Here is a 461,373-nt window from a genome sequence, read left to right on the forward strand (position 1 = left end):
GTCGATCACCTGGTCGATGCGCTGGATCTGCCAGCGGTCGAGTATTTCCTGAACACCCAGCACTTCGGCGCCCTTGCCGAGGAACGCGGGCTTATAAATGTGTACGTATTGTTCGACCAATTGCCCGTAATCTTTATCGGGCGTCATCATGAAAACCTCGAAACCTTCCCGCGACGCTTCTTTGGCAATGGTGCCGATAATGTCGTCGGCCTCGTACCCGTCCAGTTCGAGAATGGGAATGCACATGCCTTTCAGCAGGCGCTTTACGAGCGGGATCGCCACGGTGATATCCTCCGGCTGCGCTTCGCGCTGGGCCTTGTATGCCTCAAATTGCACATGGCGGAATGTAGGCGCGGCGGTGTCAAATGCAACGCCGATATGGGTAGGTTTCTCTTTTTGCAGTACTTCGAGCAGTGTGTTGGTAAAGCCGAAAACGGCGCTGGTATTCAGTCCTTTTGAAGTGATGCGCGGCGCCTTGATAAATGCGAAATGCGCCCTGTATATCAAGGCCATAGCATCCAGAAGGAACAGCTTGTGAACGGGTTTTTCCATGAGGTAAGTTTATGATCGAAACTCAAATATAATGCAACTATGGGGACGGACAGGGTTTACCGGCGGTTTTTTGTGGATTTGCAGAACAAGTATTGTAAGGATGTTACTATCGGTATTAATTAAAAGTTTCATGCTTTTTAAAAGAATTATACTAATCAATAGCAACTGTTGTCTTTATTTGCATTAAAAGTATAGTACTTTATATAAGTTTTAATATGTTTTAAAGTATTAAAAGAATTATATTTTAAGTATTAACAACTAGTACTAAATAGTTTAAAAGTGCAAAGCATTTCATTTACACTCCCTTATAAAAATAATTGAAAGTTAGATACTTTAAATACATACTATCATATTAAAAGTATTGTCCTAATATCATTGCGTAACCTCCTCACTGACGACTAAATAACTGATAATCAGCTACACTGAAACCGTCCCCATATATGCGAATTATTTTCTTACTTTTAGCTGTTGTCATTTTTTCGTGTAACCAAAATAAACCCGTGAAACAAGCATATCAATGGCCGGGAGCCACACCACCCGTCGCCGAAAAGAAAGACCATGAAACCGGAATGCATGGCGACCAACGCAACGATGAATATTACTGGATGGGCGATTTCTTCCGTGAAGGTCCCGACAGCGATAAAGTAGTCGAATACCTGAATGCCGAGAACGCCTACACCGACACGATGATGGCCGGCACGGCGAAATTTCAGGAAGCGCTGTTTGCGGAGATGAAGGGGCGCATTAAGGAAAAGGATGAGTCGGTGCCGGTGTTCAGCAATGGGTACTGGTATTACACCCGGAGCGAGGAAGGTGAGCAGTATTTCAAATATTGCCGCAAGAAAGATTCGCTCGAAGCCCCGGAAGAAGTGCTGCTCGATGTCGACAAAATGGCCGAAGGACATTCCTATTATTCTGCGGTCGGTTTCAATGTAAGTCCGGATAATAAGTTGTTGGCATACGGCGTGGATACCGTTTCGAGAAGGCAATACACCATATACATTAAAAATCTGGAAACCGGCGAGCACTATGCCGATACAATTTACCCGGCCAGCGGTGGTTCCGAATGGGGAAACGATAACAAAACGCTTTTTTATACGGCTACCAACCCCAAAACGCTGCTGAGTGAAAAGATCAAACGTCACACGCTCGGGACGGAATCGAAGAAGGATGTGGTGGTTTATAATGAGAAGGACAAGAGCAATTATATCGGAGTAGGGAAGACGAAATCGGAGAAATACATTGTGATCGCGTCGTCGGCCACCATGTCATCGGAATACCTGATCCTGGACGCAGACAAGCCGGAGGGCAAATTCGAAGTGTTCCAGCCACGGATGAAGGACGTTTTATACGATGTGGATCACCAGGGAGATAAGTTCCTGATAGTCACCAACAAAGACGCGTTGAATTTCAGGCTGATGGAAACGCCCGTGACCCAAACTGGTGTCGAAAACTGGAAGGAAGTAATCCCGAACCGCGCCGATGTGCTACTGGAAGGAATTGATGTTTTTAAGGACTACCTGGTAATTACCGAGCGGAAAAACGGCCTTTTGCAGCTTCGTATCCGCGATATCAATACCAATTCCGAGCATTATGTGGATTTTGGCGAACCGGCCTACACCGCTTACGCCGGCTCGAACCCCGAATACAACAGCTCGAAGCTGCGCTATGTTTATACTTCACTCACAACACCGAGTTCGGTGTACGATTACGACATGGAAACTCGCAAGAGGGAGCTGAAAAAGCGCCAGGAAGTGGTGGGAGGGTACAACCCGGAGGAATATGTCACGGAACGTTTGTATGCGACCACACGCGATGGCGTGAAAGTGCCTGTTTCGGTGGTTTACAAGAAAGGCACGCCTAAAAGTGCCGAAACCCCGCTTTTGCTGTATGCCTACGGCTCATATGGCAACAGCATGGACCCTGCTTTCAGCAGCACGCGCCTGAGCCTGCTCAATCGCGGGTTCATCTATGCGCTCGCACACATACGAGGCGGACAGGAAATGGGCCGGCAATGGTATGAGGACGGTAAGATGTTTAAAAAGAAGAACACATTTAATGACTTTATCGACTGCGCGGAGTTCCTGATCAAGGAGAAATTCACGTCGCCGGCGCATTTGTTTGCCGAGGGCGGTAGCGCGGGCGGCCTGCTCATGGGGGCGATCAGCAACATGCGCCCCGATCTCTGGCGGGGGATCATAGCGGATGTGCCGTTTGTGGACGTTGTTACTACCATGCTCGATGAGAGCATTCCATTGACAACCAACGAATTCGACGAGTGGGGGAACCCGAAAAAAAAGGAATCGTACGACTACATGAAGTCCTATTCGCCGTATGACAATGTAGCGAGAAAGGCTTATCCCAACATGCTCATTACTACCGGATTACATGACAGCCAAGTGCAATATTTCGAACCCGCCAAATGGGTAGCGCGCCTCCGAACGCATAAAACGGACCACAATGTACTGCTGCTAAAAACAAACATGGAAGCCGGCCATGGTGGCGCTTCGGGGCGGTTTGATTACTTGAAGGAAATTGCGTTGCAGTTCGCGTTTATGTTTGCGTTGGAAGGGATCGGGGAGTGACGTTGTCACCCTGATTTCTATGATAAAACCAAGTGATCTTGATAGGTTGCTGGTTTATCATAGAAATCAGCATGACGTTATGTTCATCCTCAGGCCCCAATCGCCTGCTCTACATCCGCAATGATATCGTCGATATGCTCGATACCCACGGAAATGCGGAGTTGTGTTGGTAGTACTCCGGCGGAAATTTGTTCTTGCTCAGAGAGTTGCGAATGCGTTGTAGATGCAGGGTGGATGATGAGCGTTTTGGCGTCGCCTACGTTCGCCAGGTTACTGATCAGTTTCAGGTTATCGACAAAATGCTCGGCGGTTTTCTTGTCACCTTTCAATGTGAATGACAAAACGCCTCCAAAACCGCGTGTGAGGTACTTTTTCGCGAGCTGGTGGTATTTGTTTCCTTCCAGGCCGATATAGTTCACGCTCTCTACTTTCGGGTGATTTTCAAGCCATTTCGCGAGTTTCAATGCATTCTCCGCAATGCGCTCCACTCTGAGGGACAGGGTTTCAAGCCCCTGCAGGAACAGAAACGAATTGAATGGCGACAGCGACGGGCCCCAGTCGCGCAGGCCTTCCACGCGGGCGCGGATGATGAACTGAATGTTGCCGAACGGCCCGCCAATGCCGAAAACATCGTTCAAAATAAGGCCGTGGTAGCTTGGGGAAGGCTCGGTAAACTGCGGGAACTTGCCATTGCCCCAGTTGTAAGTACCCGCATCGACGATCACTCCGCCGATGGAAGTCCCATGTCCGCCGATCCATTTCGTGGCCGACTGCACTACCACGTGTGCTCCGTGCTTGATAGGCTGGAATATCGCCCCGGCAGCACCGAATGTGTTATCGACGATCAACGGCAGGTCATGCTTGTTGGCAAGCGCAGCAAATGCCTCAAAATCGGGCACGGAATAGCTCGGGTTACCGATCGTTTCAAGGTAAATGAACTTCGTTTTTGCATCGATCAGCTTTTCGAAGCTGCTCACATCGTCGCCATCGGCGAAACGCGCTTCCACGCCGATGTTTTTGAACGAATTTTTGAACTGGTTATAGGAACCGCCGTACAGGAATGATGTGGTGACGAAATTGTCGCCGACGGTAGTAATGTTGTTAATCGCCAGAAACTGGGCAGAATGCCCCGAGCCGGTGGCCAATGCTGCCACACCGCCTTCCAACGCCGCAACGCGTTTTTCGAAAACGTCGTTGGTTGGGTTCATAATGCGGGAATATATATTGCCGAACTCCTTTAATGCGAAAAGGTTAGCAGCATGCTCGGCGTTGTTGAACACGTAGGAAGTGGTCTGGTACAAAGGCACTGCCCGCGAATTGGTTACAGGGTCGGGCTGTTGTCCGGCATGAAGCTGCAAGGTCTCAAATTTCATCTGGCTTGAACGTTTAAAGTGGATAAAGCCCAAATGTATCAAACTAAATGATATTACTCTATGAAAATTATAGTCTTTTGCTTGCCGGATAATAAATAGGATTTTACTGGGGGAGACTTTAAGCTTCGATCAGTCCCAGCAGATTCGCGCATTGCACGCTGAGCTCGTTAAGCGTATGCGCATCGGTTACACGACCGTCCGCGATTTTCCCTTTAACGTTTGGAATCGAAAGGGCAGAGGCTTCATTCTTTTGGGTACCCAATGCGGTTAAGGTTAGCAACAACGACGCCAACGCATTATTACCACCCGAATTGAGCGGCGAGGCGCTGATGGCTGACACCGGTTTGTCGTTTAGGTCGCCGGAGCCGACGGTCCAGTCCAGTGCGTTTTTGAGCGTACCGGGGACGCCAAATGCATATTCCGGCGTGCATATTACGACGGCGTTGGCTTGGTTAATGGCAGTTTTAAACCGTATCACCGCCTCTGTATCGACAAGGCCCGGACTGAAATGCTCGATTTCGCCCAGGCCTTCGAAAATTTCAAATGTGGTGTCGGAAGGCAAAAGGCTTCCCAAGGTTTTCAGGATGATGGTATTGGTAGAATCGGCGCGCAGGCTACCCGAAATCCCCAGAATGTGAATGCGTTTCATAACCAGCATTACAAATACTGGGGCGGACAGGTTTCCGCGGCTGCCAATTTATTTAGCCATAACATTATAAAAATTGTAATCCGTCATGGGAGCGTCCGTGAAACCGAGGTTGCGCCCCATGGTGATGATCTGCCCGCGGTGGTAAGTGGTGTGGTTCACCACGTGCATGATGTATTCGAATTTCGGGAAGTTGCATTCGAACCACTGGCTTACAACCAGAGTTTCGCTCTGGATCTGTTCCGTGGACAGGCTTTCGATGTACTCCGCAAGCTCCTGAGATTGTGCTATAAGCGTATCAAATGTCGATTCAAGGTCTCCATCAAAATCCTGGCCGCTGTAATTGCTCCCCGGATTGATAATCGAGAGCCAGTAGCGCTGGGTTTCGAGCGTATGAATGAGCGTCAGCCGGATGGTTGAAAAGCTCGATTTTAGCTCCGTTTCGAGGATTTCGGCAGGTTTTGTGCGTAACCAGTTCACCAATGTGCAGTTGGCCCAATGGTTGTAATCTGCGAAATTTTTCATCGCATAAGCCAAACTTTTTTCTGCGGTCGGAATTTCAATTGTGGCTGACATAGCTTCTTTGTTTAAGTGCATTACAAAGAAAACACGTGCTTGTGACAGCCCTGTGTCAGCAGCATTCGTCAGTGGTTCAAATTTTCCGAAATTTTTTCGGTTAGCTGCCGCACGATCGATTTGAGCGACTCGGGTTCGAGAATGCAAGCCTCCGGGGCTATCATCATGTACCAGCGTGCGAAACCTTCGAGCGAGGGGCTCAGGAAAGTCATTTCAGTATGATCGTCCTTTTCCACCTCCGAAGCAAAGCCGTAAAAGTTCCTTTGTTCGCGTATGTAGCGCGCCACGCGCTTCTCTACACGTATGCGTACGAGGCGCATGTTGTCGTTTTCCCAACTGTCGTGCATGAAGTCTTTCAGCGGGGCATGCTGGTGCATGAACGGCTGGTCGGTAATGTCGCATTGCAGGATGCGGTCGGAACGGAAATTGCGGTAATCGTTGCGAAGGTGGCAGAATGCGATGGTGTACCAGTAATTGTTTTCATGATAAACACCCACCGGCTCGATAATCCGCTCCCCGGGCTCAGCGGCACTTAACGCGACATAAAGGATTTTGGCGATCTTTCTTTCGGAGATGCTTCTGAGCAAAATATCGAGCGTATTGCTGTTGGGCTGGTGAAATGCCCGTGGGCGACTCCGTACCTCAATATGGTTTTCCAGGTTCTCCACCATCGATTTCTCGGTACTTCTCAGCACCGCTTTGATCTTGTACATTGCCGCCTGATAATGCGATTGTGTCGAAAAATCGGTGAATTTCTCCATCAGTTTTTCGGCGGTAATGAATGTACGGGCCTCTTCCTTCGTAAACATAACGGGAGGCAGGCGATAGCCATCCATAATGGAATAACCGACGCCTGCCTCGCCTATAATGGGTACGCCCGCCTCCGCAAGCGAATTAATATCGCGGTACACCGTCCTCAGACTGATCTCGAAGCGTTCTGCCAGGTCCTGGGCTTTCACAATTTTACGGGATTGAAGCTGGATCAGGATGGCTGTAATGCGGTCGAAACGGTTCATGAGTGTCGGTGAAGTAATGTCCGGCACAAATTAAGGTTAAAGAACCGGTTCTCTCAAATTAAATGCCTCCGAAATCAATTGAAAGGATTTGATACGGTTTTCAAAAGTGTCGGCCATCGTGGAGACCATAATCTCGTCCGCATCAAAGTCGGTAGCCAGTTTCGTGAGTTGTTCTTTCACCGACTCCGCCGTCCCCGATACAATGCGGCCGCTATTGTAACGAATGCGGTCCATTTCGCCGAAATTGAATTCGTATTTGCGTACGGTTTCAGGATCGGGGAACGGCCCGAACTTGCCGCGCTCGAACTCCACGAGCACATAATCCATCATCTTGCGCATGGCCGCCGCCTGCTCCTCGGTTTCACCGCACAAGGTAAATACGGAGAGGATCACTTTGGGCTTGTCGAGCTGATCCGACGGGCGGAAGTTGCGTTTGTACTCTTCCACGACATCAGGCTTAACGAAGCCATTGATGAATTTCGCAACGGCCAGGCCCATGCCGAAACGCGCTGCTATATTGCTGCTGCCGCCGCTTGAACTCAGTATCCACTGCTCTGGTATAGTAGGCGATTGCGGCGAGGCATAGATAAATCCGCGGTCGGTCCCTGCCGTATCCCTGAAAAAATGCTGTAAATGTTCGAGCTGGCGCAGGTAACTGCTTTCGCTGAAATCATTGGACGGATTGAGGATGGAAGAAGTAATGCGGTCGGTACCGGGCGCACGGCCCATACCGAGATCAATACGACCCGGGTACAGCGTTTCGAGCATACGGAAATTCTCGGCCACTTTCAACGCGCTGTGGTTGGGCAGCATAATCCCGCCCGACCCGACGCGGATATGACTCGTAACGTCGGCCAGTTTGACCATCAGGACTTCCGGCGCGGAGCCTGCAATAAATGTGGAATTATGGTGTTCAGAAACCCAGAAACGGCTATAACCAAACTCTTCGGCCAGCTTTGCCGTGGTGATGGTTTCTTGGATGGCTTCCCGGACGCTTGACCCGTGTCTCACAACGGATTGGTCGAGAATACCCAGTTTGAAATGCTTCATACGATCGATGCGTGATTTGAAACATAACACGTCACACGCCGTTTGTATTCACTGTGGAAGGCTAAAATGTCCTTTCCGCAGGGATAGTAACGTTCGCAGGCGGGGTGGGGGAGGTCAAAGGACGCGGTCCCAGTAAGTGCTCCTGCCCAAAAGCGGGATGCCCACATAACTACGCACTTCCAATTTTTCTTTACGCAGTTTAATAAGACAATTGTAGGTTTTGCCGCTTCTGGGGTCGTACATTTTACCGTCGTCCCAAATGTCTTCGCTAAAGACGAAGTTGTTTAGCAGGTTTACGTGGAGCAGGTTTCGTCCGCGGAGCTTTTCATTCGAATTGCGGACGTCTTTCCGGGAGGTTTTGCCGTCGGCCTCAAATAGGTATTCGGACCAGAGCAGGCGGCCGAAATATTCGTCGCCGTTTTTGTATATCTCGATCCGGGTATCTTTTTCTTCATTGATCCACTCACCGACGATCTTATCCGCAACAATAATTTGAGATCCGGCAGGGCTGAAACTCGCGAAAAAAAATATTGTAAAAAGTATTTTATACATTCCTGTAACGTCCGTCGGGTTAATTGTTCTTGGTTGGGGGCTCTTAAAAATATGCAAGTTTAAAATTACGTCAACTTTACGCTGTTAACCGTTGTAAAAGAAAAAACTGCAATATTGAGGTTTTATGACACAAATCTATCGTTGGTTTTAAATTTAACAATGATAGATATATAACTTAACACTGTTAGGTAAATTGCCTTTTTACTATCGACGTCCTAAAATACAATTCTGCTCAATAGTTGGTGTGACAATATACAACAGTTTGGCAGATTTTGAAACAGAATTATTCCAAGACGCCATAGCAAACGCCGGTGTGACCAACGCCGATCTCTTGCCGCCGGTGCGTCGGCTCACATGAATATTGCAAAAGCTATTCCTGGCCGGAACTTGTATTTGCTGGTGATTTTTCCAAAGGCTGTCTACTGAAATGTCGATTTCGGGTATTGTTTTTTATAGTATTACTTCTCTCTTTTTTCATTTATTGTTTGTAGAATTGGGTTTAAACCGCATTTATATCATGAGTATTTCCAGTGCGCCTGTTCCTGCTAATGAAATGGAACGTCTGCTAGGCCTTTCAGAATTGGATATCGACTATTCGGATCATCAAGTTACCTTCCAAGACCTTGCGAAACTCGCTGCCAAAGTAGCCGGTACACGGATTTCCCTCGTGAACCTCATTGATTCATTAACACAGTGGACGATTTCGAATTACGGTCTGGATATCGATCAAATGCTCCGGGAAGACTCTGTCTGCCAATATACGATCATGGAATCCGAGCATTTTGAAGTGGGCGACCTCACCGAGGACGAACGTTTTAAGGATAAATTTTACGTCACCGGTGAGCCAAACGTTAAATATTATTACGGAATACCGCTTAAAACCGGCGATGGGCTGCAAATAGGTGCGTTATGCGTGCTTGATCAGGAACGTAAGACACTCGAACCTGAGAAAATTGAGCTCCTGAAGATTATTGCCGACGAGATCGTAGGCCGTTTGAAAACGCATAAGGTCCTGGAAAACTTGAAATCAAGGCTCCTGGAAGCTGGGCAGACACAAAAAAAGGTCGCGCATGATATACGCGGGCCTCTGGGAGGAATAGTTGGGCTGGCGCAAATTATCCGCGACCAGGGCGATCAGAACCGGATGGACGAGGTGCTTGAATTCATCAATCTCATCCACAAGAGTGGGAATTCTATCCTCGATCTGGCGGAAGAGATCCTGGGCTCACACAAGGAAAAAGGGACAACCGCCGGTTCGCCGCGTGCCTCCAACGGGCAGGGCTTTACGTTGGCAATCTTCAAAGACAAACTGGAAAAGCTTTATGGTCCGCAGGCTAAGCAAAAGAACATTCGTTTTCAGGTGAATACCAGCCCTTTAACAGAGAATATTCATTTCTCGAAAAGCAAATTACTGCAAATTACCGGCAACCTCATTTCAAATTCCATGAAATTCACACCTCCATTCGGCGAGGTAACGGTTGACTTACATTTGCTGATCGACCAGTTGAAGCCGGCACTGCGTATTTCGGTAAAGGATTCGGGCGTTGGGATTACTACGGAAAACATTCAGGCGATCGTGTCGGGGAATGCCTCGTCGACCAACGGAACCGGGGGCGAGCAGGGTTTCGGGTTCGGTTTGGCACTGGTGAAACACCTGGTCGATAGCCTGGGAGGAACGATTAGCATTAGTTCGCAGCCGGGAGCTGGTACCAATTTCGAGATCGATCTTCCACAGAATATTTATTGATCAAACGGCTGCGCTTTTTTGTTTTGTAGTCCATCCGTCGCCAACTTTGTCATCTTGTTTCACCTGGAAATTTACGTTTTGAAACTATACAAAGGACTTGTTGCGGCCACCGTTGAGGCATTGCAGGACATATTTGTCAAAAACCGGCAGGCTGACCGCGTCGTTGAGCAGTTGCTGAAATCCAACAAAAAGTGGGGCGCCCGCGACCGCGCGTTTATTGCTGAAAATGTGTACGAAATCGTGCGCTGGTGGCGGTTGGTCAAATACACCGCGCAGGTTGAAAAGGTCCGGGAAAGTGAAGATTTTTGGCGGCTGGCAGGTGTATGGCAGCTGATTAAGCCTATGCAGCTGGAAGGCCATGAAGCGTTGGAAACCCTGCCAGAGTGGCCTGAATTTGAAGGTATCGACCGGGAAGTGGTAAACCAGCGATACGCGGAGGGCCAGGCAATCCGTAAGATAGCACAATCCATTCCGGACTGGATCGATCAGACGGGCGAGACTGAACTCGGCGAACGGTGGCCGATAGAGCTGGCTGCGCTTAACAAAACCGCCCCTGTGGTTTTACGTGTTAATTCCTTGAAAGCGAACACAGAAACGGTGCAGGAGCAGCTAGGCTCTGAAATCACGGAAACCGTTCCAGGCTTGCCAGAGGCGCTGGCGTTGAAAAAGCGCATCAATGTATCGGGGCTCGAAAGTTTCAAAAACGGCTTTTTTGAAGTTCAGGACGCGGGGTCGCAGCTTATCGCGCCTTACCTGGACGTACACACCGGTATGTCTGTAATAGATGCATGTGCGGGCGCGGGAGGAAAAAGCTTGCATTTGGCCGCATTGCTGCGCAATACAGGCTCGGTCCTTGCGATGGACATCGAGCACCACAAATTGCAGGAATTGGAACGCCGCGCCGCACGAAACGGGGTTACCAATCTGACAACTATGGTTATCAGCTCCGACAAAGTCATAGAAAACCTTTCCGAAACCGCCGACCGGCTGCTGCTAGACGTCCCTTGCTCGGGCTTGGGTGTTTTAAGAAGAAATCCGGACAGCAAATGGAAGCTTAAACCTGAATTTCTGGAAAAAATCCGCAAAGTGCAGGCGCAGATCCTGGAAAACTATTCTAAAATGGTGAAGAAAGGAGGGAAAATGGTGTATGCAACGTGCAGTGTCCTGCCATCGGAGTCTGAGGAGCAGGTACGAGCATTCACAAAGCGTCATAAAGCCGACTGGCGGTTCGTTTCGGAGCACCGCACATCCCCCGCGCAGGACGGTTTCGACGGCTTCTATATGGCGCTGCTCGAACGGAAATAGCACTACATGGCCGAATGGACGGCAAAATACCATACCCAGGCGATCAGAAGGACCTGCATCGGAATACGGAACCACAAATAGGCTGGTCCCTTTCCATCATAGGTGCCCTTCTGATAATCGAGATGGTGATTGGCCGCGTAAATGTTGGCTGGAAGCAATGCGATGAAAAACAGCATCAGAAACACGCCAGTTGCATAGCGTGTGGCCGGAAAAAGCAGCGCGATTCCTGCCGCGATTTCCATCATGCCCGTGAGGAATACCATCTCTTTTTTGAATGGAACAAACGGCGGGATCATCATTTTCATCCCCTCGGGAAACTTGAAATGCCCCAATGCAGTGAATTGCAGCATCGCGCACATAGCGATATTACCGCTTAGCGTGTAGGCCGGGTCTCCGGAAATCGCCCAGGTAATGCCAAGGCTTGCCAAAAAAGTGGTGATCAGAACGATAAGTACTGCCATAGTTGATGAAATGCTTTTCCGGTGAAAGCGAGAAATGCATTCAACTAGTTCCGCAAAAGATGAAAGGCATGGTTTTTTCCTGATTACCCAAAATCAACAAACAAAACCATGGACTTTCAAAACCAATATGTACCTGCATTCCCCGTCGCTGAAATGCCTGACGATCAGCCGCCTGTACCCAGTTATCCCGACAAACCAGGCCAAATAGCCCCATTGAACCCGACGCCCGATGTACCAGGCACCGATGCACCGGAGGTCAATACCGGTTCAAGAATTGACAAAGACGCGCCGGCAGAGCCGACCGATGGGGACGAAGTGGGAGAGATCGAGTCTCAAAATCCCTGATGCGCTCTTACTGCGCTTCGACCAACTTCTTGATCTCGACGAGGATCGGGTTCCAGCCCTCACCATTGTTATATGAGTCCTGGTACCGTCTTTCGCCTTCGGCAACGGTGCTGTAATCGCCCTGCGTGACCTTTAAAAGAGTCTTTTCTCCTTGTGGAATAAGGTCATAGGTGACTTGCAGATAGTTTTCGGAGATATCGTCGATGGTCGAATGTGGGTCGATGGTAGTGTACCGCAGAAACTTTTCAGGTTCGATGTCCAGGATTTCGCCCTTAACCCAGATAATCTCCTTTCCTTCATGAATGCCTCTCCAGAGCAGCTCGCTTCCGACATTCCAGTCGGAAAGTGCCTCACAGCCAAACATATATTGTTTGGTTTGTTCGGGATTCACAAGGGCGTTCCACACGCGCTGCGCTGGCGCGTCGATGGTAATTTCGTTTTTGATGATGAGTGGTGTTTGCATGTCGTTTGGTGGTTTGATGATCGTTGTAAGTTGGTCGGTGGTCGGCTGGCCACCCCAGACGACAATATTACCACACACCAGCTGCCGCCCAATTGCGTTTCACGGATTATTTCTAACCGAAAAGGGAGTGACGCCGAATTTCTTTTTGAAGGCATTGTTGAAATGCTGGGGCGTCGCATAGCCCAGTTGTGTAGATATTTCTGCTGCTGTTTGCTGTGTATCAAGAAGATATTGTCTGGCGAGTTGTAGGCGTTGATCGGTCAGGTAGCCGAAAATCGTATTGTTGAATGTTTCCTTGAAGCCTTTTTTGAGTTTGAATTCATTTAAACCCACATGCTGGGCGATCTCTGAGAGGTTGGGAGGGCAGTGTACGCGTTCGTTAATCAGGTCGCGGACGGCGATGATCTTCTCCTTGTCGGTTTTGGTTTTGATGAATGTATCCGTTTTGCGTTCCGAAGCCTCGCAGGCGTCGGCGCACAGCACAAGGAGCTCTAAACTTTTTGAGAGCAGGAATAGCTTTTTCAGGCTTTCCGAATATTTGCAATGAATAATCTGCTGGATTACCTGTTGGATCTGCGAGTCGATCGTTCCCCAATTGTCGGTTAATATCGTGCTGTTTCCCAATATGATAGACTCCGAAAAGCGTTTCAAGGCATCGCCAGCACTTTGTGTGAACTGGATAAAAACGTCTTTGGGAAATTGAATACCGAAGGTCTCAATTTCAAGTGTTTTGGCCTGAACGGTCATTTCAAACTCGCTCGAATACATGATATTATGATGCCCGCCGACGAGGTCGAATGTCCTGCCAAGCTGATGGTAGGTGAACATATAATCGCCTTTCAGCCCGAAATGCATGCGTACCACATCGGTATTGACGCTTTTGGAATGGAATCCCGACAATTCCGTAAAGCGGGAAACGGCGTGCCCGAGCAGGATGCCGTCGCATTGCCAAGTAATGCCAGTCATTTGGCCTTTTTCGAAGCTGCGGGTCTGTTTTTCTTCCATAACAGGCTATTTTTTGCGGTTTGCAAGCCACAGGATAGAGTTCACGAGGAACTGGTTCTGCATGTCGTTATCAAAGGTAAATGATAATTCCTTATTGGTTTTGTTTTCGTAGTCGATGTCGTTGTGGCCCATGTTCATGTACAACATTTTGTATTTTTTATTGGTCCAGGCTACCGGATAATAACCGCTATGCCATATTTCGTGCTGTTTCGGACCGGTTCCAAGCGGGAAACTCGACGGGTCGATCGATAAGAGTATTTGAATATCCGGATTTTGGGTTAAATCCTTTTCCCAGCGGTACCATTCGTTGGGGGAAGCTTTAAATGTGGCTCCCAGACCTTTCGTGGTGGGGCTTTGGGCATCTTCGACCTTCAAAGTGGCAGAGGTTGGGCGCCAGGTGTTGCTTTTGTATTGCCCGGAGCCGAGGAATTGGTCGTGGTACCAGTCCCAATTTTGCGGATATGCCGAGGGCGTCAATGCGAATGCCGCGAAGTGAAAGCCGATCCAGCCACCGCCATTTTCCATGTATTTCCGGAATGCAGCACGTTGTTCGGGCTTTTCGGGACGTGTGTCCAGGAACAGTACCACCTGGTATTGCGACAGAAATTCTGCATTCAGGTTATCCCAATTCGTGGTGGAATCATACGAAAAGCCATTTTTCTTGCCGAGTTCCGGCAGTCGGCGGTTGGCCTCGTGCACAAAGCTGATGTGTGCGCGGTCGTTCGCGCCGGTAAAAAATGCGATGACTTTGAATCCGGCTTTCTGCTGGGCATGGGCGGGAGTGAGCCAAAATATCATGGCCAGAATTACGGCAAGGATAGCCAGTGGCTTTCCGAACTGGTACTTCATTTTGATAAGGGATTAGGTATGAGGATTAAATCATGCCAAATATAAATGGTAAAATGCGTACGTCGCTCCGGTACTAATTTTAGTTTTGAAAACGATGAATATCCGCTTTATTTGCCGTATCCAATTTCATTAGTAAACATGAACTATACCCTTATTGCACAACAGGCCGGCGTCAGCGACAAGCAGGCGAGAAATACCATCGCGCTGTTCGAGGAAGGCGCTACGGTGCCGTTTATCGCGCGTTATCGCAAGGAGGCGACCGGCGGGCTGGATGAGGTCCAGATCGGCAACGTCAAAGAGGCTTGGCAGAAACAGCAGGAAGTCGAAAAACGACGCGAGGCGATTTTAAAAAGCATCGAGGAGCAAGGCAAGCTCACAGCCGAACTGAAAAAAAAGATCGAGGGGGTGTTTTCGATGACCGAACTGGAAGACCTTTATCTTCCCTATAAACAAAAAAGAAAAACACGTGCTACGATCGCCATCGAAAAGGGCCTGGAACCACTTGCGAAGTTGATCTTCGAGGGTAAGGAAAGGGACCCGGAAGGCAAGGCAGCCACTTTCCTGAACGATCAGGTGGCGAATGCGGCCGACGCATTGCAGGGAGCCAGGGATATTATAGCCGAGTGGATCAACGAAAACCAGGATGCGCGCGCAAAAGTGCGGTTTACATTCCAGCGCGGGGCGATCATCACCTCGAAGGTCAAGAAGAAAAAAGAGGAAGAGGGCGCCAAATACCGTGATTACTTCGAGTTTTCGGAGCCGTTGGCGAAGATACCGTCGCACAGGCTGCTCGCATTGCGCCGGGGGGAAGAAGAAGGTATTTTGAGCGTCGATATTTCACCGGACGAAGACGCGGCACTCGAAGCATTGGACAGGCTGTTCATGTTCGGGACGGAGCCTTGCAAAGATCAGCTCGAACTGGCGATCGCCGATAGCTACAAACGGCTTTTGAAGCCTTCCATTGAAACGGAATTTGCCAATTTGTCTAAAGAAAAGGCCGATGTCGCCGCAATCCAGGTATTTACCGAAAATCTCCGGCAGCTTTTACTCGCATCGCCGCTCGGTCAGAAGACGGTGTTGGCGATCGATCCGGGCTACCGCACAGGCTGCAAGGTAGTCGTGCTCGACGGCCAGGGCAATCTTATCGCCGACCATGTCATATATCCGTTCGATAAACCAGCCGATGCAGGCGCGCGGTTGAACGAGCTGATCCGGAAATTCAAGGTCGAGGCGATTGCGGTAGGTAATGGTACCGCCGGACGGGAAACGGAGGATTTTGTGAAGAAGCTGCTCGGCGGCTCGGAACAGCCGACGGAGATCGGGTTGTTCATGGTGAGCGAGCAGGGTGCCTCCATTTACTCGGCATCGGAAGTTGCGCGGGAAGAGTTTCCTGATAAGGATGTGACAGTGCGTGGTTCGATATCAATCGGCCGGCGGCTGATGGACCCGCTGGCGGAACTCGTGAAAATCGATCCCAAGTCGATCGGGGTCGGGCAGTATCAGCACGATGTGGACCAAAATTCTTTGCGAAATGCTTTGGACGTAGTAGTAGAAAGCTGCGTGAATTCCGTAGGCGTAAATCTCAACACGTCGAGCAAGCATTTGCTACGCTATGTTTCGGGGCTTGGACCCGCTTTGGCGCAAAATATCGTGGATTTTCGGGCTAAAAATGGAAATTTCAAATCGAGGCAGCAATTGTTGAAAGTTCCGCGCCTGGGTGCGAAGGCGTTTGAGCAGGCGGCAGGGTTCCTACGCATTGAAAATGGTGTTAATCCATTGGATAACAGTGCGGTACACCCCGAGCGCTATGAGCTTGTAGAGCAAATGGCCAAAGATGCCGGCACCACAGTGAAGGATTTAATGCAAAAACCTGAATTGCGACGCCAGGTAAGGATCGAAAAGTACGTTTCCACCTCGGTAGGTTTGCCAACTTTGAAAGATATCCTTGCCGAGCTCGAAAAGCCTTCGCGTGACCCGCGCGCCGAAATGAAGAAATTTGAATTCGATAGCTCGGTAAGGAAACCGGAAGATCTGAAGGTCGGTATGATTCTTCCGGGAATCGTAACGAACATCACCGCATTCGGAGCGTTCGTCGACGTCGGAGTAAAACAGGACGGGTTGGTCCACGTCTCGCAAATGGCCGACAAGTTTATCAAAGATCCGAACGAAGTCGTGAAATTGCAGCAGCACGTGACAGTGAAGGTAACCGAGGTTGACCTTTCCCGGAAGCGGATTGCATTATCAATGAAACTTTGAAAAATACAAAACCCGTTGGCAATTGAGTCCGACGGGTTTTGTGTTAATGAGTCATCAAAGTACGTGCAGCCGCTCTTCCTCCACAACCCTTTTCAGATCGTGCAGCACGTTCAACCAGTTGCCTTCGGCTTTCACCACGGCTTCGTCGTCTTCCAGGTTGTCCTGGGTAACAACCAGCGTTGTATGCTCGTGGTAGTCCGACAGATGGAAGGTCACATGCGTATAATTATCCTCAAAATCCTCGACGCCTGACAGCGGGCTCCAGAAGGAATAGCTGAGTTCACGCTCCGGTGTGATCCTCAGAATTTCACCCTTATCGACGTAATGTTGGCCTTGCCATTCGCCTTCGAAGGTAATAGGGCTCCCGATTTCAAAATCCGAGCGCATTTCTGTTCCATGAAAATACTTTTTGACGAGTTCAGGTTCTACCAATGCCTTCCAAACCGCAGAAGGGCTTGCATGGATAGAAATGGTTGTGGTTGCAAGCTGTTTTCTGTTCATGTCATTCGGAGTTAGTACTGTGATAAATACTGAGAAAACTATGCCAGAGTTGTCCTGGGTTGGATTGCCCCGGCCCGGATTTTTAATCGCAGGCTGCATATTTAACGTATATTAGGTCAAATCAGTTGACATGCGCGAGCTATATTTCAAACAATGGTTGCCCATCAGCCTCGATGAGGCCTGGACATTTTTCTCCGACCCTTCCAACTTGAAGGAAATCACACCCGCCAAGATGGGATTTGTAGTAACGTCGTCGCACCCTGGGGATAGAATGTACGCCGGACAGATCATCCGTTACATCGTCAGACCGCTATTTGGTATACCCCTGAAATGGTGCACCGAGATTACACATGTGGTTGACAGACAATATTTTGTAGACGAGCAGCGCTTTGGGCCGTATGCATTCTGGCACCATCAGCACCACTTCACCGAGCAAAATGGCGGCGTGCTGATGGAGGACATTCTGCATTATAAGGTTCCCTTCGGTATTCTGGGGAATCTTGTGGACCGGATGGTCGTGAACCGGGAGGTGAATACGATTTTTGCTTACCGCAGAAAAGTGCTGGCCGAACGTTTTCGGACTTAGAAGTTGTACTGAACGCGGGCCGTGAAAACATCATCCGAAATATCGGTTTCATAACCCGCCAACGCCGACTTTTCATTGCGTACGAACTCATAATAGAACACGAATTTCAGCGACTCGTTGGCCGTGTATATGTAGCCCAAGCCCAGCGTGTTGTAGCGGAGATCGGCTTTTCCGAATCCTTTATCCGCAGCGATTTGCTTGCCGGAAACTTTCTTGTTGGGGTCGTACCAATCGTATTTCATCACAAACTGGTGGTCGAGGCTGCCCAGGTTTTGCAGGAAATAGAAATAAGCGCCGTCAAAGCTGCGATTGTAAAGCGGATCTTTGATCCCGTTGGTAACGGGGTAAGTACCAGGCGTTTCACTCGTGCTGAATGTGGCGGTTTGCTGGCCTTTGATATATTCCGCACGAAATTCCGTCTCGCCTTTGCCGTTGGGAAACGATATTTGGAAGTCTGCGCCCGCGTAATTGCGTGGTCTTGTTTTGTGCAGGTTTGAGGCCGAGGAATCGCGTACGGCCTGGTATTCTCCTCCGCGGCGTTCGGTTTTGTAAAGCACATTACCCTGGCTCACAATGCCACCTGCGTAGCCCGACACAGCTGCCGAGAAGGTCGCATTACCCAGCGCCCGGATTTTCGTCGGTTTAAGACTCAACCGGCTGATGACGTCCTTATGGCTATCGTAGTCCATCGGTCCGGACATACCCTGGCCGTTGAAGACCCCCACGTCAAATTTTAGTTTCTGGTGCCATTCCTGCGTTTTGCGGCTGGAAACGGTCAGCATTACACCGATGTCACGTTCGGTTTTCATCAGGATCTGGGACATACGTCCGCGCTCAGGTGTTTCGCGGTTGGCCGAGGAAAGGTTCACTTCATGGCCGAAGGGCCGTGCGAACATCCCGGTGGTCAAAGCGAATATTTTGAATTTGTTTTCATAAAATCTTCCCCAGAAATCGCGGATGGCAACCCCGCGCTCGGTACCGTCGAACTGGAACACGAAATACGACGTCGGGTCATTGTTTTTGTTCAGGTGCGCGTAGTCTACACGCAATCGGCCGCGCCGGAGCATGAAACGGTTGCTGGCGAGGCCGGAGAAATTTCCACCGGCGTAGGTCTCGGCACCTTCTTTGGAAATTACCTGGAACTGGGGTTGGATATAACCGCTGATCCTCACGCGGTTATATCGTTCATATATAGAGAGCATTCCTTTTCCCATCTGGTTTGTGGTATCCACAAGGTCCATAAGGAACCGCTGGGCAAAAAGGTCTGAATGGCTTAAAAGTATAAAAAGTAATAATAGGCTGGCAACACGAAACTTCATTTTTGTATAATTGGTGGCGATAAAATCGGGCTACAAAGAACCTTATTTTCCCTTAATTATTTCAGCCAGATCGGATAGTTTTTCTTCCCAATGCTTTTTCATCGCATCACGGTCGGCAACCCTTGGGAGTTTTTCATGGTGAAAGCTGATCACGCTTTTGCCGGCGTGCTTGCTTTTGCTGCCTGTTACGCGTACTTGCAGGGTCGAGTGATGGCGCCAGTTGTCCGGCTTCCAGGCCATCCGGAAATGCGAGCCCGGTTCTAGCACGGTAATCGTTCCACTAATACCTTCCTTGGTTTTAAAGGATTCGGCCGCCCCGATGCAGCCGTCTTCGAGATCGCCAAGCCAGGCAGACAGTCCTTTCTCGGAGGCCATCAGCTCCCAGGCTTTGGTCCTTGAAACCGGAAAGGTTCTTGTAACCCCGATCTCATAGCCAGACGAAAGCTCTCCCAGCTGCCTTTGGCCCGTCGCCTCGCGGTATCCGAGTGCGATTTTCTGCCGGTACCATATGCTATCGACATGCTCGGACAGCAAGGTGACGATCTCTCTGTGTGTCTTTCCGTCGGATTGAAGACTGTCGAGCCACTCAATCCATTCGGCCCAATCCCGGCCCGTCCTATCTTTGACTGCTTTTGAAGACAGCTTGGCAAGCTGGTTTGCTGATGGGGTGTTGCTTCTGGCCATGATTTTGAAAGGTTTTATGACTGTAAAATTAGTCAAAAATTAGTGTCGATTACGGCGCTTTCGGCCAGGTCCGCTGCGCAGTCAGAAAAATGAGTAGGGTAGTAGCAATGACTCTAACCGGTGCGGATCAATTAGCCATCGGCTTATCGGCCTGTTAATCAGCATTTTGATTTTTATATGCATCACACTTATAATACTTTTTATATGTTCAATAGTATTACAAGTATTAAATGTAAAGTAAGTTTTTACTATTGAAAAGTATGTATTATTATCTTACTTTTTTATATATACTATAAGTAATAAAAGTATTATATTATTATGAACTAATATTATGTAGTGTAAGAAAAAAAAGGTTTATACTTTTTTGTGAATAAAAAAGTATAAACCTTTTTTTAAAAATATTTTAGTATTTAAAGTATAATATATAATAAGCTTTTAATACTTATTATATGAATGATAAGTATAATGCGGAACGGTATAATTATACTTACTATAAGTGATACGCATATCAATAATACCAGCCTAATATGCAGCCGTAAACCGCTTCCTGATGAAGTTCCCTTGTTCGATTTCGTCGACGATAGCGACGGCTGTGTCCTGTACTGACAGCCTGCTGTGGTGGTGTGCATCGAACACCGGCGTATCGAGCGAAGTACGGTATTTGCCCGTGCGCTCGCCAGGGTGAGCAGGAGACATCTCGATGGCCGGACTTAGAAAAGTCCAATCCAAATCTGCTTCTGTTTTGAGAATATTGAGGTAGTCACGGGCTGCGGTAGCGCCGGGTTTGTAGGCCTCGGGGAAGTTGGGGGTGTCGACCAGTTGCAGGCCCGGCTCAATTTCCAGGCTGCCTGCACCACCTACGGTCAGGAAGCGTTTTACACCAGCTTGTTTCACACCCGCCTGAATGGCCTTTGCACCAGCGATGAAATCATGGTAGATGTTGGGGTTCGTCCAGCCTGCGTTGAACGTGCTGATCACGGCGTCGTGCCCGGCTACGGCCGCTGCAACCTCATCCGAATTCGCTACGTCCGCGGCCTTAGCGGTTACGAGCTCACTACCCGCGTCGATTTTATCAATGTTGCGGGCAACAGCAGTCACCTGGTGGCCGCGTGAAACAAGTTCATTCAAAACGTGCGTGCCCACAAATCCAGTGGCGCCGATCAATGCAATTTTCATATGTGTTTGATTTAAGATGGATATTCAGTTCTGAAATAATAAATGTTACAGTTTAGGGCGCAAAAATCACTCGAATTTCTTGCAAAACTCCGCCAGGGACATTTTGCCCAGGCTGGCAAGCAAAGTCTTCTCAGCGTCGCCGTACAGGTTGTCGAGATGGTCGTTGATCTTCCGGCCGACGGGGCAGTCCGGGTTAGGGGAGTTGATGCCTTTTCCAAGCAGGTCTTTTTGTTTCACAGCCCCATACACTTCCGACATGAATAGTTTGTCCGCAGGTTTGGCAAGACGACTCCCGCCGGATTTCCCTTCCTTGCTAAGCACCAGGCCGCGTTCGCGAAGGTTACTAAGCTCTTTCCGTACCAGCACGGGATTGATATTGATGCTGCCGGCCAGGTACTCGGACGGCGTCCACTCGTCCCCCGAAAAGGCGAGCAACGTGAGAATATGCACCGAAATGGCAAAGCGACCAGAATTCATACTGTAACTTTTATTATTACAGTACAAAGGTGGAGGATTGTTTTCGAAAATGCAAGCGATTGGAAGTTTTTTAAGATCTCACCTTGGCTGGGGTAAATAGGCTGTTTGTATTATTAAAAGTGTTGTTTTTTTGTAAAGTATGATATTTTATATACTTATATTAAGTACTAAAAGAATTAATAATTTTATAGTAATAATTAGTATTAAAAGTAATATACTTTTTGTATAAATTATCTGTACCAAACTATTTGTCAGTATAGAACATATAAAAAATATACACCGTAGCATCATATTAAACGCTACGGTGTATATTGTTGATTATTAATTATTTAAGAATTGTCAATCCGCCTTTGTAGGATCGTTTGGTATATTGAACGACGAAGTAATAGTAGCCACCGGAGATCTGGTCGGGGCACCAGTCGTTGGGTTTGATTTTTGAATAATACACTTGCTTACCCCAGCGGTTGAAAACAGTGATGTCTTTGAAGTAGTCATCGCAATTGTCTGCCGGCAGTTCCTGAAACACGAGGCAGTCGTTTTTGCCGTCACCGTTCGGCGTGATAACGTTCGGAAATTCGGGGAATGGCGCCGAGCCATTGTCTTTAATAGTCACTTTGACGGTGGTAGTATCAGTGGCGGCTGCGCAACTTTTGTCCTGCGTCACGAAGTCGACCATGAACGTCTGTTCAGGCTGGCCGTTGAGCACGGCGCATTCAGGATTCCAGGCGTAGGGGGAAGTGACCGATTTTATGCCCGTTTTAGCCTCGAAAATCATTCCGGCACTCTTCATGTCAAATCCGCGCCCAGCGGCTGTCAGAACGATCATATTCGTGTCGGGATCGGTTGCCAGCACATCAAAGGTAATGCCGGGCGAGGTGCCGATCTGGTAGGTGATCTCCTGCACGGGCAAAGAGGTCTTTACGGCAGGAGGCCGGTTCGGCGATTCATCGACGATGAAATATACCGGTTTCGAAACGGGCATCGGGTTTCCCTCGCAGCGCATGTCCTCGACTTTGAAATCGACAGCCAGGGTATCGCCCTTTTTGGCATTGCACGGAGGCACCCAGGTGAATTTCTGCTGAATATTGGCCTGTCCGCTGACAGGTTTGAAATCCATTCCCATATCGGTCATATTGAAATCCTGTCCGCGGCCCGATAGCGCGAGATTGTCTTTATCAGGATCTTTCCCGTAAACATCGAAGGTTACGGGCACGCCCGCGCTCACGTGTACGTAGTCGCCTTTGAGCGAGGTCGACACGGTCGGGGCATTGTTGCCGCTGCTTGCGCGGCGTATATAAATGTTCAGCGTGTCTGTAAGCGGGAAAGGGCAACTGCCGTCTTGCGCAATCAGCTGGATCTTTATCGGGCGGTTATCGTAGGTTACGAAGCATTCTTCCAGGCATATCTGGAATTTCAGTGTGTCGTTCGGGACTCTCGTGGTGAACTGCGCCGGTAAGACTGTGAAGTAGTCCTTCGAATTGTTCACCGCTTTGCCATCGACGGCCACGATCTGGTTCACAGTCGGGTCGGTTACCATCACCTCGAAGCAATTTGGATCATTTTTTTGGACTGTTATAATTTCATTTTCAGTGTAATAGGTATTTCTTCCCTTGGGTTTGAACAATAACTTGGGCGGGTCCATTTTGGGACAGTCGACCACTTTGAGCTGAAAATCGCGCGTAAGCGTCCCGATTTTGACGCCCTTGCGGTATTCGTCCACCTGCACTGCGAACACATACAAACCCACCGAGCCAGCCGTGACGGACAGCATTCCGGTCGACGTGTTCACTTTCAGCGGATCGGGGCCGGGGATCATATTGCTTACCGAAATGCCGTCGATCCACGTCAGGCGCGGGTAGTTGGATGATCCGCGGGCCGGCGCGCTCGGGTTGGCCTTATCGGCATAGCCCTGCATGGGAGTGATCAGCGAGTACACCAGGCTGTCGCCATCGGCATCGGTACCTCCGAAATCGAACAGAAACGGGGAATTGACGCAAGCATAATCGCCTTTGATCTCCGGAAAAACTGGTGACGAGTTCTTGAAATTGGCATTATTCTTAAAAAGGGGCGGAAATTCGAGATAGAAAAGGCTACCGGCATCGCCCGGAGCCTGGATGTTGGTGATTGTACCGTTGCGGCAACACCTGTCCCACACCATGTAATAGCCCTGCGCGTCGGCAAAATCCGTGGGAGTGAGGTGTACCGCGGAGCCATAAGTGATCTGCCAGGTCTGCAGAGTTGAGATTCCACAGAGCGGGTTTGCGTAGTTGACCGATTTTCGTTCTATTTTTGGGGCTTCAAGAGAGCCAATGAGGACATTGTCGCGCTTTCTGAATACATAAATCGTGACGAACGGATCTTCTGCACCCGGATTACCATTCAGGGCATCGAAATACATCGTTAGGCCCATGTTATAGTTGTAGTAGCTGTCCTGGTTTTGCGTGATGAAGAGCTGCCCGCCGACGATGTGCGTCGCACTCGCTTCGCAAATGGCAAACAGCATCAGAACAAATAAGATGAACCGTTTTTTCATGGAATATGCGGCAGTAGAATTGATCCGATAGGATATTGGGATTAGTAATTAAAACAGAAAATAATGTCTAAGAGTAACAAGTACGAATACGTTGAAATTACCGATTTTGCGGCAGAAGGCAAATGTATATTTAAATCGGAAGACGGCGTAATCTTTGTAGAAGGTAATGTGGCCCCCGGTGACATCGTCGATCTTCAGGTCGTTCGTACCAAGAAGAAATTGAAGGAAGCCATTGTTACCAAAATCCATTCACAATCGGCTTTACGTACAGAACCCTATTGCGAGCATTTCACGGTGTGCGGGGGCTGCAAGTGGCAGCATATCAGCTATGAGCATCAGCTCAGGTTCAAGAGGCAGCAGGTAGTGGATCATTTTGAAAGGATAGGAAAGATCAGGAATGTCGAGATTAACGAGATTATCGCTGCCCCTAAGACCGAATATTACCGAAATAAGTTGGAATTCACTTTCTCGAATTGGCGCTGGCTGACCAAAGAGCAGCTCGATTCGGGGCAGCCTTTCACCAAAACCGCATTAGGCTTCCACGTGCCGAAGCGTTTCGATAAGATCTTCACCGTCGATCATTGTCATCTCCAACCCGATCCCTCGAATGCGATCCGCAATGCTTTGCACCGGTTTTCCGAGGAAAAAGGGTTTCCTTATTACGACGTACGCTTTAATGTAGGCGTGATGCGGAATGTGATCGTCCGGACGGCCAATTCGGGCGACGTGATGGTGATCGTGCAATTTGGCGCGAAAAATGACGAAATTATCGCGGAAGTGATGGAATTCCTGCACCAAAATCATCCGGAAATCACTTCGCTGAACTATATCGTGAATTTGAAGGGAAATGATTCTTATCAGGACCAGGAAGTGATCCATTACGCGGGCGATAAGGTAATTCGCGAAACGATGGAGGACCTCACGTTTCTGGTAGGGCCGAAATCGTTTTACCAAACCAACTCGGAGCAAGCTTATAAACTGTTCAGCGTGGCACGCGATTATGCGCAGCTGACGGGTAGTGAATCGGTTTACGATTTATATACCGGAACCGGCACGATCGCCAACTTCGTGGCCCGCAGCGCAAAGAAAGTGGTCGGAGTGGAGTATGTGGAAGCGGCTGTGCAAGACGCCCGCATTAACTCGCAGTTGAACGGCATTACCAATACCTCATTCTTCGCAGGCGACATGCGCGCGATCATGAACGAGGGCTTCCTGCACACGCACGGACGTCCGGATGTGATCATTACCGACCCGCCACGTGCCGGAATGGACGTGCCCGTGATCGAAACGATCCTGAAAGCTGCGCCCGACCGTGTTGTCTACGTGAGCTGCAACACAGCCACGCAGGCGCGCGATCTGGCATTAATGTCCGAAGATTATGAAGTGACGCGGGTGCAGCCAGTGGATATGTTCCCGAATACGCACCATGTGGAGAACGTGGCGTTGTTGGTGAGGAAATAGGTTTTTGTCAGGAGTAGTCATTTGTGGTTAACATTGAACAATAAATGACCATCCTTGACTCCTCCTGACCATTCCTGACTGCGGGTTATTTATTTCGATCTAAATATTTGTAGTAAGTCCATATCGAGTCGGCGGCGGGGTTGTACTCGCCATCCATTACTTCGCTGGTTACGAGCCTGGGCTTGTTTATTTTGACGTCTTCGACCGTAATTCGGATGCTTCGTATGTTGTGCGTGGAGTCCCGTCCCTCATAGATCCTGTGAGGGGATGGCTCTTCGCCGGTTCCGGGTATTCTCTTCGATACAATCTTTAAAATTACCGCACTGATTTGACCTTTATCTTCTACCATCAGCGTATCAAACCCTTTAAAAATGAGCCTACGTGTGTGGCCGCTGTCGTAATAGACGTTTGTGTCGGACTTTCTATGGTATGTCCGCTCTGCGTCATATGTTGATCGATGGGTCAGAGAGCTTATGATTCTACCATACTTATAGTCACAGCCCAAGAAAGTCGTACAAATAAGTAAGATTAGGCAGCTTTTCTTTTTCATGGGTTTATTTTCGCATGCCATATGTTACATTCAGCGACGTATCGTAATTTTGGTTATCACCCAGGAAATTTCCGGCTGCATACCACGCATCAGAGTCGCCTTCCCACCCCCAATTCAAATAGTACAAATTATACGTCCACGCCATACACGTTGCGCCTCCATTTAACTCTACAACGCCATGGAGGATGGTTTCTTGAAAACCTGCAATTACCCAGATGTGCCAGTTATTAAATCCGAGGAACTGGTTCGTGCCGTCCATAATTACCGGGTGGCCGCTCATGAGTTCGGATCTGACATCGTTGTATACATTGCTGAACGCAGCCCTTTTTCCTGCATTTGAATAACCAGCAGCCTGGAATGCCGTCTTGATATTCTCACGCCAGATCACTGTGTTACAACCAAAAGTATTGTAATTAGAAACGGCGTACATGCCAGCCACGCGTATCATATTGGCTATCTGCTGATCGGCGAGATTGGCGGACGTGCAATTGTCTGTTGAAATTTTGTTGTTCAAGGGGAAATTGTAATTGGTGACGGGGCCAGGAGCAATAGTTCGACGGCTTTCACAGGCGTGGTAACATGTCTTTTACCGGTCGCGACTTCGGCTTTCACGTGTTCAATCCATATTCTCGGGCCGGGGTTTTCGCCGTCGGGCTCGAATTTGCCGCTATCACCCTTGGCCAGTACCGGAACAACGCGTTTATCACCGGCAATGATGACAAAGCCCGCATCAGGCTGCGCATCCGCCTCGAAATGAATAATGTGCATCAGTGGATTACCCTCGTCGTCATTCAATGTGCGCACGTTTTTGATCCGTTTTGAAACGTCCGTTGCGGCAGTCCTGGCAGCGTTGTTTGTGGAAGAGGTTAGCTCGCCAAATGCGAGTTTTTCGGCTTCCACTGCGGTTACGAGTAATGCATTGGGATATGCTTCGGGCCCAGGAGGGGAAGAACCGGTTTCCTGCCGGCATTGCAGGAGCGAGCAAGCAGCAATAACGGAAAGAAGAAGTTTATTGGTAATGCTTTTCATTTGGATAGCCTATTTAGGATGGTGACTATCCAAATGAATATAGTGACGATGCTGGTTACATTATCGCTTTATCAAACGGCAACCGGAAAGTGTCCGAACGGTATTTTTTGGCTGATTATCTTAAAACGGCGGTTCCGAATCCGGTCCTTTGTAGTCGAAGTTGCTCAGGTCGTTGGCGCGGCTGCGGAGCGTTCCGCCCGTGGACGGTGCCGAAGGTTTGGCCTGGCTCTCGAAGGAAGATATTGGGTTCGAGGTCTGGATCGGGCGGTCGATCGAGAATGGGGCCGGCGTGAAACCGGAATCAAGGTCAGCGAATTTGGTGTATTTGCCAATGAAGCGCAGCTGGATGGTATCCAGCGAACCTGCACGGTTTTTAGCCAGAATCACTTCACCAACACCTGCCACCGAGTTACCTGCTTCGTCTTCCGTAATACCATAATATTCAGGGCGGTAGAGGAAGATTACCATGTCTGCATCCTGCTCGATTGACCCGGATTCCCTCAAATCGGAGAGTTGAGGACGCTTTTCCCCTCCACGTGTTTCTACCGCACGGCTCAACTGAGAAAGGGCGATTACCGGTACGTCGAGCTCTTTTGCAAGGTTTTTCAACGACCGTGAGATCATTGCAATCTCCTGTTCGCGGTTACCGGGGCTTTTGCCTCCCGTATCGCCGGTCATCAGCTGCAGGTAGTCGATTACGATCATCTGAATATCGTGCTGCGCTTTCAAACGACGGCATTTTGCACGCAGTTCGAGTACCGAAAGGGCAGGGGTGTCGTCAATGTAAATGGGGGCATTTGTCAACCGGTGAATGCGGTGGTGCAGTTGCTCCCATTCATGAGGGGCGAGGCTTCCTTTACGAATTTTCTCACTATCGATCTCAGCCTCAGCGGAAATCAAACGATTGACCAGCTGTACCGAGGACATCTCCAGCGAGAATATGGCCACCGGAATATTGAAGTCTACCGCTGCATTCCGGAGCGAGGAAACGACAAATGCCGTTTTACCCATACCGGGACGTGCCGCGAGGATCATCAATTCCGTTTTCTGCCAGCCGGACGTAAGCCTGTCGAGTGCGCTGAAACCGGATGGTACGCCGGTGAGGCCATCCTTGTTATTTTTTTTCTGGTCGAGTTCGGCCAGTGCCTGGCGCATGAGCGCGCCCATATCGGCGTAATTTTTCTTGATATTAGACTCCGAAATCGCGAAGAGCGACTGTTCCGTTTTGTCGAGAAGGCGGAACACGTCGGTGGTATCTTCATAAGCCTCCCGCTGGATCTCCGAAGATACTTTGATAAGCTCCCGTTTGATGTAGGCCTGCGATATGATACGGGCGTGGAATTCGATGTTGGCGGCAGAGTTGACCTTACTGGTCAGCTCCATAATGTAGGATGCGCCGCCGACCAGTTCAAGCTCTCCGGTGCTGCGCAACTTTGCGGTGACCGTGAGCATGTCGATCGGTTCCGAATCGGCGAAGAGCGTAACGATCGCGCTGTAAATGCGGATGTGCGACTCCTTGTAAAAACTATCCGGACGAAGGATATCCGCCACCGCCGTGAGTGCATCCTTTTCGATCATCAAAGCACCCAAAACCGCCTCTTCCAGGTCGATTGCCTGAGGAGGTAATTTGCTGAAATTCTGATCGTTGGATGGCGTTCTTGGGGCGAATGACCGCTTGGTGCCGTTTCCGGTCTTGGAGCCGCTCCTGGGGTAGTTGTTGGGTGCCTTTTCGTTTTCCATGTTAAGACAAAGTTAATCATTGGAGGCCTTCGAGGAAAGCGGCGGCGGGGAGTTTGGCGCAATAATTTTTTTTCTGCCACACGACTTTTTTGTGCGTGTCTGATAATGAAAGACTTGGTCGGGAAAGAGTTATTTTTTGGCCAGGTATTTAGTAGATTAATTGTTTTTTCGACGATTATGTTTTACAAATGTTGGTTATTATTACTAAATTTTACAACGATTAGATAAACATTAAACACTGATTCATTTGCTGGAAAAAATCATCACACTCGAAGACGTATCCATGGTCGATTTTCTCGGGATTCATAACTCGAATATCAAGGAAGTCGCTGCTGCTTTCCCCGAAAGTAAAATTATTTCACGCGGAAACGAGATCCGCATCCAGGGGACTGCCCCCGAAATTATCCGAATCACAGATGTAATAGACTCTCTTCTGGCGCACTATCAGAAGTATGGGAAAATAACGAACGACAACGTCAAAGGCTACCTGAATGGCATAGCCAAAATGCCCGCGGCCACCGGCGAAGACGACGACGATGTGATTCTTTATGGCAATAAGGGCCTCGTTGTAAAAGCCAAAACGACCAACCAGAAGCTCCTGGTCGAGCAGGCCGGCAAATACGACCTCGTGTTTGCAATCGGTCCGGCCGGTACGGGAAAGACCTATACTGCGGTCGCCATTGCGGTGAGGGCATTGAAAAACAAAGAAGTACGAAAAATTATCATAACGCGTCCGGCCGTGGAAGCAGGGGAGAACCTCGGGTTCTTACCGGGTGACCTGAAAGAAAAGATCGATCCCTACCTGCGACCGATCTACGATGCGCTCGATGATATGATCGCGCCGGAAAAGCTGAAATTGTACCTGGAAAGCCGGGTAATCGAAATTGCGCCGCTTGCCTACATGCGGGGACGTACGCTGAACAACGCATTTATCCTGCTCGACGAGGCACAGAATACGACGCCCATGCAGATGAAAATGTTCCTGACCCGGATGGGCCCAAGCTCAAAAGCGATCATTACCGGCGACAAGTCGCAGATCGATCTTCCCAAAAACTTGAAATCGGGGCTAATCGACTCTATCACCGTTTTGAAGGGCATTAAGGGAATCAGTTTTGTGGAACTGGACGGTTCGGACGTTGTAAGGCACCGTTTGGTGAAGGACATTCTTGCTGCTTATGAAAAATCGGAGAAATAGCCTGCTGCTGGTCGGCCTTTTGCTGGTTTCCACGCTCGGAAGAGCGCAGGAACCGCTTGTTACGAGGTGCGCCAGCACGGAACGGGACTCTGTACGGCTGTTGAAAAACCCCTCCCTCCGCAACCTGCGAATGCAATCTGAGCAGGCGATTGAGAATTACCTGCATACTGGCGCTGCGGCGCGTATGAGCGCGAGTGAGGTGATCACGATCCCGGTGGTGATACACGTCGTCCACAACCGGGCCGATAAGGTGATCGGCGGCGCGGGCAACGGCAATATCTCCGATGCGCAAATACAAAGCCAGATCGACGTCCTGAATGAAGACTATGGCAATACTTCGGGCTATAAAGGCTATTATACCGATTCGCTGGGCGTAGATACCGGCATCCGTTTCAAACTGGTTTCGGTGGTGCGCACCTATAATGCAACGTCGCAGTTCAGCCCGATTACCGACGCCGACGAACTGGCGAACATTTCGCCGGCCTGGTTTACAAACCGTTACCTGAACATCTGGGTAACGCGGCTGAACGACCGCTACCTCGGGACTTCCCAGTTTCCGGTAGTCACGGAGCTCAACGACCGTACGGCCGGCCTTGCTACTTCCGAAAATGGAGAAGCCGACGCATTGACCGACGGCGTAATCATCGATTTCCGCTATTTCGGCCGCAATTCCGATGCGATCACGAGCCGGATCTATAACCTGGGCCGTACGACAACACATGAGGTAGGCCATTGGCTGGGTCTGATACACATTTGGGGCGACAGTACCTGCGGCACCGATTATTGCGACGACACACCAACCGCCAATACCAAGAACGAGACAACAGACCTTTCGTGCTCGCCGGTATATTCGCAATGTGGCGGAACTGTGATGACGCGCAACATGATCGAAAACTACATGGACTACTCGCCCGACGTGTGCATGAGCATATTTACGAATGATCAGAAGGCACGAATGCACGCCGTGCTTGCATTGAGTCCCAGACGTGCGAAAATGGTGGAGTACTCGCAGTTTTCGACGACCGAACTTTTAGTGGAACTTTACCCTAATCCGGTTCGTGAGACCTTGACAACCAACGTGTTCACGCCTAATTTTGAAAATTATACCGTGTCCGTCTATAACCAGAAAGGACAAAAGGTGACGGAAGATGCCGTCAACCGCTCTTACCTCAACGTTAGAAACTTCCCTAGCGGATTGTACTATTACAAAGTAGAGACCGCTAATAAGACGATCACAAAACGTTTTGTCGTACGATAAACACACATGCTACCACGCGCTCCGTTTGTAAGCGTAGTACTATTCCTAGCAACCGGCATATTGGCAGGCGACGCATTCCGTACGACCGCCGGTATGCCGGTTGTTTTTATATTAATACCCGTGGTTGCCGTGACGTTGGGATGTATTTCGCTGTATCTGCTGCGGCGCAAGACAGGCTTCGCTATTGGTTTGGCTGCCTGGATGTTTCTTTTGGGAGCTGGTGTTAAAATGCGGGTCGAGGAGGAAAAAGACAGGCAGCTCAGCGGACTTAATGCATTGGAATACCGATCCTTCGCAGCCGTAGTGACGACCATACCCGAAAAGCGGACCAATTCCATTCGCTTTGAGATCCGGACCGAACAGTTTAAAAGCGGAAAGCAATGGGTTAATTATCCGGTGAGGGCATTGATTTATTTGCCGGATAGCCTCCCGATCATTCCCAGACCCGGCGACAAGTTGATGATCAACGGACGGTTGGAGCAACCCGCTCCGCCGCAAAACCCCGAACAGTTTGACTATGCCCGGTATTTGAGGAACAAGGGTATCCTTTTTACCGCATTTGTAAATAAGGGTTCCTGCCAGCTGATGTCCGCCGGTAACAAGGGAAATCCTGCTTATTGGCCTGAAACAGTTTCTCAATGGGCTGACGACCGTTTCCGCGAGCATATCGATTCCGCGGCATACGGGCTTGTGAAGGCGATGTTGCTGGGCCGTCGCGACGATCTCGGCGAGCAACAAGTAGGCGATTACGTTATTTCGGGCGCGGTGCATATTCTTTCCGTTTCCGGAATGCACGTAGCCATTATCTTTCTGGCCATTAGTACGGCTTTCGGCTGGGTGAAGCGTTGGCGCTTTGGAAAATGGATTTATCTCTTCCTCACAGCTGCATTACTGGGATTTTATGCGCTGGTTACCGGTTTACCGCCCTCCGTCCAGCGTGCCGCATTGATGTGTATGGTACTGGTAACGGCCGAAGTGGCTGGACGAAAGCATTACCCGATGAACACGCTGGCATTTTCGGCGCTCATAATTCTCCTGCTCGATCCCTGTGCATTGTATGATGTCGGTTTTCAGCTGTCATACCTGGCTATGGCGGGGATTTTTCTGCTTTATCAACCTATTTTTGATATCGTAAACCCTACAAATAGCCTTATCAGGTTTGTGTGGCAGGTAAGTGCGCTTGCCCTCGCGGCCCAGATTGCGACATTCCCGCTGAGTTTTTTCTACTTTCATCAATTCCCGACTTACTTCTGGCTGGTAAACCCGCTGGTGGTGGTATTTACGAATATCTTGCTGCCAGCTGCATTGGTCTTGTTGCTGATTAGTCCTGTCGGGATTTCGTGGCTTGCCTGGGTTGCCGGCCAAGTTGTAACACTTTCTGCCGGGCTTACGGACTGGTCGGCCTCGATCCCACGCTCACTTCCCGGACATTTGTTGGAAAACCTGCATTTAAGCGCGTTGGAAGTGATTTTGCTGTATAGTATAATTCTACTGGTTTGGTATACTGTGTACCAGCGCTCAGTGTATTGCCTGAAATGGACGGCGGTAGCGGTAGCTACTTTCGCAACTATTTCAATAACAGGCAGTTTGAGTACGTACCTGAATGCCGGGACGGTCAGTTTTCTGGTTCCTAAACATCAGGTAGTGGGCTTTAAATCAGGCGGTGAACTTTACCTTGTGAGTAATAAGGCATTTGCAGAGGACACCCGCGCGTTTGATTTTAATATAAAAAGCTACGCGTTAAGTAATGAAATTCAGGACATTATCCGCATTGCAGCCCCGTAGCCGGGTAAGTCATTCGAATCGCCTTAAAGGGCATTACTGCACCGAATAGAGCGCTTCGATTTGCTGTGCAATTTTTTTGTCCCACGCGGCCTGGACGCCCGCATTCAGGCCGTGGCCGGTTTCTCCGTCGTATTGTTCCTGATCGTGGTTCATTTCCCGAAAAGCTTCGAGAAACTGGTATTGAATCTCGCTGTCGTAATCTTCAAAGGTTAATTCCGCTTTTCTGAGGCGTTCTTTAAACTTCTCTACTACCAACCTCGTAATGTCGAAATGGATCTGCTCATGACGCAATGTGCCCGCATCGCGCGACTCCGGCCGGCCCCACGACATGCTTTTGACCATGAAGGTCTTTAAACCAATTTCCACCACCAGATCATCGCCTTTTGGATAGGAGCGGCCTTCATACCCGAAACTGGTGAATACCGCAGCTGCATACCTGCTGCCCGGTTTCGCACTTCTTACCTTAAAATCATTCCAGATCAGCGGTCGTTTTGGAGAGTAAAAAACCGTGTCCTCGGAGGCCGTGTTGTTAATTTCTTTGAATGTCAGCACCAGATTGCGGGCCAGCGCCGACGTTTTGCCCCCATTGGATGTCATCCACTTTTGAAAATGGCTTAGCGCTTGATCCACAAGCTGTTTGATTAACTTATCGTGGGTGAACGCAGTTTCCGGCCGCGTATAATTGGCTGCCGTTTGATAGCCAGTAAGCTCCACGGGCTCCATATTACGGTACCATCGGAAGCGGACATTCAGCCGCACTTCGCCCGTAACCCTATTTGGTCCAACGCGCTTTTCGCTGACAGACAGTTCCTTAATGGTAATGTAAAGCGGCAAATAGGATTGCTCTTTCTTCGGCGCGAGGTACGACCAGTACCCGAACAGCTCATTTTCGGCCTTTCCGGCCAATACTGCCGGGATTTCCTTGCCCAGGGCGATAACTTTGCCCAGTGCGGCTCCCGGTTGAGGGCGCTGGTCTTCTACATTTTGAATAAAGAATTTATAGGATTTGAAAAGGCCTGCGGGGTCTTTGGTGAGGGTAACAACCGACTTCTCCTGCTGTGCGAAAAGCGGGTTAAGGAGGATGGTCAGGAAGAAAATAAGCAATATGCTTCTAGTCATACTTTTCAAACTGCGTTGAATCCAGCCGTCATTTCCCTAATTTTGTACCTTGAATTTTTCGATTGACCAGAGAATGACAATAGCAACAACGAATTTGCGGCCGGAATTTGATGACATTTATATGGACCTGGCAAAAAATCTTGCCAAGCGTTCGCATTGTATAAAAGCACAGGTGGGTGCGGTGCTAACGAAGGACACGCGGATTATTTCAATTGGCTACAACGGGCCGCCGGCGGGCACGCACAACTGCGATGAAGAATTTCCGGGCGTAGGATGCCCGCGCGATGCGAAAGGGAGTTGCTCGCTGGCATTGCATGCTGAGCAGAACGCCATTCTGTTCGCCGTCAAAAACGGTTCAAATATCGAAGGATCAACACTTTTTGTCACACTCGCGCCGTGCATTGCCTGTGCAAGGGTGATTTACACGATGAAGATCAGGAAAGTGATTTTCCTGCACTCGTATGCGGCCTACAAGGGCATTGCGATCGAAGAGGGCGTCGAGTTTTTGCGAAGGTTCGGTGTGGAGGTGGAGCAGTATCAGCCAATGATTGAATGAGTGAATGAGTGAATGAGTGAATGTTTTTGCGGTTATTCATTCATTCACTCATTCGGACATTCACTCATTAATGATGATGCACTCCCCCCGTACCGTGCACATGCCCATGATCGAGCTCTTCACGTGTTGCTGCACGCACGCTCAGCACCTTGCCCGAGAAATGCATTTCCTTGCCTGCCAGCGGGTGATTAAAGTTCATGATTACGACGTCATCCTGGATTTCGACGATCTGACCGTGTAGTCTTTCGCCTTCTTCGTTGGTCATTGGGATGATGTTGCCTACCTGCAACAGCTCGTTTTGATCCACTTCGCTATTCTGGAAAACTGATTTCGGCAGGTCTACAACCGCTTCTTCATCATATTCTCCGTAACCTTCTTCGGGAGAGACGGTAAAATCAAAAGTATCGCCCGCAGAAAGGCCTTCGATCTGGCTTTCGAAACCCTCCGGCAGTCCGCTGATGCCGTGGATAAAATACATCGGGTCATTTTCAGACACTACTTCGACAACATCTGTTTCACCTTCAGAGTCAGGAATGCTGAGGCTATATGTTAACGCTACGACGTTATTTTTTTCGATTTTCATTTGCTAGTTTGATTAAAATAATGGTTGTTGTAAAAGAATTGTTCCGTGAGAGAGTACTGGAACAAACGTACGGCAATTTTGTCAAAATGTCATTTGGATGAATTTTTTAGCACATATTTTGCTATCTGGCGAGAATGAGGGAGTGATGATGGGCAATTATGTCGGTGACTTCATTAAAGGACGTCTGAGTGATGAAAAGACTGCCAACTGGAATCCCGACTATGTGCTGGGGCTGAAATTGCACCGCTTTATCGATTCATTTACGGATAAGCATCCCGAAGTACTCGAAGCCAAAGATGTGGCGGCGGTTACACAGGGAAAGCTGGCGGGAATCGTGATGGACATCTATTTCGATTATTTCCTCGCCAAAAATTTCGAGCATTACCATCATGAACCGCTTTTTGTATACGCGCACCGGATTTATTCGGTGATCGAGCGGAACGCCCACCTTATCCCGGAGACAATGGTGCCGATGGTGCGTTCGATGATCCGGCAGGACTGGCTCAACACTTATGAGACGTTCGACGGTATTGATACCACGTTTCACCGCCTTTCGCGCCGGGCGGAGTTTTTAGCGCCTATCTCCACGGCTGTCAGCGACTTGCAAGCCAATGAAGAGTTCTATTATACCAAATTCGTCTCCTTTTTTCCGGAATTGCGCCGGCAGGCAGGGCAATTTATCGTCGAAAACGCGGCATAAATCGTTGTGGAACGGTAAATTTGATGCCTGGACCGCATGCCGGTCTCAATTCCCAAACTCATGGCACAAACACCTGATATTATCCTTAAAGAGCTCAAAAGCAAGAAGTTTCGGCCGCTGTACTTCCTGCATGGCGACGAACCCTATTACATCGATTCTATTGCCGAAGAGCTTGAAAATAAAGTGGTTCCGGAATCGGAGCGGGGATTTAACCAGTTTGTGCTGTACGGAAAAGACACCGACGTGGCCGGCGTGCTGAGCTACGCGCGGCGGTTTCCTTTCATGGCCGAGCGTCAGCTGGTTTTGGTGAAAGAAGCACACCGCCTGAACGGCATTGAACAGAAGGAACAGCAGCAGCGATTAGAAGATTATGCCTTGAACCCAGTGCCAAGCACCGTGCTGGTGTTTTGCTATCACGCCAACGCAGACGAGCGAAAATCTTACCTTAAAGCCTGCAATGCAAATGGGGTGGTGGTGCAATCTAAAAAGATGTATGACAATAAGCTGCCCGACTGGGTAGGCTCATTTTGCCAGCACGAGGGCGTAAAAATCAGTCCGAAGGCCGTTCAAATGCTGGTGGATAACATTGGTAACGACCTGAAACGGCTTTCAAACGAGATCCGCAAGATCATGGTGAACCTGCGTGTAGACGAAGGTATTGATGCGACGGCGATTGAAAAGTTTGTAGGTATAAGCAAAGAATATAATGTTTTTGAATTTCAAAAGGCATTGATGCATCGCGATGTGCTGAAAGCGAACCAGATAGCCGCTTTTTTTGCTTCCAATTCCAAGGACAATCCGCTGGCGCCGGTGTTGATCATTTTGTTCGGATTTTTCTCGAAACTACTCCTTACCCATGCGGCGCGCGACAAATCGGAAAAGGGGTTGGCTGTGGAGCTGGGTGTTAACCCGTATTTCGTCAAGGATTATCTGCTGGCCGCGCGAAATTATCCAATGGGCAAGGTTGTTAATATTATCCATTACCTGCGCGAAAGCGACGGGCGTTTGAAAGGGCTTGACGGCACGAGTATTCCCGAGGGCGAGCTGCTGCGGGAACTGGTTTTCAAAATCGTGCATTGAGTGAATGAGTGAATTAACCCCAAGATGCATCAACAAACTATCCTTATCGCGGTCCCGCCGCTTTTCAATTTCCAGGAATGCCTCTGGTTTTTAAACCGCAATTACGACGATTGCCTGCATTTGGTAACTGAAACAGCAGTTTTCAAAGCAATTGCGACGCCTTATGGCGACGTGCTTTTCCAGGTAAGTGAGCAGGGTAATTTTTTGAAAATCGAGATTCTGGAAGGTGCTGCAAATCCGGAATGCCGCGATTTTCTCACAGCTTACGTCAGCGATTGGTTCGATCTGGATCGCGACCTTCTGCCGTTTTATATGCAGTTAAAGCGGGACAGCCGCCTGGCATATATGGCTGAAAATTTCTCCGGCTTGCGGCTGATGGGCATTTCCGATATGTTTGAAGCACTTTGCTGGTCTATTATCGGGCAGCAGATTAACCTCACATTTGCATATAAAATGAAACGGCGCATGGTAGAGCGCTATGGTCGGCATATTGAATGGGACAATCAGGTTTTTCATATTTTTCCTGAACCGACAGTTTTGGCCAATGCGGAAATCGATGTGCTGCGGGGAATGCAGTTTTCACAAAAAAAGGCGGAATATGTGATTGGTGCGGCTCGCGCATTCGTGGAGGGCACGCTCAGCCGTTCGCTAATCGACGCTTTGCCGGATTTTGAGTCACGACAGAAGGCGTTGGTGGGGCACAAGGGAATTGGTATCTGGACGGCCAATTATGTGCTTATGAAGTCGTTCCGTGCGCCCGAGGGTATTCCACATGGAGATGTGGGGCTGCTGAATGCGCTGACCGGCCATGGTATTATCGCCGAGCGTACTGAAAAGGACAAAATCGAAGCCTTTTTCCGTGATTATGCAGGCTGGGAAACCTATGTCACGTTCTATTTGTGGAGGAGCCTGGCTGTAAAGCCACTAACTTAATTTCCATTTCAAATATGTCTCGCGCATGCAATGCCCGCACGGCCGGTACCCATGCGTGAGCGCGTCACGCTCGTCGGAGAAGAATACCCTGTTGCTTCGTTTCATTCGTTTTCCGGATCCGCAGGATAATCGACCGTAAATTTTAAGGTTGCGGTTGCCGGCCATTGTGATGGTAAAGCTGGCAATCATTCGTTTCAGCTTCCGGCTCGTCGCGAAGTTTTCCGGGCCTAGTTCTTCGTGGCTGATCATGCGTGCTGTTTTAAATGCATTTGCCGGGAAATGCCCGGTTTTAGCTCAATGCATCATGAAAAATAATACCTAACGTGTACCGCTGGCCGTCATGCACTTCGCTCACGCCGTGCTTCATATTGACGCGGTAGTAGCCCTTGCTGCCTTTCACAGGTCTGAAATTCGTCGTAAAAAGCAACGCATCGCCTTTCCGGGGTTTTAAAACAATGGCCTTCGATTGCGCACGTGGTATTTGTTCGGTCATAACGAATTCGCCGCCGGTATAGTCCTCGTCCGGCTCGTTGAGGAACAGCACCATTTGAATCGGAAAGAACAGCTCGCCATAAAGGTCCTGATGCAACGTATTATGGCCGCCTTGGCCGTATTTCAGGATCAGTACCGTCGGTTTTGTTTGTCCCTCAGCCTTGCACAGTTCCTGAAAATCTTCGAAATGAGCAGGGTAGGGATTTTCTTTGCTGAGCGCATTCATCCATTGATTAGCAATGGGCGCCAGTTTTGGGTAAATGCTTTCGCGCAGCCGTTGGATAATTGAGGGTAGTGGATACGAAAAGTATTTATACTCACCCAGCCCAAAGCGATATCGCTCCATGACGATCGTCTTGCGGTAATGTGCCGGATTGGCATATTCAGCAATCAGATTGTCGCATTCCTCTGCATTCAGAAGCTGATTAAGTTGCGCATAGCCGCGCTGGTGAAGGTTTTCGCGAATGGAAGCCCAGTCGAGGTTTTCAATGGTGGTCATTGGGTATTTTGATTGGTTGAACCAAAATTACCCGGCCCGGGCGTGCACTGAAACCCGATTCTTGCGTAGTTAAGCAAATGGCACGAAGGTCAGCCTTCGTGACTTGCTATTCGCAGGCCTCCGGCCGGAGGCCTGCGAATAGTGTGTGCAAATCAAGAGATTTGCACCATTAAGCCGACAGTACCGTTTCGTCTTTGCGTTCGCCGATTTGCTGGCGCCACATCGCGTAATAGAGGCCTTTTTCTTCAAGCAATGCATGATGACTGCCGGTTTCGACGATACGGCCTTTTTCAAGCACATAGATGCGGTCGGCGTACATGATGGTCGATAGCCGGTGTGCGATCATGACAGTAATGTGCTGGCGCTGGTCGGTAATGTCGCGAATGGTGTTCGATATTTCTTCTTCGGTGAGCGAATCGAGTGCTGATGTTGCTTCGTCGAAAATGATCAGGTGCGGGTTACGCAGGAGTGCGCGGGCGATCGAGAGGCGCTGGCGCTCGCCGCCTGATAATTTCAAACCGCCTTCGCCGATCATCGTGTCGATGCCATTCTCGGCTCTGGCCAGCAGGTTATAGCAAGCGGCTTTCATGAGCACGTCGTTGATCATTTCGTCGGTTGCTCCCGGATTGACAAACAGCAGGTTTTCCTTAATGGTACCCGAAAAAAGCTGCGTATCCTGCGTCACAAAGCCGATTTTATGCCTGATTTCGTCAAAATCGATATCTTTTCCACTCACACCGTTATAGAAAACAGCGCCTTCGATAGGTTGGTACAGTCCAACGAGCAGCTTTACCAAGGTGGTCTTGCCGGAGCCCGATGGCCCCACGAATGCAATGGTTTCTCCACGTTTCACATTAAAGGAAATCTCCTCGAGAGCAGGGCGTTTGGCCGTTTGATGCTGGAATTTCACATGGTCGAATTGCAACTCCTTAATGTCGGTAATGCTTTCAGGGTTAGCCGGTTTGTGTTCTACCGGTCGGGCCAGCAATGTTTGCAGGTTATTCAAAGACGCCTCAGCTTCACGGTAGGAGAGGATCACATTGCCCAATTCCTGCAATGGTCCGAATATGAAGAAGGAGTAGAATTGCATCATCATCATCTGCCCCACGGTAATTTTATCACGGAACACGAAAAACAGTAGTGCGAACATCACGCATTGTTGTAGAAAATTGACGAACGTTCCCTGGATGAAACTTACCGAACGGATGCTTTTTACTTTTTTCAGTTCGAGTTTCAAAATTTTATAAGTTGTGGTATTCAGTCGTCCGATTTCCTGCTGCGTCAATCCAAGGCTTTTTACGAGCTCGATATTGCGCAACGATTCGGTGGTAGAACCGGCCAATGCGGTCGTTTCCTTCACGATATTCTTCTGGATCGTTTTGATTTTCCTACTCAAAACACTAGTCAGAAACGCGAGAATGATCGAGCCGACGAGGTAGATCAGCGGTAACCACGGGCTGAGCCTGAATGCGACGATGACCACGAAAACAATACCTACTGATGTGAAGAACAGGACGTTAACGAAGTTGAGAATGAACTTTTCACAATCGGCACGGACCTTCAAAAGCACGGAAAGCGTTTCGCCCGAGCGCTGGTCTTCAAAATCCTGGAACGGGAGCCTTAATGCATGCCGCAGCCCGTCGGTATAAAGCGCTGCACCGAATTTCTGGATCACGACATTCACCAGGTAATCCTGAAATGCCTTGGCTATGCGCGATACCATCGCTACGCCGATGATCATCAGCAGGCCCATCAGTATCCCCTTAAAGAATGCATTGTCAAGTCCCTTCGTGCGGAACTCTACCGCTTTGTTGGCGTAGGGATCGATGAGGTAGTTACCGAGGATGTAAGGGTTGAGAAGGGAGAAGGTTTGATTGACGGCCGCCATTAGCAGGGCCAGGAAAATGAGTCCCTTGTACCTGCTCAGGTATTGGAATAATAATTTCATACAGTTCTGAGGTGATTCGGTGGTGTTACCAATTACTGTAAACCGAAATGCGCCGATTTTAATTCTCGAGAAGGCACAAAATGGCGGAAAATAAAAAAGACATCCGGGAGGATGTCTTCAACAATGTAGCGGGGAGCAGGATCGAACTGCCGACCTTAGGGTTATGAATCCTACGCTCTAACCATCTGAGCTACCCCGCCGTCGTAATTGTGGTGCAAAAGTATGTTAAAGAATATTACGATGCAACCCGTTTGCCCATTTTTAACGTAAATTCCGCATAATTTTGAAACAACAAATTTATATTTACACGCATTTATTGTCGATTTATATTATATTACAACTTTTAAATCAGCACATAAGGCAAGGCTAACGAGGCCGCACCTTTAATTTCAGCACATATGGAAAAATATAAATTTGTTACCGAATTTGAATTGCGTTCCTCCCCTAAAGTTCTCTTTCCATATATTTCCACACCCTCGGGACTGCAACAATGGTTTGCCGAGAAAGTGACTGTGCTGCCCGATCACCGTTTCGATTTTCAATGGGACGGCGACAGCCATATTGCCCGACAAACCGGTTTGCGGATCAACAAGGCGGTGCGTTTCGATTTTGAGGACACGAGTGACGACAATCTTGATAACAACCATTTGGAACTAAAATTAGAAGTTAGCGAGTTAACCCAGACAACCTTTTTACGCGTGATCGACTATTCGTCGAATCGAGACAAGGACGAGCTTCATTCATTGTGGGAGGGATTTATTGATAATTTAAGAGAAATAGTAGGTAGTTGATGAAAAAGCTGGATAAGCTTATTTTAACGTCCTTTTGGGGACCTTTTGTGATTACAATGTCGGTTGTGGTGTTCGTCTTCCTGATGCGGATCATGATCTTTTACATAGATGACTTCGTGTCGAAGGACCTGAACGTCATGGACTATGCACAACTATTCTTCTTTTTCAGCCTCATTACCGTGCCCACGGCATTACCGCTGGCAATGCTGCTGTCTTCCCTGATGGCTTTTGGCAACCTGGGCGAATTCTTTGAACTTACGGCCATCAAAAGCGCCGGTATTTCCGTAGTGCGCGCCATGTTGCCGATGTTTATCGTGGCTGTCGGAATCAGCATCTTCTCCTTTTATTTTAACGACCGCGTTTCGCCCTGGGCTAACCTGAAAGGGTATAGTCTGCTGTATGACATCAAAACCACGAAAGCTACATTAAAAATTAAAGAGGGGATATTTTACAATGATTTGCCCGGGTATAGCATCAAGGTCGACGAAAAGCTGGACAACGGCAAGATGATCGGCATGGTGATCTATATACACAACAGCCGGTCGTACGAATTGGGGAATACAGAGATTATCCTGGCAGATTCGGGCAGAATGTTCTCCATTAATGAGAACCGTTATCTGGTGATCGAGCTTTACAACGGTACCCGTTACACGGACGAGCAAGCTTCGGGAAGCTCTCGACCCGTTTATATTGCATCGCCCGCCGGTTCGCAGACTCCCTATTCCAATTTTAACCGTCAGTCGTTCAGGCATTACCGCCTTACGGAAAGTCTTGCGTCGTTTGGAATGAAGCGGACGGACGAAGGGCAGTTCAAATACCACGAATTTATGAAGAACATCAGCGATTTGACGGCAACAGCGGATTCGTTACGTACTTCCTACCAGGAAACAAAGAAAAACCTTGTTTCAGGCAGTCAGCAATATTATTCCTACAACTACCGCGAAGGCACCGATAAAACGCTCAAGAGCGGTAAATGGATCGACTCGCTGCTCGCGAAGCCTGTTTCGGACAGTTTGAAAAAGGATATCCTGATGAATACCAAGGCGGCATCAAACAGTATGTTGAGCTATATTAAGTCGCAGCAAGACTATTTGCAGACGAAATTGAAGGACGCGAGTAAGTACGAACTGGAAAGGCACCACAAATTCACCCAGGCGCTTTCCTGCCTGATCATGTTCCTGATCGGCGCGCCATTGGGAGCTATTATCAAGAAAGGCGGGTTCGGCGTACCCGTGCTGGTTTCGATCCTGTTCTTTATTCTGTTGTATGTACTGACAAATCAGGGCGATAAATGGGTGAAGGAAGGACTGGTGGCGGTTCCGATCGGTGCGTGGATGGCCAACACGCTCCTGTTTGCGACGGGTATTTACTTTATTGAGCGCGCTCGGAGCGATTCACGGTTGTTCGAAAAGGATGTTTACCAGATGTTCTTCAAAAGAATTAAGTCCAAATGGGCAAGTAGATTCGGGAAAACGGAGCTTATCACTCATAATTAATTTAAATTATTTTAAAAACCGGTTTAAAAAGCCTACTTTTGCAACTTTATTTGCGGCAAGGTGCCGTGATTACTACATATCACTTTAATCTGTTGTTACAATCATGTATTTAACCGCGGAAAAGAAGAGCGAGATCTTCGAATCGAAAGGTTTTAAAAAGGAGAGCGGTGACACCGGCTCTGCTGAATCACAAATTGCTTTATTTACGTACCGTATCAATTATCTGAACGAGCACCTCAAAACGCACAAGAAAGATAATGATACACGTCTGGGCCTCCTCAAAATGGTAGGAAAGCGCAGAAGATTGTTGGATTATCTTTACAAAAAAGACATCAATCGCTACCGTGCGATCATCGCCGAATTGAACATACGTAAGTAATTTGAAATCAGGGAACTTTACATATGTGAAAGTTCCCTGATTTTTTGCGGAAAAAACAAGAACTTACCGGGGCGTCAGGACGGCGTCTCACAGCTACAAAAAACAATATTCTATGCTCTTTAATATAGTTACCAAGACTATAACCTTACCGGACGGCAGGGAAATCACAATCGAAACAGGAAAATTAGCCAAGCAAGCCGACGGATCGGTGGTAGTCAGAATGGGTAACACCATGTTGTTGGCTACGGTTGTTGCTAACAAGGATATTAAGGAAGGCCTCGACTTTCTGCCATTGTCAGTCGACTATCAGGAGAAATTCGCATCAGCGGGACGTATCCCGGGAAGCTTTCAGCGCCGGGAGGGCAAGCTGTCTGACCACGAAGTGTTGACAAGCCGTCTGGTGGACCGCGTATTGCGTCCGCTTTTCCCTGAGGATTACCACGCAGAAGTACAGGTAAACATTCTTTTGATCTCTGCTGATGCAGAAGCATTGCCGGATGCATTGGCTGCATTGGCGGCATCGGCTGCATTGGCGGCATCGGATATTCCTTTCGGCGGGCCGGTTTCGGAAGTTCGCGTTGCTAAAATCGATGGCGAATATGTGATCAACCCGGGAACGACTGCGCTGGCAAATGCAACGCTCGACCTGATGGTAGGCGCGACGTATAACGATATCGCGATGGTGGAAGGTGAAATGAGCGAAGTATCGGAAGAGGAAGTGATCGAGGCGCTGAAAATAGCACACGCAGTTATCAAAGACCAATGCGCTGCGTTGAAGGAATTCGAAGCGGCTGTTGGCAAAACTGAAAAAAGAGAATATGTAGGCGACCCTGCCGACGAAGCGCTTGAAGCACGTCTGCGCGAGTTTGCTTATGGCAAAATATATGCGGTAACGCAGTTGGGTTCTACTAACAAAACAGTTAGAAAAGACGGTTTCAAAGCTGTTTGGGAAGAATTCAAAACAACTATTACAGAAGAGGAGAAACCGGAGTTTAACGAAGGGCTCGCGAAGCGATATTTCAACGACCTGGTTTGGGAAGCATCACGCCGCCTGGTACTCGACGAAAGAACGCGCCTTGACGGCCGTAAACTCGACGAAGTACGTCAGATCGCTTCGGAAATCGATTTCCTGCCTAATGCACACGGTTCCGCGCTCTTCACACGCGGGGAAACACAATCGCTGACTACCGTAACGCTTGGTACCAAGCAGGACGAACAGATCATCGATACCCCATTGAAATACGGTTACAGCAAATTCCTTTTGCACTACAACTTCCCGGGTTTCTCAACCGGCGAAGTGAAGCCAAACCGCGGTCCTGGCCGTCGTGAGGTAGGGCACGGTAACCTCGCATTGCGTGCACTCAAAAAAGTGTTGCCGCCAGTGGAGGATAACCCGTACACCATCCGTATCGTATCCGACATTCTTGAATCGAATGGTTCGTCGTCTATGGCGACCGTTTGTGCAGGATCTCTGGCATTGATGGACTCAGGTCTGAAAATCAAAGCACCGGTATCCGGTATCGCAATGGGTCTTATCTCGGATGAAGCAACCGGCAAGTATGCGGTTCTTTCCGATATCCTTGGTGACGAAGACCACCTGGGCGATATGGACTTCAAAGTAACCGGAACAGAGCAGGGTATCACTGCCTGCCAGATGGATATGAAGGTGAACGGCCTTTCATTTGAAGTATTGACTGAGGCATTGATGCAAGCCAAAGCGGGTCGTCTGCACATTCTTGGTGAGATGAACAAAACCATCACCGAAAGCCGTGCTGACCTGAAACCTCATACACCACGTGCTATCGTGATCAAAATCGATCGCGAGATGATCGGTGCTGTGATCGGGCCAGGCGGAAAAGTGGTTCAGGATATTCAGAAAGAGTCCGGCGCAACGATCTCCATCGAAGAGAAAGACGGCGCAGGGTTCGTAAGTATATTCTCTGCTGATAAGACTTCCATGGATAAGGCGGTTGCACGGGTTAAAGGCATCATTCTGGTACCTGAGATCGGTGAAATCTATTCCGGCAAAGTGAAGTCGATCATGCCATTCGGAGCCTTTGTAGAGTTCCTTCCAGGTAAAGATGGCTTATTGCACATTTCCGAGATCAAGTGGGAGCGCCTCGAAAAAATGGACGGCGTTCTGGAAGTAGGAGAAGAGGTGCAGGTCAAGCTGGTCGAAATCGATAAGAAAACTGGAAAATACCGCCTTTCACGCAAAGTATTGTTACCAAAGCCTGAGAACAAAAAAGATTAATTCAGTGTTCTTCTAGGCAGGAACGGTAAAAACGTCGTTATATAACATACTTAATAAAGACATAGATGAGACAGCTAAAGATCAGTAAGCAAATTACCAACCGTGAAAGTCAGTCATTAGATAAATATTTGCAGGAGATCGGTAAGGTGGATTTGCTAACGCCGGATGAGGAGGTGACGTTAGCTCAGAAAATCAGGGATGGAGACCAGTTGGCTTTGGAACGTTTGACCAAAGCGAACCTGCGCTTCGTGGTGTCAGTTGCAAAGCAATATCAAAATCAAGGCTTATCGTTGGGTGACCTGATCAACGAGGGTAACCTCGGTCTGATCAAAGCAGCACAGCGTTTCGACGAAACAAGAGGTTTTAAATTCATTTCATACGCAGTTTGGTGGATCCGTCAATCGATCCTGCAAGCATTGGCAGAGCAGTCGCGTATCGTACGTTTACCCCTCAACCGTGTAGGTTCTTTGAACAAAATTTCAAAGACTTTCTCGGAACTGGAACAACGTTTCGAACGTGAACCGTCACCAGAAGAATTGGCGGAAGTACTGGAAATTTCTTCATCGGAGGTAGTTGATACCATGAAGATTTCCGGTCGCCACGTATCCATGGACGCTCCATTCGTACAAGGCGAAGAAAACAGCCTTTTGGACGTGCTTGAAAACGACCTGGAAGACAAACCGGATTCGGGACTGGTGAACGAATCGCTTCGCAAAGAGGTGCAGCGCGCATTGTGCACGCTTACGCAACGCGAAGCAGACGTAATTGCCTTGTATTTCGGGCTGAATGGCGAGCATGCGATGACTTTGGAGGAGATCGGGGAGAAGTTCAACCTCACACGTGAACGCGTACGCCAGATCAAAGAAAAAGCGATCCGCAGATTGCGTCACGTTTCCAGAAGCAAAGCTTTGAAAACCTATTTGGGTTAATGCATCTCGAAATGCAAACCTTCTAATTACTTTAATAGCCTCTTTCGGGAGGCTATTTTCATTTTCAGACAAGGAAGTTTTCCATGGCTATTTTACAACCTTTGATCGACATGGCCGAAATCTGCTTTCAGCAGGGGATTCGCCACGTCGTAATTTCTCCGGGCTCCCGCAGCGCAGCATTGACGCTCGCATTTGTGCGTCACGGCGGCTTTCAGCCCCATGTCTGCATCGACGAACGTTCGGCGGGCTTTATTGCCCTCGGGATAGCCCAGCAAATCGATTCTCCCGTGGTTTTGATATGCACCTCGGGTAGCGCGGCCTACAACTTCGCTCCGGCCGTTTCTGAGGCATTTTTCCAGCAGGTTCCGCTGCTGGTTCTCACGGCCGACAGGCCTAAGGAGTGGCAGCACCAATATGATGGCCAAACGATCTATCAAACAGGCATTTTCGGTCAGCATGTAAAGCGCTCCTTTGAGATTTCGCCCGATTATCAGCACCCGGACGTGCAATGGGCGATCAACCGGGTCACCAATGAGGCGGTTAATCTGGCTTCGATTGCTCCAAATGGCCCGGTGCACATCAATGTGCCGATCCGTGAGCCGTTTTACCCGTCTTCCGGCGAGGATTTCAGGCCTTCGGATCAGGTTAGGGTTATTAAAAGGCAGGAAAACGAGGCAGTATGGCCGCAAACGGTCTGGGAAGAATTGCTTGATGAATGGGAGAACGCATCCAATATCCTCATTGCAGGCGGACAGGGCAAGCCCGACAGCGCATTGAATACCGTATTGACCCGCATTAACGAGGAGTGGCAGATTCCCGTCTTGGGCGACTGCATCGCCAACTTGTCGGGCAGGGAATTCATACGTCATCATGACTTGTTTTTGGGTACAAAAGATGTTGAGAACCTCCGGCCGGATCTGCTGATCACATTCGGAATGTCGTTCCTTTCGAAGGAATTCAAGCTATTCATTCGAAAAAATCCCCCTAAATACCATTGGCACCTGGGCGAAGACGCGTTTCTGGCCGACCCGTTCCAGTCGGTAACCAGGGATATTCCGGGAAAAGCGGCATCATTTTTCGAAAAGCTATTCGAAAAACTTGATTACCAGTCCTTTGTCGAGAATTCAGACTTGGGGCACGACACCGCATTTCATACGTTATGGCTGCAAAACGAGCGAAATGCGCGGCAGAAGAAGCATGAAATCGTGAAAAACCTAACAATGTTCAATGACCTATCTTTGTTAGATATCATATTTAAATATATTAAAAGCCAGCATCAGTTACATATAGCTAACAGTATGTCTGTGCGCTATGCTAATTTGCTTGCCACTGAAAACGAATGGTCGGGGGTATTCGCGAATAGGGGAACGAGCGGGATCGATGGCTGTGTAAGCACGGCGATAGGCGCGGCACGCGTGACCGGTAGATCGACACTGCTGATCGTAGGCGACGTAGCTTTCCTTTACGACCGGAACGGCTTGCTGATCGACGATCTGCCCCGAAACTTGAAAATCGTTGTGCTGAACAATGCGGGTGGGAACATATTCCGGATGATCGACGGCCCGGGAAGCTTACCGGAACTGGAAACATTTTTTGAGACCAGGCATTCATTCTCCGCGCAGCGTACGTGCGAGGATTCTGGAATTGCATATTTCGGAGTTTCCGGCAAGGAAGAAATTGATATCGTTATTCAGAATTTTCTGGATTTCGACGGGATCGCCTTACTCGAAGGTTTTACCGATCCCGTCGAAAATACAAGGGCTTGGCGGGAGCTCAAACGCGCCCTGCATTAGCGATCCTACCGGCAGTATTTGGCCGCTTCGGCCGTTGCCAGGGAGTCTTTCAGCACGACTCCCTGCTTCCAAATTTTACACGCTTCTGCAAGGTTTTTTTCCGACATATAAGCCTGCCCGGTCAATCCATAGAGTGATTCCACAGGCTGCGCAATTTCGATGGCCCTGCTGAATGCTTTCAGCGCTTCTGCGGTATTCCCTTTCTGCTGATAATAGATGCCCAGGTTGCGCAGCGCGTAGCCGTTTTTCGGCAATTTGTCCAGTGATCTTTCGATGAGCTCGCGGGCTTCGTCCGCTTTTCCGGTTTGAAGCAATGCATACGCCTTGTTGTTGAGCGAATAGGGTTCGGCAGGGTCATGGCTCAGCACCTGGTCGAAGTATGTGATGGCTTGTGGCCATTGCCTGTTTTTTGAAGCGATGAGTCCCAGGTTATTCAGCGCCTGCGGTTGTGCGGGATCGAGGGTTATTGCGCTCTCAAAATCTAACCTGGCTTCCGAATAGGATCCCATCCGGTAATACACGGCGCCGCGGTTCACGTACGCCTCCACGTTTGTTTTGTTCAACCGGAGCGCGGCATCATATTCCGGAATGGCAAGGGAGGGGTTCCCTTCTGCGTCGTGGAGGTTCCCTTTCGCAAGATGGAAACGAGTGGAGTCCTGATATTGCTTTTCAATTTGCGCCAAATCTTCCCGAGCCTCTCTCAACCTGCCCAAATCCAGTGCTGCTTCCGACCGCACGAGATTTGCTTGTGTCAAAGTAGGGTCAATGCGGATCGCTTCTGTCAAAATCTCGTAGGCATCTTCACCGCGCCCCAATTTCAACAAAGTTATCCCCTTGTTGAGATAGGCGTCCGAAAAATCTGCATTTTTGGCAATCGCTTCGTCATATAGCCTTATTGCCTCGGCATAGTTCTTTTGACTAAGAGCCTGGTTGCCTTTCAGGAAAAAATCGGCAGCATCCTTTTTACTCTGACTTGTACAGTTGAATAAGATTAGTACTAAAAAAAATAGCCGGATTAACGTATTGAATTTGAATAACATATGATTAGTAATAGTAAGAACACCAGTTATGCGCTACATTAAAGACATTCCTAACCCTCGCTTCAAAATCGGTCTTTATCAATGGAACAGTAAGTACATCATCAGAATAGAGTCGGGTATGTATGAGCAAACTTACAAAATCGATGATTACGAAGTTGCTTCCACGGACGAGCTCGAAGTTTGCATGGACGAAGACTTCACCAATGCGGTAGCGTCGCGGTTCGATGCGATGCACGGGGATTTTAACGGCTCGCTGATACGCCATAATGTGCTTTTTTAGCCCATTACGCCTATTTCTGATTAGCGGACGTATACGGTTTTAGTACGCTTTTCGTTAGATAGCAAACAATTTTAAGCGGTAAGTGAGGACCAAAATATTCTTTTGTCAGGATATGGCACACCACAACAACTTAATTCAAAACTCCACCAACTCAGTATCTATGGTTTTTAAACGCAGCGCCTCCACCATCGGCATGTTTGTATGTGTAGGCGCGTCTTCCGTAGTAGCCCAGAATACGCTTAGTATTACGGAGCCGGAAGCACACTTTCGCAACGGCCTCGAATATTACGCAAAGTCCAACTACGTGGCTGCAAGGCAGGAATTCGGCGAGTTCCTGAATTCGCAGGATAAGTTGCTCAGCACGAGCGACTATAATAAGGTTACAGCCGAGTATTATGTGGCTGTGACGGGGCTATACCTCAATTACCCAGAGGCCGAGGTGCAAGTCGACAGGTTTGTTAAGAACCACGCGGAACACCCCAAAGCGCAGCTTATTTACAGCGATTTGGGTAAATACTATTATGAAAGCGGTAACTACGAAAAGGCCATTACATACCTGGAAAAGGCGGTAGATCTGCCGGGGGCAGGAGCGGGGAGGCTGGAAAGCACCTACCGGCTTGCGATGGCATATTATAATACGAAGCAGCCGGATCTTGCACTTCCGTTGTTCAATCAGGTGAAAAGTGAAGCGGGATTCGAGAATGCGGGCGACGCCTCTTTTCATGCTGGTGTGATCAACTATCAGAAAAATAACTTCGAGGAAGCTTACCAGGATTTCAAGCGGATCGAGGAGCATCCTTATTATAAGAATGAGGCACCAAACTGGATCATTTCTTCGCTCTACCAACTCAAAAAATTTGACGAGCTCCTGGCATATGGCGAACGTATCTTAGGCGCACAGCGCGGTAATACCAAGCTGGATGATGTGGCCTTGTACGTCGCGGAGGTGTACTATGAGAAAGGAGACTATGCTAATGCAGTGAAGTCATACGAGCGCTACAAGCGTATGAAGCCCGGCGCGATGCCTCCATCGGTTGCTTTGCACTACGGGCATGCGCAGTTCCGCAACAATAATTTTGAAGGGGCAATTGCTTCATTAAAGCCAATTGGAAACGGCAAAGATTCTGTTTCGCAGTACGCTTCATATATACTGGGAATCAGCAACTTAAAGACGACTAATTTAAGCAATGCTTTAACGTCATTCGGTAATGCGGCGTCATTGGACTTCAACCAGGTGGTGAAGGAAGAAGCTACTTACAACCATGCGAAAGTGCAGCTGGAAATGGGCAATAACGCCGATGCGGTGAAAGAGCTCAGTAATTACATGACGAAGTACCCCGAGAGCAAGCATACGGAAGAAGCCACCGAGTTAGTGGCCGAAGGATATGCCAGCGCCAGCAACAGTTCGCAAGCCATAAAGTACATTGAGGGGCTGAAAACGCGCAATGCTAAATTAAATAGTACGTATCAGCGGCTGACATACAACCAGGGCGTGACGGATTTTAATGCGGGCCGCTTTGAGCAGGCCATTGAAATGTTCGAGAAGTCACTGAAATACCCGATCGATGTAGAGCTTTTCAATTCGGCATCATTCTATAAAGCGGAATCGGTTTACGGTTTGAAGCGTGTGGACGAAGCCGCTGCGTTATACAACCAGATTGCCAAGAATCCCAAAGCAGGTATTTATGCCAGAAAGAGCCTGTATGCTTTGGGATACATTTATTATAACCAAAAGAAATACAGCCAAGCGCTGCCGTACTTCCGCGACTTCACCAACAATATCGAAGGAATGGAGGCTGACATGATCGAAGACGCGCACGCGAGGCTGGCCGACTGTTACCTGGCTGCCAAGAATTACAACGAGGCGATCCGCACTTATGAGCAAGTTGCTGCGAAAGGCAAAGTCGATAAAGATTACGCGCTCTTCCAAAAGGCTCGCGCGTACGTATACATGAACCGCGAGGCCGAAGCTAAGCGGCAATTCGAGTTACTGATCAGCCAGTACCCGCAATCCAAGCATCTGGACAATGCATATTTCCAGCTCGCGGACATCGATTTCCAAAATCAGAGCTATTCGGCCGCTGTGAAGGGTTTTACCCGGCTGGTCAACGAAAAGCCGAAGAGCACGCTGATCCCGGCCGCTTTGCTTCGTCGGGCGCAGTCGTACTACAACTTGCAGGTGTATGAGCAGGCGATCGTCGATTTTCGCAAGATCCTGACGGAATACGCCGATTCTCCATCGGCAGAAAGTGCTTTGGAAGGTATCCAGGAGAGTTATTCTGCCGTAGGACGTCCGGAAGAGTTTAACCAGGTGCTGGGTGTTGTCCGTAAAAACAATCCGGGCAACGATAAACTGGAAGGCGTTGAATTTGATAACGTGCGGAACTTGTATTATGCGGAGAAGTACGAGAATGCGATTACTGCATTGCAGGCGTTTCTGCAAAGCTATCCGGCCAGCAAACATCAGTATGACGCGACCTACTTCATTGCATCGTCCTATGATAAGACAAACCGGGTGAATGAAGCGCTTCAATATTACAGTAAAGTGGTTCAACAAAACCGTTCGCAGTTTGTAGGTGCAGCAGCGCAACGTTCGGCGGAATTGGAAATCGGTCGCGGCAACTTTAATAACGCGGTAACGAGTTTCCGGGTGCTTTCGCGCAATGCCGAAAACAAGAAGGATCAGGCTACCGCGTGGACAGGCCTGATGGATACCTACTTCACGTTGAAGAGCTACGACTCGACGCTGTATTATGCGAAGGAGATCATCAGCATGGGCAATATCGTTCCGGCGAGCCTGGGCAAGGCGCAGCTCTACCTCGGAAAAGTACCCTACGAGAAGGGCGATTTGAAAAAGGCCGGCGAGGAATTCAGGAAAGTATCGACTTCTTCCAAAGATGAGTATGGTGCGGAAGCGGCATATTGGTCGGCGATGGTCCTTTACAAAGAGAAGAAATACAAGGAAGCGGAAACTGCCATTATTGATATGGGCAAAAATTTCGAAGGGTACGACTTCTGGCGTGCGCGCTCGTTCATTCTGCTTGCGGATGTGTACCTGGGCATGAACGAGAAGGTTCAGGCGAAAGCCACGCTTAACTCCATTATCGAGAATTCCGATGACAAGGAAGCGGTTGAACTGGCGAAGGAGAAGTTGAACAAAATTGAAAAATAACCCGTGAATTACGGTTTCATTAAACAGAAAAACTCGTTATCCATGACGCATTCCAAGATATTACGTTCCTCATTGTTTTTGCTGGCGCTGGGCTTCTCGTCCCAGTTCGCGATCGCACAGCGGGGAGAGATTGAAAGCCAGACTTACGAAATCTTAAAGGACAAAAGCATTGAATTTGCCCCGGCCGACCGGGTTTTCGACAAAGTGCAGCCTGTGAAAGGCGAAACGGGTAAGAAGAAAGTTTCGTACCAGATCGTCGACCCGGAAATCAATATTGCCTCCCCGAAACTAACCCCGGCCGTGCCGGCCTCCTCTGACGAGCAAAGCCGCAAGGACGAGCCCGATGTGCTGAACAATTATGTAAAAGCAGGTGGCGGTAATTACGGGCGGTTTTTGGGCGAGATATTTGTTGGAGGAAGGCCGAAGGAAGACCTTGCATTTACAACGCAGCTGAAACACCTCTCGGCGGCCAACGGCCCGGTGGATGGTAAAAATTCAGCCAATGCAGCCACGAGTTTCAAAATCGGCGGGAAATATATCCGCTCGAAGTATAAAGTCGATGCAGGCTTTAATTTTGATCGTAAAAACTATTATTTCTACGGCTACAAGCCCCAGCCCGAAGGCGTTGTTGTGAACCGCGATACGATCCGGCAAACGATCAACCAATTTGGGTTTAACCTCGGATTCGAGAACACTGATGCTTCTGTATTAGTGGATTACTCGGTGAAAACTGGGTTGAACACTTTGAAAGACCGCTACAATGCGTCTGAAATCGACTGGGGAACGAACCTGACCGCCTCGGTACCCATTTCTGAGACGTTCTTTGCCTTACTCGAAGCAGACGCCTACGTATCGCAGCGCGTCGATTACTTTACTTATAACCGTAACCTCTTCCGTGTTAAACCTACTTTCAAGTACGTGAACGAGATGTTCTCGGTTTCGGCGGGTATTAATGCGGTGAATGAGACAGATAGCCAGCTCGATATCAACCGGACGAAAGCATTTCCGGCGGTTAACCTGGATGTGACACCATTTTCAGGCGTCCACATTTTTGCTGGCTGGAATGGCGATATTGTCCGGAACACATTGAGAAGTATGCTGAGTGAAAACCAGTGGCTGGGGCCGAACGTGCTAGTCATGAATACCGAAAAAACGTCGGATATCAGCGCAGGTGTTAAAGGAGAGACGGGTACAGGGATTAATTACGAAGGTAAAGTGGCCTACACCTCTTACAAGAATTTTTATTCCTATAACAACTCGCTCTCGGATACGTCCCGTTTCTCGGCCATTTTCGACCCGGGCAAAACAAAGGTGCTGACGATTTCCGCTCAGGCGGGATACAATTTCAACGAGTTGTTCAAGACCTCGCTCAAAGCCAATTTCTTTGATTACGCCGTAGATAAAGTAGAAGAGCCCTGGCACCGTCCCGATCTTACTTTGAACTGGTTCAATGCCCTTACCATCAGTAAAAAGCTCTTTGTTACTGCTGATTTTTATATGCTGAGGGGCCTGAAAGCGAAAAATTTTCAGACTGGCGAGGTTACCAAATTGCCGGTGATCGCGGATCTGAATCTTAAAATCGACTACCTGTTAACCAGGAACTTCTCTGCATTTGTGAACCTGAACAATGTGTTAGGCAAAAACTATCAGCGATATCAATACTACCCGCAGCAGGGGCTGAACTTTATTGCGGGATTGTCATTTTCTTTTTAACTTCGCTGAGTTAACACCAAACTTTGCTTCATGATAGCAGTCGAAACAGTCATTCGGAAACTCATTGGAGAATACGAATTCGTGATCATTCCCGGCTTCGGTGCCTTGCTTTCGCATCAGGTACCGGCGGTTTATGACGGTAATTCGGGCATTTTCGCACCGCCTGTCAAGAGGCTGGCATTTAATGAGTACCTGAAACTGGACGACGGGCTGCTGGCGAATTACATTTCGCGCCATGAGAAAGTGACCCACGCGGATGCGGTGGATTACATCAAAGGCTATACGGATCGTCTGAGATCGGGCCTGGACGTAAACGGAGAGGCGAGCATTACCGGCATTGGCGAATTCAAGCAAAACGTAGAAGGAAAGCTGGTATTTGAACCTAACACTGGTAAGTACTTTAAAGACGAATGGTACGGCTTCGAGAAGGTGAAAGCCGCTGAGGTACAGGCGCGCCCGGTGGCCGTATTGAATTCGGCACAATACATCAGCGATGACGTTGAATTGGTTGAACTGGAAGCAGAAGCAAGGCCGCGTCGCTGGACGGGCTGGGCTGCCGCGGCAGTAATAGCCGGTCTGCTTTGTGGATTGAGCTTTTTCCTGGTAAATACCGAGAACGAATATATCAAAAGCACGTTAAACCCGTTTGCGGAGATGTTCAGCCGGAAAGAGGCTGCCGGAACAACGGTGGTAGCCAGCGAGCAGGTTGAAACACCTAAGCCGGCACCGGTTGCCGAAGTGGTTGTTGCAAAAGTAGACTCGATGCCGGCGGATTCAGCAGTTTCAAATACCCCTGAAACGGTGGTGACTACCCCCGCACCGATTCCCGCGGTCGCAGAGGCAAAACCTGCGAATGTGGCTTCCGCGAAGTTTTACGTAATAGCCGGTGCATTCAAGGGAACGAAACAGGCAAATGTTTTGCTTGCTGAACTGACGAAAAAAGGATTTACAAAAGCATTGATTATCCCGAGCGACGAGCGCAGCAAGAAAGTGAAGGTAGCCGTGGATGGATTTGACAATGAAACCGATGCATACCGCGCATCCGCACAACTCAAAGCGGTTATCGGTGAACCGGGCTGGGTTTATAAGAAAAAATGAGGTTTTAAACCTGAAAATAGAGAAAGGAGGTCTTTGGCCTCCTTTTTTGTTGCATACGTTTTTTACTACTTTTACGTTTTCCGAAAGAAAAACCCATTTTGATAAAATGATCACATTACAGGCAGAAGACCGGCAGCGAATCGCAATATCATGGGCATGGTCCTTTGGGATCACTGCTGCTATGCTGGCCCTATTCTTCTTCATCCGGCTCAGCTCCTCCATCCCAAAAGTGGAACCTATGGAATTGTTCGTGGAAGTGAACTACGGGACGAGCAAAGTGGGAAAAGGGGATGTTCAGACCTATAACAAGCCGAACGACAGCAAGGTCGCGGAAAACATGAAAGCGGACGCCGACGAGGTGAAGAAAGTGAAATCGGTAGCGACACCGAAACCGACGCCTCCCACACCGCCTAAAATAGAGTCGCCAAAGCCCACAAAAACCGTCGCTGAGAAGCCTGCCATCACTTCTAAGGTAGAGAGCCCGGTGGAGGCGCCTGAGAAGACTGACGTTAAAAAATCGACAGGAAGCGAAAATGCTTCGGCACCGGTAGTGAAGCCAGCGCCTGAAAAGGCGGTTAATAAGGACGCATTGTTCAGCAAATCATCCGGTAGCAAATCGGGGAGCAACGGTACAAACGGTACCAAAACAGGCATTGGCGGTAACAATAACGGCGACGATGCGGAAGGAGTAGGCGACAAAGGATCTAAAACCGGCAGCCTTTTTGCCAAAACCTACAAAGGGGAAGGCGGCGGCGGAGGAACCAATGTGGGGCTTAACCTGTCGGGATGGAGCTGGTCGAGAAGACCTGTTGTAGATGATAATTCAGACGCCACGGGCGATATTACATTCAAAATTACTGTCGACAGAAACGGCCGCGTGAAAAGTGTGATCACCCAGGCAACGACTGTTACCGATTATGCGGTAGTCAACAAATACAAAAGCGCTGTCAGAGACCTCACTTTCGTGCCCAAGTCGGCCAATGTACCGGACGAGTCGATCGGTACCATCACTTTTAAAATACGTTCACGTTAATATTTAAATGACATATCAGGAAACGATCGGGTATCTCTACGAAAGATTACCGGTTTTTCAGAATATCGGGGCCCGTGCTTTCAAGCCGGGCCTTCATACTACCCGGGAATTATGTAAATCTCTGGGCGATCCCCAGGACAAATATCCCACCATCCACATTGCGGGTACCAACGGAAAGGGAAGTACCTCGCACATGCTGGCAGCGGTCCTGCAAGAGTCGGGATACCGGGTTGGACTATATACTTCGCCTCATTTGAAGGATTTTCGTGAGCGCATTCGTGTAAATGGAGCTTGTGTACCCGAAGAATTCATCATTCAGTTTGTCGATGATCAAAAATCTAACATTGATAGATTGTCACCATCGTTCTTCGAAGTCACCGTAGCGATGGCATTTTCCTACTTTGAGAAGGCTAACGTGGATGTAGCGGTGATCGAGGTGGGCATGGGCGGCAGGCTGGATTCGACTAACATCATTACGCCGGAGCTGTCGGTCATTACCAACATCAGTTTTGATCATATGCAGTTTTTGGGCGACACGCTCGGCAAAATCGCGGGTGAAAAGGCCGGGATTATCAAAAGTGGTATTCCGGTAGTCGTAAGTGAGTATCAGAATGACGAGATCTCCAATGTGATTAATGCCGCCGCCGCGGCTGCCGATGCCCCTCTGATTTTTGCCTCCGAGGTGATCGAAGTAGACTTTGTGGCATTGCTAGACGGTCAAATGCTCGTCGATGTGAGGGACAAGGCTTCGGGAGCGATCGTTTCAGGAAGGCTGGCGGCCGATCTCACAGGAGCTTACCAGTTAAAAAACATAGCCGGCGTTTGGGCGGCCTGCGATGTACTTGCATTAAAAGGCTGGAAAATAACCGATGATTCGATAAGAAGTGCGTTAAAGTCGGTAAGCGCGATCACAGGGCTGAAAGGACGATGGCAGCAGTTACGCCAAAATCCCGACGTGTATTGTGATACGGCCCATAACACGGCTGGTCTCACGATAACCCTGGCACAGTTCGAGACGGTTTGCAGAGGAAGGAAGCGGTTTGTCGTCGGTTTTGTCGGTGATAAGGACATTTCAACGATGCTGTCGTTGTTTCCGCAAGATGCGCAGTATTACTTTTGCCAACCATCCAACATGAGGGCGTTGAAAGCCCAAGAATTGCAATCCAGGGCGCTTGAACACGGTTTGGTAGGCAAAACCTTCGGAAACGTAAACGAAGCGCTGGCAGCGGCCATTAAGGATTCTGCTCCGGAGGACGCAATTTACGTTGGCGGTAGTACCTTTGTAGTCGCAGATATTGAAAGTTTATAGCGTATTAAAGTATAATGGCAAGAAGAAAATTAGATCATTACAGGTTTAGTGAGCAGGCAGAAAATGTAGTTCAGGCAGGAAAATCGCTTTATTCAGAAGTAAAAGGCAACTGGAACAAGCTATATTTTAATAATGAAGGCCCGATTGTGGTGGAACTGGCCTGCGGGAAAGGTGAATATACGGTCGGACTTGGCCGGAAATTTCCTGAAAAGAATTTTATTGGCGTCGATATCAAAGGCGACCGGATTGCGCGTGGCAGTGCGTTGGCTTCCGAGCATAATTTATCCAATGTAGCTTTCCTCCGGGCAGGTATCCAATATTCGCACGAGTTTTTTGACAATGGGGAATTAAGCGAGATCTGGCTTATTCATCCCGATCCGCAAGTGCGCGACCGCAATGAGAAGTACCGGCTTACTAACCCCGAGTTTTTAGCTAAATATGCTGCATTTTTAAAAGAAGGGGGCATGTTTTTTCTTAAAACAGACAGCACGTTCCTTTACGAATATACTTTGCAGACCATCGAAGAGGCGTCGAATTTTAAAATCATCGAGCATACCGACGATTTGTACCAGTCGCATTTGCTGGACGAGCACCACGGTGTGCGTACTCATTACGAAGCCATTTTCACCGCCAAAGGCTACACCATCAAATACATTAAAGCGCAATTGGCCTAGACCCTATTGCAAAGAAAAGGCCCGTTCCAGCTTTTGCCGGAACGGGCCTTTTCGTATTAAATGCCTGTTACTTCTGGATCAAACCAGCGAAGTAGTAAACGGTTCTCACGAGCTGAGACACGTATGACATTTCGTTATCATACCATGAAACGGTTCTAACAAGCTGAACGTCACCTACTTTTTGAACGCGAGTCTGCGTAGCGTCGAACAATGAACCGTAGCTGATACCGATGATATCGCTGCTCACGATTTCGTCTTCTGTGTAGCCGTAGCTTTCGTTAGCAGCAGCTTTCATTTCAGCATTGATTTCTTCAACAGTGGTTTCGCGGCCCAAAACAACTGTCAATTCGGTTAACGAACCTGTTAGCGTAGGAACACGCTGAGCAGAACCGTCCAATTTACCTTTCAAAGAAGGCAATACCAGGCCGATTGCTTTTGCAGCACCTGTGCTGTTGGGAACGATGTTTTGAGCAGCTGCTCTCGCTCTTCTCAAATCACCTTTCGGATGTGGTGCATCCTGGGTGTTCTGGTCGTTGGTGTAGGCGTGGATGGTTGTCATCAAGCCGTTTACGATGCCAAATTTGTTTTCCAACACCTGCGCCATTGGAGCAAGACAGTTGGTGGTACAAGAGGCACCGCTGATGATGGTTTCAGTGCCGTCAAGGATGTCGTGGTTCACATTGAACACGATTGTTTTCAGGTCACCGGTAGCAGGAGCGGAGATAACCACTTTTTTAGCACCCGCCTTAATGTGCGCGCCAGCAGATTCTGCACTGGTAAAGAAACCTGTACATTCCAGAACGACATCAACATCATGTTGAGCCCAGGGAATTTGTGCAGGGTCACGTTGCGCATAAATAACGATGTTTTCACCGTTGACCACAATTGAATTGTCGGTAGGCTTAACATCTGCGTCGAAACGTCCTTGTGCAGTATCGTATTTAAGAAGATGTGCTAATACTTTTGGACTTGTCAAATCATTGATGGCTACGATATCGATGCCCTCCATGTTATAGATTTGACGGTAAACAAGGCGGCCGATACGGCCAAATCCATTGATTGCGACTTTTACTTTTGACATATCGAGGTAGATTGGTTATTTCAGCCGCAATATTAATAAAAATGTCTGCGGATGAAAAGCATTGAACAGAAATATAAGGAACTAAGCAAATAGATAAAATATTACCATCTAAGTTAGCAAATTACTAAAAAATGCTAAAATTTAGTGTTTTCATTTTTGATTTTGCTAATTATAATGGTAACACATCGGTCGATTCTGTTTTGTTTTTACTTTGATGTTACTGTTATAACCTATAATATTGTAGTAGGGTTCTGGGGATTGGTGATCTTACAAAGCTCGTCTCTTTGATTAAATATGATTACTCATCTGTTTTGTGTCGAAAATATATATAACAGATTGATATACAGCACTTTAAATGCATTTTATTAACTTTATAATTTAACATGGATTTCGCTAACCAAATTGAAAATTACTGGGCCAACCGGGAATTATTGAAAGAAGAATCAGCAAAGAACTTTATCCGCGATATAATTGAAGAGGTAGACAAAGGACGGCTTCGCGTAGCAGAACCGGATGCTAACGGCGGGTGGATTGTTAACGAAGCGCTAAAAAAAGCGATCATTCTTTACTTCCCAATCCAGCAGATGCAGGTTAGCGAAGTTGGCATTTTCGAATACCATGATAAAATGAAACTAAAATCGGGTTACGAGCAGCTAGGAGTGAGAGTAGTCCCGCCGGCCGTAGCCAGATACGGTGCCTATATTTCCAAAGGCGTGGTACTAATGCCATCTTATGTAAACATCGGTGCCTATATCGATGAAGGCACGATGGTCGATACCTGGGCAACAGTGGGAAGTTGTGCGCAAATTGGAAAGAACGTTCACCTAAGCGGTGGCGTAGGAATAGGAGGGGTACTCGAACCCGTTCAGGCGGCACCCGTCATTATTGAAGACGGTGCGTTTATCGGTTCACGTTGCATTGTCGTGGAAGGCGCCCGCATTGGAAAAAGAGCGGTTTTGGGTGCCGGAGTAACGATTACCGGCAGCTCGAAAATCATCGACGTTACCGGTAGCGAGCCTGTCGAATATAAGGGATATGTACCTGAGGACTGTGTTGTGATTCCCGGCACACTGCCGAAAGAATTTGCCGCAGGCACCTATCACGTACCTTGCGCCCTGATCATCGGCAAGCGTAAACCAAGCACGGACCTCAAAACTTCCCTGAACGAAGCCCTCCGCGACAATAGCGTAGCCGTATAGTTCGCCGAATAATTCCCGAATAACACAACCTGAGTGCGACATGAGATCTTCGTGTCGCACTTATTTTTTGCGCAAACCAGTAGTTTACAAATATCTATCACTAATCCTGACACACAATTTAAAAAATGCAATCTTATTGTTTAATTAATTAAATCAACAGACACATTGCTAATTTACATTTATAGTTGTTTAACAAAGTACATTAATTTACTTTTGTAATAACAATTATAAATCATAGCATGGATCTTACTGATAAAATTAAACAGATACTGGTTGACAAAAATATCACACCATCGCTCTTCGCGGATGAAATAGGCATACAGCGTTCGAGCATGTCACATATACTTGCGGGGCGCAACAAGCCGAGTCTGGATATGGTGCAGAAAATTATAAAGCGCTTTCCCGATTTGGGAATAAACTGGATTCTCGACGACGTGCCGCTGCCGGTAATTGCCCCGGAAGCCGCAAATGAACCCGTCATAGAATCGCGTAAAAAAACAATTCCTGCGCCCCAGCCCGCACAACCGATTGTAGCGAAAGAAAAACCGCCTGTTTTACCCGAAAAAAAGATCGAAAAAGTGCTTATTTTTTATTCAGACGGCACTTTTCAGGAGTTTAAACAAGGGTGACAAAATGGGGAGGTGGGATTCAAAAATGCTGGGTTTACTTCAAAATCAGTACCGTGCCCGTGATTTCATGCTCTGGTGTCTTGATAATGTAGGGATAACTACCCGCAGGCACGGGGGAATTCTTGTAAGTACCATCCCACGCTTGGTCGTAACCACGGGACTGGAAAATGAGCTCTCCCCAACGGTTGTAAATCCGCATCTGCTCGATTCGCTCTTTCCCATTAAAGACCTGGAATGTATCATTGTGACCGTCGCCGTTCGGGGTAAAGGACGATGGGATAAACAGCGGCTTGATCATATATACCAACACGCTATCCTCGGTAACACAGCCGCTCAACGACGTCACGCGCAGATGGTACAGCTGTTCCGGTTGCACGGGCGTAATAGTGGCAACCTTCTCGCTTGCCGGGGATAGCAAACCATCAGGCGGCGACCAGGCATATGCATATGTTAGAGCCTCGGGACTGAGCAGCGGAATAACCGTACCATTCGTGCCTTCGGGAATCCCCTTCTTTTCGGGCAACGCAACGGAAAATTCCTCGCGGCCAATTTCCATCGTATCCTTTCCTGCACAGCCCGGTATCTCGTCGTCGATCGTCAATATATATGTGCCCGGCTCTTTCACCGCCAGCCCGGGTCCCTTGGGTTCTAGCAGAACGGCCCCATTGTACCATGATAAATGTTCCCCGGGTGTTGTAACCCCTCCATTAGCAAGCAACACGATCGAATCGTTGGCACAGAGCATTTGCTTTTTTGCCGAGATCACCGCCGGAAGCGGATTCGTAAACGTCGCGTGTACGATAGACGATGCCGTATCCCGCGAACACTTCCTCGTGTAACTCTTCACCACCGAATAATTGCCCGAGTCCTGCACCATAATGCTGGCCCCGGTCGCGCCGGGAATGTTGAGCCCGTTGAGCTGCCATTGGTAGGACCAATCCGTCGCACTATCGGTATGAAGCTCCACGGGGGCTTCCGGGCAAAAACTCACTTCGGATACGTCATTGCCGTCCATCTTGATCACCGGTGGCTCCGGCTGATCGTCGCTGCAATCGATCACCAACAATTGAAAGTCTCTGCGGACAAGGCCGATCCGCTTCCCATTCCGGAATTCTTCGCATTGGACGGTAAATACATATAAGCCAAGGGCATTAGCGGTAACTGTCAGTTTGCCCGCGGCATCAATATGCAGCGGTTTAGGTCCGGGGATGACATTGGACAAACTAACACCGTTCGACCACGTTATCAGAGGGTAAACGCTCTTCGAAATACTATCGCCTGTTGTCACGCCCGGGGTGGTGGTGCCGCGCATTGGCGTCACGAGCGAATAACGCAATTCATCACCGTCCGCATCGGTGGCGCTCATTCCCATAGAAAAAGCCTTGTTGGCGCAGATGTAGCTACCATTGGGCGCGACGAATTCCGGAGATGAGTTCGGGATGGAAAGGGGTGGGAATTCCAGGTAAAATACCATTCCGTTATCTCCCGGTTCTTTGATATTGTTGATATCATCATTGCGACAGCAGCGCTCCCATACAATATAGTATCCGCCGGGGTCACTATAATCGGCAGGGTCGAGATATATCGATCCTTTGTAATATCCAATGGAAGTGTTCAACGAACGGCTGCTTGCACAAGCCCGGTTTTGGTAGGTGATCTGCTCTGTGCTGAGATAGGCAAGCCTTACCGTGGCTTTATAACGCCTGTTACTTTTCTGGTAAATATACAAATCAGCACGCTCGTCCCGATTGCCGCCATTATCAGCTGTGGGTATTATCAGATTGTTTTGATCCCAGAACTGGATGAGCGAGATTTCGAACTGACCGCGAGGACCTGCCGGCTTCATCTGTAACTCGCCGCCAACAATATGATTCGCGTAAGTTAACGGTGTAAACCACCCCAGCACGGCAAAAAGAAGCAGTCGGAACCGTAGACCTTTCAACATACAGAGCGTGTTTTGATGAAGTCCGATGCTCGAAAATACTCAAATTACACTATATCACGAGATTAGGCATTGATTAAATTTTGCTGCCGGCAGCAAGCGGTAATTTAATTGTAGCCGGTTTGCAATTTTTGGCCCATACCGGACAGCACAGGATAGTATGGAATTCAAATACCAATACTATTGCAAATAATATAATTCAAATCATTAATTGTACATATCAAACATTAAAAATGATATGTACCTGATGCCCAACCACTTTTGCTCCCGGCAACATATTTGAATTTTATTATTCTTTCCGGCCACTCCGGCCACGCGTTCTACTCAAAACCAACTGCCTATGACAAAAAACAGCACGTGAAGCCCATTTTGCAGGTCAAATCATTTTAACTATTCCAATCCTAGACGTATGAATCAACCTCGACAATTAAGATTCAACATCGGGCTGCGTCCGCTTTCTAAGCTGATGCTCGGCCAGGTGTTACTCGGTGTCGCACTCGCAGGCTTCCACCAGGCCCCGTCAACTGCCGCTCCGATGAAGGACCCGATTATGGTGACCGCCGACCGGTCCCTGGCCGGGAAAGTTACTGATGAAAATGGCGCCGGACTCCCCGGCGTAAGTATCGTTGTCAAAGGTTCCAGCACCGGGACGGTGAGCGATACGGAGGGCCGTTACACTATCAACGTACCTGAATCTGGAAGCCCACTTTTAGTTTTCTCTTTCGTCGGGTACGTACCAAAAGAGATTTCAGTGGGAAATCAGACTACTTTGGACGTTCAATTAGCCGTGGATAACAAAGCATTGGAAGAAGTGGTCGTGGTGGGTTACGGTACCCAGCGCAAGCGCGACATTACTTCGGCAGTATCCAACATCAATATGGACGATATTGGAGAAGTCCCTAAATCGAACGTCACCCGGATGATCCAGGGCCAGGCACCGGGGGTAATTATCAAACAAAAAAGCGGCACGCCGGGCCAGCAGTTCGAAGTGAAGGTACGCGGTATCAGTTCACTCGGGGCCGGTAGCGACCCATTGTATGTAATCGATGGATTTCCTGTCGGTATTTCCGTTGGGCAAAACCTGAACCCTAACGATATAGAAACCATCACGGTACTGAAAGACGCAGCTTCAACTGCCATTTACGGTGCCCGGGGTTCGAATGGCGTAGTGCTGATCACCACGAAATCCGCCAAGGAAGGTAAAACAAGCCTGAACGTATCCGTCGACCACGGGATTCAGAATGTCCCGAATTCGAGAAAGACCAAGGTGTTGAACGGCCAGGATTTTGCTCAATTCAAGAAGGAGGTTTTCATCGGACGTTTTGTACTCGACAAAAAAAGACAGCCAACCAATGAGGAGATTCCCATTGACTTCCGAAATCCGGCAGACACTAAATATTCGACCAACTGGTTTGACCTGATTCTCAACAACAACGCCGCTTACACGGATGTAAACGTGTCGATGTCGTCCGGAAAAGGCCCCATCAAATCGATGGTTTCCATAGGTTACTACAAGGAGGAAGGTGCATTGAAGTACACCGACTACGATCGCGCCTCCGTCCGTACCAACCTCGCCGGCGACATTAATAAGTTCATTTCCATGGGGGTAAATATCGCAGGGAGCTACTCTCGGTCGAGCCTCGCAGCCACGGATGGACGGAGCGCATTGGTGGGCCTGACGCTCATCAGCGACCCACGGTATCCGGCTTATGATCAGAAAGGTGATCTGATCCCGTACTACAACGGGGTCGGCGACATTTTCGGCTTCCCTAACCCGCTTTATCTGCTCAAAGCCATCGACCGTAGCAGGAACATCGCCGACGTCCTGGCTAATGGATACATTGACTTCAACATCGCCAAGGGATTGAAATTCAGGACCTCCGTGAACGCGAAGATCAACTATAACAAGTACAAGGAATATGTACCTTCAACGATCGGGCTTGCGATCGCCACAGGCACCAACGGCGCGCCTCCGCGGCTTGCTTCGGAACGCGACGATGTGGAAGAACTGCGCAACTACACCGCCGACCAGCTTCTGACTTATAACGTGAATTTTGGTGAAAACCATCACATGGATGCCATGGTAGGCTACACTGCCCAACAAGAGATCGTTAAGGGCTTGTACGGCTCAGGCAACACCTTCCCGGACGATCTTGCGCCATTCCTCGGCAATGCAACGATCCGTTCCTCCAATTCCATGGAGCGGAAATGGACAATGCTTGCCTACCTGGCGCGTTTGAACTACTCGTTCAAAGACCGTTACCTGCTCTCCGCGTCGTTTCGTCGCGAGGGAAGTTCCCGTTTCAGCGAAGGACACCAGTTCGGTAATTTCCCGGCGGTATCGGTTGGCTGGAGAATTTCGGAAGAACCATTTATTCCAAAAGCGGCATGGCTCACCGACCTGAAAGTCCGCGGTAGCTGGGGTATGACCGGTAACAATACCTACCAGGTAAGTGCCAATAACAACTTCGGTACCGGGCAAAATGCGGGCGACGATGGTAATTACGCCAGCCTCGCATTCCTCGGTCTGAACAACTATGTTTTCAATAACACATTGGCTTCAGGGAAAACGGTAACGCGGTTTGCAAACTCCGAGCTGACCTGGGAAAAATCAAATCAGCTAAATATCGGGCTCGATCTCTCGACTTTCAACAACCGACTTGTCTTTACTGCCGAGTACTACAAAAAGGTTACGGATGATATGCTCCTGGGTTACAGCATCCCCGCGGTATCCGGCTTCACTTCGACATTGAAAAATCTCGGTAAAGTTCAGAACCAAGGGGTGGAACTCGCGGCTAGCTATCGGATGAAGATCGGTCAGGTTAATTTCAGGACTAATGCCAACATCACGTTCAACCGCAGCAAAATCCTGGCGATCCGGGGGCAAAACGACTTTATACTTCAGGGAAGCCAGTACGGCGGTTATAACATCCAGCAAGTAGGCCGGCCGATCGGGATGATTTTCGGGTATAGAAAACTGGGAATTTTCAACACCCAGGCAGAAATCGACGCTTCGCCGGTTCAGGAAGGTGCTATACCAGGGGCTATGAAGTTTGCCGACCTCCATGGTGCAGCCGACGGCGGCCCCGACGGAATCGTTTCTTACGATACCAAGGACATGACCGAAATCGGTAATCCTAACCCGAAATTCAACTGGGGATGGACTGTTGGAGTTGACTACAAGCGCTTCGATGTGAGTGTGTTATTGATGGGCGCCCATAAATTCGACATTTACCGGAACATCGAGGCTTCGACGATGAACATGGACGGCGTTTTCAACGTGCTGGAAAAGGCGAAAGATCGCTGGCGTTCACCTGAAAACCCGGGCTCCAACCCAGGCGCGAAGAATTCGCAAGGCGGTACCGACTATTTCAAATGGTCACGCGAGAGCAGCGAGCGCTACGTGTACGACGGAAGCCATACCTGGGTTAAAAACGTCACAATCGGCTATACGCTTCCAAAATTAGGCGGTATTCTGTCGGATGCGCGGATTTTCATTAATGCGGCCAACCTGTTGCTGATCACCAAGTATCCGGGCAACAACCCCGATGCGGGTGTGCGTTCCGGTACCGAACTGAACAACGACGATGAGTCGTATCCGGTACCCAGAACGTTCTCCGCAGGCCTTAAAGTTAACTTCTAAAATTGACGAAGATGAAAAAAGCAACGATACTTGGAATCGCACTGGCGCTGTGTCTGTCGTCATGTAGCGAAGATTTCCTCAACCAGACGGACCCCACCAAAGTAGGCGTCGGCTTGTTCTATAAAAACGAAGAACAAGTGAAGCAGGCGCTAAGCGGTGTGTACAGCCAGATACAGGTCGTAACAAACACCGGCTATCTATTTGGCGAGTTTCAGACGGATAATACGACCATTGATCTAAACCCGTCTGACCGTGGTGGCGCCGGCGGCTGGGAGGCATTTGAATTTGCTACGGTGAACTCGGGAAATGGCGAAATAGCCACCCTTTGGAATAACTACTATGCCGCTATGTACAATTGCAACCTCACGTTGGAAAAAATGGTGGACGCAACAATGAGCGAACCCGGCAGAAAAGAGGTGGAAGGACAGCTCAAATTCCTTCGCGCGTATATGTATTTTAACCTCGTCCAGTATTTCGGGGATGTGGTCATCGTTACATCCACGCTCGTTGTGCCCGACCCGGCATTTGACCTGGTACGCTCGCCGCAGGCCGACGTTTGGGCACAAATTGAGAAGGACCTGAAAGACGCTGCCGCAGCATTACCGGCCAAGTACACCGCGGCAGGCGACAAGGGCCGTGTTACCAAAGGCGCTGCACTGAGCTTGCTAGGCAAGGCATATCTGACGCAAAAAAAATATGCTGACGCCACTGCGACACTCAAAGAAGTAACAACGCTCGGTTATGCATTGAATCCAAACTATGCCGACAATTTCGACCCGTCTCCCGCTAAGAAAAACGGCGTTGAATCCATTTTCGAAATCCAGTACCAGGGCGATAACGACCTGGGAGAGTGGAGTAACTTCCAATACGTGTTCGCACCGAGGGTATCGAAGGGGGCCGTGACAGGCTTCGCGGCAGGCACCAATGGCGGGCGGAATGTGCCTACCAACGACATCATGGCTGCCTACGAAAAGGGTGATTTGCGGAAAGATCTTTCCCTGAAACCCAATTTCAAACTGGATACCACCACTTACAAGGTGCCCTACGTGATCAAATACAGCTACCCGCATACGATCGTGAACCGCACCAATTCCAACTGGCCTGTACTGCGCTATGCCGATGTGCTGCTCATGCTGTCGGAAGCGATCAACGAGCAATCCGGCCCGACTGCCGAAGCTTTGGGATATCTCAACCAGATCCGGAAACGGGCGGGCCTGGCAGACCTGGCTCCTGCGGATAAAGTGGCCTTCCGAACGGCTGTTTTGAAAGAGAGAAGACTGGAACTGGCGTTCGAAAACCACCGCTGGTTTGATCTCAAAAGAACCAAAACACCGGCCGAGTGGGCGGCTTTCATGAATGCGCATGGTGCGCAGGAACGCGCGAATCCGACCGTCGCCAGGGGGAATGTACCGTTCAACTCGACAGACTACGTCTATACCGAGAACGAATACTTCTTGCCTTTGCCCGCGCCGCAAATTCTGATCAACCCGAAATTGGCCCAGAACCCGGGCTATTGATCCGTACGCGTGTTTTAATGCACAGGAGGGACATTCAATATGTCCCTCCTGTTAAATTTTATAACTAATCCGTGAAGCAGATCGTTATAATGCTGATAGTCTGCCCCGTACACAAAACACCTTTTATATAAACCATTTTAGAAAAACATGAATATTTATTATTTATAACAAGACAGAACAGGATACTATTCCCTTCGCTGCATTTTAGTATTGTATGATATTGCGGAATGTCCCGGCAGATATTCCTGAACCACTAACCCCTTGAACTTGTGTTACTCCAAGCAACCGAAACTTTCTGGCTTTGGCAATTTTTAGGACGATTGCACCCCTTACTGGTCCACTTTCCCATCGGACTTCTTTGCATTGCATTGCTTTTTGAGCTTATTGACTGGAAGCATAAATCGACCGTCTTACGTGATGGCACACGCATTATCACGTGGATCAGCGCCGCGAGTGCGGTACTGGCCGTGGCATTCGGCCTGCTGCTCGCCAGTTCCGAAGACTCCAGTGGCACCAACCTTGAAATCCATCGCTGGGCCGGGATCACCACCATGGTGCTTTCCGTGGTTACCGCGTTCACATTGCGCGCGGGCAACAGGAGCCTTTTTCGCGGATTGTTGTTTACCACCGTGTTCGGGGTGTCATTTGCGGGCCATTATGGCGCGATGCTCACGCATGGCGAAGACTACCTCACGGAGGTATTGCCGGGAGGCGATAAAACAGTGGAGCCTGAAGGGGAGACAGAAGCTGACTTTGTACTCACTAACAATGGCGTATTAAGCCCTGAACAAATACAAAACCTGAATGTGGAGGTCAGGACGATCCTGGCGCACAACTGTTACAGCTGTCACGGCGAAGCTAAAATGAAAGGCGAGCTCCGGCTCGACAGCAAAGCCGCCATCATGAAAGGCGGCGAGGACGGCGTCGTGGTGGTGCCCAATCATCCCGACAAAAGTGAGCTGATCCGCCGCATTTCACTTCCAAAAGGCCATAAGGAAGCGATGCCCACAAAAGGTAAGCGACTGACAGATAAAGAAATAAAACTACTCGCATTCTGGATCGAGAAAGGTGCGCCGTGGCCCGATGGCAAGGAAAAAAGCATTTATCGCGTAGCTGAACTCGCACCGCGCACCCCACAGGTACCTGCCGCTACCGCGGAGCTTAATAAGCCTGTCGATCTTTTTGTGAATGCCTATTTCCAGAAGAACAAGGGAAGCTGGAAACCCGTGGTGGACGACCGTACCTATATCCGCCGCATCTACCTCGATATTATAGGCCTGCTTCCGCCTCCGGAAAAGGTCGACGCATTTGTGGCAAATACGCGTCCCGACAAGCGTGAACAACTCGCCAAAGAGCTTCTGACCGAAAACGACGCTTATGCACAACATTGGATGACGTTCTGGAACGACGCGCTCCGCAACGATTACGACGGAACCGGCTACATTACCGGCGGTCGCTTCGGCATTTCCAAATGGCTTTACGCAAGTTTGCTCGACAACAAGCCTTACAACTGGTTTGTGAAAGAACTGATCAGCCCCAATAAAGAATCCGAAGGCTTTATTAAAGGCATTAAATGGCGGGGAACGATCAATTCCAGCCAACGCACCGAAATGCAGGCGGCCCAAAACGTTGCACAGGTATTTTTGGGATTAAACCTAAAATGTGCTTCCTGCCATGACAGTTTCATCAGCGACTGGAAACTGGCCGACGCCTATGCATTTGCGAACATCTTCGCCGACACTTTGCTTGAAATTAACCGTTGCGACAAGCCAACCGGCAAAATCGCAGGAACCCGCATTTTGTATCCCGAGCTGGGTGAGATAGAAGTCAACGCAAAAACCGAACAGCGTCTCCGCCAGCTGGCCGATTTCCTCGTACAGCCCAAAGACGGGAGATTGTATCGCGCGCTTGTGAACCGCGTGTGGGCACAGTTGATGGGGCGCGGCATTGTGGAGCCAGTGGATGCGATGGACAATATGCCGTGGAGCCAGGACCTGCTCGACTGGCTGGCGTCGGACTTTGTAACAAATGGCTATGATGTCAAAAAGCTCATTTATACCATTGTCACATCGAAGACCTATCAGTTGCCGTCGTCTTCGGCGAAAGAAGCGGGGGACATTATGGCTTCCGACTTCAAGTTTACCGGCATGGTACGCAGAAGGCTCACCGCCGAGCAATTCGCGGACGCTATCAGCACGAGCTTCACGCCAATGTATGCCGACACGGCGCTCGCGTTGAAAAAGCTTCCGGAAGACATTAAGTCGCGCCTGCCGTTCCCGCGCGCGGCCTTCGTAAAAAACGATCCATTCCTTACTTCGCTCGGACGGCCCAACCGCGAGACCGTTAGTACCGGCCGAACTTCCCAGGCGAACCTACTCCAGGCATTGGAGCTCACAAACGGGTCGAAATTCACCGAGACGCTCAAAGCGGGATCGAAGGCCTGGAAGTCGCAGTACCCAACATCCGACTCGCTTGTGACAGCACTTTACCGAAAAGCACTGGGCCGGGCGCCGGTAGCGAAAGAGCTGGCCGCAGCCAAAAAGATCCTCGGCCCGACGCCAAGCGAGGAAGGGATTCAGGACCTCGTTTGGGCGATCGCGCTCGTGCCCGAGTTTCAGCTGATATATTAAATGTGAAATACAGACCGAACATATTTAAAATATCAAATGAATAGGACTTTAAATACAGTAAAAACATTTATAATATATAGTAAGAATAGAAAAATTAGTATTTATTATAAATATCAAAAGTATTTAAAGTATAAAACATATTAAGACTTAAACTATTGAAATACAACCATTTAAAATAAATACCGAAATGAATATCCAATGGAATAGGAGGGAGTTCTTACAACGGGCCAGTGCAGCTACAATGGCAGCATTGGCGGCCGGAGCACCCGTATCAAACCTGCTCACCTCTTGCAGGGGTAAGGCAGGAGCCAATTCTTCGGCGGACACAGTGATACTTTTATGGATGGCAGGCGGCATGGCCCACACTGAAACTTTCGATCCGAAAGTCTACACACCGTTCGAAAAAGACATGGAAGGCAATCGCGTTTTGAGCACATTCAAATCGCTCCCCACCAAGCTCGACGGCATCCATTTCTCCGACGGCTTGCAGTCGATAGGGCAGGTGATGGACAAGGGGACGCTCATCCGTTCTTACGTCGCTGCCGACATGGGACACATCCTGCACTCGCGCCACCAGTATCATTGGCACACCTGCTATGAACCGCCCCAAACGGTGGCAGCACCGCACATGGGCTCGTGGATTGCCAAGGAACTCGGGCCCAAAAACCCGGTGATACCGGCATTCATCGATATCGGTCAGCGCTTTACCGTGGGCGAGGCCGAAGAGCTGAAAGCCTTTCATACCGCCGGATTTCTCGGCAACGAGTTCGGGCCGTTTTTTATTCCCGATCCAAGCCAGGGCCTCGACAGCGTGCGCCCGCCAGTGGGGATGGACGCCAAACGCTTCGAGCGGCGCAATCAGCTGTACAATGAATTGATCAACAACAGCCCGGTAGGAGAGTTTGGCAGTGATTATCAGCGCGAATCGTTGAAACGCTCGATGGAACAGGCCTATGCACTGCTCAATTCACCGGAATCGAAAGCATTCGACCTCAGCACCGAACCTAAAAAGAGTTACGACATTTATAACACCGGCCGCTTCGGCCTGGGCTGCCTGCTGGCCCGCCGGTTAACCGAACAAGGCGCGCGGTTCATTAGTGTTACCACCGAATACGAGCCGTTCAAGGGCTGGGATACGCATGAGAACGGCCATACGCGTTTGCAGGATATGAAAAAGCAGATCGACGGACCCATTGCCCAGCTTATCAAAGACCTCGACGAAAAAGGTTTGCTCGACCGTACGATGGTCGTGCTTGCGAGCGAGTTCAGCCGCGATATGATGGTGGAAGGTCGCCCGGACGCGAAAGTGAAAGAGCAGGTAGCCCAGCCGGACATTCTCTCTGATCTCAAATTCTACGGAATGCACCGCCATTTCACGGATGGTTGCTCGATGCTCATGTTTGGCGGCGGGATCAAAAAGGGCTTTGTTTACGGCAAAACCGCCGACGAACGCCCTTGCAAAACCATCGAAAACCCGGTCAAGATCGACGGAATCCATCAGACGATCTACCATGCACTGGGCATCCCGCCGGATACGCAATACGAAATTGAAAAGCGGCCATTCTATACAACTCCCGACGGGAAGGGTTTGGCCGTGAAGGAGTTGTTGGTGTGATTTTCCGGTGCGCGTTACCTGGGCTCTGCAAAAGAGCCTATTGCATTCCTGAAATAGTGTAGATAGGTGTAGACGGATGGTACGTCCAAGTGCGTGCCATCCGTCGTTCTGTACTCGTTACAGGAAGGGACTTGAATGAAATCGCATTTCATAGGCACAAACGCTTCCTTAATTGCTGCCCTGCTCTGTGTAACCTGCTTGGCATAGCATAAAGACGAATCGACAGGCAATTCAAACAGTACCACGTGGCTGCCTTTCTTTTGAAAGTACAAAACAAGTTCCTTCAATTTTTCAACCTGTTTTTTCAAGGCCTTTTCTTCCAGAGGGACGTTGTTCTTTTCCAATTGCACTGCCAGCATTGTTTTATAGCTCTTTTCATCCCTTGGAGCCTCCACCTGACTGAGAAGGTCTGCATTGGTGGGTTTCTTCGAACGTATTCGATATAGCAGCTCAATCGGTTGGTAGTTGTCGCGCCACGATTTGATATATTTTTTTAGATTCATTGTCACGGGCGAAAAAATTGCGCTGTGAAGTTCAGGGTCTTCGTTCCGCATTAACACATTGGTTTCAATGAAAAGGTTTTTGGGCGCGCAGCCGGATTCCTTGAGAATCAGCAAGCCATCAAAAAGCGACTGGCCGTTCAGGGATAAATTATAGAGATCGGCTGGCAAGCTGTCTTTTGAAATTTTATTGGTCAGCCGGGCCGCCATGGACGAACCTACCATCACATTAGCATATTCCCTGGTGCGAAATACGAAGTTGTTAGCTACAATGCGGTTGGCATGCCATTGATTCTGGCCCAAAGTCCACCACACGTCAACGCTACGAATGAAGACTTCATAAAGAACAACCAAAACAACGAAGAACAATAAAGACTTTTTCACTTAATGGAAGATTTAAGAAGACAGTATGTGCTAAAACTGAAAGTAGATGAAATCACCGCTAATACCGCTGTTCGTCACGATCATAAACAACATCAGGCCGTGAGCGTAAGCTTCAAAATTTGACCAGCGCAAGACATCAGGCATTAGATTTTTACTTAAATACAACAAGTGGTATGCGATCACGGGCAGCGAATACATCAGCACGTAAGCCATCGAGCTCATACTCGGAGCCACATGAGTATTATTGAAAATCGCCGCCACATACTTGACGACGTCCGATATGTTAGTCAATTTGAAGAACAGCCATGCAAAGGTGACAAACATAAAGACCAGAAGGCCGGATAATATGTTCATAAAAACCGGCATCGCTTTATCTTTCTGCTTTCCATGATCCTTAACAAAGCGCTCTATTGCCAGCGCGAATCCATGAAATGCTCCCCAGATAGCATAGCTCCACGCGGCTCCATGCCAAAGCCCCCCCAGCAGCATAGTAACAAACAGGTTCAAATAGGTACGAAAAGGCCCACGTCTGTTACCACCAAGCGGTATATACAGATACTCTTTCAAAAAAGTCGACAATGAAATATGCCACCGGCGCCAGAACTCAGAGAAAGACGTCGAGATGTAGGGAAAATCAAAGTTTTTTTCCAGCTTATAGCCAAACAAGCCAGCTATACCCAACGCGATGAGAGAATAGCCTGCAAAATCAGCAAAGATTTGTATCGAGTAACCAAACAGTAAAACAATCAGTTCAATTGACGATTTCACCTCGAAATAGGGGTATTGGATCCAAAAAGTATGCTGACTTAATTGATCCGCTATCACCATTTTGAGAAAGTATCCGGTAACCAGATTGCGATAACAAAACTCCCACGGAATATCCTTAAAAAACTTCTCCTTGATTTGCGGCAGAAAATGATGCGCCTTCAGAATGGGACCGGCGATCAAATGGGGAAAGAATGCGACGAAGAAAGTTGTATGCATTGCATGTGTTCCCAGGGATGGTATCACTAAGTTTTCTGACTTGGCTTCATCCCTTCCCCGATATGCATCCACTAACAGGGTTATCCCCTCGAATGTAAAGAATGAAATTCCAACAGGCAGCGGTATCTGAATCAGGAATGCGCCTATTCCATTACCTGTATTAAAAAAAGTGCTGCCGATCAGCGGACTGTATTTAAAAAACGCAAGTATGGAAAGGTTAAAAATAACTCCAATCGTCAATACAGTTTTTTGAGTGCTGCGCTTTCCGTATACTACGCTGTAACTTGATATGACATTGATCAGGACGGAAAACAGAAATAGTAACAGCAACTTCGGATTGGCATATCCGTAGAATATAAGGCTCGCCACTATGAGAATCTGTACCTGGTAACGCCTGAAAATGGATAAGTAGTAGATAGCAAACGATGCTATGGTTAGTGTGAGAAACTCAAAACTATTGAACAACATATGGTCCGAAACTGATAAAAAGATTGGTAGGCGAAAGGCTCTAAATAAATGCTAAAATATGTAAACTCGTAACAAAATCTTAGTCACCGGGGCAATCAATTGATTTTAAGGATTAGGAAAATCCACAAGGCGACCGCAAGATGCTATACGCCCACGCGCAAAAACCCTCCGTGCAGCCAGCAGAGCGACCGCGACATGCCCCCTGCATCCTCCTGAAAAGCCCTTCCTTAATATAAGATATATCCAAAAAACTCATGTTTATTAAATATTAATCAAAACCAGACACAGCAGGACAGTCTGTTCTTGCATTCCTTCTAGTATTGCATAAATATTACTTTAAGCATGAATAATTGTCTTTTATACGTCACAAAGACATTTATTTCTTAGAGTACTCCAATCTTCATCAACGATAGCACTGCCAACTTTCAGGCCAAACAAACTCTGCATTTTCCCAACCCGACTATATGTTCACTTAAACCGATGACTATGAGAATAGAGAGCTTAACCGATTAACCTTGCCTCCCGGATGTTTTGGACAATGCTCCGGGCCTCTGCTAATTACTAAATCTAAAAATGAAGCTTATGAATCAATTTCGCCAATCTCCTTATTGTGCACGATTGAATTCGATCCTGAAACTTTCCGTGGGCCAGGCGCTCATCGGGGTTGCTTGCGGATTCAATGCAATGGCCGATAATAGTATCAATCTTAACCCGCTGGTTGTAAGCAGCAATGTCACCGCCGACCGGACGATCAAGGGAAAGGTTACCGACGACACCGGTGAAAAACTGCCGGGTGTGAGCGTGGTCCTCAAAGGTACCACGACAGGAACGGTATCCGATGCCGACGGCGTGTATACCATCAACATTCCTGACAGGGGTGGGGTACTCATCTTCTCGTCAGTCGGTTTCCTCACGCAGGAAGTTCCTGTCGGAGCGGGCTCCACAATCGATATCAAACTCGCTCCTGACGCCAAAGCGCTGACAGAGGTCGTGGTGGTGGGTTATGGTAGCCAGTTGAAAAAGGAAATTACAGGTTCGGTGCAAACCGTCAAAAGTGAGGAATTGAAAGATATTCCTGTTTCGCAGGTAACTCAAAAACTGCAAGGACGTCTTGCGGGGGTGCAGATCAACCAAACGACCGGTAAGCCGGGGCAGGGGATGTCTGTACGTATACGCGGGCAGGTGTCGGTTACCGCTGGTAGCGACCCGCTTTACGTGATCGACGGTTTTCCGATCACCGGTACCATCGGTCAGATGAACCCGGATGAAATAGAGGACATTACCATTCTGAAAGATGCCGCATCGACGTCTCTTTACGGTTCGCGTGCAGCTAACGGCGTTGTGTTGATCACGACCAAGCGCGGTACACCGGGCAAGACGAGCGTTAGTTTCAGTGCTTTTGCCGGTATTCAGAAAGTACCGATGAGAGGTCGCGTTAAAATGCTGAATGCAGAAGAATTCGCGCAGTTCAAAAAAGAAATGTTCGAAGATGAGAACAAAACAGTACCTGCCGAATTCCAGGATCCTTCCAAATACCGTGGCAAAGACAACGACTGGTACGACGCATTGCTTCGCACGGCACCGATCCAGAGCTACAACCTGAGTATCAGCTCTAATAAGGAAAACATGCGCACATCGCTCGTGGCCGGGGTTTTCAATCAGAAAGGGGTTGTTTTGAATAACAACTATAAAAGGTATTCACTGCGGATGAATTCTGAATACGACATTTCCAACACAGTGAAAATCGGCTTCAATGTCGCCCCGCAATTTGTATATGACAATACCCCCAGGACCGACGGTGACCGCGGAACGGGCGTGCTCTTCAATGCATTGCATACGTGGCCGGTGATGCCGATCCGCGATGCCAACGGCGATTTGACGAAGTTCAATACGTTCCCTGGAAGCACGGGCAATATCTTCAACTACCCGAACTGGGTGCGCGCCGCCAATGAGCTTACCAATGAAACGAAGATCAACAAGTTGCTGGGTAACACGTATATCCAGTACAACCCGATCAAAGGCCTGACGTTGAAATCGACATTGAACGTGGAAATGGAGAGCAATAAGTTCTTCTTTTTCAACCCGTCGACTGCTACGAGCGCGATCAACGTCCCGATTCCAACCACTGCCGTTTCGATCCGTCAGAACTATCAGAACTTCTCATGGCTGAACGAAAACCTGGCAACTTACAGCCACAGCTTCAATGAAAAGCATAATTTCGAATTGCTGGCTGGTTTTACCCAACAACGTTTCCGTCAGGAGTTCGACCGTATCACGGCTAACACCTACACCGATGACCGCCTTCCGACTATCCAGGGTGCAATCAACATCGACCGCGGTGGAAACTTTAACGTGAACGGCATTTCCGGTTCCAACACTTTCAACGGTGCCAATGAATGGGCATTGATGTCGTACATCTCACGTTTGACTTACAACTACAAAGGCAAGTACCTCTTCACTGCTGCGGTACGTGCGGATGGTTCTTCACGCTTCGGCTCGAACAACCGCTGGGGTACGTTCCCGTCGGCATCGGTGGGCTGGGTAATCTCGGACGAGAACTTCATGCAGTCGATCCCGAAAGTTTCCTTTGCCAAATTCCGCGCGAGCTACGGGGTGATTGGGAACAACAACATCGGTAACTACACGCAGTATGCTTTGGTGAACAACACGACCAACGCCGTTTTCGGAAGCACGGTGGCCACCGGTGCACAGGTGACTTCGCTCTCGAACTCCAACCTCGGCTGGGAAACTACCAAGCAATTCGACGCAGGCCTTGACCTGGGGCTCTTCAACGACCGCATCCAGTTCATTTACGATTTCTACACCAAACGGACCACCAACCTGCTTTACGCGGTACAGGTTCCGCAGGAATCAGGTTTTACCAACTATAACGACAACATCGGAGAGATCAAATTCTGGGGACATGAATTTTCGCTTACCACCCGTAACCTCATGGGCAAGTTGAAATGGACAACTAATGCGAACATTTCGATCAACCGTAACAAAGTAATGGAACTTGCACCGGGTATCGACCGCGTGTATGGTACATTCCACATTACGCAGGTAGGTCAACCATTCGGTCAGTTCTACGGTCTAGTTAAACAAGGTTTCTACATGAGCAAAGAAGAACTGGCGGGCAGTCCGATCATTCCAGGCCGCTCGGCGATCGGTACCATCAAGTTCAAAGACGTGAATGGTGATGGCGTGATTACCAACGGTGGTGATGCCGACGACCGGACCATCATCGGTAACCCGTTCCCCAAATTCACCTACGGTCTTACCAACACTTTCAGCTATGGAAACTGGGATCTATCGATCACAGGATCGGGATCGCAGGGTAACCAGCTATGGGTGCGCCACTTGTACAGCACTGCCAACCTCGACGGTGTATTCAATATGGTGGCAGGGGCCAAAGACCGCTTCCGCGTGAAAAACGGACCGAACCCCGTAACCGGCGCGCAAGAGGCCCAGACAGTGATCACACCAGGTAAAGGCATGTACGGTGCTACCAATAACGGCGGTAACTTCACCGGTATCGAACGCGACTGGGCAAGCTCTCACTTCCTGGCAAATGCTTCTTATTTTACACTCAAAAACATTACGCTTGGTTATCAATTGGGTGGTATCAATAAGTTTTTCAAATCGGCGCGCTTGTATGCGAGCGTACAGCAGGTATATGTTTTCACCAAATATTGGGGCGGACCTAACCCTGAAACCAGCGCACAAGGTGACGGACAAGGCGATGGCGGTAACCTGAGCCAGGGTATAGACCTCTCAAACTACCCGGTGCCACGTACATGGACGCTCGGTGTGAACCTGAACTTCTAAGCCTGACTTGTAAAATAGCTCATCTTAATTCCGATAGAAATGAAAACAAAATATATAGCAGCGTGGATTCTGGCGGCGGGCATGATTACCGGTTGCGGTGACAGCTTCCTGACGGTGAACCCGGAAACTGCATTGAGTTCCAACAACTTCTTTACCTCTGAAAACGACTTCAAGCAGGCTGTCAATGCGGCTTACGAACCGTTCCGGCAGATGTACAACGAGCGTGCGTGGGTTTTAGAAGAAATGCATTCGGATAACACCTATTACGCCCGGAACACATTGTACGGCGCGGTGGACCCTACCGAAAACGTGGCTGACTTTGCGGTACCGACCGCAAATGGGGTTACGGCGAACGACAACGTGCTGGTTCAGTACCGATTGAACTATCGGGTCATCGCACGTGCTAATCAGATCATCGCCTTGATCGACGGCGTCAATTTCGATGCGGCATCGAAAGGGAACCTCAAAGGACAAGCATTGTTCCTGCGGGCATTTGCCTACTTCGATCTCGTACGCCTATTCGGTAAAGTACCGCTTCACCTGGTGCCTGTGACCAGCCGCGAAGATGCGCCACTGCCTTTGTCGACTACCGAGGAGATTTATGCGCAAATTGAAAAAGACGCTAAGGAAGCTATTACCGGCCTGTATGATAAAGCCAAACAGGAAGCTGGTCGTGTTACTTCTGGTACGGCCAAGACGCTTTTGGCCAATCTTTACATTACCCAGAAAAAGTGGGCGCTCGCTGAGCCTTTGCTGAAAGAAATCGTAGCAAGCGGGCAGTATGCACTGATGCCCGACTACAACGATGCTTTCTCTACCACAACCGGTAACAAGAATAACAAGGAGTCTATTTTCGAGATCCAGTATATGGAAGGTTCTTCGGGCTATAACGGTAACCAAATTTACCGCTTCATTCCGTCGCCTATCACTGCTGCTGAAATCGCGCCGATTACAGGAACTTCCAATCCCCAACCGACTTCTCAGGAAAGTAACAACATTCCTACGCCCGATCTGATCGCGGCATATGAAACCGGTGACAAGAGAAAGGACATTTCGATCGGTTCCGTAACGTTGAGCGGCTCCCTGAACGACAACAAGGTTTATCCTTATATCAAAAAGTACGCGCGGCAACATTCACTGCATAACAACACCGGTCAGAACTGGCCCGTTTACCGCTATGCCGAAGTGTTGCTTTTCCTCGCCGAGTCTTTGAACGAACAAGGTAAACCGGCCGACGCCGCTACTTACATCGACCAGGTTCGCGCACGTGCCGGTCTGGCCGCAACCAAAGCTGCTTCCCAGGCAGATATGCGCGAGGCGATCTTCAAGGAGAGAAGAATAGAGCTGGCATTTGAAAACAAGCGCTGGTTCGACCTCACCCGCACGGGTCGCGTGAAGGAAATCATCGGGGCTTATGGTGCCAAGGTGAAAGCGAATCCGCAGGCATACTACTTCAAGACAGGCGCTGTGCCTCCGCCAAATGCATTCACGGTACTGGATGACTATTATGGTCTGCCTGCTGTTGAAGCTGCATTGACGCCACATTTCTGATGGGTGCAAAAGAATAAAAAAGTGCAGCAGGCGCAAGCTCGCTGCACTTTTTTCATTATGATCATACTAATCGGCCTAATACCCCACAGAACAGGATAGTCTCACCGATGTTTCGATCTAATATTGTAATATCAGATTATTTGAAGTTTTAGTTTGCTTTATTTAAGAACCAGGATACTTAATCACCAACCCCTCCTGCGCTTCATCCTTTTTTATCAATCATATTTACTTAAACTCTGAGCTGTAAAATGTACACAACAAAACAATGGTCAAAACTTCCGATGACGCTCGCGATACTGCTCGCCGTAGGGGTCTTCTGTGGAGTGATGCTAAGCAACCGAACTGCCAAACACCGTCCTCCCGGCTCAAAGGTCGACAAACTGAAACTTCCGGATGGCTTCAAGGCCGATCATTTATATAGTGTTTCGGAAGAAAAGAACGGCTCGTGGGTATCCATGACCTTCGACAACAAGGGAAGGATGATCACTTCCGACCAGTATGGCGGACTGTACCGTCTGGTGCTGCCGGCAATTGGTTCTACCGACAAGCCTCAGGTTGAGATACTTAAAATCGAAGGAGATACCGCGAAAGTTGCGATGGGATATGCGCACGGTTTGCTCTACGCATTCAATAGCCTTTACGTAATGATCAACAACCGGTCGAATGCACGTTTCCCGAAAGGAAGCGGCTTGTACCGTTTGCAGGACACCGACAACAACGATCAGTACGACAAGATCACGCTCATCAAGCCGCTGAAAGGCGAGGGCGAGCATGGTCCGCACAGTATTGTAATGGCGCCCGATCAGAAATCGCTTTTCGTAGTGGCCGGTAACTTCACCGACCTGCCACAGATGGATATTTATCGTTTGATGCCGAACTGGAAAAACGACAACCTGTTCCCGTTCATTAAAGACCCGCGCGGCCACGCGACGGATCGTAATGCTCCGGGAGGCTGGATTGCCCATACCGATCCCGAAGGAAAAAACTGGGAATTGTACACAGCCGGTTTCCGTAACCCCTATGATATCGCATTCAACGAAGCGGGTGACCTTTTCGCTTATGACTCGGATATGGAGTGGGATTTCGGAACGCCTTGGTATCGTCCAACCCGCGTTTGCCATGCGGTAAGCGGTGGTGAATTCGGATGGAGAACAGGTTCTGCCAACACTTCGCCTGCATTTGCCGATTTCCTTTCGCCGGTCATGAACATCGGACAAGGATCGCCAACCAACCTTATTTATCTGAAAGACGCGCGTTTCCCTGCGAAGTACAAAAACACATTGCTCGCATTCGACTGGAGTTTTGGTATCGTGCACGGTTTGCACCTGAAACCAAGCGGCTCGACTTACACTGCTGACCATGAAGAGTTCCTCTCCGGCGCACCGCTTCCATTGACCGACGGCGCCATCGGACCTGACGGCGCACTGTACTTCCTGACCGGCGGTCGTCGTCTGGAATCGGATCTTTACCGTGTGTATTATGGTGACTACAAGAACATTGCACCAGGCTCCAACACTGCAACGCCGGTTGTTACCAGCGAGCACAAGCAACGTACCGCCATTGAAGAGTACCATGTTAAGAAAGATCCGAAAGCGATCGACCAGGCGTGGCCATTGTTGAAAAGCCCGGACCGTTTCCTACGCTACGCGGGCCGGTTGGCTATTGAACACCAGCCTGTAAGTCAGTGGGAAAGCAAAGTTTACGCTGAGAAAGATCCGCAATCGATCATTTATGCGGCCATCGCATTGGGCCGCCAGGGTGATTCCTCAAAGGTAGGAGGGCCCCTTTTGAAAAAACTGATAACGATCGATTACGCGAAGCTCGACGACCTTAACAAACAAGCGCTGTTGCGTGCTGTGGAAGTGATCTTGTACCGCGCCGGCCAACCGGATGCTGCGACGAAAGCTGCATTGATCGCTTATCTGAATCCCAAATATCCGTCTGCTAATGCATTGCAAAACAGATTCTTAGCCAAAATACTTGTAACCATCGAAGCACCAAAAGTAGTTGAAAAGACCCTTGCGTTGATCGCTAAAAACGAGAAGTTCGATGATAAGGACAATGAAATGGTAACCGCCTCCGCCGACCTGATCCTCCGTAACCCGCAATATGGTCTCGACCTGGCTGGTTTGCTGGAAAAAATGCCGCCGCAGCAGCAAACGTTCTACGCGATTATGCTAAGCAGTGCTAAAACCGGGTGGACACCTGCATCCCGCGAAGAGTATTTCAAATGGTTCCATAAAGCATTCAGCTATCAGGGCGGACGCAGCTACATCGGCTTCATTGACAAGGCCCGTCAGCTTGCATTGAAAAACGTACCGAGCGACAAAGTGGCTTACTTTAACAAACTATCTGGCTCTGAATTACTTACCGGAACCGGAAACGATCTCGTGAAGCTCTACACGCCCAAAGGTCCGGGACGTGGCTGGAAAGTTGACCAGGCGGTTGAACTCGTTAAAGACAGCCTTAGCAACCGTGATTTCGAGCGCGGCAAGCAGATTTTTTCAGCCGTTCTTTGCAGCCGTTGCCATACTATCCAGGGCCAAGGTGCCGATGTAGGTCCCGAACTGACACAACTTGGAACCCGCTTCTCTGTGAAGGACATGCTCGAAGCGATCATCGAACCCGATAAAGCGGTGTCTGACCAATATGCCTCGATCTCATTCCAAATGAAAGACGGACAGTCGATCGTAGGCCGCGAGGTAAACCAGGATGCTAATTTCTATTACGTATCTCAAAACCCGTTCGACACGAAAACTATCCGCAAGGTAGCTAAGAAGGACGTTGTGTCCAGCAAAATATCACCGGTGTCTATGATGCTTCCCGGCCTGATCAACGGTCTGAACCCGAACGAACTGAGAGACCTGGTAGCTTATCTGATGGCAGGCGGTAACAAAAATAATCCGATCTATTCCGAGTCGGGAGCGCCGAAAAGCGGAAAATAGATCACATGAATTTTTGAGTAGATTATAATTAATTAGGCTTAAGATAGTGGTGCTGCGTGTTGGTCCTGATGCTTTCAAAGCAAATACGGATCCGGTAGCATCACTACTTTTTTATAGATACTGCAAAATAGAACACGATCAGCAAATATAACGTATATACAAACACGTTCGTTGCTGAAAAAGGGTAGGGGGCGCAGTGCGCGTATGGTCAAATAGTATATTTAGATAGTCAACTGATAAATGAAGTCACTCTCAAATCGAAGGAAAGCACTTAAAAGTATGGCAGCGGCAGCGGGCCTGGGTACATTTTCAACCTCTCTCGCCAGTGCGTTTGCCGCGTCAGAAAAGGCGCTTGGCCCTAAGCTGAATGGAAAGATCAATCATTCCGTATGCAAATGGTGTTATAGCAAAATTCCACTGGATACGTTTGCACAGGAATGTAAAAAAATCGGGCTCACGTCTATCGAACTGCTTGGTCCGGAAGAATGGCCGGTCATTAAAAAATACGGGCTTACCTGTGCATTGCCCTGGGGCGAAGGTCTTACGCGCAGCATCGATAAGGGTTTCAACGATCCGAAAAATCACGAGGAACTGATCAAGGGATTTGAAGATGTGATCCCCAAAGTACGCGCTGCGGGTTATGACAAGATCATTTGCTTTTCTGGAAATCGCCGTGGGATGTCGGATTATGACGGAATTCGTAATTGCGCCGAAGGGATCCGCAAACTGATTCCAACGGCAGAAAAGCATAATGTAACATTGGTGATGGAGTTGCTCAACAGCAAGGTCAACCATAAAGACTACATGTGCGACCGGACAGAGTGGGGGGCAGCCCTTTGCGAAGCGGTTGGTTCAGAAAAATTTAAGCTGCTCTACGATATTTACCACATGCAAATCCAGGAGGGTGACGTAGTGGCGACGATCAAAAAGTATCACAAATACATCGCCCATTATCATACAGGCGGCGTACCCGGAAGGCATGAGATCGATGAAACGCAGGAGCTGTATTATCCGGCGATTATGCAGGCCATTGTAGAAACGGGTTACAAAGGGTTCGTAGGGCAGGAATTTATCCCGAGCCGTGGTGACGATCTGGCTTCGCTGAAACAGGGGGTTACTATTTGCGATATTTCTTAAAGACTGATATTCAATAATTTACACTATGCCAACGAGACGAAACGCGTTAAAAAATATTGCAGCGGGAACAGCCGCAGGAGCAGCTGCCGGAATGATGTCCATTTCGGAAGTTTTCGCAAAAACTGAATCAGTACTGGGTGCTAAACTGAATGGTAAGATTAACCACTCGGTTTGCAAATGGTGCTACGGTAAAATTCCGCTCGACACTTTCGCACAGGAATGCAAGAAGATCGGGATCACGTCCATAGAACTCCTCGGACCGGAAGACTGGCCGACCTTGAAAAAGTACGGGCTCACGTGCGCGTTGCCTAACGGCGCAGGTATGGGTATCGAAAAAGGTTTCAACGACTTGGCCTTGCACGATGAACTTGTCAAAAGTTACGAGGACATTTTTCCAAAACTGAAAGAAGCTGGTTATAAAACCGTCATTTGCTTTTCGGGAAATCGCCGCGGCATGTCCGACTACGATGGTATGCGGAATTGTGCCGTTGGTCTGCGCCGCCTGATGCCGTCAGCTGAAAAGCATGGCATTACGATGATCATGGAGTTGCTCAATAGCAAAGTCAATCACCGCGACTACATGTGCGACCACACAGCCTGGGGTGCAGGACTTTGTGAAATGGTTGGTTCGGAAAACTTCAAGTTGCTCTACGACATTTACCACATGTCGATCATGGAAGGCGACGTTATCGCGACCATTAAGCAATACCACAAATACATCGGCCATTATCACACCGGCGGCGTTCCCGGTCGCAACGAAATCGACGAAGGCCAGGAACTGTACTACCCGGCGATCATGAAAGCGATCGTCGAAACCGGTTTCAACGGATTTGTCGCGCAGGAGTTCATTCCGAAGCGCGAGCCGCTGGCTTCTTTGGCGCAGTGTGTGAAGATTTGCGATATTGCGTGATACGGAAGCAAAGTATTTTGAGATTTTCCTCTGATAATTGCCTGGAAATGCTGTTTGAAATGCTCAAAAAGCCTTCAAATCAGCATTTCCAGGCAATTTTGAATTTCCACAGGTTAATTTTGAAGACTGCAAAAGCCTTCAAATAATGCTCAATTACAGTGAATTAACTCAGAGAAACCATTAAACACGCAGCCTGAGATTTTCACAAAATTTACGATTCGATATCTGGGACAGGATAGCAAAATCTAGTGCCCATCAAGTATAAGCTTACTTACAGATCGTCGTAATTGTCAAGCGGTCCCATACTCTCATACTTTTGAGTCGATCTGTTGTATAATTTATATTATGTTAAATAAACATTCTTAAACGAAGAGCGCATCGATTACCCGATGCGCTCTTCTATCTTGTAAGCGAAGCAAGAGCTTCGTGACATTTACTATTCTTCAATACAAGCAACCCCTTTTGCAGCGAACTGTTCCAAAACGCCGTTCAGGTTGGTCAGGTTGTCCTTAGCTTCCGCTTCGTCCTTAGCCTGGATTGCTTTTTCGAAGTATGGTTTTGCTTTTTTGAATTTACCGCAAACACGACCTTCAACTTCCTTGCCACGTTGCTGGTACTCGGTCATATTCATGTTATCAACTTCGCCTTTCAGCTGCACAGCCTCGTTGAAATAAAATACACCAAGGTTGTAAAGCGCGTCGTAGTTAGTTGCGTCGATTTCCAGTGCTTTCTTATAATTCAGTACCGCCTTCTCGCTTGCTTCTTTCTGTTTCTCTTTCGCATCAGCAAGTTCTTTTTCCAATGCGGCTACGTCTTGTCCTTTCGCAGCTTCCTGTGCAGCTTTTACTTCTCCTTCCAGTTTAGCAATCGCTTCTACACTTTCTTTTTTCTTCGCGTTCACATCAGCAAGCTGGCGTTTCAGGTCGGCATTTTTTGGCTGCTTTTTGATCAACGCTCCGATACGTTTTACTTCGCCGTCGTAGACTTCGATCTTACTTTTTTCGGCATCCAGTGCCTTTGTAGCGGTTGCAACTGCATTATTACCCGAACCTACTTTACCGTTCAATTGCTTCACTTTGTCGGTAGATGTTCTGTACATGTTATCGTACAGAATAGCCAGGTTTACCACATTTTGGGTGTTTTTAGGATCGGCTACTGCCAAAGCTTCGAGTTCTTTGATTGCCTGATCTTCTTTACCTGAGGCCAGCAAAATGTTAACAACTTCCGCTTTCAGGTCCTTGTTTCCCGGAGATTGTTTCAAACCATTGTTCAAAGTCTCCACCGCTTTGTCGAAGTTCTGCTCAGAACGGTATAGCTGCGCCAAACCGTAGAATACGCTGGGATCTTTACCGCCGTTCGCTGCGTATGTTTCAAATGATGCCTTTGCAACATCCTTTTTATCAAGCTGTTGTGCCGCGATACCACCATAAAGCGATGCCAAAGTATCCTTTTTGTTGATCTGTTGGGCAGCCTGGAACATTTCCAAGGCACCGTTCAGGTTTTTAGCCTGGTACTTTTCCGCACCTTGTTTTACGAATGCATTGAAAAGCTGGGTTCCTTCACCGCCGGCGATAACATTCGCAGCTTCTTTTGATGATTTCCCTGGCTCCCCTTTCTTCGTAACATCCAGCTCAACAACCTTTTTATAGGCTTCCAAAGCCGTTTTTGCTGCACTAGAATCTACTTCTGAACCTTGTAGGGCTATGTTTTCATAAAGTTTAGCGCGTTCCAGCCAAAAAGCGGCTTTGGCACTTGCTTTCGGGTCACTGGCATCTTTATCGCTTTTCTCCTTTTCCTTACGAAATCCATCTACCAAAGCCTTGTTCACAGCGTCCTGCGCTATCGCAGCACAGCCGAACAGGCTAAGTGCAGAAACAAAAAACAGTTTTTTCATAAATATTAACTTTGGTTGTGATTGATTGTTCGAGTTCTAAATATAAATCAATTAATATAAATTTTACAAAAATCATGCCTCTGCGTCGTCGGAAGGCTCTTCATCGTCCTCCTCTTCGTCGTCAGCGACATCCTCGTCTTCCTCATCCAACTCGTCTGTAACCAACACATCTTCTGCCAATGCGCCTTCAACCTGCGCTACCGGTTTTGGAACTACGTTTCCATCTTCGTCCAGCTCATCTTCGGCTTTCTCATCCGGATCTTTCAGAATACGGGTTACCGATGTGATCTCATCCGAGCTGTTCAGACGGATCAGTTTCACGCCTTGGGTATTACGTCCTGCCTGACGGATATCAAGCACGCTCATTCTGATAGCGATACCGTTACGTGTGATGATCATCAGGTCGTCTTCTTCGGTAACTTCGCGAATCGCCACCAGCTTGCCTACCTTGTCGGTAGCATTCATGGTCGAGACTCCTTTACCACCACGATTTGTTACCCGATAACTTTCTATTGCAGAGCGCTTTCCAAAACCATTTTCAGAAACAACAAGCAATTGGGCATCTTCGCGGCTGATACATACCATACCGATCACTTTATTGTCGGGATCGTTCAGGTTGATACCACGAACACCGGCAGCGGTACGTCCCATTGGTCGCACGCCCTTTTCGTTGAAGCGGACCGCCCTACCGGCAGCCGACGCGATCACGATGTCGTTGTCACCGTTGGTTAACGCAACGTTCAGTAAGCGGTCTCCTTCATTGATCGAAATCGCGATGATACCGTTTGTACGCGGACGTGAATATGCTTCGAGCAAAGTCTTTTTAATGGTGCCCTGCTCGGTACACATAATGAGGTAATTATTGTTGATATAATCCTCATCCGACAGCGTTTTCACATTGATAACCGACCGGATCGAGTCACCACCTTCAAGGCTGATGAGGTTCTGGATCGGGCGGCCTTTGGAAGTTTTGCTTCCTTCGGGCACCTCGTAAACCTTCATCCAGAACAACTTACCGTATTCGGTGAATATCAACAGGTAGTTAAGCATTGTCGCAGAGAACAAATGCTCGGTGAAATCGGTGTCTTTGGTTTTCACACCGCGTGAACCAACTCCTCCCCTTGTTTGCGTACGGTATTCCGAAAGCGGCGTACGTTTGATATATCCTTCCTTGGAAATGGTAATGAGCATTTCCTCATCGGCGATCATGTCTTCGTCGCTGAATTCCTCCGCCGAGAACTCGATTTTCGTTCTGCGTGCATCACCGTAGCGTTCCTTAATATCGGTCAGCTCGGTTTTGATGATCTCGAACTTACGGAATTCATTGGCAAGAATGTCTTTCAAGTCGGCGATCAGGACCATGATCTCTTCATATTCCTTCACGATCTTCTCTCTTTCAAGACCGGTCAGACGTTGCAGACGCATTTCAAGTATCGCGCGCGCCTGGATTTCCGATAAGCTGAATTGCTCCATCAATCCGTTCTTCGCAGTTTCCGGGTCACGGGCTGCGCGGATCAGTGAGATCACCGCGTCGAGGTTATCGAGTGCGATCAGCAAACCTTGCAGAATGTGTGCGCGTTTTTCCGCTTCGCGCAGTTCATATTCGGTCCGGCGGGTAATTACCACAATCCGGTGATCCACGTAATGCTTGATCAGGTCTTTCAGGTTCAGCAAAACCGGGCGTCCCTTTACAAGCGCGACGTTGTTCACCCCGAAAGAGGTCTGCAACGGCGTGTATTTGTACAAGTGGTTCAATACAATATTAGGTATAGCATCTTTTTTCAAGTCGAAAACAATGCGCATACCCTCACGGTCCGATTCATCGCGGATGTCGGAAATGCCGTCGAGTTTCTTATCGTTGATCAGCGACGCGATCCGTTCGATCATCGCCGCTTTGTTGATCATGTAGGGAATTTCGGTTACGATGATCTGCTCGCGGCCGGTCTTGGAAACCTCAAATTGCGCCTTGGACCGCATGATGATGCTGCCACGGCCTGTTTCCATTGCAGAACGTACGCCATTGTAACCATAAATGATACCACCCGTCGGGAAGTCAGGAGCTTTTACATGCTCCATCAGTTCCGGGATCGTAATGTCGTTGTTGTCGATGTAAGCGAGTACGCCGTCCACTACCTCCGTCAGGTTGTGCGGCGCCATGTTGGTGGCCATACCTACCGCGATACCGGACGATCCGTTAACAAGCAGGTTCGGGAATTTAGCAGGCAGGACCGTAGGTTCGCTCAACGAGTCATCGAAGTTGGGCTGGAAGTCAACCGTGTCTTTGTTGAGATCAGCGAGCAGCTCGTCGGCAATTCTTTTCAGCCTGGCTTCGGTGTAACGCATTGCGGCCGGGTTGTCGCCGTCGACAGATCCGAAGTTACCCTGACCATCGACAAGCGGGTAGCGCAACGACCATGGCTGGGCCATACGCACCATCGTATTATAAACGGAGGAGTCGCCATGCGGGTGATATTTACCCAAAACTTCACCCACAATACGAGCCGACTTCTTATGGGCCCGGTTGTAGCTTACGCCCAGATCGTCCATTCCATAAAGGACCCGCCGGTGAACGGGTTTCAGACCATCGCGAACGTCGGGCAAAGCGCGGGAGATAATAACGGACATCGAGTAATCGATGTAGGCTCCACGCATTTCATCCTCGATATTAATCGGGATAATGTTTTCACCAGAAGATTCTGCCATAAAGAATTAGAAAAGAATCAAAATTTAAGTTGGGCTAACCGATAGATTCAATTGCCCAGCGGATTAATACAATCTTGTTGGTACTAAAAAGTCAAATTTCGCTATTTTAAAGCATTCTAACAAACTATCTTTTGTGCTATTTCGGCCCCCGGGGCGTATATCCGTGACTATCCGTCCATTACCTGCCAGAAATATCCGCGGGAAAACTAAATTGGCATCTATCATTAAAAATCCCGTTCTTCCAACTTATTAGCAAAAGCTTAATTTTCGACAATTTCACCTATGCCTTTACTATTAACCTTTATCGCAATCCTCGCGCTCATTTTACTTATTGCCTGGCTTAAAATCGACACTTTCATCTCTTTCCTGCTGGTTTCCATCGCTTTGGGATTCGCGAGCGGGCTGGATGTGGACACGGTGAGCAAAGCTATTCAGAAGGGCGTGGGAGGGACGCTCGGAGACCTGGTACTCATTGTCGGGTTCGGGGCGATGCTGGGGAAAATGGTGGCGGACAGTGGGGCCGCGCAGCGCATTACCGATGCGCTTATCAGTCTTTTTGGTCAAAAATACATTCAATGGGGTATGGCGCTTGCCGGATTTGTGATAGGTATTCCATTGTTTTATAACGCAGGTTTTGTCATCGTGATCCCGCTGATTTTCATGATCAGTGCAACCGCAAGGTTACCATTATTATATATAGGTATTCCAATGTTATCGGCGTTATCCGTAGCGCACGGGTACCTCCCACCCCACCCTTCCCCAGCCGCGATCGCCAGCCAGCTGCATGCCGACCTGGGTAAGACCCTATTCTATGGAATGATCGTTTCGCTACCCGCTATCGCCGTAGCCGGCCCTATTTTTGGGAAGACATTGAAACGTTTCCAGCCAAAACCCGACGAAGACCTGTTCGATGTAAAACCCCGCCCCGCTTCCGAACTCCCGGGATTGGCAATCAGCATCGTTACTGCATTGCTTCCGGTATTTCTACTCACTGCCATGTCAGGTGTAAAACGCGTTTATCCTGATAACAAACTAATCGGATTGCTGGCAGAGCCCTATTTCGGAATGCTCGTTTCGGTGCTTTTTGCGGCCTATGTACTGGGTGTAAAACGTGGCATGAGCATGAAAAAGGTGAGCAAATCAATGGAAGAAGCTTTCAAAGGCGTTTCCACCATTTTGCTGATCATCGCGGGAGCAGGTGTATTTAAAGAAATCATGACAGCTAGCGGCGTGAGTACCTACATTGCCGAGAGCCTCAAAGGAATGGACATCTCCCCGCTCCTGCTTAGCTGGGCCATCGCGGCGGTAATCCGCGTCTGTGTCGGTTCTGCCACCGTTGCCGGGCTTACAACCGTTGGTATTCTCGCCCCCCTGCTTGCCAATGCAGGCGTCCCCGCGGAATTGCTCGTACTCGCCATCGGATCTGGCAGCCTGATGTTCTCCCACCTCAACGACGGTGGCTTCTGGCTCTTCAAAGAATACTTCAATCTGAGCATCAAAGACACAATCCTCACCTGGTCGGTAATGGAAACTATTGTGTCAATAATGGGCTTACTGGGCGTTTTGGTGCTAAATTTGTTCGTCTGAGTAAATTAAACCCTAGTCCGCATTCCGTCCGTTAAAACGGACGGTAATAAAGAGTTCTAGTCAATACCGCCCGTTTAAACGGACGGTAATGGATTTTTTCAATTTGGAAGAGGGTATTCAGATACGCTTTTTATACTCTTTATATTATCGTTCAAAATCAATTCCCAATCAATACCCGTCCGTTTTAACGGAAAAGACGCAACTACTATGGACAATACACCAGAATCAAATTTCGCGGCTCTTGGCCTCAACCTCCCTCCCGCACCGAAACCGGTTGGCGTTTATAAACCTTTATTGATCGTCGACAAGCGCTGGGTTTACGTTTCCGGCCACGGCACTGTGCAGGACGACGGCTCGCTCATTAAAGGCCGTATTGGTAAAGACCTCGATGCAGAACAGGGCAAACTCGCTGCACGTCAGGTAGGTCTGGCTATTTTGTCCACGCTGAAAGCCAATCTTGGCAGCCTCAACCGTGTGAAAAGAGTGATTAAGGTGCTCGGCATGGTAAACGGCACGACGGATTTTGAAAGACATCCCTATATCATCAACGGATGCAGCGAACTCTTCGCGAAAGTATGGGGCGAAGAAAACGGTATCGGTGTAAGAAGCGCCGTAGGAATGGGCACATTGCCTGATAACATCCCGGTGGAGATCGAGGCGATGTTTGAGCTTGAAGAAAAGTAATTTTGGATGATTGAATGACTGAATGATTGAATTGGCAGAGTCCTTTCCATTATTCAGTCATTCAATCATTCGGTCATTCAAAATTAAAAACATGTCCTGGTACCAGCTAACCAACCCTGGGGAAGTAATTTCTCCATCACTCCTGTTCTACAAGGGCCGCATCGAGAGCAATATCCGCAGCATGGTGAACATTGCCGGCTCGTCCGGGCAGCGTTCCGCAGAACGGCTGGTGCCCCATGTTAAAACCCATAAATGCCCGGAAATCGTCGCAATGCAGCTTTCTGCCGGTATTTCAAAATTTAAATGCGCCACGATCGCCGAGGCCGAAATGGTCGCGACCGCGGGCGCGCCGTGGGTATTGATCGCCTACCAGCTCGTCGGCCCGAATATCGACCGGCTTTTTGCATTGCGCAACATGTTTCCCGATACCACCTTCGCTTCCCTTGTCGACAACGAGCAAACTGCCACGTTACTGAGCGAAGCGTCGCGTGAGCGCGGGCTGCGCTCGGCGGTTTTTCTGGATGTCAACAATGGTATGAACCGCACCGGGCACGCCACAGATGAGTCGTTGCTTTCCCTGTACCGGTTCGTGAGCGTTCTGGATGGATTATCTTTCGGTGGCGTGCATATTTACGACGGCCACATTCGTAATCCGGAGTTTTCCGAGCGCAAGGCCGCGGCCGACGAGGCCTACGAACAGGCGCTTCCGTTGCTCGACCGCATTGAAACCGAATGCGGCTATGAACCGATGATCATCGTCGGCGGCTCACCGTCATTTACCGTACATGCGTTGCGCCCCGACGTTTACCTCAGCCCGGGCACGAACGTACTTTGGGATTGGGGCTACGGTGACCGGTTCGACGGCCAGCCATTTGAGCACGCCGCATTAATACTGACCCGGGTCGTTTCCAAACCGACTCCGGGCATTCTCACCATCGACCTCGGCCATAAGGCGATTGCTGCCGAAAACCCGATTGAAAACCGTCTGCGTTTGCTCAACCTGCCCGATTACACATTGCTCAGCCAAAGCGAAGAGCACGGTGTGTTGCAGGTGAGTAACGATGTATGGGAGAGCGTCCAGATCGGCGATGTCTTTTACGCACTCCCCTACCACATTTGCCCAACCGTGGCACTGCACGATTTCGCAACAGTCATTGAAGACGGCAATGTGACGGATGAATGGAAGATCACCGCGCGTAGCAGGCGTATCACGATATAACCTAATTTTGAATGAGCGAATGAGTGAATAGCTACCCTCCCTCATTCCCTCATTCACTCATTGACCTATTCACTCATTCATTTTATGTTCCTATTCGACGCACATCTCGACCTTTCCATGAATGCCGTGGAATGGAACCGCGACCTTACGCAAGACCTGTATTCGATCCGCGACCGTGAAAAAAACCTTACCGACAAACCCGACCGCGGCAAAGGCGTGGTGAGTTTTCCGGAAATGCGCAAAGGTAATATCGGACTCTGCGTGGCCACGCAGATCGGCCGTTACATCAGGCCCGATAGTAAAATCCCGGGCTGGCATTCGCAGGCCCAGGCGTGGGCGATCACCCAGGCCCAGGTTGCGTGGTACAAGGCTATGGAAGAGGCTGGTGAAATGGTGCAGATCACGGGGCTAACAGGCCTTCGGAGCCATCTTGAACTTTGGCAGAATGCCGAAACGACCGAAGGTTTGCCCATCGGCTATATTCTAAGTCTGGAAGGCGCGGATTCATTTGTAAGCCTCAAAAATCTTGAAACCGCCTACGCCTATGGCCTTCGTGCGATCGGGCCCGCGCATTATGGCCCGGGCGTATACGCGTACGGAACCGACTCTGATGCTCCTTTAAGCGAAAAAGGCAAAGACCTGCTACGCGAAATGGACCAGCTTGACATGATTCTCGACGCTACCCACCTGTGCGACACCGCGTTTTGGGAAGCGATGGATTTGTATAAAGGGCCAGTTTGGGCGAGCCACAACCTCGTTCGCGCGATCACACCGCACAACCGTCAGTTTTCCGACGAGATGATCAAAGTACTCCTCGAACGCGACGCGGTGATCGGTATGGCCTTCGATGCGTGGATGATGATCCCTGGGTGGGTTCGCGGCAAATCGACGCCGGAAAGTACCGGCCTGAAAATCGAGCATATCGTGCAGCATATCGACCACATCTGCCAGATTGCAGGCAATGCATTGCATGTAGGCATCGGCTCCGACCTGGATGGCGCGTACGGCAAAGAGCAATCACCCGGCGACCTGGATTCCATTGCAGATTTGCAAACCATTACCAGTCTCTTATCCAGACGCGGTTATTCCGAGGCCGACATCGAACGGATAATGTGGCGTAACTGGGTCACCTTTCTGGAAAAGAGCTGGGACTGACAGCATTAGCCTACCATTCCAGCGGAATTTATTAAATCTAATAAATTCTTAATATAGCACTAAAAGGAGTTATCAAAAAAGCTTCGCAACTTGGCATCATGGTTGCGGAGCTTTTTGTTTTATTCCAAATTTTAAAGCAAAGTTATTTGGAACGATTTTAAATAAGTAGTAAGTTTGATCTATTAAATCAACAATCTGAATTCAACGGTAACATACCGACCACTAATTTCAAGTAGTAAACAATGGCCAATACATATAAGATTCTTTTCCGTACGCACATTCAGGCAAGCAAATCGCTGCAAAAGCTGCACGATTGCCTGAAACAGCTTAATGTAAAACACTGGGCTTACGATTTCCAGGATTTCCTGCTGACACTGACTTCCGAATTATCTGACTTTACCCGTATCCAGCTTGCCTTGCGGTCAGCCGGGTATGTCTGCCATTTTATTAAGCTCGAAAACATGAATGAGGCCCTGTTGGAAACCCGATTGGAAACAGGGGGCGTTTCAATCGCATAGCGTACTGACATTTAGCGGCTATCCTTACCCTTTTCAGAGCAGCCACCGCATGGTGGCTGCTTTTTTCATGCACGAAAGGCCGGCGTGAATTTTCGCGCCGGCCACCAAAAATATATTCCTGGCTAATAAACGTTCTCGAGTAAGAGGTTCCGCTTCGCCTGCTGCATATGCCGCTCGTCATGAGCAACTATGAACTGGAAAACGTCACCGATTTTCATACGGATAAATGGCAGGATCGACACTGGAACGCGGATTGCATCGAGGTCTTTCCGTACGCCCATTCGTAACAGATATAGCAGCTCTTCCTGCTGCCTGATAAACTCGCCTACGACCGCGGCGGAATCAAGGTCAGACGGCGGAATATGCCCCTTCAAAGCTTTGAATTTGCGCTTGCCGGTTTCGGGATCCATCATGCGGGTAAAATAAGCACCCATCCAGGTGCTTGTAAAATCTTTCTTTTCGGTGGACGGCGCTGCGCGAAGCTTCTCGCGCATTCTGGGCAAATAGTAATGGCCATAGCTGTTCAAATGGTCCAGGCATTGCGCGATGCTCCACCCTCCGGTATCCGACGGCCGGTTCAGGAATTCGTTATCTCTGTTTTGGAACAATGCTACCGCGTCAGCGATGTGTTGCTCGACCTGATCGTCGAGCCGTTGCAGCAATGCTTTCTTATTGAAGGTTTCCATGGGCGTTCGATTAATAGACAATGCAAAGTTGTGCAACAGGATTTTTGAAATATTTGGTAAAAACCAAGATTTTCAAATGCGGACTTTGTTGACAAGTTTGCTGAAATTCGTCGGATCGATGCCCAGGTAATTGGCGAGGTATTTGTGCGGCACCAATTGCAGTATATGCGGGCTTCGTTTGAGCAGGTTCCTGAATTTATCTTCCGAAGAAAAGCACTGCACTTCCACAAGTCGTTCCAGAATGCCCGAGAGCGTCTGCGTCATTCCCGCCCGCAGCATCCGCTCAATGGCCGGCCGTTCATAGGCAATCGCCTTAAACTCGCTGTAAGGGGCCCGAATAAATGTCGAAGGCGTAAGCGTCTCATAATAATAGCGAGAGGGCACTTCCATGAGCACCGAATCGATAATGCCGCCGAAGGACGGCCGGTATGTGAACACGATGGTCGCCTCCCGGTTCTGATCGTCGAGATAGTAAATGCGCTGTACGCCGTCCGTCACGAAATAAATGTAGCGCTCAGTTTCGCCCGCACATGTAATGATTTCCTTCCTGCGCGCGCTGAACGGTTTCCAGATAGCCGACAACGCTTCCCAGTCGACGTTATCGAGCGGATGAATGGCCTGAACGACCGAGTGAAGCAATTTTAGCGGTTCCTCCATAGAACCGCTAAAATACGAAAGCCCCTCCTACTCGCCTACGGGCGAGACCATAAAATGCAGGAAATGAAAAACCTCGTCCTGGCTGCGGATGTGATTCCGCGCGGCCGAAAGATCATCCCCTATTTTGATCGTAAATGAAGTATCGGGCAATGCTTCGAACATGTCCTCGTCGGTCGTATCGTCGCCGATAGCCAGTATGAAGTCGAAATCGCCCGTTTCCACGAACGTCCGCGTAGCAGTTCCTTTGTTAAATGCGGTTTTCTTGACTTCCACCACCTTATTACCGTCAATAACTTGCAAGTTCAGCTCGGGTTGGATGTAGTTTTTGAGTTGCCAAAGCAGCTCCTGCGCCCGGCGGGTAGCGTATTCTTTATCGTCGGCGGTACGGTAATGCCACGCCAGCGCGGTTTCCTTTTCTTCTACAAAGGCACCGGGGCAACGTTTGGCATAGATCTGCATCACCGGACGGATGCCGTCTTTCCAGTTTTCCTCATAGCCTTCATTCAACTGCCATTCACCCGAATCTTTGGCCTTGATCAATGCGCCGTGTTCGGCGATCATATGCACCGGAAGGTCACTGAAAAGCTTGTCGAGAAAATAGCGGTCGCGGCCGCTGACGATTACCACCGTATCACGTTTGGCAATATCATGGAGCAATTTTTTAACATCCTCGCTCATAATCGCTTTCGCAGGGTCGGGAACGATCGGTGCGAGGGTACCATCGTAGTCGAAGAAAAGTATCCTGTTATTGGATAACTGATATGCGTGCCGGATCACGTCGATGCCCCTGTTGTTCAGGAAAACCTGGCGCAGCCGGTCATGTTCCAATTCTAGCATTGTCATTTGGGTAAAAAAATCAGTAGTCCATGCAAATACATCATAGTCACGAATCCTCTCGCGCATGGCCTCCATTCGTTTATATTGCTCTTCCTCAGGCATTTCGAACGCCGTTTTGATCGCATCGGCAATATCCTGCCTGTCGAGCGGATTAATGATCAGCGCTTCGCCGAGCTCAGCCGCCGCACCTGCCATTTCACTTAAAATCAATACACCCCGGCCATCCTTCCGGCTTGCGACATACTCCTTGCAAACGAGATTCATCCCGTCGCGGACAGGTGTGATAAGGGCGACGTCACTGGCCGTGTACATCCCCACCATCTCGTGGTAAGGCATCGAGCGGTACTGGTAAATGATCGGTTGCCAGGACATCGTCCCGAAATCGGCATTGATTTTTCCTACCGTCTGGTCAATATCCGACTTCATTTGCTGGTACTGCTCTATCGTATCGCGTGAGGGCACTACAACCATCACAAACGACACTTTTTCGTGCCAGTCCGAGTTCTGTTCGAGAAAACGCTGATAACCGTGGAGCCGGTGGATAATACCTTTGGAATAATCGAGGCGATCGACGGAGAAAATGATCTTCTCTTTGAGCGACTGCCGGGCATCCGAACGCGCGGCTGCCACGTCCGGCTCATCGTAGGCATCATTGAACTTTTCGAAATCGATGCTGATCGGAAATGAATCGACCTTCACAATCCGGTTGCCGAGGTTGATGTAATGCAATTTATTCCCCAGTTCGGAGACAAGTCTCGCCGCTTTCAGGAAATACTCCACATAATCGTTGGTATGAAACCCCACCACATCGGCGCCTAGTATGCCATTCACAATAGCCTTCCTCCAAGTCACCGGCAGCAGCCTGAATATCTCGAAAGAAGGAAAAGGAATGTGAAAAAAGAAGCCGATCTTGTTTTCAGGAAAGGCTTGCCGGATCATTTGCGGGAGCAGCATCAACTGGTAGTCCTGCACCCAAACTACATCGCCGGGACGGATCACTTCCTTCACCTTTTCGAAGAACAATTCGTGCGCTTCCTGGTAGGCCTGGAAATAGGCATCATGGAATCGCGCCAGCGACGGGAAGTAATGGCAGAGCGGCCATATCAGATTGTTACAGAAGCCCTCATAATAATTTTCATTGAGTTCGTCGGGGATGAAAACCGGATGCGCCCGGAAATTCTCATTCTCCATCGACTGCCCTTCAAGCTCGTCCGGGCTATTCTCCGAAAAACCGATCCACTGAATCTTCTGATGGGCATCAAAGGCCTGGTTCTGCTGGTCTTTTACCAGCGACAGCACCGCAGAAACGAGGCCGCCTGAATTTTGAAATAATCGGGAGACATCACCGTCGCGGACAACCTTGAACGGTAACCGATATGCGACTATGATGAGCCTTCCCGTATTGACAGACTGAGATAAACTTTCCATAATACGCTCAAACGGCCTCAAAAGCCATGCCACAGTCAGGTTCCGACACTGAAATCCTTCTATGGATGCAACAAGACCGGCGTATATTGCTGTTTCGCAGCCTTGCCTTGCTCTATCGAAAAATGAGTGGGCTTCTTAATCCGCTAGAGTTTTGCCAAACGAGATGAATGTGTTACTTTCGCTATCGCAACCTCTTTTATCACATTACAGGAACCGGATTTCTGGGCAACTTCATTTCCGGCGCCGGTCGAGTCAATAAACGACCGGCAAGCAATTAATTGCTGTTTTCCATGAGTTAATGTGATAACTGACCACAAATACGGGCTTGCAAAAGCCCAAGATTAGTCAAGGACTACAAATATGTAATCGCAGATTAATACTGTGCCACTCTTTGTTGTGGGTTGCAGGCGGCTGAAATAGCCGCCTTTTTTTGCCCCACCGGATGCTGTCCGGAATAGCTTCCAGTTTCGCACCCGACGCTTTCAGATTTAAAAACCGGCTTTCTGACTCCGCCCGAGGAAGAGGTAGAGGATTCCACCGAAAAATGGAAAACAAATGATCACGATGATCCAAACCAATTTGTTGATGTCCTTTTCGAAATCACTCTTGATGGCGTCGATCAATGCCCAAATAGTAACAGCAAGCGGCAGGATAATGAACAAAAGCATAAATTCCAAACCTCCTAAACCCATAAATAGCAGTATGGCTGATGTCATTGAATGGCTCGTTTAGGCTGTTACTTTCTGCTTCCGCGAGAGGACAAAATATAATACACCTCCAACAAATGGCACACAAATGATCACGAGAATCCAGATCAGTTTGTTGATATCTTTTGCAAAATCGCTGCGGATCGCATCAATCAATGCCCAGAGCGACACCAGCATTGGAAGTAGCACAGCGGAGATCAGAATCAATTCCATTTGTCCCAATCCTAAAAACGATGCTAAGTTCATATTGTCGACAGTTATATTTTCATACAAAATAATATAACTTCGGTTACCAACAAATTAAAACAATAAATAGACAGGCAATGAAATGACTTCACTACCTGCCTGTTAAGAACTACCTGCTCAGAAATAGCTTCTCATAGCGTCCATATATTTTTCAATCGGCATTGATTGTCGCAGCTGCATGAGCTGGTTGCCAGTCGCTCCGATCACATTTCTGAATTGATTTGTTTCGCGGGTCGCGAGGCTGTGAATTACATTGACTATTTCCATCGGATCGTCCAGCTGGCTTTCATCCGCATTTGCCATAATGGCCTGAAGTTTGCTCGTCAACTCGTCATATGCCGTGATTTCCGGATGTGTATTCCAAACGATACTTTCCCGGAAACTATTCCCTTTCGAGCCGCCTTGTTCGATCAGCCGCAACTCTATATTCAGCGGTTTTAGTTCATAGTACAATCCTTCGATCAGGCCTTCCAGCGCGAACTTGGACATATTATAGAGCGAGCCCAGCGGCACCGCCGTGGTAATGCCCATAAATGAGCTGATATTGATAAACATCCCGCCACCATGTTCCCGGAAATGCGGCAGGAATGCGCGGATCACATTAATCGGACCGCGGGCGTTCACGGCAAACTGCCAGTCGATATCCTCCTCTTTTGCCAATTCAAGTGCGCCGTAAGTACCCATACCCGCGTTGTTCACCACCACATCGATCTTTCCAAATATATCGATCGCCTGCTCGACGGCTGTTCTCACCTGCTCGGTATTGGTAACATCCAACTTGAATATCCGGATGTTATCGTATGCCGTCAGCTCGGTTTCCTTTTCCGGCGTACGCATGGTTGCGGCCACATTCCAGCCGTTTTCTGCGAAATATTTTGCCGTTAGCTTGCCTAGCCCGCTGCTTGTTCCTGTTATGAAAATGGTTTTTTGCTCGTTCATTTTGAATAAATTTTGATTTGAATGAGGCAAAATTAGTGCGCATTGGTATAACTTTGTAATCAGTATCACAGAGTATACCAACTACTATCATGGAAAACGCGCAATTGATCAGAAATCAGCCGGAAGAAGTAAAGGCATTGCAGGACACGATTTATGTAATCGGGGGAAAATGGAAGTTGCCCATTATCAACTCCATATGCAACGGAAACAAGCGCTTCCGCGAAATTGAAAGAAGCATTCCGGGCATTACCACACGGATGCTTTCCCGGGAATTGAAAGAAATGGAAATGAACAAGCTCATCAAACGGACCGTCTATCCCGATTCTCCCGTTTTGGTGGAATACGAGTCGACCCCGTACTGCAAAACGTTCGGAAACATCATTCTGGCGATGATCGAATGGGGTAAGGAGCACAAAAAGTACATTCAGGAAGAAGCCTGAATCGCAGTAAAAATCAGGCGATGCTCCTGATCCAGGCCTCCGCCATTCCCGGATCGGTAAAGAAACGTTCGTTGGGACTGCTATAAAAGGATTCGTATTTCTCGATTTTGGTCTCGTCCTGATGGCAATGCACCGCAGCCAGGCACCGGATGTCGCGCTTCGTGGTTACAACCAGTTTCGACGATTCCTGCTCAAACATGGCGAGGTAACCCACTTTCCACCCGTAATCCGCGAGCGTCAGCGGGACGATATTGCGGAAATATTTATGCGCATCGAGATTTAACGCCGTAAAGCCGTGAAGGTTTACGAAAATGCGGAACGTGCCTCCCTCCTCGATCTGATCCAGCGCATCAAGGAGCGATTCCTCCCATCGGATCACATCCGCTTTTTCCATGTCGCCGCTAATTTGCGTAATAATAAGCCGGCTGGCAGGTTCCCAATCAGTCTTTGCTATTTTTAAATCTGACATCTGAATATGGCTGACAAATACTAAACTGCATGCATAATCAACACGCCCCTGCATTTGTTCCATACCGTCGACCGACAGCACCTAATTGTCGACAAAGCGCGTGTCAAGCGATCATTCCCTTTGTTTTCAGGTCGTCGAAGAGCATCTGGGCGGCCAGGAAAACGCTTCGCGGCCAGTCTTCTCTGGTTTCCAATATAAATAAGGGCCAGTTTATCGATTATCATACGGTTCTCTCAGGATCGCGATAAATGTAACTTCTTGTAGCCAAAACTAAAAAATTCCTATATTACTAGTCAAAGGAAATCAGATCTACATTAACCAACACTTCATGAAGTTAATTATTACTTGCCTCTTTATCTGCTGGACTGGATTCGCTTTCGCTCAAAAATTACCCATCCCAATCCTACACGCATCGTCTGACAGTCTAACCATGTATTTGGATGGCCAAAAGGAAGAATTCAATGGCATTAATAAATTAGGCAGGCAATTTGATTACAGTTTTGTAGCCCAGAAAGATTCGACGGTGTTTGCTCTGGTTTCAAAATCAGACTCCATATCAATGATACTCAGACCAAAAAGGCGCACTGTATTCAAAATTGTGAGAAAGTCCACGGCTGACACTGTTACGTGCGTCTTTACGACACAGAAGTTAGTTAAACCGGCATCTTTCAGTGAAAAATATAAAGGCGAGAATGAGGGGAAAACCATTGTTGAGATTCCGGAAGTGTACGAATTGATTAACATCGTTTTCGCGCTTACCGAATACGGGAAAACGGGTGCTATCGAAAAGGGATCTGCGTATTTCAAGACAGTAATCGATCACTTTACGCCATACAACCAAGATCCGGCTGTACGATCTATAGATTCATTGTTGAAATTCGAACCCGGTTATTTCTACCTTCATTTAAAAATGGATAGCTATGCATTTGTGTTTTCGGGAAATAAAATTACAAACGGGGGGGTATATGACCGCATTGCATCAGGAGAAAAAAATGAGCTGGAATATTACATTCCATTATTGGAAAAATTTGCTGAAAAATCGGGATTCAGAACGTTTTACAGAGCTAATTTAAACTACTATTCAAATCTTAAAAAGGATTTCAGCGATGATATCAACATAACCGGCATGAAAAGTTGGCTTGAAAAACAATTCCCAGCCACTAAATATTCCGCTATCAAAGTAATTTTCTCGCCTTTGGTCGGATGGAACCAATCTGCGAGTTTTTTTAACGATAACGGCTTTACGGAGGCACAAGCACACATCAACTACCCTTTTGTTGCTAACGAAAATAAAAAATTACCCGCCGATATTCTGAAAGGCCGGCGCATGATGATTGCATTTACAGAAATTAATCATGCCTACCTGAATCCAGAGGCCGAAAAATATAATAAAGCAATCGGGGACGCTTTTAAGGACTTATGTAAATGGACTATTTCCGGCAAACCCTCTTCCAGCTACAATAATTCGATGGTTTGTTTTGAAGAATACATGAACTATGGATTGGTTGCTTTATATTATTCAGATATTTTTGATAAAAAGACATTTGATTCTCTTAACAGCACCATAGAAAAAAATATGGTTGACTTCCGTGGTTTTCAAAGATTTAGAGCATTTAACCAGGAGCTGATGCGTTTATACAAGAATAGAAAACCAGGTCAAACTGTCGCCGATTTGTATCCTGCTGTTATCGAATGGGCATCCAAATACGAGATACACTAAAAAACAACCCATTCAAGAAGCCAATACCATGAAAAAACTGCTACGTTCGGCGATTTTGATGGCCTTTTCGGTCGCTCTGTTTTGTTGTAAAAAGGATCCTGAACCGGATTGCGGGTGCGAGGGACCTACAATGCTGATTATTAAGAACACACGAGCCGTTCATGAGGGCGCCGGGCTTTTTACTTTTACCCACCCTATTACGCTCAATAAAATTTCGGCTTGGGCATGCGATGCGGATTCGCTCTGGGCCAAAAGTGAGAATAGTGAAATCCCTGACTACACGATCGCCGGGAATCTTAAAAAGGAATGTTTCTTTGGGCCGACATCAATGATCGTATTCCCGTCCATCGAAATCACAGCTATTCGGAAGGACTAATTTTTCAGTACTTTCTCAAAACAAACACTATTCTCCACGCCCACATACTGCCCGTAATTTTCCGTGCGCCGGTAGGCGTTTTTCTCATAAAGCGCGATGGCTTCCGGCTGGCGTTTGCCGGTTTCCAGCACGCATTTGGCGTAACCCATTTCGCTCGCCCAGGTTTCCAGTTCTGTAAGTACTCGGGTAGCGATGCCTTTGTTGCGGCCCTCGGGTGACACGTACATCCGCTTAACCTCCATAGCCTGCTCGTCGAATGCCTTGATGGCGCCGCATCCGATGGGCTGACCGTCTTCGTAACACACTACGGCGTGCCGGATCTTGTCTATTTTATTGAATTGGGAATAAAAGCCGTGGTCGGCACCGTCACGCTCGGCGAGATCGGCGTCCAGCAACTTTACCAATGCTTTGAAATCAGGGTCGTCGGAGTCGGTTCTTCTTATATCGATCATTGCAATTCTTCAAGTTCTACCACTTTGGGCGTTCTGGTGAGCCAATGGATGATCAGCCACGCCACAAGATAAGTAAAACCGCAGATTGTAAAAATGATATTGTAGCCGGCCTGGATATTGCCGGCCGCCTTATAACGGTCCAGCAAGCTGCCGATCAGGATCGGAAAAAGGATTCCTCCTACCGCACCAGCCATCCCGCCGATGCCTACTACCGAACTTACCGCTTGTTTGGGGAAAAGATCGGACGGTAAGGTAAATACGTTTGTTGCCCAGGCCTGGTGCAATGCCACAGCCAGACTAATCAGCCCGACGGCCATCCAGACGCCGCTGGAAAACTGGATCAATATCACGGATAATTCACAGAATGCTAGACCGAGCAGTACAGTCTTGCGCGCTTTGAGCGTCGGCCAGCCCCGTTTGATAAGCCAGGACGACAGGTAACCACCACCGATACTACCGACGGTCGTCGCCGTGTAGATGAGCATCAATTCAAAACTGGGCTTTTTAAGATCGAGATTAAAGGTAGAAGCGAAATAGGAAGGCAGCCAGAACAGGAAGAACCAATAAATCGGGTCGATGAGCCCTTTACCTGTGATGTAGGCCCAGGTCTGCGGGAAAATAAAAAGCTTGATCCATTTTACCGGTTGCTTTTCGGCATCGTTTTCGTCCTGGTCCTGCCCGCCGAGAATATATTGCAGCTCATCGGCACCCAGGCGCTTTTGTTTGACAGGAATATCATAAAACACCCACCAGAAAATCAGCCACACAAAACCCAGCGCGCCTGTGATCCAGAATACCTCTTGCCAGCCATAATGGCTCAGAATCCAGGGGACGAGTATCAGCGCCACCACCACCCCAACGCTGGTGCCGGCATTGAAAAGCCCGGTTGCCAGCGCCCGTTCCTTTCTTGGAAACCATTCGGCAACGGTTTTGACGGCCGCAGGATAATTACCGGCTTCTCCCAGGCCCAGGCCCACACGCGCAACCCCAAACCCGAATGCGCTGCGCGCAACCGCATGCAGCATCCCCGCGATACTCCAAAAGATGATGGTGAACGAGTACCCGGCTTTGGTGCCGATCTTGTCGATCAGCCAGCCAAAAGCGAGCAAACCAACGGCATAGGCCGCCGTGAACGCCATCACTATGCGCGCAAAGTCTGTTTCCGTCCAAACGAACTCTTTTTCCAGAATGGGTTTCAGGAGACCGATGATCTGCCTGTCGAGGTAATTGATGGTCGTGGCGAGAAAGAGCAGGACCACGATGATCCAGCGGTAATTCCTGATTTTACCCATTACAAAGCAAGTTTTTGTGCGAATTGAAGGAAATGTGCTTTCAGTCCATCCCAGTTTTTGTCCTGAATCAGCTTTTTATCGAATAATTGACCCCCTATCCCTAGCCCATTCGCCCCCGCTTTCAGGAATGCCTCCATGTTTTCGATGCTCACACCGCCCGTAGGCAACAGTTTCAGCTGGTTCATCGGCGCTTTCAAATCCTTGATATACCCCGGGCCCAGCGCCGTTGCGGGATATATCTTCACCATCGACGCGCCCAGCTGCCATGCATTGAATATTTCAGTGGGAGTATATGCACCCGGGAAAACAGGAATTCCCTTTTTGACACAGGATTTAACAACTTTTTTACTCAAAACGGGTGTAACAACAAACTGTGCGCCAGCCTCTAATGCTGCGTCCAGATCCTCTTTGGTACACACGGTTCCAGCACCGATATTCAGACCGTAGTGCTCGTTTTCCAGCGCGTATCGGATCATATCCGTCGCACCCGGTGTGTTCATGGTAATTTCGACGGTCGTCAGACCCGCCTCCCGGTAAATAGGCAGAATGCGTTTGACATCTTCCGGCGAAACATTCCGGATAATACCGACCAGCGGCGCCTTGTTGAACAACTCCCACGAAAATGTACGCTCACTCATAAATTTGTTTTGTTCAATGTTAAATACTGATTCTCAAAAATACGGATATGCCCCGTAGTAGCCGCCCGGTCTACAATCTCCGAGGGGATGATGGTTGCCCTGCCGGCCAGCGCCAAAGTCTCTATCGCGGATTTGTACAAATGATACAAATTGTTTCCGCCGCACAGCACGAGGTGCGCGCCTGTCTCCTTCATCAGATCGCGGATTTCATAGCCGATCAGCAGCCCGCTCAGGAACATTCCGTTCTCCCGCTTATTCAATAAATCAAAAAGCTGGTTGGTTCTTACTGTAAATAATGCATTTAAAATGTTCCCGGACCCCGACGCGCGCACGCCCGAGCGGAAGGCCCGGGCTACGTCGTCGTTAAAATCGGAATGATGATAGTGTTCGATGGAGTCTTTCAAAATGCTTTGATTGGCCATCAGATTGAACACCTCCCCAGTCATAAATGTCTTGAAATCAATCAGCTCGCCGTCCCGGACAAACATGTGCTTGGAGTGCGTGCCCGGGAAGATGAATATCGCGTCGCGACCCGACAAGTCCATGGCCGCACCAAGGCCGATCAGCTGCGTTTCTTCCCCCCGCATTACATCGTGACCACTCCGAACACCGGATATGAGCGTAATGGTATGGGGAAAATGAGGCAGCTCCTCGTATCGTTGAATCCCGAGGCCGCTCCCGTCCAGGGCAAACGGCAGGCTCGCGTACGGCAGCCCCTCCATGCCGATAGACGACGACGCCATGCCCGAAAGCACGATTGGCACGCCCGTCAGATCGATTCCGGTTTGCTTGCCCAATGCGATAAGCTGAGTAGCAATAACCGAACGGTAATACTCCGCGCGCGGAACATGGCCATCGGCATCCGCTTCCTGCCATGCATTATAAACCGCCCCGATACCATCCGGAGACGTCACTTCGCCCACCACATCGTGATCCGCCAAATTGACCAGCCTCAACCGGAACGAGGACGTTCCCCAATCACAACTCAGCAGGTGTTTCTTCATTATCTCTTTAATTTTTTGTTTCCGTCGACTTAAGCCGACGGCCAGATCAACGGCCAGATTCGTGGCCGGGATGTATTATGGCAATGCGAATGCGATGTATTTTCCTCCGGGTTTTAAACCGTACCTCGTACCACCGGCTGCGATTGCAATATATTGCTTTCCATCGACCATATAGGTAATGGGCGTTGCAAAACCGCCTGCCGGAAGTTTGTATTCCCAAACAACCTTGCCGGATTGGGTATCGAATGCCCTGAGCTTCTCATCGTAGGTCGCTGCGATGAAGAGCAGGCCGCCGGCGGTCACCAGCGGGCCGCCGTGGTTTTCGGTGCCAGTCGGCGGGATACCTTGCTTTGTCAGCTCGGGATATTCGCCGAGTGTTACTTTCCAGCGGTATTCGCCCGTGTTCATATCAATGGCGTTCAGCGTGCCCCAGGGCGGTTTTATGGCCGGGTAATTGTCCGGGTCGCGGAACTGTACATTACCGTTATTGACGTAAGGCGGCTTATGCGGAAAATCGGCCAGGCTTTTGCCCGCGGCAGTCGCTGTTTGTGCGTGAATGTCGTTAGCCGCCGGTTTTATTTCAGTATTTAAAAGGAAATCAATGATCGCGGCGCGGTCTTCCTTTGAAATATGCTGAAAAGAAGGCATTCTTCCCCGGCCCGTTTCGAGCAATGCGCCGATCTGCTCGCGGTTCATCCTCTGGCCAATGTCTTTTAAGGCTGGATATGCCTGTGTTGCTTCGGAGGGCGTCGCTCCTTTTGAATCCATAGCGTGGCAAGCCGCGCAATTTGTATTAAACAAGACGGAGCCTCTTGACGACACCTGACCTTCCTGACCATCAGGGCTTTGGCGAACATCCCGCATTTTGAGCCACCAGAGCATATTATTGCCATTGACATACACAATTCCCTCCGGATCGGCCGCTGTACCGCCCCATTCTGCACCGCCTCCGATCCCGTAGAGCAAGCCACCCTGTAAATCGGGCGGCTGGTTTTTCCGGCCCATATTGCTGTTGCGAAAACGGTCGAGCACGTATGCGTGCGCTGCGGGTGTGCGTGTGGTAATGTCGGCTTCTGTTACTGTCTGGTTGGCGAATGGCGCCGGTTTGACAGGTACCGGCTGCGTGGGCCAGGCCTGGTCACCCGGCAGCGGGTTTGCTTTGGGTACCGGCACTTCATTTACATCGAAGAGCGGTTTCCCCGTGTCACGGTCGAAAAGAAAAACATAGCCGTCCTTGGTAGCTTGCGCCACGGCGTCGACCATCCTACCGTTCCTTCTGACCCTGATCAGGTTGGGCGGACAAGGAATATCCCTATCCCAAAGATCGTGGTGGACGGTTTGAAAATGCCAGACCCGCTTGCCGGTAGCCGCGTTAAGCGCAATCACGCAGTTGGCGAACAAGTTACTGCCCTTCCTGGCCCCGCCGTAAAAATCCACCGATGGCGATCCGGTCCCCATAAACACCATTCCCCGTTTTTCGTCAATTACCATTCCCGCCCAGCAATTGGCACCACCCAGTTTCCTGTATGATTCCTTCGACCAGGTTTCGTACCCGTATTCGCCCGGTAGCGGGATCGTACGGAATACCCAGGCGACTTTGCCCGTACGCACATCGAATGCGCGAATGTGGCCCGGCAACGCGTCGCCACCCTCGGAAACAGAGGAGCCGGTAATAAGCAGGTTTTTGTAAATCACCCCAGGGCTGGTGTTGCGGATATTGAATTGATAGGGGTCGTAGCCGTAAGTAGCCTCGTCGCCCAGGCCGTCGTGAAAATCTACCTCTCCATTCTTCCCGAAACCTTCAACGAGCTTCCCATTTTCGGCATTTAATGCAAACAATGACGCCCCGGCGGTGAACAAAATGCGCTTGTCGTGCCCCTCCGCCCAATACACGACCCCACGCATCGGATGGAACCGCGGCCGTTTTCCCTCGAACGGATCGAATTTCCAGAGTTCCCTTCCCGAAGCCGCTTCAATGGCAAAAACCTTCAACCGCGGCGTGGTACCGTACATAATACCATCGATCACGATCGGCTGGCACTGTATATCCATGCCGCGTTCGCCCGCCTTGTTGTTCTCGCCGGTATCGTAAGTCCAGGCGGGTTGCAGGTTTTTCACATTGTCCTTATTGATCTGCGTCAATGAAGAATAGCGGTTGCCGGCATTGTTACCGCCATATACCGGCCAGTCGGCGTCTTTGAGATCGTCCGGGACGCGACCATCCGGGGGCGATGGAGAAAGCGCACAGAAAATTGCTGTAACCAACAATGCCGATATGATCGGGAAGCGGATTGTCATAGGGTATAGATTGAAGACATTTAACAAAGCATATCAGGTATCTCGCCCGCCTTCGACCGCACGGCGGCCCGGTCCGCTCAGTCTGACATTACGTTGTCACGCGGAGCGGACCGGGCCGCCGGGCAGTCAAAGCGCATGCATCTTGCCATCGTTACAAATTCGGATTAATAGACGTATCCGTATAGGGCAGCGGGAACCAGTAATTGGCCTTCACAATCGGTTTGATCGGTTGCAAATCGTCGATACTTTTCTTGGCATTGGCTTCCTCCACTTTTTCCAGACGGATGAGGTCGAACCAGCGGGTACGCTCGCAGGCGAACTCCCACGCACGCTCCTGCACGACTTCATCGGCGAATTGCGCGGCTGTGAGGCCATCACCCGGCGTCAATGCCTTGGTACCAGCTGCACGTCCGCGCAAACGTACCTTATTCAGTGCGTCGTAAGCAGCCTGATCGGGACCGCCAGTGCCGCGGGCTTTGGCTTCCGCATAGATCGTCAGCACGTGCGGGTACCGCATCATTACCGAAGGCAGCGAAATGCTCGACGTCACGACATTCCCTTTAATGTACCATTTCTGATAGTAAGGATGTTTCGTCAGACTGGCCTGCCATGGGATTTTGGTAGCTCCCAGGCCGAACTCCGTGCGGAAAGTAGCGTCTTTGCGCGGGCCAGCAGGGAAATCGCGGAAGAAATTCAGCTCGGCGAACATATCGTCCCAACCACCTTCTTCGCCTGGCATAGTGGTATTGCCATAGGTTGCATTGGCAGTACCGCTGCCACCCAGGTACCCGCTGATCTGGAACACGGCTTCCTTGGTACCAGATGAAGCCGGATCGTTTTCAAATACCGCCGCAAACGTCGGCAGCAGTTCAAAACCATAGGTGCCCGCATTATCGATCACTTCTTTCGCTTTTGCGGCGGCAAGATCGTATTTGTCGGTTTGTTTCAACGGCCAGCCTGCCATCGTCAGGTACACATCCGCCAAAAATGCTTTGGCAGAACCCTTGTTAGGCCGCCCCGGATCACGTTTCGCATTCGGAAGGTTGCTTTCTGCCACTTTCAAATCAGCCACAATCAGATCGTAAACCTCCTGCGGCGTCGACTTTTTGACGGTCAGCAAATCATCGGAATATTCTCCCGCCAGGATCAAAGGGATATTGCCCCAGAAACGGGTCAGCCAATAATAGGAAAACGCGCGGATGAAATGAGCTTCGCCGACAATGATATCGATCGTAGCCTTGGTACCCACTGTTTTCTGGTAATTATTAATCACATTGTTCGCGCCCTGGATCGCTTTGTAACAGCCATTGTAAACGGCATTCGAGCGCTGGTTGGTCGTCGATACATTGAACTGATCGAACTCACGCCAGTCGGCCTTATTGCTCGCCGGGTGCGTGGTCACGTCGTCGGCACCGAGCACAGCCGCATTGGCCGACGGGTGCAAGAATCCGTAACTCCATTGGTTTGCCAGGCCCTTATAAGCTCCGGTCAATGCCGATTCAAGCCCGTCCTGCGTCGAAAGCACATTAGGCCCGTACAAAAGTCCGGTCGTATCCTCATCGAGGTAATCACTGCAACCCGCGCCGGTAAGGAGCAAGCCGCTCAAAAGAAGTATGGTTAGTTTTTTCATGTCTGTTTTTTGAAATGATTTAAAATCCGAGCGTCAATCCCACTGTATACACCTTCGCATTCGGGTACGAGCCGCGGTCGATGCCGATGGCCGTGTCGGTGCTGGAACCCACGTTGCTGGTTTCCGGGTCGGGTCCGGAGTATTTGGTGATCGTAAGCAGGTTGGTGGCGCTTGCGAAAATGCGGATATTGGCTTTATCCTTGAAAACCGACGATGGCACATTGTAAGCCAGGCTCACGTTTTTCAGCCTAACAAAACTCCCATTTTCAACGAACCGGCTCGACTGCGTGAACGGCTGGTAAGTTTTGGTGAATGCCGGAATATCCGAATCCGTATTGCCCTCGCGATAATAGTCGCGGATCTCCGTGAGCAGGAACTGGCGTGCTTCGCCCGAACCCGACATGGCACCGGCACGGGTGTAGTTCAGTTTATCCACGCCAAATGCGCCCTGGAAAAAGACGTTCAGCGTAAAACCGCTGTAAGTAAAGGTATTGTTCCAACCGCCGGTCAGTTTCGGGAACGCGTGGCCGACTATCTGAAAATCGTCGGTAGTGATCGCATTGTCGCCATTCACATCCTCATAATGCGGGTCGCCGGGCACACGGCCTTGTTTGGCTGCGATGTCGGCCTCGTTGGGTTTAAACGTCCCGAGGTATTTCAGGCCCCAATACGAACCCAGCGGCTGGCCGGGCATCAGCATAAATTCGTTGGTAATGGACATCCCGCCGCCTGCTCCCGTGCCCGTACCGAGCCGTGGCAGCCCGCCAAGGCTTACCACCTCGTTTTTCAGCGTCGAAAGGTTCAGGTTGGTTTCCCAGCTGAATTTACCTTTCTCAATAGGCGTACCGCCAATCGCGAACTCGAAACCCCGGTTCCTGATCTCACCTACGTTGCGAGGCTGCGTACCCCCGCCCGCGTAGTTGGGTAGCTGCACATTCAGCAGCAAATCGGTCGTGCTTTTGTTGAAATAATCGGCTTCAAAATGCAGGCGGCCATTGAGAAACTCCATTTCAATACCCACGTCGGTCTGCGTGGTTGTTTCCCATTTCAGATTTTTATTCCCCTGGTTGCCCTGGATCACACCCGCCGTGACGGCCGTGTTGTTAAAACCAACCTGGGTCGAATTATACGGCGAAAGCGTGGCATACGGGTTAATAGCCTGGCTACCTGTTTTCCCCCAGCTTCCGCGCAGTTTCAGGTTTGAAAATACATTCAGATTCTTAATAAACGCTTCTTCCGAAAGCCTCCAACCCAATGCAACCGACGGGAAAACGCTGTTCCGGTTGTCCTCGCTGAATTTCGAAGAGCCATCCCGGCGAATCGCCGCAGTTATAAGGTATTTGTCTTTGAATGCATAATTTACCCGGCCCAATAACGAAAGCAACGTCCATTTGGAAAAACCCGAATTGACCGTTGCGGCAGAGTTGCCGCCGATATTATTATAGCCCAATTGTGGAAAACGAAGGCCGTTTGCGGTGGCGGTAAAGTTCTTGTCTGTAAACTGTTGGGTCTCCAACACCGCCACAGCCGTAATCGAGTGATTGCCGAAGGTTCGGTTGTAGTTCAATGCATTGGTATTCTGCAAAGTTACCTGGTCGGCTGAATAGCGGGTCGCATTCGGGTTGTTGTTCGACAGGCGCTTACCGTTGAAGTTCTTGTTCTGTGCATCGAGGTAGTTGATCGCATATTGCAAATCGAGCGAAAGGCCATTGATCGGCAACTGGTAGCTCAACCCGCCAATCGCATTGATATTCATCCGCTCGGTGTCGATGGATTTGTCGTACAAATGATCCAGCGGGCTTCTTGAAACCGAACCGGTAGGGTCCGCAAAAGTCGGCTGGCCGTCGGCACCATAGGCAGGCGTGGTGGGTGCCCATTGCAACGCTTCGATCAATGCCCCGCCGCCGTCAGTATTATGGTTGGCGGTTTTGGCACCCGATAAATTGAGTCGCAATGCAAGGTTTTTATTGATTTGAGTGGTCAGATTAGTCCGCAAAACATAACGTTTGAAACCGCTGTTGTTCACGATTCCTTTCTGGTTCACATAGTTACCGGAGATCAGGAACGAAGTTTTTTCGTTCCCCCCCGAAACCGTCACCTGATGCTGCTGGCCGCTTCCCTTCCGGTACACGAGGTCCTGCCAGTCGGTACCGCCGTTCTTTTTAAAATCGTCGATCTGCGCTTGCGTAAATGGCGCATTGGAACCCGTGGCGGCCGCGCGTGCGTTGACGATCTCCGCGAACTCGCCCGCAGGAAGAATATCGAACTTCTTGATCACATTCGAAACGCTTCCCTGCCCTTCATAGCTTACTTTGATGCCTTTGCTGCCCTTTTTGGTCGTGATAATGATCACCCCGTTGGCGCCGCGGCTACCGTAAATGGAGGTAGAGGCCGCATCTTTCAGCACTTGCAGCGACTCGATATCATTGGGGTTCAATAAATTATAATTAGCACCCACAAATCCATCGATCACATACAGGGGATCGTTGTTGCCAAGCACTGAGTTAGCTCCCCGCACCCGTACTTTCGAATCTCCACCCGGCGCGCCGTTGGATTGCGTCACCTGCACCCCGGCTGCACGGCCCTGTAACACCTGATCGAGACGGGTAATAGGCTGCTGCGAAAATTCCCGCGTCGACACCACCGACAATGCACCGGTAACGTCGGTTTTCTTTTGCGTACCATAGCCTACCACCACCAGCTCATCCAGGCTGCGAGAGCCCTGCGCCAGTTTAATGTCAATTACCGAGCGGTTACCGATCTCAACCGTTTGGCTTTCATAGCCGATAAACGAAAACACCAGCGTACCATTTCCCGGCGCCTGGATCACATAATTGCCCTCTCCGTCGGTTACGGTACCTTGCGAGGTGCCGCTGATCAGGATGCTCACGCCGGGGAGCGCCGCATTATCCTGGTCCGTTACTTTTCCGGTCACCCTGGCGTTCTGGGCAAGCAAACCGTCGCCTCCCAGACCCAGTAAAACCAGGCATAAGCTTAGTAGTTTTTTCATGGTTTCAAGTAAATATATTTATAAGTAAAAATTAAATAATACTATTTTTAAGAACATTTGAACGAACAACTCCACGCTTACCGGTTCTCAGCCGGAAGCGGGTAGCTTTCAGAATGTCAAATGCTAGGCTGCTTTACCAATCCACCACCGACCCATCCAGCGCATTATAGCTTTCGGGGTTCTTCCAGTCGTGACCAATCTTGTCTTTTAATGCGTCCTCGTCGAGCTCTACGCCAAGGCCGGGTTTGGTGGGAACCATTACGGTCCCGTCTTTTTGTAGTTTGAATGGTTCTTTGAGATAACCTTCACCGAGTGTAACCTGCTCCTGGACGAGGAAATTGGGTACGCTGGCTGCGAGTTGAAGACCGGTAGCGAGCGAGATAGGCCCCATGGGGTTGTGCGGCGCGATCGGGATGTAATATGCTTCTGCCATTCCGGCAATGAGCCTGCCCTCGGTAATGCCGCCCGCGTGGCACAAATCGGGCTGGATAATGCTGGCAGCACCTTTTTCGAGGATTTCGCGAAAGCCCCATTTGGTAAAGATCCGCTCACCTGTCGCGATGGGAATGTGCGTCCCCCTGGCAATGTCGACGAGCGTGTCTACATTCTGTGCCTGGCATGGCTCTTCTACAAAAAACGGCTGATACTGTTCCAATTCTTTGATGAGTACTTTCGAAGTCTGCTGCGGGACCGAACCGTGAAAATCAATGGCGATGTCCATTTCCGGGCCGCCGGCTTCACGGAGCGAAGCAAAATTATCGGAGGCATATTTGATGAACGCCGGGTTCTCGACGAAATTCGAAGGGTTCTTTTTGGCAACACCCGTTTTGATGATCGTGTAGCCTTCTGCCTTCCGCTTTTTCATATCCTCCGCGTTGGATGCGCGGCCATATACCCGCACGCGGTCGCGGGTGGGCCCGCCCAGGAGTTCGTACACCGGCACGCCCAGCAGCTTGCCTTTAATGTCCCACAATGCCTGGTCAATGCCGCTCAACGCGCTGGTGAGGATTGGCCCGCCGCGATAGAATGCGTGGCGGTAAATGGCCTGCCAGTGGTGCACCACGGCCCGCGGATCTTTGCCTAGCAGATAGGGTTCCACCTCCTTAATGGCTGTTTGAATTGTCAATGCGCGACCTTCGAGCAACGGCTCGCCCAGGCCCACAATGCCGGCATCGGTGTGGATTTTGAGAAAAACCCAGCGCGGCTTCACCAGAAACGTTTCGAGCTTAGTAATCTTCACCTTTCCGTATGCCTGAAAAGGCGTCGGATTGGCTGCATAAGAAGTTTTGGGCAGGAGCATCGTGCCCGTCGCCGCAATGCCCAACACCGATTGAATGGCCGAGCGACGGGATAAGGTGGCAGATTTAGGGTTAGATTTCATAGCATTACCAGTTATGGATAGCGCCGTCCGGGCTTTTCAGGATCGGATGCGGGAATTTGGTTTTTTCTTTGACTTCCATGATGAAAGTCGCCTTTTTAGGATCAAATTTTACCCCCAGTCCGGGCGCGTCGTTCAGATACAGCTTACCGTTTTTGAAATTGATAAAATCCTCGTTGAAGTAAGGCGGCCGCTCCGGTTCGCCCCCGCCCAGCTCCATCAGCGCACGCGCAGGACTGCTCGAACCCAATACATGCACCAACGTGGCCGTCGCCAGCGGGCCCGTGAAGTGCGGTATCATGCCCACGTAATGCGTTTCGCACATGGAAGCCAGCTTTTTAAACTCGCCGATGCCGCCGGTGTTGGGCAGCGTAAAACGGGTATAATCGATCCAGCGGTTTTCGATGAATTCGTTGCAATCCCAACGGTCCCCGAACTGCTCGCCCACGGCAATAGGCACCTTGGTCATCGACCGCACGGTTTTATACACCGAAGGATTCTCCGAGCGGATAATGTCCTCCACGAAGTACGGTTCCAGCGATTCCAGCGCCGTGCAGATCTTCAAGCCGTCGGTCATATCGAAACGGGTATGGAGGTCGATAGCCCACTTACCGCCGCCTCCCACAGCCTCATCGATCCGCTTGCAGAAGTCGATCGTCTTTTTGACATTTTCGTAAAAATCAAAGGGCTGGTCTCCATTACCGCCGGTAGGCCCTATGCGGTACGACCGCAAACCGGCTTCGATGCAATCCCTCGCCCGCTCTTCCTCCGTTTTGGCTTTGGAAACGCGGAAACCGGTCGCATAGCATTCAACATAGTCACGCGTGGCGCCGCCGAGCAGCTCGTACACAGGCACATTCAATGCTTTGCCTTTAATGTCCCAAAGCGCCATTTCCAACGCGCCCAACGCGTGCAATTTCTCGCGGCCCGGCGGGTAGAACATCCCCCGGTACACATTCTGCCAAATGTGCTCGATGCGAAATGGATCTTCACCGATCATCATTTGTGCGCATTGCTCGATCATGTCCTTCGATCCACCCTCGCCAATGCCGATAATACCTCCGTCGGTTTCGATTTCGACAATGCCCCTTGCCTGGTTGAAAAGCGGTTTGTTATACCCGGGCGCGGCATAGTAGCGGATCTTGGTAATCTTCATTTTCGACGCTGCCTCGGCGTTGATCAGCGGAAAGCCCGTGGCGACGGCCGCGGAACCGAGGAAGGCAGTTTTTATGAAATTTCTTCTTTGCATTTGTGTTTCGATTTTATCAAGAGTTGTCAGGAATAGTCTGGTGTAGTCGCGCCAACCATCTCTTTGCAACCACCTGTTAATTAAACGTTTAAGCTTCTTTTGAAAAAAATATCCGCGACGGATTGACGCCGGGGATTAACCGCTAAGCGCTGCCGGTTTGGGCTTCGACGACTCGCGGGCGATCAGTTTGGCTTCCATCAAAATCTGTTTCATGCCCTCGTCGGGGGTTTTCAGTTTCTCTAGGAGGAATTCGACGGAGGTTTTACCCAGCATTTCGAGCGGCTGCCGCACGTAGGTGATCGGACAATAATACAGGTCGAACACCTCCGCCTGGCCGAAGCTGACGATCGCCAAGTCCGACGGCACTTTAAGACGCAGCTCATTGATATATTTCAATGCATTGATAGCCAATCCATAAGTCGCGAAAATCATGGCATCCACGCGCTGCTCGGAGGCCAGAATTTCGTCGATCGCAGTCTTTACCTCACTGTCCATCGATTCGAAATGCACCTCTTTCAGCCATGAATCACGAAATTCGATGTGATTGTCGCGCAATGCGTGCTTGTAGCCGCGCACCCTTTCCTCCATGTGGTACATATTCGATTTGTAGGCCATGATCCCGATCCGCGAATAACCGCTTTGAATGAGGTGGATGCCGGCGTCGTAGGAGGCCTTGTAGTTGTTGGTAGCCACAAAATCGGTCTGGATTTCCGGGAAATGGCGGTCCAGCAAAACGAATGGGATGTTACGCTCTTTAAGATAATGCACTTGACTTTCGGAGCCCTCGCAGGAAACGATAATGAAGCCGTCGACCTGGCGGTTGATCAGCACATTGAGCAAATCCCACGACTTTTCGGCGTGTTCGTCGCAGCTTCCGATAATGACCGTATAGCCATTCTTTTTGGCCTCATCTTCCACCACACGGGCGATGTTGGCGAAGAATGGGTTGGAAATATCTGCGATGATGAGCCCTATCGTGTAGGTTTTACCGCTTCTGAGGCTCTTGGCCAGATGATTGGGCTGATAGTTTAATTCCTTGGCTATCTCCCTGATTTTATGTGCAATGGCCTCCCCCACCCTGGTTTCCTTCTCTTTTCCATTGAGAACATAGGAAACCAGGGCCGTGGAAACGCCCGCTTGCTGTGCAATATCTTTGAGCGATGTTTTTTTCATGGACGTATAAGCGTACCGTCGAATTTTCTTACTTGCCAGTTGGATTTTGTGCTGATCGGGAATTTGGCAGCCGCCTTTTCATTAATATCCACCCCAATGCCAGGCACCTCGTTCACCGACATGTAGCCGTTCTTCATAGTAGGGCAACCCGAGAAAACCTCCAATGTCTTGTCATTGAACTGCACCGCCTCCTGGATACCGAAGTTCCAGACAGCCAGGTCGATGTGCGCGTGTGCCGAGTGTCCCACAGGCGATACGTCGCCTGGCCCGTGCCAGGCCGTTTTAACATTGAACCATTCCCCCAGCCGCGCCACTTTCATGGCGGGCGTAACGCCGCCGATCTGCGAGACGTGAATGCGGATGTAGTCGAACCATTGATTAGCCATCGGTTCGAGGAATTCATTGATATTATTAAAAAGCTCGCCCATTGCCAGCGGCACGGTGGTACTCTGGCGCAATAGCTTGAACCACTTCATATTCTCGGGAGAAAACGGGTCCTCGATGAAAAACGGCCTGTATTCTTCCAGCTTTTTGATCATATTGATCGCATTCATCGGCTGCACGCGCTCGTGGATGTCGTGCAGCAGTTCCACCTCCTCGCCGCATTGCTTGCGCACGGTTTCAAAGAGAATGGGAATGGCTTTGAGGTAGGCATTCTCGTCCATATAGTTGTCGGTAGCCCCGCCGAAGCCCGCTTCTTTAAAATCGGGCTTCTTGGTAGTGCTGCCCACCGCGCCATAACCGCCCTGCTGAATGCGGATATAGCGGTAACCCTGCTCCTGGATCTTTTTGACACTTTCCACCGTTTCCTCGGGTGTGCGCCCGTTCGCATGCGTATAACACGGCACCGCGAAGCGGACTTTCCCGCCCAGCAGCTGGTAGAGCGGCATTCCCGCACGTTTGCCTTTAATATCCCAAAGTGCCTGGTCGAGCCCGCTTAGGGCATTGTTGAGCACCGGACCATTGCGCCAATAAGAGCTCACATAGGCGGCATGCCACATGTCCTCGATGTTGTCGACATCCCTGCCCGCACAAAATTCGTTGAGATAGGTATTGATCGCCACCAGCACCACCTCGGCCCGCTGGGTGAAGGTGGCGCACCCCAGCCCGTAAAGCCCCGGTTCAGAGGTTTCGACCTTCACGACAATCAGGTTGGAGCCCTGCGGCGCCGTGGCTATCGCGCGAACGCTTTTGATCGTCAAAGGTTTCATCGCCTTGGCGTACTGTGGCGTTTCCGCTTCGTCGGCATGGGCCTTGGAAATCCCCCCGAACAGCCCCAGAATCCCCGCGGAACCGCCCAGTCCCAATGCTTTCATCGTATCACGACGACTCACTTCGTTCTCTTTCATTTGTTTCAGATTAAAGGTTTAAGAATTGCTGATCTTACTTTTTATCCCACCAAACCCTTGTATTCAGGTCATTAGGCCCCTGGCGCGTGTTGGCGTCGTTCACATTCTGCAAGTTCACGACGATCTCGCTGTCGGGGTAAGGCATACGGCGGATAAAGTCCTCCTTGATCTCCGAGCCAGGGTACGGGTTCTTTTTCAATGCGGGAAAGCCGCTTCGGCGGAAATTGGCCCAGGATTCGTTGCCGTCCAGGAAGGTCGCCACCCAGTATTGGGTATTGATCTGCTCCAAAGCTTTGGCCGTTTCGAGCGGGTGTGCTTTCAGGTACGCAAGAATTGCATCCTCCTTAATCGTAGCGCTGGGGTCGTAGAGTGACATTTGTTCGAGATTGCCCCTGATTCCTTTGGTATAATAATCCGCTGCCTCGCCCGTCACCCAGCCACGCACAGCCGCTTCCGCGAGCAGGAGCTGCACCTGCGAGTAGGTAATGTGAAATTCCGGGGCGTCGAGCTTCAAAACCGTCGCGAGATTAATCTGCGTAAAATCCCAGAGGCTAACCACCCCATTTTCGGCAAGTACATTGTTGATCGTCACGTCATTATAGCCCATTGGCATACCGATCTGCACCTTCGGATCGGATGAGGCGCGTGCGCCGGTCTGCTCGGGCCCGCCTTTGGCGCCCACATACCGGACCGCAAACACAGGCAGGCGGGGATCGTTATTTTCTTTCAGGTAGTTTACAAACGGCGCTGCAAGGTAAAAGTTAGTCTTTTCACGCGCTGCAAGGTGATTGGCAATGAAGTTGTTGTAAAGTGAGGTGTGACGGATGATCGAGTTATCCGCATTACTTTCGAACAAACCTCCCGCAACGGCTTTGGCCACGCACGCTTTGGCCGTCGTCGGGTCGACTTTGCTGAGACGCATTCCGGCACGCAGCATAAGCGAGTAGCCGAGTTTTTTCCAGCGCGCCACATTGCCCCCGTACAAAATGTCGGTCGTAACCGCAGGCTGCGAAGCGTCGAGCGCGCCGGAAGCCTCTTCCAATTCTTTGAGAATATCCTTATAAATAGCTTCCTGCGCATCGTATTTCGGGCGGATCTCCTCGCTGATATAGCCCTTTCCTGCGTCAAAATACGGAACATCACCATAAGTATCGGTCAGGATCATAAATGCGTAGGCTTTCCAGATGCGCGCCGTGTGGTAGATATTCGCACTCAACGGATCAGCCTTGGTCTGCTCGGTAACTGCCACGAGTTGCTTGATCACATTCCGGTAAAAATTAACCCAGACGAGCGGCGAATTAGCATTGTTAAGCTGGTTGTAGTTGCCGCCCGACAAAGAACTTCCATAAGGCGTAATCACCTGCTGCACAATGCCAAAGTTGTAGCAAAGCATGCCCAGCGTCGACACGCCGTCGAGGTAAGTGGTTGCGATAATCGCTTTGTTCAGGATCAGCGAAGGTGCCAGCGAGGTCGGATCTACTTTGTTGGTGTTAATCTCGTCGAAGCCCTCATCGCAGGCGGTAATGAACGTGAGCGACAGGAAAAGCAATAGGATATATTTGAATGTAGCTTTCATGGGATCGACGTTTAGAATTTAACATTGAGATTGAAACCAATGCTGCGGGTCGGCGGCAGACCGGGCCAGAAATCAAGGCCGGTGGCGTTATCCGACGAGTTGAGCACCTCTTCCGGGTCCATATTCTCCGTCCACTTCTTGATCACAAGCACGTTGTTCGCCACCGCGCTCAGGCGCAACCCTTTCACGAACGACTTCTCAGGCAGCAGTTTGCCCAGGTCGTACCCCAGCGTGAGCTGGCGCAGCTTCCAGAAACCGGCATTCTGAACAAAATCCTCATTGATTCCCAGAGGGTTAATCGACTCATAAAATGGCTGCACCGCCGCTTTCGTCTGGTTTACCTCGCCATCCGCGTTCACCCCATTTCCGATCACAAACCCCTCGGCCCGGCCGGGTAAGGTCCGTTTCGACAAGCCATGCCGCATGTAGTTGATATTCCGCCCGGCGATCATTTTGTGGCCTAGTTTGAAATCCACCAGCGCCGAGAGCATAATTCCTTTGTAGGTAAATGTATTGGTGATACCGCCAAAGTAGCGGGGCAATGCGTTGCCGACATTCATTAAGGTATTGTTTCTCAATGGCATACCACTATTTTTATCGAACACCTGTCGACCTTGTGCGTCGCGCAGGTAGGTGAACGTGTAAAGCTGACCCAACGGCTTGCCTACCACCATATTGAGCGTCCGGCCTCCCCCGCCGCCGACCGTAATTACCGTATCTTTCTCTGCCAGGCCTAGTTTTAAAACTTTGGAGGTGTTATAGGACACATTGAAACTGACATCCCAGGTAAAATCTTTGGTCTTCACGGGCGAACCGGTCAGCAAAAGCTCGATACCCTTATTCATGCTCCGGCCGACATTGATCAGCTGAGCGGTGTAAGAGGATGCATCGGAAATCTGCGCCGCAAGAATCTGATCGTCAGTCGTTTTGTGGTAGTATGTTAAATCAAACCCAAGCAGATTGTTGAACAACTTCATTTCAAGGCCTGCTTCCGCTTCCTTAATGCGCAACGGGCGCAGGTTTTTATTTGGAACAATGGACGCATTGATACCGCCCACCGGCACCAGCTGGCCCGACGGGTTCGGGAACGAGTTGTTGTCCACCGCGTAATACAATGCATTCGAATAGGGGTTCACATTGTCGGAGCCCACCTGCGCGTACGCCGCGCGCAACTTGCCGAAGGTGATCCACGCCGGCAGGTTCGGGAAGGCTTGCGAGAAGATGAAACTACCCGTTATCGACGGGTAAAGTATGCTACGGTTTTGGGGTGCCAACGTTGAGAACCAATCGTTACGGGCCGTTACGTTCAAGTAAATGAACTCCTTCCAGGAAATGGTGGCCGCCCCGTAAAGCGAATTAATCTTCTTCTCCGAAAGCGCATACAACGGGTTTTTCACGCGACCGTTCATGACCGTGTAAAGGTTGGGCTGGATGAAATCCTGGACGGTGACGCTATTGTAATCCATCCGCGCGTAGCGCTGGTTACCGCCCAGCGTTACGTCCAGCCCTATATTGCCGAAGTTGCGGTTGCCCCCCAGGATAAAATCGAGGTTGCGCTCGGTATTGCGGCGCACATCTTGTGTGAATGAGCCGTTTACATACCCAACCGGTGCTTTGGCGATCGGTGCGTAGCCGTTTGGAATATTGTAATCCTGGTTACGGACGTAAAAGTCCTGCGCTGCGCGAAGTTGCAGGTAGAGCCAGTCTGTAAACTGGTATTTTAATGCCACATTGCCAAAAAGGCGATCGCGGGAAATGTTCTCGAAATGGTGGCTGAGCGAGTAATACGGGTTATTTCTCACCAGAAACCTTGAAAAGACGAACTCGTCGCCGTTCGGATGCGTCTGGTTTTGTTTCAGGGCGTCAAAAGGCATCGAGTTGGCAAGCGTAAAGATCACTGTCGAAGTTGCGAAGTCCTGGGCGTCGATCTGGGGCGGATTCGTGTTCTTTTCTTTGGAATAATTGATATTACCAAAAGCGGTAAGCCGTTTGGAAATATTCTGTGTAAAACCCAGGTTCACCACCTTTCGGTTGAACTTGTTGTTTTCGACAATACCCCGGTTGTCGCTATTGGCCAGCGACAGACTGAAACCTCCGTTGGGGCCGTTGTTGGAAACGGTTATGGTGTTGGTCATGTTCGTGCCGGTGCGGTAAAACTGCTTCACACGCCCGCGTACAGGCTCGTAAGGCCATGTTTCATTGTCAAAAAGGGTTTGCGTCATACCGGGCTCGAACTTTTCCCCAAAGCTCCACACGCCCGAGGTCGGGTTGGCACTCGTAGGCCGCTTGCCGCCTTCGCCCTGGCCATATTCATATTGAAAATCAGTAAAATCGAGCGGTGTATCGGTAGTGAAGTTGATATTATAATCCAGCCCGATGCCCTTGCCGGCCCCCCGGGTTTTAGTCGTGATCATCACCACGCCGTCTTTGGCGCGCGAGCCGTAAAGCGCTGCGGCAGTGGCGCCTTTGAGCACGGTCATCGACTCGATATCGTCCGGATTAATACTCGACAAACCATCGCCGCCATCGGAATTGTTCGCTGCACGCTGACCATAATCGCCTCCGCCGGCGAAATTGGAATTATCTATCGGTACCCCGTTCACTACGATGAGCGGGTTGTTCTGCCCGCTGAACGACGACTGCCCGCGGATGCGGATTTTCGCTGTTCCACCCGGCCCAGTAGATAATGAAGAGATATTCACGCCCGCCATTTTACCCTGTAACGAGCTGATAACGTTGGGTGTACGGTTGGTAGAAATCTGATCCGCATTGACCGTCGCCGTGGCATAGCCGAGCGTTTTAGCCTCGCGTTTGATCCCCAGCGCTGTTACAACAAACTCGTCGAGATTCCTCGATTCCTGCGTCAGCTGCACGTCTATGGACGAGCGCGCACCCACTGCGATGGTCTGACTTACATAACCTATAAAAGAGAAAACGAGGGTCGCATTGGCTGGCGCTTCCAGGGTATACTTACCTTCCGAGTTGCTAACGGTACCTTGCGAAGAGCCGCTGATCAGGATATTGACGCCCGGCAACGCTTCCTTGTTGTCGCCGGTAACGATACCGGTGATGCGGCTGCTCTGGGCAAAAACCACGCCGCCGCATAGCGTAACGAGCAGCGCGATGATCGTAAAACATTTCTTCATCACATCTAATTGGGTCAAAATTCAGGGTGAATAGGGTTATGCAAAACATACACGAAAACCGCAATCGCTTACGGACACGAGGGCCAGGAATAGGAAGACAATAGTTAAGCTGCGCCCGGCGATTTTCACCGAACGATACTGTATATACGCAATCAAAAAGAGACTGTTCCGCTACCAACCGTACGCGGTGGGTAGTGACCGATGCATTCGTCGCGCCGGCAACAGGCTATGTATTGATATCAATTTTTTGTTTAAACGATTAAGCCGTTTTTCGCACCAAAATCTCGGATAACAATGTCTTAGTCAGGTTTCTGTGATGGTATCGGGAATTCAAAGAGCTTGCCATGAAAGTATCGGGTTGGCAAGTGGAATATGAAATTGGGAATTGTTGTGACCAAATGTAGATTTAATCGATTAAACAACAAAATTTAAAGGCAATTATTTTTACATTTTTTCTAAAAATAAACACATAATCATTTGCAGCGGTCTTAAACGCATTGCATGGCTGAAAAGGGATTCCGAATAATGATTCCCTCGCTTTGCGTAAATGCAGGTTACTTCCCCGCCGTCGAAACATTAGATTTGTCCCGAAACCATCCTTATGGTTTCAGATCATCCATCCTGTCATGACATTTTTAAAACGTATGTTGGATCATTCCAGGCTGCCGCTTTCGGTCGGGCAGTTCTGGTGGTACTCCTTCTGCTATTGGAGCATTTTCGCGGTAATAACATTCGGTCAGCTTATGGTGCTGTGGCTTTTAAGGGAGGGAGTGGTCATGCGGCCCCACGAGATGTTTGTCTGGCTGCTCGACGGGCTGTTCTGGTGGTCCACCACCCCGCTCATTTTGTACGCGTCCATCAAAGTACCCATCGCGTTCAAGGTGCGGGAGAGTTCTTCTATTCTCAAACCGCTCCTCGTTCACCTGTTCATCGTAACGTTCCTGAACATCTTTATTAATGTCCTGCATTATTACGTTACCAACCCGCTGATGTACCGCGCGGTGGGGAAATACGTGCCGCTGGAAAACTATCTGTTTTCGTTCTTTATAGCCTACACTGCGAGTTTTGGTCAGTATTTGCTGCTGGTAGTCGGTTTCAACAAAGTATCTTACATTTACCGTTACCAGCAGCTCAAACAACAGAATTTCGAAACCGAACTGCATAATGAACAGCTCCGCGGACAGTTGGCTAACGCCCAGCTGCAATCGCTCAAAATGCAGCTCAATCCGCATTTTCTCTTCAATACCCTGCATAGCGTGATCAGCCTGATGGTGAAAAACGACATTCGGAAAGCCACATTGATGATTACAACATTGAGCGACCTGCTGCGGGCAGTGCTCGTGAACCAGTCGGCCGATTTCATCCCTTTGCAGGAGGAGCTCAAACTGACCCGCCAATATCTCGACATTCAGCAGATCCGCTTCCAGGACCGCCTGACAGTCGAATATCATATCGATCCGGCTTCCGAACTCTACCCGGTGCCCCAGCTGATCCTTCAACCGATCGTCGAAAACTCCATTACCCACGGCATTTCCGATATCACCACCAACGCCCTGATCCGCATTACCAGCAACGTGAGTGCTACGGGCATGCATGTGACGGTGTACGACAACGGCATTGGCGCCACACCACGGAAACCATCCAAAGGAATGGGCCTCGGCCTGCAAAACACATTGCTGAGGCTGCAACAAGCGTACGGCGCCGACGGCCGATTGGAATTTGAACAGCCCGCCGACGGCGGCACTTCGGTGACGATGTATTTTGACCGCCGACGGCCGACCATCGACGGCCGCCAGCCGGCTATGGACGATGGTTGACGGCGGACCATAGACAATGGATTTTCGATTGAACTAACCACATTAGGTACTAGCCGCGACTATCATCATCATGGCCTATGGTCAGCCGTCGGCCCTCACCCCACCCCAAAAACCTGAAAAATTATGAAATACCGCTGCCTGATCATCGACGATGAAGTGCTGGCCAGGGACGTTATCAGGACATTTGTACAGCATGACCATGCTATTGAAATCACCGACGAGGCTGCCAATGGCTCCGAGGCGGTGGTTAAAATATTGCAGCACCGGCCCGACGTCATTTTCCTGGATATCCAGATGCCCGAGCTCGACGGTTTCGAGGTGTTGCGCGAAGTATGGCCGCACCACCAGCCGTTCGTCGTCTTCACCACCGCCTTCGATCAATATGCGTTGCGCGCATTCGAGGTCAATGCGATCGACTATCTGCTGAAACCGTTTGATGAGATCCGTTTCCATCAGTCGCTTGGCCGGCTTAAAGAGCGGCTCAGCCAGAAATCGCAGCCGCGGATAGAGGAGTTGGTGAACAGTCTGTTCCGTGATCAGAAAGAAAAGGAAGAGCATTATTTGCAGCGGCTGCTGGTAAAGGAAGCCGGGAAAATGTACCTGATCAAAACCGACGATATCACACACTTTTCGGCGGATGGCAACTATATATCGGTTTATACTTCACAAAAGAAAGTTTACACTGTGTACGAAAGCCTCGGCAGCCTCGAAAACCGCCTCGACCCGTCGGTGATGATCCGTGTAGGCCGTTCGAACATCGTGAACATGAATTTCATCTCCGAACTTGAAACCTATTTCAACGGGGAGTATATCATTCATTTATCCACCGGCGAAAAAGTGAAATGGACACGAGGCTATCGCGACAATATCAAGGCCTTCATCACCAGAATGGGCTAACCTGCCAATACGGTTCACGATTTGAAATGCACGCTTTAAATAATAAAAGAGCCAGATCAGACATTTTTTGTACAGATTTCAACGATTAAGGCGACAAATTTGTCAGACGGTATAGCTTCCGCCCATGCGGACAATTCATACCAAACATCTATTGTACTTAACTCCCATTAGCCATGCTCTTTAAATCTACCACCATCGTAACCTCAGCGGTATCCGCGCTGCTCCACAATCCCAAGGGACAGCTGCAAACCATTTTCATCGCGGCCGTCGTGGCCGCCCTTATTCTCTGGAAACTGGGCGCCGGCCAGACCGGCAAACCCAATGCCGTCGCCAAACTTGCGGAAACTCCCGCAACAGATACCAAAATGGCCGGTATGAAGTGGAGCTACGATGAATTGGCCCACAAGCTGATCGTGGAAAATACCGACCTTGCTTATGCTGAAATCGGCGAGGGTTTCACCAAAGGAATCGGGCAAGCGCTCAATAAGGTTACCAAACAAAACGGCGGCAAACGCGTTGTGGTGAATCTGTAAGGAAATGATTCGTAAAAAAGGGTTGCCGGCATTCTTACCGGCAACCCTTTTTCCTTTTACATTCAAACCTGCCGATTATCAATAGGCTGCTTCCAACTCCGCTTCTTCCACTGCTTTCTGCTGCTCTACTTTCGGCGGCAACAGCTTGTACATGACCGGCGTTACCAGGCGCGAAAGCAATGTTGAACTGATCAGCCCACCGATGAGCACCAGAGCCAGCGGCGAATACAATGCGCTATATTCGATCACGAGTGGCAGTAAGCCGCCGATCGCGGTCATGGAAGTGAGCAATATCGGTACGAAACGGATTTCGCCAGCTTCGATGATCGCTTCCTCGATGCCCTTGCCCTGCTCGCGGAGCTGGTTGGTAAAATCGACCACCAGCAGCGAGTTTTTCACTTCAATCCCAACCAATGCGATGAAACCGATAGTGGCTGTAAAAGAAAGTGTTTCGCCCGTCAGGAAAAGCATTGCGAGGCCGCCCACGATGCCCAGCGGGATCACCGAGAGTACGATCAGTATGCTTTTGAAGGTTTTGAATTCCAATATCAATACACCCAGGAACCCGAAGACGGTGATGAGTATGATCAATCCCAGTCCGCCGAAACTTTCCTCCTGGCTCTCCTTTTCTCCGGCTACCTTAAAATGCTGGCCTTTCTCAAATTTGAACTGGTTGAGCTTCACGGTAATCTCGTCGTTCATTTTCTGGACGTTATAACCCGGTTTCGCAAATGCCGAGACGGTCACATAACGGTCCTTATCGTAATGGCGGATCTGGTTCGGCGAGCTTTCCATTTCGATGGTAGCGATGTTTTTCAAGGGAATGCTCGCGCCCGATGCAGCTGTGACATACAATTTATCAAATACGCTATAATCCTGAATGGCAGCATTACGCGGCACCGATACATTGATATTGTAACTATCAGCCTTGCCCACATCCTCGCGGAAAGTGGCCACGTTCAGCCCGGCAGCCCCCAGCCGCACCGTACGATCGATGTCGGCCGAGGAAATGCCAAGCGTTCCGGCTTTCTGTTTATTGATGTTGATGCGTAAGTCGGTCGGTTGCACAAGCAACGGGTTGTTGACGTAAATGGTCCCTTCGGTTTTGGTGAGCAAATCGGCGACGCGGAATGCGGTTTTGCGCAAGTCTTCCAGGTCTTCACCATAAATCCGGTAAGCCAGCGGCGCTTCGATCAACGGCCCTTGTTCAAAGTCTTTTACCTTAATTTCCGCCCCGGGATAGCGTTCCAGCTTTTTGCGCAGCTTTTCGATCACCGCTACCTTCTCTTCGGTTTCAAGGCCTTCCACCTGCACGAAAATCTCCGCAAAGTTCTCGCTCTCGTTTCTTTGAACTACATTATAATAAACCCGCGGGTTACCCTTGCCTACATTGGTCGAGAAGGATGTAATAAGCGGCTCTTGTTTGAGGATGCCCTCCACATAACGCGCTACTTCGTTCGTCTTTTTAAGATTGGTACCCTGGGGCGTTTCAATATCGACCAGGAACATCGGTTTCTCCGATTTAGGAAAAAGGCTGTTGCCAATGAGCGGTACCAATGCCAGCGACCCGACAAATATCAAACCGGCAATCAGCAATGTGGTTTTAGGCCAATGCAATGCACGGTCGAGCACGCTTCCATAGGTTTTATGAATGCCCTTTTTCATACCTCTCAACAACCAGTTGCCGTCTTCCGAAGCATGCGGTTTCAGGATCACGCTCGACAGGAACGGCACCACGGTAAGCGATACGAGCATCGAAGCGAACACCGTCGTGATCACCGACATCGGTAGGCTGCGGATAAAGTCACCCGCCCCTTCGGGTAGGAACACAAGCGGAAGGAATGCGAAGATCAGCAAGATCGTACAACCCACCACGGCGAGGCCAATCTGCGACGACGCCTGAATGGCCGCCTGTACCTTGCCGTAGCCCATGCGCAAATACCTTTCGATGTTCTCGACGACCACAATGCTGTCGTCGACCAGGATACCCAGCGCGACGATCATCCCCACAATGCTGAGCTGGTTGATATTATACCCCAGCAAGTTCATGATCGTGAGGCCTATCGCCAGCGAAAGCGGGATCGAGATCATCACCACCAGCGAGGCCCGTGTGCCCAGCGGCAGCAATGTGAGCAGTACCAGCAATATGGCAATGCCAAAGTCGCGGGCGAAGTGCGACAAGCGGGTATCAACGCTACTGGCCTGATCGAAGACCTTGATCATCTCGATATTCGAAGGCAATGTTTTCTGAAACTCCGCTACCACCGGTTCAACCTGATCGCGCACGGAGATAATGTTCTCGCCTTCCTTCTGGCTCACATTCACAAAGCTGCACCGAAAGCCGTTCAGCCGGGTAATATGCGTCTCGTCCTCGTAGCCCATCTTCACGTCGGCAACATCTTTCAGGTACACAATTTTCCCATTCGAGCGGGAAACCACTGTGTTGGCCACTTCGTCGAGCGTGCGGTAGCTGCCGCTGGTTTTGATATTCAGCTTTTTGGTAGCCATACTAATGCTCCCCCCCGGGATATTCACGCCCTCGCTCTGCAATGCGCCCACGATCTGGTCCTGGGTGAGTTTTTGCTGCGCGATCTTCTGCAAATTGAGGCTCACTTTCACCTGCGGCTCGGGAATGCCCGAATACTCTACCTTTTTCAGCGTTTTAACCTTTTCCAGCTGCTCTTTGAATTCCTTCGAATACTTCTTCAACTGCGCATAACTCGCATTCTCACTGATAAGGGCATATTGGTAAATGCTTACGTCGGATGGTATCTGTTTGTTGATACGGATGTCGGCAATGTCGGCCGGGAGCTGCGAGCGCAATGCGTTGATCTCGCGCACTATTTCCTGGTATTTATCGTCCGGATTGGAGCTGTATTTGTAAATCACCTGCATTACCGCGAGCCCGTCGCGGATGTCGGTGATAATGTGCTTCATATCGTCGAGCTCGTTGATTTTCTTTTCCATCGGATCCACCACGAGTTGCTCCATATCTTTCGGGTTGGCACCCGGGTACACCACCACGACGGTAAATTGCGGCGGGTGAATGTCGGGGTCCTCGCTTCGGGGCATGGTGAAGAGCGAGTACAGCCCCAGCGCCAGCACACCCAGGAATACCACCAGCGTAAACTGGTAATTCTTGACTGCAAATTCAGGTAATTTCATGGTCTTTGCGGTTGAAACAGGTTACTGAACTACTTTAATCACCGATCCTTCGGCCAGGTAAGCCGAGCCTTCGCGGATCACCCGCGCACCTGCGCCGATACCCGCGAGGATAAATGCCTTGTCGCCTTCGAGGAATGCGATCTTCACGGATTTCTTCTGCGCATGATTACCCTCCGCCACGAATACAAATGCGCTGTCGTTCTCGCCTTCGATCAATGCGTCGACGGGAATGGAAACCATGCTGGTCTTTTCTTTCGGATAAATCTGCACTTTGGCAAAAAGGCCGCTGGCGAGCTTGGTAACCGGTTTATCGAGTGTGATTTCGGCCTGGTACAGTCCCGAAACCGGGTCGCTCACTTGCGCCAGCGTTTTCACATTACCGGTAAATGTCTGCGGATAAGCGTCGAAATTGATTTCTGCCTTCTCACCGCCTTTCAGCCGCGTCCAGTCCTTGTCGGTAAGGCCGCATTTCACGACCCAGTCGCTGCTGCTGGTGCTGCTGATGTGCAAGATGGCTGTGCCGCCTTGTACCTGCTCGCCGGCATTCTGCAGTTTTTGGACGACCACGCCATCAGCGGTTGAGAAGATTTTAGTTTGGGACAAATTGAATTGAACGATATCCACTTGCTTTTCAGCGAGTACCAATGCGGTTTGGGTGTTTTCCAACTGTTCTTTGGTCGCCACGCTGTCGCGGTAGAGGTTCTGTACCCGGCGCGCATCGCGTTGGGCTTTCAGAAGATTCTCTTCCGCCTGGCCCATCTGCGCGGCTATTTCCGTGGTATTAAGCGTTGCCAGAAGCTGGCCTTTTCGCACCTTATCGCCTTCCTTGACCAGAATATCCTTAATAATGCCGCCAATCTTAAACGACAAACGGGCTTCGTTCTCAGAGCCTAGCAAGCCGGATGTCTCCACAGCCTGGGCCTGGTTCAATGCAGCGGAACTGATGATTTTTACGGGAATCGTCTCGTCGGTCTGTTCCGGCTTCTTTTCTTCCTTGCATGCGGCAGTCAGGAGCGCGGCCGCGAGCACATAAGCGTATATGATGGGATGTGTTGTAGCTTTCATATCATTTTTAGTTTGAGAATAAGTAGCTCGCCCGGGCCCGTTCCAGCTCTGCGGCGCGGGTTTGGACATTCAAATAGGAAATACTTTGTTGAAGCTGGTCGCTGATCAGGCGGTTCTGCGCGTCGAGCAACTCGATGTATAGCAACTGGCCTTCACGGTAGAGCTTCTGCTGGTCCTGGTAATATTGCTGCGATAGTGCGGTCTGGCTTTTGGTAGCCCGGTAAGTAAGCACCGCCGATTGAAAAGTATTGGCCGCTGTTTTGTTTTGTAGTTGAAGCTGCTGTTCTACCTGGCTGATCTGCTCACCCGTTGCTTTCTGCTCCATTTCGGCTTGCTTAACCTTATATTGCGTGCGGTTGTTGGCAAAAACGCGCCAGTCGAGCGTCACGCCGAAGAGGTAATAGCGGGTATCCCTGTTGAAATTCACAAAATCACCCTGCGAACCGAGGTCGATGAATGTCGACAGTTTCGGCAATGCACCTGCCCGCGCCAGCTGGCCCGACAATGCATTGATCTTCGAGAGCGATTCCAGCTTGGCCAACTCCTCTCTCCTACCCTCGGCGGCCGTGTCCGTCAACACCTCCGATTCATCCGGCGCGCCGATTTCCAGGGCCGTTTCCAACGGGTTATTCAACAGGAAATTAAAGTAAGCCTTCGCATTCACCGACTGGTTCCGTGCATCCACGAGCCGCGCTTCCAGCCCGATCAGCTCGTTCTCCGAGCGGCTCACCACCGTGCGGATCGCCTTATCGTTTTTCACCAATGCCTGGTTGAAACGCAAGTTCTCACGGGCCAGCGAAACCGCGCTTTCCAGAATGCGGATCGCCTCGTCGGACTGCTGGCAGGCATAATACCCGAGCTTGATCTCCTTCACTAACTCTCGCCTGTAAACGTCGACCTCCGCCTGCTGCAAATGGATCTGCTCCTTCCGGATCTTGGTATTATAGGCAATTTCCGCATTGTAAATCGGCAATGAAGTGCGGAATTTCGCATCGTAATAATTCCTCGGGTTGAAGGTCTGGCTTACATTGTCCACTTTCGGGAATGCCGACGAGTTGGTCAGCTCGTTAAGCGAGTTATAAACCGGGTTCAGCAGGTCGCCGATCGGAATGCTGATTTTCCGGCCGCCGCGTGAGTCCAGGTAAGAAGTGCTGAAATTCACCTCGGGATAGAAGAATGTCCTGGCTTCTTTGAGCGCGAACAGGTTCCTTTCGAGGATAAAGCGCTGCTGTTTTAGGCCCTGGTTATTGCGCAAACCCTGATCTATATAGCCTTGCAAGCGCACATCCTGCGCCTGAGCGGGTGCGAACAGGCTCAGTAAAGGCACAAGAAGGTACTGCCAATGCCGCGGCATGGGTTTCAATAATCGAATCATTTTAAGTAATGTTTAGTTTATGAACAGTGTTTAGTAGATGGCAAAATTTTTTACTTTTTCAGATTGGCTAAAAATAAATCGAATGAACTATACAGTATTTCCCGCGTAGCATCGTCGGGCATCATCAGAATACACATCCTTTCTCTGACGTAGAGTGAAACCAATCCGTGCACAAACGACCACACCTGGATCGCCGTCACGTACAAATCGCCTTGCCTGATCTTGTTTTCTTCCAGACAAGCAGAAAGCGTCGTCAGCAAGTACCCAAATGCACATTCACCGGATTTCCATTTTTCCTCATTCTTGATCTGCTCCATCGGCGCGCGCATGATGAACATCAGATCATAGTAATCCGGGTTCTCCAAACCGAATTCAATGTACGTTTTACCCAAGGCCCCCAGTCTTTCGAACGGATCAGCAATCACATCGTTTTTCCGCAGATGTTTTTCAAGTATCTCAAAAGCATTTTCATGAATTACAAAGAAAATTTCATCTTTATCCTTGAAATACAGATAAATAGTAGCCGGACTATATTCAATATCATCGGCAATGCTACGAATGGACGTCTTATCGTAACCTTGCTTCAAAAACAGCTGAGTCGCCGATTCGATAATCAGGTTTCTCATTTCCTGCTTCTCCCGCTCTTTTCTTTCCTTAATCGCCATGCTTTTGTAATTACGATGTGAATATAATAAACACTGTTTAGTAAATGCAAATTGTTTAGCAAATAAGGTAGGAATGGCGGAAATCTACCCATGAGCGGGAGCCGAAAGTGGGGAAGTTATTTTTGCCTGAAACGGTCGTCGGTAAGGGCTTCGAGGAAGGCCACTATGTCGTCTACCTCGTTTTCAGCCAGGTTCAACCCGCTACCCAGCGATAAGTCGCGGTTGATCGGGTTGTTTACAAACTTGTCGGGCGTGTTATAATACTGGACTACCTCCCGCAGCGATTTAAACAATGCGTTGTGCATATAGGGCGCCGTAACGGCCACATTTCGCAAGCCAGGTACTTTGAAAAGACCGATATGAGCGCTGTCTTTGGTGATTTTGAAGCGGCCAGGGTCATTTAATTCCTTACCATTAAACAAGCCGATACTCTTGAAACGGTCGGCAGTGAAATCCTCGCCGGAATGGCAGGTTGCGCAATTGGCTTTGCCTATGAACAGCATTCTGCCGCGCACGGCCGCTTCGGACATCGCTTTTTCGTCTCCGTCCAGATAGCGATCGTAAGGCGTATCCGTAGTTTCCAGCGTGCGTTCGAAGGCCGCAATCGCGCTCACCAGGTTTTTGTTGTTGATTTCTGATTGGAAGATCTTTTGAAATGCAGCGCTATAAAAGTCGTCCTTTTTGAGCCGCTCAACAGCCTGGTCGATCGGCAAATCCATTTCATCATGGGCGGAAAGCGGCCCGAGCACCTGCTCTTCGAGTGAGGCGGCGCGGCCATCCCAGAAGAAGTCGGTGCGACCCGTGAGGTTGGTCAATGCGGGAGAGTTGCGTGTGAGCCGCGTCCCCTTATCGCCGATACTAAACGCGGCCGTGTCCGCAAATGCAAACTGCGGGATATGGCACGAAGCGCAGCTGATCGCCCGTCCGCGCGAGAGGATGGGGTCCGAAAACAGCTTTTCACCCAGTTCTTCCTTTGTAGTCAACTCCACCGATACCTCGTTGGATTGCAACGATATGAATACCAGCGAACCGCCGCAAAGGACAGCAGCCAGCCATTTTGTAATACCCATTTGAAACTACGGATTTAAAATCAATGCACTTCAAAAGACTCCTTGAATGGCACGCAAAGGCCATCTACATTGGAACACAAAAGCCCCTTGATCGTTCCTGAAACCTTGCCGCCGGCCTTCGCCAGTTTGATGGTCTGCCGGAACTCGGCCTTGTCTGTGAAGTAAGTATAAGCCTTGTCCCAGGTCGGGTCCACCGCTTTGAGAGGCTTCACAGCCCGTATCTCACCTACAAGCTGGTAGGCGTTGGTGGGGTTGAATGCAAATTCGGTGGGAAGCGGGCCGATGTCGCCCTTGAAATCGGACGAATAGAGCTTCCAGTTTTTATCGATATCCGCGGAAAATACCACTTCTACCTGCTCGCCGGGCTTAGCATCGCTTTTCGAAAGGCTCACTTTCCAATGCGAAATGTCTTTAAGGTTCTGGCCGATAACGCTTCCCGAACAGCACAGAACAAATATTAAAACTCTGTAAATCATTGGAATACCATTTTGAAATAAAATATTAAACAACTGCAAAGCACATTACACCTTGTCGGCGACACCTTGCAGTTGTTTCAAATCACCACGTACCTAGTTTGTTGAACTCACGATCAAGTTTAAGTCCAAGTATTGTCTTTTCGCATTTTCGTGCCGTTGGCAACGTCGGATCGCTGTGAAAAGCGACGCCCGGCGTATCTTACTTCGAGCTTTTCGTCGTACCAACCGAAGCCGAGCTGACACCGGCAGGCGCTGGCTCTGCGATGAGCTCGTTGAGGTCTTTGTTCCACTTCGCTACATAATCCTCGAAGTACTTGCCGGTAACCTCGCCGGTGTAGCCGGTATGGATCTGGCGGACTTCGCCTTTACGGTCGATCAGGATCGTGGTCGGGAAAGCCATCATGCGGTTGAGCGCAGGAAGCTTGTCGGAAGCGACCTTTTTATCAGCGATACCGCCGAAAAGGATGTCATATTCAATTCCGTATTTCTTTTTCAGTGTGCCGAGCGTGTATTTGGCATATTCGAGGTCGTCTTTCTGCTCGAAACCGATCGCGATCGCTTCTACGCCGCGGTCTTTATTGGCACGGTACCACGGCGCGAGGAACGACGTTTGGTCAGTACAGTTCGGGCACCAGGTTCCGATGATCTCCACCACCACCACTTTGCCCTTGTATTTGTCGTCGCTGAGCGAAACCTGCTTGCCGTCCAGGTCAGGCAATGTGAAATCGAGTTTTTTGTAGCCCTCTTTCAAATAGGTCAGTTTATAAGGGTCGGGCAATTCCGCCTTGTCGTTTTTGCTGCCTTCGAACTTGGTATTATCATAAATACCCGAGCTGATGACGCCGGTAATGCTGCCGTCCTCGTTGATCTTACCCTTATATACGCGGGGGTTCGGTCCGGAGAAGTGCGACAACACGAATTCATCTCCCTGCACCACGCCTTCCAGCTCGCGGCTGTCTCCTACGGTCGACATCACCACGCCCGTCAGCTTGTTGCCTTCCTGTTTCAGCAGCGCCACGTTGTCAGGCATCTTTGCTTTGCTGAAAACCTGCAAATCCCACTTGCCCGAAAGGTTATGCCTGGTAGGCTGCTCTTTACCTCTCTCCACGAAACGGTAATCCTTACCATATTCTGCCGAGAACGGGAGTGCATTACCGCGGAAACCGGGTACAAGGCTGCGGTACTCGCCGGTAATCTTGCCGTCGGTCTCCACTTTGGCCACCAATGCGGCATCATACGTGTTCATTTTGACGAAAATCGAGTCGGCACCATGCCTGGTCACCTTGAAATCGTCGCGACGCGAGCCATTCAGCAGGGTTAGGATGGGATGTTCTTTGTCTTTGGCGTTGTATTCAAAATTGAATGGAATGTGTGTTTCGCTGATCACGAACTCGCCCCGCCATACGCCTTGCTTCGGCGCTTTGGCGCCCGGCCCGTCGCTTGCAAATGCTGAACTGCCCAACAATGTGGCTCCTGCCAATGCCACGGCTTTCATCTGGTTGTTGATTTTCATACAACTGGAAATTTTTAGGTTTTTGAAATAATGAAACTCATCTAGCCTTGCCGGCTACGCCGGAAGTACTCTTTTTCGATTCGAGGCATTTTGCAGGATTGGCCCGGATCGTCGGCAGGTCAGTGGTGGTTTGTGACCGGCCGTTTAATCATGCAGCAAATATAAAAAAGCGGATTTTAATTATCTATCATTTTCGTAGACTAAGTAGAATAAACTCGTTTTTCATACCACCAAACTCCTACGCACGTGCATATAATGCGGCCCGCGCACCTGGTGGCAATGTGCCCGATTTGTATTTTCAAAATTTTGATAAACCCGATCCCACCGCATTACCTTTGTGGCGTCTTACAATTACTACCTGCAAAGTAAATGTGGATTTATAGGTGAAGCCAGCCGCCGTCTTTTTCGGAAACTATAAATTTACAAATCATGTCAAAATCAATTCATTCAATGCATTACGTGCTGAAAAGCACTTGTACACACCAACGTTGTTGTCCGGCTGATATCTGGCGGAGCTAACTGCTTTTTTTAATTATTTATAGTCTACAAAACCCCTAGACTAAATATAATACTACTTGATCCGACGGTGTGCGGAATGGCTACCGACGGGACTGCAGGCTCTCCGTTACCCGGCCATTTCCGCCATCGCCGGATCAGGTTTTCACAGGTTTCAAGTTCTTACTCCAAATAATACTTATGAAACATTTATTACTTTTTATACTTTTAATATCCACTCCCCTGCTCGCCCAGCAACGCACGCTCACTGGCGTCGTGCGTGCAGAAGACGGCGCCGCGCTCCCGGGCGTGAATGTAGCGGTTAAAAACAGCCGCCAGGGTACCATTACCGACACCGATGGCCGTTTTACGCTGTCGCTCGTGAAGGGCGAAACGCTCCTGTTTTCCTTTATTGGCTTCCAAGCGAACGAGTTGCCCATCACCACTTCCAACGAATACAATGTAACACTGCTAGCCAGCACACACACGCTCGGCGAGGTACAGGTGGTAGGCTCGCGGAACGCGAACCGGACTAAAATCGACTCGCCGGTCCCGGTAGACATTATTGATTTGAAACCCTTGCAGGAATCGGCCCCCCAGGTCAGCATCACCCAGCTTTTGCAATATGTCTCACCCTCTTTTCACTCTGTAAACGGTACCAATGCGGGCGATGCAGGCTCTGCATTGAACCTTTCGCAGCTACGTGGGTTGGGGGTTGACCAATTGCTCGTGCTGGTAAACGGCAAACGCCGGCATAAAAGCTCCAATATCAACTGGGGCGGATTAGGCAACGGGGCTACGGGCTACGACCTCAATGCAATACCAACGGCCGCCATTGAACGCGTAGAGATCCTTCGCGATGGTGCGGCGGCGCAATACGGCTCCGATGCCATCGCAGGCGTGATCAACATCGTGCTCAACAAGAGCGTCGATCAGCTCACGTTAAGCTCCACTGCCAGCACCCGTCGCCGGGGCGACGGCACTACCACCCGAACCAACGCAAACTACGGTTTTGCATTGGGTAAAACCGGTGGATATTTGAATGCAACCGCTGAGTTTGCGACACAAGCCATTTCGATCCTGCCCGGCAACGACAACGCAGGCCTGTACCTCGGCCCGATTTATGGGGGCGGCGCCAACACACGCAACTACGATGCTATCTATACAAAAGAGATAGACGAGGCCATTCTGGCCTCCCGAGGTATCGACCGCCACCATTTCGACCGCCGCGGCGGCGGTTCCAATAAGGCCAAAGACGCGCTGCTGTTCTTCAATGCAGCCGTTCCTATCCGCCAGAATGCCGAGATCTATGCATTCGGAGGCATTAGTCACCGCAACTCGCAGTTTACCGCCGTATACCGGCTACCAGGATGGACCGAGCGCAACAACGCCTTCCTCTACCCCGACGGGTTCCTCCCGGCGATGGAGAATATCATTACCGATAAATCCTTCGCTGTCGGCATCAAAGGCAAAATCCGCGACTGGGACGTCGATATTTCCAATGTATATGGTAAAAACAATTTCGGTAATGTGATCACCAACTCTCTGAATGCCAGCCTCGGCTTGAAAACACCTACCACATTCGACGCGGGCAGCTACAATGCGAGCCAGAATACGGGCAGCATCGATATCAGTCGCTATTTTCCAAAAGCGCTGAAAGGCATTAACGTCGCGTTCGGCGCGCAGTACCGGGTGGAAACCTACCAGATCATTGCCGGTGAAGAAGCTTCCTATTCCAAAGCCGACCTCCGCGCAATATACGGCCTCGACACTACGGCAGCGGGCATTGTTTACCAAACCAAAGAAGGCAGTATCGGCCTGAACGGCCTTTCACCGGGTTCGCAGATCCACGCCGGCTTCCGCCCCGAAAACGAGGTGAGCGTAAACCGTTCGATCCTTGCAGGGTATGCGGATATTGAGGCAAATATTACCAGCAAATGGCTGCTATCCGGCGCTGTGCGGCTCGAAAGCTTCTCGCAGCTCCAAAATGTAACTACCTACAAAGTGGCTACGCGGTACAGCATTACCGACTGGCTGGGCATCCGCGCATCGCATAACACCGGCTTCCGTGCGCCCGACCTGGCCCAATACTACTACACCGAAACATCCACCAGCTTCCAGCAGGGCCGCGCGATCGACCAGGTGACCGCCTCCAACCAGAGCGCCGCCACCCGCGCGTTGGGCATACCCACGCTCACTCCGGAGAAATCGAAAGGATATGCCGTTGGTTTTACATCCCAGCCATTCCGCAGCTTCGAGCTGACGGCCGATGCTTACCTCGTAGATGTCAACAACCGCGTTGGCAACACGGGCAACTTCTCGGCCACCGATGTCAATTTACCTGCGGAGGTACGCACACTGTTCGTGCAAACCGGCACTACGCAAGCCAAATTCTTCTATAACTCGTTCAGCACGCGTACGAAGGGGCTGGAAATTACCGGGAGCTACCGTACGCCCTTTCGCAACGGCACACTGAGCCTGCTCTTGGGTGCGAATTTTGTTAAAAACGAGGTGAGAAAGGTGAATACGCCCAAGGGACTTGAAGCTTACCGCTATATTATTTTTAACGACGGCGAAAAAGCGCGCGTAACGTCGCAGATTCCCGGTCAGAAAATCACATTACAGGGCATTTTCAAGAAAAACCGCCTTACCTACCTGGCACGCGCCGTATACTTTGGTTCGGTTACCAATGCCTCCGCATTGAATGCGACTTTCCCCAAACCGGACTATTTCTACCAAAAACTCAAACCGATCTGGGTAGCAGACGTGTCGGTGGCGTATGCACTCACAAAATCCATCCAGGCCACATTGGGGATTAATAACCTCTTCAACGAGCTGGGTGACTATTCCGACCCCAAATTAAGCGCATTAAATAACCCATCTGTTATCGGCATCCAGAACGGCAGCGCCGGGATCCAGCCATTCATCCGTGTTACCGCAAAACTTTAATCCCATGAAAACATTCCAGCAACTGGCCGGCCCGGCTCTCCGGCTACTCGGCATTATCGCGGCCATTTTCTTCGCTTCCGGCTGCAAAGACACCGGTTACCTCGACATCGACGCCGCCGAACGGCCTCCGTTGAGTGCGTATATCAGCTTTGTCAATGCACGCCCCATCGATGCCGGTCTCTTTTTTTGGACCTTCACCGACAAAGTAACGCCCACACCCGTAGCCATCAACAAAGCGTCGGAATACGTGCCGACCGTTTTCGGGAACGTGCAGATCAACTTTACCGAAGGCAGCAATACGAGCTACAAGGCTTCTTACCAGTTCGGCAACTCGGCTACATTCACGGCAACCGGACGTCCCAATGGCCCTATCGCGACATTCTACCACACGGTAGTAGCGGCGCGGACCGCCAATAACAAGGCCGATTCGCTGATCCTCTTTTACGACGATCTGAAAGCCCCGGCATCGGGTAAGGCCAAGCTCCGCTTTATCAACCTTTCGCCGGGAACCGGCGCATTGAATGTCGTTCAAAACGGCAAGACGCTCTTCAACCAGGTAGCCTACGGGCGTGCCGCCAATTCGGCATTGTCGGGTGAAGCATTGAGCGCATGGTCGCTGGGCCCATTTGAAACCGTCGACGCCGGAACATTCAACGCCGACTACCTCGACGCCGCAACCAGCACCAAAGTCGGAACCGTAAGCCTCCAACTGGAAGCCGGCAAAATATACACGGTCTTCACAAGAGGCCTTGCCAATGCCGCGCCATCCTTCGGCACAAGCGTAATAGAACATCCTGTAAAGTAAATGGTGATTGGACAAGATGAAAGCCGCACTGCCGATGGTGGTGCGGCTTTTTGTGGTTTGTTTGTTATTCCAAAACAACCACCTTCAATTTCGAAAGTTGTGCAATTCTCCTGAAATCGGATTTGTTAAAAGTATACAACTCATCACAATGCCGTTCGGCGATGGCGGTATGAAGACAATCGTTGAAATGACAGGTTAAACGAACCAGCAATTACCCTGGGCTACGCCACAGAAAGCATCCGGCGACTGAGCGCACTCACGCGAATGCCTTTTAGATATTTCGTACGTTCTTCGATTTCGTTTTGGTAACGGAAATTGTAGCCCGGGCCGACTGCGCGTTTGAACTCGCGGGTGGCTTCCTTGATTTGCTTGCGCGAGATGCCGCTGTATTCCAGTTGAAGCAGTTGAGCCCTTTCAGGGGTGGATTTTTTGAGCTTCCAGTACTGCGGGTGGTTAGGCCCGATCGGTTCACGAAAGCCGGTGTCGTGCTTCTCGCGGATGAGAAATTCGTAATCGATGATGATTTCGCTGCGGTTGCGGGCCACCTGACCTCTAACCACAATCTTGGCCTCCCGGCCCACGCTCAGATGAAATGTCTTTTCTAATATCATGACGGTTTCCAGTTAACAGGAGTTGACGTCCCTCGCCTCCAAAAATTCCATTCCAGCAACAGGTGGTTGAATGCTGAATCATTAGTCTACTTATTTTATAGACAAAGTAAGGTTAAAATCATCAATCTTCAAAGCTATGGTTACAAAACTTCGCATATGACGTGAAAATTTGGTTTTGCGCAGGGAATTTCCCGATCTTGCCCCCATTCTTATTCCTTATCCGAACCTCTTAATTGAACATGAATACCCGTTTTACTGCATGGCTGCGATATGCGATAGTGCCAGTCGTGCTTTTCCTGAATTCCCCCACTCTGGCGCAGTCCACATCAACAAACAAACCCAATATCATTGTTTTCCTGGTCGATGATATGGGCTGGCAGGATACGTCTGTGCCGTTCTGGACCAAACCTACCGATTTCAACCGTCGCTACCACACGCCGAATATGGAACGGCTCGCCCGTGAGGGCATTAAGTTTACAAACGCCTACGCGATGCCCGTGTGTACCCCTACACGTGTGAGCCTGATCACGGGCGTGAATGCGGCGCATACCCGTGTAACGCACTGGACATCGCCCGACCAAAACAAGAATACCGATTACGCCGACGCTACGCTCAATAGCGTCGACTGGAACATCAACGGTTTCAGCCCGGTTGCCGGCGTACAGCATACTTTTCATGCTACGGCATTACCTGAGGTGCTGCGCCAAAACGGCTATTACACCGTCCACAGCGGCAAGGCACATTTCGGTTCCGCGGGCACGCCCGGTTCCGATCCGCTAAATGCAGGATTTGAGGTAAATATCGCCGGAAGTTCTATCGGCCACCCGGCCAGCTATTCGGGCCGCGCCAATTACGACAGCCCGGTCAACGGAAAGCCAAACCGCAATGCAGTGCCCGGTTTGGAAGCCTATCATGGCACAGACACTTTCCTGAGTGACGCAATCACGACCGAGGCCCTCCAAGCAATTGATAAGCCGGTGGCCGAGAAGAAGCCGTTTTTCCTTTATCTCGCCCATTACGCTGTTCACATTCCGCTCACAGCCGATCCCCGTTTTTTGAACAAATACCTGCAATCGGGCCTGGACAGCACCGAAGCCAAATATGCGGCGTTGATAGAAGGCATGGACAAAAGCCTGGGAGATGTACTGAAATATCTCGACGATAAGAAGATTGCTGACAATACCGTAGTGCTTTTCATGTCCGATAACGGCGGGCTGAGCACCACTCCGGCACGGGGCGGGAAAGCATGGACGCACAACCTGCCGCTGAAAGCAGGCAAAGGTTCTGTTTACGAAGGCGGTATACGTGAGCCGATGCTCGTGCGGTGGCCCAAAGTCGCCCGAGCCGGTGCAGTAGCCGACCAATATGTGATTGTGGAAGATTTCTTCCCGACCATTCTCGACATTGCGGCTGTGAAGAATGCCAAAACCATTCAAGAAGTGGACGGAAAGTCATTTTTGCCCGTGCTTAAAAATCCTGCATTCAGAGACGACCAGCGGGGGCTTGTGTGGCATCACCCCAATCGCTGGATCGCGGCCGAAGGGCCGAACATCCATTATGCGACGGCTTTCCGGCAGGGCGACTGGAAGCTCGTCTACGACTACCGCCAGGCGAAACTCGAACTGTACGATCTGCGCAACGATATTGGCGAAACGCACGACCTGGCGGCCTCCAACCCGGCGAAAGTAAAGGCATTGGCAGCCCTTCTTACCCGGCAACTCAAAGCCTGGAATGCACAATGGCCCACCTTCAAAGCAACGGGTAAACCTGTGCCTTTTCCCGACGAGATAACACTTTAATAACAAAACACCTCCCGGGAAGCCCCGAGAGGTGTAATCGCTTTACTCAACGTGTACGATAAGCTGTACGCCTATTGTACGTCAAAATATAATGCCTGCGCAACCTATTGTCATACAAATTTTTACCGAACGGTTATCATCCTTCTTCATCGGCATTCTTCAACTTCATTAAAAGCGCATAGGCATTGCGGACCACGACCTTCGATCCGGCGCGGACGCCCGCACCGCCGATCTGCTGAAACCCATCCCTGACCGTCCCAGGCTCGATTTCAACCATTTCAAAGTTACCCGGCTCGCGTTCGACGAACACAAACGACTTGTTCTCCCAACGCACCACGGCGTCCTCGGGTACGGCGAGGCCCTTTTGGCCCGCTACCGAAACCTCGCCGTTCATAAACATTCCGGGCACCAGCGCGGCGCTATACTGGTCGAAATGGCAATGTACCTCTGCCATTCTGTCATCGGTAAGACTCTTTCCGATCAGGATAATTTCGGCTGTGTACTTTTTCGAAGGATCGGCGTTGGCGTAAGCGGTGACCCGCTGACCGACCGATAGTGCACTCAGATCCCTCTCAAATACGTTCAAAGCCAGGTGAATATCTTTCGGATCGACCAGTTCGAAAAGCATGTCGGTAGGCGATGTATATTTGCCCACATTCACATTCACTTTTGAAACAAAACCATCGATCGGCGAAAGGATTGGGACTGTCTTGGAAATATTTTCCGGGTTCAGTTTTGTGGGCGCTATCCCGATCACTTCCAGCTTCCGTGCCAATGCATTCATCAGGATTCGCTGCGTCTCCATTTCGGCTTTGGCTTGCTGGAAAGCCTTGTCACTCACCGCTTTGCTCTGGTTAAGGTCTTTCTGACGGACATATTCACTCCCGGCCAGCTCAAACTTCGCGCTGGCGGTCAGGTAATCCTGTTGGAGCTGTATGAACTGCATATCCTCCAATTCGGCCAGCACCTGGCCCTTTCGGACCCGCATACCCGGCAACATTTTCGTCGATTTGAGATAGCCGCCCAGCGGAAAACTGAGACTGATGGTGCTTTGAGGCGGCACGTCGATCTTCCCTTGAAGCATGAGCGTTCCGGAAATGTCTTTCAAGGCTGGATTGCCGACCTCAATACCCACGTTGCGGAGCTGCTGGGGATTAAATGACACCAATCGTACGACTGCCCCCGTCTGTGCAGGGGTATTGGCGGCCGGTTGGCTGGCCACCGCCCCGGCTTGCTCTTGCCTATTGGGACTGCACGAAAGGCAGACCGAAAATACGGTAGATATTAAAACGTTGGTTTTCATGATCCCTTATTGGTTGTTCAGGTGGAGTAACTGGATGACGGCTTCGTTGTAGGAGCCCAATGCATTCACATATTCTATTTTAATGGCGATGGATTGCCCCGCGAGGATGACCCATTGCAGGTAATCGATTTCGCCGCCGACAAACTGGCGGTCGGCTGCGGTGATTATCGTTTCTGCATTAGGGAGACCCTGCTGTTCGTAATAGCGGAGGTTTTCGGCGAACTTCCGGACCTGCTCCTGTGCATTCCGCAAATCAGAACGCACCTGGTGTTCGGTAAGCTCGGCGTCGTTTTGTGCGCGTAGCCAACCGATGCGAGCCGCGCCGATTTGCGCGTTGTACGCTTTGAAAAAGATCGGGATATTGATTCCCACCCCGTAGTAACCGAACCGGTCGCTGGCGGTCAGATTCACTTCCCGGCCATTGAGCAACTGAGTCCCGCGGAGGCTCTGATTATTGTAAGCCACCGAAAATTCAGGCAACATTCTCGATTTTTCAGTCCGGTAGCGGAAGTATGCCGACTGCGTCAGTTGTTTGCTGATCTCGATCTGGGGCAAATCCAACGCTACCGTCATGGTATCGGGCAGGTTCTGTACCGGAATGCGTGGCGTAGTGAATGCAGGGATATATGCCAATGAATCCTGCAACCAGAAATTGAAGCGTTCGACGATTATACCGAGGTCGTGCCGCACCAGATTGAGTTGGTTGGCGATCTGCTGTTTTTGCGAGCTGGCCGCCGTTTTTTCGAGCACGTTAGATGCGCCGCGTTCGAAACGAAGGTTTGATTTGTTTTCAAAACCGGTAAAAATGCTGTCGGCATAGACCAGCAGTTTCTCACGCTCTTTCAACACCGCATATTGATAAAAGACCTGCCTCACGCCCGTGCGTACTTCCTGCTCGGTAAGCCGCGTGTACGCTTGCGCTGCCAGGTAATCCGCCTCGCGGGCCTTGCGCTGGTTGGTATAAACAGACGGGAACGCGATCGTTTGCACGATGCCGATGCGCATGTCGTTATTCGGGCTGTTGAATTTACCATAGTCCGCACTAATACCCGTTTTGGCAATGTCGAATGCGCTGCGTCGCAACGATTCCGCGGCCCGTTCGCCCAGCCGGCTTCCTTTTACGTTCCGGTTGTGCACCCATGCTTTTTGCACCGCTTCTTCCAGGCTTACGGGCCTGGTTTGTCCATGTGCGGCGTTCGCAAATAGCAGTATTACGCCTATTACAGTGGCGACACTGCGTTGCTTCGTCTCCGGTTTATTTTCTGAATTAAACAATAAATACAAAGCCGGTAATACAAACAGTGTGAGCAATGTAGCCGTGACCAGCCCGCCTATCACCACCGTGGCCAGCGGCCGCTGCACTTCCGCTCCGGCCCCGTTGCTGATCGCCATCGGCAGGAAACCGAGCGATGCCACGGCGGCCGTCATCATTACCGGGCGCAAGCGGTTGCGGGTGCCGGTCATTACGAGTTGCAGTGCGTCGGTGATCAGTCCTTCTTTTTTAATCCTGTTAAATTCTGAGATCAGCACGATCCCGTTCAATACCGCCACGCCGAACAATGCGATGAAACCGAGGCCCGCCGAAATGCTGAACGGCATCCCACGCGCTGCCAGCGCGAATACGCCGCCGATCGCCGACAGCGGGATGGCCGTATAAATGAGCGCGCCGTCCTTCACGGACGAAAAAGTAAAATACAGCATCATGAAAATGAGCAAGAGCGCCACGGGCACCGCAATCCCTAGGCGTGCTTTGGCCTGTTGCAGGTTCTCGAACGCACCGCCGTAAGTAATGGTGTAGCCGCTCTCGAACTTCATTTCGGAGTCCACTTTCCCTTGCAGTTCCTCGACGATCGATTGTACATCACGGCCCCGGACGTTGAAACCGACAATAATACGCCGCCGCGTGTTTTCGCGCTGGATCTGGTTCGGGCCTTCGATCTCCCGTACGGCGGCTACCTGGCTGAGCTGTATTTGCAGGCCATCTGGTGTCGATACCAACAGATTTTGCACATCGGTAATGCTTTTGCGGCCTTCCGCGCCTACACGTACCACGAGGTCGAAGCGCTTTTCTCCTTCGTAAATCTGCCCGGCGGCGGCACCAGCGAATGCGGCATTAATGGTTTTGTTAATGTCGTCGATATTCAAGCCATACTTTGCGATTTCAGCCCGGTTGAAATCGACCACAATCTGCGGCATACCCGTCACTTCTTCCACGTACCAGTCGGCGGTGCCTTCCACACCACGGGCGATCTGCCCCAGCTGACCGGCGTAAGCGGCAAGTTTGTTCAGGTCTTCTCCGAATATTTTACACACCACATCCTGTTTCGCGCCCGTCATGAGCTCGTTGAAACGCATTTGCACCGGGTACTGGAAGCCCGTTGTTACGCCCGGAACGACCTCCTGGGCCGTAGCGGCCATTTTTGTAGCCAGTTCGGGGAAACTTTTAGCATGGGTCCATTCCGATTTGTCTTTCAAAACGATGATCATATCCCCTCCCTCGATTGGCATCGGGTCGGTGGGGATTTCGGCACTGCCGATGCGCGACACTACCTTGATTACTTCCGGATAATCGTTTTTCAGGCGCTCGGAAATGCGGTTTATCGCATCGATTGTTGTGGTAAGATTGGTACCCACCAAAAGTCGCGTCTCGGTAGCGAAATCACCTTCTTCGAGCTGCGGGATAAACTCCCCTCCCATTTGACTGAAAAGCCACACCGCCCCGCCGAAGAGTACAAATGCGCCGGCAACCATCACACGCTTGAAGCGCAATGCCCGCGCAAGCACCCGTTCGTAGCCGCGTTCGATCTTCTGCATGACCCTGTCCGACCAGTTGGCCTCATGGCCGATACGCTTACTGATCAGCAGCGAACTGATCATGGGCACATAAGTAAGAGACAAAATGAATGCACCTAGGATCGCGAATGCGACGGTCTGTGCCATGGGCTTGAACATCTTGCCCTCTATGCCCGACAGTGACAGAATGGGCAGGTACACGATGAGAATGATGATCTGCCCGAAAACGGCTGCGTTCATCATCCGGCTGGCAGAACCCGACACCTCTTGATTCATCTCCCGCTGTGTAAGCAGGCCTGTTGCCGCGTATTTTTTGGAAGTATGCAAATGGTGCAGAATCGCCTCGACGATGATCACCGCGCCATCCACTATCAGCCCGAAATCCAGCGCCCCCAGACTCATCAGATTGCCGCTCACACCGAACAGGTTCATCATCGCCACCGCAAAAAGCATCGATAAGGGGATCACCGACGCGACAATAAACCCGGCTCTCAGATTCCCCAAAAACAATACGAGTACGATTACGACGATGACCGCGCCTTCGAGCAAATTGTCCTCTACGGTACCGATAGCGTTGTTCACCATTTTGGTACGGTCGAGAAAGGGCTCTATTTCAAGGCCTTCTGGCAAAGTCTTACTGATTTCCGCGATCCGCGCCTTCACATTACCGATCACTTCCGAAGAGTTTCCACCTTTGAGCATCATCACAATGCCTCCGGCTACCTCGCCATACCCGGCCATTGTGAGTGCCCCGTAGCGGATCGCAGGCGCAAAGCGTACCTTCGCCACGTGGCTTACGAGCACCGGCACGCCCCCGCGGTTGGCAACGACAATGTGGTTGATATCCTCGATCGACCCGGCAAGCCCGAGGCTGCGGATATAGAGCACCATCGGGCCCTTTTCGATGTAGGCTCCGCCGGTGTTCTGGTTGTTTCGGCTTAATGCGGTAAGTACGTCGCCGATGGTCAGCCCCATTGCTTTCAGGCCCGACGGGTCGACGGCCACTTCATATTGCTTCAGCTCACCCCCGAACGTCGAAACGTCGGCGACGCCGGGTGTGCCAAGTAACTGCCTGCAGATGAGCCAGTCCTGCGTCGTACGGAGGTCGGAGAGCGAAAACTTTTGCTCGAAACCCTTTTTGGGCTTTACTACATATTGATAAATCTCGCCGAGGCCCGTCGTAACGGGTGCAAGTCCGGGTTTTCCAGCTGTTTCAGGCATATCCACCTGCGAAAGCCGCTCGGTTACCTGCTGGCGTGCCCAGTAGATATCGGAGTCGTCGTCGAAAACGATCGAAACCAGTGAGAGGCCGAAGCGTGACATACTGCGGCTTTCTTTCAGGCCTGGAATATTAGCCGTGGCCTGCTCGATCGGGAACGTGATGAGCCGCTCCACGTCTTCGGTACCGAGCGACGGCGCCGTTGTGATAATCTGTACCTGGTTATTGGTGATGTCGGGCACGGCATCGATGGGCAACCGGGTAAGTTCATAGCTACCGCAGACAACCCACAGCAACATGAATATCCCGATCACCAGCTTGTTCCCCACGGAGAACCTGATGATTTTGTTCAGCATATTGGTCGAAAAATAAATACACGGATACGAGCAAGGCCACACAAGCGGCATGCGCGAACATTCGGGCATGATGAGCCCGTTATCTGGTGTATTATGCCTTCGGCGGGCGGAAGAGTGAGCCTAGCACCGTGCTGTAAGCGACCTGCGGTACGGCGGGGCCGTATTCGGCTTTGACGGGCAGGTATTCCCTTCTAAATGTAAAAACCGGCGTGTGAGGAACGAAAATGAAGCCGGACATATGCGCTTCCACCTTCTTGAATGGCAACTGCATGTCCTTATCGTCGTCGTTATCGTTGAGGTCCTTTCCGAGGTAATGCATGGAAAGGAAGTCGGTGAAAGTGATTTCGTGGTTGAGCGACTGGTGCTCGGCGAAATGTTTGAGCAGCAAAGGCACCTTGTACACCTGACACAGCGAGGTAGTGTCCAGGATAACTATAAATAAAATGATATTTCGCAATAGCCGTCTCACGTGGTAAAAGTAACTGACGGGATCGTTAAAGTCAACCGGAAAACGTTCTTAAAATAGCAATATTGCTTAAAATTGTCACCCTGAGCGGAATCGAAGGGCATTTGCATCACGCATTTCACTTCGACTCCGCTCCGGGTGACAATTAACACAACCTCGTATTGCAATTAAAAAGTACAAATTTCTTCAAGCCCGGTCACATCTTTACTTGCCGCTGCCCGCGCCCTGCAAGGAAGCCAGCTTGGATTCGTCGTCGGCGATCTTCTTTTTGAGCGATTCGATATTCCTGTTCAGTTTGTCAAGATTCTGCACAGCCCGGCGCGCCCTTTTGGCGTCGCGGTGGGCCGATCCGGCACTTTTGCTTGCTCTCCTCGCATCTTTTTTGTCCTGTGGGTTGTCGCCAAGTTTCTCCGCTGCTTTTTTATTCTCTTCGGCAGATTTCCGGGCGTTTTCAGCGGTACTTGCCACTTCTTCGGTCTTTTGAGGTACCTGATTTTCCAGTTTAGCCAGTTCAAGCTTTCGTTCGTTCAGCCGCTTGCTGACTTCGATTACCTGCTTCTGGTCTTTTAGCATGTTGATAGAGTCTTTGGACACCACCTGGGCCGATACTGACAACGAAATCAGCAAAAATCCCAATGCTCCTACTATGTCCCTGATTTTCATAATGGTAATGTATTTAAATAAATGATCGTATACTTCCTGCGCAAAAACCGTGCCTGAACGCATGGTTAAATATAATGTTACCGGAGGAATCAAACAATGGTTTTCGGAGTTAATCAGTAGCGCGTTTGCGTGGAATCACTCTTATTCATCAAATCATCGACAAACTTGAAACATTTTACACGCTGGGCCGGTCTCGGCCTGGTTCTGATGCTCACTTCCTGTGACGATCTATTCCAGTACAATCCCAACGAGGAAACCCTTTTAGACAAAGACAAGAATCTTACCGCCAGGAACATCGAAAAAATCAGCCGCCTACCTGTTTCAGACACGACGCGCTTTATTCTGATGGGCGACTCGCAGCGGTGGTATGACGAATGCGAGGAATTCGTACGGAGCGCCAACCAGCAAAAGGACATTTCTTTTGTACTGCACGCAGGCGACATTTCCGATTTCGGACTTACGCAGGAGTTCAAATGGGTGAACGAGATCATGACGCGGCTGAAATATCCCTATGTGACAGTGATTGGTAATCACGACATTGTAGCCAACGGCTCGGCAACTTACCGCAAGATGTTCGGCCCGCTTAACTACTCCTTCGGCTTCGGCCATGACAGGTTCATTTTCATTAATACCAATTCGCGCGAGTATGCATTCGACGGCTCGGTACCTGATATTTCCTGGCTGAAAGCACAGCTCGCCGACAACCCGGACAAAAGGAACACGATCGTTGTCGGACACGTGCCGCCTTTCGACGCCGATTTTGACAAAAATCTTGAAAAACCGTACACGGATGCCCTAGCCAGCGAACCTACCGTGAAGTTCACGCTCTATGGCCATCAGCACCGATTCTATGAAGGGCAATTCTACGACGACGGTGTAAATTATCACCTCACCACCTCCATGGGCGCACGTGGTTATATGGTTATCTCGACCTGGAAAGGCGGTTATAATGTTGAACGGGTCGAATTTTGAAAGCCATGAAAAAGTATCTGCTACCTCTACTCCTATTCATCACCTTCCATTCGCTGGCGCAGGAAGTGGGCCTCAGGCACCGCCGCAGCTGGTATCTGCCCGATCACCTGAAATTACAGTTCGCCGGCAATATCGGCTTCCTTTCCGGCGGGCCGGGCTATGTTTCTCGAAACCAGACATTGGAAACCGATTTACTTTTCGGGTTTTTACCTCAAAAGTACGGTGGAGACGCGCTGGTCACAACCACCCTCAAAACGACCTATTCGCCGTGGCGCATCGGATTAAAAAACGACTACTATATCCGGCCATTTTCGATCGGGGCATATCTGAGCTACACTTTCGGCCCGCAGTTCGATACCAAATGGCCTTCCTACTACCCGGCAGGTTATTACTGGTGGGCGACGTCGTTCCGGCCGGGTGCTTACCTTGGAGGCAAAGCAGGCCGAAATGTAGTCATGAATAACCGGAGGAGGTCTCTCGAACTATACTACGAGCTAGGCACCTATGATCTCCTGATTATCAGTTATGTACAAAACAAAAGCTTCCTCAAACTGCACGACATCGTGAGCCTCTCGCTGGGTGTAAAACTCGGTTTCAATTAAATGCGCTCGGTTTTCGAGGAAATGTCGCGAATAATCTCATCCAGGGCATGTGCCGATGTAAGTACGTGATCGAGCAGCTCGGTTTTCTCGGTGTCAGAATGCTGATAATTGCGGATCAGGTCTATCAGGCCCATCAGCCTCGCGAGCGGGGCGCGTATGACGTGCGACTGCATCCAGGCGATCTCCTGTAATTTATGGTTCCGCTCCTCGATCTCGCCAATGTACCGCAGGCGGTCGGTCACATCGTGGCCGATCGCAATCCAGTGTGTATGCACACCGCGTGCATCCGTTACGGGCAACAGCGCGAGGCTTATAAAGAATTCCTCGCCCTCGCGAACGTAACGCAGCGTGGTACCTTTGAGCGGTTCGAGGTTATAGATGGCGTCTTGCAGCTTATCAAAGTCATTGCGGGCGGGGCTGAAACCTTTCAGCAATGCCGGGCTCTTGCCTACTACTTCCTCAGGCAAATGCCCCGTAATACGCGTAAAAGCCGCATTTACATACAATATTTTTAACCCCGAAATATCGTGTGGGTCGGACTCGGCGATCAGTACGGCGTCATTGGTGTTGGTAATCACCGACACGAGGAGTTTAAGCTCGTGCTGCTCCTGACGAGCCTTGGTAACATCCCTTAAAACGCCGATCATGCGAACGGCCTTCCCCAACCGGTTGCGCCGGATATAGCCGATCTCCTCCACATAAGCATATTGCCCGTCGGTTTTCAAAAACCGGTAATCGATGCTCCACTTATGCTGTTGCGGGTCGGCAAGTTGCGCTTCGAGGCTATTGGCGACCGATTCGCGGTCGCCAGAATGCACCCGCTCTGCCCAGCGCGACAGTGGATATTGTGCCATTTCCGTTTCAATACCGAAAAGCCTGAAAAAGCCATCTCCCCATTCTATATGGTCGTCCACAAGGTCCCAATCGTAAATGGCGTCGTTGGTGGCCATGTTCACATATTCGTAGCGCTCGTTGACGTCCTTCACAAGCTCAGAATTTCGCCTGTTTTCAAATATCACTTTTAAAATCGATGCGATACGCTCAATTACTTTCAACTCGTCTTCGCCGGGAACAGCAATTCGGTCGTAATATACGGCAAACGTCGCCACCACTTCGTCGTCCAGAACGATGGGGTATGACCAGCAAGCCAGCAGGTTATGCGGCAGTGCCAGCTGCCGGTAATTTTCCCAGCGTAGGTCGGTGGCGATATCGCTTACGATCACCTGATGTTTCAGGAAAGCTGCCGTCCCGCACGAGCCTGCATTCTCCCCGATTTCCCGTCCATTAATGGCTTCAACGTATTCAAATGGCAGCGAAGGGGCCGCCAGGCTATAAAGTTTTTTGTCTTTGACCCCCAGCAAAGAACATTTGGAATGCGGAAACATGGCCTCCACCCCTCTTACGTACGTGTCGAGTACGCTGCTTAGCGGAGAGTCCTTGACCGAGTTCATTTCCAAGACGACCTTTTCAAGATGTTCGAGACTTTCCAGACGCTTCGCTTCCGTGACGTCGACCATCAGCCCTCTCAACACTACTGCCTTGTTATCCTCGCGGATCACCGAGACCACATCCTTGATCCATACCAGGCTGCCATCGGCCTTCCACATGCGGTAGTCGAAAGTATGGTTGCGGAGGCCCCGCGTTTCCTGCTGGCAATAGCCGACTGCCTGCTCGCGATCGTCGAAATGAATATGATTTTGCCAGAAATCCGGGTCAGCCAGCCATTCTTCCGGCGTGTAACCCAGGATATTACGAACCTGGTCACTGATAAAAATGAATTCAAAAGTGTCGGCATCCGCTTCCCATACGATCCCGTCGACTGTCTGAACCAGCGATTCGAACTGCCTGTGCGACTGGACGAGCTTCTGCTCTACGAGCTTTCGGCCATGGATATCCTGTATGACGCCGTAAATGCGTGTGCAAATTCCTTCTATCACCTCTGCCTTTCCGGTAACACGCACCCACTTCTCCCGGCCTCGCCGGGTGTCGATGATTAATTCAAGATCAAAGAGCTTCCCACTGACGATTGTCTCCTGCACCGCTTGCATAAATGCATCGCGGTGCTCGCCCGTGCGGTAAAATTCCATCGCTGTCATGAAACCAGGCTCATAATCGGCTGGCACTTCGTGGATTTCCTTCACCACATCCGACCAGTTGATCACTTCGTTGATTAAATCGGCCTCCCAGCTGCCTATCCGCGCGATTTGGAGTGTTTCGCTCAAAAATTTTTCGGATGTGAAGGGGCTGTGCGTTTGCCTTGCCAAGGTTACTTCGGTCACATCCGTGACAGTGCGGAGAATATAGGCAAGCTCGCCGTTATCGTTCCGTACCGGTGTGTTGGTCGATATGAGGTATTTGGTATCGTTATGCCCACCGCGATTCCAGGGCAAAATATGCTTGGCGACGGGCGATTGGTTGGGCAAGCCGTCGGCGGCCAGCTTTTCGAGCAGGTTGTTCCAGGGCGATACGCGGTTGTACGGATTGTTGGGAAACGCTTCAAAAAAACCCTTTCCGATCAAATCACCACGGGTCATGTGCACCAGTTCGAGATAGGCATCGTTCACTTCGACGATCGTAAATTTCGGAACATCGGGCAGCAGCACCAGGCTTGGCGCGGGTACAAACTTGAATACCTGACTCAGATAATTGTCGATCATATCGATTTCGGCCAAAATGGCCCGATGCACAGTTTCCCTAACGATAGCTTATACACGTTGACACAGATTTTCCCAGTCCCTCAGCCCCTATCATTCCTACAATTTAAAGATATTTTCGACCAAATAAGGCAATTTAATTACTATATTGGGGTTGAAGCCTTAAATTTCCCCATGAAAACCATTCTACCTATCGCTGCCCTGTCGTTGCTGACAGGCATTGTTGCATTCGAACGCCAATCGCCTGAAACAGGGCTTTCCCCGGCCTCCGGAGAAATCGCCGTGTGCGGGCCTGCTTACCAGAACCTCCAGGCGCCTCTGCTCAACGGCAAATACGTTGTGGCCCTTCCCGGCTGGGGCGATTTTTCGTATAAAGTTTCGACCAGCTCCGACAGTTCGCAGTTTTACTTCAACCAGGGGCTAAATATGTATTATGGTTATCATTTTAAGGAAGCCGTTGCGTCTTTCCGCGAGGCGGGGCGGATCGATTCTACCAATGCGATGGCATTCTGGGGGCAGGCGCTCGCGATGGGCCCATATTATAATGCTGCGCATATGTATACCAAACCCGCCGAAGTGGCCCAGGCTCTTGTGAAAATGAACAGCCTTACCGCCCACGCAACCGGTAAGGAAAAGCTGTTGATTGACGCCATGAATGCCCGCTATTCCGACGACCCTACCGATTCCCGGCGTGCGGAGCTCAACCAAGCCTATTCCGACAAGATGAAAAAACTCGTAGCTAATCATCCCGACGAAAACGAGTTCAAACTGCTTTATATCGATTCTCAAATGCTGATGCATGCCTGGGATTTCTGGAAAAAGGATGGCACCGCCAAGCCCTGGACGCCGGAACTGGTAGCGTTATGCGAGAAAGCCCTGAAAGCGGCCCCTAAACATCCCGCGGCCCTGCATTACCACATTCACCTTACCGAGGCATCCAAGCGTCCCGAAGTGGCCCTTGCGAGCGCAGAGGCGTTGCGTGACCTGCTTCCCGGCGTGGCACACATGGTGCACATGGCCAGCCACGAATATGAGCGCAATGGGCTATACGCGGAGGGCGTAGAGGTGAACAACCTCGCCGACGATGCGCTGCTGAATTATGATATGCTCGCTAAAAACCTGTCGCTCGCCAAGCATTCACCCCATTATTTCGCCGTGCAAACCTACTGCGCCCTTACCGCAGGCATGTATAAGGACGCGATGCGCTACGCCCGTCGCTGCCGCCAAAGCGTGGCACCCAAGCCTGAAACTACCTACGACCAATATCTTTACATGCTTCCCGTAATGGCGCAAGTGAGGATGGGGAAATGGCAGCAGATCCTTACCGACTCGCTGACACCCGACCCGAAATGGGTCTACGCAAGCTTGCTTTCCGATTTTGCCAAAGGCATTGCATTCGCCAACACCGGCCGTTCCGATTCGGCAGCCGCACGGCTCGAATCGCTTAAAATCAAAGCCCAGGACGCTGTTTTAACGAAGCGGAGGGTCCCCTTCAACTCGCCGGCGGAAATAGCGGCCATAGCACAAAACGTGCTCGAAGGCGTAGTGGCCATTTCACGGAACGAACGTACCAAAGGCTTTGCAGCATTGGAGGAAGCCGTCAGACTGGAAGACAAGCTTATTTACACCGAGCCCAAAGACTGGCCCCTCCCCGCCCGCCAGTTCCTTGGGGCTTACCTGCTCAAATCGGGCAAACCTGCCCTGGCCGAAAAGGTTTACCGGGAGGACCTGATTTTCAACCCATCGAATGGCTGGTCGCTGGTTGGCCTTTCACAAAGCCTTAAAGCACAGCGCAAAACAAAGCAATTGAAGGGTATTAAGACAAAATATGAACGCGCATTCGCCAAAGCCGAGCAGATTCCGGCCGGCTCTGTCTTTATAAAATAAAAGCGCTGTTCAACTTTATCCGGGATTGTTATGCGTGTTTCAAAAATCGGCAGATCGGGCCGGAATACCGTCTTATCCGCCACTTTGGTAGCCGGCACGCTGGATATCCTCGCGGCTTTTCTGGTGTATGCCGTCATATTGGAGAAAACCAGTCCGGCGCGCATACTCATGTCGATTGCCAGCGGTATTTTCGGCAAAGCCGCCTACTCGGGCGGCACGCCGATGATCATTTCAGGTTTACTGCTGCATTTCCTGATCGCCTTTATTTTTTCCGTATTCTATTACCTTATTTACCCTCACCTGGCCTTTCTGCATCGGCGTAAACTCGTCAGCGGCATTCTCTACGGTATTTTCATCTGGCTCGTCATGAACCTCGGTGTGCTGCCAGCCGTATTCAAAGGCATGCCCCTTCCCGATCCCGGCGCCGCATTACTGGGCATCGCGATCGTGATTGTGGCAGTGGGGATACCGATTGCTTACATTATAGCTGCACCGCGCCGGCGATGACCAGCCCACTGAATTGATTTTAAATGAAAGAAATATATCAAGACAAAGTTCTCGGATATAAAACGTCGGCCGCCGGTTTCGTGCCAGAGCTCAACAGCCTTTCCTACACACGGCTGGCCATATTTCTGATAACCGGCATCCTGATCATGCTATTCGCTGCCAGCGGCTGGATTATTCCCGTTTTGGGTACCGCCATTACCGGAGCTGTATTGTTTGTTTTAACATTAAGAAAATACAACCGCATCGCCGCCGGGAAAAAGCAGGCTGATTTTTTAATACAAATCAATGAAGCTGAACTGCTTCGGATCAGCAATAACCTGTCCGCATTTCCAACCGGCAGCGAATTCCTGGACCGTAACCACGATTACGCCGCCGATCTCGACGTGCTCGGACACCACTCGCTGTATCAGCTACTCAACAGGACAACCACCGAATCGGGCGCCCGGCTTTTGGCACACTGGCTCACAGCTCCGGCCGACCGCCAAACTATTGCCGCCCGCCAGCAGGCCGTGCGCGAACTCGCGCCGAAGCTCGACTGGCGACAGGAGTTCCAGGTCTCCGGCATGCAATTTGAAACCACCAACAGCGACTACCAGTTGCTTTTGAAGTGGGTCGAGCAGCAGCCGCAGTTCATGCCATCGCGAAAAAGACTGCTTACAATCAGCCTGTCGCTCGCCGCGGTGTCCAGCGCCGCATTGGCCTACTTCCTGTACTATTTCCTATTTCATCTCCGCGACCTTTCCGGCATTCATCTATTGCCTCTGGCACTTACCCTGATCATCAATTCCGTTTACCTGCGGAAATTCAGCCATGCAGCCGAAGACATTATACTTAGCACACAACGGAACATCGGGATTCTCGGCGCTTACCAATCGCTTATTGAAACAGTTGAAAAACAACCATTTGAGGCCGAAAAACTGAAAGAACTGCGCGACATTCTCACTCAGGCAGGCAACCCGGCCGCAGCCGAAATCGGCGGATTGAAAAAAAAACTGGAAATGTTCCAGCAAAAGGGTACGCGCAATACCATCGGCAAGAATGCTTTTTACGGCATGATCAATAACCTGTGGCTCATCGACGTTCACCTGATCTTGAACACGGAAGACTGGAAATCAAGAAACCATCAGCACATCCGCTCCTGGATCGCGGCGGTCAGTGAACTGGAGGCGCTCGCCAGCATTGCCGGATTCGCCCATGCAAACCCCGGATATACTTTTCCTGAAATCACCGGCGAACCCTATTTAATTGATTTTAAGAAAGTTGGACACCCCTTGTTAAAGCCTCAAAAACGGGTTAGTAACGACTTTACCATGAATGGACGTGGTGCCACCACGATGATCACCGGCTCCAATATGGCTGGCAAAAGCACATTTCTGAGAACTGTGGGCGTCAACCTCGTGCTCGCATCCATGGGTGCGCCCTGTTGCGCGTCGCACGCGAGGGTCTCGCTCCTGCGCATATTCACGAGTATGCGCACGCAGGATAACCTCGAAGAATCGGTGTCGTCGTTCTATGCGGAACTGCAACGTATCGAGCAGTTGCTGACGCTCGTGGGCGAGGGCGAACCGATTTTCTTCCTGCTTGACGAGATGTTTAAAGGTACCAACTCGCAGGATCGTTTCCGCGGCGGCGTGTCGCTTATCCGCCAGCTCAGCGAGCTTAATGCGTTTGGGATGATCTCGACCCACGATCTCGACCTGGCCAAGCTCACCAAAGACCTTGCGATCAACAATTTCAGCTTCAACAGCGTCATCAGCGATGGTCAGATTTCATTCGATTACCAGCTTACACCGGGAATATGTACCGATTTTAATGCCAGCGAACTCATGAAGAGAAGCGGGATACGTATTCTTTCCGATATTCACCCGGCTTAAATCGTCAAACCCGTTTTACCACTTTTTCCAGGTATTCCAGCAAAGTGGTATCTACTTGTGCGCTGATTGTCCCGTTCCCCTCTGCCTGAGATCTGCCCGTAATGACGGCTTCGGTCATCTCTATGAAGTTGCGGATGCCGTCAGGTGAAAAGCCGATCGATCGCAGCGTTTCCTCCCATTGGCCACGCGGAATTTGCTGAGCCTTAATTTCCTTACCCAAAACTTCGCTAAACGCTTTCGCGACATCGGCTGAGCTGAGAGACGCAGGACCGCTTAATTCATAAATAGTCATGTCGCGGTCATCGTTAAGCATGATCTCAGCGGCAAAGTGGCCTACGTCGTCAGGAGATAACATCGGAATTTTGAAGTCGACGGGAAAGAATGTCGGCAGCACACCGCTTTCCTCGGCCGATTCGAGGTAGCCGAGCCAATTGCTAAAATAGTAGGCCGGCCGGATAAATACCCGCGTGAGGACAAGGCCGTCGAACGCGTGTTCCAGCATGTACGACATGACCAGATTACCTGTGCCCTCCCGGTGCTGCGCGCCCATCGACGATAGCCCGACGACCTTTCTAACACCACTGGAAGCCAATGCGGCGTGGTAGTTGGTCAGAACGTCGTTGGTCTCACCGAGCACGTTTTCTTCGCGGCCGGTTTCGGGTGTCAATGCAAAAAGCGTTTCTCCGTCACGCAGAGCCGCTTTCAACGCAGGTAGATTGAGGGCATCCGCAACAGCTGCGTCCGCGCCGCGCGATTTCAGTGCCTGAGCTTTTTCCTCATGTCTTACAATTCCCTTCACCGCCGCCCCGCGTTCCAGAAGCCTGTCCACGGCCGCCGAACCTACCCGGCCCGACGCGCCCAAAATAATATGTGCCATGATCGATAATTTTAGTGTTTGTGATGAATTAGAAAATTGCGGTTACATCAAAAATCAAACCAGCCGCATGCTATTCTCTTCCAAAGTTTTCATACCAACTGCATTTGATCCTTTTTCGCCGGCCTGTCATCAAAACGATTTTCCCGCGGCCATTCCATGCTGTTCCTTTGTTACAGAACTTTGGTACACTCATTTTATGGACCGCCGCGATTTTATGCAAACAGCCACGCTGGCAACCGGCGGCCTGTTGCTTTCATTTTTCATTCCCGGTAAATCGGCCGCGACCGCATTGGCTGCGCAGGGCTTTTCGCCCAATGCGTTGTTGCGGATCGACCCCGACAATACCATCCGAATCATCCTCAACAAAGTCGAAATGGGGCAGGGTGTATGGACGACACTTGCCATGCTGATCGCCGAAGAGCTGGATTGCGACTGGACGAGCATCCACGTGGAGCACCGGGTTATCGAGGGGGCACACATGGAGGAAAGCATGTGGGTACTCTCTACCGGTGGCTCCGACACCATCAAGTCCGAGTTCGACCGCTACCGCACCACGGGTGCCATCGCACGCGCAATGCTGGTACAGGCCGCAGCGGAACGTCTGAGGATCACCCCGGAGCAATGCACCACCGCCGGAGGTTTCGTGCAGGCCGGGACAACGAAACTGAGCTACGGTTCCCTGGCTGCCGATGCCGCCCTACTCCCCATTCCGAACGTAAAGTTGCGCGAACGAAGTGAATGGAAGCTGATCGGCAACCCGCCGCCAAAGCTCGACGTTCCCGACAAAGTGAATGGAAAGACCTGCTACGGCATCGACATCCGGTTCCCGGGGTTGCTGACCGCTGTTCTCGAACGTTGCCCCGTTTTCGGCGGGAAGGTCAGGTCGTTCGACGCATCGGGCGCATTGCGCATAGCGGGCGTGCGGAAAGTGGTGCAGGTACCCGAGGGGGTAGCCGTGGTGGCCGATCATTTCTGGAGCGCATTGCAGGGGCGAAAAGCATTGCATGTCGAATGGGATACCGAGGGACGCACTAACCCTGACACCGGGCAACTCATCACGCAATACCGTGGATTAGCGGGTAAACCGGGCATTGTCGGGCAATCCAAAGGGGCAGTTGAAAATGCATGGCATAATGCAAAGGCTGTCTATGAGCAAGAATTTCGTTTCCCTTACCTGGCGCATTCGCCCATGGAAACGCTGAATTGCACGGTAAAACTATCGGCCGGCAAGTGCGAAATATGGACGGCGACGCAATCGGCTTCCCTCCACCGCCAGGAAGTCGCCCGATATCTGGGTTTCCGCAACGATCAGGTTACGCTTTACACGCCGGCCATGGGCGGGAGTTTCGGGCGGCGCGGCTCATTCGGGAACGATTGGGTCATGGAGGCGGTGCATATCGCCCAGGCCACCGGTGAGGCGGTGAAGCTGGTTTGGACACGAGAAGACGATATCCGCGGGGGCTACTACCGGCCTGCATACCTGCACCGGGTCAGAGTAGGGACGGATGCTGACAGCCTGCCGATGGCATGGCTGCACGATGTGATCGGGCAGTCGCTTTTTGTGAATACTGTTCTGGAAAAAGACATAGCGCCCAACGGGCTCGATTACAGCTCGCTCGATGGCGTGAACGGCTCACCTTATATTGCCCATTGCGCCGATCATTCCGTTATGCTGCACACGACTGCCAATAATATCCCGGTGCTGGCCTGGCGCTCGGTGGGCAATACGCACACGGCATTTGTGATGGAGACGGTGATCGACGAGCTGGCTTTTCTAGCGGCGGCCGATCCTGTGGAATACCGCAAAAAATTGCTTGCCAACCATCCCCGACATCTTTTGGCATTGACAACCGCTGCGGAGAAAGCAGGCTGGGGCAAACAATTACCCATAGGACACTTCCGGGGAGTGGCTGTTCATGCCGCTATGGGCAGCGTGGTGGCGCAGGTAGCCGAAATATCGTACCTGAATCAGGACTTTAAAGTCCATCGCGTGGTGTGCGCCATCGCCTGCGGGCTTGCGGTGAACCCCGACGGCGTCAGGGCGCAAATGGAAAGCGGAATCATTTACGGTCTTACCGCTGCATTATACGGCGAAATCACAATCGATAATGGAGCGATCCGGCAAAGCAATTTCCACGATTACCGCATGGCAAGGATGGAAGATGCCCCCGCCATTGAAGTACATATCATTGAAGACGACGGCAAGATGGGCGGCGCGGGAGAACCCGGCGTAGCACCTATCGCACCGGCATTAGCAAATGCATTCTTCGCCGCTACCGGTCGACGCGTCAGAAATTTACCTTTGCTTTCCAATATTTGATAAATTCGGGTATGCAAAAGGCTGTCTCCAAACTTTACCATATTCCGTTCTGGCTGGCTTACCATTATTTGTGGTGGGTTGTGGCGATGGGTAATCCCTGGAAGGCTGCGCACAGCATCCTGTTTTCACCGTACGCGGTCAAATTCGTGTTTTATGTCGTGCTGCAAGCGGTGGCGGTCTATTTCAATTTATATTATCTGATCCCTAAATACCTTGAAAAGGGTCGGTTCAAATCCTATATCGGCTATTTGGGCATCACTTTACTTGCCACGGCGCTGGCGATCGTTTCGGGGTATTATGCAAGCGCATTACTGGCGCACCAATCGGTGGAGACGCTTTTTGGCAAAGGCAGCAACTGCTTCTTCTACTTTTTCGGCGAGGCTATGCCTTCTACACTGGCGAGTACCACCCTGGCGATGAGCATTAAACTCACCAAAAACTGGGTTAGTACCGAGCGGCGGAAACAGCTATTGGAAAAGGAGAAACTGGAAACCGAACTCCGGTTTTTGAAATATCAGTTCAATCCGCATTTCCTGTTCAATAGCATCAATTCCATCTTTTTTCTCATTCACAAAAACCCCGACGCGGCGTCTTCGTCGCTGGCAAAATTTTCGGAGCTGCTACGGCATCATTTGTATGAATGCAACGACGAACTGGTGCCGCTCGATAAGGAAATTACCTATCTACGCAACTTTATAGCGCTGGAAAAGCTGCGCCAGAACCGCAGCGTCGGCGTTACAACCGATATTTCTAAGGACCTGACTGCGGACGCAGGCATTGCGCCATTCATTTTGATGACTTTTGTTGAAAATGCTTTCAAACACGTTTCAAAGGATAGCAATCGCGAAAACTGGATCGAAATCCGGCTGCGTGCGCAACATCATACCCTTCTATTTGAAGTTTCCAACAGCACTTCTCCGCTCGCAACGCGCCAGGCACTTCATTATGGCGGAATAGGCCTGCAAAACGTGCGCCGCCGACTCGCGCTGCTCTATCCGGGCACGCACAATCTGGCTATCCGTGATACTGACGGGATATTTGAAGTAAAACTTTCGCTCGAACTCGATACACATTCTGCGCCAAGCCCGGCCCACCTCGCCTTCTAACACAGATCCCCACCGTAATGGCTTCTTTTTAATAGAAATCTCTTTATTTAAATTTCTATTTATTTAAAATCCTTTCAACTTCTTTCACAGACTTAACCCAAGCGTAACCTGCCCTTAACCGACCGGTAACATTGCCCGCCTACATTTGTGCCGGATTTAGCAGTCAACCTTTCCTTCTCTACGATCAGGCGGCATATGCCTGACGACCATTCTGAGCTGACATTGTCCCTGATGCCCGTCCGGCACCGGCATGATGGTACATGCCCTTTTCCAACGTGCCAGCCAGAATGGCCCGCTTCTGTATTGCAGGGAAAACCGCACCGCAAATCCACAAAATACCGATCCTGTTTCTCCGGGCATTGTGCCGGAAAGAGCACCTGAAAAGCATTTGTAAAACAGTAGGAAGTAACCAAACGAACAGAAAAATGATGAAATTAATTACTGCATGTCTCGGACTATGCGCATTCCTCCTGCTTTGGGGACCCGAAACGCGGGCTCAGGGTAATGAAGCGTCCATTGTCGGGAAAGTGAGCGAAGGACAGGCCGGACCGGTCGTCGGCGCAACGGTGTTTGTCAAGAATGAATCTACCGGTTTCAGTACGGGTACGGTCACGGACGCTAATGGCGACTACATTATCAAGCAGTTACCCCTGGGCTCACCCTACTCCATCACGGTGTCGTTTATCGGCTACGGTGAGCAGAAAAAGACCGGATATGCGTTGAACCAGGGCGATCAGCTGCGCCTCAATTTCACGCTGGAAGCCGCTGCCAACGAGCTGAAAGCCATTGACATTGTAGCGAATTCGTTGAAAAACACGGTGGTGACGCTAGGTGCCTCTACTCCCATTACAGCCCGCGACATTGCCCGCCTGCCGGTAAACGGCCGAAACTTCACCTCGCTGATCGACCTTTCCCCATTAAGCAACGGAAGCAGCCTCGGCGGTCAGCTGGCCTCCTCGACCAACTACACGATCGACGGCATGACCTCACGCGGCACCATCGCGGGCGGCGGTACCTCGGGCGCCTACTCGATCTCCATGGAAGCGATTCGGGAGTTCAAAGTCGTTACCAACGAATACGACGTGACCATGGGCCGTGCAGGCGGTGGTACGATCAGCACCGTGACCAAATCCGGCACCAACAAGCTATCCGGCAGCGCTTTCACGTTTGTCCGTAACGACGGGCTTTCGAGCAAATACGACCTTCGCGGAAATAAGAGAACACAGGAGTTTTCGACCTACCAGTACGGATTTTCACTCGGCGGGCCGATCGTCAAAGACAAGGCGCATTTTTTCGTGGCATGGGACCATCAGGCCGATTCGCGCCCGCTTTACATTGCGAACATCCTCAGTCCCGCCGATGAGGCAGCCAACAAGGTTACCAATGCGACGCTAGAACGCTTTGTGGGCATTGCACGCGACAAATACGGGGTTTCCAGCAACCAGCAGTTCGGTGCGTTCGACAAAGCGAAAGGTACCGACGCGCTTTTTGCCCGTATCGACTGGCAGCTCAACGCCAAGAACCTGCTCACGATCCGCAACAATATGGTGATCGAGAAGGATAACCTTTCGGAAGGTGATAACTCGGGTATTAACTTCTACGAGTCGTACATCGACCGTAAGAAGTTCGACAACAGCCTGATGGCCTCGCTCCGCACCACTTTGAACCCCCGCGTGACGAATGAATTGAAAGTGCAGCATTTCTATGAAGATGTTCAGGTGCTTCCAAGTTCCGAGCTTCCCGCTGCGGGCATCCCGCGTGCAATCGTCGAAAACGTTGAATCCGTGGCGGGAAATGCTACTTATCTGAACTCGATCCAGATCGGCGGTCAGCGTTTTTCTCCCGAATGGTTCAAAGGGACGGTGTTGCAGGCGGTGGATAACCTGTACTACAATACCGGAAAGATTAACTTCACATTCGGTATCGATGTGATGTACAACCTGATGCACTCACGCTACGGCAGCGAAATGAACGGCCGCTTTTATTTCACGGGAATGGATAATTTCAATAACCTGAAACCTTACCGCTACGCCCGCGAAATTTACCTAAATGAAGACCAGAGCAATAAAGTGAAGTCGCTGAGCACCGGTTTGTATGCGCAAATGGACACCAAATTGGGCGTCGGCCTGGATATGACCGCCGGCTTGCGACTGGACAATACCGTATACCTCAACCGCGCGAATTTCAGCCAGGTGGTATTTGATGAGCTTGGTATCAAAACCAATAACCGCATTAACACGCTTCAATTACAGCCGCGCGTTCAGTTTACCTGGGATGTGAACGAGCAGAGCAAAGATGTCATCCGTTTTGGCGCCGGTGTTTTCGGATCTGCACTGAACCCTTACTCGATGGTGAACAATATGCTCTTCGATGGTTCCAAAGTGGCTTCCGTTGAAATCCAGGGCGATCTCGTTCCATCACCTAATTTTCCATTGTACCGTCAGGATCCCAGCAAAGCTCCGGGCGCCGAGCTTTTCAATGTCCCCGGCATCGAGCGTCTGATCACGATCAACACCAACAGCCCCGACGCCAAAGTGCCTGTTTTGTACAAAACCAATTTCTCGTACAACCACTTTTTCAGCGACCGTCTCCGGATCGGCATCAGCGGTTATGCATCGTGGGCACGCAACAACTATATGTACATCGACCGCAACATGGTGGATGAGCCATTCTTCCGCATCGGCGCCGAAGCCAACCGCGGTGTGTATGTACCGGCTTCGACTATCAACACTTCCAATGGTGCCACGAACTGGCTCAACAGCCGCAGAACCAAACAGGTGGGCCGCGTACTGGAACTTGTGAGCGACGGCAAGAAGAACCAGTATGCACTGGTGATCGACGGAACGTTCAAGTACTTCCGCGATGGACAGATAACCGCTTCCTACACCTGGAACGACGCCAAGGATAACACTTCCTACAATGGCAACGTGGCCAACACCGCTACACTCGATCAGATGGTGATCGACGACCCGCGCGATTTGAGCCGCATGAGTTATGCCAACAATCAGTTCCGGAATAAGCTGATTGTGTACGGTACGGCCCCTAGCTTCTGGGGGATCTCGCTCGGCATTCGCTACTCCGGCATCGGCGGTACGCGCTACTCACTGGCCGTGAGCGGTAACATGAACGGTGACTTCGTGTCTTCGAACGACCTTCCTTACGTGTATGACGCCAACAGCGCCGCAACGCCCGAGTATATCCGTACAGGCATCAAAGCCATTATGGATAATCCCGACGCGGAAGAGAGCATTAAAACATTTATCCGCGAAAACACGGGGAAAATGGCTGAGCGTAACGGCGGCGTCAATGGTTTCTATGGCGTATTCGATGTACGTTTGGGTAAAAGCTTCAAAATCCACAAATCGCACCGCATTGAGGCTTCCATCGACATATTCAACTTCGCCAACATGCTCAACAAAGACTGGGGTGTGGGGACCAACCTGGGTAAACAAACCTTGTACACGATCAAGAGCTTCGACAAGATCAAGAACGAGTTTGTCTACAACGTTAACAAAGGCGCTGGGGTATCTAGCCTGACGGGTAGCCCCTTCCAGATCCAGGTCGGTCTGCGCTACTCATTCTGATTTTTTTGAATTAATACAAAAAACCGGCTTCCCATGCATGCAACTGCACGGGGAGCCGGGAAAATAACTAACGGGGTATTTCCAATGAAAAAACTAATCCTGCTCTTAACCCTTTCCACTTTTACGCTCAAAAGTCTTCGTGCACAGGATTCGCACGTGATCCTGATCAGTATCGACGGGCTGAGACCCGAGTTTTACAAAGACCCCACGTGGTCGATGGTGAACCTGCGGCAGGGGATGGAAACCGGCGCCTATGCCGACGGCGTGAACGGCGTTTTCCCGACTGTCACCTACCCTTCACACACGACTATGATCACGGGCGTGAAGCCGATCAAGCATGGTGTCTATTACAATACCCCCGCTGAGCCGCTGGAAGTGACCGGCAAATGGATCTGGGATTACAAGACCATTAAGGTACCCACGATTTTCAGCGCCGCGAAGGAAAAAGGGCTGGCAACCGCGTCGGTTTTCTGGCCGGTGTCGTTAGGCGGTCCTGCCAATTACAATATCCCGGAATACTGGTATTTGCCCGAAACGAAGGGCGGCAAGCGCAATATGACCAAAGCGCTGAGCGAAAATTCCAATCCGAAAGGTTTTTACGAGGAAATCCAGCAAAATGCCACGGGCAAGCTGGAAGAGATCGATTTCGACGGCGAATACCTGAGCATCGACGATAACCTCTCACGCACGAGCGCCTACATTATCCGCAAGTACAAGCCCTCGTTCCTGGCTGTTCACCTGGTAGCAGTAGATCATTTCGAGCATGAGCAGGGGCGCGACGGCGATAAGGTCCGCGCCGCATTAACGAGCGTCGACCGGGGCATAAAGGCCATTCTGGAAGCCATCGATAAGGCGGGGATCAAAGACAAAACCACGGTGATCGTCACCGGCGACCACGGGTTTGTGGATATTCATTCGTCGCTTTCGCCCAATGTGCTCCTCGCGCAGGCGGGCTTGTACGATCCTAAAAATCCCTCGGCATGGAAAGCCTATTTCCACGCTTCGGGCGGCTCCTCCTTTCTGCATTTGAAAAATAAAAACGATACGCAAACGCTCGAAAAGGTGAAATCGGCGCTGTCCAAACTGCCCGTCGCTCAAAGAGCAATGTTTGAGATTAAAGACCGTGCGGCGCTGGATGCCGTCGGCTCCGACCCGAATGCGGCGCTGGCCCTCGCTCCCAAGCAGGGATTCACGATCGGTAATGCGGCAACCGGCGATTTCGTACGCGCGGCAAGCGGCGGTACGCATGGCTTTTTCCCTGATTTCAAGGAGATCCAGACAGGCTTTGTGGCCTTTGGCCGTGGTATCAAAAAAGGCGCGGTAATTCCCGAAATGGGTTTGCAGGACATCGCCCCGCTGATCGCGAAGTTGCTCAATATCGATTTCCCCTCAGCGGATGGCTCCGTTTATCCGGGCATGCTCGTCAAAGAATAGCATTTAGGTTTGTAAGATAGATAAGCATCAATCGGAAAGGGCGTCGCGGCTATGCGGCGTCCTTTTTTGTTTGCTCGAGGCATAATTTTTGTTGACGGTGACTTTTATGAAAAGAACCTTACAAATAGCCAATATCATCGCATTGACCGTCACTGTGGTGGTCAATTATTTATCCAATACCGGCATTTTCAATAACAGTACCATGGCCAGCGTGTCTGCCCGGTACCAGAATCTCTTCACGCCATCCGGCTACGCATTCTCGATCTGGGGGCTGATCTACCTGTTACTGGCCGCGTTTGTGGTTTACCAGTCACGTGGCATTTCCGGTAAGCGCGAAGTTCCGGCCGTGGTGGAGAAAGTCGGCTGGTTATTTGTAGTCTCCTGTGCAGCCAACTCGGCTTGGGTACTCGCCTGGCTGTATGATTTTACGGGACTTTCGGTGCTTGTCATGATTGTCCTGCTTACTTCGCTCTGGCGCATCATCGTACGTACACGCATGGAGCTTGACCTCATCCCGATCAAAAAGATCGCGCTGACCTGGTGGCCGTTTGCCATTTACTTCGGGTGGATCTCCGTCGCGCTCATTGCCAACGTAGCGGCATGGCTCACTAAAATCGGCTGGGATGGCTTCGGGCTTTCGCCGGTTGCCTGGACGGTGATCATGATCTGCGTCGCAGGGGCAGTATACCTCGTCCTGACCTGGAAACGAAACCTGCGTGAGTCGTCGATGGTAGGTGTGTGGGCGCTGGTGGCAGTAGCCGTCGCCAACTGGGACACGGCGCCCGCGGTTGTCAATGCGGCGCTAATTGTTTCAGCCGTCATCCTGATCAGCAGCGGCATTCACGCCTATCAGAATCGCGGACAGCATTATCTCGAAGAATCTAAAAGAGCATAATGGTGCGAAGGTCTCCTTCGTGTCTACTATGTGCAAAGCAAGAGCTTTGCACCATCCTCCCCAAATGCAACCCACAATGTAATAATTAAAAGAATATTTTATCCAAAACTTTCCCCTCACGGCACCGCAGGATTAGTCGCAGTGGCCGTTCGACGATTTTAATCCCTTTTTAACATCCTTTTAACATGGTGTTAAGGATGAATTGCGGTTTTTGTATGCGTATAAGAAGCACACACCTACGAAAAGAACAATTTACAAATCGCGCACATCAAGAACAGCGCCTAAACGCATGCTCATTTTCAAAGACTTGAAACATTGAGACCAATTAAGGTCGCCCCCGCGCGGCTTCAAAATATACAAAAGACTCAATAGGTACCCGTTAAGATGATCAAAGAATTGCTGAAATATCTCCTGCCCCTGTGCATTCTCCTGGTGGACGGATACAGCAATATGTATGCGGGTTCACAGGAGCGTCAGTCATGTAATTCTCCCATTCAGATTCTTACGCAATCGGAGCATCCGAATTTTGTACAGGCATTCGATGATAACGAGCCTGCATTCCGGCTCCCCGATGCCGCCCGGAAGTTTTCAGAGTTCGTCAGGACTATTTCGGAAGAAAAAGAAGAAGACTCCACCGAGTGGTTCTCCGTTAAAAAATCACCCCGCGCAGGCGGTATGCCCGCTGCTACATTTGCTTCGCGTCAGTTCTTTCCCTTTTGCTACATTTCAAAAACCCGGCCCTTACCGCAGAGTAGCTCGTTTTATTCCTCTCGCCAATATCTGAGGCTTCGCGTACTCAGAATTTGATCCCGCTCAGCGGCAGGTTATTCTACGGCCTGCCAATCCGGTCGTCGTGGTGCCAATCCCCGGCTGCTTACGACTGCCCACCGTGCCGTCAGGCACACTCATACGAACAGAAACTATCAAAAATTCCATTTTGCTAACTCCAAAAATCATCATGAAAAGAATTCTCATGCTCGTGAGCTTGGGTGCGTTGTTGTATCAGACAGGCTGTACATCGAAACACGAAGAAGAAAAAGAAAAAGAGGTTAACTATTTAGTAACAAGCCCCTTACAAAAAGACACCACCATCACAAAAGAGTACGTAAGCCAGATCCGGGCGATCAGCCATATTGAGCTGCGTGCATTGGAAAGAGGTTATTTACAGAAAATATATGTGGATGAAGGCCAGACGGTAAAAAAAGGCCAGCTGATGTTCCAGATCATGCCAATGGTGTACCAGGCTGAACAACAAAAGGCGCAGGCAGAAGCCAACTTCGCCGAAATCGAATTTAAGAACACCAAAGCCTTGGCCGACAGCAATGTAGTTTCCAAAAACGAGCTGGCATTAGCCAAAGCAAAACTGGATAAAGCCAAAGCGGAACTGGGACTCGCTACCACGCACCTCGGATTTACCGAGATCCGCGCACCGTTCAGCGGCATCATGGACCATTTCCAGGTGCGGCTCGGAAGTTTGGTGGATGAAGGCGACCTGCTCACTACCCTTTCCGACAACAGTGAAATGTGGGTTTACTTCAATGTTCCCGAAGCTGAATACCTGGATTATAAATCCGGCGAAGACGGAGGTAACCTCCTGAAAGTGAAACTTAAAATGGCCAACGAAAAGCTCTTCGACTATACCGGAGCGGTGAAAACCATCGAGGCCGATTTCAATAACGAAACAGGTAACATCGCATTCCGGGCTACGTTCCCGAACCCTAAAGGCTTGCTCCGCCACGGCGAAACGGGCAACGTTCAGATCAGCGTGCCGCTCAAAAACGCGCTGCTAATCCCGCAAAAAGCGACTTTCGAGGTTTTGGAAAAGAAATACTGCTACGTGATCGACAAGGACGGCAAGGTCCAGTCGCGCGAGATCACCATCGCGGCCGAGCTGCCGCACGTCTTCGCGGTTTCTCACGGGCTTCAAAAGGACGACAAAATATTGCTGGAAGGCTTGCGTCAGGTACGCGAAAACCAGAAGATCAGCTACAAATTCCAAAAGCCCGACTCGGTTATTTCTCACCTAAGCCTGTACGCGGAATAATCAGGTCCGAAAGCAAAAGATATGTTTAATCAATTCATACGACGACCCGTATTCGCGATAGTGATATCGGTCATGATAGTCTTCGTAGGTATACTGGCTATCAAGAAACTGCCCATTTCGCAGTTCCCGGACATTGCACCTACCACTGTTAACATTTTCATCGCCTACCCGGGATCAAGTGCCGACGTGTTGGTGAAATCCACGCTCATTACGCTGGAACAGGCCATTAACGGTGTTCAGGATATGCGTTACATTGCTACCGACGCCACCAGCGCCGGTGAAGCGACGCTGAGGATTATCTTCGAACCTGGCACCGACCCGAACGACGCGGTTATCAGGGTAAAAACTAGGGTTGACCAGGTAATGCCGCTCCTTCCTGAACTCGTTCAGCGCGAAGGGGTTATTATCACCCCAATCCAGCCGAGTATGTTGATGTATGTCAACCTCTACTCCAAGACAAAGAGCATTGACGAGAAATTCCTCTTCAACTACGCAACCGTTAAAATGATCCCTGAAATTCAGCGGACCAAAGGGGTAGCGCGGGCGCAAATCCTCGGTAGCCGCCGTTACGCGATGCGTGTGTGGCTCAACCCCGACCGTATGCGTGCGTACAGCATTTCAGTAGAAGAAGTCATGAAGGCGCTCGGCGAGCAGAGTATCATCGGTCGTCCCGGCCGGATCGGACAAAGCTCGGGTATCGAAGCGCAGTCTTTGGAATACGTACTGACCTACAAAGGCCGTTACAGCGAGCCGAAGGAGTACGAAGATATTATTATCCGTGCCAACGCCCAGGGCGAAAGCATCCATTTGAAGGATATTGCAACAGTGGAGCTGGGTAGCGAGTTCTTCGATATTTACTCCAACCTCGACGGCAAGGCCTCCGCAGCGATCGTATTGCGCCAGAACTATGGCAGTAATGCGAGTGATGTAATTAGAGAGGTAAAGCAGAAACTGGACGTCATGAAGGCCTCCTTTCCTCCCGGCATGGATTACAAGATCAGCTATGACGTATCGACGTTCCTCGACGCTTCCATCGAGCAGGTAATCCACACATTGCGCGACGCATTTATCCTCGTGGCCATTGTGGTGTTCATCTTCCTCGGCGACTGGCGTTCGACGTTGATCCCCATCCTCGCGGTACCGGTATCCTTGGTGGGTGCATTCTTTGTGATCCAGGCATTTGGTCTTTCGATTAACCTTATCACCCTTTTTGCGCTTGTATTGGCGATCGGTATTGTGGTCGATGATGCGATTGTGGTGGTAGAAGCGGTCCATGCCAAGATGGAAGAAGAGCCGCATTTATCACCATTTAACGCTGTTAGAAAAGTTCTTGGAGAGATTTCAGGTGCAATTATCGCGATCACCGCGGTCATGGTATCGGTGTTCCTGCCTATTTCATTCATGTCGGGTCCTGTGGGTACCTTCTACCGCCAGTTCTCGATTACCATGGCGAGTTCCATCGTCATCTCGGCACTTATCGCCTTGACGCTCACGCCGGTATTGTGTGCGATCATGCTCAAAAACCACCACGGCCACGAGCGCAAGAAAAACCCGCTTACCCGTGCGCTGGACAGCTTCAACCGCGGATTCGATAAGATGACCGGGTGGTATGTCCATCTGCTGAGGCTGATCGTGAATCGCCGCGTAGTCACATTCGTTATTCTGGGCTTATTCTGCGCGGGTATCTGGTATGAAAACTCAGTGGTACCGGCCGGTTTTATCCCCAACGAAGACCAGAGTACCATTTACGCGATCATCCAGACCCCTCCGGGCTCTACTTTGGAAAAGACCAATGAAGTCTCACGCCGTCTGCAAAAGATTTGCGAGGAAGTCGAGGGAATCGAATCGGTGTCGTCTCTGGCAGGTTATGAGATCATGACGGAAGGTCGCGGTTCCAATGCAGGTACCTGTTTGATCAACCTTAAATCGTGGCACGAGCGTAAGCATAATGTGAAGGAGATCATGGAGGAGCTTGAACATGCTTCGAAAGGACTCGGAGCGACAGTGGAATTCTTCGAACCACCGGCAATCCCCGGCTTTGGTACCTCCGGCGGTTTCTCAATGCGTTTGCTTGACAAAAACACCGACACCGACTACCACGAGTTCGACAGGATCAACAAGGCGTTCATGGAAGACCTTGGTAAACGTAAAGAGCTGACCGGTTTGTTCACCTTCTTCGCTGCGAACTACCCGCAATACGAGCTGGAAATTGACAACAAGCTGGCAATGCAGAAAGGCGTTTCGATCGGAAAAGCGATGGATAACCTCAACATTATGATCGGTAGTACTTACGAACAGGGCTTCATCAAGTTCAACCAGTTCTTCAAAGTATACGTACAATCCGATCCTCAATTCAGAAGGCTTCCTACCGACCTTTTGAAGCTGTTTGTGAAAAACGATGCCGGCGAAATGGTGCCTTACTCGTCGTTCATGAAGCTCAAAAAAGGCCAGGGACCTAACGAGATCACGCGTTTCAACTTGTATAACTCCGCTGCGATCCAGGGACTTCCTGCCAAAGGCTACACCACAGCCGAGGCTATCGCGGCGATCCGCGAAGTGGCTGCCAAAACACTGCCAAAAGGCTACGATATCGCATTCGAGGGTCTTTCCTATGACGAATCGATCCGCGGTAACGAATCGCTGATCGTGTTCATGATCGTGTTGGCGTTCGTGTACCTGGTACTTGCGGCGCAGTACGAAAGCTTCATCATTCCATTGGCGGTGGTTACTTCCCTGCCTGTGGGGGTATTCGGTTCATTCCTTGTACTGAACCTGATGGGCCTGGAAAACAACATCTACGCACAGATCGGTCTGATCATGCTCGTGGGGTTATTGGGTAAAAACGCCGTATTGATCGTCGAATTCGCCGTCCAGAAACGGCAGGAAGGCGCCACGATCCTTGACGCAGCCATTGAAGGTGCCAGGGTTCGTTTCCGTCCGATCCTGATGACCTCATTTGCGTTCGTGGCGGGTCTGATCCCCCTGATCATCGCCACCGGCGCAGGTGCGATCGGTAACCGTACCATCGGTGCCTCGGCATTGGGCGGGATGTTGTTCGGTACCATTTTCGGGGTCATCATCATCCCGGGATTGTATTACATATTTGCCAAAATAGCGGATGGCCGACAGTTGATCAAGAATGAAGACGACAGCCCGCTGTCCGAAGGATTCGTACACGCCATTGACGCATTCCCACATTCAGAAGATAACGACGAACATGCGAAATAAGAGAATATTGAACTGGGCCGGCATCGCGTTTATCGGGCTGACCTACTCGGCCTGTAACATCCCGGTGCTGACCCAGAGAACAGAAAATAAAGTGGTACCTGTGAGCTTCAACGGCTCACAGGATTCCACCAACACCGGTAAGGTTAGCTGGAAAACGTTTTTCACGGACCCTAACCTGAATGCGCTCATCGATACCGCATTCAAAAACAACCAGGAGTTGAACATTACGATGCAGGAAATTGCCATCTCGCAAAACGAGATCCAGGCCCGCAAGGGGGAATACCTGCCATTTGTAGGCCTGCGCGGCGGTGCGGGCGTCGAAAAAGCGGCACGCTACACCAACATCGGTGCCAGCGAAGCTACTACCGACATCAAACCCGGCAGGGAAACCCCCGACCCGCTTCCGGATGTGAATATCCAGGCGGTGGCACGTTGGGAGGTCGATATCTGGCACAAGCTGCGCAACGCGAAAAAAGCAGCGGCAACGCGGTATTTGTCGTCCATCGAAGGCAAAAACTTCATGATGACCAACCTGGCGGCCGAAATCGCTAACTCCTATTACGAACTGCTCGCACTGGACACGCAGCTGGCCATTATCCGCCAGAATATCGACATCCAGACCAATGCATTGAAGATCGTAAGAATGGAAAAAGAAGCGACCCGTGTTACCGAGCTGGCCGTTCGCCGCTTTGAAGCACAGGTGCTGAAAACGCAGAACCTGCAATATGGTATTCAGCAGCAGATCGTCGAAACCGAAAACCGGATCAACTTCCTGGTCGGACGTTACCCGCAGCCGGTACAGCGTACGAGCCAGGGTTTCGAAAGCCTCGTTCCGAACCTGGTGCAGGCCGGTATCCCTTCGCAGTTGCTTTCCAACCGCCCGGATATCAAGCAGGCCGAGCTCGATCTGGAAGCTGCAAAAATCGATGTGAGCGTAGCGAGAGCTAATTTCTATCCGTCACTGGGATTGTCGGCCAGCCTTGGCTTACAGGCTTTCAGCCCGATTTACCTCGCCCGCGTACCTGAGTCGATCATGGGATCGCTGATTGGCGACCTGGCTGGTCCGGTGATCAACCGTTACGCCATCCGTGCGGGTTATGCCAATGCGAATGCGCGCCAGATCCAGGCGATCTATAACTACGAGCGTACGGTTTTGAACGCGTACATCGAAGTGGTAAACCAGCTTTCGAATATCAATAACCTCGAAAAGAGCTTCGATCTGAAAACGAAGGAAGTGGAAGCGCTGAACCAATCTACCACTATTTCGAACCGGTTGTTCGCCTCGGCCCGCGCCGACTACATGGAAGTATTACTGACCCAACGCGACGCGTTGGAGTCAAAATTCGAACTGATCGAAACCAAGATGCGCCAGATGCATGCCACGGTGAATATTTACCGGGCATTGGGAGGCGGCTGGAATTGACAGATTAACTTAGGATGTGGTTTTTTGTAAAGATTCTCCCGGCTTTCGGGGGAATCTTTATTTTTTTGCAGGTAAGGTTTTCCGACACCTGAACCAACTTATTGGATAAGAAACCTGTTTCCCGGGTTATGGCACTAAAAATATTGTCCGTAGCGGTCTTAGTCCTCGCAGGCCTGTTTGGCTACGCAATGCATGTAATGCGCTGGCTCCCGTGGCAAAAGCCGGTTTTCGAAACCGCCATTCCGGCAAACTGCGTAGCGGGTACATCGAAAGCGATACTGGTTTTTTCCAAAACAAACGGCTATCGGCATGCGTCGATCGAAGCGGGTGTGAAAGCTATTCGGGAGGAAGCTCGAAAGCGCGGCTGGGAAGTAATCGCAACAGAGAACGGTGCTTATTTTCATGAAATTTGCCTAAAATCCTACCGCGCAGTCGTGTTCCTTTCCCCCACCGGCGATTTCCTCACCGACGACCAGCAGCGCGCATTTGAAAAATACATCGAAAATGGCGGCGGCTATGCGGGCATCCATTCCGCTTCCGATTGTGAATACAAATGGGAATGGTACGGAACGCTGCTCGGTACACGTTTCCGGAGCCACACCTTTTTACCCTGCCCCATTCCCAAAGCTGAAATCGTAACCGAACCCGGCGCGCATCCCGCTACCGACGGCCTGCCCGCCCGGTGGTCGAAGCACGACGAATGGTACAATTTTCACGAAAGCGTACGCGGAAAACCTGGTTTTCAGGTGCTATTGACAGTCGATGAAAGCACCTACCCCGCATTCTGGCCCAAAGCGATGCGCGGAGACCATCCTATTGCGTGGTCCAGGCCGGTTGGGAAAGGAAGAATGTTCTACACGGCCATCGGGCACAATGCGGCAACATACAGCGACCGTACGGCCATGAAACATATCATGGGCGGGATCGCCTGGGCTGCCGGCCTGTAAAGTTCCGCCAATGTCAAGCAATTGTTACCCCACCATTAAGCAAACCACTGATTACAAGCAATTTTAGAGGCAAAATAGTGTCCTGCATTAACATTCCGTTAAGCTTCTAAAAGTGACGCCCGGCCATTTTGCCGCGTGAGTATTTTTAGTTTTTAAACTACTCACAAATCATAATGCAAAAGAAATCTTTACTTGCACTGTTGCTTGCGGCAGCCTTCATGAATGGTTGTACCGACCATGCTCCTCAAAATCCGGTACAGGAAGACCCTTCGTCCTTCAAAGAAGTAGCGGGCGTGGACCTGGGTAACGTAGCTGCGGCCGAAATCTCTGCTTACGATCCCGCTTCCAAAAGACTGTTTACGGTTAATAATGAAAAAGCCGCTATCGTGGACGTGCTCGACCTCTCGGCATTCCCGACCGTCACGAAGCAGCAACCTATCGACGTTTCGGCCCTCGGCGGCGTAGCCAATAGCGTGTCGGTTTCTGACGGAAAGCTGGCTATTGCCCTCGAAGCAACCAACAAACAGGCAAACGGCAGCGTGATCGTACTGAATACGAGCACCTTGTCGATGATCAAACAGATCACCGTCGGCGCATTGCCCGACATGGTAACGTTTAGCCCAGACGGCCGCTTCATCGTTACGGCGAACGAAGGCGAACCCAATCCCGATTACAGTGTCGATCCCGAGGGTTCGGTGTCCATTATCGACGTTACAAACGGATATAGTGTCAAAACACTCAATTTCGCCGCTTTTGACGGAATGTACGGCGCATTGGCACCAAAAGGTTTCCGCAAGTTCGGGCCTAAGGCGACTTTCGCACAGGACATCGAGCCTGAGTACGTAGCCATTTCCGACAACTCCCAAAAGGCATTTGTAACCTTGCAGGAAAATAACGGCATAGCCGAAATCGACCTGATCAATGGCAAGGTACTGAACATCCATCCGCTCGGCACGAAGGATATCAGCTATATCCTCAATTCGCTGGACGCCAGTGACGACGACAAAAAAGTGCAACTGAAAAACTGGCCGGTCAAATCGTTCTACCTGCCGGACGCGATCTCATACTTCACCGTAAACGGTACCCCGTACTTGATCACCGCCGACGAAGGCGATGCCCGCGAATACAGCGCATTCGACGAGCAAAAGCGCGTGAGCTCGCTCAAACTAAACCCGGTTTATTTCCCTAATGCCGACGAGTTGAAAAAGACTTCGAACCTCGGACGACTACGCGTAACCAGCACACGTGGCGACTTTGAAAACGACGGTACTTTCGAAGAACTTTACAGCTTCGGCGGCCGCGGTTTCAGTATTTTCCACGCGGCCGATATGAAACGCGTGTACGAATCGGGTAACTCGCTAGAACAGGAAGTGATTAAGGCCGGTGCTTACGACGACAGCCGCTCCGACGATAAAGGCGTGGAGGCCGAAGGCGTTACGGTAGGCTGGATGAATGGAAAGCCTGTTGCATTCATCGCCATGGAACGTGTAGACGCAGTAGGTGTTTACGATCTGACCAACCCCGGCGCTCCGCAATTTCTGCAAATCGTCAAAACCGGCGATGCGCCGGAAGGTGTGCTCTTCATTGCGGCAGACAAGAGCCCGAATGGCAGAAGCCTGCTGATAACCAGCAACGAGGAAGATGGCACGGTGAAGTTCTTTCAGCCGTAACAGACCAGTACAGTGCAGAGAAAAGCCGCCCGGGGTAACCCTGGGCGGCTTTTTGTTTTTGTTTACCCAAAATATCTGAACCTGGCAGGTTTACAGATTGCGCAGGCCGCCTGAAGGATGGTCGTATACCCGAAAAACAGCATTGTATAAAAATTTGATAACCAACCGGTTACAAGTCAAAATCATTTCTTAAAACGCTTTGAACAACAGATTATTTACTTAAATTAGATACCAGTCACCCTATATTCTACAAACCCTATGAAACACATTTTACTGATTGTTCCCTTGCTTTTGTTATATGCTCACATTGCCCTTTCGCAGACACCTACGAAAGGAGCAATTGACGCATTTGCCGCCAGCACCGGCGCGCTGCCTACGATCGATCCCGCTACCGGGTCGCTAAGTTTCCTCCGCTTTCCTGCCCAAAGGGGGCTGCAAATCAACGGTGGTGACGCTCAACAGAAATCGATTAACTTCATTTCACAGTACAAAACCCTATTTGCGCTTCGCCCCGGTGAGGACGAGTTTCGCCTCCGGGAGCAAAAAACAGACAATTATGGCTTGCAAAACATCACATTGCAGCAAACGTATAAAGGCGTGCCGGTATACGACGGCCTGATGAAGTTCCATTATAACAATGCCCAGGCTCTCACCGCTCTCAACGGCAACTTTATTTCCGAAATTAAAGTCAACGTAGTGCCTACCCTTGCCCAGCACGAAGCGGAATCCATCGCGAGCCGGCTCGTGGCAACGCAGCAACTGGGTAAGTCGTCAGTTCCTGTGAAGGTCAATAAAAGCACGCTCTACATTTTTCAGAAAGGGCTCGCCCAGGGTTACAACGGAGCGAAACTCCTTGTGTATGAAGTGGAACTACGTAATGATGCGGATGTACGCGAATTTCTCTACATCGACGCACACAATGGCCAGCTCGTCGAGCAGTTCACGGGTATGCACAATATCACCAGAAAGCTTTACGAAACTTCCGTTACTGTTCCCAATTTAAGGTGGCAAGAAGGCGACGCTTTTCCCGGTACGCTCGATCAATGGCAGCAGTCGGAAGTGGAAAGCTCGGGCTTTATTTACAATCTGATCAAAAATGCATTCGGCTACACTTCTTTCAATGGCGCGGATGCGGCCATGGTCACGATCAATAACAACCCCAGTATCAACTGCCCGAATGCCAACTGGAACGGCTCGACCGCCAACTACTGTACCGGAACGGCCACCGACGACGTGGTGGCGCACGAATGGGGGCATGCTTACACCGAATACACCAGCGGGCTTATTTACCAATGGCAACCCGGAGCACTGAACGAGGCCTATTCCGACATCTGGGGCGAAACCGTTGACCAGCTCGACGGCTACATGGATGCCGGCGAGTCCAACGCCAACCGGACCGCATGCGCAAGTTCAGATCGGTGGCAAATGGGCGAGAAAGCCACCGCTTTCGGCGGGGCACTCCGTGACATGTGGGATCCGACTTGCAAAGGGGATGCCGGTAAAGTAACCGACCCCCAGTACTGGTGTGCCAACTCCGACCAAGGCGGGGTACATAGCAACAGCGGTGTGATCAACCATGCCTACGCATTGCTGGTTGACGGAGGCACTTACAACGGTCAGTCGATCACCGGCATCGGACTCACCAAAGCCGCCCACATTTTCTGGCGGGCGCAATCGGCATACATGACTGCCACAACCGACTTTGCGGCGCAGGCAGATATCCTGGAAGCTTCCGCAACCGACCTGATCGGCGTCAACTTGCTGGGCTTATCGACAGGTGTTTCCGCTCCCGGTGCTTCCGGCCAAATCATTTCTGCCAGCGATGTTGCCGAGCTTGTAAAGGTAATCGCTGCCGTCGAGCTGCGTGTCGAGACCAATTGCGGCTTCACCGCCACGCTAAAACCCGCACCTGCCCTATGCGAAGGTGCCAATGCAGGGCTTGCGATCTTTTATGAAGGTTTTGAATCAGGCCTCGGCGGGTTTACAGTATCTTCGGAAACAGCGTCGGCAGGCTGGTTTAGCCGCCAGTGGCAGCAGGTAGCATCGCCCGGCGGACGTCCCGGTCATGCTGCATTCGGGATCAACTACCAGGGCGGCGCTTGCACCTCGGGTACCTCCCAGGCAGGCATTATCCGCATAGAAAGCCCAGTCATTACGATCCCCGCCGGAACACCCGGCAATCTGAATATGGCATTTGACCATTATATCGCCATTGAAGATACCTGGGACGGTGGTAACATCAAGTTCAGGATTAATGGCGGTGCGTGGACTCTCGTACCCGCCACGGCATTTACAGCCAATGGCTACAATAATTTACTGAACACCTCGGGTGCGGGCAGCACCAATCCGATGCAGGGCCAGCCTGCCTTCACGGGAACAGACCAGGGATCGGTAACGGGATCGTGGGGCCAGAGCCAGATCGACCTTAGTAGTCTCGCCATTGGCCTGGTCGCCGGCAACACCATCCAATTCCGCTTCGAACTCGGCACCGATATTTGTGGCGGTATCGAAGGATGGTATGTAGATGACATCCGTGTGTATTCCTGCGCGGTTACTCCCGCGGTTCACTTTGCGGCAGCAGGTGCTACCATGAACGAAGGAGAAGCAACTACTGTGAATCCGCCGGGCTGTCTTAAATACATCGATCAAGTAGTTACCGTCGGGATAGACAAAGCTCCGACCCAGCCGGTAACCGTTACATTCAATACCCCAACCGGCACCGCCAAGCAAGGGGCAACCGCCGATTATATCATTTCTCCGGCATTCGTCACGCTCGACGCAGGTTCAATGACCAGAACTGTTACCATCCGCATTTTCAACGACGCATATGTAGAAGGGCCCGAAACCATCAACCTCAGCTATGCACTGAATGCCAATGGCGGAAATGGATACGCCGCAAGCACTCTGCAGAATTTCGAGCTGACGATTAATGACGACGATCTGGCACCCGGCAATTACACCGACGAACTGCTGAGTTCCAACTTTAACAACGGCACGCAGGGCTGGAAGCCAATCAATGGGGGCAACTCGTTCCATACGTGGGCAATATCGCAATTCAGCAACGCAGGTTTCGAAGACCTGTCGCCGTTCTTCTTTATGAACAGCGCCATCAACAATGCCTACATTCTTGACGAAATCCTGGAAACTCCTGCCATCAACACTTCCGGAAGGAAAAACATGGTGCTCAGTTTCAGGCAGATTTGGGAAAGACAGCTCGGTAGCGATGCGGAAGTTGGAACTGTCGAAGTGTGGAGCGGCACAGCATGGCAGCCCCTGCTGACGCAAAATGAAGCAACCGGCAATATCGGAAGTCTTTTAGGCTACACATCGGTGGTTAAAGTCTTAAACATTCCGGATGCTTATGCGAATGTCAATATGAAATTCAGGTTCCGTTACACTTCCCGCTCCGAAATATGGTGGGCGATCGACGATGTGAAATTGACGGCCACAAATTCCACCCAGATCCTGACGACGGTCAATACCGGCAACGCAGCGAGGGAATATCTTGGCCCAAATGAAACAGCGGTGTTCTATGACCCGACGAGTGGTAACCTCCTGGCTAAAATCAAGAACCTGAGCTCGCACGATTATGGCTGTACCACAGTCGAGCTTGACCGCGCAGGTATAAACGGAACACCATGGCTCGGAAACTATCAGGTAACTAACAAGACGTTCAAAGTAACACCTACTAACAACAACCCGACCGGGCAATACGAAATCACGCTCTACTACAAAGGATCCGAACTAACCACCTTTACCCCTGCCAACATCCACTCGATGGGTAAAAGCGCGGGCAGCATCACGACAGGTGACGCTGGGACGACGGCCATTGTAGCGGTGGTTTCTGCGCCGGCTTTCAGCGGCGACTTTTCATTTACAGCAACTTTCAACACCGGTTTCTCCGGGTTTGGTCTATCGGATGCTCCTCCGGGAGCTGCATTACCGGTAACACTGGTGAATTTTGAAGGTAAAAACACGTCCGAAGGCAATGTGTTGCAATGGACTACCAGCTCGGAAAGCAACAACGACTATTTTGCGATTGAGGAAAGTACCAATGGCAAAAACTTCGTCGAAACAGGACGGGTGAAAGGTGTCGGCAACGCTTCTTCGGAAAACCGGTACGACTTCACGGATATGGATTTCAACAAAGGCATTACCTACTATCGCCTCAAACAGGTGGATTTTGATGGTAAATATGCTTACAGCCGCATTGTCCCGATCGATGCGCCTTCGGCCGGAAACATCCGGTTCTATCCTAACCCGGTGCAATCGGCGCTCAACATCGAGCTGCCCAACCTGCAAAGTAACTGGGTAAATGCGCGGGTTATAAATGCTTCGGGCCAGGAGGTGATCGTCAGGGAAAAAGCTGCTGTTCAGAATGGCAAGCTGAATATCCACCTGGGTAAGCTGCCAGCGGGTATTTATCAGGTACTGATCACGAACGACAAGGTCAACTACCGGTTATCGGTATTCAAACCCTGACTTAATTGAAGCAAACAAAAACGGGCTGCAAAACATGCAGCCCGTTTTTGTTTTAAGACATTTTAATAAACTTCATCCATCACTTTCGCCAGCCAGTCGGCCACTTCCTTCGCATTCGCGTTCTGGTTATGGATGATCACATTGCCGATTTGGCGGAGCAATACGGGGGAATAGGTCTTTTTGTCGGCGTCGTAAGTGTAACTGTAAAACCGCGTGAGGCCCAGATCTGCGCCGCCATTGAGTGGTTTCGAGAAGCTATCGCCCGAGATCTTGCGGGAGGCATCGATGTATTTATTGAGATCCGCCGTAGCTATTTTGATGGAAGAGATCGTCGTTTGCGAGGTATTCGCGTCCATATCCTCCTTCGAAAGTATCGACTGCAAATCGTTGCCTTTCCAGCTCGTCGGCATGTCGTAGGTTCGTACCTGCCCCTGTTTGTCGATCAAAAAACCTTTAAACTGGTTTCCCCAGGCCTGGTTGGTATAATGTATTTCAAAATAAACTTCCTGCTCATTGGTAACCACAACGTCGTCGGAGCACGAAACGGAAAGCGCAGCTAATGTGCTGAAAAACAGGATCGGGATGATATATTGGGCTTTCATGTTTGAAATAGCTGATTGACATAAAGTTAATCATTTTAGCTGGTTGAACGATCGTCATTACTATCGACTTTCCAACCGCACTTTGACAAGCCATTCTGCTATCTCCTTTGCATCGGAATCCTTGTTATAAATATCATTATCGCCAACGCTTTGAAGCAGTACAGCATGATAGGTCTTCGAGCCTGAATCATACCGGTAGACATAATATGCACTTGCCCCCATGTCGGCACCTCTGTTCGACAGCTCAGTAAAATCCTTGTCGCTTACGCGCTTCATTTTTTTGACATACCGGGCCAGCTCATTTGCGGGTACCGAATATTTTGAAACGGTTGTTTTTGCCAGTCGTTCATCCATTTCAGCCGCAGTAAGTGACCCCGACGACGCGAATTTCCAGTCATTCGGCTTGTCAAATGTTCTCACCCGGCCCATTTTGTCGATCAGCAAACCGTCGTTCTGAAAACCCCAGGCGTAGTTCACGTAATTAACTTCAAAAAAGATCTCCTGGTCGTCGGGAACAGGAAATTCCTCCCCTGAACAGCCCGGCAGCAGCAATGCGCCGGCAATTATGCAAAGAGCGAATAAAAACGATCTGGTTTTCATGACGTTATCGGCTTGTCGTTAAAGTTAGCTAATTTCAACAAGCTGATACCATGACAAACCAGACCGCTAAATGGTTGTTACCCGGTTATTCCACGGCCACATATTTGCCGGAGCACGCTTCGATACAGCCATAACCGAGGGTAACCTTACTTGCCGACAGATCTGAATAGTACCAGATATGCGAAGGCGAAGTTTTATCGATCGGGATCAGCTCGATTCGCTTGTCGTCGAGGACCTTGTAAGCGTTGAACAACGGCACCGACGATTGCCCCACAGCTTTCTTCTCCACAAATTCACCATTCTCCTTAAACTCGATGGTATGCGCAAGCTCGCTCTTCACTTCGTGGTAGGTTCCGCTGCCATCGCCGGGATCAGCCAGGTATTCTACAATCTTCCATTTGCCGACCAGGCCGTTATTTTCTTTCAACGCCCTTTTCGCTGTATCGTCCAGCGGCTCGGAGGGGTCATTTGTACAGGCCATTACCGTCCAAAGCAGCATCAGCGAAAGGAGTAAGCGGGTAGTTTTCATGGGCTAAGAATTAAATTTGTTTCAGTTACTTAGATGCTCCGCTATCCACTTTCGTTGGAACAGCATGTAAATTTTGTAACCACAACAACGCATTTAGCTAAAAGCCGCGCCACTACCTGCCGATCGTCCTGAAGGTCAGATTGATTCTCGGCCCGTTTTGTGTTTTAGACTTGGGAATCCGGTGCTCCCAGGTGTGCTGCAAGTCGCCTTTCATGACAAGCAGCGAGCCGTTTTCCAATGTCAGGCCATATTTCCGGGCGTGGTCGGACCGGTACCTGAACTCGAATCGCCGCTCCTGCCCCAAACTGACCGACGCGATCACGGGATTCCTGCCCAGTTCCTGCTCGTTATCGCCGTGCCAGGCCACTGAATCGTTGCCGTCCCGGTAGTAGTTGAGCAAAACGCTATTGAATGCGAAGCCAGTCTTCTGCTCTATCCGTTGTTTAAGATCGGCGAGTTCGTGCGTCCATGTGTATGGCTCAAACCTGGTTCCGGAAAACGTATATGATTTATCGGTATCGCCAAACCAGGCCATGAGCCTCGGCGCGGTTACCTCCTTGCCGTACATTTGCATGACCTGCTGCCGCCATGGCACGTCGGTAATCCATTGCCGGATGAGCCCCGCGCTTTCGGTCGCTGATACGAAGCCTGGATAATATTCGAGCAGATCCTCGGGGAATTGCAATGCCTCCTGCGAGCCAAACAGACTTAATTGTTTCATGCGGTTTGCTGATGGTTGTGTTCCGAGGCATAACAACAAATATGACAAAAAAGTCTACGCGCCCTACTATACGAGCTCCTCGGTAACCGGCAATGCAACCCGACTTCCCGGCTCCACCCATTGTACTTTTACATTTTGCAATTCGGCTTCGCGGCCCAGGTCCTCCTCCATTTGCGGGAACTGATGGTACATGCCATCCCTATGAAAACCATAATGAATGGGCACCAGCACATCCGCATTCAACAGACGCGTGACGGTGACCGCCTGAATAGGCGTAAGCGTAATTGGTACCGGGCTGGGCACCACACGCGGGATATTCACTACCGCGCCGTTCACCGGCAGGAACACGGCATCGAAATGCTGCCACGTTTTACCGAGTTGCCAGAACTGGTTATGCCACATCGTGTCGCCACCATGCAGAATGCGTTGGCCGTCGGCTTCGATCACCCACGAAACTTGCTTGTCGCCTACACCGTCCATGGCAAATACTGCCGTGATCCTAAAATTACCGATCTGACGCGGCGTGTTCAGCGCGAGCGCCAGAGGGGCAAAACCGTCGTTGCGTACCTCGGCGGCGATCTGCTCGGAGACGACAAAAGTGCCTTCCGGTTTCAGCACCGAGCGGATCGCTTCGGGATCGTAATGGTCGGAATGTAAATGCGTGATCAGTACCACGTCTGCCCGGGTATTTTGTGCAAATTGAACAGGATTTTCGGGTCCGATCGAGGCGCCGCGCTGGTAGTTCTGTACGGCATCTATGAGTAATATCTGTCCGTTAGATTCAATTTTTAGTCCGGCCCAGGATAATCTGTGAAGTTTCATGTGCTATCGATTTTTAGTACATGACAAAAGTATCAGATTTAGATATATGAGAAAAATGATTTATTTTTATCGAAACAATGAATAATACTCATGTTAACACTCCAACACCTTTATATTATTGAGAAGATCACGAGTGAAGGGTCGGTAACCAGGGCCGCCGAGAAGCTCAACCTCACCCAGTCCGCGCTGAGCCACCAGATCCGCGACCTGGAAGCTGCCAGCGGCGTGAGGCTCTTCAACAGGATCGGTAAGAAGCTGGTGCTGAACGAGGCCGGCCAGCGCGTGGTGACGAGCTCGCAAAAGGTGCTCCCGGTGATCCGAGAGCTGGAAGCAGAACTGAAAGAAATGCGCGAAGGCAAAAAGCAAACGATCCGCATCAGTACCGAATGCTATACGTGCTACCACTGGCTGCCCCGGCTGCTGACCGGTTTTCACGAGGATTACCCCGGCACCGACATCCAGATCGTGGCCGAAGCGACCCGGCGCCCTATGGAATACCTCGAAGCCGGCAAGTTGGAACTCGCGCTCGTGAATGGCACCAATGGCAATAGCAGCCTGCATTTCGAACCGCTTTTTGAAGACAGGATGGTAGCGCTGCTTTCGGATAAGCACCCGCTTGCGTTGCGTAATACCCCGCTGGAATTCTCAGACATGCATTCCGAAACCCTGGTGGCATTTCAGATCAGCAGCAGCAGTAACTTGCTTTCGCCCGACCTGGTATCGAATCTTTCCCCTAAAAAAGTCATCCACATTCCCATGACCGAGGCCATTGTGGAAATGGTCAGGTTCGGGATGGGAATTACAGTGATGGCCGAATGGGCCGCCCGCCAATACCTGAGCACAGGCGGACTCAAGACCCTGCCTTTCCGTTCGGAAATCGGTACACGTCACTGGTATGCTTGCACGCACAAGGACCGGAGCGAGCCGCTAGCCGGCCTCGTAGGCAGGATACAAGCTGCATTGTTAGGAACCGAAAATCCGGCTGCCGCCTGAATTCAAGGGATTTCGTAGCCCGAAATTCCCTGCTTTTTCAATTTTTTCATGAGAAGGTTTCGCCCGCGCAGCAACTGCGAGCGCGAAGTACTATCGGTAATGCGCAGTGCCTGGGCGATTTCAATGTGCGAATAGCCGTCGATCAGGTGCAGGTTCACGATCCTTTTGTACCCCTCCGGCAATTGGGCGATCATATCGTTGACGATCCCGAGGCCCAGCATATCGATAATGGAGTTATGGTCATTGGATTCGAAATCCATGGGCGACATGTCCATCGAATGGTTCATCGCTTCTTTCTTGGTGGTACGGTGGTAGTAGTTGATGGCCGTGCGGGTAACGACGGCGCGCATCCAGGATTCTATCGATTCAATGTTTTGCACGTCATGAAGATGCCTGAAAATTTTCACGAACGATTCCTGATAAATGTCCTCCGCCTCCATACGCGTTCTGGCGAAGCGCGCGCAAATGCGCATGAGCTCGGTCCGGAACCGGTTATAGAATAGCGTCTGTGCGCGCGGATCATGATTCTGGCAAGCTCTGACAAGGTCTGTCAGCGTGCAATAGTTTTTTTTGATAGAAGACTTCATGTGCTGAAACGGAGTTGGGTAGTGACTGACTGATGATCTTTGTCCGTTTATACCCTAGGCCATCCAACCTTATCAGCTTGGATCAAAAAAATTGCAAAAAAACAAGGCCGGAAAGCAAAACGCTGCTTCCGGCCTTAAAAAATCAATTCATTCAACTAAAATTTATATGCTACGCTCAATGTTGAGTTTCTGGGCTTCTGTGGGTTTACCGACCAGTAACCTATATAATACTCTTTGCTAGTGAGGTTGTTGACGTTCAATGAAATCCGGAAATGAGTTGCATTGTAGAACACGCTCGCATTGAGCAAAGTGTAGCTTGGAAGCATAAAAACGCCGGTCTTGCTGTTATCGATCACTTTATATTCGCCCGCATAATTTCCGCCAAGGCCGAAACCTGCGTTTTTGAGGGTACCGCTGCTGATCCGGTAAGTAGCCCAGAAGTTGGCAAGGTTTTGCGGCCCCTGTCCACCGATCGCACGGCCGGGTTCGCTGTAAAAATCTTCGGGATCGCCCGAGATCACCTTCGTTCTGTTGTGGCTGAAACCTGCGATAAGATTCAGGCCAGTCGCCGGATTGGCCACCAGGTCGATTTCGAAACCTTTGCTGCCCACTTTTCCGCCCTGGGTGTAATCACGGATATTGGCAGGACTGGGCATTACGCGATCAGACACCTTAATATCGTACACCGAAAGCGTGGCGGCCAGTTTGTCGGAGAAAAGGTTGGTTTTGATACCATATTCCCACTGGTCGGCATGCTCGGGCCGGAACGATTTGACGCGCGGGTTGCTGCCGTCGACATCGGTTACCTGCCGCGGGGCGACGTTGATGAAGGCATTCATATAATTCGCAAAAATCGAAACTTTGTCGGGCACCGGCTGGTACACGATCCCAAACTTCGGCGACAGCGCCCATTGGTCGAAGTCATCGTCGGAAGTGCTCTTCTCGCCTTTCGAATCGAAATAGTCGGCGCGGAGACTCACCATGGCGCTCAATCCTGGCGTGATATTGAGCACATTGGAAGCATATGCACCGAATGAGCTGCTGGTGATATTGCTCGCGCTGTTTTCCAGGCCGGCGAGCAGGTTATCGATCGACGCCTGCGTGAGGTACACGGGAGCGAGCGTGTCGCCCGAGTAGGGGTCCACATAATTTACATCGCCCTGTGGTGACACGTTGCGCGCCGAAGCCCAGCCTGAGCCATTATCGATGACATTTCTTCTGAAATAATCAACCCCTACCAGCAGGCGGTTACGCATGTTGCCGATCTTGAAATCGCCGTTGAAATTCTGTTGGATATCGGTAGTATTGGTCGTTTGCTGCTCTTTGTGGAAATACTGACTGAACCAGTTATCCCCCGACACATCGTCCCAGATGTAGGTGTAAATACCATTGGATTTCACAGTTCCTCTGGAAAAAACCGTCTGCGACGTCCATTGATCCGATAGTTTATAAACTGCCTGCGCCTGCAAATTGAAACGCGGGTTACGAATCGTGAGGTCGTTCGAAGTGAATGAAAGGCGCGGGTTCAGGTTTAATTCTTTCAGATTTTTGAATGGAAGCGGGCTGAAACGGTCAGAATGGAAGAATACCGGCGCAACGGCCCTTTCCTCTTCCAGGATTTCGGTCAGGAAATGCAGCGACAGGCGGTCGTTCACTTCATACGTCAGCGAAGGTGCGATGAAGAACGATTTCTTGAAACCCGCATCCTGAAAGCTGTTTTCGGAATGATAAGCCGTGTTGACGCGCAATGCAATCTTGTCGGCCTTGCTCAACGGAGCATTGATGTCCGCTGTGACGCGGTTCAACCCGAAACTGCCTGCATTATAGCCGATCTCGCCGCCAAACTGGTGGTAAGGCTTTTTGGTAATCGTATTGATCATACCGCCGTAGCTATAAAACGCACCGCCGAAAAGCGTACTTGAAGGCCCTTTGATCACCTGGATTTCCTCCACGTTCGCCGGGTCGAGGTTACCGCTCGTGAGGCCGGGAAGGCCGTTGTAAAGCGTCGGCTGCGCATCGAAACCACGCAATGCGAAATAGGAGGCCCCATCCCCTGCCCTGCCTGTCGACTCCCAGGTACGCGAGATGCCCGGTACATTGCGAAGGGCGTCGTCGTAGTTGGTAATGCCCTGCTGCTTCATGATTTCCGATGAAACCGTGTTATAAACCTGCGGGTTTTCCAGCTTTTTCAAGGGGATTTTGGCTACGATCCCATTCTCACGGTTCAGGTTGCGGGCCGAAACGATCACCTCCTGCAACTGGGCCGAGTTTTCTTTGAGGGTAAAATCCAGCGAAGTAGTGCTGCCGGCCGCCACTTCGATCGTCTGTTCCTGTTTTTCCAGACCGATGAAAGATGCCACCAGCTGGTGCAAGCCGGGTTGAATATTCCTGATCTGGTATTTACCGTTCCGGTCGGTCAATGCGCCTTTGGCAGTACCCTTCACGCTCACAGTAACGAGCTCCACCGGCTCGCCATCGGAAGTGCGCACCGATCCACTGATCGTACCGTTTTGCGCAAATGCCTTTGCAACAACGAAATAGAATATTAATGCGAGTAGAAATAGCTTTTTTGTCATACCGTTATGTTAGATTTGGCTCAAAAATATTATTTAAACTAAATCTAAACAACAAAATATAGCAAAGAACTTGGCTTATTTCGCCCGCTTAGGGATGCGGGAGCCGGAGATGTTATTTCAACTTACCCGAATTCACGTAAAAATCAGACAAGAGCAAAAGAAACTCGTCCTTGCGGCGCCGCGAAACTTCGATTTCGGTGTTGTCGCTCATCCATACCTGCCCGCCGTCGCCTTTGACATACCGCTTAATGTGTTCGAGGTTGATGATGTTGGATTGATGTACGCGGAAGAAATAGTAGTTATCAAGAATTTCCTCATATTCTTTCAAAAGGCGCGAGACGACGATCGCCGGGCCTTTCACGAGGTGGAATTTGGTGTAGGAACCGAGCGACTCGCATTGGATAATGTCAGTCATTTGCACAAAATGGATACCCTCGGCGGTAGGCAATGCGATGCGCTGATTGTCATTACGTTTGCGCGCGACCAGTCTCGGCACACGAACCGGGTCCAGCTGCTCCTGCAAAATCTGTAATTGCTGGGGGTTCACGCTCCCTACCCTGTCCCGGAACTTCGAGACGGCCGTTTGGAGTTCATCCGGGTCAATGGGTTTAAGCAAGTAATCGATGGCACTGAAACGGAATGCCCGGATGGCATATTCCTGGTATGCAGTGGTAAAAATGACCCCAAAATTGACCTTTTCGAAGCTGGAAAGGAGATCGAAACCGCTTTTGCCGGGCATTTGAATGTCCAGGAATATCAGGTTAGGCCGTTGCTTCCGAATCAGTTCGATGCCAGAATCGGCGTTCCGCGCTTCGCCGCAAACTTCGACTTCCGGGCTCACGATCCGGATCAGATTGGTGAGCGCCTCCCTGGCATTGGTTTCGTCGTCGATAATGACTGCGCGTAAAGATTGGCTCATAGCTTATACGTTTTCAATCGGGATTATCATTTTGACCAGCGTTCCGGCCGGTTTGTTTTGGTCATCAAAAAGATCGATCATTTCAATGCGGGCTTCGCTGTCCTTCTGCCTCAATGCTTCAAATATGCCCCGCGTCATCTCCTGCCCCCTCGAAATGTGCCCCTCCGTCCGAGGTGAAAAGTCCCGCCCGACCCCATTGTCGCCGATCGTACAAATAATGTGGCGGTCGCTCAAACGTGCCGTGATCGTCAGTTTTTTCTCGCCTTCCTTGGGCATCAGCCCGTGCCAGATCGCATTCTCCACGTACGGCTGCAACAGCATGGGCGGCAGCAGGGCATCGAGGAGCACGTCATTTTCTTCTATTTCAAAAGTATAGGTAAACTCGTGATTGAACCGGAAAGACTCGATCTCGACATACATCCGCAGCGTGTCGATGATCTTCTCGAACGACAAATACTGGTGGTTTGAATTTTCCATAATACGCCGCACGAGTTTGGAAAACTTGGAGAGGTACTTTGCCCCCTCGACCCCCCTGTTAGTGAGCAGGTAATTCTGCACCGAATTGAGCGAGTTGAACAGGAAATGCGGGTTCATTTGCGACTGCAATGCTTTGAGCCTCCATTCGGTGATTTGCAGGTCGAGCCGGTTCCGCTCCGCGAGGGTATCCACCCGCCATCGCATCATGGCGACGATCAACCCGGCGATCGTAAGGCCGATAATCACCCTGAAAAACCACGTATTGGTAAAGTAAGGCCGGATCGTTAGCTGGATCACCAACGGTTCCTTGCTTGCATTACCAGACGCGTTGCTGCTGCGCACGCGCAACGTATAGGTGCTAGCGGGCAAATTCGCGAATGAAACGGTATGCTCGTTGCCGATGTCCGTCCAATCGTCGTTATAACCCTCGAGCTGATAGCTGAACCGATTTTGCGACGCCGGTTCGAAATTCAGTGTGGTGAAACTGAAATTGACAGAGTTTTCGTCGGGTTGAAGCACGATTTTGTTTGCCGTATCCTGAAAAAGCTTTTTCCCCTTTACCTCCACGGAAGCCAGCGCGATCCCCGGCGACCGCACGCTACCCCCGAGCTGTTTCATATCGAGTATATTCAAAGTATTGATATACCCCAGCAACAATTCACCGGGTGCATTGTAATAAAAACCCACCGGCGCGTTGCTGCGGAGGCCATCGATAGTCGTAAGATAGCGAACCGAGCGCGTTTTCGGATCCGCGACATGAATACCCTCATTGGTACTGAACCAGAACCGGCCGTCTGGCGTCTCTGCGATATCTGCACAATAGGTATCCATTAAAGTACCCGACTTGAAATCGAAGGACTGCCTGATCATACCATTGGGCGCTATCTTGGAAACGCCACCCCAGCTGGCCACCAGAATGGAACCATCGGGTGCCACCTGAATACCGTTGATGCAATCGCCTCCCAACCGCCGGCCCTTATTCACCGCCAGCTCCTGAATATTTGTAAATGCAGCTTTCTTTTCATCAAAAAAGAACAAACCACGCGAGCAGGCGGCAATCCAGATTCTCCCGTCAGGTGTTTCACGGATGCCCTTGACATAATTCTGGTGCACCAGTTTCCGTCCCTCTTCGGGCGCCCACAGATGCAGCTCCTTGTTGGTAACCGGGTCGAATACTTTGAGTCCTTCATTCAGGTTCGCGATCCACAAACGGCCTTTGCGATCCAGCAGCCCATCCCTGAAATCGACGTTTCGGGAGGGCACCGTTCCTGAATGCCAGGGGCGGAAGCGACCCGAATTGACATCACCTGTAAAAACCCCTTTCTCGGTAAACACAAACGCCTTTCCGCCGATCGTCCTGACTTTGTTGGTGAAAGCCTCTTCCTGATCGAAGCGGTAAAGTTTGAACCGGTTCGCGGAAGGCAGCCAATGCAGCACTCCTGAATGCGAAAGGCCGAGCCAGTAACCACCGCCCTCGGCAGGCTGGATGCTCGATACCTGCACGGGCTGGCGTACCACGTCGGCTGGTATCGCCACCGTGCGAACCCCTATATTCCGATAACGGTATTTGAATATGCCGTCGCTCGTACCTATCCACAGAATCCCATTGGTATCGTCGTCGTACATATCCTTGATTCGAATGCCTTTATTATAAAATTCGGGAAGATGGTACAGCTCGTTCCGCTCGGGGTAATAGACACTAACGCCGTCGTTCGTTCCGACAAAAATCAGTTTACGGCCGTTCTCGTCACGGGATTCCCGGGCGCAAACGACATCATTCTGCTCAAAGCCAGCCTTCCGTATCGAAAAGCTGTGATCGGAAGGCGAATATTTTATTAAACCATATTCATAGCCCCCGATCCATAAATTACCCGCGTCGTCCTGGGAACCACGGCTCAGGCGGATACTGACGCGGTTTTCAGGATAAATCGATGCCGGCCCCAGCACACACACCAGCTTATCCGCTTTACGGTCATAATAATAAAGCCCCAATTCCGAAACGATCCACAATACACGTTGGCGGTCTTCGAAGAAGCTGGCATACTGGTACACATCGCCGTCACCGGAAGCGGCAAAAGTATAGCGGAAAAGCTTCTTTTTGGCTATATCGTATCGCTGCACGGAAGTATAATCACAAACCCACATCTGATCATATGAGTCCACCGTTCCCTGCTCGTGAAGGTCGTTACCTGTGTCCTGGTCGTCATAATTATTCTGCACCAATGTGGTCACTTCCATCGTGTTGCGATCGATTCGGGCAATGCCGCGGGTGTCTACCGACGTGTACAAATCGCCTTTGGAATCGGCCGACACGCCCGAGCAATATCCGAGTTGCAGACTGTCCAGGCGCAGGAACGAATAACCATCGTACCTGCAAAGGTTACGCCCGGTACCGATCCACAGAAACCCCCGGCGATCCTTATTGAGGCACCAGACGTCGTTAGAAGGCAACCCTTCCTTTGTGGTAAGATGTTCGAGCGTAAGAACGGGCATCTGTGCACAGACGCTCCGGCTGAGCAAGAAAATGAGGATCAAAAGACCGGTAATCCGCATGCGGGTTCAGGAAAGCTGAGCAAATAATATCTTTAAGCGCAACAGCCGGGCTTCTTACTGCTTCAATTGTACGACGGTAAGATGCTGCCCCACCCAAATCGGTCCGCGACGCTGCGCATGATGCCGGGCAGGTCTTCCGCGGGCGCGGCTTTTCGCAGCCTCCGCGTTTATTTTTTCGACATAACAGAGCGCGAGCAAAGCTGCAAAAGTAAGGTAACCTAAAAGTGTCTTCATAAGCGCATGTGCGACCGGCGTTCAGAAAAATACGAGGCTCAGCAGGATGATTACCGTGATCAGCAATAATGCAATCCAGTCGAACTCCCGGTCAAAGAATTTCCTGATCTCCCCTTTCGCCAACCTCCTCCCCTCTTTTTTTACCGGGTTACCGCCTCTTTCCATACGCCTGCTGTTGATTTGATTGATTGATATCCTAAAAATCGCCATAAACGCCGCGCAAATGTTTATGGGTTCAAATCTGGCGCCCCTATCCACATAGCTGGCGGAAAACATCTGATATCCGGAACTACACATCACCGCGGCTTTTCTTCCGCTCTGCGAACATTATGCCCCTCCCACGGCCCATCGCCTACCTAGAGCCTGCATATTACCGGGATATGAAATCAAAAAAATTTAAATTTTTTTAGACGTTTAAATTTCTAAATCTGAGCCCATTGCGAAATTTCCTGCATTTGAGCCCAAAAAATAGTGCTCTCAAAATTTGTTTGGTAAAATCCCAATTGTACTTTTGCACCACGATACGGCGAAACGAAAAACAAAAAACGCCAGCAGCGACACTGATTGTTAACTTCCTATGAAGTGCATCAGCAAGCCCGAAGCGCCAAGTTTTTCGAAGCACCAACATCGGAATGATTCCGTAGCTCAGCTGGTAGAGCAATACACTTTTAATGTATGGGTCCTGGGTTCGAATCCCAGCGGGATCACTGAAAGCGCCTCAAAGGGCGCTTTTTTGGTTTAAATTGTTCTGAAAATCAGCTTGTTTCAAAATTTTTGAGTCATTCCTGATCAAAGTAACCTATCCGATTCGGTTACCGTTTCGGTTACCTATCTGATTTTCTAAATTAGGTAACCGAATTTCCAAAAATAGCTTGTGTGATGTGGTTTTGAGGAAATCGATGCGTCGCCTGCGGGAAGTCCCCTCAGGGAACATTAGATCACTTAAAAATGTGAAGGATGAAAAGCAATCAGAAACTTTCGATCCTCTTCTGGCTATTCAAAGCCAAAACAACCAAAGACGGCAAAGCGCCGATTTATGTCCGGATTACCATCGATGGTCTCGATGACGAAATCTCTCTCGGCAAAAAAGTGCACCCCGATGACTGGTGCAACCAAACTAAAAAAGTGACGGCCTCAGGAATGGAAGCCAAACTGATCAACATTGCCATCGATCAGGCGCGCACTTCGCTGACTTCCCAGTTCATGGTGCTGCAATCGCAGTTTGAATGCATTACGCCTACTATGCTTAAAAACGTCTTCAAAGGCAAGCCGGTGGAGGACAAAGTCGATACCCCCAAGCAAATGTTGAAGAAGCAGCAGACGCTGCTTCAAGCATTTGATGAGCACATCGAAAAATTTGAATTGATGGTTCAGCGCGGAATGCGTTCAGACAATACGCTGCGGCATTGGCGAAAACTTAAAAGGCATATTACCGCTTTTATCAAGTTTCAATACAAAACGTCGGATTTGAATTTTTCGGAGCTATCAGGCCTATTTGCAGAAGAGCTTTACGAATATCTGACGCTTCACAAGCCTAAACCACTCGCGGAGGTATCTGCACGCAAAGATGTGAAGTGGACAAGGCAGATAGTTAAAATCGGCGTCAAAAAGGATTTCATAACGCGCAACCCGATGGAAGGTTTTAAATGCTCCGGCGGTGATGTTGAAGTAATCCCGTTGGAGTTTGAACAGGTGGAAAGAATCCATCGAAAGAAGTTGCATGTTGAAAGGCTGGCCGAAGTGCGTGACGCCTTCATCTTTCAGTGCTTTACCGGCTTTGCTTACCAGGACATCTATGGGCTCACACGGGATAGCATTACGCTTGTCGGTCCGAAAAGAGAAAGGTGGCTCGTCCGGAAACGCGGGAAAACGCAGATCGGCGAAATGGTGCCTATACTGCCGATTGTCGAGGAGTTGATTGAGAAGTACAAGGACCATCCCTACTGCGTAACCCACGATAAACTGATTCCTGTCAACAGCAATTTCAGGTACAATACTTATCTGAAAGAACTAGCGGACCTCTGTGATATTCGGGATACTACGGGAAGCATCAGGAGGCTGGACACCCACGACGCCAGACACTTCTTCGCTGATATGATGCTCAATAACGGTGTACCCTTAGAGGATGTTAGCAAAATGCTCGGCCATAGGAACATTCGCACGACCATGCGCTATTGCCGGGTTAGAAAATCGCGCATCAGCGAGAATGTAGGGCTAGTAAGAAATAGATTGTTTACCAAAACGGGCAAGCTTCGACAAGCTTCCTAAGCGTCAATAAATAGAGCTATTTAACCCGCTCGCCCGCATTCAACTGTTGGCGGCCGGGCCGGTAGAAGAAGTCTATCAGACTCCAGCCTTCTATTTCACGGCTCATTTTATTGAATCCCGTCTCAAAAAATATCACTATAAGGCTCCAGCCTGCCCATCGAAGGCGTCCCAAAGGGCGCCTTTTCTCGCTCAACATTTCATTTTTTACTCCTCAGCTACAATTGTGTCGATTACAATTCGATAATTAGAAGAGTCATAGCCCTTCCGAAGCCATACATAATAGAATTCAACCCAAATCCAAATTTTATCAACAGAACTATCCCTACAAATGAAGGGGTAGTTCCTTGGCAATAATGAAATGGCCGTACAACTGGGCAGTCACTAGTTGCATACTTTTGAGTCTGGGGATTGCAAATATTTCGAGGACAGTCACAATTGATCCGTTGCACACATTTCGAATAAACAACACCATGCACACACTCAGTCAGTAAATCATCTAATGGAACATTTAAAAGACGTAATTCTCAACCATTGATGCCTGCCAAATAATCTTACCTGTTCATTTCACATTATTAATCAACTTCAAGACCAATGAAAACAAAACAACTACGCTCAACAAAAACGATTACTTCCGCGTTGTTCGCAGCAGCGATGCTTTTTAGTTCCGCCTCGGTTTTTGCCCAGGTAAAGATTGGGTCAAACCCGACGACGATTACTCCTAATGCCAATCTGGACGTGGAAGGAGTCAGCAACAGGCATACCGTAGTGATGAAAACCGGCCACGTTGGTATTGGCACTATTACGCCTGGTGCCACGCTTACGGTCCGGGCTGTCCAAGATTTAGACTTACCTTTTGCACGTAATATTGTTGCCCTCTTTGATCCGGTCGGAGGCAATAATTTCGATTCAACTGCTACCATTGGAGTGAATGGGGGACGTGCGTTATTTGGTTATGAGGTCGATGGTCAACAGGGTAAATATGCCTTTCTACGAGGAAACCAAGCCACCGATATTCGTTTGCAAGTGGTGGACGCAAACTCGGTGTTATATCCAAATCCACTGGTGATATCAGCCCGTCCGACCATACTTGGTTTCATTGGCATTAACAACGAATTCCCACAATCCCAGCTCGATGTTCGGGGAACTACTAAAATCTTGCCAACCTCCGCTGTGCAAACTGGTAGCATTTGGAACGGCACTTCTAATATGAGCGGATTTGAAGTAATCAATAATCCAAATGGTGATGCATTCGTTGGTATTCAACGTACCCAAGGCCTCTCGGCTAACCTGCATTTGGGCAAAGCCGCTGGTGCAGCTGTAAACTCAGCATTTTTAGCGTACTATGTTAATGGTGCTAGCGTCGGTGGCATTTTGTACAACGGCGCAGGAGTGAACTATGTTACCACTTCGGATCAACGCCTGAAAGAAAACATCCGCACCACTAAATTCGGACTGGAAGCCTTGAAAACAGTCAAAGTGTACGATTACAATTTTAAAGCAGATCAAACCAAATCACTTTCTACTGGAGTGTTGGCACAGGAATTACACAAAGTATACCCGCAGGCAGTTACCGTAGGAGGCGCCGATGCCAAGACTAACCCCTGGCAGGTAGATTACAGCAAACTTGTGCCTATGCTGGTAAAATCAGTACAAGAGCTGAACCAGACAGTAGAGTCTCTCAACCAGAAAGTGGGATCCTTGGAAAGCGAAAAAGCGCAGTTGAGTGCAGAACTCAATGAGCGTGTAAACAAGCTCGAGCGCCTATTGAGCACCGGGGAACATGTAAAATCGCTGAGCTCCACTTCTCCTCCATCTGGATCGGTTGGTAAATAAAGCAGTTATGCTCAAATGCTATTTACCCATAACAAAACAGAACAATGGAGAAAATATATAACAATTCTTCGGTAGGAAATGGCTGGATTGCTGCATTGGCAGCGGTAACCTTGCTTGCATCGCCTCTCATAGCCTTTGCACAGGAAGGAAGCCAGGGCAATACCACCATCTTTGGCGGCGCGGAGATGACCTTCTTTGCCGACCACAATTTTGCTACCGGCGGCGGCGGTGCCCAGCCGGGCGTGATCCTGACCGACCGCGCGGCAGGCAACTTCGGTGTCCTCAACTTTTCAGGCACAAACCTGGTTTCCACCAATGCGTCGAATGCGGGATATGTAGACGGCTATGTACGCAAGTATGGAACAGGAGAATTTATCTTCCCGGTCGGCGATAACGGTAACCTGGGACAGTTTGCAGCTTCGGGAGATGGAACCATGGGTGCCTATTTTCATTCAGATCCTAATACTGCTGTAACCAGCAACCTTTTCACAGGTACCGATTACACTGCGCTTCCGACGGGCGGGCCATTTGCCACGAGCAGCGTGGGTGATAATGTCGACGTGGTAAGCACGGTGGAGTACTGGGATATTGACGGAACCAATGCAACCCCGCTCACTTTGACATGGGATGCAGGCAGCAACATTGCAACCTTAACCACCAGCCAGCTCAATAAATTAACCATCGTAGGTTGGAATGGAACTCAATGGGTGGCGATCCCTTCCAAGGTGGATGTTACATCCATTTTAGGAGGGGCCAGTGACCTTGGAGTCGGGTCGATCACGACGACAGCGGCCATAGCGCCCAACACCTATACTGCGTACACTTTCGCTTCACTCTTTGTCCCGCTACCGGTTACGCTGGCACGTTTTAATGCAGTCAAAGAAGGGAGCACTGCCCTGCTAACCTGGTCGACCACAGAAGAGACTAACAGTGACCGTTTTGAAGTAGAGCGTAGCCGGGATGGTAACGACTGGGGATACGTCGGAGCAGTCCAATCGACGGGGGAAAGCAAAACGCTGGTAGATTATCATTTTGTAGATGCCCATCCGTTGGCCGAAGAAAACCTGTATCGCTTGAAAATGATCGACCGTGATGGCACGTTTGCGTATAGCCGTATCCGGAACGTTCAGTTTGAAAATTTGAAGAAAGGGGTTGTATATCCCAATCCGGTGATTGATAAATTGTTCGTCAAGGACTTGGCCAAAATTGTAAGCATGCGGATCCTGGATGTGAACGGCAAAGTCGTCCTTCGGTCAGGAACCCTTAAAGACGGCGGGATCGATATCAGCAAATTAGCAGCAGGGTTACACGTGGTGGAAATCACCTGGCCATACGGTGAAAAAACGACCCAGAAGATCCTGATACAGGAATAGATTGATAGAAAAGTAGTTCCCAACATCTTTCCGGTTCATCGGAAAGATGTTTTTTCATTGCATAGTTCTGATAAACAAGCACCCTTTTCCCACTATGAACGTACTGATCATCGAAGATAGCCCGCTCTTATTGAATAGTTTCCGTTCGAGTGTTTTAAAAGAATATCCTCAATCCCGCATTTTCGAGGTAAAAACCATTGAAGAATGTACTTCCGTTTTACAGGGCAGGCCGGTTAACCTGTTGATACTGGATATCAATGTCGCCGACGGACAAAATGTAGGCGCGATCGCTTCCATCCGGAATGTTTATCCAAAGCTTCCGATCCTGGTGTACCTCGCGGAAGAATATGCCTATCTGGGCCTTTTCATTCAGTCGGGTGCCAATGGTTTCATTTCAAAGAAGTCAACAGCGAACGAAATCCAGGCAGCCCTGGCCACCGTGCCCGCTGGCAACAGATATATCAGTGGGGATGTGCAAGAATTTCTCCTCCAGCAATTAGTACCCAAGAGTGGGCAAGTTACGCTTTCCCGTACCGAAAGAATTGTTGCTCAGATGCTTGCCGATAATAAATCCTATGATCAGATCGCATCTGTTTTGGGTGTCAAACGAACCACAATAGCCGTTTACAAGCGCCGCATTTTTCAAAAACTTAGTGTGAAGACTATGTTGGAATTTTTTAAGAAAATGGTTTTGCCAAGTTACTGACCTTAATATATATTCTACAAATTATTTCTACAACTTGTTTGAGACGGAAAATACCCGCTATTTTGACAAATAGAAAATATTCAATATAAGGGATCAACGAAATAACCGGGAGTGAGAAAGGATTTTTATTGTTTAGTTTGTTTTGTAGTCCTTTTTCTACCCCACGTCTTAATCGGCAAGGGTGAACAGATAGTCTCCGATTCTCTTTCGGCATACCACATAAGTCATTATACAGACGAGAATGGGTTGCCCCAAAATAGCGTCAAATCAATTGTTGCAGATTCCATAGGTAATATCTGGCTTGCCACGGAAAGAGGGCTTGCCCGTTTTGACGGGAAACATTTTACAATCTTCGATTACTTCGGCAGTTATTATTCCGACCGGAGTATTGCATCCTTTCAACCCAATCCTGCCTTTCCAAACAACGGCTTCTTCGCCATCAACAACGAAAAAAAATTTATTCACATAACTGGTGGCAAAGCAATCGGGGATAGTGTCTTCTATGAGAAACAGCTGCTGTCGCAGCCCTTTACCGGCCCTGCAAACAGGAACGCCTACATCGCAGAAGGACTGCCCAGCCCGTCCGTGGATCACATCGCCCCCTGGTTTTATTATCTGGTACCAGCCGAACTGGATCGTTATTTTGTCTACAACAGGAAAAATATCGAATACTATGTCCGAAAGAAGAAGGTAAAATCCGCATCCCTGCCGGGCAAAAGCTTTTGGGATTTTTTCCGATTGGGCAGTGATCTCTACCGAGTGGAAAGCGGAATGTTCACCCGGTATTCAGGCAAGGGCTCTTCCTTTGGGCGACAAATTAAGCTCTCCGGGGATATCCTAAACCACCCTTTGTACGCGGCAACAAAGTCACAGGTTATTTTCTGGAACAATTGTTCCAACCAGGTTTTCATTTTGCTCGGCAAATCCCTTTACGCCTTGTATGCAAACGCTGAGGGCGGGGTAACTTCCAATCTGATCCTGGATGGGTTCGATTTTGAGGCTAACAAAATCAGGGCCGTATACTATGATGCGAAAACAAAAAGAATTTTTTTAGGTAGCCCGGTCAATGGATTATATATCCTGAAAAGGAAGCCATTTCACACACTTACAGCGGATTTCAAAGAAACGGACAATGTGTTTTACAGCCAGGCCGTGCTTGGCAGCCGCAGCGTTCTTTCTGGTCAGGGCGTCGTATTCAGTGTCGATCCGACTAATGGCAGGGTATCCGCAAACCAACTGCAACAGATTACCCGGACTGTATTTTGGGACAAATCCAGCATTCTGGTCGACCGCGCAGGAAGGATCTGGTGCAAACACCGCAGCTTACTCTATCTTTTTAAAGCGACGGGTAAAGTGCCGGAAATGAAATGGCAGTTACCCGGAGAAGCAAGTACGTTTTACGAAGGAAAAGATGGGAAGATCTGGGTTGGAACAAGGACCGCAGGACTGTACTTTGTCGATCCAAGTGCTCCTGTTCCGGCCCCCAGGCTCTTCCTGTTTGGTCATCTGCTCAACATTTCATTCATACAACAGCAATCAACTGACATACTGTGGGTTGGTACACGAAAGGGATTATATAAAGTATCATTAAAAACCAGGAGAGTCTTTTACATTAAAGGGCTTGAAAATATTTATATCCGAAGTTTACATATTTCGGAAGGCGATGACAAGGTTTGGATCACCACCTATAAAGACGGATTATTTCTGTTGAAGAACGACCGGCTGACCCATTTCCCCTTTGACAAGCAGCTGCACTTGTCCAGCGCACATTGTATCGTCGAGGACCGGAAGGGCTTTTTCTGGATTACTACCAACAAAGGTTTGTTGCAAATACGTAAAGCGGACCTGTTAAACTATGCGATAAAGCCGACAGATTTGTATTACCACTATTATTCGAAAGCAGACGGTCTGAAATCAAATGAATTTAACGGTGGCTGTCAACCTTGCGCAGTACGGTTGCCTACCGGACATGTGTCGCTCCCCTCGATGAGTGGTTTGGTCTGGTTTAAACCTGAGCAAACCTCCGCCGAGCTTCCGGACAAATCGATTATTGTCGACCGGGTAGAGATCGATGGAAGAAGTATCCGTTTCAAAGAAGGGGAAATTATCTTCCAACAGGATCAGAAGCAACTCAAGTTATATCTCACCACGCCATACTTTGGCAATTCCGACAACGTAAATTTTTCTTACGCGTTGACCAGGCAGGGCCGTTTACCGGCAGCATCGGATTGGCTTACTATTGATGGCTCCGATGGGTTGATAAACATATTGCGGCTTCCGAAAGGGAGCTATACCTTACATGCCCGGAAGAAAAACGGCTTTGGTATTGGTAACTATGCAAATAAGGCAATGGCCATTACAGTACCGCCGCTTTGGCACGAAACATGGTGGTTTTATCTGCTCTGCGGTTTGCTGGTGCTCATGGTGGTACTGGCGATCTTACAAATCCGGTTCAGATCGATCAAAAAGCGGAATGTGTTACTTGAAAATCAAGTTTCCGATCGCACGAAGGCTTTAACAGAAACCCTGGTAAGCCTGGAAGAATCACAAAGCGAATTATTGACCCAGATGCAGCTGCAATCAAGGTTAATAGCCTCCATAGCACATGATGTGAGGACGCCTCTTACTTCGACCATCATTGTTGCCGGCGAGATGAGAAGAATGATTAAAGAACAGCAATATGATCACGCCTCCATGTACGGAGAAAATGTGGAAGAGGCCATGCTTGGCATAAAAAACTCCCTGGAAGATCTGTTGGCCTACGTCAAGACCCAGGTCTACAAAAAGAAGATTATCAAAGAAGAGGTAGTGCTGTGGGACCTGATAGAAAAGAATTTCCAGCTATATGGCAAGACCATCAAAAGTAATCCCAATACATTTGTGAACGATATAGCGGATGCCACTACCGTCTTTTCCAGTCCGCAATTATTGGATATCATCATCCACAATTTGGTAGATAATGCCAATAAATTCACGGAAAACGGCACTATAAGGGCATATACTGAGCAAGAGCCCCACGCCACAAAACTAATTATCGAGGATTCAGGAAATGGCATGCCCAATGAGCTGCTCACCTGGTTTGCCTCGCCCGTTCCCAGTGCTATTCCAGACGATTACCATGGAATAGGTTTGGTGATTGTCAAGGAAATCGCCCCTTTTGTTTCAGCAAGTATGCAAGTGGAATGTGACCATTGGGGAACCCGCTTTGTATTTTTGTTCCCTCACGCTGCCTCAGCCCGGGACAGCCAGTCGCGGCTTATTCGTCCCCCAGAGCGTTTACTTTTTTGAACAACTCGAAGACGTTGCTGACTCCCATTTTTTCAAAAACCCTCGCTTTATAAGTGCTAACGGTATTGGGGCGCAAATCCAGCATCGCTCCAATTTCCTTAACCCATTTCCCCTTTAACATCAGTTCCATAATTTCGGCTTCTCTTTTAGATAAGCCATTATCCGAGCGCGTACGATTCAACTTACCACCCGAATGCATATTATCCAGCAGCTGCTGCTGGACGGAATTGCTGATGTATTTTTTTCCTCCCATTACCGTCTCTATCGCTTTCATGGCCTCATTCTTTGGCGCCGATTTGGATAAGTATCCGTTGGCACCATTACTGATGTAATCAAGTGCAAACTTTTCCTCATCTGCTGCCGAACATACCAGGATCAGGACACTAGGTTGCAGCAGCCGTATTTGACTGATCATTGCAGTCCCTTTTCCGCCAGGAATGTCAATGTCAAGCACAACCAGCTCAAATGCATGATCTACTGTGAGCCGTAACGCGTCTTTATAATTATCTACTTCAAATAAGTCGACCTTGCCATAGATTTCGTTCAACATGATTTTAAGGCTCACCCTCACCATAAAATGATCTTCGATAATCAGGATTTTCTTCATTTTGAGGCGTTTTTTTGTCGGCGACCGAGTTAGCGAATTATATTTTTATTGTAGCAATAGTTCTATAAATATTATACTTAACCTTCAAAAAATTATCCTTTTGAATTTTCAAAAAGGCGAAGTGCATAATTGCCAAGGCTAAAATTGTAACTGGTCTAAGAGTGGAATGTAAACTATGACATTGGCAAATAAAGGAAACAATTTAGACGTTATGATTGTCGGCGCCATACCAAATCCAATTCCAAGCGAGCCGTTTCCAATTTTTTACCGACGCCCCTTGGTCATTCTTTCACGACTTGGTTTTCAAATGGTGAAAGAATGCGTGACCGTCGAACTCTGTCGCCCCTTGTTGCAAAAAAAAGCCCTGAGGTGAATTTCGTCCGGGGGATACTGGCTTCCAAAACCAGCCGAGCACCGTTCGGCCTTCATTTCAGAGCAGCTGTTTTAAACTTCTCGAACATTTTGTCGATGTCTGCCCGGTCGTAGTATATCACACCGCCAATCCGCATGAAGCTGAGCTGGCGACTTACACGCATCGTATGCAGCTTGCCAGGTGACACATCAAGTAGCTTCCTTACCTCTCGAGATTTGAGCCATTGTTTGGCATGCTGAGTGCCTCCACCTGCAAGCAGCCGTCTCATTTCAGAGAGTATTTGCTCTTTAAATTTTTCCAGATCCGCCACAGTGACTAGTTGATGCGTGAACAAGGCTGAATTTTCCTCTGATTGCTTGCCCTTCTTTTCCATAGTTCCTTGCTTTACGTTAACAATCAAAAACATCGATTGATCCGTTCAGACGATGTTTTTGATCGGAAAATAATAGGCAGCATTTGATACTAGCTTCCCCTTTTTCCCAGTGGAACAAAAAGAATAAAGTGCCGTTCGATGCGGGCAGCATAGAACGGCACTTTGCCTTCAATAATCTGTGAAGATGTGACCTTCGTATTCACTGTATCCTTCTAAAAACAAGTCTTTGGCGAAGGCTTCGTAATCAAAATAACGCTCGAGAGTCACTGGAACTCCTGACAACAAGCCAGTCTCTTCGACGTATTGATAGGCGTATTCAAGTGTAGCGTCTTTCCCTGAACCGCCAAAGAATCCCCGGTAGCTTTCCTGGAAACTTTCAAGTTGGTCTTCCAGCTCGTATCCGTAAGACGGCCAATAGTTGATTTGCTTGCAATAGATCTCGAATGCTTCGGCAGTCTCATCGTCCATTTCGCCGGTGGCCTCAAAGTAGCCAAAAGCTTCTTTATGAAGACTGCATTCGGATATCAAAAAATCCGGGATGTTTTCCCAATCTTGGAACATCAACTCCGGATCTAGCTCGTTTCGATGGAACTCGTAGCAGTCTTGCAAGAATTCTTTAAGGTCTGCATAGTCCGTCAGATCAAACCATTTACCAAATAGCGATCCACTGTTGTACTTGCCATAGGTTCCAATATAGATTCTTGGAGCATTTTCGAGATTTCTCATGATTGAAAGGCATTTTAGTAGCTATGGCCCGGCGGGGCCGCCCCGGCTTTGTGCTCAGGGCAATCGCTGCCTTTCACTCAATGAAAAAATGACGGGGCTTGTCCCCATGGTTGTAAGCCCATCCGGCGGTTTAAGGTGCGGCTGGTAGATGTGCGGCCAGCTAAAAAGCCGGATGACGCAGTGTAGGCCTGCAACCGTCATTTTTTTGCTTTGTAACTTTCGTTTGCACTGAACGCATCTTTTAGTGATTCTTGCCGGCATTCTGAACAACTTAGAAAACGCACTGTAGGTGCCTCTCCCGCTAAACTCTAATTGCAGTCATTCGTTCTTCGAAAACTGCTTCGACTAATTCCAGCAAGCGTAACACCCGAGAAGAAATTGAATGAACTTCTTGTTCGCTGACCTGATAGTCCGGATTGTATCTGGCGTCCAGATATGCGTCTTCCAAAAGTTGCAAAAGCCGTTCTTCATCTGGCGAACCGCCAGGAAAGATGTTATTCAGTTGAGGTGCTAATCTATAATTAAACCTTTTAAGCGATCTGATCGAATGGGTGCGCCGTTCGCTTCCGTAAAGCGCAATAGCAGTAGTACGAAATGTAGTTTCAGTAGCTTGTTGAAGCATGAACATCGATAGTGCGTGCTCACTTACCTGCCGGTAGTACTCTGCTCCCTCGAAAAACTTTCGGGCTTTTCGCATTCCGATCGCAAAGCCATGCCTTGACTGCTCAATCAATCGTTCGAGCGTTTCGGGGAGTACTTTCGGCAACGGTGAAGGGCTCCTTTGGTAAACCAGGTTTTCGGTGGTACAGGCCAAAGAGAAATACATTTGCCCGCTAGTAAGCGCCTGATGAATAACCGATAATTTGTGAACTGAGCAGCAGAGCTTTTCATCGCCCATACTAAATAGCTCAACGATGGGCTGACGCTCTTTGAAGGGCTTTTGATTGTCATCCGCAAACACGATCAGCAGGTCCCTGTATGGCTTTTGCTCCACTGAGTCGGGCATTGGATGTTTTATCTCAAATATTAGTAGTGGGTCCAGTGCTGCAATTATCAGCTCAATGACTGCCTTGTTACCTGCCAGCTTCCCAAGACGGCGTTTCTGATACGGAATTCCTTGATCGCTTCTTGAAATAAGGTAAACGGCTTCGAGAAGTGATTCCAATAACTCGTACTGGATGATTTCAGCACATTCGCCAGTCGCTTCGCAAATACTCACTTTACTTAATCCATATTCCACCCAGTCTTCGAGGATTTCTTGCCACTGGTCGTAGCTGTAAATCCCAAAAACGCGCTTAATCGCTAGAAGGGGTTGCTCGGTCTCTGCGAGCGACAGCCTGCGAATCATGCCTCCATGCCGGTCGTTGAGCTCCCGGACATCACGCATGTACTGCCGATCAGCTTCAATTTGCGCATGACTGAAAGGCTGAAAATCGCCCGCATTCAGATCAGTCCCAGCATCTTCGGCAACATCTAATAGCAGCCTACATGCCTTAATGATCTTTTGCAAATGTCTTTCCAGGCAAAGTACCGTGGACGGATCACCCAGAAATGAAAACGGTTTCTCTGTTGTCACTGCTTTTAGGAATTGCCACAATTCGACACGTATGAATTCCATATCGGTCGCGTGAAAGAAATCTGAAATAGCTTCGCGGGCATCTGCATGCTTCTGCTCGCTCGAACTCCGATTTTCGTTTGTTGTTGAGTTTACAGTCTCCATAGGCTTCTCTTTTTTTTGACAAAAAAGAGGCAGCGGGTGAACGTGCCGAACCACGGCAAGTTGTATACTACCACAGAACCTTGGTAAAACACTTTCTGCCTTCTATTGAAGTTCGCGTGGATATTTCCTTTATTTGTAACCATGAGCACAGCAACAAAACCCAATCATATTGGCCATAAGATCGGTCGCATTCGCGAGTTACGAGGACTGAAGCAGGAGTCGCTTGCCTACGAACTGAAGGTGAGTCAGCAAACTGTATCGAAAATCGAACAAAGTGAAAATGTGGAGGATCAAATTCTGGAACAGATTGCAAAAATTCTTGGCGTAACTCCGGAAGGGATCAAGAATTTTAGCGAAGAAGCCGTGTTCAATATCATCGGCAATAACTTTAGTGACAATAGTTCGAATAACAATAACTATTTGTGCACAATCAATCCCATCGAAAAGATCATTCAGTTATACGATGAGAAGGTTGCATTACTCGAGCGTCTATTGCAAAGCGAACGCGAAAAGGTCGAATTGCTTAAAGCAAAGAATGATCACCCGTAAATCTCGTTGAATTGGTTATCTTAATAGCCTCACAACTTTGGCCGCCTTCCTCGTTTCAGCGATTGTCGGGGCTGGTCATCCTCAAATGTAAGCCACTGATTATGCGCCGCCTTACTTAGGCGCATACTTGTTTCAGCCCAATCGAACTGTCAGTAGTTTGATGGGCACCGAAAAGTCGATGTCCTGGTGATACAGCAAACTTGTTTTAGCAATCTGTGGGCTGGCCTGAGGATATTTATCTGCATAAGCCTTTACGAGCACGCCCAGCGGCAACTTCTCTAAAAGAGAATAGACGTCGATAAAATCTTTAATTCTGCTTCCATTTTGCACGATTGCCGAAAGCTTCATGGCTCCAATATCCTCCAAAGACAGCATTCTGATCCCGCTTGTTAGCTCTACGGGCTTAATAAGCGGATATTGGTGACTGATGAAATCCACTTTGACATCGTCGATAAATCCGAAGACGCCATTCTTGACCGTTTTTCGTCAGTCAGTCCATACATCGCTTTAAGATGCTCGCAGACGGCAGCGGAGTCAAAATCTTTACCGATGAAAAGGTCAATATCAATGGAAATCCTGTGCCCTAACCTTAAGGACAGTGCCGTCCCGCCAACAAGGTAAAAATCCGCAAGTTTTTCATCGGCCATCAACCGACGGATCAAAGCCAGTGTGCTGGCCTCGACTGTTTCTTCGTGTAGCATAGCATTTCCTCTTTTTTAATCGGAAAGTATGTGCAAGCCTCTTCAATGGCATAATCTGGCAGGAACACAATTTCGTTTTTAAGGGTGTCAACGACTTTTTGCAGCCCATAGAAGCGGACCAATTCTTGCCACTGCTCTTCTTTACCGCGCTCGACAATTCGGGCAATAACGGTTTTGTAAGAGGCTTGCCAGTCCATCTTATCATAATCCAAATCCCAAAACCATTTGGGGGCAAAATCAGGTTTTTCAAGTGTTTTGGGCTGTTGCATGGTCGTCGAGGTAGGAAGGCCGGAAGCTTTTGGCTCAAAAGTTAACGAATCTATTGTGAAATCAGCCGCCCGTAAGCAAATAGCTGCTCACAGGCAGCTGGATTTATTCCTAGTGAGTTGCAGCTTTCGCCTTTCTGCCACGAGGCTTGCCTGTGTATTCTGGTTTTGGCACTTCGTTCTCAATTGCAAGTTGATATCCTTTGGTGGTCTGATCGAAATCAAAAGTCGAGATTTTGAAAACCAGCTTTTGACTTACAAAATCAACTCCACCTTTTTTCAATATAACAGCAAGCGGAATTACGTGTCCGCGGCCGCTTTTTTCAAACGAAAATGTCTGACCTGAATCGGCAGCCGGAACAAGGTATACGGATTTGATTTTTCGCTTTCCTTCCTGTGTACCGATTTTAAAATTGGCCGACTCTGGATCTATTCCTAGATCCCGCAGCGCAGCCGCCGGAAAAACAAGCTTGCCGGAAACAGAAATGTAACCAGTCGGAAGCGGCGTTGCTTTTGGGGGCGCCTTGACTTTGGAAACGTTTTCCTCAGGGAAAAAGAATTTGATAGCTTTCAGTTTCATGGTGTTATGGGTTATTTTGGGCTAAAATAAGTCATTCTCCCTAGAAACTGGCATTTAAATCCCCAGGCCCTGTTTTTTCTGCCTTTTTTGCTGTTGCTGTAACTGCTCTTTAACCTCGATTCCGGTGTTTGAGCCAGCCGTTTTTCAATGGAGGCAAGGGAATAGCTCCGTCCTAAGTGAGAGCCTTTAATCTTGACATTCTTCCGCATATTATAGAATGCGATCCCTCTTCCGACATAAGTCTTGTAGCCCTGGCTTAACAATTTCATTTTGAGCTCGTCGATCGATGCTGCAGTATTTAAAAGGTGGTCAATAGATGATTTGAGCTTCAGATGCTGCTTGTCGGTCAGCACATTTTCAAGCTCTGGGAGCTTATTGATTCTCATTTCCGGTGCCTGAACTAATTCAAGCCGTTGTTCCATTCTCCGGCAGAATTCGCCAGTTCTGGCGTAGTTATGAAAATGCTTTGAGGTGTTTTTCCCATTGGAATTAATGCGGTTGGCCACGATATGGAAGTGCAAATTAGCGCTGTCTTCATGTTTGAAAACCAGCATCTGGTTCTGTTCAAGCCCAAACTCCTTAGCGAACTCTGTGGAGATCTCGGCGATCGTTTCGTTGCCGGGCTTTTCGTCTGGTGCGAAGGTAAATGACTGGTGCCACATGAATTTTTTCAGGTTCGTATTTTGCATATGATTATTAGTAAACTGGTTAATCAAATAATTCAGGTCCAACTTTCCGTCTGCATGCATTTTTATACCGAGGTTTTGGATATAAACCAATTCCCCTCGGACATCCTGTTCGTCAAGCCTTTGCCGCATCTTTGCGGAGACATGTTTGTCGTAGTAGCAGTATTCTATTAGCCCTTTGGCATAGCTGCCAAGGCTTGCCTTTCCAATCATAGTTTCATCCTTTTCATGGTTGCAGTTAAAGCTTTTTCAATCTCAGCGTGAACAGAAGCCCCATCGATTTCGCCAGATCTCCAAAGGGGTGCGAGTTCTTCAAGTGACTCTGAATAATAGGCTTCATACTTTTGCTGCAAATCATCGATCAGGCGGCTAGTCGCGCTACATCTTAGCAGTAGTTGATGTTTGCCTTCGGTTTCAGGTAGAATTTGAGAAAGGTAAGATGTCAACTCACTCGACCATGCGTGGAGCTCTTCGAACACCTTTTTCATGCTGCGAATTTCAAAGCCCTCAAACACCCAAAGCGTGATTAAATCAGCGAGCAGCCTGACTCGCTGGCTGCTCTGCTGCCACTGGTCTGAAAGCATCTGGTGCCCGTTGGTTTTTAGGGCTGCTAATGACAAGACGCCTGAAAGTCGTTGGAGCACCCTGACTGTTTCAGCGGTTGCCCTGGGTAGCGCCCTTTTCTGTGGCCTTTGAAAAGGCACATCCAGCGCTAGCGTCAAAAAGAACTGACTGGCTGAAAGCCCACTTTTTTCGATCAGCTCATTAATCTGTCTTTTCTGATCAGCGCTTACCCATACTGAGAAGTGTTGCCGTTTGGCATTACCTTTTTCCTTAGGAGGTCTGCCTTTTTGTTTCTGATTTTCCATTTGTCTTTTTTGATTAGCTATGAGCCGATAGGCGAATAGCAGGGGTCCAGGGGTTTTCCCATGGCCAGCTCCCGCCGGGGAGTCGCTTTTTGCGACGTACCGGCGATAGCTGGCTGTGGAGAAAACCACCGTGCAGGATCTTTCCTGACCGTTTCTGGCTCAATTTTTCTTTTAAATGATTTTTCTGGATTCCTTTTTGACTCTTTGGAGCACTTTCTGACTCTTAATACACCTTAAAGACCCTTTGAGAGCGCATTAAGACCCTTCTGTGCCGTTTTTGGATCAATTTTTCCTCTGCAAGGGCACTTTGACCAATTTTCGTCGCGCGTCGAATTCGTAAGACTTGCCGAATACATATTTGCCGCGTTTCGACGGCGAAAGAATGAGATACTCGATGCCACCCGACGTTTCCGTTTTACCCTCGCTGATCAGTGCCCGATAGTCCGGTGCATTTTTGTAAGCTGAAACGAAATCCTCGATCTGTTGGTAATCCACATACGTACTCATGTATACGTAATACAATATTCCAAGGATCAGTGCCGTGATTGAATATGGCAATCCCTTGCCTAAGCCATGAATGAAAGCTTCCCAAATCGATTTAAATTGAACGGTCTTGACCGATTCTTTGATCTTGTCACTTAGCCTTTTGTTCTCATCCAAAACCGCCCTGAGCTGGCTGTCCATGTTTTGAAATTGAGCTTGGTTGTCCAGCAGTATCATTGCAGACCAGTCGTCCATCTCGATTTCGTACCTGGCCAGGTAATCCGCTTTGATCCTGGCCAGGGTTTGTTTGCTGACCGGCTGGCTAGACATCGGCAAAGTTGATTTGAAGTTCTCTTTGTAGTCTTAGTCTTGGCCCAATGGTGTAGGTATCTAGCGCCAAGCCTTTACGGATGCCCGTCAGGATTTCTGCTCCGAGAAATGACTCAGGCTCGAAATCTCCAAACCTGCGAAACACGAGCCCTGAGTCTTTACAGTTTTCCCGAAGCTCCTGGGTCAAATGTGGAAACTTACGAAAGGTGGCCACGCTTTGCCAGACGACGATTTCAAAGTCCGTTTTAATAAGATCGAACATTCTTAGCAAATAATCGATGGATGGATTGTAGGCACCGCCGCCGCCTATGACGATATGAAATGTGATTTCAAAACCCAGCCCCTCAGCAAAAGCTTTGAGAGGGATGTCGTACTCGATGAGTGCTGGAAGCTGTTCACTTTCCGGAGCACCAAAATCAAAATAGGCTTCTTCGAAGTCTTCCTTTGCGATGCTCTGCAAATAAGCCAGTAAATTGTCACGTATTAAGAGACCTTTCTCGTCTAACAGGTTCGCAACATCGGATTGATCCTGATGGACGAATTTGAGCTGACGTGTACTGGTCTGCGTTGAAGCGTCCACGTCTATAAACAGGCATTTGGAATCTTGGTAGTGTTTGAGCGCAAACAGGTACATCAGTATGGATTTGCCTACGCCTCCTTTGGCTTGCACTATGAAATGTAGGTTTTTCATCTGTCAATATTTTTTAGATGGTTTAACATATGGCTCAGGCTCAGAGCGGGGAAATTTCATCGCCGCTTTGGGTTGAACTTCAGCTTCGGGCTTTTCACTTTTTTGAACTGGCATTTGCGGGTCTCCCCACTTTTTCATTTTAGCCCGGATGTATTTGATGTCATACAGCGACACTACATCGGTCGAGAGCTTCTCGTTGATCACATCCACGAGAAACCTGGCAGATATAGTTGAGGTAAACAGATCGCGATACAGCTCAAAAAGCATGCGCTTGCGCTTAGGGTCTTTCCGCTCACAGAGCGTCAAGACCAATTCTTTGGTTATCTCCATGGTGTCAATAGTTAAGCTTGTGATGTTTCTCAGATTCAATCCTGTAGTGCCAGTGCCGGAGGACTGCCTCCGAGAAATAAAGCTTTCCTGCCTGGCGGATAAATGGCAGATTTCCCTTCGCGCAATGTAGTAGAGCTTCTGTGCAGAAACTGTTTTCAACATCCGCTTTGCTTCACGTATATCGACGAGATGATCGGGGCTGACCGCAGGATCTGACCGGATTGTCACAGGGGACTCCGCCTGTATGGTGGGGTTTGTGCTTGAATTGTGGATGCTCGAATCCAAAGTTTTCTTTTTCATTTTGCCTTTCTGTTTGATGAAACATGCTGGCAAAATTCAGAGTCAAGTGCCAGGAATTCCTTCCTGTGGTTCGACCGGGAATGAAAAGAATTTAGTTTAGAAGTCGCGAAGGAGCAATCTGACCTCTGTTAGATATTTTGTGCGGGCATTCCCTTCTCTACCGTCAAACTGACTTAGCTCTTCTGCCTGAAAGGCCTTTACAAATGAGCTTTGCTCAAAATCATGCACCAACCAAGAGTTGAAGGATGCTGCAATCTGCGGCGCATCTGCTGTCATCTTTATATATCCTTTTTCCAGTAGCACGTAGTAAAGCGCTGCGATGTAAAGCCTTCCACCTTTAGATTGTTTGCAATACCGGTAAGTATCCGTGTCGCCGATCGCTACAATCCACCGCTCCGTCAACAAGATATGCTTCAAGCGGTTAAATTTGAGGAGCCTTTCGACATTATCAATGTCTGCAAGCTGCTCGAGAAAATGACCGGTCGTTTGTATTCTGGCAGCCGATTTTGGAGTGCCCTTCGAAACTCTGATTTGTTGCGTCAATAAAGCCAATTCCTGCTTCCAACCTTCAAGGTCTAGCAACTTATCATCGACCATGTCCGGAGATAGTGTATGAAGCCAATCAGAAATTCGTAGTAGGGTTTCAACAACTGCCTCTTGTGATGCATAATCCTTTCTGGATAGTAGACGTTCAAATACTTCCCGATTATTCTGAAGAGTGAAAGCGGTCCTTCGCCTAACCCTACGTATACGATGACGTTTAACTTTTCGGAACCACCAGTAAAGCCCGTCGGGCTCCGAAAGGCCACGTTCATGAGAATCAAGGAAGGTCGAAATATCTTTCGGTTTCACCAAAAATGAATACCAGTTATGATACAGTATAAGAAGCCTGTTCAAGCTTGTGAAATCACTTTCGAAGTAAGCCCCCGAAAACTCCTCGGTGATGTATTTCCAAAAAGGGTAACGGAAACTTGAATGAAGGTTCATAGGCCTCTAACAACTGATCGTGACGCCGTAACTTACTACCCATAAGTAACTTTTCAAAAAATATCTCGTATAACAGCAAAACAGCCAGTTCAGGTTAAATGACTGCAGCCTCCCATGTACAGACATAAAAGTCGGCAAATCCTGCAATCATTCCTTAACGGCAACCCTCTCTACAGTTTACCGGGGTTTAAATTCAATTAGCACATGCTTGTCAGATAACAATAGCCATGGATTTTCGAATCAAGTAATTCATTTTGAGGTAGTTGTAATGATAATTGGCGACATTTTCGTGCAACTACACAATGTAAAGGCACGACAGATCGAGGGCAAGTTGTGAGTGGCCTACTCAGAAGTATACCTAACATTCATCACAAAATCTTGAAACATCTTCGAAAAAAGTTTAATTATAGTGAGTTGTAATCAGGGTAAACTACTATATATTTATCTCGAAAACCCTAATCGAAAATATTTCTGTCTTGGATCCAATTAAAAGCCTCATTAGTCGTGGAGTAAAAAATGTACGGCTAAATATTCTCGTCTTTGGCCCTCAGGTTGCCTCCCTCTCAGCAGAGCCTCGCACTCTCAACCTTCAAAACAAAAGAATCGAAATTCGCCAAGAGCTTGAAGCGGCTGGGCATTTTGTTCGATATGCAGAAGAGCTAATTGACCCCAGTTTACCAGATGCTCACGGAAACGCATTTCTTCAGGAAATAATAATTATGGCAGAGTATGACCTTATTTTTGTAATTGTTGATAGTCCCGGTAGCATCGCTGAAGCGACAGTGATTTCCACGAGACCCAATTTGGCTACCAAGGCAAGTTTATATCTAGACAGCAGCTATGCCACAGGATTGACAGCACAGGCATGTCAGTTAGCAGAATATCTTGGAGCAGAATTTCGATTATATACTTATCCGACCGATCTCACAGACTGTCATTTGCTAACATCAATTACGGAGCGAGTGACAAAAGCTCAATTTATTAAACTAATCAGCTAATGTATGTCCAGCCTATCACTTGAGAATATAAATCAGAGAATAAGGGAAGGAGAGGAATTAGAGGCCGTTTTCCTAGCAGAGGATGTTTATGAAAATATTAGGCTACTCAATATTGACTGGAAAACTGGCTCCGTGAGCGATGAGTCACCGATTTTTGATGTGCTTCAAAAATACAACTATATAAGTAACTCGCATCTTACGAAGCTTGGAACATTGATACTTGCTAGGTTTGCAATCGACATCGAGAAGGAAGTAATGCAGCAAGATATCGTAAATGGCAAGTTTAAGATAATACGTAAATTGCATTCGGGCAAAAACTCATGTACTTTTCTAGCGGAACACCTAATCTTAGGTACTGATGTCGTCCTGAAATTTCTAAGACCAGGATCTGCGGACGATCTTCCAGGGGCATTGAGAGTAGTTTCCACGGCGAGGGACATCGAGAGCCTAATCCAGCCCTGGGACTACTTTAACACTTCAATACAGGACGTATTCCATAAACCGGTTGCAGTTGAATGCTTGGCGTTCCCATATATCCAAGGAACAACATTAAAAGAATTTCTAAATAATTCGGACAGTCAACTTAACTCCTTTGCTATTGCTGTATTTATTAAACAGGTTAGTCGTGTTCTGTCTTTTTTAGAAGAAAAACATGCGTATCATGGCGACCTTCATGACGAGAATATTATTGTAAATACTAGCAAGTCTGGGACATTACAGTTCAACATAATCGATGTATCTTTTGGTATAACGGGAAGTTCGACTGCTGAAATATGTCATGATAGCGATATGCAAAATTTCAAACAGCATGTTTGGAATTTTCTAAGTGCACAGCAGCGATTTTTGACTAAAATGTCGCTAAGAAAAAACCTTGGAGCAGAAACTTATCTTCTCGTGACATCCATAATGTTAGGTGAAGTAAAATCCTTCAGAGAAATATACGGTTACTTTAGCAATAACGAAACATATAGAAGATATTTGACTGAAAAACAGCAGTTTATTGAAAAAAAATTTACGCCTCCGGGAACGTTCAAACTTCAGCGCTATGAGGAAATTACAGACCAAGAGGTAGCCCTAAAGCTTTTCGTACCATTCCCCGAAATGATGCAACTGGTCGAATCGTTTAGCAACATTATCGTTTCCGGCACACGCGGCTCAGGAAAATCAACCTATTTAGCCGCCGTTGCTTTTTTCCCCAGGGCCTCGAACGAGTTAGTGAATTTTCGTGAAACATTTGGCATCTATTTCCCCTGCCGACAAGGCGAATTCAGGTTGCTTTCAGGAGAAATGATAAACTATGATACTCTTGGCGTGTCTTCGGTTAAGCCCATCCTGATTCTGAAGATTATCAGAAGAACGTTAGAAATAATCGCTGATGCGATCGAAGTCGGAAAACTTTCCACACCGCCGAATTACGATCTCATCAAAAACATTGTTGGGATATTTCTTGAAAATGATAAGCTGATTTCAATTGAAACTAGTATTATATCTGAAATAAAAAATATAGTCGCTACTATTGTTCGGTCTGAGATGAAGGCTATTGACAATTTGTTTCACGACAACCCAAGCCTAGCAAAATCAGGAGCGTCCGAGATTACAATTTTAGAATTTTTCAAAGCTGTACGAAGTACTTTTAGAGAGCTTTCGTCTACTCGTTTTCATCTGCTTTTCGACGACGCAGGTATTCCAAATATTCCTCGTGAAGTACAGTATATGATAAACGATTTTATAGTTTCTTCAAATCCGATCTATTGTGTAAAAACTTCGATCGAAAAAAATTCATATCACTATCAGACAAGCAACAGTAAACAAATTGAGAATGGGCATGACTATTTTGAATATGACATCAACGGTATATTCTACACGGGCTCCAAAACATTTGGCTTGGACGACCATAAACTAGAGAGTTATTTTAGAAGCATAATCAAAAATCGTTTAATTCACTTTGGGTATCAGAGCGATGACATCGTGGAATATTTGGGGATTGATCAGGCTAAACATGAAAACCTTGTCAATTCTCTTGCAGCAAATCGCAGAAACGCATACTACTGCGGCTGGGCAATGGTCTGGAAGATTGCAAGTGGGAACCCCCGAAATTTACTAGAATTAATTTCTGAAATCTTTTCAGTCGCCAATTTTGATGAAAGCACCCAGGTAGGTGTAATTCCAAATAGGAGTCAAGACCGAGCGATCCGATCGGTTTCAGAAAAACGCCTTCGGTCAATCGGTCAGATCTCTGGGACATTCAAATATCACGGAAAGGAATACAGTTTGGGAAAAAAACTTTTTGACATCGCTCTGTCGGTCGGTTCCGTATTCAAAATTTACCTACAGGCCGAGAAAGGGAAAAAGCGAAAGGACCAATATTTGGCCATTGAACGAAATGATCTAACGTCGCTCAGCGAAGAGGCAGAATTCTTGCTTGAACAATTAATTAAATTTGGCATTTTTGATGACTCTAGACTGGATGTTTCGCGCGATGACAGGGTCAAAAAGCCAATCTATATACTAAACCGTATTTTGTGCCCCGTTTTCGGAATAAGTTATCGTAGAGATCAGCATTTGCGGCTATCTCGAGTTAAGTTCGAACAATTGCTCACAAATCCGTCAGCATTTGTTGTTGAAGGCACAAAAAGACTTAGAGTCCAAAGTAGTTTAGAAATGAGTAAACAAAAGACCCTTTTTGATGAATTTACAAATGAATAGCGCACCGGTTGAATATGAATACAAAGCGGGCAACGCGAAATGCGATGTTCTTATTTTGGCTGCTGGATTTGAGGATCGTGCTTATCACTTCTTGGAAACGGCCACATTTGCTGATGATGCCCATTGTATCTTAATTTGTTTTGACAATGATATTTCTGAGAATCTGGAAGTTACCAAAAAGTTTATTTTCAGGGCAAACGACAAATTCAAATCAGAGAATATCCAAAAAATACTTCTGTCAAGGACGAGTATATCCAATTTCGAGCGGAACATAGCATCCACTCTCGCTACCCTTCCTCGGGTTGTTAGCAATATTTTTATCGACGTTTCTGGAATGCCCAACTACTGTATATGTATCTCGCTTAACGCTATCAGAAACTATTATCCATACGTTGGGCAAGGAGTAATCTATTCCTCGGCGAAACAGTATTTTCCAACTTATGATGAATACCATAAAAAAACTGACATAATAGAAAATTCAGAATTTCTTCCGGTATCCATGGCGACCGAGATGTCTGAGGTTTTGATGCTAGAAGCATTTTCTGGACATAGATCGAAGGAGGGCATATCATGCTTGGCTATTTTTGCCGGTTACGATGCGCATAGATCGGCAGGGGTAATTGAAAGTATTAACCCGTCGATGCTTCTTTTAATGCACGGTGAGCCTGGTGATAACTCCTTGAACTGGCGGCTTGACCTATCAAGACAGCTACATAAGAAGTTCGAAAACACTCGGAAGACTGCCTCCGAGGTTGTTTCCACCCTGAACTCGTTTGAATCCCTTTCCAAGCTGGAGGAGTACTATCAGTTTCTATTTGAAGACTATGATTTTACGATCGCCCCAATTTGCTCCAAAATGCAAACCGTGGCAACCTATCTATTTTGGGAGAGATATAGGGAAGTACAATTAGTTTTTCCGCTTCCTATTGGCTATTCTATGGATCGTCGGCCACAGGGTGTTTCAAAAACATATTTTACAAATCTTGGAGCTAAGAATTCGCTTTTCCGTTTTGCCAAATAATTATGAAGTCTATTGAACTATTTGCAGGGATCGGCGGATTAGGAATGGGAATTTCTCGCGCTGGGTTCGAGCAGCAACTTGCTATCGAAAGAGATATACCTTGCTGTAATACACTGAGATTTAATCAGCAAAATAATGTTGAAGACCTGCGCGGTTGGCGAATCGAACGAACAGATGTTGCAAATTTCAGTTTTGAGGAATACCAAGGAAAGATCGACTTGGTGTCGGGGGGGCCGCCGTGCCAACCGTTTTCATTGGGCGGTAAGCAGCTTGGAGATTTAGATCAACGCGACTCCTTCCCTTTGGCAATCAACGTCATTCGCAGTGTGCGACCAAAGGCATTTATTTTTGAAAATGTCAGGGGCCTGTCAACTAAGCTTTTTTTGAACTATTTTGAATATATAAAGTTACAGCTCTCATTCCCCGAAGTCGTTAGAAAATCCAATGAAAGCTGGGCAAATCACTTCTCGCGTCTGGAAAAAATTTATGTTCGAGGGCGATATAGAGGGCTAGGTTATCGCGTTTTAGCCCAAGTGCTTAATGCGGCAGATTATGGAATTCCGCAAAGGCGAGAGCGCGTATTTATTGTTGGCATAAATAATGAGCTACACACTGACTGGCATTTTCCAATTCCGACGCATAGCGCAGATTCATTACTGTGGTCAAAGTTGAACGGAGAGTATTGGGATATCCATAAAATCGCCTCCCTCAATCGAATCATGTCTGAACAAAACCGCAAGCGAGCAAGTGAGCTAAAATCGAAACCAGCCGAACTACCGTGGCTTACAGTAAGAGATTCGTTCTCGGGGCTACCTAGACCTGATCAGGCACCAGATACCTCTGTACGTTTTCGTAATCATATTTTTCAGCCTGGCGCCCGAAGCTACCATGGTCATACCGGAAGTTTAATGGACGAACCTTCTAAAACCATTAAAGCTGGTATCCATGGGGTTCCAGGTGGAGAGAATGCAATTCTGCAAGACAACGGGACGTTGCGCTATTTCACAATTCGCGAAAGTGCCCGTCTTCAAGGATTTCCAGATGATTTTATATTTGATTGTTCTTGGGGCCAAGCAATGCGACAACTCGGTAATGCTGTTCCCATACCATTAGCTGAAGTTCTAGCCCAAAGTTTAAAAAAATCAATAATCTCAGCGAAATAGTGTCTAGATAAATTAAAAGATTTCCTTAACTGGGAAATTTTTTCTAGTTAAGGAAATTTTTCTTGTCTCAATAATCTCGCATAGTTTAGTACTAGCGGCGCAATAGGTTGAAGCCGTTTTTCATTCCAAACTATCTCGATATTACACTTGCTATTCTCATACTCTTCTATTATGAGGTTTTTAGGGATATTTTGAAAGCTAAATTGAAAATCCAGTATCTGAATAATAGTTAAATCATTTTTGATATATATACCTACATATTCGCTCCTGTTAACTATTAAGCTAGATATAATATTGGACAGGTAGGATTTGAAGTAAAACATATTCCTAAAAAGTTTTTGCTCCTTTATAGTAGTTTTGTTATGTACCCTTTTTCTTGCAATCCATGCATTAATTAAATTCATAGCAGATAATGAATAAAATAAATCGGATTTGCTAGAAGGGATAATTCTCATAACTGCTAAGGCCTCCATGAGATCTGATCTATCAATTTCGTAGAGCGATCTCCGAGGTGAATAAATTTCTCTGCGCAGTCCATCAATTCCACCTGGCATTGGCGCTTCGCGAAGATAAACTTCAACTCGGGCTATTTAAAAATGTTGGTGGTGGCAAAAAAGTTTTAATAGCATCACTTCTCTACCTTTTCTTCTATTTTACTTAATCGCTTTAAAACCTCATTCAAAGTGTGGGATATGTGTTGCACATCGGCCACAGGATCGGGTATAGCTTTGGACTGATAGCTGTGATACTTCCAGATTTCAAGCACTTCTTTTATCTCCACCTCAAAGGGCTGATATTGCTGATTGAGCGATTCCAATATCATTTTTCGCTCCTCAGCTTTGATGGTCACCTTCTTGAAAACAAAATCCTGCTCACCTTTGAGAATGACGATACATAAGGTTCCCGCCTTTATCTGATTCCAATCCTCTGTAAACTGGCACACAACATCCGCACCCTCAGGCAAGGGTAACATCGAATCGCCTGTCGTCGGGAACATCCTGAATGTCCCTGCCGGCAGATTAGGAAGGGAAAATTTAGGCAACCCCGCAATGTACTGCGGGTCGGCATGCCCGTCGCGGTATCCCGCCTTCGCTTTCACCGGAACGTACTCGATATTTTCTTTGTTGGCTTTGTCGACGGTGATCGCAAGTATCCTCAGATTGCTTCCGGCGAGGTAGACATCGTTACCTGCCTGCAGGTCCCGTAGCTTCAATTCCCCAAGTTTGGGCAGATCAATCCGCATCAACGTGTCGATACTGAGCCGGAAATAGTCCGAGAATTTAAAATAGTCCTCCGGTTGCGGCGCTGCTGTCCTTCCGGACTCCAAGGCATTTAATTTCGCCCGCGTCATAAAAAGCTCGTCAGCAAGCTCTTGTTGCGTTTTTCTCTTTCGCTCCCGGAGAAATTTAATGTTTTGTGCAAAAAAATATTTTGGAGGATTCATCGAGTTTGGCTACAATTAGCATCATTATTTTGTTACAATTAGTATCAAAGATAGTTTAAAATTGTGATGTTATGGAAACCGCGAAGAAAAAAGATGACGTGATTGCAAGGCTGCGAAGTGAGATTCTTTCGCTGCAAGGTTTCCGCCCACCTGCCTTAGGTGGAACCCGTACCAGTTTCGGTTTAGACCCCATTGAAAAAGCATTTCCAGGGGGTGTTTTCCCGACCGGGGCAATTCATGAATTTATTAGCAACGAACCGGAGCAAGCTGCGGCCACATCCGGTTTTATGGCAGCGCTTGCAGGCTGCCTGATGAAAACCGATGGAATGTGCGCCTGGATCGGGACGGGAAGAAATGTTTTTCCGCTGGGACTAAAACCATTCGGCCTTTCCCCCGATCGTATCATCTTCATTGACCTGAAACGGGAGCGCGACTCGCTTTGGGCTATTGAGGAGGCTTTGAAATGCGATGCCTTCTGTGCTGTTGTCGGTCAGATCAAAGAATTGAACCTTACAGAATCCCGCCGCTTACAGCTCGCTGTGGAAGAAAGCCGGGTTACCGGGCTGATCCACAGAAAGAGCCCACGTATATCCAGTGCCGTTGCATCGGTGTGCCGCTGGAAAGTCAGCCCGCTGGCAGCCCGGTCTGCTGACGGGCTACCCGGCGTCGGCTATGCCTGCTGGAATATATCCTTAATCAAAGTTAGGAACGGGGAACCAGGAAACTGGCGCGTTCAGTGGGCGGAAGATCACTTCGAGCATATCAGCCAGCAGCAAGCTATCACCAAAGAGCACCTTTTACAAGTTGGATAGATATGAAACGGTATGTAGCGATATGGTTTCGGCACCTTCTTACAGACAGGTACCTGCTGAGGCAACCGGAGCTTGCAGGCGAACCTTTCGTGCTGGTGGCAAAGCAAAAAGGGCGTATGGTCGTAATGGCGTGCTGTCACCAGGCCGAAAAAGCAGGCATTGAAACCGGCATGGTGGTCGCCGACGCCCGTGCAGTACTACCCAAGCTGGCAGTCCTCGATTATGATCCGGCGATGGCGGAAACCCTTTTAACCGCCATCGCTGAGTGGACTATTCGGTACACGCCACTTGTGGCCGTGGACATGCCAGACGGGCTGATCCTGGACGCCACCGGATGTGCGCACCTGTGGGGAGGAGAAATCCCTTATCTCAAAGATATTATGGGGCGTCTGAAAACCTCGGGTTATGATGTCCGCGGGGCGATGGCAGGCACGATTGGTACAGCCTGGGCAGTTTCCAGGTACTCGCGGGCTTTCCCCATTATCACCGAAGACCTACAAACAGAAGCACTGCTATCATTGCCACCGAATGCTCTGAGGTTACCGCACGATGTGCTTGAAAAATTAAGCAAGCTGGGTTTATACCAGATCAAAAGCTTCATTTCGATGCCAAGGCCTGTGCTCAGGCGGAGGTTTGGGCAGATCATGCTGGACCAGCTCGGAAAAGCGTTGGGATACGTGCACGAAACCTTTGAGCCGGTCAGGCCAATAGAACCTTTTCAGGAGCGCCTGCCCAGTATGGAGCCTATCCGCACGGCAACCGGTATCGAAATTGCTCTCCGTAAACTATTGGAGAAGCTTTGCACCCGGCTTGCTGCCGAAGATAAAGGCCTTCGTCAGGCCGTTTTGAAATGTTACAGGATCGACGGAGAAATGCGTCAAATTGAAATTGGCACCACTGGGCCATCTTGCAGCGTCGCGCATTTATTCAGGCTGTTTGAGCTTAAAATATCCGGTATTGAGCCTGCATTGGGTATTGAGCTCTTCGTATTGGAAGCCCCAACTGTTGAGCCACTTCCCGCAGCCCAGGAAGCTTTGTGGAGTTTAAACAGCAGCAATAAGCTGGTAGCTATTGCCGAGCTGATTGATCGCCTGGCGGCCAGGGCTGGCAATGATGTCGTTCATCGGTACCTGCCTGCCGAGCATCACTGGCCGGAGCGCTCCTTCGTCGTAGCCACTTCACTTAACGATCAACCACAAACGTATTGGCGAACAGACCAACCAAGGCCGGTCGAGCTTTTGCCACAACCTGAACGGATCGAGGTAAGCGCGCCGATCCCCGATTATCCGCCTATGGTATTTCGCTATAAGGACACCGTACACAAGGTGAAGCATGCCGACGGCCCGGACAGAATCGAGGCGGAATGGTGGCTTGCCGACGGACTGCACCGCGACTACTATGCCGTCGAGGATGAAACAGGTAACCGGTATTGGATCTTTCGCCTGGGACATTACGGCGACGACCATAACCCGCAGTGGTTTATTCACGGCTTTTTTGCTTAAAGACCAGCGGTTATGCAATACACAGAATTACAGGTAACGACGAACTTTAGTTTTCTCAGGGGCGGCTCTCATCCTGAGGAGCTGGTGGACCAGGCGTGCCAACTCGGATACGATAAAATTGCTATTACCGACCGTAATACTTTAGCCGGTATCGTCCGGGCGCATTCAGCCGCCCGCGAGGGCAAGTTAAAAATTATCCCTGCGGCACGCCTGGACCTTCTCGACGGCCCAAGCTTGCTAGCTTATCCCACGGACAAAGATGCCTACACGCGATTATCGGCCTTACTTTCCAGGGGAAACCTCAGGACCGAGAAAGGGAAATGCGAACTATACCGCAGGGACGTTTACGAATTTGGTAAGGGAATGAAGTTCATTGCTGTTTCCCCAGATGGACTTTCCAAAGGTTTTAAGTTCGAGCCTGGTTTTGAAACTGCACTGAAAGATTACCGGTCGGCATTGGGAAATGATCTTTACCTGTCCGCGTCCCGCTCCTACCTGGGCACTGATCAGAAGAAACTGTTCAGGGTTTCGGAAATATCCCAGAAACTGGATATCCCCATGATAGCCACTAATGACGTTTACTATCATTATCCCGGTCGCCGCCAGTTACAGGATATTGTTACCTGTATCCGGGAAAAATGTACGATCTACAATGCCGGCTTCCGCCTGCACCAAAATGCAGAACGTTACCTTAAGGACCAGGCTGAAATGATCCGGCTGTTCCGAAATTATCCCGATGCTATCAGGCGTACCCAGGAAATAGCCGAGGCCTGCACTTTTTCCCTGGACAGCCTCAAATATGTTTACCCTGAAGAAATCACCAGCGAAGGTCGAAGCCCGCTGGAGGAGCTGACTTACCTAGCCTGGAAAGGAGCGCGTGACTTTTACGGCGAGCCGTTGCCCGAGAAAATTGTAAATGCAATTCATCATGAACTCAGGTTCGTGGAAGAAATGGATTATTCAGCCTACTTCCTGACAGTATATGACATTGTCCGTTTCGCACGTGAACGTGGTATACTTTGCCAGGGACGAGGCTCCGCAGCGAACTCAACGGTATGTTTTTGTTTGGGATCACAAGTGTCGATCCCACCAAGTTCGACCTGCTTTTCGAGCGGTTTATTTCATCGGCCCGCAACGAGCCGCCGGATATTGACGTGGACTTTGAACATGAGCGCCGCGAGGAAGTGATCCAATACATCTACGAAAAGTATGGCCGCGACCGTTCGGCCATCGTTGCCACCGTCACCCAGCTTCATCAAAAAGGAGCGATCCGCGATGTCGCCAAAGCAATGGGAATGTCAGTCGATGCCATCAATAAGCTTTCCGGCTCCATATGGGAGTTTACCGATGAGTGGTTTGAGGGTAAACGCATCTCTGATCAGGGCTTTAACGCGGATGATCCGCACCTGCTTAAAGTCCTGGACCTGACCCGGCAGTTTATGGGTTTTTCCCGCCAGCTCGGGCAGCATACGGGCGGCTTTGTAATCACCCAGGGCAAGATCACCGATCTGTGCCCCATACTCAACGCCAGGATGCCAGGACGGACAAATATCGAATGGAACAAGGACGACATTGACGCCCTGGGTTTTCTCAAAATCGACGTGCTGGCACTTGGAATGCTCACCTGTATCCGCAAAGCCTTTGACCTGGCAAAACTGCATTATGGGCTAGACCTGACGCTGGCCAATATCCCACAGGATGATCCAGTTGTCTATGAAATGATTGGGCATGCCGATACGATCGGCGTCTTCCAGATCGAAAGCCGCGCGCAACAATCCATGTTGCCCAGGCTGAAGCCGAAAGATTTTTACGACCTGGTGATCGAGGTGGCCATTGTGCGGCCGGGGCCAATCCAAGGTGATATGGTGCATCCTTATTTGCGACGAAGGAATGGCGAGGAGCCCGTCGAGTTCCCTTCCAAAGAGCTGGAAGATATATTGGGAAGGACGCTCGGGGTACCGCTGTTCCAAGAACAGGCTATGAAAATTGCTATCGTCGCTGCAGGGTTTACTCCAACTGAGGCAGACAAGCTGCGCCGCAGCATGGCAACCTTCAAGCTAAGCGGTATGGTCACGCAGTTTGAAAAAAAACTCATTGACGGCATGACCGGTCGTGGTTATACGGAGGAGTATGCCAGGCGCATTTTCAAGCAATTAGAAGGATTTGGCAGCTACGGCTTTCCCGAAAGCCACGCCGCCAGCTTCGCGCTGCTTGTGTATGTTTCCTGCTGGCTCAAATGCTACTACCCGGATGTATTCTGCGCCGCGCTGCTTAACAGCCAACCAATGGGTTTCTATCAACCGGCGCAAATTGTAAGCGATGCGAGAAAACATGGCGTGATCGTTCGACCCGTAGATGTGAATATTTCGTCTTGGGACAATACACTCGAAGAACAGGCTGGCAAATACAAAGCATTACGTTTGGGTTTTCGCCAGGTAAAAGGTATCAGGCAAGAGGATATGGATTTTTTGATTGCCGGAAGGACGCAGCCCTATAAAGCCATCCATCACATCAGGGATGCAGGCGTATCGCAGGCGGCATTGGAAAAGCTTGCCGATGCCGACGCTTTCTGCTCCATGGGGATGGACCGCAGAAACGCTATGTGGGAGGCCACGGCGCTTTCGGATCGCCCCATGGGGATCTTTACTGGACAGCAATCTGCCAGTGACTTCGAGCAGCCGGTTTCTCTTCCCAAGCTATCCATGTCTGAGCACGTAGTCCAGGACTATGCTTCGACATCCTTATCCCTCAAAGTACATCCGGTAAGCTTTATCCGGGAGCAGCTGACTGCGAACTTCGTCACCTGTACCAGCGATCTTTCCAAGTTTAAGGACGGCATGATTGTCCGGGTCGCTGGCCTTGTCCTGGTGCGTCAAAGGCCCGGCACCGCCGACGGCGTATGCTTCATAACCATTGAAGATGAAACGGGGGTTGCTAACCTGGTCGTCTTCCAAAAATTGTTTGAAAAGTACCGCAAGGAAGTCTTGCGCTCCCGGTTGCTGATGGTCGAAGGAAAGCTGCAGATCGAAGGTGAAGTAATCCATATTGTAGTGAAAAGATGTTTTGATATGTCCTCGCTGCTGCGCGAATTGAATGTCAGCAAAGAAGAAGAGCCGAACGTACAGACACTCTCGCGAGCCGACGAAAAAGACGAATTTGCCAGCCAGGCGGTCAATAAAAAAACACAGGTCCGTAAGAAGGCGGTTCAGCTTGAAATCTTTCCGTCCGGCCGGAATTTCAGGTAGCTTTCACAATTTGACACAACTTTACTAACTTGAAATGTAAACCCTGACCAGCTGATGACCGCTGCCTACAATCCCTTTGAAATCCTGAATATTCCTATGCTGAAGCGGATTGCACAGCATGGCAGTCACTTCATTGTGCTACAGCGGTTCAATTGGCCCGGCATAGCGCCAGGCCGCGGCTTTATGGGCACTCCTTACACAGATCAGTTCAAAGCAGCGCAACACGTCTCCCACTTGTCAGAGAAAGAAGGAAAGGTATTAAACCTTAGCGCCGACGCTGCAAAAATTACAGACCTGATCAATGACCCGAAATACTACTTATTCCTTAATACATTCCGTGACCCCAATTGGGATAATAGAATTCTTAAACATTATCAAAGAAATATTATATCTTACCTCAGCGCGAGAATGCCGATCCGGCAAACCGACCAGATTGACATCAACCTTTCGCTCGAATATGGCAGGCTCAAAGCAGTTGTCACTGCAAATGGGCCGGAACACACGTTTGATGCATATAAAATGATAAAATAGAGCGCCCATGTGTTACGATATCTCATTACACAGCGACATTGAGCTGACCCGGGAGGTGTTCCCAAAAGTCAAAGACCAGCGCGTAAGCCTGGAATTCCCAAACCAGGAGCATGTCCTTTCTTTTGGTTTTCCTTCGTTTCCGATCATTTCCCGGCAGGGAGCTGAGCTTATTCTTTCCGATATGGAATGGTCGGTTGACCCGACGTATGAGAAAGACCCTGCAATGCGCAAGAAAAAGCGGATTAAGATGGCCGATATGCAATCCGAACGGGTTTTGGGCGACACCCGGTCATACTGGTACCGTTTACGCAAAAATAGGTGCCTGATTCCAGTGAGCGGGACTTACGAGCATCGTGCAATAGCCGGTTGGGCAAACAAGGTGCCCTACTATATCTGGGCTAAGGATCGCGAGATTCAATTTCTGCCTGGTCTCTACCAACTTTATGAAAGCATTGGTCCGAACGGGGAAAAAATCCAGATGGGCAGCTTTGGCATGCTGACGCGCACGGCCAATGACGTAATGGCCAATATCCATAACGACGGGGAATTCCGACACCGCATGCCGCTATTCCTCACACCGGAGTTGGAGCAGTTCTGGCTATCTGAGCATTTCACGGACGAAGATATGCGTGCTGTTTTCGATTATCAGCTGGCTTCTGAAATGCTTGCTTATCATCCGGTATTTAGCGTGCGGGGCAAGAAGGAACGACCTGACGGAAAACATAAGTACGAAGTCTGGCATTACGACAACCTGCCGCCGCTGGGCAATGATGAGCCTTTGCAGATGCAAACATCTTTGTTTTAACTTGCACTTTTCAATAATGTTAGAACAAAATTCCAATTCAAAAAAGAATACGATTGGCGATAGACTAACAAGCTCATTAACAATTAATTAAATTAGAATAAAACTCACTTTCCATACATGACTCCTAAACTAAGAACCTGTTTTGAGTCGATTAAGTATATTGCGAATATCTAAACCCGGACAAACGATGCTTTCAACGAGCGAATGGAAAAAAATCAAGAACAACCTTAAAGAAGAAATCGAACCAATTTTTACCGAGGCGAACATTCAACTCGTCGCGCCGTTTGATGAAATATTTGATGTCTTTCAGGCATTACTCGAAAAGAGAGATGTAGACAATAGCATAGATGGTCGCGACGATATTGAAGTTCTACTTCAGCACCTCTATTGCGACGGCAATCATTTTCTGGTAGGATCTACTCTAGATTTATTGTCTGGAAAACTCGAAGCCTTAATCAAGAAAATATTTAGGATAGCAGGAGAACCAGCCACTTCTGGTGGTCAGGGAATGCTAGCCGACGTTCTGAAAACATTATTCAGACGTCAACGAATTAATGGCCAGGTTGATTTTCTAAATTTTACAGAGCAATACATTACTGATTTTTTCAACAAGCAAGGCCCGCATTTCGCAAATCCGCTATACTTTTTAGGTGCGCACCCGCTGGGAAATCATTTCAAAGTATTTTATCAGTGCAGAAATGAAGAGGGCCACGAGTTTGTCAAAATGAGGAAAAGTGAATTATTTGCAAAGACGGAAATTATCCTTGCTATATACTTCTACATAACAAATCTTTACTATATCCAACTTCGGCCAAAGACAATTCACGAACCCGATCATTCGGTTGGTTCTAAATGGAATGTACTAAAACAACTTTGTGGGAATTTTGACAAAAGCTATTCGTATTTTCTGCTCACAGACCGACTGAATCTGACTAAAGATGAGCTTTCCAATTTTAAAAGTATTAAATGGTCTTTTGTGTTTGATTTGGATGTAGATTCAGAAAGTAGCGGCCTATTAGATGCGATTCAAGCGGCGAATGACTATCCGCAAGCTATCTCTCAAATAGTACACACACCTAGTGATCGAGGAGATATTATCACAAACTTCCCTGACAATACATCGTTCTGGTACTTTGTAAAAGGAAATAGTGTATTGATTAATAGTCTCGTTAGTAGCAGTGAAGATTCTGCTTGGCGATCAATGTACGGCCGGTATACAGTGAACTTGATGATTAAGTTTTATGAGCAAAAGTACTGCTTTGACCACCGTCCTATTAAGGTGCTAATATTATCAAGAGATTCGTTTAAGATCAGAGAGATTATATACTCAATAAAAGAAATGAATTCAATGCTGAACATTGAGTTCATTTTCGCTAATGATGACAATAGTCAAGTCTCATCCGTTGCAAATGAAAACAATAGTAAGATAATAGATATACCATCTGCCGCAGTTGCTAGTGGATTTGGCGAACTGGCAGGGACGATGTTTTCAGGTGCAAACAACCAGATTGCTTTGCCATGTCATTCTTCCAAAGGGAAGCAGATTATATTGGAAAGTCGTGACGTTACTGCAGTACGGCAATACTTTTCAATTATCCATCTAGGGATTTTAGCTGAGGTCGACCATGCTCCTGAAAAATCATTTTATCAAGGTCGTAGAATTAACTGGAGAGAGCTTGATGATCATATTGATGTTGATAGGAGCATAACGGACGACTTGGCTGCTACGATACGCAACCTATTAGAGAAACGAGTAGAGAGTGCTATAGTTCGCCTGCTGCATTATCCAGGGGTCGGCGGAAGCACTGTTGCGAGGCGTGTGGCATATCTGCATCACAGGACCTTCCCTGTATTGATTTTGAACGAGACCGTCACGAGTTACGATGAGACCGTCCTCGTCGAAAAACTTCTTCGCGTTTCTCATCAAACTGAACTTCCAATTCTAGTCCTCGTCGACAACTCAAATATTTCTCCCCTTCAAATTGAGATGTTGGAAAGAGTCGTCGGAAGTCGGCTGGCAAAAACAGTCTTTCTCGTCGTTGAGAGCACTTTTGCTGAACCACATGCAGACGAAAAGCAATTCTATATTCCAGCTACCCTTGATAAGAAAGAAGCTGACCGGTTTGTCCGAAAATTCTCGGAAAAATATAGAAACAAAAATTTCGAGTCGATTCTCTCAGACCAAAGCCCCAATGTGTTAACACCATTTTACTTTGGACTTATCGCACATGAAAGGCACTACATTTCGATTACTGAATATGTTCAGAAACGACTAGATGACATCACTGAGACGGAAGTCCAATTACTGAGCCTCTTGTCATTTTGCCAGATATTCGCAAAAGGAAAACTGCGAGAGGTACCTCATTATATAATCGCACGCTTCCTAAAAATAAATGAAGATTATATAAGGTTGAGAAGGCATACAGAAAATGATAAGATTTATGACCTTATACTGGAAACAGATGATTTGAGTTGGAAAATTATTCATCCATTAATTGCTCAAACTTTACTGAAGCTAATACTGGGTGCAGATGGGTCAGAAACAATTAGACCACATAAGCTTCGAGAATTCGCAATTGGACTGATCGAATCTCTCCGTGAAATAAGTGACCATCGCAGCGAAAGTGTATTAGAATTATTGCACAATTTATTCATACAGAGAGACGATGACGACGAGCAGGAGGAAAAATCCACTCCAAGTTGGGAGACTGGTGGGTTATACAATAGCAAGCTATTCTCGAAGCTCATAAATGACCTTAATAATAATAGCAACAGAAAACAGGTATTTACAACTTTGACCGACTTGTTTCCAAATGAAAATGCACACTTTTGGGCGCACTTTGCAAGACTTAATAGTATAAACAGAGATTTTGGATCTGCCGTAGAACTAATCAATAAAGCATTGTCAATTGAAGAAGATTATATATTCTTCCATATTAAAGGGATGTGTTTTCGAGCAGAGCTGTATGTGGTAATGGATTCCATTCCCACGGCCACTGTTTTGGAAGAAGCTCAGGTAGTCAATGAAAAAATTTATAGCCTTTTTGCTTGCGCAAGAACCGAGTTCGAAAAAGCGAGAGGCGCCGCGCCTAATCGAGAGCATGGATATATTTCATTTGTGCAAATGGTAGAGAAGATGATTAACTTCCAATTTCTCCATTCTCGTTATAAGAATAGACAATTCGACTATACGGAATTTATTGCAGGTAATTCTTGGTGTAGGGAGATTTTAATGGAAGCGAATGAAGTAATTCTTGACTACCGAGAATTGAACGACGACGTTGAGAACACTAAAATTCGTGAAAAGCAATTGATGCTCTTAAAATATTTTGGCGAAAAAGAGAAAATTGTAGCGTCATGGCAAACACTTCTTGGAAATACTCGGTATGACCAAAACATGGTTCGGAGGCAAGTATCATTTGCGATTATGGCTAAGAATGAATTTGATCTCTCGAAAGCCAAGGGAAAGGACATCCGACGTATCATTGAACTGATCGAGCAAAATCTCGTAAATCTCGTTGAGCAAAGAGATTTGCAAACTTGGTTTGAAGTAAGCCGATATTCAAGCTTTAATCTCACGGACTTAATAAACAAAATGGAGGAGTGGGATTTTGACCATCCCTCGCTAAAGACAGCATTTTATTTAATGTGTCTTTATGGTGTCCAGGCAGTCACCGGTATCCCTAGTGGACACATCAATTACGACAAGTCTAGGGAGGTGGTGCAAAAAAGAGAAAAGCCCTACACATATAGTAAGGTATTCTGTCCCGAATGGATTGGTTGGGCTAACGAGGATCTTTCGTTAGTAAATCACCGACTAGTTGGAAAATGGTCGAGAGAGCAGCAGTTCTTTGAGAATCCAACGGGCCTTAAGAGAGTCCAGGCTAAGGTTATTAGGTACGTTGATCGGAATAAGGGTTACTTAGAAATCGAGTCATCGGGGTTGCAGGTTTTGTATCAGCCGGGCAAAATTAACCACTACAGTGACGATGCTCAAAAACAAACGTTGGTAGATTGTTATGTTGGATTTAACTATGATGGGGCTCGGGCATTCGACGTAAAGAATGTCACACGGTAGAATTTTGAAAATTGAAACTCAAGACAAAGCGACGGGCCCTAGCATCAGCTCGCCTATTTGATCTTTATCAGGGAATACATAAACAATTTCTGTTCCAATAACGAAATTGCCACTCGAATTAAAGCCCAAAGTTGTGAGAATGATCTCCCCCCCAATGCCAACTTGTGTTCCAAGATCCCTCGCAAGATCCTCGTGCCGTTGCAATCGAATGGCAGCGACTACAAATTCATCGGCCGTCAAGTCCTTGTCTGGATAATCTCGTTCAAGCTTACAGAAGAGATCGTCTACGGGAGGATTAACGACATAATGTGGATCACCTGACCCCGAGTTGCTCGTGAGATTGTGCCAACTCCATTCAGCTTCTTCTGTACTAAAATACAAGTATGACCCACAAAACTTGCCTGTGATAAAGTCAAACCCATAGGCATAAATATGACCAAAAACCTGAGTAACTTGTCTCGATATAACAAACTCCCTGAACACCTTGGGGTCAATATTCAACAGACAATTTATGTCCTTACCCACGAGTCTTGTTTGGACAAACTCATAAAAAAGATTTCCCAACAATTGACTCCCAGTACTGGCAAAAACGGACCTTAGTTGCGGTAGCTGAAAAATCTTGGAGCAAAAATTATGATGCCTGACGTAAACATCTCCCAGTTGATATGGCTGATGCGCATAAGTGTCTGTCCCTATTTTCACAACGTCATCAAAAAGAATTCCTATTACTGAACTCATGTAGATAATGGGTTTGCTGAAAGAACCAAAAAGTAGCTGCTCGGATGGTTTCGTTGTTAATTTCCCGAAAGAATCTTGTCCTGCTCGATTTTTATTGAATCTGCGCTCGGATAAAAGTTGAAATACTGCAGAAAAGCCCTAATCGCTGCATTCGACTCAGACCTCGTGTCCTGCAGTTGCTCAACAGTAAGTACCGTTTCAATCGAAATCTCCTGAGCCCGTGTTATTCGCGCCTCATAAAAGTCATTTCGGTTATCCCTGTCAACAAAGAGCTGCCTATCCCTGGAACTCGGCATTGTTACAGAAACTTTGACTCCATGGGTATAAAGGCCATTTCTATGTAAGCCAGCAACAAATTCAAATGTTTGTGTAAACATTGTGTATACAGTGCCAATAAGTCCAAGTGGCTTTTCAGAAACATTCGAAAATGAACCTACTTGATAAGCTGATCGGTCGAGCCAATCTTCGCGAATTGCCGAAAAAAGCTCGAATTCCTCACTCTGAAACATGCGCCAAAATTCCTTTCTCTCGCCCCAGTCGGATTCCGCCTCATAGCAATCGTCGCCAGGATGTACACTTTCTCCTGGAACTCGATTTCGTGGTATCCATGGGAAACTCCAGTTTAACCGTACTTGGGATTTTTCCACCAAAGTTAGACATTTGCCGAGCGGAGTAATTGTTGAAGAGACAAGTGGGAAGAACTCAATTCTCCAATACCCGCGCGACCTTATTTGTGACAATAATGGGGATGGGGACTCTGGTCTCGCGCTTTTTGATAGACCGGCAGACGCACTTTCCATAGACCATCCAAAATCGCGTCGCCTCTGAATGAGCTTAAGTGCCGCCAGTTCTACCACATCCTTGAAATCAGATGCGTTGTTTATTGGTACGCTAGCTGGCCGTCCAGATTTTGTCCTGACATAGAGGGTATTAGCTTTTAATTTTCCGTCCAAGTTTGTCTTTGAAATGGAGGGAACCTCAGAGAACTCAGAAATATTGATAACGACAAACTTCATTCCGCTAACCTCACTGATAATTATGACCTTGAACGATATAGGAGGGTCAATGTACCTCACAAGTTTATCGTGCATTAAGTCAGAATTATAAGTCAGCAAGTGCTCCTCACTAATACCGACCTTCACAAACGAATTGCTATCTGATTCTGCGACACCGATAACAATTGAGCCACCACCTCTAGTGTTTGCCATGGCAATAAAATCCTTCGCCATAGATTGTGCATCCCATGGACAATCTCCTTTAAAATCGAGATTCGGACTTTCCCCCCTTGTTTCCACTAGCTGGTTGAAATCTGAGACCGTCATTTCTTTATTATTAGCAGTTCAAAAGCGAAAGTACTAGAGTTTGACATCAATCACGTAATTCCAAATCTCTACCAAAAGTCCGCCCGCCAATTTGTGAATTGACACCTAAACTTTGATAGTAAAATTCTGAAAAAGGGCTATTTTGATCATTGAATCGCAAATAGAAATGAGGACATCTGTAATGCTCATCTCCAACCAGGTCATAGTCTATAATATCCTCGAAGGCAACAATTGAAATCTTAGCAGCTCTGACTGTCCTAAACCCAGAAAGGTCACTCGGACATTTGCTTGTCCATAAATTACTTTCGTTCACATACAAGTCAGTAATCTCGTTTATGAAACTCAGCCCATTATTACTTAGATGTGCAATCTCTGCCGAAAACCAAGTCCAAGGGCCATTCTCATTTTTATGTTCCGGGTAATGCCTGTCCGTTGACGAATGAATTATCATCCTTGATCGAAAACGCCGATTTTCGGGATCAAAGTTGAGCCAATCCGCGAAGTCCTTTTCAATCCTCTTTTTCATAGTGATTCTTGACACCAATTCACTTTCCGCCTGTTGATTTATTTTGAATTGCGGGTAGTATTTCGCCAGGGTAATCGGTAGGTGGCTCAATCTTTGTTGAATATTCTCCCAGCCCCATAGCAACACGTCGAACGATAGGTTGTAGCTATTTCTCAACGCAGCCAAATACTCATCGTAATCAGGGTGCTCGCTTGCCGTTGTTGCAATAATCAGTTGCGCGAACGCTATTGGCGTCGACTCCTCCTTCAATTTCCGCAAGGTCGCCTCAATATCATTCAGTAAATCTCTTTTTATCACCACCGCATTTCTGCTTAAATCCTTCAACTTACACTGTGCGACGATCTGGTGCTGGGTTGAAAAGATATCAATGCCCTTCTGATTATGTCCATTTTTACCAAAGCATTTAAAAGATATCGTCTGATAATGCTCATTTAAGAGATCACATACCAGCTGTTCGAACTGCTTTGAATTATCGAGTGGAGGAAATTGGTAGCTTGCCATCTATGCATTTATTAATCTTTCCAACGATTGATCACCGGAAAAGTCAACAAAGATAAAATCTTCTTTCGTGTCGAACGTTTTCGATCCACGATACCTTTCCTTGGTGAACAGCTTTTTTTTTACGACAAACGCTAGCTTCATCCCTTTACGCTCCAGATACTCGAGCAAATAAGCTTTGCTTAAAACCATAAAAGAGCCAACTGGTAACAATTCAGGAATATCAGAACTATCTCTAAGCCCATCCAAAAAAATCGAATAAGTCCCAACACTCAAATCACTCTCAAAATACTGTAATTGCCCGTCGTCAATCGCTAGCTTGAGGGAGCCTTCGATATCTGGCGTAAGAAGTCTGGTTGGATGGAGCTCCCGGTAGTATTGGAAAATATTACTAGTCAATCCTCTCACTGGCGCTATTAGTGGAACTATCCTGTTTTTACCAAGATACCCTGCCGCTCTTGGAGCCAAGAACTCCAATTCATTCGAAAATGTCCCAAAGTTGCGGAAGTTATCCACGGACGGGTACCACATCCCAGCATTCCAGCTAAGATCATGAAAGACAACAGAGGCGTCAAATTTCTTTTTAAATTCTCCACTGACGGCGAAGGGAAGTATCTCTAGTCCATAGAAGTATTCGCTGTGATAAAAGTTTCCTGCTTGTGGTATCGTCGCATTTAAGGTCATCAATTGGCGCTGGTCCCCAGTTGACAAAAGCTTTTCAATATCCAAATCTAGCTCCGGAGGTTGTTGGTTATATTTAAGCTTCACGGGGCTATCAATCTTCGGCCACCAAGCTGGCTTACTATTGAGCACGATAGACCACACTGATGGTTCGATTGTAAAATTGGCAATTGTATAAGTAAATAAATCTGACTTCGAGATTGCCAATTCTGAAAACAGATAGTCTAGCAATCTGAAAAAAGTTGAGCGCAGAACCTCAGCGAAAACTGTTGTGCGACATATCATGATATTATGGACGTCGTATCCATATCTTTTGTCAGCCCTACTATATTCTAGCTTATGTTCAGCACAACAGTCATCAAAGAGTGAATTCCACCACCGCCAAACCTCAACCGAACTTTGTTCTCGCAACTCTCGCATGTAATCTACGTATATGAGCGGGAGGTTTTCGCCGACTAATTCCTCGAACTCCTCCTTACTCTTCGATGCGCCTCTATAAAGTACTACGTGGTACTCAAAACGAGGAAACCTGAAACTAATACCAAGCTCATCAGCAATAGCACCTATGATCAGGTTAATAGCTGTACACCTTAGGTCGGTAAGTCCCGCTAAGTTTTCTTTTTTAATAAATCGGGGAGAGCAGCTGTCGGCCCTTCGTACCGACAGCTGCAAAATAATCAATCCCTCACAAGCTTTGGATTCAAGGACCTGCGCCCTCAGCCAATGAAAAAAATGCCGATGATATTGGCCCGTGCTATCTTTTGACAAGATGGTTACGAGCTGTTTTGCGGCCCTTTCCTTCACTATTGGACTGATCCATTCAAATCGCTTTAAGAGAAGCCTAAACGGATCAATTTCAATGCTTTTTAAATAAAATTCAGGCTCCGGCAGGTCTAAATTTGGAAATAGTGAAGGCAATAAGTCGATGTAGTAACCGGCTATCTCCTCGGACTTTTCCACCTTTCCAGAATCAATAAAAAATTGTATGGCCTTTGGTGCAGAAAAGGTATAGTTGCTTTTTCCTCTTTTGCCATACCTTCGTCCTGAATTAATCACACTAGTATTAAAGAATTCATCCACCCGACTGGGATAATCAGAGACTACCTTTGACCATCGTTCTCGTGCTTCGTCTGGTGAAGACAAATAGTCGCTAGCCCATGAGCCACTGTTCGATTGTGCCCAACAGATGCATTGAAATGCAAACTCCCTGTCGACATTCCTTATAAAAGGGTAGATATAGTCTAACACCGAGTGGTCTAATTCCTCAAACTGGGCCTGAATAACCGTCTTCAGGCCTGCTGTGATTTCATGTTGATTGAGATCTGCCATTCTAAACCAGTGCTTTGCCCAATTTAAAATGAATACAGATCGGTCGTGTCTCCAAAATGTCGCGTCTCCCTGGATGCGTTCCAGATGTCCACTCAAACGACTCGGTATAATCTCTCCGTAGTTATTACTCGCTTCGCCTCGATGATCATTGGATGTGTTCACGTGACTGTCAGTCTCCCGCCCGTAATCGATCTTTCCCAAATTAGCCTGGACATCAGTTAGCACTTCCATTGCATCTTGGTTTTGAGCGGCTATGCGTTCCAACGAACCATATGGGATTTTACCTACTGCGGTGGCCGCGACCGCTTTACTCATGGGGTTCGAAAAATCAAGCTCTGTGATGATATCGGCAAAAAGTTTCTCCGAAAGATAGTAATCCCGGCTCTGCAACGACGATAAATAGAAGCTGTGTAAAGCGGGAGCGTCTACAATAGCCAACTGGGATGAAAAGTCGTAAATAAAGCTGCCTGTCTCGTCCCCATCAGTAAGTTTTTCTATTTGGTAAACATAAGGGGCGATAGAACGAAGTAACTCCTTCACTTTCAGTGGACGTTCCCGAATTAGCTTTTCAGTGCCTAGCAGGATGTCATACAAAAACATATCTTTATGATTACCGTAGGAAACAAGGTTTTCAGCCGCCCGATATAACAGAAGTTCGAGAGTTGTTAAATCCCTAAGATCGTAAGCTAGCAACGCCAAATTTGCCATCCTCTCCGTCTTGTCCTTGAACTCTATCATTTCATTTGAAAGCTTCTCCAACTCGTGTTGTGTGAAGAAAACAAATGCATCCGGAGAGATGGTTACCTTACGATCATGAAGAAGATCAAATAAGTGAGATTTATAATACCAGGAATGTTCTAGCAATTTCTTGACTTCGTCAGTCTGAATTGACGTGTTGAATCCATTGTGCTTGTTGAAGACATTGGTAAGCCACAATACGTGATCAATAATTTGGGGAACGGTCGAACGACGCAGTTCGTAGAGGGAGTGATCTTTATAGAAATCGAGATTTTCAATCGAATCCAATGGCGCAATAATATCGCATATCGAAATGTGTATCTTTCGATTATATCCAAACGCTAGTTTTTGCCCAATTTGCAGTATTGCTTTCAACAACTGCGTCTGTTTGTCACTCCTATTGGTTTTCATCCATTCTTGTATCTGACCAGTCCTCTGGGCCAGACTCAGAAATAATGCCGTATAAAAATGATCTGTATAATGCCCATTAGGATTATCCTCACTTGATCCATAGCGATACTCATCCTGAAACTCGTCTCTTTTTCTAAGCGTTAATGTAGCAGGTACAATATGGTCGCCCAAAAATTGATAAATCCCAGAGTTGTAATTAGTGTGAATTTGAAAATCATTCAACCATTCCTTCCAATAGAACAGCCCGTTCTTTAGATCCTCCTGGACAAGCACGTCACCGATGCTTCTTTTCTCCTGTTCATTGAGTTTTGCCTTTAACAAACGAGCTAACAGATCACCAAACTTATCATATTTTTCGACGATCTTGCGAACGTAATAGCCGTAGAAGTGACCGGATCTACCTTCCGCCTTAAACTGTTTTAAAAAGTCAGTAACCCTTCGCCCGCCAGTATTGTCGAAGTTTAGAAGTACCTCAATCCAGTCCTCCGCGATGCCCTGTGAACTGATGTTTTGATCTTGAAACAATAAATTTATCCTATCAATGGCCTCTGGTGGAATCTCCGTAATCATCCCCCTGTCTTTGAGGGCTATCAGCAGTTCCTTCAGCTGATAGTGGGTTAATTTAGAAAAATCAGGATATTTGATGAAAATATTGGGATTGGTCCTAAAGGAGGTTACCCATATTTTACCGAGGTTATCATCCCAAAGGGCGTATGAACGGCGCCCATACCTCATACTCATTTCACCAAAAAAGATCGATTTCTTATAGTCTCCTGCCTTAAACGCTGCTTCTGTTGCTAGATCTAGCAGGTTCTGAATCTGTTGCTCGTCTTTGCATTGCAAATAACTCTTTACTATCCACTCCTTATCGATGCTTAATAGCAAAGCTGAATTACCAAGATAATATTCAATTTTTGCCAGCTCTGACCATTTCAGGTCGTGGTCGCCATTTTCGGTCAGCCAGGTCTTTATACTTTTGTATAGAAGAAACTTTTGCTCGGTGAGCTCTGGCTGTTCCTTCATAAATACTATAAAACTGTTATGGTATACGGTAATGCCTGCTAACCCAAAGTTCAGCAGATGTTTTATCTCATTCAGACATTGACTAATCTCGGAAGGATATCGAGCGAGGTAACTACCAAGCTGGATCAACTGTTCTTTATGAAGCTTGAAATCAAGCGTTGTTATTGCAAAGCAAAAGGTTTTCGCCAGTCCAGTTATATCCCTCCAAATGTCTTGATAGTAAAGCTTTATGTCGCCCTTATAAGGAGCTATTCTTTCAAGATCGTTTAAGAGAAGCCGTCCGCTGGAACTGACGAGCTCCCCGAGTACATATCTGAGATGTAGTGGGTTCCCTGAGGTTATTTCATAAATCTTATTGATAAATTCTTTGTCACCCTGATGGTCTATATTCATTTTTAGCGCCTTAGTAGCCGACCTGACAATCTTAGCCACATTTCCGCGCGAAAGACCCTTGATCTCTATCCAACTATCACGAGGGCATAACCTGAGCAGCGAATTAGGAAGTGAATTCATCGCCATTTCCTGTGTGCCGAGCAAAAGCCAATACCCGGCTTGTGGATAAAATACTTGCCCTATGAAATCTTGTAATTCAGCCTCACTATTTCCTTCTCTCAAAACGTGATCCAGTCCGTCTATGATCAAAACAAAGCTTTTGCCACGCTCGGAATAGTAAGTCGATATCTTACAAATGAACTCCCTTAGTGGTGTAAACTCTGTGTTTTCCCAACTCAACTCCTCCAAAACATCTGACGTTTGTTTTTTGAATGCAGCGCGAAGGGCTTCTTTCACGCGATCTGCATTAAGTCTTTCAAATTGAGAGTCGTCTTTTGGATTCAAATGATAGTGGTGCCTAAAAACGGCCACTTTATCCCGTACCAAAATTTTGTACAACTTTGAAAGATATGTGCTTTTCCCGGCACCGGGGTTGCCAACAAATACTTTAGTGCCGCCCTTGGAATTCCTTAGATCGTGGAGAACATGTTGATGAGAAATTTTATCAAAAAATTCAAAGTCGGCGGGTATCTGAAAATTCTGATTCAAAGGTCTTGGATTGTCCCAAGACAAATGATTTCTTATATCAGCTAAGGTAATCATCTTGGGATATTGTTCAGATCCCTCAGTACCGATGTAAAGCAACAAACTATCCACACCAGCCTTAGTAACCTTCAGTTCGTCATATAACTTAGAACGGATTTTCTTTTCAAGCTCATGCCTTTCTGGATGGCTGAAAACAAAATCAAAGCCTAGAAAAAATTGTGACAGCACACTCTCTGAAAAATTGTCTCTCAACTTAGCGGCAATCTCGGGGTACAATTCGTTTATTTTGGCTAGCTCAATTTTGTGACCAGCACGGCATGATTGAACATCGGGAGCCGCCGAACCGTTGGTGATCAGACTACACTTATTGAGGGGGTTGTCGACAACCATTTCATAAGAGGCTATCCATCGCAGCATTCCTTTTTCCAAAAGGTGTTCAAAGTCCCAAAGGTCGTAGGAAGGGTTTTGTTTGTGTTTTAATTGGAAGAAACTGTGTCTTCCGTCTTGGAACTCAACAACTACGTCATCAATCGAAAACCCACTTGTGCCATCGGGGACGTACTGTACCTTGATACCTCTAAATTTTTCTGGTTCGCATAGCCAGTCTACACAAAGTTGTAACACGTGGAGGTCCTCGAACTCATAGCCTCTCCTGATCGAACTATTTGGGTTTTTCCTACTCACTTCAAGCCTAGATTTGTGGCTTAAATTAAGCAAAAATTTAGACAACAATAAGGAGCTTCTTAATGCCGCCCAAGAGAGTTTTTCGCACCTGAATTTGGAAAAGCTGTCGAAAATCATTGGTCATAGGCCGCGAATTATCACCAAACGACATTGCTTAGTCGCAATTCGTTTGACGCCGATCTACTGTTGCAAACTAACAGGACATAGCGCAAAGAAAAGCATCATCGGACACCGATAGTAGCGTAAGCTACTATCGGTGTCCGATGATGAAAAAATTACAAATAAAATTTGCCTTCTGATCCAAATCCAAGAGGTTGATGTCTAGGAAGAGCTTCCAACAATGCCCTTTCTCCTTTTCGTGTATAAACATCAAAAATGCCTTTGCGGTCACTACCTTGAATAAATTTGCCGTCCGTGCGTTCTAACCATCCGCTTGCTACCACTCCCACAAATTTTCGGTAATGGACTCTGTTTGCCAGTGGACTAGATCCGCCAAAATTTTCACAGGCGTTCCCGCTCAGATTTGCCTGGGGATGGAGGGAGTGATCGTACTTCCACCAGACAGATATCCTCACTTCATCGTAGGCGATATGCTCCCATAAAATCACTGACGGGAAACCGAACAATTTCACAAATACATGTCCGTCGAGTTCGTCTGATGAAGCCTTATCCGGCAAAGTCAGCGAAATCCGCTTTTTCTGAAGCAACTTATTTGTAGCAGCAACCAGCAAATTTCTATACGGGTCAAAACTTCTATCGAGGGTAGCAAATTCCGGAGCGCCTGGATTATTCGCCTTCACTCCATGGAGCTTACCTTCTTCCTGGATAGGTGACTTTTTCTTAGCGGCATTTATAAAGTGAGCCCAATTAGTGAAGCCTAGGTCTTGGGCGGCCGTATTTAAGGCTTGGCTGTGCGGAACACTTGTCGCTTTTGCGATCTTTTTGGCCTGGCGTTTTATAAAATCGCTGCTATGGCCGTTTGCTCTTCTATTCATCATTGAAATGGTCCCTCGCCAAAAAATGTCACCCATCCACCATCCTTCGAAACGAGAGTATCCTTTCGATGATAAACCTAATAAATGAAGACGGTGCTGATTCAGCTTTGCAATGATGAGTGGCAAGCTTCCGTCCTGAGCTCAAAGCAAATGTACAGAAAAAAGCAATTCCAATACACAACAATACTTAAGAAAGCCGCAAAACGAGAAGCATAAGCATATTATACTATGAATCCGCCTATTACACTTTGCGTATCTTCAATCAGACGGTTCGAGTTTTTTACTAGCATAGTCACAGCCTTTCACACAAGCTCCCTACAAGTCGTTAAATTGCAGGGAGCAATTTCATTCTGATAGAGTATGACTTCAAACTATCCGTATAGACTCATTAGTCATAGCAACAATAAACTAACGCTTGGTTTGGTATTCTGGAATCATCAAAGATTATGTTATGAATGCTCTATCTTGCAGATTGAGTGTATCTACGAGCACCAATCACTGAACAAAAAATAAGTGCAATGATTATTCTGGGAATAAATTCTGATGACAAGGGCAATCAGCTTGAACAGTTGACAAAGTTGCTTCTCAGCCAACTTGGTTATACCGATATTGTAAAGAATGAAGTTAATGCCGGTGGAGATGAGATTGATATTTCGGCCACTTTCATTCAGCCGACAATCAAAACCAATATTAAGCACGAAGTAATCTGCGAGTGTAAAGCATATAGAGCACCGACTGCAATGCCTGATTGGTTGAAGTTTTTAGGCAAACTATACGCGAGGGAGCACGGCCCCGGAGGCCGTGTTCAGGGTTGCTTCATTGCACTCAATGGGGTCAACGGAAATGTGTCGGGGCACTTCCGGGCACTTCGAGTGCCCGATGGTGATGTACAGATAATCGCAGGGGATGATCTTATAAATTTAATAAAGAAGGGTGTTGAAATATTGCCCGCGGAGGGTGTGATTGCCCAGGTTTCACTAATGACGTCCAAGACTGTGACTGGCACCGAACTAATCTACTATAAGCAGTCTTGGTATTGGCTGATTGAGTTTAGCAATGAAATGTTCACCGTTTTTAGCAGCGACGGCAAGTTCGCCGCTTTGGCAGAAGATGGAGAGATCTGTGGCCTAATAAAAGCAAACACCGGCTTAAAAGATTACGTCGACCTGGCAGAAGAAAGTGAATCGAGATTGAAGATAGATCTGGTTCAAAGATTTGTTTTATCCTCTCTTTTGATTGAGGGCAAAGCGGTGACACGAAAGAAACTTCGGTCCCACTCTAAATATGATCAAATACGTAGCTATGTTGGACAAATCAATGAAAATCAAATATCAGACGCGACAAAGAATCTGGAGGAAATGGGGTTTGTAATACAAAAGTCCAGCACGCTTAGCCTTGGGAACCGCACCGCTAACCAGACACTTTCTTTGCTAAGATATCTCCTTGACGGCACCGTTTTTCTCACGGCATTGTACTCCGCAGGCTATCAACAATTGATCGGAAGCGACCTGCTCACGGAAATTTGCATTATTCAGGGAGGGCTTGTCTTGGCGGACGAAGACCGCAATGACTATCTCCAACTTCTTAAATCGCCCAGCGCCCTTCTTTGGGCATGTACCCCTGATGCTTTTTTAGTCACGCACTCTAAGAATACTAATCAAATTCCAGGAATGTCTGACAAAATTGGCCATGCCTATTTCTATAAAAAGATAGTGGATCGCTTCACAAGCGATTACCAGGGGGGCAATCTGGGAGAATATTTTCACAACATCTGTGGTATCGTAGAAGTCGAGACTGATTTAAAAATAAAAATAAAAGGCAAACAGTGTCTTTTGGCTGAATCAAAATATAACGAACGACTTGGGCTAGGTCAAATGGCAGATGAGTTCGGAGGTGGGATTGTTGCCATGATAATATTACCCGATCAGCCTGAGCCTTGGATAAGGTACAATGGCCCTGCCTGAATTCTAGGATTGAAGCCGTTAAGGTGGCACTACGTCCTCAATACCCGGGAGGGCATGGCGCCAGCTTCTCTCCTAACCTTAATCGTTTGTAGCCTGGCACACGTCATCACTATCTTCGTAAACCTGAATTGAAATTAGCTATATGCCGGCAAAATACGCATGTCTTGCAACGCTTCACACTAACAAACAAACCGGTGAAACTGAAATCCGCTTTTTCAAGGAGTTGGGAGAAGATAACCTGGAAAAATGGCAGAAAGCACTTAATCTGCTAGAAGAGCTGACCGCCAGTGAAAGGCTGTTGCAATTCGTAATGCATAATGAGCAACAGCTAATCGACGAACTCACGCATGCGGCGGAAATGCTGACAAAAAAATCCGATAGCTGGCACGGAGTAACTAGGGCAAATATATCGGAAGTCTACGTAATAGTAAACCGTTGTTTCTTGAATTATCTCAGTTCTGTGCGCACCTTTATTGATCATACTGATTCTTATCTGAACCGGAAATTTGGTAAGCAATCCGAAGAGTTTCGGGAGTTTAAAGGCGAGCTAAGTCGTCAATTTGATACCTGCTTCGCTTACCGCTTTTTTTATAAGCTGCGCAACTTTGCCCAGCATGTCGGCCTGCCTATCTCAAGCGTATCATTTACAACCAGAGCTGACAGGGTGGAAAACTGTATTAAAACCAGTCTAACGCCGACATTCAATTCCTTGCAATTGCTCAAAGACTATAAAGAGTGGGGGCCTGCTAAATTTGATCTGCAGAAGCAACCTGAGGAATTTCCCGCTATCCCGTTGCTCTTTGAGATGAGCAGCAGCGTTGAAAGCATTGGACGATTCGTCAAAGTTTTAATCAAAAAGGAATTGTATGATGCCGCATTTATGATCAATGAAGAGACGAGCGAACTGACCGAAGAAAACTTCGACGTGGTTCTTGTTGATCAGTTTTTTGAAAATGAAGACGGTTCCCTTGCCCGATTCAGCCAGCGGGACATTCCCCTGGACCTAGTTTGCGAGATTCTTGATTCACTTAAAGAATAACGATCAACAGTGTAAGACTAATTGTTTAAGCGACTTTAACTAACCATGACCCGTGATATATAATGAATGATTCGTCGGACTTTTGTATCTTTGACAAAACATAAAGAAGTTCATTAAAACGAATCAAATCAAGTTAAAGAAAACGGGACCCCATTCGGGACCCCGATTTTTTGAAACTTCGAAATAACGCCGCAGTGGCGCTTTTCATAAAGATGATGTAGTCCCAGCGGAATCACAAATATCTCAAACAAGCGCCCTGCAAGACAATCACTTGCAGGGCACTTTTTCATTTCAGTGCAACAGCCCCTGAGCCTTCTTTTATGTAGTACCGTTAACCTGTGCCTTGTCAGGCAATTCAGGAAGAGACGCACCCGCACAGAACACTTATTCGGTTGTTACGAAATACATGGCTTAATAAGGACTCGTCAACTCAAAAAGCGAGAGAAAAGAAGACAAAAAGCACGAATAAAAATGAGTTTACCGCCACCCATTTTCCATTCGGTTCTTCCACTTTTGTAAAGTAAAATAATTGACGCCCGGAGGTGTACGCAGTCCCAAAAACGAATAGCACACTGGCTATTTGACTCTGGCAAAGTAAGATAATTAAGATGGAAGACAGCGTTAAATTATAACTCGCCTCGAGAAGCTGAATCGGCACTTTTGTCAAATCAGAACCACAACATCCTATTATACAGCATCTTATCCTTGCAAATCCATATGTTAGTGAGATAAGTGGCGCAGTTACTGCGATCAGTTCAAGCGCTGGCCCTTCGATAAAAAATGTTGCCACGAACCCCAAAAGAGCCAAAGCCGAAAGGCTAGCATTCTGCCAACTTAACCTCAAGGCTCCACCGTCCGAAGCATTACGATTGGCTATGCGCATCATCAATTGCATCTGTCCGCCTATCGCTAATGAACCGACAAAAAGAAATCCAAGGGCCGTGCTAAGGACAAAATCTTGGGTAAAGTACCAAAAATGAAAACAGGCTACTAAAAATGTTACCATCCCCAGTAGCACAAGAAAGTTTACACGTGTTTTCATTATTAAAGTGCCGCTTTAAGCGATGCCTTCCACAGTGGTATTTTTAGATGTACTTAGTGGACTCTAGAACGTGAAACGTTACGTTTGGAACAACGCACCCGATTTGCTTAGAAGACAGTGGTAAAAGAGGTACCGAGAATTGTTGTGTCGTCCCACGTTCCTCTTTAAGATAGTCCGCCTGAATTGCTCGACTTGTATGCAAATTATAGATAAAAAAACCAAATCCCTGCTGAACGCAAGTGCCGACTTGAGCAGTTCCACGGCTAATCTCAATATTGTCCTTAGCGAGATCTGCCGGCGGCGGCGGCGGAGTAATGGGTGGGCCCCCTCCCCCGCATCTACGGTCTGCGAACGCCAAGCTAAGGGTATTGTAAAGTTTAGTCCGTAGTGACTGCCCCTCTGGTACAATTTCAACACCGGCGCTAGTCGGCCTAGTGTAATCAACAACAATTTTTATTTCGCCTTCATCATTTTCCTCTTTTAAAATTGTATCGTTTCCATTAGGATGAAATTTAATGGCTTCGAGAATAAAATTAGCGCTGAAGTCTGTCAGATCAGGCATACGCTCGACTTCAATTAAAGGCAACTCTCCATTTTTAAAATCTAACAGCAATTCTGTCGGGGAAATTTCCACCAACTCGACAAATAGCTCGTCAGGAAGACTTAGTGTGACTGACCCCAACTGACTATCAAGGTCATGTATTTCCTCCTGAAATAGAGCGTTAAAAGTGTTGACATATCCATTTCCCTTGGGGTTAAACGAACCTCGCTCTGTCAATTTATCTCGTAGACCTCGATTCGCAGCAGTTAGGTTCAGCAGGTGCATGATCACTAACAATGAAATCGATTGCTTTTTATTTTTTGCATCGCTAATAGTGGACTGTAGAAGAAGTATCTGTTCCTTGAAGTCAACACCAGGAAAAATAATTGTCAGTTTTTTTGCCATTTTAGTACTTCAAGTTAAGAATTAATATACGACTTTTTAGTTCTGCATCCATCTGCCGCTGACCAAGATCAAACGTGAATGCTAGTTCACCTTCTAGTGAAATTGAAATTAAACTTAAAAAAGCATTGAGAATATTTGCGGTCAGAATATCAGGAAAGGGAATTCCTGCCATTGACACATCCACTTGAGGTTCCGATAGCCGCCTTATTGTAAAGGTGAGCCCGCTTCTCCCCCTAACGCTCAAATCGATTGCAGCAGTAATTTCGATCGAAACCCTAAATGGAATATCAACGCATCCCACTCTGACTTTATCGATAACCTGATATTTCAATTCTAATTTGAACGACTTCGCGCCCATTAACTGAATTGACTGAATTAATATGCCCTGACCAATGATGGGATCAGTAAAAATCGACAATAGTTTAGAAGTAGATGCCTTGACGCTCAAATCAAACCCGGGAGAAACTTCACCAGTCAGTGGCAATCTCTCTCGCCGATTAGAGCCAAGCAACGCATATATTTTGACGGAACGATTCGAGAACCTTGCACCGTATAGCCTTCCGGTTTGATCCATTACACGAAGTGGCGGAATAGCAAAACTTCGCGTAACTAATAACCTTTCCAGCGCAGAACTCGCTTCGCGTCTTAGGTCGGTTAGGTTTCGCTCACCTAAACCAGGGTCGGGACATACTTGAACTAAACCGGACATTTTTATGCTTACTACGTCATTATGTAAATTTAAATACAAAGGGATTGCCAAATTGCACGTAAAGTCTTGTTTAATAAGTTTATTTGTTAATCTTATTGGTATAGTTAACATAACATAGCCGTTATTCAAAAAGGCGCATGCATTATCTGCAACATCCAATATTGCTGGGGAAGCCTGGCTTACAATAATATCATGAAAGTCAAGAGGTGAGAACAGTCTTTGCAAATCGATACTATTTCTCGTAAGAAATGAATTCATTGTCAAGGTCAGTTCAGCATCGTGTCGATTTTCAGCTAACTTATGCAAGCTGTTCCTTAGATTTTCATTCGTGACAAAGACCAACCCATCTCTTTCATTAATTTTCTTTATGGCCGTTTTGTATTCGGCAACACCCTTGTTTATCTCTTTCTGCACGGGAAGAATTGCGTCAAGCACAGTACTGTTCGTGCTAATGTCTGTTTTAATTGTGTTGATTTCAGCGATTCTATCTGCTAACCATATGTCAAATTGTGTCATAACATATATTAGTTTATTGACTTCAAAATCTCTTGGGACGTATTTTCTAGTGAATCTATTCGCTTTTGGAGATTCAACAACTCAAACTTCGCGATAGTAATATCCCTGGAAGTATCGTCCACAGAAGTCTTAATTTCCCGCAATTTCTTGCTTATATCTGATGTCAATAGTTTCCTAATATCGGTTAGACCGGTCTCGATATTCTTTTGCAGGAGCGCGAGCTGGCTCTGGAGCGCATCTAATTTGTCTTCAAGCGTATCATGAACAAGAATTTCAAACTGGCAAGACAAAGTACCCGTTGGAATATTGTTGGTACTAAAATTTGGACTGAAGAGTCGGCAGGGGCCGCTCGAAAACGTAAGTCTTTTTATCTCAAGAGGGTTGATCTTCTCGTCTGGATTTTGGTTGTTGTGGGCCTTAATAACTTGGAATAGGGAAACTGGCGCCAATTCTACTTCCTTGTAAAGAAAATTGAATATATGCAGATGTCCACCAAAACCAACTTTGGCATCCCCCAAACTTTTTAGATTCCCCGACAATGGCTGAGTGCTAAGAAGCGCGGCGGCTATTGCTCTCTCTTTAACGGTATCGGTAATATTCAATTGTGTCAGCAGAGAAATCCACTTATCAAGAGCATCGCTATACTGTTTTTTTGCCCTCACCTGATCAGAAGCATCCAATAAACGTCTGAGTTCTTCAAGCAGAGGAAGGGTCAGGTCTTTTCCATCAATATAGAAAAATATGTTGTTGCAGCTTATTCCAAAGCTTCCACCAGGATGAGTTACGCCAGGAGCCCCATACAAACTTAGGAGTAGGTCTTGAACTAAAATCCGATCGGTCTGCGGCGCAAAAAAAGTGTATTCGTAATTGAAAGGGACAAAACTCAATTTTTCGGAGATTATTCTAACTTGATCCATGTTAACTTGGGAATGGTTGGCTGACTGATGTTATTTTGCTCACTTCGATAAACCGATTAAGGGTTATTCTCATTTGACGCGGAGTCCTCCTAAACAGGACCTACGGGCGTGGCCAGGAAAGCCCTAAGTAGGTATGAAGAAGTATTGCCTCGATATCTTGAAATGATTTTTTTGTATACTCTAATGAAAAAAGCAGAATATAATTACTTAGTGTCTTTGCACTTGATCAATGCCAAGGAAGGAGCTCTTAAGTAGATGATAGTTTTAATTTAAATATATTTTTAACACGAAGAGATTATTTCTTAGCTAACGGTAAAACAAACGATCTTTATGGAGAGAAATGACCCATGCCTTAATCTCATACGCATTTTGGTCATCTGGTGTATAGAAGATTAAAGATTTTCCTTCACAGTAGTTCGGCAAAATGTTTCTGCAAAAACTGTATATTTGTATCACAGCTGAAAAGCCGAATCAAAGTGACTCAAAGTAAATCATTCTATCTGTTAACCGATTCGTTAACCTGGGTGAGCGATATAGGGAAAACAGTCGTTTAGAGCAAATAAGCACCATATACAGGATCCCAGCGGGACAACCAAGAGTGCTTCAAAGGGCGCTTTTTTCATTCAAAAGACTCGTTCTTGCGAGTTTTCAAAAAGATAAGCATATCACTTCGATCCAATTCTGGTCAAAATATCTGGTAACCTTTTCGGTAACCTGGCTCAACGGGACGCCGATCGCGAAATTTATAGGATCAGGTTAACCCAAAAATATCGCGACTTTACTAAAACCATTTTTGCTTATCATCAGAATAGATAAACAATCTCTCTTCCTTTCCTTCTGTTAAGTTTCTTAAGAGGAAAATGGCGTTTGTCGGTACATTTTTGAACTCGAGACTGTTGTCCTGATCCGCAATCTTTGATCCTAATGGTTTCCAACCCTCGCTCCAGTAGAAAAGGGCATATCTCATACCTTTGATAATACCATTCCTGTCATTTCTGGGGCTATAGCCGACGGCTTGAATTTTACGCCTGGTCTGTAGATCAAGTCCGATCCAGAGCCCGTTATATTCATAATTTGGTGTTCTATCAATATATGTTTCAAACTTACGGTCAAAGGCTGATTCAAGATCCACAGAATCAATGCCTTGTGGTCTTATTTTTAGACTATTTATGCCGAGATCATTTCCCTGATCATCATAGAAGGTTATCTCGCTCATTGACCCCGATGAGTTTTCTGGGAAAAGGTATCTGAGGTATCTAAATGCACCGGGCTTTGAGATTGCAGATTTATGCATTCGCATTGAAATGGAGTCGGGTATAACAAATAGGTTCGTGGCATCCGCAAAGTTCGGAAGATTGGCTCCCTGAAAAACTCCACCACCCATCCATTTTAACCAGTTGAGCTTGTATCCCTGTAGTGGATATTTTCGTTCAAGTTCCAGGTTTTGTCTTTGAGCGAGATTTGGCTTAAGAAACTGAGTCGAGCCATCCGGTCGCACTAGAAACGGATCGGAGGCCTGCTGCATTTTTCCATCCGCAATTAATACGGGTAAATAGATAATGTTACGACCGATATAGCTAAACTCTGCCGAATTACCATTTACTTTTCCGGACACGACAGGAACCCACTCAGTATCATTGAAGACAGCCAGGTATAAAAACGGACGTTGTTTGGCAATGTCTGACGGGAAGTCAAGCTTAACTGTGGAAGATTGAATGTATTGATTGGTAACATCATTTATAAAAAGGCTTCTGAGGAGATAGGGAACCTCTTCGAAATTTGCTTCCCCTTCCAACAAGTCGTTGCGTTGCTGGGCAAACATTGACCGAAAAATCTTCGGAGCCCTGTTCCGGATTTCATTACTGCCGGGTGGTAATTCCCCGCCCAGAAATCCGATGAATTTTTTTTCTTTCGTCAACACGGAGCTGAAATCATGCCCCATACTTCGATCAGCCCACTGAGGTACATATTCATGAGCTACAGGAATTCCGAGCGAACGCATAGCGTAGCAGGCAATCGCAGCCTGATCCAGGCACTTTCCCATTTTGCATTTCAGCAAATTACCAGGGCTGATTGCACTTGGATACGCGTTAAACAGTCCGTTAAAGCGGAACCACCGCTTAATATCGTTGTTGATAAGTGCACACGCTTTAACGGGATCGTCGCTTCCGGCCATGGAATCCTTCAGCCACGCATATTTTTTCCAAAAAGTCGGTCGCCAGGACTCCAGGGCTTCATCCTGAAATCGGTAGGGAAGAACATATTCACAAAACTCATCAAAGGTTAAATGTTGGGCCCAGGGAAGCTCCCAGGCCATGAACGCATAGTCAATATTCTCTATTAGAAGTTTGGCTGAAATGACCTCGCAGTCGCTGATCACATTCAATCCATAGCCGTCCAATTGTCCTGTCTTCCTGGCAATTGAGTCCCACATACGGTCCGTTTCCGGGAAAACATAGTTTCCGGAAAATGGTTTAACAGCTTCCCTGCGGCTGATCAGATCGAAGATTTTATTGAATTTGTCCAGGTTATCGTCTTTGTAGGAGTAATGGTTAGGCATATTAGTGATCAGAAAATTGGCTGCCTTCAATTTAAGGCTGTCCTTTTTGTCCTTACTATAATGCTGTATTACAGCCTCCAATTCGGATCGATTATCCCCTGACTGTTCCAGTACGTCACCAATCTTGCCGTTATTAGATCTGCAAGCCCCGAGGAGAAGGGCAAAACCGAAGATCAACTGACACGCCGTAGTCAATCTGAAATGTGGTATCCCTCTACCACGTGTGATCTTACATTTCATCTTTTGTAAATGTGCTGGAAGTTGTCAGGAGAAATACGCCAGTAACAGTTTGATCGTCGCTATTAGCAGGCTTGGTCCGACGACGATACAAATGATAGAGAGGATACTGTGTTCTGAGTTATCATAGATAAGAAGTCCAAACAGAACATAGAACAAAATCCACGAGGCATAGCTAACATAGTTCATGTCCATCAGGTTTAACCCCAATGAAGTTGTATGGTAGGCATAGTTGCTGTCGAGAGAGCTGATCTGGCTATCATTCAGGCTGTTCAAAACGATAAAGTGTAATATTGCATTTATAAGAATGGGAACAAGACTAACGCAAATTATTTGCCCGATTTGATGAGGGTCAAATTCAAAATCGAATAAGAAGAACATTAAATGGGAGGAAAACAAAAAGAAGATGAAGATGACAAGGGGGATAAAGAAAGAAATAAAGTGATTAATGCGTGCGAATAGTTGAAATAAATCATTCTCGGCCAGGAGATCCTGTCGGGAATTGGCAGATGCAACCGAAATCATCAGGAAGGCGACCGAAATTAATAGCAGCCAAATCAGGTTTAAATAGAAACTCTTTCGCGTAAACGTCATATTTTTATTCAATATAGGAGACTAATATTATCGCATGAAAGCGACTTCCAAACCGCTGGCAAGCAGTATGATCGTGACAGCCAATCCAAAAGTCCTCAGGTAATAGGCGGTATCAATTTCGAGGGTAATCTTTTCAAAGTACCTTTTGAAGAGTATCCATCCGAGCTCTACACCCAGTTTGCACGATAAAATGATCCCCACAACCTCGATACAATGAGGTAATGTATGGCTCAATATTTCGGTCGTTGAAAAATATTTTTGGAGCGAGGAGACTGTATAACCGAGAATGACCCCGTTGTAGAGAGTGGTGATGAGGGAAATTATGCCAAAAGACAGAGCTCCCATCAGGTTGAAAATTAAGACAAGTATATTGTTGAAAAAGATGTCCCAGAATAAGGTGAATTTACTTTGACTGTATATGCTGTTAAAAGCAGCATTCATTTTTTGGGAGGAGCCTGCACCGGTATTGAATTTTAGTAACAAGCCTAAAAGAAGCCCAATAAAATAAGCTGCAATAGCGAGATAGTAGCCACGTTTTCTATTCATCTGATAGTCAGGGATTTCTTATTTATTGGTCAAAGAATGGGTCTATGGCCGTTAACCATAGACCCTAGCTAATTACAGTCCTGATACGGCACCAGCAATTGCTCCGCCAACCGGACCAGCTACCATACCGACACCAAAGCCCCAGGCCGCAGCATCCAGAACGCCGATAGCGCCAATCGCCGCACCAGCACCTGCAGAGGCGCCTTCTCGGGATGCCACATAACCAATACCAACCCAGATCTTGTTAGATTTCGGCTTGGACAACATGCTGGAAGAAACTCCCAACACAGTACAAACCGTCAAGAGGAGGGCCAACGATTTTGCTTTTGTTTGCATGAAAAAAAAAATTAAAAGTGAAACATAAATTGAACTCTACTTGGTATTAAAAATCGTTGTTTTATACACGTAAACGCAGATACCCATAATCGCGGTCGCTCCACAAACCGCCCCAATCATCAGCGCGACGACAATGTTGTCTTGGAAATATTCGAGATATACTTTGGATGGCACGACGACGCTAATCAGACCGATTAGATAGCCCCAACGCCAGGTCTTTGATTTTTCTGGCACTATTGTTGTGCCGCAATGGGGGCAGTTGAACTCGTGGCCGTCGGCAACTTTCACCACATTTTTGAAGCCCAATTCGTTGTTACACGCCGGACAGGTAAAGACTTTTGGATTACTCATAATCTTTGTTTTTGGTTATTTCAGCGGCAATATGTCGAGCAGTATCTTTTATCTTTTGAACCTGATCGGATTTTTTCTTTACTGGCATATCGAGTATCCTGGAGGACAATTCTACAGCGTTATCATATTGACCTGTCTTTTCGTAAGTTAAAAGAAGTAAATGCAGTGGTTCAAATCTGGACGGAACGATCTGCGATGCTTTTTTTAGATGCAGTGCGGCATTTGTGAAGTCGGAAATCGCAAAATAATTTTTTGCCCGCAGTAGCGTGGATTCGTAAGAGTAAGATACCTTATCGAATTCATTGAGGATTGCCAGACTTTGAGTGTAATTTCCTGATAAGTAAAGGGATGAAGCATAGCTCATCAGGAAGTCACTACTGTGTTTAAGATTGGAGAATGATTGGCCGTAAAACTCGTTTGCTTTCGGATAATCTCTTCTGTGAGAATAGAGCAGTCCTCTGTGATATGTTCGCATTGTGCGGAAAAAGTACGAGAAGCTTAGACCGAAGAGAACCAAGGTAACCAGGATTATGGCAGCAAGACTTACAGGTTTTCTTGTCACGACAACTCTTTCCTCGCATGGTCCAATGCTGTTTGATACCGCAAAGAGCAGGAGAATGGTTGCTTGTGTAGCGATAACTTTTGAGGGATAACTTGTCAATGAAAAGATAAACACCGATAAGATCGACGCACGGACACATTGTGAAAAAAACTTTCCGTGCTCGCCGCGATTTAAGTTTTTCAGTGAGTAGACGATGAAAAAGATCACTAGCGTGATGCCGATGATTCCTTCCTCAGCAACCAATCCTAGGATTTCGTTAAAAGGAACCAAAACGCTATCGACGATGGCCAGCTCATGTGGGCTGGCATCGTGCCGGCTAAAATATTGTTCCTGGATCATCGCGTACGCGGAACTGAAATTTCCTGTTCCAACTCCGAGCATTGGGTATTTGGCAATGATCTGAAGTGTATTTTTCCAGATAAACAGTCTGCCAGATGATGATTCAGGACGCAATGAGTGCAAATAATAAATCAATCCACATATAACGGGGATTGCTGTGGCCAAAGCAATCCATTTCATGTGCTGCAGTTTTTTAAATCGCAATGCAACGGGGAAATGTATGGTCAGTATGTAGGCGCAGGACAATGCGGCCGAGACCATTGCCCCTCTTGATTTTGTGTGAAAGAGAATAACAATCGCCACCAACAAGATAGCAGCAGAAAATATATAGGATACTCTTTTGGGGTGATTTTCGCTTAGTGTCAAAAAGAAGTGTAAGGCGATTGGCAAGCACATGGCTGCGTACCCGGCAAGAATGCCTGGGTTGTTGAAAGAGCCGGTAATTGAAAAATAGGGATTTGAAGAAGGTATTGCACCAAGGAACTGGCCGAAGGAAAGCGCACCTTCGATAAGGAGCGGAGACATAGCCGCCAGCAGTAGTTGGTCACGATCTATGGCAAGATGGCTTGACAGCCTGAACGTCAAATAGAGAACAAATTGTAGCGAGATAAAGATCAGATATTCGGTGTTGGCGAACTGATGGCGAAAGAGAAATGTGTTTGCTATGAAAAATAAAAACAAAGAAAGGAATATCCAATCGCTAATATTATTCCTGGGAAGGCTAACTTTCGAAAAATATCTATATGTCGCAAATGCGAGTAGTAATAGACAACAAGTAATTAACAAAAACTCCTTAGGAGCATACAATCCAAAATAACTTGCTTCAATGTGTGCGGAAAGCAAAGTGGCAACGGTGAGTATGAAAATGACTTTATCCCTTGTTTTCACCTGTTAGTTGAAGTTATAAAACCTATATAACAAATCGTACCGCAATGCTAGTAATTTCATTTTCGATAAAAAAGTATATCCATTCAAATGGATTCCATTTTTCGACAACTACGACCAAATGATCGACGAACAGGCAGTGTTTTACCGATGAATTGTGTTGTCTCGCTCATTTTAAGCCGCCTATTCTACACTTTTCCGTGAAAATTTCGATATATAAACTATATTTGTAGTATGATTTTTATAGACAATAATCAATCAATTATCGGTGTAGAATATTTTCTATTAAAATTAAATGTTCATTACTTCAATATGTTCTGCAATAAGCCACAAATTTCGAAAGTAGCATTCGGAAAAGAAAAGCAGGCCAAGTAAACTTTCCAAATTGTGTCAACTCATGCTCCATTGGTCCAATATATTTCGCATACAGTATTTCAAATACTACCCCTTGTCACTCTATGTCAAGCCGAACGAGACTGCAATTGTAAGTTTGCGATAACATAAAGTCAAACTCATAATATGATTAACAAATTATTGCATTTCCGAAGGAGGTTTCCATTCTTTGACAAAGTTACTTCCTTGAACAAACGTTGGCAAAATTCTACTCTGGCTTTCCTATTAGGCCTTTTTCTATTACAATCTTGGTTTGCGGTTGTGGCAGCTTGGAAACACGACGGCCAGATTTACGTATACTCATTTCTGTCTATGCTGTCACTAATGATTCTTTTATTGCTAGACATCGCTTTCTCCGCTCAAACCATAAGGAAGTACTACCCATCCTTTTACATTTCTGTTTTCCGATGGGATCGAAAAGGTTTATGGAAGAGAGTAAGTGCGCCAGAACGGGAAGACTACTATCTTCTTGGAAGGTCGTCGATGAAACTGCGCCAGGCCATTGAAGTGAAGCGAAAACGGGGCTTAGCGGCCTTCGCGCATTTTTGGCACTTTATGCAGACTTCGATTTTGCTGATTATTAGTAAAATTTTAGATATCAGCTGGAACTACCTTTGGGCAGTTCTTATGCTATACTTTTTATGCACAATCCAGATGTTCTTCTTAAGACTGTGTTGGATGGATATTTATGAAAACTTCCTTACCGACATTGGCAGGATGAAAAGACTCCTACAATACGATCTTGTGTGCGAGTAGCGTTGCTAGTGATCTTTGTCGTCTTCCAAGTTTTTTGTTCGGTGTGGGCCTAGCCACCTTGGGGCGCCATTGATACCACTTAGGAAGATCGAAGTAATGAAATAAAAATGTAACTTTGATATGGATGCCCCGATGCCCAAAATGCATCAAAACAAGCTAAAAGAATCGGTTACCGTTTCGGTTACCTATTTTGAAGGGAATTACAAATAACTGATATACAAGCGTTTTCAACAATTAAATTGTTCCCAGCGGGATCACTTAAAGCGCCTCAAAAGGCGCTTTTTTCGTTTAAAAACGTCATTTTTTCACTGTTTTCGAAGATAAGCATATCATTCTGATTCAATCCAGATCAAAGCATTCGGTAACCTATTCGGTAACCTGCTTTGCTTACTAAATTAGGTTACCGAATGGACATGTTTGACAGAGGCGATTTTGACCAAGGTTTCTCAAACATCAATGTTTTTCTAACCTTAAACTGTGAGGATGATGAATTTCAAACAGAACCTGACTGTACTCTTCTGGCTGTACAGACAAAAAGCGAAAGCAGACGGCAAAGCTCCCATTTACGCCAGAATAACAATCGACGGTAAGTACACCGAAATTTCAACAGGCAAGAAGGTTAATCCGGCATCCTGGGACTTGGATACCAAACAAGTCACCGGCTCAGGAATGGAAGTAAAACTGGCCAATCAGAAATTGGCCCAATTGCAAACCGACGTCGAACGGATTTTCAACGGCCTTCAAACGCAGTTCCGTGAGGTGACCCCGGCGATGGTCAAGAATGTTTACCTGGGAAAACCTGCAATCGAACAGCCAAAGCTAGCGAAGCCTGCTGCCAAGAACGAGCAAACAGTGCTGGAAGTCTTCGATGAGTTCATCGCAAAATTCGAGAAGCGCGTAGAACGGGAAAATGCCTCGTATGAGACCTTGAAGCACTGGCGCAGCACCAAAAAGAAGGTTGCCAGTTTCATCAAATATCACTTCGATCGCGAGGACATTCACTTTTCCTCTCTTGGCGACACCTTTGCGGACGACCTCTATGATTATTTGACGTTACACGTTGCGAAACCGTTGGCTGAGGTAACAGCTCGAAAAGAAGTAAAATGGGTGCGTCAGATCGTCAAAATTGGGGTTAAAAAGAAATACATCCCTTCCAACCCAATGGAAGGCTTCAAGTGCTCTGGTGGCGATGTGGAGGTAATCCCACTGGAATTTTGGCAGGTCGAGAAAATCCAGCAAAAGCAATTTAGCGTCGACCGGGTTTCTGAGGTTAGGGACGCATTCATTTTTCAGTGCTTCACCGGCTTTGCCTATCAGGACATTTATGACCTCAGCCCGGAAAACGTAGTCCTGGTCGGGCCCAAGAAAGAACGCTGGCTTGTCAAGCACAGAGGCAAAACAGAGGTTGGCGAAATGGTACCCATTCTGCCGATCGTCGACCAACTGATATCCAAATATCAAGACCACCCTTACTGTCTAGCAAATCGGAAGTTAATCCCGGTCAATAGTAACTACCGCTACAACGTGTATTTGAAGGACATTGCGCAGCTATGTGAAATCCGGGATGTTAGTGGCGATATCAGAAGACTCGATACGCATGATGCCCGACATTTCTTCGCGGATATGATGCTTAACAATGGCGTTCCTCCGGAGGATGTCAGTAAAATGTTAGGCCACCGAAGCATCAGAACAACGATGCGTTATTGTAGAGTGAGGAAATCTAGAATTAGTGATAATGTCGCCAAAGTTCGGAAAAAGCTATTCTTAAAGTCTGGCTTGCTTAGACCCGCGCCTTAGATAACTAATGTTCATTGGTCTGGTTCGACTCCCTCTGCGGGTACAAACTCTAAACGTAACAATCTAAATATCTGCTTGTTACGTTTCTTTTTATTCGACTACTGTTAACACCATCGTTAACACATCTTAACGGAACTTTGATAGATGTCATTTAGGTGCAAGATTTTTGCGCCTCGCAGAGCTACGTAACATTACAGTCCAGAACGCGCCTCAGTATCCAACGGATATAGAATTTAATAGAATGTCCAAAAGATTAATTGGTTTCGGTCATCACAGAAATAGAACAACCAGTTCTTTTCTAATCCAGCAGCTTATCCTTTTGATCAATAAATTTCTGACAAAGTAAAATGTAAGCCTTAGCTGAGAGAATATCACCCTTCAAGGAAGATTTGCCGAAATTTCGACAAATTCTCGTTTGGGGTAAACAGAATACAGTGCACTAGGGGAAGTGTCAAATATTATCTAGCAAATCTACAAACATATTGATTTATAGCTATTTATTGATGAAATTGAATGCCAATCAATAAGAATATTGGGACCATAAAATTCTCACTAAATCCTCGAAACACATAATATGGATGTTGCAACCTTTACGACCGTCTATAATCCGTTGATTCAAACAGCGCTGATGCTCATTGGACTCATTTCGATACTCCTACTAGCCTATCAGCTCAAACAAAGTAGCGATTGGAACAAGGTCAATTCGTTGCACACAATGTATGGGTTGTTACCTGACATGCACTTAGAAAAGGACTTTTGGGCGATTGTTGAGAAATACTCTTCTGCTGACGGTGTTGTATCCAAGGAGGGAGCTCCCCAGATAAGGAGCAATTATGAAGAATGGATAATCTTTAAAACTTACATAAATTGTTTCGAACGCATTTGCACAGCCATTAATTTGGGAGTAATAGATGAATTATATGCTTATTCAGTATTGCATTCAAGGATGAGGGATGTTAAATCTTGTTGTCATGCTTATTTTGAACATGTTAGAAGTGTCAAGCGAGACGAGGAATTATTCATCGAAATTGAACGCGCCCTTTCGAAATTTGATGAGATTCAAGCAAGACGAGAAACGGAACTTAAAAAGGCCACTGCAAAGCATACAGGAACTCCGAAGAAGAAATTTTGATAGATGAAATGTAGGCACGGACGAACAAAACGGATAAGAAGGCGTCCTGGTCAGGCAAAATGCCGGATCTCATATCATCTGGAGTCGACAGAAATAGTTTTGTACACTTCAACCGTCCGCGCCAGCTTCTTTAACGAGTACATTGGAGACTATTCATTGAAATAAGATAAGGTTTAATCTCTAATCTCAAACAGTATGCCGTTTCGGGACACTTACACTGCTATCAGGTCAAAATACTCCCCAATAGGTTCGCCGACCTTCTGTTCTAAGTGATCCAATATCTTGGCGGAATATAGCCCTTTGATGCCTCCGCCGTCAATCGATGGTATTTTAAATATTTTTCTTTCTGAAGAGGTGTCCATGAGGGTAAGATAGATCCACAATTTAGTAAAAAATACAAAGATGCCCGTAACCATTCAGACATCAGGATCTATTTCATCGCAGCTCGGCAGCAATAATTCTCGTAAGCTTCAACAATGCAGCCGGCACAAAAACAATACAGCATCTATCCAATAAGTGAGAAAATTCTACTGAGCTCCCTTATTTCGTAGTTATGCGGCAACTCGGAGCCATTAATCAGAATAATCGGAGTCGCTTGGATATTAGCCATTTCGGCCCACCTGTTGTTTGCTTCAATCTGAGCATCCGAATTCATGTCATTGGCAACAGCGAACTTTGCCAGCCAGCCAGGAGCGTCAAATCTGCCTTCTCTGAACCAGTTGTCAATTGCATTGGCCCTGTCCTCAATGCCCAAGGACAATACAACCTTAACTACTTCCATGGCCAATTGGTCCGATTTATTTGGAACGATTAGTAAAATTCGACATTTAATTTTACTTCGTTCTGTAACATCGCGCACTTCACTATGTACTTGTGCGCACGCCGGACAAGTAGGGTTTGTAATTAACAAGATCTCATGATCTGATTCCAACTTTCCGGAATCAATCAAAGTAAGGTCCCTAAAAAAAGGAACGCGATATCCCGATGTCACGAACAATGAGCGTAAATAATCTCGATTGAATCGCATCTTGTTGAACTCTCGTCGTAACCATTGAATCTCTGCGGATCGTTTAAGATATGGTGCGACAATTGCCCACACTGCTGGTAAGAAGGAATAACACACAAATAGTATTGAGGCATCCCTTGTACCGACCCTAAGTGACATATGGTCCAGAATCTGAACTGCAAGAACTATCTGAAGTGTAAAACACATCAATGTGGCCAAACATAATCTGCACCAGACCTTTACACGAAAGCCCTGAAAGTACAAGGAGTAGAATATGAACGGAGCGGTAAGAAATGATAACGCAGATGTAGCTTCAAATAAGCTATTTGTCTGAAAAATTAATGACCCGATGCATGACAAGATGCCACCGAAAAAATAGAATAGCCCCAGTTCGGCCCAAGAGAATAAACCCAAAAATTTAGAACCCGCTGATGATATCAATGCCATACAGGTATTTTGACCGTTATACGAGCAGAGCTTCCTTAAATAACTACGACCAGTTCCTAGCGTTGAAGCCATGACTGCAGCGGACGTTAGCGACCCAATAATACCAAGTGTAATATATGCATAAACATATATCCCTCTCGGACTGTCGAAAGTGTGGGATGTATTAAGTAAAATCAATACTAAATAAAACGATGCTACGAGCCCGACAAATGGGAAACGGAGCCAATTTAATAATTCATCACGTTTGTTATTTTTGTAATTGAACTCAATTGACTTCGGAGAAGATTTAGTAATCAGTGTTACGCCCGGCCAAATCTGCAAGAACTCTGGGATGCTGGTTTCCTGCCATCCTGTCTCAGTGCTTAGCCACCTAACTGAGTCATCCGACACTCTTTCTACTGGAGCGAATAAACCACCCTGAATGTCTAGGAACACCATGCACGGGACCGAAATAGTACTCAACTTTTCAATCGATAGCCTGCTGGCAATATGATCAACCTGATACTCGTCGAGAATTTCGCTAACCGCTGCAAGGCTCGTGGGTTCTTGATGTTCCATCAGTCTCCTCCTCAGATGGCCCCTAGTAAATTTCACCTTATTCTTGTAAAGAAGGTATTCTAAACTATTAAATACATTAACTTCCGACGCGTTCATTATTTTCGAGGATTACCTTATCAATGATACTATCAATACTACTTTGCGATTCCGTGCTAAGTGAAAACTCTTGCACATTGGTGAAATATCGTTTGTCACTTAATACTTTGATTATCTTTTCGCGTAACTGAATTGAGGATTCCGTTTCCAAAACACCACGCTCACCCAAGCCATGATGAGTTACTTTTAAACCATTGCCATTCTGGTCATATCGCAAATCAAGCGGATAAACCAACATTGGCACGTGATAGTATATGCTTTCCTTGACGGAGCCTAACCCTCCATGAGTAATAAATAAATCCATATGCTGTAAAACAACCAATTGTGGAACTCTTTCAAAACAGGTGACATTTGCCGGCACAACTATCTGATAATCGACTGTCTCCATAATCAGCTTATTAATTGACAAGACCAACTCAATATGATCCAAGGTCCTAACTGCTTCAATGAGTACCTGAACAAAACGCAATAGTCGAGAAAATGACCCATCATAAAATGTTCCGAAGCTACAGTAAACCAGCGATTTACCCAAATTGTCTTTTCTAGAAACGACCTCTTCAAACTTTTGATGAAAACTTGAATCTATGCTCTGCTCTTCTCTCGCTACGTCAACGCAAAGCCCAAGATAGAACTGCCTTTTATTAACAATTTGGGTAGTTAGTTCAAATTTTTCCGGCGCTAAAATAATCTCATCAATGTCCTCATACAGTGTGGTGTGCAACGTATCGCGAACTTGCCTTAGTCCCAAGCTATTCAATAGCGCCCGATTGTAAAAATATTTTACTTTTTCCTCTATAAAATTTGTCAAAATAAATCCGTTATTCGATTGCTTTGAAATTTCCACGCTTGAATGTCTAACGTCTTTGTCCCAAAATCCTTCGGAGACAGAAGGGTAACCCGGTACTACGTAGGTTGACATCATGGGATTAATGTAGATACACCTGGTTTTTGACGAACACAGCTTTATCGGTAACACCGAAAAACTCATAAAAACATCAATTAAGATAACTTCTGCAGGGTATTCAAGGAAAATATCTTCAATGATCGACACTTGCTTTTTCAAAAATGAACGCTTAATTAGTCTCGAAATTCTATAGATAAATGATTTGTTCCTCTTACCAAAAATTTCTGACGATTGATCTCCGGAGTTCATAAATGCAGGACTGTATATATATTCAAATCCATTGTTAGACACTAAGGTTTCTAATGAACTTTCATTTATAAGATAGCGAACATTGCATTCCTTACTAAGTTTTCTTGACAGGTAAAATGATGGAATTAGATGGCTCTTTATTGGAGCACAAATAATCAACACGTTTGTTTTTTTTGCCATTTTGATAATTGATGATAGCTGAGATGGTATTTATCAAATACTGATTCAAATATTCGTATTTCCATATTTGGATTTCCCAAAATCATCGAATCTATTTGAGGTGGTCATCAAGCCTAGACTAACAAGTTGGCTGGAATTTCTATACCTTATCGAGTTTTCAGAAAAAAAAGATAGTTGCTTTCTATCTCTAATGCTTTTCTGGAAAATTTTGTACATTATAGCATCGCCATAATGCACTTCACGCTGCACTTCCTCGTCAACTTCCTCTATGAAATCTGACAGAAACTTAGTATGAAAGGTAATTCCGGATATATCCGGAAAATCTCCCCCGTTCAAGGCATGCATCCCAGGTGTGAGATAAACTTTACCATTATTTTTGAAAAGCGATATCTTCGATAAATGGCATGGTAAGTTTTTTCCGAAGATGCGTTCCCGGACTCCCCCAACATATGTTTCCTGTTTGAAATGCTTCCAATTAGATTTATCAAAAAAATTGTAAACTGTCTTCTTAATATCCTGATCGAAATGGGTGAGTATGGAGAAAGGATTATGCTCGGAGCGCAGTATACCACTTTCTAAGGGCCCGCTGGGATATAGGTCAAGTAAGACCGATCTTAAAGCGTTTGCGCCGAAGGTATCCAAATAGCAACATACATCTTTTAATTTTAATTGCTCAACATTGGGATATGCTAGTAGCTCATCGATATCAACGACCACACACCAGTGATTGCGACCATATTTGCTAACAAGATGCTCAATCCAATGCCAATGACTTTTATAGGATAGGCTCGTTGAATAAAGGTGTAAGTTTTCGATAGACAAAGCTATATCACGGGAGTCATCGCTCGAGTTGTTGTCAATTAGAAAGAACCGATTTACCCCAAGATCGTTATAATACTTAAAAAAATATGGCAGTCGTAGCGATTCGTTCCTCATTACAGCAAACAGTCTAATCTCGTTATTCCCAGACGGAACGCTCCTTTTATCAATTCTTTTTATGCCTCGAACAGCGACGTTTCTTGAAAAAATATGACGCATTCTTTTTCCGCACTCCAACAATCTCTTTGAGCTGCCTCGGACGAATGTCAAAATTTCGTACTTCAACATGAGCTGTTTGAAAAATTAAAATGATTACACTGGAATTTTCTTGTACATTTAGCTGCTTTTCCTAGGCCCACGTGGCCGTGAGTGGATCATACTGACAATGGAGGGGCTTTGCATGTGGATTCTCCAGATCCGTGGTAAATGCTCGACAATCCAAACAGATATAGCGAAATTCACAAACCTTGCAAATGTCGACCATATCCTTTGTGATTTCCCATGCAGCTCTAAACTTATCGTTCTCGATTACTGCTGCAAAGTTGTTTGTCATTATATTACCAAAAGACGTGCTGAAAGATGGACAGTTCTTCATTTCGCCATTATGATCTATGCAGATCTTTCTGTTTAGGCAGCTGTTGAAATGCTGTGCTTCAAAGAAGGATTGAATTTCAATGTTGAAGTAACGCTTTGAGACGAAGCCGCAGTGGGTTGCATCGTTAATGGGCTCTCTGGCTTGGATAAGACTTAGGCCCTTTTGGTCAAAACTCAATGACTTGTCGTGCGGAGCTCCGTGGATGATGATTTGGGCAACACGCAGGTGCTCTTTAAAAAGGTCTGGGATAATATCTACGTCAACCTTATCAGAATATTTTACTACGAGTACAATTTCTTTAATCCTGCTCGCTCGAAACAAATTTAAAATTTCAAAAATTATTTCGTTTGTCAAATCATACGAGAAGAATCGCAACATAACCGCTACGCATCCCAGCATGCTTAGCTCGCGTACGGCCCGCTCGTAATTTGCTATATTGATCTTAGGTATTGTTTGTTCTGAAAAATCGAGAATAGCATTTTCCACCTTCGAAGGTGACACATAGTCGTTGACTATAGGAGGGAAATTATCCAATGCGTCTAAATCACAATAAAATCCCCACGAATCGTTGATTATGAAGTCGATATAGGAATTTATTACCGCTTCGTTGGAGTGTCCGTATTTCTCGCGCAGGAAAGTAATATCCAGATACTCATATGTCTGTATGATATCAAAAAGATCGTTTGGGATAAACTTATATCTACCTAGTTGCAGGTCACATATGATGGATCGCTTGTACCCCTTAACAGGTATGCAATTACTAAACAGTTTAACGACTTCCATGAATCTCCTGGTTTAAAGTATCTTTCATATTGGAGAAATCAGAAATTAGAATTTTGGCTATTTTCTGATCTAGGTGGTAATTGCAGGGGTAGGATGTCATTCCATATTGTCCGACTGGATTGACCTCCAAGAAGAAATACTGCCGATTGTGATCAACAAGTAGATCTATCGACCCTGTATCTAATTGTAAGCAGTTCATTAAAAGCGTTACACTTGTGCGCAACTCTCTGGGAAGTGAGTAGGGGACAGTTCTATTGGGACGGGAGTGGTCATAGTTCCTAAAGTCGTTTTTGGTCTTCTCATTGCCTTGGCTAAATATGGCCATAGCATACACTTCACCCTTCAAGTAAAAAACACGAACTTCATATTTCTTTACAATATTCTGCTGAATGAGTGATGGAAATCTTCTATTTTCACGGGATAGGAAACTGCCATTTGGATGTGTTGTATAATTCATAATGAATCCATGTTGCGGTACCACAATATGAATCGCCTCAGAAATCGCCTTTGTAATGATATTTGATCCCAAGGAAGCTTCCAGTTCGTAGTCACTAGATAGAATATGTGTCTCCGGAACTCTAAATCCACATTTCAACGCCTTGGTTAATACATTTAGCTTATTCATCGACCTTTGGAAATAACTTCCTAATCCGGGAAAGGTTTCTATCCAGCTATGTAGAAAGTCTTTGAGTGTATCCCTTTCCCTTTCCATGTTTCTCTGGAAGATTGAGGAGAAATCGCTTTCGTTTGTCTCCATGTAACAGGGGAGGTTGATCTCCCCTCGACGATACCAGTACGATTGCACGTCTTCGAGATCAATTTGCATTTCGTTATGTAATATGCAAACCCTGACATCGCCATCCCTCAGAGTGATTCGCTCTAAACGTATCATGTCGGATTCATTGATACGGACAAAATTCTGGTCATAGAAATAGAGCCAATCGATTACATCACAGGTAGATTGATCGAATTCATTGCTTAGTACCAGTATCATTCTTAATATGTTGGTGTATTAGAATTATCTAAAATCGCTTCGAAAACCAGAAATGAGTCTATTCGCAAGTGACCTGTCCTGCGTAACTACTTCACCCTGACCAGTTAAACCTTGTTTGAAGGTAATTTGGTGACCGAACTGAGTAGTAAGATTTACTGGCAGGGAAACGTAGCCCCAGTATAAACTATCACGACCAGGTACCGCGGCAATCCTGGAAAGTTTGCCCACTAGCATTCCATATTCTCTATATGGATACCCGTCCATTTTTATCAGAACAATTTGACCTTTTCGGATTTTTCCTAAGTTTTTCTGGGCAAGCCGTATTAATCCAGTCTGCAAATGGTTCACCGGTTCAACCAGAAGTATCTCCTGGCCATTCACTACATAATCTAGCTGCTGAACTGGAACTCGAAATGAGATTATTCCATCAACAGGAGAATACAGCAGATACTTTTGCTTCCAGGACTTGATGCTGTTGGCAAGAGCTTCGACAGATTGTTTATACGCATTTTTACTTTCATATAGACCATATTCCAGTTCCACTAACTCTCGATTTTTAGCAAGCCTGGTTGACTGATTCTGAATAATCTGTGTTTCTGTGGTTCGTTGAGGAGTAGATTTTGCAATGAATTTCGCCTGCTCACGTTTGAAATCAAGTTTCGCAATTACGTTCTCTTTAAACAGTCTTTCCTGCATTAAAAATTCTTCTTCTGCGATAACAAATTCTTTTGTTTGAGACGCATGCTGTTCCTTTAGTAGGTTTTCAAATTTTTCAAGATTTGTGACATCTTTTGTCAACAGATCTTTACGTATTTTATAGAAATCTTTGGCGACTAGTGCATTTATTTTCGTAAACTCCTTGTCAAAGATCTCATAGTCTTCCTGCAATTCACCAAGGGTTGCGCTTTGATTAAGAGCAAAATATCTAGGCGTATTCCAAATTTGCTTGCCTATATCCTCACTGATTCGTCTGAGTTCGTTCTCGAGGCGTAAAATTGTCTCATAATCTGCATCACTCTCGATCATTCCCACGATCGCTCCCTTCTTCACGGACTGGCCGTCCTCAACCATAAGACGGGTAAGTCTGCCATCAATTTTTGCCTTCAGCGCATATGGTCGGATATCGCCATTTAAGATAAACGGAGCACTGACAATGTCTGGATATTTTATAAAGTTGGTACAGGCAAGAATCGTCCCAAAAACGATAGCCAAAAGAGAAATTCCCGATGTCAGCAACCAATGGGGCTTTCGGCCCATTATTTCCTCTATGTCAGCACTTTGGACTTCTTGAAATATTTCAACTGTACTTGATTGTCTTTTCATCGAAAATTCCATTTTTGATTGCCAACTAGAGATGCATGGTTTCCAGCTGATTATTTACTAATTCAAAGTACCTGCCTCTCATACTTATCAGCTCAGCATGCTTGCCAACTTCGACAATATTGCCTTTCTCGAGCACAACAATCTGATCAGCATTTTTTACAGTACTTAATCTATGTGCCGCAATAACTACCGTTCTGCCCGTAAAAAAAATTTCCAAGTTTTTCATTATGGTTGATTCATTATTTGCGTCGAGGGAATTTGTTGCTTCATCAAAAAGAATGAGATTCGGATCTTTGTAGACGGATCTTGCAATTAAGATTCTCTGACGCTGACCTTGGCTAATCCCTACCCCTTCAGATCCAATTTTAGTATGATAGCCGAGAGGCAAAGAGTCAATAAACGTATGTATGTTCGCCACTCTAGCTGCTTCGATTAATCTATCGGAATCAATGTACTCATCACCAACAGCAATGTTACGGGCTATGGTCTCAGAAAAAATAAAGCTTTCCTGCATTACTACGCCGCATTCCTGCCTCCACAACCGATGTGAAATGCTTGAAAGTTTTGTTACTGCACCATCCTGCATCCAGGGCGGTAGTCCGTCTCGGGAACTGTCATCAGAACTTTTGGTGAGATAAATTTGACCCTCCTGGGGTTCATAATATCTGAGTATGAGTTTCAGTAGTGTTGTCTTGCCGCTGCCACTTGTACCTACAATTGCTGTAACCTTACCTCGCTTTATTAGTAGGTTTATGTCCTTCAATACAGGTTCATTGCCCGCGCCCGAATAGGTAAAGGATACATTGCTTAGTTGAATGTCCTGAGATCTATCCCAGCTTTGACGAAATAGCGTGGAACTAGGCTCTTCGTCCTGCAAGTTGTGAACTTCGTTGAGCCGAGCAATACTTAGGCGTGCATCTTGCCAGGACTGAAGAAAACCTACAAACTGCTCGACAGGGCTATTAAACTGTCCCAATATATATTGAATTGACATCATCTGACCTAGAGAAAGCTCGCCGTTCATTACACCGCGTACGGTCAAAAACGTGACAATGATATTCTTTCCTTGATTTATAAACAAAGCTCCGCCTTGTTGTACCTGAGACAATGATAAACTCTGTGCATTGAGCTTGAACAACTTAATTTGTATTTTCTCCCAATTCCATCTGTACCTAGTTTCTGCCCCGCTCAGCTTAATGTCTTGCATGCCTTGTAAAAGCTGTACTAGAAGACTTTGGTTTCGTGAAGAGACATCAAATCGTTTTATGTCAATCTTCTTTCGCCCACGGAGAAAGATCAAAACCCAAGCCATGTAGACTATCGAACTCAAACTGGCAACAAAAAAAATAGTTTTATCGTAGAGCGCGAGCGCAATTGCAAAAAGGAAGAGATTAAAGATAGAGAATAATATTGTTATCGTCTGACTGGTTAGAAACGTCTCTATTCGACTATGGTCCCCAATACGTTGCATAATGTCACCAAAGTGCTTCACATCAAAGAATGATACTGGAAGCCTCATTAACTTTGCTAAAAACTCTGAAAGTATCGAAAGGTTAAGGCGGGTGCTAATAAATAGCAGTATCCAGCTTCTAAGGAAGTCAACTGCGGTCGAACTCACCAGGAGGACCACTTGGGCAACGAGTATCAAGTAAATAAAAGAATAGTTACTGGTCGCGATCCCTACGTCGACAATTGCTTGGGTTAAAAAAGGAAATATTAACTGTATTCCACTCCCAAACAGCATTCCGAGCCCTAACTGAAGCAACATTCTTTTGTACTTCAAAAGATAGCTAAGTAGCCCAAAAATGCCGATGCTGTCATGTTCCTCTCCTTCTTCCTCAAAGAACTTAGCTGTAGGTTCAACTAGGAGGACGACTCCACGCTCCTCTCTTCCATTTCTATTGGATACCCACTGAGACTCGAATTCTTTATTTTCATAAACGACTCGCCCCCTTCCTGGGTCGGCAATGTGGAATCTAATTCCCTGCCCACCCCTAATAGGCGAAACTTTGTCGTTTTTCCTAAAAATACGCGTTGCTGACTGCAAAGTATTTTGTAGTCCATAAAACACACGTGAAAATAAATTCAACCTACGTGGCCTGGCTTCTCCTTCAATCTTGTGTAAGACAACGAAGTGATTCTGCCCCCAATGCAAGATGCATGGCAAAGGCGCCTCGGCAATTAGCTTCTCTACGGATATTTGAGTCCCGATTGACCGGAGCCCAATCGACTCCGCAGCTTGTGCAATTCCTAAAAGCGTTACGCCCTCTCGATTCTGTTGTGATTTCTCGCGGAGCGTTTGAGATGTATAATGACGACCGTAATACTTTGCGATCATTCGCAAGCATGTCGGGCCACAGTCCATCTGATCTAGTTGATAGTAGTGGGGAAAAGAGTCAAGCATCAAGCATCTTGTAATTAAATGGACTAGCCTCAAGGAAACCTTAAGCTTCCGATCGGGTCATATCACGTGTGTCTACGTACCTTTCAAAATCCGTCGAAATATGGATTAGATCTAAGTCTCTTAGCTGGGCAAGATCCTCGAATTTAACTGAATTGATGTCAAACAGATTCAAACTCGGGTCAAGTTCGAATTTTTTACGATACATTTTATAATATTGTGCATTGTCGAAATGTTGTTCTCTCTGACACTCCTCATAAACTCGATTCTCAAAATCATTCAAAAACTTGGTGTGAAATACAACCCCGACGTCACTACTAAATTTGGCACCGTTTATCGCATGCATTCCTTGAGCCAGGTACGTATTTGGTAAATACTTGAATAAAGGAACCTTCGAAAGAAAATGTGGGACGGGAGAATACCCAAAAACGCGATCTCGCATCCCCCCGGTAAGGACAACTGAGGTGAAATTCGTATTACGTTTCCAGTCTTTGAAGCTAACAGAAATTTTGCGAAAGGATGCATCAAAGAATCTAAGAACAGACAGGGGATTCTGCCCCGAAGCGCAAATCGTTTCTGATATTGTTGAATCTGAATACATATCCAAGAGAAAGCATTTAAGAGCAGTATTGTTGCTTTCTTCCAAGTATCTGCATAGGTGTTTTAGTCGAATTTTCTCTATAAAAGGGAATGAAAATAATTCGTCAATGTCTACAACCAGACACCAGTGATTCAATCCGTAACGATCCAACATATATGTCATCCAACGCCAATGTTCCTGGTAGGGCTCGTCCGTTGAAAATACATGAATTTCTGAATGTTGGAGCGCGATATCTCTGCTAAGATCTGATGAATTGTTGTCAATTATAAAAAATCGGTCAACCCCAAGACGCTTATAGTATTCAATGAAGTATGGAAGACGAAGAGCTTCGTTTCGCATAATTGCGAATAGCCGCAATTCATATACGTCCTTAGTGATCGGATTGTTGTCCAATCTATGCAAAGCAAATGCCATTTTCGACAGCGTGATTTGGGCCTTCACGCGATTACGCAAAGAATCAATCTGGCTTTGTATCTTTGAGGCAAGAGAGACACAACGATAGTAAAATGAAAGCCACATCTTTTCTTTAGTAACAGAAAAATGGAATGAAAACTCATAGATTTATGATGCATAGAGATGCAGGCTCATTCTGACAGTTCCAAAACGCGACAAATATGCTTTCGATATCTGCCGACAATTTCATACTTTTCTGTCGAATAGTCATCTATGGATATAACCTTATGGGTTGGCAATTGAGATTGATCTAACTGAGTTAAGTTGAAAAATGACAAAGGAAATATCCCTCTGTTCATATCAAGTATTTGTTGAAGATCCTTCATTATTTAAAGTTTAAAATGTTCTGTGAACAGCCGTCTATATACTACGCCTGTTCACAGTTAAGAATTAGCTACCTTTCAAAAAACCTCAATAGTAAGGCTTTTTAGGCGTATTGCCACTGCAATCCCCACTCCAGGTTGTTGATGTCTGTGGAGGGTTACACTGTTTAGTTGTCCCGCCCGATATAATATCGCAACTACTTGTACAATCACCGTTGACTCCTACATAAGTACTGTGTGGATTGGATGTCCATTGTCCACCTCTGATACCTCTCATCTCATCAAGGGAAAGCTCATTTTCCTTAAAATTTTCAAAACCCTCTAACAAAACATTTTCCATGAACTTAGGATTTATAGTTAAACATAATTTAAAAAAAATTCTATTGAGAAATACAGCGGACTAATTTCCACTTAGTTTAGTCTTCAACGTTGTATAGTGTGCCTTACTTACGTGACCTTTATTGTAAGCGTGTTCCACCAGGTTGAAGTAACGTTTCTTGTAGTCACGACTCGCATGCCACAAGACCAGCCAAGCTGCATCGCTAGCTCCTTCGCCAAGCTGATGATCAGCAGGCCAACCATATTGAGCAATTATCTTAGAGAGAAGTGCTTGATTTGTTTTATCATTCCGAATGATTAGTCTATTGAAATAGTATATTTCCTCCTGCCTCAATGTTTTCGTCATCAAGCTATCTCGATACCGTTGATCAGCTACTAACATTTTCTGCAGTATACGTCCAACTTCTGCAGTTTTGAGTTTCGGAATGACAATATTTGAGTCAAGATCTGACTTAGGGTCAAACGTAGTTTTCAAATAAATGGGTGAATATTTCTCTTTGCTTGAGTTTTCACTGCTAGCCTGCCCAAGGGTTAAAATTGGCGAAATGACAGTTCCCCAAAAAAAGAAAATTCTTGAATATCGCATAAGATCTATTACGCTTACAAATAAGCCTTCTACATTAAATTTACCAAGATGTCCGTAAAAATCCCACTAAATATTTATCAAACGGTCGCATTAATGATTACTCTGCTCGGTAGTTACCAACTATAGTCCATTCAATCAGCATTTAGGTTGGTGTTTTCTATTTTTGTTAACTAATGACAAAGATAATTTTATTCGACTCCAAGGAATGCAATAGTAACGATATTTATGTATACTTAATGGTATTGTGTCTATCATTGTTGCTGCGTTTTCGATGAATGATATCTTTTCCTCGACAAATGATGCAATTTCTGACGACGAATGAAGCTACGCTATTGGGACCATGAACAGGTACTGCCCCTAAGGGTATGGTGCCTTACCCTAAGGAGGACGGTGGATGCTTAGACTTTATTCATTTCTAGTTTCTTGGCAAGCGTTGCTGGTCCCAAGCCACTTACACAGCCAGCGCTTGATGCGGATGAAAGCGATTATAATCTTCCATCCATTCGTCGGACAAAATGTGAACTTGCTCTAGCGATTCAAATAAATAGGCATCTAAGAGATCACGATCGTAATTGATAACTTTACACCAGGTTCCGGATGTCTCATGCTACTGGCAATAGAGATATCCCAGAAATGCGATCGGGGCCGATCATTGTATTTGTGTTATCAATCAAAATAAATCATTCAATGTCGGGTAAATATGATGCCTACTTGGTGTGCCTGAATGGGCATGGAGTAAACGATTCCTACTACAGCAGTCCTGCATTCAACCAAAAGTACTGTGACCGTTGTGGAGCAGAAACGACGAAATCCTGCCCTAATTGCCAAAAAGATATAGAAGGTGACTACAAGGGAAATGTGGTATTCCTGGGTGGCGGCCCAACTCCCGTTCCGGATATCTGTAAGCATTGCGGAAAGGATTTCCCCTGGCGCTCGAAAAAGAAAGAACTGAGACAGAACATTCAGAAAGCAGATAGGGATGACCTGTTCCTCTTGGATAGCATCATCGAGAAATTTCACCTGGTCGCCAAACAATTACGGCAGCGTTATGACGATAGGGCTACGCTGGACATCGCCGATGAATACGATACACAGGATTTGCTGCACGCCTTGCTCAGGATCTACTTCGAAGACATCCGCACCGAGGAATGGAACCCCAGTTATGCTGGCTCTTCGACACGTTCGGACTTTCTATTGAAAGACCAAAAAATAGTCATCGAGGTAAAAAAGACGCGAGCAAGCCTGAAAGCAAAGCAACTGGGTGAGCAGCTGATCATTGACATTGCAAAATACAAGACCCATCCCGACTGTAAGGTATTATATTGCTTCGTTTACGACCCCGAAGGATACATCAGTAACCCGAGGGGTATTGAAAATGACCTCAACAACACGACAGATGGCCTCAAAGTAACCGTTCGCATTATACCGAAGGGGCATTGATGCGAGATGGCCGGTCACTGCTGGAAAAACGGATAGTAGGCGTGCTGCCCAAACTGTGCGGAAAACAGCGCTTTTCCAGGATGGCTACCACAGTGTTCTCGAGCGTCGCCGGATCAAGACCACTGTTTTTCGTTGGAATGGTTCGCTTCGTCCGCTGACCTATTGGTCTGTCGTGCGAGTTGCTTCAGTGTCCACCTGTGAGCATGGCTGCGCAACGGTGGCAACGGTCTGAAACGGCTGTATGGACTGCATAGCCTCAATCACATCAGGCATCAAGTCTTTCAGGAACGGCTCAAGATCATTTTCTATATTCTTATCCACGCTCGTTTGGATCCGTTTGACAGCCTTTCCTGCCCGGATCCAGGTGCAGATGCCCACGCGACAGGCAATACTTTTAATATCTTCCTCCAATTCCCTTAATGAATCTTCAAAAATCTTCGGCTTGAGCGTATCGAGCACCACGCTGAGACTGTGTTGTATTTCTGCACGCTCTTGCGGGGATTGTACGGGGATTTGGTCTGCAAGGCCCGAAAAGGTTTTGAAAAGTTGGTCAATGTTCGACCTGCGGCTTAGGTAGTAGGCCTGAATGGGATCAATTACCGAAAGTGCCAGGACGGATTCTTGGTAGTCTTTGGATATTTCTTCGATCTCTTGGGATATACGCGTTGCTAGAACCGATTTGAGCACACGCGTGTACTTAACTTCGGCTTGCTCCATGACCGCTTCGTCGGCAGATTGTCCAGAAATGACACCCATCGCCTTCCGGACAAGTTGATCTAACCTGGGACCAGGCTTGTTTCTGTCCAGGGAATAATAGGTTTCTAAAAGGTGGAATAGGACTGTTTTGAGTGTTTTTTTATTTTCCAACCGCGCCCGGTATGCCATGCCGATTTGGGTCAGGACAAAGCCCAGCACGATACCGATGACGGTGCCCACTACAGGGTATTTATACAATAGTTCAATCATGTTGTGACGTTAGCGAGGGTTTTGACCTAGGGATTGGTTTGCCGTTAATCCAGCGTTCCAAATTTAGTTTTTTATGTTAGGATCTTTTATGCTCTTCCTGTAAGCTGCGCAACAATAGTTTCTTTAGTTTTGGTCGTCCTTACGTTCGGACATCAAATGCTGCGGAAGCCAAAGCTGTTGCCGGCCGTTGAAAATTTTAATTTGCATATTTAATCCTTGATCTTGTCTTCTCTTGCCCGGCGGACCGGCCTTAGGCGCCAGCGAGTTTGTCATGAGGGGCTTTCCTACAATTATGCGCTGTGATGTCAAAAAAATAGCATCCTTTCCGATGCTATTTTTTACCCTGACTTTGCTTAGGCTAATCCGCCATCACAGCCGATTACTTTGCCGGTCATGTATCCGTTGCCCGCCAGAAACAGGACGACACTGGCTACATCGCCCGGTTGTGCAATGCGCCCCACAGGGATTTGGGAAGCATAATAGTCGAAGGTTTCCTGTTTGGTTTCTAATGTGAGAAAATCCCACCACAAAGTATCCACAACGCCGGGCGAAACGGCGTTGATCCGCAGCTGTTCGAATTCTTTGGCCAGGATCGGCACCATAATTTCCAGCGCACCATTCATTGCGCCAATGCCGGATGTACCCGGCATTTTAGCGCTGCTGGTAATAGCTGTCACTAAAGTAATGCTGCCGTTAGGGCCCATGTAAGGAAGCGCTGCTTTGATCGTCGCCAGGTGCGCCCAGTATTTCTGCTCAAAGCCCTCACGGAGATCCTGCAAAGAAAGGTCTGCGAAATTACCGAGGCCCTTGCCTCCACCAAGAGCAATAACAAGATGATCGGTCGTGCCATGGCTCTTGAAAAAAGCTTCCAGGCTTCCAGTGTCTGAGCTGTCGACCTGCGCTGCATTCAGGCCCGATTGCTGACTGCTTTTTAATTTTTCTGCGTTCCGCCCTGTTACGGTTACTGCCGCACCGGCATTGGCAAATAGTTGTGCAGTGACCAGGCCAATGCCTGAAGTGCCACCGGCAACAATGACTTTTTTGTTTTGAAATTGGGATGTGTTCATAATCTGCCTTTAGTTTTTCTGCTGCAAAGGTGGCGCAGTTCTAAGGCAGGTTTATAGACAGGATCATGCTTTGTGTAGTCTTAATGGTGCCTGTTCCGGTATGTCAGCGGGGTTTCGGCGGTCAGCGTCCTGAAAAAACGGTTGAAAGATGCTGGGTCGCTGAAATCGAGTTTGTAAGCAATTTCGCTGATGGTCTGATCCGTATAGCGAAGCAGCGATCTGGCTTCCTGTAATAACATCTCTTTAATGCTGGCAGAAGCGGTAATGCCGGTGGTGTCCTTAATGACCCTGTTCAGATAGTTAGGGGTAACCGAAAGCAGCTGCGCGTAATCGGAAACCTTCCTTTTGGTAAGATAATGGACGCTCACCAGTTTCCTGAAACGTGTGACCAGCGCATGGTGATCGCTGGTGGGCGGGCTGACATCAAGCCCCTGTCTTTCGTAGCTTCTTTTAGCTTCCAACAGCAGCAGGTATAAATACATTTTCAAGGCTTTCTCGCGGCCGGTTCTATGCTGCTGCAATTCACTATCCATGCGGATGATAAGGTCAGTTATGCTGCTGAGCTCCTGATCACTGATCTGGAATACAGGTGTCCCCGTCGTATCGTAAAACGGAAATTCCTCCACCACTTTCACGGCGGGTAGGATATCGTTTAGAAAATCGGGATCGAAGAGGATATAATAACCAAAAGCGTCCCGGCTGATATTGCTTTTTGAAAAGATTTGGTTGGGAAAGGTAAAGGATAATGTCCGTGGCTGATGCTTGTAAGTTTCCAGTCCGATGCTCATATCCAGCGTGCCGTAGACCGTAATGCTGATCCTGTAAAACGCCGACTTCAATGGGCCCATAGAGCCGATCAGCCCGTCACTCGAATAAAGCTCAAAGCCCTCAATGATTTTAACTTTCCCAATCTGGTTATACCCAAACGGCGTAGCGGGACCGTCTTGCCGGTGTACCGGCCTAAACCTGTCCAAGCTATATCTTGGAATATCTGCTTTCTTATTTTTCACTGCTTGCTTATAAATACTGCCTAAAGATTATCTGTCAAAGTTATCGAAACACATATATCCGTCCGTCTGTCAGCATGCCTATTTGAAAACAGTGCCAGCATATTTATTGTGCAACCCCATGCTGTGACATCCGATTCTTAAGATACCGCTCCTACTGTATGCCACCTGAGATGGAAACGATATTTTTTCCACGGAAAAACCTTTCCCCTCAAGCCTGTAACACAAATAACCGTATGGTTAAAGGGCGATGCCCGAGCTTCGCCGAGACTCTACCACATCACTCTCACTCAAATCGAGCCTAAACATTCGGTAACCTGCATTGGAGGGCCTAGATAGCAAAATTGATAAGATCAGGTAAAAGAACCGATATTGTTTGTTATAATTTTGCTACTGATCGGTTCTCTACACAATTGAGAGGTCTTGGTTTGGTCAGTCATGGCAACAAATTATGACCTCCTCCTAGTCAGTTTTGATTTGTCTTGGGTGAACGTACTGATGTTGTAGGAACATAGCCTGATGCCTTCCAGGCGAGCATCAGGTTCTTATGTCACCGCTAATTGCTTTTCACACAGCAACTTCCTACCTTGGGTTAAAAGCGCCGATTGACAGTATTTCCCCAATTCATCTACACCAGATCAGCTTAGCGACCAGCTCAAAAAGAAAGGCATATGAACGCTTGGTAAATGTATGTTCGTTTTAATGAACACAATAACAGATTTAGAACGGGAACGGACGGTTCAGATACGGAAAACGATGGCCATTGCATATTTGTCTGGGAATGCGAGCAAGTTAACAAAGCAAAAAGCCAACATCATTGTCGACCTCTTGAAAGCATATAATCATGAGAACTTCATGCTCTTGGAACTGGAAAGCCTTCTTGATGTAAAATATTGTGAAAAGTCGACGACACTCAGGGTCCCGCTTGAAGGTGGTGATTGTGGATGTTGCGGTAACTATTCAGGCCATTGCCGGATGACTTCGATTTATTGTTGGGAGCAGAGTTGTACACCCAGCTTTTTGCTTCTCCGGCTGTAAACCTGCACCATGTTGTTAATGAAAAAACAATCGCCTTTTCTTTGGTTAGCTGCCGGTTTATTGCTATCCGCGATGGTGGTATATGACACAGCGACCTGGATAGCTGTTTCCACTGATCCGGTAAACTCGTTTCAGCAGGCCCAGACCCAGTATTTAAACAAGTACAGTATTCCCTCGGGAAATGCCAGATTACTGACCTTAATATTTATATTAATAGGTTCTCTGGCTACATTTTGTCTTGTAAAAAGCCACTATTCATCTTCGAAATCACTCAGGATTTCGATAAAAATTCTGATCAGCTTAAATCTTCTGTTGATTCTGTGGAGAGTATTTAGTCTCATGTAGCGATCGGATGATCACAGGCATTGATAAGGGTGGCAGATATATACACCCCGTAAGTCACGGAACAGGAGATATATTCCGTGACTATATTATCTTTTGCTTTTAATCCCCTCCTTTGAAAAGTGCTTTTGTGAATTCGGGGATGTTTGCTAACTATCTGTCATCAAATTTTCGGGAGGAACCGGGAAGTTCCCTAGCATTTTATGCCGATAATACTAACGTGGCCTTTAATGAATATTTGCAAATATGGTTCCAGCAAGGCATACTCGGATTCGGACAGCCCTTTTTTGCGCCGGTTAAATGCAGGTGTTCCCTGAGCGTATCCAGCAATGTTGTGCGGGCGTCTATTTGCAGGTTAACCGCTTTACCGTTGACACTGAAAGACACTCCTGCCAACTCAACCGCGCTGACAATTGGGGCAGCTGGGCCGGCCTCTAATCCTGTTACCCTGGTAATTGCCAGTGCAGTGACCGCTACTGCGGCTGGCCAGGGGCCAAAACAATTATCCGCTGCGGGTTTGCATCCTTGTCATAAAGGCTTTTCGGGTCACCGTTGAATGGTGCAAAATCGGGTGCATCCACAGAACCCCAGTGAGAAAGCAGCAGCGGGGTCAATACAATGGCAAGCTGTTTTGCTTTCATGTTCGCCAGTGAACTAGTATGAGGCAAATGTCCGCCCAATTGCTGGATACAGGCTTATATAATTTACTGCATTGCTTACCATTATTACTGATCATCAGCCCAGTATGTCCCGGGATTAGAAACATCCATTACTTTTGAATCAGCAAAACGAAAAGACAATGAGCAAAATCTTCAAGTTGGAAAGCGTTTCTCAATTCAATACCCAGAGAGGCCAGCGCACCCTGCATCCATTGGTGAGTGTACTGGACCAGTCCAAGTCCAGCCCCATAAAAGGGGCGCGCTTCGTTTCTGACCTTTATATTATATTCCTGAAAGAAGTAAAATGCCAGGAGCTTAAATATGGCCGGAACCATTACGACTATCAGGATGGCACATTGCTGTTTATTGCGCCGGGACAGGTTTTCGGATTTGACGACGATGAAAAGATGTTCCAGCCGACCGGATGGGTTTTACTATTCCATCCCGACCTGATACGCGGCACTTCGCTTGGCCGCTCCATCAAAGATTACGGTTTTTTCTCCTATGATGTCAATGAAGCGCTTCACCTTTCTGAACACGAGCGAGGCACTATCTTGGAGAGCTTTTCTAAAATCAAATTTGAGTTGGAACACGCCATAGACAAACACAGTAAATTACTTGTTATCAGCAATATAGAGTTATTTTTAAATTACTGCGTTCGTTTTTATGACCGTCAGTTTATAACACGTGACAACATTCATAAGGACATTCTGACAAAATTCGAAATCGCTTTGGATGATTTTTTCAAATCGGACGACCCGCAAGTTGTTGGACTGCCATCAGTGCGTTTTTTTGCCGAAAAGCTGAATTTGTCGCCAAATTATTTCGGCGATCTGGTCAAAAAAGAATCTGGAAAATCTGCTCAGGAACATATTCAGGATAAGCTTGTCGCTGTCGCAAAAGAGCGTGTTCTCGGCAGCAATAAAACGATCAGTGAGATTGCCTACGAAATAGGTTTCAAATACCCTTCTCATTTCACCCGGCTCTTTAAGCAGCAAGTAGGAGAATCGCCTCTTAATTTCAGGCTTTCCAGTAATTAATTACCGGCAACATCGTCATTTTTGGCGAAGTATTTTGCATCGGCAATTTGGATGACAAAACACGGGAACTGGTCACCATCACTGCTCTGATAACCAATCAAACGTTACCACAACTTACTGCACACACCAATGCTGCACTCAATGTCCAGGGCACCATCACAGAAGCCGACCGGCTCCCTGCGTTGGCTTCCCACGTGCTGCCAATGCCATTTATACCATCAGGGAAGTAACTCCGGATAAGGTAATTTGATCCTTAAAAACACGATGGATGAAATCAAATGACTTCAAAGCATTCCAAATCGAGAACCTGTGCAACTATGTCCCGTCCTTTGGCAGGAAAGACCTATACAGGATCTGTCTGGTCACCGGGGAAAGCAGGGTTTATTTTGCCGATAAAAGCGTAAACCTTTCGGGAACATGCCTGTTTTTTGGCAACATCAACACGCCCTATTCGTGGGAAATCGTGTCTGATAATCAAATTGGGTACGGCTGCCTGTTTACCGAAGATTTCCTGAAAGGTGCCGAATACTTTGATAATGTCGGTTCGCTGGTTGTGTTCAACATTGGGAACATTCCAGTATACGAATTAAAAGACGAAACGCAGATCACCAATGTCAACTTCATTTTCAAAAGGATTTTGGAGGAAAATGACGGCGATTATGCGAAAAGACAGGAAATGATCAGAAGCTTTATCTGCATTCTGGTCCATGAGGCACTAAAGTCGAGGGCCGCTGAAGGCAACCCTGAACTGGCAGCATATAAAACAGCGTCACAGCGGATTTCCGCTCTGTTTCTGGGCATGCTGGACACACAATTTCCGGTTGAAAATAAAAGAAAGTCTATTCAACTCACAAAACCGACGGACTTCGCAGGGCGGCTGGGTGTCCATCCCAACTACCTTAACCGTATGCTAAAGAAGGAGACCGGAAAGACCATTTTAAAGATCATCAACGAGAGGATCATCACCGAAGCCAGGATTCTTCTACAACATACGGATTGGAGTATTTCAGAAATATCACATTGTCTGGGTTTCGAATACCACTCCCATTTCGACGGTGTATTCAAAAAGATCACAGGCCATAGCCCGACCATCTATCGAGAAACGGTTTCCGGGAAACGATTTCCGGGAAACGATTTCCGGGAAACGGTTTGAATTTTCTAGGTAAATAGATATGCATCCTGCCATCATCTCTGAACAGGTTGCAGGCTATTACTATCAAAGTACCGACTGGTCTGCTGTTGCCGCTGCGATGTTTGCTTCTGCCGGTTACGGGTGGCATGTGGATTCGGGCGATTATCCCTTCCTGATTGATAAAAACACTCGTGGTTTTCTGGAAAATGCTGCTATATCCGAGGATGATAAAAATAATATTGGTTACAAAAATGCAGAGCGGCTACTGCACCTGCAATAAGTTGACGGATGCTTTTAATCATTTCTTAAGTTCGGCAAGGAAGGAAGTCGAATTGGTTTGAAATTTATAAGCATTGGTGCAAATGCGCTTAACACGGCATGGTGGTCCAACCGTAGCTTTGCCATCAAAAAGGAAAATTTATGAACACAATAATGGTCAACACGACCTTAGGCAAGGTTGAAAACATCGAAGAGGTTTTAAAGGGCGAGTTTGCCGTGGTTGCGGAGTGGCAGCAAAAAGGAATTTTGGCACACATTTTCGTCAAAGAGGCAGCCGGTGGCGCCGTGCTGATTTTCAATGAAACAGATCTGCAAGCGGTAAAGCAACTGATCTCCCAACTGCCTCTTTCCAAACATTTTGAAAAAACCGAATACACACTTCTCGACAAGCAATTTTAAAATATGAAAAAAGTACTGTTCGTGGTTACAAGCTGTAATCAAAAAGGAGATACGGGATTCCGACCGGATTTAACCTGAGCGAGGTCATGCACCCGCTTTCGGTTCTGAAAGGTGCCGGTGTCCAGGTAGCTGTTGCTTCCATCAAAGGGCCGCACCGCTAAACGAAACAAATCAACAAACCATAGCATAATGAAAACAAGCAACAATACCATATTAATTACCGGGGGCGGAAGTGGAATAGGGCTCGCGATGGCTCAAAAATTCCTCGAAAATGGCAACACAGTGATAATTTGCGGAAGAAGAGCAGATAAGCTGGCAGAAGTAAAAAGCAGGTTCCCTGACCTGCACACGAAGGTTGCCGATATCAGTAACCCTGACGACAGGATTGAACTCCGTGATTGGGCCACTTCTAATTTTCCCGGTTTGAATATCCTTGTAAACAATGCAGGAATTCAAAACACTTTTTTTCTAAAGCAGCAGAACACGATCGAGGCGATAACCAGTGAAGTGACGACCAATCTCATTTCGCCAATACACCTTGCCAATCTGTTTGTCCCGCATTTGATTAAACAGCACGAAGCGGCTATTATCAACATTACTTCCGGTCTTGCATACATCCCCGTCGTAGCGACAGCGGTATACTGTGCTACCAAGGCAGCCCTTCATTCTTTTACCCTGTCGGCGCGGCATCAACTAAAAGACACTTCGATCAAAGTCTTTGAAATAGCGCCACCCATTGTAGATACCGAGCTCGGGCACGACGGCTCACATAAGGAACGCGAAGTCGAGGGCATCTCTGCTTCGCAAGTAGCTTCCGAAACATTTCTGGCGGTGCAGGATGATCAATTCGAACTGGCTATCGGCATGGCCCAGAATCTTTATCGCGCTGCTCATAGTGATAAGGCCGATATGGTATTTAACCAGGTCAACCGGTAGGTTTCAGGGGAAAACTGCGTAGGACCGATTGATCCTGCGCAATTTTATAATCTTATTTAATTTGACTGGTCTCTACCGAGTCTGAACGAATCAGTTCTGTAAAAACGGATAGTCAATATATCCTCTCTCCCCACCGGCGAACATTGTGGCCCTGTCTGGTTCATTTAATTCAGAATTTAATTCAAATCGCCTCGGCAAATCCGGGTTAGCGAGGTAAAGGGCGCCATAAGAGACCATTTCAGCAATGCCATTCGCTAATTCAGCTTTCCCGGTTTCCCTGTCGTAGCCGCCATTGGCGATGACCGGATGCTTGCTGATTGAGCCAAATGTCTCCATCACATTCTTAGGATAATGCGGGTATTGGTCCAACGGGAACATGGCATTCATCAGATGAATATAGGCCAATGGCATTTCGTTCAATACCTCAATCAAAGGAGTGAATTGCGCCACGGGATCGCTGTTTTCGATATTGTTGTAAGCGTTGGTGGGCGATAGCTTGATGCCCACCTTATCCTTTCCCGTGGCATCAACTAGCTCCTGCATCACCTCCACGACGAAACGGTTCCTGTTCTCAATGCTTCCACCGTATGCATCGGTTCTAACGTTAGCACTTTCTGCTAAAAATTGATTGGGCAAGTATCCGAATGCCGCATGAAGTTCCACGCCATCAAATCCGGCTGCCATAGCATTCCGCGCAGCCTGACCATAATCCAGTACGATTTCGCTGATTTCATCCGCCGTCAGTTCATGAGGAGTTTCAAAATCTTTCATTCCCTGTAAAGTAAAATGCTGTTGCCCCTTGATCGCAATTGCCGATGGCGCAACCGGAAGCACACCATTGCGCTCTACCGAATGTCCAACGCGTCCCGTGTGCCAGAGTTGCGCGTAAATGAGGCCACCGCTTTCGTGCACAGACCGGGTTACTTTTTCCCAGGCCTCAATTTGTTCCTGAGTGTAAATGCCGGGTGTCAAAGGACTGCCTATTGCCTGCCGGGAAATATTAATTCCCTCCGTAATGATCAGTCCTGCATTTGCCCGCTGCGTATAGTACAACTTGGTTAAGTCACCTACAACGCCTTCACTGTTTGCACGGCTGCGTGTCATAGGTGCCATGACTATCCTGTTTTGAAGCGTTTTGTTACCCAACGCTGCTTTTTCCAATAATTCCATAATCAATTTTCGAGTTAATGAGCTTTCATCTGCATGGATCCTCATGCATCGTCAGCATCTTGTTTTTGTTATGGAAGCAAAATTATGGGTAGGATAGTATACCTTTGTTATCTGTTACAAAAAGGATACCAGTTACAAAAAGGATACTATGAAAAAGCATAATTGCATTGTAGGGGATGAAAGCGTCTGCCCCAAAGTGAAACTATCTATTCAGGACACCCTGGACGTGGTAGGTGGCAAATGGAAACTCGTGCTGATCTCCATACTCAGGGATGGCAAAATGAGATTCCGGGAGCTATCCCGGGAGGCCGATATATCCCCACGGATATTATCCAAGGAATTGCAGGAACTGGAGATGAACGGGCTGGTAACACGGACCGTGTGCAATACTAAGCCTGTTACGGTCGAGTATGCGCTCACGCCATATAGCGATACGCTGTCGGAAGTGATTATTGCAATGCACAAATGGGGACAAGAGCATCGCAGGAAGGTTATGGAGCCTTCGCTTTGAATAATCCATATAGCAATAGTTGTATCATGTGGCTCAATAAATGATCCCAGGAGAAGTGGACGAAACGTAAATGTCTTCGGAAGTATCGCGCAGGCCGACCCGCATGTCTACTTTACCCGAAGTTCCAAAAGAGCTGATCAGTTTATCGTTAGTCGCATCCAATGCAAAGAGATTATTGTTTGCAGTAAACAATATCCTTTTATCCGTGCCTCTTTTCCAATACGTGAGCCCACGGTTTACTTCTCCACCGCTTTCGCCACCATTAAAAGGGTCAAAAGACCAAAGCTGCGCACCTGTTTCCGCATTGATGGCGTATGCATGCTGGCTGGCGGAAGTGGTATATAAAACACCATCAACTATAATCGGATTGGACTGGCTAGCTCTGGTACCTGCTGCGTTGTCTTTTATGGTAAATGTCCAGGCAGACTTTAACTGCGCCACATTTGAAACATTAATCTGATCCAGTGGTGAGTAGTTAGAGCTACCCGCATCTGCTTTGTAAACCGACCACGTCCTGTTGTCGTTCTCCTGGTCCTTTTTGCAGCCGGTAAAAAGAATAGGGGCAACCAACACAACGGATTGCGCGATGAATGCTACCAATTTCAGTTTTCTCATGATTTTGCAGTCTATTTCGATCACGATTTTTTCAATTGCAGCACATCGGACTTCGCTCCAAATGCAATCGCGTCAACATCGATCAATTCGAGTGAATTCACCGTGGAAATCGCCACTATACTTTGTGGCCGGGCGTCTAGCGACTGAGCCTCAGTGCCGTTGTTTTGTGCGTTTACATCCATTACGGTTAGCAGAATTATCACCGTTACAATCCATTTCGAAAATCCGGGATCGATCATAGCTCCCATTATTTTTGATTGACAGTCGCATATTCCTGATCTGTCACTGGCGCAAGCCAGACGACATTTTGCTCATCCTTGTAATTAGTGATCGCGATATGCACAAATTTGCTGGTCGCTGACGCCCCATGCCAGTGCTCGGTATCTTCCGGGATATTTACGACATCTCCTTTTTTCAGGGCTTGGGCAGGCTTACCTTTCTGTTGATAAAAACCGTCCCCTTCCGTCGCAATAAGCACCTGCCCCTTTGGGTGCGTATGCCAGTGCGTGCGGGCACCCGGTTCGAACGTCACACTACCGAGCGCGAACTCGTTGTTTTTGTCTCTGGAAGCCAGGGGATACACAAATGCATTGCCGGTAAAATAGGAAGCCGGTAGCGGCTCGCCCTTGGGAAAAATGGAAGAATTCGTTTGCTCTGACATGATTCTCTGTTGATTTTTAATGCTGCAACCGGCCATCCAGATCAGGATTGAGGCTGACAGAACAATGAAAATGTTTTTGATGAATGTACCCATAATTTTTAGCTAGTTAATACTGCCCCCCCACCAATCGAAGAGCAATTCACGATCGCCTACCTATCAGTTTGTACTACTTAATGAGGACAATAGACTAAAATTATCCCTGCACAAAGGTCATACGCCGCTGATAATCTGTACTTATACAGTTTACAGATTTACCTACCATTTTTACAGGTTCTACTTTACAGACGTGGTCGGCATTCAATTACCGGTAAATTTGCATTAACAAATCACCAGGAACATGGATGACATTTTGAGGATTGATACCGTGAGCCAACACGATGCGTTTTACCACCAACAAAACCTTCATCCGCTTGCAAGCGTGATTGATTTTACGGGCAGGACGCCGGAGGTATATGCGTCGAAAATGAATTTCAGCTTTTATGCAGTGTATTTGAAAGACGTGATCCGGAGAACGAAACTCAGATTTTGCAGTTAACACGTGTAGCCAGCGAGCATTCCACGTAAAAAATATTGATTAACAAGCACTTAACTCATACATTTCTTACCAAAAAACCGGGTTTGGCCCGACATTATTCATATGTTGCCTGACGGTCATTCACCAATTCTGGAAAGCCGCGCTGGTAACCCGGTGAAGTCGCTTCGGTCTGAGTGGGGGCTGACCTATTATATAATAAATTTAAATATATTAGTAAATACAAGTATATTAGTGAGGCAAGCGCCCTTATGCAGGATAATCGCTTCCGTCCACTAAATACCTGTGAAGATGCTTCATCTCAAAATTGCACTACGGGCTTTTCTTAAATCCAAAGGATATAACTTCCTGAATATTGCAGGGCTCGCGCTCGGTTTGGCAACATTCACTTTCGTTTCGCTGTACGTTGCCCATGAAACCGGCTATGATCAGTGGAACCGTAACATCGACCGGATTTTTCTGGTAGAGCGCGAAATGCCTAACGGAGCTTCGCCTTACACGCCGGGGAAACTGGCTGCGGCTATTAAAGATGGGTGTCCGGAAGTTGAAGAAACGGGCCGTATGAATACCGCATTGTTTCAGTTACCTTTCTTTACTCATTCAGGACGGTTCTTAATTAAAAATTGGGTGGGTGCCGACTATTCATTGGCCGGTATGCTTGGCATTAAATCCAAGGGCTTTCATCTGACTCCCAACAACACCGCACCTACCGTTTTGCTTTCCAGGCGGACTGCCGAGGCACTTTTTCCCGGCGAAAGCGATATCCAAAATAAAACGGTGATGATGATGTCCAGGAGTGGGATGCCGATGACCGTTGCCGGGGTTACCGATGATGCACCGGGTAACACTAATTTCCGTTTCGACTGCATCGGGTTCAGCGAGGATATCACGCAGGGCAAGGACCAAAGCTACGCCAACCAGATTTACCGGACTTTCCTGTTAGTAAGGCCAAGTACAGATATTGGCCTGCTTTCAAAAAAAATTGACAAGATTTACAGAGAAGCCGCTTTGGCAGACACCAGCTTGGTAGCCAGGGAAGCGCTGGCCATGTCGAATGCGCCCATGATCTTTTTAGATCCACTCAAAAATCTGCATTTGAAGCCTCATTACGGTTCTGACGTCAATGATCAAATTGTAAAGGGCCTTGTCGTTCTTGCTCTGATTATATTGATTGTCACGGGTGTAAACTTCACAAATTTGTATGTTTCCCAGGCCAACAGGCGCTCCAAAGAAGTTGGTATCAAGAAAGTGAGTGGCATTGGAAGACAACAGATTATCTTTCAGTTCCTCGCAGAGATTTTTCTCCAATGCGTCGTTGCCTCCATTATCTCGCTTGGGATCGTAGCATTGGGTTTACCTTATTTTAATCAACTGCTGGATGTTAACCTGTCCATTTCCGGAATAAACGGCAAAATAGCCATGCAGTTTCTGCTTGCCGTAGTAGGATTAACGTTATTGGCCGGCGCTTATCCTGCTTTGGTTATGGCCGGCTTTAAGCCTGCGGAGGTATTAAGGGGAAATCAGTTCGAAAAAGGCGGACAGTTCTCCTGGACGAAAGGCTTGATTCCAGTGCTGCAATTTACATTTGCCATCGGCTTTGTCATCGTGCTGATCATCATCAATCAGCAGGTCAGTTTCATGAAATCAGAAGACCCGGGCTTTCAGGCGAAGCAGGTTTTATATATTGACAATTTGGCGATTTACAACACACCGGCAAGTTTCGAAACCGTTGATGCACGGATAAAAGCGGTTCCTGGTGTGAAAGATGTTACCGTAGCCTCCCATGTTCCAGGAGGGATCATGCCAGCTTCCCATGAATATGTGGCTCAAAACAGGACATATGCTATGCAGACTGTTGCGGTTGGCTACCGCTATTTTGAGACTTTGAACATCAGAATCAAACAGGGGCAAACTTTCTTCTCGTCATTCCCGGTAGACTCTGCCAATGCAGTTATCAACGAAACTGCGGCTAAGGAGATGGGCCTGGTTAATCCTATCGGCACAATGATCAAAGGCCGCGGCGGCGATTACAGGATCATCGGCGTGACCAAAGACGTGAAATCATCCGGTTTCGAGTCGTACGTTCAACCCACCGTCTATTTAATGAATGACCCGCTTGGAGTACCTAAAACGCAAATTATTATCAGCGTCGAAGGCAATGCAATACCGGCTGTACTCGCTACGCTTGGTCGTCAATGGAGTAGTATTAACAAATTGGATAGAGATAATTTCAACTACCACTTCCTCGATGAGCTGTATGGTAAACTCTATGTGAAACAGGAGCAGCTGCAATCGATATTAACATACTTTTCGATTTTGGCCCTGGTTATCGCCTCCCTGGGTTTCTTTGCCTCGGCAGCGCAAGCAATTCATCTCAGAATGAAGGAAATTGCCGTCAGGAAAGTATTCGGTGCACGAGGCAGGAACCTCATGTTAACGCTGGGTACTCCATTTTTTTACATCATACTTATAGCCAATGCAATAGCTTGGCCAAGCTCCCTTGTGATAGCCTCCAAATGGTTGCAAACCTTTGCTTACCGGATCGATATTTCGTTTCAGCCATTCCTCGCCGCAACGATCATTTCCTTACTGATCGTTGCGACAACGGCTTGTTTACAAATTACCAGGGCTGTCAATGCAAATCTTGCTGTAAGATTGAAGTAGTAATTGCGCAGATCTCGTCCGTGCGGGGAGGCTTACCAGATCAAAGATGCTTACACAAGGAAGTTTAAAAACCCTCGTCTACGAGTGCTGACGTGAAAACCATTGCAAACTACGCTCGTCGTTAAACTCCAGTTCATGGTGCTGCAATCGCGGTTGGAATATATCCCCCTACCATGCTCAAAAAGGCCTTCAAAGGCAAACCGGCGGAAGACAAAGGCGATGCGCCCACGCAAGTGTTGAAGAAGGAACAGACCTTGAAAGATGTGAGGTGGACCCGACAGATTGGAAAATTATGATGCTGAATAACGGCGCAATGAGCTCTATTCAACCGCTTGCATCGCCTTCCCACCATCATACTGCAACCGGATAAATTCAATCTGTTTTGATGCAACAATGTTGCATCAAAACATTTTTGTTCTTTTATTTGCAACAACGTTGCGAATAAGCTCAATATGAGACGTTGCAACCGGAGTGACTGCCGCAAATCACTCCATTGAGCCACGTAGCCGAAATCCCTTTGTATGATACATTTCAATTTTATCAAGATCATTGCCCGACAGGAATGGGCAACCACCTTCCGAAGCAGGACTCCCCTGGCATTGTTTGGAGTACTCTTTACCGTATCGCTGCTGTCGGCCATTACAGGCTGGCAATATGTGAGCAGGTTCAACCAGCAACAGCGATCGGCCCACCAGGAAGTCCACGACCAATGGATGAACCAACCCGACCGCCATCCTCACAGGGTTGCGCATTACGGCTACCTGGTTTTTAGGGAAAAATCGCCCCTGAGCTTTTTTGATTTCGGGCTGGATAGTTATGTGGGGAATTCCGTATTTCTGGAAGCACACCGGCAAAACACGGTAAACATGAGCGAAGCCGGCTTCTCCAACGGCATGCTGCGTTTTGGGGAACTGAGTATGGCGTTCGTGTTGCAGCTCCTTGTGCCGCTTTTCATCATTTTCGTAGGCTTCCAGACGGTTGCAGGACTTAAACCGAATGGCGTTCTCAAACTCCTGCTGTGCCAGCGGGCGTCTTACCTGGATGTTCTTTTGGGTAAAGCTGCTGGACTTACGGCGGTTACGTGGGCGTTGTTTCTGCCTGTTCTGCTTGCCGGTCTGGTTGCGGGTAACCTGCTTATCGCAGACAGCTTTGAGGCAGAAACACTTCTGCGTATATTATTGATAGTGACACTTTACGCCGTCTATTTCCTGGTGATTAACCTGTTGGTCGTTGGCGTTTCGGCAGTCAGTAAATCGCCCAAGAATGCATTAGTGTTATTGGTACTGATGTGGATCCTGTTTTTCATTGTGATACCCAAAGGCGGCCAGACACTTGGAAGCGCGCTGTACAGGGCCCCCGACAAAATCGCCTTTGAAAACGCAATCCACGAGGACGTAAGCCAGCAAGGCGACAGCCACAATCCCAATGACCCACATTTTGCCGGATTGAAAGCCAAAACACTGAAGAGATATGGTGTGGATTCGATATCGGCACTGCCTGTGAACTATGGCGCGCTCGTGATGCAGGAAGGCGAAAACATATCGTCGGGTATTTTCAACAAACATTTTGACCGCCTGATAGGTATCTACAAATCCCAAAACGCCGTGTCTTCCGCCCTGGGCTTTATAGATCCCTACCTGGCGATCCGGAACATTTCGATGAGCCTGTCCGGCACCGATTTCGACACTTTTACTGCTTTTCAAAAACAAACGGAGCAGTACCGGTTCGAGAAAACGAGGTTACTAAACCAGATCCATTTAACGCGGATTAAGTACCAGAACGATAACAAACAGCGGGTAAGTGCCGCCAACTGGCAACAGCAGCCTGACTTTAACTACAAACCAGTGCCAGTATCAAAAAATCTGGCGGCCAGCGCTTTGAGCCTCTTGTTCCTGATCCTATGGATTGCTACGGGCCTGGGCGCATTAACCTACATCTCCTCCAAACGCGAGTATCAACTATGATCACTAACCGAAAGGTGTTGTTTCTTGAAATAAAAAACTTCCTGCTGGGCAGGACGATTCTCATCGGGGCCATCAGCCTGCTGCTATTTGGTTTTTATGGATTCTTTCACGGAAGCCAGGTAATCGGCCGTCAGCAGCGCAGTATCGAAAATGTGCCTAAAGTACAGCAGCATCATCTGACCCAGATCGTCGCGCATGGCACGGGCAAGCCTGTTGGCACAACGGCATATTATCCTTTTTTCTACACGACAAACCCCGCCTCGCCCTGGGCGAAATTTTCGATCGGGCAGCGGGATGTTAATCCTCAGATGCTGAAAGTCAAGATGCTGGCTATTGAAGGGCAGCTATATGATTCGGAACTGACCAACCCACTTACCCTGCTGGTGGGCAACCTGGATGCCTCGTTTGTGTTTATTTTCCTGTTCCCGCTCCTCATCATCGCATTCACTTATAATGCGATCTCCGAAGAACAGGAAAATGGCGTCTGGAAAATCGTGCGAACGACCTCCGAAAGCACCGGCGCTGCGATCGCCGGGAAACTGCTCGTGCGGCTGGTGATGATTCTGGCGACGGCCCTTGTCGTATTTACAGCGGCAGTGCTTGCGCTCCAACTGCCGCTTTCGATTCCGACATTCGAGTTGCTGACCGTTGTGTTGCTATATGAATTGTTCTGGTTTGTGCTTTCGGTGCTGGTGATCGCCTTTGGGAAGAGCTCGTCTTTCAACGCCACTACGCTTGTATGCATATGGATTTTTCTCGCGATACTCTTTCCCGGCCTTGCCAATATCGTGATCAACAATACGATCCCTGTCCCGGAGGCCGCTGAAACGGCCATTCGCCAACGGGAAGGTTACCACGCCAAGTGGGACGAGCCCAAAAAACCGACCATGGAAAAGTTTTATGCGGCGTATCCGCAGTACCGCAAATACCCTGTTCCCGACGACAAATTTTCCCCGGGCTGGTACTATGCGATGCAGTTTTCGGGTGATCTGGAATCCGCAAATTCATCCGAAAGCCTTTTTAACAAATTATCACAAAGACAGACCTTGTCCGAAAACATCGCCTGGTTCAATCCGGTGATCGCCGCGCAACAAACCATGAATAAGATCGCCAACTCGGACCTGAGCAGTCATATTCGCTATCTGCAATCTGTGAAAGCACATCACAAGCAAATCCGCGAATATTTCTACCCCTTCATTTTTGAAGAAACCCCCACCGAAAGCATTGACTGGGCAGGGTATCCCGCTTACCGCCCGACTGGGTACGTGCCTGAGGAACTAGCGGGCGGGTTTATCGCAATACTGGCATGGACGATATCAGCGCTTATGGTTTCGATGATATTGTTTAAAAGGAATTTTACCCAAACAGAATACATACAAAATGCTTGAAGCCAGAAACCTTACCAAACGTTACGGGGCATATACGGCCCTTAACGACCTGAACCTGACCATCGCGCCGGGTGAAATATTTGCGCTCCTGGGCCAGAATGGAGCCGGGAAAACGACAACCATCAATTTGTTTTTAGGTTTTATCCAGCCTACCGAAGGCACCGCGTTCATCGATGGCATATCCGTCACTGAAAACCTTCAAGAGAGCAAAAAGCGATTGGCTTATATTCCCGAGACTGTCATGCTGTATTCAAACCTAACCGGCATCGAAAACCTGGAATATTTCTCATCGCTGGCAGGGTTTGACTATTCCAAAAAAGAACTGGAACAACTGCTCGCAAAGGCCGGACTGCAATCCAGTGCATATGACCAGCGACTAGCGGGGTATTCCAAAGGAATGCGGCAAAAAGTCGGCATAGCGATCGCCGTGGCAAAAAAAGCCAAAGTACTGCTGCTTGACGAACCTACGAGCGGTCTGGACCCGAAAGCCTCCAATGAATTTTCGGAGATCATCAAAACCCTGGCGACTAACGGAACGACGATCCTGATGGCCACTCACGATATTTTCAGGGCAAAACAGGTCGCCAGCCGCATTGGCATCATGAAGGAAGGAAACCTGCAATCGATCATTCATGCGGATTCGATCTCTGCCAATGAACTGGAAAATTTGTACTTAAAAACCGTCTGAGATTTTGTACCGGGCACCTCAAATCTCCTTTTTATGGTAAAAACCTTTATTCTCTTTTTCTTATTGGCTGCCATTTCTGTGCAAGCGCAAACCGTTACCGGCTCGGTGTCTGACGCCGCTACCGGCACGAAAATTCCGGGGGCGACGGTCACGATGGGCGAAAGCGGCACCGTCACCGACTCAGCCGGCCTATTCACTCTACCGGGAAAGGGCCTGATACAAATCACTGCCATGGGCTACAAAACAGCGCGGCTCAATGGCGGCAATGCCTTTTTAAGCATTGAGCTGATGCCAGAAGCTACCCAGCTTCAAACCGTGGAGGTAACCGGTCGCGTTGCCAAGGACTACACCAGCGACTATTCCTTTTCGGCGACGCGGATCTCTGCCCTGAACAAAGATGTGCCGCAGTCGATCACCTCCATAACCAAAGAACTGATGGCCGACCGCCAGGCTTTTCTGCTGGGAGATGCTGTCAAAATAGCCAGCGGCGTAATTCCTTCCAGCTATTATAACCAGTACACGATACGGGGGATCAGCCAGAACGAGGAAGGCCAGATCATTAATGGCATGCGCACGCGCCAGTATTACTTCCTCCAACCGCTCACGGCTAACATCGAACGCGTGGAAGTGATTAAAGGGCCTGCAAGTGCTACTTTCTCCTCAGTTGATCCAGGCGGTAGTATCAATCTCGTAACCAAGAAACCGCTTGCCGCAGCACGCAAAGAGGCTAGTTTGAGTGCGGGTAGTTTCAGTACTTTCCGCGGCACATTAGACTTCACCGGCCCGCTGAATGAGTCGAAATCGCTACTTTACCGGGTGAATGGGGCCTACCAGCAGGCCCGCTCGTTCAGGGATCTGGTGGGTAACAAAGCTGTGCTGGTCTCGCCCTCACTGAGCTACATTCCCAATGAAAAAACTGCCATCAATGCTGAATTAATTTACAGCAACATGGCCGGCACCCTCGACCGCGGCCAACCGATTTTCGGGGCAATAGCGGGTGAAACCAAACTGAACAGCACGCCGACCAGCCTAAACCTGGGCGCGCCAAATGATCATTTCAACTCCAAAGAAGTCATTATCACCGGCAGCCTCGCACATAAGTTCTCGCCCAATATCGGTTTCAACGCTTCGTATATGAAACAGTCGTGGACGGAGGATTTACAGGAGCACCGTACCACCAATGCTTTTGCGCCGGACATCGCAAACCAACCGGTTACCAACCTCGCGGCCATGCAGTTTGTGCAACGGCAACAGTATTGGAACATCGACAATTTGAATGCTTATTTCAATTTCAACTTCAATACCGGCAAGCTGAACCACAAACTCCTGGCCGGGTATGATTTAAGCAGTTGGCACAAGCTCAAAGGCGGCGGGCAAAATGCTGCACGGGGATTCTTGTTGAAGGACGGTACGGTAGCCGGTTCCTTTGTGCCGGCAAATGCGGCAAACTATCAGACCATAACAGTCGATGGCAAAACGCTTCCCAAACCGAATGTCAGCCATTTTGACCTTCAAAACCCCCAGTACACGATCCGCAACGCGGAGGACTACAACCTGAATGTGCGTACAGCGCTTCCTGCCGCGTTGACGACGACGAATGCGGTTTATATACAGGAACAAATGCAGCTCGGTAAACTGACGATGTTGCTTGGCCTGCGCAACGAATGGTTTGAAGACATTACCAATTACGAAGCGCCAAACACCCTGAAAGTAAAAAAGACCGCCCTGCTGCCCAGGATCGGGATTACATTCACTGTAAACAAGGCAATGAATGTGTACGGCACCTACCTGGAAGGTTTCCAACCGCAATCCAATACCGTGACGCTCATGCCGCAAACCGGCAGCCTGCAAGCCGGCAGCCAGTTCGATCCCCTGCGCAGCAATCTGAAAGAAGTGGGGCTTAAAACCGACCTGTTTCACAGTCACATGCGGTTTAATGTCGCATTTTATGAAATCATCCAGAAGAACATTCTCATGAATGCCAACGACCCTGCCAACCCCGACAGACTGGTTACGCGCGGAGAAGAGCGGAGCCGCGGAATCGAATGGGACCTTGCCGGATACATTATCCCGCAATGGCAGGTAAACGCTTCATACAGCTTTATCGACGCAGAAATTAGGCGCGACCGGGACGAAAGCCTCGTAGGTGCCCGCAAACAAAACACGCCCAAACACAGTGCCAACCTCTGGACACGCTACAACTTTGGGGGATCGTCTGCCCTGAAAGACCTTGGAATCGGGTTGGGGGTTCAGTACCAGTCAAATAAGGTGCCTTGGTTTACAAGAGACTTTCTGGTGCCTGCTTACACGATCGTCGACGCCGCGCTGTACTACACGCCGGCCAGAAGCAACATACAGCTGGCATTGAATGCCGGGAACCTGCTGGATAAAATCTATTGGCTGGGTGCCCAAAATTACCTTCGGTTGTTTCCAGGTGCTCCCAGAAACGTAACGCTGACACTCACATTTAAATTCTGACTTACAGCCGGTCCCGTTCCGCAATGCGGCTGGACCGGCCCTGCTTCAACTGCCCGCCAAAATGGTATTCAGGCTCTTATCACAAAACCGGGAACGGATCTTCGAACTGCCCGCCGGTTTCCATGAGCCGGATTTCGCCTTCGGTGCACAGGCATTGTTGCAATTCTTGGAGAATTTGACCCGGGTCCAGATCCTGGCCAATTAAAACGAGCTCATTGACCCGGTCCCCGAACCTGCCCCACCGTGAATCGATCGTATCACGGTTTTCTGTATACGCCTGGTAGCGCAGGCGCTGGGCTGCCGACATGCTAGCCCACCAAACACCCGCCGACTCAGCCCTTACCGATCCGCCCGCCTGGCTCCAATTGAGTGCGTCGGCCGGGCGTGAAGCAATCCAGAATAACCCTTTGCTGCGGATAATGCCCGCAGGCCAGTTCTGCTGAATGTAGTTCCAGAAGCGTTTCGGATGCAGCGGCCGTGTATCCCGGAATACCATTGAGCTTATCCCATATTCTTCTGTTTCAGGAACATGGCGGCCGTGTTCAAGTTTATTCAGCTCCTGGATCCACCCGGCCGATTGCTCGGCCTTTTCGTAATTAAATAAACCGGTATTGACCACACGGCCGATTTCTACATTTGAAAACGAACTTTCTATCACTTTTGCCGCCGGATTTAATGCGGCCATAATGGCGCAAAGTTCCCTTAGCTGGTCGACAGACACAAGGTCGGCTTTGTTCAGGATGATTACGTCGGCAAATTCGATCTGGTCGGTGAGCAAATTGACGATCGTGCGCCTGTCGGACTCGTCATCGTTGAGCCTTCTGCTGAAAACAGTGTCGAGCGAGCCGAAATCCTTTGCAAAATTAAAAGCGTCCACGACTGTCACCATGCAGTCGATCGTGGCCCATCTCGACAAATCGATACCGCTCTGCTCATCCACGAATGAGAAAGTCTGGGCAATGGGGACGGGCTCAGAAATGCCCGTACTTTCGATCAGCAGATAATCGAAGCGATTCTCACGGGCAAGCTTTTCCACTTCGATCATCAGGTCTTCCCGCAGCGTACAGCATATGCATCCGTTGGACATTTCCACCAGTCGTTCCTCGGTTCGGCTTAGTGTATTTTGATCCTTCACCAATCGCGCATCGATATTTACCTCGCTCATATCATTGACGATCACAGCTACTTTCAGTCCCTGCTTATTATGCAGGACATGGTTGAGTAAAGTGGTTTTTCCCGCGCCCAAAAATCCGCTGAGCACCGTTACCGGCATCTTCTTTTGGTTCATAACTAAGATTTATATTTGCAACATAGTTGCAAATATAAACCAAAACCAATAAGTGCAACATTGATGCATCTAGTTTTTCATGTATTCTGTCCTTCGTTGCTAAACCTGCACGACTTCATTTATCGATCCAGACTTCGAATTGGCCAATGGGTACTTTGTCGTTGGCCAGGTAGCGGACCGGAACCCTGGCCTGAATTGCCTTTCTGCCAAGAATTTGGTCAAGCTGACTTTTCAGGGTTTCCGCAGTCTGATTTTCATTAGGATGAAAGTATTTAACTGCGTTGCCAAACTTCATCGAATTTCCAATATGTTGAATGGACGGCACGATCGCTCCTTTTGCGAGCAGCGCTGCTTTCAATGTATCCGAAACCTGGCTGCCCTTGCGGTCGTGGATGTAAACGATCAGGCCAAGAAAGGGTTTGGGCGGCTCTGCTACCACAACCGGTGCCGCAATCTCATGACCTGCCGAAATATGTGGTCTGGATGGATTGGCACCTCCCTTAGGTTTCTCCGGCTTTTTGGTGATCAACGAAACCCGCCAGGTATTCAATTGTTTGTTAAGATCCTGGATGCTGTCGTTCATTACTTTAAGCCTTTCTTCGGAAACTTTAAGTTGTTGGTTCGCGTGCTTCACCTGGATCATTAAGACGATGGTCGAGATAATGAAAACGACGGCCAATGCCAGCGCCAGTACGCTTTGCTTTTTGAGGGAGGTAATTTCCTGACTTAGGCGGCTTTGCGCGTGTTCAAATTCTTGAAGAGTGCCCATAGGATTTGGAGGGGATTATAAGAGCCGGAGTTTTTTGCGCATGGAATCATCGACCAGCTCGGGGTTTAATTCGGCTGTTACGTACCGCTGCTGATTTTTAAAACCAAAGATTCCAACACAACAGGAAGCAACACCGATGCCAGCGACCTTGATATCATTTTGAAAGAAAATGCCGTATGCGATAATGGCTAACCCAAGCGCGAAGAGCAGAGCCGAAAGCCAAATTTGTCCACGGTCCCAGAGTGAGCCGCCCGATATCAATTCTTTCCTTCCGGGTGTGATGACGCCTATTTTCCACCAGTCCTTGCTGTCGAGTTCCGAAAAGCCTTCCCTGGCAAACAACTCCCACCGGTCCTTATCCTCGCTGCTTTCTTTGACAATGCCTCGCCAGCTGATCAATGCCGTTGAAGTTTCCGGCGCGATTCGTCCGTCCTTGATCATGGTGTTGACCGCATGTTCGAATGCCTCCCGGATCGTGTAATCGGTTGAAGAGACGGCTTCATAAAAGTTTTCCGAAAAGTCTTTGGCAACGCCGTCATTGACCTTTCCCCGGGTAGCGATCACGGCCTTCACGTTTTTCTCAAACAGGAGGTTAACCTGATCGTGGGTCGCGCAGCCGTTCAAAAAAACCACTTTCAGGTTTTGCGCTTCACCGAGCAATCCGGCCAGTCCTTTGGCATAAGCGGAGCCATCTTTGAAAAGTAAGTGCTGCGAACCAGCGTGCCCGCTGAAATGAAAAAGGATGATCCGGTGCTTGAACGCGCGGATATCGTCGTCGATTTGCCTCGCATCCGCTGCGCCACGCGCCGGATACAATACATTAATGCTTTTTGGTGAAGCTGTTTGCTGATACTTTTCCCACGAATCGGTGATGGCCCGGTACTCGTCCTGTAAAAAATCCAGATAAGGATCGTTCGGATCTCCGCTTTGGGAAAAGTAGGACAACACTACTGGCGTGTTAATGGGGCTGCTGTTAGACGTACTGGCAGGCATACTGGTTACAGACTGATTTCTTCCTTTATAAATATAGTTTCAATTTGTTGTATTACTGCATGTTTGAAGAATGTCGCTCATTTTTAATCTCATAAGTGTTCAGCAATTCCTCTTCAAGGTGGCTAAGGAATACTGGCATACTCTCGCAGGAATATATACTCGAACGATCGGGTTTGGATAGAAACTGCTCACCCGCGAGTCCCGCATCTTGCTTGAAGGTGAAGATATGCCTGTTCTCCGACCGAATTCAGGCGGCTGAGCATACAGTCCACCTTTTTTGAAACTAACGTATATATCCGCAAAATGTCGGGCTATTTCCAGCGGGTCGACTTAACAGATAATGTCGTTGGTATTATACCTCGGGCAGATTTCTGCTATGCGTTGATGGAATTACCCATTGCCTTCGGTTGGAAGAAAGACGAATGTCATCAATCAATTTGTGCAAGATGACTGCATCGTCAAACGAAGGGGCTGAACTGGTTCCATGAAAAATGTCGTTAGCGATTCTGTTGTATATTTCTCTGACGTTAGTATGAGGTCCAAAGGGATTATCTGTATCAGCTATGTTGATCAGCGCTGGCTGCTGGCTTGACGAAGTATAATGGGTAATTTCAAACTCTGCCATTTGGGTGTGCCCGGTTTGGGCCGTAAGGACAATTTTACCCCTTGACCCTTCTATTTCCCAAATAAACGGATCGCCATATTCCGGATGACCACCCTGGAAATGAATTGAAAGCGGGGCATTGTTACTGAGGTTTGCAATTACCGAGATGAAATCGGGAGCGTCAGCATCTATAACCTTGCCGGTGTCAAGCGCTTTCACTTTTGGATATCGTGTGTGAACTACTGCGGACAAATGCTTGATATCTCCTAAGACATCGCAGGCTGCCGCAAGTGTATGAGCGAACGGAATTGTCAACAGATCAGCCCCACTCTGCTCTTTTCGTAAATATTCCTCATTTTTTGTATCGCTGATCGTATCCCCCCAGGGAGCTGCCCACCCCCGTATGCTGCTCGACAGGATAGAACCGATAAGATCATTGTTAATCAGATCGGCTACTCTACGCAAGGCCACAGAAACGCGGGCTTGCGTCCCTGCAACAGCAACCAGTGGCCTTCCACGTGCCATTACCGCTAATTCTTCTGCTTCTGCCAGGGTGCGCCCAAGTGGCCACTCGCAATAAACATGCTTTCCATGTGAAAGTATGGTCTTGACAGCATCGTAGTGTAGTGGAACCCGGACTGTCACCACAATCAAATCCACTTCATCCGATGAAGCCATTTCTTCAATGCTGCCAAAAGCCAATGGAACCCGGCAGGCTTCGGCGGCAGCGCGCGAACTCTCCGGACTAGAATTCACGACACCTACTATTTCATATTGGTCAGTCAATTGATCCAGAGCGGGCAGATGGGCAACGGCAGCCCAACTCCTGCCCGCTTGCAGGCCAACAATTCCAACCCTTATTTTTGAATGATTTTGCATTGTTCTTTTTGCTTGCAAAGTTGACATCAGTAAGGAAGGCAGGCAATAAGAGGGAAAATGTTCCTCCGGGGATAATTTTATCCCCTATATACCACTTCTGCATCTATGCTTACTTTTGTATATAGACAAAAAAGAAGATGTACGAAAAAAAGATACCCCTGCCGCTCGAATGTGGCCTGGCGATGACAAGAGAAATCCTGGGTGGAAAGTGGAAACCAAATTTATTGTTTGCTATATCGGAAGGCATCAACCGCCCAAGCCAATTACACCGTGCGATCCCACAGTCAACCAAACGGGTTTTAAATCTGCAGTTGAAGGAATTGGAAGAATTCGAAGTGATTGAAAAGAAAATCTATCATCAGCTACCGCCTAAGGTCGAATACCACCTTACCGAGCGCGGAGAAACATTGATGCCTCTTTTGAGACAGATGAACGAATGGGGAGACAAAAATCGCTCATTTATCAAGAACATCATTTTAAACCGAACAAAAGTACTGGATTAACCATTGGACTTAGCGCCCGGCCGGGAAGTATTCCCGACGCTAATATTGGAGAAGTAAGAATTGGCGAAATGTACCTGCCCTATCAACTTTTGTCCATTCTCTCCCATATTCCAGCCTGCCAATTTTGCATTCAGTTTAAGGGACGCGGTTCTATGCCGCTCCTGCCATCTTAACTCAATGCAAAATGAAAAGACAACAGAACCGCACGTTAGGTGCGTTCGAAAAAACGTTTTGGCTGCTGGACCAAATTGATTCCAAAGACTTCGCCCTGGCCGCAGACATCTCCGGAACACAGCCCGTTGAAAAATGGAGGAAGGCCATTGACACCGCGCAACAACGCCACCCGAACCTTTCTGCAAGGGTTGTGCTGGATGAATTATCCCGGCCCACATTGCAGCATGTAGAAAACCTACCTATTCCGCTCCGCGTGGTCCATGTGGAGCAGAATTACCGCTGGGAGCAGGAGGTTGAAAAGGAGCTTTCCGTAAGGTTTAATACGGGGGAAGGCCCGCTATTAAGGGTTGTTTTGGTTCAAAAAACAGATAGCACTATCCTGATCCTGGCTGCAAACCACACCGTGGCCGATGGCACATCATTAAGCTATTTAACCCGCGACATTTTGCTCGCCGTTACCGGAAACGAGCTTGGATTAATGGAGCCGCAGGTGTCGAATGACGAAACTCTCAACTTGCCGGAAGACCTGCCTGCACAGACGGTCGAAACAGTGCTCGAACTGAAAACCAAAACGGATGTGGTTAACCCATTGGTTTCGTCCCACCGCTTTTCTGAAAATTCAACCCATCATCTTCTTGAACGTGCCAGACGCGAAAATACAAGCGTTCATGGCGCAATTTGTGCAGCCGTATTAATGGCTTCCAGGAAAATGCGGCCGGAATGGGACGAGACCAGAATGGAATTGGTTTCCCCCATTTGTACCAGAGGTGCCCTCAATCTGGACGATAACTTCGGCCTGAACATTACCACGCAGTCCGTATTTTTCGAACAGCAGCGGCACTTATCCTTTTGGGATTTGGCCAGACTTGCCAAGGCCGGGCTCGGCGGGACCAATTCCGTTGAATATACGACAGGCTATTTGTCTTTTTTCCGGGACATTGTCTTCGGCCATAATGATATGCAGCAAATGCTGGATGCATTGAAACAGGCATTTAACCATCACATTATGGTCACTAACCTGGTCAGGGTCAGGTATAAAACTAATTTCGGACCGTTGAAGCTGGAAGCCCTGTATGGTCCGATGGTCCGGTCAGGGAAGGGAATGGAACAGACGATCGGCGCATTGACAACCAATGGTTCACTTTGCCTGACTAATACGAGCGATACGCCAATTCCTGGCCTGCTTGCGGAAATGGAGCAAATTCTGGAAAAAGCTTGTCAGGAAAATGTGGTTGCTAAGACTGAATGTTCTTTTCGATAAGTGTCCGCAAGCGCAGGTCATGCTGGTCGCCCCACTGCCCGATGGCACCGATGACGGGAATGAGTGACTTTCCGAAATCGGTGAGATAATACTCGACTTTGGGTGGGACAACGGGATAGATCACCTTTCCAACCAGCTCGTGGTTTTCAAGCTCTTTTAATTGCACGTTCAACACCCGGCGGGACGCTCCCGGAATTTTCCGTTGCAGCTCGCTGGGGCGTTGAAAACCTTCGTTGATAAACCACAAAAGCCGCATTTTCCATTTGCCATAAAGCACTTCACCAATCAGGTCGAGCCCGCAATTCAGGTCGGGCATTGTCTTTCTTTCGTACATACTGCAAATATAAACATATGCATTTGCCGGTTCAATAGGGATAAATTTATCCCTATCTGAATCGTAAGTCCGTACTTGTCAGCAATATGCATTGTGCTGAAATTTGTCCTAAACAAATCAACAAGGTCATGGACTTTAATTTTGAAAACGAACTGAAAGATAAAATCGCCCTGGTAACAGGCGGAAGCAAAGGAGCCGGGAAGGCCATCGCCGACCGTCTTTTGAAAGCGGGCGCAACGGTGATCATTACCGCTAGAAACAAGCCGGAGGACGAAAACAACGGCACTCATTTTATAGCCGCAGATTTAAGCAAGCCGGACGGGACCCAGAAGGTGGTCAACGAAATACTTGAAAAATTCGGCCACCTGGACATCCTGATCAATAATATGGGTGGCTCCGAAACGCCGGGCGGTGGTTTTGCGGTGCTTTCCGACAGTGATTGGGAAGGATCTTTTCAAACCAATCTGCTAGCGCCCGTGCGACTGGACCGCGGCTTTTTGCCCGGCATGATCGAGCGCCACGAAGGCGTAATTATTCACATCGCATCCATCCAGGCGAAATTACCCCTATATGACTCCACATTGCCCTACGCGGCAGCGAAAGCAGCTTTGGCCAATTATAGTAAAAGCTTATCGAATGAAGTTGCACCGAAAGGCGTCCGCGTGCTCACCGTGTCGCCGGGCTGGATTATGACCGATGCATCGACCAGGATGATGGAACGTATCGCCAAAAGTTCAGGTGGCACTGCGGAAGAAGCCGCAAACAGTGTAATGGATGCATTAGGCGGCATTCCATTCGGCAGAGCGGCTTGGCCCGAAGAAGTGGCTGAGCTCGTGGGCTTCCTTGTTTCACCCCGGGCGGCGTACCTGACCGGTAGTGAATATGTGATCGACGGTGGCACAATTCCTACGATTTAAGCAAGCATTTACAATTTCATTTCAATACAAAAACCAATTTTTAATTAACATAAACATTCATGATTATGAAACTTCCTGAAAATATAGAAGGCTTTATTAAAGCGCAAAACGAATCGGACAGCACAGCATTTGCCAGTTACTTTACAGAGCACGCAACCGTTTCCGATGAAGGATCGTCCTATTTGGGTAGAGAGGAAATTAAAGAGTGGATACAAGCGGCGACTGAAAAGTATAACATGCAGTTGACGCCCGTTGATTTTACGCAAACCGGCTCAAAAGGAAAACTTACCGTAGAAGTAAGCGGCACATTTCCAGGCAGTCCGGCCGTGATGAATTATCACCTTGAACTGGATGGTTCTTCTATTGGTTCGTTGAAGATTACGGATTAATAGTTTAGTATTCCAATTCGCAGGAATGCGTTGAGGCGATCCGAAATGCCTTCCTGCGAATCTTTTACAGCTCAAATATTGAAAGCATTTATGATCAGAAAATTGGGGTTCAAATTGTCAATGGCAGCTTTTTTCATACTGTTTTACTCAACTTTTACTTTTGCACAAAAGTTAGATTACTCCCTTCGAAAAGATCCTTCTCAACGGATACAAATTGCACCTGAAAGTGTTTTCAAAAGTTTCCGCGAGGCTGGCATGAAGCCGGTTAACCATACATTGACACCAACTGAAAAAGAGAAAGTAAATCATGCTTTTACACTATTGCCGCCACTGCATCAGCGCATTTTGAAACAACACCTGCAAAGCATCAGCTTCATGGATAACATGCCGAACACGGCATTAACCTCACCGGTTGACAAATCTGGTGCAACGAAAATGTTCAACATTACCTTTCGGGCCAGCTTATTGGACGAGGACATATCTCAGTGGGCAACATGGAAAGAAAATACCTGTTTCAAGCAGGAGGCAGACTCCAATTATAGCGTGCGCGTAGAAGGAGGCAAGATGGACGGGATCATTTATGTGCTGTTGCACGAGGCCACGCACATCGTCGACCTAGTGACCGGAATTACCCCGCATCCCGAGGATGCAAATGCAATCGTGGAACCCACGCCTTTTACAAAAGACATTTGGCGACTGATGAATAAGCCTGCCGATCCATACATTGATTCTCTGCTGGAACAAACCCGTTTCCGAAGCGGAAAACCAGTACCGATCAGCCTGGCGCCTGATGTTTATAGCCAGCTCTCGAAAACGCCGTTTCCTTCTTTATATGCAATGGCGGCGTGGTCCGAGGATATCGCCGAGCTCGCCACCATTTACCACCTCACCAATAAGTTAAATCAGCCATTTTATATCGTGTTTACCAAAAATAATGTGGAGCTGGCGCGGTTTGAACCCATGAAAAATGCGCTGGTCAGCCAGCGATTGGATCAACTTTCGACTTTCTACAAGCCATAATTTCACCTGTCGGGAAAAATGTACAAGGCGCATTGCCTTTTATCCATTCTTCCGGGCCGTTTTACCTGCCACCTTTGTAATGTCAAAACACAGCGACAATCTGCTAACGGTTAGCAGATTAACTTAGAAATTCAAACTTACTACTCAGATGAAAACCATTGCCTTGACCATCGCATTCCTATTCACTTTTATCCAAAGCCAATTCCTTTTCGCACAAACACGCAAGCCCGCATCACTGGGACGAGAAGAATACATTGAAGTTGAGAAAAATGTAAAGCTGCACGTGATCGACCTCGGCGAAGGCCAGCCCGTCGTGCTCATCCACGGATGGCCGCTGAACAATGAGATGTACGAATATCAATACCAATATCTGGTGGAGAAAGGGTTCAGGGTCATCGGTATTTCCCTTCGAGGTTTTGGGAAATCAGACAGACCTTACGGAAAATATGACTTCGACACTTTCTCCGATGACATCAAAGTGGTTCTTGAAAAACTGAAAATCGAAAACGCAACGTTAGGCGGATTCTCAATGGGAAGCGCAGTAACCCTTCACTTTGTAACGAAATATAATGGTGCGCATATCAAGAAGTTGGTCGTATTCGGTGCAACAGGACCATCATGGAAACAACGTGAAGGCCATCCTTACGGCATCACGGATCAAGGCGCAGCGGATCTTATCAAACAAACCAAAACCAATCGGGAGCAACTCATAGCAGGCTTTGGAAAAGCATTTGAAGGCCAGGAAGGCGGACTTTCACCGGAATCAATCAAATGGTTGGAAAGCATCAACCTGAATGCATCACCTTACGCTACTACTCAGGCTATTACAGCATTAGGTAACCTGGATCTTCGTCCTGTGCTTGGGAAAATCAAAATGCCGGTTGCGATATTCCATGGTGTGAATGACAAATTGTGTGACTTCGCTCAGGCCGAACAACTCAACAAAGCCATCAAAGGTTCTTATATCGTGAAATTTGAGAAAGCCGGACACGGGTTGTTTTTGGAAGAAATGGATAAATTCAACTCCGAACTAGAAAAATTTGCCAGAAACTAATTAAACGATTTCACCTGTGAAGCAAATCATCGCTTCACAGGTTTTTATCTATTTTAAACAATAAGAATCCTGCAATCTAAAAAGCGTATACAGCCATGAGTACAACCGTTTTCAACAACAATTTAAAGACGTTGGGATTGCTGCATGTGAGTCAGGAGCAAACGGATGCGATCAATGGGCCTGCCTACAAGGAATACATCAAAATCCTGTATCTGCCCGCCGGCTATAAGTTGAGGGTGGATTTTGCCTGTTACGAGACGCAGCAACCCACACTGTTTTTTATCAGTCCCAATCAATTTCTTCAATTAGAAGCAGCTGGCGAGGAAAGCGGTTATTTCATCTTCTACAACCGTGATTTTTACTGCATTCAGATTCATGATCAGGAGGTTGCGTGTGATGGACTGCTGTTTAATAACATCAGGAATATGCCCAAAGTGGAGCTGGCGGAGGCCGAAAACGCTTTCCTCGGAGGTTTATTCAAGGAAGTGATCCAGGAATTCAATCTCAACGACAGTTCGCTGGAAGAAATGGTCAGGACGTATCTCAAACAATTGCTTATTCGCGCCACGCGCTCATGGAAAAAGCAACATTTGACCCACGATGTGACTGATCAGCAAAGTGATCTGGAATTTTTTCGCAAATTCACCCGGCTCGTGGAAGAGCATTATAAATCCAAACACACCGTCGCCGATTACGCGGATTTCCTATGCATGGCGCCCAAAACCATCACACATAAATTCAACCGCCTGCGGCTGCCGCAGCCTAATGAGGTGATTAAAAACCGCATTATCCTGGAAGCGAAACGCCTGCTGGCGCATACTTCCCTCACAGCAAAGGAAATCGCCTACAATCTTGGTTACGACGACCCGGCCTATTTCAGCAGGCTATTTATGACCAAGACAGGCGAATCGCCGTCCAGTTTCCGGGCCAGCTTTTTGGGGACACAACTCCTTTGAAAGAAATCGCCGAAGTCTGTATCCAGATGAAAGACGCATCAAACGGGTACGTAAGTAGATTGCTGAACAGAAGCGAATCCTTCGGTTTGGGCGGCAGATAATCGGCGGTAAGAATCGGCAACTTGGAGATGGCTTTTGATCAATCCCATTCGTCCTTATCTGCCGCAGCATGGTCGGGGTAGCCTCCCTTCGCTTCCTGCGAACTTTCCCCATGCAGCTTCGCGTAACGAGACGGACTGCTTCCGTACAGTTTCTGAAATGACACACGAAAGTTCTTCGGGTCTTCGATACCGACCAGGAATGCCACCTCCGAAATGCGCATATGCGGGCTTTTCAACAGCTGCGCCGCGCGTTTCAGGCGAATGTCTTTGATGAACTCGATCACCGACTGGCCCGTCAGGCTTTTAATCCGCCGGTAAAATACCGACTGACTCATGGCCATTTGGCTCACCAGCGCCTGTACATTAAATTCCGGGTTAGTGAGATTCGTCTCGACGATCTTCATGGCCTTTTCCAGGAAAAGCCGCTCCTCGTCGGGTATCGCGATGCTAGCGGGTTGAAGCAGGATCTGACGCTGGTAGAAGTCCCTCGAAATGTCCCGGTTCCGGAGCAACGTGCGGATTTTGGCCGATAGCAACTGCACATTGAACGGCTTGGCAACATAGTCGTCGGCACCGGTACTCAGCCCTTCCAGTTCCTGCACGGCGGCGGCCCGGGCAGTCAGGAGCACAACAGGAATGTGGGCGGTTTTGGGATTGTGTTTGATTTTTTCGCAAAGCAGCAAACCATTCAGTCCGGGCATCATGATATCGCTGAGTACGAGGTCGGGCTGCAAATCCTCCATCAGTTCCCAGGCCGAGGCTCCGTCGCCGACTAGCGTGACCTGGTAATGTCCCTGAAAAACCCCTTTCAGATATTCCGCGAGGTCCTCATTGTCTTCTACGATCAGCAGCTTCCCGCCCTGCCCTGCCATTGACGCAGGCCCTCCCGCTATGTCCGGTTCCTGACGGGCATTTAGCGGCTCGGCAGGCCGCTCATGGGCGATTTCGGCGTCGGTAAGGTGTGCACTTCCAAAGGGCAGTTTCACGGTGAATGCTGAACCTTTGCCCACCTCACTGAGGACGGTAACTTCGCCATGGTGTGCCTGCACGAGTTCTTTGACGAGCGCCAGGCCGATTCCCGTTCCGACCATATCCGGCCCCGTATGGGCGGCCTGGTAGTAGGGATCAAAAATCTTATCCAACTCGCCGCCTGCAATTCCCGAACCAGAGTCCGAAACGGTCATTTCCAGATAATTATCTACGATCTCCCTCCCGCTCCACACCGCATCCCTTTCCGGCTGTCCATATAAGGAAACCTGCAACTTCACCCTGCCGTTGGGCGGCGTATATTTGAATGCGTTGGATAGCAGGTTAGTCAGAATGATTTCCAGTTTATGGGGGTCAAAAAACAGGGACACCGGGTGGTCGGGTACCTCAAAAACATAATCTATACTGCATTCACGGGCCTTGGCGGCGAAAATCTGGTAAATCTCCGTAATAAACCCGGTCGCTTCCTGCTCGCTGGCCGCCAGGCTCACATAACCGGATTCCGCCTTCTTGAAACTGAGCAGCTGATTGACCAAATCCAATAGTTTGCGGGTTTGGCGGTGCATGAGCGTCACTTTTTCTTTCATGGACTCAGAGCCGCTCATGGATGCGATAAACTCCTCCATCGGTCCCAGGATGAGGGTCAATGGCGTTCGGAACTCGTGGGAAACGCTGGTAAAGAACTGCGTCCGCATTGCTGCGATTTCCTTTTCCTTCTCAACCTGCAATTGCTGTATTTCCAGTTTGTTCTTCAACTTGATCCGGCTGGTGGCAACCCACTTGTAAAGCAACAGCGCCCCAACGGCCATCACCAGGTAAATACCATATGCCCACCACGATAGGTACCAGGGCGGAAGAATCCGGATCCTCAATGTAGCCGGCTCTGCCGACCAGACGCCGTCGCCATTGCTGGCCCTTACCTTAAATACATATTCCCCCGCCGGCAAATTGGCAAAGCTTACAATCCGCTGGTTGGTGGGCAGGTACACCCAATCGCTATGAAAATTTTCGAGCATGAATGCATACCGTTGCTTTTCCGGTGTGAGGTAGCTCAGCCCTACGAATCCAATGGAAAATTCATTCTCAGACGCCCTGATCTCCGCACCTTCCGGACTGTTGAATGGCCGCCGCACCATGGAAGTACCCATTTGCTCTCCGCACCCGGTACCTTTGTTCAGAACGCTCAGGCCTGTAATCCTCACAACCGGAGGAGTCGGATTAGATGCGATATCCTCAGGGTCGAAGAAAGTGACGCCGTTGGTCCCGCCGAAATACATCGTGCGGTCCTTTGCATTAAACGCGGAGCCGATTTTGAACGAATTGCTTTGCAGCCCGTCCCCTACCCGGTAATGCCACACGCCACGACTGGCGGGATTGAATTTGTAAAGACCGTCCGACCCAAGCCATAAATTCCCCTCACTGTCCTTCAAAATACTCTCGATGTCGTTAGCCGCTACTTGTCCGTCGTAACGCTCGACCACTGTTTTGCCGCCCTTTCGCCGAATACAATGCAGGCCTCCACCGATGGTCCCGACCCATACCGAACCATCCTGATCTCTGAGCAATGGCCAGGCATAGTTGACTTTGAGGCTGTTGCCATTTCCCGGCTCGTGCTTGAAATGCGCCAGGATCACGAGTTTGTTCCCGTCGAGCCGGAGCTGCAACACGCCCGCATTCCTTGTGCTAACCCAGATCACGTCCGAACCAGGCTCGCAGATCACGTAGCTGCATTCATCAGTGGGTATGAGGCTATTATTTTTATTGAAATTGGCAATGAGCACGCCATCGGAATTGTATAGGAATAATCCTGCACCGACGCCCGACGCCCACACGCGATGCTTCGCGTCTTCCGCCAGCCGTTCGATGCTCACATAAGAGGATGGGTAAGGGTCCGTTTTGAGTGTACGGATAATTTTAAAACCATTCTGGCGATCGACCAGGTGCAGACCTGCATACCGAGTGCTGACCCAGGCATAACGGTCGGTAATCAATATGGCCGATACATCCACGCCGCTGGTGCTCCCGCCCGCCGAGCGGTGCATCAGATTTTGGTATTTGGCAGTCGCCGGATCATAAATGGAAAGTCCATTACGCGTACCGAGCCAGATAAGCCCCGAATATTCGTCTTTCGCAATGGCATTGACATAGTTATTGGCGAGCGAGGTAACACCCTTCTGCCGGTACAGGTGCCCGAAAGGCTTCGGGTTCAGATGAAGCCGGTTGAGCCCGCCCGACGATGCCGCCAGCCAGAGATTGCCGAACGAGTCCTGCGCGACCTGGTGCACGCGCGACGAGTTGATACTGCCCACAGCATTTTCATCCGGCAAAAAAACCTTAAAATCGGTGGCCGAAAGGGACTGCAGATCGTCGGGAACATGCCGGAGCATCACCAAACCGAAGTTGGTCCCGATCCACAGGCGGCGGTAAGAATCGCTGGAAATGCATTGAATGCCATGAAAATTGTAAGGCATACGCTCGAAGGTAATCGCATGGCCCGTTCTCTTGCATTGGTATAGATACTGGTCGGAGGCGATCCAGACGCGCCCGGACTCATCCTGGTAAGTGGCGCGGATGTCCGGTTCGGAAAGCGTGGCTACCGCTACCGCACTCCTTGCGCCGGGCGCCAGCACCCAAAGGCCCCTGCCCATTGTGCCGATCCAGATATGCCCGGACGTGTCGGGCAGCACGTTCAATGCATCGTATGCGCGCGCGGACGTGAGCGGAATTTGCGAGACAGCCGCAATGCGGCGGGAATCGTCGAAGCAAATCTTTACCACACCAAAATCGGCCGTGGCCACCCAAAGGTTGCCGATCCGGTCGCTGGCTATGGAGCGAATGCTGGTTTGGCAAACCAACCGACGGTAGCTGGCTCCCACCTGGTCCGAAAACGCTTCCTGAATGCTGACAAACTCATCTTTATCCGCCTGATAAAAGTAAATGCCCGAACCTTCGGTACCCGCCCAAATCCTGCCCGCCCCATCCACATGCATGACCTGTACCCGGTTGGCGGACGTGCCCGCCGCATTCACGGCCGGAAGGTTATACGTGCTCAGCTGGTAGCCATCGTACCGGTTGATTCCATTGTTGGTCCCTACCCACACAAATCCCTGCCTGTCTTGGGTAACCGCCATGGCGTCGCTGTGCGCCAGTCCGTCGTTGACCGTCAGGTGATCGAACTTGAAATTTTCCGTTGCACGCTGCGCATTTACAGCCGCCCATGCGGCCATAAAAACCATCAGCCAGGCGCCCCGCCGCGCCACCTTAGCTATCATATTACTTCTTTCCATTCCAAGAAATATACCAGGGTATCCGTCTGAAAACCGTGTTAGGCCTAAGACACTACTAATTGTACTTTGCTAACAGAATATTTACACGCATTTTGAAAAACACCCTGTAATTGACGAAAAATACCCTCTCGCTACGCCACACAGAACCTAAATTTGAACTATTCTTATGATTAGTTGTGACTTCCTGGCGTAGGGACACAAATTGTCTAAAAGCAAGAATTGCTCCGTAACACAAAGTTAACAGCAATCGAAAAAGATGGAACCTTGCCACCAATTTAAAAAGTGTAAATATGACAAGAAACAAGCCCTATCCTCACACCCAGCCTCAAAACGCCTCACATTAAACCCATCTCCATGATGAAAAAAAAGCTACCTGATCTGCGCAGGTTTTTGTCCTGCGCCCTTTTCATTTTCCTCTTAACCGCCGCTGTCGCTTACGCGCAGACCGTCTCGGTTTCCGGCAAAGTCCGCGACGCCCAGGGCCCACTGCCCGGTGTCAGCATTTTGGCGAAGGCTACCTCCACCGGGACCATTTCCGACGCCAACGGCGACTACAAGCTAAATGTAGCCCCCGACGCTATCCTGGTTTTTACTTTTATCGGTTATGAACCTGCCGAGATCAATCTAGCGGAGCGCCAGGCGGCTTCAAAGGGCACGCTTAGCCTCGACGTCACGCTGAACAGCCAGAGCAGCAATCTGGAAGAAGTAGTAGTGGTAGGTTTTGGTACCCAGAAAAAGGTCAACCTGACCGGCGCCGTAGCCACCCTGGATGCGAAGGCGATCGAAAACCGCCCCGTCCGCAATGCGACGCAGGCATTGCAAGGCCTTGTAACGGGCTTGAACATCTCGCAAAACAACGGCTCGCTGGAAAGCAACCCGAGCATCAACATCCGTGGCACCGGAACCATCGGAAACTCATCGTCGAGCCCGCTGATAATGGTGGACGGGATGGAAGGCTCGCTCAATGCGATTAACCCCCAGGATATCGAAAGCATTTCGGTATTGAAGGATGCCGCCGCTGCTGCCGTGTACGGCTCTCGGGCTGCATTCGGGGTGATTTTGGTGACGACCAAAAGAGGAAAGTCCGGCAAACTGTCGATCAACTACAACAATAGCCTGCGATCGACGACGCCCGTGCTGATGCCGAAAATGATGGATTCCTACACTTTCGCATTGTACTTCAACGACGCGGGCCAGAACGGCGGCAGCGCGCCCCACTTCAATGCCGAGCATTTGCAGCGCATCAAAGACTATCAGAATGGCATCATTAGCACTACCACCATTCCAAGCCCTACCAACCCGTCGGTTTGGGCGGATGGCTATGCTTCCGGTAATGCCAATGTGGACTGGTACGAGGCCATGTTCCGCAAACGCACGCTCTCGCAAGAGCACAATTTCAGCCTGAGCGGCGGAAATGACAAAACGCAGGTTTATCTCTCGGGTAACTACATGGGACAGCAAGGACTCATGCGCTTCAACCAGGATGATTTTACCCGTTACGGCGCCACCGCGAAAATCAACACCAAACTAACCGATGAGCTGTCGGTAAATTACTCGACGCGTTTTATCCGCGAAGATTATAACCGTCCTTCCCAGCTAACCAACGGTTTCTATGACAACCTGGGACGTCAGGGTTGGCCGACATTGCCGCTTTACGACCCGAATGGCAACCTGTTCAGCTCGCCTTCGCCGGCGTTGGGAATGGACAAAGGCGGTAAAGACCGCAACCAGACCGATTTTCTTTATCAGCAACTCCAACTGGTGCTCGAACCGGTGAAAGGATGGAAAACTTTCGGGGAGATCAATTACCGCACCCGCAACGACTTCCGTCACTGGGATGTGCAGCGTACTTACAACTACGATGTGGCCGGTAACCCGATGTTGTACAGCCGCAATTCGGAGGTGTATGAGTATGCCAACAAGGAAAACTATTTCAATGCCAACCTGTATTCGGAGTACAATCTGACATTGGGCCAAAAGCATTTCTTCAAGGTAATGGGCGGCTTCCAGACCGAGCTCACCAAGTTCCGCAACCTGAGCGCCACCCGCAACGGCATTATGGTGCCTGAATTACCGACGATCAACACGACCAACGGAACCGATGCGAATGGACTCGTGGTAGCCCCTGCCGTAAGCGGCGCTTACCACCGCTGGGCAACAGCCGGCTTTTTCGGACGCCTTAACTATGATTACGACGGCAAATACCTCATCGAAGGAAACCTGCGCTACGACGGCTCGTCGCGATACCGTGCTGCGCAACGCTGGACGCTTTTCCCGTCCGTATCCGTGGGATGGAATGTGGGGCGCGAAAGCTTCTTTGCCGACAACATTTCGATTGTCAACAACCTGAAATTCAGGGGATCATATGGCCAGCTGGGCAACCAGAAAGCCGCGGATGGATCGACAGACTTCTATCCTACCTACGTGACGCAGCCCATCGGTACCGCCAATGGCGCCTGGCTGATCGGCGGTGCACGCCCGAATACGGCAGGCGCTCCCGGCCTGATCAGCTCGACACTGACCTGGGAAACGATCAAAAGCTACGACCTGGGGCTTGATTTTGGCCTGCTGGGCAACCGCCTGACCGGATCATTCGACTGGTTTTCGCGAAAAACAGTCAATATGGTCGGCCCTGCACCTACATTGCCGGACATTCTCGGAACCGCTGTTCCCAATACCAACAATACCGACTTGAAAACCAACGGCTGGGAATTTGAGATCGCCTGGAATGACCGCCTGAAAAATGACCTGGGCTACAATGTGCGTTTCCTGCTTTCGGATTACCAAACCACCATTACGAGATACCCCAACCCTACCAACGACCTGGCCAGGTACCGCGAAGGACAAAAAATGAACGATATCTGGGGATACCAGACCGTCGGCATTGCGCGGTCCCAGGAAGAAATGGACCGACACCTGGCCAGCCTGCCTAACGGTGGTCAAAGTGCATTCGGCTCGCAATGGGCGGCGGGAGATATCATGTATGCCGACCTGAATGGCGACGGCGTGATCAATGAAGGTGCCAACACCCTGGCTAACCCCGGCGACAAGCGTCTGATCGGTAACAGTACGCCCCGCTACACATTCGGCGTGGACATCAACCTTGACTGGAAAGGCTTCGATTTCCGGGGCTTCGTACAAGGTGTGATGAAACGCGATTTCTGGCAGGGAAGCTACTTCTTCTGGGGCGCAACCAGCAACATCTGGTTCTCGACGGGCCTGGTGGAGCACGAAGACTACTACCGTGCCGATCCTAACCACCCGCTGGGTGCCAATGTGGACTCTTATTATCCACGCCCCATTTTCGGCAGCGGCAAAAACCAGCAGACCCAAACCGGCTATTTGCAGGACGCTTCATACATCCGTCTGAAAAACATTCAGCTCGGTTATACCCTACCATCGTCGCTCACCAAAAAGCTGGCGATCCAGAAGCTCCGTTTCTACATCTCGGGCGAAAACGTACTCACAGGAACGAAAACAGCCAAAATGTTTGACCCGGAAACCATCGACGGAGGCTCAGGCGGAAGTGTTTATCCATTGTCGAAAGTATACGCCGCGGGTCTTAGTTTAACCTTCTAAATCAGTCACAATGAACAGAACAATGTATAAAAAACTAAGCACGGCATTGGCGATCGTCTGTGGACTGATGGCTGCGTCCTGCGACGATTACCTGGACCAGTCACCGCTGTCCAACATTACCCCTGACGATTACCTGCGCGAAGAGTCCCAGCTTGCGGCTTATGCCGTAGGACGTTACCCGGACATTCTCCCATCCCACGCCAACTGGTCGTTCGGCACGTTCGGCTACGACGGTAACACCGACGATATGGCTATTCCGGCGCTGGACAACAAGTATATGCCGGGATTGTGGCGTGTGCCTTCCACCGCCGGCGACTGGAACTTCGCCAATATTTTCCAGGTCAATTACTTCCTCCAAACGGCGGTACCACGTTTGAAAAATGCGGAAATCACGGGTAATGAAGCCAACATCCGTCACTATATCGGGGAGGTGTATTTCCTGCGTGCTTTTGAATATTTCAAAAAATTGCAGGCACTGGGCGACTTTCCGATCCTCCGCACCACGCTGCCCGACAACCAGGAAACCCTCACAGCCGCCAGCGTCCGCAACCCACGTAACGAGGTGGCCCGATTCATCATCTCCGACCTTGATTCGGCCGCGCTCATGATGCAACCTTCTGCGCCCGTCGGAGGAACCAACCGGCTTTCGCGCAATGTGGCTTACCTGCTCAAATCGCGCGTAGCGCTTTTTGAAGGTACCTGGCTCAAATATTTCAAAGGAACCGCATTTGTACCCAAAGGAACCGACTGGCCCGGAGCTGCGAAGGAATACAATGCCAGCTACCAGTTCCCATCCGGAAGCATAGACGGCGAGATAGACTACTTCCTGACCCAGGCTATGGCCGCAGCCAAAGAGGTGGCTTCTAAAGTGCCATTGGTAAATAACACCGGCATTATTCTCTCGGCTAACAACGAGAACCCCTATTTTAACATGTTCAGCGCCGAAAATATGTCGCAATACAGCGAAGTACTGCTTTGGCGCCAGTATAACCGCACGCTCGTTACGCACAATGTGCCTGTGAATGCGCAAGCAGGTAACTATGCCAATGGACTGACCCGGAGCATGGTGGAGAGCTTTTTGATGGCCAACGGCCTTCCTATCTACGCAGCCGGCAGTGGCTACAAGGGGGACGACTTCATCAGCACCGTTCGCGAAGGACGCGATGGCCGCCTGAACCTGTTTCTGAAAGAGCCGGGACAGAAGAATGTGCTGCTGAACCTCGCCCAGGGTACGCATGCCACGGAAATCGAGCCGACGCCGCAAATCTGGGAATCGAGCTACGAGAAAAAATATTCCACCGGCTACACGATCCGCAAGGGACTCACATACGATGCCGCGCATTGCGGAAACGGGGCAGGGTACACCGGATCGATCACTTTCCGGGCGGTAGAAGCCTACCTGAACTACATGGAAGCATGTTATGAGAAAACAGGCGCTCTGGACGGCGATGCAACTACCTACTGGCAGCAAATCAGGGCACGTGCCAAAGTGAGTACGGATATCGACAAAACGATCGCCGCAACCCAGATGACCAAAGAAACCAATGACTGGGGCGCTTACTCGGGCAACCGGCTCGTTTCGGCAACGCTGTACAACATTCGTCGCGAGCGCCGCAACGAGCTGATGGCGGAAGGATTGCGTTTCATGGACCTGAAAAGATGGCGTGCCATGGATCAGATGATTAACACACCTTACCATGTGGAAGGTTTCAAACTCTGGGGACCCATGAAAGAATGGTTCAAGGCTGCGCAGCTTACTTACGGGGCTACCAACAACAGTGCCGTTGTTTCGGACCCGGCTTTGAGCAACTACCTTCGTCCGCACGAGATCAGAAGCAATGCCGACTCGTACAAAGGTACCCGTTGGGCCATGGCGCATTACCTCAGCCCGATTGCCGCCCAACACTTCATCGTGACTGGTACAGCAGCGGATGCCACTACCTCGCCGATTTACCAGAATCCGGGCTGGCCTCTTTCAGCAGGTTCCCCACCGACAGGTTATTAACACTATCCCATCCCTTGACCCAATCCCTGCCTGCTTTGCAGTGCGGGGATTTTTTTGTTTCATCGCCCGGATTTCCAAAAGGAGAGATCTACATTACTTAACTAATGCCTCAGCAAGGTAGCCTGCTGTGGCATTAGCCCTCGGTTCGAGTTTGGCAAATAACCATTGATTTGTAACAATCACGCCGGAAAACGCACGCCCGACAAAAAAACTAATTGCAGTATCCGGGAAGCTGTTTAAACATCTTCCCGGACTTTGTTTAGCCTGACCTTATTTTATTCGGACTCCGCTACGGGTGCTGCGTTAGCGCCTATATTACCTGCGGCAACGACCACCGTACCTAATTTAACCGTTACGCTAGCATTGTAGGCGCCAAGTTTATCGAAAAATCCCTCCTCATTAATGCTAAAATACTTACTGGTCGCGAACGCCCCCGTAGCACCGGCGACTGTGTCGAGCACCTTAAGGGCAGTGCCGGGCGCTGCCGTCACCTTTCCGGGAAAAATGGCGGCTGTATAAGAGCTACCTTTTACTCCGTTATAAAGACCCATCTGTACTAAGGTGATCGTTTTGTTGTACTTGTAAAAGACGACGCGCCCATAAATATTCTCCGTATTCGCGGCAGCTAACGTATAGGCTTTATACGTCGACACCGTGCCGCCACCCGGTGCTGTACTTAAATTGGGCGGGTAGTCCTGTTGTTCACATGAACTAAGTAACGCAAATAGAGTCATCGTGATGACCAGCGATAACATCGGGGTAACTTTGCTGATATATGTTTTCATGTCTGGATGATCATTAAAAGTTGAAAGAAACACGGCCGTAGTAGTAAGATCCGTTGGAACCTTGCTGATTGTTGTCGTAGAGGTAAAAACCTTGATTTTCAGGGCGTAAAATATCAGGGTATTTGTTAAAAACGTTACTGCCGCCGATGGACAATTTCAGATTCTTGGTCAGATCGTAGCCAACACTGGCATCGAAAATAGATTGCGCAGAAAACTTCTGATCATAAAAGTTACCTTCGGCATCGGAGGTAGTTGACCGGGAGGTAACCGTTCCAAAGTATGTTCCTCTCACCATAGCATGAAATTTATTGACGCGATAGGTAACCGAGCCGATTAGTTTTTTTCTTGGTGTTCCGGTTTCGAACTGACCAATGGTGGCCCGGTCCAGGTATTTGGACACGATTTGGTCTTCGGTAAGGTTAGCAACATTCAGATCAAGTACTTTTCTGTTCAGGATGGTGTTTTTGCTAAAAATAGCTGCAAGGCTAAAAATGAAGCTTTTACCACGGGCCAGGGTCAGGGTATAGTTTCCGACTGCTTCAATTCCCTTGGAACGTACGTCTGCACCATTCACAAAAAACTGGGCTTCTCCCCCACCGATGACCTCGTCATAATTATTGCCTACCTCGGAAGCATTGAAGTAGCTGGTCCTGAAAATCCGGTTATCTACATCAATCTGATAAGCGTCTAAGGTTACTTCAAATCCATGGGCCGGCTGATAGGTAAGGCCGAAACCATAGGTTCTCGATTTTTCCTGCTTAAGGCCCTGAATTCCTAAAACCCTGGCAGCAGTGCTGTTGGTTGGGTAGGTTGTCACATCAAGCGGTTGCGGAATGCCGTTTGCGTCCGGCACAAATGCCGTAGCAGTATGGGTATAATTCAACTCTTGAAGGGATGGCGCGCGAAATCCGGAAGCAATCGAAGCCCGCAATGAAAGCGTTTTGGCAATGGAATACCTCGCAGCCAATTTGCCAATCGTAACGCCACCAAAATCTGAATAATTTTCCACACGAAAAGCTCCGGCGATCAGCAGGTTTTTAGTCACTTCAAGTTCGGCATCAAGGTAAGCGGCCATGGTGGTGCGGTACTCATCCCTTTCGTTTTTCGGGCCGAATCCGGCAAAACACTGGCAGTTTGAAGACAAGGATTTAACAGTAACCTGCTGGCCCGCACTAACACTGATCGGATTTCCATTTGCGTCTACGATCGGGGTGCTGCTGGCATCTTCCAAAGGTTTTCCATCGGGTCCGACAAGCAAACCAGCTTTACCTACGGTAAGCACACCTGCATCTCCATAGGTATAAGCCTCTTCCTGACCTTTCATGATTTTGTAGTTTTCTATACGCATTTCAACGCCAAAGGCAATGTTCAGACCGCGCAGCACATCTTTGAAATAGCGCGAAAAATCAAGGTTAGTAGAATTTTGAGTAAACTGGTGCGTACCCAAATACATGTTGACCGGTGAATTGGAACCCAGTGAAGCATTCATGGTATTGACCATTCCTATGCGCATCCGGTTCCGGCCAAATGTGTTGCTAAAATCAACATTGAATTCCCCCAACTTACTCTTAATACCGGTTGTATTGGAAAGATCCGAAGTATTGGAAGTCATCTGTGGACGGAAGCCATTGGGATATAGCAGGTAATTGAAACGGTCAGTTTGTGCGGGACGGCGGAAATAGCATGAGAATCCCTTAAGGTATTTGTAAGACGCCCCTCCAAAACTGTACAGCGTAGTGTTTGGATTCAATTGATAACCTGCATTGTAAAAAGTACTGCCGAGGGTAATGGCGGGCATACCCGCATAAACCGCAAAATCAGCTTTGGTCAGGCCCCGTGCAGCCATTAATCCCGGTTCTGTGGTCAGCGAAGCAATTGCCGCCGTGTTGCCCGAGGTCTGTGCAGCAACGAGCTCAGGATTGGTGATGACCGGATTTCCGTTTTTATCGGTCCGCAGGTTATTCAGGTAGGTATTATCAAAAAATCCCCAGTCATTCACAAAAGGTCTTAGGGTCGGGCGTTTTTGTGTAATTTGCCCAGACAGGTTAAAGTAACCTTTATCACCAATTTTGAAGCCGTAATTGGCATCAAACTGATAATTAAATCCGTCTGGCTTACCATCCTTTGTCAGTTCCCCTGCCTTACCGCCGGTATTGGCATAGCCTCCGCCGGTAAAGCTGCCTGTCAGCTTATCTGTCCCTTTTTTGAGAATAATATTGACTACGCCGGCCACTGCGTCCGAACCATATTGAGCAGCAGCGCCATCGCGTAAAATTTCAACCCGGTCAATGGCGGAAGCCGGAATGGTCATCAAATCAACGGACGTGGACGGGCTGCCGACAGCCGTTCCGGTAATAAGCAGCGCAGAAGTGTGCCTTCGTTTTCCATTCACCAGTACCAGTATCTGGTTGGGGGCCATGTTGCGGAGCTGAACAGGATCTACATGGGAATCAAGGTCACCGCCCTGGGATCTGACCGCGTTAAAACTTGGTGCAACAAAAGCCAGCATTTGGGCCAGATCGATCTGAGGAAGGTCTGCCATGATATCCTTGATGGAAATGACATCCACAGGGACGGGCGTTTCCAAAATGGTTCGCCCGGTGTTTCTGGATCCAGTCACTATTAATTCATTTAACTCCGTGCCGCCATCTTCCAGCGGAATACTTAACGTTGCTTCAGAACCTATCTTAACTTCCTTGGTCTTAAAGCCTATAAAGCTGAACACCAGGACATCACCCGCCGCAGCATCGATCGAGAACATACCCTGATTATCCGTAATAGTACCTTTGTTTGTATTTCCTTTCAAAATAATGTTAACACCGGGAAAGACCTCCGAAGTGGACGCGGAAAACACTTTACCGGTAATCTTTTTACTCTGGGCCTGCATTGTAAACGGTAACCCAAAAATGAGCAGAAGGAGCATCGCAGGCTTGGCTACGAATTTGCATTTTTGTAAGTTTCTCTTCATAGTAATGGAGTGATTTTAGTTGGATATTCATTTTAAATGATCAGATTGTATGTACATAGTCTGATAGCAACAGCCCCCCTGCCGGGTCTGCATGACGTCATTGTATTAAATATGCGGCTAATGAGTTGAAAATATTGAAAAAATCACATAATGCAATATATAATATCGGATACATTGAATAATACAATATAATTTATATATATTCTTCAGAATATATTGCTTTCACTACACACACACCGGAAGCTAAAACGGGGATGGCGGAAAACCAATTTCATTTCGGTCCAAAGCCGTCGACGAGACAGGGCGCGTCTAAGCCAGAGCAAAACCAATAGGCCTACCAATTAATAGGATTCAACGACAAATGGGTTAACGTGGGAAACGATCCATTGGCGAATTTCACCAATGGACCCCCTGGGAGCTACACGCTGTGAATTCGGCGCAGCAATCACGATGGCCTGTGGAGTCAGGCTTGCAGCCTGCAACTAACCATTCATCCCCTTTTTTAGCAACGGGTTGGTTCGCCTGCTTATGGCGTGAGAATCACAGCCGAGCGTATTTCGATTATGAATTAACTATACAATATTCAAACCCAGATTAGGGTAGTAGATACTCTCGCAACACTGTCCACAGGTGAAAGTCGTGGCGACTTACATCAAAAGCCGTGATAGTGTACAGACTGTACTTGACTACCGGCCCGACTTGGTTTTTCTGGATATTGAGATGCCTCAAATGAATGGGTTTCAAGTGATGGACACTGCTACGGTAACACAGGCACAGTTAAATAATATTCATCGATCTGGTTCCAGGAATAGCTGTAAGTGATTCCATCCACTACCTGAACAAAATCGCCGGTTTCGCCGTCGGTAAAGCCAACGCGCCAGTTGGTTGTATTTTTAATCCTGAATTTCAATGTCGAGCTTGGCGGCGGGAGATCTGTTTTTACTAATATTTTGATTTTCATATGCTAAGATAGACTTATTTGGCATAACCCTTGATATTCCGTGTAGACTATTAATTTAAGTGCCCCTGCTCGCGCGCGCCTCCGTTTTGTGGGAGGCGATCACGCAAGAGAAGGTTAAAAATGGGCTGAAAAAGGCAAACACCTTGCAACTTGACGGAAAAGCATCCGAAACTTTATTCAGCAATAACTAAGGCGACTGAAGCCCGTGAATATCCGGTTAAGGGCGAAAAATAAGCGGCAAATTATATTTCACGCGTACTGGAATTTTTTGATCCCTCATAGCTGGCTTCCATTTCGGCATCGCCTTGGCTGGCCTGTCTCGCGGCGAGATTTCTCTTACATTTTTCCAACAACTTATTCAACGCAGACTATCGAGGTAACGCCTCACTTCATCAAAAATGTGCTTATTGCCACTGTTGGGCACACTGCATTCCAATAATTTCGTCAGAAGATCAATTGGCTTGGCAGTCAATGCTTCTAATTCCTGCACCAATGCGAGATTAAGCCTCTCTGAACTAAGATGCCTGTTTCCTTCCATGATCGGATAAACCTTATTGGCAATTTGCTGGGATAGTTTCATGCTGTTTAGTTTTCGTTCATTACCAGAATCTCTTTAAGAGCCAGAACATTGTCGATACCCAGTTTCGCAAAAATGGCGGCTTTGAATGTGCTGATCGTAGAAAGATGCAGGCCTGTTTTCTCAGCGATGGACGATGTCGACATTCCTTGAACCAGGTAATCGGCAACTTCCTTCTGCCTTCGAGTCAGCAGGTCCCAACTTTTTTGCGGGGTATGGCTCGCAACCAGGTATTCGAATATAAACGCCATATGCTCAGCGCCCAGATATCGCTTCCCGCTCATGACGGACCTAATACAAACTAACATTTCCGATATATCCGCATATTTGGACAGGTAACCGTTAACCCCCTTCTTAAAGTAATCGATGATTACCTCCGGTTGCATTTCAGGCCCATACACGATCACGCGCGAACCGGAATACTTCTGTCTGATTTCTGAAATTGATGGGTACCCCTCCTCTTCAAAATCGGCATGCAACACGTAAATAACCAGATCAGGCTCCGGTCGCCCTGCTTGCTGATTGTAATCCCGCATATCCTTTGATTCTACAATCTCTGCTTCCTCAAAATTTTCCCTGAGAAGAATCGCCAGGCCCATGCGCATTACCGGGTGGGTATCAAAAATTGCAAACGTCGGACGGCGAAGAGCCAGGTGGATATTCATAGATAAAGGTAGCTGCAATTAGCATAGCAATCACCTTTTCACCAACACATAAAAACGATTAATAAATCTCGAAAAGCGTTGATGACGGTCTCCAATTTCTTTGATTATTTTCTACAATAAATATTGATTTTCAACGTTTTATATTAAACGGCCTATGCCAGAGCAGATTTAGCATCCCTGTATCTTCCAAAGTCATTTTACTACAAGGACTTAACTGGAAGGCCATGAATGCAGACACAAAAATCAAGTTTGTCGCTATCGACAAAACCCTTTTCTTCCCCACACTTAAAAAGAGGGTTGAGCAATATTTCACAGAAAATCATAAATCCAGGTATGCCAACAAGAGGATGGCTTTGAAAACCATCATTTTATTGGCTTCCTATGTGCTGCCTTTCGTTGCAATAATGTTGCTGGCACCTGATTTTTGGATCAGTATGCTCCTCTGGCTTCTGATGGGTGGCGCAATTTCGGGAATTGGTATGAGCGTGATGCATGACGCCAACCACGGTGCATTTTCTAAAAATCCGGCGGTAAATAAATGGCTGGGATTTACGATTTGCCTCGCAGGCGCGGGAGTATCCAATTGGAAATGGCAACACAATGTGCTGCACCATACCTACACGAATGTGGCCAATCTGGACGAGGATATTAAGGACCGGGGGGTGATCAAGTTATCGCCACACGAAACGGTAAAGTCCTTTCACCGGTTCCAATGGGTGTACGCATTCTTTTTTTACGGGATTCTGACCTTGTACTGGGTGTTGCTGAAAGATTTTATTCAGTATGTTCATTTCATTAAATCAGGGCTGAACCGTCAGACAAAACGCCAAAACCGGCAAATGCTTGCCGGGATGATCGTGATGAAGCTGGTTTACTTCGGCATATTCTTCGCTCTGCCCACGCTCGCATTTAACATTCCATTCGGTTTTATCCTGGCCGGCTTTTTGCTCATGCATTTCTTTGCCGGCCTGATGCTGACGGTAATCTTTCAGCTGGCCCACTCGGTGGAAGGAACCCAGTATCCATTGCCCAACCCGGAGGGCATTATAGAAAAAGACTGGGCAGTGCACCAAATGGAGACTACTGTCAATTTCTCACCGCGAAACAAATGGCTGAGCTGGTATATAGGCGGTTTGAACTTTCAGATCGAGCATCATCTTTTTCCTAAAATATGCCACATCCATTACCCGGGGATCGCGCCTATCGTCAAAAAAACGGCCAAGGAATTCGGACTGAACTACATGGAGCATAAGACCTTTATGAAGGCGTTCATGTCCCACATCGCTGTCCTGAAAAAGTTCGGAATGCCCCGTTTTAACGAAGGAATTGTTTAACTTCAATGCACTCTTCTTGTTCTCGTCCTTCTAACAATTTCTGTTAAGGCGAAATACCTGCGGGCCGCAGCAGTCACTCTACTCCTGATCTTCACTAATAGGTTGCTATGACATCAATAAGCATACTCCATAAAACTGTATACACCTACGACAGAAGCGTTTTTCTCTCGCCTCATCAATTAAGACTTAAGCCGACGGCCCATTCCTCAGCGAAAATCGAATCTTATTCACTACAGATCCAACCGGATAACAACGTCACCCATTGGCAACAGGATGTGTTCGGAAACTTTATAGCACGGGTGGATTTTGACGGTCCCATGGAGTCGATGGCTTTGACAGTCCGAATAAATGCGCTACTGACTCCCTATGACCCATTTAACGTCCGCATTGACGACTACGCGCAGAGCTTCCCATTCAAATATCCGTCCACACTTCAACAAGACCTTCTCTCCTACCTGGAAGTTACAGACCAGGGACCTACCCTTACGGGATTTATCGCGCAACTGGATTTATCCGCCAGTGACATTCTTGGATTCCTTGTCTTACTCAATAACAGGATCTACACCCGCATTACCTATCTGAAAAGGGAACAGCAAGGCGTTTGGACATCTGAACAGACACTGGAATACGGTAGCGGATCTTGCCGGGACTCCGCCTGGCTGCTGGTGCAGGTAACGCGGCACCTGGGATTGGCCAGCCGTTTTGTTTCCGGATACCTGGTACAATCCAATGAAAATGGCCTTCCGGTTTCCGTGGATTTGCACGCGTGGGCAGAAGTGTTCATCCCCGGCGCCGGCTGGATAGGACTGGACACCACCTCAGGGTTATTTACCAGTGAAGGCCATATCCCGCTGGCGGCAACGCCCCGTCCGCAAGATGCTGCGCCCGTCACAGGGACAACCAGCCCTTGTGTTGCTACCATCTGCTACGAAACCAAAGTGTGGCGGGCTGATGGCAGAATAAATTCTGTGGATTAACTACGCCAAACGAATCAGAAGATTAGCCCCTACTACTGCCATATGAACGCGCACCACCATATCATCTCAATCGGCGCTTCCGAAACCAGCATCGACGAAATTGCATCTTTCTTTGTTGAGAAGCCGCTCGCTGGCGTCGCCTATGTCATTATTCAGCAATTGCCGTCCGATTTCCGGACAAGATTGGCCGAAATACTCGCCAAACATTTGCATCTGGCTATTCATGAGGCACAAAATGGGGTGCTCGTGGAAACAGACCATGTCTACATTATTCCCGATGACAGATCCATGACTATCCGGAAGGGAAGGTTATGGATCACCGAAAAAGCCCAAGACCTTGGGCTGCATCAAAACACCGACAATTTTTTTTGCTCCCTTGCGGCTGATCAGGGCGAAAAAGCGATCGGGGTTGTTCTTTTTGAAATTGGAGAAGATGGTCTTGACGGAATAAGGGCGATCCGGAAAGCTGGGGGAATTGTAATTGCACGAAAGCAAGAAACTATTCACCCGGCCCCCACTGCCGATTGTGTTGATTTCATTGCAGAACCCGGTTTGATGCCACAAATCATAGAAGATTATGTGATACAGAACCGCAAAATTCTATTGGATCAAAACGAAAAAGTAACTATGGAGATGATTTTCGATGTGATACGAGAAAACACTGCATTTGATTTTTCGGGTTACAGATTTGACACCTTGTCACATAAAACTCGAAAAAGGGCTTTGGATCAAAACTTCTATTCACTTGCAGACTACCTGTCTTTTCTTAAAGTCACCTCGACGGAGATGCACGCGCTATCCAGAGAATTTCTTGCAGGCGGAACTACTTCCTTGGTCAATGGAAACAAACGTTGATCGAAATTCACGAACATGCATGAAATAATCCAGCGCGTATTATGGCCGCTCAAAAGTTCATTCTTTTAAGAATCGGGTGAAATTTCCTTTTCAAAAAAGGCATATTCCTTTTCTGAACCATCTACCGCCCGGCAATAATAAATTCTCTTATAATAGCGTCTGATAATCAGCTTTTGCCCGGGATTCACCTTTGCATAGACAAATTGTCCGTCAAAATATTTGCTATCTGATATGGGTTCGTTCATGTTATTGGTTCGATAAAGTCGTACAATATTCTAATGTCAATACATCGGTTCCGGGTGTATAGAGGGCTGCATATCGACCAGTTTCTGTTCATCATCTTGGATGCTCGCTTTCAGTGAGTTAATATCCTTGTCGAGTTTTTCCAGACTGTAACCGGCCTTGCGGGCTTTCTTAGCATCCGACCTGGCTGAACCAGCGCTGTTGTTGGCCCTGCGGGCGAGCTTGCGGTCCTGGGATTGTTCCCCGAGTCTGTCTGCGGCCTGCTTATTAGCGTCTGCCGATTTCTGTGCGTTCTCGGATGTTTGCGATACCGCCGCTACTTTTCCGTCCCGCTCGTTTTCAAGCTTGGCCAGCTCTATCTTGTTTTCGTTTAACCTTTTGCCTATTTCCAGCATTTGCCTCTGTTCTTTCAGGTTTGAAAGAGAATCTTTTGAGACGACTTGGGCGGTTAAGGGAAAAGCGAGCAGGATTAAGCTCAGAGAAGCTATTATTTTGTTGATTTTCATGATTTTATCTCGTTTGAAATGGATGTTTTCCCGCTAAGAACAGACTATTATCTATCCACAGTAACGGGATAATGTTCTACTATTAACTCATTATAAACTATCTCGACCCCGGGCGATTTCCAGGCCTGCCGCGCAGCCTCATCTTTTTCATAGCAGGAATTGACCGTACCTGTCAGAATGGCCTTATTTTTAACGACTCTAACGTGAATATCTTCTTCTGTTATGGCGCTGTCGCGTGCAAAGGCGCCTTCGATGGCCGTCTTGTCCATATCAGGCGACGGCTCAGATTTAATGGTGATGTTATTGGATATGCCCTTTACTCCCGAAAGTTCCCGGATCAGCCGTTCCGCCGCATCACGCTGATAGCTCCATCGCAGATCACCATACAGGGTTATCCAGCCATTTTCCACCTTCACTGTGATGCGATCCGATGGTATTTCCAGAGTCGATTGACAGGCATTCAATATTTCATTGCCCAGCTCAGCATCATCGCGGACAATCGTTTCATCACGCGGTTTAATATTTATCAGCTCGGTCACCACTTTAACGCCCTGCACGCGCCTGGCCACCTCTTCCGCCTCTGATTTTTTGCCATAGCTATCCACAGTGCCTGAAAGGGTTATCACACCGTCTTTGGCAGTGACGCCTATCTCTGCTTCCCGCAATAGTGGTTCCCATTTTATTGCATCGTGAACGTCCCGTTGCAAATCATCATTAGTTTTCATTTTATTCGATTAAGTGTAATTTTGAATCTTTACCAGGCCCGATTTTTACGGCCTGCCTCAACTCATTGCTTTGCCGGTAACGGGCCCCGCCGCTCTAACGCGTATATATATACGATATGTGAAAGTAGCTGTCACCCACACTCCCCCAAGACCTGCTGTCCCGATCAGCATGAACCCAAGTGATACTTTTTCGGCTTTATTGGTCAGTTTGTTTGGCAAGGCCCGATCATTCGTACCCGCTTTTTATAACTGTCGAAATCATTTTGAAAGGCTCTTTGGCGCAAAAGGAATTCCTCTGATGCGCGGGAATGATAATTCCTTGACCTAGCCCAAGTTGGTGCTTTTTGCCATCGATGACAATTTCGGCCGAACCATCGATAATTTGAATATAGGTATCAAAGGCGGAAGATTTCTCGGCAATTTCCTCTCCGGCATCAAAAGCCGAAACTGTGACATTACCTGTCGTTTTTTTGATGATAGTCCTGCTCAGAACTGCATTGGGTACGTACTCGATGATCTCCACGATAATATGGGCTTTCGCTTTTTGTATCTCCTCATTGTCCTTATTCATATCCGCTGTGTTTTCCTGATTTCATGCGTGAAGCTATTTTACGTTTCCTTAACGCATATGCATAAACATGCTATTATTTGACAATAGGAATCAGCCAGAATAAGCTGCCCTGGATAACGCTGTTTTTGAAGTCAGGATTGATTTCCTGTGAAGAGAAGTCACCCACTTTTGATAGACCTGCTACGTATCGGAACCCGATCCCAAGCCCGATATTGGACTGATAGCCCAAACCCGCGCCCAAAGATATATCCAGATTTTTAGCGAAATGATCTATGGTCTGGTCTGGAACACTTTCAGATAACCGGAAGCCTGCCTGAGGCCCTGCCTCCAGGTAAAAACCACTTCTGGTTCTGAATTTCAGCATGACCGGGACCGTCAGATAATTGATCTTGAAGTCCGTTTTGCTCCCGCCACTCTCGACCTTAGCGCCCAGGGTGGAGAAAAGCACCTCAGGTTGGATAGAAAAGACATTTCCAAACCCAAAATTAAGCATACCGCCAAAATGATATCCGAGCTTCGCTTCGGTCTGGATGTTACCACCCTGATAGTTACTGAGGTTCACGCCAGCCTTTGGCCCGAAACCGAAAGTTTGTGCGAACGACGTGATCGTCATTGCGCACAGTATAAATGTTATTGATAACTTTTCCATTGCTCGGCCCCGTAGGGTTTTTATGTTTGAATCAACCTATGCAAAGGTCGGCACCGGTGGGGTCGTAATTGTTACACAACCGGACTGAATAGTTACATTGATCACTGATTATCACGAACAGAAAATCAATACGTTTTCAAGGAAGAGCAACCGACCTCATATATTTTCCAGGTTACTGTCGCGCTTTTTCCGAAGTTTTTTATAATAGGTGGGAGAAAGGCCTGTGACCTTTTTAAACTGATTGGACAGGTGCGCTACGCTACTGTAATGCATTTTGTAAGAGATCTCTGTGAGGTTCAAGTCCTCATAAAGCAACAGCTCTTTAACTTTTTCTATCTTGTGATGGATGATAAATTGCTGGATATTGATTCCCTTCACCTCTGAAAACATGTTGGAAAGGTAGGTATAGTCATACCCCAGTTTTTCTGCGATGTAATCCGAATAATTGGTTTTGGGAAGTTCATCCTGGTAATGTACCATCTCCACGATGACATTTTTGATCTTCTCAATCAAAATGCTCCTTTTGTCGTCCAGTAGTTCGAGGCCGGATTTGAGCAAATTCCTTTTAAGCGCTTCACGCTGCTCGATAGAAATGTCTTCAAGAATCTCGACACTACCCAGTTCCACAACCACGTAATGTAAGCCGAGGTTTTTCAGTTCTTGCTGCACCATCATTTTGCACCGCAGGCTGACCATGTATTTGATATACAATATCATGATAGAACAAGCTCATTAATTGTACCGGCCATAAAATCCAAAGCCGATTTCTTACAATATAGCTGATTTTGTGGGATTTACAGCGACATTGGGATCAACTTGTCGGGCGTTGTGCTTTTGTTGAAAGTCAGGATAAAGCATGTTCCGGAGCCTGCCTGGGACTGCACATCTATCCCCACATTACTGGATTTCAAAATTTTTAAGGTCGAGAACAGGCCGATTCCGATACCACCCGGTTTATCCGAGAAACCTCTTTTAAACAGATTTTTCATCCCCGCGTCATTGATCCCGCATCCATTGTCTTCAATGCGGATCAGGTGCGTGGCGTCTGTCGACCTGGTAACCAGCTTCAACTCGCCTTGCCGTGGATCCATGGCTTCAATGGCATTGACCACGATATTTGTCAGGGCGATTTTTATTTTTTGCGCGTTAATCGCCACCACACAGTCCTTCGAATCATAATCCCTGGTAACCTTGACCTTTTTAAGCACAATGCGGTCAGTGGCCAGCAAGATCACCTCGTCCAGTATGGTATGTAAGGAATGGTCGGCACCGGAGTTTTCATTTAGTTTCTGATGACTGAGAAGATTCTTCAATATTTTCCCGATACGGTCCGAGCTTCTTTTGATAATGTCAAGATATACCCGAAGACTCTCATCGGTTATTTCCTGAGAGAGCACCTGCAGTGACAAATCAATGTTGGTCAATGGATTGCGAATTTCATGAACCAGCGTAAGGGCGAAGTCAGAAATTACATCGCCATCCGGTAAAGTTTCGGGATTGTTCATGACAGAGAGCTTAATATTTAGCTACAAAGCTCACACAACTGCGTCGTAAGACGTTACATATGCCGTTTTTACATTTACATATATCACAGGTGCCGCTCTCGTCCATGATTTCCTGACGGTTTTCCGCTTTTCTGATTTACCTGCAATGAGCCTGTTGATATGTATGTGTACCTTTAAAGATGGTCCATCAAAATCTGCTACTCGTACTGATCCTATTCTTCTTTATAGCCTTACTATATCTTTGGAGCGAACGATTGAAAGTTTCTTACCCCATCCTGCTGGTACTGGGAGGGTTGGTCATTTCCCTGATTCCAGCTGTCCCTAACATCAGTTTAGACCCGGATATTATTTTCCTGATATTTCTGCCGCCGCTGCTTTTTGAAGCGGCATGGACGACGTCGTGGAAGGATTTCTGGGCGCGAAAAGAGTCAATTTTCTCGATGGGTTTCGGACTTGTTTTTTCAACATCCCTGGTTATTGCCTACTTATCGGTGGCCATCATTCCCGGTTTTACACTGGCCCTGGGCTATTTGCTCGGCGGTATCATTTCGCCACCTGATGCGGTTGCAACCAGCTCCGTTCTAAAAGGCCTCAAGATGCCCCGGCGCGGAATTACAATTCTGGAAGGCGAAAGCCTGGTCAATGACGCCGCATCATTAACAGTCTTCCGCTTTGCTACTATTGCGGTTTTGACAGGCCATTTCACGCCCAAAGAGGCGGTCGTCGATTTTGCAGTGCTGGCATTTATGGGAACGGCCGTTGGCCTTGTTGTTGGTCACCTGATATATTTGGTACTTCGCTATTGGGCAAGATCATCGCGCATTACCTCACCGATTATCCTGATGGCCCCCTATCTGATGTACGTCATTGCCGAAAAGTTTCATTGGTCGGGTGTACTGGCCGTGGTAAGCGGCGGCCTCTACCTGTCTTTCCACGCAAAGGATTTCCTAAACTATCAGACAAGGCTCCAAAACCGGGAAATCTGGCTCATGCTGGTTTTTCTGCTTAATGCTTTTGTGTTTATTCTGATCGGCCTGGCGCTGCCGGCGATCGTGGACGGTCTGGACACTTATTCATTGAGGGAAGCGATTGGTTATGGACTTCTTATTAGCCTTACCGCCATTGTGATTAGGATTATTCTGGTATACCTGGCAACCTTCCTCCCGCGCATGCTGAGCCGGAATATAAGGGATAGAGAAAGCAGCCCGGGATGGAGACTCACTTTTGTGATGGGTTGGGCTGGCATGCGCGGGGTGGTGTCACTTGCGGCAGCGCTGACAATCCCGCTGAATACGCAGCAGGGCAGCGCTTTTCCGCATCGTAACCTGATATTGTTCATTACCTTCATCGTAATACTGGTCACACTCGTTTTCCAGGGATTAACCTTACCAATGGTCCTGCGGCTTTTCCGGGTACCCGAAGCCGAGGAGGACTTGTCCGTTGACCAACAGATGGAAATGATACGGTTGCACCTGGCGAGGCGGTCTGCCGACTACATGAAACAACATTACCATTCCGAAATCCGGAACTACGGATCGGTCAAACGCATTATGGAGCAACTTCAAAGAACAATCGCCTTTGCAGATCCCGCGCAGGATGACCACGACCCGGCCAAAGAGCTAAAAAAGAAAATCATGATTGAACTCGTTGCATTGCAGAGAGCCAGCCTGCATACTATCGGTGATGAAAACAAATACGATGAAGATGTGATACGAGATATGGAACATAATTTAGACCTGGAAGAATCCAGGCTTAAAAAGTAGTTTCTGGAAGCTCGGAAACTCCTAACTCGACAGCATTGCTGTTGCCTCTTCCGGCTGCACTTATGCCAGTAACCTTTCTTCAATTATGACAAAGTAGCCAATACGTTCCTTTATGAACCATTTCCCATTTTGGCGAACATATTGGTCCTCGTATCTGACACTATAATCTGTAATATTTCTTTTGCCCTCCGGCTCTCTGATCATCTTGATCTGAGAAAAAGAAATACCACTCGCGGTATCCTCCCCAACATGCACGGTATGCTGTCCGTTCATCGTGAAATAGGTTTTCACCAAGGCCGCGTGCCCATTGAATTCCTTTTCCAGATTAGCCGTCCCGCTGACATTTGCGACCAAAAAATCACCCATATAAGCCTGATAAACAGCATCCTCGGTAAATAAACGCATCTGTTCGGAGATCTTTTTCTCATCACCTAAGTAAGCGTAGGCGTCTACTAAATCCCTTAATTCGTCCTGGGTACTAAAAATGTCCTGAGTCATGATTGTTTGTTTTTAGTAGTTGAAAATAGTTGTTGAATAATACTTAAATCTTGCCTGCTTCTGCTGGTTTCAATCCGAATACTTGCTTGCCCGAATGCCAAATCTGTTTTTCTCATACCGCTGTGTTCGTCTTTGTTGATAGCAAAAATAGAGTACATTTGCTTACATTTTATTACTTGTTACTAATAGGTTAGCAAGTAAACAAATCGTACTAACTATGAAAAAGGAAAATACCGGTCAGACAACCGACAAGGCATTCAGCGAAGAATGCAACGTTGTTTTAAACGCCGTAGGGGACGCGATGTATGCCATTGGCGGCAAATGGAAATTGCGGATCATCATTTCCATCGCAAGAGGAAACAAGAGGTTCAGTGAGCTGCAACGGCAAATTGCAGGGATATCAGGACGGGTTCTGTCGAGTGAATTGAAAGAATTGGAATCCAATGGACTGCTTGTAAAAAAGGTTTCCGTTGGCTACCCGGTGCTGATAGAATACGAGCTCACCCCTTATAGTCAGACGCTCGAAAAGGTTGTTGAGCACCTGGTCGACTGGGGTAAGCAGCACAGGGAGAAAATTAAAAGAGAGTTTTCTGCGGGCAATACTTCAACAACCGGGTACTAATTGTGAAATTTGATGCACTTTGCAGCACTGCGACGGGTTGTACGGCGTGAGCGCAACGAATCGTTTCATATTTGGCCATTCCGATTTTTCGGACGAAGGGTAAATGGGTAATTTCGAACTAATTAAAAATATTCACAAGCCCGAGGAAGAAGTCCAGCCAATATATCGAATTGTTCCTCGACTATTGCATCCGGTTTTACGACCGTCAGTTCATCACCCGCGACACGGTACACAAGGGGGTCCTGGCCAGATTCGAAAATCTTTTGAGCAACTATTTCAAATCCGATAAACCGCAGACCATCGGATTACCGGCAGTGGCGTAATGCGCCGGCGAGCTTAATTTGTCGCCCAAATACTTCGGTGACCTGGTCAAGAAAGAGACCGGCCAAACCGCTCAGGAATACATTCAGATGAAGGTTATTGAAGCTGCCAAGGAGCGCATATTCAATAGCGAAAAGACGGTTAACGAAATCGCATTCGAGCTGGGCTTTAAATATCCCCAACATTTCAGCCGGCTCTTCAAACAACATCTTCTCTGTACTTGGCTTTTACTGCTATTGAAAAAGCCGGATAATGTCAGCTGCTACAACACTCCGATCATCATTAAACTGATGTCCGCCGGTCGGAACTTCGCGGAAAGTAGCCCAGGGAAGATGTTGTTTGTAAATCTCCAATTGCTCAACCGGTACATCCTCGTCATCAAGACAATGGTAAAGAAACAGAGGCGTCTTGCTGCCGATCTTCTCTGCGAAATCCGGGCGCAATTTGAATGCTTCCACCCAGTCCTGGCTACCTTGCCAGAAAGGTGTCGCAATCAGGAATACTCCCGCAATTCTTTGCTCTATTTCAAATTCAGAAAGGCAGGCCAGTAACATCGAAGCACCGAACGAATGGCCAACTAAAATTACGCCGTCGCCACTCTCGGATATGGCTTGACTAATTTGCCGCCGTCTTCCAAGGTCCGGAGTGCCTTCGTCCGGCAAAAATGGGTATTGAATATCGTAAGACTGTCCTAGGTGAGCTTCCAAGGACTCCACCAGTTTTTTGTCGGCTTCAAAATCCCCTTTTGAACCGCCGCCGTGAAAGAATATGATTTGCTTTGCCATGAGACTTTGAATTTGATACAGATTATTTGAGTTGCATATTTTTAGGCGATAACCAGCAGGCGTGCGCAAGCGGATTGATATTGGCACGCCGGAAGCATATCTCAAAAATAGAAAACCCTGTAACCTCCGGTGTAGGCAAACCCGGCCATTTAAGAGGGGCATCTGCGACAAAGACACCACTTATATTTTATATTTTTGCCGTATGCACGTTCGATCGTATATTATTCTGCCACAGTTACGAAACTACGTAAAATCAATATGTTCCATGGAGTGCGAGGGAGGCGCAGACTGGAGTCAAGTCCGGGTGTTGCCGGATACCTGTGTGGAATTATTTCTTAACTATACCAGTACCCCAATTGCGGTCATAGATCAGGAGCTTTATAAGCGCAGTATTGTTTGTTTTCGACTGAGTCGCCCCGTGGACGTTCAAATGCGTAAAGGATCTGGCTGTCTGGCCGTCTGCTTTCACCCCGGAATGGCATATCTATTCTTTCGTATGCCGATGCACTTATTTAAGGATACCACTATCAATTTCTTCGACGTTTGGAATGGCGCCACTTCCGAATTAGAGGATAAACTAGCGGGCATTCCCAACGATGAAGGACGCAGCGCCGTCGTGCAAGACTTTTTGCTCCGGCAATTGACATTGGAAAAACAGGATATGCAGGTGGCTTATTGCCTCGGCAAGGCACAGCTTACCCGGGGCTCAATAGCTGTTCGCAAACTAGCCGAAGAAACAGGCCTTAGCCAACGTCAGCTGTCGAGAAGATTTCACCAGAGTATTGGCTTATCTCCCAAAGAATACCTGGGTGTTTGCAGGTTCAATTCTTCACTTCAATATCTGGCAAATTATCCGGATATGTCGCTTACAGAAATCGCACACCTAAGCGGGTACTACGATCAGGCACATTTTATACGCGACTACAAGGTTTACACAGGCCATTCCCCCGGCGAGGTCGTAGCTGCAAGCCACATTTTGTTTTGATGTCCATTTCGTACAATTCCGATAAGTCGGAGGAATGTAGTTTTGCTGAAAAACGATCACGATATGCGAAAATTGATTTTAGGACTGGCAATCACATTAGATGGATACATTGAGGGGCCAAATGGGGAATTTGACTGGTGCTTTACCGACCAGGATTATGGCTTGAACGAGTTCTTCACGGGAATAGATGCCATCTTTATTGGGCGAAAAAGTTATGAGATCGCACAACAATTTGCAGAAAGCAACGACGGAGAAGTAATTCCGGGCATGCCTCAACTGACAGAATATGTTTTTTCTAAAACTTTAAAATCGGCGAAAAACGGGGCAATCCTCATCGCAGAGGACGCTATGGATGAAGCGCGTAAAATCAAGGAGCAACCTGGTAAAGACATTTGGTTATACGGCGGAGCTTCCCTTGCCGAGGCTATGATGAACGAGGGTCTTGTCGACGAGTTATGGCTATCGGTACATCCTATATTGCTTGGCAGTGGCAAGCCATTGTTCGGTCAGTCGGGCAGCCGTACTCACCTTACACTGATAGATAGCAAGTCCTATCCGACAGGCCTATTGTCGCTCCGTTACAGTGTTGACAAAGACAGTAAATGATAGAAGTCCGGTGTGATGCGTACACGCCGGACCCGGGACACCAGCATGACAATCTCCGCATCCGCCGAATCAGTAAAAGTGGTAAATACTTCCGTATTCTGTATAAATGCGGGAAGAGCGTAGCGGCTAAATTTGCAGATGATTTGAAGATACCGGGTTAATCAGAAATTTGGGTTTTGAGCACAAATAGAAGCTAACAAACAGTAAATCAGCACAACAATGAGCAAAAATAAACTTTGGATGCTACTTTTTGCTTTCACCGTTATGGCCAGTACAATGAACGCACAGGACAAAACCAGCGGTACTGCCGCGTTGAATGCACACCAGCACACCATGGCAGCGATTGCGGCCCTGACCGCTACGGGCAACATGCAGCAACTCAAAAGCGCCCTGAACGCGGGGTTGGACGCAGGACTGACCGTCAACGAAATCAAGGAAGCGCAAGTGCAGCTTTATGCATATTGCGGTTTCCCCCGGAGCCTGAATGCCATCCATGCACTAATGGCCGTTCTCGACGAACGCAAAACCAGGGGAATTAATGATGTGGAGGGAAAAGACGCTAGCCCGGTAACGGCCACAGCGGATAAATTCGAAACCGGAAAGCGAACGTTACAGCAATTGACCGGCAAAGAAGAAATTGGACCCAAAACCGGGGCCAATGCTTTTGCCCCGGTGATCGATACTTTTTTGAAAGAGCATTTGTTTGCCGATATATTCAGCCGCGATGTTTTGAATCATCGCCAGCGTGAATTTATAACCATTTCCGCTTTGGCCGCCATGCCCGGCGTGGAGCCGCAGTTGCAGGCACACATCGGGATGGGCAAGAATACAGGCATTACGGACCGCCAACTAGCCGAACTTGCAGACGTGATCGAAAAAAACGCCGGAAGGGCGCAGGCCAATACTTTGAGGAAGCTCCTGAACCAACCGGTATCACCGGTTACCCAGCCCGATATGATGGTCAGGATTTCCGAGATCGAAATTCTCCCCGAGCATCTGGAAGCGTATAAAACCATCCTGGAAAAGGAATCGTCCGAATCCATAGCAATCGAGCCAGGTGTCATTGCCATTTACCCTATGTATCAGAAGGAAACCCCGACTCAGATCAGAATATTGGAGATCTACGCCAACCAGGCTGCATACCGGTCGCATTTACAGACGCCCCATTTCCTGCATTACAAAACCAGCACGCTGAAAATGGTCAAATCCTTAAAGCTGGTGGATATGGATGCCATTGACGAGCAGATGATGCCTGTAATTTTTAAAAAACTGGGCGAATAAGGTAGCCAACCCAGGCGTAGCGCTTCCCGCCTGCCCCTGAATTAAAAGCTACCATTTAACAATCCCTGACATACCGGGACGAAATCACCATGTATGCCGGAGAAGTCCAGTAACAAAATATTGGGTTGTTGCGCTCCGCCCTCGCCATTCCACCATTTTTTGTATTCTTCGATGATGAGGGGGTTAATTAAATTCGAACCGGCAAAGTTCTGGCTGTGGTCATCAACTAAATTCATATTATTATACCCCAGTATCGACTGGCTAATCCAGAACCGCGATAAGTCCCTGCCATCAGGTGTCGTCTTCAACAGATATTTATACTGATCCTCGATAGTTCCATCCACCATCTCTTTCCAGGTCCAGGTTGCATAACCCAGATTTGAAAAACGTTCCTTTAAACTTTCAGACATTTTCCAGATATTTTTTCTTTCCGCATTCGTTGCATCCGGAATTTCATCCCCATCAACTGCGGCAGGGTTTCCATCTGTCACATCGATATCAGGCGCATTGTCACCCTTGTCGTTATTTACTACAAGAACTTGTTGCTTATTAGAAATACATGAACCATAAGTGGGAATGGATGCGCTTCGTGGAATCAACAATGATCCAAAGCAATCGTTAATGCAATGTATCAGCGACTGACCATCTTTATAGTTAAAACTCTGTCCCCAGACCGAGGAAAAGTCGTAAAGATTTAAAATCACAATCTCGCTCGGGTGCAAGTTGCAAAATGCTTTGACCTGATAAAAAATCGAGTTTCTCTTCTTCTCATATTCTTCGTTCCATTTATAATGACAATATGGATTATCCCTTGATTCATCTGAGCCGTGATGAGAGAAAAACTCTCCATTGTCAATCCTGAAACGAAAATCAAAATACCGCACTCCTGCTTTGAGCTGGTCGGCTATCGACAATCCCTGCGTCATGCTCCTCGTGGTTATACCACCATAAGACCCTGCGTCGTGGCTGCCGGGAAGTGGAATACGGTTTAATGGGAGGTTTGTCAGCTTTGAAGCAACCGACTTCATCCAGTCTGGATAATCTGCCATAATTGAAGTGTTAAGTAGGTGGATAAAATATTTTAACTGGCAAAACTTACTTCATGGCGATGGCTGCGCTGGTCGGGCCGACCAGGTGGAGCAGTGATGTGGAACCGAATCCCACTTGCCGGGCCCACCGGTCGAAGTCGGCCATGGTATAATCGAATCCGGTGCCCGTTTCGATCAGCATATTTAAACTCATCAATAGCCCGAATACATTGGCCTTTCTGTCCTCGTCGATGACATTTTCAATGGCTACAAAAACTCCTCCTTCGGGCAGAGCAGCGTACGCGCTCCTCATCAGGCCGATTTTTTGCTCCTCATCCCAGTCATGAAGGATGTTGCCCATGACCACCATATCAGCGGCAGGAAAAGCATCGTTGAAAAAGTCGCCCGATACCGCCTTGACCCGATCGCTTAAACCCGCTTTCAAGATTGTTTTCTCCGCAATGGCGGTCACGCCCGGGAGGTCCATGTTTACGCAGGACATGTGTGGCTGGTGTCTGGCAACCAGTATAGAGAGCAAGCCACTACAACCACCAGCATCGGTCAGCGTTTTGTATTTTGAAAAATCGAACTTTTCAGCAAAGGCCATAAATGCCCCTACCTGGATACTGCTCATTGCATTCACAAAGTTTTCCAGCTGCTCGGGTGATTGATATATATTGTCAAACAGATTCCCCCCATGCCTGGCTTCATTTTGTGGCTTCCCGGTTCTCAACCCTTCTTCCAACGTTCCCCAGAAGCCATACAGACGATCGTTAAGCATTTTGAGCATTCCCCCCACGTAGGTCGGCTTTTTCAGGTCCAGAAACAGGTCGGTATCCGTAGTGTTGGCATAGGTAGCGGTTTCGAGGATACCCTGGCGGCTTAAAAAGCCAAACCCGGCGAGTGCATCTAAAAAGTCGTACATATTCCGATCGCTGCAGTGCAGATTCAGCTTTTGTTTCAACTGGCCGGCGGTCAGCGGGCTGCGCTCTGCCAGAAGGGTAAACAGATCGAACTCGACGGCGACCAGCAGTACTTTTGATGCCCAAAAGCCCGTGCCCATTTGCAGGATGCTTTCGGGGGAAGGTTGTGTAGCGTGATTCGTTGTCATTGTTATCGGGAGATATTTAGGTTATGCAAATCAGCCAGTGTGAAAAAGGGAATGGCATGGCGTAAAAACCACGTTACAAACGTATCGACGGCCTCCGGGATGCAGGTGGACTATACGCTCAAAAAGGTGGACTATTGTCCCAGTGGCCGGAATCCGCCCGGAGAATGGTCAAATTCTTCCTAAAACGACCAACCGGATTAATGTGTGCCCAACTGATTTCAAAAGCAGGATTTGGCAGACTCTGCATTGTTTATCTATATTTGACCTTGTCATTTACCATTATTCCGCCTTTCCCGGGTTATCAAATCATTCCGCTCAATGCCGTTCACAGTATACGTAGATAAAATCCGAGCAAGAATGCACAGTCCGGTTCTGCTCAATATTTTATGGCTTTCGTTCGACAAAGCAAGTCGGTTACTGATTGGGATGGTCGTTGGAATTTGGGTAGCCAGGTATTTGGGACCGTCTCAATGGGGGGAGCTAAATTATTCGCTGGCAATTATCAGTATCCTCGTTGCTATCGCAAATTTAGGCATGGACGGATTTCTGGTGAAAGAAATAGTCTCCAGTCCCGATAAGCGGAATGAAATTCTTGGGACGGCATTCATCACTCGTTTGATCCTGATACCGCTGGGGCTAATTGCGGCTGCACTCTATCTTTATCTTCTTGACTCTCCTGTCAACTCCTACTATATTTTAGCCTTGCTGTCGCCAAGTTTTCTGATAGCGCCATTGGATGTCATCGACCTGGACTTTCAGTCCCGTCTACAAAGCAAATTGACAGTTGTTTCGAAAAACCTGGGATATTTTGTCGGGGCTGCGATAAAGGTGTATTTTCTTTATTCACAAAAGTCGCTTTTGTGGTTCGCAGCAGCGGTTGGTATCGAAACTGTATTCTCATACTTGTTCCTGGTTTTCAATTATCAGCGAAAACAAAGCATCCTCAGATGGTCATTCAGTAAAAGCAGGGCTGGTGAGCTTCTCAGGGCAGGATGGCCATTCATGATCTCCAATATTGCCGTTATACTTTACATGAGGGTCGATCAATTGATGATTGGCAGCCTTGCGGGTAAAGTTGAGCTAGGCCTTTTTAGTTCTGCGGTTAAGGTAACAGACATTTTCGTTTTTATTCCAATTGCCGTTTCTGGAAGTTACCTGTCAACCCTTGTAAAGGTAAAAAAGGAGGCGTCAGATGTAATCTTTATCGAGAAGATCCACCATTTCTTCGTGTGGATGGCCAGGCTATCGATATTGATTGCAGTTTCGGTAAGCTTCTTCTCGTCACAAATCGTCGAAATATTATATGGTTCACAATATAGCGGCGCATCTGCAATTTTGATTGTTCACATCTGGGCCCTTGTGCCAATGTTTCTTGGCGTGGCGGCAGGGCAGTATTTAGTAATCGAAAATCTTCAGCAATACAATGTCTACAAAACTGGCATTGGTTTACTGTTGAATGTCTTATTAAACCTTCTCCTAATCCCTAAAATGGGTGCGCTTGGTGCAGCTACTGCTACACTGGTTTCTTATTACGTTTCGGCCATTTTCTCGAATTTCTTGTTCCCGGCAACAAGAAAACTGTTTATGCATCAAGTCAGATCTATCAAGATGATACTGGCTTTTAAATGGCAGCGATAAACGCCTACACTTAATGCCGGTTAGCAATCGATCTTCGCTTTTCTCATTTCTTTATACAGCCCAAACTATGGCCGCCTGCGTCCTGGTTCCGGCAGGAGACCGAATGTATACAGTGGCATTGTCGGCGATCGGCACTCGGAAAGATGGTTTGCCCTGTATTTGTTATTTCAGGACAAAAGAATACCTTTACAAGCCTGGTTAATCGATTTTAAAGGCGTGTGCCGTTTATACAACCGGACCAACCATCGGCTCAAAAATTACCAATTTGTTGACTATTTTCGATAAGCAACCTAAAAGCGTTTATGTCCTTCCGTGATTACCTTCCTTTTTTTTCAAAAAGGAGTTCTTATGCGCAGCACGGGGAAGACATCATACTGATGTCATACCTGCAAAGTGTTTCCCAAGGTCTATTTGTGGATGTTGGTGCCCACCATCCATTCAGATTCTCGAATACTTATTTATTCTACCGTAGAGGTTGGCGCGGGATCAACATCGACCCAATGCCCGGAACGAAGAAGTTGTTTGACCGGCTACGCCCGGGCGACATCAACCTTGAAATGGGTATCGCCGGCCAGGAAGACTCCCTAACCTACTACATGTTCGATGAACCAGCCTTAAACAGCTTCTCCAAGGTTCTCTCCCAAGAACGTGATCAGCAGACAGCCTATAAGATTATTGGTGAAAAGAACATACCTGTGCGTCGCTTGGAACAGGTTTTGGAAGCACATCTTCCTGCGGGTAAGACCATTGACTTTTTGACTGTTGATGTTGAGGGGCTGGACACTGAGGTATTGGAAAGTAACAACTGGGAAAGATTTCGGCCAACTATGATTGTCGCCGAAGATCTGGATCTGGATTACAACAACTTAAAAAGTTCGGCTGTTTGTGCGTTGCTCTTCGCGCATGACTACAAACTTGTGGGAAAAACCCTGACAAGCCTGATTTTTAAATGCGGCAGATGACCGCTCCCGGGCGCCATTAAATATTAACTGATGAATTATCAGCCATGTACAAGACTATCTCCCCCGTTTTGTTTACCATTTTTAATCGGCCCGACACAACCCAGCTTGTATTTGAGAAGATAAGAGAATTTAAGCCAAGCAAACTTTATATAGCTGCGGACGGGCCAAGAGCCGACCGCGAGGGAGAAGACGCCCTGTGCCGGGAAACCAGAGGAGTGATCAATGTGGATTGGGATTGTGAAGTACAATATTTATATCGGTCCGAGAATTTGGGTTGCAAGTTGGGGATGAGCGGGGCCATTAAGTGGTTTTTCGAAAATGAACCCGAAGGAATCGTCCTGGAAGACGACTGTTTGCCCGGTGAAGACTTTTTCAGATTCTGTGATACACTGCTTGAAAAATACAGAGATGACACCCGCGTAGCCCATATCGCAGGAACACGAATGACACTCAACGACAAGTTCGGCGATGCCACTTACTACTTTTCCAAGTATACGCACATATGGGGCTGGGCTTCCTGGCGGCGGGTCTGGAAAAATTACGATGAAAATCTTACTATGAAGGACAGTTTTGTGCAGCAAGACCTCTTCAAATATATTTATTCCAAAAAAAAGATCACCGATCGCCTAACCAAAGTCTTGACTTTGGTCGAGACCGGGGGCATCAATACCTGGGATTTCCAGTACCTGTTCATGAATTTCTGGAATAACAGCCTTTGTATATGCCCGAATGTCAATTTGATCAGCAACATTGGTTTTGACCCGCGCGCAACGCACACGAGGGATAAAAATAACAAGTTCGCCAACATCCCGTTGGAAACCTTCACTGATATTGTGCACCCCAAGTTCTTTGTCCCAATTTTAGATGCGGATTATTGTATACTAAAATTGGAAGAAGAGGATACGCTTACAATTCTAAAATCCAAAGTGAAGCACGCAATCAAACTTGGACTGCGTGCCTTAGGTGTCCGAAAAGCTGGAATACAGAAACTCAAGAACCTTATCCCCTAGCCGGCCTGTTTTCCAGCCAACACCCTTTTTCAAATCCAACCAGCCACCTCCAAAATCGCGTCTGCAAATGCTTTGGGCGCTTCCTGGGGTAGGTTATGGCCTATTCCACCCGTGATGGTGCGGTGGATATATTTCCCTTTGAATCGGACCGCGTAGGTGCTCGGATCCGGGTGCGGTGCACCGTTTGCATCGCCTTCAAGTGTTATAGATGGCACTGTAATGTCGGGCATTGTCGCCAGCTTCGTTTCCAGTTGATCGTATTTGGCCTCGCCTTTGGTCAGGCCCAGTCGCCAACGATAGTTGTCTACGACTATTTTTACATGATCCGGATTTTTGAATGAGTCGGCTGAATGGTTGTAAGTTTCCTCACTGAAATGCCAGGTTGGTGAAGCTGTCTGCCAGATCAATTTGTTAAATTCGGCTGTATTCGCCTGATAACCTGCCGCCCCACGCTCGGTGGCGAAATAGTATTGGTACCACCATAGTAACTCCGCTTTTGGACTCAAAGGTGCCTTGTTACCTTGCTGGCTGCCGATCAGATAGCCGCTCACCGATACAAGTCCCTGGACCCGCTCCGGCCATAGCGCCGCCATGATGTCTGCCGTGCGCGCACCCCAGTCAAAACCTCCCACAATCGCATTCTTAATTTTCAAGGCATCCATAAACGCGATCATATCCACCGCCAGGGCTGCTTGCTGCCCGTTACGCGGCGTTTCCGATGAAAGAAATTCCGTGCTGCCATAACCACGCAGGTAGGGTATCAGTACCCGGAAGCCCTTCGCCGCCAATATTTCCGACACTTCCTTATAGCTGTAAATGTCATAAGGCCAGCCATGAATAAGGAGCACAGGCTTCCCATCGGCCGGACCGGCTTCTACATAACCCACATTGAGCACACCGGCTTCAATGTGTTTGATACGATCAAATGGACTACCGGCCGGATTTGTTTGTCCGGCGATGACTGTCGCATGCTTACCGGACTTCGCGGTTACCGGCGATGCGCCGAAAAAGGACAATCCAGTCAATACGAAGGCCAAACTTCCGATTATGTTGCGTTTGAAATTCAGGTGCGTTTTCATTTGTATTTTGTTTAAAATCTTTAAAAATAGTTCGTTCCAATGGCTTAAAACTAATGTCCCGGATCTTTAAATGACTGTGGAAACGGCTTGAAGTGGACGAATAAAGGGCTGATTCGGGCAGGTGGTATTTCGAACCGGACCTGCCCTCGCGGTTTACGTGTCAATCGTTACTTGCCAACAATCTTATCTTGTCTCAATGATTTGAAGGCAGCCCGCAATTCCTCGGCAAACAGTTGCGGCTCTTCCCACTGTGCAAAGTGACCGCCCTTGGTTACCTCGTGAAAGTAAATAAGCTTATGGTAGCTTTTTTCGGCCCAGCTTTTGGGAGCCTGGTATATTTCGCCCGGGAACACGGTAATGGCAGCAGGAATGGAGATGTCTACTGCGTTGAAATTGTTGGCATTATTCTCCCAATACAATTGTGCTCCCGATGTGGCCGTGTTGGTGAGCCAGTATAGCGATATGTCATCCAGCATTTCATCTTTGGTAAGCGATTTTTCAGGGTTGCCTCCGCTGAACGTCCAGTCCGCAAACTTGTCGTAGAAGAAAGCGGCGAGGCCAACCGGTGAGTCGGATAAGCTGTATCCGATCGTCTGCGGACGGGTTACCATAATGCCCGCATAACCACCACCTCTTGTATATAAATGATTTAATGAGTTGTAAGCAGCCTTTTCTTTGGCAGACAAACCTGCCGGAGCGGGACCGCCGCTCGCGAGCAGTTTGGCGATGTCGGGCGGAACGGTCGCCGGCATATTTACATGAATACCTAACAAACCCTCAGGTTTTTGTGCGGCCATTCGGTCGGCTACTACCGATCCCCAGTCGCCACCGCTCGAAACATACGTTTTATAGCCTAATCGTTTCATCAAAACATCCCAGGCCCGGCCGATGCGGTCGGCACCCCATCCTGTACCGGTCGGTTTGCCGGAGAAGCCGTAGCCCGGCATGGAGGGAATCACAACGTCAAAGGCATCTTCCGCCTTGCCGCCGTAAGCCTCCGGGTTTGTAAGTGGTTCAATAATTTTCAAAAGCTCAAAGACCGAACCGGGCCATCCGTGGGTGATGACCATTGGTAGTGCCTTCGGATTTTTCGATCGTACATGGATAAACTGAATGTCGATTCCGTCGATATTGGTAATGAACTGAGGCAAGGCGTTGAGCCTGGCTTCTGCTTTTCGCCAGTCGTAACCGTTACCCCAATATTCAACCAGTTCTTTCATCTTGGCCAATTGCACACCCTGGGAGCGGTCCGACACCGTTTCTTTTTCAGCCCAGCGCGTATTCAATACACGTTTTCGGAGATCTGCCACGGCTTCTTCGGAAACCTTAACATGGTAGGGCCGTATCGAGGCGGACGCCCCGTCGCCCGGCGTATTTTGTGCAAATACAGGTACACCGGAAAATAGCAGTGCGCCAATCAATGTTTTACCCATAAGGGCGGTTATTTGCGTTTTCATTGTCCTACTGTTTGAGTTTTTTAATTCTTGGCTCAAAAGTATCGGAGGCCTATTTGCCGACCCATCAGCAAATAAGTAAAGTGGACAATGTTGCTTCCGAACCAGGCATATCCGGCGGTAAAAAAGACTCGTCAATAGTCGGGGCTGGCAAATCAGGAATATTGGTAGAAGAATCAGGAATTTGTATACAATCTTTTCTAAGCAAAAAAGGAAACTTCGTAACTTAACTTTTCCCTCTCGCATTGCCTATCGGCATGGCGGCGTGCTGAATACGATGAATTCGACAACCGAATAATATGGCGACATGGCCACCAAAGCTGCCACCCTGCCTGTACCGAAAGACCTGCAACTGAAAGCACCCAAAGATTTTACCATTGTCAGAACATCAAAAAAATGTAGAAGGGCAAAAGATCGTCACCGGGAAGCCGGTTTTTGGACTGGACTACCGGGTGGATGGCATGCTGATCGCGATGATCCAGCACCCGCCGGCATTTGGAATGAAACTAAAATCCTTTGATGCCGCGGAAACACTCAAAATGCCGGGCATTAAAGATGTTTTCAGCCTGAAATTATACGAAGAGGGCTTTGAGCAGGGCGGGTTCGACACCCGTACATTCAATGAACTGCTGGTGGTGGTGGGTAATAGCACCTGGGAGGTCATGAATGCCCGCAAAAAGCTGATCACCAACTGGGAACCAGCAGGTGAGATCAAAGACACCATGGCAGGCAGAAGCGGCAAACGTGAGGTCGTCGTTCCGGGGGCGCTTGAAAGCACAAACAAGCAAATGGAGCAGATGCAGGAATATGCCAAAAAGCCAGCCCAGCAACTGAGAAAGGACGGTGATCCTGAAACAGCTTTCAAGAATGCGGCACAAGTAATCGAGCGTACCTATAATGCGCCATTTCTTGCCCACAACTGCATGGAACCGATGAATTTCTTCGCCCATGTTACCGAGGAAAAAGCGCTTCTGGTGGGGCCATTGCAAGCGCCCGGGTGGATCGAGCCTACGCTCGCAAAGATCTTTAACCTTCCTCCCGAAAAAATTGAAATACAAATGACCCGCATGGGCGGCGGCTTTGGTCGCAGGGCCTACGGACATTACCTCTCCGAAGCAGCCCTGATTTCCAGAAAGCTGAAAGCGCCGGTGAAACTTATGTACATCCGTGAGGACGATATGACCTACGGCATTTACCGGCCGATGTACACGGCCACTTATCGGGCGGCCCTGGATGCGGACAAAAACCTGATTGCCTTCCACGTCAAAGGAGGCGGCATCCCTGAGCATCCGGTGCATGCCAACCGTTTCCCAGCCGGAGCAGTAGATAACTACCTGGCCGAAGGCTGGCAGATCGCGTCCAATATCACAATAGGCGCTTTCAGGGCACCTCGTTCGAATTTCAACGCCGCCGCTGAGCAATCATTTCTCGATGAAGTGGCCGAAGCTATGGGCAAAGACTCGATTGAGTTCAGGTTAGCGCTTTTGAAAAGGGCCAAAGAAAATCCGGTAGGCAAAAACAACGAGTACGACGCGGACCGGTACGCCGGCGTGCTGAAACTGGTTCGTGACAAATCCAACTGGGGCAAGCCGGGTAATGAGAAATACAACCGGGGTGTGGCCGCTTACTTCTGCCACAATTCCTACGCGGCCCATGTGGTGGACATGGTGACCCGGAACGACCAACCGTATGTAGAGCGCGTGTTTAGCGCGATGGACTGTGGTATCGTCGTAAACCCGGATGCCGCAACAAATATGGTTCAAGGAGCGGTAGTAGATGGGATTGGCAATGCGTTTTATGGCGCATTGACCCACAAGGACGGCGCCCCGCAGCAAAGCAATTTCAACAGTTACCGCATTATTCGGCATAACGAAGCGCCGAAAAAGATAGAAGTCCACTTTGTGCAAAACGACATAGATCCGACCGGCCTGGGCGAGCCTCCGTTCCCACCCGTGTTTGGCGCAGTGGCCAATGCGCTTTATAAAAACAAAGGCAGGCGGTTTTATAATCAACCTTTTCAACCGGAAATGGATAAGGTGATTTGATACAGCTCAGACTGGGAAATCCACGTAGAGGCAGTTTTTAAAAAATCATTACTTTATAGACACGCTTTTTTAAAATTTAAAAGTTAAATATATATTTACAGGACAATATCTAGCTCATAGGAAGACATCACAAACGATTAGTGCAACGGGAAAATACCGTAATAAACAGCTGTATACTACGATAATTCCGCAAAACATGCCAAGCAACGGATACAAACCCAGTCTATCGTTAATATATACTAAACCCGTCTCCGATGAAGGAACAGCTTCGATATTGGACTGAGCGAATCGCCCTGTTTGACGACCAATCAGCCTTCCGGAATCTGTTTTTTCATCTCTATGACTTTTTGCTTGCATGTGCATATGCGATTCTCAAAAACAAGGAGACTGCCGAGGAAGTTGTACTCGATACTTTTGTCAACCTATGGCGTAACCGCGGCCGGTTACCGGAAGTCAATAATGTGCAGGTCTACCTGTATGTGTCAACAAAAAACCTTTCACTCAAAACAGTCGCTCGCGACAACCGCAGGTATGATACCAGCTGGGACGATTTAGTGATTGATCATGAAGTAACCAGCACGCCATCTCCCGAAGAACTACTGATCTCTGACGAAACTGTCAGGCAGATTGAGCGCGCGATTGAAAGCTTGCCTCCCAAATGCAAGGTTATTTTTAAGATGGTTCGCGAGGACGGCCTTAAATACAAAGAGATTGCCCAAATCTTGGATATTTCAGTCAAAACGATTGACGCTCAAATGGCTATCGCGACAAAAAAAATCACCGAGTCCATTGGTTTTCTGCTGAATCAATAAATTTTAAAAAAATCTCCCGACGCTTAGGTGATCCTCTCCGTTTTTGGATCCTTAGTTCAGAGGCCCTATCTGAACTAACACCAATGACAAACGATCAAATCTGGAAACTGATTGCGCGAAAGCTCGCCGGAGAGGCCACCCAGGAAGAAATTACATTATTGGATGGTCACTTGAAAAATGACCCCGAACTGGCCCATAAGGTCGAGCTATACAGTTTCTATTTTCAACGCTCCCAACCTGTCAGAACAGACGCGGGTGACAAGCACAAAGCCTGGCAAAATCTCCGGCAAAAGCTGGAAGACGAGTTGCCCGAAGGAAATTGGGAAAATTTGCACGCACCACGCCCTCGTAAGCCCTTCGCTTTCAAATATACCAAACACGGAAGGTGGCTATCCATTGCGGCCAGCATCCTGCTCGTAGCCACTTCTGCAATTTACTATACCGGATGGAGCAGAAAACAGGATCAGGCAGTCGTCTCCCCGGAAATAAAGCCGCAAAACCTGGTGTTGCAAACGGTACGCGGCAAACGCCTGAAAAAAATACTGCCGGATGGCACCTGCGTATGGCTCAACGGTGAAAGTCGGCTGACCTACAACAATGATTTCGGGAAATATAAAAGAGAAATTACCCTCACCGGAGAAGCTTTCTTTGATGTGGCCCACAACGCCAACGTGCCGCTGACCGTGCACGCCAGGGGTGTAAACATTCTCGTCAAGGGAACTGCGTTTAATGTTAGGAGTTACCCTAAAAGCGATCAAGTTGAGACTTCCCTGATCCGAGGATCGGTGGAGCTTACCGAGCTCGCCCGACCCGACCACAAAATACAGTTGAAGCCGAATGAAAAGATCACGATAGACCTCGGCGATGCTGAAACAGATCCTGCGTTACACCCCGTTGCCGCAGAACGCGTAAAAGAGCATATTCCGAAAACCAAAGCCCATTACCGGATCTCAGCTTTAAAAGAAAGCTCGCTGGCGAACGTGATACCGGAAGTATCATGGGTGAGCAATGTACTCGTGTTCGACAATGAACCTTTTACGGAGGTGATCGACAAAATGGAAAAATGGTACAATGTTGATATTCAGATTAATGACCAGGAACTGAGGCAAAGAAAATTCTCCGGCGTTTTCAACAATGAAGGGATAGAGGAAGCGCTCCGGGCATTGCAGCTGATCATTCCTTTCCATTTTGAACAGAATGGAAGGACCATAATCATTAAATAACCTAAACCCTACCCTATGGCTAAACGCTGACCCGCCCTTTTGCACAAAAAAAGAGATGCGCTAACATCTCTTTCAATGCTTAATCATTTCAAAAAACGATACAATACTTCTTTGAGCGGACGTCTGTATCATTTATTAAACTTTAAGGACTGTAAAATTATGAAAAAAATGATTGTGCCCCAATCGTTATGGGATAACCATGCCAAATTTCGCAAACTGCTCATTGTCATGAATTTAACTGCAATACTGTCGATTGTAGTGTGTTTGCAAGTCTCTGCAATAGGCTACGGACAGAACAAGGTTAGCATTAAAGCTAAAAATATAGAATTGAAGCAGCTGTTTTCCATGCTTCAAAGGCAGACCGATTACCGTTTTTTGTACGAGGACACGAAGCTGCCGAAAAATGCCAGAGTAGATGTCGAAGTTGAAAATCAATCTATTCAGCACGTATTGGACAACGCGTTGAAAAACAGCTCACTTTACTATAAAGTCCTCAACAACAACCTGGTGGTGATCAGCTCTCTCAGCCCGGCCAGCTTGCCCGATCTATTGAAAGGAGAAATCAGGAATGAGACGGGAGAGCCACTACCAGGAGCTAATATCCGTGTAAAAGGCAGCAACTCGGGTACAACGAGCGACGAGGACGGCAGGTTTGCTATTGAGGTTACCGAAAATTCAATCCTCGTCATCTCTTTCATCGGTTACATAACCCAGGAAGTAAAGGCGCCTGCCGCCGGCCAGCTGCGGATTAGCCTGGTTCCCGGGGACAAAAACCTGAATGAGGTTGTCGTGGTTGGGTTCGGTGTTCAGAAAAAGGCAAATCTTACCGGTGCCGTGGACGCTGTTACAGCGCAGCAGCTGGAAAGCCGGCCGCTTACAAGTCTTGGCGCGGGATTGCAGGGGTTGATTCCAAACCTGAATATCGCGCTAAGTAACGGGCGGGCTACTACCGCCGCCAGTTTCAACATCCGTGGTTTTACCAGCATCAATGGTGGCGAGCCGTTAATACTGGTCGACAATGTGCCATTCACGATGAGCGAAATCGCATTGTTCAATCCCAACGACATTGAGACAGTGTCGGTTTTAAAAGATGCCGCCGCGGCAGCCATTTACGGTGCCCGTGCCGCTTTTGGGGTGGTGCTTATTACCACCAAGACAGCCAAAGGCAACAAAATGAACGTTACCCTCAATGCCAATATGGCGATCAGAACGGTAGGGAAATTGCCGGAACTGGTAACCGATCCATACCTCGTGATGCAATACAAACACGATGCGGCAGTACCTCTTTACAACCTGTTCCCGGATGCAGTACGCGAGTATGCGAAAGAGCGGTCGGCCAATCCCTCATTGCCAGCCGTGATTCCCAATCCCACCAATCCGGCCAATTGGGCTTATTATGGCGCCACCGACTGGATGAAAGAGGCGTATCTGAGCAATGCGCCTACCTATAATACCAATTTAAGCTTATCAAAAAAATCAGATAAGGTAAGCTACTATTTTTCAGGTGACTATTACCGGCAGGATGGGATGCTACGCTACGGGAACGACGTCTATCACCGCTATAATGCACGCGGAAAAGTAGATTTGAACGCAACCAAATGGCTTACATTCTCTAACAACACCCTTTTGACGGGAAGCAACTATGATACGCCGGTATTTATCAATGGTGATTTCTTTTGGAATGTAAACAGGACCAGCTCGCTGGACGTTCCTAAAAATCCTGATGGAAGCTGGACCTCCGCAGGCGCCGGTTTATTGGGGAGGTTAGCGGAAGGCGGTAGGGCTGAAACCAAAACCAATGATTTTCAGACTACTTTTTCTTTTAATGCCGCATTGATCAAAGACGTGTGGGATGTGAAAGGCGAAGCCACATTCAGGCGCGGAGCATCTTTTACAAACTCATTTGACATCCCGATAGGATACAAAACAGGACCCAACAACCCGGTGGCGTTTGCCGGCAGCACTACCACCTGGGCACAGAATAGCAGCACCAATACCAATTATACGGTATACAACCTCTATACCGATTTTCATACAAATATCGGAAGTCATTTCATTCAGGGGCTTGTTGGTTATAACCAGGAATACAGGATTGCAAAAACCTACACCGCGCGACGCAACAACCTTATTGCCAATGCACTTCCATCGATAGGATTGAGCACGGGCACCATGCAGGTATCAGAGAATATCGGTGATTACGCGCTTCGGGGGCTATTTTACAGATTGGCCTACAATTACAAAAACCGCTACCTGCTGGAATTGAACGGAAGGTATGATGGTACATCCCGGTTCCCCGAAAACAGAAGGTGGGGTTTCTTTCCGTCGGCTTCCGCGGGATGGGTGATATCGGAAGAGCGGTTTTTCACCCCTGTAAGAAATGCCTTAAAGCTGGATTTGTTTAAAATAAGAGGCTCATACGGCTCCTTAGGGAACCAGAGTGCGGTAGGAAATTACGACTATATCCCTACCATGACCAGCTCACAGGCAGGGCAGGTACTGGGAACCGGACGTCCCACGACCGTAAATGCGCCTGGTGCGGTATCCGATAATTTCAGCTGGGAGACAATTTCCACCCTTAACGCGGGTGTCGATGTGGCCTTTTTCAGCAATAGGCTCGAATTCAATTTCGATAAATATACCCGTTACACAAGGGATATGCTCATTGCCGGAAAGACGCTTCCCGCCGTTTTCGGTACCGGAGTGCCGCGCGTCAATGCCGGTGACCTTAAAACCGACGGATGGGAACTCCGGCTAAACTGGCGGGATAAGGGCCAACTTGCCGGATCTCCGTTTTTTTACAATGTGAACTTATCGCTTGCCGACAACCGTACCAAAATCACCCGGTTTGACAACCCCACCAGATTGCTCAGCAATTATTATGTTGGCCAGCAGATCGGTGAAATCTGGGGAGCGGAAATCGAAGGCTTTTTTCAGAATGAGGAAGAGTTGAAAAACCATCCCGACCAAAGAGCAATGGGGACCGACGATCAATCTTATCAGTTTTTTGTGGGGGATCCCAAATTTAAAGACCGTAACAACGACGGGGTCGTCGACAAAGGCAACAGCACTGTCGATAATCCCGGCGACTTGTACAAAATTGGTAACACCAGTCCACGCCTGTCCTATGGAATCGATCTGTCGGGAGGCTGGAAAGGATTTGACATCCGCGCGTTTGTGCAGGGAATCGGCAAGCGCGACTGGTATCCCGGCGGCTCCAATATCTATTTCTGGGGTGTGTATTCTCAGCCGTGGACCAATGTGACCGTACAGAACATGGATCACTGGACACCCGAAAACCCCGGCGCCTATTTTCCCGCTCTGCGTGCCTATGCTGCCGAGGACAATATGGAGCAACTGGGGATACCGAACAAGCGCTATATGCAAAATGCTGCCTACGCCCGCCTGAAAAACCTCACGCTCGGATACAGCCTGCCGCAAACGCTTCTCAGGAAGGCAAAACTGGATAAAGTCCGTTTTTACATTAGCGTAGAAAACATTTTTGAAATATCCCACCTCAAAGTCAGCCTGGATCCCGAATCATTTGGAAATGCGGCCTACCCTTTCCAGCGCACCTATTCCTGCGGGTTAAATTTTAATTTCTAACACTGAAATTCCTTACTGAAATGAAAGTAATCCAATATGCCATAATCTTAACGGGCGTTTTCCTGTTGCCGTCCTGTGACGATGATTTTCTTCAGAGAAACCCGCAAACGGCTATTACCAAAGAAGATTTCTTCAATACCCCCGCCGACCTTGAAACCTACACCAACGGCTTTTATGGAAATTTGGGTGCCAGCTGGGAGGACCTGTATTCCGATAATATCTCCATCAATACGGGTGGAAATGAAACGGACAACCTTATACGCGGCGGCATTACGCCTGGAAACGTCGGCGGCTGGAACACTTGGGGCGAGCTACGCCGTATCAATTACATGCTCGACAACACCTCAAAGACCACCGGGGACGCCTCGGTGATCAACCACTACATAGGCGTTGCCCGCTTTTTCCGTGCGCTATTCTACTACCGGATGGTGAAACGGTACGGCGATGTGCCCTGGTACTCGCACGTAATGGGAACCGACGACGAGGAAATGCTCTACAAGGCAAAGGACCCTAGGGTTGTGGTTGTCGACTCTCTCATGAATGACCTTGAATTTGCAGCCGCCAATGTTTTACCGGCACGTACCAATAAGACGATGATTACCCGGTGGGCAGCGCTTGCACTCCTGTCGAGAGTAGCCCTGCATGAAGGTACTTACAGGGCTTATCACGACGAGCTGGGTTTAAAAGGCACTGCATCCCGCTTTCTCGAAAGGGCCGTAACCGCTTCTCAGAAAATCATGGATGAGGGTGGCTTTGAGATTCATAACACCGGAAATGGCGCTGTTGACTTTCGTACTTTGTTTTCAAGCAATAACCTGTCAGCAAATAAAGAGGTCATATTTTTTCAGAAAAACAGCAAGGAGGAAGGCGTTGCCAACAACACCCACGTGGTGCTGGATTGGCAATGGGCGCTAAGCGGAAGTCTAGCCAATGAATTTCTGATGAGCGACGGCACAGCATTTACTTCACAGGCTGGATACGACAAAAAAACGTTCACAGAAGTGTTCCGAAACCGCGATCCGCGGATGGCAGAAACGATCATGCCCCCCGGATTCTCCAACGTGCCGACTACCAACACGCCTTATGTGATCAAGCCTAGTTTCGGAGGTTATCTTCAACTCAAATTCTATCCCCGCGACCCGGCGTTAAGAGGAGGCTGGGGTTTGAACTATACGGATTTACCCATTTTTCGTTATGCCGAAGTACTATTGGTTAATGCAGAGGCAAAGGCAGAGCTGGGCACCATTACACAAAGTGATCTGGACAAGACAATCAATCTTCTGAGACGTCGTGTCAAGATGCCTGACCTAAATCTATCAGCGGCAAATACATCTCCCGATCCCTATTTGGCCGGCCGCTACCCCGGGGTAATGGGCGCAGGCAAAGGAGTGATACTGGAAATACGTCGCGAGCGGCGGACCGAAATGGCCTGTGAAGGACTGCGTTTCGATGATCTTTATCGCTGGAAGAGCGGCGCGCTGCTTGGCCAGGACTCCCGGGGTATTTATGTGCCCTCGCTCGGAGCCCTGGACGTCACCGGCGACGGCGTCGAAGACATTGCCATCCTTAAAGCAGTCGGGGAAGAAGCTCCCCTGGCGGGACTGCCTGCCGATGTGAGGGCTAAAATTGTCAAATACTACCTTTCGGACGGTAGCTTCTATCTCTCTCAGGCTACTTCCGGCCACATCATGTTTGGTCGGGACAAGCAGCAACCAAGAAACTTCATCGAATCGAAATACTATTACTTTCCGATTCCCCTAGAGCAAACGATTCTTAATAAAAACTTAAAACAGTCCACAGGATGGGAATGAAAATGAAGAGGCGAAGTTTTTTAAGTAATATACCTTTTGGCATTTCTGCCATCGCAGCGGGAGATCGACTTTCCAATGGTGAAAAGAAGCCAAATGCGCGGAAAAAGCCGGCGTTAACCGTCGCACATATCACGGACGTGCATATCCGGCCGGAAGAAAATATTCCGCAACGATTCAAAAAGTGCCTTGAAGAGATCAAAAGCAAGAAAGTTGACTTTTTCCTGAACGGAGGTGACATGATACATGCCAAGGATTACAACGATATCACCAAAGAGCGGGTGTTGGAGCAGTGGAAGGCATGGGACGATTGCGTAGAACAGCTTAAAGGTTATGAGGTCCATAGTTGCGTCGGCAACCATGATCCCTGGTGGGCGACCCCGTCAAAAGACGATAAAATGTACGGGGTTCCGTACGTGGTGGAGCGGGCGGGAATGCCGAACCGGTATTACAGTTTTACCAAAGAAAACTGGCATTTCATCATCCTTGACGGAAATAACAAGGGCATTTCCCTAGACCAGGAACAAATGGAGTGGCTGAAAAAAGAATTAGAAAATACCCCGTCGGGTACCTATGTGCTACTCATGTCGCATTACCCTATCCTGACCGTCACCGGTTCCTGGGAAGGTGGCCAGCACAAGGACCACGTGGCGTTGAGGCAGCTGTTTTATCAACACAAGGATAAAGTGAAAGTATGTCTGAGCGGTCATCAGCATTTGCTTGACAGGGCCTGGTACAACGGTGTCGAATATTATTGCAACGGCGCCATGAGCGGTTTTTGGTGGGGCAAAGGCGACGCAAAATCTGCCCGACCGACTTACTACCAGGAAACACCTCCGGGATATGCCATCCTGAAATTATACGAAGACGGAAGCGTGGAAAACGAGTATTTCACTCACACGTACTAAGATGTAGCCGCCGTATCGAAAGCCTATCCGAAACGTTAGTAACATCGGTAAAACAAGGGAAGACGGAGCAATCCATCTTCCCTTGTTTGGTCTCTTATCGATTTCCCACAAATTGCGCAATCCGCTCTTTGCGAATCCGTTTCGTCAAGTCTTGCGCGATCTCCCACCGTCACGCTCAGTTTCAAATTTATCAAAGTCGAAAGTCTGATATGACCAGCGTTGTTTTCAATTCGGGAGATATCGGTTTCACTGTTTCTTTCCAACTTCATAATAATGTAATACCGCGCCGGAATCGAAGGTTTTCGTCTTCATGAGCTTTAAAAGCGTCCTCTCATTGATCTTGTCGAACAATAGTAAACCGTGCCCGGCGATGACGGGATGAACCATTAGCTGGAACTCATCGAGAAGGCCAAGATTTATTAATGCGATGATCAAACTCCGGCTGCCCACTAAAATATCATGGCCGGGTTTTTCTTTGAGCGCCAGCACTTCTTCTTTCAGGTCCCTCGTTGCAACCCTTGCACTTTCCCAATCGACGTTTGTCAGCGTGCGGGAAAAGACGACTTTTGGAATGCGGTCTATGGCTATTGCAAAGTCATCCATTGCCTTGTCGCCGGTCGGATTTTCAACAACGTTTTTCCAATATTCCATTAGTTGATAGGTTATCCTTCCGTACAAGGCAACGTCCCCGCTTTTCAGCAGTTCACGGTAATGCTCGTGGATTTCCTCATCCGGATTGACAGACGTATGATCGCAAACCCCGTCAAGTGTCATATTGATTGCTGCTATTACCTTTCTCATACCATTAGTATTTAATGAATATACTTCGAACCGGCACAAAAATAGCGCAACGCAGTACCATGTTGTGAAGCCATTCTGAACAAATACAGGGGGGATTTAAGACAAGCTGCATACCCATTGTTTTTGACCACCGAAACACCTTGCACGAGGTTAACCTCGGAGCAAGTAAAAAACGTCGCTGTCCGTTTTTTTTATGATAACACGTCCGATTGATCACTATTTTTGGGTACCGGTGCAAAAGGAGATGTGCGTTATGAAACAGGGGTGACAGCCTCGTGGCCGCGCCGCTGATTACCTCATCATTTACTCATGAATAGATCATTAGTCCTGACCCTCGCGATAATCAGCCTTGTCTTCTCTGCCTCGACCCTGCGTATTTCAGTCGATTCATCCAACGGAGTTACCCATACGCTGGCATTTTTCAGGCAGGGGGTTAATGATTTTGTGGAGGCTAATGAAAAATTGTACTCGGCTATCGAAGGGCTGAGCGCCGAGCCTGCGACGGTCGCCCGGGCGCGTCATGCGTTGGTCGCGTGCAGGCGCAGCTACAAACGGATCTCCTTTTTCACTACCTATTTTTTTCACAGTGAAACACGATTCTACAATGCTGCCCCAAAATTCGAAGTGGAGGAGCCGACGTTGGAACTGGTAGAGCCAATGGGTTTGCAGCAGATCGAAACGCTGCTTTTTAGCGAGGATCTACCGGCTAACAAAAGTTCGCTGCTGGTCCAGTCCGAGGCAATGCTTACTTCGGCCCGCGATATCCGTTCATTGCTTTACAGCCTTGAAATCGATGACGCCCGCATTCTGGAAAGCGTTCGGTTGGAGTTGATCCGAATAGCTGCATTGTACATTTCAGGTTACGATGCGCCATTGCTCAAAACCGGTATTGCAGAGACCAGCGACGCCACGGAAGCATTGCAGACTGTCCTCGAAGTTTATTTCAAGGCTAATACGCAACAAAGCAAACGACTTGATTCTTTACTGATCACATCCATTCACTACCTCGGCGCCCACCAGGACTTTGATTCATTCAACAGAATGGAATATCTCACCCGGTTTGCATTACCCATGCAGCAAGAATTGAACGAATTCATTGCCGGGCTGGGCTTAACCACCAATACTACACAATATCTGAACTATCAGGCACCGCATATTTACAGCAGGGATGCACTGAAAAGCTGGGGCGCTAATGGAACGGATTCAATGCAGAATAAGGCACTGGCGGATTTGGGCAGGAGGTTGTTCTTCGACAAGTCGCTTTCGGGAAATAACTCAACGAGCTGCGCCACCTGCCACCAACCCCGGAACTACTTTGCCGATTTACAGAAAAAAAGTCCTTCACTGGTCCGCGATTCGGTTCTCAAAAGGAATACCCCCACCCTTTTATATGCAGGCCGGCAGCACACGCAATTTTGGGAGGGGCGAGCTGCGAATCTCGGCGCTCAAATCCAAACTGTCGTATTCAATCCATTGGAAATGAATGGAAGTAAAGAATCACTGCGTAAGAATGTGCTGCAAAAAAAGGAATACAAAGCGCTCTTCAACGCTTCGTTCCCCGGCAGGAATATGCAGGATCTGGGTATTGAGGCAGTGTCAGCGGCGCTGGGGGCTTTCGTTAATCGGCTGAGCCCGATGGATTCGCCTTTCGACCAGTATATTGATGGCCTGCAAACTGCATTGACGGACCGGCAGATAAATGGCTTTAATCTTTTCATGGGCAAAGCGCAGTGTGGTACCTGCCATTTTCCTCCGTTTTTCAACTCCCTGCTTCCTCCCCTCTTCAACTTGTCGGAAGTTGAGATTTTGGGCGTTACAACCACCGACGATTTCATCAACCCTGTACTCGACCCGGATTTAGGACGGTACGATCTCTACAAAATACCGTATTATAAGGGAGCCTTCAAAACCCCAACGGTACGAAATGCAGCGAAAACAGCCCCATATATGCACAACGGTTCCTTCAAATCTTTGGCAACTGTGGTCGAGTTTTATAACAAAGGCGGCGGCAGGGGGCTAGCGCTGCCGGTGGAAGAACAAACATTATCTGCCCAACCATTGAACTTATCCGAAAAAGAGAGCCAGGATATTGTTCTGTTCCTCGAATCTCTGACCGATTCCAACCCTGACTACCATTCTCTTTCAAATTAATCAAACATGAAAACAGTTGTAATTCTACTTTTCACTTTATTCCTTCCATTGCTATCCATTGCCCAGGAAACCCAAACCGCCAACAAACCGGCACCTAAGAAAAAGGGGCCTGCGATGGGCATCCAGGCCGACCTGCTCAGGGGGCCTTACCTCCAAATGGCGACACCGACCAGTATGACGGTGCGTTGGAGAACCAATGTGTACGACCGCAGCCGGGTAAAGTATGGCCTGACCAGCGATAATCTGAACATGCAAACCGACGATTCTACGCTGGTAAATGAGCATGTTATAACTTTAAAAGGCCTGCAACCATCCACAAGGTACTATTATACCGTGGGCAACCTCGCCGACACCACCTTGCAGGGCGATGAGGACAACTACTTTTATACCTTCCCCGAAACGGGAAGTGAACAGCCGATACGCATTGCAGGTTTCGGAGATTGCGGAAATAACTCCATCAACCAGCGGGCGGTCAGGGACCAGGTTATCAATTACCTCGGCGACAAATACCTGAATGCGTGGATTTTGATGGGTGACAATGCGTATTCGGACGGAACCGATGCTGAATATCAGGCAAAGTTTTTTAACCTCTACAAAGACAACCTGCTGAAAAAATATCCGCTATATCCCGTGCCCGGAAATCATGATTACCATGATTTTAATTCCTCACCGGTCAACGACCAAAACAAAATTGCCTACTACCAGAACTTCTCACTCCCGACTAACGGCGAAGCGGGCGGCGTGGCCTCCAACACGGAATCATACTATTCATACGATCTCGGTAACGTCCACTTTCTTGCCCTGGATTCCTATGGCCCCGATAAAAAGAAGACTCACATTTTCGATCAATTGGGCGAACAGGCCGAATGGGTCAGAAAAGACCTGGCAGCCAATAAGAACAAAAAATGGATAGTGGCGTACTGGCACCACCCTCCCTACACAATGGGTTCGCACGACTCGGACAAAGAATCACTGCTGGTGAAAATCCGGGAGAATTTCATAAAAATACTTGAAGACGAAGGTGTAGATCTTATTCTTTGCGGACACAGCCACGTATATGAACGCACGAAGCTGATCAAGGGATATTATGGAAAAGAGGCTGATTTTGATTCCAAAAAACATGAGCTCAGCACATCGACGGCCTTGTACGATGGCAGCAAGAACTCCGCGCCGTATTTGAAAAGCAAAACCAACACCAACGGCACTGTGTACGTCGTGAGCGGATCTGCCGGCGCACTGGGGGGACATAAGGAAAACTATCCGCACAATGCGATGTACTATTCCAACAATGAAGTGGGCGGCGCCGTCATGCTGGAAGTAGAGGGCAACAGACTGGACCTGAAATGGATTTGCTCGGACGGGAAAATCGGTGACCACTTTACCATGATGAAGGATGTCAGCAAAAACGATGAAAAAATCCTGAAACAGGACAAATTGCTTCCAAAGTAGCAGTTCCTTATTGTTTGGCCCGGCGCTCTCCTATCGGTTCTGGATAGCAGTCGGGAACGGTCAATGTCTGGACGAGCACATTACCGGGGACAGATGTCAGTGTCGGGAGATTTTGGTTTTGTTGACTGCCAAATCCGCCCACAAGTAAAAACCTGTGCCAACAGAAAAATTGCTGGCATAATTATTACTGATCGCCTCGATCCTTTCATTTGAACCACATCAACAACATGACCATCAGTTTACAAAAAGACCTACTTTGCTTTTCCCACCTGAGATGGGACTTCGTTTTCCAGCGTCCGCAGCATCTGATGACCCGATTTGCCGGAATAACCAATGTTTATTTTCTCGAAGAACCACTCTTCGACTGTTCTGATGAACCGTATCTCCAAATGGAGGAAAAACACGGGGGGCTGTGGGTATGCGTGCCGCATTTACCAGTCGGCAGTACTCCGGAAGATACCCTGGCGATGGTCAGGAAAATCCTTGATGCATTCTTCGAACAACGCGATTGCAGCAATTTTATCTTTTGGTATTACACACCAATGGCCTTACAGTTTTCGGAACCGTTTACACCCGCGATGATAGTGTATGACTGTATGGACGAATTATCCGCATTTAACTTCGCGCCTCCCCGGATCAGGCAATATGAGCAGCGGCTTCTCGAAATGGCCGACATCGTTTTCACAGGCGGGGCAAGCCTGTACGAAGCCAAGAAAGCACGCCACCACAACATTCACCCCTTCCCGAGCAGTATTGATAAAGCACATTTCCTGGCAGCGCGTAAACTGCTGACAGAGCCGCAAGACCAGGCTTCCATTGCCGGGATAAAGCTAGGTTTCTACGGTGTCATCGATGAACGTTTTGATCAGGAACTGATCCGGGAAATTGCCGCCCGGCGTCCCGACTGGCAAATTATCCTCATCGGGCCCATCGTCAAAATCGACCCTGCGGCATTACCGCAAGCGGATAATATTCATTACCTGGGCACCAAAAGTTATCAGGTTCTGCCTGCATATCTGTCGGGCTGGAACGTAGCGCTGATTCCCTTTCTGCTCAACGAATCCACCCAATTTATCAGCCCCACAAAAACACCTGAATACCTGGCGGCTGGAAAACCCGTAGTTTCCTCCGCGATCCGGGATGTTGTTTCTCCGTACCACGAAACCGGCCTGGTAAGCATAGGTGACGACGCCGAATCATTTATAACCGCGATCGACCGCGAGCTCGCCCACTCCACGGATTCCAAATGGCTATATGCAGTGGATGCATTTCTTTCGGACAAATCCTGGGAGCATACATTCAGTGCGATGGTGAAGTTAATGTTGAAGACTCAACAACGGGAACGTCCGGTTGTTTTGGTCAGCGGGCTGAAAAAAGCCAGCTAATCCACCACTATTGACGGACGATATGAAAACAAGCTTCAACACATTCTGGATGGCTGGGTTCGAATGTACCGATCAGCTGAATGCCAGCGGCGACAGGGTGGATATGCTTCAAATGACCGGGCACCTGGAACTTGTCAGAGAAGATTACTCCCGCATTTGCTCGCTGGGCTTACGCACTGCACGGGAGGGGATCAGGTGGAGCGTGGTGGAATACATGCCATACCACTACAATTTTGACTCTGTACTGGATATGATCAATGCAGGCACCGAATACGGGGTGCAGCAGATCTGGGATATCTGTCATTTCGGCTACCCAGCGGATCTGAGTCCGTTCCATCCGCATTTCACGTCCCGTTTCGTGGCGCTTTGCACGGCTTTTGTAAACTTTTACACCAAACAAAGACCCATGGAAAGCCTGTACATAACGCCCATCAACGAGGTCAGCTTCATCTCCTGGCTGGGAGGTGAGGCTGGTGCAACTGTGCCGTATTGTACCAAAAACGGTTGGGAGTTGAAGTACGCGCTGATGCGGGCATACATCGCGGCAGTGAAAGCTATGAAACAAATCACCGGGCTTGTGCGGATCGTCACTACCGAACCTCTCGTCAACATGGTCCCCGATCTTGACCCTACGCCGGATCAATTAGCCCGGGCAGCCGTTGAAAATGAACAGCAGTTTCAGTCTCTCGACATGCTTTGCGGCCGGATTTGTCCTGAATTGGGTGGAGGAGAAGACTTAGTAGACGTAGTAGGTCACAATTACTATTATAACAATCAGTGGATTATTGGCAACTACCAATTCCTGAGGTGGAATGATCCCGTACCCGACCCGAGGTGGCGACCGCTCGCCGATTTGCTGGAAAGTGCCTACCACCGATACCACAAACCCATCATCCTGTCGGAAACCAGCCATCCCAAAGAAGACCGGCCAATCTGGATACAAATGATCGCGTCGGAATGCGCAAGGGTCATAGACCGCAATGTTGAGCTGCTGGGTGTTTGTCTTTACCCGATCATCGACCGGCCCGACTGGGACCGGCCCGAGATCTGGCACCAGTCGGGATTATGGGATGAGGGACTCGCCGGCCGTCACGAAAGGGTGCTGCACATTCCGTCGGCGATGGCCCTACTAGCTGCACAGGAGCTGGTAGGCCAGCATTTAAAAAGTAAAGCTGAGAGATCAATCATCGAACGATTATGAGGATCGGAGAAAAATCGCCGATAAAGTTCGAGCGCTACGACTTTTCAATTCTTTTCCATTAACTCAATCCACTCGTTGATAACCACTTTCAAATCTTCGCGTTTGGTTTCTATTTCGGATTACCCCCATTTCCTGTTTGGCCTGGTTGCCCCTCCACAATGTCGGCTGCACCCCCTATATCATTGATCATAACACGGTAAGTTTGCATTGTCACAAATGTATTACTGCCATGCTGCTAACAAATAAGACTGCTGTAATTTATGGGGCCGGAGGCTCTCTTGGGGCCGCTGTGGCCAAAGCATTTTCGGTTGCCGGTGCCAATGTTTTTCTCTCCGGCATTCGTCTGCAACCCGTGGAGGCGACCGCCGAGGCTATCCGGAAAGCCGGCGGTAGCGCTCAGGTGGATCAGGTGGATGCCCTGGACCAGCAAGCCGTCAGCGATTACCTTTCGTCGATTTCCAGGCGCACCGGCTCTGTCGATATCTCTTTTAATGCAATAGCACTGAAAGACACGCAGGACATTCCGCTCATTGAGATGAAATTGGAGGATTTTATCCGGCCGATACAAATAGCCATGCAGTCTCATTTCATTACCAGCACCGTCGCCGGAAGGATTATGACCGCCCAAAAAAGTGGCGTAATCCTTTCTTTAACAGCCACTCCCGGTGGAATCGGCTATCCGGGCACGGGTGGATTTGGCACTGCATGCTGTGCGATCGAAAGTTTTACAACGACTCTGGCCTCCGAACTCGGTCCCCACGGCGTTCGTGCAGTGACGATCCGCTCAGGAGGCTCCCCCGATTCGCGTGTATTTGTGGATGCGCTTGCAAGCCTGGATCAGCACGTGGCCGAACAGGTATTGGGCAGCCTTGCAAATGACACGATGCTGAAAAGGCTCCCCGGTATGAATGATATCGCGAATGTTGCCGTATTTGCAGCCAGCGACTTTGCAGCTTTAATTACCGGAACGGTGATCGACGTGACCGGAGGTACAACTGCCGCATTGAATTACAAGACAACCCAGGACAAGTCCTACATTCCGCCTTTTCATAAATAACGCCGGCAGGAGGCCCATTTCAAAGATTATTGCCCGGGAAACGCCGCCGAAGCACTCCCCGGGCAATGGCCCTATCTCAAACAGCGCTACCTTCCCTCATTGAAATAATTATAGAAAACCTCCCCCAGGTTTTTCCCAAGCGAAATCCAATCCTCTGCCAGCGGCGCTTTATTTAATCCGGCAATCCATTCGTAATTCAGCTCATACACGGCGGCATGGATGCCGAAGCGTTCCATAAAGCCTTCTCCCAGTGTGCCCGGATTGCGGAAAGTCGGTTTGGTGGAGCCTGCGGTGAACCAGGTGTGTTTCCGCAAAAGCATTTCCAGTTTTTCCATGCTCGACAGGTAGGCACTGATGTCGCCATCCGGCCGGCTCACATGCAGGTAGCCACCCGCGTCGTTGTGGATGTCGAGGGCCAGATCAGGCCTCTTATTGGTCTTGATCATCCGGTGCAGCCATTGTTCCAGGTAATAGTTCTCGGGGGCGACAAGCGAATCGGCGGGCTTATCCCACTTGCGGTTCAGGTCGTAGCCATTCGCGTTGAAACGCGTCTTGCCGCGTGCTACGCCGTCTTTGTTGGCCATGGGCAGAATATACACGCAATAGGTTTTCAGGTAACGTTTGGCCTCCTGGTCGTTGCTGAGCAGTTTCTGCACCAGCCCCTCGACCGTCCAGTTCCCACCCGCCTCGAATGCATGGGCGCGCGCGCGCAGGAAAAGCCGCTTCGGCGCGTTTTCGTTACCTATCCGGACGATTTCCAGAGAGCGACCTTCCGAAGTTTTACCGATGGTAGTCACACTAGCATTCTTGCTTTGCTTCACCTTCGCCAGCATTCTATCCAGATCGCTGATCCGGTAAGGCTCCACGCTGGCGATGTACGCGAAAGGCGCTTCCATTTTGAATTTGATAAACACGCGACGTCCAGGCAGCGGGATTACCGGATGGCTCTCCCATTTTTTATTATCAAAAGAAACCACATACCGCGACTTTTCCGAAAGATCGCTGGCCAGCCGGCCGTTCCATATGTTATCAAAGTTTTCGAGGATCAATGTCACTTCCGTGCCCTCTGCTGCCTCTACCCTGAAATGATAGTGGTTCACCGCGCGGTTCGGCGAAAAACGTTCGTGGTCATAAACCATAGCGCCTATTACCCTGCCGGCCGAATCGATACTCCAGTTCATCGGCGACGCATTTTCGAAGCCGGTGTTGATGAAAATCTTTGGTGTAACGATGCTGTCGGCCGCGATGCCTGCTTTTCCAGGCTCGATTCCGGACGCGAAAGTCATGTGAGCGGCCAGTAACCCGGCGCATATTGCCGATAGTAATGTTTTCGATTTCATAAAAGTTGGGTTAAGGTTGCTCGATGTCGCCCTGAGTGGAATCGGAGGCCAACACAAATGCAACAACGGAATTGGCACCATAGTGGCACGGGTTTTAATACAGATCGATTCCTAACCAAAATGAACATGACAATGCCAATGGGTGTATTCCAATTGAAAGAGGATGAGGCTGAGACAGTCCGCATTAACCGCAACGAGGTCCAGGAGATTGTCCCCGACGCCGATTTCAGGTTCAGCCTGATTATGTTAAAAGACGGACGCAAATATTTCGTTTGCGGAACCCTCGAAGAAGTAGACCAGGAATTTGAAAAGCCAACAGGCTCTGATTGAGCTCTGATCCTCGCAAATCCTTCGGCACAATCCGTCTTTGGGGATCAATCAAGGAAAATTCGAGCCTATGATAATATCAGGGAAAAAAATATATACATCGCATAGCCAAACTGCTTTAAGATTATTAGTTGTCGATTTGCAGTAACAAAAGGTGAAATTCTTACTAAATTACTATCATGAAAGTAATTCGGTTGAATAAAATCACCCATCTCATTCACAAAGCGACGAAGGTCCGGCTTTTGTTATTTTTAGTTCTGGTAAAGAGCCCTGGTATCGCACAAACCTGGCAACCTTCCTTTCAAATGGGCCTCAATGCCGAAGCTGCTGCCTGGGGTGGAAATGTATCGCTGAGCAGATACCTTAGCCGAAATGCAGCGTATGATTACGGCGATCACGGATGCTATTTAAAACTATCGCTCTTCTATTTTCGGGTAAATGGCTTGGGCACCGTCGACAGTATTTATGCGAAGGGAAGCTTAAATGAAGAACTGGTTGCGGCCATCAAGACGAACATTCGCGCGACAGAGGGAAAGTGGCGATTGCCCGAAAAATCCCGGGCATCAGACAAGTGCTGGTTCATTTTCCCGTTCATTGACCCGGGAAGCTCGGAGTCCTGCGTGGGACAGCAGAAGCTTAGCCGAAACGCACTAGCAGAATTACTCTTGCTATATTCAATTTCTGAGCCGACAAAGGATTCACATGGGCGGGTCATGCTGCCACCGAATGAATTTCATCAAATGTCTAAAAAGTAAATTTAATGGCGGCTCAAACCAGAGCGACGAGTCATCCCCGGTTCCTCCGAAAGCGTACTGCAAAGTATATGGCCGGTTAAAATTGTTTATCTTAACTGCAACCATTTGAGAAAAATGCATCATTGAAAGCACATTTCAATCATGTACAACATGTCAGACAGTTTTTGGGAAGCGACTTACAGACAGAACATTGCCAAAATGATCGGTGTTTGCTGTCGGTATACGCAAAACCGCCAAACTGCCGAGGACCTGGCGCATGACGCTTTTCTGGTTGCGATCGATAAAGTTTCCAGTTTTGAAAACAAGGGCCCTTTCGAGGCGTGGCTGAGGCGGATCGTCGTCAATGTGGCCCTGCAATACCTGAGGGAACAAAAAAGGCAAGAAAAATGGGAGGAAGCTCATGCTTACCATACCATTGCCAATGAACTTCAGGAAGAAAACCCCGCCAACGACCAACGCGGCTTTTCGGAAGCGGAGCTATTGGAGGTGATAGGCCAATTACCAGAACATCACAGGCTTGTATTTAATCTTTATGTTGTCGATAACTTTACGCACGCTCAAATCGCCACGAGACTCGGCATCAGCGAAGGTACCTCGAAATCCCATCTGGCGCGTGCCCGGAAAAAGATCCGGGAGCTTCTCAAAGATGAACTCAGAAAGGATAAGGAGCGGAAAAAAGCATTCGCCTGGTTAATGTTTTCCTACCCGTTCCGCCATGTCGATCATCTGGTTGCCGGAAAGTTGCGTAACCTTGCCATCCGGCCTCAAAGGAGGTTATCAATTGCCAATACCAACTCCGGGGTTCCTGGTCTTAAACCTTCGGGTATTTCGTACGGGGCATATATGAAGACCGGACTGATGACCATAGCTACCGCCGTATTTCTGGCAGGCGGTTCCAATGTCCCTGACCAAGCCAATAGCCGAAATATTGTCGTTATAAAACGCCCGACAACCGATTCAGCGCATGACCGACTCCCCGACCGCCTTTTGTTTTCTGCTTCAAAAGCTGCCACCATTTCTGAAAATCCCGTCATAGTTGAAAAAACTAAACATTCAGAACCAATGAAAAATCTAAGCACTTTGGGAGGGTTAATAGTGGCAAGTCTGGCTTTGGACACGGCTAATTTGACGACAGATCTACCGGTTGTATTTAAAAACCATCCGCTAACGGTCGGCTATGAACCGGTAGCAAAACCTGAAAGCGTCGGGCTCGTTGTCAAACAAAATTCCGACTTGACATCAGGCTCATTCTATGCATCTCAATTAATGTGGTCGGGGAAGGATGGTAAGTTATATTTTTTGGGAGCTCATGTTAAAGTGGACGTCAACAGAAATAAGTTTGCCGGCAGTGGTAAATTCACTTTTTTGGACAAAGTACATTACCTGGTTGTCGACGGTGTCGCGATGAAGCAAAACGAGACTATCAGGCTCCAAGAAAAGAAATACAATCTGGTCAGTCTGAACGACTCCGACGCGGTCAGAAAATACGGTGAAAACGGAAAATTAGGGGTTCTTGAAATCACGCTGGCCGAATAGAAAACGCGGGGATGCTCCCGTGCATCCCCATTAATAAGCTTTTACGCTAATTTTTTTGAACAAAACCCGGATTTCTGCTTATTTTAGACCGCATATCGAGGGTTTCACACTTTAAACTTCTGATTTAAAATGAAAGGAAAGTACTATCTCCTATTAATTATCGCAATTGGCTTTGTTTCGATTGCGGCGAAAAGCGCAGTCTTGCAAGGGGACATTATCGGTACCTGGAAATACCTGATCAGCGACGTTCCGCCTGAGTATGAGTCTGGGTTTTTCACGTTTGAACAAAAGGAAAATAAAACGGTCGGATACGTCGGGGACACTGAAAAGCAGGAGATGAAAGAACTAACTGTGGATCAGGAAAAAGTGGTCTTCACAATCGAAAGCCAGGCGGGCGTTTTTAAATACAGCTTCGCACAGAAAGGCGACACACTTACCGGCGTCGTGTCGTCCCAGTACGGAGATTTCCCGATCAAGGCAATCAGGGAACCCAAAAAGTAACCTTTCCATCCATGGAAAGGCATTAATGCCACCGGACGCCGGTTTTTTGCCGGAGACTAACATTTTATTTGCTTCAAGTTACATTATCGGCGTCCGGCCTTTTTTTGAACATACTTTGATACTACATTCGCGAATTAAATTCGTATCCCTACCCAACGCCTTCATGCCTAAGACCTTTACTGAAATTTCTGATTGGATCGCCGCCAATATTTCTAAACACGCCGGAATAGATCCTTCCGAAGTGGCGCTTGACGCAGACATTGTCCATTTTCGGTTAGACTCCCTCATCCTTGTCAACATTACAACCGAGCTGGAAGAACACCTCGGAATGGAACTAAGCCCTTCTATTTTTTGGGAAATGCGTACCATCGCCGCTACCAGCCAGTGGATTGCAGAGAATCAGGAAGTATAGCAGGCCATTTCCGTCGTAATTATGCAAACCCCTCTCATGTCTGCAACGTCGATCTGGTCATCCAAATCCGATGTCAATCAAAATTATTCTGAGCTGATCGCCGATGTGCGCAAATCGGATCCTTTGCATTTCAATATGTTCGGTGATCTGGTGGCAATGGATTATGCAAATGTGAAAAAGATACTGTCCGACTCGGACAACTTCAAGAACTTTGATTTCACCGAGCGATTCAAAATCGTATCTGCCTTGTCGAATAATGACCCCGGCTTGCTGGAATTCGGCGAAAGCCTGAGGTATTGGTTGCTTTTCATGAATGGTGAAAAACACGCGGAGCATCGCCGTTTCGTCAATCAAAAATTCTACCAGGCCAACTACGAGAAGATTACACTCGACGCGATACAGGAGATCATTGCCGGATTGGACGGACAGGAAGAAACGGATCTTGTGGAAATGGCACGGCAGTTCAGCTTCCTGATCATCAGCAAAATTATCAATCTGGAAAAATCGGATTATGATTTCATCCAGAAGTTTTCCTACGTGATCACATTCATTTTTGAAAAAACACTGTCGGTCACGGAGCTACTGGAATGCGCGTCGATGTCGCAACGTTTTCATGGCTACATTTCTGACACGTTTACGCGCCACGAGAACGAGGCAACCAAGAGCCTACTGCTTGAAATGAGGGAAATCATGGGCAGTAGCAGGGCCCCCCAGCTGATCGGCACCTGGGAATTTCTGGTCAATGCGGCAACGGAAACCACTACCCTGCTGCTTACCAAAAGCATTGCGGCGCTGATCGCGAACCGCGACAAAGTGATCAACTGGAATGCACATAACGAATGCGCCATCGCCGTCGAAGAGCTGATCCGGTTTGTCAGCCCGGTGAACTGGATCCCGCGGCAGATCGCAAACGATATGGAATTCGAAGGATTACAACTTCAAAAGGGCAAAACAGTGCTACTGGGCCTGGCCTCTGCGAACAGGGACCCCGCCATATTTCAAAACCCCGACACGTTTATGCCTGCCCGGAAGCCTAATCCCCATATCGGTTTCGGCTTTGGCATGCATCATTGCCTGGGCGCCCGGCTATCCAGGTTCGAATTGCAAAAATTTCTTCCTCGCTTCATGGCCGCGTTCCCCGACATCCGTTTGCACCCTTCAAAAGCCCCTCAATGGGATTCCAAGATTTTTTTCCGAGGTTATAAGAGTTTGCCTGTGCTTTTAAAATAAGGTGCATGGTCAAATTCACGGATTTCACATATTTAGTTTTACTACTCCCCACTGTTGCAGCGTATTACAAAGTACCGGAAGCAAAAAAGTGGGTCTTTCTGCTGATCACATGCGCATTGTTCAACCTGAGTTGGAGTGGAAAGTACCTGGCTGTATGGGTAGTTCTTGTTCTGATCTGCTATGTGGCCGGCAAAGCATTAAGTAATCAGGGATATTCCAAAAGACATCGGAAAGCTTTACTGTCGCTCTCCATCGCGATTTGCCTGTCGCCGCTTTTGTTTTTCAAATATCTGGTCCCTGTCCACAACTCCATGTCGCTGGTGACGCTCAACTGGATCGCCCCTATTGGTATTTCCTACTACACATTTCTGATCATCGGATACCTCTACGATGTGTATCGCCGGTATATCAAGCCGGAAAATCACCTAGGCTACCTGATGATCTATCTCGGTTTTTTCCCCACCCTGCTCGCGGGCCCGCTGGAACGCACGCGCCAGCTCGTGCCCCAGCTTCGTGGCCCCAAACCGTATGAACGGGAAAATATCAAAGCGGGTATTTACTTCATTGTCTGGGGTTTATTTAAAAAAATAGTCCTCGCAGCCCGGTTTGCCGACATTACCAGCCCTGTTTTCGATCGTCCCGAATCGTATACAGGCATCTCCGTTACGCTGGCCATTCTGCTATTTTCTATTCAGCTATATTGCGATTTTTCGGGCTACACCGACATCGCTACCGGCTCGGCGCGGTTGTTCGGGATCAGGCTGAGTAAAAACTTTTCAAACAGGTACTATTTCGCCCCGTCGCGAACAGAATCATGGAGCGCCTGGAATATCACAGTCACATCCTGGTTCCGCGACTACATCTTTTTCAACATCAGCAAAGGCGTTACAAACCAGAAGCGCCTCGAATTCAACCGGCTGGTAACCTTCGTCATTACCGGGCTTTGGCACGGGCCTAGCTGGTCGTTTGTGATCTGGGGAACGCTGCAATGGGCCTACATCAATTTTGAAATGCGCACGAAACATTTCTGGTCGAAGCTCTACGCCAGCGCAGGTCTCGCCAGGCTAGGACTTTCGACCGGCTCGCAGGTACATTATGTCTGGCGAGTGGCGGTAAGACTTCTCACCGGCACCCTGATCATGGGATGGTTCCGTGCGGCGGAATTAGGCAGCGGTATCCGGCTGTATAGCAGCATGTTCGGGTTTAAATCCGGTGAGGGATCATTACTTACATCAAGCCTTTTGCTGACGATTGCATTGTTCCTCGTCATGGATTTTTTTAACTACAAAATGGGAGAGAAAGAAGATATTGCTTCGTATCTGCTAAAAAAAGACACATTTTATCAAACATTGTCCATGGTGCTGCTTGTCCAGCTGGTGCTGATATTCGGAAGACCATCGGTAGCCAATTTCTATTACATCCAGTTCTGACCCATCGTTAGCTAATGCCGGCATTATGATCATTAAAATTACAAAGTGGCTGCTGCTGATCATTGCCTTCAAAATGATCGTGGCGCTGATCGTCGCGCAATATTATACAGACCCTCGCCGCGACGTTGCCGCACGGAAAAAGCTTTGCAACACCTTCAACCCGAATGTCGTTTTCATCGGTACCAGCCGTACCCTTTACGGCATCGATCCGGCACTATTCGACTCACTGAACGGACAGAAAACCCGTAGTTATAATTTTGGCATATTCAGCCTTTCGCCTTACAGCTCCATTCAAATAGCGAATGAAATCCTCTCCGACAGTCCGGCCGTCAAAACCATCTATATTGAACTGAGCGCACTCGATTACAGCACCGTGGCATTGCAGCCGCAACAGGTTATTCAGGATGCCGTTTTCCGGGCCAATGTGCTCGCTGATTGCCCGAGTATCGACTTTCATGACAAGGTCGGCAGCTTCCTGGATGGCCTCAACACGACACTGTTTCAAATGGCCTCCATCGCTCCGCAAATCGCATCCGTCAAAAAAGCGTTAAATCCGGAGGATGATCCGATCGAGGGCAATGCCAATCTGCTCGACAACGGGCACCAATACGTTGCATCGGCGCTGTTGAAGACCAGCGACCGGATCATCGCGAACAAAAGTGTCACAGCTCAAATGCTGGCCATACGCCCGCCTTCCGTGCGAAATACTTTTTATGTTTCCCAACTCAATAAACTGATTGCACGGGCCAGGCTGCTTGGAAAAAAAGTCGTCTTCTATTTTCCCAATAACATTATCCGGGACGAATACCTGGTACTATCACAGGTTACACCTTTTCTGCCGGTGGAAAACCTGATCCCCTTGCCGGAGCATAACTTGTTCGATGCACTTTTCAAACCCGAAAACCTGTTCGATGCGCATCACCTGAACCGGAGGGGAGCGGCTATCTACACGCGTTTTTTGCAGCGAAAGGTCACGCATTAACCGGTTGAAAACAGTGACGGCATCGCGGCCTGATGGAATATATTCTGTAAGTTAGAATCCCAAAACGATTCAAACCTATGAGTGAAACCAAATTCAACATCGCTGTATTGATCGACGGTGACAATGCGCAGGCCAAACTAATGAAGGAGACTTTGGAAGAAGTTTCCAAATATGGGAAAGCAACTATCCGGCGTATATATGGCGACTGGACCACCCCTCATATGAACAGCTGGAAAGAAATTGTCAATCAGCATTCGATCAGCCCGATTCAGAAGTTTTCGTATACGACCGGTAAAAACTCAACTGACAGCTCGCTCATTATTGATGCGATGGATATTCTGCACAGCAAGAGCGTCGAAGGCTTTTGCATTGTGTCCAGCGACAGCGACTACACGGGACTTGCCAAGAGGATCAGGGAAGAAGGACTTTTCGTGATGGGTATCGGACGGAAAAATACGCCCATCGCATTCGTAAATTCCTGCGAGATCTTCACATTCAGTGAAAACCTCGTGATCGAGCTGGATACGAATACAGAGGAACCCGAACCACAGAAGGTGGATATCACCCCGAAAGAAATCGTTAAGAAAGAGCCGAAAAAGCAGGAGGCCAAACACAGGTACCCAAAGATCGATATGAACATTATCGACAAGGCATTCGAAATATCAGCCAATGAGGAAGAAGAGGCATTCATTTCCAAAATAGGCACCTCACTCCGGAAAATTGACCCCAGTTTCGACGCCCGCACCTACGGGTTTAAAACATTGACCCAACTATTTAAGAGCCTGGCGAAGTATAAAATCGTTAAAAATGATGTCAATGGTTTGAACCACCCGCTGGTGAGGTTGAAATGACATTATTTTGCTACATTTAACTTTGGTAAATGCTTAATTAAATACTTTATGATTTAATGAGTTTGCCTATATTTTCGAAAAGAATATTATATAAAATGAGAAACGTATACCTTGTTGTTTTTTTCTGTTTGTCTACAAGCGCCTGGGCGCAAAATGAGGCCGAAGTTGTGTCTGTTTTTCCGACCACAATGGATTTCCTGTCCGATAATAAAACGGAAGCCCTTTTGGAGGTTCGCTCTTCCGGAGATGCTTATTTTATTACAAAAAAAATCCTCGATATTCAGACAAAGAAAAGGATAAAAGGAGCTGGATCGACCTGGGCGATAAAGCGAGGCGAGAATTACTATTTCAACATGATCTATTCCGATGATTTTCTAAATGGTATTTTTATTAAACTGGATGTTGTAGGCCGTTACTGCCTTTCACTCTTAGACAAGAGTACCTTCAACAGGGTAAAAGCCGGTTCTGTAAACCCGTACGGTGGGGGAGCCTTAGGGTTACTCGCTAACAGTTCCATTACCTGGAACAAGGCTCTAAAAGACAGTACTGATAGTAAGAGATACATCGTATTTATTGATACCAAGTCAATTGAACCCGCTGATTCTCCGAGAAAAGAGGGAAGCCGTGGCAATCTTCTAACAAGGAAAAAGGTCTCGGAATTAATGAAAAACAATAATATAGAAGGTGAAGCTAAAGATATGAGCTTTGAAGAGGTAATAGCATTAATAAAAAGCGAAAATGCAAAGTCCCGGTAATCCCGTTGATGTATTGCTGAAAGACCAACTTTTCCCGGCCGGAATTCAGTTGGTCTTTCAATTAAGTGGCTATGATAAACGCCCCTCAGCTCCGCAGATCGATGGGAAGGTTGTAAATCCGCTTGCCGGTAGCCGCGTAAATTGCGTTGCATAATGCCGGGGTAAAGGGCGGTACCGGGGGCTCGCCGACGCCCGTTGGCTTGGCTTCACTGTCTATAATATGCACGTGAATTTCTTTGGGACATTCGGTCATTCGAATAATCTGATAACCATCAAAATTGTTTTGCTCCACCCGCCCGTTTTTGAATGTGATCGCGCTTTTTAGTGCGAGACTTGCCGCAAACTGTGCACCCCCTTCAAACTGGGATTTAATACGGTCGACATTAACCGCCGTGCCGCAATCCACTGCGTAATGCACACCGGGAATGGAAACCTTGCCGGTAGCGTCCACCTTTACCTCGACCACGCAGGCCACATAGGTCAGAAAGCTTTTGTGCGCAGCAAAGCCAAGGCCCGAACCTTTCGGAAGTTTACGGCCCCAGCCCGCTTCTTTCGCCACCCGCTCAATGACCGCTTTCATTCGGCCTGTTTCCCACGGATAGGCTGCAATGTCTTCGCCATAATTCGGGTAAGTGCCTTTGACGATTTCCTCGTTGAAGGTGATGCTCCTATCCGCACCCAGCAGTTCGAGCGCATGGGCGACCGGATCCATGCCCCTCGCTTCCGCTACCTCATCGAGCATGGTCGCGCTCGCAAAAACCTGCGGAATGTTCCTCACAGATCTCAGCCAGCCCACCCGAAGATGCGTTTTCGCGTCGTGTGTCTCGATCCGGATGGCCGGAATATTATAGGGAAGATCCACAGCGCCGAGCATCATTTCGCCGTCATCGGGCTGCAACACAGACGTATCGGAAGTGGCTGAAATAGAAGGATATGCGATATGCTGGTTCCAGCCCGACAACTTATTGTCCTTGTCGATGGTGGCTACAATGCGCTGGACGCTCAACGAATGGAAGTAGTCGTGGTGGATATCATCCTCCCTCGTCCATTGGACTTTCACCGGATAGCCCGTTTCTTTGGCCAGCATGGCCGCTTCCACAATGAAGTCGGGCTTTGATTTACGGCCAAATCCTCCGCCAAGCAGCGTCACATTAATCTTCACTTTATCAACCGGAATACCCAATACTTCGGCGACCACATCCCGCGCTCCCTGCGGGTTTTGCGTGCACGCCCATATTTCGCAAGCGCCATCTTTGAAAACTGCCAACGCGCATGGGGGCTCCATGGTCGCATGTGCCAGATGCGGGGCGATGTACGTCCGCTCGATGACCTTTTTGGCATTCGCCTTTGCCGAATTGAAATCGCCCCGGTTCCGCCGCGGTGTTCCCTGTTCCCGGGAAACTTCCTGAACCAGCTGTTTGATCTGTTCGGCTGAATCATAGGAAGCATTCGGGCCGAGGTCCCACTCTACTTCAAGTGAATCGCGCCCTTTGATCGCCGCCCAGGTATTTTCTGCGATTACCGCCACACCGGCCAAAGGCTTGTTCAGGGTAGCTGGCAAGCCCGCACCTTTGATCTGAACCACTTTAAGCACCCCAGGTACACTCCTCGCCTTCTCATCGGTATAAGACTTCACCGTCCCGCCCACCACCGGGCAACGCCTGATGACAGCGACTTTCATTCCTTCTACTGTGGCATCAATACCAAATACGGCCTGCCCGTTCACAATGGCGGGCAAGTCGACGATCGGTGTTTCCTTTCCGATCAGCGTAAACTTGTCGCGACTTTTAAGCTTAATGTCTTTCGCAGCCGGAATGGGTAACTGGCTGGCTTCCTCCGCCAAATCTCCGAAACTGAGCTTTTTATCAGAGGTTTTGTGAACCACCTGGCCATTCGTTGTATCACATTCTTCGATCGGCACCCTCCACTTAGCGGCCGCAGCCTGTAATAGCATCAGCCGGGCGATGGCACCGGCTTCACGCATCGGCTTATAGAACATCCGTATCGAAAATGAACCGTCGGTATTCTGGTTGCCATACTTTTTCTCATCGCCTTCCGCCTGAACGATCCGGACTTTGCTCCAATCTGCGCCCAGCTCGTCGGCAATGACCAAAGGCAACGACGTCCGGATGCCCTGGCCCATTTCAGAACGGTGGGCGATGATGGACACTTCGTTGGAAGGAGTAATCTGTAAATAGACATTGGGAGCAAAAGCAGTTGTTTTCTTGCCTTTTGCATCGCAACCGAACAGGCTGATGCCCAAAACAAACCCACCGGCAAGGGCGCCGCCAGTTTTCAAAAAATCCCTTCTCGTCGCCTTGAAGACCTCCGAAGCAACTACCTCATTTTTCTCTTTCGGAAAACCTAAATACTTCATCGATTTGCGTTTAAAAGGTTGGGTTACGATTCGGCAGAAACACTGAGAATAGCCGCTTTGATACGGTTATAGGTACCACAACGGCACAAGTTCCCTTCCATCGCCTGCTCTACTTCCTGCTCGGAAGGACGTGGGGTCGCTTTCAGCAATGCAGCCGCATTCATGATCTGACCGGTTTGGCAATAGCCGCATTGCGGTACCAGATGTTTTTGCCAGGCCAGTTGCAGCGGATGATCGCCATGCTCGGAAAGGCCTTCAATGGTTGTAATTTTATTTTCGCCCACCGCGGAAACCGGAAAACTGCAAGAGCGGATCGCAACATCGTTCATATGCACGGTACACGCCCCGCACTGAGCCATGCCGCAGCCAAACTTGGTACCCTTCAGACCAATAACATCGCGAAGTATCCATAGTAGCGGCATGTCTTCGGGGACGCTTACGGCGTGCTGTTTCCCATTTACCCAAATTGAATATTCTGCCATAATTTAAGCGGTTTTCTCTCTCATTCAGATGCATTATCTGCCGCACGAAGGTAGGACGAGCGTGGTGTGTGAAGTTAACACTAATCAAACCAAAAATGAAGAATTTCAAACCTGCATCGTTGGCTACCAGCCGGTGTTTTGAGGGTAAGGCTCACCAGTTACGACGGCATCGATCTGGTTCTGAGGGATCGGCCGGAGAAGGTGTTTGGGAGATTGGATGTTAGGCGCGCTTTCCAGGTTATGTTTTTTGACCCGGTCAACCAACTTACCAGTCCTGACCAAGTCCCACCAGCGCATGTTTTCGCCGCATAACTCACGGGAACGCTCGTCGAGCAGAAAGTCCAATGTCAGATCAGAGGCTTTCACCTTCATCGCCTCCGCATTGCCGGTTGGGAACGAAGCCCGCTGGCGAACTGCGTTGACATACGGCAGCGCCGCAGCAGCCTGGCCATCCATCAGCAACGCCTCGGCGGCGATCAGGTACGTTTCGGCCAGCCGGTATACAATCACCGGCCGGATCGACGGGTAATTCAAATCGGCACGTTTGGTATCGAAATACTTGAACATCGCCGGCGACAAGCGGATCGTGTAGTTCCTCGGCGGGATCAGCAGGTAAGGCGCCGCCGCGACGGCCGCATTGGAAACGTCCTTACCAGGCATATAAATGGCCGTGTCGCCCACGCTGAACTTCAAACCACCAGGTTGTGCATTGGCCGGCGCGCCGGGGGGCAGCGTTGCAGGCCAGCGGGAAATGGAAGAAGCATTGTTGGAATACCAGACAGTCTGGAAGGTTTTGCCATAACGGGTGTCGTTGGTACGATCCGCAAAAGCGGTATCGGTAAGCCAGCGGGTTGGCACGCAGCGAATATACGGCCTGCCGTATCTAACATCGCGCTTCATCCCCGGCTGGTTTTCATATTGCGGCACCCACATGTGATTCAGCACGTTATCCGCGCCTCCGCTGTTGTTGGGACCATTGTACGCCAGATTGGATGTATGTTGAACCGTCCACAACACCTCTTTGCTGCCTTCATTTCCCTCGGCATGCACTTGCCCGAAATCCTGCAAAAGGCCCAGGCCCAGGGAAGCACTGTTGTTGATGAGATCCGAAGCGATGGTATAGGCATTCTTGTAGTCGTCCGCTTTGGCTGCGGCTGAGCCCGCACGTGTGAGATACACCTTGGCCAAAACATGCTTTGCCGCAGCAGCCGTAGCTTTGCCCGGCATTACCCCGCCCGCAACCGGACTCGCGGGAAGCGTTTTTACGGCTTCATTCAAATCCTCGATAATGAAGTCGTAAACCTCAGCCATAGGCTGGCGGGTGGCTGACGTGCTGGGCAATGACTGAAAATTTTTGTTTAGGGTCACATCCCCCCAGAATTGAACGAGAATGAAGTAAAAATTGGCCCGCAGGAATTTGGCCTCGGCTACCATTTTCTTCTTCTCCGTCTCATCGATCCCGGTAATTTTCGCGGCATTGTCGACCAGGCCATTGCAGGTATTGATAAAAGTGTAGCAGTTTGTCCAGGTGTTGGTTACCTGCCCATTGTTTGGCAAATAGTTGCTGTTGTACTTGTTGATATTGTTGTTGCCGTCCTGCCCGGTGAAGAATTCGTCCGTACCGATGACGGTGATCGTAAACAAATCCTGGTTGCCCCAGAACATGCGCGTGCCCGCATAGGCGGCATCCAGCCCCGACCTGAAACCCTGTGCAGTGCTAAAAAATGCCGGTGTGAGAATAGACTTGGGCTCTTCGATCAACCTGTCGTCACAGGATGGCAGCAGTCCCATCAGACAGACCGCCGCTATGGATAATATCTTTTTCATATATCAGTAAATATCAGTATTTCAAAAAGTTACATTCAAACCAAACAATAGCGAGTAGGTAGCTGGTGTATCAACATTGATAGAACCACCCTCGGGATCAATGCCGTTGTACTTGTTACGGTAGGGCGAAAAAAGGATGAAAGCATCGTTGGCGGTCGCATATAATCTGACGGATTTACAATTCACACGCTTCAAAAGCCCCTGCGGCAAATTATAACCCAGACTAAGGCTTCTGATTTTCAGGAAACTTGCATTGAAATACCCCATTGTCGAATTGAACGGCGTGTTGGTCGCAGCGGAGTTCGGTTTCGGATAGTAATTCTGGCCGTTCGTCGGTGTCCAGTAGTCTACCACCAGGTTGTTGTAATTACCCTGGAAAGTATTGGCAAAACCGCTGTTATGCATTCTGCTGATCAGCAGCCCGCCTACCCTGGCAAATCCGACGATGGTAAAATCGAACCCTTTAAAAGCCACACGGTTGGTAAACCCTCCCTGCCATTTCGCCTGCTGCGATCCCAGGATCACGCGGTCATTGGCATTGATCACCTCGTCGCCGTTGGTGTTTTCAACCTTGATCGTCCCTATCACCGAACCGGTGCCGGTTACCGAGAGGCCCAGCTTTTTGGCCGCTGCGGTGTCAGCAGCGGTATTTTGCCAGATCCCGATCTTTTTGTAATCAAAAATAGTCCCGACAGGCTGGCCGACAAACCAGTTGTTGTTAATGTCGCGCGTCACATTGTTGGCCAGCTGCACAATTTTGCCGCGGTTAAGGAAAAGGTTCAGGTCCGTTGTCCAGCTGAATTTGTCCCTGCCGTTACCGGGAATGTTGATCAGGCTCAACTGGATTTCCAGCCCCTGGTTTTCGGTCTTGCCCACGTTGGTTAAAATCGAATTGGGTATGCCCGTCGTAGGCGGCAGGTTTTGCGGCAAAAGCAGGTTATTGGTTTTCTGCTGATAGTACTCCACCGAACCGCTGATCCGGTTGTTGCGTAACCCAAAATCAACCCCCACATTAAAAGAGCTCGTGTACTCCCATTCCAGCGAAGGGTTCGGGGTATTGGTCGGATAAGCGCCTGTAACGTTTGTAGAACCGTAGTTGTAAACCAAAGGCGTCAGCTTACCGAGCGTCGAATACGGGCTGATCCCCTGGTTGCCCACCGTACCATAGCTTGCCCGCAGTTTGAGGGAGGTAATGTCGGTCATAGATTTCATGAATGCCTCTTCGGTCAGGTTCCAGGCCACCGCTGCGGATGGGAACACGTGAAATTTGTTGCCGGGGGCTAGGCGTGACGAACCGTCCGAACGCATGGTGAGTGTGACGAGGTATTTGTCGCTGAAACCATAGTTCAACCGGCCCATGTACGAAATGATCGCCCATTTCTCGTAGTTACCCGTGCCCGTCAGGTTTGCACCCAATTGCGGATTGGTGTTTTCCAGCACATCTGCCAGGATTGTGTTGTTATTGAACTCGTTGGTCTGGTTCTGTGACTCCTGCAAGCTATACAAGCCGGTAAAGTTCAGCTTATGCCGGCCTGTAATGGTTTTATCGTAAATAACCATGTTTTCCAGCGTGTAATCCGTGCGAAAGCCGGTGCTATTCCGGGAGGTCGACAAGCCCCCCAGGTTATTGGAAGTGGCGCTGGCGTAAAAATTTCCGTACACATCCGAGCGCACCTCCGCACCGGCATTGAAACGATACCTGAGGCCCTTCGCCAGGCTTACATCGGCATAGACGGTCGTAAAAGTGCCGAGGCGACGGCGGTTCTCAACGGCGGCCCCGTCGATGAAATTGGCGAGCGGGTTCCAGACCTGGTTCGCACTTCCCGGCACAAAGCCCCACAAGTTTCCATTGGCGTCGTAAGGCGTGGTGAGCGGACTTGCGCGAAGCACCTGCCCCATCGGATTGGCATTCTCCCCCTCAATGCGGGTAAAGGTATTGATCGAACTCAGCCCGACTTTGATGAAGCGTGCCAGTTGCTGATCGATACTCAGCTTGGCGGCATAGCGGTCAAATCCCTGACCGGGGTAAATGCCGGTCTCTTTAAAATATCCTCCGGAGAATGCATACTGGGTTTTACCGGTCCCGCCCGAAACACTGATCTGGTGGTTGGTCATAATGCCGGTTTTATAGATAAGGTCCTGCCAGTCGGTGCTCCTGTTTGTATTAATTGATTCCACCTCCTGCGGGTCAAAGGTACCATCGGTCATAAACTTGGGATCGTCCAGTCCGGAGTAGGTACCCGGCGCCGAACCGTTGATCCGGGACCATTTTTTGAGGTCGCGAAACTGCGGGCCATTCATAATGTGAAACTTGCCGAGGTTTCTGGTAACCCCTACATAGCCGCTGTACGAAACCTGCATTCCGCCATCCTTCCCGCGTTTGGTTGTGACCAGTATTACGCCATTGGCACCCCGCGAGCCGTAAATAGCGGTCGATGAAGCGTCCTTAAGGACCTCTACCGACACCACGTCGTCGGGATTGAGGTCGTTGATGCTCCCATTGAAAGGTAACCCATCGACCACAAACAACGGGTCGTTGCCGGCGCCCAGCGAGCGGTTACCCCTGATCCGGATCACTGGCGGCGATCCGGGCTTGCTGTTCCCGCCGTTTTTCTGAATGTCGATCCCGGCTGCCCGGCCCTGCAATGCTTCCGAAAGATTGGTTACCGGCACGTCTCGGAGCGATTGCTCGTTCACCGACGCAATGGCTCCTGTGATATCCGATTTTCTTTGCGTACCATAACCCACCACGACCACCTCTTCCAGCGCTTTCGTATCCACTTTCAGGGCAATATCCAGCTTCGAACGGTTCCCAACCTGCATTTCCTGCGGCAGGTAACCCACAAACGAGAATACCAGCACAGCCTTGCCGTCGGGTACTTCCAGCTGAAAATGCCCGCTCTCGTCGGTGGTAGTTCCCCGCTGGGTATCTTTCAACAAAACGCTCACGCCGGGCAGCGCATCGCCTTTTTCATCGGTAACCCTGCCCTGTACACGAATATCGGGCAGGCGGTAATCGCCGATTTTGCCAGCCGCGCTGATGATATTCCCTTTATGAGCAAACCCATTCGAAAAGTCCGGCACCTGCTCCCTGCGGATCATGGGGGCCATTCCATGTTCGGGCTTAGGCGGCTCCTTCTTTCGGATCACGATCATTTTATCTATGATCGTATATTGCAGCGACTCGTTTCGAAGCAAAAGATCCAGCGCCTGGGGAATCGATGCATTACGAACCGAAATACTTACTTTTTTGGATGCATCCAGCAGATCGCTCTCGTACCAGAAAATGTAGCCCGTCTGGCTTTTGATTTCCTTGAAAACCTTTTCCAGAGATGCATTCTTTTTCGACAGGGTGACCGTCTGGGCATTCCCCTCCGCGAATACGTGGATGCACGCGCAAGTGATCAGAAAGACTGCAATTTTAATCCGCATGACGATTCGTTTTTTAATGATCGGGTCGAGCCGGACCAGCGTCGGCAGTTTCCAGGGACGATTCCCCGAAAGCCGACTTGATTTTTGGGCAACAGAAATGCCGTAAGTACAAAAATTCATACTTTTGCTTTGTTTGGGTTAAATGAAAAACAATCTGTGAGAAGATTCTTTGCCGTTGGCCCTGAACTACCTTCCTTCGGGATGGTAACCGCCGGGAGTGTTGGTCGCACTTCCGGTTTTCTTTTCAGGGGCTTACTACAATGACCTTGTTTTTAACTTCAAAATGGACATTGTTCAATTCCAGCACTTTTAATACACCCGAAAGGTTGGACTTCCGGGAAATACCACCGGTAAACAGGCGATGCGGCATTTCGCCCTGATACTCGACCCGCACATCGTACCACCGCGCGATCTGCCGCATAATCGTTTCGATATCGGCGTCTTTGAACGAGATAATGCCATTTTTCCAGGAAATAGACTCCCCGACGTCGACATCGTCCCGCACCACAAAACCCTTATTCCTCTCATATAGGCATTGCTGCCCGGGTCTCAGCAGGCTGCTATTTCGTGTCCCGGGCCTGGTCACGCGCACGCTTCCTTCCAGCAAAGTGGTTTTGATCGCTTTTTCTTCCGAATAAGCCATGATATTAAAATGCGTGCCCAGTACTTCCACTATTTCGCGGTCGTTGACATTAATGCGGAACGGCACCGGCTTACCGTTTTCACGGGCTTTGGCAATCTCGAAATAGCCCTCGCCGGAAAGTGAGACAAGCCGCTCGTCCCCATCGAAGCCCGTAGGGTACCTCAGCGATGATGAGGCATTGAGCCATACCTTGCTGCCGTCAGGCAATATCACCCTGAACTGTCCTCCACGCGGTGTGGTGATGGTATTATAGCTGAGAGCATCGCTTTTGGCACCTTCCCTCGCCTCGTAAATCAGCTCGCCGTCTTTTTTCCTGATGCTAAAATGGCTTTCCTGTTGAAGCGCCCCGTCGGCCAGTTCATCCAGTTTAAGGACGGAACCGTCGTCGAGTGTAAGCGTCGCCTTATCGCCACCGGGAGCGATGTCGGTAGTTGTTGCTAGGGGTGTTTGGGGCGAAGGTTTTTTGTTTGGAATAAAAAAATAAGTCCCTGCCGCAAGGAACAGCAACGCAAATGCAGCCGCAACAGACGGCCGGAACAGCCAGAATCTTTTTGGTTGATTTGTTCTCGAAATCTCTGCACGGATATTGGCCAGTAGCTGGTCGCGGTGCTCCTGCTCGCCGATAGCATGTGATTCGGGCACAAGCACATGCTCGTTCTGGCCGTGGTTGTACCAGTCCGCAAATTCCTGCTTTTCTTCGGGGGTGATCGTGCCGGCCAGCCATTTTTCGGCCAAATGCAGATATCGTGCGTCAGGTGGTTTTAGGGACATGGTTAAAAGGCTTTTTCTATAAGTTCCTTTCAACCGGGCAATCCCTTAGTCGCACAGCAAAAAAATGTATTATTTTTTTAAAAAATTAAACTAAACAAGTTGCGTGCTATAAAAGGAACGTGAAGAGAAACTGATTCAGACCTGCACGCAGCGTTTTGAGGGCTTTTCCGAGGTGGGCTTCCACGGTCTTCTCTGCAATGCCGAGCTCTTCTGCGATCTGTTTTTGGGAATATCCCGACTCCCTGCTTAGCTGATACACCAGTCTGCATTTTTCGGGCAGTGCTGCTACTAATTCTCCCAACCGGTGTTGCAATTCTTCAAAATCCAGCCATTCTTGTGTCGAGTCGTCGATCACGTCGTAATAAGTGTATCCATCGCCTAACCGGCTTTTCAGATTCCGTTTCGCCAGAGACTTGATGACCCTGTATTTAACCGAAACAGCCAGGTAATTTTTAAGCGAGGAGGTCAATTCCAGCTCTTCCTTTCTTTTCCACAACGACACGAAAATATCCTGCACAATCTCCTCCGCTTCATCCAGGTCGCCGGTCTTGTTTGCTGCTGTAACCAACATTGTTTTCCAGTATCGGTTGTAGATCTCCGTAAACCCATTTTCCTGTCCAGATCGCATCAGGCAGAGCAATTCATGGTCGGAATATTGGGTTACAGACATATCACTGGCGGGGTAGCAATATCATTTTATCAACAACAAACATAACAATTAATCCACAAAACCAATGTCTGCCAAGATCAGCTCAGAAAATCGGCTTACGCGACTCGATTTACACATAAGACTAACTCAATTCCCTCCGACCCTGAATTCGGGCAAAAAAGTACCTGATACACTACGGGTATGCATCCTTTCCGCGAAAGGCGTGGGCGTGAATTTCACGGTAAGGGCATTTTAACAGGTCACTTCAACTGAAGTCCCTGAACGACGCCGATCACGGCGTCGGGGTAGATCCCCAGCCAGATCAAGGCAAAAGTGAGCACGGAAAGGACCACCATGCTGATCCCCAGAAAGACGGGATACCTTGCGGGCGGTTCGGGCAGCAAATCACGTGTTCCGGCGAACATCATCGTGATCACGCGCAAGTAATAATAAAGGCCGACTACGCTGCTCAGCACGAGCACAACAGCCAGTAACCAGAATCCCTGTCCGATGCCGGTGGTCAACACATAAAACTTCCCGGTGAAGCCCGCCGTGAGCGGTATACCTGCCAGTGAAAACATGGCTACACTTAATATGCCTGCCAATGCGGGATGCTTCCAGAACAATGCTTTGTAATGTTCCAGCTCCTCAGCATCGGATTCCGCACGTGAAAGGATCGTAATCACCCCGAATGCAGCAAAGGTTGTAGTGAAATAAGTAAGCAGATAAAAGCTGACCGCCTGCGGCACGACGGCGCTTCCCGGTATAAATGCCACCAGCAAATACCCCAGGTGTGCAATGGAAGAATAGGCAAGAAGCCGCTTGATATTTTTTTGCCTCAATGCCAGCAAGTTGCCGACGATCATTGAAGCAATGGCAATCGCGATCATCACCATCTGTAATTGTTCGGAACGGAAACCATCGATGGCCACGAAAAAACGTAGCAATGCGGCCACTACCCCACCCTTCGAGGCGGTGGCGATAAATGCCGTAACCGGCACGGGTGCGCCCTGGTACACATCGGCCGTCCACATATGAAAAGGGACTACGGCCAGTTTAAAACCCAGCCCGACGAGCATAAAACCCAGCCCGATCAGCAGGAACGGCTGCACATTGGCAGTTGCTACCACGTGCGCCATTCCGGCAAACGACATGGTACCCGTTTGCAAATACACCAGGGCCATTCCAAAAAGCAGGAAAGCGGACGAAAACGCTGCCAGAACAAGGTATTTGATACCAGCTTCGATGCTATGGTTACGCTTCCGAAGGTAGGCAATGAGTGCATACAGGCCTACGGTAAGGATTTCGAGGCCCAGAAAAGCCGATACGAAATGGTTGCTCACCGCCAGCACACATGCACCCAGCGTACACAGGAAAAGCAGCACATAATACTCCCTGGGCCCTTCTTCCTTTTCCTGAAAATAAATGTAGGAAAACACATTGACCACCAATCCGGAAAAGATGATCAGCCCGATCATGAAAGCGCCAAAGCTATCGACCATAAACAGGGAACCAACCTGGTAAGGCAACATTTCACGGATATTCAGCAACGAAGCGAATGCGATGACAAATAGTAACAGGCTCGCGAGCTGAATAATCCGATGGCTCAACCGCGCCACGATCAGCAACATCACCAGGACGGAGGCGCCTGCCAGCACCATGAGCGGCATCAGCGCGTTAAAATCATTATTTGACATAGGACTGATCGTGTGAGGCCGTATTTTGAACATCCATAAACCGGACAAGCTCCGTAATAGCGGGCTTGGCGGTATCGATCACCGGCTGTGGAAATAAACCCAGCCAAACGACAGAGATCGTGAGCGCAGCCATGATCAGCATTTCCCTGGGAGAAAAATCGGGGACTGCTTCCATGGTCTTCCGCGGGCCCAGAAATATCTTCCCAACAATGCGCAGGGAGTAGACCGCCGAGAATATCAGTCCCGATGCGGCGGCTACGGTGATCCACGCCTGGGCTTGAAAAACACCGAGCAGGATGAGGAATTCGGCCACGAAGTTTCCCAGGCCCGGCAGTCCCAGCGACGCCATGGCAAACACCAGTCCGACCGAACCCATCCGGGGCATGGGGCTCCAAAGTCCACCCATTTGTTCGATATCGCGGGTATGCAGCCGTTCCTTGATCATACCCGCCATCAAAAACAATGCGCCGGTACTCAGGGCGTGGGTAACAAGCTGCATTACGACCCCTTGCAGGGCCAATTCATTTAATGCAAAAATCCCCGTTATCACAAAACCCATATGGCTGACGCTCGTAAATGCGACCAGCCTTTTCAGGTCGGTTTGTGAATAGGCCATCACTGCGCCATAAATAACCCCCACCACCCCCAGCACCATGGCCGGAACAGCCATCTCCTTCACTGCCTCCGGAAACAGCGGTACCACAAACCTTAGCATACCATATGCACCGGTTTTTAAGAGCAATCCTGCCAGAATGAGACTTCCGGCAGTAGGCGCTTCCCCGTGCGCATCGGGCAGCCAGGTGTGAAATGGGAACACGGGCAGTTTGACGGCAAATGCGATCATGAAGCCCGACATCAGCCAGAAAGCAGTTTTAAAAGGGATTACAGTATTAACCAGTTCAAAATAGCCGAATGTGTACGTTCCTGTGTCGCGTCCGTGGATGAAATACAGGCCCAATATGGCCAGGAACATTAGCAAGCCGCTCGCTTGCGTAAAAATAAAGAACTTATATGCCGCATATACCCTGTTTTCGCTTCCCCATATCCCGATCAGAAAGTACATCGGAATGAGCATTACCTCCCAAAAGAAGTAGAACAGGAATAGGTCCATTGCCATAAAAACCCCGGCGACACCAGCCAGGATCCAGAGCAGATTGAAATAGTAAAAACCGGTTCGCTCGCGGATTTCGTCCCAGGAGCACAGTACGGCCAGAACACCCAGGAAAAATGTCAACGCCAGCAAAAGCAAACTCAGCCCGTCGACGGCCAGGTGAAAGGTAATGCCAAAAGAGGGAATCCATTCTTTACGGTAATCCATAAGCCATTGACTGTCTGCAACCGAATGGCCGGTACCAGCCCACAGCGTAATAACCAACAGCAGCCCGATGACGCAGGCCACCAGTGCGATCCAGCGTGGGAAGTTCCTGTTCCACTCTCCGGCGAGGACTGCCACCACAGCGCCTGCCATTAAAACCGTGATCAAAAGAACGAGCATCATAGCATTATCTGAATACCCAGGATGAGAATTGCACCAACGACCAGCCCCATAATATACCACCGGAGCGACCCGGATTGCGTTCTTGAAAGCAGCTTGTACATTTCCCCGGTCATACCGCTTATGCCGGTATAAAGCTTATCGGTAATGTCGGATTTATTGATCCTGGCAATGAAGACGAATGGCCTCACCAGCATCCGATCATACAGCGCGTCGAAAGCCCAGCCGGAAAACCAGAAGCGGTAAAGCCTCACCAGCAGGCCATTCTGGCGAAGGCTTTCGATCCGTGCCGGTTGCTGGTAGTAGTAATAGTATCCCAAGAATATGCCGCCCAGGGTGGCCAGTGCCGCCAAAAGCTGAAACAGCCACTCGGAAGGGATATTTTCCTGCATGGCTGTTTCGGGTAAAACGGGATGCAAAAAGTCTGAAAAGAGCGTAAAATGTCCGAAATTATGGGGTAGCTCAATAAACCCGGCGAAAACCGAGAAAACGGCGAGCACTACCAGTGGCACGGTCATGCGCTTGCCCGGCAGGTGCCCGATGTGCGTGTGCGACTCGCCCCAGAATGTCAGGATCATCATGCGCGTGGTGTATGCGGCAGTGATTAATGCGCCCGCCAGGGCCACGGCCCAAAGCACCGGACTACCGCCATCTGCCGACCAGGAATACCAAAGGATCTGATCCTTACTGTAAAACCCTGCACTGATGAGTGGTACTGCGGCCAGGGATATCGCCCCTGCGAGGAAGGTCCAGAACACGACAGGCATTTTGTCTTTTAACCCTCCCATTTTAAACATATTATGCTCGTGGTGAAGCGATTCGATGATCGCACCTGCGGCCAGGAAGAGCAATGCTTTAAAAAAGGCATGGATCATAAAATGGAACACGGCTGCCGTCCAGGCACCTACGCCCAGCGCGAGGAACATATAGCCGATCTGACTGATCGTCGAGTAGGCCAGCACCCGTTTTATGTCGTACTGGGTAAGGGCCGTCAATCCGGCGAGCAGCAGGGTTGCAGCTCCTATAATCGCGACCACGAGGCGGGCGGTTTCCGAAAGGGCGAAGATCGTATGCATACGCGCGACCAGGTACACGCCTGCGGTTACCATTGTAGCCGCGTGGATGAGCGCGCTCACCGGGGAAGGCCCCGCCATGGCATCCGGCAGCCAGGTTTGTAACGGCAACTGGGCCGATTTACCGAGTCCCCCGGCCAGCAGCAGCAGGGCGGTAATGGTAACGGTCGCGCTGTTGGGCTGCCAGATCACGGACGCATTAGCCCCGATGTCGGAAACAACCAAAGTACCAGCCTGTTGAAATACCATAAACAGCCCAATCGCCATGGCCGCATCGCCAATCCGGGTGACGGTGAACGCTTTGCGGGCAGCATTACCGTTAGTGGGCTGTTCGTACCAGAAGCCGATGAGCAGGTAGCTGCACAGCCCCACTCCCTCCCAACCCAGGTACATCAGCAAGAGATTGTCGGCCAGCACCAGTACCAGCATGGAGAACACAAACAGGTTCATGCTGGCGAAAAAGCGTGCATAATCCCTGTCAGCCTCCATGAAAGCCGTAGAATAAATATGGATCAGCGCGCCGATGAATGTGATTACAAAAACAAAAACCAGTGAAAGAACATCGAGCGAGAGGGTAATCTTTGCGCTAAATTCACCCACCTCAAACCACGTCCATAAAGTCTGTGTGTATACCGTGTTTTCGGGCATACCCGATAAAAATGCGCCGCCTGCCACGAATGTAACCAGCGCGGACAGGCAGATGCTCCCCGCTCCGACAGTCGCCACCCATGTCCTGGACATGTTTTTTCCTATCAATGCGAGTATGAAGAATCCGCCGAGCGGCAGGGCGGGTATGAGCCACAGATACTTGTCCATGAGCATTCAGTTTGCGGGTTGTTACCCATTCATTTCTTTCAGATTATCTATATCCAGGGATTTGTGCTGGTGATAGATTTGCAGGATCAGTGCCAGACCGATCGAAACCTCTGCGGCCGCCATGGCCAGGATGAAAACAAACATCACCTGACCGTCCGGCTGCCCCCACCGGGAGCCGGCGGCCACAAATGCCAGACCGGATGCATTGAGCATGATCTCGACAGACAACAGCATGAAAACGATATTCTTACGGATGATGACCCCGACGATCCCCAATGCAAACAGGAGACCGGCCAGCAGCACCACCACCTCGGCGGAAACAGATGTTTTCATAGCACCATTTCTTCTTGTTTCTCTTCTTCCCTCTCTTTTTCTTCCTTTAAAAACCGATGTAATACCAGCTTTTTGTGGCGGCCGATGTGTGCAGCACCCACCACTGCGGCCATCAGCAGCATAGCCGCCAGCTCAACGCCGATCAGGTATTCCCGGAACAGTGAAACAGCCACTTCGCGGGGGCTTACGACAGCCGGACTGTACGTACTTTGCCGCGATGAAAGCACCAATGCCAGAAATTCGGCAAACAGGATCGCAGCCAGCATCGTAGGCCCTGCCCAGACTTTCAATTTCAGCCATTTTCGTTCCTGCTCGGCCGTCTCTTTCCCCAGGTTCAGCAGCATGACCACAAAAATGAAAAGCACCATGATCGCCCCTGCGTAAATGATGATTTCCAGCAATGCTGCAAACGAGGCGCCCAGCAAGTAAAAAAGCATAGCATGCGCCAGCAGCGATACATTCAGGTACAGCAGTGCATGAACGGGATTATGCCGCGTGATCACCATTAAAGTGGCCACAATAGCGACAGCGCCGGCAATGTAAAAGGCGATTTCCATAGTTTACGGGATTAAACTGCGTATGTCCACGGGCGGCTCTTCGTTCTCACCTTCTCCTTTTCCCTTCACACCGGCGGCCAGCCCGGCCACTTTGTAATAGTTATAACCAGGGTATTTCCCCTGGCTGTCGATCAAAAGGTCCTCTTTTTCATACACCAGATTCTGGCGGTTGTATTCACCCATTTCAAAATCGGGGGTGAGCTGGATAGCGTACGTAGGGCATGCTTCCTCACAGTACCCGCAGAAAATGCATCTTGAAAAATTGATCCTGAAAAAAGCGGGATACCTTCTTCCATTCTCGTCCTCCGTCGCTTGCAGCGAAATGCAGTCGACCGGGCAGGCGGCGGCGCAGAGGTAACAGCCAACGCAGCGCTCGCCCCCGTCGGGGTCACGCGTAAGCACGATCCGCCCCCGCCAGCGCGGGTGAAGCACTATTTTTTCTTCGGGATATTGGATTGTCTCCCGTTTCCTGAACATATGCAGGAAAGTGAGGCCAATCGATCTGAGTAAGCTGATCATGGGCGCGTCGGGTTAATGGTTAGTTTTTCAATAAGGTAAAAGCACCGGTGACGAGCAGGTTGAGCAGGGCTATGGGCAGGATGATTTTCCAGCCATATTCCATCAGCTGATCGTACCGTGGGCGTGGAAGCGAAGCGCGCAACAGAATGAAGAACACAATAAAAACAAACGTTTTGAGTGTAAACCAAACGACAGGAGGCAAAAATGGACCCAGCCATCCTCCAAAGAAAATGGTCACCACCATCGCGGAGATCAGGATGATCCCCAGATATTCCCCAATAAAGAACATACCGAACTTCATGCCCGAATACTCGGAGTGGAAGCCTGCTACCAACTCGCTTTCCGCTTCGGGAATGTCGAAAGGTAACCTGTGCGTTTCGGCTATTCCGGCTGTCAGAAAAAGTACAAAAGCAACCGGCTGCGTCACCACAAACCAGAGATCCTTTTGTGCCATTACAATATCCGTCAGCCGGAATGAGCCCGAAAGCATCACCACACCCATCAGAGAAAGTCCCATAAAAACTTCGTAGCTGATCATCTGGGAAGCGCCACGCAGTGCACCCAGCAGTGAATACTTATTGTTGGAAGCCCATCCGCCCAATACGATACTATATACACCGAGGGACGACATGGCTAGAAAAAATAACAATCCTATGTCCAGATCAGCCACCAATATGTCCGGAGCGAAAGGCACCACCACAAAACTCAGCAATACAGCCGCCGCCACGATCGCGGGCGCAAAAACAAAAACAGCCTTCTCGGCAAACGGCGGTATCCAGTCTTCCTTAAAAAACAGCTTGATCGTGTCGGCCACGACGATGAACAAGCCGAAAGGCCCGGCCCGGTTGGGACCGTAGCGATCCTGCCATAGCGCCAGCATACGACGTTCCAGCCAGATCAGCCAGGCGGCGATGGTTGTCAGCGTAAACAGGATGATGACGATCATCAAGGTATATTTCAGGATCTCGTTCATAACAATGCTTTGGTTAGGACGCCTTTCGCAGGCCATGCGATGCCCGATGTCGAGGGCAGGTTATACGGTATTCCTGCCAGGCCTTCCGGTATTTCGTCTTTCCGGACAACCGTAAGCTCGTAGAGCTCCCCACCTATCTGTACTTGTAATACATCGCCCTCCATCGTTTGCATGCGTTCCGCATCCAGGCTGTTCATGGCAATGTAAGGATGCGGAATGCGGCTTTCCACCGACGGAGAGCGCACGCTGAGCTCATCGGAACCGTAAATGTGCGGTAAGGGCACCAGTGTCATTTCATCCGGCTGTCGTTCGAATGCCGGCGGAATATGTTCCTGAAAACCATTTTCAAAATGCAAGCCCTCGCCCGATAAGCGCACGCCCGGATCCCCGCCGCGCAGCGATCCGCCGGTTTCGGTCTGGTATTTGTGAACCGACTGGCCGGAATTCCATCCGGGCGACCAATAGAACGGGATCAGAGGCGCAGGCGGCATGCCCCGGTAACCTTCCATGGTAAAAGAAAGCGGTGAATCCACGTCTTCGGGTGGCTTGGGTTCACTCACAGCCACATTGGCCAATATGGCGGTACGGCCACTGAACCTGTGCGGCTCCCGGGGGATACGTTGGCCGTTGATCCGGAAATCGGATGGTGGAGCGGCGCGCTCGATTCCTTTGAATTGGGGCATCGCAGCTACCAGCTCTTCGAGCAGGTTGTCCAGCTCCCGTAACTCGTTGGGCATCGCGCCGTTCTGAAATTGCCTGAACTCATCGAGCCACCGCCAGCTTTCCCGGATATTTTCGTTTTTGGGCATAAAAACCTGAAAAAAGCGCTGTGCACGCCCCTCATTGTTAACGAGTGTCCCCTCTCCCTCAGCGAAAGTGGCGGCAGGCAGCAACACGGTCGCTTTGCGGGCAGTGTCGTGTGCGAGGTGATCCAGTACGATAATATTTTTAAATGTGCTTAAAAACTGATCGACCTCCAACCGCTCGCCATGGCGGTACAGATCATTTTCCAAAATCACAGCGGTAGCGAAATTACCGGTTTCCGCAGCTTTCATCGCCGCGGTCAGCGAGGGGGCCTGCATCATGGCCAGCCCTGTGGAATTGCATTCGGGAACTACAAAACATAGCCCGGCTTTCCTCTGAGCTGTTTCCAGCGCCCGGCCGATCTGATACGCCGCCTGGATAATGTCTTCATCGAAAAGCGTCATACCCGACACAATGAGAGGTCTCTCCGCTTTTTGCAAAAATCCCGCCATATGCCTGGCCGATTCCAATGTTTGCGCATCCATGCCTTCCGGCCGGGGGGTATTTGTATCAATGTAGTGGGCAATTGCAAAGCCGAAACGTGCAATATCTTCCGGGGCTGCATGAAGCGAACCGGATGCAAGTTCGTCGAGCTTGGTATGCACCGGATAGGCCATAAAAAGTTCTCCCTTATCATCCTGGACCAGTTCCCGGACGGCGGCATCATGCCAGAGCGGGATGTTGGAGCCCGAGATGTTTTCCAAAGGTTTGGTGCGCACCGCCTGCCGTAATGCCAGTGCAAGCCGCGGTGCCGAATTGGTCGGGTCTTCGCCCAACACCAGAATCACATCGGCATGTTCTGTTTCCTTTAACGATGGCGTATAAACGTGCCCACTATGTTGTATCGCAAGTATCTTGTTGAGCATCCGCGCTTCGTTTTCGGGGATGCCCTGGTAAAACTGCTCTTCCCCGACCAGACGGCGCAAAGCGAAATTGGCCTCTAACGTGGCCCTGGGGGAGCCAACGCCAATCATCCTGCCTTCTACCAGGATCGCATTGAGACTCTCGAACAGGTTTTTCTCATTATTTTCCGCGCGAACGACAGGCTGTCTCACCCTGCCCGGATCATTCACAAACCCGTAGCCATACCGACCCCGGTCGCAGATGAAATAGCCATTTACGGCGCCATTGAACCGGTTGGTGATTTGACGGAGCTCCCCATACCGTTCGCCCGCGATGATGTTACAGCCCAAACTGCAATGCTGGCAAACCGAAGGGGCCATTGTCATATCCCATTTCCGGGTATAATGCTCCCTCAGGCTTTTATCCGTAAAGACGCCGGTCGGACAAACCTCGGCCAGGTTTCCGCTGAATTCGTTTTCAAGAATACCATCCTTTTCCCTTCCGAAATACACATGGTTGTGGGCCGCGAACACATCCAGGTCTTTTCCCCCCGCATAATCCTTGTAAAACCTTACGCAACGGTAGCACTGAATACAGCGGTTCATCTCATGGTGGAGGAACGGCCCCAGATACTGGTTTTGATAAGTTCTTTTCGGAAACCTGAAACGGCGGTAAGCGTGGCCCGTCATGACGGTCATGTCCTGTAAATGGCAGGAACCGCCCTCGTCGCACACCGCGCAGTCGTGCGGGTGGTTGCTCATCAGCCATTCGATATTCTGCGAACGGAAATCGTGTGCGGTGGCATCGGTCAAAGACAGGTACATATTATCCCGTACGCCTTCCATGCACGCCATCACGAGGCGGCCTGTCGCGTCATTTTCGTCCTTGAAAAGTTTGACAGCGCATTGGCGGCACGATCCTACCGATCCCATAGCCGGGTGCCAGCAAAAGTAAGGCAGATCGAGCCCCAGCGCGAGGCACGTTTCGAGCAGGTTTTTACCCGGCTTTACGTCATAAGGCTTCTGGTCGATATAAATGCGTACCATGATAATTTACCGCCAGGGGCATTTTTTTTGATCGATGTGCTTTTCAAAATCCTCTCTGAAATATTTCAGTGCGCTTTGCAGCGGCTCCATTGCACCGGGCGCGAGCGCGCAGAACGTGTTACCCGGCCCCAAATACCGCGTATGCATTTCAAGCAACTGCAAGTCTTCCGGCCGGCCTTCGCCGCGCTCCATGGAAAGCAGTATTTTCTCCGTCCAAGGCAGCCCCTCGCGGCAAGGCGTACACCATCCGCACGATTCCTGGGCAAAGAAATGTTCGAGATTATGGACAAATCCGACAGGGCAGGTATGGTCGTCGAGGACGATCATCGTACCGGTGCCCAGTCTGCTTCCGGCAGCGGCAACGGACTTGTAGTCGAGTTTGATGTCCATATGTTCCTGCACCAGAAAGTCGGTGGAAGCGCCTCCGGGCAATGCGCCCCTGAAAGCGTATCCATTGGCCATTCCCCCGGCGCAGTCCTCGATCAGTTCCCGCATGGAAACGCCCATCGGCAGCTCCCAGAGACCCGGCTTTCTGACCCTTCCGCTGACCCCGTAAATCTTCGTTCCGGCATCATTCCCTTTTCCCAGGCTTTTGAACCACTCGGGTCCGTTATTGATAATGTGCGGGATATTGCAAAGCGTTTCGACATTGTTGACAATGGTGGGCTTACCAAACAATCCGCTCACCTGGGGAAAGGGAGGTTTGGCTCTGGGCGTGGCCCGCTTTCCTTCCAATGCATTGAGCAACGCAGTTTCTTCGCCGCAGATGTAGCGCCCCACGCCGGTGTGCAGGTACATTTCCAGATTATAACCCGTGCCAAGAATATTTTTGCCCAGATAACCCGCCGCATAGGCCTCATCCATGGCGTGTTTAAGCAGCCGGCCGGCTTTTTTATAAGCCCACCGTAGAAAGATGTAAGATATGTTGGCCTGAATGGCGAATGCCGAGATAATCATGCCCTCGATCAGCTGATGCGGGTTACCCTCCATCAGCATACGGTCTTTGAATGTACCCGGCTCCATTTCGTCGGCATTCGCAATCAGGTATTTCACCGGGTGATGCCCGTTCATCGGAACGAAGCTCCATTTCATACCCGTGTTAAAGCCCGCCCCTCCCCTGCCTTTCAGATCCGATGCCTGCACGATGTTCGTGATGTTTTCGGGCGACAGCGAGAGCGCTTTCCGCAACGCCTGATACCCTCCGTTTTTTTCGTAATCGCGGAGATTGTAGCAGGGGCGGTCGAAGCTGATATGTTGGGTAAGGGGCGTTTCCATATCGTCAGTGGTATCTGTCCAGTATTTCGTCCAGGTCGTTCGCCGTCACGTCGCGAAACAGTTCGTTATTGATCATCAGCGCCGGGGCGTGGTCACAGGTGCCCAGACAGGCATTGGGCAGGAGCGTAAATCGCCCGTCGGGCGTTGTTTGCCCGAAGCTGATGCCTAACCGTTCCCGGAGCTGCCCGTATATCTTTTCATACCCCATTACATAGCAGCTAATGCTGTCACATAAGAGAATAACATTTCTTCCAACCGGTTTTCGGAAAACGAGGTTATAAAATGTAGCTACGCTATCGAGTTCCTCCGGCGACATTTCAAGGTAACCGGCTATCGCATGCAGGCTGTCGTCGGAGATCCATCCCCGGTGCTGCTGCACGATTTTCAGGGCTTCGATAGCCGCCGCACGCCGCACTGGCACCAGTGCGATCTCGTGGTCAATCTCCTCCATTTCTTCGGGTGTGAGTGTCTCCTGGGCGATCATGACAAAATTGTTTGTTGATTATCGGTCTATATCAGCCAAAACATAATCGATACTGCCGAGAATGGACAGCAAGTCGGCCACCGTGTAACCCTTACTGATATACGGAAGCATTTGCATGTGCGGGAATGACGGGGTCCGGATCCTCACCCGGTATGCCGACGTGCTCCCGTCGCTGGTCAGGTAATAACTGTTCGCGCCCTTTGTGGCTTCTATACAACTCATGGCCTCACCGGCAGGAATCACCGGGCCCCAGCTTACGTTGAGGAAATGGGTAATGAGCGTCTCGATGTCCTGCATTGTATTTTTCTTGATGGGTGGCGTCGTAAGCGGGTGGTCCGATTTGTAAGGTCCCTCGGGCATATTGTTCAGGCATTGTTCGATAATGCGCAGGCTCTGACGCATTTCTTCGACGCGTATCAAAGCCCGGTCGAAACAATCGCCGTTTTGCATGACCGGAATTTCGAAATCAAAGTTTTCGTAGCCCGAATAGGGCTGTTTCTTCCTGAAATCCCATTCAAAACCGCAAGCCCGCAGTCCGGGACCTGTAACGCCCCATTCAATCGCTTCTTCGAGTGTGTATATGCCAATGCCTACTGTCCGCGCCTGGAAAATACTGTTGCGGATCACCATCTGGTCGTATTCGCGGAGCCGTTTGGGGAAATAATTTACAAAATCACGCACGAGCTTGTCCCAGCCGGCAGGTAAATCCTGGGCTACGCCGCCGATACGGAACCAGTTGGGGTGCATCCTGGCCCCGCAAATGGCTTCGATGATATCAAATATCTTTTCCCGGTCGGTGAACATATAGAATACCGGCGAGAGCTGACCCAGATCCTGGGCAAAAGTACCGTACCATACCAAATGACTGGCAATGCGGAAAAGCTCGCATAACATCACCCGTATCACCTCCACGCGTGCCGGTACCCGGATCCCCGCTAGCTTTTCCACCGCCAGCAGATAAGCCAGGTTGTTCATCACACCGCCCAGGTAGTCGACCCGGTCGGTGTAAGGGATGTACGTGTGCCAGGACTGTCGTTCGCCCATTTTTTCGGCCCCACGATGGTGGAAACCGATGTCTGGTACTGCATCGACGATGTCTTCGCCGTCAAGCTGCAAGATAATACGGAGCACGCCGTGCGTACCCGGGTGCTGCGGCCCGAGGTTGAGGAACATAAAATCGGCATCGGCGCTATGTCTTTTCAATCCCCATTCTTCCGGGTTGAATTGTAATGCCTCCTGCTCGCGGTCCTGTTTTTCTTCCCAAAGCCGGAAGGGGCCCATTTCGGTTGCGCGTGCGGGGTGCTCTTTTCTTAAAGGATGGCCGGTCCAAGTTAACGGCATTAATATACGTCTCAGGTGCGGATGGCCTTCAAACCGGATTCCGAACATATCGAAGACCTCCCTTTCATACCAGTTTGCATTTTTCCAAAGGGAACAAATGGATGGAATGGATGGATACTCTCCATGCAATGCTACTTTAATGCGGATGAACCTGTTGCGCCCGAACGAAAGCAAATGGTACACCACCGTAAAATCCGGTGGTACAGCCCCATTCAGTGCTGCCTTTGTCCTGCTGCGCTCATCAATGGCACTGAGGTCAAAGAGCATCTCGTAAGGACGGGGCACCCTGGTTTTCAGGTGCGTCAGCAATGCCACTACCTGCTCTTTCTTCACGAGCAGCGTGGTTACTCCGTCTGTATTAATTTGTATTTTAAATGCTGATTCGCCCAATGCGGCCCTCAGCTCACCTTCGAGACCGGAATCTATTTCATCCATGTCAAACAGTGTCAGGCGTACGAAAATCAACGATCTTCTTTCTCTCCTCTCGCTTCTCCACCCGCATTACAGGCTTTTCCGGCCTGATAACACCCTGGGGGCCAATTGCCCAGCTCAACGGTCTCTGCTCCTTCCCTACCGATTCGGATAGCAGCATGAGCCCTTGCATAAACGCGTCCGGCCGCGGCGGGCAGCCCGGTACATATACATCCACGGGAAGAAATTTATCTACCCCCTGAACAACACTGTAGATATCGTACATTCCCCCGGAATTGGAGCACGAGCCCATTGAAATGACCCATTTGGGCTCCATCATCTGCTCGTGAAGCCTTTTGATGATCGGTGCCATTTTCACGAAAACAGTCCCTGCGATCACCATCACATCGGCTTCGCGGGGCGTTCCGCGGATTACTTCGGCGCCAAATCTTGCCACATCATATTTGCTCGTGATGCTGGTCGCCATTTCTACAAAACAGCAAGAGAGGCCGAAATGGAACGGCCACATCGAGTTCCGTCGTCCCCACGCAAGCAGATCCTGAACGGTCGTGAGCATCACGCTCTGCCCCACAGCTTCTTCGAATGATCCTGTTCCCTGCGTTGCTGCCGTGGGATCGGATGGTTTACTTAGCCACCAGTTCATGGTATGCTTGCCCTTTGGGCAGTTTACGGTAAGCTTTGAGGATCTTCTTTCCGTCGGGTCCGAAGTTCAACGCGCCGATACTCCATTCGTAGATCAGCACGGCAAACAGCAACCCTATAAAAACACAAATGCCGAGGTACCCTGGCCACCCGAGTTCACGGAATGCCAGAGCCCACAGCACGATAAATACCACCTCGATATCAAAAATGACAAACATCATCGCGATCAGATAGAACTGCGCAGAAAACCGCAGCCTTGCCGAGCCCGTTTCGAGTATTCCCGATTCGTAGGGCTGTTCGGACGCCGCTGTGCGGTGACGTTGACCGAGAAAGTAAGAAAGCGAAATAATCAGTGTCAATAAAGCAAAAACCAGTAAAGTATATAGCCAAAACGGCCATCCTGGCGTGCCAGACGCATTTAAACGATCCATAAGCAATCCAATTTAGAAAACGGGAACAGTAACGGAACTGTATTCTCTCAGATTGGCGTGAAAAAATGGTAAGATGATGGAAATGAAGAAAATGCTTAAATGCCCGTGATGTAATGTTTCAGGTTACCTATAATGTACTCCTGATCTTCGATGATGTACTTTACCACGTCTCCAATGGAAATGATGCCCGTGAGCCTTTCGTCGTCGATAACAGGAAGATGCCTGATAAATTTGTCGGTCATGCAAGCCATGCAGTCTTCAATAGATGTATCCGAGGATACCGTCAGGGGGTTACTTGTCATGATTTCCCCCACCAATAAATCTTTAGAGGCCTTACCTCTCAGGATAACTTTCCGTGCATAATCCCTTTCTGTGAAGATTCCAACGACTTGCTGCCGCTCCATTACCAGCAACGCGCCGATGTTTTTTTCAGCCATCAGTTCCAAAGCTTCGAAAACAGTGTTGTCCGGCCGAATAGACACTGGTCCTGTTTTCTTTGTTTCTAGAATATTTCTGACTTTCCCCATAATTAGCTCATTGTCTTAGCAGATCAGCTATAAATTTTGGTTAACATAAATATATTTACCAATTCAATGAAAAGCTAATATTCAAGCTTTTTTTTATATTTTTTCTTGAATGACCCTATTCACCCCGGACTGCCAGCACATTGCCGTCCGGATCGGAAAAATGAAATCTTCTGCCGCCGGGGAAGGAGAAAATATCGACGGTTATGGTTCCTCCGGCCGCGATGACTTTATCCTTCACACCTTTCAGCTCTTTGGTGTACAAAACCGCCAGCGGATTGCCGCCAGTTGTCTCCTGCGAACTTTTTTTGCAAATGCATCACCGCCGTCGTCCTGATCAAACAGACTGCCCCGCTTGGTTGGGTTGTATCGAACTACGCCCCTAATAGCGGGAGCACCATCGGCCAGCACTCTATTTTTTTGCGCTTTTAGGGTATTGGGAGCGGTTTTTCGGCTCTTTAAGATATTTCCTAAACACCGCAACTTTAATATGATGATCAAGAAACCAACCGAACCTGCGCTCAGGGCGGAAGCCTCGCCTCTACTCCTGAGCAGGCGTGAAATGCTCGGATTAGCCGGTATGGCCGGTTTGACGGCCTTAAGCGGCATTTCCGCCGGAGCTACACCCAGGGAGGCCCAGCAAAGGCCTCGTATCGCCTGCCTCGTCACGTACTGGGGTGCCACCAGATCGCACGCCGACTGGATCATCGCCAAGCTGATGGACGGCTACTGGTGGCAGGGGGCTCACACGCCTTCCCGGATCGACATCGTTTCAGTCTACATCCATCAGTTGGAGACAAGCTTGCTGGGCCAGAAAGTTTGCAAATCCAAAAACATTCCGATCTTCAAAACCGTCGGTGAAGCAGTTACATTAGGTGGGAAGGAACTTGCGGTGGATGGCGTGGTAATCGTCGGCGAACACGGCGACTATCCTACCAACCTCAAAGGACAATGGATGCTGCCACGCTGGTGGATGTACGAAAAGGTGATCAGGGTTTTCGAGCAAAGTAAGCGATCGGTACCAGTCTTTAACGACAAGCACCTTTCTTACAGCTGGGATGAAGCCAAATGGATGTTCGACAAGTCCCGCGAGCTAAACTTTCCTTTGACCGGCGGATCTTCTATCCCTGTACATTACCGAAAGCCCGAAATTGAAATTGATATCGATACGCCCATCAAAGCGTCGGTCATGCTGGGCGGCGCGCCGGACGAGGGCGCATTTTTCCATTGCGTTGATGTGTTGCAGGCCTTTGTAGAACGTCGGAAAGGTGGCGAGACGGGCGTAAAATCGGTACAGTGCATTCGCGGACCGGAAACCTGGAAATGGACCGAAAAAAATCCATGGGCGGCAAAGCTCCTTGAATCTGTTCGCGCGAGTTTGAATCTCAAACCCGGACATTTTCAGGAGATCGAAAGAGCTAATGTCTGCATCGTCGAATACAACGACGGCACGAAAGCAGCCATATACAATGCCAGGGATGTCGGCTGGACTTACGCCGCAGAGATTGAAGCGCGTAAAGAGCCGACGATCATTTCGATGCTCGAATGGCCGGGACCTTTTTCCCAATACCACGCCTCCAACTCCCAGCCACACTGGATCGTCGAGACGATGGTGACCAAAAAAGAACCATTCAATGCGGAGCGACTGCTTTTATCGACAGGGATTACGGCATTCAATATGGAATCCAACTGGCAGAACGGGGTCTACTCCCCTGTCGGACGCCGGATTGAAACGCCTTTCATGAACATGACTTACCGATCCACGCGGGGCGCGCAATTTAACAAGGGAGAGCGGCCGCCGAATGTGCCTTACATGAGGGGGTTTGCGGAATGAATTTGGACCGGGTCGCCGGGCGATGATTGACCGGGTCGCCGGGCGATAAATGAATGGGTCGCCGACTGGATCGCCGGTCGATAAATAAATCAGTGAACTAATTGATCGATGAAACGCAGAGACGCTATTAAAAGCCTGGCACTGCTGCCGGCAACCGGAAGTGTTTTTCCAATAAAATCAATGTTATCCGCTCCATTTGCAGGGAGTAATATGCCCTTGGCTTCGCCAAAACCCATGCCCGACCTACACCGCAACGCATTCGTCATGGATGGGCATACGCATGTGATGAGCCGTGAATTGGTGTTAAAAACCGATATCGGCCAGCGCTATCCGGATGGGACCGTCGATCTGCCCAGGGCGAAGGAAGGCGGGCTGGATGCGATGTTCTTTTCGGTTTATACGCCGGAAAACTATTATCCCGGAAGGTTCGAGACCAAAAACACTTTCCGTGTGGTGAACCTTGCATTGGATCAGATCAAAAAGAACCATGCGATGATCGAGCTGGCGCTCACGGCTTCCGACATTGAACGAATCAACAAAAAAGGCAAAATGGCGGCTTTCCTCGACCTGGAAGGAGGATATGACCTTCATGGCGACCTTGACCTGCTGCGTGCCCTTTACAAGCTTGGCCTGCGCTCCATGCAGCTGACCGCGCACAGCACCACCAACGCATTTATTGATGCCTGCAACGACGTCTATACCTGGGGCGGCATTAACGATCACGGAAAGGCGGTGGTCAAAGAAATGAACGATCTCGGGATGGTGATCAATGTCGCGCATGCATCGAATGACGCCATAATCCAGTCGGTGGCAGCGAGCCGCCACCCGGTCATTTACAGTCACGGCGGGTTCTACAAAATAGTAGACCATCCCCGCTGCATTTCCGACGAAGCCGCAAAAGCTATTGCCGCAAAAGGGGGCGTGATCGGGGTTCATTTCGGCAGCCTCTTCAACAACCCGAAATACTGGGCGTGGCAAAAGGCTAACAATCCGATCAGGGTACAACCCGATCCCCAGCCGAAAACACCGCGGATTCTTGCCTCCCAGGTTACCACGCAGACGATCGAAGAGGTGGACAAGGAATTTGCACGCGAGCTGCCATTTACCTACAATGGCACCATCCCCGACGAATATTGGATGCACGTTGACCAACTGGCGAAAGTGATCGACTATGGAGTAAGACTGGTTGGGGAGGATCACATTGCCCTGGGTTCCGATCTGGACGGTGGCCCTGAACTGCCGCGCGAGATCAAAGACATCAGCGATTACCCGCAGATAACAATTGCATTACAAAAGCTGGGTTACACCGACCAGCGAATCAAAAAGATCCTTGGCTTGAACTGGCTGCGGGTGATCAGGCAGGTAACGGAGGGGAAATAATACCCTGCAATATAGCTCATTGCAGTCGGTAGCGGAATGATGTAAACCCGACAAGCCTGCCGGGTTTACATCATTCAATAGTGAAGTTTTTACTTCGCATCAGGGTATTTCCCAAGGATTTCCCTTGCTTCTTTCGAAAACTGTTTGCTGAGGCCCGCGGCATCATTAACGGGATTCTCCATGGATCCGCGCCAAAGCAGCTCGTTGTTTTTGGCATCAATTACGTCGATGATCAGCGTTCCGTCAGTATAATGTTCCTGGTGATAACCCGTGTTCCAGGGGTTATAGTAACCCGAGTAGGCTATTGGGATCAGCTGTCCGTGGAAGTAGTAGGCGCGCGGACCAAACCCAAAACCGTAGTAGGGATACACTGGCGCATTGGGAACATTCTCTGTTTTCTCAGAAGTATAAATGTGATACATCAAAAGCAGATCCGGGTTTTGATCGTCTTCGATGATCCCTTTCCTGGCAAACTCAGTTTTTACCGCAGTCCGGATGTTCTCCTCGGTAATGGAACCGGACAGAGACGGTAGTTGCGAAGTTTTTACATCCGGTTTTACCCAGGCGTATTTCTTATAGGCAGCCAGGTGCGCCGAATCGACCTGATCTACCTTAACCGAAGCGCAGCCTGCCAGTGAAAGTAGGGCGGCAAACATGAGCGCATTGATGCTTGTTTTCATGGGATTAGAGGCTTTATATGGATGATGTTAATGGTCAAATGTTTTTCCGGATGTAAGCTTTCAGCTTTGCGGTCTGCTGTTTTAAATCTGCCTGGGCTTTTTTCGCGTCGGCATCGGCGCCGCGTTCCGTTTTTTTGAGCAGCGTCCGGGTTTCGTCGATCAACTGCTTGCCTTCTTGTTTAGCAGAGGCCTCGGTATCAGCCGTTTTCCTTTCAAGGCCATCCAGCACAGCCCTGAGATGGTCGTTGGATTTGACTTCAAATTCGGGGATGCTTTCCCATTCTTCTATCTTGTAATGAGTAACCATCATCTCGGCGGGCCAGAAGCCTTTTTTGAGGTCTGCCGAAGTAAGCTTGCCCTTTTCTGCCTGCTTTTGTAGTTGCTGCAAATGATTGACAGATTGGGTGAACTCGGCTTTCAGCGCTCCCTTGTCCTGGGCTCCCTCCTTTCGAATGGCCGAAATACCTTCACTGATTTCGGCGGAGGCTTTTGGATAGTCCTTCTCGTCCAGGTACTTTACGGCGGTGTTAAAATGCTTCTCCGATGCGGCCAGGACCGGCTCGGCGATCTCTTCCGATTTGTAAACGGTGTCGTAGGCAATCTTATCGCTTTGGAGAGAATCTGCGTGGTATTGTGCTTCGGCCTTTTTCTTGCTTTCGCATCCGGTTTGCAGGATGCCAATACCCAGGGCCGCTAGGGTTGTAGAAAAGATGATGCCTGTTTTCATGATTTCAGCTTTGGTTAAGTTTCGTCTAAGCTTCGATTTCTCCTGAAATCAAAGTCAAACGAAAGTAGAAGCTGCCTTCACGAGGGACAATAAATGATCGTTAGAAAGAGGCAAAGTATCGTTGAAGCGGGCAGGGCTGTCGTTCAGCGGACTGGCCCGGACTCGTCCCCACGGCCAGTCCGCCGATATGGATAAAGCCCGATACTTTTTGGTCGGGAAGGTTCTTGAATGCGATCCTGATGTAGTTTGTCAAAATGCTTCAAGGGCTGGCCAAAATTACTTGCCAGCCCTTGAAGCGATGCTAAACCCTTGTCCGGCAATGCGTCCGGCGTGTTTTAAAATACTGCTCAGATAAGCACTATTTGGTAATGGGAAGCGGATTCCAGTAATAAGCATGACTCACATCATCCGGCTTATTTACCAGCGGCACTTCGGCGGGGTCGCGTAATGCATTGGCCTTACCCAAAGTTTCGGTACGCATCAGGTCAAACCAGCGAATACCCGCTTCGACTGCAAATTCCCATCCTCTTTCGGCCACAACGCTATCACGGAAGGCGGTTGCGCCCAACCCTTTTTGCAGGTCGGGAAGCCCCGCTCTCTTTCGTACCTGGTTGATCGCGTCATACGCGGTCGCGTCGGCAGACGAAGACATCGCTTTCGCCTCTGCGTAGGTGAGCAATACTTCGGGGTAGCGGATAATAAAAGTGGTAGCGCTTCCCCACCAGTCGTTCGTGCTGTGCGTTGCCCAGTTGTAGCTGTTGTCGTCGCGATATTTGAGGAAATAAGGGTGTTTTTGCAGAGTTTGCTGCCAGGTAAGCACTTTCTTCGGATCGTTTTTGAGGAAATAATCCTTCTGATAGGTCGCATCCTTCCTGGGGCCTGCCGGGAAGCGGTTGTAAAAGCTGATTTCTCCGAAACCATCTTCCCATCCACCCTCTTCATAGTCGGGGGCCAAAGGCAAGGGGCCGATCATATTCCCGTTTTCCCAACTCCACTGAGGGATATCGTTATTAAAATAGCAGGCAAACACAGCTTCTTCATTATACTTGTTACCGATCTTCCATATATCGGCATAGTTTGCCATCAGTTTATACCCCCACGTTGCACTCCCGTCGATCACTTCTTTGGCCTTAGCCGCTGCGAGTGCGTACTTGTCGTTTTGTTTGAGGGGCCAACCTGCCATAGTCAGGTAAACATTGGCCAGAAGTGCCTTTGCAGAGCCTCTTGTGGGCAATATGTTGACGCCGTTTTGCTTTCTTTCACCGTCCCATTGATCGGGCAGCATGGATTCGGCCTTCAACAAATCGGCCACAACGAGGTTATAGATGTCCTGTACTTTGGCGTTGGGCCTGTCGTTGTCAATCGTTGGTTCGGTTGGCATCGGCACTTCCCCCCAGCTCCTGGTCAGGTAGAAATAGGCCATGGCCCTCATAAAGTAGGCATGCCCTCCCGTGTTGTTCTTTTCTGCGTCGGTAGCTTCGCTGGCTTTTTCGTAATTCTGGATAATGGAATTGGCCGATTTAATCGTAGCGTAAAAGTACTGCCACCAGTTTGTCAGCCTGCCATTCGAGGAATTCGCACGGAAAGTATCAAAATCCGAAAAGTCAATTTTATTGCCGGCTCTTTTGGAAGTAATATCATCGGCACCATAGTAGTTGCCCGCCATTTGATTGAATGCTCCGTTGAACTGCAAGGCAAGGGCTGCGGAAGCCATTTTCAGGTCGCTGCCGGTTTTATAGAAAGTGGCAGGAGTAATACTGCCTTTCGGATCTTCCGCCAGAAAGTCGTCGCTGCACGACGTTGCAATCAGCGAAACAATAACGCCTATTGAAATAAGTATCTTTTTCATCTCAGAATATTTTCGATCTTAAGGTGATTTCTCAATTAAAAGCCAAGACGCAATCCTACCGTGAATGTCTTCGGCGAAGGATAGGCTCCCAAGTCAATACCTGCGTCGGCATCGCTGTTCGACTCGGTAGAAGTAGCCTCAGGATCGTAGCCTTTATACTTGGTCAGCGTATAGAAGTTCTGAATGCTGGCGTATACCTTCGCCGAAACACCCTTCAGCAAAGTGGCTGGAAGCTGATACGAAATGCTCACGTTTTTCAGGCGCACATAGCCTCCATTCTGCAAAAACTGGGTCGATTCTACCCAGGCTTTATTTTTGCTGCCGGGGTTTGCCCATTCGGAACTCGGGTTGGAAGGCGTCCAGTAGTTGGCGGCGTCGGCCAGGGTAATAAACTTGACATCGCTTGTCGGAACAGCTGTGCCCGCATAGGTGGCATTGAAAATCTTATTCCCATGCGATCCCTGTACGAAAACATTCAGTTCAAATCCTTTATACTTAAAACTGTTGTTGAAGCCCCATTGCAAGGTCGGGGTCGCGCTGCCTGAAATAACCCGGTCCTCGAACCCGATGGAGTTGTTTCCGCTTACATCCACATATTTATAGTCTCCGGGCTGGGCACCAAGGGCTCCGTCGGCCTGCTGATGAACGCCTGCCCAGGGAATCAGGTAGAAAGCGCCCAAGGGCTGGCCCACTTTGGTTACCTGTATGTTATTACTGATCAACCCGCCTCCGATGACATTACGGACAACCATGCTGTCCTGCCCCATACTGATCACCTTGTTTCTGTTAACCGACAGGTTTACCGAGGTATTCCAGGTCAAGCCGTTTCCCGATATTGGTGTGCCCTCTACCGACAGTTCGAAACCTTTGTTTCTTACCTTTCCAATATTTTGTAAAAAGCTCCCGCCCCCGTCGTACACGGGCACCCGGCTGAACAGCAGTAGATCCTTTGTGTTTTTATTGTAGTACTCGGCAGTGATATTCAACCTGTCGCCGAAGAAGCCCATTTCCAAACCGACGTTGGTTTGCGCGGATGTCTCCCATTTCACGTTCGGGTTGGCCGGGTTCCCCAAAGTATAACCCTGGTAAACAGTGCCGGTACCATAAGAGTAAATGGCGGGATTCAACAAACCGAGCGTGCTATATGGGGCTATGGCCTGATTTCCGGTTACTCCCCATCCAGCCCTTAGTTTAAGATGCGAGAACAGGTTCAGGTTTTGTATGAACTGTTCATTGTTTAGCTTCCATCCGACACTGAACGACGGGAAATTGCTCCATTTATTACTTCCCTGGAATTTGGAGGAGCCGTCGCGTCGGATAGTGGCCGTTACCAGGTACTTGTCGTTATAATCGTACGCAACCCTTCCCATATAGGACAGCAAAGCCCAGTTTAAATAAGAAGAGGAAATAGACTGGGCGGCATTCAATCCAAGGTTGTTATAGCCGTTGGAAGTGGAGGCCAGCCCTGAACCGGATGCACCGAACCCGTTGTTTGTATTGGAAGTGGATTCCATCAGCGCGGTTGCCGTGATGTCGTGCTTACCAAATGTCTTGTGGAAGTTAAGCACATTGTTGTTCTGGAACGTATAGCTTTCTCCGTAGTTCTGCCCCGAACCCATCGAGGAGCCCACCCATTGATTGTTCAGGTAAGCGCCCCTCGACGTCCGCATATCAAGGCCGGCATTGATGTTCAGCGTAAGCCAGTCGGTGATATTATATTTCAGCATGCCATTAAATACGCCCACGTTGGCAAAGTTCTGTCCCAGTCTTTCTTTAATGGTCATGTAGGGGTTTGCCCAGATGGGTGACACCCCTAAGCGATTGTAAACTCCGGGGCTGTCGTACACCTGCTCAGTGGGAGCCCAGGTCAGTGCGGATGTAACCGGGTTTCCTTTGGAACCTATATCGTTATTGTTCAATGAATTGATTCTGCCCGCGTACAGGTTTACGCCAAAGCTCAGCTTTCTGCTGATTTTGAAATTCAAATTGGTACGCAAACCAAACCTTTTCTGGCCGCTGTTGATCAGCAAACCCTGTTGATCAATGTAAAATCCTGAAACATAGTACTTAGTGCTTTCGCTACCGCCGGTGGCCGACAGTTGATGGCTCTGTGTTACCGAATTATCGAAAATCAGCCCTTGCCAGTCGGTCGATTTGCCGGCATATGAATTGGGGTCCGGAAAACTGCCCGGAACTACCACGTTGGCCACATTGGCATAGGTGGTTGCGTCCATAAGCTTGTATAATTTCATCGGCCTGTTGAAGCTGGCAAAGCCATTGTACTCTATTTTTGGCGGGCCCGACTTGCCGCTTTTTGTGGTAATGATGATCACGCCATTCGCGCCTCTTGACCCATAAACGGCTGTCGCAGAAGCATCTTTTAGGATATCCATCGATTCAATGTCGTTCACATTCAACTCCTGGATACCGATGCTGCTGAGCGCTACACCGTCCACAACATACAGCGGATCATTGCTCGCATTGATCGAGTTGGCACCCCTTACCCGGATTTTCACCCCGCCGCCCGGTGCCCCTGAATTGTTTACTACGGTAACACCCGGCACTCTCCCCTGCAGGGCTGCCGAAGCATTAACCACGGGCTGGTCCTTGTAGGCCTGCGCCGAAATGGTAGAAACCGCGCCCGTCACGTCCTTCTTTTTGGCAGTACCGTACCCAATCACGACAACCTCGGAAAGTGCCTTTTCATCGGTGATCAGCAAAACATCCAGCGTTGTCTGGCCGGGTTGTAGCTGGACCTGTTTACTCACATAGCCAACATATGAAAACACCAGCACGGCATTTTCGTCGGCCACTTTCAGCGAAAATTTTCCGTCGGCATCGGTTATCGTGCCCGTCGTGGTTCCCTTAATGGCAATATTAACGCCAGGCAATGCCGCATTTTTATCGTCCAGTACCTTGCCCGTGATCAGCTTTTCATCCACTTGCCCGGTGCCCGAAAAGGCATCCTCGCCGGGGGGATCGGTGACCAGCGAAGAGCCGGCCGGCAGAAGTTTGAGCACAATTTTCTTGTTGATGGTCTGATACGTAATGTTGTCGGGAGAAAACATCTTGTCCAGCGTCTCGGCAAGCGTCTTGTTCTCGACGTCGATCGAAATGCGCCGGTTGACGGGAAGTAACTGTAAGCTATATACGAACTTCACGTTTGCCTTTGCTTCGAGCGTCGTCAATATTTCCTTAATCGGCTTGTGCTCAGCCTGAATACTTACTTTTTTATACAAAAGCTCCTGCGCCCGGCCTTCGCGGGCGAAACTCGCGGCCGCGGCCAGAAATGCCAGGAAGAGCTGTAAGGCGGTTAATTTCATAATAGTCCACAAAGGATCTATGATTCCAGATACTTTTTTCATTTTTTTGTACCGTTAAAACTTAAGAAGGTTTGACAAAAAGACCAGACTCTTGCTTGACTGTCAATCGCTCAAGAGCACAGCTGGACTTACGGCCGGTAAATGCTCCAACATTTTCCGGCCTTTTTGATGGTGGTGGGTCTGATAGTTATTATCTCATATTTGTGATTTAGGTTGAACTTATTTCAGCTATCATCGGCATCCCGGGCCCGAGATTACAATATGGTTGTCCCTGACCTCGAAATCTGCGTTAATTGCCGCGCATAGGATTTCGAGTTTCGAAGTCAGACCAGCGTCCTGCGACATATCGGCCGTGACGATACAATTTTTTACTTCCGGCGAGCTTACGACGAATGTTACGCCGTAAGCCTTTTCAAACAATGCAAGTATATCCGAAACCGCCACTTCCCTGAACGTGAATGTTTCGGTGAGATCCACATTGCTGTAATCGGGCAGCAGGGCCGGTTCGTCCATCAAGCCTGGCACAAGACTATCATCATGAGACAGATACGTCACTTTTTTGTTCGGGGTCAGCAGCACCGACTTGCCGGAGGCCTCCCCCACTTGCTTCTTCGTTTTCTCAACAATGACTTTCCCTGAATATACCGCCACTTCGATATTGCTTGTTCCTTTGAGCTTTTTGACCGTAAAACTCGTACCTACCACCCGCGTTACGATATTGTCGGAATACACCAGGAATGGCCTTCCGGCATCTTTTTCCACTTCAAAATACCCCTCACCTTTCAGATACACGACCCTGCTGGTGTCTTCGAAAGCAGATGGATAAAAAAGTGAGGAACCGGCCGCCAACCGGCATTTGCTTCCGTCCGAAAGGGCGATGGTCAGGGATGTATCGCGGTCGTTGGTAACTGTATTTAAATGCGCGATAGCCTCGGCGGCAATCCCTGCGATCACAGGTTTGTCGGCAGAACGATTGTTATAAATCAAAAATGTAGCGAGCAGCAAAATTACCGCCGCGGCAACACCCCTGAACAGGTAGGCCGGCCGCCAAAGCAGGCGACGCCTTCCGGCCTCCGGCTGGTCCAGACGTTTTTGCCCGATCCGGTCCCAAATTTCGTGCTCAATGCCCGGATCCGCATCCAGCGCGCTCTGCTTCTGATCGTAATCGATGGAGTCATACCAGATATCCATCATCCTGGTTTGCTCGGGAGTGGTTTGCTCTTTCTGGTATTTTCGTAAAAGATGTAAAAACTTCCTGTGCTTCTTTTTCATTGCAGGCAAGGCTTAATATCCGACTGTCATATACCCAGTAGGGAAAAGCCCTGCGCACCGCAAATGGTGTAAAAATATATTTGAAAGTTTATATTAATATTAAAGAAAGTCGTAAAAAATCTTCCTTTTATCCAATGACGGGATTTAGGTTCACAAGCCTTTCCTGATCATCAGAGAAGTGGCAAGCGCAAAAAAGACGATGATATATTCTTTAAGATGCCCGCGTAGATGGCGCAGGCCAACGGTGATGTGGTATTCGACGGTCCTTTCCGGCAAATTCAGCAGCCGGGCTATTTCTATTACCGTCCGGCCTTCCAGGCGGTTGAGTGTAAAAATCTCGCGCGTTTTTTCCGAAAAACCATTAATGCATTCCAAGATTCTTCCATTGAGCTCTTCAAAGGCCAGCTGATCTTCGACCGAGTCGGTCACTTCCTCCCCGAATTTCGCCCAGAGCGCTTCACGGTGCCGTTTACCGACGATCTGTTTATCATAGAAGTCCAGTACCTGAAACTTGACGGCTTTAAAAAGATACCGCTCCAATTCCAGAATTTGCGCACTTCCCTTGCGCTGCCACAAATCCAGAAATATATCCTGAACGATCTCCTTGGCGGCATCGTCGGATCCGGTTTTTGAAAAAGCTTGCCGGAACATCTTCTTCCAGTATCTGCGGTAGATCTCCGAAAATGCCCAATCCTCTCCCATTGCGAGGTTTCTCACCAATTCATCATCACTTATCAAAGAGGTCACTGACATAGCTCATGCCAAATTTTAATCGCGAACCGGGTTTACTGCATGCAATTTAATCCTATGAAAATGTCCGAGCGCGAGGTTTCTTCAAAAACCGGATTCGGCACATCAGCCTGATATTAAACAATACAAAGGAATAATATTTATTTTAGAAGACTAATACAATTTTGCCCAAATCTCAGTGAAATTTGGTGAATTTGCCGCAGCACCCAGGCAAGTAGCTTATGTAAGCGTTCGCGAGAGGCCTGCAAACGCTTACCTAAGCCCGCTATTTTTTAATCAGCTGGTACACCCCTCCTTTTTCGGTGTCAAACTCTAATAGAAATCCGTTCTTATCCGGTTTTGAACTAAGCTGGGCACCTTCTACGGCCAGTGCAACCGCAGAGCGTACCACGCATTTCTCCCCGTTCAACGATTCGACAGCTACCTTGGCAGGCAGGCCATCCGCCCATTGGATCCCTATTTCAAAACCTCCCCGGGCCCTGAGTCCCCGGACCGACCCCGCCGCCCATTGGGATGGCAGTGCGGGTAGCAAATCGATGATATACTTGTCGGGAGCGTAGGTTTCCATACTCTGCAAAAGCGTTTCCGTCATCCCCGATACCGCCCCGAAGTTCCCGTCGATCTGAAACGGCGGGTGCGCATCGAACAGGTTGGGGTATGTACCGCCAGCCCCTGCCATGATAGTCCTGGTTTGCCCGGTGTATCTGAGCTGATTGGATAGTAGCGTGTGCACCTGGTTTCCATCCCTTAAGCGCGCCCAAAAGTTTTCTTTCCATGCGATCGACCAGCCGGTTCCGTCGTTTCCACGAAGTTGCAGAGATTTCTTTGCCGCCGCCGCGAGTTCCGGCGTCCCTAGTGCGGTAATCTGATGGCCAGGGTGCAATGCGAACAAATGGGAAACGTGCCTGTGCTCGGGATCATCCGAATTCATATCCCAGTCCTTGCCCCACTCCATTAACTGACCGTTTCGGCCGATCTGAAGCTTTCGGATTTTATCCCTTGCCGCAGCCACCTTTGTGCCAAAATCAGCATCGGCGCCCAGCACTTGCGTTGCATGAGCGATATTATCAAACAAATCCCAGATAATGGATCGCTCCATCGTATTCCCTTCCGAAACGCTTCCTTTCTGACCGTCATCGGTTTTGAAAGTATTTTCCGGAGACGTGGATGGGGAGGTGATCAGGTTGCCGTTTTCGTCCTCGATCATGGTCGCCAGGTAAAATTCGGCGGCACCTTTCAGGGTTGGATAGATGCTTTGAAGGTACTGCTTATCCCTTGTAAAGGCATAGTGCTCCCAAAGATGCTGGCATGCCCACCCGCTGCCTCCCGCAAAAACGCCCCAGGGAAGCCAGGCCCCGGGACTGGTCCAGCCCCAGCCGTTTGTGGTATAGCCATAATACCAGCCCGGTGTCTCGGGGCCAAAATAGGTTTTCGCCGTTTTGGCACCAGCGGCTTGCAGGCTTTGTGTCTGCCTGAGCATCGGCAAATGCAGTTCCGAAAGATTCGACTGCTCTGCCGGCCAATAATTCATCTGGTAGTTAATGTTGGATTTATAATCGCACAGCCAGGGAAGCGATAGCCCGTCGCCCCAGATTCCCTGCGAATTGGACGGTAACAGATTGTCGGGGCGACTGGAAGAAATCAGAAGGTACCGTCCATAATGGTAGAAAAGCGACGCAAACGACGGGTCTTTTTTGCCGTCGCCGTATTGCATGAGTCGCTCGTCGGTCGGGAGGGCAGCGGCATCCGAATTACCCAAATCGAGCCTCACCCTGTTGAAATATTGCTGATAATCGGCGATGTGACGTCCCAGCAGTTCCTGATACGACTTGCCGGAAACAACCGCCATTTGCCGCGATACGCGGGCATGCGGGTCTTCGCCTCTGTACGCTTTGGCAGGATCCAGTATATAAGAAGTTCCGGCTGTCAGATACAGCATAACCTGGTCGGCGCCTTTGATCGCCAGTTCATTACCGGTCGCCTTCACCGATCCGCCGGTCAGGGCCACCTTGATCTGTACCTCGTAATCCAGCGTTTTGCCCGTGTTGCCTTTCATGACGAGCATATTTGAACCTTGTGCTACTGTAACCGAATTTTCCAGTCGCGTGAGGTCCAATGTAAAAGAGACACCACCTTTTACGGAGCTTTTTATTAAACTGACAATTGCCTGATCGGCTGCGCTGCTGAATGTTTCCCTGCTAAAAAGTGTCTCTCCAATCTTAAAGGATACGCCCGAAATAGCTCTGCCGATATCGAGCCACCTTTTGTATTGCGTAGCCGCGCCTTTGGGCAGTTCGAATTGCAGCGATAGATCACCCAAAGTCTGGTAGGAAGCAGTGTAGGGCGCCGGAGAGGTCATGTACGCATCGGTCAGTTTCTCTGCCAGCATATAATTTTGGTCACGGATTGCCTTCCTTACCTCCGGCAAATGCTTGTAAGCATCCGGTCTGTCCGCATCGGGCTGAGGGCTCCCTGACCAAACGGTAATATCGTTCAATTGGAGGCGTTCCCTGTCCGGGCCGCCAAAGATCATCGCGCCCAGCCTTCCGTTGCCGATGGGTAACGCCGTTTCCCACTGATTTGCCGGATTACGGTACCAGAGTATATCGGAGGTATCACCGAACCGCTCGACACCCGTAACTTTCCGCAACTTCACGAGTTTTTGTCCTCCACGCATCGCGCTTGCATATTCACTCTGGCTTTCAGCGTCAAAACGCCATTCCAGAATCGGCTGAGTTGGCCTTCTGCTGGCAAGCACCTGCTGTTTGCTAAGGTATTGCCCATATACCGCGACCTGCCGAATCCTGCCCGCGAAATTGTTTCTCCCATCGGAATCGGACCCGATCCGCAAGGGAAAATTGGTACGCGTCATCGGCAAAAGAGGCGTCCTGGTTGAAGCCGCTGCTTCATTTTCATTCATATAGAGCTTAAACTGGCCCTTCGATTTGCTGAACGTGCCAACCAGCCTGACCCACTGATTAAGCGGAATGCTATGCTGGCTTGAAAGATGTTCCTGGCCGGCTACCATCCACAGCTTGTTGTCCTTGCCAATTCCAAGGACAAAACCGCCGGATCCGTTGTTGGATTGAAACTTATCGATAATCCGGGCCCCCTCATGCTGTTTTACAGGCAGATACACGGTCGCTTCCAAAGTAATCTCATCGGTCAGATCCAATGCCGGCGAGTGCCTTGCCTGCCAAATTCCGCTCTCTGCGGAAAACATTACTCCTTCGGAGTGATTGTGCTGCGCATGGAGGGCATTGCAACAACAGACAATCAGGAAAATTCCGATCACAATACTTTTAAAGACTTTCATAGATAGTTTAAAAAAATTAGACAATGCAAAGAAATACAGATTTACGTAAAGGGACTCTCGTATATCAGCCAAGTAGTAAGCTTTCTTATCAGTAAGGTAAACCTCCGAAGGTTTGCCATAGCTAATTTCCCTCCAAGCGCCCACTGTAACTATCCTTGATTTGCCGGCTATATTTGCTATACATTTTGAGGGCTACATCGCCGCTTTTGCCCTTCGGGATGATCGGGAAGTCCTTCTGCGTTTTTACCCACTCCCATTCCCATTGTGCGATCGATTCTTCGAAACCTTTAAAATCGGGTTCCCTGCCTTTGTCCATCGCCCCGCTCACCATAGCAAAGAACTTTTCCCACCGTACCTTGTAAAAATCATTCAGCAGACCACTCCACTGGCGGTTGGAGTATTCATGCAGCGGGCTCTTCGCGTCGCCCCAGAGTGTGATCAGGTCGCGGGCATTTTGCTCATACAGGGCCTTTTCGGCGTCGTTGGTGCCCCATTTCCGGGCTGAGGCGATCCATGGCCCGAGCATAAAATCTTTTTGAGTCGCCAGCAGTTCGTCCATATCGGAGATCAGTCCGAGGAATGCCCGGCTGTGTTTTGCAAATGCAGCCCGGTCGCCCCCACGGTATGCGGTTACCCATCTTTTTTGTAGAACCAATGCATAGTTTGCCAGTACCTGCCGCGAGATGTCTGTAAGGTCGTACAGGAACCCATCCGTAACGGGGCCTTGGCGTGCGGCATTCATGAACAGGTCCCAGGCGGGCAGCAGTTCCTGCGGGGCGTAGTTCAGCCGGGTACGCGTCCACACCGTCGACGAATCCAGTGTGGGGCGGCCTGTAACGATCGATTCGGCGCCATCGCGGATGTCTTTGCCGTTGTAAGCCGTGCGTCTGAGCACTTGCCAGGCCTTTTCCAGATCGGGGTCGGCCTTCCCGTAGCGGTTGCGCGCGTAAAGCGGGAGCCATTCGTCGAGCTCGATGGGCGTCGTGCGCCAGGTATGGTCCATGGTCAGCTCATAGATCACCGGATTTTGCTCGATAGCCTCCATGGTAAGTCCGATTCCCTCCATGCGCTTTTTGGCCGGGTCGTTCCAGGCGGCCGCCGGGCCTTGTGCGACGCCGTCGAGCCGACCGAAAAGGTTTACATTACCCCCGAAGTTGTTGAGCATATTCCAAATCCAGGGCTTTCCATAAAATGCGCCCGTGCGCTTCCATACGGGCTCGATCTCGGCGGCAAGGTCCAGCAGAATCATCCTGTCGTCGGGCACGGCGTTCAGCAATGCTTCGATCTGCGGAGCTTTCCAGAACTTGCGGTCGCTGTAAAACAGCCAGCCTTGCATTACCCACACAGCTTCCGGATCGCCCTGTCGCATGCCCTCGTAAATCCGCTCGCTAAGCTTCGACAGATAGGCCGGGTCGTCGGTAGGTGGCTCATTTTCATTAAATGTGTCGGCCGAATACAGGTGATCGGTGCCGTAAAGCTCCTTTTGCTTATCCAGAAAACGCTTGCCCAGTTCGGCAAAAAGCGGATCCTGCGAATCGAGGATGTAGGTATCGCCAAACCCGTTGTTCCAGTTGGTCGCTTTCAGTTGGGCATTGGGATATTTCTTGCGGAAAGCCGCGGGCACATGTCCGGTGAACGCGGGCAGCACAGGCTTCATGCCCAGCTCACGCTCGCGGCGTACGATCTGCTGCTGCAAGGTTTTGTGGCTTTCCATCCAGCTGAGCGGCAGCGGGCCGCCCCAGCCGTCGAGATTACCCATCCAGAACCACCCGAAATAGGCCGGGCCGCTGAAAAAATCTTTGAGATCGTCGTCCGTGAAGCCCATGTCGCGATACACTTGCAACCAGGTATACTCTTCGCCGGTAATAGCCAGGGGCATATTGATGCCATGCAGGGCCATCCAGTCGATCTCCTTCTGCCAACGCTCCCAATCCCACCAGCTCATACTGTAATTAAAGGTGCAATAATTGAGGTTGTAACGGTATTGGTACACGGTTGCTTTGTGTATCCTGGCCGGGACCGTGGGCAGGTTTTCAGGCAATGCAAGGTTGCTGCCATTCCAGGTGATCTGGCAATGGGCATATTCGGTCAGATAGTGGTACAAGGCAGAAGCCACGGCCACACCGCTGGTACCACGGAGGATGATTTTCCCATTGATACTTTCGATTTCAAATTCGTCTTTTCCCGAAGACGAGGTCAATTCCTGCACTTCGAAATGCACGGCATGTGAAGGAATGACCCGTGAAATCAGCGATTTTCCGGAGCTAATAATGGTTTGCGCCTGAATGGCGGTTGCCGTCAGCGACAGGAGCAGACAAAACAAAATAGCCGCTTTCAACCTGCGAAAGCGGAGCGGTGCTTTTGAATGAGTAGCCATATTAAAGGTAAAAAGTCCCCACGCCGGACGGCGCGGGGACAGGGAGTGATCAATAGCCTGGATTTTGAACCAACGCCCGGTTCAGCAGCAATGCAGCATTAGGAATGGGAAAAATTCGCTTATTGACGTCCGAATCCGTTTTAAAGCCCCATTTGCCTTCAAACTTGCCATAGCGGATCATGTCGTTACGGTGCCACATTTCCGAAGCAAATTCCCGAATGCGTTCCTCGTAAATGTTTTCCAGCGTCAGACTGGTGAATGCGGCAGCCTGGCGCGCTGTGCGGACGGAATTTACCAGGGTCAACGCCGTCGCACCGCCAGTGGCGCTGCCTCCGCGCTGGATTGCTTCTGCTTTCATCAGGATCGCGTCGGCTAGGCGGAATATCGGCACGTCGTTGTTCTGGTTGCGGTTCAGCGAACTCGCGTCGGGATGGAACTTGATGTTTCGGTAACCCATGTTCCAGGCGATTTCATCATTTCCGACATCAAACGAGGGCACATCCTGGCGCAGTTTGACCTCCGGCGTAATGTTGATCTGGTAAGTATAGGGAGCCGATGGATCGGCACCTGTGTAGAACTGGTCGTACCCCTTTTTCGTCGTGGTGACGGTAACAGGCGAACCGTCGGCATAAAATTGCAGCCCGGTGAGCCACTCCTTGTTACGGATATCGTTCGCGTCGTTGAAATGCTTGTAAAATTCGGGGAGCGTCGACACGGCAGCGTCGGGGGTGAACGGCATTTTGTACTTCGCAACGAGCCCTCTCGGAATATCATATCGCGAGTGCAGGTTGGTAGCGCGGAAGGGAAAGCTATTCGCAGCCGTGGCATCGAACGGGATCGCGAAGATGAATTCCTTCATTTGCGGACCATTATTAGGATAGAACATCTGCAAATAGGTCGCTGCCGGTTCCAATGCGAATTTTCCCGAATTGATGATTTCGTCACAAGCAGCAATACAGTCGTTGTAACGGTTGGTACCTGTGTATACCTCCGCATTCAGGTACATTTTGGCCAGCAATGCATTGGCCAGATATTTGGTCGGACGCCCGTAAGTAGTCACATCCACCGTGGCACTCAGGTCGGGCAATGCAGCTTTAATTTCACCTTCCAGGAATTGGAACACTTCCGCACGCGGCACATTGGGATGGGCGCTGTAATCGCCGTACTCGGTGATAATGGGAATATTGCCAAAGCTGTCCATCATCCAGAAATAGGCCAGCGCGCGCACCATTTTAAGCTCAGCGAGCATCTGGTTTTTCGGTGCCCCCTCGGGCATGTTCTTGCTGAGAATGGATAGCGACTGGTTGACGGTACCGATGATAGTGCTCAGCCAGGTCCAGTTACCGGTTACGGTGCTGTGGTCTTTGGTCCAGGAGTGGTAATGCAGGTCTTTGAACTCCGCGCCATTGTACCAGTTGCCCCCTTTCGCAGGGAAAATAGCTTCGTCGGTGGTCAGGGTTTGCAAGTGGAAGAACTCAACAGATATATTGCCCCGCAACGCCACATAGGCAGGCCCGGCTGCGCTGACAAACTGCGCGTCCGAGGTTGGGAACACATCCGGGGTAAGCTCGGAAGTTACTGGTACGTCCAGGTCATGGCAGGAAAACAATGACCCCAGGACCATCAGTGAGAAAAAGGATTTGATATATGCGCTTTTCATGATAACTCGGTTTTGAAATCAGAATGATACGTTCACGCCCAGCAGGAATGTCCTGGTTTTGGGATAGAAATTATTATAATCGACACCCGGTGCAATGCCGCCCTGATTGATCTCAGGATCCACGCCCTTGTACTTCGTGATCACGAAAAGGTTATTAACGGAAGTATATACACGCAGGTTTTTAAGCGACGGCCCCAGTTTCTTGAAGTTATAGGCAAGCGTTGCGTTGTCGAACCGCAGGTAACTGCCGCTTTCCACGAACCGTGAGGAGTACAAATACGAGTTCAGGTCGGTCATCGACTCCCCAGCCACCTCCGATAGAATGTTGGTGTATTGCGCAGTATTGGGACGGAATAAGTCCGCGCGGGTCGCGTTAAAGATTTTGTTGCCGAATGCGCCGCGCAGGAAAATATTGAGGTCAAAATTCCGGTAGCGGAAATTGTTGCTCCACCCTGCCAGCAGTTTGGGTTGGGCGTTGCCGAGGTATTTGTAGTCTACACCAATCACCGGCGTGGTCGTCAGGTTGCCATCCCCGCCCACATATTGCGAGAGCCCGGTCGCATTCTTACCGGCATATTGCAGCGAGAAAAACTGTCCCAAGGGCTTGCCCGCTTTCAGAATTTCGAGTGAATGGCTGGATTGTCCCAAGCCTTCCGGATAAGCGAGCAGCACCGAGTCGCCACCTGCGAACAGCGGGTTGGAAAGGCTGGTCACGGTGTTCTTGTTGTGTGCCAGATTCAGGCCGGTGTTCCAGGTGAAATTATGCTTGCTTACAACGCTTGCATTCACGTTCAGCTCGATCCCCTTGTTGTTGATACTCCCGCCATTGGTCGTGATCTTGCCCGTAGGCACCAGGATCGGGTCCACATTATAGGAATAGATCATTCCCGTGGTATTCTTATTATACAATTCCAAAGTTCCGCTGATCTTGCCACCGAGCACGGCAAAGTCGATACCGAGGTTGCTGGTAGCCGTTTTCTCCCATTTCAGGTCGGGGTTGGCAGCCTGGGTAGGCCCGAGCGCCGCCGTAAGCGAGCCCTGGTAATAATAAGTGCCGAGGCTACCCGATAGGAACTGCGTCGTGTAGGCGCCGAAACCGGTGGCATTACCCGTAACGCCGTAGCTGGCGCGGAGTTTCAGTTCTGTGAAAAGCTTCTGCGCGCTCATAAAGTTCTCTTCGGTAATGCGCCAGGCCACACCAGCCGACGGGAAGTACCCCCATTGGTTGTTAGCCCCAAACACCGAACTGCCATCACGCCGTACGGACCCTTGTACGAGGTATTTGTTTTTATAATTGTAGTTGAAACGGGCAAAATCCGAAATCAAACGTGTCTGCTGGTAAATGCCGTCCGGCCCGAAACCGATCTGAAACCCGGAAATCCCATACGGATTGCTCAGCGCAAGGTTATTGTATCCGATGTTGTCCACGGGCAGGTTGCTGGTCGTTACCTGAAAGCCCTCGCCAATAATGTAATCCTGCCACGAGTAGCCCACCACGGCATTGATATTGTGGTCGCCGAAATCGTGGTTCCAGGTCAGGAAGGTTTCGAGGATCTTGCTGGAATTGCGGTAGGAACTTCTATTGGCTTGCCCGTTCGTCCCGAACGACTGCTGGGTATGGTAACCGAGGCCTGGCTCGGGGTTATCATACATATTATTGTAATGGCTTGTAAAATAGCTGTTATAATAGTTGCCGGTCAGCGAAGTCGTGTTCAGGTAGGAAAAATTGAGATCATAAGTCAGCCCGAAAGGCAGTTTAAGCTGCGAAGTAAAGCTTCCGGTCAGGTTGTTGGTTTTCGTCTTCGACTCGCTATTGTTGATCATGGCCACCGGATTGTAGTAATCAGTGTGTTCCGGGTTTTCGAAGTAGCTTCCATCCGCATTCCGGACAGGCGAAACGGGCAGATACACCGCCGATTGCAGTAGCACGGTGTTGCGGAAGGGAATATCTTTCGCGGTACTGTTCGAATTGGTTACGGTCAAACCCAGTTTCAGCTTGTCCTTGAACGCATATTGCTCTACCGCCAGGCGGGCAATCACGCGCTGCAAACCGCTGTTGAGCAGAATTCCCTGCTTATCTACATAGTTCAGGCTTGCGCTATACGTGCTTTTCTCGGTACCGCCGCTGAACGACAGGTTATGGTTCGTAGACACCGCCGTTTTCTTCTGAATGGCCGACTGCCAGTCGGTATCCGCCCCTAGATCGTCCTTGGGAGAAAGACCAACGCCGTTTTTATCCAAAAAGGAACGCAGCTGCGCACCGCTCATCATTTCCAGTTTATTGGATACTTTTTCAATACCCACAAAACCATTATAAGAAATTTTCAGGTCGCCTTTTTTGCCGCGTTTGGTAGTGACCATAATCACACCGTTCGCTGCCCGGTTGCCGTAAATAGCCGTAGCCGCCGCATCCTTAAGTACATCGATGGACGCGATATCGTCCGGTGCGATGGTGGCAATATCGGCTCCTGGCACATTATCGATGACATAAAAAGGCCCCTGCGAGCTATTGATCGTCGAAGCCCCCCGCAACACCACCGCCGCAGGCTTATTGGGGTCGCCACTGGCTGTGATGTTCAGGCCGGCCACCTTGCCTTGCAGCAATTGGCCCACGTCGGTAATGGCCCCTTTATTCAATTCCTCAGATTTGACCGTGCTTACTGCGGAAGTCAGCGTCTTGCGCGACTGCGTACCATACCCGATCACCGCCACCTCACCGAGCGTTGTGTTGCTCTCCGTCAGCGTGACGGTCAGGCTGGTTTGCTTTCCGACGGCCACTTCCTTGGTTGAAAAGCCGATGTAGGAAAATACCAGCACGTCGTCGGTACCTGCATTAATAGCAAAATTGCCGTCCATATCGGTAGTGGTACCCATTTTGGAAGCCTTTACCATCACAGTCACGCCGATCAGCGGCTTGCCGTCCGACCCCAGCACCTGCCCCTTAATCAGTTCAAGGATCTTTGCAGGCAAAGCCGGCGTCGGCAGCTTTTTGGCCTGTAAAACCACGGTCTTGTCTACGATCGCATATTCCAGCGGCTGGTTTACGAAGCACCTGGCCAGCACGTCTTCCAGACTGCTTTCGCGCATGGCGATCGTCACCTTCTCCGACCGTTGAATGAGCTCGGTCTTATACCAGAACGAATACCCGCTTTGCTTCTCAATTTCTTTCAGTACTTTTTCCAGGCGTGCATTCTTTGCGATAATGGTGATCTTCTGCGAGTAGGAGCTTGCGCTTACCTGCATGCAAAAAGCGAGGGTGAAAATAAAGATCAGTTTCATAACCAAAATGACCCTGGCGAGCGGGGAACGGGGATGTTTGCCGAAAGCATACGCTCCCCCCCACCCTTTTTGGATAAAAGAGTTGTGGTTCATACTTTTGTTCGAGAGTTGGTACTAAACAGTAGGACAATTGTTTAAAAATGCCGGGCTCTTTTCAGGGCGGGAGCGGTTGCAACGTTCCCGTTCTTTCTTCAGAGCGTCCCGGCAAGGCATTGCAGGTCGCTATCTCATCATAGGCTCAGTGGGTTTTACGGGGTTACGATAATGGTTTTATCTTCGATCCTGAACTTCACGCCGCTGAGCGCCAGTATTTTCAGGAGTTTTGAAACGTTCGAATTGCGGGGAAGCCTCCCGGAGAAATTCTCTCCGCTGCTGTTGCCCTCATATTTCACTTCTACATCATACCACCGGGCTACCTGCCGCATTACGCTTTCCAGGCTTTCGTTTTCGAACTGAAAGTAGCCGTTCTTCCAGGAAAGCTCCTTCTCCGTATCCACATCATCCATTACCCGCATTGCGCCGGATGCGGCGCTCATCCTCGCCTGCTGGCCGGGGGCCAGGGTTGCAGTGTGTTCCCCGCGCGCCACTTTCACGGCGCCTTCAAGCAGTGTGGTACGCATTACCTTTTCATCCGCATAGGCCATCACGTTGAAATGCGTACCGAGTACAGTGATCTGCGCCTCGTTCACTTTCACGACAAAGGGTTTCTGGGCGTCGTGGGCCACTTCAAAATACCCTTCACCGGTAATCTCCACATTCCGTTGCTTGCCGGTAAATGCGGCCGGAAACCGCAGGCTCGATGCTGCATTCAGCCAGACGCCCGTGCCGTCGGATAAAACAATGTGGTATTGACCGCCCTTGGGAGTGGTAACCATATTGTAAACAGGTTCGGCCCCGGCAGCACCTTCGCTGTAAACCAGCTCCCCTTTCTCAGACTGCGTCACGCTGCTGCCTCCCTGACTGGCCAGCAAACCATTGCCGGCGCTGTCGAGCACCACCGTTGACCCGTCGCCCAATGTCAGCACTGCCTTATTGCCGCCGGGCGGAATGTCTGCCAGCTGGATTTTGAGCCCCTTGTCGCCAGCCACTTCCACTTTCGCCTGGTAGCCCGACCACCAATACAACCCAAAACCGATGAGCAATGCGGCGGCGGCCAATTTGGGCCACAGCCAGGAAATACTTCTGGTGGATTCTGCCTCGTCGACGTCGGCGAATACTGTTTCCCCGGATGGGAAAATATTGGCAAGAATGCGCTCGGATGCCGCTTCGGGCATAGGCTGCCCGGGTTCAAAACGTTGCCAGGCGTCCTCTAATATCGCGGCAATGCGCTCGTCGTCCGGGTTAAGCCGCACCCATTCCGCCAGCTCGCTCTTTTCGGAAGCGGCCAGCGTTCCATCCATCCATTTGCCTATTAAAATTTCTATGCGTTCGTCGTACATAAAATACGCTTAAACCTACCGATGACCTGATTTAATTTGGCATTCTGCGATTCATACCAGCGTAACAGCCAATACTTTTCGACAAATACCAAATGAAAGACAATCGGCGCGGAGGCAGGGACTAGTCCGTCTTGAAAATTTTTAAATTATTTTTTCAAATGGAGCAGGACCGTCACAGCCAGCAGCGAGTCGGCGTGGCGGCGGAGGTGCGTACGGATGGTGGCCAGGGCCTGTACGATGTGGTTTTTGACGGTATTAGGGGATATTTTGAGCAAATCGGCGATCTCATCGTGGCTTTTGCCCTCCTCGCGGCTCAGCTTGTATACCGCTTTCTGCTGGGGGGGTAATGCTTCCACCACCAATTTGAGCACCTGCTCCACTTCACGCGCCGCCAGGCTGTCCTGCGCATTGTTTGCACCTTCGCCGCTCTCGCGGAAGATCTCCGAGACGATCAGCATTTCCCGGGCCGTCCGTTTAAAGTGATTCAATATGTGGTTTTTGGACATCCTGAACAGGTAGGTTCCGAAACTGTCTATCGAAGCAAGCGAGGAATGATCAACCCAAAGTTTCATGAAAACATCCTGCACGACGTCCTCTGCAAGCATTTCGGAATTGGTAAGCCGGAGTGAATAGCCGTATAGCTTGTGCTTATACCGGTGGAACAGTGCAACAAAAGCAGCCTCACTGCCCTGCGACGCAGACAATAAAAGCTCTTTTTCAGTATCAAAACCAGGCCCTTCCACTAACGTGCCGAATAAATATTACAAAAGTGACCGATGGACAATATCTTATTTTAATTTTTTCAACAATAATAATAAAAAATATGGCTTCCCATCCACGAATCCTGAAATTACCGGTTCCAGCGTCTTTTGGTTATATTAGTCAGACGATCCCTCCCATCACGTTTAGAACAACCAACAAATGGGTGGCCGCGGACCGACAGCCAGCCCGTAATAGCATGCATTACTTTACAAATAAAAAGCAAATGAATTTATGAAAGCACTGGTCATTGGAGCCACAGGAGCTACCGGAAAGGATCTCGTGGGTCTGCTGCTGAGCGATCCGGCCTATACAGAAGTTGTGACTTTTGTACGTCGTCCCAGTGGGGTTACTCATCACAAATTAGCCGAGATCCTCACCGATTACGACAAGCTGGAAGAGATATCAGGTCAGATCACCGGAGATGTCTGGTTTTCCTGCCTGGGCACAACGCTCAAAACAGCCGGCTCAAAGGAAGCGCAATACCAGATCGATTATGAGATTCCGGCCAGGTTCGCGGCGATCGCTAAAAAGAACGGTGTTTCCAGATTGGTCCTCTTGTCATCCTATGGTGCTTCGGCGACCAGCAGGGTATTTTATTCGAGAATGAAGGGGCAGCTCGAAGAGCACCTGGCCAGCCTGGCGTTCGACCAATATATTATTTTCCGGCCCGGACTTTTGGTACGGAAGAACACCGACAGGCTCGGCGAACGACTTTCGGCACGGGCATTGAATTTCTTCAATTCGATGGGGCTTATGCGCAAGCTCCGGCCGCTGCCGACCTCGATATTAGCCGAAAAAATGGCCAAAGCTCCCCAGATTTTCCCAGAGGGACTGCACTTTGTCGAATCAGCTAAAATTTGGGAGCTCTGATGCGACACTACCGGGGCTATTCCAAATGCGCTGTTTCAGCCTTTCTGGATGAAGCCGGGGAGGATCGTGCACAGAAATCAGGATTTACTTTGTATCAGCCCTGATACAACATTGATGGTAAGAGCGACAAGAAGCGTATTGAATGCGAAAGACAACAACGAATGGACCAGCGCAAGTCTTCTGAGCTCCCGGGAAGAAATAGTTACGTCCGAAACCTGAAAGGTCATTCCTATGACAAAGGAAAAATAGGTAAAATCAAGGAAGTCGGGTTCGGCGTCATCGGGGAATTCAAGTCCCCGGTGTTGTTGCTTCCCGGCATTACGGCCGCCTTCCGTCGATCGGTAGTAAAGATGGGCATAGCGCAGCGTGAAGACGGTATGTACGAGAATCCACGAGCATACGATGCAGGAAAAGGAAAGAATAAAATGAACGGTCAGCTCCGACCACGAGGCCGTCTTTCCAGCATCGTGCAGCAGGAACAGGATCGCAAAAAGACTCACAAACGAGGCAGCAACGACAAAAAGGTAAATCAGGATACGGTTCGAATCCTGCCCGTCCACCTCCTGCCGAACTTCCGAGGGATGCGAGCTGAGTATGGTTACCCAGGCCAACCCCAGATGCGCCGCGCTGTACACGAGCCAACCGATCATCCAATTGATCGGCTTTTCCACAACAGAACCGGTCATAATTGTCGCCAGCGTGCCGAAAATCAGCGAAATACCCAGCTTGTGATGGGCATCCAGTCGGTTAATAAATCTGATAGCTTGCATAGGGTCTGGGGACACATTTTTAAAAGGCAAGATAGCATATTGCCGTCTAATCAAACAAAAGCCGCTTAATAACATTTCCTAGAAAAAGTAGAACTACTTTGGTATTCCTTTTTACCTTGATAATTCTGTACCCTAACGAGCCAAAATCCTTCCCGATCAATGCGACCCCCTGTTATACTTTGTGCATTCTCCAATTCCGGCGATGCCTACCTGTCACAACTTGAAAAGGAAAATGAAGCCATTTCGGACGCGCTGCGCGAAAGGCAGGGCAAAGGCCACCTTTTGCTCGACACTGACTCCCGTACCAGCAAGAAACTGCGGGACCGCCTGCTTTTGTATCAGCCCCAGGTGGAGATCATTCATTACGCAGGGCATGCCAGCGGCAGTCAGCTGCTGATGGAAGACGCGACGGTTTATGGCGCAGGTCTGCTGCAATCGATCCGGCTGCAAAAGAATTTGAAACTTGTTTTTCTGAATGGCTGCTCGACGCGTGAACAGGTTGTCCAGTTGCTCGACGCCGGCGTTCGCGCGGTAATTGCCACGAGCGTCGACATCGGCGACGATACCGCCACGCGCTTCGCCGAGGATTTTTACCAGAAACTGGCCAGCGGGCATTCCATCGACGAGGCCTTCAAGCTGGCTACCGAGGTGGTTACAGCCAAAAACAATGCGGCATTAACGACCACAGAAGATCCTGACCGTGGTATTGCCCGGCTCATCAAAGCGCCCAATACCGGTCCGGTGTGGGGGCTCTACCTCCACAAAAATCAACAGGGCGCAGCCGATCACCGGTTATCTGACAAGAGCTTTTACGAGCTTCATATTAAGAGCCAGATCGACTCGAAGTTTAATACCTCCGAGGATGCCATTCTTGCCGCCCTTTACAATGTCCTGATGACGTTCAGCGACGAGCTTCCCATGTTCGAGGACCTTGAAAAAAAATACGGGGAACAATGGGACCCGCGGAAATTTGACGTCAGGGAGGTCAAAAATGCGATTATCAACAGCCTGCCCTCTCCCATTGCCGAACAGGTACGAAAGCTACTTGTCACCGAAGACGAGCCTCTCGCCAGTGAACGCCTGCGGTTTTTGATCAATACCTACTCTGTGATGGCCGATCTTTTGTTGTTCATCATGTTTTCCCAACTCTGGGAAGCGCTGGTACAGGGCAAGGTGCCCGTTTTGGAAGATCATCTGAAAGAACGAGTCAGTGCTTTCTTCCTGCTCGATCATCGCGACAGGCAGGCCTACGACGTGATTCCGCTGATACGCATCATCCACGACAAACTAAAAGCCCACGAAGTACCTCTGTTTGTCAACGAAATGTCCCATCTGGCCGATCTCATGGACGAGCGGGAGAGCGAATTCTTTGGCGCCTACCTGAATATTACGGGTATTAAAGGCAAATACAAGGACCTTGCCGCACTGGACGAGCTCGACGACCGTGACATCCAGCAGGATTGCCAGAAAGCGGAAGCCAGCCTTTGTATCATATTTAAGGAGTTGGGGTTCTGCGCGAGGTACAAGTTTGCGACTATCAAAAATATCTATATCAACAAAAAGAAGAACCAGCCGGCAGTTTACCAGCACAAAATGGTCAAACTTGATTATGTGCTCGTGGGCTTTACCGACAAGATGGAAGATTTCGAAAACTTCACAGATTCCAACTCGGTCGTTATTTACAAGATCGAGAACAAAAGTCTTTCCGCATTCAATTTGTACCCGTTTGTGATCGACATGAATGCATTGATCAGCGAAAAGCTTTCCAAAATCTATTTCTTCTATAATTATGATAAAAGCGCTACTGCCGCCACATGCACCTATAATTTCATCAAGAATATCAATGAAAAGAAAGACAGGCTGCAAATTCCTGCCTTACCCAATTTTTTAAGGACCAAAACGGACTTAAAGATATCGCAGGAAGAGCTGGAAACCATCGGTCCGGAGATTCTCGAGAGCGTAGAAGTTTTCATTTCCTATTTCAAATCCTGACAGATCATGACAACTTCGCCATTCAAGCTGCTGGACTCATTTGAGAAGAATGAACGCAGCGCGTTTTTTGAAAGAGAGGACGAGATCAGGATCATATATAACTACATCCACGAGTCCAATATCGTACTCGTGAACGGTCCGCTGGGAACGGGGAAATCCAGTATCATCAAATGCGGCCTTGCGAACTGTTTCGAAAAAACCGACTGGCTGGAAATATTCGTCCGGCGGTACGACAATATCAATATTTCGCTGCGGAAGGAGATCAACCACAAAAACAAAGAAGACTTCCCGCTCGACTCCGATATTCTGGACTGCCTCAGATCCCTCTACCTGGATTTTTTCAAACCCGTGTACCTCATCTTCGATCAGTTCGAAGAAATATTCATTTTAGGGAATACCGAAGAGCAGGAAACGTTTTTCAGCGACCTCAGGAGAATACTCGATGCGAGGGATATTCCATGCAAAGTGATTTTCATCATGCGCGAGCGGTACATTGCCCAGCTGCAAAAGTATGAGAGCATCGTGCCGGAAATCTTCGACAAACGCGTGCTGATCGAGCGAATGACCGACAACGATATTAAAAATGTTATCCGGAAAACATGTGATTACTTCGAAATAGAAACCGATGAGGCCACCGTCGATGCGATCGTCAGGAACCTTAAAATCGGTGATAGCCTGATTGAGCTGCCGCATCTTCAGATCTACCTCGACCGGCTCTGGCATCAGGCGCCGGGTCCCCGTAAGAGTTTCAAAATAGGCCTGTTGACCGAGGTGGGAAATATCCGGAACGTGCTCAGACAATTCCTGGAAGAGCGGATAGAGAAAACAATCTCGGAAGTATCGGCGGTGTACGGGTCGGTCAATTATAATACTGTGAGAGATGTGCTCTATTGTTTCGTCAGTGACGAGGGTACAAAACGTCCGCAAAAAATCGAGGACGTGATTTCGCAAGCCGCCCCGTTGGATGTCGCCACGGCTATCGTGAAATCGCTGGCCAGTAAAAACATTCTCAGGCTGGACAAATATGGAGGGAACAGCGCGGACAGTATTTATGAGATCGCGCATGACAGTCTGGCCCAAATCATTTACGACAAGTTCAACCTCGAAAATTCGCACATCGCCCGGACGATCAAGACCATTAAAACTGCCTACCTGAAATATGAGCAGTCCAACAAAATATGGTTTTTAAGATCTTACCTCGACCGGAACGATCTGAGGGATATCAAGCGATCCACCAAGGACATCAGGGAAAATGTAGCACTGAGCAAACAGCCAACAAAAGAAGAATGGAAATTCGTTGCGGACAGCAAACGACGGCTCACCACGATATACGGCCTGAGTTACGGCGCAGGTGCCCTATTTCTTTTAACTATACTCACCTTCCTGACCATATGGAGCTCGGAAACCAGCACGCGCTACCGGCTGCTCATTAATCTTGCCAGGTCGAAAACGCAGCAATACATTCTCTACAAACAATTTGAAGAGAAAAGCATGTTGTCGGGGCTATTCGGGGATGGTATGTTCGATGAAATTAAAAGGTATCCCGAACATGAAAACTTGTATTTCGCATCCATATTTAATGTAGAACCGATCACGGATATGGCTTTTGCGCACGTTGGCAGTGAGAAAAAGCTTTTGATTATCGCAGGACCTAACACTGTAAGCTTGTATAACGAGCGTTTAGGGACGCTTGAAAACAGGTACAATCTCATCAAACACGGCTGGATCAGGGACCGCGCCAACCATGGGATTACTGTCGCAATTAACAGCCATGATACCACGCTGGTCAGGATCTCTTACAACAGCGGGAAAATGCTGCTCATGAAAAGGGCAATCGACACTACAAGGGTCGGGGAATCGTTCCGGTTAACATCGGAAGGAATTTTGAGCGACAGTACGCAAACACTCTATGATGTCGACAATGAATTTAAATACAATTCGCTGAGGCGGTTCCCGCATGACTCTGTGATTGCCATTTCGGACACCCGCATGGGAATAGCGCGGCTATTCTGGACCGGTAACAGAAAAGTCGAACCGAGTACCCGCCTGCTTCCCGAAACAAAGGTGCGCTTCCTTCTGCCGCTGGATACGGAAGACCTGGAATATCTGAAAAGAAATTCGAGCATTTCTGCCAAAGAAGACCTGTGGACGTACCTGGAAAACGAATACCTTACATCGATTCACAGACTATCGAGCAATTTCTTTTCCTCGGAGAACTCCGGATCTCTTGTCCACCTGAAAGGCGTGCTGAGTGCTTTGGTAAGGCAGGTGGAGGGGCAGTACAACTATGGCCTCTGGACGGCATTGTCCAGGAAAATAAGTGCGGACGGCAACAGGCGCCTGAACGAAGTGTTTTGGAACGCTCGTATTGAACTGGAAACCAAAATCCAGAAAATGAGAGAGGACGAGCGGAACGCGCTTTTTTCTTTTGTCCGCACACAATCGAAACGCTATGCGAGCGAAGACCATATTCTGTTCCTCGAAGATATGCGCGAAAAGCTTCCGGGTGATACCTGCCTGAACCACTACCTGTCGATCGTCTACAACAATGCGTCCTGGTACCGCTTGTTCGACCGGAACTTCAAAAAATCGATCGAATATGCTCAAAAAGGCACGTCCGTGGCTATCACGCCCAAGTCACGCCTCGATTATATTTACGTGAACCTGGCACATGCTCACCTGCTATCGGGTAACATTGCAAAAGCCCGCAGCTACTACCGGGAATATGCCGGTAGCAAGAATTTCAGCGAGAAAAATTGCACCTATGCTGAAAGCGCAGTCTACAACCGTGACGCGATGATCGCTGATCTTCAAACATTTACCAAAAAGAAGATGATCCCCGACTCGCTTAAAGATGAGGTGGCGTCGATCATCAGAATGCTCAACGCCATCGATCTACCCGCCGCCACGACGGACGGTTACAATAGTTTTGCCAGCGCATCGACGGATTCATCGATGACAAAATAGTTGAGATGGTGGCACGACACTTTTTGGGGTACGGCGGCCGTCTTCGCAAGAAAGATGCTGTCCGTGCTCACCGCAATGTCGTTGATCGTGTTTTTATAAATCCAGGTTCCTATTTGCGTTACCACCTTTTCCATCAATGGAAGGCCGCCGCTGGCACGGAGATAGGCATCCAGGTCCCCGCCGATGATAAAATAGGGAATCGGCGCGGCATTTTTGTGGGTTAATTTTTTGATGAAATCGCTGCCGGCGTCCATTTGAGCCAAGGTGTGCAGCACCTCCTTATTTCCCACTTTTAGCACGGAGGACAAGAAACCCGTCACTGCGCCTACCTGCGGAGGAAACAACTTAGTACCCAGCGCAAGGGCGACAGACGTCCAGCTGACATAATCCGGAATCTGACCAAACTTGCTGCCGCCATTAGGCGTACCTGCCATGATCAGCTTGTCGACGAACTTGTCGCCACCCAGTTCTTCTATCATATACCGGGATACCAGCCCGCCCATTGAATGCGCTACGAGGACCAGCTCCTTTCCGTCATTTTCCTGAAACCCAAGGCCGGCCAGCTTGCCTTTCAGGATCGCTGCGATTTCTTCAATCGGCGTGTTCAGGTTTTCATAGTCGTAGGTCATTACGAGGTCGTAACCGCCATCGATCGCTATTTTGAACGTCTTAGCCATGTCTTCCGTATCCCCAATAATGCCGTGCACAAGCAGTAATATCGATTTTGCCTGAATCACTTTTCCTTCGAGTCCCGAGCTTTCGCGGGACGCGCCGTTGGTATAGTCCACCCAGCGCAACTGGTTAGGATCCGTTTTAATGCCCAGTTTACCCGCAAATTTCAGGAATACCATCCGGAAGGCCCCGCCGAGGCTTCTCGTTTTCTCCCCAGCTTCCTCAGGGATGGTATCGATGCTGATCTGCATTAATCCGGGTTCCGTAATCGCCACGTTGCCCATCGGCAAAAAATCTTCACCGTCGAAAAAGAACGGTAATACCAGTTCGCCCTCATTTTCAGGCCTGATATCGATAATCAGCGGATTTTCTTTCAGGGCTGCGACATCGCTGATCTCAACCACCTCTGCAATGCTGCGGTCCTCTCCCCTCGTGCCTTCATCGAAGTTGACGATCTGGAACCACGGGTTGCCCACTGCATAAGCCTCATTGATAACTGGCTTGTCGACACTCCTTGTTCTGGAAATGAGCGGCGCCCAGCCGAGCTTCCCGCGAAACGACGGGTGCGGCTGAACCGTAATGCCCTTACCGATGGCCACCGGCTGGGCCCCCAGTTGCTCTTCCGCTTTTTTAACGAGCCTGATGCTGATGGCCTTTGTGATCCAATCGGATTTTCCACCGCCGATCCCCTTCGACTGCCCCAGCCCACGGCTGCCCGATGGCGTAACGGTAGCACCTATTTGCAGCGGTTCCTGGACAAACAAACTACTATCAATGGCTTCTGTCGAAACAATCAGTTTCAGGGTGTCTATTTCCTCTTCGCTATTCAGGGTAAAAACATCGCTTGTGAGCACAACGGACGTGTTGGAGTTCACCGGCTGCGAATCGTTGAAAATGACCGTCACGCCATAGTCCGGCGACAGGTATAAAAGGCAAGCGTACAACGTGCGGGCAGTACCGTTAGTGAAATTGACTTTAAACGGAATGTCCTCGCCGTCGTGGTCGAGCGTGATCATTTTGTCTGAAAATATACTGGTGGATGAGCCGTGGGCAACCTCTACATTGAATGTAATCTGGTGAGGCAAAATGGCAGATCGCGCGTTTTGCAATTCGAGCAGGCGTTGCCAGCGGGCGAGCGTTTGCAGCACATTCAGGACGTGCGCTGCCGAAAACTTGCCGGCTCCCTCCACCGTCTGTATCCTCAAATCGCTTCCCGTGTGGTAAACCACAATATTGCCACTTTCTATTTTTAGTTCAAATAAGGCGGCAGCATCAACATCGGTCAGCACAATACCCGATTCGGAGGCGTTCGCCAGTGTTTCCTGCATTACCTGCACCGCCACGCTATCGCCATGTACGAAGAATGGCTGAAGGCGGAGGGATTCCGGCTCACCCCAATACACATTGTTTGCTTCGAGGGATAATCCCCCCGTCTGCAAAGTGCTTTCCGTCACATTCATTACATCCAGCACGGCTGTCCCGATGGGTTGCCCATCCGCTACCGAGTCGTATATTTTAATTTTGAAGGGCTCTCCTACCCGCTGCTCGATGCCCATCCCCGCCCCGAGGTCGATCGTCCACTTGCCCGCTTTCATATATACGCGGTACCGGGTGAGCCGTCCGGTTTCAACTTTTCTTCCAAGAAAGCCCTGGCTAATATTGAAAACACCGATCGATTCCATTTGCGGTGTCTGGTTTTTCAATGCATTCCGAATGAAAGCCCTCACCTGAACGAAAAGATCGGCATAGGTGATCTGCCCGCCGCTTTTGCCAAGCACAGAGATCAGCGACTGCGTAAACTGCCCGTGCCCGTTATTCTCCCATGCACGCTCCACGCGGTCGCAAGCAGCGAGCAGAAGGTGGTCGGAAGAGGGAATATGGAGGTTGGGACGTTGCAGATATGCCCCATCCAGGTAGCTTTCAAGCGGGCGGATATCAGAGGTACCCTTCTCGAAACGGGGCTGCATTTGCAGAAACTGTTCAAGCTCTCTTGTGACCGATCCAGAGTGGCAGGAATCGGCAATGACCACGATCCGCGAGCCGCCAGCACTCACTTCTTCCAGCAGAAGTGCTATTTCCTTGTCTGCCAGGTCGTATTTACCAGGCTCCCGGCTATCATGCAAAACCCAGGTCTGTTCCTGGCGATCGGAAGTGGCGGCCTGGAACTCGCGGGCGGTGATGCCGGTCGATCCGTGTCCCGAATAATATACTAACGCAATGTCATCAGGCCCGGCCTGGGCAAGGTGCTTTCGGAACCCATCGATCACATTTGTCCGCGTCGCTTTTGCGTTCGCGAGTACAAGTATTTGCTGCTCTTCAGGGATCAGATCACCATAATTCTCCTTTAAAAAATCCCCGAAATCGGAGACGTCATTCAAACAACCGTTCAGCGCCCTGATTGCCGGAACCGAGGACGGACTATACTCATTGATGCCAATCAGCAATGCGAAGATTTTCATATGGTAAAAAGGTTGGGTTTGAGAGAACGGCCGCCCTGGACGAATGCGCTGCAGCTGGGCAACATAAGGCACATATCGCCTGAAATTACCTGCTCAATGCATTAAAATCAACACCCGAAATGCTTTGTTATTGAACGGAAAAACGGCACATCAAAGACCGCCCGGCTTGCATAAGTCCGGTTAATAATTTCTTTGATACCCACCCCGAACACCCGGGAAAAATACCGAAATTGAAAGTTTAGTCAGCGAAATCACATCATGGGCATCGGGACAGTTACCCCTCGACAGAATAGAACAAGACGGAACCGGCTGTTTTTCGTCGCGATCGATAAGTACGACAACTGGACGCCGCTCCAATATCCGGTATCCGACTGCCAGCGATTTTTTGCGGTACTCAAAGATTCCTATGGTTTTTCGGATGAAAACTTCATTATCCAGCCGCTTTTTGACGAAAATGCTAAAACCGATATCGTTTTCGATGAAATTTGCTACCTGGCCGACAAGGACGAGAACGGTGAGCTTCGCGTCAGGCCGGACGAAAACCTGATCATCTACTTCTCGGGACACGGCCATTTCGATAAAAACAAGGAAGGCTATTGGGTACCTTCCGATGCGCCGGTACTTTCGGAAAGGCCCAGCGATTTGAAAAAGCTCATTTCCGTCAGTGAAGTCATCAGAATCCTTTCCAATATCAGAGCTCATCACATTGTCCTGATCGTCGACGCGTGCTTCTCGGAAGCTTTTGCCACGATGGAAATCGACGTTACGCAGCAAAGCCAGTCGGCTGAGGCGGAGGAAGTGCCCTCCCGATGGGTGCTCACGGCCGGCCGCAACGGCGCGGTACCGGACAAGAGCCCGTTTGCCGACGCACTGATCGACATTCTTCACGCAAATGCGGATGCCAGCGTTTCCATCAACTGGCTGGGTGCGCAGGTTACCAAGCAGGTACGCGATAAAGGATTTAACATTGAACCACTTTGCAAAAGCCTCGTCAGCCAGAAATACAAGCTGGGAGAATTTTTCTTTCATCGCACCACCAGCATATCGCAGCCGTCCGCTCCTTTCGACCCCGCGAACCTGCAAGAAACGCTGCGCGCGGGTTCCAAAGCTCAATTTGAGCGACTTCAAAAAGGCCGTTATAAATACCTGAATATCGAAAGCATCCTGGTTTCGGAGATTAATATGGGGAAATACCTCGATGTGCAGGTTAAAACCGACACCCAGGTTGCCTCGCTCGAACTGGCGGTCGAGGCATTGTGGAAAAATAAAAAATCGCAGGCACTGCTTGTGGGGGACGGCGGCATGGGTAAAACGGTGTCGCTGCTTTTGCTGTGGCGGGATCTGCTTTTTGAAGAAAATGGTCCCGTTCCCGTTTTTATTCCACTAAATGAATACAACTCGTCGTCCGAAGCCGAGCGTAACGACTTTGTTGTCAGGTACATTTGTAAAAGTCTGCTGAATATACCCGAGCCGCCAGCGGAGACTGTCAATGCGCTCTGGAAAGTTCTCGCAACGCCCCGTGAGGGCAAGCCCTCACTCATCCTGCTGTTGGATGGCCTCAACGAAGTAACCGTTCCGAAAGGACGTCTGATGGCCACCCTGAATGACCTTGCGGCCAGGGCTGACGGTACGCAAATGGTGATCTCATCCCGGAACAAGCAGATCGAAAAACTGGACCTTTCCAGCGAGAGCGCAGCATTAATGCAAATCCTGCCGCTTACACAGGAAACCGTCATGGCTTATCTCAAAGAAAAAGGCCAGGAAATACCGTCGAACAAGGATTTGCTGGGGCTCTTTGCCAATCCGATGATGCTGACGCTGTATTCAGGGGCGAATAACATCGCATTGCGGTTCAAGGACGACGATCGCTTCCATTTCAAAAAAGTGACTACATACGGTGAGCTCCTCTGGAACTTCAACGAAGCCCAGCTCGCCCAGCTTACCGATGCCAACGACGAAAACGAGATCCGCTACCAGACTTTCCTGCTTCGCGTACTCGTCCCTTACATTGCTTACAAAATGGAGGATAAGGGCAAATATGCCATTACGATCCGCAAACTCGCCGACCCCGTGTTTAACTTCAAAACATTGCTCGACGAGGCATTCGATGAACTGGATAAAGAAGAGCTTACCGAAATATATCCCGACTTCGATGGAAAACGGAAAGAACTGGGCCTGGGCATACTCACCGAGCTCGATGATAAAGAGCAACGTGCCGGGAAAGTAAAACAGTTTCTGGTCGAGCGCCTCCGCGTGCTGGTCATGGAAGGGGACGATCTCCGGTTTTTACACCAGAATTTCAGGGATTTTTTTGCGGTATGCCATATACGTAACATGACGGCGATCGCGATGGTGCAGCGGACGCTACCGGATGTGTTTTTCAGGAATTATATCCCGGTTTACCTGCGGCGCCTGCTGGGAGAAATCGAAGGGGAGCATCGGGTGGTACCGACCTGGAATGCAGCCAAAAGCCGGCTCGAACTGGTGGAAAGAGAGAACCTGCTATCGCGTTTGATGGATTTGTGCCGGAACAATTCCGGAATCAAAGCAGCGGAGACCGAACGCGCGTTTGTTATTCGGAATGTAATAACAATCTGGCTAGATATACGCCAGACGCTGGCCGGTGCCGATCTCACTAATCTCGACTTACGCCAAATCCAGTTCAACGGGCTCTCGTTGACGCGTCACAAAGGCAGCGCCTACCTTCCGGCGCGGTTCGAAGGCAGTTTGCTGGATGGCGACGGGTTCATCTTCAAAGGACATTATGGGCAGATTAACCAGGTGCATTACAGCGCCGACGGAAAAAAGCTCCTGACAGCCTCGGACGATTGTACCATTAAAGAATGGCTTACCGCCACAGGAAAACTTTTGCAGACATTCTCCGGCCATACCGATAAGGTTCTTTCCGCGCGGTACAGCCACGATGGCCAGAAGGTTGTGTCGGCATCGAACGACACCTTCGTTAGGGAATGGGCAGTAAGCACGGGCACCGAACTGGCCAGCTACGAACACCAGCTCGCGAAGGTAAACAACGCGGTATACGCGCCCGACGGCACCCGTATTCTCACCTGCGCGGACGACAAAATGATCCGCGAATGGAGCACTGCAACCCAAGAATGCATGAAGATCTACACCGGCCACACCAAAAACGTGTCGTCGGTTTATTACAATTCAAAAGGGGATAAGTTCCTCTCCGCCTCCGCCGACACGACCGTGCGGGAATGGTCTGTAAAAACAGGAGAATGCCTCAGGATATTGAGCGCCCATACCCAAAAAGTGAACAGTGTTTGTTACAGTCCCGATCAAGCAACCGTCCTGTCTGCTTCCGACGACGGCACGATGATCGAGTGGTCGGAGGATAGCGAACTGCCAGTCAGGACTTTCAAAGGCCATTCCGACCAGGTTTATAGCGCCGTTTACAGCGCCGACGGCGAAAGAATTCTCTCGACCTCGAAAGACAAAACCATGCGGGAATGGTCGGTCAAAACAGGCCTTGAAAGCCGTACCTACTCTGGACATACCGATAAAGTCAACTTTGCCAGCTATTCGCCCGACAAACCCAGAGCCGTTTCGGCGTCCGACGACAAGTCGATCCGCGAATGGAGTCTCGAAACCGGTACGCAGCTCTACGCGATCAGCGGGCAATCCGACTGGGTGGTAAATAAATGCATAATCAGCCCGGACTCTAAAAAATTACTCACGGTAAACTACGACCGCACTTTCAGCGAAATACACATTGAATCGGGCATTGCGTTGCAGGCATTCCGAGGGCACGAAAAATGGCTGCACCGGGCGCGGTATAGCCCTGATGGCTCCAAAATAATCTCTACATCCGACGATCTGACGATCCGCGAGTGGCTCGCTGAAACCGGCGAATGCATCCGCATTTACAGGGGCCACGGCTATGGTGTCGAGGATGCCGTTTACAACGCTGACGGCACTCAGATTTTCTCCCGGGATTTCGGGCATCACTTCCGCATTTGGTCGGTAGCAACGGGCGACTGCCTGGAAATCGTAGACGACGAAGCGAAAAAAAAGCAGCTGCATTTGGATATGCAACTGCTTATAACGTCGGCGGCCAAGCCTTTCAATATCAAATGCAGGTATGCCGAGATTACTGTGAAAGACGCTGCCGCCAAGCCCGTTCTTTCGTTTGTCAACGTCTCGGGCCTGCTCGTGCAAGGCTGCGATTTCCGGAACGTAGACCCGGCCTCGAATTTCTCCGAGGCCGTCAGGAAGAACCTGAGAAGTTACGGGGCCATTTTCAGCGACGAGGATGAGGCGGCCTGGAAAAGTGCCAAAAACGGTTGATTAGTTTTCTACCAAACCATTAATCACATTCAGAAAGCTCCCCGCCACAGCCTGAAAACCATGCTTGTTAGGATGAATTTCGTCGTACCACTGGTCGTCGGCCACGAGTCCCCGTGCGTTAATGTAATGTACGTTCGGGAATTCGGCTGCCACGGCTCGCAGGCGGTCGTTGAATTCATTCAGAATGTAGCTAATCACTGCTTTGCGGTCCGTTTGGCTTGTCATTCCTTTTTCGATCATATACCGGCCCAGCCAGCCCTTGTCGGTCTTGTCCAGCGGGGTAATGTAATCGTAGCCGTGGCAAAGCGCGTGAATATCAGGACGTAATGCAAACAACTCGTTGAACATCTTCCGATATATGACTTGCAGATTGTCCAGCTCCGCGCTCAGCGACGGTTCGAGATAATCCTGTGGCGGAAGGCCCGTATTGTGCGGCCCAGCCTTGATATGGCTGCGGAACTGTTCGCCCAGCACATCGTTTCCACCTCCGCTCAGAAGGAAAAAACGGGGGCTTTTGTCTTCGACCGCTTCCAGCCATTCCCCTTCGCGGTCGTAGTTAGCCAGCGTATCGCCAGCTGCCGCCACACAGAAGATCGGATATACTTTCGACAAGTGATCGATCGTATCGACCACCAGTGGATGCTGAAACCATGAATCTCCTTCGGATACAATTTTAGGTGCCCTCGGAAAGCGTAGACGCATAATGCGGTATTTCGAATTGCGTATCAGGCGCGCCGTTTTATTGGCCACATCCAGCAGCCCGTCGCGGATAAACCCTTTTTCATCCAGGTGGGCATCGCGTTTGCGTAGCTGCACATCGGGTTTCAGCTGATATTCCGGCTGCAAATCCAGCCTTGTTTTTACTTCGAAATAATTACCCAATGCATACTCGGCCAGATTTTCATCTTCCAGCATAGCAGCCAGGTCGCTTTCGGCGACAATATTGTATTCAGGGTTTATGTATTCCAACGTCAGCAGCTGCGTCGACCAACTCACCGCCACACTTTTATCAGTCTCCCTGATACTGGGGCCGATGCCGCGGGTCGAGCCTTTTTTGCTTACCGTGAAAGGAGCAGGCAGGCTTTCGAGCGCCAGTTCCTCGATGTTCGACAGGTCTTCGGCACTGATGATAAATTGCAGGTATTCAGCGTTTTTAGGCCAATTATACAATTGAACATAAGTATCCAGCGAAATCGGAATGGTCGTCTGGCCATTGTAGCTAAGCTCCTTGGAAGCGCCCGGATCCAACGGGGTAACGATAGGATCCAGCAAGCCCAGCGACGCACCGAAGCCGGCATCCAGAAATACGCAGCAGCAATACAGCTTGCGGGTGCTGGTATTGGTGATTTTGATCCGGATACTTCCCTTCCATTCGCCATCAATCTGCTGATAATGCAGTTTTACCGCGCCATCGTCAGCCTGGATCGGCTGGCCATCGGCATCGCTCACCTCTATTCGTAGCGGCGTGCCCACTGCCGCATCGTTGCGCAGGTTTTTCAGGAAATGCCAGTTTGAAATATGTTTGAGATCTTTCACCAATTCAGAAGCAAATGCCTCCGAATCCAGCTCTATCTGTTCTACGACCGGGCGAAAAGTATCAAAAGGTTTGGTCAGTACGGCCCGGCCGTTCCGGAACGACAACGTGTAATCCGCCTCCGCTTCTTTGGCTTCCAGCCGGGCTTGCGACGGGATTTCCGACATAAGTTTTTCTGCAAGCAAAAGACTATCTGTCAAAATATTATCAACATTATTGAGGTGAATTTTAAGTTGCTGGCTCATCAGCCCCTCTACATACCCCTGGTAAACCTTGGAAGTATCCAGCTCCGACTCTACCGCATTATCGAATGCCAGAATAGTCGTATCGGCCCCTACCGACCGCACTTTTGCTTCAAATGTTTTCTCGTCGTCCCGCACGGTAATGCCGTTGGTCTCCCGTCCGATCCCGTGAACGGCGCCGCGTTGCAGCACCCAGTTACCCGCGCCGTCGCGTATCACGTCGGCATAAGTGGCGTTTCCGGCTCCGCCAGGCTTGTTGAATACATTGGTCAATGCAAGCTGCTGGTGGAATGCGGGCGGAATATACATGACGGGCGTCTGCTCGAAGGCATTGTTGAGCATTTGCTTCACGCGGCCATGCAATGCCGCATACGAAAGCTGCCCTCCTGATGCTTCAAGCGATTTGAGCAGGTATTTGGTAAAAACACCCTCCCCGCTTACTTCCACCGCCGATTCGTCGGATTCGCACGCCGACAGACTAACGTGCCTGGCTGGCGGAAGTACCGCATCGATGTGCTTTCCTGCAAAATCACCCGGAGAAAGTGTAGTGCTGAAAATGAATTTTTCCCACGTCCGCTGCGGGAAAACATAAGGTATCCGCCGCTCGATAACCTCCCCGTAAGTCGATTTGATCAGCCCGGCATTGCGGGTATTATCCCCCGAATGGCAGCAATCCGAAATCACGGTAATATGCGCGCCGTTTTTAGAAACCTCCCTGATCAGATACCGCAGTTCTTTGTCAGATATCAGGTATTCGTTATCATGGTCTTCGTCGTAATAGCTCACAAGGCATTCGAGTTTCCCGTCCTGTTCGGATGTCCAGACCGCCGCATCGGCCAGTTCCTGGGTACCATGCCCGGAGTAATAAAAGACGATCACGTCGTCTTTCCCAGCTTTTCCCAACTCCTGAAATGCCTGGACGATGGCCGTTTTGGTTGCTCGCTGGTTGGTTAAAAACTGAATATGCTTCCGGTCGAACGTTCCGTCGTTTTCCAGGTAGCGCCGGACTTTCGTCGCGTCGGCCACACAGCCCCGGAGCTTTGGGAAGGCCACTTTCTGGTTCAGTACAACCTGATCCTCGTAGGCGTCAATCCCAACCACCAATGCAAATAAATTCGGCTTGATCGCGGCGCCTTCGTCATCGTTGAAATGGGATTCGAAATCCTCCGGCGGGGCCACTTCTACACCCCGCGGCTCAGCCCATTGCGTGTCAAGCGCGGTTTCATTGGTAATCAGCCCCTCTTCCTCCGCGACAAATGCATCACGCGTCGCGCTCGCGGGCTGGTATGCCTGCGCTTGTACACCCGCGATGACCTGCTGCCAGTCAAAAGCAGGCCCGAGGTCCCACTTGCCACCCGTACGGTAATTGACATGGGAAACAATGCCTTTGAACGACAGTACATCCTGCGTGCCCTGGTACCGCACCGACTCATTGAGAAACTGACGCGGAATGTTATATTTTTTGGTTAAAAAACGCAGTAATATGATCAGACTCTCATATTGTTGCTGCGTGTAGGAAGCGTAGTATTTCTGCTCGCGAAATGGCTGGCTCAACTTCTGATATGCCTCGGTCTGGGTAAGCGGGCAGTACAGGTCAACACGGCCGGGATTCTCTTTTGGCCGGGAATAAATGGTTTCAAGATTCGCTCCACGCTCGACCAGGTAACCATAGTTGATGATCTCGATCGCAATGGTGACTTTGTCCTGCGCATTGCCCGTACCTGCATTGCCGATACCCGCACCAATGTGCCCCGACCAGTCCTTCGAGGGAAACAATTGATAGACAGTACCATCGCGGGCGATGACAAACGGAACCGAAACCCGGAAGTTCTGCGTAGTGAGCGTGTTGATACCGCCGCTGAGGTTGCCGGCTGTAAAATGGAGCACGATCCGTTGCTTGCCATGCGGCGGCTCCGGCGTATTGAAATACCCCGAACGGTTCTTAGGCTTGCAAAACACGCCGCGTAACGAAAGGTCTTCTCCCGCCACGGGAACCGTAAATGGCGTAAACGTATAATCAGTTCGGCTTTTAAAGGCCGCCTCATCGGCAGCGAGTGTATCGTAACGCATGGGAAAAGAGGAATAAGGTTGAGAAAAGCAGGGACGATCTGCGAGCACAGCCGGGGCGCGCTTCAAGATGAAGACGATTTACCAAAAACAAGAGGCATTACGAAACAATTTCCTCATGATTTATTCAATGGTTTCGTAGAAATAATCCTATCTTTCCAACTGTTCCTCAGCGCCGTAAATACTACAAAGCTCTAAACACTATCACAAAAAATGGAAGACATCGACCCAAAGAAGTACATCAAAGGACTGACCCTGCAAAACTCCAGAGAATCGTTCATTAGTGAAAGTGAGCGCGAAATACTCTCAAGAGATCTCACGACTACCGAAATCGAGACGCAAACCGATGTAGAACAATCGTTCATGAACGACAAGAGTCTGGTGTCGTTTGTATCGGAGGTATCGGACCAGCGCCGGCAGGATGTCCTGCACTCCGTATTACTGGCCCAGCTGGCAGCCAACAAGAAATTCCCGGACGAAGACCAGATCAAAGAGTGGTATGGGGAATTCATCAATGTGCTCAGTAACATTGGCTGGGCGATGCAATCGGCGAGTTTCACGCCGTTTACGTCGGAAGGCACCACCATCGAGGTCGACAAAGCCATTATCGATCTGGTTGCAGCCGCTGTCGGCGGCTCGGCACTTGTACCGCTCGTCACCAAGACTTTGGACGCCATAAAAGGCCTGAGCGATACCAGCGGGAAATTCATCGCTTTCGAGAAAAATACCCATACTGCGACAAAAGGGGCATTCCAGATCGGTATCGCCAAAGAAGTGAACAACACGGTTGCGCTCCAACTGGGCACCTTTCTGATCACATCCTCGGATACGATCAAGCAGATCCTTTTCTTCAAATCATCCAAAAGCAAAACCACCTTAGAATTCTGTTCACGCGTAGGGACATTGGATGAAGCCGTATACGCTACCATCCGCGACGCTGTTCAGGCAAAGCTCGGATTGAAGGCGACTGATTTTATCGCAGGTATCGATCTTAGTTAAATGCTAATATAACTGCGCGGACTGTATGCCCCACGTTAGTGCAACACCTGCGAAATCGGTGTGTTGCACTAAATAGCTGCATGGGATTGCAATTTAGTGCAAAAAAGTCCCGGATGATGCTTATCAAAAGGTCAGGACGAGTTAGGAAAAGGCCAATCCGGGCGGCTGAAAATTCAGATGCGTTGCAATAGGCGAATTCTTGATTTATTTCATATTTTTATTAAATAAATCAAACCCTGCTCTATCATGAACACAGCACCTGAAACGCATCAGATTACCCCATCGCGCATTATGGAGACCGCGCTGGCTTTTTTTGCTTCAAAAACGCTTCTGAGCGCCGTCAAACTGAACGTTTTCACCGTACTTTCCGGCAAGTCCCTGTCGGGCAAGGAGATCCAGGCCGCATTAAAATTGCACGACCGGGGTGTTTATGATTTTCTGGATGCGTTGGTAGCCCTGGGTTTTCTCAATCGTGAAGGTTTCCTCGAAACAGCCAGGTATTCCAATACGCCCGAAACCGCGGTATTCCTCGACAAACACAAGCCTTCCTACATGGGTGGATTTGTGGAAATGGCCAACGACCGCCTATACCCATTTTGGGGTTCGCTCGAAGAAGCTCTGCTTACCGGCCAGCCGCAGAATGAGATCAAGCATAACGGCAAGCCGCTGTTTGAAGAGCTTTATGCGAAACCCGAGCGATTGAAACAGTTTATCGATGCCATGTCGGGCATTTCCATCGGCAACTTCATGGCCCTGGCCCGGAAGTTTGATTTTTCCCCTTACTCGACGCTGTGTGACATTGGCGGAGCCGCAGGTATACTGTCCGTCGAGGTGGCGAAGCAGCATCCGAATATGTCATGTATATCTGCCGATCTGCCCACGGTCGAGCCCATTGCAAATGAGTACATTGCATCGAAGGGCATGAGCGATCGGGTGAAGACGAAAAACGTTGATTTTTTCACAGACGAGTTTCCCCAAGCGGATGTGATTACCATGGGTATGATCCTGCACGACTGGGATTTGCCCAATAAAAAGATGCTGATCCGTAAAGCGTATAATGCACTACCGGAAGGTGGCGCATTCATCGCCATCGAAGCGCTGATCGACGACGATCGTAGGAAAAACGCATTCGGACTTCTGATGTCGCTCAATATGCTGATCGAATTCGGGGTTGCATTCGACTTTACGGGTGCCGATTTCGAAAGATGGACGAAAGAGGCAGGATTCCGCAGGGTCGAGGTTATTCCGCTGGCAGGGCCGTCAAGCGCCGCGATTGCTTACAAATAGCCATCATGCGAAAATCCCGGCCGGATGGCTCCGGCCGGGATTTCTACTTTAACGGTTAACGTCGGTTATCATCGACTTTTTCTTTCAGCTCCTTGCCTTCCTTTTTGGTAGCATCGTAGGCTTTTTCGGCCCCTTTCTCAACCTTTTTGGCGCCTTTTTTAACGCCCTTCTTGGTCGCCTTGTAGGCCTTTTCCGAGCCATCTGCTACCTTTTCAGCGCCATCCTCGGCCTTGTCGCCCACATATTTAGCGTCTTTCTTAATCTCCTTTCCTGCCTTGCGGCCTGCTTCTTTGGTCTCGGCCGCGGCCTTGTCTGCTTTCGACTTTGCATCATCCTGCGCACAGGCAAAAGATGACACGATGGCGAATGCTACTAAAAATGCTAATTTCTTCATGATTTTCAAGTTTATTGTTTCTCAGCCTAATGGCCGACGCAGTTGAACAAAAACCATTCCCGAAGCTGGCCTGCCTGGGACAATCCGTCCACCGCATGTTCAAAAAAGCCCTCTCGCCAAGTAACCGTTAACTAATAAATTCGCTACAATGCAGTTAACTTCTACGGTTCCCCTCCTTAGGCACTAAAATTAGTTCTACTTTTTAGCGAATTAATTTAATGCCATCTTCCATTCAACAACTGCAAAAATGACTTTCAGACAACGCCTCAGTAACCTCTCCGGCAAGCCGGACATTCTCGTTATCCTAACCGACCAGGAAAGGGCGACGCAACATTTCCCCGAGAACTGGGAAAAGGAAAATCTCAAAACGCTTACATTCCTGAAAAAGAATGGTTTCAGCTTCGACCGGGCATTTTGCAATACCTGCATGTGCTCGCCAAGCCGCTCGACGCTGCTCACGGGCCTTTACCCTGCTCAACACCATGTTACACAAACACTCACCGAAGGCGGAAGATATTCTCCGGCCGAAATCGAGCTGGATAACACCCTGCCCAACATCGCCCGCATGCTTTTCGACGAAGGCTATGATGTGCAATACCGCGGGAAATGGCATGTGAGCAAAGGCACCGATGGAGGTAGTCCGGCTGCTTCCGACATTGCCATGTACGGTTTCAGAGGCTGGATCGCCCCCGATGCCGGCGAGGACACGGCTCCGGAAAATTTTGGAGGCGGCTTTGCCAACCACGACAAAGCATATGTGCAGCAGGCCATTGCGTACCTGCAAAACGTACGGAAAAGAAGGAAAAAAGGCGATAAACAGCCCTACTGCCTGGTGGTTTCGCTCGTCAATCCGCACGATGTGCTATGTTATCCCAAAGGTTTCAATTACGGCTATGGCGACGATTTTCTCAAAGGCCCTATTACCCTGCCGGCCACAGTGAACGAAGACCTTGCCAACAATGGCAAACCTTCCGCACAGGCGCAAGTGAAGGCAACGGGCGCATTGAGCTTGGGCCCGCTCCATTCGCCGGCGAAGCAAACCAACTACCTTAATTTTTACGGGAACCTCCTTCGCGTGGTCGATACTGAGATCGGCTTTCTGATCAAAGAGCTTTACCAGGAAGTAGAAGGCAGCAAACTGGCCGATCAGGCATTGGTAATCCGCCTGGCCGACCATGGGGAAATGGGTATGGCACATGGAGGCATGCGGCAAAAGGCATTTGTCGCCTACGAAGAGGCAACGCGCATTCCGATGGTGATCTCGAACCCTATCCTCTTCCCCGAAGACGCCGGCCACAAATCCACCCATCATCTGTCGTCGCTGATCGACATTCTGCCGACGATCGCCGAGATTGCCGGAGCGGCACCACCGCAGGGAATCAGGGGAACCAGCCTCGTGCCATTGCTCGAAACCGACCAGCCGGTGCAGGAAGCGATCCTGTTCACATTTGACGATACCAAGGCCAGCGCTTCCAATAAACCGAGTGTGGTGAAAGCAGCAAACCGGATCCGCGCCGTACGCACCAAAGACTGGAAATACACGCATTACTTCGATGCGCTCGGAGGCTATCCCGACGAATATGAGCTATACGACCTGCGCAATCCGGACGCTACTGAATACGACAACCTCGCCCATAACCCCGAATATGCCGATGTGCGTAAGAAAATGGCATTGCTGCTCGAAGAGCAAGTAAGGCAGAAGCTCCTGCTCAATCCTGAGCCATTCGACAAGGAGGAGTTCCTGGAATGGTACGACCGGCAGGGGAAGTAGCAAAGGAGAGGATTGGTTGACAGCCGACAGCCGACCGCGGACCGCCGCTTGCTGTCGGCTGTCGGCTGTCGGCTGTCGGCGAACGTTCCGGCATCCAAAACGTTCATTTTCGAACAGAAACGGCACCGTATTTCACTACTAGTCAATTCGTTAAAAAACAGGAACGAAATTTGCACAGCCACTCCGAACCCAATCCGGACCCGATGTTAAAAAACTATCTCAAACTGGCTTTTCGTAACCTGGTTAAAGACAAATTTTACAGCCTGATCAACATTCTCGGGCTTACCATAGGCGTGACCTGCGGCATGCTGCTGTTCCTATACGTGGTAGACGAGCTGAGCTACGACCGTTATCACAAAAAAGCATCGCAGATTTACCGGATCGTTTCCTACATCCGGGAGCCGGACAAGGTCAACAAATGGGTCAGCACACAGCCGCCCCTTGTTAAAACTTTGAAACAGGATTACCCGTTTGTAGAGAACTACGTAAGGTTTTTTTCGAACGGCCGGATGATGTTCCGCCAGGGTGAGCGCCAGTTTTATGAAGAAGACATTTACGCCGTCGATTCCACTGTTTTCGACGTTTTTACTTACAAGTTCATAGAAGGTAACCCCAAAGCATTGCAGCAGCCGGGTAGTGTAGTACTCACCCGGCGCGTTGCGGAGCGCTTTTTCGGCAAATCCCCTGCTCTGGGCCAGATTCTTCAGACCAACGACAGCACCTCGTATAAAATCACCGGCGTGATAGAGGACGTGCCTAAAAACTCTCATTTTACATTCAATGCATTAGTTTCCCTGAATCAAAACCAGCGCAATGCCGACGGCTGGGGCGGGTTTTATATCAATAGCTATTTGCTGCTATCCAAAAATGCGGACCTGAAAAAGCTGGAAGCCGGTTTCCCGGGTCTTTACGAAAAGTATATGTCCGGCATTTTCAAACGGATGGGCATTCATATTACCTACCAGATGCAGCCGCTCACAAGCATTCATTTACATTCCAAATTCGACGGCGAGTCGAATGGCGATATCGGATATGTCTACACGTTCAGTGCTGTGGCATTTTTCATGCTCCTGATTGCCAGTATCAACTATATGAACCTGGCGACGGCGCAATCGGCCCGGCGGGCGAAAGAAGTGGGATTGCGGAAAGTAATGGGCTCGCTCAAAGGTGCGCTCATCCGACAGTTCCTTACCGAATCGATTCTGATCACACTTATCTCCCTGGTGGCGAGTCTCATCCTGGTGGCTTTGCTCATGCCGTTTTTCAATAATGTTTCCGGAAAGGCGATCAGCTATATGCAGTTGCTCAGCCCGCAATTCGTGCTCATCGGATTGTCGGTCGTCGTGTTTACCGGGCTGGTCAGTGGGAGTTACCCTGCATTCTACCTGTCGTCGTTCGAACCTGCCAACGTGCTGAAAGGCACATTCAAGGCACGAGGCGGCGGTTTTTTCAGGAAAGCACTGGTGGTAACACAATTTTCGATCTCGCTGATCATGCTGATCTGCACCTGGATTGTCTACCAGCAGCTCAACTATATGCGTAACAAGGATATGGGCTACGACCGTGAGCAGGTTCTCACCATTGATTATCAGGACAACCAGCCCAAGGACAAATACAATGCATTCCGGAAAGAACTACTCGACAACCCCAATATCCAGAGCGTCGCGTCCGCGTCGGCGCCGGTCAGCAATATTGGCGGCAGGATCATTTTCACGGTCGAATCCAATACAGGAATGAAAGAAATGGGTTTCAAACCGACGGCAATCGATCACGACTATCTTAAAACAATGGGTATGAAGCTCATAGCCGGCCGGAATTTCTCAGACGAACTGCCCGCCGACACCGCCAACAGTGTGCTGATCAATGAGGCTGCTGTGAAACGGATGAACTGGAAAGAACCCATCGGCAAGAAGATTATCCTCGGTACCGTGCCAGCCGACGGTAAAAACCCGCCGCCAACGACCCAGGTAGCTGGTGTGGTGCGGGATTTTCACCAGCAGTCGCTGTACAACCCGATCGAGCCGATGATTATGGTTTACCGCAGGGCCAATGGGGTCATCCATATAAAAATCAAGACCCAAAATACAGCCCAAACCCTGGAATATATCGGCCAGAAATGGCGGCAAACCTATCCCGACAAGCTTTTCGAGTACCGTTTTCTGGACCAGGATTTTGAAAATGCCTACCATGCCGATGAGTTGCGCGGCAAGATTTGCACGACATTTTCGGGCCTCACGATCCTGATCGCCTGCCTGGGGCTCTTTGGCCTCGCCACATTCACTACCGAACAGCGCGTGAAAGAAATAGGCGTACGGAAAGTGCTGGGTGGCTCGGCGGCCAGCGTGGTGTTACTGTTGTCTAAAGATTTCACCCGCCTCGTCCTGTTCTCTTTCCCGATCGCCATTCCGGTCGCCTGGTTTGCGATGAACAAATGGTTGCAGAGTTTTCCTTACAAAGCGGACATGAGCATTTGGATTTTTATCGCCTCTTGCGTAGCAACATTACTGATATGCTGGCTCACAGTCATTTATCAATCGTTGAAAGCAGCGCTCGCCAATCCGGTGAAGTCGTTGCGCTCGGAATAAGTCTTATTGCAGCAAGAATCTCGGGTTGGTATCAAACCTAATTGAAGGGTAATCTGTTGGTGACTCAATAGGGCATCGCATGCATGCAACGAATGGGCCTTCCTCTATTGGCATCAACAGATTATGAAAAGAAATGAATCATCCTTAGGGCTGTCTGTGGTTCTGGCCGGTTTGATGTTTTCCTGCAAAGTAAGCGTCCCGGCGGAACACAATGGAAAAGCAGCTTATAACGACCTGACAACGCGTGGAGGCGACTCTGCCGCCGTGTCCGCGCGCTACATCGGCTTGGAAAATACTATCAATTTCAGGGACCTCGGCGGGTTAAGGACCAAAGATGGAAGAACCGTCCGAAAAGGTTTCATTTACCGCTCCGATAATCTTTCGAAACTAGAAACTGAGGATTTCGGCAGGTTCAATGCATTGCGCATCGCCACCGTGTACGATCTCCGTACCGACCATGAAATCGAAGGAAAAGAAGATCATTTACCTGCCAACGTACGCTATCAGCACACGCCTGTGGTGCAGGACAATGCCGGAGAAATCAAGGGTTTAAAGAAACGTGTGCTCAACGGCGAAATTACCGAACAGCAGGCCAGGGACATGACGGCCAAATTTTACGCCGACGCGGTTACTGTCAACATCGGCAGCGTGAAAAACATTTTAACACAGATCACCAGCTCCGACCAGCCGGTACTTTACCATTGTTCGGCAGGAAAAGATCGGACCGGCATTATATCCGCATTGATCCTCTCGATCCTGAACGTCGACAGGCAGTTAATCGTCGACGACTTCATGGTTTCCAATTACTACCGGCGCGCCCGAGCAGAGAAAACCCTCGGCAAGGCCAAACTCGGCCGCATTATCAAACCGAAACTGAATATGGACGCCATCGAAATCCTTTCCACCGTCGACGAAAGTTTCATCAACGCCACATTCAACGCCATCGACAGTACCTATGGCGGCATGGAGCCGTTCATTGAAAATGAACTCGGCATAAACAAAGTGGCCCGGAGAATCCTGGTAGAGAAATTGACGGAGTAAAGGCGAGTTGGGCAGCAGGGCTAATACGTCTCATACTCCAAAACCTCAGCCGCAAAACCAGTCCTCGTCCGCTTCGTCACCCAGCCTTCCGCATTGTACTCATACGCGTATGACGCGGAGGTGACATCCGAAGTGAGGTGGTTGGTTACCGTGAAATCGACGACGTTGTTATTGCTCGCGGGCAGGGTGAGGTAGCCTTCGGGGTAGAAGCTGAGCATATTCTTTTTGTCGTCGAAAGTGAGGTGTGTGGTGGTGGTGGTGAGCACGTCGCTGGCATTGTACTGCCTGATTTCCGTGATCTGGCCCGCCGAATTGAAGGTATACGTATTTGTTCCCCTGAAAAGAGAACCGTTATCCCAAAACTTCACTTCCACCACATTGGCCAAAGGATAGGTAAAATACCAGATACCCGAGGTGCAGGTTGGACCTCCCACGCAATACTTTCTGATCCTTTCGATTTTGCCGTCGGGCGCCCGCTGCACTTCATGGCCGAGGTCGTTCAACGGTGCCGGGAAGTTTTCGACGGCCTGTGCCAGCCGGTTGTCGGCCGTGAAGCCGGTGAAAGCAACGTCGTAAGGCGAAATCATCACTGTCGGTTCGAAAACCTCGGTAGCGAGCCGGTTCATCGCATCGTGCGTGTAACGGTAAGCGCCATAGCCAACCCGCTCGCGTTTAACGATCCTGACGTTCCCAGAGGGTATTTCGTGGTCTTCCAGGGTACAGCCGGCCAGGCTTGTCAATAGAAATGCAACGATTAAAATGAATTGATACTTCATGATCTTAGGACGTTTTAGATGCTGCTTTGAAATTACCAAATATGCCCAAACGCTTTTAGCGTAAAAATACGGGTATGGTTAATCCGCTTGACAGAATCGAATTGCATTCCTGGCTGGTAAAATCCAGGTGACTAAAAAAATGCTTAGTATTGCGTATGAGAAGAACAGTATTATTGGTCTTTCTGGGCACATTGCTGACCGTAACCGGGTGTATCAAACCGGAAGCGGAAAATATGGAGGCCGATATTCTGGTGATGACACTACCCGATTCCGTACTGATTTCACCGCCGTCCATTACCAATACCAGCGTTACGGCCTTCGTCAATTTCGAGAAACTCAATATAAAGGCCGTTACGCCGCAGTTCACCCTTACGGAGGGCGCCAGTATACAGCCCGCGTCCGGTACGCCCCAGGATTTTTCCAAACCTGTGACCTACACAGTCACTTCCGAAGATGGCCATTGGAAGAAGGAATACCGGGTCAGTCTGTTGCGAAACGTTGCGCCCGACAATTTCATGTTTGAAAACTGGGTGATCAATCCAGACGGCAACTATTACATACCTTATGAACTCGTCGAATCCGAGCACCAGAATATCTGGGCCTCAGGTAACAGCGGCTTTTCGCTGATTGCGCCGGAAAAACGACCCGAGGCCTACCCTACCCAACGCACTGCCGACGCCGCCCAAGGGCAATATGCCGCCTACCTCGAAACCAAGTCCACCGGCGCGCTCGGCGCAATCGTGGGCATGCCTATCGCTGCGGGAAACCTTTTTCTGGGTAGTTTCGATGGTGCAAAAGCATTAACCGCGCCGTTGGAAGCAACCATTTTCGGTATCCCATTCAATAAAAAGCCATTGCGGCTGACTGGCTCGTACAAATACGTTTCGGGAGGGCCGGTGACCGATAAAACCGGCAAGCCGGTCATACCGGCGCAACAAGACCTTTGCGATATTTATGCCGTGCTTTTCAAAGCTTCGACAGAAAAACCATTCCTGAACGGCAGCAACGTGCTCACCGACCCCAGTGTGGTTGCCATTGCTCAACTCCCATCCGGCGTAGCGACATCGGGTTCCGGCTATCAGGCATTCGACCTCACATTCAATTATAAATCTGCGGTTAACGAAGCCGACCTGTCTGCATTTGCCTACAAAATCGCCATTGTGTTTTCTTCCAGCAAGAACGGTGCGGCTTTTGAAGGAGCTGTCGGCAGCAAGTTGTATATCGACAACGTGAAGATCGTAACGCAATAGTATTTCAAAATCAGCCTGATGAAACGTCTCCACCTGTTGATCCTTTTCCTGGCCTTTGCGCTCGAAACTACGGCCCAGACCGGGAAAAAAGTTTCGCTTAATGTTCGGGCGGGCGTCTCGATCGGGGCTGCGACACCCGTGGGCATACCGGTGTCGGTCAGGAAAATAGAATCTTACAATCCGGGATTCCAGCCGACTGTGGAGGCTGGGCTGGGTTACCGGTTTTCCGCAAAATTCGGGCTTGCAACAGGACTGCGTTTTGAACAAAAAGGCATGACCACGGATGCACGCGTAAAAGCCTACTATACGACCTTCAATGAAGCGGGCAGCAACGGGAACGAATCCGTGACAGGCTATTTTACCGGACGTGTCAAAACAAAAATCAAAAACAGTTATCTCACGCTTCCCTTGCATTTAACTTATCATAACAACAGCTCATTCACGTTCAAAGCAGGTGGCTTTGTATCGCTGCTCCTCGATAACCGGTTCTCTGGCGACGCGCGCGAGGGGTACATACGCAACCAGACGCCCGTGGGCGAAAGGGAGGATATCGATGCCGCTTCGTACGATTTTTCGGACAACGTCCGACGGGTCAATGCCGGTATCGAAGTCGGTACCGACTACCGCCTGAGTTCCAACTTTTTTATTTCGGCAAACCTTAACTACGCATTAACGCCACTGATGGAGCCCGGCTTCCGGAGCATCGATTTTGGCCTGCATAATATTTACCTTAACCTGGGAATCGGATACCGGTTTCACTGAACGCTGTTTAACTTAATATGAAATCACAATTTTTGCCCGGCCTGTTGCTTACCGCACTTTTGTATTCCTGCGCAGGCAGCAAACCCGGACCTGCTTCCGGCTCCAAAGCAGTGGAAGTAGGGATAGATCTGGTCAACGTCGATGCCGACCGCGTGCGGGTTACCGTAACGCCACCCGCGCAAACCGGCGACGTTGCAACCTACAATTTCCCGAAAATCATCCCCGGCACCTACGCCATTGCCGACTACGGCAGGTATGTCCAGGATGTTCAGGCTTTTGACAAAAAGGGCAAGGCGCTACGCGTCACTCGCACCGACTCGAATACGGTCACCATTTCCCCAGCACGGAAGCTCGCCCGGATGTCCTACCTGGTCGGCGACACTTTCGACACCGAAGAGGAAAGCGATCCTTTTTCCGAAAAGAGCAAAACCATTTTCTCTCCGGCTGGAACCAATATCGAGGCCGGGAAGCATTTCCTGCTAAACATGGCCGGATTTGTCGGCTACTTTACTGGCCAAACCGAAACGCCTTACCGGATCACCGTTTCGCATCCTGAAACGCTCTATGGCACGACCGCGCTCGTGGATACCGACGCCGACACCCGCAAAGACGTGTACCAGATCCCACGCTATCCCGATGTGATCGACAACCCCGTCATGTACGCCGCGCCCGACACTTTCTCCTTCAAAGTCGATGGAATGGAGGTGCTGTTGGGCATTTACTCCCAGCGCGGCAACATCCATGCATCGGCATTGAAGCCGGACCTTGAAAAGATGATGCGCGCCCAGAAAAAATTCATGGGAAAAATCAACGATACCCCTAAATACGCGGTGCTCACTTATGTGTCGTCGGGTGCTAACGATGACGCCAAGGGCATTGGCGCGCTGGAACACAACGCTTCCACGACAGCGGTTTTCAGGGATCCTATGAAAAGCAAGGACCTGATCCACGTCATCAGCCACGAGTTCTTTCATACCATCGCGCCGTTGAAAGTGCATTCAAAGGAAATCCATTATTTCGATTTCAATGCACCTAAAATGAGTCAGCATTTATGGTTTTATGAGGGCGTTACCGAGTATTTCTCCAACCTTTTCCAGGTAAACCAGGGCCTGATCGGCGCGGACGCATTCTATGATATGATGGCCAAAAAAGTAGAACAGTCGCACTCCTACTCCGATAGCCTTTCTTTTACCGAAATGAGCCGCAATATCCTCGACCCCAAGTTAAAATCCCAATACCCGAATGTGTATGAGAAGGGCGCGCTCATTGCCATGTGTCTCGATATTGTGATCCGTGAAAAAACCCAGGGCCAGCGCGGCCTCCTGTGGCTCATGGGCGAATTATCTCAAAAATACGGCCCTCAAAAGCCCTTCGACGACGCCGAGCTGATCCCGGTCATTACACAGATAGCCGGCCCGGAAGCAGGCGCATTTCTCGATAAACATGTGGTAATGGGCGAACCTATCCGTTACGAGGACTTTGTGGGTAAGGTAGGCCTCAAAAAGCAGACCATACCGTTCCCCGAGCCGATCGTTTTTCTTCGGAACGATGTCATTTACATTAAACCCGATGCCTCGCGTACTCACGTACTCGCCCATGAGGCCGACAATCAGAACGAATTTTACAAAAGTCTGGGCATCCAGGACAACGATATTTTCGTGGAATTCAATGGGATTCCCGTCGATCCGAAAAACCTGATGGCGCTCGTCTACCTCGGTTACGACCTCGATGAAGGAAGCCCTATCACCGTTAAAGTGAACCGGAATGGTAGGGATACAGAGCTGAAAGGTACCGTGAAACTCAATTACAAGGACGGTGACGGTTTCCGGTTCGGCGACGATTCCAAAAAAGCACTAAACGAGGCCTGGCTGAAAAACTAGCCAATGACTTGCCGTTAGCCCGTGTGCGCGTGACGTTACAGGATCTCAATATATCCTTCCGTCCCGTGCACACGTATTTTTTGGCCATCCCGGATCAGCCGGGTAGCATTATCAACCCCTACAACAGCAGGCAAGCCGTACTCGCGTGCGATCACCGCCCCGTGGGTCATCAATCCGCCCACTTCGGTGACAAGGCCTTTGATCGAAACGAATAACGGCGTCCAGCTCGGGTCGGTAAATGCGGTTACCAGAATATCGCCCGGTTCCAGGTCCGCGTCTTCCATATTCAGGACCACACGCGCCCGCCCCTCTACAATGCCCGCCGAAACCGCCAGGCCGCCAATGGCGCCCTCGGGCAGATTTTCATGGCTATGCTTACCTCTGATGACTTCGCCATCGGAGGTCATCACGCGGGGCGGGGTTAGTTTTTCAAAGTACCTAAATGCCTCTTTTCGCTGATTAATAATATGATAATCTGCCTTTTGAGCACGAATCACCTCGCGTATTTCTTCCAATCCGAGATAGTAGATATCTTCTTTTTCACGAATGACGTTTGCATTCACAAGCCGCCCGGCTTCCTGCATCAACGCTTTCTTATATTCAAAATACCTCCTTATAATGGCATATTTGGGATATTCCCGGTAACCAGCCAGGCTGCGCAGCAGCCCGATCATCCGCTTCGTCTCCTCCGCTTTTTGCTCACCGTCAGGCAATTGCCTGAGCCTGTTTAATAGCTCGGTCTCTTTTTCGGCGGCTTCCTGTCTCCCCTGCTCGAATTTCAGCTTGCCGGCGCCGGGCTCCTGGTGTCGGATATTACCGAGGATCATCGGAATAAGGATAGCAGGCTTTTCGCTCCAACGCGTTCTCGTGATATCGATCTCCCCCGCACAGCGCATGCCATATTTGGCCAGAAACGCGTGGATCGCCTTCGAAGCTTCTGCTCCCCCATTCAGCACCGTCATCCCGTCCGGAAAATTGTCGCCACCGGCATCCAGCAAATAGTTAACGACTTCCGGATGAGGCCGGATCGCATCCGCTACATCCAGCAGCTCCAAACCCATTTCCGATGTCACATTGTTCGGAACGGACTGCGAAAGCGTGTCGGCGACATTTTTCTCTCCCAGCCATTCATTCATTTTTTCATTGATCCAAAAAGCGGCATTCATGGCCGTCACGATCACGCCAAAACTTTGCGGGTCGGCCTGGCTCTTCCTTTGCTGAAAATCGTCCAGGATAAAATCGATCACGTCCGTTCCCGATTTCGTCCGGATGTTTTCGCTTAACACTGCGAGGGAAGCTTCGCTGCGCCCGATCAACTCATGCACAATGGAAGGATCGTAGGCATCGAGGGTGAAAAAATCATGCGCCGGCGGCCCCTGGGCTGGTTGGCGCTGGTCCGGTTCGCCGGGGCCCGGCCCACCAGTAATGTCTTTGACAAAGTCTCCCCGTTCCAAAAGTTCGGTCACTGCCACCCTGACGAGCGGATCGGACTTTCCAAGGACGTCCAGCACCACTTTTCTCCCCGCAGGTGAGAGCAGGTCCTGTGCGACGTCCACAAAAATTCGTCCACCCGCAGTAGCCATCGGCCGGGGCGACGTCAGCTGCCACGTCGACAATCCCAACGGCTTCATCGCGTCGGTCATCATCTGCTGGTGACCTACCGATACGTAAATGTGATTTTCCTCGTCATTTGCCTCCGGCACAGGGTATAAAGTTGTAATCGGACGGCTCTGCACGATGTAAAACTCATTTTCGGCCAGGCACCATTCGATATCCTGTGGGTGCCCGAAATGCGCCTCGATCTTCCTGCCGATTTGTTCAAGTTGTAAAATCTGCCCGTCGGTCAGCGTTTGAAGCTCTTGCTCTTCCGGCACGATGTCCGCTTCGTACGTACCGCCGTCGCGCAATGCGTAAATCGCGAGTTTTTTGGCAGCAACCTTTTTCTCTATGATCCCACCATCGCGTACTTTGTAAACATCCGCATTCACCAGGCCGGAAACCAGCGCTTCCCCCAAACCAAAGCTGGCATCGATGGATGTCACCTTCCTGTTGGCGGTCACCGGGTCGGCTGTAAACATAATTCCCGATGCCTGCGGAAAAACCATCCGCTGAACCACGACAGCCAGGCTCACCTGGCTGTGATCGAAACCATTTTGAATGCGGTATGCGATCGCCCGGTCGGTAAACAGCGATGCCCAGCATTTGCGGATGTGTTCCAATATGGCATCGCGCCCGATCACGTTCAAATATGTATCCTGCTGACCGGCAAATGAGGCGCCGGGTAAATCCTCTGCCGTCGCGCTCGACCGCACGGCATATGCATGATCTTCTCCAAGCTTCGCAACATAACGAAAGACTTCATCATGAATAGCCAACGGCACCCCGGCCGTTTCTATCGCCCCGCGGATCTCGCGTCCGAGCGCGGCAATCTCATTTCTGTCCGCAACCGTCAAAAGTGCCAGCCGTTCCAGCAAGCCGCCTATTCTAGCCTTTCCCGCAACCTGCCGAAAGGCTTCTGTAATGACGCAAAAGCCATCGGGCACATGAATACCACCAATCCCGGCGAGCTCTCCCAGGTTCGCACCTTTCCCTCCGGCCACCGCTGTCGCCGCCTTGTCAATCTCCTGAAAACCAATAGCGTAAGTCCCCATTTTACGATTGTTTAGTATTGAGTTTGCTGGTTGTTTCATTCATTATTTCAGTCGCTTTCAAAAAGTAGCTTTCAATAACAGCCAGCTCCTCCTCTGAAAACGACGCCATTACCTGCTCCGACTTGCTCCGGAATTCCTTGTAAAGCGGTTCGAAAACCGCCATAATCTTTTCGGTATTCGGTTCCACGATCACCTTTCGCCGGTCGCCGTTGCCAAATCGCCGTCTCACCAGATCTTTCTGCTCAAACCGGTCGATCAAACCCGTAACGGCACCGGTAGTCAGGCCTGTCAGTGCCGAAAGTTCACCGGCTGTCATCTGTCCTTTCTGAATGATAAAGCCCAGGTACTTGTGATCGGTACCCGAAAGACCTGCCTTCCGTCCAATGGCTTCGTGCATCTGGATGGAGTCGAATGCATACTGCTGGCTGAGTTTTCTCAGCCGGTCGAGCGTTTCTTGGTTCATATTATCTTTGTTTCTAAATATCTTAGTTGCAAAGATATTTTATTTAAACGGAATGTCAAGCTTTTACCTTTTTATTCCTGAAAAAAATCCCCGTCAGGGTGAGCTGGCGGGGATTGCAAAGAAGCGGTTTATCGTACTGACGTTACTATTCTGCTCTCAACGATACTGCCGGGTTAATTAATGCCGCCTTAATGCTCTGGAAACTGATCGTACACAGCGTGATGGCCATGGCTCCCAGGCCTGTCGCGGCAAAAATCCACCAGGAAGGCTCGATGCGGTAGGTGTACTTTTCCAGCCATTGGCTCAACAGGTAATAGGCGATGGGCGTAGCAAGCCCGAAGGCGATCGTGACGAGCATAATAAATTCGTTCGACAGCAGTTTCCAGACATTGAATACCGATGCGCCGAGCACTTTCCGAACCCCGATTTCGCTCGTACGCTGCTCGGCTATGAAGGACGACAGACCGAAAAGCCCCAGGCAGGATATCATAATGGCCAGTACAGCGAAGAAATAGGCCAGTTTACCCACCCGTTCCTCGGCGGCGAATTTCAACGCATAATCCTCATCAGCGAACTTGTATTCGAAAGGTGCGAGCGGGATAAGCCTTTTGAATACAGCTTCAATGTGTGGCAAAGCTTCGCTGATGCTCATAGCAGGGTTGATCCGGATATGCATCCAGTTTGGTCCCCCGTGCGCTTTGATCATGAAAACCGTCGGGTACGTAGGTTCGTAGGGCGATTCCATGACCACGTCCCTGATCACACCCAGGATACGGTAATGCATGACGGGCCGCTCCTGGAATTTCCAGCTTACCGCTTCGCCGACCGGGTCTTTAAGGCCCATATACTTCACCGCGGCCTCGTTGACAACCATGCCCGACGAATCGGAGGCCAGCGTTTCGGAGAAGTCCCTGCCCTGTACAAACTGCCAGCCGACGGTCCGGCCATATTCGGAACTGACCATCAGCGTGCCGAAACTTTCATCCGCGGCCGGCGATCCGGCGACCCGGCTTTTTCCCCGCCATTCGAACCCGCCGTTGCCCGACAATACTTCTGTGACTTTCCCCATGGATTCGGCGATGTCCGTTACCGCGCCGGTACGCCGTAGTTCGTCTTTAAGCAGTTCGTGTTTGCCGTAGAAATCCCCCGACTTCATTTCCACCATCAGGAGTCCTTCGCGCGTGTAGCCGGCAGGCCGGTTTTTCGCAAACTGGATCTGGCGGAATACGATAATGGTGCCGATCACCAGCGTTACCGATACGGTGAATTGCAGCACCACGAGCACTTTCCGGGGGATCGAAGCAAAACGTCCTGCCCGGAATGTACCTTTCAAAACCTTCACAGGCTGGAACGACGACAGGTACAATGCCGGATAACCTCCCGCAAGTATGCCTGTGACGGCAATAAATCCCAGACTTATAGCCCAGAAACCCCCGTTCGTCCAGGGAATCAACATCTGCTTGGCAGCCAGATCGTTGAACCACGGGAGTGCGAGTGAGACGGCCCAAAGAGACAGCAGGAATGCAAGGATCACCACCACAAATGATTCACTGAAAAACTGGTTGACCAGCTGCGCCCTCACCGACCCGATCGATTTGCGGATGCCGACTTCCTTCGCCCGTTTTTCGGAGCGGGCAGTAGAGAGGTTCATAAAATTGATACAAGCGAGCAAAAGCACGAATGCGCCGATGATGCTGATCAGCCACACCATTTGCAGCGGGCCTTCATCCGGCTGGCCACGTTTGAAATTGTGCAAATGCCAGTCGCGCATCGGCAGCAGGAATACCTCCGGTTTGTTTTTGGCTTCATCGGGAAATCCTACCAGGTTTTTCATTTCCGCATTTTTAATATGCCCAGAAAGCTGCTCGAAATCGGCGTCGGGGCGAAGCTCGACATAAATTTTCATGAAATGGTTCTGCCAGTCGGTCATCGCACGCTCCCCGATCCACGGATTATCGAGTTCCCAAAGTGCAAACGGCGCCAGGAACCTGACCTTGTTGAATTGCGTGTTTTGCGGAAGATCCTCGTACACACCCGTGACCGTCACATCCAGCTTGTTGCTGATCTTCAGGGCGCGGTTCACCGGATCGACATCCCCGAACAATGCTAGCGCGGTCGATTTGGAAAGCATGACCGAATGCGGGTCGCGCAGGCCGGCACGGGTACCGTACACCATACGCAGCGTAAGCATTTCGGGCGCCTCCGGATCCATGAACAACCCCGAACGTGAAATCTTGTTTTCTCCGGCAGACAGCACATAATCGACGTCCCACGAAGCCGCTACAATATGTTTGAAATGCTCCTTGTAATTAGTTTTCAGCTCCGTCATCAGCGGGTATTGCACAGAAGAGTTGATCCCCACCCCGTGTTCCCCGAACTCCCGCGAGCGTACCTGCGCAATGCGTGCGTAGTTTTCATGGTAGGTATTGAACGAAAGCTCGTCATAGACCCACAGCCCGATGAGCATGGCCACCGCCATACCAGCAGCAAGCCCGCCGATGTTGATGAATGAATAGGCCCGGTTCCGAGCCAACTGGCGAAACGCGACTTTCAGGTAGTTACTTAGCATGGTTCGAAGCAGTTTAGGGAAAGGTCAGGTGTTGTCAAGAGTAGTCAGGAATAGTCATATATCGTCAGAAATAGCCAGGGTCGACTTCCTATATTTCCAGAAAAAAGCGCGCCCGCCCTGTAAAAAGGTCATTCTTATTACCTGAGGCTTATTTTTCACCAAACCCTGCACCACTACTGTCCAAATTCGGACAACGTACGTACGCCTGTGAACTATTGAACGACCGCTGGCCGCCGACCGCCGACGCCGAATCCTGATCGGCATTAGTCAGGAAACCTTATTCGCCTGTACCTACAAAACAAATCCATGGTCTATGGTCGGCGGTCGGCATCGCCAAAGCCCCTCCCAAAAAATCCCAAAAAAAATAAAAATTTCACAAAACGATCGAGGGTAGTGCAGCTGCAAAATACTCTTATCAATAACCTACTTACATGACTTGTATGAACCAGAAGTATTCCGTTGAAAATAAGACTGGTGCGAGTGAAACCGCGGGCCCGGCATCCGATTTCCCGGAGGTCAGAAAGCTGTCGGCAGACTTCGTCGATTCGGAATTGTTTATCAAACAGGCATTCGCAACCGACCCCGGCCGGGGATATGAGTTGCTTTTCAAACGCTACTACAAGCAATTGTGCAGCCATGCCGTACGGTTTGTATATGCACGCGACGTAGCCGAGGATATCGTGGTGGAAGTGTTCAGCCAGTTCTGGTCGAAGCAGT

Annotated in this window: 353 protein-coding genes, 2 tRNA genes and 3 pseudogenes (2 of these 358 cut by a window edge); 165 read left to right on the top strand and 193 right to left on the bottom strand. The window is 48.8% G+C overall.

The annotated features are described in order from the left end of the window. Nucleotides 1-552 carry the 5' end (the start) of a DNA polymerase I gene (gene polA / locus ACTJJJ_RS05105; protein ID WP_188929954.1) on the bottom strand. The gene continues 2,361 nt to the left of window position 1, outside the view, so the window shows 552 of its 2,913 coding nt (coding positions 1-552); it begins with the start codon at nucleotides 550-552; its stop codon lies beyond the left edge, outside the window. A 500-nt stretch (nucleotides 553-1,052) separates the two neighbouring features. Here polA and ACTJJJ_RS05110 point away from each other — a divergent pair, with 500 nt between their 5' ends. Then, on the top strand, nucleotides 1,053-3,137 hold the full coding sequence (locus tag ACTJJJ_RS05110) for a S9 family peptidase (protein WP_262892326.1): 2,085 nt from the start codon (nucleotides 1,053-1,055) through the stop codon (nucleotides 3,135-3,137). An 89-nt stretch (nucleotides 3,138-3,226) separates the two neighbouring features. Here the strand turns inward: ACTJJJ_RS05110 and ACTJJJ_RS05115 are convergent, their stop codons facing one another. The 6 genes from ACTJJJ_RS05115 to ACTJJJ_RS05140 all read right to left on the bottom strand — a co-directional run bounded on the left by ACTJJJ_RS05115 (nucleotide 3,227) and on the right by ACTJJJ_RS05140 (nucleotide 8,350). Continuing rightward, nucleotides 3,227-4,510 carry an O-acetylhomoserine aminocarboxypropyltransferase/cysteine synthase family protein gene (locus ACTJJJ_RS05115; protein WP_188929950.1) on the bottom strand — a complete coding sequence of 428 codons (1,284 nt, stop codon included), beginning with the start codon at nucleotides 4,508-4,510 and terminating at the stop codon, nucleotides 3,227-3,229. A 118-nt stretch (nucleotides 4,511-4,628) separates the two neighbouring features. After that, the gene (locus ACTJJJ_RS05120) at nucleotides 4,629-5,159 is read right to left on the bottom strand and encodes an NADPH-dependent FMN reductase (protein WP_188929948.1); all 531 of its coding nucleotides are present in this window, start codon (nucleotides 5,157-5,159) and stop codon (nucleotides 4,629-4,631) included. A gap of 48 nt (nucleotides 5,160-5,207) precedes the next feature. Beyond that, nucleotides 5,208-5,732, bottom strand: a complete 525-nt coding sequence (locus ACTJJJ_RS05125) for a DinB family protein (protein WP_188929946.1) — start codon at nucleotides 5,730-5,732, stop codon at nucleotides 5,208-5,210. A 68-nt stretch (nucleotides 5,733-5,800) separates the two neighbouring features. Further along, nucleotides 5,801-6,775 carry a helix-turn-helix transcriptional regulator gene (locus ACTJJJ_RS05130; RefSeq protein WP_440701609.1) on the bottom strand — a complete coding sequence of 325 codons (975 nt, stop codon included), beginning with the start codon at nucleotides 6,773-6,775 and terminating at the stop codon, nucleotides 5,801-5,803. A 9-nt stretch (nucleotides 6,776-6,784) separates the two neighbouring features. Next, on the bottom strand, nucleotides 6,785-7,798 hold the full coding sequence (locus ACTJJJ_RS05135; protein ID WP_188929944.1) for an LLM class flavin-dependent oxidoreductase: 1,014 nt from the start codon (nucleotides 7,796-7,798) through the stop codon (nucleotides 6,785-6,787). Between the two features lie 114 nt (nucleotides 7,799-7,912). Then, complete coding sequence (locus tag ACTJJJ_RS05140; protein ID WP_188929943.1) at nucleotides 7,913-8,350, bottom strand: DUF2147 domain-containing protein; 438 nt, start codon at nucleotides 8,348-8,350, stop codon at nucleotides 7,913-7,915. Between the two features lie 517 nt (nucleotides 8,351-8,867). On the opposite strand from ACTJJJ_RS05140, the gene ACTJJJ_RS05145 reads away from it, so the two are divergent. Both ACTJJJ_RS05145 and ACTJJJ_RS05150 read left to right on the top strand, forming a co-directional pair. Continuing rightward, nucleotides 8,868-10,097: a GAF domain-containing sensor histidine kinase gene (locus ACTJJJ_RS05145; protein WP_188929941.1), complete on the top strand. Its 1,230-nt coding sequence runs from the start codon at nucleotides 8,868-8,870 to the stop codon at nucleotides 10,095-10,097. Nucleotides 10,098-10,175: 78 nt separating this feature from the next. Then, nucleotides 10,176-11,402 carry a methyltransferase domain-containing protein gene (locus tag ACTJJJ_RS05150; protein ID WP_188932222.1) on the top strand — a complete coding sequence of 409 codons (1,227 nt, stop codon included), beginning with the start codon at nucleotides 10,176-10,178 and terminating at the stop codon, nucleotides 11,400-11,402. A gap of 2 nt (nucleotides 11,403-11,404) precedes the next feature. Here ACTJJJ_RS05150 and ACTJJJ_RS05155 read toward each other — a convergent pair whose 3' ends face one another. Continuing rightward, on the bottom strand, nucleotides 11,405-11,863 hold the full coding sequence (locus ACTJJJ_RS05155; RefSeq protein ID WP_188929939.1) for a DoxX family protein: 459 nt from the start codon (nucleotides 11,861-11,863) through the stop codon (nucleotides 11,405-11,407). 108 nt (nucleotides 11,864-11,971) lie between these two features. Here ACTJJJ_RS05155 and ACTJJJ_RS05160 point away from each other — a divergent pair, with 108 nt between their 5' ends. After that, on the top strand, nucleotides 11,972-12,208 hold the full coding sequence (locus tag ACTJJJ_RS05160; protein WP_188929937.1) for a hypothetical protein: 237 nt from the start codon (nucleotides 11,972-11,974) through the stop codon (nucleotides 12,206-12,208). A 7-nt stretch (nucleotides 12,209-12,215) separates the two neighbouring features. Here ACTJJJ_RS05160 and ACTJJJ_RS05165 read toward each other — a convergent pair whose 3' ends face one another. The 3 genes from ACTJJJ_RS05165 to ACTJJJ_RS05175 all read right to left on the bottom strand — a co-directional run bounded on the left by ACTJJJ_RS05165 (nucleotide 12,216) and on the right by ACTJJJ_RS05175 (nucleotide 14,525). Beyond that, nucleotides 12,216-12,671 carry an SRPBCC family protein gene (locus ACTJJJ_RS05165; RefSeq protein ID WP_188929935.1) on the bottom strand — a complete coding sequence of 152 codons (456 nt, stop codon included), beginning with the start codon at nucleotides 12,669-12,671 and terminating at the stop codon, nucleotides 12,216-12,218. Between the two features lie 99 nt (nucleotides 12,672-12,770). Beyond that, entirely contained in the window at nucleotides 12,771-13,676 is a 906-nt protein-coding gene (locus ACTJJJ_RS05170) for a helix-turn-helix transcriptional regulator (protein WP_188929933.1), read from the bottom strand. 6 nt (nucleotides 13,677-13,682) lie between these two features. After that, a complete protein-coding gene (locus ACTJJJ_RS05175) occupies nucleotides 13,683-14,525 on the bottom strand; it encodes a ThuA domain-containing protein (RefSeq protein ID WP_188929931.1) in 843 nt (280 codons plus the stop codon). A 138-nt stretch (nucleotides 14,526-14,663) separates the two neighbouring features. Between ACTJJJ_RS05175 and ACTJJJ_RS05180 the strand changes: the two genes are divergently transcribed. Then, nucleotides 14,664-16,781 carry a Tex family protein gene (locus ACTJJJ_RS05180; RefSeq protein WP_188929929.1) on the top strand — a complete coding sequence of 706 codons (2,118 nt, stop codon included), beginning with the start codon at nucleotides 14,664-14,666 and terminating at the stop codon, nucleotides 16,779-16,781. A gap of 54 nt (nucleotides 16,782-16,835) precedes the next feature. On the opposite strand, the gene ACTJJJ_RS05185 is transcribed toward ACTJJJ_RS05180, so the two are convergent. After that, a complete protein-coding gene (locus ACTJJJ_RS05185) occupies nucleotides 16,836-17,282 on the bottom strand; it encodes an SRPBCC domain-containing protein (RefSeq protein WP_188929928.1) in 447 nt (148 codons plus the stop codon). A 130-nt stretch (nucleotides 17,283-17,412) separates the two neighbouring features. On the opposite strand from ACTJJJ_RS05185, the gene ACTJJJ_RS05190 reads away from it, so the two are divergent. Beyond that, nucleotides 17,413-17,868, top strand: a complete 456-nt coding sequence (locus tag ACTJJJ_RS05190; RefSeq protein ID WP_188929926.1) for an SRPBCC family protein — start codon at nucleotides 17,413-17,415, stop codon at nucleotides 17,866-17,868. On the opposite strand, the gene ACTJJJ_RS05195 is transcribed toward ACTJJJ_RS05190, so the two are convergent. From ACTJJJ_RS05195 to ACTJJJ_RS05215, 5 genes are all read right to left on the bottom strand, one after another. Then, the gene (locus tag ACTJJJ_RS05195) at nucleotides 17,865-19,070 is read right to left on the bottom strand and encodes a porin (protein ID WP_229221534.1); all 1,206 of its coding nucleotides are present in this window, start codon (nucleotides 19,068-19,070) and stop codon (nucleotides 17,865-17,867) included. The genes ACTJJJ_RS05190 and ACTJJJ_RS05195 overlap by 4 nt on opposite strands. Nucleotides 19,071-19,229: 159 nt before the next feature. Further along, nucleotides 19,230-19,871: an SRPBCC domain-containing protein gene (locus tag ACTJJJ_RS05200; protein WP_188929924.1), complete on the bottom strand. Its 642-nt coding sequence runs from the start codon at nucleotides 19,869-19,871 to the stop codon at nucleotides 19,230-19,232. Between the two features lie 522 nt (nucleotides 19,872-20,393). Then, nucleotides 20,394-21,047 (bottom strand): NAD(P)-dependent oxidoreductase, encoded by a 654-nt coding sequence (locus ACTJJJ_RS05205; RefSeq protein WP_188929922.1) that lies wholly within the window; start codon nucleotides 21,045-21,047, stop codon nucleotides 20,394-20,396. 66 nt (nucleotides 21,048-21,113) lie between these two features. Beyond that, a complete protein-coding gene (locus ACTJJJ_RS05210; RefSeq protein ID WP_188929920.1) occupies nucleotides 21,114-21,524 on the bottom strand; it encodes an Rrf2 family transcriptional regulator in 411 nt (136 codons plus the stop codon). A 325-nt stretch (nucleotides 21,525-21,849) separates the two neighbouring features. Further along, entirely contained in the window at nucleotides 21,850-24,057 is a 2,208-nt protein-coding gene (locus tag ACTJJJ_RS05215; RefSeq protein WP_440701610.1) for a gliding motility-associated C-terminal domain-containing protein, read from the bottom strand. Between the two features lie 63 nt (nucleotides 24,058-24,120). On the opposite strand from ACTJJJ_RS05215, the gene rlmD reads away from it, so the two are divergent. Continuing rightward, nucleotides 24,121-25,518 carry a 23S rRNA (uracil(1939)-C(5))-methyltransferase RlmD gene (gene rlmD, locus ACTJJJ_RS05220; RefSeq protein WP_426294530.1) on the top strand — a complete coding sequence of 466 codons (1,398 nt, stop codon included), beginning with the start codon at nucleotides 24,121-24,123 and terminating at the stop codon, nucleotides 25,516-25,518. 554 nt (nucleotides 25,519-26,072) lie between these two features. Here the strand turns inward: rlmD and ACTJJJ_RS05225 are convergent. From ACTJJJ_RS05225 to dnaB, 3 genes are all read right to left on the bottom strand, one after another. Continuing rightward, nucleotides 26,073-26,582, bottom strand: coding sequence for a C10 family peptidase (locus ACTJJJ_RS05225; protein ID WP_426294529.1), 510 nt, complete (start codon nucleotides 26,580-26,582; stop codon nucleotides 26,073-26,075). Further along, complete coding sequence (locus ACTJJJ_RS05230; protein WP_440701611.1) at nucleotides 26,579-27,097, bottom strand: Spi family protease inhibitor; 519 nt, start codon at nucleotides 27,095-27,097, stop codon at nucleotides 26,579-26,581. The genes ACTJJJ_RS05225 and ACTJJJ_RS05230 overlap by 4 nt, the downstream gene beginning before the upstream one ends. Before the next feature lie 120 nt (nucleotides 27,098-27,217). After that, nucleotides 27,218-28,837: a replicative DNA helicase gene (gene dnaB / locus ACTJJJ_RS05235; RefSeq protein ID WP_188929911.1), complete on the bottom strand. Its 1,620-nt coding sequence runs from the start codon at nucleotides 28,835-28,837 to the stop codon at nucleotides 27,218-27,220. A gap of 247 nt (nucleotides 28,838-29,084) precedes the next feature. On the opposite strand from dnaB, the gene ACTJJJ_RS05240 reads away from it, so the two are divergent. Genes ACTJJJ_RS05240 through ACTJJJ_RS05250 form a run of 3 tightly spaced genes read left to right on the top strand, consistent with a single transcriptional unit; the run spans nucleotide 29,085 to nucleotide 33,075 of the window. Continuing rightward, nucleotides 29,085-30,032, top strand: a complete 948-nt coding sequence (locus ACTJJJ_RS05240) for a PhoH family protein (protein ID WP_426294527.1) — start codon at nucleotides 29,085-29,087, stop codon at nucleotides 30,030-30,032. Then, a complete protein-coding gene (locus ACTJJJ_RS05245) occupies nucleotides 30,013-31,290 on the top strand; it encodes a T9SS type A sorting domain-containing protein (RefSeq protein ID WP_426294526.1) in 1,278 nt (425 codons plus the stop codon). Before ACTJJJ_RS05240 ends, ACTJJJ_RS05245 begins: the two co-directional genes overlap by 20 nt. Nucleotides 31,291-31,296: 6 nt before the next feature. Continuing rightward, nucleotides 31,297-33,075: a ComEC/Rec2 family competence protein gene (locus ACTJJJ_RS05250; RefSeq protein WP_440701612.1), complete on the top strand. Its 1,779-nt coding sequence runs from the start codon at nucleotides 31,297-31,299 to the stop codon at nucleotides 33,073-33,075. Nucleotides 33,076-33,108: 33 nt separating this feature from the next. Here the strand turns inward: ACTJJJ_RS05250 and ACTJJJ_RS05255 are convergent, their stop codons facing one another. Beyond that, the gene (locus ACTJJJ_RS05255) at nucleotides 33,109-34,194 is read right to left on the bottom strand and encodes a DUF922 domain-containing protein (protein ID WP_426294524.1); all 1,086 of its coding nucleotides are present in this window, start codon (nucleotides 34,192-34,194) and stop codon (nucleotides 33,109-33,111) included. Nucleotides 34,195-34,267: 73 nt separating this feature from the next. On the opposite strand from ACTJJJ_RS05255, the gene ACTJJJ_RS05260 reads away from it, so the two are divergent. Beyond that, entirely contained in the window at nucleotides 34,268-34,750 is a 483-nt protein-coding gene (locus tag ACTJJJ_RS05260) for a deoxycytidylate deaminase (protein ID WP_188929901.1), read from the top strand. 67 nt (nucleotides 34,751-34,817) lie between these two features. Here ACTJJJ_RS05260 and ACTJJJ_RS05265 read toward each other — a convergent pair whose 3' ends face one another. Further along, a complete protein-coding gene (locus ACTJJJ_RS05265) occupies nucleotides 34,818-35,333 on the bottom strand; it encodes an FKBP-type peptidyl-prolyl cis-trans isomerase (protein ID WP_188929899.1) in 516 nt (171 codons plus the stop codon). 97 nt (nucleotides 35,334-35,430) lie between these two features. On the opposite strand from ACTJJJ_RS05265, the gene ACTJJJ_RS05270 reads away from it, so the two are divergent. From ACTJJJ_RS05270 to ACTJJJ_RS05280, 3 genes are read left to right on the top strand one after another with little or no spacing between them, the layout of a single operon-like run. Next, nucleotides 35,431-36,033, top strand: coding sequence for an ACP phosphodiesterase (locus tag ACTJJJ_RS05270; RefSeq protein WP_188929897.1), 603 nt, complete (start codon nucleotides 35,431-35,433; stop codon nucleotides 36,031-36,033). A gap of 60 nt (nucleotides 36,034-36,093) precedes the next feature. Continuing rightward, nucleotides 36,094-37,113, top strand: a complete 1,020-nt coding sequence (gene holA, locus ACTJJJ_RS05275) for a DNA polymerase III subunit delta (RefSeq protein ID WP_188929895.1) — start codon at nucleotides 36,094-36,096, stop codon at nucleotides 37,111-37,113. Nucleotides 37,114-37,137: 24 nt separating this feature from the next. Continuing rightward, nucleotides 37,138-38,046 (top strand): DNA-3-methyladenine glycosylase family protein, encoded by a 909-nt coding sequence (locus ACTJJJ_RS05280; protein ID WP_426294523.1) that lies wholly within the window; start codon nucleotides 37,138-37,140, stop codon nucleotides 38,044-38,046. On the opposite strand, the gene ACTJJJ_RS05285 is transcribed toward ACTJJJ_RS05280, so the two are convergent. The 4 genes from ACTJJJ_RS05285 to ACTJJJ_RS05300 form a co-directional block, all read right to left on the bottom strand. Then, a complete protein-coding gene (locus ACTJJJ_RS05285) occupies nucleotides 38,038-38,295 on the bottom strand; it encodes an Ada metal-binding domain-containing protein (RefSeq protein ID WP_426294522.1) in 258 nt (85 codons plus the stop codon). The two genes, ACTJJJ_RS05280 and ACTJJJ_RS05285, sit on opposite strands and share 9 nt — an antisense overlap. A gap of 40 nt (nucleotides 38,296-38,335) precedes the next feature. Then, complete coding sequence (locus tag ACTJJJ_RS05290; protein WP_426294521.1) at nucleotides 38,336-39,037, bottom strand: 2OG-Fe(II) oxygenase; 702 nt, start codon at nucleotides 39,035-39,037, stop codon at nucleotides 38,336-38,338. 169 nt (nucleotides 39,038-39,206) lie between these two features. Then, nucleotides 39,207-40,985, bottom strand: a complete 1,779-nt coding sequence (locus ACTJJJ_RS05295) for an ABC transporter ATP-binding protein (RefSeq protein ID WP_440701613.1) — start codon at nucleotides 40,983-40,985, stop codon at nucleotides 39,207-39,209. Nucleotides 40,986-41,111: 126 nt separating this feature from the next. After that, a tRNA-Met gene (locus ACTJJJ_RS05300) sits at nucleotides 41,112-41,185 on the bottom strand. Nucleotides 41,186-41,383: 198 nt separating this feature from the next. On the opposite strand from ACTJJJ_RS05300, the gene ACTJJJ_RS05305 reads away from it, so the two are divergent. The 6 genes from ACTJJJ_RS05305 to menD all read left to right on the top strand — a co-directional run bounded on the left by ACTJJJ_RS05305 (nucleotide 41,384) and on the right by menD (nucleotide 48,627). Continuing rightward, the gene (locus ACTJJJ_RS05305; protein ID WP_188929886.1) at nucleotides 41,384-41,776 is read left to right on the top strand and encodes an START-like domain-containing protein; all 393 of its coding nucleotides are present in this window, start codon (nucleotides 41,384-41,386) and stop codon (nucleotides 41,774-41,776) included. Continuing rightward, the gene (locus ACTJJJ_RS05310; RefSeq protein ID WP_188929884.1) at nucleotides 41,776-43,272 is read left to right on the top strand and encodes an LptF/LptG family permease; all 1,497 of its coding nucleotides are present in this window, start codon (nucleotides 41,776-41,778) and stop codon (nucleotides 43,270-43,272) included. The genes ACTJJJ_RS05305 and ACTJJJ_RS05310 overlap by 1 nt, the downstream gene beginning before the upstream one ends. Before the next feature lie 103 nt (nucleotides 43,273-43,375). Further along, complete coding sequence (gene rpsO / locus ACTJJJ_RS05315) at nucleotides 43,376-43,651, top strand: 30S ribosomal protein S15 (RefSeq protein WP_031527901.1); 276 nt, start codon at nucleotides 43,376-43,378, stop codon at nucleotides 43,649-43,651. A 112-nt stretch (nucleotides 43,652-43,763) separates the two neighbouring features. Then, nucleotides 43,764-45,905 (top strand): polyribonucleotide nucleotidyltransferase, encoded by a 2,142-nt coding sequence (gene pnp, locus ACTJJJ_RS05320; protein ID WP_426294519.1) that lies wholly within the window; start codon nucleotides 43,764-43,766, stop codon nucleotides 45,903-45,905. A 65-nt stretch (nucleotides 45,906-45,970) separates the two neighbouring features. Then, nucleotides 45,971-46,834 carry a sigma-70 family RNA polymerase sigma factor gene (locus tag ACTJJJ_RS05325; RefSeq protein WP_015810559.1) on the top strand — a complete coding sequence of 288 codons (864 nt, stop codon included), beginning with the start codon at nucleotides 45,971-45,973 and terminating at the stop codon, nucleotides 46,832-46,834. 83 nt (nucleotides 46,835-46,917) lie between these two features. Beyond that, entirely contained in the window at nucleotides 46,918-48,627 is a 1,710-nt protein-coding gene (menD, locus tag ACTJJJ_RS05330; RefSeq protein WP_426294518.1) for a 2-succinyl-5-enolpyruvyl-6-hydroxy-3-cyclohexene-1-carboxylic-acid synthase, read from the top strand. A 5-nt stretch (nucleotides 48,628-48,632) separates the two neighbouring features. Here menD and ACTJJJ_RS05335 read toward each other — a convergent pair whose 3' ends face one another. Further along, entirely contained in the window at nucleotides 48,633-49,667 is a 1,035-nt protein-coding gene (locus tag ACTJJJ_RS05335; RefSeq protein ID WP_426294517.1) for a tetratricopeptide repeat protein, read from the bottom strand. Between the two features lie 28 nt (nucleotides 49,668-49,695). On the opposite strand from ACTJJJ_RS05335, the gene ACTJJJ_RS05340 reads away from it, so the two are divergent. From ACTJJJ_RS05340 to trmB, 7 genes are all read left to right on the top strand, one after another. Continuing rightward, nucleotides 49,696-49,947: a hypothetical protein gene (locus ACTJJJ_RS05340; RefSeq protein WP_188929876.1), complete on the top strand. Its 252-nt coding sequence runs from the start codon at nucleotides 49,696-49,698 to the stop codon at nucleotides 49,945-49,947. 160 nt (nucleotides 49,948-50,107) lie between these two features. After that, a complete protein-coding gene (locus tag ACTJJJ_RS05345) occupies nucleotides 50,108-53,119 on the top strand; it encodes a tetratricopeptide repeat protein (protein WP_426294516.1) in 3,012 nt (1,003 codons plus the stop codon). 42 nt (nucleotides 53,120-53,161) lie between these two features. Beyond that, the gene (locus tag ACTJJJ_RS05350) at nucleotides 53,162-54,832 is read left to right on the top strand and encodes a TonB-dependent receptor (protein ID WP_188929872.1); all 1,671 of its coding nucleotides are present in this window, start codon (nucleotides 53,162-53,164) and stop codon (nucleotides 54,830-54,832) included. 30 nt (nucleotides 54,833-54,862) lie between these two features. After that, nucleotides 54,863-55,930, top strand: a complete 1,068-nt coding sequence (locus ACTJJJ_RS05355; RefSeq protein WP_426294515.1) for an SPOR domain-containing protein — start codon at nucleotides 54,863-54,865, stop codon at nucleotides 55,928-55,930. Between the two features lie 106 nt (nucleotides 55,931-56,036). Next, a complete protein-coding gene (locus tag ACTJJJ_RS05360) occupies nucleotides 56,037-56,963 on the top strand; it encodes a hypothetical protein (RefSeq protein WP_426294514.1) in 927 nt (308 codons plus the stop codon). 7 nt (nucleotides 56,964-56,970) lie between these two features. After that, nucleotides 56,971-58,272 carry a bifunctional folylpolyglutamate synthase/dihydrofolate synthase gene (locus tag ACTJJJ_RS05365; protein ID WP_426294513.1) on the top strand — a complete coding sequence of 434 codons (1,302 nt, stop codon included), beginning with the start codon at nucleotides 56,971-56,973 and terminating at the stop codon, nucleotides 58,270-58,272. Between the two features lie 14 nt (nucleotides 58,273-58,286). After that, the gene (gene trmB / locus ACTJJJ_RS05370; RefSeq protein ID WP_188929864.1) at nucleotides 58,287-58,946 is read left to right on the top strand and encodes a tRNA (guanosine(46)-N7)-methyltransferase TrmB; all 660 of its coding nucleotides are present in this window, start codon (nucleotides 58,287-58,289) and stop codon (nucleotides 58,944-58,946) included. Between the two features lie 67 nt (nucleotides 58,947-59,013). Here trmB and gap read toward each other — a convergent pair whose 3' ends face one another. Further along, nucleotides 59,014-60,027 carry a type I glyceraldehyde-3-phosphate dehydrogenase gene (gap, locus tag ACTJJJ_RS05375; protein ID WP_188929862.1) on the bottom strand — a complete coding sequence of 338 codons (1,014 nt, stop codon included), beginning with the start codon at nucleotides 60,025-60,027 and terminating at the stop codon, nucleotides 59,014-59,016. A gap of 383 nt (nucleotides 60,028-60,410) precedes the next feature. Here gap and ACTJJJ_RS05380 point away from each other — a divergent pair, with 383 nt between their 5' ends. Beyond that, nucleotides 60,411-61,226: a 2,3,4,5-tetrahydropyridine-2,6-dicarboxylate N-succinyltransferase gene (locus ACTJJJ_RS05380; RefSeq protein WP_426294512.1), complete on the top strand. Its 816-nt coding sequence runs from the start codon at nucleotides 60,411-60,413 to the stop codon at nucleotides 61,224-61,226. A gap of 239 nt (nucleotides 61,227-61,465) precedes the next feature. Continuing rightward, nucleotides 61,466-61,855 (top strand): helix-turn-helix transcriptional regulator, encoded by a 390-nt coding sequence (locus tag ACTJJJ_RS05385; RefSeq protein WP_188929858.1) that lies wholly within the window; start codon nucleotides 61,466-61,468, stop codon nucleotides 61,853-61,855. 34 nt (nucleotides 61,856-61,889) lie between these two features. Here the strand turns inward: ACTJJJ_RS05385 and ACTJJJ_RS05390 are convergent, their stop codons facing one another. Continuing rightward, on the bottom strand, nucleotides 61,890-63,800 hold the full coding sequence (locus ACTJJJ_RS05390; RefSeq protein ID WP_440701614.1) for a gliding motility-associated C-terminal domain-containing protein: 1,911 nt from the start codon (nucleotides 63,798-63,800) through the stop codon (nucleotides 61,890-61,892). Between the two features lie 406 nt (nucleotides 63,801-64,206). Between ACTJJJ_RS05390 and ACTJJJ_RS05395 the strand changes: the two genes are divergently transcribed. The 4 genes from ACTJJJ_RS05395 to ACTJJJ_RS05410 all read left to right on the top strand — a co-directional run bounded on the left by ACTJJJ_RS05395 (nucleotide 64,207) and on the right by ACTJJJ_RS05410 (nucleotide 73,202). Next, nucleotides 64,207-67,440 (top strand): SusC/RagA family TonB-linked outer membrane protein, encoded by a 3,234-nt coding sequence (locus ACTJJJ_RS05395; protein ID WP_440701615.1) that lies wholly within the window; start codon nucleotides 64,207-64,209, stop codon nucleotides 67,438-67,440. An 11-nt stretch (nucleotides 67,441-67,451) separates the two neighbouring features. Further along, nucleotides 67,452-68,957 carry a RagB/SusD family nutrient uptake outer membrane protein gene (locus tag ACTJJJ_RS05400; protein WP_426294509.1) on the top strand — a complete coding sequence of 502 codons (1,506 nt, stop codon included), beginning with the start codon at nucleotides 67,452-67,454 and terminating at the stop codon, nucleotides 68,955-68,957. A gap of 320 nt (nucleotides 68,958-69,277) precedes the next feature. After that, nucleotides 69,278-71,587: a DUF1549 domain-containing protein gene (locus tag ACTJJJ_RS05405; RefSeq protein ID WP_440701716.1), complete on the top strand. Its 2,310-nt coding sequence runs from the start codon at nucleotides 69,278-69,280 to the stop codon at nucleotides 71,585-71,587. Nucleotides 71,588-71,774: 187 nt separating this feature from the next. After that, the gene (locus tag ACTJJJ_RS05410; protein WP_440701616.1) at nucleotides 71,775-73,202 is read left to right on the top strand and encodes a DUF1501 domain-containing protein; all 1,428 of its coding nucleotides are present in this window, start codon (nucleotides 71,775-71,777) and stop codon (nucleotides 73,200-73,202) included. A gap of 14 nt (nucleotides 73,203-73,216) precedes the next feature. On the opposite strand, the gene ACTJJJ_RS05415 is transcribed toward ACTJJJ_RS05410, so the two are convergent. Both ACTJJJ_RS05415 and ACTJJJ_RS05420 read right to left on the bottom strand, forming a co-directional pair. Beyond that, nucleotides 73,217-74,086, bottom strand: a complete 870-nt coding sequence (locus ACTJJJ_RS05415; RefSeq protein WP_440701617.1) for a hypothetical protein — start codon at nucleotides 74,084-74,086, stop codon at nucleotides 73,217-73,219. A 30-nt stretch (nucleotides 74,087-74,116) separates the two neighbouring features. Next, a complete protein-coding gene (locus ACTJJJ_RS05420) occupies nucleotides 74,117-75,538 on the bottom strand; it encodes an MBOAT family O-acyltransferase (RefSeq protein WP_440701618.1) in 1,422 nt (473 codons plus the stop codon). 582 nt (nucleotides 75,539-76,120) lie between these two features. Here ACTJJJ_RS05420 and ACTJJJ_RS05425 point away from each other — a divergent pair. The 5 genes from ACTJJJ_RS05425 to ACTJJJ_RS05445 all read left to right on the top strand — a co-directional run bounded on the left by ACTJJJ_RS05425 (nucleotide 76,121) and on the right by ACTJJJ_RS05445 (nucleotide 85,909). Then, nucleotides 76,121-79,366, top strand: coding sequence for a SusC/RagA family TonB-linked outer membrane protein (locus ACTJJJ_RS05425; RefSeq protein WP_188929845.1), 3,246 nt, complete (start codon nucleotides 76,121-76,123; stop codon nucleotides 79,364-79,366). Between the two features lie 39 nt (nucleotides 79,367-79,405). Then, nucleotides 79,406-80,917 (top strand): RagB/SusD family nutrient uptake outer membrane protein, encoded by a 1,512-nt coding sequence (locus ACTJJJ_RS05430; protein ID WP_188929843.1) that lies wholly within the window; start codon nucleotides 79,406-79,408, stop codon nucleotides 80,915-80,917. Between the two features lie 248 nt (nucleotides 80,918-81,165). After that, nucleotides 81,166-83,862, top strand: a complete 2,697-nt coding sequence (locus ACTJJJ_RS05435) for a c-type cytochrome (protein ID WP_440701619.1) — start codon at nucleotides 81,166-81,168, stop codon at nucleotides 83,860-83,862. 240 nt (nucleotides 83,863-84,102) lie between these two features. Next, nucleotides 84,103-84,999, top strand: coding sequence for a hydroxypyruvate isomerase family protein (locus ACTJJJ_RS05440; protein ID WP_188929840.1), 897 nt, complete (start codon nucleotides 84,103-84,105; stop codon nucleotides 84,997-84,999). Nucleotides 85,000-85,024: 25 nt separating this feature from the next. After that, on the top strand, nucleotides 85,025-85,909 hold the full coding sequence (locus ACTJJJ_RS05445; RefSeq protein ID WP_440701620.1) for a hydroxypyruvate isomerase family protein: 885 nt from the start codon (nucleotides 85,025-85,027) through the stop codon (nucleotides 85,907-85,909). A 436-nt stretch (nucleotides 85,910-86,345) separates the two neighbouring features. Here the strand turns inward: ACTJJJ_RS05445 and ACTJJJ_RS05450 are convergent, their stop codons facing one another. After that, nucleotides 86,346-87,803 carry a tetratricopeptide repeat protein gene (locus ACTJJJ_RS05450; protein WP_426294499.1) on the bottom strand — a complete coding sequence of 486 codons (1,458 nt, stop codon included), beginning with the start codon at nucleotides 87,801-87,803 and terminating at the stop codon, nucleotides 86,346-86,348. Nucleotides 87,804-87,875: 72 nt separating this feature from the next. Then, the gene (gyrA, locus tag ACTJJJ_RS05455) at nucleotides 87,876-90,506 is read right to left on the bottom strand and encodes a DNA gyrase subunit A (RefSeq protein WP_188929834.1); all 2,631 of its coding nucleotides are present in this window, start codon (nucleotides 90,504-90,506) and stop codon (nucleotides 87,876-87,878) included. A gap of 282 nt (nucleotides 90,507-90,788) precedes the next feature. On the opposite strand from gyrA, the gene ACTJJJ_RS05460 reads away from it, so the two are divergent. From ACTJJJ_RS05460 to ACTJJJ_RS05480, 5 genes are all read left to right on the top strand, one after another. Continuing rightward, on the top strand, nucleotides 90,789-92,093 hold the full coding sequence (locus ACTJJJ_RS05460) for a GntT/GntP/DsdX family permease (RefSeq protein WP_188929832.1): 1,305 nt from the start codon (nucleotides 90,789-90,791) through the stop codon (nucleotides 92,091-92,093). A 207-nt stretch (nucleotides 92,094-92,300) separates the two neighbouring features. Further along, nucleotides 92,301-92,777 carry a RidA family protein gene (locus tag ACTJJJ_RS05465; RefSeq protein WP_188929830.1) on the top strand — a complete coding sequence of 159 codons (477 nt, stop codon included), beginning with the start codon at nucleotides 92,301-92,303 and terminating at the stop codon, nucleotides 92,775-92,777. A 91-nt stretch (nucleotides 92,778-92,868) separates the two neighbouring features. Continuing rightward, nucleotides 92,869-93,996: a D-TA family PLP-dependent enzyme gene (locus ACTJJJ_RS05470; RefSeq protein WP_426294498.1), complete on the top strand. Its 1,128-nt coding sequence runs from the start codon at nucleotides 92,869-92,871 to the stop codon at nucleotides 93,994-93,996. A gap of 84 nt (nucleotides 93,997-94,080) precedes the next feature. Continuing rightward, nucleotides 94,081-95,151, top strand: a complete 1,071-nt coding sequence (locus tag ACTJJJ_RS05475; RefSeq protein WP_188929826.1) for a dipeptidase — start codon at nucleotides 94,081-94,083, stop codon at nucleotides 95,149-95,151. A gap of 242 nt (nucleotides 95,152-95,393) precedes the next feature. Next, a complete protein-coding gene (locus ACTJJJ_RS05480; RefSeq protein ID WP_188929825.1) occupies nucleotides 95,394-95,669 on the top strand; it encodes a hypothetical protein in 276 nt (91 codons plus the stop codon). A gap of 122 nt (nucleotides 95,670-95,791) precedes the next feature. Here ACTJJJ_RS05480 and ACTJJJ_RS05485 read toward each other — a convergent pair whose 3' ends face one another. The 6 genes from ACTJJJ_RS05485 to ACTJJJ_RS05510 all read right to left on the bottom strand — a co-directional run bounded on the left by ACTJJJ_RS05485 (nucleotide 95,792) and on the right by ACTJJJ_RS05510 (nucleotide 101,169). Beyond that, on the bottom strand, nucleotides 95,792-96,355 hold the full coding sequence (locus tag ACTJJJ_RS05485; RefSeq protein WP_188929823.1) for a DinB family protein: 564 nt from the start codon (nucleotides 96,353-96,355) through the stop codon (nucleotides 95,792-95,794). Nucleotides 96,356-96,427: 72 nt separating this feature from the next. Further along, nucleotides 96,428-97,012 carry a Crp/Fnr family transcriptional regulator gene (locus tag ACTJJJ_RS05490; RefSeq protein WP_426294497.1) on the bottom strand — a complete coding sequence of 195 codons (585 nt, stop codon included), beginning with the start codon at nucleotides 97,010-97,012 and terminating at the stop codon, nucleotides 96,428-96,430. A gap of 27 nt (nucleotides 97,013-97,039) precedes the next feature. Continuing rightward, the gene (locus tag ACTJJJ_RS05495; RefSeq protein ID WP_188929820.1) at nucleotides 97,040-99,277 is read right to left on the bottom strand and encodes a bifunctional alpha,alpha-trehalose-phosphate synthase (UDP-forming)/trehalose-phosphatase; all 2,238 of its coding nucleotides are present in this window, start codon (nucleotides 99,275-99,277) and stop codon (nucleotides 97,040-97,042) included. A gap of 488 nt (nucleotides 99,278-99,765) precedes the next feature. Then, nucleotides 99,766-99,993, bottom strand: a complete 228-nt coding sequence (locus ACTJJJ_RS05500) for a PLDc N-terminal domain-containing protein (RefSeq protein WP_426294496.1) — start codon at nucleotides 99,991-99,993, stop codon at nucleotides 99,766-99,768. Between the two features lie 12 nt (nucleotides 99,994-100,005). Next, entirely contained in the window at nucleotides 100,006-100,230 is a 225-nt protein-coding gene (locus tag ACTJJJ_RS05505; protein WP_188929818.1) for a PLDc N-terminal domain-containing protein, read from the bottom strand. Between the two features lie 117 nt (nucleotides 100,231-100,347). Further along, nucleotides 100,348-101,169: an SDR family oxidoreductase gene (locus tag ACTJJJ_RS05510; RefSeq protein ID WP_426294495.1), complete on the bottom strand. Its 822-nt coding sequence runs from the start codon at nucleotides 101,167-101,169 to the stop codon at nucleotides 100,348-100,350. Between the two features lie 89 nt (nucleotides 101,170-101,258). On the opposite strand from ACTJJJ_RS05510, the gene ACTJJJ_RS05515 reads away from it, so the two are divergent. Further along, on the top strand, nucleotides 101,259-101,609 hold the full coding sequence (locus ACTJJJ_RS05515) for a winged helix-turn-helix transcriptional regulator (protein WP_188929814.1): 351 nt from the start codon (nucleotides 101,259-101,261) through the stop codon (nucleotides 101,607-101,609). Between the two features lie 13 nt (nucleotides 101,610-101,622). On the opposite strand, the gene ACTJJJ_RS05520 is transcribed toward ACTJJJ_RS05515, so the two are convergent. Continuing rightward, nucleotides 101,623-102,003, bottom strand: coding sequence for a hypothetical protein (locus ACTJJJ_RS05520; protein WP_426294494.1), 381 nt, complete (start codon nucleotides 102,001-102,003; stop codon nucleotides 101,623-101,625). Between the two features lie 403 nt (nucleotides 102,004-102,406). On the opposite strand from ACTJJJ_RS05520, the gene ACTJJJ_RS05525 reads away from it, so the two are divergent. Both ACTJJJ_RS05525 and ACTJJJ_RS05530 read left to right on the top strand, forming a co-directional pair. Next, on the top strand, nucleotides 102,407-103,798 hold the full coding sequence (locus ACTJJJ_RS05525; RefSeq protein WP_440701621.1) for a DUF4932 domain-containing protein: 1,392 nt from the start codon (nucleotides 102,407-102,409) through the stop codon (nucleotides 103,796-103,798). A 28-nt stretch (nucleotides 103,799-103,826) separates the two neighbouring features. Then, the gene (locus tag ACTJJJ_RS05530; protein ID WP_426294492.1) at nucleotides 103,827-104,174 is read left to right on the top strand and encodes a hypothetical protein; all 348 of its coding nucleotides are present in this window, start codon (nucleotides 103,827-103,829) and stop codon (nucleotides 104,172-104,174) included. Here the strand turns inward: ACTJJJ_RS05530 and ACTJJJ_RS05535 are convergent. The 13 genes from ACTJJJ_RS05535 to ACTJJJ_RS05595 form a co-directional block, all read right to left on the bottom strand. After that, a complete protein-coding gene (locus tag ACTJJJ_RS05535) occupies nucleotides 104,171-104,626 on the bottom strand; it encodes a GNAT family N-acetyltransferase (RefSeq protein ID WP_426294491.1) in 456 nt (151 codons plus the stop codon). The two genes, ACTJJJ_RS05530 and ACTJJJ_RS05535, sit on opposite strands and share 4 nt — an antisense overlap. Continuing rightward, nucleotides 104,623-105,918, bottom strand: a complete 1,296-nt coding sequence (locus ACTJJJ_RS05540) for an MFS transporter (RefSeq protein ID WP_426294490.1) — start codon at nucleotides 105,916-105,918, stop codon at nucleotides 104,623-104,625. The genes ACTJJJ_RS05535 and ACTJJJ_RS05540 overlap by 4 nt, the downstream gene beginning before the upstream one ends. Continuing rightward, a complete protein-coding gene (locus tag ACTJJJ_RS05545) occupies nucleotides 105,918-106,556 on the bottom strand; it encodes a bifunctional 4-hydroxy-2-oxoglutarate aldolase/2-dehydro-3-deoxy-phosphogluconate aldolase (protein ID WP_426294489.1) in 639 nt (212 codons plus the stop codon). The genes ACTJJJ_RS05540 and ACTJJJ_RS05545 overlap by 1 nt, the downstream gene beginning before the upstream one ends. Then, entirely contained in the window at nucleotides 106,553-107,560 is a 1,008-nt protein-coding gene (locus ACTJJJ_RS05550) for a 2-dehydro-3-deoxygalactonokinase (protein ID WP_426294488.1), read from the bottom strand. The genes ACTJJJ_RS05545 and ACTJJJ_RS05550 overlap by 4 nt, the downstream gene beginning before the upstream one ends. A 75-nt stretch (nucleotides 107,561-107,635) precedes the next feature. After that, nucleotides 107,636-109,858 carry an outer membrane protein assembly factor BamB family protein gene (locus ACTJJJ_RS05555; RefSeq protein ID WP_426294487.1) on the bottom strand — a complete coding sequence of 741 codons (2,223 nt, stop codon included), beginning with the start codon at nucleotides 109,856-109,858 and terminating at the stop codon, nucleotides 107,636-107,638. A 151-nt stretch (nucleotides 109,859-110,009) separates the two neighbouring features. Continuing rightward, complete coding sequence (locus ACTJJJ_RS05560; protein ID WP_426294486.1) at nucleotides 110,010-111,488, bottom strand: RagB/SusD family nutrient uptake outer membrane protein; 1,479 nt, start codon at nucleotides 111,486-111,488, stop codon at nucleotides 110,010-110,012. A 19-nt stretch (nucleotides 111,489-111,507) separates the two neighbouring features. Beyond that, the gene (locus ACTJJJ_RS05565; RefSeq protein WP_426294485.1) at nucleotides 111,508-114,498 is read right to left on the bottom strand and encodes a SusC/RagA family TonB-linked outer membrane protein; all 2,991 of its coding nucleotides are present in this window, start codon (nucleotides 114,496-114,498) and stop codon (nucleotides 111,508-111,510) included. 133 nt (nucleotides 114,499-114,631) lie between these two features. After that, a complete protein-coding gene (gene dgoD / locus ACTJJJ_RS05570) occupies nucleotides 114,632-115,879 on the bottom strand; it encodes a galactonate dehydratase (protein ID WP_188929795.1) in 1,248 nt (415 codons plus the stop codon). 4 nt (nucleotides 115,880-115,883) lie between these two features. Beyond that, nucleotides 115,884-117,125 (bottom strand): mandelate racemase/muconate lactonizing enzyme family protein, encoded by a 1,242-nt coding sequence (locus ACTJJJ_RS05575; protein ID WP_440701622.1) that lies wholly within the window; start codon nucleotides 117,123-117,125, stop codon nucleotides 115,884-115,886. 135 nt (nucleotides 117,126-117,260) lie between these two features. After that, nucleotides 117,261-118,298 (bottom strand): LacI family DNA-binding transcriptional regulator, encoded by a 1,038-nt coding sequence (locus ACTJJJ_RS05580; RefSeq protein ID WP_188929791.1) that lies wholly within the window; start codon nucleotides 118,296-118,298, stop codon nucleotides 117,261-117,263. Then, on the bottom strand, nucleotides 118,295-119,647 hold the full coding sequence (locus ACTJJJ_RS05585) for an enolase C-terminal domain-like protein (RefSeq protein ID WP_426294483.1): 1,353 nt from the start codon (nucleotides 119,645-119,647) through the stop codon (nucleotides 118,295-118,297). Before ACTJJJ_RS05585 ends, ACTJJJ_RS05580 begins: the two co-directional genes overlap by 4 nt. A gap of 34 nt (nucleotides 119,648-119,681) precedes the next feature. Next, nucleotides 119,682-121,223, bottom strand: a complete 1,542-nt coding sequence (locus ACTJJJ_RS05590) for a SusD/RagB family nutrient-binding outer membrane lipoprotein (RefSeq protein ID WP_426294482.1) — start codon at nucleotides 121,221-121,223, stop codon at nucleotides 119,682-119,684. 11 nt (nucleotides 121,224-121,234) lie between these two features. Then, nucleotides 121,235-124,369, bottom strand: a complete 3,135-nt coding sequence (locus tag ACTJJJ_RS05595; RefSeq protein WP_426294481.1) for a SusC/RagA family TonB-linked outer membrane protein — start codon at nucleotides 124,367-124,369, stop codon at nucleotides 121,235-121,237. Between the two features lie 644 nt (nucleotides 124,370-125,013). Here ACTJJJ_RS05595 and ACTJJJ_RS05600 point away from each other — a divergent pair. The 3 genes from ACTJJJ_RS05600 (at nucleotide 125,014) to ACTJJJ_RS05610 (ending at nucleotide 127,616) form a co-directional block, all read left to right on the top strand. Continuing rightward, a complete protein-coding gene (locus ACTJJJ_RS05600) occupies nucleotides 125,014-126,186 on the top strand; it encodes a sensor histidine kinase (RefSeq protein WP_426294480.1) in 1,173 nt (390 codons plus the stop codon). 123 nt (nucleotides 126,187-126,309) lie between these two features. Further along, nucleotides 126,310-127,083, top strand: a complete 774-nt coding sequence (locus tag ACTJJJ_RS05605; RefSeq protein ID WP_188929780.1) for a LytR/AlgR family response regulator transcription factor — start codon at nucleotides 126,310-126,312, stop codon at nucleotides 127,081-127,083. Nucleotides 127,084-127,256: 173 nt separating this feature from the next. Beyond that, nucleotides 127,257-127,616, top strand: coding sequence for a hypothetical protein (locus ACTJJJ_RS05610; RefSeq protein ID WP_188929779.1), 360 nt, complete (start codon nucleotides 127,257-127,259; stop codon nucleotides 127,614-127,616). Between the two features lie 78 nt (nucleotides 127,617-127,694). Here the strand turns inward: ACTJJJ_RS05610 and ACTJJJ_RS05615 are convergent, their stop codons facing one another. From ACTJJJ_RS05615 to ACTJJJ_RS05645, 7 genes are all read right to left on the bottom strand, one after another. After that, nucleotides 127,695-130,781 (bottom strand): efflux RND transporter permease subunit, encoded by a 3,087-nt coding sequence (locus tag ACTJJJ_RS05615; RefSeq protein WP_426294479.1) that lies wholly within the window; start codon nucleotides 130,779-130,781, stop codon nucleotides 127,695-127,697. Nucleotides 130,782-130,802: 21 nt separating this feature from the next. Next, nucleotides 130,803-131,846 (bottom strand): efflux RND transporter periplasmic adaptor subunit, encoded by a 1,044-nt coding sequence (locus tag ACTJJJ_RS05620; protein WP_426294478.1) that lies wholly within the window; start codon nucleotides 131,844-131,846, stop codon nucleotides 130,803-130,805. A gap of 7 nt (nucleotides 131,847-131,853) precedes the next feature. Then, nucleotides 131,854-133,221 carry a TolC family protein gene (locus tag ACTJJJ_RS05625; protein ID WP_426294477.1) on the bottom strand — a complete coding sequence of 456 codons (1,368 nt, stop codon included), beginning with the start codon at nucleotides 133,219-133,221 and terminating at the stop codon, nucleotides 131,854-131,856. Nucleotides 133,222-133,271: 50 nt separating this feature from the next. After that, entirely contained in the window at nucleotides 133,272-133,886 is a 615-nt protein-coding gene (locus ACTJJJ_RS05630) for a TetR/AcrR family transcriptional regulator (protein WP_188929759.1), read from the bottom strand. A 116-nt stretch (nucleotides 133,887-134,002) separates the two neighbouring features. After that, the gene (locus ACTJJJ_RS05635) at nucleotides 134,003-134,956 is read right to left on the bottom strand and encodes a cytochrome-c peroxidase (RefSeq protein ID WP_426294476.1); all 954 of its coding nucleotides are present in this window, start codon (nucleotides 134,954-134,956) and stop codon (nucleotides 134,003-134,005) included. A 20-nt stretch (nucleotides 134,957-134,976) separates the two neighbouring features. Next, a complete protein-coding gene (locus ACTJJJ_RS05640) occupies nucleotides 134,977-135,432 on the bottom strand; it encodes a protein-disulfide reductase DsbD domain-containing protein (RefSeq protein ID WP_426294475.1) in 456 nt (151 codons plus the stop codon). 199 nt (nucleotides 135,433-135,631) lie between these two features. Beyond that, the gene (locus ACTJJJ_RS05645; RefSeq protein ID WP_426294474.1) at nucleotides 135,632-136,945 is read right to left on the bottom strand and encodes a peroxiredoxin family protein; all 1,314 of its coding nucleotides are present in this window, start codon (nucleotides 136,943-136,945) and stop codon (nucleotides 135,632-135,634) included. 696 nt (nucleotides 136,946-137,641) lie between these two features. On the opposite strand from ACTJJJ_RS05645, the gene ACTJJJ_RS05650 reads away from it, so the two are divergent. The 3 genes from ACTJJJ_RS05650 to ACTJJJ_RS05660 are packed head-to-tail and all read left to right on the top strand — an operon-like array spanning nucleotide 137,642 to nucleotide 141,393. Beyond that, nucleotides 137,642-140,389 carry a TonB-dependent receptor gene (locus ACTJJJ_RS05650; protein ID WP_426294473.1) on the top strand — a complete coding sequence of 916 codons (2,748 nt, stop codon included), beginning with the start codon at nucleotides 137,642-137,644 and terminating at the stop codon, nucleotides 140,387-140,389. Nucleotides 140,390-140,393: 4 nt separating this feature from the next. Next, entirely contained in the window at nucleotides 140,394-141,194 is an 801-nt protein-coding gene (locus tag ACTJJJ_RS05655; RefSeq protein WP_426294472.1) for a DUF4397 domain-containing protein, read from the top strand. Nucleotides 141,195-141,210: 16 nt separating this feature from the next. Beyond that, nucleotides 141,211-141,393 carry a hypothetical protein gene (locus ACTJJJ_RS05660; protein WP_426294471.1) on the top strand — a complete coding sequence of 61 codons (183 nt, stop codon included), beginning with the start codon at nucleotides 141,211-141,213 and terminating at the stop codon, nucleotides 141,391-141,393. Between the two features lie 22 nt (nucleotides 141,394-141,415). Here the strand turns inward: ACTJJJ_RS05660 and ACTJJJ_RS05665 are convergent, their stop codons facing one another. Continuing rightward, complete coding sequence (locus ACTJJJ_RS05665) at nucleotides 141,416-141,805, bottom strand: hypothetical protein (RefSeq protein WP_426294470.1); 390 nt, start codon at nucleotides 141,803-141,805, stop codon at nucleotides 141,416-141,418. A gap of 239 nt (nucleotides 141,806-142,044) precedes the next feature. Between ACTJJJ_RS05665 and ACTJJJ_RS05670 the strand changes: the two genes are divergently transcribed. After that, nucleotides 142,045-143,604 carry a sulfatase gene (locus tag ACTJJJ_RS05670; protein WP_426294469.1) on the top strand — a complete coding sequence of 520 codons (1,560 nt, stop codon included), beginning with the start codon at nucleotides 142,045-142,047 and terminating at the stop codon, nucleotides 143,602-143,604. Nucleotides 143,605-143,740: 136 nt separating this feature from the next. Here ACTJJJ_RS05670 and ACTJJJ_RS05675 read toward each other — a convergent pair whose 3' ends face one another. From ACTJJJ_RS05675 to ACTJJJ_RS05690, 4 genes are all read right to left on the bottom strand, one after another. Beyond that, entirely contained in the window at nucleotides 143,741-144,907 is a 1,167-nt protein-coding gene (locus ACTJJJ_RS05675; protein ID WP_426294468.1) for an efflux RND transporter periplasmic adaptor subunit, read from the bottom strand. Between the two features lie 6 nt (nucleotides 144,908-144,913). Beyond that, nucleotides 144,914-149,275, bottom strand: coding sequence for a CusA/CzcA family heavy metal efflux RND transporter (locus tag ACTJJJ_RS05680; protein WP_426294467.1), 4,362 nt, complete (start codon nucleotides 149,273-149,275; stop codon nucleotides 144,914-144,916). A gap of 91 nt (nucleotides 149,276-149,366) precedes the next feature. Further along, entirely contained in the window at nucleotides 149,367-149,732 is a 366-nt protein-coding gene (locus ACTJJJ_RS05685) for a hypothetical protein (protein WP_426294466.1), read from the bottom strand. 213 nt (nucleotides 149,733-149,945) lie between these two features. Beyond that, on the bottom strand, nucleotides 149,946-150,467 hold the full coding sequence (locus tag ACTJJJ_RS05690) for a hypothetical protein (RefSeq protein ID WP_229221500.1): 522 nt from the start codon (nucleotides 150,465-150,467) through the stop codon (nucleotides 149,946-149,948). 102 nt (nucleotides 150,468-150,569) lie between these two features. On the opposite strand from ACTJJJ_RS05690, the gene ACTJJJ_RS05695 reads away from it, so the two are divergent. Both ACTJJJ_RS05695 and ACTJJJ_RS05700 read left to right on the top strand, forming a co-directional pair. Beyond that, the gene (locus tag ACTJJJ_RS05695) at nucleotides 150,570-151,376 is read left to right on the top strand and encodes a metallophosphoesterase family protein (protein WP_426294465.1); all 807 of its coding nucleotides are present in this window, start codon (nucleotides 150,570-150,572) and stop codon (nucleotides 151,374-151,376) included. Between the two features lie 5 nt (nucleotides 151,377-151,381). After that, nucleotides 151,382-151,978, top strand: coding sequence for a hypothetical protein (locus ACTJJJ_RS05700; RefSeq protein WP_426294464.1), 597 nt, complete (start codon nucleotides 151,382-151,384; stop codon nucleotides 151,976-151,978). On the opposite strand, the gene ACTJJJ_RS05705 is transcribed toward ACTJJJ_RS05700, so the two are convergent. Beyond that, complete coding sequence (locus ACTJJJ_RS05705; RefSeq protein ID WP_440701623.1) at nucleotides 151,975-154,665, bottom strand: PAS domain-containing protein; 2,691 nt, start codon at nucleotides 154,663-154,665, stop codon at nucleotides 151,975-151,977. The genes ACTJJJ_RS05700 and ACTJJJ_RS05705 overlap by 4 nt on opposite strands. Before the next feature lie 141 nt (nucleotides 154,666-154,806). Here ACTJJJ_RS05705 and ACTJJJ_RS05710 point away from each other — a divergent pair, with 141 nt between their 5' ends. Genes ACTJJJ_RS05710 through ACTJJJ_RS05720 form a run of 3 tightly spaced genes read left to right on the top strand, consistent with a single transcriptional unit; the run spans nucleotide 154,807 to nucleotide 158,900 of the window. Further along, on the top strand, nucleotides 154,807-156,519 hold the full coding sequence (locus ACTJJJ_RS05710) for a hypothetical protein (protein ID WP_426294462.1): 1,713 nt from the start codon (nucleotides 154,807-154,809) through the stop codon (nucleotides 156,517-156,519). 30 nt (nucleotides 156,520-156,549) lie between these two features. After that, nucleotides 156,550-157,026: a DUF1440 domain-containing protein gene (locus ACTJJJ_RS05715; protein WP_426294461.1), complete on the top strand. Its 477-nt coding sequence runs from the start codon at nucleotides 156,550-156,552 to the stop codon at nucleotides 157,024-157,026. A gap of 23 nt (nucleotides 157,027-157,049) precedes the next feature. Beyond that, entirely contained in the window at nucleotides 157,050-158,900 is a 1,851-nt protein-coding gene (locus tag ACTJJJ_RS05720) for a MutS-related protein (RefSeq protein ID WP_426294460.1), read from the top strand. Between the two features lie 4 nt (nucleotides 158,901-158,904). Here the strand turns inward: ACTJJJ_RS05720 and ACTJJJ_RS05725 are convergent, their stop codons facing one another. Then, complete coding sequence (locus tag ACTJJJ_RS05725; RefSeq protein WP_426294459.1) at nucleotides 158,905-159,777, bottom strand: NmrA family NAD(P)-binding protein; 873 nt, start codon at nucleotides 159,775-159,777, stop codon at nucleotides 158,905-158,907. 196 nt (nucleotides 159,778-159,973) lie between these two features. Here ACTJJJ_RS05725 and ACTJJJ_RS05730 point away from each other — a divergent pair, with 196 nt between their 5' ends. The 12 genes from ACTJJJ_RS05730 to ACTJJJ_RS05785 all read left to right on the top strand — a co-directional run bounded on the left by ACTJJJ_RS05730 (nucleotide 159,974) and on the right by ACTJJJ_RS05785 (nucleotide 182,910). Continuing rightward, on the top strand, nucleotides 159,974-162,097 hold the full coding sequence (locus ACTJJJ_RS05730; protein ID WP_426294458.1) for a molybdopterin cofactor-binding domain-containing protein: 2,124 nt from the start codon (nucleotides 159,974-159,976) through the stop codon (nucleotides 162,095-162,097). Between the two features lie 11 nt (nucleotides 162,098-162,108). Continuing rightward, the gene (locus ACTJJJ_RS05735) at nucleotides 162,109-163,203 is read left to right on the top strand and encodes a sensor histidine kinase (protein WP_426294457.1); all 1,095 of its coding nucleotides are present in this window, start codon (nucleotides 162,109-162,111) and stop codon (nucleotides 163,201-163,203) included. 425 nt (nucleotides 163,204-163,628) lie between these two features. Continuing rightward, nucleotides 163,629-166,787: a carboxypeptidase regulatory-like domain-containing protein gene (locus ACTJJJ_RS05740; protein WP_426294456.1), complete on the top strand. Its 3,159-nt coding sequence runs from the start codon at nucleotides 163,629-163,631 to the stop codon at nucleotides 166,785-166,787. Nucleotides 166,788-166,871: 84 nt separating this feature from the next. After that, a complete protein-coding gene (locus ACTJJJ_RS05745; protein ID WP_426294455.1) occupies nucleotides 166,872-168,221 on the top strand; it encodes an alkaline phosphatase family protein in 1,350 nt (449 codons plus the stop codon). Nucleotides 168,222-168,327: 106 nt separating this feature from the next. After that, nucleotides 168,328-169,116 carry a tryptophan-rich sensory protein gene (locus tag ACTJJJ_RS05750; RefSeq protein ID WP_426294454.1) on the top strand — a complete coding sequence of 263 codons (789 nt, stop codon included), beginning with the start codon at nucleotides 168,328-168,330 and terminating at the stop codon, nucleotides 169,114-169,116. A gap of 384 nt (nucleotides 169,117-169,500) precedes the next feature. Next, entirely contained in the window at nucleotides 169,501-169,923 is a 423-nt protein-coding gene (locus ACTJJJ_RS05755; protein WP_426294453.1) for a hypothetical protein, read from the top strand. A 151-nt stretch (nucleotides 169,924-170,074) separates the two neighbouring features. Next, nucleotides 170,075-171,160, top strand: coding sequence for an efflux RND transporter periplasmic adaptor subunit (locus ACTJJJ_RS05760; protein ID WP_188929719.1), 1,086 nt, complete (start codon nucleotides 170,075-170,077; stop codon nucleotides 171,158-171,160). A 21-nt stretch (nucleotides 171,161-171,181) separates the two neighbouring features. Next, the gene (locus ACTJJJ_RS05765; protein WP_188929717.1) at nucleotides 171,182-174,388 is read left to right on the top strand and encodes an efflux RND transporter permease subunit; all 3,207 of its coding nucleotides are present in this window, start codon (nucleotides 171,182-171,184) and stop codon (nucleotides 174,386-174,388) included. Continuing rightward, a complete protein-coding gene (locus ACTJJJ_RS05770; RefSeq protein ID WP_188932198.1) occupies nucleotides 174,378-175,811 on the top strand; it encodes a TolC family protein in 1,434 nt (477 codons plus the stop codon). The genes ACTJJJ_RS05765 and ACTJJJ_RS05770 overlap by 11 nt, the downstream gene beginning before the upstream one ends. 128 nt (nucleotides 175,812-175,939) lie before the next feature. Further along, entirely contained in the window at nucleotides 175,940-176,758 is an 819-nt protein-coding gene (locus ACTJJJ_RS05775) for a ThuA domain-containing protein (RefSeq protein WP_426294452.1), read from the top strand. A gap of 173 nt (nucleotides 176,759-176,931) precedes the next feature. Next, nucleotides 176,932-178,428: a choice-of-anchor I family protein gene (locus tag ACTJJJ_RS05780; RefSeq protein WP_426294451.1), complete on the top strand. Its 1,497-nt coding sequence runs from the start codon at nucleotides 176,932-176,934 to the stop codon at nucleotides 178,426-178,428. 258 nt (nucleotides 178,429-178,686) lie between these two features. After that, nucleotides 178,687-182,910 (top strand): M4 family metallopeptidase, encoded by a 4,224-nt coding sequence (locus ACTJJJ_RS05785; RefSeq protein WP_426294450.1) that lies wholly within the window; start codon nucleotides 178,687-178,689, stop codon nucleotides 182,908-182,910. A 62-nt stretch (nucleotides 182,911-182,972) separates the two neighbouring features. Here ACTJJJ_RS05785 and ACTJJJ_RS05790 read toward each other — a convergent pair whose 3' ends face one another. The 5 genes from ACTJJJ_RS05790 to ACTJJJ_RS05810 all read right to left on the bottom strand — a co-directional run bounded on the left by ACTJJJ_RS05790 (nucleotide 182,973) and on the right by ACTJJJ_RS05810 (nucleotide 186,184). Next, on the bottom strand, nucleotides 182,973-183,512 hold the full coding sequence (locus tag ACTJJJ_RS05790) for a hypothetical protein (RefSeq protein WP_426294449.1): 540 nt from the start codon (nucleotides 183,510-183,512) through the stop codon (nucleotides 182,973-182,975). 60 nt (nucleotides 183,513-183,572) lie between these two features. After that, nucleotides 183,573-184,112, bottom strand: coding sequence for a hypothetical protein (locus ACTJJJ_RS05795; RefSeq protein ID WP_426294448.1), 540 nt, complete (start codon nucleotides 184,110-184,112; stop codon nucleotides 183,573-183,575). An 85-nt stretch (nucleotides 184,113-184,197) separates the two neighbouring features. After that, a complete protein-coding gene (locus ACTJJJ_RS05800) occupies nucleotides 184,198-184,641 on the bottom strand; it encodes a hypothetical protein (protein ID WP_426294447.1) in 444 nt (147 codons plus the stop codon). Between the two features lie 112 nt (nucleotides 184,642-184,753). Further along, complete coding sequence (locus ACTJJJ_RS05805; RefSeq protein WP_426294446.1) at nucleotides 184,754-185,362, bottom strand: alpha-ketoglutarate-dependent dioxygenase AlkB family protein; 609 nt, start codon at nucleotides 185,360-185,362, stop codon at nucleotides 184,754-184,756. A gap of 66 nt (nucleotides 185,363-185,428) precedes the next feature. Next, nucleotides 185,429-186,184: an MBL fold metallo-hydrolase gene (locus tag ACTJJJ_RS05810; RefSeq protein WP_426294445.1), complete on the bottom strand. Its 756-nt coding sequence runs from the start codon at nucleotides 186,182-186,184 to the stop codon at nucleotides 185,429-185,431. 90 nt (nucleotides 186,185-186,274) lie between these two features. Between ACTJJJ_RS05810 and ACTJJJ_RS05815 the strand changes: the two genes are divergently transcribed. Next, nucleotides 186,275-187,177 (top strand): LysR family transcriptional regulator, encoded by a 903-nt coding sequence (locus ACTJJJ_RS05815; RefSeq protein WP_426294444.1) that lies wholly within the window; start codon nucleotides 186,275-186,277, stop codon nucleotides 187,175-187,177. Nucleotides 187,178-187,179: 2 nt separating this feature from the next. On the opposite strand, the gene ACTJJJ_RS05820 is transcribed toward ACTJJJ_RS05815, so the two are convergent. The 6 genes from ACTJJJ_RS05820 to ACTJJJ_RS05845 all read right to left on the bottom strand — a co-directional run bounded on the left by ACTJJJ_RS05820 (nucleotide 187,180) and on the right by ACTJJJ_RS05845 (nucleotide 194,688). After that, nucleotides 187,180-187,764, bottom strand: a complete 585-nt coding sequence (locus ACTJJJ_RS05820) for an RNA polymerase sigma factor (protein WP_426294443.1) — start codon at nucleotides 187,762-187,764, stop codon at nucleotides 187,180-187,182. Nucleotides 187,765-187,919: 155 nt separating this feature from the next. Beyond that, nucleotides 187,920-190,340, bottom strand: coding sequence for a TonB-dependent siderophore receptor (locus ACTJJJ_RS05825; RefSeq protein ID WP_426294442.1), 2,421 nt, complete (start codon nucleotides 190,338-190,340; stop codon nucleotides 187,920-187,922). Between the two features lie 112 nt (nucleotides 190,341-190,452). After that, nucleotides 190,453-191,259 (bottom strand): LytR/AlgR family response regulator transcription factor, encoded by an 807-nt coding sequence (locus ACTJJJ_RS05830; RefSeq protein WP_426294441.1) that lies wholly within the window; start codon nucleotides 191,257-191,259, stop codon nucleotides 190,453-190,455. A 3-nt stretch (nucleotides 191,260-191,262) separates the two neighbouring features. Next, on the bottom strand, nucleotides 191,263-194,289 hold the full coding sequence (locus ACTJJJ_RS05835) for a two-component regulator propeller domain-containing protein (RefSeq protein ID WP_426294440.1): 3,027 nt from the start codon (nucleotides 194,287-194,289) through the stop codon (nucleotides 191,263-191,265). A 54-nt stretch (nucleotides 194,290-194,343) separates the two neighbouring features. Next, nucleotides 194,344-194,523, bottom strand: a complete 180-nt coding sequence (locus ACTJJJ_RS05840; protein WP_426294439.1) for a hypothetical protein — start codon at nucleotides 194,521-194,523, stop codon at nucleotides 194,344-194,346. Nucleotides 194,524-194,544: 21 nt separating this feature from the next. Continuing rightward, the gene (locus ACTJJJ_RS05845; RefSeq protein WP_188929690.1) at nucleotides 194,545-194,688 is read right to left on the bottom strand and encodes a hypothetical protein; all 144 of its coding nucleotides are present in this window, start codon (nucleotides 194,686-194,688) and stop codon (nucleotides 194,545-194,547) included. A gap of 469 nt (nucleotides 194,689-195,157) precedes the next feature. Between ACTJJJ_RS05845 and ACTJJJ_RS05850 the strand changes: the two genes are divergently transcribed. The 6 genes from ACTJJJ_RS05850 to ACTJJJ_RS05875 all read left to right on the top strand — a co-directional run bounded on the left by ACTJJJ_RS05850 (nucleotide 195,158) and on the right by ACTJJJ_RS05875 (nucleotide 203,991). Next, nucleotides 195,158-195,230, top strand: a tRNA-Lys gene (locus ACTJJJ_RS05850). A gap of 250 nt (nucleotides 195,231-195,480) precedes the next feature. Next, nucleotides 195,481-196,791 (top strand): site-specific integrase, encoded by a 1,311-nt coding sequence (locus ACTJJJ_RS05855; RefSeq protein ID WP_440701624.1) that lies wholly within the window; start codon nucleotides 195,481-195,483, stop codon nucleotides 196,789-196,791. Nucleotides 196,792-197,382: 591 nt separating this feature from the next. Continuing rightward, nucleotides 197,383-198,624: a tail fiber domain-containing protein gene (locus ACTJJJ_RS05860; RefSeq protein ID WP_440701625.1), complete on the top strand. Its 1,242-nt coding sequence runs from the start codon at nucleotides 197,383-197,385 to the stop codon at nucleotides 198,622-198,624. A gap of 44 nt (nucleotides 198,625-198,668) precedes the next feature. After that, the gene (locus ACTJJJ_RS05865; RefSeq protein WP_440701626.1) at nucleotides 198,669-199,997 is read left to right on the top strand and encodes a T9SS type A sorting domain-containing protein; all 1,329 of its coding nucleotides are present in this window, start codon (nucleotides 198,669-198,671) and stop codon (nucleotides 199,995-199,997) included. A 94-nt stretch (nucleotides 199,998-200,091) separates the two neighbouring features. Continuing rightward, nucleotides 200,092-200,703 carry a response regulator gene (locus tag ACTJJJ_RS05870; RefSeq protein ID WP_440701627.1) on the top strand — a complete coding sequence of 204 codons (612 nt, stop codon included), beginning with the start codon at nucleotides 200,092-200,094 and terminating at the stop codon, nucleotides 200,701-200,703. Between the two features lie 246 nt (nucleotides 200,704-200,949). Continuing rightward, a complete protein-coding gene (locus ACTJJJ_RS05875) occupies nucleotides 200,950-203,991 on the top strand; it encodes a ligand-binding sensor domain-containing protein (RefSeq protein ID WP_440701628.1) in 3,042 nt (1,013 codons plus the stop codon). On the opposite strand, the gene ACTJJJ_RS05880 is transcribed toward ACTJJJ_RS05875, so the two are convergent. From ACTJJJ_RS05880 to ACTJJJ_RS05895, 4 genes are all read right to left on the bottom strand, one after another. Continuing rightward, nucleotides 203,960-204,598 carry a response regulator gene (locus ACTJJJ_RS05880; RefSeq protein WP_440701629.1) on the bottom strand — a complete coding sequence of 213 codons (639 nt, stop codon included), beginning with the start codon at nucleotides 204,596-204,598 and terminating at the stop codon, nucleotides 203,960-203,962. The two genes, ACTJJJ_RS05875 and ACTJJJ_RS05880, sit on opposite strands and share 32 nt — an antisense overlap. A gap of 425 nt (nucleotides 204,599-205,023) precedes the next feature. Further along, the gene (locus tag ACTJJJ_RS05885) at nucleotides 205,024-205,344 is read right to left on the bottom strand and encodes a helix-turn-helix domain-containing protein (RefSeq protein ID WP_440701630.1); all 321 of its coding nucleotides are present in this window, start codon (nucleotides 205,342-205,344) and stop codon (nucleotides 205,024-205,026) included. A gap of 168 nt (nucleotides 205,345-205,512) precedes the next feature. Then, nucleotides 205,513-206,070, bottom strand: a complete 558-nt coding sequence (locus tag ACTJJJ_RS05890; protein WP_440701631.1) for an antirestriction protein ArdA — start codon at nucleotides 206,068-206,070, stop codon at nucleotides 205,513-205,515. A 301-nt stretch (nucleotides 206,071-206,371) separates the two neighbouring features. Beyond that, on the bottom strand, nucleotides 206,372-207,790 hold the full coding sequence (locus ACTJJJ_RS05895) for a HEPN domain-containing protein (RefSeq protein ID WP_440701632.1): 1,419 nt from the start codon (nucleotides 207,788-207,790) through the stop codon (nucleotides 206,372-206,374). Between the two features lie 141 nt (nucleotides 207,791-207,931). On the opposite strand from ACTJJJ_RS05895, the gene ACTJJJ_RS05900 reads away from it, so the two are divergent. After that, nucleotides 207,932-208,339, top strand: a complete 408-nt coding sequence (locus ACTJJJ_RS05900) for a helix-turn-helix domain-containing protein (RefSeq protein ID WP_440701633.1) — start codon at nucleotides 207,932-207,934, stop codon at nucleotides 208,337-208,339. A gap of 132 nt (nucleotides 208,340-208,471) precedes the next feature. On the opposite strand, the gene ACTJJJ_RS05905 is transcribed toward ACTJJJ_RS05900, so the two are convergent. The 10 genes from ACTJJJ_RS05905 to ACTJJJ_RS05950 form a co-directional block, all read right to left on the bottom strand. Further along, entirely contained in the window at nucleotides 208,472-208,777 is a 306-nt protein-coding gene (locus tag ACTJJJ_RS05905) for a nucleotidyl transferase AbiEii/AbiGii toxin family protein (protein ID WP_440701634.1), read from the bottom strand. After that, entirely contained in the window at nucleotides 208,735-209,040 is a 306-nt protein-coding gene (locus ACTJJJ_RS05910) for a nucleotidyl transferase AbiEii/AbiGii toxin family protein (RefSeq protein ID WP_440701635.1), read from the bottom strand. Before ACTJJJ_RS05910 ends, ACTJJJ_RS05905 begins: the two co-directional genes overlap by 43 nt. Then, nucleotides 208,998-209,309: a DUF6922 domain-containing protein gene (locus ACTJJJ_RS05915; RefSeq protein WP_440701636.1), complete on the bottom strand. Its 312-nt coding sequence runs from the start codon at nucleotides 209,307-209,309 to the stop codon at nucleotides 208,998-209,000. The genes ACTJJJ_RS05910 and ACTJJJ_RS05915 overlap by 43 nt, the downstream gene beginning before the upstream one ends. A 109-nt stretch (nucleotides 209,310-209,418) precedes the next feature. Further along, complete coding sequence (locus ACTJJJ_RS05920; protein WP_440701637.1) at nucleotides 209,419-209,886, bottom strand: hypothetical protein; 468 nt, start codon at nucleotides 209,884-209,886, stop codon at nucleotides 209,419-209,421. Between the two features lie 11 nt (nucleotides 209,887-209,897). After that, nucleotides 209,898-210,785, bottom strand: a complete 888-nt coding sequence (locus tag ACTJJJ_RS05925; protein WP_440701638.1) for a relaxase/mobilization nuclease domain-containing protein — start codon at nucleotides 210,783-210,785, stop codon at nucleotides 209,898-209,900. Continuing rightward, nucleotides 210,782-211,441: a plasmid mobilization protein gene (locus ACTJJJ_RS05930; RefSeq protein WP_440701639.1), complete on the bottom strand. Its 660-nt coding sequence runs from the start codon at nucleotides 211,439-211,441 to the stop codon at nucleotides 210,782-210,784. Before ACTJJJ_RS05930 ends, ACTJJJ_RS05925 begins: the two co-directional genes overlap by 4 nt. Before the next feature lie 282 nt (nucleotides 211,442-211,723). Next, complete coding sequence (locus tag ACTJJJ_RS05935) at nucleotides 211,724-212,254, bottom strand: hypothetical protein (protein WP_440701640.1); 531 nt, start codon at nucleotides 212,252-212,254, stop codon at nucleotides 211,724-211,726. After that, nucleotides 212,247-212,945, bottom strand: coding sequence for a hypothetical protein (locus ACTJJJ_RS05940; RefSeq protein WP_440701641.1), 699 nt, complete (start codon nucleotides 212,943-212,945; stop codon nucleotides 212,247-212,249). The genes ACTJJJ_RS05935 and ACTJJJ_RS05940 overlap by 8 nt, the downstream gene beginning before the upstream one ends. Before the next feature lie 3 nt (nucleotides 212,946-212,948). Further along, nucleotides 212,949-213,575 carry a hypothetical protein gene (locus tag ACTJJJ_RS05945; protein WP_440701642.1) on the bottom strand — a complete coding sequence of 209 codons (627 nt, stop codon included), beginning with the start codon at nucleotides 213,573-213,575 and terminating at the stop codon, nucleotides 212,949-212,951. Between the two features lie 96 nt (nucleotides 213,576-213,671). Further along, complete coding sequence (locus tag ACTJJJ_RS05950) at nucleotides 213,672-214,562, bottom strand: hypothetical protein (protein WP_440701643.1); 891 nt, start codon at nucleotides 214,560-214,562, stop codon at nucleotides 213,672-213,674. 476 nt (nucleotides 214,563-215,038) lie between these two features. On the opposite strand from ACTJJJ_RS05950, the gene ACTJJJ_RS05955 reads away from it, so the two are divergent. The 4 genes from ACTJJJ_RS05955 to ACTJJJ_RS05970 are packed head-to-tail and all read left to right on the top strand — an operon-like array spanning nucleotide 215,039 to nucleotide 220,450. After that, nucleotides 215,039-215,560, top strand: coding sequence for a hypothetical protein (locus ACTJJJ_RS05955; RefSeq protein ID WP_440701644.1), 522 nt, complete (start codon nucleotides 215,039-215,041; stop codon nucleotides 215,558-215,560). A gap of 3 nt (nucleotides 215,561-215,563) precedes the next feature. After that, nucleotides 215,564-218,266 carry an ORC-CDC6 family AAA ATPase gene (locus ACTJJJ_RS05960; RefSeq protein WP_440701645.1) on the top strand — a complete coding sequence of 901 codons (2,703 nt, stop codon included), beginning with the start codon at nucleotides 215,564-215,566 and terminating at the stop codon, nucleotides 218,264-218,266. Next, the gene (locus ACTJJJ_RS05965; protein ID WP_440701646.1) at nucleotides 218,247-219,287 is read left to right on the top strand and encodes a hypothetical protein; all 1,041 of its coding nucleotides are present in this window, start codon (nucleotides 218,247-218,249) and stop codon (nucleotides 219,285-219,287) included. The genes ACTJJJ_RS05960 and ACTJJJ_RS05965 overlap by 20 nt, the downstream gene beginning before the upstream one ends. Before the next feature lie 2 nt (nucleotides 219,288-219,289). Next, complete coding sequence (locus ACTJJJ_RS05970; RefSeq protein ID WP_440701647.1) at nucleotides 219,290-220,450, top strand: DNA cytosine methyltransferase; 1,161 nt, start codon at nucleotides 219,290-219,292, stop codon at nucleotides 220,448-220,450. Nucleotides 220,451-221,078: 628 nt separating this feature from the next. On the opposite strand, the gene ACTJJJ_RS05975 is transcribed toward ACTJJJ_RS05970, so the two are convergent. Continuing rightward, nucleotides 221,079-221,894, bottom strand: a complete 816-nt coding sequence (locus ACTJJJ_RS05975; protein ID WP_440701648.1) for an XRE family transcriptional regulator — start codon at nucleotides 221,892-221,894, stop codon at nucleotides 221,079-221,081. Between the two features lie 71 nt (nucleotides 221,895-221,965). On the opposite strand from ACTJJJ_RS05975, the gene ACTJJJ_RS05980 reads away from it, so the two are divergent. The 6 genes and pseudogenes from ACTJJJ_RS05980 to ACTJJJ_RS06005 all read left to right on the top strand — a co-directional run bounded on the left by ACTJJJ_RS05980 (nucleotide 221,966) and on the right by ACTJJJ_RS06005 (nucleotide 232,867). Then, nucleotides 221,966-222,706, top strand: a complete 741-nt coding sequence (locus ACTJJJ_RS05980) for an ImuA family protein (RefSeq protein WP_440701649.1) — start codon at nucleotides 221,966-221,968, stop codon at nucleotides 222,704-222,706. A gap of 2 nt (nucleotides 222,707-222,708) precedes the next feature. Continuing rightward, a complete protein-coding gene (locus ACTJJJ_RS05985; RefSeq protein WP_440701650.1) occupies nucleotides 222,709-224,208 on the top strand; it encodes a Y-family DNA polymerase in 1,500 nt (499 codons plus the stop codon). Between the two features lie 12 nt (nucleotides 224,209-224,220). After that, nucleotides 224,221-227,453: pseudogene (locus ACTJJJ_RS05990) on the top strand (error-prone DNA polymerase). Nucleotides 227,454-227,507: 54 nt separating this feature from the next. Further along, nucleotides 227,508-227,984, top strand: a complete 477-nt coding sequence (locus tag ACTJJJ_RS05995) for a hypothetical protein (protein WP_440701651.1) — start codon at nucleotides 227,508-227,510, stop codon at nucleotides 227,982-227,984. Nucleotides 227,985-227,991: 7 nt separating this feature from the next. Continuing rightward, nucleotides 227,992-228,789, top strand: coding sequence for an SOS response-associated peptidase (locus ACTJJJ_RS06000; protein WP_440701652.1), 798 nt, complete (start codon nucleotides 227,992-227,994; stop codon nucleotides 228,787-228,789). Nucleotides 228,790-228,976: 187 nt separating this feature from the next. Then, on the top strand, nucleotides 228,977-232,867 hold the full coding sequence (locus ACTJJJ_RS06005) for a hypothetical protein (RefSeq protein ID WP_440701653.1): 3,891 nt from the start codon (nucleotides 228,977-228,979) through the stop codon (nucleotides 232,865-232,867). 18 nt (nucleotides 232,868-232,885) lie between these two features. Here the strand turns inward: ACTJJJ_RS06005 and ACTJJJ_RS06010 are convergent, their stop codons facing one another. The 5 genes from ACTJJJ_RS06010 to ACTJJJ_RS06030 all read right to left on the bottom strand — a co-directional run bounded on the left by ACTJJJ_RS06010 (nucleotide 232,886) and on the right by ACTJJJ_RS06030 (nucleotide 242,976). Further along, complete coding sequence (locus ACTJJJ_RS06010; protein WP_440701654.1) at nucleotides 232,886-233,605, bottom strand: hypothetical protein; 720 nt, start codon at nucleotides 233,603-233,605, stop codon at nucleotides 232,886-232,888. A 56-nt stretch (nucleotides 233,606-233,661) separates the two neighbouring features. Continuing rightward, nucleotides 233,662-234,927: an AlbA family DNA-binding domain-containing protein gene (locus ACTJJJ_RS06015; protein ID WP_440701655.1), complete on the bottom strand. Its 1,266-nt coding sequence runs from the start codon at nucleotides 234,925-234,927 to the stop codon at nucleotides 233,662-233,664. 46 nt (nucleotides 234,928-234,973) lie between these two features. Beyond that, entirely contained in the window at nucleotides 234,974-235,954 is a 981-nt protein-coding gene (locus ACTJJJ_RS06020; RefSeq protein WP_440701656.1) for a hypothetical protein, read from the bottom strand. Further along, a complete protein-coding gene (locus tag ACTJJJ_RS06025) occupies nucleotides 235,955-241,972 on the bottom strand; it encodes an ATP-binding protein (protein WP_440701657.1) in 6,018 nt (2,005 codons plus the stop codon). A 158-nt stretch (nucleotides 241,973-242,130) separates the two neighbouring features. Further along, a complete protein-coding gene (locus tag ACTJJJ_RS06030; protein ID WP_440701658.1) occupies nucleotides 242,131-242,976 on the bottom strand; it encodes a hypothetical protein in 846 nt (281 codons plus the stop codon). A 392-nt stretch (nucleotides 242,977-243,368) separates the two neighbouring features. Between ACTJJJ_RS06030 and ACTJJJ_RS06035 the strand changes: the two genes are divergently transcribed. Both ACTJJJ_RS06035 and ACTJJJ_RS06040 read left to right on the top strand, forming a co-directional pair. Then, on the top strand, nucleotides 243,369-244,814 hold the full coding sequence (locus tag ACTJJJ_RS06035; protein ID WP_440701659.1) for a hypothetical protein: 1,446 nt from the start codon (nucleotides 243,369-243,371) through the stop codon (nucleotides 244,812-244,814). A 142-nt stretch (nucleotides 244,815-244,956) separates the two neighbouring features. Then, nucleotides 244,957-245,853 carry a hypothetical protein gene (locus tag ACTJJJ_RS06040; protein WP_440701660.1) on the top strand — a complete coding sequence of 299 codons (897 nt, stop codon included), beginning with the start codon at nucleotides 244,957-244,959 and terminating at the stop codon, nucleotides 245,851-245,853. A 430-nt stretch (nucleotides 245,854-246,283) separates the two neighbouring features. Here ACTJJJ_RS06040 and ACTJJJ_RS06045 read toward each other — a convergent pair whose 3' ends face one another. From ACTJJJ_RS06045 to ACTJJJ_RS06085, 9 genes are all read right to left on the bottom strand, one after another. Then, nucleotides 246,284-246,895 (bottom strand): hypothetical protein, encoded by a 612-nt coding sequence (locus tag ACTJJJ_RS06045; RefSeq protein ID WP_440701661.1) that lies wholly within the window; start codon nucleotides 246,893-246,895, stop codon nucleotides 246,284-246,286. 43 nt (nucleotides 246,896-246,938) lie between these two features. Then, complete coding sequence (locus tag ACTJJJ_RS06050; RefSeq protein ID WP_440701662.1) at nucleotides 246,939-247,841, bottom strand: hypothetical protein; 903 nt, start codon at nucleotides 247,839-247,841, stop codon at nucleotides 246,939-246,941. A gap of 1 nt (nucleotide 247,842) precedes the next feature. Then, nucleotides 247,843-249,066, bottom strand: a complete 1,224-nt coding sequence (locus tag ACTJJJ_RS06055; protein ID WP_440701663.1) for a hypothetical protein — start codon at nucleotides 249,064-249,066, stop codon at nucleotides 247,843-247,845. An 8-nt stretch (nucleotides 249,067-249,074) separates the two neighbouring features. Then, nucleotides 249,075-249,983: a hypothetical protein gene (locus tag ACTJJJ_RS06060; protein WP_440701664.1), complete on the bottom strand. Its 909-nt coding sequence runs from the start codon at nucleotides 249,981-249,983 to the stop codon at nucleotides 249,075-249,077. Nucleotides 249,984-250,764: 781 nt separating this feature from the next. Further along, on the bottom strand, nucleotides 250,765-252,783 hold the full coding sequence (locus tag ACTJJJ_RS06065; protein WP_440701665.1) for a transglutaminase-like domain-containing protein: 2,019 nt from the start codon (nucleotides 252,781-252,783) through the stop codon (nucleotides 250,765-250,767). Between the two features lie 618 nt (nucleotides 252,784-253,401). Beyond that, nucleotides 253,402-253,920, bottom strand: coding sequence for a stage II sporulation protein M (locus ACTJJJ_RS06070; protein WP_440701666.1), 519 nt, complete (start codon nucleotides 253,918-253,920; stop codon nucleotides 253,402-253,404). A gap of 72 nt (nucleotides 253,921-253,992) precedes the next feature. Further along, nucleotides 253,993-254,256 carry a hypothetical protein gene (locus ACTJJJ_RS06075; protein WP_440701667.1) on the bottom strand — a complete coding sequence of 88 codons (264 nt, stop codon included), beginning with the start codon at nucleotides 254,254-254,256 and terminating at the stop codon, nucleotides 253,993-253,995. Between the two features lie 36 nt (nucleotides 254,257-254,292). Beyond that, entirely contained in the window at nucleotides 254,293-254,607 is a 315-nt protein-coding gene (locus ACTJJJ_RS06080; protein WP_440701668.1) for a hypothetical protein, read from the bottom strand. Next, nucleotides 254,600-256,396, bottom strand: coding sequence for an O-antigen ligase family protein (locus ACTJJJ_RS06085; protein WP_440701669.1), 1,797 nt, complete (start codon nucleotides 256,394-256,396; stop codon nucleotides 254,600-254,602). Before ACTJJJ_RS06085 ends, ACTJJJ_RS06080 begins: the two co-directional genes overlap by 8 nt. Nucleotides 256,397-258,025: 1,629 nt before the next feature. Between ACTJJJ_RS06085 and ACTJJJ_RS06090 the strand changes: the two genes are divergently transcribed. Further along, the gene (locus ACTJJJ_RS06090; protein WP_426294438.1) at nucleotides 258,026-259,339 is read left to right on the top strand and encodes a site-specific integrase; all 1,314 of its coding nucleotides are present in this window, start codon (nucleotides 258,026-258,028) and stop codon (nucleotides 259,337-259,339) included. A gap of 574 nt (nucleotides 259,340-259,913) precedes the next feature. Continuing rightward, nucleotides 259,914-260,471 (top strand): DUF4760 domain-containing protein, encoded by a 558-nt coding sequence (locus ACTJJJ_RS06095; protein WP_426294437.1) that lies wholly within the window; start codon nucleotides 259,914-259,916, stop codon nucleotides 260,469-260,471. A gap of 505 nt (nucleotides 260,472-260,976) precedes the next feature. Here ACTJJJ_RS06095 and ACTJJJ_RS06100 read toward each other — a convergent pair. The 10 genes from ACTJJJ_RS06100 to ACTJJJ_RS06145 form a co-directional block, all read right to left on the bottom strand. Then, nucleotides 260,977-262,578 (bottom strand): vitamin K epoxide reductase family protein, encoded by a 1,602-nt coding sequence (locus ACTJJJ_RS06100; protein WP_426294436.1) that lies wholly within the window; start codon nucleotides 262,576-262,578, stop codon nucleotides 260,977-260,979. Continuing rightward, the gene (locus tag ACTJJJ_RS06105; RefSeq protein WP_426294435.1) at nucleotides 262,559-263,911 is read right to left on the bottom strand and encodes a nucleotide disphospho-sugar-binding domain-containing protein; all 1,353 of its coding nucleotides are present in this window, start codon (nucleotides 263,909-263,911) and stop codon (nucleotides 262,559-262,561) included. Before ACTJJJ_RS06105 ends, ACTJJJ_RS06100 begins: the two co-directional genes overlap by 20 nt. 45 nt (nucleotides 263,912-263,956) lie before the next feature. Further along, nucleotides 263,957-265,018, bottom strand: coding sequence for a glycosyltransferase family 2 protein (locus ACTJJJ_RS06110; RefSeq protein WP_426294434.1), 1,062 nt, complete (start codon nucleotides 265,016-265,018; stop codon nucleotides 263,957-263,959). Nucleotides 265,019-265,079: 61 nt separating this feature from the next. Further along, entirely contained in the window at nucleotides 265,080-266,108 is a 1,029-nt protein-coding gene (gene gwsS / locus ACTJJJ_RS06115) for a grasp-with-spasm system SPASM domain peptide maturase (protein ID WP_426294433.1), read from the bottom strand. Continuing rightward, complete coding sequence (gwsG, locus tag ACTJJJ_RS06120) at nucleotides 266,095-267,102, bottom strand: grasp-with-spasm system ATP-grasp peptide maturase (protein ID WP_426294432.1); 1,008 nt, start codon at nucleotides 267,100-267,102, stop codon at nucleotides 266,095-266,097. Before gwsG ends, gwsS begins: the two co-directional genes overlap by 14 nt. A gap of 24 nt (nucleotides 267,103-267,126) precedes the next feature. Continuing rightward, a complete protein-coding gene (locus ACTJJJ_RS06125) occupies nucleotides 267,127-268,425 on the bottom strand; it encodes an HlyD family secretion protein (RefSeq protein WP_426294431.1) in 1,299 nt (432 codons plus the stop codon). Nucleotides 268,426-268,450: 25 nt separating this feature from the next. Then, complete coding sequence (locus ACTJJJ_RS06130; RefSeq protein ID WP_426294430.1) at nucleotides 268,451-270,763, bottom strand: peptidase domain-containing ABC transporter; 2,313 nt, start codon at nucleotides 270,761-270,763, stop codon at nucleotides 268,451-268,453. A 106-nt stretch (nucleotides 270,764-270,869) separates the two neighbouring features. Further along, nucleotides 270,870-271,841, bottom strand: a complete 972-nt coding sequence (locus tag ACTJJJ_RS06135; RefSeq protein ID WP_426294429.1) for a glycosyltransferase family 2 protein — start codon at nucleotides 271,839-271,841, stop codon at nucleotides 270,870-270,872. Nucleotides 271,842-272,603: 762 nt separating this feature from the next. Then, on the bottom strand, nucleotides 272,604-273,128 hold the full coding sequence (locus ACTJJJ_RS06140; protein ID WP_426294428.1) for a hypothetical protein: 525 nt from the start codon (nucleotides 273,126-273,128) through the stop codon (nucleotides 272,604-272,606). Nucleotides 273,129-273,579: 451 nt separating this feature from the next. Continuing rightward, nucleotides 273,580-273,705, bottom strand: coding sequence for an integrase core domain-containing protein (locus ACTJJJ_RS06145; protein WP_426295853.1), 126 nt, complete (start codon nucleotides 273,703-273,705; stop codon nucleotides 273,580-273,582). 110 nt (nucleotides 273,706-273,815) lie between these two features. Here ACTJJJ_RS06145 and ACTJJJ_RS06150 point away from each other — a divergent pair, with 110 nt between their 5' ends. Next, nucleotides 273,816-274,568, top strand: a complete 753-nt coding sequence (locus ACTJJJ_RS06150; RefSeq protein WP_426294427.1) for a DUF2321 domain-containing protein — start codon at nucleotides 273,816-273,818, stop codon at nucleotides 274,566-274,568. Between the two features lie 159 nt (nucleotides 274,569-274,727). Here ACTJJJ_RS06150 and ACTJJJ_RS06155 read toward each other — a convergent pair whose 3' ends face one another. From ACTJJJ_RS06155 to ACTJJJ_RS06170, 4 genes are all read right to left on the bottom strand, one after another. Continuing rightward, the gene (locus tag ACTJJJ_RS06155; protein WP_426294426.1) at nucleotides 274,728-275,534 is read right to left on the bottom strand and encodes a hypothetical protein; all 807 of its coding nucleotides are present in this window, start codon (nucleotides 275,532-275,534) and stop codon (nucleotides 274,728-274,730) included. Nucleotides 275,535-275,887: 353 nt separating this feature from the next. After that, nucleotides 275,888-276,601 (bottom strand): SDR family oxidoreductase, encoded by a 714-nt coding sequence (locus ACTJJJ_RS06160; RefSeq protein WP_426294425.1) that lies wholly within the window; start codon nucleotides 276,599-276,601, stop codon nucleotides 275,888-275,890. 80 nt (nucleotides 276,602-276,681) lie between these two features. Further along, nucleotides 276,682-277,575, bottom strand: a complete 894-nt coding sequence (locus ACTJJJ_RS06165; protein ID WP_426294424.1) for a helix-turn-helix domain-containing protein — start codon at nucleotides 277,573-277,575, stop codon at nucleotides 276,682-276,684. A gap of 1,886 nt (nucleotides 277,576-279,461) precedes the next feature. After that, nucleotides 279,462-279,629, bottom strand: a complete 168-nt coding sequence (locus ACTJJJ_RS06170) for a hypothetical protein (RefSeq protein ID WP_426294423.1) — start codon at nucleotides 279,627-279,629, stop codon at nucleotides 279,462-279,464. 158 nt (nucleotides 279,630-279,787) lie between these two features. Between ACTJJJ_RS06170 and ACTJJJ_RS06175 the strand changes: the two genes are divergently transcribed. The 6 genes from ACTJJJ_RS06175 to ACTJJJ_RS06200 all read left to right on the top strand — a co-directional run bounded on the left by ACTJJJ_RS06175 (nucleotide 279,788) and on the right by ACTJJJ_RS06200 (nucleotide 283,433). Beyond that, nucleotides 279,788-280,687: a helix-turn-helix domain-containing protein gene (locus ACTJJJ_RS06175; protein WP_426294422.1), complete on the top strand. Its 900-nt coding sequence runs from the start codon at nucleotides 279,788-279,790 to the stop codon at nucleotides 280,685-280,687. Nucleotides 280,688-280,704: 17 nt separating this feature from the next. Continuing rightward, nucleotides 280,705-280,917 (top strand): carboxymuconolactone decarboxylase family protein, encoded by a 213-nt coding sequence (locus tag ACTJJJ_RS06180; protein ID WP_440701717.1) that lies wholly within the window; start codon nucleotides 280,705-280,707, stop codon nucleotides 280,915-280,917. Between the two features lie 38 nt (nucleotides 280,918-280,955). Further along, a complete protein-coding gene (locus ACTJJJ_RS06185; RefSeq protein WP_426294421.1) occupies nucleotides 280,956-281,840 on the top strand; it encodes a helix-turn-helix domain-containing protein in 885 nt (294 codons plus the stop codon). Between the two features lie 19 nt (nucleotides 281,841-281,859). Beyond that, entirely contained in the window at nucleotides 281,860-282,099 is a 240-nt protein-coding gene (locus tag ACTJJJ_RS06190; RefSeq protein WP_426294420.1) for a hypothetical protein, read from the top strand. 140 nt (nucleotides 282,100-282,239) lie between these two features. Beyond that, complete coding sequence (locus ACTJJJ_RS06195; protein ID WP_426294419.1) at nucleotides 282,240-282,497, top strand: hypothetical protein; 258 nt, start codon at nucleotides 282,240-282,242, stop codon at nucleotides 282,495-282,497. Between the two features lie 189 nt (nucleotides 282,498-282,686). Further along, nucleotides 282,687-283,433 (top strand): SDR family oxidoreductase, encoded by a 747-nt coding sequence (locus ACTJJJ_RS06200; RefSeq protein WP_426294418.1) that lies wholly within the window; start codon nucleotides 282,687-282,689, stop codon nucleotides 283,431-283,433. Nucleotides 283,434-283,523: 90 nt separating this feature from the next. Here ACTJJJ_RS06200 and ACTJJJ_RS06205 read toward each other — a convergent pair whose 3' ends face one another. Continuing rightward, on the bottom strand, nucleotides 283,524-284,648 hold the full coding sequence (locus tag ACTJJJ_RS06205; RefSeq protein ID WP_426294417.1) for an alkene reductase: 1,125 nt from the start codon (nucleotides 284,646-284,648) through the stop codon (nucleotides 283,524-283,526). Between the two features lie 103 nt (nucleotides 284,649-284,751). On the opposite strand from ACTJJJ_RS06205, the gene ACTJJJ_RS06210 reads away from it, so the two are divergent. Beyond that, nucleotides 284,752-285,114 (top strand): winged helix-turn-helix transcriptional regulator, encoded by a 363-nt coding sequence (locus tag ACTJJJ_RS06210; protein ID WP_188929572.1) that lies wholly within the window; start codon nucleotides 284,752-284,754, stop codon nucleotides 285,112-285,114. A gap of 33 nt (nucleotides 285,115-285,147) precedes the next feature. Here the strand turns inward: ACTJJJ_RS06210 and ACTJJJ_RS06215 are convergent, their stop codons facing one another. Genes ACTJJJ_RS06215 through ACTJJJ_RS06225 form a run of 3 tightly spaced genes read right to left on the bottom strand, consistent with a single transcriptional unit; the run spans nucleotide 285,148 to nucleotide 286,390 of the window. Continuing rightward, nucleotides 285,148-285,729, bottom strand: coding sequence for a PQQ-binding-like beta-propeller repeat protein (locus ACTJJJ_RS06215; RefSeq protein WP_426294416.1), 582 nt, complete (start codon nucleotides 285,727-285,729; stop codon nucleotides 285,148-285,150). A gap of 20 nt (nucleotides 285,730-285,749) precedes the next feature. Further along, nucleotides 285,750-285,977 carry a hypothetical protein gene (locus ACTJJJ_RS06220; protein WP_440701670.1) on the bottom strand — a complete coding sequence of 76 codons (228 nt, stop codon included), beginning with the start codon at nucleotides 285,975-285,977 and terminating at the stop codon, nucleotides 285,750-285,752. Further along, nucleotides 285,977-286,390 (bottom strand): (R)-mandelonitrile lyase, encoded by a 414-nt coding sequence (locus tag ACTJJJ_RS06225; protein ID WP_426294414.1) that lies wholly within the window; start codon nucleotides 286,388-286,390, stop codon nucleotides 285,977-285,979. Before ACTJJJ_RS06225 ends, ACTJJJ_RS06220 begins: the two co-directional genes overlap by 1 nt. 337 nt (nucleotides 286,391-286,727) lie before the next feature. On the opposite strand from ACTJJJ_RS06225, the gene ACTJJJ_RS06230 reads away from it, so the two are divergent. The 7 genes from ACTJJJ_RS06230 to ACTJJJ_RS06260 all read left to right on the top strand — a co-directional run bounded on the left by ACTJJJ_RS06230 (nucleotide 286,728) and on the right by ACTJJJ_RS06260 (nucleotide 296,104). After that, nucleotides 286,728-286,925, top strand: coding sequence for a hypothetical protein (locus ACTJJJ_RS06230; protein WP_426294413.1), 198 nt, complete (start codon nucleotides 286,728-286,730; stop codon nucleotides 286,923-286,925). Between the two features lie 288 nt (nucleotides 286,926-287,213). Then, nucleotides 287,214-289,586: an ABC transporter permease gene (locus ACTJJJ_RS06235; protein WP_440701671.1), complete on the top strand. Its 2,373-nt coding sequence runs from the start codon at nucleotides 287,214-287,216 to the stop codon at nucleotides 289,584-289,586. A gap of 173 nt (nucleotides 289,587-289,759) precedes the next feature. After that, nucleotides 289,760-289,882 carry a hypothetical protein gene (locus ACTJJJ_RS06240; RefSeq protein ID WP_426294411.1) on the top strand — a complete coding sequence of 41 codons (123 nt, stop codon included), beginning with the start codon at nucleotides 289,760-289,762 and terminating at the stop codon, nucleotides 289,880-289,882. A 225-nt stretch (nucleotides 289,883-290,107) separates the two neighbouring features. After that, the gene (locus tag ACTJJJ_RS06245; RefSeq protein ID WP_440701672.1) at nucleotides 290,108-291,550 is read left to right on the top strand and encodes an ABC transporter permease; all 1,443 of its coding nucleotides are present in this window, start codon (nucleotides 290,108-290,110) and stop codon (nucleotides 291,548-291,550) included. Beyond that, entirely contained in the window at nucleotides 291,547-292,938 is a 1,392-nt protein-coding gene (locus ACTJJJ_RS06250) for an ABC transporter permease (RefSeq protein ID WP_426294409.1), read from the top strand. The genes ACTJJJ_RS06245 and ACTJJJ_RS06250 overlap by 4 nt, the downstream gene beginning before the upstream one ends. Beyond that, nucleotides 292,931-293,626 carry an ABC transporter ATP-binding protein gene (locus ACTJJJ_RS06255; RefSeq protein ID WP_188929557.1) on the top strand — a complete coding sequence of 232 codons (696 nt, stop codon included), beginning with the start codon at nucleotides 292,931-292,933 and terminating at the stop codon, nucleotides 293,624-293,626. The genes ACTJJJ_RS06250 and ACTJJJ_RS06255 overlap by 8 nt, the downstream gene beginning before the upstream one ends. Nucleotides 293,627-293,659: 33 nt before the next feature. Next, entirely contained in the window at nucleotides 293,660-296,104 is a 2,445-nt protein-coding gene (locus ACTJJJ_RS06260) for a TonB-dependent siderophore receptor (RefSeq protein WP_426294408.1), read from the top strand. Between the two features lie 79 nt (nucleotides 296,105-296,183). Here ACTJJJ_RS06260 and ACTJJJ_RS06265 read toward each other — a convergent pair whose 3' ends face one another. The 4 genes from ACTJJJ_RS06265 to ACTJJJ_RS06280 form a co-directional block, all read right to left on the bottom strand. Continuing rightward, the gene (locus ACTJJJ_RS06265; RefSeq protein WP_426294407.1) at nucleotides 296,184-297,392 is read right to left on the bottom strand and encodes a GTP-binding protein; all 1,209 of its coding nucleotides are present in this window, start codon (nucleotides 297,390-297,392) and stop codon (nucleotides 296,184-296,186) included. A 115-nt stretch (nucleotides 297,393-297,507) separates the two neighbouring features. Further along, nucleotides 297,508-298,161, bottom strand: a complete 654-nt coding sequence (locus ACTJJJ_RS06270) for a hypothetical protein (protein ID WP_426294406.1) — start codon at nucleotides 298,159-298,161, stop codon at nucleotides 297,508-297,510. Nucleotides 298,162-298,176: 15 nt separating this feature from the next. Then, nucleotides 298,177-299,154, bottom strand: a complete 978-nt coding sequence (locus tag ACTJJJ_RS06275; protein ID WP_188929548.1) for a CHAT domain-containing protein — start codon at nucleotides 299,152-299,154, stop codon at nucleotides 298,177-298,179. A 352-nt stretch (nucleotides 299,155-299,506) separates the two neighbouring features. After that, complete coding sequence (locus tag ACTJJJ_RS06280; protein WP_440701673.1) at nucleotides 299,507-300,637, bottom strand: Gfo/Idh/MocA family protein; 1,131 nt, start codon at nucleotides 300,635-300,637, stop codon at nucleotides 299,507-299,509. A 137-nt stretch (nucleotides 300,638-300,774) separates the two neighbouring features. On the opposite strand from ACTJJJ_RS06280, the gene ACTJJJ_RS06285 reads away from it, so the two are divergent. Continuing rightward, the gene (locus tag ACTJJJ_RS06285; RefSeq protein ID WP_188929544.1) at nucleotides 300,775-301,140 is read left to right on the top strand and encodes a winged helix-turn-helix transcriptional regulator; all 366 of its coding nucleotides are present in this window, start codon (nucleotides 300,775-300,777) and stop codon (nucleotides 301,138-301,140) included. A 184-nt stretch (nucleotides 301,141-301,324) separates the two neighbouring features. After that, nucleotides 301,325-302,575, top strand: a complete 1,251-nt coding sequence (locus ACTJJJ_RS06290; protein WP_426294404.1) for a phthiocerol/phthiodiolone dimycocerosyl transferase family protein — start codon at nucleotides 301,325-301,327, stop codon at nucleotides 302,573-302,575. On the opposite strand, the gene ACTJJJ_RS06295 is transcribed toward ACTJJJ_RS06290, so the two are convergent. Beyond that, entirely contained in the window at nucleotides 302,550-302,909 is a 360-nt protein-coding gene (locus ACTJJJ_RS06295; RefSeq protein ID WP_426294403.1) for a winged helix-turn-helix transcriptional regulator, read from the bottom strand. The two genes, ACTJJJ_RS06290 and ACTJJJ_RS06295, sit on opposite strands and share 26 nt — an antisense overlap. Nucleotides 302,910-303,037: 128 nt before the next feature. Between ACTJJJ_RS06295 and ACTJJJ_RS06300 the strand changes: the two genes are divergently transcribed. The 5 genes from ACTJJJ_RS06300 (at nucleotide 303,038) to ACTJJJ_RS06320 (ending at nucleotide 307,245) form a co-directional block, all read left to right on the top strand. Then, complete coding sequence (locus tag ACTJJJ_RS06300; protein ID WP_426294402.1) at nucleotides 303,038-303,826, top strand: SDR family oxidoreductase; 789 nt, start codon at nucleotides 303,038-303,040, stop codon at nucleotides 303,824-303,826. A 65-nt stretch (nucleotides 303,827-303,891) separates the two neighbouring features. Beyond that, nucleotides 303,892-304,215: a nuclear transport factor 2 family protein gene (locus ACTJJJ_RS06305; protein WP_426294401.1), complete on the top strand. Its 324-nt coding sequence runs from the start codon at nucleotides 303,892-303,894 to the stop codon at nucleotides 304,213-304,215. Between the two features lie 90 nt (nucleotides 304,216-304,305). Beyond that, nucleotides 304,306-305,235: a hypothetical protein gene (locus ACTJJJ_RS06310; protein ID WP_440701674.1), complete on the top strand. Its 930-nt coding sequence runs from the start codon at nucleotides 304,306-304,308 to the stop codon at nucleotides 305,233-305,235. 148 nt (nucleotides 305,236-305,383) lie between these two features. Beyond that, a complete protein-coding gene (locus tag ACTJJJ_RS06315) occupies nucleotides 305,384-306,289 on the top strand; it encodes an alpha/beta fold hydrolase (RefSeq protein WP_188929535.1) in 906 nt (301 codons plus the stop codon). A gap of 95 nt (nucleotides 306,290-306,384) precedes the next feature. Next, entirely contained in the window at nucleotides 306,385-307,245 is an 861-nt protein-coding gene (locus ACTJJJ_RS06320; protein ID WP_426294399.1) for a helix-turn-helix domain-containing protein, read from the top strand. 139 nt (nucleotides 307,246-307,384) lie between these two features. On the opposite strand, the gene ACTJJJ_RS06325 is transcribed toward ACTJJJ_RS06320, so the two are convergent. Next, on the bottom strand, nucleotides 307,385-311,620 hold the full coding sequence (locus ACTJJJ_RS06325) for a two-component regulator propeller domain-containing protein (protein ID WP_440701675.1): 4,236 nt from the start codon (nucleotides 311,618-311,620) through the stop codon (nucleotides 307,385-307,387). Nucleotides 311,621-311,974: 354 nt separating this feature from the next. Between ACTJJJ_RS06325 and ACTJJJ_RS06330 the strand changes: the two genes are divergently transcribed. Then, nucleotides 311,975-315,199 carry a SusC/RagA family TonB-linked outer membrane protein gene (locus ACTJJJ_RS06330; protein ID WP_426294397.1) on the top strand — a complete coding sequence of 1,075 codons (3,225 nt, stop codon included), beginning with the start codon at nucleotides 311,975-311,977 and terminating at the stop codon, nucleotides 315,197-315,199. Nucleotides 315,200-315,209: 10 nt separating this feature from the next. Next, on the top strand, nucleotides 315,210-317,204 hold the full coding sequence (locus ACTJJJ_RS06335) for a RagB/SusD family nutrient uptake outer membrane protein (RefSeq protein ID WP_426294396.1): 1,995 nt from the start codon (nucleotides 315,210-315,212) through the stop codon (nucleotides 317,202-317,204). 275 nt (nucleotides 317,205-317,479) lie between these two features. Here the strand turns inward: ACTJJJ_RS06335 and ACTJJJ_RS06340 are convergent, their stop codons facing one another. After that, on the bottom strand, nucleotides 317,480-317,989 hold the full coding sequence (locus tag ACTJJJ_RS06340; protein WP_426294395.1) for a hypothetical protein: 510 nt from the start codon (nucleotides 317,987-317,989) through the stop codon (nucleotides 317,480-317,482). Nucleotides 317,990-318,002: 13 nt separating this feature from the next. Beyond that, complete coding sequence (locus tag ACTJJJ_RS06345; RefSeq protein ID WP_440701676.1) at nucleotides 318,003-320,957, bottom strand: TonB-dependent receptor; 2,955 nt, start codon at nucleotides 320,955-320,957, stop codon at nucleotides 318,003-318,005. Nucleotides 320,958-321,301: 344 nt separating this feature from the next. Between ACTJJJ_RS06345 and ACTJJJ_RS06350 the strand changes: the two genes are divergently transcribed. Further along, nucleotides 321,302-321,388, top strand: a complete 87-nt coding sequence (locus tag ACTJJJ_RS06350) for a hypothetical protein (RefSeq protein ID WP_188932178.1) — start codon at nucleotides 321,302-321,304, stop codon at nucleotides 321,386-321,388. 326 nt (nucleotides 321,389-321,714) lie between these two features. Here the strand turns inward: ACTJJJ_RS06350 and ACTJJJ_RS06355 are convergent, their stop codons facing one another. The 3 genes from ACTJJJ_RS06355 to ACTJJJ_RS06365 all read right to left on the bottom strand — a co-directional run bounded on the left by ACTJJJ_RS06355 (nucleotide 321,715) and on the right by ACTJJJ_RS06365 (nucleotide 323,160). Continuing rightward, complete coding sequence (locus ACTJJJ_RS06355; RefSeq protein ID WP_188932353.1) at nucleotides 321,715-321,918, bottom strand: hypothetical protein; 204 nt, start codon at nucleotides 321,916-321,918, stop codon at nucleotides 321,715-321,717. A 358-nt stretch (nucleotides 321,919-322,276) separates the two neighbouring features. After that, nucleotides 322,277-322,498 carry a hypothetical protein gene (locus tag ACTJJJ_RS06360; RefSeq protein WP_426294393.1) on the bottom strand — a complete coding sequence of 74 codons (222 nt, stop codon included), beginning with the start codon at nucleotides 322,496-322,498 and terminating at the stop codon, nucleotides 322,277-322,279. Between the two features lie 5 nt (nucleotides 322,499-322,503). Beyond that, nucleotides 322,504-323,160 carry a LuxR C-terminal-related transcriptional regulator gene (locus ACTJJJ_RS06365; protein ID WP_426294392.1) on the bottom strand — a complete coding sequence of 219 codons (657 nt, stop codon included), beginning with the start codon at nucleotides 323,158-323,160 and terminating at the stop codon, nucleotides 322,504-322,506. A gap of 224 nt (nucleotides 323,161-323,384) precedes the next feature. On the opposite strand from ACTJJJ_RS06365, the gene ACTJJJ_RS06370 reads away from it, so the two are divergent. From ACTJJJ_RS06370 to ACTJJJ_RS06380, 3 genes are all read left to right on the top strand, one after another. Next, entirely contained in the window at nucleotides 323,385-324,494 is a 1,110-nt protein-coding gene (locus ACTJJJ_RS06370; protein WP_426294391.1) for a fatty acid desaturase family protein, read from the top strand. Nucleotides 324,495-324,601: 107 nt separating this feature from the next. Beyond that, entirely contained in the window at nucleotides 324,602-325,471 is an 870-nt protein-coding gene (locus tag ACTJJJ_RS06375) for a transglutaminase family protein (RefSeq protein ID WP_426294390.1), read from the top strand. A 42-nt stretch (nucleotides 325,472-325,513) separates the two neighbouring features. Continuing rightward, a complete protein-coding gene (locus tag ACTJJJ_RS06380) occupies nucleotides 325,514-326,326 on the top strand; it encodes a chemotaxis protein CheB (RefSeq protein ID WP_426294389.1) in 813 nt (270 codons plus the stop codon). 281 nt (nucleotides 326,327-326,607) lie between these two features. On the opposite strand, the gene ACTJJJ_RS06385 is transcribed toward ACTJJJ_RS06380, so the two are convergent. The 6 genes from ACTJJJ_RS06385 to ACTJJJ_RS06410 form a co-directional block, all read right to left on the bottom strand. Next, complete coding sequence (locus tag ACTJJJ_RS06385; protein ID WP_426294388.1) at nucleotides 326,608-327,075, bottom strand: hypothetical protein; 468 nt, start codon at nucleotides 327,073-327,075, stop codon at nucleotides 326,608-326,610. A 47-nt stretch (nucleotides 327,076-327,122) separates the two neighbouring features. Continuing rightward, nucleotides 327,123-327,800 carry a BON domain-containing protein gene (locus tag ACTJJJ_RS06390; protein ID WP_426294387.1) on the bottom strand — a complete coding sequence of 226 codons (678 nt, stop codon included), beginning with the start codon at nucleotides 327,798-327,800 and terminating at the stop codon, nucleotides 327,123-327,125. A gap of 226 nt (nucleotides 327,801-328,026) precedes the next feature. Beyond that, nucleotides 328,027-328,371 carry a cupin domain-containing protein gene (locus tag ACTJJJ_RS06395; RefSeq protein ID WP_188929507.1) on the bottom strand — a complete coding sequence of 115 codons (345 nt, stop codon included), beginning with the start codon at nucleotides 328,369-328,371 and terminating at the stop codon, nucleotides 328,027-328,029. A gap of 73 nt (nucleotides 328,372-328,444) precedes the next feature. Further along, nucleotides 328,445-329,020: a porin family protein gene (locus tag ACTJJJ_RS06400; protein ID WP_426294386.1), complete on the bottom strand. Its 576-nt coding sequence runs from the start codon at nucleotides 329,018-329,020 to the stop codon at nucleotides 328,445-328,447. A gap of 156 nt (nucleotides 329,021-329,176) precedes the next feature. Continuing rightward, nucleotides 329,177-329,737, bottom strand: a complete 561-nt coding sequence (locus ACTJJJ_RS06405; protein ID WP_188929503.1) for a helix-turn-helix domain-containing protein — start codon at nucleotides 329,735-329,737, stop codon at nucleotides 329,177-329,179. Between the two features lie 77 nt (nucleotides 329,738-329,814). Next, nucleotides 329,815-330,525 (bottom strand): ATP-binding protein, encoded by a 711-nt coding sequence (locus ACTJJJ_RS06410; RefSeq protein WP_188929501.1) that lies wholly within the window; start codon nucleotides 330,523-330,525, stop codon nucleotides 329,815-329,817. A 179-nt stretch (nucleotides 330,526-330,704) separates the two neighbouring features. Between ACTJJJ_RS06410 and ACTJJJ_RS06415 the strand changes: the two genes are divergently transcribed. Beyond that, complete coding sequence (locus ACTJJJ_RS06415) at nucleotides 330,705-332,288, top strand: Na+/H+ antiporter (RefSeq protein WP_426294385.1); 1,584 nt, start codon at nucleotides 330,705-330,707, stop codon at nucleotides 332,286-332,288. 60 nt (nucleotides 332,289-332,348) lie between these two features. Here ACTJJJ_RS06415 and ACTJJJ_RS06420 read toward each other — a convergent pair whose 3' ends face one another. Both ACTJJJ_RS06420 and ACTJJJ_RS06425 read right to left on the bottom strand, forming a co-directional pair. Then, nucleotides 332,349-332,786, bottom strand: a complete 438-nt coding sequence (locus ACTJJJ_RS06420) for a nuclear transport factor 2 family protein (protein ID WP_440701677.1) — start codon at nucleotides 332,784-332,786, stop codon at nucleotides 332,349-332,351. After that, nucleotides 332,783-332,944: a hypothetical protein gene (locus tag ACTJJJ_RS06425; protein ID WP_426294383.1), complete on the bottom strand. Its 162-nt coding sequence runs from the start codon at nucleotides 332,942-332,944 to the stop codon at nucleotides 332,783-332,785. The genes ACTJJJ_RS06420 and ACTJJJ_RS06425 overlap by 4 nt, the downstream gene beginning before the upstream one ends. 59 nt (nucleotides 332,945-333,003) lie before the next feature. On the opposite strand from ACTJJJ_RS06425, the gene ACTJJJ_RS06430 reads away from it, so the two are divergent. Together ACTJJJ_RS06430 and ACTJJJ_RS06435 are read left to right on the top strand one after the other, a co-directional pair. After that, a complete protein-coding gene (locus ACTJJJ_RS06430) occupies nucleotides 333,004-333,408 on the top strand; it encodes a winged helix-turn-helix transcriptional regulator (protein WP_426294382.1) in 405 nt (134 codons plus the stop codon). Nucleotides 333,409-333,572: 164 nt separating this feature from the next. Further along, nucleotides 333,573-333,938: pseudogene (locus tag ACTJJJ_RS06435) on the top strand (helix-turn-helix domain-containing protein); the annotation flags it as partial. Between the two features lie 24 nt (nucleotides 333,939-333,962). Here ACTJJJ_RS06435 and ACTJJJ_RS06440 read toward each other — a convergent pair. Beyond that, nucleotides 333,963-334,514 carry an alpha/beta hydrolase gene (locus ACTJJJ_RS06440; RefSeq protein ID WP_426294381.1) on the bottom strand — a complete coding sequence of 184 codons (552 nt, stop codon included), beginning with the start codon at nucleotides 334,512-334,514 and terminating at the stop codon, nucleotides 333,963-333,965. 202 nt (nucleotides 334,515-334,716) lie between these two features. Here ACTJJJ_RS06440 and ACTJJJ_RS06445 point away from each other — a divergent pair, with 202 nt between their 5' ends. The 3 genes from ACTJJJ_RS06445 to ACTJJJ_RS06455 all read left to right on the top strand — a co-directional run bounded on the left by ACTJJJ_RS06445 (nucleotide 334,717) and on the right by ACTJJJ_RS06455 (nucleotide 337,386). Continuing rightward, entirely contained in the window at nucleotides 334,717-335,499 is a 783-nt protein-coding gene (locus ACTJJJ_RS06445) for an AraC family transcriptional regulator (RefSeq protein ID WP_426294380.1), read from the top strand. A gap of 63 nt (nucleotides 335,500-335,562) precedes the next feature. Next, entirely contained in the window at nucleotides 335,563-336,105 is a 543-nt protein-coding gene (locus tag ACTJJJ_RS06450) for a dihydrofolate reductase family protein (protein ID WP_426294379.1), read from the top strand. Nucleotides 336,106-336,324: 219 nt separating this feature from the next. Continuing rightward, nucleotides 336,325-337,386 (top strand): carboxymuconolactone decarboxylase family protein, encoded by a 1,062-nt coding sequence (locus tag ACTJJJ_RS06455; RefSeq protein WP_426294378.1) that lies wholly within the window; start codon nucleotides 336,325-336,327, stop codon nucleotides 337,384-337,386. 41 nt (nucleotides 337,387-337,427) lie between these two features. On the opposite strand, the gene ACTJJJ_RS06460 is transcribed toward ACTJJJ_RS06455, so the two are convergent. After that, complete coding sequence (locus ACTJJJ_RS06460; protein WP_188929485.1) at nucleotides 337,428-338,435, bottom strand: hypothetical protein; 1,008 nt, start codon at nucleotides 338,433-338,435, stop codon at nucleotides 337,428-337,430. Nucleotides 338,436-338,481: 46 nt separating this feature from the next. Further along, a complete protein-coding gene (locus ACTJJJ_RS06465) occupies nucleotides 338,482-339,525 on the bottom strand; it encodes a methyltransferase (RefSeq protein ID WP_426294377.1) in 1,044 nt (347 codons plus the stop codon). Nucleotides 339,526-339,843: 318 nt separating this feature from the next. On the opposite strand from ACTJJJ_RS06465, the gene ACTJJJ_RS06470 reads away from it, so the two are divergent. From ACTJJJ_RS06470 to ACTJJJ_RS06480, 3 genes are all read left to right on the top strand, one after another. Then, the gene (locus ACTJJJ_RS06470) at nucleotides 339,844-341,163 is read left to right on the top strand and encodes a flippase (RefSeq protein ID WP_440701678.1); all 1,320 of its coding nucleotides are present in this window, start codon (nucleotides 339,844-339,846) and stop codon (nucleotides 341,161-341,163) included. A 302-nt stretch (nucleotides 341,164-341,465) separates the two neighbouring features. Further along, nucleotides 341,466-342,125: an FkbM family methyltransferase gene (locus tag ACTJJJ_RS06475; RefSeq protein WP_188929479.1), complete on the top strand. Its 660-nt coding sequence runs from the start codon at nucleotides 341,466-341,468 to the stop codon at nucleotides 342,123-342,125. 44 nt (nucleotides 342,126-342,169) lie between these two features. Next, on the top strand, nucleotides 342,170-343,135 hold the full coding sequence (locus tag ACTJJJ_RS06480; RefSeq protein WP_229221450.1) for a nucleotide-diphospho-sugar transferase: 966 nt from the start codon (nucleotides 342,170-342,172) through the stop codon (nucleotides 343,133-343,135). Nucleotides 343,136-343,164: 29 nt separating this feature from the next. On the opposite strand, the gene ACTJJJ_RS06485 is transcribed toward ACTJJJ_RS06480, so the two are convergent. Together ACTJJJ_RS06485 and ACTJJJ_RS06490 are read right to left on the bottom strand one after the other, a co-directional pair. Next, on the bottom strand, nucleotides 343,165-344,214 hold the full coding sequence (locus tag ACTJJJ_RS06485; RefSeq protein ID WP_188929477.1) for an alpha/beta fold hydrolase: 1,050 nt from the start codon (nucleotides 344,212-344,214) through the stop codon (nucleotides 343,165-343,167). A 167-nt stretch (nucleotides 344,215-344,381) separates the two neighbouring features. Next, on the bottom strand, nucleotides 344,382-345,671 hold the full coding sequence (locus tag ACTJJJ_RS06490) for an epoxide hydrolase family protein (protein WP_426294375.1): 1,290 nt from the start codon (nucleotides 345,669-345,671) through the stop codon (nucleotides 344,382-344,384). 295 nt (nucleotides 345,672-345,966) lie between these two features. Between ACTJJJ_RS06490 and ACTJJJ_RS06495 the strand changes: the two are divergent. The 6 genes and pseudogenes from ACTJJJ_RS06495 to ACTJJJ_RS06520 form a co-directional block, all read left to right on the top strand. Then, nucleotides 345,967-347,713 (top strand): annotated as a pseudogene (locus ACTJJJ_RS06495) (xanthine dehydrogenase family protein molybdopterin-binding subunit); the annotation flags it as partial. A gap of 254 nt (nucleotides 347,714-347,967) precedes the next feature. Beyond that, nucleotides 347,968-348,525, top strand: a complete 558-nt coding sequence (locus ACTJJJ_RS06500; protein ID WP_188929473.1) for an RNA polymerase sigma-70 factor — start codon at nucleotides 347,968-347,970, stop codon at nucleotides 348,523-348,525. Between the two features lie 83 nt (nucleotides 348,526-348,608). Then, nucleotides 348,609-349,748 carry a FecR family protein gene (locus ACTJJJ_RS06505; protein WP_188929471.1) on the top strand — a complete coding sequence of 380 codons (1,140 nt, stop codon included), beginning with the start codon at nucleotides 348,609-348,611 and terminating at the stop codon, nucleotides 349,746-349,748. A gap of 228 nt (nucleotides 349,749-349,976) precedes the next feature. Further along, nucleotides 349,977-353,351, top strand: a complete 3,375-nt coding sequence (locus ACTJJJ_RS06510) for a TonB-dependent receptor (RefSeq protein ID WP_426294374.1) — start codon at nucleotides 349,977-349,979, stop codon at nucleotides 353,349-353,351. Between the two features lie 20 nt (nucleotides 353,352-353,371). Next, nucleotides 353,372-355,162, top strand: a complete 1,791-nt coding sequence (locus ACTJJJ_RS06515) for a RagB/SusD family nutrient uptake outer membrane protein (RefSeq protein WP_188929469.1) — start codon at nucleotides 353,372-353,374, stop codon at nucleotides 355,160-355,162. Further along, a complete protein-coding gene (locus ACTJJJ_RS06520) occupies nucleotides 355,153-356,067 on the top strand; it encodes a metallophosphoesterase family protein (protein WP_440701679.1) in 915 nt (304 codons plus the stop codon). The genes ACTJJJ_RS06515 and ACTJJJ_RS06520 overlap by 10 nt, the downstream gene beginning before the upstream one ends. A gap of 246 nt (nucleotides 356,068-356,313) precedes the next feature. On the opposite strand, the gene ACTJJJ_RS06525 is transcribed toward ACTJJJ_RS06520, so the two are convergent. After that, a complete protein-coding gene (locus tag ACTJJJ_RS06525; protein ID WP_188929465.1) occupies nucleotides 356,314-356,868 on the bottom strand; it encodes a dihydrofolate reductase family protein in 555 nt (184 codons plus the stop codon). A gap of 309 nt (nucleotides 356,869-357,177) precedes the next feature. Here ACTJJJ_RS06525 and ACTJJJ_RS06530 point away from each other — a divergent pair, with 309 nt between their 5' ends. From ACTJJJ_RS06530 to ACTJJJ_RS06550, 5 genes are all read left to right on the top strand, one after another. After that, nucleotides 357,178-359,019, top strand: a complete 1,842-nt coding sequence (locus tag ACTJJJ_RS06530) for a cytochrome-c peroxidase (protein WP_426294372.1) — start codon at nucleotides 357,178-357,180, stop codon at nucleotides 359,017-359,019. Nucleotides 359,020-359,025: 6 nt separating this feature from the next. Then, nucleotides 359,026-360,468 carry a metallophosphoesterase gene (locus ACTJJJ_RS06535; RefSeq protein WP_426294371.1) on the top strand — a complete coding sequence of 481 codons (1,443 nt, stop codon included), beginning with the start codon at nucleotides 359,026-359,028 and terminating at the stop codon, nucleotides 360,466-360,468. A 227-nt stretch (nucleotides 360,469-360,695) separates the two neighbouring features. Further along, entirely contained in the window at nucleotides 360,696-361,853 is a 1,158-nt protein-coding gene (locus ACTJJJ_RS06540; protein WP_426294370.1) for a glycosyltransferase family 1 protein, read from the top strand. 22 nt (nucleotides 361,854-361,875) lie between these two features. Further along, a complete protein-coding gene (locus ACTJJJ_RS06545; RefSeq protein ID WP_426294369.1) occupies nucleotides 361,876-363,054 on the top strand; it encodes an amine oxidase in 1,179 nt (392 codons plus the stop codon). A gap of 229 nt (nucleotides 363,055-363,283) precedes the next feature. After that, nucleotides 363,284-364,111, top strand: coding sequence for an SDR family NAD(P)-dependent oxidoreductase (locus tag ACTJJJ_RS06550; RefSeq protein WP_426294368.1), 828 nt, complete (start codon nucleotides 363,284-363,286; stop codon nucleotides 364,109-364,111). 86 nt (nucleotides 364,112-364,197) lie between these two features. On the opposite strand, the gene ACTJJJ_RS06555 is transcribed toward ACTJJJ_RS06550, so the two are convergent. Further along, nucleotides 364,198-365,451 carry a M14 family zinc carboxypeptidase gene (locus ACTJJJ_RS06555; RefSeq protein ID WP_426294367.1) on the bottom strand — a complete coding sequence of 418 codons (1,254 nt, stop codon included), beginning with the start codon at nucleotides 365,449-365,451 and terminating at the stop codon, nucleotides 364,198-364,200. Between the two features lie 120 nt (nucleotides 365,452-365,571). Here ACTJJJ_RS06555 and ACTJJJ_RS06560 point away from each other — a divergent pair, with 120 nt between their 5' ends. From ACTJJJ_RS06560 to ACTJJJ_RS06605, 10 genes are all read left to right on the top strand, one after another. After that, nucleotides 365,572-365,781, top strand: a complete 210-nt coding sequence (locus ACTJJJ_RS06560; RefSeq protein ID WP_426294366.1) for a hypothetical protein — start codon at nucleotides 365,572-365,574, stop codon at nucleotides 365,779-365,781. Between the two features lie 191 nt (nucleotides 365,782-365,972). Next, nucleotides 365,973-366,533 carry a hypothetical protein gene (locus ACTJJJ_RS06565; protein ID WP_426294365.1) on the top strand — a complete coding sequence of 187 codons (561 nt, stop codon included), beginning with the start codon at nucleotides 365,973-365,975 and terminating at the stop codon, nucleotides 366,531-366,533. A 150-nt stretch (nucleotides 366,534-366,683) separates the two neighbouring features. Beyond that, on the top strand, nucleotides 366,684-368,069 hold the full coding sequence (locus ACTJJJ_RS06570) for an RNA polymerase sigma factor (protein WP_426294364.1): 1,386 nt from the start codon (nucleotides 366,684-366,686) through the stop codon (nucleotides 368,067-368,069). 129 nt (nucleotides 368,070-368,198) lie between these two features. Further along, nucleotides 368,199-368,570, top strand: coding sequence for a hypothetical protein (locus ACTJJJ_RS06575; RefSeq protein WP_188929450.1), 372 nt, complete (start codon nucleotides 368,199-368,201; stop codon nucleotides 368,568-368,570). Between the two features lie 163 nt (nucleotides 368,571-368,733). Then, a complete protein-coding gene (locus tag ACTJJJ_RS06580; protein WP_188929448.1) occupies nucleotides 368,734-368,982 on the top strand; it encodes an acyl carrier protein in 249 nt (82 codons plus the stop codon). A 36-nt stretch (nucleotides 368,983-369,018) separates the two neighbouring features. After that, complete coding sequence (locus ACTJJJ_RS06585) at nucleotides 369,019-370,212, top strand: cytochrome P450 (RefSeq protein ID WP_426294363.1); 1,194 nt, start codon at nucleotides 369,019-369,021, stop codon at nucleotides 370,210-370,212. Nucleotides 370,213-370,217: 5 nt separating this feature from the next. Then, nucleotides 370,218-371,642: an MBOAT family O-acyltransferase gene (locus ACTJJJ_RS06590; RefSeq protein ID WP_426294362.1), complete on the top strand. Its 1,425-nt coding sequence runs from the start codon at nucleotides 370,218-370,220 to the stop codon at nucleotides 371,640-371,642. 25 nt (nucleotides 371,643-371,667) lie between these two features. Continuing rightward, a complete protein-coding gene (locus ACTJJJ_RS06595) occupies nucleotides 371,668-372,624 on the top strand; it encodes a hypothetical protein (protein WP_426294361.1) in 957 nt (318 codons plus the stop codon). 77 nt (nucleotides 372,625-372,701) lie between these two features. Next, nucleotides 372,702-373,475, top strand: a complete 774-nt coding sequence (locus ACTJJJ_RS06600) for an NYN domain-containing protein (RefSeq protein ID WP_426294360.1) — start codon at nucleotides 372,702-372,704, stop codon at nucleotides 373,473-373,475. A 95-nt stretch (nucleotides 373,476-373,570) separates the two neighbouring features. Beyond that, nucleotides 373,571-374,230 carry a hypothetical protein gene (locus ACTJJJ_RS06605; RefSeq protein WP_426294359.1) on the top strand — a complete coding sequence of 220 codons (660 nt, stop codon included), beginning with the start codon at nucleotides 373,571-373,573 and terminating at the stop codon, nucleotides 374,228-374,230. Nucleotides 374,231-374,315: 85 nt separating this feature from the next. On the opposite strand, the gene ACTJJJ_RS06610 is transcribed toward ACTJJJ_RS06605, so the two are convergent. The 21 genes from ACTJJJ_RS06610 to ACTJJJ_RS06710 all read right to left on the bottom strand — a co-directional run bounded on the left by ACTJJJ_RS06610 (nucleotide 374,316) and on the right by ACTJJJ_RS06710 (nucleotide 399,961). Beyond that, the gene (locus tag ACTJJJ_RS06610; protein WP_426294358.1) at nucleotides 374,316-376,607 is read right to left on the bottom strand and encodes a molybdopterin cofactor-binding domain-containing protein; all 2,292 of its coding nucleotides are present in this window, start codon (nucleotides 376,605-376,607) and stop codon (nucleotides 374,316-374,318) included. 23 nt (nucleotides 376,608-376,630) lie between these two features. After that, a complete protein-coding gene (locus tag ACTJJJ_RS06615) occupies nucleotides 376,631-377,089 on the bottom strand; it encodes a (2Fe-2S)-binding protein (protein WP_426294357.1) in 459 nt (152 codons plus the stop codon). Nucleotides 377,090-377,212: 123 nt separating this feature from the next. Next, nucleotides 377,213-378,916, bottom strand: a complete 1,704-nt coding sequence (locus tag ACTJJJ_RS06620) for a RagB/SusD family nutrient uptake outer membrane protein (protein ID WP_188929432.1) — start codon at nucleotides 378,914-378,916, stop codon at nucleotides 377,213-377,215. Between the two features lie 21 nt (nucleotides 378,917-378,937). After that, complete coding sequence (locus ACTJJJ_RS06625; protein ID WP_426294356.1) at nucleotides 378,938-382,468, bottom strand: TonB-dependent receptor; 3,531 nt, start codon at nucleotides 382,466-382,468, stop codon at nucleotides 378,938-378,940. A gap of 124 nt (nucleotides 382,469-382,592) precedes the next feature. Beyond that, nucleotides 382,593-383,762, bottom strand: coding sequence for a FecR family protein (locus ACTJJJ_RS06630; protein ID WP_426294355.1), 1,170 nt, complete (start codon nucleotides 383,760-383,762; stop codon nucleotides 382,593-382,595). A gap of 106 nt (nucleotides 383,763-383,868) precedes the next feature. After that, the gene (locus ACTJJJ_RS06635) at nucleotides 383,869-384,432 is read right to left on the bottom strand and encodes an RNA polymerase sigma factor (protein WP_440701680.1); all 564 of its coding nucleotides are present in this window, start codon (nucleotides 384,430-384,432) and stop codon (nucleotides 383,869-383,871) included. Between the two features lie 239 nt (nucleotides 384,433-384,671). Continuing rightward, on the bottom strand, nucleotides 384,672-386,108 hold the full coding sequence (locus tag ACTJJJ_RS06640) for an NADH-quinone oxidoreductase subunit N (RefSeq protein ID WP_426294353.1): 1,437 nt from the start codon (nucleotides 386,106-386,108) through the stop codon (nucleotides 384,672-384,674). Next, nucleotides 386,098-387,606 carry an NADH-quinone oxidoreductase subunit M gene (nuoM, locus tag ACTJJJ_RS06645; RefSeq protein ID WP_426294352.1) on the bottom strand — a complete coding sequence of 503 codons (1,509 nt, stop codon included), beginning with the start codon at nucleotides 387,604-387,606 and terminating at the stop codon, nucleotides 386,098-386,100. The genes ACTJJJ_RS06640 and nuoM overlap by 11 nt, the downstream gene beginning before the upstream one ends. Beyond that, the gene (gene nuoL, locus ACTJJJ_RS06650; protein ID WP_426294351.1) at nucleotides 387,603-389,492 is read right to left on the bottom strand and encodes an NADH-quinone oxidoreductase subunit L; all 1,890 of its coding nucleotides are present in this window, start codon (nucleotides 389,490-389,492) and stop codon (nucleotides 387,603-387,605) included. Before nuoL ends, nuoM begins: the two co-directional genes overlap by 4 nt. A 21-nt stretch (nucleotides 389,493-389,513) precedes the next feature. After that, nucleotides 389,514-389,825 carry an NADH-quinone oxidoreductase subunit NuoK gene (nuoK, locus tag ACTJJJ_RS06655; RefSeq protein ID WP_188929419.1) on the bottom strand — a complete coding sequence of 104 codons (312 nt, stop codon included), beginning with the start codon at nucleotides 389,823-389,825 and terminating at the stop codon, nucleotides 389,514-389,516. After that, nucleotides 389,822-390,382 carry an NADH-quinone oxidoreductase subunit J gene (gene nuoJ, locus ACTJJJ_RS06660; protein ID WP_188929417.1) on the bottom strand — a complete coding sequence of 187 codons (561 nt, stop codon included), beginning with the start codon at nucleotides 390,380-390,382 and terminating at the stop codon, nucleotides 389,822-389,824. The genes nuoK and nuoJ overlap by 4 nt, the downstream gene beginning before the upstream one ends. 3 nt (nucleotides 390,383-390,385) lie before the next feature. After that, nucleotides 390,386-390,901, bottom strand: coding sequence for an NADH-quinone oxidoreductase subunit NuoI (nuoI, locus tag ACTJJJ_RS06665; RefSeq protein ID WP_188929415.1), 516 nt, complete (start codon nucleotides 390,899-390,901; stop codon nucleotides 390,386-390,388). Between the two features lie 19 nt (nucleotides 390,902-390,920). Beyond that, nucleotides 390,921-391,874, bottom strand: a complete 954-nt coding sequence (gene nuoH / locus ACTJJJ_RS06670; RefSeq protein ID WP_188929413.1) for an NADH-quinone oxidoreductase subunit NuoH — start codon at nucleotides 391,872-391,874, stop codon at nucleotides 390,921-390,923. Further along, entirely contained in the window at nucleotides 391,871-394,567 is a 2,697-nt protein-coding gene (gene nuoG, locus ACTJJJ_RS06675) for an NADH-quinone oxidoreductase subunit NuoG (RefSeq protein ID WP_426294350.1), read from the bottom strand. The genes nuoH and nuoG overlap by 4 nt, the downstream gene beginning before the upstream one ends. Nucleotides 394,568-394,573: 6 nt before the next feature. After that, nucleotides 394,574-395,842 (bottom strand): NADH-quinone oxidoreductase subunit NuoF, encoded by a 1,269-nt coding sequence (nuoF, locus tag ACTJJJ_RS06680; protein ID WP_188929409.1) that lies wholly within the window; start codon nucleotides 395,840-395,842, stop codon nucleotides 394,574-394,576. Between the two features lie 4 nt (nucleotides 395,843-395,846). After that, entirely contained in the window at nucleotides 395,847-396,326 is a 480-nt protein-coding gene (gene nuoE, locus ACTJJJ_RS06685) for an NADH-quinone oxidoreductase subunit NuoE (protein WP_426294349.1), read from the bottom strand. A gap of 18 nt (nucleotides 396,327-396,344) precedes the next feature. Then, the gene (gene nuoC, locus ACTJJJ_RS06690; protein ID WP_426294348.1) at nucleotides 396,345-398,102 is read right to left on the bottom strand and encodes an NADH-quinone oxidoreductase subunit C/D; all 1,758 of its coding nucleotides are present in this window, start codon (nucleotides 398,100-398,102) and stop codon (nucleotides 396,345-396,347) included. A gap of 1 nt (nucleotide 398,103) precedes the next feature. After that, nucleotides 398,104-398,742: an NADH-quinone oxidoreductase subunit NuoB gene (nuoB, locus tag ACTJJJ_RS06695; RefSeq protein ID WP_188929403.1), complete on the bottom strand. Its 639-nt coding sequence runs from the start codon at nucleotides 398,740-398,742 to the stop codon at nucleotides 398,104-398,106. Continuing rightward, entirely contained in the window at nucleotides 398,723-399,172 is a 450-nt protein-coding gene (locus tag ACTJJJ_RS06700) for an NADH-quinone oxidoreductase subunit A (RefSeq protein WP_188929401.1), read from the bottom strand. Before ACTJJJ_RS06700 ends, nuoB begins: the two co-directional genes overlap by 20 nt. A gap of 95 nt (nucleotides 399,173-399,267) precedes the next feature. Further along, the gene (locus ACTJJJ_RS06705; protein ID WP_188929399.1) at nucleotides 399,268-399,699 is read right to left on the bottom strand and encodes a CBS domain-containing protein; all 432 of its coding nucleotides are present in this window, start codon (nucleotides 399,697-399,699) and stop codon (nucleotides 399,268-399,270) included. A gap of 115 nt (nucleotides 399,700-399,814) precedes the next feature. Then, complete coding sequence (locus tag ACTJJJ_RS06710) at nucleotides 399,815-399,961, bottom strand: hypothetical protein (RefSeq protein WP_426294347.1); 147 nt, start codon at nucleotides 399,959-399,961, stop codon at nucleotides 399,815-399,817. Between the two features lie 225 nt (nucleotides 399,962-400,186). Between ACTJJJ_RS06710 and ACTJJJ_RS06715 the strand changes: the two genes are divergently transcribed. Both ACTJJJ_RS06715 and ACTJJJ_RS06720 read left to right on the top strand, forming a co-directional pair. After that, the gene (locus ACTJJJ_RS06715; protein WP_426294346.1) at nucleotides 400,187-401,530 is read left to right on the top strand and encodes a hypothetical protein; all 1,344 of its coding nucleotides are present in this window, start codon (nucleotides 400,187-400,189) and stop codon (nucleotides 401,528-401,530) included. A gap of 234 nt (nucleotides 401,531-401,764) precedes the next feature. Continuing rightward, the gene (locus ACTJJJ_RS06720) at nucleotides 401,765-402,910 is read left to right on the top strand and encodes a dipeptidase (protein ID WP_426294345.1); all 1,146 of its coding nucleotides are present in this window, start codon (nucleotides 401,765-401,767) and stop codon (nucleotides 402,908-402,910) included. A gap of 89 nt (nucleotides 402,911-402,999) precedes the next feature. Here ACTJJJ_RS06720 and ACTJJJ_RS06725 read toward each other — a convergent pair whose 3' ends face one another. The 13 genes from ACTJJJ_RS06725 to ACTJJJ_RS06785 form a co-directional block, all read right to left on the bottom strand. After that, complete coding sequence (locus ACTJJJ_RS06725) at nucleotides 403,000-403,590, bottom strand: DUF4136 domain-containing protein (RefSeq protein WP_188929391.1); 591 nt, start codon at nucleotides 403,588-403,590, stop codon at nucleotides 403,000-403,002. A 34-nt stretch (nucleotides 403,591-403,624) separates the two neighbouring features. Beyond that, nucleotides 403,625-404,317, bottom strand: coding sequence for a hypothetical protein (locus ACTJJJ_RS06730; RefSeq protein WP_426294344.1), 693 nt, complete (start codon nucleotides 404,315-404,317; stop codon nucleotides 403,625-403,627). A gap of 100 nt (nucleotides 404,318-404,417) precedes the next feature. Then, on the bottom strand, nucleotides 404,418-404,570 hold the full coding sequence (locus ACTJJJ_RS06735; protein WP_426294343.1) for a hypothetical protein: 153 nt from the start codon (nucleotides 404,568-404,570) through the stop codon (nucleotides 404,418-404,420). A gap of 105 nt (nucleotides 404,571-404,675) precedes the next feature. Then, entirely contained in the window at nucleotides 404,676-406,166 is a 1,491-nt protein-coding gene (locus ACTJJJ_RS06740; protein WP_426294342.1) for a RagB/SusD family nutrient uptake outer membrane protein, read from the bottom strand. A gap of 35 nt (nucleotides 406,167-406,201) precedes the next feature. After that, on the bottom strand, nucleotides 406,202-409,531 hold the full coding sequence (locus ACTJJJ_RS06745; RefSeq protein ID WP_426294341.1) for a TonB-dependent receptor: 3,330 nt from the start codon (nucleotides 409,529-409,531) through the stop codon (nucleotides 406,202-406,204). Between the two features lie 189 nt (nucleotides 409,532-409,720). Beyond that, on the bottom strand, nucleotides 409,721-410,761 hold the full coding sequence (locus tag ACTJJJ_RS06750; RefSeq protein ID WP_426294340.1) for a FecR family protein: 1,041 nt from the start codon (nucleotides 410,759-410,761) through the stop codon (nucleotides 409,721-409,723). Between the two features lie 150 nt (nucleotides 410,762-410,911). After that, nucleotides 410,912-411,514 (bottom strand): RNA polymerase sigma factor, encoded by a 603-nt coding sequence (locus tag ACTJJJ_RS06755; RefSeq protein WP_188929379.1) that lies wholly within the window; start codon nucleotides 411,512-411,514, stop codon nucleotides 410,912-410,914. A 262-nt stretch (nucleotides 411,515-411,776) separates the two neighbouring features. After that, nucleotides 411,777-414,827 (bottom strand): glycosyl hydrolase family 95 catalytic domain-containing protein, encoded by a 3,051-nt coding sequence (locus tag ACTJJJ_RS06760; RefSeq protein WP_426294339.1) that lies wholly within the window; start codon nucleotides 414,825-414,827, stop codon nucleotides 411,777-411,779. 121 nt (nucleotides 414,828-414,948) lie between these two features. Beyond that, nucleotides 414,949-417,204 (bottom strand): alpha-N-acetylglucosaminidase, encoded by a 2,256-nt coding sequence (locus tag ACTJJJ_RS06765; protein WP_440701681.1) that lies wholly within the window; start codon nucleotides 417,202-417,204, stop codon nucleotides 414,949-414,951. Between the two features lie 49 nt (nucleotides 417,205-417,253). Next, nucleotides 417,254-418,864 (bottom strand): RagB/SusD family nutrient uptake outer membrane protein, encoded by a 1,611-nt coding sequence (locus ACTJJJ_RS06770; protein ID WP_188929373.1) that lies wholly within the window; start codon nucleotides 418,862-418,864, stop codon nucleotides 417,254-417,256. A gap of 18 nt (nucleotides 418,865-418,882) precedes the next feature. Beyond that, nucleotides 418,883-422,236 (bottom strand): TonB-dependent receptor, encoded by a 3,354-nt coding sequence (locus ACTJJJ_RS06775; protein WP_229221409.1) that lies wholly within the window; start codon nucleotides 422,234-422,236, stop codon nucleotides 418,883-418,885. Between the two features lie 155 nt (nucleotides 422,237-422,391). Further along, the gene (locus ACTJJJ_RS06780; protein ID WP_426294337.1) at nucleotides 422,392-423,582 is read right to left on the bottom strand and encodes a FecR family protein; all 1,191 of its coding nucleotides are present in this window, start codon (nucleotides 423,580-423,582) and stop codon (nucleotides 422,392-422,394) included. 146 nt (nucleotides 423,583-423,728) lie between these two features. Further along, nucleotides 423,729-424,286, bottom strand: coding sequence for an RNA polymerase sigma factor (locus tag ACTJJJ_RS06785; protein WP_426294336.1), 558 nt, complete (start codon nucleotides 424,284-424,286; stop codon nucleotides 423,729-423,731). A 289-nt stretch (nucleotides 424,287-424,575) separates the two neighbouring features. Between ACTJJJ_RS06785 and ACTJJJ_RS06790 the strand changes: the two genes are divergently transcribed. Then, nucleotides 424,576-425,214 carry an NAD(P)H-binding protein gene (locus ACTJJJ_RS06790; protein WP_188929367.1) on the top strand — a complete coding sequence of 213 codons (639 nt, stop codon included), beginning with the start codon at nucleotides 424,576-424,578 and terminating at the stop codon, nucleotides 425,212-425,214. Between the two features lie 77 nt (nucleotides 425,215-425,291). Here the strand turns inward: ACTJJJ_RS06790 and ACTJJJ_RS06795 are convergent, their stop codons facing one another. Next, nucleotides 425,292-425,984, bottom strand: coding sequence for a DUF1345 domain-containing protein (locus ACTJJJ_RS06795; RefSeq protein ID WP_188929365.1), 693 nt, complete (start codon nucleotides 425,982-425,984; stop codon nucleotides 425,292-425,294). A gap of 159 nt (nucleotides 425,985-426,143) precedes the next feature. Between ACTJJJ_RS06795 and ACTJJJ_RS06800 the strand changes: the two genes are divergently transcribed. Continuing rightward, nucleotides 426,144-427,976 carry a CHAT domain-containing protein gene (locus tag ACTJJJ_RS06800; protein WP_440701682.1) on the top strand — a complete coding sequence of 611 codons (1,833 nt, stop codon included), beginning with the start codon at nucleotides 426,144-426,146 and terminating at the stop codon, nucleotides 427,974-427,976. Between the two features lie 6 nt (nucleotides 427,977-427,982). After that, nucleotides 427,983-430,943, top strand: a complete 2,961-nt coding sequence (locus ACTJJJ_RS06805; RefSeq protein ID WP_188929362.1) for an nSTAND1 domain-containing NTPase — start codon at nucleotides 427,983-427,985, stop codon at nucleotides 430,941-430,943. Here ACTJJJ_RS06805 and ACTJJJ_RS06810 read toward each other — a convergent pair. Next, complete coding sequence (locus ACTJJJ_RS06810) at nucleotides 430,895-434,074, bottom strand: caspase family protein (RefSeq protein WP_426294335.1); 3,180 nt, start codon at nucleotides 434,072-434,074, stop codon at nucleotides 430,895-430,897. The two genes, ACTJJJ_RS06805 and ACTJJJ_RS06810, sit on opposite strands and share 49 nt — an antisense overlap. A 258-nt stretch (nucleotides 434,075-434,332) precedes the next feature. Between ACTJJJ_RS06810 and ACTJJJ_RS06815 the strand changes: the two genes are divergently transcribed. After that, nucleotides 434,333-438,385 carry a caspase family protein gene (locus ACTJJJ_RS06815; RefSeq protein ID WP_440701683.1) on the top strand — a complete coding sequence of 1,351 codons (4,053 nt, stop codon included), beginning with the start codon at nucleotides 434,333-434,335 and terminating at the stop codon, nucleotides 438,383-438,385. Here the strand turns inward: ACTJJJ_RS06815 and ACTJJJ_RS06820 are convergent, their stop codons facing one another. Beyond that, entirely contained in the window at nucleotides 438,386-442,231 is a 3,846-nt protein-coding gene (locus ACTJJJ_RS06820) for a caspase family protein (protein ID WP_426294333.1), read from the bottom strand. It abuts the gene before it with no gap. 210 nt (nucleotides 442,232-442,441) lie between these two features. On the opposite strand from ACTJJJ_RS06820, the gene ACTJJJ_RS06825 reads away from it, so the two are divergent. Both ACTJJJ_RS06825 and ACTJJJ_RS06830 read left to right on the top strand, forming a co-directional pair. After that, nucleotides 442,442-443,227, top strand: a complete 786-nt coding sequence (locus ACTJJJ_RS06825) for a hypothetical protein (protein ID WP_188929348.1) — start codon at nucleotides 442,442-442,444, stop codon at nucleotides 443,225-443,227. A gap of 246 nt (nucleotides 443,228-443,473) precedes the next feature. Then, on the top strand, nucleotides 443,474-444,514 hold the full coding sequence (locus tag ACTJJJ_RS06830) for a methyltransferase (RefSeq protein WP_426294332.1): 1,041 nt from the start codon (nucleotides 443,474-443,476) through the stop codon (nucleotides 444,512-444,514). 55 nt (nucleotides 444,515-444,569) lie between these two features. Here the strand turns inward: ACTJJJ_RS06830 and ACTJJJ_RS06835 are convergent, their stop codons facing one another. Next, nucleotides 444,570-444,908: a hypothetical protein gene (locus ACTJJJ_RS06835; protein ID WP_188929344.1), complete on the bottom strand. Its 339-nt coding sequence runs from the start codon at nucleotides 444,906-444,908 to the stop codon at nucleotides 444,570-444,572. A 247-nt stretch (nucleotides 444,909-445,155) separates the two neighbouring features. Here ACTJJJ_RS06835 and ACTJJJ_RS06840 point away from each other — a divergent pair, with 247 nt between their 5' ends. From ACTJJJ_RS06840 to ACTJJJ_RS06850, 3 genes are all read left to right on the top strand, one after another. Further along, complete coding sequence (locus ACTJJJ_RS06840; RefSeq protein WP_188929342.1) at nucleotides 445,156-446,679, top strand: sulfatase-like hydrolase/transferase; 1,524 nt, start codon at nucleotides 445,156-445,158, stop codon at nucleotides 446,677-446,679. A 203-nt stretch (nucleotides 446,680-446,882) separates the two neighbouring features. Beyond that, nucleotides 446,883-449,264 (top strand): ABC transporter permease, encoded by a 2,382-nt coding sequence (locus tag ACTJJJ_RS06845; RefSeq protein WP_426294331.1) that lies wholly within the window; start codon nucleotides 446,883-446,885, stop codon nucleotides 449,262-449,264. 123 nt (nucleotides 449,265-449,387) lie between these two features. Next, entirely contained in the window at nucleotides 449,388-450,305 is a 918-nt protein-coding gene (locus tag ACTJJJ_RS06850; protein ID WP_188929337.1) for a tyrosine-protein phosphatase, read from the top strand. Nucleotides 450,306-450,325: 20 nt separating this feature from the next. Here the strand turns inward: ACTJJJ_RS06850 and ACTJJJ_RS06855 are convergent, their stop codons facing one another. Beyond that, nucleotides 450,326-451,081, bottom strand: coding sequence for a hypothetical protein (locus ACTJJJ_RS06855; protein ID WP_188929335.1), 756 nt, complete (start codon nucleotides 451,079-451,081; stop codon nucleotides 450,326-450,328). 155 nt (nucleotides 451,082-451,236) lie between these two features. Here ACTJJJ_RS06855 and ACTJJJ_RS06860 point away from each other — a divergent pair, with 155 nt between their 5' ends. From ACTJJJ_RS06860 to ACTJJJ_RS06870, 3 genes are read left to right on the top strand one after another with little or no spacing between them, the layout of a single operon-like run. Then, nucleotides 451,237-452,331 (top strand): PCMD domain-containing protein, encoded by a 1,095-nt coding sequence (locus tag ACTJJJ_RS06860; protein WP_188929333.1) that lies wholly within the window; start codon nucleotides 451,237-451,239, stop codon nucleotides 452,329-452,331. 18 nt (nucleotides 452,332-452,349) lie between these two features. Further along, nucleotides 452,350-453,093, top strand: a complete 744-nt coding sequence (locus ACTJJJ_RS06865; protein ID WP_188929327.1) for a porin family protein — start codon at nucleotides 452,350-452,352, stop codon at nucleotides 453,091-453,093. Between the two features lie 17 nt (nucleotides 453,094-453,110). Further along, a complete protein-coding gene (locus ACTJJJ_RS06870; protein WP_426294330.1) occupies nucleotides 453,111-454,973 on the top strand; it encodes a M61 family metallopeptidase in 1,863 nt (620 codons plus the stop codon). Between the two features lie 35 nt (nucleotides 454,974-455,008). Here ACTJJJ_RS06870 and ppsA read toward each other — a convergent pair whose 3' ends face one another. From ppsA to ACTJJJ_RS06885, 3 genes are all read right to left on the bottom strand, one after another. After that, entirely contained in the window at nucleotides 455,009-457,624 is a 2,616-nt protein-coding gene (ppsA, locus tag ACTJJJ_RS06875; RefSeq protein ID WP_426294329.1) for a phosphoenolpyruvate synthase, read from the bottom strand. Between the two features lies 1 nt (nucleotide 457,625). Further along, on the bottom strand, nucleotides 457,626-458,087 hold the full coding sequence (locus ACTJJJ_RS06880; RefSeq protein ID WP_188929321.1) for a MarR family winged helix-turn-helix transcriptional regulator: 462 nt from the start codon (nucleotides 458,085-458,087) through the stop codon (nucleotides 457,626-457,628). 145 nt (nucleotides 458,088-458,232) lie between these two features. Then, nucleotides 458,233-460,656, bottom strand: a complete 2,424-nt coding sequence (locus ACTJJJ_RS06885) for an ABC transporter permease (RefSeq protein WP_188929319.1) — start codon at nucleotides 460,654-460,656, stop codon at nucleotides 458,233-458,235. Nucleotides 460,657-461,096: 440 nt separating this feature from the next. Here ACTJJJ_RS06885 and ACTJJJ_RS06890 point away from each other — a divergent pair, with 440 nt between their 5' ends. After that, nucleotides 461,097-461,373 carry the start of an RNA polymerase sigma-70 factor gene (locus ACTJJJ_RS06890; RefSeq protein WP_188929318.1) on the top strand. Its footprint extends 401 nt past the window's final position, so only the first 277 of its 678 coding nucleotides appear in the window; the start codon lies at nucleotides 461,097-461,099; the stop codon falls past the right edge of the window.

The sequence above is a fragment of the Dyadobacter sp. 22481 genome (assembly GCF_052044875.1).
Classification (GTDB): domain Bacteria; phylum Bacteroidota; class Bacteroidia; order Cytophagales; family Spirosomataceae; genus Dyadobacter; species Dyadobacter endophyticus.

Bases quoted from the DNA above. Each gene is read 5' to 3' on its own strand.
- ACTJJJ_RS05490 (WP_426294497.1), bottom strand. From the start codon at position 97,012: ATGGAGGAACCGCTAAAATTGCTTCACTCGGTCGTTCAGGCCATTCAT.
- ACTJJJ_RS05325 (WP_015810559.1), top strand. From the start codon at position 45,971: ATGAGACAGCTAAAGATCAGTAAGCAAATTACCAACCGTGAAAGTCAG.
- ACTJJJ_RS06450 (WP_426294379.1), top strand. From the start codon at position 335,563: ATGCGAAAATTGATTTTAGGACTGGCAATCACATTAGATGGATACATT.
- ACTJJJ_RS06410 (WP_188929501.1), bottom strand. From the start codon at position 330,525: ATGAACAATCCCGAAACTTTACCGGATGGCGATGTAATTTCTGACTTC.
- ACTJJJ_RS05750 (WP_426294454.1), top strand. From the start codon at position 168,328: ATGAAAAGAACCTTACAAATAGCCAATATCATCGCATTGACCGTCACT.
- ACTJJJ_RS06390 (WP_426294387.1), bottom strand. From the start codon at position 327,800: ATGAAAACTAATGATGATTTGCAACGGGACGTTCACGATGCAATAAAA.
- ACTJJJ_RS05610 (WP_188929779.1), top strand. From the start codon at position 127,257: ATGCTCTTTAAATCTACCACCATCGTAACCTCAGCGGTATCCGCGCTG.
- ACTJJJ_RS05645 (WP_426294474.1), bottom strand. From the start codon at position 136,945: ATGAAAATCAACAACCAGATGAAAGCCGTGGCATTGGCAGGAGCCACA.
- ACTJJJ_RS06295 (WP_426294403.1), bottom strand. From the start codon at position 302,909: ATGTACGAAAGAAAGACAATGCCCGACCTGAATTGCGGGCTCGACCTG.
- ACTJJJ_RS05190 (WP_188929926.1), top strand. From the start codon at position 17,413: ATGCGCGAGCTATATTTCAAACAATGGTTGCCCATCAGCCTCGATGAG.
- ACTJJJ_RS06040 (WP_440701660.1), top strand. From the start codon at position 244,957: ATGCCGGCAAAATACGCATGTCTTGCAACGCTTCACACTAACAAACAA.
- ACTJJJ_RS06290 (WP_426294404.1), top strand. From the start codon at position 301,325: ATGAAAAGACAACAGAACCGCACGTTAGGTGCGTTCGAAAAAACGTTT.
- ACTJJJ_RS05710 (WP_426294462.1), top strand. From the start codon at position 154,807: ATGAAAACCATTCTACCTATCGCTGCCCTGTCGTTGCTGACAGGCATT.
- ACTJJJ_RS05470 (WP_426294498.1), top strand. From the start codon at position 92,869: ATGTCCTGGTACCAGCTAACCAACCCTGGGGAAGTAATTTCTCCATCA.
- ACTJJJ_RS05865 (WP_440701626.1), top strand. From the start codon at position 198,669: ATGGAGAAAATATATAACAATTCTTCGGTAGGAAATGGCTGGATTGCT.
- ACTJJJ_RS06385 (WP_426294388.1), bottom strand. From the start codon at position 327,075: ATGAAAATCAACAAAATAATAGCTTCTCTGAGCTTAATCCTGCTCGCT.
- gwsS (WP_426294433.1), bottom strand. From the start codon at position 266,108: ATGGAAGTCGTTAAACTGTTTAGTAATTGCATACCTGTTAAGGGGTAC.
- ACTJJJ_RS06770 (WP_188929373.1), bottom strand. From the start codon at position 418,864: ATGAAAAGCGCATATATCAAATCCTTTTTCTCACTGATGGTCCTGGGG.
- ACTJJJ_RS05540 (WP_426294490.1), bottom strand. From the start codon at position 105,918: ATGGGTAAAATCAGGAATTACCGCTGGATCATCGTGGTCCTGCTCTTT.
- ACTJJJ_RS05970 (WP_440701647.1), top strand. From the start codon at position 219,290: ATGAAGTCTATTGAACTATTTGCAGGGATCGGCGGATTAGGAATGGGA.
- ACTJJJ_RS05205 (WP_188929922.1), bottom strand. From the start codon at position 21,047: ATGAAAATTGCATTGATCGGCGCCACTGGATTTGTGGGCACGCACGTT.
- ACTJJJ_RS05445 (WP_440701620.1), top strand. From the start codon at position 85,025: ATGCCAACGAGACGAAACGCGTTAAAAAATATTGCAGCGGGAACAGCC.
- ACTJJJ_RS06330 (WP_426294397.1), top strand. From the start codon at position 311,975: ATGATGAAAAAAAAGCTACCTGATCTGCGCAGGTTTTTGTCCTGCGCC.
- ACTJJJ_RS05485 (WP_188929823.1), bottom strand. From the start codon at position 96,355: ATGGAAACCTTCAATAAGAAAGCATTGCTGCAACGGCTCGACGATCAG.
- ACTJJJ_RS06720 (WP_426294345.1), top strand. From the start codon at position 401,765: ATGCCCGACCTACACCGCAACGCATTCGTCATGGATGGGCATACGCAT.
- ACTJJJ_RS05515 (WP_188929814.1), top strand. From the start codon at position 101,259: ATGGAAAACGCGCAATTGATCAGAAATCAGCCGGAAGAAGTAAAGGCA.
- ACTJJJ_RS06345 (WP_440701676.1), bottom strand. From the start codon at position 320,957: ATGAAGAGAAACTTACAAAAATGCAAATTCGTAGCCAAGCCTGCGATG.
- ACTJJJ_RS06585 (WP_426294363.1), top strand. From the start codon at position 369,019: ATGTCTGCAACGTCGATCTGGTCATCCAAATCCGATGTCAATCAAAAT.
- ACTJJJ_RS06205 (WP_426294417.1), bottom strand. From the start codon at position 284,648: ATGAGGATCCATGCAGATGAAAGCTCATTAACTCGAAAATTGATTATG.
- ACTJJJ_RS05115 (WP_188929950.1), bottom strand. From the start codon at position 4,510: ATGAAATTTGAGACCTTGCAGCTTCATGCCGGACAACAGCCCGACCCT.
- ACTJJJ_RS06575 (WP_188929450.1), top strand. From the start codon at position 368,199: ATGAAAGGAAAGTACTATCTCCTATTAATTATCGCAATTGGCTTTGTT.
- ACTJJJ_RS06150 (WP_426294427.1), top strand. From the start codon at position 273,816: ATGTCGGGTAAATATGATGCCTACTTGGTGTGCCTGAATGGGCATGGA.
- ACTJJJ_RS06070 (WP_440701666.1), bottom strand. From the start codon at position 253,920: ATGAATAGAAAACGTGGCTACTATCTCGCTATTGCAGCTTATTTTATT.
- ACTJJJ_RS06010 (WP_440701654.1), bottom strand. From the start codon at position 233,605: ATGAGTTCAGTAATAGGAATTCTTTTTGATGACGTTGTGAAAATAGGG.
- ppsA (WP_426294329.1), bottom strand. From the start codon at position 457,624: ATGGGGACTTACGCTATTGGTTTTCAGGAGATTGACAAGGCGGCGACA.
- pnp (WP_426294519.1), top strand. From the start codon at position 43,764: ATGCTCTTTAATATAGTTACCAAGACTATAACCTTACCGGACGGCAGG.
- ACTJJJ_RS06570 (WP_426294364.1), top strand. From the start codon at position 366,684: ATGTCAGACAGTTTTTGGGAAGCGACTTACAGACAGAACATTGCCAAA.
- ACTJJJ_RS05590 (WP_426294482.1), bottom strand. From the start codon at position 121,223: ATGAAAGCTACATTCAAATATATCCTATTGCTTTTCCTGTCGCTCACG.
- nuoJ (WP_188929417.1), bottom strand. From the start codon at position 390,382: ATGGAAATCGCCTTTTACATTGCCGGCGCTGTCGCTATTGTGGCCACT.
- ACTJJJ_RS06340 (WP_426294395.1), bottom strand. From the start codon at position 317,989: ATGAAAACATATATCAGCAAAGTTACCCCGATGTTATCGCTGGTCATC.
- dgoD (WP_188929795.1), bottom strand. From the start codon at position 115,879: ATGAAATCTAACCCTAAATCTGCCACCTTATCCCGTCGCTCGGCCATT.
- ACTJJJ_RS06560 (WP_426294366.1), top strand. From the start codon at position 365,572: ATGAACATGACAATGCCAATGGGTGTATTCCAATTGAAAGAGGATGAG.
- ACTJJJ_RS06215 (WP_426294416.1), bottom strand. From the start codon at position 285,729: ATGAGAAAACTGAAATTGGTAGCATTCATCGCGCAATCCGTTGTGTTG.
- ACTJJJ_RS05635 (WP_426294476.1), bottom strand. From the start codon at position 134,956: ATGGGTATTACAAAATGGCTGGCTGCTGTCCTTTGCGGCGGTTCGCTG.
- ACTJJJ_RS06740 (WP_426294342.1), bottom strand. From the start codon at position 406,166: ATGAAAAAGATACTTATTTCAATAGGCGTTATTGTTTCGCTGATTGCA.
- ACTJJJ_RS05460 (WP_188929832.1), top strand. From the start codon at position 90,789: ATGCCTTTACTATTAACCTTTATCGCAATCCTCGCGCTCATTTTACTT.
- ACTJJJ_RS05450 (WP_426294499.1), bottom strand. From the start codon at position 87,803: ATGAAAAAACTGTTTTTTGTTTCTGCACTTAGCCTGTTCGGCTGTGCT.
- ACTJJJ_RS06490 (WP_426294375.1), bottom strand. From the start codon at position 345,671: ATGAAAACGCAAATAACCGCCCTTATGGGTAAAACATTGATTGGCGCA.
- ACTJJJ_RS05395 (WP_440701615.1), top strand. From the start codon at position 64,207: ATGAATCAACCTCGACAATTAAGATTCAACATCGGGCTGCGTCCGCTT.
- ACTJJJ_RS05605 (WP_188929780.1), top strand. From the start codon at position 126,310: ATGAAATACCGCTGCCTGATCATCGACGATGAAGTGCTGGCCAGGGAC.
- ACTJJJ_RS05380 (WP_426294512.1), top strand. From the start codon at position 60,411: ATGGATTTCGCTAACCAAATTGAAAATTACTGGGCCAACCGGGAATTA.
- ACTJJJ_RS06775 (WP_229221409.1), bottom strand. From the start codon at position 422,236: ATGAACCACAACTCTTTTATCCAAAAAGGGTGGGGGGGAGCGTATGCT.
- ACTJJJ_RS05790 (WP_426294449.1), bottom strand. From the start codon at position 183,512: ATGAAAGCCCAATATATCATCCCGATCCTGTTTTTCAGCACATTAGCT.
- ACTJJJ_RS06095 (WP_426294437.1), top strand. From the start codon at position 259,914: ATGGATGTTGCAACCTTTACGACCGTCTATAATCCGTTGATTCAAACA.
- ACTJJJ_RS06535 (WP_426294371.1), top strand. From the start codon at position 359,026: ATGAAAACAGTTGTAATTCTACTTTTCACTTTATTCCTTCCATTGCTA.
- ACTJJJ_RS06055 (WP_440701663.1), bottom strand. From the start codon at position 249,066: ATGACACAATTTGACATATGGTTAGCAGATAGAATCGCTGAAATCAAC.
- ACTJJJ_RS05615 (WP_426294479.1), bottom strand. From the start codon at position 130,781: ATGAAATTACCTGAATTTGCAGTCAAGAATTACCAGTTTACGCTGGTG.
- ACTJJJ_RS05160 (WP_188929937.1), top strand. From the start codon at position 11,972: ATGGACTTTCAAAACCAATATGTACCTGCATTCCCCGTCGCTGAAATG.
- ACTJJJ_RS05505 (WP_188929818.1), bottom strand. From the start codon at position 100,230: ATGAACTTAGCATCGTTTTTAGGATTGGGACAAATGGAATTGATTCTG.
- ACTJJJ_RS05600 (WP_426294480.1), top strand. From the start codon at position 125,014: ATGTTGGATCATTCCAGGCTGCCGCTTTCGGTCGGGCAGTTCTGGTGG.
- ACTJJJ_RS05940 (WP_440701641.1), bottom strand. From the start codon at position 212,945: ATGAAAAACCTACATTTCATAGTGCAAGCCAAAGGAGGCGTAGGCAAA.
- ACTJJJ_RS05475 (WP_188929826.1), top strand. From the start codon at position 94,081: ATGTTCCTATTCGACGCACATCTCGACCTTTCCATGAATGCCGTGGAA.
- ACTJJJ_RS06275 (WP_188929548.1), bottom strand. From the start codon at position 299,154: ATGCCTGCCAGTACGTCTAACAGCAGCCCCATTAACACGCCAGTAGTG.
- ACTJJJ_RS05835 (WP_426294440.1), bottom strand. From the start codon at position 194,289: ATGCGGATTACCGGTCTTTTGATCCTCATTTTCTTGCTCAGCCGGAGC.
- trmB (WP_188929864.1), top strand. From the start codon at position 58,287: ATGGCAAGAAGAAAATTAGATCATTACAGGTTTAGTGAGCAGGCAGAA.
- ACTJJJ_RS05525 (WP_440701621.1), top strand. From the start codon at position 102,407: ATGAAGTTAATTATTACTTGCCTCTTTATCTGCTGGACTGGATTCGCT.
- ACTJJJ_RS05465 (WP_188929830.1), top strand. From the start codon at position 92,301: ATGGACAATACACCAGAATCAAATTTCGCGGCTCTTGGCCTCAACCTC.
- ACTJJJ_RS05945 (WP_440701642.1), bottom strand. From the start codon at position 213,575: ATGAAAAAGAAAACTTTGGATTCGAGCATCCACAATTCAAGCACAAAC.
- ACTJJJ_RS06080 (WP_440701668.1), bottom strand. From the start codon at position 254,607: ATGAGTAATCCAAAAGTCTTTACCTGTCCGGCGTGTAACAACGAATTG.
- ACTJJJ_RS06100 (WP_426294436.1), bottom strand. From the start codon at position 262,578: ATGAACGCGTCGGAAGTTAATGTATTTAATAGTTTAGAATACCTTCTT.
- ACTJJJ_RS06025 (WP_440701657.1), bottom strand. From the start codon at position 241,972: ATGATTTTCGACAGCTTTTCCAAATTCAGGTGCGAAAAACTCTCTTGG.
- ACTJJJ_RS05230 (WP_440701611.1), bottom strand. From the start codon at position 27,097: ATGAAAAGCATTACCAATAAACTTCTTCTTTCCGTTATTGCTGCTTGC.
- ACTJJJ_RS05265 (WP_188929899.1), bottom strand. From the start codon at position 35,333: ATGAAAATCGAAAAAAATAACGTCGTAGCGTTAACATATAGCCTCAGC.
- ACTJJJ_RS06170 (WP_426294423.1), bottom strand. From the start codon at position 279,629: ATGAAAGCAAAACAGCTTGCCATTGTATTGACCCCGCTGCTGCTTTCT.
- ACTJJJ_RS06525 (WP_188929465.1), bottom strand. From the start codon at position 356,868: ATGAGAAAGGTAATAGCAGCAATCAATATGACACTTGACGGGGTTTGC.
- ACTJJJ_RS05175 (WP_188929931.1), bottom strand. From the start codon at position 14,525: ATGAAGTACCAGTTCGGAAAGCCACTGGCTATCCTTGCCGTAATTCTG.
- ACTJJJ_RS06580 (WP_188929448.1), top strand. From the start codon at position 368,734: ATGCCTAAGACCTTTACTGAAATTTCTGATTGGATCGCCGCCAATATT.
- ACTJJJ_RS06090 (WP_426294438.1), top strand. From the start codon at position 258,026: ATGATGAATTTCAAACAGAACCTGACTGTACTCTTCTGGCTGTACAGA.
- ACTJJJ_RS06625 (WP_426294356.1), bottom strand. From the start codon at position 382,468: ATGAATTTTTGTACTTACGGCATTTCTGTTGCCCAAAAATCAAGTCGG.
- ACTJJJ_RS06600 (WP_426294360.1), top strand. From the start codon at position 372,702: ATGAGTGAAACCAAATTCAACATCGCTGTATTGATCGACGGTGACAAT.
- ACTJJJ_RS06355 (WP_188932353.1), bottom strand. From the start codon at position 321,918: ATGAAAATCAAAATATTAGTAAAAACAGATCTCCCGCCGCCAAGCTCG.
- ACTJJJ_RS05760 (WP_188929719.1), top strand. From the start codon at position 170,075: ATGAAAAGAATTCTCATGCTCGTGAGCTTGGGTGCGTTGTTGTATCAG.
- ACTJJJ_RS06810 (WP_426294335.1), bottom strand. From the start codon at position 434,074: ATGAAAATCTTCGCATTGCTGATTGGCATCAATGAGTATAGTCCGTCC.
- ACTJJJ_RS05135 (WP_188929944.1), bottom strand. From the start codon at position 7,798: ATGAAGCATTTCAAACTGGGTATTCTCGACCAATCCGTTGTGAGACAC.
- ACTJJJ_RS05780 (WP_426294451.1), top strand. From the start codon at position 176,932: ATGCAAAAGAAATCTTTACTTGCACTGTTGCTTGCGGCAGCCTTCATG.
- ACTJJJ_RS06060 (WP_440701664.1), bottom strand. From the start codon at position 249,983: ATGGATCAAGTTAGAATAATCTCCGAAAAATTGAGTTTTGTCCCTTTC.
- ACTJJJ_RS05935 (WP_440701640.1), bottom strand. From the start codon at position 212,254: ATGTCTAGCCAGCCGGTCAGCAAACAAACCCTGGCCAGGATCAAAGCG.
- nuoL (WP_426294351.1), bottom strand. From the start codon at position 389,492: ATGGACAAGTATCTGTGGCTCATACCCGCCCTGCCGCTCGGCGGATTC.
- ACTJJJ_RS06400 (WP_426294386.1), bottom strand. From the start codon at position 329,020: ATGGAAAAGTTATCAATAACATTTATACTGTGCGCAATGACGATCACG.
- ACTJJJ_RS06195 (WP_426294419.1), top strand. From the start codon at position 282,240: ATGAACACAATAATGGTCAACACGACCTTAGGCAAGGTTGAAAACATC.
- ACTJJJ_RS06555 (WP_426294367.1), bottom strand. From the start codon at position 365,451: ATGAAATCGAAAACATTACTATCGGCAATATGCGCCGGGTTACTGGCC.
- ACTJJJ_RS06015 (WP_440701655.1), bottom strand. From the start codon at position 234,927: ATGACGGTCTCAGATTTCAACCAGCTAGTGGAAACAAGGGGGGAAAGT.
- ACTJJJ_RS06440 (WP_426294381.1), bottom strand. From the start codon at position 334,514: ATGGCAAAGCAAATCATATTCTTTCACGGCGGCGGTTCAAAAGGGGAT.
- ACTJJJ_RS06605 (WP_426294359.1), top strand. From the start codon at position 373,571: ATGAGAAACGTATACCTTGTTGTTTTTTTCTGTTTGTCTACAAGCGCC.
- ACTJJJ_RS05580 (WP_188929791.1), bottom strand. From the start codon at position 118,298: ATGAAAAAAACATCGCTCAAAGATATTGCACAGCAAGCGGGCGTTTCC.
- ACTJJJ_RS05900 (WP_440701633.1), top strand. From the start codon at position 207,932: ATGAGCACAGCAACAAAACCCAATCATATTGGCCATAAGATCGGTCGC.
- ACTJJJ_RS05215 (WP_440701610.1), bottom strand. From the start codon at position 24,057: ATGAAAAAACGGTTCATCTTATTTGTTCTGATGCTGTTTGCCATTTGC.
- ACTJJJ_RS05725 (WP_426294459.1), bottom strand. From the start codon at position 159,777: ATGGCACATATTATTTTGGGCGCGTCGGGCCGGGTAGGTTCGGCGGCC.
- nuoF (WP_188929409.1), bottom strand. From the start codon at position 395,842: ATGGAAACGCCCCTTACCCAACATATCAGCTTCGACCGCCCCTGCTAC.
- ACTJJJ_RS05680 (WP_426294467.1), bottom strand. From the start codon at position 149,275: ATGCTGAACAAAATCATCAGGTTCTCCGTGGGGAACAAGCTGGTGATC.
- ACTJJJ_RS05975 (WP_440701648.1), bottom strand. From the start codon at position 221,894: ATGAATCCTCCAAAATATTTTTTTGCACAAAACATTAAATTTCTCCGG.
- ACTJJJ_RS06500 (WP_188929473.1), top strand. From the start codon at position 347,968: ATGAAGGAACAGCTTCGATATTGGACTGAGCGAATCGCCCTGTTTGAC.
- ACTJJJ_RS06795 (WP_188929365.1), bottom strand. From the start codon at position 425,984: ATGCAAGCTATCAGATTTATTAACCGACTGGATGCCCATCACAAGCTG.
- ACTJJJ_RS05810 (WP_426294445.1), bottom strand. From the start codon at position 186,184: ATGAAACTTCACAGATTATCCTGGGCCGGACTAAAAATTGAATCTAAC.
- ACTJJJ_RS05670 (WP_426294469.1), top strand. From the start codon at position 142,045: ATGAATACCCGTTTTACTGCATGGCTGCGATATGCGATAGTGCCAGTC.
- ACTJJJ_RS05550 (WP_426294488.1), bottom strand. From the start codon at position 107,560: ATGAAGAAACACCTGCTGAGTTGTGATTGGGGAACGTCCTCGTTCCGG.
- ACTJJJ_RS05660 (WP_426294471.1), top strand. From the start codon at position 141,211: ATGAAAGCCGCACTGCCGATGGTGGTGCGGCTTTTTGTGGTTTGTTTG.
- ACTJJJ_RS06360 (WP_426294393.1), bottom strand. From the start codon at position 322,498: ATGAAACTATCCCAGCAAATTGCCAATAAGGTTTATCCGATCATGGAA.
- ACTJJJ_RS06125 (WP_426294431.1), bottom strand. From the start codon at position 268,425: ATGAAAAGACAATCAAGTACAGTTGAAATATTTCAAGAAGTCCAAAGT.
- ACTJJJ_RS06505 (WP_188929471.1), top strand. From the start codon at position 348,609: ATGACAAACGATCAAATCTGGAAACTGATTGCGCGAAAGCTCGCCGGA.
- ACTJJJ_RS05675 (WP_426294468.1), bottom strand. From the start codon at position 144,907: ATGAAAACCAACGTTTTAATATCTACCGTATTTTCGGTCTGCCTTTCG.
- ACTJJJ_RS05895 (WP_440701632.1), bottom strand. From the start codon at position 207,790: ATGGAGACTGTAAACTCAACAACAAACGAAAATCGGAGTTCGAGCGAG.
- ACTJJJ_RS05650 (WP_426294473.1), top strand. From the start codon at position 137,642: ATGAAACATTTATTACTTTTTATACTTTTAATATCCACTCCCCTGCTC.
- ACTJJJ_RS05125 (WP_188929946.1), bottom strand. From the start codon at position 5,732: ATGTCAGCCACAATTGAAATTCCGACCGCAGAAAAAAGTTTGGCTTAT.
- ACTJJJ_RS06725 (WP_188929391.1), bottom strand. From the start codon at position 403,590: ATGAAAACAAGCATCAATGCGCTCATGTTTGCCGCCCTACTTTCACTG.
- ACTJJJ_RS06745 (WP_426294341.1), bottom strand. From the start codon at position 409,531: ATGAAAAAAGTATCTGGAATCATAGATCCTTTGTGGACTATTATGAAA.
- ACTJJJ_RS05425 (WP_188929845.1), top strand. From the start codon at position 76,121: ATGAATCAATTTCGCCAATCTCCTTATTGTGCACGATTGAATTCGATC.
- ACTJJJ_RS06840 (WP_188929342.1), top strand. From the start codon at position 445,156: ATGACTTTCAGACAACGCCTCAGTAACCTCTCCGGCAAGCCGGACATT.
- ACTJJJ_RS06300 (WP_426294402.1), top strand. From the start codon at position 303,038: ATGGACTTTAATTTTGAAAACGAACTGAAAGATAAAATCGCCCTGGTA.
- ACTJJJ_RS06465 (WP_426294377.1), bottom strand. From the start codon at position 339,525: ATGACAACGAATCACGCTACACAACCTTCCCCCGAAAGCATCCTGCAA.
- ACTJJJ_RS05870 (WP_440701627.1), top strand. From the start codon at position 200,092: ATGAACGTACTGATCATCGAAGATAGCCCGCTCTTATTGAATAGTTTC.
- nuoH (WP_188929413.1), bottom strand. From the start codon at position 391,874: ATGAACGAGATCCTGAAATATACCTTGATGATCGTCATCATCCTGTTT.
- ACTJJJ_RS06640 (WP_426294353.1), bottom strand. From the start codon at position 386,108: ATGTCAAATAATGATTTTAACGCGCTGATGCCGCTCATGGTGCTGGCA.
- nuoK (WP_188929419.1), bottom strand. From the start codon at position 389,825: ATGAAAACATCTGTTTCCGCCGAGGTGGTGGTGCTGCTGGCCGGTCTC.
- ACTJJJ_RS05350 (WP_188929872.1), top strand. From the start codon at position 53,162: ATGACGCATTCCAAGATATTACGTTCCTCATTGTTTTTGCTGGCGCTG.
- ACTJJJ_RS05420 (WP_440701618.1), bottom strand. From the start codon at position 75,538: ATGTTGTTCAATAGTTTTGAGTTTCTCACACTAACCATAGCATCGTTT.
- ACTJJJ_RS05665 (WP_426294470.1), bottom strand. From the start codon at position 141,805: ATGATATTAGAAAAGACATTTCATCTGAGCGTGGGCCGGGAGGCCAAG.
- ACTJJJ_RS06715 (WP_426294346.1), top strand. From the start codon at position 400,187: ATGATGATCAAGAAACCAACCGAACCTGCGCTCAGGGCGGAAGCCTCG.
- ACTJJJ_RS05120 (WP_188929948.1), bottom strand. From the start codon at position 5,159: ATGAAACGCATTCACATTCTGGGGATTTCGGGTAGCCTGCGCGCCGAT.
- ACTJJJ_RS06140 (WP_426294428.1), bottom strand. From the start codon at position 273,128: ATGCGATATTCAAGAATTTTCTTTTTTTGGGGAACTGTCATTTCGCCA.
- ACTJJJ_RS06110 (WP_426294434.1), bottom strand. From the start codon at position 265,018: ATGTTGAAGTACGAAATTTTGACATTCGTCCGAGGCAGCTCAAAGAGA.
- ACTJJJ_RS06820 (WP_426294333.1), bottom strand. From the start codon at position 442,231: ATGCGTTACGATACACTCGCTGCCGATGAGGCGGCCTTTAAAAGCCGA.
- nuoC (WP_426294348.1), bottom strand. From the start codon at position 398,102: ATGGATGAAATAGATTCCGGTCTCGAAGGTGAGCTGAGGGCCGCATTG.
- ACTJJJ_RS06620 (WP_188929432.1), bottom strand. From the start codon at position 378,916: ATGAAAAAGATATTATCCATAGCGGCGGTCTGTCTGATGGGACTGCTG.
- ACTJJJ_RS05440 (WP_188929840.1), top strand. From the start codon at position 84,103: ATGAAGTCACTCTCAAATCGAAGGAAAGCACTTAAAAGTATGGCAGCG.
- ACTJJJ_RS06415 (WP_426294385.1), top strand. From the start codon at position 330,705: ATGGTCCATCAAAATCTGCTACTCGTACTGATCCTATTCTTCTTTATA.
- ACTJJJ_RS05735 (WP_426294457.1), top strand. From the start codon at position 162,109: ATGCAAAAGGCTGTCTCCAAACTTTACCATATTCCGTTCTGGCTGGCT.
- ACTJJJ_RS06190 (WP_426294420.1), top strand. From the start codon at position 281,860: ATGCATCCTGCCATCATCTCTGAACAGGTTGCAGGCTATTACTATCAA.
- ACTJJJ_RS05520 (WP_426294494.1), bottom strand. From the start codon at position 102,003: ATGGAAAAAGCGGATGTGATCCGATGGGAGGAATCGCTCCTTGATGCG.
- nuoM (WP_426294352.1), bottom strand. From the start codon at position 387,606: ATGATGCTCGTTCTTTTGATCACGGTTTTAATGGCAGGCGCTGTGGTG.
- ACTJJJ_RS06445 (WP_426294380.1), top strand. From the start codon at position 334,717: ATGCACGTTCGATCGTATATTATTCTGCCACAGTTACGAAACTACGTA.
- ACTJJJ_RS06160 (WP_426294425.1), bottom strand. From the start codon at position 276,601: ATGAACACATCCCAATTTCAAAACAAAAAAGTCATTGTTGCCGGTGGC.
- ACTJJJ_RS05920 (WP_440701637.1), bottom strand. From the start codon at position 209,886: ATGAAACTGAAAGCTATCAAATTCTTTTTCCCTGAGGAAAACGTTTCC.
- ACTJJJ_RS06405 (WP_188929503.1), bottom strand. From the start codon at position 329,737: ATGATATTGTATATCAAATACATGGTCAGCCTGCGGTGCAAAATGATG.
- ACTJJJ_RS05310 (WP_188929884.1), top strand. From the start codon at position 41,776: ATGAAAAAGCTGGATAAGCTTATTTTAACGTCCTTTTGGGGACCTTTT.
- ACTJJJ_RS06860 (WP_188929333.1), top strand. From the start codon at position 451,237: ATGAGAAGAACAGTATTATTGGTCTTTCTGGGCACATTGCTGACCGTA.
- ACTJJJ_RS05800 (WP_426294447.1), bottom strand. From the start codon at position 184,641: ATGAAAACTACCCGCTTACTCCTTTCGCTGATGCTGCTTTGGACGGTA.
- ACTJJJ_RS05250 (WP_440701612.1), top strand. From the start codon at position 31,297: ATGCTACCACGCGCTCCGTTTGTAAGCGTAGTACTATTCCTAGCAACC.
- nuoG (WP_426294350.1), bottom strand. From the start codon at position 394,567: ATGGTACGCATTTATATCGACCAGAAGCCTTATGACGTAAAGCCGGGT.
- ACTJJJ_RS05915 (WP_440701636.1), bottom strand. From the start codon at position 209,309: ATGCAACAGCCCAAAACACTTGAAAAACCTGATTTTGCCCCCAAATGG.
- ACTJJJ_RS06255 (WP_188929557.1), top strand. From the start codon at position 292,931: ATGCTTGAAGCCAGAAACCTTACCAAACGTTACGGGGCATATACGGCC.
- ACTJJJ_RS06750 (WP_426294340.1), bottom strand. From the start codon at position 410,761: ATGAAAAAGAAGCACAGGAAGTTTTTACATCTTTTACGAAAATACCAG.
- ACTJJJ_RS06430 (WP_426294382.1), top strand. From the start codon at position 333,004: ATGAAAAAGGAAAATACCGGTCAGACAACCGACAAGGCATTCAGCGAA.
- nuoB (WP_188929403.1), bottom strand. From the start codon at position 398,742: ATGAACTGGTGGCTAAGTAAACCATCCGATCCCACGGCAGCAACGCAG.
- ACTJJJ_RS05555 (WP_426294487.1), bottom strand. From the start codon at position 109,858: ATGACAATCCGCTTCCCGATCATATCGGCATTGTTGGTTACAGCAATT.
- ACTJJJ_RS06285 (WP_188929544.1), top strand. From the start codon at position 300,775: ATGTACGAAAAAAAGATACCCCTGCCGCTCGAATGTGGCCTGGCGATG.
- ACTJJJ_RS06315 (WP_188929535.1), top strand. From the start codon at position 305,384: ATGAAAACCATTGCCTTGACCATCGCATTCCTATTCACTTTTATCCAA.
- ACTJJJ_RS05655 (WP_426294472.1), top strand. From the start codon at position 140,394: ATGAAAACATTCCAGCAACTGGCCGGCCCGGCTCTCCGGCTACTCGGC.
- ACTJJJ_RS06730 (WP_426294344.1), bottom strand. From the start codon at position 404,317: ATGAAAACAGGCATCATCTTTTCTACAACCCTAGCGGCCCTGGGTATT.
- ACTJJJ_RS05630 (WP_188929759.1), bottom strand. From the start codon at position 133,886: ATGGCGATTAAGGAAAGAAAAGAGCGGGAGAAGCAGGAAATGAGAAAC.
- ACTJJJ_RS05890 (WP_440701631.1), bottom strand. From the start codon at position 206,070: ATGAGAAATCTCGAAAATGCTCCAAGAATCTATATTGGAACCTATGGC.
- ACTJJJ_RS06245 (WP_440701672.1), top strand. From the start codon at position 290,108: ATGATACATTTCAATTTTATCAAGATCATTGCCCGACAGGAATGGGCA.
- ACTJJJ_RS05820 (WP_426294443.1), bottom strand. From the start codon at position 187,764: ATGAAGTCTTCTATCAAAAAAAACTATTGCACGCTGACAGACCTTGTC.
- ACTJJJ_RS05535 (WP_426294491.1), bottom strand. From the start codon at position 104,626: ATGATCGATATAAGAAGAACCGACTCCGACGACCCTGATTTCAAAGCA.
- ACTJJJ_RS06235 (WP_440701671.1), top strand. From the start codon at position 287,214: ATGCTTCATCTCAAAATTGCACTACGGGCTTTTCTTAAATCCAAAGGA.
- ACTJJJ_RS06375 (WP_426294390.1), top strand. From the start codon at position 324,602: ATGACATCAATAAGCATACTCCATAAAACTGTATACACCTACGACAGA.
- ACTJJJ_RS05595 (WP_426294481.1), bottom strand. From the start codon at position 124,369: ATGAAGAAATGTTTTACGATCATCGCGCTGCTCGTTACGCTATGCGGC.
- ACTJJJ_RS05845 (WP_188929690.1), bottom strand. From the start codon at position 194,688: ATGGAAAGAGGCGGTAACCCGGTAAAAAAAGAGGGGAGGAGGTTGGCG.
- ACTJJJ_RS06830 (WP_426294332.1), top strand. From the start codon at position 443,474: ATGAACACAGCACCTGAAACGCATCAGATTACCCCATCGCGCATTATG.
- ACTJJJ_RS05200 (WP_188929924.1), bottom strand. From the start codon at position 19,871: ATGGCCAGAAGCAACACCCCATCAGCAAACCAGCTTGCCAAGCTGTCT.
- ACTJJJ_RS05840 (WP_426294439.1), bottom strand. From the start codon at position 194,523: ATGAAGACACTTTTAGGTTACCTTACTTTTGCAGCTTTGCTCGCGCTC.
- gyrA (WP_188929834.1), bottom strand. From the start codon at position 90,506: ATGGCAGAATCTTCTGGTGAAAACATTATCCCGATTAATATCGAGGAT.
- ACTJJJ_RS06270 (WP_426294406.1), bottom strand. From the start codon at position 298,161: ATGGGCACTCTTCAAGAATTTGAACACGCGCAAAGCCGCCTAAGTCAG.
- ACTJJJ_RS06705 (WP_188929399.1), bottom strand. From the start codon at position 399,699: ATGGGGAAAGTCAGAAATATTCTAGAAACAAAGAAAACAGGACCAGTG.
- ACTJJJ_RS06610 (WP_426294358.1), bottom strand. From the start codon at position 376,607: ATGAAGTATTTAGGTTTTCCGAAAGAGAAAAATGAGGTAGTTGCTTCG.
- ACTJJJ_RS05500 (WP_426294496.1), bottom strand. From the start codon at position 99,993: ATGACATCAGCCATACTGCTATTTATGGGTTTAGGAGGTTTGGAATTT.
- ACTJJJ_RS05575 (WP_440701622.1), bottom strand. From the start codon at position 117,125: ATGCAAAGAAGAAATTTCATAAAAACTGCCTTCCTCGGTTCCGCGGCC.
- ACTJJJ_RS06855 (WP_188929335.1), bottom strand. From the start codon at position 451,081: ATGAAGTATCAATTCATTTTAATCGTTGCATTTCTATTGACAAGCCTG.
- ACTJJJ_RS06020 (WP_440701656.1), bottom strand. From the start codon at position 235,954: ATGGCAAGCTACCAATTTCCTCCACTCGATAATTCAAAGCAGTTCGAA.
- ACTJJJ_RS06075 (WP_440701667.1), bottom strand. From the start codon at position 254,256: ATGCAAACAAAAGCAAAATCGTTGGCCCTCCTCTTGACGGTTTGTACT.
- ACTJJJ_RS05775 (WP_426294452.1), top strand. From the start codon at position 175,940: ATGGCACTAAAAATATTGTCCGTAGCGGTCTTAGTCCTCGCAGGCCTG.
- ACTJJJ_RS05180 (WP_188929929.1), top strand. From the start codon at position 14,664: ATGAACTATACCCTTATTGCACAACAGGCCGGCGTCAGCGACAAGCAG.
- ACTJJJ_RS05880 (WP_440701629.1), bottom strand. From the start codon at position 204,598: ATGAAGAAAATCCTGATTATCGAAGATCATTTTATGGTGAGGGTGAGC.
- ACTJJJ_RS05950 (WP_440701643.1), bottom strand. From the start codon at position 214,562: ATGAACCTTCATTCAAGTTTCCGTTACCCTTTTTGGAAATACATCACC.
- ACTJJJ_RS06760 (WP_426294339.1), bottom strand. From the start codon at position 414,827: ATGAAAGTCTTTAAAAGTATTGTGATCGGAATTTTCCTGATTGTCTGT.
- ACTJJJ_RS06325 (WP_440701675.1), bottom strand. From the start codon at position 311,620: ATGGAAAGAAGTAATATGATAGCTAAGGTGGCGCGGCGGGGCGCCTGG.
- ACTJJJ_RS05980 (WP_440701649.1), top strand. From the start codon at position 221,966: ATGGAAACCGCGAAGAAAAAAGATGACGTGATTGCAAGGCTGCGAAGT.
- ACTJJJ_RS06260 (WP_426294408.1), top strand. From the start codon at position 293,660: ATGGTAAAAACCTTTATTCTCTTTTTCTTATTGGCTGCCATTTCTGTG.
- ACTJJJ_RS06805 (WP_188929362.1), top strand. From the start codon at position 427,983: ATGACAACTTCGCCATTCAAGCTGCTGGACTCATTTGAGAAGAATGAA.
- ACTJJJ_RS06065 (WP_440701665.1), bottom strand. From the start codon at position 252,783: ATGAAATGTAAGATCACACGTGGTAGAGGGATACCACATTTCAGATTG.
- ACTJJJ_RS06480 (WP_229221450.1), top strand. From the start codon at position 342,170: ATGTACAAGACTATCTCCCCCGTTTTGTTTACCATTTTTAATCGGCCC.
- ACTJJJ_RS06765 (WP_440701681.1), bottom strand. From the start codon at position 417,204: ATGGCTACTCATTCAAAAGCACCGCTCCGCTTTCGCAGGTTGAAAGCG.
- ACTJJJ_RS05155 (WP_188929939.1), bottom strand. From the start codon at position 11,863: ATGGCAGTACTTATCGTTCTGATCACCACTTTTTTGGCAAGCCTTGGC.
- ACTJJJ_RS06365 (WP_426294392.1), bottom strand. From the start codon at position 323,160: ATGAATATCCACCTGGCTCTTCGCCGTCCGACGTTTGCAATTTTTGAT.
- ACTJJJ_RS06425 (WP_426294383.1), bottom strand. From the start codon at position 332,944: ATGTACTCTATTTTTGCTATCAACAAAGACGAACACAGCGGTATGAGA.
- ACTJJJ_RS05995 (WP_440701651.1), top strand. From the start codon at position 227,508: ATGACCGCTGCCTACAATCCCTTTGAAATCCTGAATATTCCTATGCTG.
- ACTJJJ_RS05340 (WP_188929876.1), top strand. From the start codon at position 49,696: ATGCGCTACATTAAAGACATTCCTAACCCTCGCTTCAAAATCGGTCTT.
- nuoE (WP_426294349.1), bottom strand. From the start codon at position 396,326: ATGATCGCCCAGGAGACACTCACACCCGAAGAAATGGAGGAGATTGAC.
- ACTJJJ_RS06845 (WP_426294331.1), top strand. From the start codon at position 446,883: ATGTTAAAAAACTATCTCAAACTGGCTTTTCGTAACCTGGTTAAAGAC.
- ACTJJJ_RS06800 (WP_440701682.1), top strand. From the start codon at position 426,144: ATGCGACCCCCTGTTATACTTTGTGCATTCTCCAATTCCGGCGATGCC.
- ACTJJJ_RS05740 (WP_426294456.1), top strand. From the start codon at position 163,629: ATGATGAAATTAATTACTGCATGTCTCGGACTATGCGCATTCCTCCTG.
- ACTJJJ_RS05435 (WP_440701619.1), top strand. From the start codon at position 81,166: ATGTACACAACAAAACAATGGTCAAAACTTCCGATGACGCTCGCGATA.
- ACTJJJ_RS05560 (WP_426294486.1), bottom strand. From the start codon at position 111,488: ATGAAAAAACTAACCATACTTCTTTTGAGCGGCTTGCTCCTTACCGGC.
- ACTJJJ_RS06225 (WP_426294414.1), bottom strand. From the start codon at position 286,390: ATGTCAGAGCAAACGAATTCTTCCATTTTTCCCAAGGGCGAGCCGCTA.
- ACTJJJ_RS05815 (WP_426294444.1), top strand. From the start codon at position 186,275: ATGTTAACACTCCAACACCTTTATATTATTGAGAAGATCACGAGTGAA.
- ACTJJJ_RS05255 (WP_426294524.1), bottom strand. From the start codon at position 34,194: ATGACTAGAAGCATATTGCTTATTTTCTTCCTGACCATCCTCCTTAAC.
- ACTJJJ_RS05585 (WP_426294483.1), bottom strand. From the start codon at position 119,647: ATGAAAGAGAACGAAGTGAGTCGTCGTGATACGATGAAAGCATTGGGA.
- ACTJJJ_RS06420 (WP_440701677.1), bottom strand. From the start codon at position 332,786: ATGACTCAGGACATTTTTAGTACCCAGGACGAATTAAGGGATTTAGTA.
- ACTJJJ_RS05625 (WP_426294477.1), bottom strand. From the start codon at position 133,221: ATGATTCGATTATTGAAACCCATGCCGCGGCATTGGCAGTACCTTCTT.
- ACTJJJ_RS05930 (WP_440701639.1), bottom strand. From the start codon at position 211,441: ATGGAAAATCAGAAACAAAAAGGCAGACCTCCTAAGGAAAAAGGTAAT.
- ACTJJJ_RS06130 (WP_426294430.1), bottom strand. From the start codon at position 270,763: ATGATCGCAAAGTATTACGGTCGTCATTATACATCTCAAACGCTCCGC.
- ACTJJJ_RS06305 (WP_426294401.1), top strand. From the start codon at position 303,892: ATGAAACTTCCTGAAAATATAGAAGGCTTTATTAAAGCGCAAAACGAA.
- ACTJJJ_RS06280 (WP_440701673.1), bottom strand. From the start codon at position 300,637: ATGCAAAATCATTCAAAAATAAGGGTTGGAATTGTTGGCCTGCAAGCG.
- ACTJJJ_RS05960 (WP_440701645.1), top strand. From the start codon at position 215,564: ATGTCCAGCCTATCACTTGAGAATATAAATCAGAGAATAAGGGAAGGA.
- ACTJJJ_RS06790 (WP_188929367.1), top strand. From the start codon at position 424,576: ATGAAAGCACTGGTCATTGGAGCCACAGGAGCTACCGGAAAGGATCTC.
- ACTJJJ_RS06485 (WP_188929477.1), bottom strand. From the start codon at position 344,214: ATGAAAACGCACCTGAATTTCAAACGCAACATAATCGGAAGTTTGGCC.
- ACTJJJ_RS06265 (WP_426294407.1), bottom strand. From the start codon at position 297,392: ATGAACCAAAAGAAGATGCCGGTAACGGTGCTCAGCGGATTTTTGGGC.
- ACTJJJ_RS06210 (WP_188929572.1), top strand. From the start codon at position 284,752: ATGAAAAAGCATAATTGCATTGTAGGGGATGAAAGCGTCTGCCCCAAA.
- ACTJJJ_RS06380 (WP_426294389.1), top strand. From the start codon at position 325,514: ATGAACGCGCACCACCATATCATCTCAATCGGCGCTTCCGAAACCAGC.
- ACTJJJ_RS05825 (WP_426294442.1), bottom strand. From the start codon at position 190,340: ATGACAAAAAAGCTATTTCTACTCGCATTAATATTCTATTTCGTTGTT.
- ACTJJJ_RS06630 (WP_426294355.1), bottom strand. From the start codon at position 383,762: ATGTCCCTAAAACCACCTGACGCACGATATCTGCATTTGGCCGAAAAA.
- ACTJJJ_RS05245 (WP_426294526.1), top strand. From the start codon at position 30,013: ATGAAAAATCGGAGAAATAGCCTGCTGCTGGTCGGCCTTTTGCTGGTT.
- ACTJJJ_RS05910 (WP_440701635.1), bottom strand. From the start codon at position 209,040: ATGCTACACGAAGAAACAGTCGAGGCCAGCACACTGGCTTTGATCCGT.
- ACTJJJ_RS06005 (WP_440701653.1), top strand. From the start codon at position 228,977: ATGCTTTCAACGAGCGAATGGAAAAAAATCAAGAACAACCTTAAAGAA.
- ACTJJJ_RS05290 (WP_426294521.1), bottom strand. From the start codon at position 39,037: ATGACCACCATTGAAAACCTCGACTGGGCTTCCATTCGCGAAAACCTT.
- ACTJJJ_RS06395 (WP_188929507.1), bottom strand. From the start codon at position 328,371: ATGAATAAGGACAATGAGGAGATACAAAAAGCGAAAGCCCATATTATC.
- ACTJJJ_RS05345 (WP_426294516.1), top strand. From the start codon at position 50,108: ATGGTTTTTAAACGCAGCGCCTCCACCATCGGCATGTTTGTATGTGTA.
- ACTJJJ_RS05430 (WP_188929843.1), top strand. From the start codon at position 79,406: ATGAAAACAAAATATATAGCAGCGTGGATTCTGGCGGCGGGCATGATT.
- ACTJJJ_RS05410 (WP_440701616.1), top strand. From the start codon at position 71,775: ATGAATATCCAATGGAATAGGAGGGAGTTCTTACAACGGGCCAGTGCA.
- gap (WP_188929862.1), bottom strand. From the start codon at position 60,027: ATGTCAAAAGTAAAAGTCGCAATCAATGGATTTGGCCGTATCGGCCGC.
- ACTJJJ_RS06475 (WP_188929479.1), top strand. From the start codon at position 341,466: ATGTCCTTCCGTGATTACCTTCCTTTTTTTTCAAAAAGGAGTTCTTAT.
- ACTJJJ_RS05270 (WP_188929897.1), top strand. From the start codon at position 35,431: ATGAATTTTTTAGCACATATTTTGCTATCTGGCGAGAATGAGGGAGTG.
- ACTJJJ_RS05830 (WP_426294441.1), bottom strand. From the start codon at position 191,259: ATGAGCCAATCTTTACGCGCAGTCATTATCGACGACGAAACCAATGCC.
- ACTJJJ_RS05495 (WP_188929820.1), bottom strand. From the start codon at position 99,277: ATGGAAAGTTTATCTCAGTCTGTCAATACGGGAAGGCTCATCATAGTC.
- ACTJJJ_RS06755 (WP_188929379.1), bottom strand. From the start codon at position 411,514: ATGTCAGTGACCTCTTTGATAAGTGATGATGAATTGGTGAGAAACCTC.
- ACTJJJ_RS05985 (WP_440701650.1), top strand. From the start codon at position 222,709: ATGAAACGGTATGTAGCGATATGGTTTCGGCACCTTCTTACAGACAGG.
- ACTJJJ_RS06780 (WP_426294337.1), bottom strand. From the start codon at position 423,582: ATGTACGACGAACGCATAGAAATTTTAATAGGCAAATGGATGGATGGA.
- ACTJJJ_RS06885 (WP_188929319.1), bottom strand. From the start codon at position 460,656: ATGCTAAGTAACTACCTGAAAGTCGCGTTTCGCCAGTTGGCTCGGAAC.
- ACTJJJ_RS06835 (WP_188929344.1), bottom strand. From the start codon at position 444,908: ATGAAGAAATTAGCATTTTTAGTAGCATTCGCCATCGTGTCATCTTTT.
- gwsG (WP_426294432.1), bottom strand. From the start codon at position 267,102: ATGATACTGGTACTAAGCAATGAATTCGATCAATCTACCTGTGATGTA.
- ACTJJJ_RS06455 (WP_426294378.1), top strand. From the start codon at position 336,325: ATGAGCAAAAATAAACTTTGGATGCTACTTTTTGCTTTCACCGTTATG.
- ACTJJJ_RS06815 (WP_440701683.1), top strand. From the start codon at position 434,333: ATGGGCATCGGGACAGTTACCCCTCGACAGAATAGAACAAGACGGAAC.
- ACTJJJ_RS05785 (WP_426294450.1), top strand. From the start codon at position 178,687: ATGAAACACATTTTACTGATTGTTCCCTTGCTTTTGTTATATGCTCAC.
- ACTJJJ_RS06530 (WP_426294372.1), top strand. From the start codon at position 357,178: ATGAATAGATCATTAGTCCTGACCCTCGCGATAATCAGCCTTGTCTTC.
- ACTJJJ_RS05700 (WP_426294464.1), top strand. From the start codon at position 151,382: ATGAAAAAGTATCTGCTACCTCTACTCCTATTCATCACCTTCCATTCG.
- ACTJJJ_RS05720 (WP_426294460.1), top strand. From the start codon at position 157,050: ATGAAAGAAATATATCAAGACAAAGTTCTCGGATATAAAACGTCGGCC.
- ACTJJJ_RS05925 (WP_440701638.1), bottom strand. From the start codon at position 210,785: ATGATTGGAAAGGCAAGCCTTGGCAGCTATGCCAAAGGGCTAATAGAA.
- ACTJJJ_RS06370 (WP_426294391.1), top strand. From the start codon at position 323,385: ATGAATGCAGACACAAAAATCAAGTTTGTCGCTATCGACAAAACCCTT.
- ACTJJJ_RS05400 (WP_426294509.1), top strand. From the start codon at position 67,452: ATGAAAAAAGCAACGATACTTGGAATCGCACTGGCGCTGTGTCTGTCG.
- ACTJJJ_RS06155 (WP_426294426.1), bottom strand. From the start codon at position 275,534: ATGATTGAACTATTGTATAAATACCCTGTAGTGGGCACCGTCATCGGT.
- ACTJJJ_RS06515 (WP_188929469.1), top strand. From the start codon at position 353,372: ATGAAAGTAATCCAATATGCCATAATCTTAACGGGCGTTTTCCTGTTG.
- ACTJJJ_RS05140 (WP_188929943.1), bottom strand. From the start codon at position 8,350: ATGTATAAAATACTTTTTACAATATTTTTTTTCGCGAGTTTCAGCCCT.
- ACTJJJ_RS05295 (WP_440701613.1), bottom strand. From the start codon at position 40,985: ATGAAATTATTATTCCAATACCTGAGCAGGTACAAGGGACTCATTTTC.
- ACTJJJ_RS05745 (WP_426294455.1), top strand. From the start codon at position 166,872: ATGAAAAAACTAATCCTGCTCTTAACCCTTTCCACTTTTACGCTCAAA.
- ACTJJJ_RS06050 (WP_440701662.1), bottom strand. From the start codon at position 247,841: ATGGCAAAAAAACTGACAATTATTTTTCCTGGTGTTGACTTCAAGGAA.
- ACTJJJ_RS05390 (WP_440701614.1), bottom strand. From the start codon at position 63,800: ATGTTGAAAGGTCTACGGTTCCGACTGCTTCTTTTTGCCGTGCTGGGG.
- ACTJJJ_RS05480 (WP_188929825.1), top strand. From the start codon at position 95,394: ATGGCCAATACATATAAGATTCTTTTCCGTACGCACATTCAGGCAAGC.
- ACTJJJ_RS06460 (WP_188929485.1), bottom strand. From the start codon at position 338,435: ATGGCAGATTATCCAGACTGGATGAAGTCGGTTGCTTCAAAGCTGACA.
- ACTJJJ_RS05885 (WP_440701630.1), bottom strand. From the start codon at position 205,344: ATGGAAAAGAAGGGCAAGCAATCAGAGGAAAATTCAGCCTTGTTCACG.
- ACTJJJ_RS05385 (WP_188929858.1), top strand. From the start codon at position 61,466: ATGGATCTTACTGATAAAATTAAACAGATACTGGTTGACAAAAATATC.
- ACTJJJ_RS06230 (WP_426294413.1), top strand. From the start codon at position 286,728: ATGGATGACATTTTGAGGATTGATACCGTGAGCCAACACGATGCGTTT.
- ACTJJJ_RS06635 (WP_440701680.1), bottom strand. From the start codon at position 384,432: ATGTCTGTAACCCAATATTCCGACCATGAATTGCTCTGCCTGATGCGA.
- ACTJJJ_RS05285 (WP_426294522.1), bottom strand. From the start codon at position 38,295: ATGATCAGCCACGAAGAACTAGGCCCGGAAAACTTCGCGACGAGCCGG.
- ACTJJJ_RS06520 (WP_440701679.1), top strand. From the start codon at position 355,153: ATGGGAATGAAAATGAAGAGGCGAAGTTTTTTAAGTAATATACCTTTT.
- ACTJJJ_RS06035 (WP_440701659.1), top strand. From the start codon at position 243,369: ATGATTATTCTGGGAATAAATTCTGATGACAAGGGCAATCAGCTTGAA.
- ACTJJJ_RS06335 (WP_426294396.1), top strand. From the start codon at position 315,210: ATGAACAGAACAATGTATAAAAAACTAAGCACGGCATTGGCGATCGTC.
- ACTJJJ_RS05855 (WP_440701624.1), top strand. From the start codon at position 195,481: ATGAAAAGCAATCAGAAACTTTCGATCCTCTTCTGGCTATTCAAAGCC.
- ACTJJJ_RS06700 (WP_188929401.1), bottom strand. From the start codon at position 399,172: ATGGATCGTTTAAATGCGTCTGGCACGCCAGGATGGCCGTTTTGGCTA.
- ACTJJJ_RS06615 (WP_426294357.1), bottom strand. From the start codon at position 377,089: ATGGCAGAATATTCAATTTGGGTAAATGGGAAACAGCACGCCGTAAGC.
- ACTJJJ_RS05690 (WP_229221500.1), bottom strand. From the start codon at position 150,467: ATGCGTTCAGGCACGGTTTTTGCGCAGGAAGTATACGATCATTTATTT.
- ACTJJJ_RS05545 (WP_426294489.1), bottom strand. From the start codon at position 106,556: ATGAGTGAGCGTACATTTTCGTGGGAGTTGTTCAACAAGGCGCCGCTG.
- ACTJJJ_RS05715 (WP_426294461.1), top strand. From the start codon at position 156,550: ATGCGTGTTTCAAAAATCGGCAGATCGGGCCGGAATACCGTCTTATCC.
- menD (WP_426294518.1), top strand. From the start codon at position 46,918: ATGGCTATTTTACAACCTTTGATCGACATGGCCGAAATCTGCTTTCAG.
- ACTJJJ_RS06545 (WP_426294369.1), top strand. From the start codon at position 361,876: ATGAAAACAAGCTTCAACACATTCTGGATGGCTGGGTTCGAATGTACC.
- ACTJJJ_RS05530 (WP_426294492.1), top strand. From the start codon at position 103,827: ATGAAAAAACTGCTACGTTCGGCGATTTTGATGGCCTTTTCGGTCGCT.
- ACTJJJ_RS06310 (WP_440701674.1), top strand. From the start codon at position 304,306: ATGATCAGAAAATTGGGGTTCAAATTGTCAATGGCAGCTTTTTTCATA.
- ACTJJJ_RS05165 (WP_188929935.1), bottom strand. From the start codon at position 12,671: ATGCAAACACCACTCATCATCAAAAACGAAATTACCATCGACGCGCCA.
- ACTJJJ_RS06870 (WP_426294330.1), top strand. From the start codon at position 453,111: ATGAAATCACAATTTTTGCCCGGCCTGTTGCTTACCGCACTTTTGTAT.
- ACTJJJ_RS05565 (WP_426294485.1), bottom strand. From the start codon at position 114,498: ATGAAAAAACTACTAAGCTTATGCCTGGTTTTACTGGGTCTGGGAGGC.
- ACTJJJ_RS05965 (WP_440701646.1), top strand. From the start codon at position 218,247: ATGAATTTACAAATGAATAGCGCACCGGTTGAATATGAATACAAAGCG.
- ACTJJJ_RS06850 (WP_188929337.1), top strand. From the start codon at position 449,388: ATGAAAAGAAATGAATCATCCTTAGGGCTGTCTGTGGTTCTGGCCGGT.
- ACTJJJ_RS05170 (WP_188929933.1), bottom strand. From the start codon at position 13,676: ATGGAAGAAAAACAGACCCGCAGCTTCGAAAAAGGCCAAATGACTGGC.
- ACTJJJ_RS05280 (WP_426294523.1), top strand. From the start codon at position 37,138: ATGCATCAACAAACTATCCTTATCGCGGTCCCGCCGCTTTTCAATTTC.
- ACTJJJ_RS06250 (WP_426294409.1), top strand. From the start codon at position 291,547: ATGATCACTAACCGAAAGGTGTTGTTTCTTGAAATAAAAAACTTCCTG.
- ACTJJJ_RS06825 (WP_188929348.1), top strand. From the start codon at position 442,442: ATGGAAGACATCGACCCAAAGAAGTACATCAAAGGACTGACCCTGCAA.
- ACTJJJ_RS06135 (WP_426294429.1), bottom strand. From the start codon at position 271,841: ATGGCATTTGCTTTGCATAGATTGGACAACAATCCGATCACTAAGGAC.
- ACTJJJ_RS05620 (WP_426294478.1), bottom strand. From the start codon at position 131,846: ATGAAAGCTACAACACATCCCATCATATACGCTTATGTGCTCGCGGCC.
- ACTJJJ_RS06105 (WP_426294435.1), bottom strand. From the start codon at position 263,911: ATGGCAAAAAAAACAAACGTGTTGATTATTTGTGCTCCAATAAAGAGC.
- ACTJJJ_RS05145 (WP_188929941.1), top strand. From the start codon at position 8,868: ATGAGTATTTCCAGTGCGCCTGTTCCTGCTAATGAAATGGAACGTCTG.
- rlmD (WP_426294530.1), top strand. From the start codon at position 24,121: ATGTCTAAGAGTAACAAGTACGAATACGTTGAAATTACCGATTTTGCG.
- ACTJJJ_RS05770 (WP_188932198.1), top strand. From the start codon at position 174,378: ATGCGAAATAAGAGAATATTGAACTGGGCCGGCATCGCGTTTATCGGG.
- ACTJJJ_RS05185 (WP_188929928.1), bottom strand. From the start codon at position 17,282: ATGAACAGAAAACAGCTTGCAACCACAACCATTTCTATCCATGCAAGC.
- dnaB (WP_188929911.1), bottom strand. From the start codon at position 28,837: ATGGAAAACGAAAAGGCACCCAACAACTACCCCAGGAGCGGCTCCAAG.
- ACTJJJ_RS06000 (WP_440701652.1), top strand. From the start codon at position 227,992: ATGTGTTACGATATCTCATTACACAGCGACATTGAGCTGACCCGGGAG.
- ACTJJJ_RS06045 (WP_440701661.1), bottom strand. From the start codon at position 246,895: ATGAAAACACGTGTAAACTTTCTTGTGCTACTGGGGATGGTAACATTT.
- ACTJJJ_RS06185 (WP_426294421.1), top strand. From the start codon at position 280,956: ATGAAATCAAATGACTTCAAAGCATTCCAAATCGAGAACCTGTGCAAC.
- ACTJJJ_RS05510 (WP_426294495.1), bottom strand. From the start codon at position 101,169: ATGAACGAGCAAAAAACCATTTTCATAACAGGAACAAGCAGCGGGCTA.
- ACTJJJ_RS05195 (WP_229221534.1), bottom strand. From the start codon at position 19,070: ATGCTCTCTATATATGAACGATATAACCGCGTGAGGATCAGCGGTTAT.
- ACTJJJ_RS05210 (WP_188929920.1), bottom strand. From the start codon at position 21,524: ATGAATTCTGGTCGCTTTGCCATTTCGGTGCATATTCTCACGTTGCTC.
- ACTJJJ_RS06540 (WP_426294370.1), top strand. From the start codon at position 360,696: ATGACCATCAGTTTACAAAAAGACCTACTTTGCTTTTCCCACCTGAGA.
- ACTJJJ_RS05335 (WP_426294517.1), bottom strand. From the start codon at position 49,667: ATGTTATTCAAATTCAATACGTTAATCCGGCTATTTTTTTTAGTACTA.
- ACTJJJ_RS05730 (WP_426294458.1), top strand. From the start codon at position 159,974: ATGGACCGCCGCGATTTTATGCAAACAGCCACGCTGGCAACCGGCGGC.
- ACTJJJ_RS06320 (WP_426294399.1), top strand. From the start codon at position 306,385: ATGAGTACAACCGTTTTCAACAACAATTTAAAGACGTTGGGATTGCTG.
- ACTJJJ_RS06595 (WP_426294361.1), top strand. From the start codon at position 371,668: ATGATCATTAAAATTACAAAGTGGCTGCTGCTGATCATTGCCTTCAAA.
- ACTJJJ_RS06550 (WP_426294368.1), top strand. From the start codon at position 363,284: ATGCTGCTAACAAATAAGACTGCTGTAATTTATGGGGCCGGAGGCTCT.
- ACTJJJ_RS05260 (WP_188929901.1), top strand. From the start codon at position 34,268: ATGACAATAGCAACAACGAATTTGCGGCCGGAATTTGATGACATTTAT.
- ACTJJJ_RS06220 (WP_440701670.1), bottom strand. From the start codon at position 285,977: ATGGGAGCTATGATCGATCCCGGATTTTCGAAATGGATTGTAACGGTG.
- rpsO (WP_031527901.1), top strand. From the start codon at position 43,376: ATGTATTTAACCGCGGAAAAGAAGAGCGAGATCTTCGAATCGAAAGGT.
- ACTJJJ_RS06470 (WP_440701678.1), top strand. From the start codon at position 339,844: ATGCCGTTCACAGTATACGTAGATAAAATCCGAGCAAGAATGCACAGT.
- ACTJJJ_RS05365 (WP_426294513.1), top strand. From the start codon at position 56,971: ATGACATATCAGGAAACGATCGGGTATCTCTACGAAAGATTACCGGTT.
- ACTJJJ_RS05795 (WP_426294448.1), bottom strand. From the start codon at position 184,112: ATGAAAACCAGATCGTTTTTATTCGCTCTTTGCATAATTGCCGGCGCA.
- ACTJJJ_RS06880 (WP_188929321.1), bottom strand. From the start codon at position 458,087: ATGAACCAAGAAACGCTCGACCGGCTGAGAAAACTCAGCCAGCAGTAT.
- ACTJJJ_RS06590 (WP_426294362.1), top strand. From the start codon at position 370,218: ATGGTCAAATTCACGGATTTCACATATTTAGTTTTACTACTCCCCACT.
- ACTJJJ_RS05805 (WP_426294446.1), bottom strand. From the start codon at position 185,362: ATGAAACAATTAAGTCTGTTTGGCTCGCAGGAGGCATTGCAATTCCCC.
- ACTJJJ_RS05640 (WP_426294475.1), bottom strand. From the start codon at position 135,432: ATGATTTACAGAGTTTTAATATTTGTTCTGTGCTGTTCGGGAAGCGTT.
- ACTJJJ_RS05765 (WP_188929717.1), top strand. From the start codon at position 171,182: ATGTTTAATCAATTCATACGACGACCCGTATTCGCGATAGTGATATCG.
- nuoI (WP_188929415.1), bottom strand. From the start codon at position 390,901: ATGATCAGCTTACTCAGATCGATTGGCCTCACTTTCCTGCATATGTTC.
- ACTJJJ_RS06175 (WP_426294422.1), top strand. From the start codon at position 279,788: ATGAGCAAAATCTTCAAGTTGGAAAGCGTTTCTCAATTCAATACCCAG.
- ACTJJJ_RS06200 (WP_426294418.1), top strand. From the start codon at position 282,687: ATGAAAACAAGCAACAATACCATATTAATTACCGGGGGCGGAAGTGGA.
- ACTJJJ_RS05355 (WP_426294515.1), top strand. From the start codon at position 54,863: ATGATAGCAGTCGAAACAGTCATTCGGAAACTCATTGGAGAATACGAA.
- ACTJJJ_RS05360 (WP_426294514.1), top strand. From the start codon at position 56,037: ATGATCACATTACAGGCAGAAGACCGGCAGCGAATCGCAATATCATGG.
- ACTJJJ_RS05305 (WP_188929886.1), top strand. From the start codon at position 41,384: ATGGAAAAATATAAATTTGTTACCGAATTTGAATTGCGTTCCTCCCCT.
- ACTJJJ_RS06510 (WP_426294374.1), top strand. From the start codon at position 349,977: ATGAATTTAACTGCAATACTGTCGATTGTAGTGTGTTTGCAAGTCTCT.
- ACTJJJ_RS06240 (WP_426294411.1), top strand. From the start codon at position 289,760: ATGCTCAAAAAGGCCTTCAAAGGCAAACCGGCGGAAGACAAAGGCGAT.
- ACTJJJ_RS06865 (WP_188929327.1), top strand. From the start codon at position 452,350: ATGAAACGTCTCCACCTGTTGATCCTTTTCCTGGCCTTTGCGCTCGAA.
- ACTJJJ_RS05755 (WP_426294453.1), top strand. From the start codon at position 169,501: ATGATCAAAGAATTGCTGAAATATCTCCTGCCCCTGTGCATTCTCCTG.
- holA (WP_188929895.1), top strand. From the start codon at position 36,094: ATGGCACAAACACCTGATATTATCCTTAAAGAGCTCAAAAGCAAGAAG.
- ACTJJJ_RS05860 (WP_440701625.1), top strand. From the start codon at position 197,383: ATGAAAACAAAACAACTACGCTCAACAAAAACGATTACTTCCGCGTTG.